Source organism: Clostridium sp. ETTB3, from assembly GCF_053571985.1.
The window spans coordinates 975858-1437230 of the sequence record NZ_CP199832.1 but is presented as its reverse complement, the minus strand read 5'-3'; the positions used below and the strand labels follow the sequence as shown (position 1 = coordinate 1437230).

Genomic DNA, 461373 nt, shown 5'->3' with positions numbered 1-461373 from the left:
ATTTCTGCACAAAGCAAGTTTCGATTAATTGTACTATTATTATGCTCAAATAATGATGAAGCAATTTTTCTTAATTCTTCTGGAAAATCATTTTTAGGTTGTGTAAAATTTAATCCTATACCTAAAATTAAATAATCAATGGTTTTACTTTCAAAATTAGTAGAAGTTTCTGCTAGTATTCCTGCAATTTTTTTACCATTTAAATAAATATCATTAATCCATTTAATTTGGCAGTTAATACCCGTTAATTTTTCAATTGCATCACAAATTGCAACAGCCGATGATGTGGTAATTAACACTGAATCCATTGTTGTTAAGGATAGCTTAAGTATGATACTCATATAAATTCCAGTGTTAGCAGGTGAATAAAATGACCTTCCAAGCCTTCCTTTACCATTAGTTTGTTCTTCTGAAATTACAATAGTGCCATGTTTAGCTCCATTTAATGCTAATTTCTTTGCAATATCATTAGTAGAAGTTACTTTTTTATAGGTGTAAATATCAATATATTTGAACTCATCATTTAAGTATAATGTAATTCCCTCTTTTGAAATAAAATCACTATTTTTACTCAAAAAATATCTAGTGGTTGTAGTTGAAGTAAGGGTATAACTATCATTTCTAGAGGGATTTATAGCTTTACTTATTGAAATTGTTGATAAATTTAAAGGTTTAGTAATTTCAGTAGCTAAAAAAGTTCTTCTTTTGTTTTCTTCAATGGTTTTTACAGCTTTACTTTTTGACATAGTAATTTACCTCCTAAAAGAAATTATATTGATATTAAAATATTTTATCAATCAAAATAATAAAAAACTCTTTTTATTAATACAGTAATAATGCTAAGATATTTTATAAAGAAATTATTAGATTACAATTATAAAAAAAATATATATAATATTAAATGAAGTTTATTTATGAAGAAAGGAATGAGGCAAAATTGGGATTAAGAAAAGAAAAGGCAATTGAATTGCATAAAAATAGATATACTTGTTCTCAAGCTGTTGCATGTGCATTTTGTGACTTAGTAGATGTTGATGAATTAACAATGAAGGATATGGTTAGAAGATATAGTGGAGGTGCATATAAGGTTTGTGGTGCTGTAATGGGTGCTTATGTAATTGTTAATTATTTAAATGGAAATATAAATCCAGATAATCCTGCAGAGCCAATAAAAGAAGACTTGAGTTTATTAAAGGAAATAGAAAAGAAGTTTAAGGAAAAAAATTCATCTGTTATATGTAGAGAATTAAAAGGGTTAGAGGGAGGTAAAGTTTTACGCTCATGTAGGGGTTGTGTAGAAGATGCAGCAGAAATTCTTGAGGAATTAATAAGTAAATAAAATTAGTTTATATAACTGTATTTAAATACACTTTAGTTTAATTTATTTAGGCTAAGGTGTATTTATTTTATATTTAAAATATTAGTATCTTATAAGGAACTTTTTTTAAAATGTTTCATATAATGATGTTGCTTGATAATTACTAGGATATTAAAAAATTTGAAAATAGAGAACTTTTTTTGCAATATATAAGTCTATTTTATATAGAAATAATTTAGCAATATGTAATATAAGGGGTAATAATTTTGTGGAAAAAAATAAGTTTAACAGAAAAGGATTATAAATATTTAACAAAAGGGTTAACTTGTGGTGTAGGCCTTGGAATTATAATAGGTGTTATAGCAAAAGAAACTTTATTATTTTTTGCACTTGGGGGAATTATAGGAATTATAAGTGCATCAATATTTTCAATAATAAAAAAATAGGCTTAATTATCAATAATGGATAAGTGACAAATAGCAAGTTAATGTTGAAATACTTGAAAAACTCCTTAACTTTTTATTTGTCATTTAAAACATAAAATTACTTTAAATATAAACTAAAAATTAATAAATATAATAAAGGTTGTAAATAACTATAAAAAATTGTATAATATTCTAAAGCATTTATAAAATAAAGGCAGGAAATGCAAATGAATAGGGGTAATTTAATTGAAATTTTAGAAAAAAAAATATTAGTTCTTGATGGAGCCATGGGAACAAGTATACAAAAATATAATTTAACTGAAAAAGATTTTAGGGGAGAATTACTTAAAGATTTTCATAAAGATCAAAAGGGGAATAATGATATATTATCATTAACTAAGCCAGAAGTAATTAAAGAAATACATAAAAGCTTTTTAAAAGCAGGTGCAGATATAATTGAAACAAATTCATTTAATTCTACAAGTATTTCACAAGAAGATTATGGCACTGAAAATTTAGTTTATGATTTAAATTATAATGCTGCAAAAATAGCAAGAGAAGTAGCAGATGAATTTACTAAAAATAATCCTAATAGACCAAGGTTTGTTGCTGGTTCTATTGGGCCAACAAATAAAACAGCATCATTATCACCACATGTAGAAAATCCTGGGTATAGAAATGTAACTTTTGATAGCTTAGTAAATGCATATAAAGAACAAATAAGTGCACTTATATATGGTGGAGTAGACTGTTTATTAATAGAAACTGTATTTGATGCATTAAATTGTAGAGCTGCTATAGTTGCTGCAAATAAAGTTTATGAAGAAAAGCAAGTAGTTTTACCAATAATGATTTCAGGAACACTTACAGACAAGTCAGGTAGAACATTATCAGGACAATTATTAGATGCTTTTGCACAATCAGTAAGAAATGAAAATGTTATTTCTATTGGTTTAAATTGTTCTTTTGGTGGAGCTGATATGATTCCTTTTATAAAGCAATTAGCTCATACTGAAGATGTGTATATATCTTGTTATCCTAATGCTGGTTTACCAAATGTTTTAGGAGAATATGATGAACTTCCAAAGATGACAGCAGGATATATACGAGAACTTGCACTTGAAAAGGATGTTAATATTGTAGGTGGATGCTGTGGAACTACTCCAGATCATATAAAAGCAATTGCAGAAGCAGTTGAAGGATTAGAGCCAAGAAAGATTCCTAAAAAAAAAAAGAAAGCATTTATTGTGGACTAGAAATAATAAGAAGTAATAAAGAAAATAATTTTATAAATATAGGAGAAAGAACTAATGTTGCAGGTTCTGCAAAGTTTGCAAGACTTATACGAGAAAAAAACTATGAAGAGGCCTTGTCTATAGCAAAGGAGCAAGTTGAAAATGGTGCTCAGATCATAGATATAAATTTTGATGATGGTTTACTTGATAGTCAAAAGGAAATGGAGTATTTTTTAAGACTTATAGCAGCTGAACCAGATATATCATCAAGACCAATTATGATAGATTCCTCAAGATGGGAAGTAATTGAAACTGGTTTAAAAAGTATTCAAGGAAAACCAATAGTAAATTCTATTTCTTTAAAAAATGGGGAAGAAGAGTTTTTAAGTCATGCAAAAATAGTTAAAGATTTTGGTGCTGCTGTTATTGTAATGGCATTTGATGAAAATGGACAGGCTGATACGTATGAAAGAAAAATATCCATTTGCAAAAGGGCTTATAATTTATTAGTAAATAAATTAAATTTTCCACCAGAAGATATAATTTTTGATCCTAATATCTTAGCTATAGCAACTGGTATTGAGGAACATGATAATTATGCAGTTGATTATATTAATGCAACCAAATGGATTAAAGAAAATTTACCATATGCAAAAGTTTCAGGTGGGGTATCAAATTTATCTTTCTCATTTAGAGGAAATAACACAATAAGAGAAGCTATGCATTCTGTATTTTTATATCATGCAATTGAAGCTGGAATGGATATGGGAATAGTTAATCCTGGAATGATTCAAATTTATGATGATATTCCTAAAGATTTGTTAAAGTTAGTTGAAGATGTAGTTTTAAATAAGCATAAGAATTCAGCGGAAAAATTATTAGAAAAAGCTGATGATTATAAGCAAGGAAATACAAAGGTTCAAACTAATAAAAATTTATGGAGAGAAAAAAGTTTAAATGAAAAGTTAAGCTATGCTTTAGTTAAGGGAATTACGGAATATTTAGAAGAAGATTTAGAAGAAGCAGTAAATGCTTATCCAAAGCCACTTTCTATTATAGAAGGACCATTAATGGATGGTATGACAAAAATTGGAGAATTATTTGGTGATGGAAAGATGTTCTTGCCTCAAGTAGTTAAATCTGCAAGGGTTATGAAAAAAGCTGTGGCTTATTTGCTGCCATATATTGAAAAAGATAAATCTCAAGGACAAGCAGCTAGTGCTGGGAAAATATTGTTAGCAACTGTAAAGGGAGATGTCCATGATATTGGTAAAAATATTGTTGGTGTAGTTTTAGCTTGTAATAATTTTGAAATAATAGATTTAGGTGTAATGGTTCCATGTGAAAAAATTATAGAAACAGCAATAAAAGAAAATGTTGATATAATTGGAGTAAGTGGTCTTATAACACCTTCATTGGATGAAATGTGTCATATTGCAGCTGAAATGGAAAAGAGAAAAATGACTATTCCTTTAATAATAGGTGGAGCTACAACATCAAAAGCACATACAGCACTTAAAATTGAACCTAATTATAGTGGACCAGTTATTTATGGATATGATGCATCTAAAACTGTAGAAATATCTAAAAAATTATTAGGTAAGAATAAAAAAGAATATATAAAGTCTATAAAAAAAGAATATGAGGAAGTAAGAAATACTTATAATAGTTATGAAAGTGAATTAGTTTCTTTAAAAGAGGCAAGAGAAAATAAATTTAATATAAATTGGAATAACAGGGAAATTCCTAAGCCTAATTTTATAGGAATTAAAGAGGTAATGAATTATACAGTATCTGATTTAAGACCATATATAGATTGGACTTTCTTCTTTATAGCATGGGAAATGAAAAAATTATATCCAGATATATTAGAAGATTCTGCTTATGGAAAAGAAGCAAAAAAAATATTTAATGATGCAAATAAGATGTTATATTTTATTGAAGAAAACAATATTGTAGATATTAAAGGGGTTTTTGGAATCTTTAAAGCTAATTCTAATGGAGACAATATAGAACTTTATAATAAGGATAAGTCATTAGCTGCAACATTTAATTTATTTAGAGAACAAAGAAAGAAGAATAAAGGGCCATATTTATGTCTTTCTGATTTTATTGCTCCTAAGGAAATTAATAAAGATGATTATTTAGGTGGGTTTATAGTTACAACAGGATTAAAGACAGATGAATATGTTAAAAAATTAGAATCAGAGGGCGATTCATATAATGCAATTATGTTAAAACTTGTATGTGATAGATTAGCAGAAGCTTTTGCAGAAAAACTTCATGAAGATATTAGAAAAAATTATTGGGGATATGCAAAGGATGAAAATTTATCAATGAAGGAAATATTTAAAGCTAGTTATAGGGGAATAAGACCTGCATTTGGTTATCCATCACTTATTGATCAAAGTCAAATGAAGATATTATTTAACCTTTTAAATGGAGAAAAGGTAACTGGAGTTAAGCTTACAGAAAGTTATATGATGGATCCAGTATCGTCAGTTTGTGGTTTATATTTTGCATCAGAAGATTCAAGATATTTTAATTCTAATTTTATTGATAAGGATCAAGCAGAAGATTATGCTAATAGATGTGGGTTATCATTAGAACAATTAGAAAAAGCATTACCTAATATATTAAGTTATAAATAAATTTTAAAATTGAAATAATTACTTTATTTATAATAATTTCAAATAGGATTATTGTTTTGGTGTAGGATTTATTTATAAAAATTCTATATTAAGTAATAAAATTTAAAATCTGATAGAAAAAAGAATTAGATCCACATATGTGTGGTATAGAGCCATTTATTCCACATAAAGCTTGACTTAATAGATGAATATTATTTTTCACGAATATCTGCTATGATTGTAATAGAAATATTATATTTATTTTTAACAGTAGGAAAACCTGATGTTTACAAAAATTTAAGTAACCATGAGCAATCTATTGCAGAAAGAAAAATTTAATTATAGGAGTGACATTAATGAAGAAAAAATGTGCAAAGGAAGCATTGAGATATATTAAAGACAATACAATTATAGGATTAGGTGGTGGAAGTACTATTTCATACCTTATATCTTTTATAAAAGAAGCAGGTTTAAACATAGAAGTAGTAACACCATCTTTTAACACTGCTAGTCTTTGTATAGAAAATGGATTAAAAGTTATTCCAACCTGGTCAGTTAGTAAAATATCTGTTGCATTTGATGGGTGTGATGAAGTAGATGAAAATCTTACAGCTTTAAAAAGTGGTGGTGGAATACACACAAATGAAAAAATAATTGCAACTATGGCAGATGATTATATTTTACTTGTAGATGAAAGTAAGGTTGTAAAAAAATTAGAATTTAAATATCCAATTGTATTAGAAATTATTCCAGAAAGTAAAGCCTTTGTTGAAAAGGAAGTTAAAAACTTAGGGGGAATACCTAAAATGAGAACAAGTCTTTCAAAAGATGGTATTACTATAAGTGATAATGGTTTATATTTGATGGATGTTGAATTTAATAAATATGATATAAAAGATATTTCATCATTAAATGATAATTTAAAAAATATAGTTGGAGTTTTAGATACATCTTTGTTTTATAATATAGCAACAAAAGCTATTGTTGCAAGTGAAGATAAAATAAGATTAATAGAAGTTAAAAGGTAGGTTATATAAAATTATGGGAAAATTTAAAGTATTAAGTAATGGTATAAAAATACCATCTATAGGTTTTGGAACATATAAATCTGGTGATAATAATGAAACAGCAGAAATAGTAAAATATGCATTAGAATGTGGATATAGACAAATAGATACTGCTTCATTTTATGGAAATGAAGTTGGTATTGGTAATGCTATAAAAGAAAGTAAAGTTAAAAGGGAAGACATATTTTTAGTTACTAAACTTTGGAATGATGATCATGGTTATGATAAGACTATTGAAGCATTTAATAATTCTTTAAAAAGATTACAAGTTGAGTACTTAGATTTATATTTGATACATTGGCCTAATAAATTAAATGCTGAAACTTGGAGAGCTTTTGAAGATCTTTATAAGGCAGGAAAAGTAAAAGCTATTGGAGTTTGTAACTTTAAAATTGGACATTTAGAAGAATTAAAGAAAACAGCTAAAATAATGCCTATGGTCAATCAAGTTGAAGTTCATCCTCAAAGTTCTAAAAATGAAATGTTAAATTATTGTATAGAAAATAATATTCAGCTTATAGCATGGAGCCCAATAATGAGAGGAAAGTTATTTACAAATGAGTTAATGTTAAACTTATCTGAAAAATATCAAAAATCTGTAGCTCAAGTAATATTAAGATGGCATATTCAAAGAGGGGTGATTCCTATACCTAAATCATCAAATAAAACTAGAATAAAAGAAAATTTAAATGTTTTTGATTTTGAAATTTCTAACGAAGATATGAAATCAATATATATGTTAAATGAAGGTAATAATGCTTCTATAACAGGAGTTCCTGAAAATACAACTTACTTAAAATTTGATTAAAATTGTTTTAAATTAATTATTATGAAACACATATAAACTTTTAACTAAGATTATATGTGTTTTTTTGTTTTGTTATTAACATTTTAAAGATATTTATACTATTTTTGGATTTATTTTTAAATTTATTTGGTAATTTTAAGAAAACTATTTACATTTTGCTTTAATTGTATATAATAGTAAATATAAGAAATGATAATCATTATCAATAAAAGAGGTGTTTATATGTCTTTAATTTTATCTAAAGTGGGAGAAGAAGTAACTATAAAAAAAATAACAGGAAATGCAGAAACAAAAAAATTTCTAAACAGCTTAGGGTTTATTATTGGAGAAGGAGTTACAATAGTATCAGATTTAGGTGGAAATTTAATAGTAAATATTAAAGGTGCTAGAATAGCATTAGATAAAAGTATGGCTAGCAGAATACTAGTATAGGGGGATTTAAAATGACTACATTAAAAGATATTAAATGTGGACAAACAGTAAGAGTAAAAAAAATTCAAGGAGAAGGTCCTGTTCGTAGAAGAATTATGGATATGGGAATTACAAAAGGAAGCGAAATTTATGTTCGTAAAGTTGCTCCATTAGGTGATCCTGTTGAAATTAATATAAGAGGTTATGAATTAACTCTTAGAAAGTTTGATGCAGAAATGGTAATAGTTGAGTAATTTAAAATAAGGGGGAATAAATAATGGCAATAAAAATTGGATTAGCCGGTAATCCTAACTGTGGTAAAACTACAATGTTTAATAACCTTACAGGTGCTAAACAATATGTTGGAAACTGGCCTGGAGTAACAGTTGAAAAAAAAGTAGGTAAATTAAAAGGTCATGCTAATGTTGAAATAGTTGATTTACCAGGTATATATTCTTTATCACCATATACATTAGAAGAAGTTGTAACTAGAAATTTTATGTTTGATGAAAAGCCTGATGCAATTATAAATATAATTGATTCATCAAATATTGAAAGAAATCTTTATTTAACTACTCAAGTATTAGAACTTGGTATTCCAACTGTAATTGCATTAAACATGATAGATGTTGTAGAAAAAAGAGGAGACGTTATTAATCTTGAAAAAATATCTCAAATTTTGGGATGCCCAGTAGTTAAAACAAGCGCATTAAAAGGTACTGGTACTAAAGAAGTAGCATTAAAAGCAATAGAAATTTCTAAAAATAAAAATTCTAATAAATTTAATATGAATTTTTCTAATGAAGTAAAATCTGCATTAGATGAAATTAAAAGTTTAATTCATTCTTCAAATTTAAATCAAATAGATGCTAATGAACAATGGTTAGCAGTAAAATTATTTGAAAGAGATAGCAAGTTAATTGAAAAAATTAATATTCCAAGTGAAACAATGAATAGAATTGAAAATATAGTGTCTAAATGTGAAAAAGAATTTGATGATGATGCAGAAGGTATCATAACTGCTGAAAGATATGAATTTATAGGATCAATAGTATCAAAAATTATAAAGAAAAAAGATAATTCAAAACATACCCTTTCAGATAAGATTGATAAGGTAGTTACTAACCGTATACTTGCATTACCTATCTTTGCATTAATAATGTGGGGCGTTTATTATATTGCAGTAAGTTCTTTAGGTGGAATTCTTACAGATTGGACAAATGATACTTTATTTGGAGAAATAATAGGTGAAAATGTAGCGGCTTTTCTTGAAAAAATAGGAACTGCTCCTTGGCTTCAAGGTTTAATAAATGATGGAATAATTGGTGGTGTTGGTGCTGTATTAGGATTTGTTCCTCAAATAATGTTATTATTTTTCTTATTATCATTATTAGAAGACTGTGGATATATGGCAAGAATTGCATTTATAATGGATAGAATTTTCCGTAAATTTGGCCTTTCAGGAAAATCATTTATTCCAGTACTTATTAGTTCAGGATGTGGAGTTCCAGGTATAATGGCTACTCGTACAATGGAAAATGATAAAGATAGAAGAATTACAATAATGCTTACAACTTTCATACCTTGTGGTGCTAAAATTCCTATAATTGCACTATTTACAGGTGCAATTTTTGGTGGAGCATCTTGGGTAGCACCTTGTGTTTATTTTCTAGGAATATTCATGATAATAATATGTGGAATAATTTTAAATAAAACAAAAGTATTTAAAGGTGAACCTGCTCCATTCGTAATGGAACTTCCTCAATATCATATACCAAGTCTTAAGGGTGTATTAATTCATATGTGGGATAGAGCAAAAGCATTTATAATAAAAGCTGGTACAATAATATTTGTTGCTTGTGCAGTAATTTGGTTTACAAGTTCATTTAGCTGGTCATTACAAATGGTAGATGCTCAAGATAGCATACTTGCAAGCATTGGAAAAGTTATTGCTCCATTATTTACTCCACTTGGATTTGGAAATTGGCAATCAGCTGTTGCTACTTTATCTGGTTTAGTTGCAAAAGAAAATGTTGTTGGAACATTTGGTGTTTTATTTGGTATTGCTGAAGCTGCAGAAGACACTCCAGCATTAATGGCTCAAGTTAAAACAATGTTTACAGCAGCTAGTGGATTTGCTTTCATTGCATTTAATATTCTTAATGCTCCTTGTTTTGCTGCAATTGGTGCTATTAAAAGAGAAATGGGATCTTGGAAATGGATGTGGATTACTATAGGTTTCCAAACATTAACTTCATATATAGTTGCATTAATAATTAATCAAGTTGGAAGCTTTATTGCTGGTACTGGAAGTTTATTTGGTGCAATTGGCTCAATCTTAGTAGCAATAATTGCAATTTCACTTGCAGTACTATCAGGAAAAGATGTTAAAAGTGAAAAACAATTAAGTAATGCTCATTAATTAATTTATTTATTAATTATGATTATATAAGGAAGTGATAGTATGGTAAATTATATTATTGGCAGTATTATTTTAATATTATTAGTATTAGCAATTCGTCACATAATAAAAAGGAATAAGACTGGCAACTGTAGTGGTTGTCCAGGATGCTCAGATAAAAAATATTGTTATAATAAATTAGAAATCAAAAAATAACTATTACACTTTCTAACAAAATGGGGCTGTTGCACTAAAACTTTTATACACAATATATTGTTTTAAAAAATAAAAATTAATATAATATATTGTAGGATTTATTCTTAATGCGACATCCCAATTTTGTATATAATTATATAAAAAAAATAACATAGAGGAATTGTAATGGAAATTAGAAAGGCTGTAAAAAGTGATGTAAATAATATAATGAAAATTATTAAGCAAGCCCAAGAATACTTTAAAAATCAAGGTATAGATCAATGGCAAAATAACTATCCAAACATTGATACTATAAATTCTGATATTTTAAATGGAAATAACTATGTAATGATAAAAGATAATGATATTGTTGCAACAGCAGTAATTATATTTGATGGTGAAGAAACTTATAATAATATTTATGAAGGACAATGGCTTACTAATTCTAACTATACAACTATACATAGAATTGCTGTAGATAATACTTATAAGGGATTAGGATTATCTAAAATATTTATGAATAAAATAGAAGAATTTTCATTAAATAAAAATATACATAGTATAAGAGTGGATACACATAAAGATAATATTTCTATGCAAAAATTACTTAATAAATGTGATTTTGAATATTGTGGAATTATTAATTTAAAAGACGGAAGTAAAAGAATAGCTTTTGAAAAAATTATATAAATTAAATTTTAAATATTTAATAAAAAACTTATCATAAATTCAGAAGCCACTGAAAAACTAAAATTATTGAGTAAATATCAAAATTTTAGGAAAATTTCAGAGGTCAAATATGTCTAAAAAGTTAATAGAGAACCCTTAGAATCGCTTCTAAGGGTTCTCATTTTTTACCATGTAATTTAGACAAAAATAAAAGGCACTTTTTCAGTGCCCTCTAAATTCATGGTAAGTTTTTTTATTAAGATAAAGTAGTTTGAGTAAAATTTTACCAGTTATGATATAATAATTATTATTAGTATATTAAACTAGGGGGGTAGAATGAATATTTGGAATATCTTAAAAATAGATAAGACAAAAGATAAATCATTGATTAAATCAGCTTATTACAATATATTAACTTCAGTTAATCCAGAAGATAATCCAGAAGATTTTAAAAATTTGAGAACTGCATATGAAGAAGCTATTAAATACACTGAAACTAATGAAAATAATGATATTAAAAAGAATACTTCGTTAGATTTATGGCTAGAAAAGGTTAAAAATATATATGATAATTTTTCACTGCGAATAGATGTAAAAAAATGGACTGAAATACTAAATGCTGATGTTTGCATTTCCTTAGATACTAATAGTGAAGCTTGTGAAAAGTTACTTTTATTTTTATCAGAAAATATAAATATTCCACATAGTATTTGGAGTTTAATTGAATCTTATTTTAATATTAAAGAAAATAAAAATGAATTATATGAAAAGTTTCAATCAAAGTATATAGACTATATAATATATAAAATTGATCATGAAGATATTTTAAATTATTATTTATTCAAAATAGAATGTAATAAGGATTACGATACCTGGATTTACTTATATTTTGAAACTAGAGAGTATTTGAATAATAATAATATTGAAAAAATAAAAGAAAATTTAATTAAAATTAAAGAATTGAAAATTTATCATCCATATTTAGAATTGCTTGAAGCACGTTGTTTTATAAATTTTGGAGATTTAATTAATAGTAGAAAGATATGTAGTAAGCTAATAAAGGAATACCCTAATGATTTATTAATTGTTTATACTATGGCTGAAATAGAATGGGCTGAAAAAAATTATGAAATTGCAGAAAATTTATATAAAATGTGCCTTAATATTTCACCAGATAACTTAAACTGTAAGCTTGGTCTTGCTGATGTATGGCTTGAAGAAGGTAAACTTGAAAAATCTAAGGAACTGTTTATAGATTTAATTGATGTTGATAAATATGATAATTATATAAGAAATAGGCTTTCTTATATAAATCAAATATTAATAATAAGGCTTGAAAATCTAGTTAAGAAAAATCCCTACGATGATGCTTTAAAAATACAATTAGGGTGGTGCTATTATGAAAGTTCAAAATATAAAGAAGCTATTAAAATAATTATTAATTTGCACTCAAATGATCAGTATACAACAATACAAAAGAATATTCTTTTAGGTAGTTCATATTTTGAAATGAAAGATTATGATATTGCTTTAAGTTACTATTATTTATTAATAGAAAATTTTAGTGAAATTATTGATAAAAGTGAATTAGCCAATATATATAATAAGATTGGAAGAACTTATACAAAAACTAAAAAATATGAAGATGCAATATATTTTTATAATAAAACATTATATATAAATAAAGATAATATATATTATATTAATTGTAAATGTGATGTATTAATTAAATTAGGTAAATATAAAGAATGCTTTGAATTAACAGAAGAAGGATTAAAGATATGTAGTAATGATTATTTAATTTATGATTATAGAGCCGAATCATTATTTAATCTAGGACTTCTTAAAGAAGCTTTTGATTGTGCAAATACATCAATTAAAATTTATCCTTATTATAGCAATCCTTATTTAATAAAAATAAAAGTATTATTAGAATACAATGAAAATGAAAAAGTTATTGAGATTATTGATTATGTTAATAAGTTAGAAATACATGATAATGAAATTATGTTATATAAAGCAAGAGCTCTACGTAATTTAAATAAAAGTGAAGAAGCTGAAAGAACTATAAAGTCTTTATTATTAAATTTACAAGAAAATACTCCTGAATTAGATTTTATTAAAAGTAAGGCGTTTTATGAATTAGCAATAAGTGAATTAAATAAGGAGAATTTTAATAGTGCTTTAGAATTAATAAATGAAGCAATTTGTTTAGATAAAAATGATTTGGATAATTATTATTTACGAGCTTATATTTATAAATGTTGTTACCAATATGAATTATCATTAAATGATTATTTTCACTTATTAAATAATAATGGAAATATTGAATTTATATATTTTAATTGTGCTTGTATTTATAAAGAAATGGGTGAATTTAAAATAGCAAAAATTTATTTAAATAAACTTTTAAAGATAAATCCAAATTATCCAAATGCAAAAGAAGAGTTATTAAAATTAACATGAATTATAATTTGAAAAATATTATTTTCTTATCAAGGGGGAATTTATATGATAATAGGAATTGACCTTGGAACAACAAATAGCTTAGTATCTTTTTTTGGTGAAAATGGACCAATAATAATTCCAAATAAATTTGGTGAAAATCTTACTCCATCAGTTATCAGTATAAATAATGATAAAGAATTATTGGTTGGTAAAGAAGCAAAAGAAAGAATAATTGCTCATCCTGAGTGTACAAAGGCTGCTTTTAAAAGAAGTATGGGTAGTGATAAAGAGTTTATCTTAAATGGGTTAAAATTTACAGCTGAAGACTTATCATCTTTTGTTATAAAATCCTTAAAAGAAGATGCTGAAATTTATTTAGGTAAAAAAGTTGAAGAAGCAATAATAAGTGTTCCAGCTTATTTTAATGATAAACAACGAAAAGCAACAGAAAGAGCTGGAAAACTTGCCGGCTTAAAAGTTGAACGAATTGTAAATGAGCCTACAGCTGCGGCCATTGCTTATGGGTTGCATAATAAAAAAAATAATACTAAATTTTTAGTATTTGATTTAGGTGGAGGAACTCTTGATGTATCAATTTTAGAAATATATAAAAATATAATGGAAGTACGTGCAGTATCAGGCGATAATTATCTTGGTGGCGAGGACTTTACTGATATTTTAGTAAATATGTTTTTAAATCACAATAAATTAGATATTAATGATTTGGACTCTAAAACACTTGCAATAATAAAGAAAAATTGTGAAAAAGCAAAAATAGAATTTTCTACCCAAAAAGTTGTTACTATAAAATGTAATATTAATAATGCTCTATTAAAATATGAAGTTTCTATAAGTGAATATGAAAAATGTTGCCAATTATTATTAACTAAAATTAGAAAACCAATAGAAAGGGCTTTAAAAGATTCAGAAATTAAAACAAAAGAAATTGATGAGATTTTGCTAGTTGGTGGAGCAACAAGGCTACCGATAATTCGTAATTTTGTTAGTAAATTATTTGGCAGATTACCTAATACCTCAATAAACCCTGATGAAACTGTAGTAGTTGGTGCTGCTATTCAAGCAGCAATGAAAGAGCGAAATAAACTAATAAAAGATATTGTCTTAACAGATGTATGTCCTTATACTTTAGGAACAAATATTTCTATTCAAAAAGAAAAAAATTATTATGAAGAAGGACATTTTTGTCCAATTATAGAAAGAAATACAGTTGTTCCTGTTAGCAGAACTGAACGATTATATACTATATATGATAACCAACCTTCAATAAAAATAGAAATTTTACAAGGAGAAAGTAGATTTTCTAAAAATAATCTTTTATTAGGTGAAATTAATATTCCCATTCCTTTAAATAAAGCGGGAAATGAATCAGTAGATGTAACTTACACTTATGATATTAATTCTATTTTAGAAGTTGAAGTAACAGTAGTTTCAACTCAATTAAAGAAAAGGTTAGTTATAAAAAAAGATGATAATTATATGAGTGATGAAGAAATTGAAAAGCGCTTTAAAGAATTATCCTATCTTAAAATACCACCAAGAGAACAAGCAGAAAATAAACTTATTCTTTCAATGGGAGAAAGTTTATATGAAGAAACTGTAGGTAATTTAAGAAAAGAAGTAGAGTTTTATCTTAGGAAGTTTGAATCCTTATTAGATAATCAAGATAAAAATGATATAAGTTTAGCTGCAAAGGAAATAAAAGAAAAGTTTGAAGCTATTTCAAATAGTATAAAATGTTACTGATATTTTATTATATTAATGAAAATAATTGATTTGACTTAGGACCAAGGTGTTATTGACTTAGAGAGCTTGAAATATACATTAAATTATTTTATTCAAAGTAAAAATATTATAGAAATTGATGTTTGTGGAGAAAGTGAAATATTTAAATATGATTAAATAATAAAAAATAATGTATATAATTATACTGTAGAATTTTCATATCACTAGGTACATTATTTTTTATTATAAATATATTAAAGTATATAATATTAATTGGAGGGTATCTTTGAGTGAATACAATAAATTCGAAAATAATTCCAAAGAAAATTCTATAACTCAAGAGGATGAAGAAGAATTGTATTTATTAGGAATTCAAAAAAATGCAGATATCATTTGTATAATCTCTGATATTCTTTCTTATATAGCAACTATAGAAAGTATAGAATTAATATATAGTAGATATAATGATACAAATTATTCTGATAATCCAGATATACCAACATTACAATCAGCTATACTTCTTTTTCTCACTAGATTAATATATACACAAATAGCATTTATAAGATTTAATCATGTATATGAAAAGAAAATGAATGGTGAAATTACTTATTCATTACAACCTAATATGGATATAAATACTTCAAATATTTTAAAAACAATAGGGGCATTTTACTCTGTAATTGCTGCAATAGGAATATATTATAGAGATATTAGTCAGCCTATATTTGGAATATAAATAAAAACTGTATAAATTATTATTTTTAATATTTATGCAGTTTTTATTTACATTTACATAATTATCCCTATAATATAAAATAAAAGTGAATAAAATAGTGGAGAGTTTATTATATGAATAAAGCTATATTTTTTGATATAGATGGAACATTATTAGAATATCTTAATGGAATAACTGATATAACTCCAAAAGTTAAACAAGCTATTCATAAAGCATTTTATACATATCAAATAAATTAATTCCAAAGAATATCTTGTGGCATTGTTTCTAAAATTTCATTTAATATTTGTACTAAAGTATCTTTTTTTACATTTGCAGATGATAAAAGTTGTTTATATTTTCTGCTTCCAGTTTGACCTTGAAGCAAACTATGAAGAGGTGATGCCAACATATGGACATTACTTCCTTTTTCAAGTTCTTCTTGTACATATGGTATATATGATTTAATAATTTCTCCACGTGAAATAACTTTACTATTTTCATCATTTAATTTATTTAAATTAGCTAATAAGTAGCAATCTTCATATGAAGCCCTTCCTATCATAACTCCATCTACATTTTCAAGAGCTTTACTAATTGATTTTAGTGTTTTAAATCCACCGTTAATTTCAATATTTAAATAATTAAAATCTTTTTTTAGTTTATAAACCATTTCATAATCAAGTGGTGGTATTTCTCTATTATCCTTAGGGCTTAATCCCTTTAAAATTGCTGAACGAGCATGTACTGTATACCTATCAGGTTTTGCTTTAGAAATTGTATTTAAAAATTCTAATAAATCATCATATCCATTCATTATAATCTTAGCATTATTATCTTGAATTACATCAGTTCCATCAATCCCAATTCTATGTTTAATAGTAACTGGCTTATTAGTTGCTTCTTTCATTGCCATTAAAATTTCATATACTAAATTTTTATTTGACATTAATGATGCACCCATCAAATTTCCAGAAACTCTATCAGATGGGCATCCACAATTTAAGTTAATTTCTGAGTAATTATAAGAATCTGCTAATTTAACAGCCTTATAAGCATCTTCAGGATTGCTTGCTGCTATTTGCAAAGCAACATTTCCCTCATCTTCTCTAAAGTAAAGAATTTTATCTAAGTCACTATTTATAATTGCTTGTGCAGTTACCATTTCAGTATATAAAAGTATATCTTTGTTCATTAATCTACAAAAATATCTAAAATGTCTATGTGATTTATCTACCATAGGTGCAATGCTTATTTTAGGTGTTATTATATTTGAAGTATATTTTTCCATTTTTTTGTATCCTTTCTAACTTAAGAAATTAATTTAAAAATATCTTTTTTAGGTGTACAATATTTTATGTCAATGTTATTTATTTGTCAATTTTAATTTAAAGGAGAATTTTTATGCAACAAAATCAAACTGAAGAATTAGGAACCCTAAGTGTAGGTAAATTGCTATTTAAATTAGCCATGCCTGCAATTGCTGCACAAATAATTAATTTACTTTATAACTTAGTTGATAGAATGTATATAGGACATATAGCTAAAGTTGGTAAATTAGCACTTACTGGAGTTGGTGTATGTTTACCACTTATTATGCTTATATCTGCATTTGCTGCATTAGTAAGCATGGGATCTGCACCTAGAGCATCTATATTTTTAGGAAAAGGAGAAAAGGATAATGCTGAAAAAACATTAGGAAATTCATTTTCCCTATTAGTAATAATTTCTCTTATACTTACAATTACTTTTTTCTGTTTTTCTAAAGATTTATTATTAGCCTTTGGAGCAAGTGAAAATACTATAGATTATGCAGTTAGCTATATGAAAATTTATAGTATTGGAACAATTTTTGTACAATTAACTCTTGGATTAAATGCATTTATTAGTGCACAGGGATTTGCAAAAGTAAGTATGATGACTGTATTGATTGGAGCAGTTTGTAATATTATATTAGATCCAATTTTAATTTTTGGATTCAATATGGGAGTTTCAGGTGCTGCCTTAGCTACTATATTATCTCAATCACTATCAATGATTTGGATTATAATTTTCTTAACTGGTAAAAAAACAACTTTAAAAATAAAAAGAAAAAATTTAATACTATCAAAAAGTATTGTACTTCCATCAATTGCATTAGGTTTAGCACCATTTATAATGCAATCAACAGAAAGTATAATAGCTGTATGCTTTAATTCATCATTATTAAGATACGGGGGAGATATCGCTGTTGGTGCTATGACAATATTAACAAGTGTAATGCAATTTTCACTTTTACCTCTTACTGGATTAACTCAGGGTGGACAACCTATATTAAGTTATAACTATGGTGCAAGAAAGCCTGAACGTGTAAAAAAAGCATTTAAAATCTTACTTATATCATGTTTAAGTTATTCTATTATTTTATGGTCCTTAGCAATGCTAACACCAAAATCATTTGTTTTAATTTTTAATAATGATCCAGAGCTTTTAGAATTTACAGCTCATGCATTAAGGATTTATATGGCACTTTCAGGCATATTTGGAATACAAATAGCTTGTCAACAATCATTTATAGCTTTAGGAAATGCAAAAACTTCTTTATTTTTAGCACTATTAAGAAAAGTAATATTATTAATTCCTTTAATTTATATAATGCCTTTATTAATGGAAAATAAAACTAAAGCAGTATTTATGGCTGAACCAGTTGCTGATTTCATAGCTGTAACAACAACAGCAATATTATTTTATATACAATTTAGAAAAGCCATGTATGAAATTTCTGATGAAAGCTGTATAGATTTTAATAAATAAAAAATATCCAAATGGGTATTTTTTATTTTTATTTAGTTATTTAAATGATATAATATTTTCATAAAATTTCTTTAATATAGAGGAGAGGATACCAATGGATAAAATATTTTTAAAAGATACTGATGGTACGCCACAATTTGGCTGTACTTCATGTTATAAATGTAGTAGTATTTTTGGAAAAAGCTTATGTAAAATAAAAAATAGAGGATGTTGTTGGTATTTCCCAAAATTTACTTTATATGATATCCAAAAAATGGTGAGAACAACAGAGGGAATAGAAACTTTAAATATGATACTAAAATTGCCTAATGTAAAAATATATAATTATTATATACATGCAGTAGGTTCATTTGATAAGGATAGTTATGATAAATATATCGATGATTCTTGTACAAGTCCTTTAAACTATGCAAGTGCTGAAGATATACAAGAAGTACGAAATGCTATAATTTCAGAACAAGAAGAATATTTACTATATGAAGAATATAATAAATATGATTTAGCAGCAAAGAAAAATTTACATAAACCTCGTGTTATAAATGATGTTTCTATGTTTTTTAGAACATGTCCTTTTGTAATTGAAGGCAAAGGATGTAGCTTAAACGAAAAATTTAGAACTTATGTTTGTAATTTCTTTATATGCGATGAAATTACTGATTCTCTTATAAATAATGATGAATTTAAGAAATATAGGAAAGAAAGAGATAACTACATAAGATGGATAGAATGGGAGAATTCTTCATTAGAATCTATACTAAGTCATAATAGAGTAAATTTAATTGATAATTTTGATGAAGTAATTTCTATTTTTAAAGAAACAGAATTTGATGAATATGAATTTCCTATTTTAAATGAAATAGAGTTAGCTTAATGGGGATGTGGCATTAAGAATAAATACTACAATATATTGTGTTGATTTTTATTTTTTAAAACAATATATTGTGTATAAAAATTTTAGTGCGACAGCCCCATATATCTTTTATAATATTTCGAGTATTTCAACCTTATAGCTTTCCCCTGGAGCCATAACTTCAACAACATCACCAGCTCTTTTTCCTGCTAAAGCTTTTCCTAAATCTGATTCAATACTAATTAACATATCTTCAGGTTTAGCATCTAAGGTAGTTACAATTGTAACTATATCTTCAAAATCATCATCTATAAACTTAATTTTAGCTTTAGTATTAATACCAATAACAGACTTATCCATTCTCTCATCTTCAATTACTGTTGAAGTTGTAATTAGCGTTAATAAATGTTGAATTCTATTATCATTTTCTCTATATTCTTCACAAGCTGCTTTATATTCAGCATTTTCTGATCTATCTCCATGTGCTGCTGCTATTAATTTTTCTTTAGCTATCTCAGCCCTTCTTACAGTCATTCTATACTCTAATTCTTCTTGAAGTTTTTTAATATTTGATTCTGTTAATATCTTTTTCATATAAAAATCTCCCTCCTAAAATAGTATTATTATAAATGTTTATTATATCAAATGAAATATATTATTGGAATAAATTAATGATAATTTGTTTAATAATTCTAATTAAATTAAAAAAACATCATATTTTTGTATAAATAAAAATCTTCTAAACAAATATTTCTATATTTATAATATAATTATATAAAAAAATTAAATATTAAAATAAATTTTATAACGTGTAGTTTATCGATATTCAACGTAAGTCCATCTGTCAGTTTATTAATGTACATCATAGAACTTTTTATATTTTGTTATGAAATCTTTTACAAATACAAGTAATTTTTTATAAAAAAGTTAAAATTTTAAAAAAATATTGACAAATTTTAAAAGTAGAATTATTATAAAGATGTTTGATAGTCAAAATATTTGGGGGAGGAGTGAAAATTTTACTATTTAGAGGAAGTTATATTTCACATAAATATTTATTCGAAATTATTTTTTAGTTATAAAAGATGATATTAACTTATTATTCATTATGAATATAAATTAAAAATTAATATATTTTTTAATATTTTAATTTGATTATCAAATAATTATATTTAAAAACAAAGGTGTTAAGATGGGTTTAGTAAAGTTTTTAGGAATAGGGCATTATTGTCCTGAAAATATCGTAACAAACTATCAGTTATCTTCAATTGTAGATACATCACATGAGTGGATAATAAAAAGAACAGGCATATCTGAAAGAAGAATTTCTACTGGTGAAGGGACTGTTGATTTAGCAGTTAACGCTGCAAAAAATGCATTAAAAATGGCTGGATGTATACCTGAAAGTATAGATATTATTATTGTTGCTACAACATCACCTGATAGAATTATGCCTTCAACAGCATGTAGTGTACAAAGTGTTTTAGGATGCATAAATGCTTCAGCATTTGATATAAGCGCTGCTTGTTCGGGCTTTTTATACTCATCAATTATAGCCAATTCATTATTAAAATGTGGAGAAGGAAAAAAGGCTTTAGTAATTGGTAGTGAAGTTCTTTCAAGAATAATAGATTGGACTGATCGTAACACATGTATATTATTTGGAGATGGAGCTGGTGCTGCAGTATTAGAAATAACAACAAATGATGAATCTGGCATAATAAGTACTTATTTTGGCTCTGATGGAAATAAAGGCTTAAAAGCATTAAATGCAAATCAGTTCTCTATTAGTACACCATTTTCAAATTCAAACTTAGAAAGAAAACAATTTATTGAAATGGATGGTAGAGAAGTATTTAGATTTGCAATTTCTATAATACCTAAGGTTATTAAAGAATTACTAAAGAAGTCTGGCGAAAGTATTGAAAATATAAAATATATTATTCCACATCAAGCAAATTCAAGAATTATAGATGATGCTGCTAAGAAACTAAATTTAAATAGGGACAAGTTTTTAATTAACTTAGAACATTATGGAAATACATCAGCAGCAAGTATTCCAATAGTTTTAAGTGAATCAATAGAAAAAGGGCTTATTAAAAAGGGAGATAAGATAATTTTAGTAGCCTTTGGTGGTGGACTTACTTGGAGTGGATTACTTATTCAATGGTAATCAATATTTTTTTTAATTTATATTGTTAATTTTTTGATAATAATATATTTTAATACATTTTTGAAAGTAAAATTAAGTTATGGAGGAAATATGTATGATATTTGAGAAAATTAAGGAAATAGTAGTGGATCAATTAGGAGTTAATGATGAAGATGTAAAATTAGAAACTAACTTTGTAGAAGATTTAGATGCAGATTCATTAGATTTATTCCAAGTTATTATGGAAATTGAAGATGCTTTTAACGTAAAAGTTGAAGATGTTGAAAATATAAAAACAGTTGCAGATGCTGTCTCATTTATTGAAAGTTCAACAGTTGCTAAGTAGTATTGGAGGTAATAGCTATGAAAAAGGATATATGTAATCTTATAGGTATTAAATATCCTATTTTTCAAGGTGGTATGGCTTGGGTTTCCGAAAGTACATTAGCTGCTGCTGTATCAAATGCAGGTGGCTTAGGAATTATTGCAGGAGCTAATGCTCCTGCTAGCCATATTAGATATGAAATAAAAAAAACAAAAAAGCTTACTAATAAACCATTTGGATTAAATATTATGCTTTTATCAGATAATGCAGATGAACTTGCAGATATAGCTATTGAAGAAGGAGTAAAAGTAATAACTACAGGTGCCGGTAATCCTGGTAAGTATATAAATAAATGGAAGAATGCTGGTATTATTGTAATTCCTGTTGTAGCTTCAGTTGCTTTAGCAAAAAGGATGGAAAGATGTGGAGCTGATGCTGTTATTGCTGAAGGATGTGAATCTGGGGGGCATATTGGTAAATTAACAACTATGGTTTTATTACCGCAAGTTGTTGATGCTGTAAATATTCCTGTTATAGGTGCTGGCGGTATCGCTGATGGAAGGGGAATAGCAGCTGCATTTATTCTTGGAGCAAGTGCAGTACAAGTTGGAACAAGATTTTTAGCTTCAGAAGAATGTCAAATACATGAAAATTATAAAAATGCAGTTATTAAAGCTAAAGATATTGATACTGTAGTTACTGGAAGATGTACTGGACATCCAGTTCAAGTTCTTAAAAATAAACTTGCTAAAGAATATTTAAAGCTTGAAGATAATCATGTAAGTATTAAAGAACTAGATGAACTAGGAAAAGGTGCTTTAAGAAAAGCTGTTATAGAAGGTGATACTGATAATGGTTCACTTATGGCAGGTCAAATTTCTGGAATGGTATCAAAAATACAAAGTGTTAATGAAATAATTAAAGAAATGTTTAATGAATATGAGGACATTAAAGTAAGCTTTAACTCATAGATAAATGGAGGATTTATGAAAATAGCTTTTATTTTTTCAGGTCAAGGAGCCCAATATGTAGGAATGGGAAAAGAGCTGTATGATGCTTATCCTGTTTGTAAAAATGTTTTTGATAGAGCTAATGAAGTATTAGGATTTGATATTAAAAATCTTATTTTTAATGGTGAAAAGGAAGCGTTGAATATTACAGAAAATACTCAACCTGCAATTTTAACTACATCAATTGCAATCTTAAGTATTTTAAAAGAAAGGGGAATTATAGCTGATATAACTGCCGGATTAAGTTTAGGTGAATATTCCGCTTTAGTTGCAAGTGAAGCTATTGATTTTGATACAGCTCTTAAGCTTGTAAAAAAAAGAGGTCACATAATGCAAGAAGCAGTTCCCCTAGGTATTGGAGCAATGGCCGCAGTTATAGGATTAGGTGAAAATAAAATTAAGTTAATACTAAATAGCATATCTGATGCTGGAACAGTTGAAATTGCTAATTATAATACACCTAATCAAATAGTAATTGGTGGCGAAAAAGATGCTGTAAATTTAGCACAAGTTAAATTAACAGAAGCTGGTGCTAGAAAAGTAATACCTTTAAAAGTTTCTGGTCCATTTCACACATCAATGTTAAATAATGCTTCTAAAAAATTAGGTGAGTATTTAAAAGATATAAAATTCAATGAACCAAAGTTAAAGGTTATTACTAATGTTACTGGAGATTTTATTACTGATAAAAATGAAATTAATTCACTTTTAGAAAAACAAGTTAAATCATCAGTTAAATGGAGTAAGACAATTGAAAAAATGCTTGAAGAAGGTATAGATACATTTATTGAAATTGGCCCTTCTAAAACATTAAGTAGTTTTGTAAAAGAAATAAGCAGAAATAAGAAAGCTAACTTAAATATTTTTAATGTTGAAGATTTAAAATCACTTGATAAAACTTTAGAAGGAGTTGAAATTAAATGTTAAAAGGGAAAAATGTTATAGTTACTGGTGCTACAAGGGGCATTGGAAAAGAAATAGCATTAACATTAGCACAAAATGGAGCAAATATAGCTATTAATTATAGAAACTATAATGATGAAATAGTAGAATTAATTAATGCGCTTAAAGAATTTGGTGCAGACGTTTTAGCTATAAAATGTGATGTAAGTAAATCAAACGAAGTTGAAAACTTTGTTTCTGAAATAAAAAACCACTTTAGTTCAATTGATATATTAGTAAATAATGCTGGAATAACTAAAGATGGTTTAATTTTAAGAATGAAAGATCAGGATTTTGATGATGTATTAAATGTAAATTTAAAAGGTACTTTTAATACTACAAAATTTGTATCCCAAGTTATGTTTAAGCAAAAACATGGGAAAATAGTAAATATATCTTCAGTTGTAGGCTTAATTGGAAATGCAGGTCAAAGTAATTATTCTGCATCTAAGGCAGGGGTAATTGGTTTTTCAAAATCAGTAGCTAAAGAATTAGCATCTAGAAATATAAATATTAATGTTGTAGCCCCTGGATATATAGATACAGATATGACTAAATCATTACCTGATAGGGTTAAAGAGGAAATTTTAAAAAGTATACCTATGAAAAAGATAGGTAATCCTAAAGAAGTTGCTAATTTAGTATTATTTTTATCATCAAATTTATCTGATTATATTACTGGTCAAGTTATAAATGTTGATGGTGGGATGGTAATGGCATAAAAGGGGGGCTAACTTTGAAAAGAAGAGTTGTAGTAACAGGGCTTGGTGCTATAACACCAATTGGAAACAATGTAGGAGAGTATTGGAATGGAATTAAAGAATCTAAGAATGGTATTGATGAAATAACATTGTTTAATCATGAAAATTTAAAAGTTAAAATGGCTGGAGAAGTTAAAGACTTTAATCCAACTTTATATATGGATAGAAAAGAATCTAAAAGAATGGATAGATATACTCAATTTGCTATAGTAGCAGCTACAGAAGCTCTAGCTGATAGTAAACTTAATCTTGATAATATAAATAAGCAAAGAGTTGGAGTATTAGTTGGTTCTGGTATAGGAGGATTGTCTACTATTGAAGCTCAAATCAGATCTTTAGTAAATAAAGGCCCTAATAGAGTTGCTCCTTTAACAATACCTATGTCTATATCAAATATTGCATCTGGAGCAATTGCAATTAAATTTGGACTTTTAGGAAGCTCTTTTAGCATTACCTCTGCATGTGCCTCTTCAACACATTGTATAGGGGAAGCTTATAGAAATATTAAGGATGGTTATTCTGATATTATTTTTGCTGGTGGATCTGAAGCATCTATTTGTGAATTTGGAATTTCATCATTTCAATCCCTAACAGCATTAAGTAAAAGTGAAGATAGAAATAGAGCATCTATTCCTTTTGATTTAAATAGAAATGGTTTTGTTATGGGCGAAGGTGCTGGAGTGTTAATTTTAGAGGATTTAGAAAGCGCCTTAAAAAGAGGAGCTAAAATTTACTGTGAAATAGTAGGATATGGTACAACAAGTGATGCCTATCATATAACTTCACCATGTCCAGATGGAAATGGAGCTTATAGATGTATGAGAGATGCAATGGCTGATGCTAGCGTTAATTGTACTGAAATTTCTTATATAAATGCACATGGAACAGCAACTGAAATAAATGACAAAGTCGAAACATTAGCAATAAAAAAGGCTTTTGGTGATGACTTTATGAAACCATATGTTAGTTCTACAAAATCTATGACAGGTCATTTACTAGGTGCAGCAGGAGCTATAGAAGCTATTGCATCAATAAAAGCAATAGAAGATAGCTTTGTTCCACCAACAATAAACTACCTTAACCCAGACCCAGAGTGTAATTTAAATCTTGTTGTTAATACAGGTAAAAATGTTGATATTAAATATTCTATGTCTAATTCATTAGGTTTTGGTGGTCATAATGCAACTCTAATATTTAAAAAATGGAGGTAGCTTAAAGTGCTAGACTATAACCAAATTAAGGATTTAATTAAAGAAATAGATTCTTCATCATTAAGAGTATTTGAATTAGAAGATAGTGATATAAAATTAAAATTAAGTAAAAATGATGAAAATAAACCTACTAATGATTTAATTAATGATGTTTCTTTAAGTGAACCATCATTACAATCATCTAATAAAACAACCTTTGAATTAAATACTACAGAAGTTAATGATGAAGCAACTACTCTTGATGAAAATATTACAATTATAAAATCACCATTAGTAGGTACTTATTATTCCTCTTCAAAACCTGGAGGAGATTCCTATGTAACTGTAGGAAGTAATGTAAAAAAAGGTGATGTTTTATGCATTATTGAAGCAATGAAAATAATGAATGAAATAACTTCAGAAGTAGATGGAAAAATTATAGAAGTTTTAAGGGAAGATGAGGATATTGTGGAATTTGGCATGGAGTTATTTAAGATAATTTAATGATAGTTAATTAAGAGAATAAGGAGATAGTTATATGGATATTAATGAAATTAAGGAAATATTGCCTCATAGATATCCTTTTCTATTAATAGATAAAGTAATTAGTATGGAAGGAAATAAAATAGTTGCAATAAAAAATGTTACAGTTAACGAAAATTATTTTCAGGGTCATTTCCCTGCTGAAGCAGTTATGCCAGGCGTATTAATTATAGAAGCATTAGCTCAAACTGGAGCTGTAGCAATATTAAGTAAAAATGAATTTAAAGGAAAAATTGCATATTTTGCTGGAATAGATAAAGCTAAGTTCAGAAGAAAAGTAATTCCTGGAGATATATTAAGATTAGAAGTTGAGATTACAAAACTACGTGGACGAGCTGGTTTAGGTTATGGAATAGCCTATGTTGATGATAAAAAGGTTTGTGAAGGAGAATTAACCTTCATGGTAGGTTAAATTAAGTGAGGTGCTTTTATGATTAGAAAAGTTTTAATAGCTAATAGAGGAGAAATAGCTGTAAGAATTATTCGTGCTTGTAAAGAGCTTGGAATTAAAACTGTTGCAATTTATTCTGAAGTAGATAAAAATGCTATTCACACTGAACTTGCAGATGAAGCTATTTGTGTTGGAACTTCTAAATCTAAAGATTCTTATCTTAATGAAAGTAATATTTTAAGTGCAGCAGTAATTACTGGCTGCAACGCGATTCATCCAGGTTTCGGATTTTTATCTGAAAATGCAAGTTTTGCAGGAATGTGTGAAGAATGTAATATAAAATTTATAGGTCCTAGTAAAGAAATTATAAATATAATGGGCAATAAATCTATGGCACGAGAAATTATGAAAAATGCAAATATTCCTATAATTCCTGGGAGTGAAGGACTTATTAGAAATTTAGAAGAAGCTAAGTCTGAAGCTAAAAAGATTGGATATCCAGTAATGATTAAAGCTTCCCTTGGTGGTGGGGGAAAAGGAATTAGAGTTGTTCTAAATGAAAATGAATTAGAAAATGCATATTTTACAGCTAAAGCAGAAGCTAAAAATAATTTTAATGATGATTCTGTATACATGGAAAAGTTTATAGAAAACCCTCGCCATATAGAAGTTCAAATATTAGGAGATGCCTTTGGAAATGTAATTCATTTATATGAAAGAGATTGTACAATTCAAAGACGTAATCAAAAGGTTCTTGAAGAGGCACCAGCTATTATTTTAAATGATGAATTAAGAAATAAAATGGGGACTGCAGCCATTAATGCAGCAAAGGCTGTAAATTATGAAAGTGCAGGAACAATAGAATTTTTACTTGATAAGCATGGTGATTTTTATTTTATGGAAATGAATACTAGAATTCAAGTTGAACATCCAGTAACAGAAATGGTAACTTCAGTGGATATAGTTAAAGAACAGTTGAATATTGCAAATGGAATGGAACTTTCTTTAACTCAAGATAATATTAAAATTTATGGTCATTCAATAGAATGTAGAATTAATGCTGAAAATCCTAAATTAGGATTTGCTCCATCTCCTGGTAAAATTAAATTTTTAAATCTACCTGGTGGAAATGGCGTTAGGGTTGATACTGCTGTTTATAACGGATATACAATTCCTCCTAATTATGATTCTATGATTGCTAAATTAATAGTCCATGGTAAATCAAGAGATGAAGCAATAAAAAAGATGCTCCGTGCATTAGATGAATTTGTTATAGAAGGAATAAATACTAATATAGAATTTCAGATAAGTATATTAAAAAATCAAGCATTCCGCTTAGGAACTTATGATACAAGTTTTATAAGCAAGGAATTTAAACTGTAAGTTGGTGATATTATGAAAATTTTTAAAAAGAAAAACTATGGAGTAATTAATATTTCTTCTATTGATAATAAGTATATTCCAATAGTACCTGATGGAGCTTGGGTTAAATGTGATTACTGTGGGAAAATATTGTATAAAAAGTATTTAGAAAATAATTATTTTATTTGTAATAATTGCGGTAGTAATTTTAGATTATCTGCTTATGATAGATTACGATTTACTTGTGATGAAGGATCATTTATAGAGTTTAACAAAAATATGGAAAGTAATAATCCTATGAATTTTCCAGGTTATGAAAAAAAACTAAATAAAAATAAGAATATATCTGCACTTACAGAAGCAGTAGTAACTGGAAAATGCTTAATTAACGGTAATACTGCAATGATTTGTGTAATGGATTCCCATTTTATGATGGGAAGTATGGGAACTGTTGTTGGTGAAAAAATTACATTAGCAATTGAAAAAGCTATTGAAGAAAAATTACCAATAATAATATTTACTGCTTCAGGTGGTGCTAGAATGCAAGAAGGAATTTTATCATTAATGCAAATGGCAAAGGTTAGTTCAGCATTAGCTAAACTCAATGAAGCTGGATTACTTTATATAACAGTACTTACTGATCCTACTACAGGTGGAGTAACAGCAAGCTTTGCAATGCTTGGGGATATAATTTTATCTGAACCTAAATCTTTAGTTGGATTTGCGGGGAGAAGAGTAATAGAAGGTACAATTAAAGAAAAGCTTCCTGATAACTTTCAAAGCGCTGAGTTTTTATTAGAAAAAGGTTTTGTTGATAATATAGTAAAAAGAGAAGAAATGAAAGGAGTACTTTCATTATTATTAGAGCTTCATAAGCCTATAGGAGGTGACTTTATTGACCAAGACAATTAAGGCATGGGATAGACTTTCTATTGCAAGAATGCTTGAACGACCAAATGCAGAAGAATATATAAAGTTAATTTTTGACAATTTTTTTGAATTACATGGAGATAGGAAATATGGAGATGATAAATCTATAATAGGTGGAATAGGCTTTTTAGATAAAATCCCTGTTACTATAATAGGAATTCAAAAAGGCAAAAATTTAAAAGAAAACATGGAACGAAATTTTGGTTCTCCCTATCCAGAGGGATATAGGAAATCTCTTAGATTGATTAAGGAAGCTGAAAAGTTTAATAGACCAGTAATTTGTTTTATTAACACATCAGGAGCTTATTGTGGAGTAGAAGCAGAAGAGCGTGGCCAAGGTGAAGCAATTGCAAGAAATCTATTTGAAATTGCAAGAGTTAAAGTTCCTATAATTTCAATTATAATAGGTGAAGGTGGAAGTGGAGGTGCAATTGCTCTAGCTTGTGGTGATAAAGTATGGGCTTTAGAAAATTCAGTTTATTCTATTTTATCACCTGAAGGTTTTGCATCTATATTATTAAAGGATTCATCTAAAGCAAAGGAAGTTACTGAAATAATGGGAATAACTTCTTACGATTTACTTAATAAGGGTATAATTGAAAAAATAATAACTGAGCCTTCTGGTGGAGCTCAAAATGATATAAAATCAGTTGTTAAAGAATTAAAAAGTTCTTTAATAGTTGAAATTAATAATTTAAAATCACTTGATATAAATGATCTTTTAGAAAAAAGATATAATAGATATAGAAAATTTTTTTAATTAAATATATATTTAAAGAAGCAAGTTAAATTTAATAACTTGCTTCTTTATTTTAAGGTAATTATACAGAGGTATGTGTAGCTCAACATACAAAATGTATCTACATTAATAATTATTACCAGTTTTTTCGTTTTATACACTTTAATTTTAAAAAAATTAATATTACAAAATTTTAACATTATTGTAATATTAATTAATAGCAACTATAGGAGAATATTATGAGTTTTTTTATATTATATATTATATGGTATAAATTAAATTTTATGATTATTGTAATTGATTTTAGGAGGTTATAAAATGACAAATTCAATAAAGGATGCAATATTTTATCATATATATCCTCTAGGGTTTTGTGGAGTAATAAATAACAAAGAAAAATCCACCAAAAATCTTGGATTAAATAAAATTGATAAAAATTGGATAAATCACTTTAACGACTTAGGGATAAACTCAATTTATTTTGGGCCGCTTTTTCAATCAACTTATCATGGTTATGATACAATTGATTACCTAAAAATAGATAATCGCTTGGGTACAAATGATGATTTTAAAAAATTAGTTTTTAAATTACATGAAAATAATATAAGTGTAATTTTAGATGGAGTTTTTAATCATGTAGGACGGGATTTTTGGGCTTTTAAAGATGTTCGAAATAAAAAATCAAATTCTATTTATTCCTCTTGGTTCAATATTAATTTTAATGGCAATAGTCATTATAATGATGGCTTTTATTATGAAGGTTGGGAAGGACATTATGATTTGGTTAAATTAAATTTATATAATCCTGAAGTTAAAAATTATTTATTTACTGTTGTAAAAACATGGATTGATGAATTTGATATAGATGGAATAAGATTAGATGTTGCTTACTTATTAGAAAAAAATTTTATAAGAGAATTACGTAAAAAAACTGATTCTTTTAAGAAAAACTTTTGGTTAATGGGTGAAATGATACATGGAGATTATAATACTATTGTTTCTCCTGAAATGCTTCATTCTGCAACTAATTATGAATTATATAAAGGATTATATTCAGGGCATAATGATAAAAATTACTTTGAAATTGCTTATTCATTGAATAGAGAATTTGGTGATTATGGTATTTATAAGAATATAAATTTATACAACTTCGTAGATAATCATGATGTAAATAGAATTGCTACCATGGTAGCAAATAAAAAATATTTAAATAATATTTATACAATACTATTTACTATTCCTGGAGTTCCATCAATTTATTATGGAAGTGAATGGGGAATTGAAGGAGATAGAAAAATTACAGACTTAAATCTTAGACCAGAGATTTTTCTTGAAAAATATGAAAATAATGAATTTGCAAAAAAAATAGAAAAGGAAATTTCTCAATTAATTTCAATTAGAAAGTCTAATATAGAGTTAACTCACGGAAACTATAAAGAAATTTTAGTTAAAAATAAGCAATTTATATTTGGACGTTGCTATAATGATAAATGGATATTAGTAGTATTAAATCTTGATGATAAAGATGAAATTCTTGAATTCAATGTACCTTTTAGCAACAAATCATTAATTAATTTAAAAAATACAAATGAACATTTTACTACTTTTAATAACAAACTACAACTTAATATACCTGCTTTTAGTAATAAAATATTAAAAGTTGAATAGTATAAAACACCATATTAGATATAAAAATAGAATAAGTTTTATATCTAATATGGCTTTTCTTATTTTAAAAAATTAATTATAATTTTACTTTTTTGTAAATAGTTTATTAATACTATTGACAATATATTTTTAGGTAGTAAAATAATTATTAGAGTGTTAGCACTCGTTAATGCAGAGTGCTAATAATTACTTTTTAGATTAAAAAGGAGAGAATTTTATGGAAACAAAACAATTTAAAGCAGAATCTAAGAGATTATTAGATTTAATGATTAATTCAATTTACACACATAGAGAGATCTTCTTAAGAGAGCTTATATCAAATGCAAGTGATGCAATTGATAAAATATATTATAAAGCTTTAGTAGATGATAGCATAAGCTTTAATAAAGATAATTATTTTATTAAAATATCTCTAGATAAAGCTTCTAGAACAATAAAAATAAGTGATACTGGAATAGGAATGACAAAGGAAGAATTAGATGATAATTTAGGAGTTATTGCTAAAAGTGGTTCATTAAAATTCAAAAAAGAAAATGAAATTAAAGATGGTTATGATATTATAGGACAATTTGGTGTAGGTTTTTATTCTTCATTTTTAATTGCTGATAAAGTTACTGTTATAAGTAAGGCATTTGAAAGTAATGAGGCTTATAAGTGGGAATCATCAGGAGTTGATGGATATGCAATAGAACCATGTTCTAAGGAATCTGTGGGAACAGATATTATTTTACACGTTAAAGAAAATAATGAAGATGAAAACTTTGATGAATATTTAGAAGAATATAAAATTAAAGCATTAATAAAAAAATATTCTGATTTCATACGTTACCCAATCAAAATGGATTTAACTGAGAGAAAACTTAAAGAAGGTTCAGAAAATGAATATGAAGATGTTATTGAAGAAAAAGTAGTAAATAGCATGGTTCCTATTTGGAGAAAAAATAAAAATGAGCTTACTACAGAAGATTATGATAATTTCTATAAAGAAAAACATTATGGATTTGATAAACCATTAAAGCATATTCATTTAAGTGTTGATGGAACAATTAGCTATAATGCAATTTTATATATTCCAGAAAGCATGCCTTATGATTTCTATACAAAGGATTATGAAAAAGGCTTAGAACTTTATTCTAATGGTGTAATGATTATGAATAAGTGTTCTGATTTATTACCTGATTATTTTGGATTTGTTAAAGGTATAGTTGACTCTGAAGACTTATCTTTAAATATTTCAAGAGAAATCTTACAACATGATAGGCAATTAAGATTTATAGCTAAAAATATTAAAAATAAAATTAAAAATGAGCTTGAAAAAATGCTTAAAAATGATAGAGAAAATTATGAAAAATTCTATAATTCATTTGGAAGAACTCTTAAGTTTGGTGTATATGATAATTTTGGGGCTGAAAAAGATGTACTTCAGGATTTATTAATGTTTTATTCATCAAAAGAAAAGAAGATGGTTACTTTAGATGAATATGTAACAAGAATGTCAGAAGATCAAAAATATATTTATTATGCAGTTGGTGAATCTATTGATAGAATAGAAAAACTTCCTCAAACAGAGTTATTATTAGATAAGGGGTACGAAATCTTATACTTTACTGATGATATTGATGAGTTTGCTATTAAGATATTAATGCAGTATAAAGAAAAAGAATTTAAGTCAGTTTCAAGTAGTGATTTAGGTATTGAAAATAATGATGCGGAATTAAAGGAAGAGGAAAATGATGCAGAAAATAAGGTATTATTTGAATCAATGAAAGAAATTTTAAAGGGTAAAATTAGTGCAGTTAAGATTTCTAAAAGATTAAAAAACCATCCTGTATGCTTATCAAATGAAGGTGATTTATCAATTGAAATGGAAAAAGTATTAAATCAAATGCCTAATTCTCAAGGCATAAAAGCTGATAAGGTTCTTGAAGTAAATGCTAATCATGAAGTATTTAAAGTATTAAAAGATGCTTATGAGCATGATAAAGATAAATTAAGTTTATATACTAACCTTTTATATAATCAAGCTTTATTAATTGAAGGATTAAGCATTTCAGATCCAGTAGAATTTACTAATGATATTTGCAAGTTAATGAAGTAATTAAATTTAATAAGAGGGTATATGCTATTTTCTGCATACACCCTCTTATTTTATTATTAATATTTAAATTTAACGCTAATTTCTTTAATTTCACCTTTAGAATTTTTTCTAATTGTTTTTTAGTAATAATTTATATTCATTGAACAAATAAGTTTTACAATCACTATTATTATCTTGTATAATCAAGCTTGTAGAACCATAAAATTATAACTAATGAAAATTTGAATAATGTTGGAGGATGAGTATGAGTATAAATGAAAATTTATTAAATGAAAAGATAAATCAATTAAAAAAAGGGCTTGAAATTATAGGTGCTGATAAAAAATTATATAGTAAATCTAATAGTGATATTATAAATAATATTTTAGAGATGGCTTTTAATGGAGACAGTATAAAGTTTACAATTGAAAATTCAGACTATACTATTGATGAATTAATTAAATGTAAACAAGCTTATGAAAAGCATTTTTTAAAGAATAAATCAACTACTTTAAATTCTATTGTATATAAAATAAAAAAATATGATACTTCTTTAGATTCTTTAATAAGAAAATATAAAAAAACTAGAGGATTAGAAGAATATAATAAGATATATGCAGGAATAAATAGAACTTATAGACTTGATATAAATAAATTACTCTTATCAAGTATAGTTAATATTGAAAATATATCTGATTTAGATGAACAAGAACAATATTATGGAGATTACTTAAATCAAAAGAGAAAACAAATAATTGATGGTGTAGTAAGTAAGGTAGGGATAGTTTAATCTATCCCTTTAAACACCTTTATTATTAAAATCAGGTACAAACTCTTCTGTATCAGTTCCCCCACCTTGAATAAATCCATTTTTTACACCAATAGATAATGCATAATTTATTAAAGAATCATATAATTTAGGATTCACAGATTTGTTGATTTCTGGATAATCTTTTGCGTTATATAATGGAGTGTATTGATTCATTAAAGAAATAAATACATGATCTCCAAAATTATTATAAATTGAATCTATAACCTTTTTAGAATCAAATAATAATCCAGGTAACATTAAATGTCTTACAATTACACCTTTTTTCATTATATTATTTTCATCAAATACAGGCTCACCAACTTGTTTAATCATTTCTGAAATAATTTCAATTACATTTTTTGAATATCCTTTGATTTTAGAATATTTAATAGAATATTTATCATCAAAATATTTGAAATCGGGAAGATAAATATCAATATAACCATTTAAAGCTTTAATTGTTTCTAAAGTATCTGTTGAATTAGTATTATATACTATTGGTAATATTAATCCCTTTGATTTAGCAATTTTTATTGATTCAATTATTAATGGAACATAATGTGTTGGAGTAACTAAATTGATATTGTTTGCTCCTTTATTCTGAAGTTCTATAAAAATTTCAGCAAGTCTTTCTATAGTAACTTGTTTTCCAAAACCATTTTGAGAAATTTTATGATTTTGACAAAAAACACATTTTAAATTACAATTTGAAAAAAAAACCGTACCAGATCCCTTTGCCCCTGAAATACATGGTTCTTCCCAAAAATGTAAATCCGCACGTGCTATTTTTATAATGTTATCAGTTTTACATACCCCAATAATATTTTTATTTCTATTTATATTGCAATTTCTAATGCATAAATTACAGTTATCTAACATATCAATATTGTTCATATTTAATACCTCTTAATTTTAAGTTACTTTTATCAAAAAATAATTAATTAAAAGTATAGCAATTTATACTGAATTTATCAATTTAAAGTAGTATATAGTTATTTAGTATTAATTGTGATATAATTGTTCCATAATCAATATGTGAGAGGTGCAAGATGAATACAGTAACTGTTATAATAAATGATGTGGAATACAATTTAAGAGGAAAAGAAGACGAAAAATATTTGTTAGACGTTGCAGCTTATGTTGATACTAAAATTAAAGAAATTTCAGGAACTAATAAAAAACTTAGTACAAGCTCTGCTGCAGTATTAACTGCTGTAAATATAGCCGATGAACTTTTTAAATGTGATTTAGAAATTGGAGATATAACAAAGAAAAAAAATTCTCTTGAAGAACGTCACTTAACTCTTAAAGAGCGTTTAAGAGAATTAAAAATAGAAATAGATGAAACTACAAAAGCTAGAACTGCAGAAGTAGAATCTTTAAAATCTACAATTAGTCAGTTAGAGGAAACAGTAAAAGAGTTTGAGAAAATAAAATCATTAAATCTTAAATTATCTAAAAAAATTGATGAAATAACAAAATCAAACAATGATTTAAATGCAGAAAATAATTATTTAAATGCAGAAATTGAAAAATTAACTGAATCTAAAAATCAAGAGATTGAAAGATTAACTGAATCAAAAAATGAAGAAATTGAAAAATTAACTAAAGCTAAAAATGAGGAAATTAAAACTTTAACTGAGTCTAAAAATCAAGAAATTGAAAAATTAACTAAAGCTAAAAATGGGGAAATTAAAACTTTAACTGAAGTTAAAAATCAAGAAATTGAAAGATTAACTAAAACTAACAATGAGGAAATTAAAACTTTAACTGAGTCTAAAAATCAAGAGGTTGAAAAGCTAACTGAATCTAAAAACAAATTAGAAACTAAGATTAAAAATCTTACTGAAGAAATAAATAGTAAAATTGAAAAAGAAAAATTCAATGAAGTATTAAATAAACTTCAAAAAACTCAAAAAATAAATATTATGCTTAGTGATGAAAATGATGATTTAAAAGAAAAAGTTGAAAATTATAATATAAAAATTAATGATTATTCTTCTGAAAACTCAAAGCTTAAAGAAAATGTTAATACCTTAAATGAATCTATTAAATGTAAAGAAGCTGAACTTGAAGAATTTAAAGAGTTAAATGCAAAACAAAGCCTAGAAGAAAAAGTTTCTTTAGAAAATAAAATATCATCTTTAGAAAAAGATTTAAAAGATGCCTTAAATAAAAAGGAATTATTTAAATCACGTAACAGAGAAATTAATTTCCAATTACAAAACTTTAAATATAAAGTTTTAGATTTAGAAAAGAAATTAATAGATAGTCAATTTAAATTAGCTGTTGAAAAAAGAGAAAAGAATCCACTATTAAGATAAGTCTGTTCAATATATGAGCAGACTTATCTTAATTAATATGGTAAAACACTTTTAATTATGTTATAACAATAAGTAGTTTATTAATGAAATACAATTAATATTGATTATATTTCATCTAGTTAATTTTTATACAAAAGACAACTTAATTTTTAAAACTTAGGAGAGATTTTTTATGAATAAAATAGAAATTTTAGCGCCAGCTGGAAGTATGGAAAGCATGTATGCAGCTATTAATAAAGGTGCTGATGCTGTTTATTTAGGAGGAAATAAATTTTCAGCAAGAGCATATGCATCAAATTTTGATAATGAAAATATGCAAAAAGCAATAGATTATGCTCATAGTTATGGTGTAAAAGTTTATGTTACAATAAATACTATATTAAAAGAATCTGAAATTGAGGAAGCTGTAAAATATGTAGGCTATCTTTATGAAATAGGTGCTGATGCATTGATAATACAAGATTTAGGATTATTTAAAAGAATAAAAGAAGAATATGAAGATTTTGAAATTCATGCATCTACTCAAATGACAATACATAATGGAGAAGCTGCTATATACTTCAAAGAAAAGGGATTTCATAGATTAGTTTTATCAAGAGAAATGTCATTTGAAGAAATTAAACATATATCTACTGATTTAATGATTGAAACTGAAATGTTTGTTCATGGTGCTATATGTGTAAGTTATTCTGGTCAATGCTTAATGAGCTCTATTATTGGCGGAAGAAGTGGTAATAGAGGAAGATGTGCTCAACCTTGCAGAATGGAATACACATTACAAGGTGAAAAATCTGGTGAGCAAAAGGGATATTTATTAAGTCCAAAAGATATGTGTACAATAGAAGATGTAAAAGATATTATTGATACAGGCACATATTCATTAAAAATTGAAGGAAGAATGAAAAGACCAGAATATGTTGCAGGTGTTGTTGACAATTATAGAAAAGCTGTAGATAAAGTTATTCTAAAAAAGAAATATAATGAGCATGAAGGAAAAGAACAGCTATTACAATTATTTAATAGAAGCGGATTTACTAATGCTTACTTAAAAAGTAATCCAGGTAAAGATATGATGAGTTTTAATTCTCCAAAAAACTCTGGTGTACCATTAGGACAAATTGAAAAAAGTGGTGAAATTAAGCTTAAAACTTCTATAGCTTTAGGAGATGGCGTTCGTAATAACGATAAAGGGTTTTCAATTAGCAAAATTTTATTAAATGGAAAAGAAGAAGCTAAAGCTAATAAAGGTGATATAGTTAAGATATTCCCTATTAATTATAAGCCAGGCGACTTCCTTCATAAGAGTTTAAATAAAGAACTTTTTGATGAATTAGAAGATTACATAAAGCCATATTCAAAAAAAATAATTTTAAATGCCACAGTAAAGTTTGCTGTAAATTCACCAGTAGCATTAAATATAAATTATAAAGGTAAAGAATATACTTATACTGGTGAAATAATTCAAAAAGCTGAAAAGCGACCTTTAGATAAAGAACGTATAAGAGAAGCATTAATGAAATCTGGAGATGTACCATTTAAATTAAATATTGTTGATTTTACAGAATTTGAAGATGGATTTATGAGAATTTCAGATTTAAATAACTTAAGAAGAGATGCAATAGAAAACCTTATTAAGAATATTTGTAAGGAATCTAGAAGAAGACGTCCTGCAAAAAAGAACATCGTAGTAGAAAAGACAAAATCAACAAATGATTGTCCAACTGAATTATATAGTTGTGTAACAAAAGAACAATTAAAAGCATTATTAGAATGTAATGTTAAAAATATAGCTTTTGATATTTTTAGTAGAGAAGCAAATGCATTAAGATTTTCTGATATAATTGATACTTTTGAAAAATATAATGGTAATATTAACTTATATATAAAAACTTCTTCTATTATAAAGGGGGAATTTGATAAGGTATGTACTGTTATAGAAAAAGTAAAATCATATATTAAAGGAATTATTACTTCTAATATAGGAATAATCCATTTATACAGAAATTCACTTCAAATAATAGGTGATTATAAACTTAATATTATGAATACACAAAGTTTAGAATTTTATCAATCTGAAATATCTATTCCAACACTAAGCATGGAGCTTAATAGAACTGAAATCAAAGATATTTTACGTAAAAATAAGGGCAATAATGCTTATGTTATTTATGGAAAACCAGAACTTATGATAAGTGAATATTGCCCAATTGGAAGTACATTTGGAGGAAGAAAAACTAATGTTGATTGTAATGCTATATGTACTAGAGACAAATTTACTTTAATAGATAGAGTAAATGAAAGATTAAGAGTTATGACCGACTTATTCTGTAGAAGTTATATTTTAAATCCAGTACCATTAAATCTTTTTGATGAAAGAACTTACCTTAAAGAAGCTGGAATTAAAACTTTAAGATTTGATTTTAGAGATGAAAGTTATGAAGAAGTTAAAAATGTTTATAATATGTATTTAAGTAAAATGGAATATGATAAATCTAATTATACAAAAGGACAATTTAGAAGGGGTATAGAATAAGTTAGGAGGGTTTTATGAGAACATTAAACATAGTGGTGATAATTCTTGTATTTATTTTTGGTATTTATCAAATGCGTAATGCATCTTCTGTATTAAATACAGATTGGTTTAAAAATTTAAATTATAATGATAAACTAAAAACAACTTCAATAGTTAAGGGGAATTGGAAAATAAGTATAATCTTATTATCAATTGTTGTTTGTGAAATGCTAATTTTAATTTCATCATTTATTGGTAAAACTCACTATTATGAGAACATTATTAATATTTCAGTATTGATTATAAGTATAATAGTTACAATTTCATTAATCATTAATAATCAAAAGCTAAATAAGGATTTAAAAAAATAGCATTTATTAATAGGAGAAATTTATGAAAGAAAGAACTTTAAGAATTTTAGAATTTAATAAAATTAAAAATAAATTGAGAAATTATGCAGTAACTAGCGGAGGAAAGGAACTTATAGATAATCTTACACCATATGGTTCTGTTTTTGAAGTAGAAAAAAAATTAGAAGAAACAAATGAAGCCTTAGATATATTAATTAGAAAAGGAACTCCTCCTTTTGAAGGATTATATGAAACTAAAGAAGAACTTGAAAGAGCAGGAAAAGGTGGAGTATTAAATCCAGGTCAGCTTATTAAAATTGGAAATATGCTTAGATGTTCTAGAAAATTTAAGGATTATGTTGCTAGAAAAGACGATGAAATTGGCTATAAGAACCTTGAAGATTTAGCTTATATCTTAGTACCATTAAAAAATCTTGAAAGTGAAATAGATAATGCTATTATTTCAGAAGAAGAAATTAGTGATAAAGCAAGTGGCACATTATATAACATAAGAAAAAGCTTAAAAGAAAAAAATTCATCTGTAAGAGAAAAAATTAATTCTATTGTAAGAAGTAATTCAAAATATCTTCAGGATTCTTTATATACAATGAGAGGTGACAGATATGTATTACCTGTTAAGGCTGAATATAAAGGTGCTGTTCCCGGATTAGTTCATGATCAAAGTTCAACAGGTGCAACTTTATTTATTGAACCAATAAGCTTAGTAAATTTAAATAATGAAATTAAAGAATTAATGCTTAAGGAAAAAGCTGAAATAGAAAGAATCTTAAGTGAACTTTCTTCTAAGGTTTATGATAATATAGATACTATTAAAAGCAATTCAAATATATTAAGAGAACTTGACTTTATATTTGCAAAAGGGAAATATGCCTCTGCTTTAAATGCTATTAAACCAACTGTAACAATTGATAGAAGTTTTGATATTATAGCTGGAAAACATCCATTAATAGATCCTAAAACTGTAGTTCCTTCTGATATATATTTAGGCAAGGATTTTACAACTTTAATGATAACTGGTCCTAATACTGGTGGTAAAACTGTTACTTTAAAAACAGTTGGATTACTTCATTTAATGGCATTAAGTGGACTTTTAATTCCTGCAAAAGATGGGTCTACAATTGGATTCTTTAAAGATATCTTTGCTGATATTGGAGATGAACAAAGCATTGAACAATCTTTATCAACATTTTCATCTCATATGACTAATATAGTATCAATTTTAGATGAAGCTAACTCAAATTCATTAGTTTTATTTGATGAATTAGGTTCTGGTACTGATCCAGTAGAAGGAGCTGCTTTAGCTGTTGCAATTATTGAAACATTAAATAAAAGGGGTTCTAGAATAATAGCAACAACACACTATAGTGAATTAAAAGGATATGCTCTTAAAACTCCAGGTGTAGAAAATGCTTCAGTTGAATTTGATGTTGAAACATTAAGACCTACTTATAGATTATTAATTGGTATTCCTGGTAAATCAAATGCATTTGAAATTTCTAAAAGATTAGGTTTAAGTACTGATGTAATTTCAAAAGCAAAAGACTTTATGTCTGAAGAAAATTTACAATTCGAAGATTTAATTAGAGATCTTCAAGAAAAGAGTATTGTTGCTAATAGGGATGCTAGAGAAGCTTACCGTATTAAACAAGAAGCTGAAGAATTAAAAGCTAAATATGATGAAAAACTAAAAAAATTAGATACTGTAAGAGATAAAGTATATGATGAAGCAAGACAAGAAGCTAAAAATATAATTTCTAGAGCAAAAGATGAAGCTGATGAAATAGTTAAGGCTATGAGAGAACTTGAGAAAATGGGAATCTCAGGTGGTGGAAGAAATAGATTAGAAGAGGAAAGAAGAAAATTAAAAACAAGTCTTGAAGAAAAAGAAGCTGCAATGATTAAATCAAAGGAAAATACTGGTGAAGTTATTACTAAAGTTAAATTAGGTATGGAAGCTTTCTTACCTTCATTAAATCAAAGAGTAATAATAATATCTAACCCTGACAATAAAGGTGATGTTCAAGTTGAAGCTGGAATAATGAAAATTAATGTTAAATTAAAGGATTTACGTAAAGTTCCAAATGAACCTAAGAAGAAAGAAAAGAAAAAAAGAGAACTTAAATTAAATATGAAAGCTATTGATTCTAGAATTGATTTAAGAGGAATGGATTCTGAAGAAGCTTGCTATAGAACTGATAAATATTTAGATGAGGCTTATTTAGGAAACTTAGGTGAAGTAACTATAGTTCATGGTAAAGGAACTGGTATATTAAGAAAAGCAATTAATGATATGTTAAAAAGACATCCTCATGTTAAATCATATAGATTAGGTGTATATGGTGAAGGTGGAGATGGTGTAACTATCGTTGAATTAAAATAACAAAAATTATTAATTTAAATTCAGTTGAAACCCCTCCTTATTGTGCTATAATTAAAGCAGAATAGGAGGGATTTCATGTATTTAATAAGCGCATGTTTATGTGGAGTTAATTGTAAATATAATGGTAACAATAATTATAATAAAATATGCGATGAATTATTTTCTTCAGGAAAAGCTATTTTAGTATGTCCTGAACAACTTGGGGGATTGCCTACACCAAGAATACCAAGTGAAATTATAAATCATTTTAATAATAACAAATTAGAAGATACTTTTGTTGTTAATAAAAATGGAGATGATGTAAGTAAAGAATTTATTAAAGGTGCACAAGAAACCTTAAATATTGCTAAAAAATTAAATATTAAAAAAGCAATATTAAAAGAAGGAAGCCCTTCTTGTGGCGTTAATTACATATATGACGGTAATTTTAATGGCACTAAAATACCAGGTATGGGTATAACAACAAAAATTTTGAAAGAAGCTTTTATTGAAGTAATAAGTGAAAAGGATTTAGGAGGAAATAAAGATGGGATTATTTGATTTTTTCAAAAAGAAAAAAGAAAATGATGAAGAAATAGCTTTAGATAAAGCTTTAAATATAAAAGAAATTAATGAAAGTGAAGACGAAATTGCAATAACAAATGAATCATCTGAAATAAGTATTCAAAATGAAGATAATAGATTTAATTATAACTTTGTGTTAGATCAAGTAGAAGAATATCATAATCCAAGTAACCTTACTGCTGAAGAATTAAAATCTCTTATAACAGGAGAAATCCTAAAAGTTGTTGATAAATCTCAAAACTTTGATTCTATGGAACTTTATTCAAAAGAAGCAGCTAAAGTAATTGGAATGGAAAATATAGGTGCATTAACTGAATTTCTTTATGGTGGAATTTCAAAACCATCATATTTAAGAAGTAGATATAATGGTTTAGGAGCATGGCCTACAGCTGTTAAAAATGCTGTACTTACTATTTTATATTCCTTTAATGAACATAGTGTTGATGAATTGTTAAAAATAGCTAATGACAAATCAGCAAATAGTATTAAATCTGTAAATTTACTTTGTAAAATGGCTGCAAAGGGAATTGAAGAAGAAAAAATTATAGATTCTATAATTTATATTATGGATACATTTAGTGATGAAAATATAATTGCAACTTTAGGATTTTTATCTCAAGTAAAAAACAATACTAAAGTATTAAAAACATTAGAAGTTTACTTTAAAAAATATATTTATGATAATAATATAGAATCTGCTTATGATATTACTTTAAGTATAATTAATAATGTTGGAAATTATACAACAGAACAATTAATTTTCTTAAAGGCAGTTGCTATAAGTGATGAGGTTTTAGAGTTATCAATGATTTTAAAAGATGAGAAAGGTACCTTTGATTTATCTTCAGTACCTGAAGACTTAAGATTAAAAGCTACATTAAGCTTCTACTCTTTATATAATAAAGACGAAGAAATAAATAGTAAGTTAATGTATTTAAGAGATAATTCATTAGATATTGAACTTAGAAAATATTTAACAGAAATATTGGAATAAGTTAAAAAAATAAGTATTTTAATTTAACTCTATATAGATAAACACTTAAATAGGAGAGTTTATCTATATAGAGTTTTTTTATACAAAATAAAACGAATAAAAAACACTTGATTTTAACACTTTAATATGCTAAAGTATTAAATAAGAAAAGTGTTAGATAAAGATGGGGGAATTTATATGAAGTTAAAAAGATTAATAAGCAATATTATTTTAGGGGCAACTATAGTAACTTTAAGCCTAGGGGTATCTGGTTGTTCTAAAGAAAATACTTCTGAAAGTACTTTAAATAAGGAGACTCTAATAGTTGGAATGGATGATGCCTTTGCTCCTATGGGATTTAAAGATGAAAATGGTGAAATTACAGGATTTGATGTTGAACTTGCAAAAGCTATATGTGAAAAATTAAACAAAAAAGTTGTATTTCAACCTATAGACTGGACTATGAAAGAAACTGAACTTAAATCCGGAAATATAGATTTAATATGGAATGGTTATACAATTAATGAAGAAAGAAAGAAGAAAGTTGATTTTTCAGTTCCATATTTAAAAAATAAACAGGTTATTGTTACTTTAAGTAATAGTGATATAAAAGCAAAGAAAGATTTAGAAGGTAAAAAGGTTGGAGCTCAAAATGAATCATCTGCTATAAGTGCAATGGAAAAAGAAGAAGATTTATATAATAGTTTTAATGGCGGTTCTGCTATTACTTTTGAAGATAATAACCAAGCTTTAATGGATTTAGAAGCAGGAAGAATTGATGCTGTTGTTGCTGATGAAATATTAGTAAGATATTATATACGTTTAAAAGGTGAAGATAAATTTAATATTTTAGATGATAACTTTGGCGAAGAAGAATATGGTGTTGGAATAAGAAAAGGAGATACTGAGATGGTTGATGCTTTTAATAAAGCTTATAAAGAATTACAAGATGATGGAACATTAGCACAAATATCTACTAAATGGTTTGATGCAGATATAACTATAAAGGAATAAAAATAAAATGGGGGAGTAACACAAATGTATACTATAATAACATTTTTAAAAGATATAGTAAATTATACTGGAACATTATTTCCTCAAGTCTTAGAAGGGCTTAAGGTTACAATGGAAATTTTTTTATTGACACTAATTTTATCTATACCTTTAGGTGTTCTTGTAGCACTAGGAAGATTATCAAAAATAAAAATAATTAATAAACTAACAGGATTTTATGTTTTAATAATGCGTGGAACTCCTCTTTTACTTCAAATAGTCTTTATATTTTTTGGACTTCCAAATTTAAATATTGTTATAGATAGATTTCCAGCAGCAATAATTGCATTTACTTTAAATTATGCTGCATACTTTGGAGAAATCTTTAGAGCTGGTATTTCATCTGTTGATATTGGACAAAATGAAGCATCTCAAGTTCTAGGATTATCTAAAAAGGATACCTTTTTTAGAATAATACTACCTCAAGCTTTTAAAACAATATTACCTCCAATTGCAAATGAAATAGTAACATTAGTTAAAGATACTGCATTAGTATATGTAATTGGAATAGATGAATTATTAAGAGTTGGTAAAATAGCTTGTAACAGGGATTCTTCACTTTTACCACTCTTAATTATTGGAATTGTTTATTTAATTTTAATAGGAATATTCACAAAAATATTTGATAAAATTGAAAAAAAATATCAATATTATAATTAAGGGGTGCTCATATGTTAAAAATAAGAGGGTTAAAAAAATTTTTTGGAAATAATTTAGTGCTTAAGGGTGTAAATCTTGAGATTAACAAAGGTGAAATTGTAGTAGTAGTTGGCCCTTCAGGTGGAGGTAAAACAACTTTACTTAGAACTATAACTGGACTTGAAAAATGTGATGATGGAACTATTGAAATAGATGGATATACTTTTTGTAAAGATGGTAGGTATTGTGATAAAAAATCAAGTTCTATAATAAGAAAAAATGTAGGTCTTGTTTTTCAAAATTTTAATTTATTTCCTCATAAATCAGTTTTAGAAAATATAATAGAAGCACCAACTCGTGCCCTAGGTGAAAAAAAGGAAAATGCAATAAATAAAGCAAACGAAATATTAAGCTTTTTAGGTTTAAGTGATAAAGCTAATAATTATCCATGTGAATTATCAGGTGGGCAAAAACAAAGAGTTGCAATTGGACGAGCATTAGCTTTAAACCCTAAATTAATGTGTTTTGATGAACCTACTTCAGCTTTAGATCCATCACTTACTTTAGATGTAGCTAAGCTGATAAAAAGTTTAAGTAAAACCGGTATGTCAATGCTTATAATAACACATGATATGGAGTTTGCTAAACTTGTTTCTGATAAAATTGTATCTATGGATTCTGGAAAAATAATTGAAAAACATATTTATAATAAATGTGAAATAATTTAATGATATTTTTTATAACTAATTAATAATTTTTATTCTTTTATATAATACTAATTTATATGTATTAGAAAAGGAGAAATTAAAAATGAATGAAAAAACAATGAAATTTACAGATGATCAAGGAAATAAAGTAGAATATGCTATTTTAGAACAAAAGTTAATAAACAAAACAGAATATGTAGCAATGGCACCTGTAACCAATAAAAATGATGTTGAAATATTTAAAATTAAATTTGATAAGGATTGGAATGAAACTTTAGTTCAAGTAGAATCAGAAAAGGAACTAAATATGGTTAGACAAGTATCTAGTATTAAATTTTAAACTCTTTATGGGGATATCGCATTAAGAATAAATACTACAATATGTTGTATTAAATTTTATTTTTTAAAACAATATATTGTGTATAAAAGCTTTAGTGCGATAGCCCCATTTTTTTATTTACAATTAGTCCTTTTACTAGTAATTAATATTAATGTAAATTATAATTAAAGTATTATTATCAATTACATTAATTATATGTTTAATAAAATTTAAAGGAGGCGCTATGAAAAATTTATCTTTATCTAATAGAAGCAAAGGTGTTTTATTTATAATAATGTCTGCATTTGGATTTGCAATGATGTCTGCATTTGTAAAGCTATCTGGAGATTTACCATCTTTTCAAAAAACTTTTTTTAGAAATATTACATCTTGTATAATAGCATTTACACTTATTTTAGTTAAAAAAGAAAGCTTTTTTGGTAAATTGGAAAATCAAAAAATACTAATTTTACGTTCGGTTTTTGGAACATTAGGAATTGTTTTTAATTTTTATGCAATTGATAAACTAGTGTTATCTGATGCTAATATGCTTAATAAGCTTAGTCCTTTTTTTGTTATTATATTTAGTGCTTTATTTTTAAAGGAAAAAATAAATATAAAACAGGTACTAGCCATTATAATAGCATTTGTAGGTGCATTGTTTATTATTAAACCACAATTTAATTTTGATATCATTCCATCTTTAATAGGGGTTTGTGGTGCTATTTGTGCAGCAGCTGCTTATACATGCCTTCGTGTTCTTGGAAGCAAAGAAAAATATTATACAATTGTATTTTACTTTTCATTTTTTTCAACTATGGTGATATTACCATTTATGCTAATGGTTTATAAGGAAATGACTTTAGCTCAACTTCTTTATTTGATATTAGCAGGAATATTTGCAAGCGTAGGTCAATTTGGAGTTACAATTGCATATAAGTATGCTAAAGCTAAAGAAATTTCAATTTTTGATTATAGTAACATTGTTTTTTCTGCATTAATAAGTTTTATGTTATTTGGCACATTACCAGATTACTTAAGTGTAGTAGGCTATATTATAATTTTTACAGTATCATTATATATGTTTTTATATAATAAAAAATTAGATAAAATTGATAATAAATAATACTTAAGGGTTATATCAATAGTTTTGATATAATCCTTTTATCTATTACGAATAGTAATGATTTTACTTTTGATATCAATAAAGTATAAATAACTTAAAAACACTAAAAACACTAAAAACACAATTTAATAATATAGATAAATTAACTTATGAAATTACTGATAACTTTATTGGAACACTTAGAAATTATCAATATAAAGGATTTTGTTACTTAAAGACATTAGAAACACTAGGTTTTGGTGGAATACTTGGGGATGAAATGGGTTTTGGAAAGACATTACAAACAATTGCATTTTTATCATCTCTTAAAAATAATACTTTACTTATAGTTGAGCCCTCTTCTTTATTATTTAATTAGAAAAGAGAGTTTGAAAAATTTGCACCATCATTAAAAGTAACTCTTGTTAATGGTACAAAAAAATTTTAGAATTGAAACTATACATAATGCTTTTAATTATGATATATTAATAACTACTTATTCATTATTAAGAAATGACATTAATGATTATGCTAATATAAACTATCAAATGATGAATTCTTATATAAAAAAAATTGAGATACTTTCTTATATAACTAAACTAAGGCAAATAGTTTTAGAAACTAATGTAGTATTGGATAATTATTATGGTACAAGTGGTAAAATTGATGCATTAAAGGAGTATAAATGAACTTAAATAAAGATTTTTTAGAAAAATATAATGATTTAATGAATGAAGATGTTGAAAGTGCTTTAAACTTTTCTCTTAATTGCTTAAATGAAAGCAATAATCCTGATTTTTATGCCTATATTGCTGATTGCTATATGACATTAGAGGATTATGAAAATGCAGTAAAATATTTAAACTTAGGCTTAAATAATAACTGTACAAACGAAAGCTTTACTAAAAGTCTTTTAGGTGAAGCATATTTTTATTTAGGGAACTTTAAAAAAAGTAATGAAGTTTTCTTAAAATTAAAAGTAGAAAATCCTAATAGCTTCTTTGTAGTAGCTTATTTAATGGATATAAATATTTATTTAAAGAACTATGATTATGCAATAGAACTAGGAATTGAATTATTAAATTCAAATACATTAAATGATAATGATACTGCATATATTTTAGTAAATATAGGGTGGATATATTTAAAATATAAAAACCTTGCTGAAAAATCAGTTGAATATTTTAATAAGGCACTTAAAATTGATGAAAATTTAGGTAGAGCTTATATTGGATTAGGTGAATATTATTATAATATAAAGGAATATACTAATGCTTTAATAAATTATGAAAAGGCTATAGATTTACAAGAAGGTACTATTGATGTTTACTTTGGAGTTGCAATGTGTTATAAAGCTTTAAATCAATATGAAGATGCTTTAAGTTATTTACAAATAGTACATCAAGCAGATAATTCTAATGAATTATATATAAAAGAAATTAAAGAAATAGAAAATTTATAAATTTGAATTAAGTTACAAAAAAGTGATTATACTAAGGTTGAGGTGATACTTATGTACCAAAGTATAGGAATAAACTTAAGTAAAAGTTTAGATGCAGCAACTAAAAGAATTAAAATTCCTGCTATTACTCAAAGAAACTATTATAAGTCAAATAATAATTATGAAGAAGAATTTATAAATTTTTATAAATCTGATTCCACTAATAATGATATTGATTATGACGAAAATCTTAACTATTTAGATGATGAAGAAATAAATGATGAAGATAATTGTTATTATGATGAAAAAACTGATTGTTGCAATGATAGTTGTATGATGGAAAAATTAAAAAACTTAGATTGTAAGGTTATTGTAGGTGCAGGTATAGGAGCTTTAATTGGCTGTATTGGATTATGTCTTTTACTTAAGAAAAAATAAAACACTACATATGTTTTTATAAGCGTCGTAAATTTCGACGCTTATGTTTTTATAATATAAATTTTTAGGAGAGTATTAATGAAAGACGAAATAATAATTAATGTAGATGAAAATGATAATGAAATTGGATTTATTGAAAAACTTGATGCACATATTAAAGGAGTTCTCCATAGAGCAATTTCAGTATTTATATTTAATGATAACAAAGAATTATTACTACAAAAAAGATTTAGTGGAAAGTATCATTCACCAGGTCTTTGGACCAATACTTGCTGTACTCATCCTAATAAAAATGAAGATACAAAAGATGCAGCAAATAGACGTTTAAAAGAAGAAATGGGTATTTATTCAAATTTAAGAGAAATATTTTCATTTATTTATTATGTTAAATTTGATAATAATTTAATAGAACATGAATTTGATCATGTTTTCTTTGGAAAATATAATGGATCAATTAAATTTAATCCTATAGAAGTTGAGGATTATAAATGGATTTCTTTAGATAAATTAAAAACAGATTTAAAAGAAAACCCTGAAAAATATACCTTTTGGTTTGCATATATAATGAATAATCATTTTGATGATTTAAAGATAGCTCTTAATTCCTTATAATAACTTACTTTTATTTATTAATATCTATTGTAAGATATAAAATAGTAATATAAAATATTTTTATATTTAATTATATTTTTTATTTTAATAATGAAAGGAATTAAAAAAATGGATAAAAAGAAACCACAAGAATACATAGCTAATATATCTAAGGCTTCTGCATATTTTACACTTAATAATGGACCTATTAAAGATTTAATTAGCCAAGGAAAAATTACTTCAGAAGAAGCAGCAAATCTTCAAAAATATATGCAAAATCATTTATCGTATTTATATACAGTTTTACTTGAAGAAAATAATTTAAAGAAGTTTGACTTAGTTATAAGCACTATGAATAAATTTTATGTTAATGATGAAGAAGAAGTTCTTATTGAAGATGATGGTTTTGATAAATTCTTTAACAATTTATTCCCAACATCATCAAATATAACTATGAAATAGAATTTTAAAAAATTTTTGACATTTTCTAAATATTGGAATATAATAATATTAAATTAAATCTTAAAATTCATTGATAGGTGATAGTAATATATTTTAGCTTCATTAAAGAGAGTTAAGGATGGTGAGATCTTAACAAGAAGGATTTATATGAATGGGCCCTTGAGAAGTAAAGGGAAAACATAGCTTAGTACCAGATACCGTAACCTACACGTTATAGTAGGACAAGTATGATAGTACTTGATTAAGTGATGAGGTTTCTGATATTAAAACTTCATAAATTAGGTGGTACCGCGGATTTTACACTCCGTCCTATTTTTAGGACGGAGTTTTTTATTATTTAAAAGGAGGTGATTAATATGCCATGAAATATTGCTAATTTAAAAGAATTAAAATTTAATAATACTTATTTATATTTAGGGGGATTTAAAAATGAAAAGAAATTTAAATACAAAGAAAATGGTTATAAATGCACTTTTATTAGCAATAGGTGCCATATTACATCAAATAACTCCAGCCTTAGGTTTGCCAATGCAACCTGATTTTGCTTTAGCAATGTTATTTATAATAATGATTATAAATAATAATGATTATAAAATTACTCTTATTTCAGCTATAATAACAGGAATATTCACAGCTTTAACTACAAAGTTTCCTGGTGGACAGTTGCCAAATATAATAGATAAGCTAGTAACTGCAAATATTATGTTCTTAGTTATAACTTTAATAAATAAAATGTGTGACTTCATTAAAATTACAAACAAACTTCAAAGTAATATTTTAGTATTATTAACTTTTCCAATTGGAACATTAGTTAGTGGAGTGACATTCTTAATATCAGCACAATTAATAGTTGGTTTACCTGCAAATTTTTCAATGCTTTTTATTACCATAGTAATTCCTGCAGTATTAATTAATACTATTAGTGGATTTATTCTTTATCATGTAATAAGTTTATCTTTAAAAAGAATTATAACACTTTAAAAAATTCAAGAAATAATTATTTTATTATTTACTCTTGAATTTTTATAATAAGTCTATTTTTATTGAATTTTATCTTTTCTTCTGATACATTATAAATAACATTTTAAATAAATGACATTTTAAAATAATTATAAAACATTATTTGATAACCCAAGGAGGAAAAGTATGTATATTGCATTTGGAAATAGAGTGTTAGATAGCAATGATATAAAAAATATAATTGAAGAAAATACTGAATTTAAAGTTATTAAGGATATGAGCAAGGGTTCTAAAAGGGAAGATATAGTTGCTTTTAATTTAAGTCTTGATATTGATACTTTAAATAAGGAAATAAGCGAAACTATTAATATTAGTGAAGAAGATGAAGACACATTATTTGAAGAATATATGGCAACTACTGAGGAATTAGGGTTTGAATTAGAAGAATATTTACCAGAAGATTCTATCATGGATTTTAAAGCTTATAAATGGGAACCATCTGATAATGATATTAAAGGCGTTCTTGTTATGGCTAATGAAGAGCTTGGAAATAATAAATTAAAAGATGTAATGAAAAGATTATTAACTCAAGTTGAATAATATAAAATTTAAATTTCATAAAAACAAGGCATAATGATTTTCTGCCTTGTTTTTATTATATAGGAAAAAAATATAAAAAATGGTATAATCGATATATAATAAAATAATATAATACAATTATATGGTAGTAATTATTATATTAATCTTTAGTTGAGAATTAATTTGAGAGGTAATATATGAAAAGTACAGATTATATTGAGAAAATTGAAATGAACGCTAAATCTAAAGGCATATATTCAATTGATTTATGTCCTATTTCAAATACTATTCGTTTTACTGCTAAGTATGCTGGTTGCATGTATGCTTATGTAGTTGGTGATTTTAATGGCTGGGAAAAGTCTGATGATTATAAACTTACATGGCAAATTGATACAAATGATAAAGAATTAAAAATGATAAAAGAAGTAAAGTTTCCTAATAAATTACCTCCTGGTAAATATAGATATAAGTATATTTTAATTGATACTGATGGTAATGAAATTTGGGTAGATTCTTATGGAAATGAAAAAAATAGTTTTAGTTTTACTTGGGAAACGGTAAAAGATATTTTAAAAATATATTCTTCTAATAATATAATTGCATATAAACATCCTGTGGAATTATTAGGTGTTTGTACTGGATTATATGGAAGAATTTCACTTACTGAAATGGAATGGGAAATTAAAAATCCTTTACCTGGAATAGAAATAAAAAATGATTATTTAATAATTGATGATACAGTTCCTGATGGCTATGAAATTATAATTAAGGGAAGTTCATGTGAAGAAGAACTTATCACTACAAAAACAATAAAAGTTCAAAATAATAATTTTAATGGAACATTAGTACATTTTTACTTAGAAGATAATAATTATCAAGGAAATGATTATATTTGGAATTGTTGGAGTTTTGGAGAAAACTCTTCTGGTGAAGAAAAAAATTTTGTTTATAATACTGACTTTGGTTTTTCTACATTTATTAATAATGATTTTTTAATAATAAGAAAAAAACAATGGGGAAATAATTGGATAAATTATTGGGCTGAACAAAGTAATACTTATGATTTAAGAGGAAAATATAAAGATATTTATATTATTAAAGGAGATTCTAGAAGCTATAAATCTCTTAAAGATGCCGTGATAGCAAGTCAAACTAATATCCAATTTGCTGTTATGGATACTCATGAAAATATACAAATTTATCTTTCAAGTGAACCATTATTAGGTATAGATTTTGATTTATATTTAAATGAAGAAAAACTAGAAAATGTTTCTTCTATTATAAGAGGAAAAAAAATAATTATAGCAAATCTTCCTCATCATATTCGAGCAAATGATTTACTATTAGTTTCTGCTTCTAGCTCTTATAGACCTTATAAAGTTGTAATGCGTGATTATTTAAATAAATTTTATTATTCAAAAGATGATTTGGGAGTAACTTATTTGAACAATTCTATATCTTTTAAATTATGGGCTCCTACAAGTATTAAAGTAGAGCTATTATTATACAAAGAATGGTATATAAATCATGAGGATGATGTAATAAAATATCCAATGATTTATGATTATAAAACAGGAGTTTATACTACTGTTGTTAATAAAGAAGATGCAGATGGTATGTATTACTTATATAAGCTTTATTTTAGAGATGTGGATATAAATGGTAAAATAATAGAAACTGTAACTTATGCTGTAGATCCATATGCTAATTCTGTAAGTGTAAATGGCGATAAAGGATATGTGTTAGATATTAATGAAAAAGCTACTAAGCCAATAGGTTTTACAAATCACCCTATTCCTATATTATCTGAAAAAGATGATTCTATAATTTATGAAATGCATATTAGAGATTTTACTATTGATGAAAGTTCAGGAGTTATTAATGATCTTAGGGGGACTTATTTAGGTACAGTAGAGGAAAATACCATATATAAAAATCCTTATAATGGTAAATGTGTAAAAACTGGAATTGAACACTTATGTGAATTAGGAATAACTCATGTGCATTTAATGCCTATATTTGACTTTGGTTCTGTAGATGAACGTTTTCCTGGTTCAAATAATAGAAACTGGGGGTATGATCCTAAAAACTTTAATGTACCAGAAGGAAGCTATTGTAGTAATCCATATAATCCTGTTACAAGAATACTTGAATTAAGGCAAATGATTATGAAGTTCCACGAAAGAGGAATTAGAGTAGTTATGGATATGGTTTATAATCATATGATGAGTACTGTTAATATGGATAATATTGTACCTGGATATTATTTTAGAAGTGATTATCTAGGTCGTTATACTAATGGTTCAGGATGTGGTAATGAACTTGCTTCTGAAAGACCAATGGTAAGAAAATTTATTATTGATTCATGTCTTCATTGGATTAAAGATTATAAAATTGATGGAATTAGATTTGACTTAATGGAGTTATTAGATATAGATACTACAAAAGAAATTGTAAAGAAAACAACAAAATTAGATAAGAATTTCTTAATTTATGGTGAACCTTGGAAGGGTGGTAGTTCACCATTAGTTAACGGAACATACAAGGGTTCACAAAAAAATGAAAATTTCTCTATTTTTAATGATACATTTAGAGATGCTATAAGAGGCAATAATAATCCCTCTTCTGGTTTTATAAATGGTAATCAATATAGTTCAATTTGTAATTGGAGCATTATCGAAGGATTAAAAGGTTCAATATATACAATTACTAGTAATCCTAACGAAAGTATAAACTATGTTGATGCACATGATAATTATACCCTTTGGGATCAAGTTGAAAAAAGTCAAAATCAATCTATTAAATTTGGTGAATTTAGATTTAATATTCCTGATTATCCCTTAAATTCAAATTTGGTAAAGCAAGATCTTTTAGGAATGGCCATAATATTTACAGCTCAAGGTATTCCTTTTATTCAATCAGGATCTGAATTTTTAAAAACTAAACAAGGTGATCATAATAGTTATAAAAGTAATGATTATATTAATTCTATTAAATGGAGCGATAAGGAAAGATTTATTGATGTTTTTAAATATAATAAAGGTTTAATAGAAATTAGAAAAAATTTACCTCATTTCAAAATTAAAGATCCTAAAATAATAAAAAGTAATGCAACGTTTATATTTGGTGGAAACAATGAAAGTTGTGGTGTCTTACTTCAACATATAAATTTAAATGATTTTGGTAAAGGTGAAGTTTTAGTAATATATAATGGAACAAATATTGAAAATTATAATGTAACTTCATATGCTCCTCTTGCTCAAAATGGTTACTGGAATATTATTGCTAATGAAAGTACTGCAGGAATGAAGGTATTAAACACAATATATAATAATCAAATTCCAGCATTAAGGGCATTTTCTATAATGATTTTATGTAGCAACTTAAATTTAAATTAATTATTAAATTTATTAATGCCTTTATAAAGGATAAACAAAAAAATTATTAAATGGGGTATGTCGCATTAAGAATAAATCCTACAATATATTGTATTAATTTTTATTTTTTTAAACAATATACTGTGTATAAAAGTTTTAGTGCGGTAGCCCCATTAAATTCATAATATTTTTATAAAGCTATATTTTTGATTTAATTAATATATTAATCAAAAATATAGCTTATTTTTATTTTATAATTTTAGGCTTTAGTATAAATAATACTACTTATACAAAAAATATTTATACAAGTACATGAAAGGATTGTTTTTTTATGTCTGATTATAATAAACCAATTATAGTAATTAGTAAATGCCTAGGTTTCGATAATTGCAAACATGATGGAAGTATTGAAAACAACGAATTCATCGAAAAATTAAAAAAATATGTTAAAGTTATTCCAATTTGTCCTGAAATAGAATGTGGATTACAAATACATCATAGTAAATTAAGAATTGTTGAAAATAATAATAAAGAAGAACTTTTAATACCAAATGAAGATTTAAATTTAACACAAGAAATGCATGATTTTTCAAATAAATTTCTAAATAAATTAACTAATGTTGATGGATTTATTTTAAAATCTAAATCTCCAATCTGTGCTTTAAAGGACGCTAAAGTTTATGATACTTTAGAAAAAGGTTGTGCAATAAAAAGAGAACATGGTTTTTTTACAAAAGAAATCATTAAACAATATCCTTATATACCAATAGAAGATGAACATAGATTAAATAATTTTAAAATTAGGGAGCATTTTTTATCACGAATATTTATATTATCAGATTTTAGACTAATTAAGAAATCTTTTAATTTTGAAAGTTTAAAAAGCTTTCATTTAAAAAATACATTATTATTTTTATCATATAGTCAAAAATACTCTAAGCTTTTAGATAATTTAATTTATTCAGATAAAATTGAAGATATTAATATCTTATTTAAAGAATATGAATTTTATTTAAATAGACTTTTAGAAAAAGCTCCTAGATATACTTCAAATATTAATGTTCTTATGAAATCTTTAGAACAATTTGGCGACAAAATCTCTACAGAAGAACTGCAATTTCTTTGGACTACTATAGACAAGTATAAAAATGGTTATATACCTTTTACTGTTCCATTATATTTAGTTAAAAGCTATGTGGTACGTTTTGAGTTATATAATTTATTAGATCAAAGTTTTTTTATGCCTTATCCAGAAGATTTAATTATTTTAAACGATTAATATAAAAGCATATAAAGTATATTAAATGAATATTTATCTTATATAAAATTAATACTATTATATATAATTAAGGAGGAATTATATGAGTATTACTGAATTTGATAAATGGAAAGAAGCATTAGGAAAAGCTGTTAATATAGGAGAAAACTTAGGAATGTCAGATAATACTATTAATAATATTACAGCAAGTGTTGGTTCATTTCTAGCTAAAAATACAACTCCTTCAAATGACGAAGAAAAGTTGTTACATGAATTATGGAATGTTGCTAATTCTCATGACAAACATGTTTTAGCTAAGTTGGTAGTTAAGATTACTAAAAATGATACTATTTAATAATTTTAAAAAGTAAGATTAAGTTTTTAATTTAATCTTACTTTTTTACTTTATTAATAAAATAATTAATTAAATCATATATTTATTCTGTGAATTAATTATATAAGGAGAAAAAATTTTGAAAGCAAGAAGTGCATTAAAAAACTTTATTTTATGGGTTAGCTTAGCTATTATTGTTAATATAGTTATTTATATTACTTGGGGAAATGAACCAGCATTAGAATTCTTAGGTGGATACATAATAGAATTAAGTTTAAGTGTAGATAATTTATTTCTATTTTTAATTATCTTTACATCTTTTAATATACCAATATCTTATCAAAAGCGAGTACTTACTTATGGTATTATAGGTGCTGTTATTTTAAGATTCATATTTATATTTTTAGGTGTTGCAATAATTAATACTTTTCATTGGATACTTTATATATTTGGTTTTTTCTTATTTTTTAGTGGCTTAAAAATATTATTCAACAAAGATAAATCAAATGATTTTTCAGATAGTAAAATTTTAAAATTTTTAGAGAAGTTTATACCTGTTACTGATAAATTATATGAAGAAAAATTTTTCATACATGAAAATGGAATTTTACATGCTACACCGTTATTTTTAATCTTATTATTAATTGAAAGTTCAGATATAATTTTTGCATTAGATTCAATCCCTGCAATTTTTTCAATTACTACAAATCCATTTATAGTTTATTCTTCTAATATATTTGCTATATTAGGATTAAGAAGTCTTTATTTCTTACTAGCTAAATTAAATACTATGTTTAAATATATAAAATATGGTATAGCCTTTATTTTAATGTTTACAGGAATAAAGTTATTTATAGCATTCTTTGGAATTATTGTATCAACGATAGTTTCATTACTAATAATTGCTATCATACTTCTTGCAAGCATTTTATTTTCATTATTAAGTACTTAATCATCTAATTTTGAATACAATAATGTGAGGTTTGTCAATTAATAAGGAGGTAACTTCCTTGGCTGATGCACTTGATTTACTTATTTATTTAGATGAATCATTAACTAAAAACTTAAATTCATTAGTTATTGATGGATATATAGAAAAAAGAACTTCAAAATTTATTGAAGATAGAACTTTAAGTGCTAAGACAGGTAATGAAGGTTCTAATCAACATTATGGTGAAGATAGATGTGTGCGTGATGAGCGTGATGGATATAAAGGTAAAAATTTTACTGAAGCAGATACTATAACTACTTCAAATAAAGATAATCAATATCTTGAGGGAAAAAGATATGTAAGGCGTGAAGAAGAATTAACACGTATTTATACAACTTTTGAAATTCATCAACAATTATTAAGAGGTTTAAACGATTCTAATTTAATTAAAGAATTTTCTGAATATAATTCAATAAATGATATAAATGTAGGAGATTATATTAAACTAAAAGGTAATATATCTAGTGAATCTATGGTTTCATACATAGATAGTTTATCTAATTTACTTTGTTGTTTGGGAACTGATAGTTTAAATTCTGTTTGCAAAGTTTCAACGAATTCTGAAAATCCATTGTTAAATTATAATACAATGTATAAACAAGTGGAATATTTAAAATCACTTTTAACAGTTAATAATAGTCAAGATATGATTATTAATTGTGGAAATACTGATGTTATTTTAACCGTAAACAATAGTAATTTTGTTAGTACTTATGCTAATATATATGATGAAGAAGATTGTCCCTGTACCGTAATTGGTAAAGTAATAAGAAAGTGCGATAATGAACATTGTATTCATTTATTACGCAAATCAGGACAGGCTAATTTTTATGAAAATTTTTTAAATTGTTGCTCACCATTAATGCAAAAGTTGTCTAGTACTGGAATATACCTTCCAGAACAGCCAAGATTTAGAGTTCCTGGTGAGGCATTATTAGTAGTTCCAATAAGTATGATTACTTAAACTTAAAGATTTATGTTTTTTAATAATATTTAATAAAATATACACCTTTTCTTATAAGGAATGGTGTATATTTTTAATACTTTTAAATTTGATTAATTGTTCTCTGAAATTATAAAATTAACAATTTCCATATATAACTTTAATGCTTCAGTATTTGATAATCCTTCTAAACAATGGTTACAATCTTCTAATGTATAAAACTTAAAGTGATTGTTTAATTTAATACATTTTTTATATAAGCTTATTGATGTATCATAAGGAACAATTTCATCCTTTTTACTATGTATAATTAATGTATCAGGTAAATTTTTTTTAACATAACTAATCGGACTATATAATTTAGAAAAATTTTTTATATCATTTTTAGAAAGATTTTCTACAATTTCCCTTGGTCCATAATTTAAGTTTATTTTACTTAACTCAGCTGGTCCAAATAAATCAACTACATATTTAACTTGTGATGGGTAATCCTTTAATGAAGAATCTCCTATAAACTCATCATTTTCTGAATAAGCTGCCATCATTGCTAAATGTGCTCCAGCAGATGGTCCAATTAATCCTATGTTTTCTATATCAAAATTATATTTATCCTTATTTTTATATACCCACCTTATTGTATCTTTAACATCTGAAATTTGCTTATCAAATATTATTTCTTCTTTCATTAATTCATAAGATGTACTTATAACTGCATATCCCTCTTCCTTTAATAATTCTATTAAAGGAGAAATTGCAGATGGAATTACCTTTTCGCCCTTAATCCATGCATCTCCAAATACATATATAATAACTGGTTTTGGTTTAGTTTCATTATTATTTTCATATAAATCTAATTTTAATGATAGTCCATTTCTTTTTTTGTAAGTTATGTCTTCATATGTAATATCATCAATTGGATCATTATAAAAATCTGTTGATATAGTAGGTAAGGTATTACTTAATTTAATAACTTCTAATAAAAATTTAAATTTAACAGAATTTAAAGTAACAAATACCAAACATATAAAAACACTTAAAATTACTAATAAATTTACTTTCCTTCTTTTTTTCATAAAAATCTCCTTGCATATTATCCTATATATAGAATTATTACCCAAAAGTTTATAAATATAAAAACTTTTAAAAATTATTAGATTTTTTTTACGAATAATGTTACAATATTTAAGAAAAATATACACATCACGGGAGTTGTTTTCTATGGAAAAATACAAACAAGAATTTATAGAATTTATGGTTAAAAGTAATGTTTTGAAATTTGGTAAATTTGTTACAAAGAGTGGACGTCAAACGCCTTTCTTCATTAATACTGGTAATTATACAACAGGAGAGCAACTTGAAAAATTAGGTCAATTTTATGCTCAAACAATTAAGGAACGTATTGGAACAGATATTGATGTATTATTCGGACCTGCTTATAAAGGAATTCCTCTAACTGTTACAACTGCAATAGCAATGAATAATCTATATGGAGTAAATGTTGAATATTGTTCAAATAGAAAAGAAATTAAAGATCATGGTGAAGGTGGAATTTTACTTGGAGCAAAATTAGATAATACTAAAAAAGTAGTTATAGTAGAAGATGTTATGACTGCAGGAACTTCAATTTATGAAACAGCTCCAATATTAAAAGCACAAGGAGATGTTGAAATCTCAGGATTAGTTATTTCTGTTGATAGAATGGAAAAGGGAAGAGGAGAAAAGTCAGCTCAATCTGAAATAAAAGAAGCATTTGGTATAACAACTTATCCAATAGTTACTATGGCAGAAGTTGTTGAATACTTATATAACAAAGAAATAAATGGAACTATATATATTGATGATAATATTAAATTAGCAATAGAAGAATATTATCAAAAATATGGAGTTTAATTAAATAAAGTAAAAAATAGGATAATGCATAAAATCATTATCCTATTTTTTAATACATAACATTTATTTGATAATTATATTCTTTAAATGAATTTAATATTTTTTGAATATTCTCATGCCCATTTGTTTCAACTGTAACTTCTAATAAAACATTATGAATTCTATTAATTGCTTTAAAGTGATTATGTTCAAGCTTTATTACATATGGTGTAGTTTTTGGTATTACAATTGTTGAATTAACATTCGCTAGTGAAGATGCATAAGCAACTCCTTGAGCATGATTACCTGCTGAAAAGCAAACTACTCTTATAGATTTTTCCTCTTCACTTAATGATAATATTTTATTTAATGCCCCTCTTATTTTATAAGCACCTGTTAATTGCAAGTTTTCGCATTTCATATATACATTATTATTACTAAATTTACTAAAAACATTACTATATAATAATGGAGTTTTTATAACAGTATCCTTTATATTTTCTCTTACATTTATTATTTTTTCTAAATACATAATATCTAGCCCATCTTCTTAAATAAATTTATTCCTTGTAAAAAATAATAATTAAATATATAACATTGTAATTTTAACCAATAATATATTATTTTTACATAAAATATATTTAGAGTAAAATAATCCTTTCCTATTCAGTTTATAAATATTTAGTTGTATTAATTTAATATTAAATATATAATTACCTTGAATATTAAAAGACGGAGTGAAATAAATGGAAGAAAGATTACAAAAGTACATGGCTCAATGTGGGGTAGCTTCTAGAAGAAAATGTGAAGAATTAATTTTAGATGGTAAAGTTAAAGTTAATGGAATAATTGTAAACGAACTTGGAACAAAAATAAATCCTGAAATAGATATAGTAGAATTTAATAATCAAATAATAAAAATAGAAGAAAAAAAATTATATATTATGCTCAATAAACCTGAAGGATATATAACATCTGCCAAAGATGAAAAAGGAAGAAAAACAGTTTTAGACATAGTTAATGTTCAAGAAAGAATATATCCAATTGGAAGATTAGATTATGATAGTTCAGGGTTACTTTTATTAACTAATGACGGAAGTATATATAATAATATAATTCATCCTAGAGTTGCCATAAAGAAAAAATACATAGCTGTATGTAAAGGTAAATTTACTCAAAGTGATATAAAAAAATTTAAATCTGGAATTGATATTGGTGGATATGTAACTGCTGAAGCTGATATAGATATAATTTGTGAAGAAAAATCAAAAAATAGTACTGAAATTTTATCAACTGTTGAAATTTCAATACATGAAGGTAAAAATAGACAAATTAGAAAAATGTGTGCTTCTTTAAATCATGAAGTAATTAGCTTAAAAAGAGTTTCTATAGGAAATATAAAATTAGGTTATCTAAAAAAGGGTCAATGGAGAGAGTTAACAGAATCTGAATTAAATTATATTAAAAATTTATAGGAGTTTTTTATGTTTAAATATGTTTCTGATGTGAGTATACTTTCACATAACATCATTAAAGAATATATTCCAGAAAAAGATGTAGCTATAGATGCTACATTAGGAAATGGATATGATTGCGACTTTTTATCTGAAAATTTTAAAAAGGTATATGCTTTTGAGATTCAAAAAGATGCTTGCGATAAATATATCGATAAAAATAATAATGTTATAGTTATTAATGAATCCCATGATAAATTAAGCTACTTTGTAAAGGAACCAGTTAATTGTATTTGTTATAATTTAGGATATCTTCCAGGTGGAGATAAAAATATAACTACACTTGCTAAATCAAGTTTATCAAGTATAAAACAATCCTTAGAATTAATAACCAAAAACGGAATAGTTTCTATTGCAATTTATCGTGGTCATAATGAAGGTAAAGAAGAGGAAAATTGCATTATTAATTTTGCTAAAACCCTTCCTAAAAATAAATATGGTGTTATGCTACACGAATGCATTAATAGATCTATAACTTCACCTTTGTTAATGATAATTGAGAAAAAATAATTATTATTGGAACTTTAATTTAATTTACTTGCATTTTTTCAATTTTAGATTTAATTATTTAATTGATTATATTAATAAATAATGCTAAAATAATTGCAGTTAGTTTAAATAGGAGAGTTAAATAATGGAAATAAATAATACGGATGAATCAAAGGATTTAATGAAATTAATTCAAATGAGATTCCCAAGACTTAGTAAAGGGCAAAAACTCATTGCTGAATATATATTAAAAAATTATGATAAAGCTGCTTTTATGACTGCAGCTAAACTTGGAGTTTCTGTAGGCGTTTCTGAATCAACAGTAGTAAGATTTGCAATTGAATTAGGTTTTTCAGGATATCCTAAACTTCAAAAGTCCCTTCAAGAGTTAATAAAAAATAAATTAACTACAGTCCAAAGATTAGAATTATCAAGTGATTATATTACTGAAGGTCATGCTTTAAAGGGTGTATTAAAAGCTGATATGGAAAATATAAGATCAACTATGGAAAAAATTGATTATAATACGTTTGAGGATGTAGTAAACAATATTTTTGCTGCTAAAAGAATCTATATTATTGGCTTAAGAAGTTCTATGGCATTAGCTGAATTTTTGGGATTTTATTTAAATATTATTCTTCAAAATGTAAAAACAGTTGGATATGGTATTTCTGATATATTTGAGCAAATGATAAATGTTGGTGAAGGTGATTTAGTTATAGGAATTGGTTTTCCACGTTATGCAAGTAGAACAATTGATGCATTAGCATTTGCACAAGATAGGGGTGCAACAGTTGTTGCAGTAACAGATAGCTTTTTATCTCCACTTGCAGCAAGGGCAGATTATTCACTTATTGCTCAAAGTAATATGGCCTCTTTTGTTGACTCATTAGTTGCACCATTATCAGTAATAAATGCATTAATAATTGCTGTTGGTATGAGAGAAAAAGAAAATATTTCTTCAACATTTAACAGTTTAGAAGAAATATGGAGAGAATATAATGTTTACTCATACAACAATCGTAATGTTGGAGACGATTAATTTAAAATAAAAGGGGCTGTCGCACTAAAACTTTTATACACAATATATTGTTTTAAAAAATAAAAATTAATACAATATATTGTAGTATTTATTCTTAATGCGACATCCCCTTTAGTTATAGGAGGACTTTTTATGGCTAAAGTCATTGTTATAGGAGCTGGCCCTGCTGGTATAATGGCAGCAATTCACGCTTCTAAGAAGCATAATGTAACTATTTTAGATGGAAATGATAGAATAGGTAAAAAATTATTTATTACTGGAAAAGGTAGATGTAATGTTACAAATTCAAAGGATATAAGTGAATTTTTCGACTATATACCAGGAAATCCTCATTTTTTATATAGTGCTTTATACTCATATACAAATGAAGATACTATGAATTTTTTTGAAAATGTTGGAATAAAATTAAAAGTTGAACGTGGTGGAAGAGTCTTTCCAATGTCTGATAAATCCTCAGATATAATAAAGGGGCTTTCTATAGGGTTAAAAGAATCTAACGTACAAGTTAAACTTAATTCTAAAGTAACAAATATTATTTATGACGCTAATAAAATAGTTGGAGTTGAAATAAATAATAGCACTAAATTATATGGTGATTATTTTATTATAGCAACTGGAGGTGCTTCTTATCCACTTACAGGATCAAGAGGAGAAGGACAAAAATTTGCTAAAAAACTTGGTCATACAATTATAGAATTGAAACCATCATTAGTACCAATTGAACTTAATGAACCTTGGTTAAAAGATTTAATGGGATTATCTCTTAAAAATATTTCTTTAAGTATTTTAAAAAATAATAAGGTACTTTATAAAAATCAAGGAGAAATGCTATTTACTAACTATGGAATATCTGGTCCTTTAGTTCTAAGTGGATCAAGATATGTTAAAAATGAAGGAAGTTATGAAGCATCTATTGACTTAAAGCCAGCTTTAAATGAAAGCGAACTTGATAAAAGAATTCAAAAAGATTTCTTAAAATATCAAAATAAAGAATTTAAAAATGCTTTAGATGATTTATTACCAAAAAAACTAATTCCTTTAATAATTAATTTATCAAACATTCCATTAGATAAAAAAGTAAATGTAATTACTAAGGAAGAACGAAAAAAATTATTACATATTTTAAAAGATTTAAGAGTAAAAATTAAAGGACTTCGTCCTATTGAAGAAGCAATTGTTACTGCAGGTGGTGTAAATACATTAGAAATAGATCCTTCTACTATGAAGTCAAAAATAATTTCTAATTTATCTTTTGCTGGAGAAGTTATTGATGTTGATGCTTTTACCGGTGGATATAATGTACAAATTGCATTATCAACTGGATATATTGCTGGAAATAGCATTTAATTGCTTTAATAATTGAGAAATTTTATTTTTAATATTATAATAAATTGAATATAAAGATAGATGTTTAATGTTTGAAAGGTGGATTTATTAATATGAGAATAGCTGTAGCAATAGATGGACCAGCAGGTGCTGGTAAAAGCACAATTGCAAAATTAGTAGGTAAAAAGTTTGATTTAATGTACATAAATACAGGAGCAATGTATAGAGCTGTTGCTTTATCAGCCAAAAGAAATAATATTAAAACAACAGAAATTGATTCATTAATGAATATGATTGATAAAATGGAAATGCATTTTGAAAATGATGATTTAATTTTAAATGGAGTTAATATACAAGATGAAATAACACTTCCAGAAATAAGTGAAATAGTATCACAATATGCATCAATTCCAGAAGTAAGAAGCAAGCTTGTTGTCTTACAAAGAAAAATGTCTGAAAAATATAATGTTATTATGGATGGAAGAGATATTGGTACAGTAGTACTTAAAGATTCAAAATTCAAATTTTTCTTAACAGCAACTCCTGAAGAAAGAGCTAGAAGAAGGTTTACTGAATTAGTTAATAGGGGTATTGATGTTAATTATGATAAATTATTAGAAGATATTATAAAAAGAGATTATATTGATAGTCATAGAGAAGTAGATCCATTAAAAAAGGCTGATGATGCAATAGAAATTGATAGTTCAAATTACAATATTAATGAAGTAACTGAAATAATTTGTAATTTTATAGAAAATGCCTTACAATAGATTAAGAGAATATTTTTAAACATAGGAGAAATATTTATGAAAGTATTATTAGCTGAAAACGCTGGTTTTTGTTTTGGAGTTAAGCTTGCTGTAGATAGCGCAATTAAAACTCAAAATGAATATAATAAAAAAATTTATACTTTAGGCCCGTTAATTCACAATAGTGATGTAGTTAATTATTTAGAAGAAAATAATATATATGCTATAGATATTAATAATGTTGATACTTTAAATAAAGATGATGTTATTTTAATCAGATCTCATGGTGTATCTAAAGATGTTTTTGAATACTTAACTAATAAAGGTCTTATTGTTATTAATGCAACTTGTCCTTTTGTAACAAATATACAAAAAAAGGTTAATAAATTTTCAAATGAAGGCTATAAAATTGTTATTTTAGGTGATGAAAATCACCCAGAAGTAATAGGAATTAATGGTTGGTGTGGTAATTCTGCAACAATAACAACGGATGGTAACTTTAAAGAGCCACTTACTGGAAAAGTATGTGTTGTAGCTCAAACTACCGAAAAAGAAGAAAATTGGGATAAAACAATTCAAAATCTATCATTAAACACTTATGAAGATTTAAAATCATTTAATACAATTTGTGCTGCAACAGAAGAAAGACAAAAAAGTGTTTTTGATTTATCAAAAAAAGTTGACTTTATGATTGTAGTAGGTGGAAAACATAGTTCAAATACAACAAAATTATATCAAATAGCTAAAAAGAATTGTAAGAATACAATTCATATTGAAAATGCAAAAGAATTATCAAAGGATATTTTTGCAGGAATAGATATAAAAACTATCGGGATAACAGCTGGAGCATCAACTCCAGATTGGATTATAAATGAAGTAATCAGTATTATGGAGGGATTTTAAAAATGGAAGAACAATTACTTTTAATGAATGAAATGGATAGACAATTTCGTATAGGAGATGAAGTTGAAGGCGAAATACTTTCAATTAAAGATGAACAATTGCAAATATCTTTAGTTGGATATAAGTCAGATGGTGTTATTCCTTTTAAAGAGTTAACATCTGAAGATAGAATAAATTCTACTTTAGAGAATTTAAAAGTTGGAGATAAAATTAAAGCTAAAGTAATAAAGTTAAAAAATGAAGATAATTATGTTGTATTATCAAGATTAGAATATGAAAAAGAAACTACATTAGCAAACTTAGAAGAATTATTTAATACAAAATCTGAATTTGATGTTGTTATAAAGGATGCTAAAGAAAAGGGATTAGTTGCTTACTATAATGGTGTTAGAATATTTATTCCAGCTTCACAAATTGATACAAAATATGTTGAAGATAAACAAAGCCTAGTTGGTAAAACATTAACAGTAAGATTAATAGACTTTTCAAGAGAAAATTTATCAAAAATAGTTGCTTCAAGAAAAGTTATTTTAGAAGAAACTAAAGCTAAAAAAGAAGCTGAAGCTTGGGAAACCCTTCATGAAGGAGATGTTGTTAAAGCTGAAATCAAAAGATTTACTAAGTTTGGGGCTTTTGCTGAAATCAATGGTATAGATGGATTAATCCACTTATCTCAAATTTCTTGGAAACATATAAACTCTTGTGATGAAGTATTAAAAATTGGTGAAATCGTTGATGTTAAAATATTAAGTTTAAACAAAGACGAAAAGAAATTATCATTAAGCATTAAAGCTTTAACTCCTGAACCATGGAGCATAATTGATCAAAAATATGCTGTAAATTCAGCTGTACTAGGTAAAGTTGTTAGAATAAATGATTTTGGTGCATTTGTTGAATTAGAACCTGGAATAGATGGATTAGTTCATATTTCAAAAATAAGTCATGATCATATTAAACACCCATCTGAAGTTTTAAGAATTGGTGAAGAAGTAAAATGTATAATTTTAAGTATCGATAAAGAAAACAAAAGAATTGCTTTAAGTATTAAAGACGCTCAATAATTTTAGCAATAAAAGAAAGATTACACATATATATAAGTGTAATCTTTTTGTATTAAAGGGATTATTAAAAAATAATTTTAGAGGTTAATATGGTATTATTAGAAAGGTTATCAAGCAATAATTTTGAAAATTTTAAAAGTTTAAATATAGAGAGATTTAGTAAAGAAAATTATGATAAGAACTTCTTTGAATATTATCAAAGTGAAAAATTTTTTCTTAAAATTTTTCTTAAAAAATTTGTTAAACTTTTTGTATATGGGAAAAAAGTCATAGGTTATATATGGTATGAGGTACCAGTTGAAATACCTGTACGAATATGGTCTTTATATGTTAAGCCAGAATATATAAACTTATTAACGCCTAATATACTAAATAGTTTTAATAATACTGTTCTCTCTTATGAAACCTGTGAAGATGAAATTAATAATCAAACACTTATAAATCTTGGTTTTAATAAAGTTAAGCCTTCTATACTAATGAATATTAAGTTAAATGATTATAATAAAAATATACAAGTAGATAAAATAAAATATAATTTAGAAAATGATTATAAACTTTTAAAAAAGGTTAATTCTATTTATAATTCAAATATAGATAAAATTAATATTACATGTCAAAAAGTAATATTAAAAAAGGATGAAGAGCTTCGATGTGAAATTCAGAACTCTATATTTTCAGCTACAACAAGAGCCCCCTTAGAAATTCAAGATATTGAAACTGATATAGAGCAAGACTATTATATTGAAAATTTATCTTTGTTTATAAAAATAAATGATATTGCTATTGGGTATGGGCAAATAATATTCAATCGTGATATGTATACTGTAGTCAATTTTGGAATAATCAAAGAATTTAGGAAATATGGTTTTGGAAAAATCCTTTTAAATCAATTAATATTTGAAGCTAAAGAAAATGGCATTTATGAATTGTTTATTAGGGTAGAAGAAAATAACTTTAATGCATTAAAACTATATAATTGGATAGGATTTAGACCTAAGTCTATAATTAATAAATGGGAAAGATAAAAAAATTTAAACAATTTTTAGCTTCCAAAAATTATATATTAAAGAGTATTAGCGAAAAAAGCTTTTACTCTTTATTTTTTACAAAATATTATGTTATAATACATTGAGATTTGATTTTACATAAATGACAATGGAGGAATAATAATGTCTAAAGATTTTGATTATAAATTATTAGATAACATGAAAGAATCTGATACTAACGGTGAAAAATTATATTATATTCATACATATGGATGTCAAATGAATGAAGAGGATTCTGAAAAACTTTCAGGTATGCTTAAAAGAATTGGTTATACTAGAACTGAAGATAAAGAAAAAGCAAGTATAATTTTATTTAATACTTGTTGTGTAAGAGAAAATGCAGAAAATAAAGTATTTGGTAACTTAGGTCAACTAAAAAATTTAAAAGAAAAAAATCCTAATTTAATTATAGGTATTTGTGGATGTATGATGCAACAAGAAGGAATGGCAGATAAGATATTAAGAAAATTCCCTTATGTTAATATAATTTTTGGTACTCATAATGCATATAAATTCCCAGAATACCTAAACAGAGTTAGAACTGAAGGTGTTCAAATTAAAGAAATATTTAATAAAGAAGAAGAAATAGTTGAAGGGTTACCTATAGATAGACAAAGTAGCGTTAAAGCTTTTGTTACTATTATGTATGGATGTAATAACTTCTGTACTTATTGTATAGTTCCATATGTAAGAGGTAGAGAAAGATCAAGAAAACCTGAAGATATAATTAAAGAAATAAAAGATTTAGTTGCTCAAGGATATAAAGAAATTACATTATTAGGTCAAAATGTTAACTCATATGGTAAGGGATTAGAACCAGAAGTTTCTTTTGCTGATCTTTTAAGAATGATTAATGAAATAGAAGGCTTAGAAAGACTTAGATTTATGACATCTCATCCAAAGGATTTAAATGATGATGTAATTAAAGCTGTTAAGGAATGTGGTAAACTTTGTGAGCAAATTCATTTACCAGTTCAAAGTGGATCAGATAGAATATTAAAGAAAATGAACAGACACTATACTAGAGAATACTATATGTCTTTAGTAAATAAAATTAAAAAGGAAATTCCAGATGTTTCTTTAACAACAGATATAATTGTTGGATTTCCTGGAGAAACAGAAGAAGATTTCTTAGATACATTAGAATTAGCAAAAGAAGTTCAATATGATTCTGCATTTACATTTATTTATTCAAGAAGAAATAATACTCCTGCTGATATGATGTTAGATCAAGTATCTGAAGAGGATAAACATAATAGATTTAACAGATTAGTTGAAGTTATCAACTCTAGTGTTATTGCTAAGAATAAAGCATATGATGGTAAAGTTGTTGAAGTATTAGTTGAAGGAACTAGTAAAAATGATGAAAGTAAGCTTTCAGGAAGAACAAGAAACGGAAGATTAGTTAACTTTACAGGTGAGAATATAAAAATTGGTGATTTAGTAAATGTTAAAATCACTAAAGCTCAAAACTTCTCTTTAGTAGGTGAAGCTGTAAAATAAAAAATAAGGATAGCTCTAGAAATTAGAGCTATCCTTATTTTTATAAATTTTCATTACTTTATATTATTTAAAATATGTTGTATAATACATTGATAAATGACTTTAAAATGCGCCTTAAAATTTGAATTTACATGGAGGTAATTACTTATGGCTTTAACACCAATGATGAGGCAATACATGGATATAAAAAATAAATATGAAGATTGTATCCTCTTTTATAGATTAGGTGATTTTTATGAAATGTTCTTTGAAGATGCAAAAACTGCTTCAAGAGAATTAGAATTAGTTTTAACAGGAAGAGAATGTGGCTTAGAAGAAAAAGCACCTATGTGTGGTATTCCATTTCATGCTGCAACAAACTATATTTCTAGATTAGTTAATAAAGGTTTTAAAGTTGCAATATGTGAACAAGTTGAAGATCCATCTCAAGCAAAAGGGATAGTAAAAAGAGATGTAATAAAAGTTATTACTCCTGGAACTTATTCTGAAACTACTGGAGATGAAGAATATAAAAATACATATATAATGGCAATATATAATTCTGATGGTTATTATGGAATTGCTTCATCAGATATTTCAACTGGAGAATTTAAAACTACCTTTTTTAAAGAATTAAAAACTACATTATTAGATGAAGTTTCAAAAATATTACCAAAGGAAGTAATAGTAGATACTAATTTTAATGAAGATATTATTGCAGAAATACATAACATTTCTAATGCATTAATTACTAAAAAAAATATTCAAGAATTTAACTGTACTGATGAAGAATTAATTAATCAATTTACTGAAGCTCAAATAGCTGGATTAGACTCAAGAAGTAAAGCTGCATCTTCAATATTATTAAAATATATATTAGACACTCAAAAAATGAGCCTTTCTAATATAAACCTTTTAGAATCATATGATATTATTAATTATATGACTATAGATAGTAGCTCTAGAAGAAATCTTGAATTAACTGAAAACTTAAAGGAAAAATCAAAAAAGGGTAGCTTAATTTGGGTATTAGATAAAACATCTACTACTATGGGGGGAAGAACTCTTAGAAAATGGATAGAAGAACCTTTAATAAATAAAGAAGAAATAAATCATCGTCTTGATTCTGTAGATGAATTATTTAATAATATTTATTTTACAGAAGAATTAAGAGAAGCATTAAAAAATATTTATGATATTGAAAGAATTGTAGGAAAAATATCTAATAAAAATGTAAATGCTAAAGATTTAGTTTCATTAAATATGTCGTTACTTAAGCTTCCTGAAATTAAGAAAAAGTTATCACAATGTAATTCTAGTCTTTTATCACAATGGCATGATAATTTAGATGTTCTTAGTGATATTAGTGATCTTCTTTCAAATGCATTATTAGATGATCCTTCTACTTCTATTAAAGAAGGTAATATTATAAGAAAAGGATATTCAGAAAAAGTTGATGAATTAAGAGAAGCAAAGCTTCATGGTAAGCAATGGATAGCTTCTTTAGAAAGTAAAGAAAGAGAGTTTACTGGAATTAAATCTTTAAAAATAGGATATAATAAAGTTTTTGGATATTATATAGAAATATCTAAAGCAAATTATAGTTCTATTCCAGAAGGAAGATATATAAGAAAGCAAACCTTAGCTAATGCAGAACGTTATATAACAGAAGATTTAAAAGTAGTAGAAGAAAAAATCCTTGGTGCTGATGAACATCTTATGGCTTTAGAATATCAATTATTTGTAGAGCTTAGAGATAAGGTAGAAGCTCAAATTCCAAGATTAAAAAGAAGTGCAAATATAATTTCTTCATTAGATGCACTTAGTACACTTGCTAAAGTTGCCGTAGATAATGATTATGTACGTCCTGAAATAAATAATGAAGGAATTTTAAATATTACAGATGGAAGACATCCAGTTGTAGAAAAAGTAATAGGTAATGGTGAGTTTGTATCTAATAATACTACTATTAACAATACTGATCATAGATTACTATTAATTACTGGTCCTAATATGGCTGGTAAATCTACTTATATGAGACAGGTTGCATTAATTACACTTATGGCCCAAATTGGATCATTTGTACCTGCAAAAAGCGCTAATATTTCTGTATGTGATAAAATATTTACTAGAATAGGAGCTTCAGATGACTTAGCAGGAGGAAAATCTACATTTATGGTAGAAATGTGGGAAGTATCTAACATATTAAAAAATGCTACTCCTAACAGTTTAGTTTTATTAGATGAAGTTGGAAGAGGTACTTCAACTTATGATGGTTTAAGTATTGCATGGTCAGTAATAGAATATATCTCTAATACTGATAATTTAAAATGTAAAACTTTATTTGCTACTCACTATCATGAATTAACAAAGCTTGAAGGAATAATTGAAGGTGTTAAGAACTATTCAGTTGCTGTTAAGGAAAGTGATGATCAAGTAATTTTTCTAAGAAAAATCATTGAAGGGGGAGCAGATCAATCCTATGGTATTGAAGTTGCAAAACTTGCTGGATTACCTTTTGAAGTTATAGATAGAGCTAAAGATATTTTAACTAAGTTAGAAAATGAAAAATCTATAGAAATTGATAAGTTATTTAATAATTATAGAGAAGATAAAATTAATATTTCTAAAATAAATGAAGAAGCTGCTATAGAAATAGAAGAGGTTCCTTCACAAGAAAAACCTATAACTACAAATAACATTTCTACATCTTTAGATAACAATCTTGAAGAAAAATTATCTAAATCAATTAAAGAAGAAAATTTATTGCCTGATATGATGCAATTAGACTTTAATATGCTAGAAAAAGAATCTTTATTAAAAGATATAGCTAACATAGAAGTAATGACTATGACACCATTAGATGCAATGAATACTTTATTTAAAATCGTTCAAGATGCTAAGAAATTAAAATAGGAGGTGCTCTATGAAAAGAATTAATATATTAGATGAGCATACATCTAATAAAATAGCTGCAGGGGAAGTTGTAGAGCGTCCTTCCTCTGTAGTAAAAGAACTTGTAGAAAATTCAATAGATGCAAATTCTAAAAATATAACAATTGAAATTGAAGAAGGTGGTGTAGCTGCTATTAGAGTAATAGATGATGGTTCTGGTGTTCATAATCTTGACATAGAAAAAGCATTTATGCCTCATGCTACATCTAAAATAAAAAATGTTGATGATATATATTCTATTAATACATTAGGATTTAGAGGAGAAGCATTGCCTTCAATAGCTTCTGTATCTAAACTTACTTTTAGAAGCAAACCAGCTAAATGTGATTTTGGTAAGGAATTAGTTTTAGAAGCTGGAGAAAAAGTGTCTCTAAATGATATAGGTATGAATAATGGTTCATTTATAGAAGTTAAAGATTTATTTTTTAATGTTCCTGCTAGAAGAAAATTTTTAAAGTCTACTTCAAGAGAAGGCAGTTTAATAAATGATATTATATTAAGAATAGCTTTATGTAATCCTAATATTTCTTTTAAATTATTTAATAATGGTAAAAAGGTATTACATACTTATGGAGATGGAAATTTAATTAACTCTATTAGAACTATATATGGGAAAAATATTTCAGAGCATGTACTTCCTTTTAAATATGAAGATGATGATTTGAAAATTCATGGATTTATAGGTAAGGAAATAATAGCAAGAGGTTCTAGAAATAATGAAAGTATATTTGTTAATAATAGATATATAAAAAATAAAACTATTGTTGCTGCAGTAGAAAATGCTTTTAAATCTTTTTCTACAATTAGTAAATTCCCTTTCTTTGTTTTATTTATAGATTTACCACCTGAAGATATAGATGTTAATATTCATCCTACAAAAGCTGAAATCAAATTTAAGGATGAAAGAATTGTTTATAAAAGAGTCTTTGATACAGTACATCACGCATTAAAAGAAGATATTTTTAATTCATTTGCAGAAACTAAGAAATCAGAACCTACAGAAACAATTGAAGAAATAAAATTAGATTTAGATAACAATTATATTAATGATAAAATTGATGAACCATTAATTCAAAATAAAGTTGAACCTTCTATTAATGATATATATAATAATATAACTGTTCATGATGTTGCTAAAGAAGAGGAGTTATATAATAGACTAAAAGAAATAAATAAAAATAAAAGTATTTCTTCAATAAATAACTTTATAAATGATGATAATGAAAAGTATAATTCATCTTTTAATGAAAATAATATTGTAAATCCTGACAATAACAATGGAAATAGCCATATAAGTAATATAAATTCTCAATTTTCTTCTTCAGGTATTACTTATGATAATACGCAAAATCAAGCTATATCAACTGAATCAATTAAAAGTGAATCTAAAGCTAAATTTCCTGATTTAAGGATTATAGGACAATTTAATAAAACTTATATTTTAGCAGAATATGCTGACATATTATATATAATTGATCAACATGCAGCTCATGAAAAAATACTTTATGAAAAGTATTCTAGAGACATTGAAAATGGTGAAATAGTTGTACAACAGCTTCTTCTTCCTTGTTTAATAGATTTATCATTAGATGATTATGAATGCTATAATGAGAATAAAGATATTTTTATTAATTCTGGTTTTGTTATTGAAGAATTTGGTGGAAATACTATTTCATTAAAAGAAGTACCTTATTTTTTAGGCAAATTAGATGCAAAAAACTTTTTATTAAGCATAATTGATAATTTAAAAAATTTAGGTAGTGGTAAAACAGTAGAAGTTAAACTAAATAAAATTGCTACAATGGCTTGTAAAGCTGCAGTTAAAGCTAATGACTATTTAACTCAATTAGAAATGGAAAAGTTAATATCTGATTTAAGATATATAGATAATCCATTTAACTGTCCACATGGAAGACCAATAATAATTAAATTTACTGAATATGAATTAGATAAAAAGTTTAGAAGAATAGTATAGGAAGGTTTAAAAATGAATAATAAAATACTAGTGTTAGCTGGTCCAACTGCAGTAGGTAAAACAGCTCTATCAATTGAATTAGCTAAAAGATTAAATGGAGAAATAGTTTCAACTGATTCAATGCAAATATATAAATATATGGATATTGGTTCAGCTAAAATAACTCCTGAAGAAATGAATGGAGTACATCATCATATGATTGATGTAACAACTCCAGATAAGCCATTTTCAGTAGTAGATTATAAAAATATAGCACAACCTCTAATTGATGATTTACTTTCGCAAAATAAATTACCTATTTTAACTGGAGGAACAGGGCTTTATATAAATGCTTTAACATGCAATATGAGCTTTACAGAAGCAGGCAGTGATGAAACATATAGGCTAGAATTAGAGGATTTAGCTAAAAAGCATGGAGATAACTATATTCATAATATGCTTAAACACATAGACCCTATAAGCTATGAATCAATTCACCCTAATAATAGAAAAAGAGTAATAAGAGCTTTAGAAGTCTATAAGGTTACTAATAAACCTTTTAGTTCATTTAATGCTGGAGAAGACTTTTATAAAAGTAAATATGATGTTTTTTACTATGTTTTAAATATGAATAGAGATAAGCTTTATGTAAGAATTAATCAACGTGTTGACATTATGTTTAAAAACGGACTTTTAAATGAATGTATTAAATTAAAGGAAAATGGGTATAATTCTCTTATGCAATCAATGCAAGGTATAGGATATAAAGAAGTATTAATGTATCTTGAAAATTCTATATCTTTAGAAGAGGCTACAGAAATGATAAAACAAGGTTCAAGAAACTATGCTAAACGTCAATTAACATGGTTTAGAAAAGATCCAAGAGCAATTTTTCTTAATAAAGATGAATTATCTGATGATGATATAATTAATATAATTACTAATGATTTAAAATCGAATTAATTTTAAAAACTTTAGACATGGAGGTGACTATATTGAATAAACAAAGTAATAATATACAAGATATTTTTCTTAATAATGCAAGAAAAACAAAAACAACAGTATCAATTTATTTAGTAAATGGATTTCAATTAAGAGGTATCGTAAAAGGATTTGATAGTTTTACTGTAATTTTAGATAGTGAAGGTAAACAAATGCTTATATATAAACATTCAATTACAACTATTACACCTTCAACTCCATTGCCTTTCTCTGATTCAGAAAATTTATAAGAGCTACATTTTTGTAGCTCTTTTTCAATACTTTCAAAATATTAATTTTAAAACAATAATTTTCATTAGTAGTTTAATAAAAGTGTTATTTTTGCGAGTGATGAACTTATGTTCTTATAGTATGAAATTATAATAAAAATAATTATTTACTTATTTAAAATATAATTTTACTTAAAAACTTTAAATTTAATCAACTATTATATATAATAGTTATGAAATAATATAAGATGGAGGAACTTTAATGTTAAAAGAAACAGAAAAGTTAATGATGGAAGCTTACAACATTAAGCCGCATGTATTTGAATTATATAAACAAGCTTTAAATGATGTAGAAGAGCAATTTAAAATTTATGATGAAATAAGAGAATATAACCAGCTTAAAGTTCTTAATGCATTCCAAGAAGAGAGAATTAGTGATATGCATTTTACCAATTCATCTGGTTATGGATATGATGATATTGGTAGAGATACTTTAGATAAAGTTTATGCAAGAATTTTCAATACTGAAAGTGCTTTAGTAAGACCACATTTTGTAAATGGTACTCATGCAATTGGTTGTGCATTAATGGGGAATTTAAGAACTAATGACACTATGTTATGCATCACTGGTACTCCATATGATACTTTACATAATATAATAGGTATTAGTGGCAAAGATAATATAGGTTCATTAAGGGAATATGGCGTAAATTATAAACAAGTTGATTTAAAAGATGGTACATTCGATAAAGAATCTATAATAAATGTTCTTAAAGAAGATCCATCAATTAAATTAGTACATATTCAAAGAAGCACAGGATATGGATGGAGAAAATCTTTCTTAGTTTCTGAAATAGGAGAAATAATATCTGCAATTAAAGAAATAAGAAGTGATGTTTGTGTATTTGTTGATAACTGTTATGGTGAATTAATAGATACTATAGAACCAACAGATGTTGGAGCTGACCTTATTGCTGGTTCACTTATAAAAAATCTTGGTGGAGGAATAGCACCAACTGGTGGATATATAGCAGGTAAAAAGAAATATGTTGATCAAGCTGCATTTAGATTAACAACTCCTGGAATAGGAGGAGAGTGTGGCTCTACTTTTGGTGTTATGAGACAACTTTATCAAGGCTTATTCTTAGCACCTCATATAGTAATGGAAGCTGTTAAAGGAGCTGTATTCTGTGCTAGAATAATGGAAATCGCAGGCTTTGAAGTTTTACCAAAGTATAATGATAAGAGAAGTGATATTATCCAAGCTATTAAATTTAATGATAGAGAAAAATTAATAGCTTTTTGTAAGGGTATTCAAAATGGATCTCCAATAGATTCTTTTGTTGAATGTGAACCTTGGGCAATGCCAGGATATAATGATGAAGTTATAATGGCAGCAGGTGCCTTTATTCAAGGTTCTTCTATAGAATTATCAGCTGATGCTCCAATAAGGGAGCCTTACATAGCTTATCTTCAAGGTGGATTAACATTTGACCATGCTAAAATTGGTATATTAATATCTTTAAATAGTTTATTTTAATTTTAAAAAGAAGAAGCAATGTAGGCTTCTTCTTTTTATTAATCATCACTAATCATTTTATCAAGTAATTCAATTAATTCACTACTTTTAATAGATGTAAAGTCATCTTTAGTAATTGCCGTTTCATTTTTATTACTAGTAGAATCTTCATTAATTTCATCAATTTCTTTAATTAAATCATCTGACATTTTATTAATAAATTCATTATTAAAATCTTCTAAACTATATATTGATTCGTCTTTATCTTTTAATATAATTTTACATTCTTTTTCTAGCTTATTAGAAGATTGATTTATATTATCTTCAACATCAATATTTTCTCTTATATCACCACTTTCTAAAGCTTCAACTTTAGTTATATCATCATTATTTTTATATTCACTATCTTCAATAGTATTATCTTCAATATTTATATCATTTAATTTATCTTGTAAAATTTGATTAGAAAGTGGGAGAGTAGTAGAGTCTTCTATTATTTCATTATTTACTTTAATATTATTATTTTTCAAATCATCATTATTTAAGTAATTATAATCATTAGGAATAATATATAAGCGCTTTTTTCCATATTGATTTTTTTTTACAAATAATTGCAATATAATATTTAATAAATCATCAGAAGATAAAATTGCATTTGCAAAAGATAAAGTATATAAATATATATTAAACCCTATAAAATAAATTGCTATAAGTGGCAATATAGAAAATAATATAAAAGGAGTAATTAAGCTTAAAACTAATAAAAGTGGTTTTATGAATTCACTAAGTTCTGTTGTAACTATTCTCTTTTTATTAAAAAATATCATCTTATTATTTTTAAATGGATTAGGATAAAAAAGCATATGAATAAATTCATGTGGTATTTGAATTAAGTAAAAATTACATATATAAAATAATATAAAGCTAAATATAATTACTTTTACATCATGAATTGTAACAGAGGCTAAACCTATAATATAACCTAATCCAAATCCATATATTAAAATAAATAAAATTCTAAAAAATATTCGTCTATTTAAATATTTATCTCTATCGTAGCCTTTTATAGGACAGACTATATTTTCACTATCAAATTCATCCTTTTTCTTTATAAACCTACCTAAAACAATTTTCATTCAAATCACACACCTTTAAAATATAATAAAAAAGAACCATACAATAATGTATGATTCCTTAATTATTAATATGTCCTAAATAAGCCAACTAATTTTCCTAAAATTACACAATGATCAACTATAATAGGATTCATTTTATCATTTTCAGGTTGTAATCTTATATAATTATTTTCTTTATAAAATCTTTTTAATGTAGCTTCATTTTCAATTAATGCAACTATAATATCACCATTTGTAGCAGTTTGACATTTTTCAATTATAGCTAAATCACCATCAAAAATACCTAAATTTATCATGCTTTCACCACTTACATTTAACATAAATAATTCTTTATTATGCTTAATGTAATCTAATGGTACTGGGAATATTCCTTCAACATTTTCATTTGCTAATATAGGCATTCCTGCAGTAACTTTTCCTATAATAGGTATATTAACCATTTCTTTTCTTGCTATATGATCTATAATTTCTAATGCTCTTGGTTTTGTAGGATCTCTTTTTATTAATCCTTTAGATTCTAAACGTTTAAGATGACCATGAACAGATGAAGTTGATTTTAACCCAACAGCCTCACATATTTCTCTAACTGAAGGAGGGTATCCTTTATTGTCTGTGTAAGTTTTTAAGAATTCATAAATTTCATTTTGTTTATCGCTTACTTCTCGCATTTTCAACACCTCGCTTATTAATAGTAATTATATCATAATAAAATAATTATATCAAACCTATGTTCTTTTAATCAATAAATATTTTAGTTGAAATATTCTTAATTAATTGATAGAATAATAAGGTTAAAATAACATGGGTGGTGATTTAATGACTAATAAATATACTGAAGATGATTATTGTGATCTTTTTTCAAAAAAAATATGTGATAACTGTGGTAAGTGTTTAGAAGAAGATGGGATTGATATAAGAGCAATCAATATTGATGATATAGCAAAAAATGTTGAAGAAAATGCATTTATAGAAGAAGAGCTTAAAAATGCATTAGAAGCATTAAAAGAAGAGGAAAGTGACCTTAAAGAAGATTTATCTGAAGAACTTACTTTAGATAATTATAATGATGTATTAGATAAACTAGATTCAGATGAAGAGTATGTAGATGCATTTGATAATATAGTATACTTTGATGAGTTAGGTGTAGAAAACGACACTGAATTGGAAGAATTAACAGAGGAAATATATCCTGGAATAAGAAAAATGAAAAAATAGAAAATATTAAAATCGAAAGAAATTTAAAGTTTTATTGAATTTCTTTCGATTTTTTTAGTTTTAATTATTAATTTAATAAAAAAATGCTAATTTTACGACTACCAAACATTTGTTTTTTAATTATTTTTTATATTAGCCAATGGATTAGAATTTGCAGCTTCTCTTAAAATTTCTTCATCTACATGTGTATAAATTTGAGTAGTTGAAATATTTTCATGTCCTAATATACTTTGAAGACTTCTAATATCTACATCACCATGCTTGTACATAAGAGTAGCAGCAGTATGACGTAATTTATGTGGTGTATATTTTTCATTAGTAAGTCCTGCATTTTTTACATGCTTTTTAACTAATAATTCAACAGTTCTCTTATTAATTGGAGTTCCTCTAGAAGATAAAAATAAATATTTTTTATTTTCTTCAGTAGACTTACTATCATTTCTCTTTAATATATAATCATTAATAGAGTTTATACAAGCCTCATTTAAATATACTGTTCGTTCTTTATTACCTTTCCCTATAATAGTTAATGTATCGCCCTTAATTTTATCTATTTTAATAGAGCACAATTCTGATAATCTCATTCCACAATTTAAAAATAATGTTAATATACAATAATCCCTTAAATAATTGTAGTTATTTTTATCTAAAGAGGAGAGTAGTGATACACTTTCTTCTAAAGTTAAATAAATTGGATGTCTCTTGTTTATTTTAGGAGATTCTAATTCTGCAGCCGGATTAGAATTAATTATTTTTGCTTTACCTTGCAAATAATTAAAATATGATTTTATTGTAGCAACCTTTCTAGCTCTAGCATAAGTTCCATTATTTCTTTGTTTTTCAGTAAATGATAAAAATGCATATAAATCACTTAAAGTTATATCTTTTATAAAATTTTCCTGAAGGTCATTAATTGGTATTTCTTCAAATTCTATATCATCTGGTATTGGATAACCTTTATAAACTTTTAGATATTTAAAAAGTAAACTTAAATCTATTTTATAAGCTTCAATTGTATTATAAGATTTACCTTTAATAGTTTCTAAATAACTTAAAAAGTCTATTAAAATTTTAGGTAATTTATTATTATTTTTTACTTCTATACCAAATCTTTCTTTAATAGGCATATTATTTTTATCAATTTCATTTACATTAATAGTATTAATAGTATTTTTTTTGATAACATTTAACTTTTTATCATTTTCAGCCATATAAAATTCCCCCTTAAGGCTAATATAATAATGTTTTCATTATATCATGGTAAAATAATTACAACAACGCTATTTATTTCGCTAAATGTATATTTAGCGAAATAAAATTTCTGGTTATTTTTATGTTTTTATTTAAATTTTTTAAATATATATTTTTATCTCAAAATTTATTGTTTATTTTATAATAAAATTATATTTTTATTATAAATTTTTTTTAATTACTTATAAAAAATAACTCTACTTTTTATTTATATTCTTTATCCTTAAAATTTATTTTTTAATTTTTAAAATAAAAAAATAACGGCTGTCGCACTAAAAATTTTATACACAATATATTGTAGTATTTATCCTTAACGCGACATCCCATTATTTTTCAATTTCAACAACTTTGGTAATTAAATCAGCTTTTAATAACTCTGATTTTGAAAATCCTTTTTTGAAATATCTTATTTGTTTAAATTTTTCACCATTCATTTCAAAATCTAAAATATCAATTCTATCACCAGAATAAATTATTGGATCTTTTTGACCTTTTACTATAACTTTAATTTTCATTATTAACTCCTTTATTTAGGTTAATATATTTTAAGTATACAATATAGATTTAGCTTTATAAAGAAAAAAGGGGCTGTCACACTAAAAATTTTATACACAATATATTGTAGTATTTATTCTTAATGCGACATCCCTTTTACATTTTTATTAAATTATTTTTTAAATATTCCAAAAGGTTTACCAACTGGTAAAAATACCTTTCCAAAGTGCTTATTTAACACAGCTGCTCCACATCCATAGAATGAAACTATAGATATTAATAATTCTGAATAAGCAGCTAATTTATGCGAAAACTCACCCATTATTCCAAATCCATTTAATGATAATCCTAAGAATAAGAAATCAATTAATACAAATATAATAAATAATACTTTATGAGTTTCCATAGCTCCAATTGTCATAAATAGCGTAAAAATTAAGTATCCTAAAAATGCAAATGCTAATTGCTTAGTATCTGCTGCCGCAGCTAACTTTTCTCCAAATACTCCATTTTGAATTAACCAAGTAAATCCCATTGCATACCAAAAGAATGCATATGCTCCAAATGCAGTTGCTCCAAATGTATTGTCATGTTTAAAATCATTTATACATGCAAATAATTGAGCAGTTGCTCCTAAGAATATAGCCCAAGGTAATACTAATGACACTCCTGAAGTTATTCCTAATTTTTGTGATGAAGCTACTAAAGTAATTATAGCTAGTCCAAATAATCCTAACGCTGAAGGATCAGCAGTTACAATTTTTATCTTTTGCGTGTTTTCCATAATTTCCTCCTAAAATAAATAAGATAAATTTTATTACGACCTTATCAAGAGTATCAGAAACTTAAATTATTGTCAACAAATTAAATGACTTATTACTTATTATTATTGTATTCTTCTATTTTTTTCGCTATATCTTCTAAATATTCTTGACGCTCATATTTCTCTAATAACTCCTCTTCAAGTTTAGTTTTTTCTTGATCTAATTCATTTAACAACCCATAACTACTTGAATTCTTTATCATTTCCTCTTCTATTTCAGAAATTTTATTTTCTATCTCTTCAATAATGCTATAAATAGTTTCAAATTCTCTTTGTTCCTTAAATGTAAATTTAGGTCTTTCATCTTTATTTCTTACATATGTTTTTTTCTTACTTGGCTCATCTTTAATTTTTTGCTCTTCCTTTTCTTTTAAAAACTTAATTTCCTTATTAATTAAGTAATCACTATAGTTTCCATTGTATACATTAATTATCCCGTTATCTTCAAAAGAAAAGATCTTATTACAAATTCTATCTAAGAAATACCTATCGTGCGAAACAACAATTACAACCCCTATAAATTCATCAATAAAATCCTCTAAAATTTTTAATGTTTCTATATCTAAATCATTTGTTGGCTCATCTAAAATTAAAACATTTGGAGCTTCCATAAGAACCCTTAATAAGTGCAACCTTCTCCTCTCTCCTCCTGAAAGCTTTTCTATCATTGTATATTGCATTGTTCCATCAAATAAAAAACGTTCAGCAAGCTGAGAAGCACTTATTTTAGTTCCATCTTCTGTTGGAATCCACTCTCCCCCTTCTTTAACATAATCAATTGCTTTCATTGATAAATCCATATGTGAATCATCTTGAGAAAATGTAGCTATCTTTACAGTTTCTCCAATTTCTATATTTCCCATATCTGGTGCAATGGAATTTTTTATTATATTAAGTAAAGTTGTCTTTCCCACTCCATTGTCACCAATAATACCAATTCTATCTTCCTTTAATACTGTATAAGTAAAATTATTTATAAGGTTCTTAGTTCCATAAGATTTATTTATATTTTTTAATTCTATAATTTTTTTACCTAATCTAGTACCTATAAATGACATTTCTAAATTGTCCTTTGGTGCTATATATTCCTGATTAACTAATTCATCAAATCTTTGAAGTCTTGCTTTTTGCTTTGTTGTTCTTGCTTTAGCTCCTCTTCTTACCCACTTTAATTCTTTTAATATTAGCTTTTGTCTTTTTTCTTCACTTGCTGCTTCTAATTCTATTCTTTCAGCTTTCTTTTCAAGAAATGAACTATAATTTCCTGTATAAGTATATATATTCCCTCTATCTAACTCTAATATTTTATTAGATACTCTATCTAAAAAATATCTATCATGAGTAATCATTAATAGTGCACCTTTTCTATTATTTAAATATTCCTCTAGCCATTCTATAGATATTGAATCTAAATGGTTGGTAGGCTCATCTAATACAAGTAATTCACAAGGTTTTATTAATGCAGATGCTAAAAATACTCTCTTTTTTTGTCCTCCAGATAAAGTTCCCATTTTCATAGTATAATCATTTATTCCAAGTTTAGTTAATATAACTTTAACTTCACTTTCTAAATTCCATAAATCTAAAGAATCTATTTTTTCTTGAACCTTTATAAGATTATCATTAGTTTGTTCATCAAATTCTTCATTTTTAATTTTATCTAATAGAGTTTCATATTCCATTAATAATTTCATTTCAGGTGTATCGCTATTAAATACTTGTTCTAAAACTGTTGCATTTGGATCAAAATTTGAATTTTGTGAAAGGTATTCTACTCTTACTCCCTTTCCTTTTGTAATGCTTCCATCAAAAAATTCATCTCTTTCTGTTATTATCTTTAATAATGTAGATTTTCCGCTACCATTTAATCCAATTAGACCAATTTTATCTCCATCATTTATTCCAAATGAAACATTATTTAATAGTACTTTCTCACTATAAGTTTTTTTTATATTTTCAACTGTTATTAAATTCATCTTTTTCTCCTTTGATTAATAATTCATTAACTAATTTTATCATATTTATATAAATTAGTGCAAAATCATTATAAATAAATAAGCAGTATTAACTGCCTATTTATTTAATTGTTTTTGTAAACTATCAATTTCTTCAGCCTTATTTAGCCACCAATTTCTATACCATATATAAATTATTTTCCCATTTTTATCAATTAAATTTAATAATTCAATTAAGTTATTAATACTAAAGCTTTCTCCATTATTTATATATAATGTTTTTATACTTCCTTGGCATTTACATCCTAATACATATAAAACTGAGTTATTATTTTCATTTTCAAATATACGATATCCCAAGTTTGAAAGTAAAGTAGTTATTTTTTTATCTAATCTTTCATTACATAAAACTTCACTCTTATATTGATCAATTCCATTATAAATAAAAAAATCAGAGCTTTTTATAACAATATCGAAATTTTTTTCTATCACTTTTTTGTTATCTTTAAATTCATCTTCATAAATAACTGTTATTGGATACAATTTAGATAAAAATTTATAATTTTCTTTTTTATATTTATTATCAACAATTTCTTTATAATTCAAACTAAAAATATCAATAGAATTTTCTTTTATAAAGTCATTTGTAGTTTTATTACTATACTCTTGTAAAACTTGCAATGCAATATTTTTATAAGAACTTAAAGCTAAATAAATATTGTTTATTTTATTATCTATCGATTCATAATTGTTAATTTCAATTTCATTTTCTATTTCATCAATTTCAATTTCTTTATACAAAAAATAATTAGGTATAAATTGTATTATTTCACCTAAGTCTTTTTTATTATCAATCTTGTCATAACAATAATTTAAAATATCACTTTGTATGTCATTTAACATTTCTATTTTACTAGCTACTACCAAATATTCTTCATAACTACTTAATGTTTCCTTTAAATATGATATATAATTATATAAATCCTCTTCATTTGTTATCCTATTGTTTATTTCATCTAAAACTTCATTTTTAAATACTTTTTTTATAAATCCAAATGAATTTGAAAACAAAGCTAAATTCTCTATGTTTTCTATATATTGCTTGTATATAATCTCTTGTTGCCTTAAATATTCATTATTTATCTCTTTATTCTCATTTAAAATTCTTTTATGATTTAATATGTCATTTAATTTATACCATTTTATATCTGTTATTTTATCTAGCATTTTTTTATTATGTTTGTAATTAATCCTTTTAACAACTTCCAATAGCTGATTTTCATTATAATTTTTGTAGTAAATATTTTCTCTTTCAAAATCACTTGTATATTTGTTATAATAAATAGGTGGAATAAATGCAAAAGTGTTGTTTAATATACCACTCATCTTTAATTTTACTTTAACTATATCCTCATTAGTTAATTCTTTATTTATAATATTAAACTTCTTATTTCCATTAAACTTCTTATATTTAATAAATAAATTTATATATTCACCCTCAAATAACTTTTGAATATTTTCAATAATTGCTTCTTTATTATTATCTGTAAATAATTTAAACTTATTTAATATACAAAAATACTTAAATTCCTTATCTTTAAAATCCAAACTTTTTTTTGTAATTGAATATAAATCATTTAATGATTTTCCTTCATTATCTTTTTTTATAAAGGATAAAAATATTTCCATTATCTTCTTTTTATTGTTTGAAATTTCTCTATTTAAAATATTAAACTTTTTAATTTTAACCATATCAATAGTATGATTTATACTTACAGCATTAACTCTTTTCTTTAATTCTTCTGTTGTAATATTATTTAATATATAATTTTTTAAATAAATTAATACATCTTCAATTTCATTATTGCTTATAATTATAGCAATATTTTTATTTTCTAAACACGCTTCAATTAAATCATTTAAAGTTGAATTTTTTAATATATACTTATAAATATCATCCATACTTCTATATAACCCTCTCAACACATCATTTATTAATAGCATATGTTATTAAAATTAATTAGATTACAATATAAATTAAACATATCTTAAATATAAAAAATCCATTTTAAGCTATAAATTAGCTTAAAATGGATAATTATTATCTAAACATTTATTTCACTTTTAATTTCTAATGCATCCTTATTTTCATCTATAATAGGTGTAACATATTCATCAATAAATTCTACAACTTGACTTGGAGCTCTTCCAATAAATTTTAATGGATCAATTATATCTAAAATTTCTTCCTTTGTTAATTTAAAATAATCATCAGCCATAATTCTCTCAATTAAATCATTGCTTAAACCTTCACCTTTAACTCTTTTTGCTGCAGCCATTGAATGCTCCCTAATTCTTTCATGTAATTCTTGTCTATCGCATCCTCTTTTAGTGCATTCCATCATTATATTTTCAGTAGCCATAAATGGAAGTTCCTCATTAACATGTTTTGCAATCACCTTATCATAAACAACCATACTTTCTGCTATATTAATATATAAATTTAAAACTCCATCTAAAGCTAAAAAAGCTTCTGGAACAGATATCCTTTTATTAGCTGAATCATCTAATGTTCTTTCAAACCATTGTGTAGCTGCTGTAATAGCAGGATTTAATGCATTAACTATAACTGTTCTTGCTAAAGAACTCATTCTTTCACTTCTCATTGGATTTCTCTTGTATGCCATAGCAGAAGATCCTATTTGATGTTTTTCAAACGGTTCTTCAATTTCTTTAATACTTTGTAATAATCTTAAATCATTGCTGAATTTATAAGCACTTTGTGCTACTTCTGATAAAGTATTTAAAATTATAGAATCAATTTTTCTAGGATAAGTTTGACCTGTCACTCCATAACTTTTTTCAAAGCCCATTTTTTCAGCTACATATGTATCTAAAGATTTAATCTTTTCTTCATCACCTTCAAATAAATTCATAAAACTAGCTTGAGTTCCAGTTGTTCCCTTAACTCCCCTTAGTTTTAATTTAGCTAATACAAAATCAATATTTTCAATATCTATTACTAAATCTTGCATCCATAAAGTCGCTCTTTTTCCAACAGTAGTTAATTGAGCAGGTTGAAAATGTGTAAATCCTAAAGTAGGCATATCTTTATATTTCATTGCAAAATTTGATAAGTGATTTAATACTGTTATAAGTTTTTTCTTTATTAATACTAATGCATCTCTCATTATTATTATATCTGTATTATCTCCTACATAACAACTAGTAGCCCCTAAATGTATTATTCCTTTAGCATTAGGACATTGTAATCCATATGCATATACATGACTCATAACATCATGTCTTACTTCTTTTTCTCTTTTTCTTGCTTCATCATAATTTATATTATTTATATTAGCTTTTAATTCATTAATTTGTTCTTCTGTTATATTAATTCCTAATGATCTTTCACCTTCTGCTAATGCAACCCATAATTTTCTCCAAGTTGAAAATTTCATATCATCAGAAAATATAAAGCTCATTTCTTTTGATGCATATCTAGAGTTTAGCGGTGAGTTATATAAGTTTGTCATTTATTTACCTCCGAATATTTATAATTATTAATTTAATATCATTCGTATTATATCATATTTTTATTTATTTTTGCTAGTAATAATAAAAAAATTAATACTTTGTAATATACGTAATAAATAAAAAAAAAGTGCTTACGCACTTTTTTGTTTTAGTCTTCTAAAGTTTCTATTAATTTAGCAATTTCTTCTGCAGCTAAAGCTTCATCATCACCGCTAGCTGTAACTGTAATGTTAGCTCCTTTAGTAACTCCTAAAGATAAAACACCAATTAAGCTCTTAACGTTAGCTTTCTTTCCGTTAAATTCAATGCTTACATCTGATTTGAAAGATGAAGCTTTCTTAACTAATAAAGTCGCTGGTCTTGCATGTAAACCAGTTCCATTGTTTACTACTACTTCTTTAGATACCATTAAAACACACCTCTTTACGTATAATATATTATATATCTAACGATTACATTATATACTTTCCTTAAGATAATTTCAATACTAAAATTACTTTTTTAATATAACTTTTTATCTAGGTTGTACAATTAATTTTATTGCTGTTCTTTCTTCACCATCAATCTCTATATCAGTAAAGGCAGGTACGCATACTATATCTCTTCCACTAGGTGCCACGAATCCTCTTGCTATTGCTATTGCTTTCACAGCTTGGTTTATTGCACCTGCACCTACTGCTTGTATTTCTACAATGTTTTTTTCTTTAATTATTGCAGCAAGAGCACCTGCTACTGAATTTGGGTTAGATTTTGTTGATACTTTTAATACTTCCATTTGTATTACTACCTCCTGTTTTTAAAATCGTTTACATATAATTGCAAATAAATTCTTATATTTACTTATATGATTATATATTCTACAAAAGACTTATATTTCCTTCTAAAAAATAAAAAAAATTAAAATATAAAAAATGCACTTTGTAATAAAACAAAATGCATTTTTTTATTTATTTAGCAAAATCCACTGCTCTTATTTCTCTAATTACATTAATCTTAATTTGCCCTGGATACTCTAATTGTTCTTCAACACTTTTAGCTAAATTACGAGCTAATTCCACTGAACCAGCATCGTCTAATTGTTCTGGTTTAACCATGATTCTAATTTCTCTTCCAGCTTGAATGGCATATGACTTATCTACGCCCTCATAAGAATTTGCAATTTCTTCAAGCTTCTCTAATCTCTTAATATAAGCTTCTAGTGTTTCTCTTCTTGCGCCAGGTCTTGCTGCTGATATTGCATCAGCTGCTTGAACTAATACAGCTTCCATAGACATCATTTCTACATCACCATGATTAGCAGAAATTGCATTCACTACTAAAGCTGACTCATGATACTTTTTAGCAAAATCTCCTCCTATTAAAGCATGAGGACCTTCTTGTTCTTGATCTATTGCCTTACCTATATCATGCAATAAACCAGCTCTCTTAGCTAAATTAACATCAAGACCTAATTCTGAAGCCATTACACTTGCTAAGTATGAAACCTCTATAGAATGCTTTAAAACATTTTGCCCATAGCTAGTTCTATACTTTAATCTTCCTAAAAGTCTTATAATTTCAGGATGTAAACCATGTACCCCTGTTTCTAAAGTTGCTTGTTCGCCTTCTTCTTTAATATCATTTTCAACATCTTTTTTGGCTCTCTCAACCATTTCTTCAATTCTAGCTGGATGTATTCTTCCATCTACAATTAATTTTTCAAGTGCTATTCTAGCTACTTCTCTTCTTATCGGATCAAAGCTAGATAAAATAACTGCTTCAGGAGTATCATCAATAATTAAATCTACTCCTGTTAATGTTTCGAGTGTTCTTATGTTTCTACCTTCTCTTCCAATAATTCTGCCCTTCATTTCATCATTTGGTAAAGCAACTACATGCACTGTTGATTCAGATACATGATCTGCTGCACATCTTTGAATAGCAGTTGTTATAATTTCTCTAGCTTTTTTATCAGCCTCTTCCTTAGCTTTAGATTCAATATCTTTAATCATTAAAGCCGCATCATGAGAAACTTCCTTTCTAACTTCTCCAAGAAGAATTTCTTTAGCTTCTTCTGAAGTTAAAGCAGATATTCTTTCTAACTCTTCTCTTCTTTTAACATATAACTGCTGAACGTTTTCTTCCATTTGATCAATTTCTTGCAATCTTTTATTGATAGTTTCTTCTTTCTTCTCTAAAAGGTCACTCTTTTTGTCTAAAGATTCTTCCCTTTGAAGAATTCTTCTTTCAAGCCTTTGAATCTCACTTCTTCTCTCACGAGAATCCCTGTCTAAATCATTTCTTAGTTTGTGAACTTCTTCTTTAGCCTCTAAAATTGATTCCTTTTTAGTTGCTTCTGCTTCCCTTTTAGCTTTCTCCACTAAATCCTTTGCTTCATTTTCTAAAAACAAAATCTTATTTTTTGTGGCTCTTTGTATAACCTTGTATACGATAAACCCGAATACTACTAATACTAAAATATCAACCATTATAATTGGTAATATCTCCAAACTAACACCTCCTCGTATAAATCTCTATTTATATTTTAATAGAGAACGTCTAGGTGTCATATTATTCTCACTGTTACTATGAATATGATAAACCAGTATTTGTTATTATTTTACCTTATAAACAAAAATATGTCAAGATTAGTTGTCATGCCTATGCATATACAAACCAATACATATGATTACTTTAATAGTATCTCTCATTTTATTTATATCTATTAAAAAGGATATGTATTTTTACTTTTTTACAAATACATATCCTATTAATATATTTATTATTTTTCTTCTTTTTTATTATTTACAGTATTATCAACCATTACTGGTAAATCATATTTAGCTCTAATTTTATTTTCAATTTCTAAAGCAATTTCAGGGTTTTCTTTTAAATAGTTTTTAGCATTTTCTCTTCCTTGTCCTAATCTTATATCTCCATAAGAGAACCATGCACCACTTTTTTGAACAATATTTTCTTTAACTCCAACATCAACTATATTTCCATTTCTTGATATTCCTTCATTATACATTATGTCAAATTCAGCTTGTTTAAATGGAGGTGCAACCTTATTTTTCATTACTTTTACTCTTGTTCTATTTCCAACAATTTCATCACCTTGCTTAATTGAATCTATTCTTCTTACATCTAATCTTATACTAGAATAGAATTTAAGTGCTCTACCACCTGTTGTAGTTTCAGGATTTCCAAACATTACACCAACTTTTTCTCTTAATTGATTAATAAATATAACAACACATTTAGATTTATTAATTGTTCCTGTTAGTTTTCTTAATGCTTGTGACATTAATCTAGCTTGTAAACCTACATGAGAATCTCCCATTTCTCCTTCAATTTCTGCTCTTGGTACTAATGCAGCAACTGAATCAACTACAAGAACATCAATAGCTCCTGATCTAACTAATGCTTCAGCAATTTCTAGACCTTGTTCTCCTGTATCTGGTTGAGAAACTATAAGATTTTCAGTATCAACTCCTAAATTTCTAGCATAACTTGGATCTAATGCATGCTCTGCATCTACAAATGCTACAGCCCCTCCTAATTTTTGTGCTTCTGCCGCAACATGCAATGCAACTGTAGTCTTACCTGAACTTTCTGGTCCATATATTTCAATTATTCTTCCTCTTGGAACTCCACCAATTCCAAGTGCTATATCTAAATCAAGACATCCAGTAGAAATTGAATCAATATTTAAAGTGCTATGTTCACCCAACTTCATTATAGAGCCTTTACCAAATTGCTTTTCAATTTGACTCATTGCATTCTCTATTGCTTTTAATTTATTTTCATCGATATTTACCATTAAATAATCACCCTTTCATGAACATTTGTTCTTATGTATTAATTATAGAATATTATTATTTTCTAGTCAACATATATTTTTTTCAATTTTAAAAGAGTTCTTTCTATATTTCAAAATTATAGAAGGAACTCTTTGAATTATACCCATATTATTTTATTATTAAACCTTATTTCATAGAAATTGCTGCTTTATTTTTTATAAAATAATCTATACCCGAAATAATAGTTGCTATTACTGCTAATATTAATAATATATTAGGAACATAAGTAAAAAATACATTTAAAAAATGATTATTACTTACAAAGTCTATTGAAGCTTGTGATACTCCTATATTAACTTTTAATAATAATGTTATTATAGCAGCCATTTGTGTTACTGTTTTAAGTTTTCCCCACCAGCTTGCAGCTATAATTATTCCATCTGATGCAGCTAATGTTCTTAATCCTGAAACAGCAAATTCTCTTGCAATTATTACTACTACTATCCAACCTGATATTAAGTGCATTTCTGACAAAGAGACTAATGCTGCTGTAACTAATAATTTATCAGCTAATGGATCCATAAACTTCCCAAAATTAGTTATTTGATTTCTGCTTCTAGCTATGTATCCATCAAGTTGGTCAGTTATTGAGGCAACTATAAATACAATAGTTGCAATTATTGATCCATATGGAATTTCTTTTACCGCAATAAAAATCAAAAAAATTGGAACTAGTATTATCCTCATCATTGTCAATTTATTTGCTAAATTCATCAAAAATCTCTCCTATTAAATCGTACTCCATAACATCCGTAATCTTAACTTTTATTATATCACCAATATTTATCCCTTTATGTTTTTTAATATAGATAAGTCCATCAATTTCTGGAGCCATTTCGTAACTTCTTCCAATAAAATATTCACCATTATTACTATCTATAATAGTATCATAAATATTTCCTATTTTCAATTTAATTTGCTCCTTAACAACATCTCTTTGAATTGACATTAATTTGTTCTTACGCTCTATTTTAATTTCCTCTTCTATTTGACCATCCATCTTTGCTGCAGGTGTATCTTCTTCTTGCGAATATGAAAATACTCCTACATTTTCAAGCTTATAGTCGATTAAGAAAGTTGCTAATTCATTAAAATCATGTTCACTTTCATTAGGGAATCCAACTATTAGTGAAGTTCTTAATGCAATATTAGGAACTTTATTTCTTAATGTTTCTATCTTACTAATTATATTTTCTTTATTAGTTCTTCTTCCCATTTGTTTTAAAACGCTACTACTTATATGTTGAATTGGTAAATCTAAATATTTCACTACTTTATCATTATTAGCTATTTCTTCAATTAATTCGTCAGCTATTTCTTCTGGATAGCAATATAATAATCTAATCCATTGAACACCTTCAATTAAAGAAATTTTTCTAACTAAATCATGTAACATTCTTTTTCCATAAATATCAACACCATAATCAGTTAAATCTTGAGCAATTAATATAATTTCCTTTACTCCATTATCAACCAATAACTTAACTTCATTTAGTATATTTTTTTCAAGTCTACTTCTAAATTTACCTCTTATTTTTGGAATTATACAATAAGTACAGAAATTATTACATCCTTCAGCTATTCTTACATATGCAGTATGTTGTTTTGTTGTTAATAATCTAATACCTTCATTAACCCCTTCATCAGTATAACTTGCTGATGATATTCTTTTATGCTCTTTAATAAAATCTAATATCAATCTGTGTAGTTTCATATAATCATTAACGCCCATTAATATGTCTATTTCAGGAATTAACTCTAATAATTCATCACCATATCTTTGTGTTAAACATCCAGTGGCAATTAACATTTTACAATTATATTTATTTTTGTATTCTGCCATTTCTAAAATTGTATCAATAGATTCTTGCTTTGCACTTTCTATAAATCCACATGTATTAACTATAATTATATCTGCTTCCTTAGCATCATTTGTAATTTCATAGTGCTTATTTATAGCTCCTAAAATTAACTCAGAATCTACTCTATTTTTATCGCACCCTAAACTAACCATTCCAACTTTATATTTACTCAACTTTGTTCCTCCTAAGTATAAATAATAATACTTATTTTAATTTAACTATGTTATATTTACAAGTATTTTATATTGTTATTTATTATACCTGTCTTCTTTACTAACTAATACTTTTCTTCTTTACTAACTAATACTTGTCTTGGTTTACTTCCATCTTTTTCTGATATTATGCCATGTTCTTCTAATTCATCCATTATTCTAGAAGCTCTATTAAACCCAACTCTTAATTTTCTTTGAATAAATGAAGTTGATGCTTGTTGATAATCTATAACTAGTTTCATCGCTTCATCAAGTAATTCATCTGTATCATCATTGTTAACATTTGATTCATTATTTGATTCACTATTAATATGATTTATAATATCTTCTGAATAATCAACCTCTTCTTCTGAATCTTTTATAAAATCAACAACATTTTCTACTTCTTCTTCTGATATAAATGCACCTTGAACTCTTATTGGTTTATTTTCACCTATAGGATAATATAACATGTCTCCTCTTCCTAAAAGTTTTTCTGCACCAACTTGATCTAAAATGGTTCTTGAGTCAGTCCCTGAGGAAACTGCAAATGATACTCTTGATGGAATATTTGCTTTAATTACTCCTGTTATTACATCTACCGAAGGCCTTTGAGTTGCAATAATTAAATGCATTCCAGCTGCTCTAGCCATTTGAGCTAATCTACAAATATAATCTTCCACATCATTTGGACATGCCATCATTAAATCAGCAAGTTCATCTACAATAATAACTATATAAGGAAGCTTTTCTTGTATTTCTCCTTTTTCATAAAGCTTATTATATGATTCAATGTTTTTTACCTTCATTTGAGAAAATAAATTATATCTTTTATTCATTTCATTTACAGCCCAATTTAAAGCTCCTGCTGCTTTTTTAGGTTCTGTAACAACCGGTATTAATAAATGTGGTATTCCATTATATACACTTAATTCAACAACTTTTGGATCTACCATAAGAAGTTTAACATCATCTGGTGAGTATTTATATAATAAACTTATTATAAGTGAATTTATACATACAGATTTTCCTGAACCTGTAGCCCCTGCAATTAACATATGTGGCATTTTGCTTAAATCACCTACTATACATTTTCCTGTAATATCTTTCCCTAATGCAAATGCTAATTTTTTAGAAGTATAAGTAAACTCTTGTGAATCTAATACCTCTCTTAAAAATACTGGAGATTGCTTTTTATTTGGAACTTCTATTCCTATTGCAGCTTTTCCTGGAATTGGAGCTTCCATTCTAACACCATTTGCAGCTAAACCTAAAGCAATGTCATCTTGTAAATTAACTATTTTCGAAACTTTAACACCTGGACTTGGCTGTAATTCAAATCTTGTAACCGAAGGACCTTTAGTAACTTGTACAACTTTTGCTTCAACTCCAAAGTTGGAAAGTGTTTCTTCAAGCTTGTTTGCATTATCTATTAAGTCCTTTTTATCTTCATTTTTCAATTTCAACTTAGAATTTATATTTAACAAATCCATTTTTGGGAATGAATATTCCTTTTTTACTACTTCATTTGATTCATTTAAGGAATCTTCAATTTCTTTAGTTACAACTTCTTTATCTTCATATGATAACTTTTTATTTATTTTTTCAGTATTAGGAACTTTAATGTTAAATGATTCTTCTTTTTGATTATCTTCATTAGAAAAATCTCCATCTATTTTAAAATGTTGAAGAGGATTAATATCCTTCAATTCTGAATTTTTCATAAAATCCAATATTTGTATCTTATTATTTATTCCCTTAATAAAATCTTCCTTTTCATTATTATCTTGAACAACAACTTCTATAGTATCATTATTAACTCTTTTTTCAGATTTTTTATTATTTTTTTTATTTTGATTGTTTATTTTTTCATCACCAATAATACCTTTAATTAAAAGCTTTATTTTAATATATACATCATATAACGTAATATCCATAAGTAATATACTTCCTATTGCAAATAACGTAATATACAATATGTAACAACCTATATATCCCATTAATCTAGCTAAGGGATATGATATTAAAAAACCTAAAAATCCACCATGTATATTATAATTTTCTGAAAATTTCATAACTCTAATAGAAGTTATAAAACCTTTATTAATGTTATCTCCTATAGTAAAATTAATTGAAATTGTGCTAAAAAACAACCAAATTAATATTGCTATTAATGTAACACTAAAAAATCTTCTAGAATATTTAATAGTTCCTTTAGATTTTATTGTATCTATCCCAAAATATATTAAATAAATTGGTATAATATAAACTATAATACCTATAAAATGATACATTAGTTTTCTAGTAAATATTGATAAAATTCCAGCTAAATCTGTATACGTAGAAAAACATAACAATACTCCTATTGCTACATAAACTATAGCTTTTATATCCCCCTTTTTTTGATAAGAATTATCCTTTTTCTTTTTGCTAGATCTTTTTTTACTGCCAGTTCCCATCAAATCACCTCTGTAATTAAAACATAAATTTATAAAATTTTATTATATTATAATATATAAATATTTTAAACATATTTCAAAGAAAAAAGAAACTCCTATTAAGGAATTTCTTTTTATTATACTATTTCTCTTTTTCTTTTATTAGTTCATTTAATTTATCTAATGCATCTTTTAATCCGCCGACCTTATCGATTAATCCACATTCAACAGCTTGCTCTCCAATAAGCATAGTTCCCATATCATTTAAAAGTTCATCTGGTTTTAACATCATTTTTTCTAACTCTTCTTTATCAATTTTTGAAGTTCTAACTATAAAATTATTAATTCTTTCTTGCATTTTTTTAAAATAATGAAATGTTTGAGCTACCCCTATAACAAAGCCATTCATCCTAACAGGATGCACTATCATTGTAGCAGATGGTGTAATAAAAGAATAATCTGCAGATGTAGCTAATGGTACTCCTATAGAATGTCCTCCTCCTATTACAATAGACACTGTTGGTTTTGATAATGAATAAATCATTTCTGATATTGCCAATCCAGCTTCAACATCTCCACCTACTGTATTCAAAACAATTAATACACCTTTTACTTTATCATTTTGCTCCATTGAAATTAATTGAGGTATTATATGTTCATATTTTGTTGCTTTTGTTTGAGGTGGTAAAACAACATGACCTTCAATCTGACCTATTATAGGTAAAATTTGAATGCTTTGGTCAACACAATTCATATTCGTATTTCCAAGTTCTTTTATTTCTTCAAGCTTTGCTTGTTCTTTTTTTCCTTTTTCTTCTTCTAAAACTTCATTTTCTTTATTATTTTCTTGCTCTTCTTTACTACATTTTAATTCATCATCTTTTCCAACTTGATATTTAATATTCATAATATTCATCCTCCATTGTTCTTATTTAACCTCTTATATCTAAAACTACTGCATAAAGTATTTTCCCATTTTTATAAGTTCCCTCAATACCAACTACTAACTTTTTATCATAATCAGGAACTTTTATGCTTCCTCTAGTCATATTTAATTCAGTAATTTCATCATTCCATATAAATGCACGAATTTTCTTAGGTGGTTCACTAAATTCAAAATTAATCATTTCTCCAGGTCTAACCTTTAATGATGGTTTCTTTAATAAAACCTTATAATCATCATATTTAACATTAGTAAGTTCACTTGATGTATTTTCATTTACTATAGTAAAATTATAACTACATAAATATTTATTAGAATGTTGTCCTCTTAATCTAACTATAAACTTAGGAATTAATTCATTTTCGGCCTTTTTATTTTTATTATCACTTTCATCCTTTATCTGTTCATTATTTTCTTTATCCTCTTCGCTTTCAAGTGCTTTTTTTTCCTCTTCTTTTTTTCTTATTTCATCTAATCTTTGTTGATCAACATTATGTCTTTCCTCCTTTAATTCTTTTTTTAAATCATCTAATGTTGGATATGGACCTATATTTTCCTTTTTAATATTTTCATCAATATTATCCTCAATTGGTTCTGAATATACTAAATTGCAATTTAAAACTATTATTATAGTTACAATTAAACTAAATAAAACTATATTTTTCTGCATATAACAACACTCCTAGGGTTTCTTTCAAAAATAGTTTTCCCAAATATAAAAAATTAATTTATCTCAAATAAAAAAGTGCACTAAAAAGCAAGTACACTTTTTAGCACACTTAATTATAATTTACCAACATCCTCCAAAGAAGAATAATAGTATAATTATCCACCATGTCCAGCCGCCGCCACAGCCGCCGAAGCCTCCATATCCACCGTAGCCTCCACAGTTTCCAAAGCCTCCGTAACCACCGCATCCATAGCCACAATTATTACAAGAGTTACAGTATCTATTACAACCTTGATTGCAACAACCTTGATTGCAACAAGATTGGCAGCAACAATTATTTCTACCATAACAATTGCTTCCACAACACTTATTTGACATGTTTATCATCTCCTATCATTGGTACTTTAATATATAGTATTCAATTTTACATTTTATTGTTCTGAATTTTGTAATATTCTTTTTATAATTAGACACTACTTATAATATTTGTTATCATAAATATATAAACTTTTAATTATATATCAATATAATTAAGTGAGATGAAATATTTTAAAGGATGTGAATTTATATGAACTCTAATAGAAATAGATTAGTTGCTCCAAGAAATGTGGTAAATACTAAAATGTTATATTCATTTTATATATTAAAAGAACTATCACAAGGGGAAGTTATGTTTGGAAATAAAGTTCTTGAAAAATTTAAAGAAGTTTTTCAAAGTGCAAGTTTACCTTTTCCAGTATCTTCAAGCACTATTTATGAAACATTCTATGATTTAGAAAGTAAAGGCTATGTTATTAGTAAATGGACTGGAGATGAATTTTTAAATAAAAGAAGCAAAAAAATTTATTCAATAACTGACGAAGGAATTTATTATTATAAACATCATATTGCCGATTATATCCATAACTTAGAAAAAACTAAAAACACCTTAGATTTAATGATTAATATGCTAAAGTAATAAATCAAAATACTATTAAGTAAATTACTTTTTGAATTGAACTTATTTACTTAATAGTCTTTTGTTCAAAACATCTAAGACAAATCATATCTAAAGACTTAAATATATTTCTATATCCACTCTTCATATTTTTATCACAATATAATTCTTCAAAAGTTACATAATTTATATCCTTAGATAATAGTTTAATATAATTTTCCCCATAAACCTTGATTAAAATATTTTTAAATGCATTTTGAACTTTCATCTTTTCATTAAAATCATTGTATTTTGTATTTTCTATTATTTTTGAATTAATTTCTAAAACATTATAAAATTGATAAATATAACTTAATTGCTTTAATGAGTATTCATCACCTAAAGATGCAATTATTTTATGATACTCTTTATAAATTGGTATGGAATGTGTAACAAAATTTATATCATCACTTTGAATTGCTCTTATGCTTTGATAAATTGCATTACAAAAATCTAATCTTATTATATTTGCATTAGTATACTTTTCCTTAGCATTACAGCTTTCCTGATACATTAAATTTTCATGTTGAAGTTTCATTTGTTCATGCATCGAAACCTTATTAACAAAAAAACTACATACTGCTCCAATTACTGATCCTAAAACCAATCCTCCTGATGAAATTAATGCTGTAATAAGAGCCATTGACACTAATATATCACTCCCTTCAATTATTTTCAGTAATAGTATTATCCTTATTTTTTAAAATATTATAAGAATATTTTAAAAAATTTATGTCTATTTTTCTCTTTTTGCATAAATTAGTTAATAATAAATTTTTAGGAGAAGGCTTTAATGGAATTAAATACATTATCAAAAATTACATGCTATTCAAGAAAGTTAAGCTTAAAAAATTTTATAAATAAAAATAACAAAGTAACTTTAATTTTTTCTAAAAAGGATTATAACGATTATGATTTCATAGAAGTAATAATTAAAAATACTAAAAATAAAGAAGAGTTTACATGTCCATTTACTATAAATTCATCAAATTCTATTACAATAGACTTAAGTGATATTTATTTATATTTTACAGATTATGAAGGTTCTATTTCTATTGTAGCTAAATGTGATAATACATTTTTTTCTATAACTCCAATATTATCAAAAGAAAACCTTACAATAATTAATGATTTTCAAAAAACTAATTATAAATTGTTTATAAGAACATTAGAAAATGGAGAGTTACGTTTATCAAGTATAATAAAAAAACTATAGGGAATATGCCCTATAGTTAATACTACATATAATTTACTTATTTGCATCAAAATTAATTTTATTTAAATTTAATTTTAACTCAAAAATTTCATCTTTTAAAGAATTGATAATATCGTTAGCATTTTTTAGTTCAATTTCTTTTTTACTTTCAATTTCTCTAATCAACTTATTCTTTTCTTCATTTATTTTAGCAATTTCAATTGATTTATTTAATAACACTTCCTGAATTCTTTCATTTAAGCTATTACTATATTCTTTATATTCTTTCTTTTCTTCAGTTAAATTAATTATTTCATTTTTAAATCTTTCATTTTCACTTTTAAGATAGTTAACTTTTTCATAGTTTATACTTTCATTAGTTAACTTTTCTTTTAATTCTTTTATTTCATCTTTTAATTTATCATTTTCACTATTAATTCTTTTATTATCATGTGATATTTCTGTTAATGAATTTATATGCCTTTGTAAATTTTGAATTATATCTGATTTTTCTTTTAATTCTTTTTCCACTGTTGTAAGTGCTATATTAACACGTGAAAAGCTATCCTTTACATCATTTAACTCCTTATTTTTTTGATTGATCCCTTCATCAGTTTCTTTATTTTTCTTTTTTAATTCTGTATTTTCCTCTTGAAGAATAGAAATAATTTTATCCTTTTTTTTCATTTCATTTTTTAATTTTACAGCATATTTATCTTCTAAATATGTTGCCATTTCTAAGGAGTTAACAAAACATCCTTTTAAAGAATCTATTAAGAAATTAAATCTATCAATTTCCCCTTTTCTATCACTAAATTTTTCGCTGCTTTCTATTTTAAAGTTATCATATTGATTTAATAAAGTAACAATCATACTTTCAGCATCATCGAAGTTACTTTGTAGCATATTTAATCTATCTTTGGTAGACTTTTTTAATTTAAGTCCTTTTGTTTCTATTTTATCTTCTACTACATTTACAGGTTGATTCATTTCAATTTTTTCTTCATTTTCTGTAATCTTTTCTATATTTTCATTGATTTTATCCATTTTTAAACCTCTTTCATTATTAATACTAAGTTAACTAAAGTTAACTTAGTTATATTTAGTTAACTTAGTATTGATATTATATCATATAAAATTTTAATTTTCCACAAAATTTAATGTAAATATTTCCTTATAAAAACTGCGTAGTTTCCCGAAACTACGCAGTTTTTATTAAAACCTTGATTTTAAGCCATTTTAATGATATTATTATTTTAACAAAATATAAAAAACGCAGTTTTTAAAAATAAAATACGCAGTTTTATTTTTAATCAAAATCGATTTGTACGAGAAAGGAAATTTTAAATGGATTTAAATGATGAAATGCTTGATATAATGAAATTCTATGAATTTTATAAAAAAATGAGAGCATATGAAAATAAAAATGAGTTTACCGAAAAAATTCAAGAAATCAACGCAAAAACAGAGGGAGCAAATGAAATTTCTAAAAAAATTCTTCAAAAAACAGATGGAGCAATTTTAAATGATAAAAAAGAACATTCAAAAGATGAAATTATAAAAGAAGAGGGTAAAAAAAAGAATTATAAAGCAACTAGGCCATTAGAAATTGAAGAGTATGAAGAAATTATTAAATTATGTAAGGAAGGATTTACTTATACCGATAAAAAAACAGGAAGAGAAAAAAAGTTTAGATCAAATCAACCTTTAGCTTTTGCATTAGCACTTCAAGCAACCCTTGGTTTCAGAGCATCAGATATAGTTAATTTAAAAGTTTCAGATTTTAACAGAAGTAAGTTTGCTATAAAGGAAATCAAAACAGGCAAATGGCAAAATAGGGATTTAAATGATGCTATGTATAATAAACTTTTAGAATATGCAGTTAATAATAATTTAGATAAAGATGATTTTATTTATCCAAATAAAGTTAGAAATATGCAACAACAATTAAAAATAATAACTGATTACTTAGGATATAAAAATATTGGAACTCACTCATTTAGAAAATTATTTGCACATACCTTGTATGAGGAATCAGGACATGATATAGAATTAGTAAGACATGTTCTAAATCACTCTGATATAAAAACAACTATGAGATATCTTGGAGTAAGTATGAAAAAATTAAAAGAAATGAGTAATAAAATAGATTTTTCTTATGCATTATAAAAATAGCTAGAGCAAATTTTAAAATATTTAATGTTAGGTTTATAAGAGTATATAAATTTATATTTTACACAAATTTATATACTCTTTTTTTATATTCTAAGATTAATATGTTTTTAATATATATTATAAAAATTAAAAATTAAAAGAAAGGTTTTCTTATAAATAATCCTTCTGATTTAAATATATCTATTACAAATCTTAATTCAGTGCACCCAAAATCCATTACTTTAATAGTCCAATTACTTATTTCCATCCCAATTTTTAATTCATCAAAAATTAAATCCATTCTTTTAGATGGTATTGATAGATTATATATACAATCATCAATATATCTATTTATATCATTATGATATTCTTGAAAGGATAAACTTTCTTCATCATCATGAGAAAGCTTAAATATTTTATTATCATATAAATATAGTTTACTTAATGCTAAAATAAATTTATTCAATACATTATAACTATTCTTATTTAATATATTCTTTTCAAAATCACTATATTTTTCTATATTTTTAACAGTCCTTGGTAATATATCAATTGTATATATTTCCCTATACTCTTTTTGTTTATAACTATCATTTAATAATTTTTGAAATAATACTTTTATTGCCTTGGTTTCCTTTATCTCTTTTTCATTCATAAAAAAATCACCTCACTATTATTATTGACCCTTTATATAATATATATTATTCAAAACATGGTTTTATTTATAAAGTAAAAAATTAGGGGATGTCGCACTAAAACTTTTATACACAATATATTATTTTAAAAAATAAAAATCAACACAATACATTGTAGTATTTATTCTTAATGCGATATCCCCTTATTTAACTTACTATTCTATATATTCTTTTCTTAAAATTTCTATTTCGTTCTTATATCCATCAAGTTCATTAGGCGTTTCTAAGAAAAATGGCAAGTGTTTTAATTTTGGATGATTTATAATATTACTTATTGCTTTAAGCCCTAAACTTCCTTCTCCAATTTTTTCATGCCTATCTTTATGACTATTAAATGGATTTTTGCTATCATTTAAATGTATAGCTTTAAGTTTATCAATACCTATTATTTTATCAAATTCTTCTAAGACACCATCTAAATCATTTACTATATCATAACCTGCATCGTAAATATGACATGTATCTAAACAAACTCCTAAATGATCCTTTAATTCAACCTTTTCAATTATTTGAGCTATCTCTTCAAAACTTCTTCCTATTTCAGTTCCCTTTCCAGCCATAGTTTCTAATAAAACAGTTGTAGTTTGTTCTGGTTTAAGAACTGTATTTAACATTTCAGCTATAAAATCTATTCCAATATCTACCCCTTGCTTTACATGACTTCCTGGGTGAAAATTATAAAAGTTATTTGGAAGATATTCCATTCTTACTAAATCATCTGCCATCATTTCAATTGCAAATTTTCTCGTATTTTCATCAGCTGAACACCCATTTAAAGTATATGGTGCATGTGCTAAAATAGTAGCAAAATTATTTTTTTTCATAATTTCTAAAAGTTCATTAACATCTTTTGCGTCTATATCTTTAGCTTTCCCACCTCTAGGATTACGAGTAAAAAATTGAAAAGTATTAGCTCCTATAGATAAAGCCTCTTTTCCCATATTCTTAAATCCTTTTGAAGTAGATAAGTGACATCCTATGTTTAACATTTTAAATCCTCCAATAATTCAATTTCAATACTATAACTATACTATATTATTTTATTAGTATCAACTAATAATAATTATTAAATAATATAGTATTAATTTTCATTACTATAATCCTCTTCTCTATTAATTTCATTATTCAAAATTGAAACTATAAACTCTTCTATACTAGAATACCCATAATCACACGCTAAATTCCTTAACATATATTTTTCTTCTTTATCAACATTTAAAGTAATTTCAGTTTTATATCTCTTATTAATTTTTTCTTTTATATTTCTTTCAATATCACTTTTTTCTTTTAATACTAAATAAAATCCATAAATAATTAAAATACTATATAATATAATAAATAGCTTATGCTCCATATTATTATATAAAAAATCAATCATTTTACTTACCCCTCATATTCTTTTAACCAAGGATCATAAATACATACCTTTTTAATATACTCTTCTATAGTAACATTTTGTTTAATTGCTTTTTCCTTTAATATTTTTTCATTTTCTTTTGAAAGTCTTAATATAATAGTTTCAATTTTATTATTCATACTAAACACCTCTTTATAAAAAATATATTATGTCTCCCAATTGATTATTACAAAAAATTTATTATAAAAAAGAAATATTACTTTTAAATGTTTGTTTAACTTCACTTAAAAATATAATATTTCTTTTTAGCTTAATATAAACTATTCATCTTTATAACATATAATTGGAGTTCCAGGTTCTATATTTTCAAATATATTTTTTGCAAGATATTCTGGAGCATTAACACAACCATGACTCCCTGATGCTTGGTATATATTTCCTCCAAAACTATTTCTCCAACTTGCATCATGTATTCCAATATTCATATTAAATGGCATCCAGTACTTAACATCAGAATTATAATTATCACCCCTTAAAGTTGCATTTTTTTGTTTGTAATTTAAAGTATATGTCCCTTGTGGGGTTGCATTACCTCTGCTAACATTACCAGTAACAACATCTCCTTGAGTTATTATTTTACCACTTTTATAAAACCATAAATATTGATTAGTTAAATTTATTTCAACATAAGTATTTCCAATATCATTTTCATGATTTCCTAATGCAGTTTGCAAATAAATAGGTTCCTTTTTTATTATTTCTCCGCTTTTTATATTTTTAATTAAAGCTTCTTTTTCCTTTGTTCTATCAATTCTCCAACCATAATTTCCACCTATTACATTTATATTTTTTCCAGTGGTTGATTTGAAACTTCTAGTTTTTCCATAAGTATCATATTTAATGCCTAATGTTTTTATATATTCTTTAATCTTTTCTTCATTAATTACTACATTCATTGTTGAATCAACTTCTAGCCACGTATTTATTATACTTGAATCTAAAACTTCTATTTCATTATCAAATATGTAATATATTTCTGAACTTACATATTTATTTAGTTCATTTTGAGCTTTAATAACCTTTTCGCTTTCTGATGTAAATTTAGGATTTTCATAAGCATTAATTTCATCTAAATTAATACACCTTTCCCCTAAAAGTATGGAGTTTAATAAGTATGCATAAAGAAATTCTTCATTGATCTTATTTCCATATACCTCTTTAATTATTTTAAATTCTCCATCTTCATATTTTAAGCAAGCATCTATTGGTTCAACAATATCTTCACTATTAAAGCAATTAAGTTTTTCAAGTTCTTCTTTTAATAAATTTCTATCAAAAGAATAAACTTCATTAATTATATATTTATTATTAGAAAAAATATTTACAATCCAAAGAAATGGATTTTGACTTGTTTTTATTTCTTCTGTTTCTTTACTTCCTTTATATTCAAAATTTATATTACTACCTTTAATATATTCTGTTACATCATTTCTTTCTTCTAATTTGATAGTATAATTGTATGATTCTTTTAATAGCAATTCATTTGCTTCTTTTACAGTTTTACAAGAAACATTAATTTCATTAATATATGTTCCAAAATAAAAATGTTTAATAAAATATATTGAAAATACTCCATAAATACAAATAATAACAAATATAATTACTATAATAAAATAATTTTTATTTTTCTCATTATCAAAACTCATTTATTACTAATTTATCTCCCATACCATTAATTTCTTGTAGTTTATTATTATGTAATTACTTATGAATTTAAAACTAATATTTAAAAATAAAAAATCATGATTAAGTATCATTTACACTAAATTTACTGCTTTTATATACACTTAAATTAAATTATCATTTTTTAACAAATTATATAATGTTGGATTAAAATTAAATGTTCTAATTAAATTATTAACTTCATTTAAGGATTTTTCTTTCTTCTCTTTTGATATGTTATTTTTAGAAGCTCTTATAAGTATATTTTTAGGAGAATGTGCAATATCAATAAATTCTAAAAGTTGTGTTTTATACCCCATACACTCTAATAAATTAGCTCTTACACTATCAGTCATTAATGCAGCAACTCTTTCTTGAACTATTCCATATTTAGTTAAGATTGAAAGTTCATTTGCCTTCATTTGAGAATTAAATTCATGTTGGCAACAAGGAACTGAAAATATCATTTTACTATTCCACTTAATTGCATTATATAAAGCATAATCTGTAGCTGTATCACATGCATGTAAAGTAATAACCATATCTACCTTATTGTTATATTTAAATCCGTTAATATCTCCTAATTCAAAATGTAAGTTTTCATAATTATATCTTTTAGCAATATCATTACATTTCTTTATTACATCTTCTTTTAAATCTAATCCTATCATTTTTACATTTATATTTTTAATTTTTACAAAGTAATAATATAAAACAAATGTTAAATAAGATTTACCACATCCAAAATCTAAAATAGTTAATTCCTTATAATCATTCTTTTTAATTTCATCATCTATTATTTCAATGAATCTATTAATTTGCTTATATTTATCATATTTAGAATTAACTACTTTACCTTCCTTAGTGAATACTCCTAAATCTATAAGAGGTTCTATTATCATACCTTCTTTTAATATATAATTTTTTTCTTTATTATGCCCCTTAGCAACAATCTTAGAATTATCATTTTTCTTTTTACCTAAAAATATCTTTCCTTTTTTAGATATCTTTAAATCAAATATTTCATTATTAGACCAAGCTGTCATTTGTTTATAGTTGCCAAATATTAATTCACTTACTTTGTCACTTATTTCATTTATTTTTATATTTTCATGAAATACTTGCTTATCTGTAAATTTTTCTATTTGATAAAACTTATTTTTATTATTTTCTTTTAAATTTATAGCAATTTTATTGTATTTTTCATCTTTTTTAACTTTGTTGCTTATTACTATCTTTATAATTTCATTTTTAAATACTTCTTCTAACGTTCTTTTTAATTCTTCCATTTATATCTCACCTTATTTATGTATAATATATAGCTATTTTAATTCATATAATCCCATTTTTCCAGTATTATTTATATAATATAATTTTAAAAATAAAAATAGCTAATATATTTAATATACTAGCTATTTTTATTTTTAATAATTTTCCTTTATATTTTGAGCTTTATTATTTTTTCTATGTTTACATTCGCAATTATTTGCTTTCTTTTCTTTTTCTTGTTGACTGCTACAACAACAATCATGTTTTTCACTCATAATTTTATCCTCCAATATATAAAAATATGATTTTGTAGATTATAAACTCTACAATGATTATTTTGTTCACATTTATATATCATGATACTATAAAATTAAAGGAGTAATTTCCATTATAAACTTAATATTTATTTATATATTATAAAATAAAAAATCCTGCTGCAATTATTAAATATACTGCAACTAACTGAGCTCCTTCTAACCAATTAGACTCTCCATCTGCAGCAACCTTATTTGCTATTAATACAGTTACTATTAAAGCTATTAATTCAAATTGATTAAATATAATAGTCATTGGTGTAAATAATAAACTTAAAAATACAAGAATAGGAGCAACAAATAATATTATTTGCAAACTTGATCCTATTGCAATTTCTATTGCAACATCCATTTTATTTTTTAAAGCCATTACAATTGCTGTAGTATGTTCAGCAGCATTACCTATTATTGGAATAACAATAATACCAACAAAAATTTCACTTAACCCAAGCTTTGAAGTAATACCTTCCACACCATCTACTAAAAGTTCACTTTCTATAGCAATAAATATAGTTGCTATAATTAAAATTATGATTGCCTTTTTTAAAGACCATTTTGCTTCTTCTTCCTCTTCTTCATATTTAACTGCATAAAGCTCCTTATGAGTAAAAAATGAAAAAATCAAACTTAAAATATATAATATAAACATTATTATTGATACTGCAAGATTCAAGTTTTCATATTTAGTATTCAATAATTCACTAGGAAAAGTATGTGTAAACACAGCAGGTATACACAATCCTATAACTGCAAATAAAAGCATACTTGAAGTAACTTCAACTACATTTTTATTAAATTTTTGAGTTTTATGCTTTATTCCTCCACATAGCATACTTGCACCTAATACTAATAAAATATTGCCTATAATAGACCCAGCTATTGATGATTTTACAACTTCAAACAACCCTTGTTTTAAAGCAAAAAATGAAATTATTAATTCTGTAGCATTACCAAATGTTGCATTTAAAAAGCCTCCTATTTTAGGTCCAGCATAAAAAGAAATTTCTTCTGTACCTTCTCCCATTAATCCAGCTAATGGTATAATAGAAAGAGCTGCTAATATAAACATAACTGCTGGTGAAAAGTGCATAAATTTTCCTATAATACTAATTGGAATAAATATAAGCATAAATTTTAAAAACTTCATATATATCACATCCACTTCTTATCGATACATATTTTATATTCTCCATTTATCCCAAAAATTATTTATCTTACTAAAAGAAAAAAATGGAATACTTTCTCAAAATATTTCCTAAATAAATATATTATTTATAAGATTTATTATTGTAAACTTTTTATATAATATTTTCTTAATATTTCAAATAAATCAGTTACATGGTAATAATATCATATGAATCTTTAATATTAAAGATATTAGACTTATTCATTATATTTCTTAAAAAAAAGATTATATTTATTATTAAAAAATAATAAAAAATATAATCTTTAATTCATTAATTTTGTACCTTCAAATTATTTAAATTTAATTCTAATAAATTTATTCCAAATTCTAATACTCCATTTTTAGTTGTTAATGTACTAATATCTAATTTTTCAAGTTTTATTCCATAGGTATCTGTACAATATACTTTTACTATCTTTTCTATATCAATAGTAAGTTCCTTATTTTTTAAACTCATTCCTTCAATATCATTAATTGATTTTCTCAAAATTGCTAATGACCCTTTAACTAATGGATTACTTGTTGCTTTATTAGATATCTTAAAATTATTAATAGTTATAAAAATAATATTATTTTTAAAGCTATTAATACTCATTGTTCCATTAAAGTCAATATTCATTCCCATCAATTTATAACTTCCACTTACCTTTATTAAATCTTCTAGTTCAAGAGACTTAATAATAGTTTTATCTTGCATAGATATTAATTTTAATATATCATCTTTTGATAAATCTAAGAGCAAATTTCGTAATTTCATTTTACTTAACCTTTCATAAATTTATTATTCATAAAATTATATTCTTATAGTTAAAATTAATTACAGAATTTCTTTTAATACATTTTATTATACACATCTTTTAATACTAAAAATAAAATATTATATATAGTTTTTCTTTCTTATTAACTAGGAGATGATAAATTGGAGTACTTTAAAAACATTGATTTAAATGATAGGTATTTATTTGAAAAATATTTATGCAAAATTAATAATAAATCCTATGAATATTCTTTTACAACTCTTTATTTATGGAAAGATTTTTGCAAAATTGAATATTCTATTATAAATAATTGCTTAATAATAAAAAAAGAAACTCAGAATGGAGAATTTTTCATGATGCCTTTAGGCTATGAAAAAGATAAATTAAATAATTTAATATTTACTTTAAAAAAATTATCAACTAATAACAACATCTATCTTTTTGGAGATATTGAGGATAATTTTATTAATGATTTGCAAAATTATACTGACTTAAGTTTTAAAATAACTCAAGATAGGGATAATTTTGAATATATTTATTCTACAGATAAATTATTAAATTTATCTGGTGAAAAATACCATAAAAAGAAAAATCATTATAATTCATTTATTAATTCTTACAATTATACTATTAAATCAATAAATGATGAAAAATCTATATTAGATTGTTTAAATTTATTAAAAAAATGGCATAAAAATAAAAATATACTTTGTGAAGAATTACTTTGCGAAACTAAAGAAATAACAAACTTGCTTTATAATTTAGATTTTTTAAATTTAAAAACTATAGCAGTATATGTGAATAATAACCTTGCTGGTTTTTCAATTGGTGAAATTCTTAATGATACTGCAATAATTCATATTGAAAGATGTGATATTAAATATAAGGGAATTTATGCATTTATAAACAGGGAGTTTATAAACAAGGAATTTAGAAGTACAAAATATATTAATAGAGAAGAAGATTGTGGCTATCCTGGATTAAGGAAATCCAAACTTTCATATCATCCAATATATTTATTAAAAAAATCATTAATAATAATTTAAAAGGAAGCCAATACTTGGCTTCCCTTTAAATTAAAATATTATCTTAAAACAGCACCTAATTTATGCTCTAAAGCTTTAAGAATCTTATCATGAACCTTAGCTATATCTTTATCTTCTAAAGTTTTCTTTTCATCTCTATATGCAATTGCATAAGCTATTGACTTTTTACCTTCTGGTATTTGTGCACCTTTGTAGATATCAAATAATTGAACTTTTTCTACTAAGTTTCCACCTGCTTTTCTTATAGTTTCTTCTATTTCAGCAACTAATATAGAATCATCACATAATAAAGCTATATCTCTTGTTACTGCTGGGAATTTTGGAAGAGGCTTATATGTTTTTGTAGTACTTGAAGCTTCAAATAAAGCATCTAAATCAAGTTCTGCAACATAACAATCAACATCTATTCCATAGCTTTCAGTTACATCTGGATGTATTTCACCAAATACACCAACTTTCTTATTTCTTACCATAAGAGAAGCTGTTTTACCTGGATGATAGCTTGGATTTTCACTTTCTCTAACATATTTAGCCTTAGTTATTCCTAATCCATCAATTACATTTTCAACTATTCCCTTAAGGTCTAAATAATCACAATCACCATAAATACCAATAGTTAAAACATTCTTTTCTGTTGGTAATTTAGTTTGATCTTCATTTGGAATATAAGTTCTACCAATTTCAAATAATCTTACATAATCATTATTTCTTGAATAATTTCTTCCTAAAGATTCCATTATTGAAGGTAAAGTCGTTGTTCTCATAACACTATAATCTTCACCTAAAGGATTTTTAATTTTAACTACATTTCTTAATTTACTATCTGCTGGTATATTTACCTTATCAAATACCTTAGGTGATACAAATGAATAGCTTATTGATTGGTTTACACCACTTCCTATCATTGTTTCAATAACTACATCAGTTAATATATCATTCTTATATTTAGGTTCTCTTTCAGTTGCAACCTTAAATATAGTAGTTGGTATTTTATCATATCCATATATTCTAGCAACTTCTTCAGCTATATCTTCTTTTATAGCAATATCAATTCTAAATGTTGGAATAGTTATATTTAAATCATTACCATTTAATTTTGTTTTTAAATCTAATGAATCTAAAGCTTCCTTCATTTCCTCCTTAGATATATCTGTACCTAAGAATTTATTTATCCATTTAGAATCTACAGTTATAGAGCTTTCTTCTTTTACAGAATTATAAACATCTATAGTTCCTTCCATAACTTCACCGCAACCTAATTCACAAATTAATGCACAAGCTCTATCTATTGCAAGTTTAGCTAAGTTTGGATCTATATCTTTATCAAATCTTGAAGAACTTTCTGATCTTAAGTTTAACTTTTTAGAGCTAACTCTTATATTAGTTCCTTCAAAGTTTGCAGATTCAAATATTACTTCTGTAGTATCATCTTGAATTTCTGAATTTAATCCACCCATTATTCCAGCTATAGCAACAGATTTAGAACCATCTTTTATCATTAATATACTTGAATCTAATTCTCTTTCTATTTCATCTAAAGTTGTAAACTTCTCACCATCTAAAGCTCTTTCAACAACTATTGTTTTGCTTTCTATTTGTCTTGCATCAAATGCGTGCATTGGTTGACCAAGTTCTAACATTACAAAGTTAGTTATGTCAACTATATTATTTATAGGTCTAACTCCAGCTTCTAAAAGTCTTTCTTGCATCCATCCTGGTGATGGCTTAACCTTAACATTTTTTACACCCTTAGCCATATATCTTCTACATAATTCATCTTTAACTTCCACTTTTAATTCATCATTAATGTTTGATGAACATTTAGCTTCGTAATTTAAGTTTGGCATTTTATAAGATGTTCTTAATGTTGCAGCAGTTTCTCTAGCCATACCAACAATACTTAAACAATCTGGTCTATTAGATGTTATTTCAAAATCTAATATAGCCTTATTTAATCCTAAATATTCTTTAATATCCATTCCTATAGGAGCATCAGCAGGTAAAATCATTAATCCATGAACAGGCTCATCTCCAGCTATTCCCAATTCCTCTTCAGAACAGAACATTCCATTAGAAACTACCCCTCTCATTTTACCCTTTTTTATTTCAGTTCCATCAGCTAAAATAGACTTATGTAAAGCTACTGGTACTATATCTTGCTCTTTCATGTTAGTTGCTGCTGTAACTATTTGTATCTCTTCTGTACCTATATCAACTTGACAAACACTTAATCTATCAGCATCTGGATGTTTTTCTATCTTCTTAATCTTGCAAGTAACAACATTTTTTATGTTATCTCCTTGTATTATAACCTCTTCTAAAGCTGAACCCGAAAGAGTTAATTTATCTCCTAATGTATGTGGATCTACGTTAACTTCAGCGTAGTCCTTTAACCAACTATATGGTATTTTCATTTTATTTACCTCCTAATTAAAACTGATTTAAAAATCTCATATCACTTTCGTATAATGCTCTTATATCATCAATACCATACTTAAGCATAACCATTCTATCTACACCAAATCCAAAAGCAAATCCGCTGTAAACTTCAGGGTCTATTCCACAATTTCTTAAAACGTTAGGATGTACCATTCCACAACCTAAAATTTCAATCCAACCGCTTCCCTTACAAACTCTGCATCCTTTTCCTTCACAAACAAAACAAGTTGCATCCATTTCAGCTGATGGTTCAGTAAATGGAAAATGGTGTGGTCTAAATTTAGTTACAACCGTATCTCCAAACATCTTTTTAGCAAACAACTCTAAAGTCCCTTTTAAATCTGCAAAAGTAACCCCTTTATCAATTACTAATCCTTCCATTTGATAAAATATTGGTGAATGTGTAGCATCTACAGCATCTGATCTATAAACCTTACCAGGAGATATCATCTTTATTGGTGGTTCCTGATTTTCCATTGTTCTAATTTGTATTGGTGAAGTTTGAGTTCTTAAAACTATATTATCATTAATATAGAATGTATCTTGCTCACTTCTAGCTGGATGATCCTTTGGTATATTTAAAGCTTCAAAATTATAATGATCAAGCTCAACTTCTGGTCCATCTTCTATGCTAAATCCCATTGAGATAAATATTTCCTTCATTCTTTCTAATGTTAAATCTAAAGGATGTCTTTTTCCTATAACTTGCTTTTTCCCTGGAAGAGATATATCAATTACTTCACTTGCAAGCTTAGCATTTTTTTCTTTAGTTTTAATTGCAGTTCCAACCTCTTCTAACTTTGCTTCAACTTCACCTTTTGCTTCATTAACTAATTTACCTACTACTGGTCTTTCTTCTGGTGATAATGAACCCATTCCTCTTAATATAGTAGTAAGTTCACCTTTTTTACCAAGATATTTAACTCTTATTTCTTCTAAAGCTCCACTATTTTCAGCAGTAGCTATTTCATTAAAAGCAGCTTCTTTAATTGCTAATAATTTTTCTTGCATTTTTATTCTCCCTTCTTATTTTTAATAAAATTTTAATGGGTTTATTTATTTTAATACTTTTTTAAAATTTCCCATAAAAAAAAGGATACTCAGTCCACAAAGGGACGGAATATCCGCGTTACCACCCTAATTGATATGAAAATTTATTCATATCCAGCTTTATTAAATAACGGTTTTACCGCTAACTACTACTACAACTTCATAGCTAGAACTCCTGAGTGAACTTCAATAAGACTTCATGTAAAAAGGCTTACAGTCTATGGCCTTTTTTCCCTGGACATTTTATCAAATTTACTTTCTCATTCACAGTTTTTAAATATTTATTTACAACTTATTATACAAATAACTAAGTTGTTTTTCAATACCTAGTTTTAAATTAATTTTTACAAAGTCTTTGTCTTACTTTTTCAAACAATATAATTGATGTAGCAACACCAACATTTAAAGACTCTGCTCCCCCAGGCATTGGAATTTTAACCTTTTTATCAGCTAAATCAAATATTTCATTACTTATTCCATTACCTTCATTTCCTACCGATAAGATTACTTTTCCACTTAAATCTTCATCAAAAAAGTTTTTTGATTCTTCTAAAGAAGTTGCTACTAAACTAAATCCTTCACTTTTAAGATTCATTAAAAAGCTTAAGTCATTATCATAAATTATAGGAACATAAAAAATTGATCCCATTGTAGATCTTATTGTTTTGTCATTGTATATATCTACAGTACCTTTTGTTAATATTATTCCATTTACCCCAGCTGCATGAGCTGTTCTAATAATTGTTCCTAAATTTCCTGGATCTTGAACCTTATCACATAATAAATAAAAATCACCATCTATATTATTTGCTGAATTATTTATATTTACCACAGCAATAATGCCTTGAGGATTTTCTGTAGAAACTACTTGTGAAAATAATTCATCTTTTAATTGATATATTTTAATGTTATCCAAATACTCTTCTAAATAATCATTAATTTTATCTTTTCCATGTTCATTTACAATTAAATATTCTATATTACACTGTGCCTTAAATGCTTCTTGAACTAACCTAAATCCCTCAATTATATATTTATTTTCCTTAGTTCTATATCGTCTTTCTTTTAATTTTTTTGTATTTTTAAATAATGTGTTGTCTTTACTTTCAATGATTATCAACGTTATACCTCTTATTTTTTCTTTACTAACATATCTTCTAAATTACTTAAATCATCTGCTGAGCCAATTGCCACAATTATATCATCGGCTGATAATATATCTTCTGCTTTTGGTGATATATCTATACTCTCACCTTTTTTAATAGCCATAATATTAATTCCATATCTACTTCTAAGCTTTAGTTCTTTTAAGCTCTTTCCATCCCATTCATTAAGTACTCTTAATTCCATAATGCTATAATCTGGAGATAATTCTATAAAGTCTAAAATACTTGCTGATACCAAGTTATGAGCAACTCTAACACCCATATCTTTTTCAGGTAATACTACTCTATCTGCCCCAATTTTATATAATACTTTTGCATGTAAATCACTTTGCCCCTTTGCAATTATATACTTTACACCTAGTTCTTTAACTAAAAGAGTAATCATTACACTAGCTTGTATATTAGAACCAATAGTTACAACCGCAACATCAAAATTTCTTAAACCTAAAGTCTTTAATGCACTTTCATCTGTTGCATCCATTTGAACTGCATGTGTTACATTATCTGCTATTTCTTGAACAGAATCCTCATCCATATCTATTGCTAAAACCTCATGTCCTAATGAATACAAAGTCTTTGCAACAGATTCTCCAAATCTCCCTAATCCAATAACTACAAATTGTTTAGTATTTGCCATATTTCTTCCCCTAACCTATTAAAATTTTTCCTTCTGGATATTTCACACCAGATTTTTCCTTTTTTCTTGTGAGTGATAACACAACTGTTAAAGGGCCAACTCTTCCTAAATACATCATAATTATAATTAAGATTCGTCCTATATTACTTAAATCAGGTGTTAATCCTAATGTTAATCCTGCAGTTCCAAAAGCTGAAATTGTTTCATAAAATATAGACATAAATGTTGTACCCTTTTCTGTATAAGATAATAACATTGTTACTATGACTACTAATGTAAATCCTATAAATAATAATGTAAATGCTTTATATACTAAATCTTTACTAAATCTTCTTTTAAATACTTCAGAATCTTCTCTACCTCTTATAACAGAAACTACAGTTACAATTAAAACTCCTATTGTAGTTGTTTTAATTCCTCCAGCTGTAGAGCCTGGAGAACCACCTATAAACATTAAAATAATAGTTAAAAACTGACCTGCTGTAGTCATACCACTTGTTGAAATACTATTAAATCCTGCGGTACGTGGTGTTACAGATGCAAAAAATGAATTTGTCAGTTTATTTATAAATGACATTTTTGATATAGTTTGTGGATTATTATGTTCAAATAAAAACATTAAAAGTGTTCCACCAACTACCAATCCTGTTGTTATTAATAAAACCATTTTAGAATGAATAGAAACTCTTCTTATGCTTTTGCATGTGTATAGTTCACTCCAAACAGTAAATCCTAATCCTCCAATTATTATTAAAATAGAAAGTACCATAATAACTACTACATTTGTATTAAAAGATATTAAACTATTTCCTTTTCCTAATACGTCAAATCCAGCATTACAAAAAGCTGAAATAGAATGAAACAAGCTATAAAAAGCCCCTTTCCCAAAACCAAACTCTGGAATAAATTGAGTTGATAATAATAATGCCCCAAAAAATTGAACTGATACCGTAAATACCAAAACATACTTAACCATTTTTACTAACCCTTGAATGTTAAAAGTATTCATTGCATCTTGTAAAATTAATCTTTCTCTTAATGTAATCTTTTTCCCTAAAATAATTGCTATTAATGTAGTAAAAGACATAAATCCTAAACCACCAATTTCTATTAATATCATTATAATTGTTTGCCCAAACATATTCCAATAACTCCCAGTATCAACTACTATTAATCCTGTTACACATACTGCAGAAGTTGCTGTAAAAAGTGCATCTAAAAAACTAGTACTTTCCCCACTTGCTGTAGATATTGGTAAAGTCAATAATATTGTTCCTATTAAAATTATCACTACAAACCCTAAAGCTAATATTTGAACTCCCCTTAACTTTATATATTTTTTAAGATTCCAGTTCATTGTCTCACCTCCTAATTTAATAAAATATTATGTTACTATTTTGGACTTTTTTATTTTGTTTTATGTTTAAAAGTTCACCATGTATTTTACCACCTTTAAATGCTTTTTCATAGTTATTCCATCTTAAATTTTATCTTTATTAAAGTATAATTATATCAATATTCCTATAATTTTTTATTATTTTAATATAAATTAAATTTACATGATAAAAGGGTTGATTATTAAATAATACAACCCTAAATTTTCAAATTAATTATTTAACTTTATATTTTTTAATTTTGTACTTTCACAATTTGCACATCCAGCGCAATAAAACACTCTATCCCCAAATACATTTACTATAGTATCTATAAACTCTGTATTTAAGCAATTTTCTTTATGATGAATTATAACTTGTTTTGGTGCATTAGTTATTAATCCACTAATTATAATATCTTCCATTTTAGCTTCAGTATCAACTTTACATTCAGCTAATTCTTTCATAAATTCATTAAAAATATCATTTCCATATCCATCTTTTAATTCATATCCACCACCCTTATGGATATAAATATTAATTTTTTCAATTTTACTTTCCTGTATATCTACAAAATATTTTAGTAACTTTACAAACTCCCTGTATTCCTTTTCAACCATGTATTCTTCTACAACTTTATCTATTATTTCTTCTATATCTTCTCTTAATTCTTTCATTCTAAAAGTAATAAATCCTTGTATGTTTATTTCTTCATTTTCTTCTAAACAAGTCTTTATTTTTTCAATAATAGAATTTATTTTACTTATACAAAAAATCATTTTTTCATCTTTTAAATTTTCTTCACTTCTTAAAACTTTCATAATCATTTCTTCAACTTCTAATATTTCTTCTTGCTTTAGAAAAAAATATGTTTCAGTTAAAAAATTAAAAAGTTCCTTTTTTCTATATTTTTCAATTACTATATTATATAAAATATTACTTATATATAAATATATCATTCTTTTTACTTTCTCACTATAACCTTCTTCATCGCACATAATCTTTACTAAGTGAGAACTGCCTTCTTTGCTCTCCACAAGACCTATAGTTATATTTTTCTTTTTTAATAATTCTCTTAGTTCTTGCAACTCACGCACTAATTCTATCTCATTATTATGCACTACTTTCATTATAAACATGGATTTCACTCCTTTCTTAATATTAGTATGTATTAATTTTTTTTCTATATACTAAGTTACATGTACACTTATTATAAAATATTGATTTTTTTATAAATATTTTATATCTTATAATAAATACACTTGTATAAGGAGAAAAATTATGATTGCTTTTATAGATTATAGAACTTCAAATGAAGAAATAAATTCCTTAAAAAATTTAAATATTGATGTAATAAAAGTTCCTTGTAATAATAACCTTTATCCTGCAATTAATGGTCATGTTGATATTCAATTAAATATTTTAAATTCAGATACTAAAACAATAATTTTAAATAAAGATATTGATAATAATTTTAAAAAAATACTTCAAGAAAAAGAAATTAATTTTATAAATAGTTTCAATTCATTAAATAAAAATTATCCAGAAAATATCTCTTTAAATGCTTATATTACCCCAAATTATTTAATACATAATTTAAATTTTACTGATAAAGAAATCATAAACTATTGCAAAACTAAAAAACAAATTCATATAAAACAAGGATATTCAAAATGTTCTATTTTACCACTTAGAGAAAAGGTTGTTATTACTAGCGATATGGGAATTTATAAAACATTAATAAAAGAAAATTTTGATGTATTATTAATTCCATTTGGAGATATTGAACTTCCAGGATTAAATTATGGGTTTATCGGAGGTGTAGGAGGAATGATTTCTTCTAATTCCATGGCGTTTTTTGGTTCATTAGAAAAATACGCCTTTTGTGATGAAGTAAAAAAATTTTTATACAAATATGATATTAAGCCTATTTATTTACGTGATAGTAAACTTTTTGATAGAGGTAGTTTATTACTTTTATAACCTCCTATATATTACGTTTATAATATAGATTTGTTGAATATTATTTATATTTTATTCTTTTAATAAATTAAATTTTTTATGAATATTTTTTCTAAATTCACATATATATAAATATAAACAAATTTGGCGCTATAGCCAAGTGGTAAGGCAGAGGTCTGCAAAACCTTTATTCCCCAGTTCAAATCTGGGTGGCGCCTTTCTAACATTTAAAATCATATACCAAAAATATTTAATAAATTAATAAGGGGCTGTCGAACTAAATAATTAGTGCACAGCTCATTTTTGTTAATCATGACCACCCTTGCTCTGCGCCTGAAAGGTTTTGTTGCTGGCTGTGCTAATCGTACGTTGAAAAGTTTGTCAACTGCATATTGCCACTAACTACCCCTGAATGGGTTTTATTTTTTGCTTTTTTCTACCGGCTAACCCGTAAACGGGTCAATGTATTCTTTCAAGCTTATTTGCTCATATGCAATATCTTCTTGAATTTGATTTTTTATATACTCTTCTATAACTTTTTTATTACGCCCAACAGTATCTACATAATATCCTGTACACCAGAACTTCCTGTTTCCATATTTATACTTCATATTTGCATGTCTATCAAAAATCATAAGTGAACTCTTTACTTTAAGATATCCCATAAATTGAGCTACGCTCAATTTAGGTGGAATACTAACCAACATATGAATATGATCTTTACAAGCATTTGCCTCTATTATTTCAACACCTTTTTGTTCACATAACTTTCTTAATATTATTCCAATATCAGATTTTATCTTTACATATATTATTTGTCTTCTATACTTCGGTGCAAATACTATGTGATATTTACAATTTCATTTACTATTTGCTAAACTACTTATGTCGTTGTTCATTAACGACTCCTCCTTTGAAAAATATTTTAGTTGGCAAACCTAAAATATTTTTCTAAAGGAGGCATTTTTTTATTCACTCATAGCTATAAGCTTTTAGAACCACAGGTTAAATCTGTGGTATTCTCAATACAAAAAGAATAGCTTAATTCACAGTTAACCTATTCACTCTAATTATTGTGTTAGATTTTCCAAAGTGCCAAAGTACACTTTATTTTTTGATTATATCAAAAAAGTTTTTAAAAACAATTTTCTTCTTAGCTCTTTGGCTCTCCATTTTCAATTTAATATCTTTTACTTTCTTTTGCTCCTTGCTCACTCTATCTTCACACTTTAACATTTATTTGTATAATTTTAAATAATATTGATTTATTATAATATTATAAAAATAATTTACCTTTTTGTATTTTTGTTATATTATGTAAATTATAAAAAATATATATTTTATGGGGGTATTATTATGAATTTTAGTAAAAATCTAAAAATATTATTGGCTATACCTGTAATTACATCTTTATCAAGTGCTATGACATTTGCATCATCAATATCTACAAATAATCCAAATACAATTACTCAAGAAATCCAAAGTGAAGCAGAACTTTTGGCAAGTACATCTACTAGTAGTTGGACTTCTGGAAGTATTACCGATGTAAGTATTACCAAAAATGATACTAAATACAAAGATAGCTATTTAGTAAGCAAGATTAAACAAGATTCTTTTTCTGCTAAATTTACAATATATTCTGATACAGGAAAACTTGTTTCATCTTGTCCTAAAAATATAAGAACTTTATACGGTTCAGCGTCTCCTACTTATGCAAGTACAAGTGGAACTAAAACATCTGTTACATATAAATATGTATCATCAGCAGGAGATTATGAAGCTAACGTAACTGTAAGTTATAATATTAACTAGAAATAAAAAACTGCGTAGAATTATTCTTCTACGTAGTTTTTTCATTGTTATATTTTTATTTTATATATCGTATAAAATTTATTGGCTATCTAAATTAATTTGTTGAATAAATTTTGCTAAAGTATCACCTAAAATATCGATTTTGTTGAAATCTAAGTTTTCAGGGTTATCATTATCATTTAAAATTAAATCTGATATTCCTTGTTGAGCTATATGAATATTAGGAATACCGTTCTTTTCAAATGAAAAATAATCACTTACACCAGAATTGTTATTATAGAAATACTCAACTTTATCAGTGGAAAATGTATCAGAGTACTCAATATTATTTTCTTTTAAAGTTTCTTTTAAAGAATCATATAAGATAGATGAATCTTCGATTCTACTTATATTTTTGAGGGCAAGTGGGCCTGCACTTTTTGCACCAACACAATCTATGTTAATATTGTATATATCATCATAAATAGGAATAATATCTTCAACAAAATTTTGACTTCCAATAAATTGAGCCATTTCAGCATTAGTCATAACAAAAATAACGTCATATTTTAATGGAATAGTATCAATATCCTTTTTTAGTTTATTAATTATTCTAAAAGTAGTTGCTACTCCTGATGCATTATCTAAAGCACCATTACACCAAGCATCAAAATGAGAAGTGATTATAATGGCCTTCTTATTATTTGTACCATTAAGTTTACCAACTACATTAGAAAGGTTAAGATTTTCAGATTCATAATAAAAATTATTTAAAAAGGAATCTGAAAAAACTGGATTTAATTCAAGATCTTTAAATAAATTCTCAATATATTTTGTGACAAGTTTATTACCTTCAGTTCCAATAGCTCTATCGTTAATAGTTTCAGAACATAAATAATTAATAATTTCCTCTGTATTTGGAATATTATTAACTTTTGATGCAGGAGTTGATACTTTAGAAGTATTTCTAATTACAATATAAGATAATACTATTAATAGTATTAAAATTATAAATAATTTAAAAGACTTTTTCATTAATTAGCATATCCAGTAGTTGCTGAGATCCAACCAGTATAGGTATTATCAATTGTTTTTACTTTATACCATTTATGTCCAGTAGAATCTGTTGTAGGTCCATAATTAACTCTCCAAAGAACTGTTCCCTTAGGAAATGCAGTTATAATTTTGTATGATAAACCAGGCCCGGTTCTCAAATTAGCACCGCTATTAGCAGTAACTGTAAATGCACCAGCTTCTTTTGGAGCTATTTCAGTAAGCTGAGTATTATTTTCTAATGTTTCTGCATTAGTATTTATAGTAGGAATAATTGTACTGGAACCAATAATACTTAATGATAGTAATAATGTTAATATTTTTTTCTTCATTTTAAAACCTCCCAATATTTGTTTTCAAATAAATGGTAACATAAATTTAAATAAAAATATGTAAAATTAGAGTATATAAATGGATTTTTTATTTATCATTTTTTTACAATGAAATATAAGATTTAAAGTTGAAAAAGATTAATAAAGATTGAAAAAGATAACTATTTTAATTCTTAAATAATTAAGTTTATTTAACATATAAGTAATTTATATATATAATTACATTAAGTTAATTTAAATAAAGAAATTACAAGGGATTAAATGAATTTATAGAGTTGGGAACAATGGCTATAAAGAATGACTATATCAAGATTCTGGTAAATACGGGGCAGAAAGAATTATTTAAAGATATAGCAAAAAAGAAAAAGGTTAGTATGAGTGAGTTTATAATTGTAGCAACAGAGGAAAAAGCTTTGAGAGAGAAAGAAAAATTTGAGGGAACAAAGAGCTTGGAGTTTAGGATTAGTGAGCTTGATAAGAAATTACAAGAGATTAATAGGTATTAGTGTAAGCACATTAAAGAGAGAAAATAATAAACGTAAGTTAGATAAAATAAATAATTAGTATAAATAAGAAAGCGTTCCTCGAGAACACTTTCTTATTATTATTTTAGAATAATAATTAAATTAAAATAAAAAGGTGTTCCCCGGAATTTTAGTGTTGTATTAAAGAAATAGATTACTATTGCTTTTAAAGTAAAAGTGAGTATTAACGAAATTTTTTCGATAATACTCACTTTTTATTCATATGGAAAAATAATGAATTGAAAAAACATGCACTTGTGCAATTTTTGAATAGAATTTTTTTAATTTTTTATATTATTTTATCCACTTAAAGTAATTAATCCTCTATAATAAATCTCAAGGAGATTTGATCGAATTATTATTGTTAGAATAAGAATATTATATTTAACTTCTAAATTTTGCTTTTTACAAAATAAATAAATTAACATATATGTTGTTAATGCTGAAAAAATCTGAATTCTAACAGAATTTTCATTATAACCTAAAATTTTTTAATTCTAAGATTTTGTTTATTCCATTTAAAGAACAGCTCAATTTCCCAACGTTTCTTATATATATTTATAATGTCTTCTTTTGATAAATCAAAAATATTAGTTACAAAAGTAATTGCTTCATCATTCTCATCAAAACACATAATTTCTCTATATTTATTAAAGGTTAAATTTCCGCCAGGCGTTGAGCCCATTATTACCTCAGTATCATAAATATCTTCATTTATATTTGAGCCTAAAAATTTTTCCTCCATTATTATTGAGTTTTTGACTCCACGAGTAACAAATTTAAATCCATTTTCAGTAAGTTTATCATACCATCTATAATCGTAATATCCTCTATCAAACACATATATACAATCTTTGTCTCTAAACATATTATCAACACATTTTCTATCATTAATATTACCCTTAACTATATTTATGTATTCAGGATATTCACCATTAAACATTGTACTAATTTTCATTACTGATTTTTCATCATCAAATTTAAGTGATGGAGCTAACTTTAATGCTGTCACGATTACGCTTGAATCTATGATTTTAAGCGGAAGAAAATCTTTAATTAGTTTATATTCTCCAAAACGTTTTTTAGCTTTAGATATAAGATAATAAAATATATCTTCAAAAATCCGACTATCTCTAGATGCATTCTTTCTACTAAATTGAGAAACACTTGGTATAATAATAAATTTTTTCAATTTATTATTATGAGATATTTGAGTTTGTAACTCTCTTAAACTTTTACAATTCATAAAATTAGAATAAAGTAATGCATATAAATGTGGTTTGGTATCAAAATGCTGACTTCTAAAATTTCCATCATATTTTGAAATAACTCTTTCTAGAAAAGTTCCTTGAATTTCCGCTATTAATTTATTAAAAACTAATCTTTACTTCCAAAAGCGGATTAATTTATGAGATTTATTTTATTATCATTATTGCTTATCCCTACAATTATTGGAGTAATTTATTGCATTTATGAATTCTCCAATACACCACAATATTTTATATCTTATGATAACTTTTGATATATATCTAAAAAATAATAATAAGAAAGTGTTCCCGAGGAACACTTTCTTATTTATACTAATTATTTATTTTATCTAACTTACGTTTATTATTTTCTCTCTTTAATGTGCTTACACTAATACCCATTAATCTCTCAACCTCGTTATAACTTTTATCTCCACAATTTACAGATAACATAGATAAAGCTAAGTCTATTTGCTCCTTAGTAAACTTTTTAGGTCTACCCTCCTTATACCCATCTTTTGTCCTTGCTATTTCCTTCCCTTCCCTTGTTCTTTCTAAAATCATATCTCTTTCGAATTCAGCAAAAGATAAAAATATATTTCTTATTAATTTACTAGCTGGGGTATTATCCATTACCCCTATATTTAATATATTTATCTTTATTCCCCTATCAAGTAATTCTTGTACTAGTTTAGCTCCATCTATTAAGCTCCTAGCAAATCTGTCGAGCTTAGTAACTGTGAAGGTATCTCCTTCTTTCAACTTATCCAATAATAATTTTAATTGTGGTCGATCGTTAGTTTTTCCTGAAAACTTTTCTTCTATGACTTCATCACAACCTGAAGAAAATAATGTAGATAATTGTTCTTCTAAAGAATTTCCACTACCTTGCTTTATTGTACTAACTCTTGCATATCCATAATTCATATTTTCCCTCCATCAAGGTCAAAACTTGTCCCCAAATACAAAAATTTATACCATTACTTTTGACCATAATTTTTGACCCCTTATTAAGTATTATTTTATCGTTGATTAAAAATATATGTCAAGCCAAAAACACCCTTAGTCCAAAAGTGTTAGATTATGATACTTGTGGAATCTATTCAATATGTTAGATTGAGGCATCTTTAATAATTCAAAAATAGACTCTTTTATAATATAAATCATGCAGTAGCAAAGAGCTTAAAGGAAATAGAAATATTCCTAAAAACAAAATATACAATTAAATATTATATGAATAGTAAACTTAGAAAATAAATTGAGATAATGCTGAAAAAAGGTGAATCAATTACCACCTTAACGCTTCTTAAAATATTAATTTTTCTATTTTTGTCATTTTTTTGAATAATTGTATTTACTTTTACTTTTATAGTGGTTATAATTAAATAAACAAGTACTTGTACTAAAAACAAATATATTGTAAATTGAAGGAGAAATTTATGAGTAAAAAAGTTTTATCACTTATTGTTGCTGTAGGGATTATAGGAACATCATTATTAACACCGTTAACAGCTTATGCGGATACACCTGAGGAAAATTGGGGCAATGAAAAATATGGTACCTTAGAAGAACAAATGGAGATGCCAGGAGTAACTGTATATAAAGACGGAACTTCTGTTGAATATAATTTAGTTAATCCTAAATATGTTGTTGCATCATTTAAATGTATCAATGGTACTGTAAAGATAGATTCATCTGTATATATTGGCTATAATTATGTAACATCGGGATTAGCTACTAAGGTTCTTCAAGAGGCTCTTAAAGCATTAGGTTATGATGCAGGAACGTCAGATGGAATTTTTGGACCTAAGACTCATCAAGCTTTAATTAATTTTCAAAGAGATAATGGACTTTCTGTTGATGCAACTGCTGGACCTCAAACTTGGACAATATTAGGTTCTAAATGCTCTGGAAAAACTCTTTCCATAGTTTTATAATACTTATTTTTATCATACAACATAATTTAAAATTGTAAAATTGAGCTGTTTCATTAATATAGTGAACAGCCTTTTCTATTTCAATAAATAAAGAAATTTAAATACTATATTTTAATATTAAAAAAATATCATTAAAAGATATCTGATTAATAAAAAATAAACATTTATTCAAGTATATAAAGATATTAGTTTTATAATAATAAAAGAAACTACTAAGAAAAATATATAACTTAATCACTCTTTTTATAGTGGATTTAAATATTTCAAAATAGTTTAAATATATAAAAAGAGGAATCGATCACAGACTTTTATCTGTTAATTCGATAACCTCATTTTAAGTAATAATATTATTCTAATACTGTTGCATTAATCTTATATTCATTATTATCAAATTCCTTAATTTGACCATCATTATATTCAACTATTGTAGAATCAGCTTTTATTGTTACTGCTGAAATCCCTGTTTCTCTTGGTATTTCTTGAGCAGTTGTTGGTGTTTCTACAAATGTATAATTTTTTACTCCATTATCTTCAGGAGTATCTGCAAATACATTGTTTGAATTAAATGAAAATATTGTTCCTCCAACTACAAAAAATATAAATGCACCAAATAATAGTCCATTTTTCTTTGATTTTAAATTTAACATACTCTCAATTCTCCTTTTTATTATATTTATTTTTTTATTACTAAATTTTGATGACATTAATGATATTTTAAGTTCATTTTTATATTTTATTGAATTTATTAATATTAATGAATACTCTTTAATTTCTTTAATTTCAGCATCTTTTATCACTTGCTCATCACAAGATAATTCACATTGTTCAAAAAAAAGCCTTCTTAAAATATAGATTAAAGGGTTAAACCAGTGAAGTGCTAAAGCTAATATCATTAATAGCTTTAAGATGTTGTCTTTCCTTTTAAAATGAATAAGTTCGTGATTAAATATCCACTTTAAATCTTCTTCTGTATAATTATTTTCTGGAATTATTATTGCATTTTTTATTATTCCGATAAGAAATGGTGTTGGAACACCTTTCACAACATATACATTAATATTTGAATTTATTTTATTAATTATAATTTGTTCATTTAATATTTTTTGAAATTTGCTATTTTGACTCCAATTTATATTTCTTTTTATTCTAAAATAAAACATAAATTGAAAATAAACATGATATAAAATTATTATACAAACTCCTATAATCCAAAGTATAGAAAAAATATTAATAAAATCAAAGGAACTTAAATTACTTATTGATGGTTCAATATAATAAATTTTACTATTAAAGTTATTCTCTTTTAATATTGAAAAATAATTTATTGGAAGATTAATATTTATTTTAATAATAAATATTAATCTTAATATTATAATGATTAAAATAGAATAATTAAATTTATGACTATATTTAGTTAAAAATTTATTATTAAATAATATAATCAAAATAAGGAATATACTTGTATAAATACTTGTATTTATAACCTGAAAAAATAACTCTTTCATATCATTACCTATTTTTTACCCATTCTTCAAGTTCAGCTAAATCTTTATTAGTAATTTCATTACTGTCTTCAAGTGTAGATATAATACTTTTTAACGACTTCCCATGTAAAAATTTAAAAAAATCTTTTGTTTCAAATTTAACATAATCATATTCTTTAATGATTGCTGTATAAAAAACCTGTTTTCCTATACGTTCAGTTGTTAAAAATCCCTTGTCAACAAGTCTTGATAGTGTTTTTGATGTAGTACTTAATTTCCAACCTAATAATAATTCCATATAAGCACCAATCTCTTTAGTTGGTAATTTTTCATTTTTACCCCAAATAAACTTCATTATTTCAAATTCTGTTTTAGGTAACTTTTTCATAAAAAAATCCTTTCATAAACTGATAATTATCATACTTTAATGATATACGACAATTGTAATAGTGTCAAGTGGAGTTTTAATTTTATAGTTTGTTTACTAATTGGGGTAGCGTCCAGAAAATGCAGATTTCACACGTTAAGAGCATTTTTTCCTGCTGATACCAAGGGTTTTCAGACTTTTTTATATGTTTAATGGTCTATGTAATTCTTTAGTTTCCAACTCATTTAAATTAAAAGTATATTCCCCTAATATATTTATGTGTTCCCATCCTAAAGGTGAGATATGAATAATTAAATTATAATAAATATATTCACCAATAGATTCTTTATAATTTATAGCTCTTTCTAAATTTAATGAGCGTATATACTCTAGTTTTTCAATAACTTTTAAAAAGTTATCAGGAGAATGGGAACCTATAGGTTCTTTCAACCACCTTAAAATAGTTTTTCCTTTTAATTTCTCTGATTGTAAAAATACTATATCATCTAACTTCTTTTTTTGAATTTAATGAGCTTACTATAGTATTTATAATCAACATTTCAGACCCATTTTTTGCTTCCCATACAAGATTTTTAAATGTAGTTATTGCAGGTAATATAATTTTCTTTTCTCTCAAATACTCTATAGAGTTTTTCATTAAAAATAAAGAATCACTATTTTCAAATGCTAAATTAACAATGTATTTTAATAAAAATTTATAGTTAGTATTTGAAAATTATCTATAGCCATACTCCTTTTTCAACTCTCTATATGATCTCTTGAAGTATTACTCCTCAATGCATATAGTTTAAGAGCCTTAGGAACTGTACCAACTTGTTTAGCTATATATCGAATTATCTCAAGTGATATTTCTTTATTTAAACTGTAAGACCATCCTTGATATCTTAAAGCAGCTAATTGAAATGCAAATTCAAGTTTATTTTCTTCTTTTCTATGTTTTATAATTATTTCTAAATCATATTTTGAAGATGTATAGTAAGACCCTATACTCCATTCTCCTTCAGGATATTGAATAAAAAGTTTTCTTTGTTCTTTTGTAAATAATTCCCTTCTGTGTTGCATGCTCATAATATTTTCTCCCCATATTTCAAATCAAATATTTTAAAACAAATTTTTAGTTTATATTTGTACACAAAAATGAACTAAAAATTAATATATATAAAAGTAAGTAAAATTCTCAAAATTTCTTTTAAAAAATTTTATTTTTTAGTTCGTTAATATTTCTATAGTTATATGAACTATTGTAGTGTATTATATTTATGAATATCAAATTGAAAGGAATGAAAATATGTTAATAGGATACTGTAGAGTTTCAACTACTGAACAAAATTTAGATAGGCAAATAGAAAGTCTTAAAAATTATGGATGTGAAAGAATTTATTGTGATAAATCAACCGGAAAAAATTTTAATAGACCTGAATACATTAAGTTAAAAGATGCACTTAGAGCTGGTGATACATTAGTAGTACATGAATTTGATAGATTAGGGCGTAATAAAAGATTAACTCTCAAGGAAATTCAATATTTTAAAGAAAATAATGTTAGATTAGTAGCTTTAAATCTCCCAACCACACAATTAAATACAAATGATAATTTGATGTTAGAAACCATTAATAATATAATAATTGAGCTTTATACTATGATGGCCCAAGATGAAGTTGAAAAAAGAGAGAAAAGACAAAAAGAAGGAATTAAACTAGCATTAGAAAAAGGGGTTAAATTTGGACGTAAGAAAACAGAATATCCTAAAGAGTGGACTAGTGTTATTAAATTAGTTGAAAATAGAACTATAAATAATATAAAAGCAATGGAAATTTTAGGGTTAAAGAAAACAACTTATTATAAATTATTGAAAGAGCATAAGAATAGTTTGTAAAAAGTCTGAAAACCCTTGGTATCAGCAGGAAAAAATGCTCTTAACGTGTGAAATCCGCATTTTCAGATTATACAAATAAATAATTATAATAAAACATATTTCTATAAATTTATAAATATTGGATACCTCCATGTATTATAGTTATGGTCGGCAAACCCAGTATAATTTTACAACGAAGCCTTTTTTATTTCTACTTACCGATAGAAGCTTTTCGAAAACATAGATCGAATCTGTAGTATTCTAAATATAAATAAAGAACTCGATTTGTATTTTATCGAGTTCTTTATTTATATAAAATCCTTTTACTTCATTTATAATTTAGATAATATAATTACCTAAATTATAAATTTTAATACTTTTTAATTCTTCATTCCATTGATATGAACATATTGTATTATTGCTAATATCCCAACGTCTTATATCAATATAGTTATTAATAAATTCAGTAATCAAAACTGAATCTTGAAAAGCTCCTATATGCACTTTAAAGGGAATTTATTTAATTTCCCTTTTATCTGTCATAAAAAATGATTTTTTTTAAACTATACCAATAATCTCTGTATATAATTCATTTGGTTTTAAAATCCCACGAACATATTTTTTCTTATCCTTATACAATTTTTTAAAAATATCAAAGTACTCTTTAGAAATATTAAGCAAATTAAACATATACTCTATACCATTAATAAGCTTTATATTGATATCCTCAAACTTTGCGATATAATTACTACCTGAATGAGTTGTAAAATTTAATGTTATTAATAACTTTTCCAGTTAGAATTTCACCAATTCCTAGAATATATTTTAAGCTCCAATTTAATAATATATATATAATTTTTAGCTCACCTTATAATTTCACATAACGACTACGAAAACGTGGTTTTAAAATCTATTCTCTTAAAAGAATATCTTTATTTAGAAGTTAATATTCACATGTATCAATATCTAGATACTTAAAGTTTTTAACCATTATCAAGTTCTTTTTCTTCACTTTCCCACTTTGGTACTGTAAATGTCAATATATTTTTGTATAAAAAGTGGAAAATAATTATGTACAATAATTAGAATTTACATCTTAGTCAAAGGGCTTTCTAAATGTTCTAATTTTGATTTAGTTCTATAAGAAGGTCCTTTTACAGATATAATATGAGAGTGATGTAAAAGTCTATCTAATATCGCATTTGCGATAACGGAATTTCCAAAAATATCAGACCATTTAGAAAAATTAGTATTAGTAGTTATTATTGTACAATGTTTTTCATATCTTTTAGATATTAATTGAAAGAAAAGATTTGCTGCATCAATATCTATAGGTAAATATCCTATTTCATCTATTATTAAAATCTTATATTTACAAAAATGACGAAGTCTTATATCTAATCTATTTTCAGATAAAGCTTTCTTTAATTGAGAAATTAAATCCTGAAAAGATATAAAATATGTTGAATATCGATGCTTAGCACATTCTATTCCAATAGAGGTCGCCAGGTGGGTTTTACCCACGCCGGATGATCCTACAAATAATATATTTTCTTTATTTTCTATAAATCTTAAAGTCATTAAATCAAGTATCTGCTGCTTATTTATTGCAGGTTGAAAATCAAAATCAAAATCTGTAACTTCCTTTAAAAATGGAAAGTTAGCAACTTTTACACATGCCTGCATAGCTCTATCAGATTTTGCATTAATTTCTAAATTACTTAACTCATAAAGAGCATCAACAATACTTTTATTTCCAGAGTTAATTAGATCTATATATTTATCAATACTAGCTTTGATATTAAGCAATCCTAACTCCTCAAGATTATTTAGTAATTTAACATAGTTATTCATATTATCCTCCTATTTAATTATAAAAAAGCATCAAACTGTTTTAAATTAGCTTCCGCTAGCGATTCTATATCATCCGTACTCTTATTTTTTAACACTGATCCTAAAATTTCTTTATAATCACACTCATTATAATTAATCTTATTATCACTTAATTGATGTGTTGAAATTAAATCTGTGTTAAAATATATTTGTAATTCTTTATCTATTCTTCTAAGAGTTACAGATTTACCTATATATTTAGGTGGTACAGAGTATTTACTTCCTTTATAAGTTATTAGTGAATCCTTATGAACTTTGGTTTGACGGTCGTAGTTCATATAGGATTCTATGATATGATTACTTGGTAAGGGAAGTAGATACTCCTTTTCTTTTTGAAATAATAATATAGGTGGAATGTTAGTTGCTTGGTTTGGTGCTTGATTAACCTTAGAATTTATTCTTTGAAGCAGTTCAATGATGTCTGATTCATTTTCAAATTCTCCATCATAAGGTAATATCCATTCTACAAATTTATTTGCAGATTCTACTTTTCCTTTGGTATAAGAATGCCTTGGTTTACACAATGTAATTTTAAATCCAAAGTCATCCGCAAAAGCTTTTAGCTTGCTATTTATTTTTCTTCCATCTTTAGTTATATCAACAACTGTTTTCATATTGTCAAATAAAATTTCCTTAGGAACACCTCCTGTCATTTTAAAAGATTCTATTAGGCTTTCAAATACATCTTGTTGTGTTTTATTTTTTTTATAAGTAAAACAACAGAATCTTGAATTTCCTAACTTATAAGAAAATACATTGAAAATAAAAACTTCACCATATTTTGAAGTTAACTTAATATCTTCCTTCCAATCAACTTGGGCTTGCTTGCCAGGCGGTGTTTCGAATCTAGCATGTCCTCTTATGGCTTTCTTTGGTTTCAGGTTTTTAAGTTTTACATATTTATTAAAATTTGAATAAGTTCCTATATCACCATATTTATCTTTAAAATATTGATATACTCCATTTATCGTAACGCCATTTATGGCAAGCTTTTCCTTTATTTCAATATAATATTGATCCAATCTACTACTTTTATTTCTAGTTTTTGATTTACCTTCATATCCCTCATAATATTTCTTCACAGTTCTTCGATCTAAATCATATTCTCTAGCTAACTCTGAAAAGTTAGGTTTAATATTCATAGATTTTAATATAGTTAATTGACCTTGTAAATTCATAATCATTAGTATCCCTCCCATAAATAGGATATAACTAATGATCATTTTTGTACATTTTTATTTTCCATTTTCTGTTCATTGTTATATTATCATTTACAAAAGATACTGACGATAGTTTACAACCCTTGTAGCACTCTCTATTATGTGTCCTCTTAGTGGTTCATTAAAGTTATTATTAAACTTCAACATTTCCTCTTTGGCTAACTCATAATCTTCCGATTTAAGCTCTCCATTTTGATATTTATTTTTTATTAAAATATAATTTCTATACAAGAAACATAACCTTGACCTAAGCTCTGTTACTCCAATACTGTTTAAATGGCTCTGTATCTTCTCAAAATCCATTAACCTATTACAGTTTAAAGAATAAACATTATGTAGCTTCACAACCTTTTTAGGAGCTTTTACACGCCCTTTACGTTTCTTATACCACTTAGGTAATTCATCAAGCCATAGCTCTTGTAATTCGTTTAGAGTATATCTTACTGAATCATCATAAGAAAATACTTTAATCTCTGCTCCATTCTTAGTGTTAATACTTCCTGGTATTCTAAAATAACTTTCTAGGTTCTGCTTTTCTGCTCCATACTCTTTTAACTCTTGTGAGAACACCTCTGAAATTCTTCTAGCTAGTGTTACCACATTATCCCTAAACTTAGGTATATAGCAAGTTTCAACGCTATATATAAGTCTTATTTGATTTCCATACTCTACAAAGTTAGGGGTAGGTATCTTCCTCTCAAAGAAGTCCATTTCTAATAATTTAATTACTTGATGTGGCTCTAAATCTTTAAGCTCCTTAATATTTTTATAATCAACATCAACTGGAATTGCATTGATACAAAATAGATTGCTCCTTGTAGCTCTATCCATAGTTCTAAATGGATTTAAGCTAAATAATATATCTTCTCTACCAAATGAGTTAATTACTTGTCTTAACTTCATTGGGTCTTTTAATGAGCTTGTTGGATATACTTTATTTTTTCCTGTAGTCTTATTCAAAACCCTTACAAAACATTCATCATTATTCACATAAATATATTTCAATAGCTCTGAACATTCTTCAATTTCTGATTTACTATATCTATCTAATTCTCTTACTGCTTGTACCATTACTTCACCTCCTTTGTTGGACTATTTTATTTTATTTTACTTTATATTTACCTGTTAGACAATGAATTTTATTCCATCTATTGACAACAAGGTATAATATAATTTACCTACAGTGTAAGCTCCTCCATATAGCTCTTAAAATTTGGTACCTTTTTTATTTTTAGAAAAAGGGCCAAATGCCCCTTATAGTAAAATTGAAAAGTAAATATCATATTAGATATATATCGAATATTACACTATTTATTGCATTTCTTAGCAATCTTTATAACACTCCTTAATGCTCCATCATTATTCTCTAATACATCTACCACTAAAACTCTAGCTTTAATATCTTATTGTCTTTTTTAGCGTGAACCCAAACAATATCACCTTTCTCTATTTGACCTTCCAGTCTTTCTGGTATCTTCCACACATACCTCTTGTTATGGTTTATATAGTCTTGTCCCTTTTTAGTTCCTCTTTGAATTTTTTTAATATGAAATCCCTCTATAACTTTCATAAATTTCCCTCCTATTATCTTAGCTATATAACAAATATAGTATTATCTTTCCATATCCCAATCTCTTACTTTATTAGGTTTATTAACTGGTATGCTCCTAGAATTATCAATATTGCTCCTAGCGTTATTCCCATTTGAATTGCATATTGTTTTACTCTGTCCTTCCAATTCAGTTTGTCTATTCTCTCTACTTGAGCTACTGTTTGACTTAATACTCTCATCATTTCCATGTGATATTTCTTGATATTTTCTACTTCCTTCAAAGCCTTTTCTAACTTCTCTTGATGAAGCTCTTTCAATTCCTCTGATTTCTTTGTCATCATCTTGAAGGCTTCTTGTGTTTTCTCGCTTAGTTCCTTGTTCTTCTCTTCTCTTATTTTCTCGTTGCTCTTGTATAGCTCTCTCTCTTTCTCGATTAAGTCTATGGTCTTTATTAATCTGTTGTTCAAGACTGTCTGCTCTGCGTTCAAATTCTTTATCAAGGTCTGAAATTCCTTCATATCCGAAGGCTGAATTTCCTTTGGCTCTACCTCGTTCATTTGCTCCATTTCTAAAAATTGATTTTTCTTGTCCATTAAACTCATTCTCTAATTCCTCCTTATTGTACTTATCTCCTAAGCTCCTGCCCCTAATTGCTTTACCATGGTCGGGGTGCTTATAACTTATACTGTTTTTTGTTACTCTAGTTTCTATCTCAAAGTTTTTCTCTAAAAACTCCCTAAAGCTTTGTAAATCCTTTGTTCTCTCCCTTGCTATATCTATTATCTGTCTTAACTCATCTTTCCAAGGGATTTGACCTCTATCCATTATCCTCTTTTCGGCACTACTAATCCTTTTCTCTGCCTTATGATCTAGGTCTAAAGTCTTTAAATTTTCTCTCTCGCATAGCCTATTACTTTCTCTTTTTATATCCCATAGGCTCTTATTACTAGCATTGTATTTTAGTCCATTTTCAAAACTAACGCTATTAACCACTAAATGGTTATGTATATGTTCTTTATCTTTATGTGTTACCACAAACTTTACACTTATTAACCACTCTAACTTCCCAATGCTACTTAAACTCCATTATATGTATCTCTACATCTCCGTATGGATTTTGATTATATTCAAAATTTAATCCATCTAGTTTAATTCTTTCCATAGTTTTTTTGAGTTCTAATATTTGATTTTTAATCTCTTCTGGAATTAAATAATTCATTTTAACCTCTCCTTATAATAAATTCTTTTTTATTTGTATTACTGTATTATTACCAATTAATACTAATCATAAATACCTTTTAAAGCTCTTTGGATTGTACAAGTGCTTAATCCAATTTCTTTTACTATTGCTCTGTAACTTAATCCAGAAGCTCTAAGCTCTTTAATTTTTTTAACTTGTTCATCTGTTACTTTTCTTGGATTAATTAAAGCTCTTGATTCTAACTCTTCTATTTTTTTCTTTAACTCTTTATTTTCTTTAATCAAAGCTTTATTTTCTTTAATCAACTCTTCATTAGCTGATTTTAAAAAATCAACTGATAATTCTTTATTATTTTTTTCAGATATTGTATTTCTATCTAATTTAAATCTAGCCACAAAATCACCTCTATGTATTATCGTAATATTACGATAATACATTTTTGTTGTGTTTGCAATGGTTTATCTAATTATTTTTTATTGTAATATTACAATATTATTGTTAAAAATTAAAAAGGCTATAACCCATCGACCAGATGAAGCCATAACCTTAGATTAAATTCCTCTTTTATTCAACAGATATTCTTCCTAATGTATTATTTAATTCCATTGCTATTAGTTTTTTGTAATGTATTTTTAGTTCCTATATCAGAACCAACAAATCTTCTTGCTTCTCCATTTTTTACAGCTTTTAAAACAGCCTGACGAATTGCATAACTAACTTGAGATGAATTTCCTGAATAAGATCTACTTCCAATAGTTCTACCTAAAGCATTATTAAACAAATCCATTTGATTCTCAAGAGCATCATTAGGATTATCTTTTTCATGTGCATCTGCAAATTGTTTTGCGTAAGATACTCCACAATCATGTGCATTATATGCATTCCAAAGAGTATGTCTAAATGCATCTGCATTATCATTATGATATTCATGAGTATTTTTCCAGTGTTGAGATGTCATTGTAATCGCAGCTTGAGCATTGGATAAAACTAAAACACCCTTTGCAGGATTAGAATTAAATACCTTTTTTTCATTAGTACCTAATCTAGATGAAACTATTGGTAACGCATTCGCATAATCATATGCATACATTGATATATTATCTAAAGCTACTAAACTTTCATCATAATTTTGAATTATTAAATTTTTAAAATAATTATTAATTTCTTCATCAGTTAAATTTGGATTTTCCTCCATATAAGTTTTCAAATTCTCAACTAAAACAGGTAATTGAATAGAGCTTATCATAGATGCATAATCTATTTCCTCTATATTAGTTTCAACACTACTATTCAAATTTATTAAAATATTATCTTCAGTAACACTGGCATTAGCCACTGTTGCTATCATTGTAGATATTAATGCAGTTGCCAAAATTGTAGATATCAATGTTTTTTTCATAAATAATCCCCCTTATTAAATACGTAATAAATTTGATATTTTTACAAAAATATTGTATCATATATTTGTAAAAACTTAAATAAAAATGTTAAATTTATGTATAAAAGGAGTAATATTGTGAAATTGAATAAAAAAACTATTTGTCTTATAATTACCTTATTATCTATAACCTTAATAGCCTCTATTGTTTTTACAAATAAAAACAATTCAAACAAAAATCTAGATATACCTAACTTACAAATTAAAAGTAATTCTGAAATGATAAATAGTTGTATTTCTAGTTATAATTACAACGGAAAAACAAAATATTTAACAAAATACAAGACTAGAAATTATTCATTGACAGTAACACCGTCAAGTGAAATAAATTTAGAATTTAGTGAAATTCCCCATGAATATTCAATTCAACAAATTAATAATAATAATTCTATAGATATTAATAACTATTCTTTCAAATCACCAGAAATAAAAGGATCATATACATATAGTGTTTCTGCCAGATGGTATGATACTGGAGATATAGTATATAAATTTACAATTAACGTTGAATAATAAACTTTTCTTAAACTTTATAAACAAGCTATTTAAACGAAAAAACTGCGCAGAATTATTCTTCTACGCAGTTTTTTCATTTTTATATTTTAAATTTTACGGTTTTAAGCCATTTGTAAGGGGTAAAAACACCACTATAAGTTTAGTTCCAGTAAACTTTCATGTAAAATCACATTTTCACCACATTAAATTTTCCTATACTTTCTTTAGTTGAAATAATTGTAGTCATATAAGTTTCTTCAATCTCTGTAAGAAAAGAAACGGTTGAGCGAAGCTTCGCAGATTCAAAAAATCTGCATGGGCTTCGCTATGCTCGCTTCCGTGGACACGAAAAAGTGTCCGAACAATGTCTGCTAACTGCAGCAGTACAGAATATGAAAAAGATAGCAACAAGACTATCTTTGTTATTTTCATATTATATTAGTAATTTTAATTATATTATGTATTTCAAACTTTATCCACAACTAGTAAACAAAACCCCTCTGTTTTTTTAACAGGAGGTTTTTCAACAAACTGAAATTATTTAGATATTTTTGATAATAAATCACCTATATCTTCTGGTGTAAATACATATGTCTTATTGCAGAAATGACATTTTAATTCTTCGTTTTTACCATCTTCATATATTTCTCTTAAGTCTTTTTCACCTATTGAAATTAATGCTTTTTCTACCTTTTCTCTGCTACAATCACAAGTAAATTCTGGAGTCATTTCTTCTAATACCTTTAAGTCCATATCTCCAAAGATATAATCTAAAATATCATCCATAGTTTTTCCTTCATTTAGCATAGTAGTTAATGACGGTATTTCCTCTAATCTATAAGTGATTATATCAGCTAAGAATTCATCTGCACCTGGTAACATTTGAATTATAAATCCACCTGCTACCTTTATAGAATAATCCTTATCAACTAATACTCCTAATGAAACAGCTGATGGTGTTTGTTCTGATACAGTAAAATAATATGCTAAATCTTCAGCAATTTCACCTGAATGTATTGGAACTTGACCAACATAAGGATCTTTCATTCCTAAATCCTTAATAACTAATAATTGACCATTTTTCCCTACATATCCACCAACATCAAGTTTGCCATTTGTGTTTAATGGTAAATCTCCATATGGATTACCTATATATCCCTTAACTTTACCACCTTCATATGCAGTAACAACTACTCCATTAGCATCTCCGCTTCCATCAATTTTTAAAGTCATTACTTCATCCTTTGATTTTAATGTGGAACCTAATAATGCTCCTGCTGTTAGTAATCTTCCAAGTGCAGCTGAAGCTACTGGTGTACACTCATGTATTTCTCTTGCATATTCAACTAAATTAGTTGTAGTACCTGCAATTATTCTTATCATTCCATCTTTTGCAACTGCTCTAATTATTTTATCACTCATATTTAACCTCCAACTGTTATTTCTTTTTTACTATATAAACTATTCTTTCACTATTTGCTTGTACATTATTATTCAAATATCCATCGAATTTATTAATTATATTTAAATTTAATTCTTGTAATATTTCTTCTATTTCAGACTCTTTATATGCTCTTTCAATATGTTCTTCTTCAATTTTTTCATATAAATCACCTTTTTTAACAAAAAACGTTAAAAACATAGACAATAAATCTTCTTCAAATACATTTTCCCATGTATAAAAAACTTCTTCTTCACTATATGTGTAAATATTATTTCCTAATATTTCAGATAATTTATAATAAGAATTAATATCAAATATAAATATTCCATCATCCTTTAAATGATCATAGACACCTTTAAAATATTTTTTTAACCCTTCAATATCTGTAATATAATTAGTAGAGTCTAATACAGAGGTTATTAAATCAAATTTTCTATTTAAAGAAAGTTCCGTCATATCCTGACATATTATTTTCCCTTTAATACGCTCACTCTTAAGTTTATCAAAAGCTTCTCTTAACATATCTTCTGATAAATCAACTCCATAAATATCCTTAAAATGTTTAGCTAATCTCACTGTTATATTACCAGTTCCACAAGCTATATCAAGGTAATCATTAAATTTTATATTATTTTCATTACAAACCTTTAATATAAAATCAACCATTTCATTATAATTTATATCTTCATTAATTAACTCATCATATATCTTTGCAAATTCGCCATAAGCCATAATATCCCCCCCTCACTTATTTAATATTGTGAGAAAAATTCTTATTTTTAGAATTTTAATTTCTATGTTTTATATTACTATGATAACAAATACTAAGTCAATCCATTATTTTCTTCCTAATATTTGATCATTAGTTGGAAGCTTTAATTCTTTTTTTCTCTTTGTCATGATTCCTCCAATTCTACCAGTTTCTTCAGATGTAAGTCCTCCCCATCCACATTCATCAACTTTTTGACTTAACCCCAATTCTTCTGCTATTTCATATTTTATTTTTTCTCTCATTTTTTCTTGTGGTGTTAACTCCTTATTAGTTCTAATTTTTGACTTAATAATCTTCTTTAGTGGTGTTTTACTCATAAAAATTCCCCCTATATAAATTTCTAAAAATATTTTCTCCCATATCTTTTATATTTATACAAGATACTTAGTTGCAATTTTCTTGTTCTATTCATAAAATAAAATTAAGCATAAAAATCAAGCATATCATTAATTAGTAAATATTCCTTGAAACTTTCCTATATAAAAGGTATAATCTATGTAATATAAGTTTATAAATAGATAGAGGTGCGGTACTTAAAAGTATTATTATGGATTTAAGCATGTTAAAATAATAAGAAAGGATTTATCGCCGAAGTATATAGCCTAAGCTTTACAGCTATATAACTGGGGGTATGTATAATATGCATATTTCTGTCACATTTTTATGTGGTGAGCTATCATTTAAGGATTTTATGTATTAATATATACAATATACCTTGAGTGATACTCAAGGTTTTTTTAATAAAAGTTTATTGAATAAATTTACACATATTAAAACTTAAATTTGGACAGAAAATTTTCTATTATTGAATTTATATATACTTTATAAGAAATTAAGAATAAAAAAGGGGGAACCAAAATGTACAATGTTGCAATAGTTGGTAGTACTGGTAATGTAGGTAGAAAATTTCTAGAAATATTAGAAGAAAGAAATTTTCCAATTAAAAACTTATATCTTTTTGCTTCTCAAAGATCTGCTGGATCATATTTAGAATTTAAAGGTCAAAAATATCTAGTTGAAAATACTTGTGAAGAAAATATTAAAAATAAAAAAATAGATATTGCTTTATTTTCAGCAGGTGGAGATATAAGCTTAAAGTTTGCTCCTATTTTTTCAGCTTATGGATCAGTTGTTATAGATAATTCAAGTGCTTGGAGAATGGATAAAACTGTTCCTTTAGTGGTTCCTGAAGTAAATCCTGAGGATTTAAAAAATCATAATGGAATTATTGCTAATCCAAATTGTTCTACTATTCAAGCAATGGTGCCATTAAAAGCTTTAGCAGATAAGTATGGAATAAAAAGAATTATTTATTCAACTTACCAAGCTGTTTCAGGTGCTGGAATGCAAGGTATTGCAGATTTAGAAGATGGCCTAAAAGGAATTGCTCCAAAAAAATTTCCTTATCCAATAGCAGGTAACTGTCTTCCTCACATAGACGTATTTTTAGATAATGGATATACTAAGGAAGAAGAAAAAATGATTAATGAAACAAGAAAAATTTTACATGATGAAAATTTAAGAATAACTGCTACAACTGTAAGAGTACCTGTTTTAAATAGTCATAGTGAAAGTATAAATGTTGAATTAAACAATCCATTTGAATTAAAAGATATATTTACACTTTTTGAAAATACACCTGGCTTAACATTATATGATAATGTTAATGAATTAAAATATCCAACCCCATTAGAAATTTCTGGTAAAGATGATGTTTATATTGGAAGAATAAGACGTGATTTTAGTGTAGAAAATGGTCTAAATTTATGGGTTGTTGCTGATAACATAAGAAAAGGAGCAGCATTAAACGCTGTACAAATTGCCGAAGTATTAATTAATAATAACTGGCTTTAGGAGGAATATAATGTCAATTTTTAAAGGCTCTGGTGTAGCTATAATTACACCATTTAATGAAAATGGTATAGATTTTGAAAAGTTCAAATATTTGATTGAATGGCATATAAAGGAATCTACTGATGCTATCATCGTTTGTGGTACAACTGGTGAAGCTACTACAATGACAGAACAAGAAAAAAAGGAAGCTATTAAATTTACAGTTGATACTGTAAATAAAAGAATTCCTGTTATTGCTGGTACTGGTGGGAATAATACCAAAACTTCTATAGAAATGAGTCTTTATGCAGAAAGTGTTGGTGTTGATGGTTTACTAGTTATTACACCTTACTATAATAAAACAAATTCTGAAGGGTTATTTATGCATTTTAAAGCAATTAATGATGCTGTAAAAACACCAATAATATTATATAATGTACCAAGTAGAACAAATATGAATATAACTCCGACTACATTATTAAGATTAACACAACTTAATAATGTAGTAGCTATTAAAGAAGCAAGTGGTGATTTAAGTCAAGTTGCTAAGATGAAAGCTTTATGTGGAGATAAAATAGATATTTATTCTGGAAATGATGATCAAATAGTTCCAATAATGTCTCTGGGGGGGATTGGAGTAATATCTGTTGCTGCAAATATCATTCCAAAAACTATGCATGAGATGTGTCAATTTTATTTAGATGGTAATTGTTCCGATGCAACTACTTTACAATTAAAGTATTTAAATTTAATAAATGATTTATTCATTGAAACAAATCCTATTCCAGTAAAAACAGCAATGAATATAATGGGAATGAATGTTGGAAAACTAAGATTACCACTTTATAAAATGGATACTAAAAATGAAGAAACTTTAGTTAATACACTAAAAAAATATAATTTAGTATAAAGGGAGTTTATTTTATGGTTAAAATACTATTAAGCGGTTGTTGTGGAAAAATGGGTACTGTTATATCTAATTTGGTAAATGAATTTCCAAATTTAGAAATAATTGGAGGTATAGATAAATTTCCACAAGAATTAAGTTATCCTATATTTAAAACACCTGAAGAGGTTAATATAAAATATGATGTACTTTTAGATTTTTCTAATGTAAGTACATTACATGGTTTATTAAAATTAACAGAAAAAACAAAAAAACCTTTAGTAATTTGTTCAACTGGATATAATCAAGCAGATTTAGATTTAATAAATGAAAAAAGTAAAACTTTACCTTTATTTAAATCTGCTAATATGTCTTTAGGAATTAATTTAATTAATTCTTTATTAAGAAAAGTAACTCCTTTATTATATGGAAATTACGATATTGAAATTATAGAAAAACATCATAACCAAAAATTAGATTCACCTAGTGGTACAGCTTTACTTTTAGCTGATACAATCAAGGATTCAATAAGTGAAGAAACTCATTATGTTCATGGTAGAGATGGTCATAAAAAAAGAGAAAAAAATGAAATTGGAATTCACGCTGTAAGAGGTGGTTCTATTGTTGGAGATCATGATGTAATATTTGCTGGTACAGGTGAAGTTATTGAATTATCTCATAAAGCTATTTCAAGAGATGTTTTTGCAATAGGTGCATTAAAAGCATGTGAATATATGGGGACTATAAATAAACCTGGATTATACAATATGGATGATGTTTTAGGTCTATAGAAAATTATATTAAGATAAATTTGTAAAATGAGGATTCTGATTTGAATCCTCATTTTATTATTAATGATTTTTATACTGCTAAAATTTAGATATATAATATATCTTTATTATGCACATACTATGTTTGTAAATTATTTATTAAAATATAGGAGGAATATTTTATTATGCCAAAGGATAGCCAACCTGATAATAAAACTTCACGAATGGAAAAATGTAATTATCAAACACCTTTAACTGAAGAAGGTCATAATCATAACCCTAACTTAAAACATAAATCGGTTAAAAGAGAAGGAGTATCTAGTCAGCATTATAATCCTGATGGAAACTAAAAAAGAGAGCCAAATTGACTCTCTTTAATATTATTCCTTATAGGCATATTTAAATGATATTTTACCTAATGTAGAAATATTAACTCCCTTTACATTATCATTCCAAGCCATTACTGTAGTATAATAGTAAATTGGTAATACTGGCATTTCATCCATTAAAATATCTTCTGCTTGTCTTAACATTTCAAGTCTCTTAGCAGAATCTGTTTCAATTTTAGCAGCAGCAATTAATTCATCATATTTAGCATTACTAAATCCACAGTCATTATTTCCACCATTAGTTACCCATAAATCTAAAAATGTCATTGGATCTACATAATCTCCAATCCAACCATGTCTAGCAATTTGATAATCACCTTGTTGTCTGCTATTTAAGAATACAGCCCATTCTTGGTTAGTTAATTCAACATTAATACCAATTTTTTCCCAATTTTGTTGGATAATTTGACAAATATCTTTATGGGGACCTTCAGAGTTATACATTAACTCAATTGTTGGAATCCCTTGTCCATTTTCGTATCCAGCTTCTTTTAATAATTCTTTAGCTTTTTCTTTATTACCTTCCATATCTGATGGATCATAATATTCTTTTGAAGCAAATTCATTGCCATTTTCATCAATAATACCTTTTGGAACAAAACTGTATGCAGGAACTTGTTCTGCCTTACCAACATTATCAATTATTTCTTGTCTGTCAATAGCAAGATTTAATGCTTGTCTAACTAACTTATTACTTAATGCTTTCTTAACATCTTCATTTAATGTATCTTGTTTTCCAACATTGATTGCAAAGTAATATGTTCCTAATTTAGGATTAACATGAACTAATCCTTCTTCTATACCTGGCTCAATTTCATTTGTTGGTACAGAATTAACTATATCAAAGTTTCCTGCTTTTAATTCTGAATATGCAGTAGTCTCATCTGAAACTAATTTAAAAGTTAAAGTATCTAATTTAACGCTATCCTTATCCCAGTAGTTTTCATTTTTTTCGAAAACTAATTGATCTTTCATATCCCATTTAACTAATTTGAATGCACCATTAGAAATATAAGTTTCTGGCTTAGTAGCCCATCCTTCTGGATTAGCAGATACTATATCTTCTCTTAAAGGAACATAAGTTGTAAATGCACATAATTGTAAGAAATATGATGTTGGAGTTTCTAAAGTTACTTCTAATGTATAATCATCAAGTACTTTAATTCCAACTTCTTCAGCTGAAGCTTCACCATTATAGAACTTTTCTGCATTTTTAATGTAAAATAACTGATAAGCATATTCAGCTGCAGTTTCTTTATTTAATGCTCTTAACCAAGAATACTTAAAGTTATCAGCTACTACAGATTCTCCATCAGACCATTTACCATCTTGTCTTAATTTGAAAGTATAAACTAATCCATCTTCTGAAACTTCATAGCTTTCAGCCGCACCTTCTACTGGCTGGTCATTTTCATTAAGTACCATTAAACCTTCAAAGGCATTTAAAATCATTGTTCCTGCGCCTGAAGAATTGTTTAATGTTGGATCCATAGTTTCTGGATCCTCCCCTAAATTAAATACTAGTTGTTGATTAGAAGAACTACTTCCACCCTTAGCAGAGCTATCACCACAGCCAATAAATAGAGAAGTAGATAATGTTGCAGCTAAAACAACTGCACATAACTTCTTTAACTTTGAACTTTTCATTTCAATTTTCCCCCTTGTTTTTTTATTTATATAAATTGCTTAATGCAATTGATAACTTAACTTCTAAATCTTAATTAAAATAACAAATTTTTAAAGATTTATGTTTTTATATTTTTTTAAAATAAGTAACTAAAACATATTACTTAACCTGACTATTATTAGTCAGATTAAGTTAACTATTTATATAAGTGACATGCAACAAAATGTCCTGTCTCTACTTCCTTAAGCTCTGGATTTACTTCTGAACATATTTTCATTGCCTCTTTACATCTACCTTTAAATCTACATCCTGGTGGAGGGTCTATTGGTGATGGTATATCTCCTTCAAGAACTATTCTCTTATTAGCTTTAGCAACCTTTGGATCTGGTATAGGAACTGCTGATAAAAGTGCCTTAGTATATGGATGTTTTGGTTTCATATACACATCATCTGCTGGTCCCTTTTCTACCATTTGTCCTAAATACATAACCCCTATATGAGTTGATATATGTTTAACCATTGAAAGGTCATGTGCAATAAATAAATATGTTAATCCAAATTCTTCTTGTAATTCTTCAAGCATATTTATTACTTGTGCTTGAATAGAAACATCTAGTGCAGAAATTGGTTCATCACATACTATAAAATCTGGTTGAACAGCTAATGCTCTTGCTATACCTATTCTTTGTCTTTGTCCACCTGAAAATTCATGTGCATATCTATTAATATGGCTTCCATTTAATCCAACTTTATTTAATAAATATCTAATTCTTTCTTCTCTTTCCTTACCTTTAAAAAGTCCATGAATATCTATTGCTTCTCCAATGATGTCCCCCACTGTCATTCTAGGATTTAATGATGCATATGGATCTTGGAAAATCATTTGCATATTTTTTCTTAAAGATACCATCTGCTTTTCACTTAATTTTGTTATATCTTGTCCATTAAAAATTATTTGACCTGAAGTTGGTTCATATAATTTTAATATAGTTCTTCCTGTAGTAGTTTTACCACATCCTGATTCTCCTACTAATCCTAAAGTTTCCCCTTTTTTTATTGAAAAAGAAACATTATCTACTGCTTTAACAAAGCTCTTTTTTGAAAATAATCCTTTGTTTGCAGGGAAGTATTTACAAAGGTTTTTAACCTCTAAAATAACGTCATTTTTATTTTCCATTACTCTTCCCTCCCTATTGGTGATTCAACCTTTGGTGCATTTTTATGACATAGCCAACAAGCTGCTCTATGCCCATTACTTATTTCAAATAAAGGTGGTTGTTTTTCCTTACAAATTTTCATAGCATAATCACATCTTGCTGTAAATGGACATCCAATAGGTGGTTTTAATAAATCTGGTGGTTGTCCTTCAATTGGAACTAATTTTTCTTTTAATTCACTCTTTGGATTAGGAACACTTCTTAAAAGTCCCCATGTATAAGGATGCCTTCCTCTATAAAATATATCTTCTGTAGTTCCTTCTTCAACAATTAACCCACCATACATAACATTAATTCTTGAACAAAGGTCAGCAACTACCCCTAAATCATGAGTTATTAATATTATTGACGTATCTAATTTACTTTTTAAGTCCTTCATCAAATCTAATATTTGTGCTTGAATAGTTACATCAAGTGCTGTTGTTGGTTCATCTGCAATTATAAGCTTAGGTTCACATATTAAGCTCATTGCAATCATAACTCTTTGTCTCATACCTCCTGAAAATTCATGAGGATATTGTTTTAATCTCTTTTCCGGGCTAGGTATTCCAACCATATCAAGCATTTTAATTGCTTTTTCATTTGCTTCCTTTTTAGATATCTTTTTATGTTTTATTAAATGCTCTGTTAATTGATCTCCTACAGTAAATAATGGATTTAATGATGTCATTGGATCTTGGAAAATCATTGACATATCATTTCCTCTTATAGTTTGCATTAATTTTTCTGTAGGTTTAGTTATATCCTTATCATCAAATATAATTTTTTCAACATTAATTTTTGCATTTTCACCTAAAAGTCTCATTATAGTCATCATTGTTACAGATTTACCGCATCCTGATTCACCAACAACCCCAAGAGCTTCTCCTTTTTCTAAATGAAAAGATACTCCTCTTACAGATTGTACATCTCCAATATGAGTCTTAAATGATGTTTTTAAATCTTTAACTTCTAATAATTTACTCATATATTTCTCCTCCTATTTTTGATGCTTTGGATCTAAAGCTTCAGTTAATCCATCACCAAATAAGTTAAATGCTAAAATGATTAAACAAATCATTGCAGCTGGGAATAATAATTGGTAAGGCTGTGTCGGTAATAAACCTTTAGCATCATTTGCTAATGTTCCTAACGATGCTAATGGTGCATTTAAGCCTAAACCAATATAACTTAAGAATGCTTCAGTAAATATAGCAGAAGGAACAAATAAAGTCATCGTTACTATAATTGAGCCTAAGCAGTTAGGAATTAAATGCCTTAATAAAATCCTTGTTTTTGATGCACCTAATGTTTTAGCAGCTAAAACGAATTCTTGTTGTTTTAATTGAAGTATATCCCCTCTAACTATTCTAGCCATACCAACCCAAGAAGAAATTGCCATTGCAACTATAATAGCAAACATTCCACTTGAACCTTCCTTTTTTAATACACTCATTAATAAAACTACATATATTAATGTAGGAATTGAATATAAAATATCTACAATTCTCATCATTATATTATCAACTTTCCCACCTAAAAAACCTGCAATACCACCATATAAAACTCCAATTACAAGATTTAAAACTGATGCTGCAAAAGCAATTATTAATGAATATCTTGCACCATACATAACTCTTACAAATAAATCTCTACCTAAGTTATCAGTACCAAACCAATGTTGAGCATTTGGCCATAAATTAGAAGCTGTTTTATCTGTTGACTTGTAAGTAAATCCATATAACTTTTCTATAAGGATTGGTCCAAATATTGCAAATAAAATAATTATAACAATCATAACTAATGAAAATAATGCTACTTTATTTTCATTTAATCTTCTCCACGCATTAGCCCAATAACCAACACTTGGTCTTATTACATCTTCAGATTTTTTTTCTTCCATACTTAAAGGAGAAAATAAACTGCTATTAATGTTTATATCTAGATTTTCTTCAATTAAGTTCTCCATTATTTCTCCTCCTTTTATGCTTCAAGTTTAATTCTTGGATCTACTAAAACGTATAGTAAATCAACAACTAAATTACAAATTACTATAAATGTACAATAAAAAGCTAAAACACCTAATAAAGCTGTATAGTCTCTATTTGTTATTGTTAATGTAAATTCATTACCTAATCCTGGAATAGCAAATATTTTTTCAACTACAAACGAACCAGTAAGTACACCTGCTGTTAATGGTCCTAAATATGTTACTACTGGAATTAATGAATTTCTTAATGCATGTTTAAATATTACTTTTCTACCACTTAGCCCTTTAGCTTTTGCAGTTCTAATATAATCTGATTTTAATACATCAATTAACTTATTTCTTGTTAATCTAGTTATAAAAGCCATAGAACTTCCTGATAATGCAATTACTGGCATTATGTAATTTTCTGGCTTGTTAATACCTGTAGCCCCTAATAATTTTAATTTTACTGTAAATATAAATATCAATAATGATCCAATAACAAAACTTGGTATTGTAATTCCTAAAGTAGCTATTATCATACATATTCTATCTGGCCATTTATTTGCATTTAATGCCGCAATAACACCAAGTAATATACCAACAACTACAGATGCTACTATTGCAATTGCCCCTATTTTAGCTGATTTTGGAAAACCATTTTCTATAGTATCAATAACTTCTCTACCTTTATATTTCATTGATTGTCCAAAATCACCTTTTAATAAACCTTTCATATAGATAATATATTGTTCACCTATAGGTTTATCTAATCCATATTTTTCATTTAATACCTGTTTCATTTCTGCAGTAATTTTTTCACCTTCAAAAGGTCCTCCTGGCATAATTCTTACAAGAAAGAACACAATTGTTATTACTGCCCAAATTGTAACTATACTAGTTAAAATTCTTTTTCCAATATACTTTAGCATTTGTGTACAACCCCCCATCCATTTTAAAAAAAGCTAAATATTAACAATTTATATTAATTATAGTATATTTATTCTTTTTGTCAAAATATATTGTTAATTTTTTTCTTTATAAATTACTATATTATTAAATATATATTCAATTTATTTGTAATATGGTAATATTCTCTTTATACTATAGTAAACGTTTTTATTTACTGTTTTAGACATTTTACACAATTTAATTTATAATTATAAGTTTTTTCTTTGGAAATTTATTTAATAAATTATTTTTTATTTAAATTCATATTTTTTAAAATTTAAACAGACATTTTTTAAATTTTATACTGTCTAGAGCGAACATATTTTGATTTATTTTTTTATTTCACTTGCTATATCTAATTTTCTTAAATTTTCTCAGCTTATTTCTTAATAATAAATATAGGATATTATATTTATTTTTTACTTATAAACATAATATCCTATATCTTTATTATTTATTTAAAGTTTTTATAAATCTTTCTATTCTTTTTAAACCTTCTTCTAATTCTTCATCAGAATAACAATAAGATAATCTTAAATATCCTTCTCCACCTTTACCAAATGCCGAACCTGGTACACATGCTACTTTTTCTTCCTTAAGAAGCCTTAATGCAAACTCTTCTGATTTCATATTAAATTGCTTTATTGATGGAAAAACATAAAATGCTCCCTTTGGTATAACAACTTCTAATCCTATTTCCTTTAGTCTATTAACTACAAACTCTTTTCTTTTACTAAAAACATTTTTCATGTATTCAACATCGTTTAATCCATTTTTCAATCCATTGTATACAGCCCATTGACAAATTGATGGTGCACATGAAACATTATACTGATGAACTTTTATTATTTCATTCATTAAGTCACTACAACATGCATAATAACCTATTCTTAATCCTGTCATAGAAAACATCTTTGAAAATCCACCAACATATATTATCTTTTGTTTTATATCATCACATTGTGCTACACTATAATATTTTTCATAGCATAATGCTTCATATATTTCATCTGTAATAACAATAATATCATTAGCTCTTATTATATTAATAAATTTTTCTTTTTCTTCTTTAGATAATATTGCACCTGTTGGATTACTTGGTAATGATAAAACTAAATATTTTATATTCATAGTTTTAATTTTATCTTCTATATCACTAACACTTATTTTAAATTCATCATCTAATGAATAATTAACAACTTTACCACCTAACATAGTAACAATACTTTCATATGCTGGATAGGCAGGTGTTGGAATTAAAACTTTATCATCTTTATTTATTAATGCAGTAAATATGTTGAATAATGCTTCACTTCCACCAACTGTTATACAAATTTCATTACTCTCATATGAAATATCCTTAGTTCTTAAATATTTGCTTATTTCATCTCTTAATTCAATTATCCCTGCATTACTTGTATATGTTGTTTTATTTTCATCAATTGCTTTAATTAAGCCCTCTTTAATAGCTTTTGGTAATTCAAAATCTGGTTGACCTAAAGTTAATGAAATAGCATTTTCAACTTTTTGTACTTCATTATAAAATTTTCTAATACCTGATATTTGAACATTTTTAATATTATCATTCATTAAGTATACCCCCTTAGCTCTAAAAACTCATTATTCTTTAAGTAATTTTATAGTAAATACTCTATTGAGTAAAGTTTTTTCTACTATTTTACTAATGTCTCTTTAAAATCCTCTGTGATTCTATTATAATTATATATGCTTAGGTAAAATTTTGGGGCATAATGCAGAAAGGATGATTTTATGAATTATAATTTAACTGATCCATATGAAATCGCAAGATTCATTAAAGATTCAAAAAAGACAACGCCTGTAAAAGTTTATGTTAATGGAGATTTAAGTGAAGCTTCACTTGAAAATATCGAATATTATGGAAGTGGTAATTTTTATATATTATTTGGTGAAACAGATGCAATTACTGAAATAATATTAGCAAATAAACACAAAATAAAAACTTTCAGAGTTGAAAATGATAGAAGAAATTCAGCTATTCCAATGTTAGATCTTTTATCAATTGATGCTAGAATTGAACCAGGTGCTATAATTAGAGATAGAGTTTCAATTGGTAAAAATGCAGTTATCATGATGGGTGCTGTAATTAATATAGGTGCTGAAATTGGTGAAGGAACAATGGTTGATATGAATGCAGTTATTGGAGCTAGAGGTCAACTTGGTAAGAGAGTTCATTTAGGTGCTGGTGCTGTTGTTGCTGGTGTTTTAGAACCACCAAGTAAAGAACCTTGTCAAATAGGTGATGATGCTTTAATAGGTGCTAATGCTGTTATTCTTGAAGGTGTTAAAATAGGTGCTGGTGCTGTTGTTGCTGCTGGCTCTGTTGTTACAGAAGATGTACCTGCTGGAGTTGTTGTTGCTGGTTCTCCTGCAAGAATTATTAAAAATGTAGATGATAAAACTAAAGATAAAACTCAAATCCTAGATGATTTAAGAAAGTAAAAAACTCCCTTTTGGGAGTTTTTTATTATACAGCACCTTCAGTATGATTTGTATTATCCTTATTTTTAGCTTCTTCATCAGAAACCTTTTCCATTTTAGAAATTGAAACTTCATAAGCCACTTTTTTAACAACTTCATTTTCACTTATCTTCTTTTGATATTCACGACTTTGAAGTCTTCCCCATACTCTTATATTATCTCCAACTTCTAAAGTCTGACAGAATCTTGAGTTTCTTCCCCATGCAATAGTTGGAATATAATCAGATTTATTATATGCTCTATTTACAGCTAATAACACATCTGCAATTTCTCTTCCAAATGGAGTTTTTCTATAAACTGGCTCCTTGCATATATATCCATCTAAGAATATTTCATTTGGATTTTTACTTTTTTCTATGCATGGTTCTATATTTCTAGCAAAAACTGTTAATATTAACTTGTTTGCGCCATCTACAAATTTATTATAAGATCTTAATTGACCTAAAACTACTATTTCTTTACCTATAGATAAATCCATGTTACTTATAAGTCTTTCAGATACTGTAATATTTAATAAATCTACAGAATCACTTAATCTTGTTACCTCCAATAGGAAAGTATAAAAACCTTCCCCATACATCTCATGACTAAATTCCATACCGCTTACAACTTTTCCTTCAAGATAAATCTTGTTATTTAACATCAAATTGTCCATCTTTACCCCTCTCTCCCTTAGTAATTAAATAAAATTCTTATTGCTGCACAATCATATCAAGGATTTATTTCCATTATAATACAAATCCATTATAACTTTCAATATTTTTATAATAAATATTTTAAATTTTGTTTATCTTTTTCATTTATAAAATATTTTTACTTATAATACTTTTCTAATAAATAATAAATTTACCAAATCCAAATCTTTTGTATTTTAAAATTAATATATTTTTAAATTTATAAACATAATATATATATCTTATTTATTACTATAAGGAGTGTTTTTTATGAATTATTATAAAAAAATGTTTATTTCTTTTATAAGTATTTTTTTAGTAACAGTCATTTTTTATTTACATAATTTTAGCTTAATTTCTAAGCCAGTCACATATTTATTTAATAAAAAGCTTCCCATATATAGTGTTGATACAACAGAAAAAGAAATAGCACTTACATTTGATATTAATTGGGCTGAAAATGATTATTTAGAAGATATATTAAAAATATTAGATAAATATGATGTTAAAGCAACATTTTTCATAATTGGAAAATGGATAACTTATAATGAAAACAACACCAAAAATTTTATTGCTATAAAAAATGCTGGTCATGAAATAGGAAATCATAGCTATGTTCATCCAATGTTTAGTAAAATTTCTAATGAACAAATAGAAGAAGAGTTAAATAAAACAGAAAAAATATTTAATAATATTGCAGGAATTAATAGTAAAATATTTAGATTTCCTAGTGGTGATTTTAATGAATCATCATTAACTAAGGTAGAATCAATGGGCTATAATTGCATCCAATGGAACTTGGATTCTATAGACTACAAAGAAGCCGGAGCAGATATAGAATATAATAGAATTATAAAAAAAGTTAAACCCGGTGATATAATATTATTTCATAACAATGCTAAATACACACCAGGTAATCTTGATAAAATAATATTAAAATTATCTAATGATGGGTATAAATTTAAAACTATAAGTGAAATTATATATAAAAATGGTTCTATTGATGATAATGGTATTCAACATAAAAGTAATTAAAATAACAAAATTAAGCTGATTTTTCAAATTAACTACTTTAATATTTAAATATTTTTTATTAATATATATTTTCAAATTTAAATTTAAAAATATATTATTATAACTACAATATTCCATATCCTTAAATTTATGATATAATAATATAGACACTTTCATAATGGAGGTTAATTATGTACGAAAATTCAGCAGAATTAGCAGAGAATAAATTATTAGTATTATATGTTATACAGTCATTAAAACAACCTATTTCAAAAACTCAACTTACCGAAATTATATTAGAAAATAATTTTATTAACTATTTCACTTTACAACAGTATATTAGTGAATTAGAATCATCTGAATTTGTAGGATATGTTGAAAAAAATAATAAAAAATTAATTACAATCACAAAAAAAGGAGAAAATGTTTTATCTTTCTTTAATGAAAGAATTTCTCCAATAAAAAGAGATATAATAGATAATTATATCTCAAAAACAATTGATAACATAAAAAAAGAATTAACTATTCATAGTGATTACACAATTGAAAAAAATAATTCTTTTATTGTTGATTTAAAAGCCCTTGAAGATGAAATTTTACTTATAGATTTAAAAATTTCTGTTCCAACAAAAAAGCAAGCTTCAAATCTTTGTGCAAGATGGAAGGAAAATCCTTCAGATATTTATACTAAGATTGTTCAAGTGCTTTTTAATGAAGAAAATTAAAATAAGATCATAGCATTTGGTTCCGAATCAACTGCTATGATTTTTTCTATTTTATTTTTTTCTAATATAATTAATCGCCCTTTTAAATAATCTCCAATATATAGTTTGTTATCCTTTTTTAAAATACCTTTAGGCATTCCACCAATATATAGTGTTTTTTCTACACAATATTTTTCTTTATTAATTATGCTAATACTTCCTTCTGTAAAATTTGTAACATAAATATGATTTATATCTTCATATAAATCTATTGGTGATGTTCCAACTTCAATTCTTGCTACTCTTTTAAATGTATCTATTGAAAAAACATCTAAATATCCATTTTCATCACTTCCTAAATAACTTTCACATATATAAATAAACTTTTTATTATTAGATATCTTTACTTTGATTGGATATTCTGGAGTTGAGAGGGTCTTAACTATATGATAATCTTTTACACGTATTATATTAGTACAATTTTCTTCTAAATTTGATACAAATATTAAATTATTTTCATTGCAATAATCAATGCTATGAGGCCAACTTCCAGTTTTAATTTCCCACAATACTCTATTCTGTAATAAATCATACACAACTATAGAATTAGATTCTCCACAAATTGTATATATTTTATTATTAATTTGTACTAAATCATTAGGTTTAGGTCCTACACTAATATTTTTAATTTCCTGCATTGAACTTTTTAAAAAAATTGATATTGAATCATTATAATTATTAGCACTAATAATTTTATCTTCATAAACTCTTATACTATGAGGTCCAACTGGTGTTTCTGATAAGCTGAATAGTATTTTTTTTATTTCCAAAGACTTTAAATTTATTATTGAAAGTAAATCAGCACCTGTATTGCATAAAATTATAGAATTCAACAATACACCCCCTCTAAAACTTCTATGTATTTTAATATATGCAAATTTTATTTACTTGGCTACTACAGGAATTTTCATTGTTTTACTTTATTTTTATCAATTATCAATATATAATAAAACAGTAATTAATTTATACATTGGAGGGATTATTATGTTTACTTATAAGACATCTGGAGTATGTGCTACAGAAATAAATGTAGAAGTTAAAAATAATATTATTGAAAGTGTTGAATTCGTTAGAGGTTGTCCTGGAAACTTATTTGGAATTTCTCAATTAGTTAAAGGAATGAATATTGATGAAGCTATAGAAAAACTTAAAGGAATAGATTGTAGAGGAAAAGGAACTTCTTGTCCAGATCAATTATCTAAAGCTTTAATAGAATATAAAAATTCTAATCAATAATAAAAATGCGCCAAGTTTTTTTCTTGTCGCATTTTTATTATTGATTTATTTTATTAATTGAAGAGCAATTTCCATCATTTCTGTAAATGTAGTTTGTCTTTCTTCTGGAGAAGTTTCCTCTCCCTTAAAAATATGATCTGATATTGTTAATATTGATAATGCTTCAACATTATTTTTAGCTGCTAATGTATAAAGTTCTGCTGTTTCCATTTCTACAGCTAATACTCCATAGTCAGCCCATGTCTTTAATGAAAAATGATTTGTATCATCATAAAATAAATCACTTGATAATACATTTCCTACCTTTACATTAGCTCCCTTAGTTTTTGCCACATTATAAGCATTATATAGTAAATCAAAATTAGCAGTTGGTGCATAATCAAGACCATTAAATCTTCTTTTATTAATTCCAGAATTTGTAGATGCACTTTGAGCAAGAACTATATCTCTTACATTTACCTCTTCATTACAAGAACCTGCTGATCCTATTCTTATAAGCCTTTTAGCTCCATAAAACTTAATTAATTCATTAACATAAATTGAATGAGATGGTAATCCCATTCCTGTACCTTGTATAGATACTTTCTTTCCTTTATAAGTACCTGTATAACCATACATTCCTCTAACTTCATTATAACAAACAGCATCTTCTAAGAAATTTTCTGCTATAAATTTTGCTCTTAATGGATCTCCTGGTAATAATACTGTTTCTGCAATTGCACCTTCTGGCGCCATAATATGTAAATGTTTTGACATAAAATCTCCTCCTCTTTATTTGCTTTATTATTCATAATTATATTATATTTTATTCTAATAGTAAATGTTTATGTTTTTTACTTTATTTTTTGTTTTTATTTTATACTTATTTACGAGTATTTTATTTAAGTGTATAAATTGAAAATAAATCTTCTAAAAAGATATGTCCTTATGAATTTTCTATAAAAAAAAGCTACAAATCAATACTGTAGCTTTTTTTAAAATCACTTTATTGGGATATTTTTCTTATTATTTTTCTCATATCTCCTATCATATAAAGTGAACCACTTGCTAATATAAGATCTTTTTCAGAAGCATCATTTAATGCTTCTAAATATGCTTCCTCATATTTATCAAATGCCTTACAATTTTTATTAAATTTACTTACTTCATCTTTTAAACTCTCTGCTAATTCACCTCTTATTGAATTTGGCGTAACCGCATATACTTTTTTAGCCATAGGTGTTATTATCTTTATCATTTCTTCAACATCTTTATCTGCTAATATTCCTAAAATTAAATATAAATTTTCATATTTAAAATATTTTTTTATATTTCTACTTAATGTTTTTATTCCTTGTATATTATGTGCACCATCTATAACTACATATGGATTATTTGATAAGACTTCTAAACGCCCTTTCCAGCTAACATTTTTTATACTTTTTACTATATTAGCAATTGATATATCTATTATATTTTTATTATTTAAAACTTCAATAGCTTGCATTGCAACACTTAAATTAATTATTTGATGTTCTCCAAGTAAAGGTAATAATATATCAATTTCATTGTTATATTTTAATAATTGATACGGCTTATCTAAATTTACTATATTTTCAAACTTTAAATTTTCATTATTAGCAATATAAAGTTCTGAATCCATCTCAAAACACTTATTTTTAATAACCTTTAAAACCTCTTCTTGTTGAGGATATATTACTGTAGGAATTCCCTTTTTAATAATTCCAGCCTTTTCCCTAGCTATTTTCTCCAAGGTATTTCCTAAAAGATTAGTATGATCAAAACTTATAGAAGTTATTACTTGAATTATTGGTTTAATAACATTAGTAGAATCTAACGTTCCTCCTAAACCTACTTCTATAACTCCAAAATCTATATTTTCTTTCTTAAAGTATAAAAGCATTAAAACAGTAATTATTTCAAATTCTGTAGGGTGGTTATATCCGGCTTCTATTACTTTATCTACTGCTACTTTAATCTCATCCATTAAAATAGCTAAGCTCTCTTTTGGAATATTATTTCTATTAATTTGAATTCTTTCTTCAAACTCTTCTATAAATGGTGAAGTATACATTCCAACCTTGTATCCTTCCCCCATTAATATTTCTGTTATCATTGAAGTTGTAGAACCTTTTCCATTTGTTCCTGCAATATGTATAAGCTTTAAATCTCTTTCAGGATTGCCTAAGTGCTCTAGTAATTTATACGTTCTTTCTAATCCATAATTTGACCCAAAGTTACCAACTTCAGTTATATATTTCATTGCTTCTTCGTATTTCATAACTTACCTCATATTATTTTTTTAATTTATATTATTAAATATAAATTATATTTAATTAAAATGCAAAATTATCTAATACTTTAGCTAGTTTAATATTATATACACATATAGTTTTTTAAATTTATATAAAAATACCATCTAACAAAGCTTAAATTAGTTTTATTAGATGGTATTTTAACCTATTAATTTTTTATTGTATTAATATATATTTACTCTTCTTTAGACATAGATGATAAATTATTTCCTTGTGTTCCATCAGGCTTAGTTCTTAAATATTCTTCGCCTTTTTTAGAATGAGCAATGATTACTCCATCAATTTGCCCTTTTTTAGCCATTTCAACTCCTTGTGCTTTATCTATTGTTGTGCCATTTTCTAATACATATTGTTTTATTTCACCGCTACTATCTTTAATTGTTTCAACTATTTTATTACTCATATTATTCACCTCTTAATTTTATTTTCTGCAAAGTAAATATTTTTATTCATTGTAAGTTATTTTCTTAATACTAAAATTATAATAAATAAAAATTATTACATTAAATTAAAATATAAATTAAGAATTTAGCTTAACAATTTAAAAATTAAAAGCAAGAAATAAAGTATAAAAATTTATTTCTTGCTTTTTTATTAATTATTTATTATTTTAAAGTATCTATTCTAACTAATACTGCATCAAGCATTTCTTTATATTTAACTAACTTTTCTTTTTCACCATTTATTACTGCTTCTGGAGCTTTAGATACGAATCCTTCATTAGAAAGTTTCTTTTCTATTCTTGTTACTTCACCTTCTAATTTTTTCTTTTCTTTATTTAATCTTTCTAATTCTTTTTCCTTATCAACTAAGTCTAAAAGTGGCATAAATAACTCTCCACCCTTAACTACTAATGATACTGCATTTTCAGGAACTAATGATTTATCAGTTATAAATTCAACTTCTGAAGCTGAACCTAACTTTTCCATATAAGGAATTCCAGCAGTAAATGCTTCTTTTGCTTCATCAGAAATATAGCAAATTACTTTTGCTTTTCTTGATGGTGGAACGTTCATTTCAGCTCTTACATTTCTTAATCCCTTAATAGCTTCTATAACAAATTCCATATCTTTTTCTGCTTTGCTATCTGCTAAATTTTCAAAATATTCTGGCCATGAAGAAATTGTTATAGATTCTCCATCTGTTAAAGTAGTGTATATTTCTTCTGTAATGAATGGCATTACTGGGTGTAATAATTTTAATCCTGTAGTTAATACAGTATATAATACATTATATACTACGCCTTTAGCTTTTTCATCATCACTAAAGAATACTGGCTTAACAAGTTCTATATACCAGTCACAGAATTCAGTCCACATAAAGTCATAAACTTTTTGAAGAGCAATTCCTAATTCATATTTTTCCATATTTTCAGTTACTTCTTTAACTAAAGTATTCATTTGAGATAATATCCATCTGTCAGCTAAGCTATATTCCTTACAATAAGCATACTTGTTCATTAATTCTGCATCTAAGTTCATCATAACGAATCTTGATGCATTCCACATCTTATTAGCAAAGTTTCTTGCTGCTTCAACTCTTTCTGGTATATATCTTATATCATTACCTGGAGAGTTACCAGTAACAAGCATGAATCTTAATGCATCTGCACCATATTCATCAATAACTTCTAGTGGATCAACACCATTTCCTAAAGATTTACTCATCTTTCTTCCTTGAGCATCTCTTATTATACCGTGAATTAATACTGTATCAAATGGAGTTTCTTCCATGTTGTGTATTCCTGAGAATATCATTCTAGCAACCCAGAAGAATATAATATCATATCCAGTAACTAAAACATTAGTTGGATAGAAGAAATCTAAATCTTCTGTTTTTTCAGGCCATCCTAAAGTTGAGAAAGGCCATAATGCAGATGAGAACCAAGTATCAAGTACATCTTCATCTTGTCTTAAGTTTTCAGAACCACACTTTGAACACTTACATGGTGCATCAACTTCAACCATCATATTATTACAATCATTACAATAGAATACAGGTATTCTATGCCCCCACCATAATTGTCTTGAAATACACCAATCTTGAATGTTTTCCATCCAATTGAAGTATATTTTATCAAATCTTTCTGGAACAAACTTAGTTTTTCCATTTCTAACTACATCTATTGCTGGTTTTGCTAAATCAGCCATTTTAACATACCATTGTCTTGAAACTATAGGTTCAACAACAGTTCCACATCTATCATGTGTTCCAACATTATGAGTATGTGGTTTAACTTTAACAAGTAATCCTTGCTCTTCTAATTCCTTAACCATTTGCTCTCTAGCTTCATATCTATCTAATCCTTGATATTTTCCACCTAATTCATTAATTACACCGTGGTCATCCATTACTCTTATTATTGGAAGATCATGTCTCTTACCAACTTCAAAGTCATTAGGGTCATGAGCTGGTGTTATTTTAACTGCTCCTGTACCAAATTCCATATCAACATAATCATCACCAACAACTGGTATTTCTCTATCAGTTAAAGGTAATTTTAATGTTTTACCAATAATGTGCTTAAACCTTTCATCATTTGGGTTAACTGCAACTGCAGTATCTCCTAATAATGTTTCTGGTCTTGTAGTAGCTATTTCTAAATACCCTGAACCATCAGCTAAAGGATAGTTTATGTGCCAGAAGCTACCTTCTTTTTCTTCATATTCAATTTCTGCATCTGATAATGCTGTAGTACACTTTGGACACCAGTTAGTTATTCTATTTCCTTGATATATAAGACCTTCATTATATAACTTAACAAATACAGTTCTTACTGCTTTATTTAAATTTTCATCCATTGTAAATGCTTCTCTTGAGAAATCAGCAGAAACACCCATCTTTTTAAGTTGTTCTCTTATGTGACCTCTATATTCATCAGACCATTCCCAAACCTTTTCTAGGAATGCTTCTCTTCCCATTTCCTTTTTAACTAAACCTTGTTTCAATAATTCATTTTCAACTTTAACTTCAGTTGCGATTGAAGCATGGTCTTGTCCTGGTAACCATAAAGTACAGTAACCTTGCATTCTTTTAAATCTTATTAACATATCTTGAAGTGTATTATCAAGTGCATGCCCTAAGTGAAGTCTACCAGTTATATTCGGTGGCGGCATCACTATTGAAAATGGCTTTTTAGTTTTATCAACAACAGGAGTGAAATATTTTTTTTCTTCCCATGTTTTATAAATTCTTTCTTCAAATTCTTTTGGATTATATGTTGTGGCTAAATTCTTCTTTTCTTCCATCACTAAAACCTCCTGAATAGTTTTTTATATATTTAAAGTTCTTATATAAAGACCACTTTACAAATTTAAATTTTTATAACAAATACTTTAAGACATTTATTTAAATATTAAAATTACATTTTATTTCATAAAAAATTATTACCTTAATTATAATATCCATAATTTTATTTTTAACTCTATTCCATTACTTTATATACTTATGAAATAGTATAAGCTAAAAAAAAAGAGCCTTAATCCTAAAAAAGGACGAAGACTCGTGGTACCACCTTTATTTCTAAATGATTTTTTACAATATATATATAATATTATTTAATCACTTAGATCTCAATTAAATAACGACTAGAATGCCGTCTTTGATTACTACTATTTCACCAAAGAAACTCAAAAGCTACCTTCAGGATATTCTATATAGAAGGCTTACAGCCTAGACCTTCCTCTCTTAATACGTCCTATTCCTTACTCCTCTTTATCACTGCTTTTAAATATTTATTTGTATTTATATTATGATATTTTTTTACTATTGTCAACAAATCTATAATATTTTTATTAACCATTATTATATTAAAAATATAATATACATATGAAGAAATTTTACTATACTTCCTAGTTAGCTATAAATAAATTTATCATTATTAACAGTAACAGCAACTTCCCCACCATCACTTAATTTTCCAAACAATATTTCATCTACAAACATAGGCTTAATTTCTTGATTTATAACTCTAATAATTTCCCTAGCTCCATATTCTTGTGATATTCCCTTTTTGGCAACAAAGTCAATACACTTATCATCAAAATTAACCTTAACATTTTTCTTTGATAAAATCTCATTAAATTTATCTAATTCTCTTTTTGCAATATTTAATGCCATTTCCTCATTTAAATTATTAAACACTACTATTTTATCAAGTCTATTCCTAAATTCAGGCGTAAAAAATTTTTTAATTTCTTCCTTAATAGCTTCACCCTTAATAATTCTATCTCCAAATCCAATAACTGATTTACCAATATCCTTAGCTCCTGCATTAGAAGTCATAATTAAAAGAACATTTCTAAAATCAGCCTTTCTTCCTTGATTATCACTCAATGTTGCATAATCCATTACTTGAAGCAACACATTTAATATATCTGGATGAGCTTTTTCTACTTCATCTAATAATAAAACACAATATGGATTTTTTCTTATTGTATCAGTTAATAATCCACCTTCTTCATATCCTACATAACCTGGAGGAGCCCCTATAAGCTTTGCTGCAGCATGTTTTTCTGCATATTCACTCATATCAAATCTAATAAGTTTAACCACTAAACTATCTGCTAATGTTTTTGCTACTTCTGTTTTTCCTACACCTGTTGGTCCAACAAAAAGAAGTGAACTTATAGGTTTATTTTCATTATTAAGACCAGCCCTTGAAGTTTTTATACATCTTACTATTTCATGAATAGCCATATCTTGTCCAAATATATTTTTTTCTAGATTTTCTTCTAATTCTTTTAATGAAGAAATTTCATCTTTTTCAACAGTATTTTTCGGTATATGACATATTTTTGATATAACTTCCTCTATAATTTTTTCATCAACAATTACTTCATTTGAATCTCTTCTATTCATAGAAATATATGAACCTGCTTCATCTATAATATCTATAGCTTTATCAGGTAAAAACCTATCATTTATATACTTATTACTTAGTTCTACAGCAAGCTTAATAGCATTATCACTATATTTTACATTATGATAATTTTCATAATTACTCTTTAATCCATTTAATATTTTAATAGTTTCTTCTACCGTTGTTTCTTTAACTTCAATAGTTTGAAATCTTCTAGTTAATGCTTTATCTTTTTCAAAATATTTTTTATATTCATCAAAAGTTGTTGCACCAATAAACTTAACTTTCCCACTTACTAAATAAGGCTTTAATAAATTAGATGTATCTAAAGAACCACCATCTATAGACCCAGCTCCAACAATATTATGAATTTCATCAATATAAACAATTGGATTTTCATGAGTTTGAATTTCATTTAATACCTTCTTTATTCTTTCTTCAAAGTCTCCTCTATATTTAGTGCCTGCTAATGCTGCTCCTATATCTAAAGAAAATATCTCAGCATTTTTTAATTTTTCTGGAACTTCTCCTTTATTTATAAGCCTTGCTAATCCTAACGTTATTGCAGTTTTTCCTACACCAGGTTCTCCTACATGTATAGGGTTATTTTTATTTCTTCTACATAATATTTGTATAGTTCTCTCTAAAATATCCTTTCTGCCTATTAAAGGATCACTATTATCATTTTTCACAATTTCATTTAAGTTAATAGTTAATGTCTTTAATAAAGTTCCTTTATTTTTTGTATTTTCTTCATCCATATTAATTTCTTCATCCCCTTCAGAAATTAACCCTTCTTCCATATACTCATCATCTTCATTCTCTTCATGACAAAGCTTATATAGCAAATCTCTTTTTTCTATTCCTTCTTCTTGAAGATAATATGAAGCATAACTATTTTCCAAATCATAAATGGCAGAAATTAAATGTTCCATAGTAATACTCTTTTGACTTGAAAATACGGCATGCTCACTTGCTTTTATAATAGCTTGTTGAAAACTATAACTTTCAATTGGCCCTTCTACATCTCCTTCCTCAATGTACTCACTAATATATTCATCTAACTTTTTTCTTAAATTTACAGCACTACCATTTAATTTTGATAATGCATTTATAAATCTTTCTACAAATGTAATTCCATATAATAAATGTTCAGCTGTTACAAATTCATCCTTATTACCTTTTGCTAGCTCATAACCTTTTAAAATTATATCATTAACCTCTCCTGAAATCTGCATATATTACTCCTCCTCAATTGTTATATTAAAAGGAAACCCTTCTTCTTTAGCCATACCTAAGGCAATTGCAACTTTTGTTGCAGCTATATCATATGGATATACTCCAACTATTCCTATTCCTCTTTTATGAACATCCATCATTATTTTATTTGATGTATTTAAATCTTTATTAAATACCTTTCTTAAAACTTCAACTACAAATTCCATTGTAGTAAAATCATCATTATGCATAATAACTTTATAAAGACTTGGTTTTTTCACTTTTATCTTTTCTTTGTTTATTGTTGCAATACCATTCTCCATTACTTGTTTCTCCTAATAAATTATTATTTTAATTCCTTTATAATAATTATATAAATGTTATTAATCAATATCAATATTATATAATATTACTTTAAAATTATATATTCTTTAATAAAAATAAAGATCAGAAATTAATATTCCAATCTTTATTTTTAAATATTAATAAATAATACTTACCTTTAACTTTAAATAAATTTAAAATTTTCTTAATAAACTCTAATAAAAATGCACAAATGTTAATTTTATTTAATTATATTTTATATATTTGAACGTTTTTTATATAACTTCATATTATGTATTATAACCTAATAAAACAAAAGATTATGCGGAGATGATATAATGTTAAATTCTTTTATAAATTCATTTGATTACTCTAACGAAAACTTAAGTTCCTGTCCAAATGATTTTTCATGTAATGATATTCATATTGAAGAAAGAATTCAAATTTCAATTATAACTGATTCAGATACTATTTGTGATTTATTATCCACACTAGAATGTGAAAAAATTTCATTAAACGGATATTCTTATTTAAACCTTCATGATAATTGTAACTTATTTAATTTTGTTGTAGGTAATAATGAAAAACAAACATCTAATGATGTAAGAACTGTTGAATGCTTATTAAATAAATGGTGTATTGATTATGTTTCAAGTAAAATATTAAAAATATATTTACCTTCTTATTCAAAAAATATTTTTGCTAAAATATACTGTAAATTATCTGAAAATCTAGATATATATTCTTCATACCTTGGTGAAGATAATTCTATATATATAGAAACTTCAAATAATAAAAGAGCTATTAATTGCATTAAGTCAATTTTACGTTAATAAATTAATTGTAATTTAAATAAAAAAAATGACAAATGGTAATTCATTTTACTATTTGTCATTTTAATTTAATTAGCATATCCTTACTAATAATTCTCCATCAGGCATACTTATAATTCTTTTACCTCCAAGTTCAGTTTTTAAATATAATTTATTTTTCCCATCTTGAATAGCTTGTCCTAATATAACTGAATCCTTACCGACTTTATTTTTTTTCATAATATTAAGTACTGCTTCAGCATCTTCCTTATCAACAATTACTAATAATTTGCCTTCATTTGCTACATAAAGAGGATCAAAACCTAAAATATCACACATAGCTGCTACTTCTTTCTTTACAGGAATACAGTTTTCCCTTATTTCCATACTAATATTACTATGCTCTATTATTTCATTTAATGTTGTTGCAACCCCACCTCTTGTTGGATCTCGTAAAACTTTAACTTTATCACTTACAGATAAAATATCTTTAATAAGTTTATTTAAAAGACAGCAATCACTTTTTATTTTTACATCAAACCCAAAATCATATCGCTGATTAATTATGCACATTCCATGTTCTCCAATTGTTCCACTAAGCAATATTATGTCTCCATCCTTAACCATATTTCCAGAATAATAGTGTTTTTCATCACTTATAATTCCTATTCCAGTTGTATTTATATAAATCTTATCGCAACTTCCCCTTTCTACAACTTTAGTATCTCCTGTTACTATTTTCACCCCTGCTTCCTTAGCTGTATCAGCCATTGACTTTACTATTTTTTCTAATTCACTTATTTCAAATCCCTCTTCTATTATAAATCCAACTGAAATATATATTGGTGTAGCTCCACTCATTGAAATATCATTTACTGTACCACAAATTGAAAGTTTTCCTATATCTCCTCCATTAAAAAATATTGGCTTTATAACAAACGAATCTGTAGATATAGCAATTTTATTATTTATAGCTGGTAATACAGCTGAATCATTTTTTTGATTTAATATATCATTGTCAAAATATTTATAAAATAAATTATTTATTAATTTATTAGTTGCTTTTCCCCCACTACCATGACTTAAACCTATAACTTCACTGCTCATATAATTTCCCTTCCCTTACTTATCAACAATATTTATAGTAAGCTGAACATGCTCCCTCTTCTGATACCATACATGCTCCTATTGGTGTTAGTGGGGTACATACAGTTCCAAACAATTTACATTCCCTTGGTTCCTTCAACCCAATTAATACTTCTCCACAAGAACACCCTTTATTATCATTTTCTTTTAAAAAACTAATATTAAATTTACTTAAACTATCAAATTCCTTATATTTTTCTTTTATTTCTAATCCTGCATTATTTACTTTTCCAAGTCCTCTCCAATAACTTTCACATTCATTAAAAACCTCATATATTATATTAATTGCATTTATATTTCCTTCTTTTTTTACAAACCTACTATATAAATTAACTAATTCATTTTCACATTTATTTTTCATTTCAACAATTTTACATATGGATGCTAAAATATCATTTATTTCAAATCCTGTTATAACCATTGGAATCTTATATTTTAAAGCTAAGTTTTTAAATTGCTCCTCTCCAATTATAGTAGCTACATGACCTGGACATAAAAATGCATCTACTTTTAAATTTGGATTTAAAACTAAACTTTCCATTGCTTGTGGCATAGTTTTTAAACTATTTAAAATAGAAAAATTTCTTATCTTTTTACTTTGTGCTATCTCTATACTTAATGCAATAATTGGTGCTGTTGTTTCAAATCCAATTGCTAAAAAAACAACCTCTTTATTAGGATTATCTTCTGCTATTTTTATACTATCTAAAGGTGAATAAACAACTCTTATATCTTTTCCCAAAGCTTTTTCCTTATTTAAAGTACTATCCTTACCTGGAACTTTCATTAAATCTCCAAAGGTTGTAATAATTATATTTTTTCTGTTAGTTAATTCAATAGCAGTGTCAATATACCCTTGTGATGTAACACATACAGGACATCCTGGCCCATTTATTAATTTTATATTATTAGGAAGCAAGCTTTTTATTCCACTTTTCAATATAACATTAGTATGTGTTCCACAAACCTCCATAATAGAAATTTTTTCACTTTTTTCATTTTTTATTTTATTTATTAAATTCATTGAAAGCTTACTATCTTTAAAACCATTAAGCATTTCCATTGTTTTTACACTCCTTAATTGCTTCACTAAGTTCTTTAAATATTTTTAAGGTTTCAATTGCATAATCTTCATCTATTTTTTGAATTGCACATCCTGCATGAACTAATACATAATCTCCTATTTTAGGTTCATTAATAAATGTAATATTAACATTCATTTTTACCCCACCATAATTTACAATTGCTTCATCATCATTTATAAAATCTATTTTTGCTGGTACTGCTATGCACATACAATTTCTCCTTTCAAATAAACATTTCATTAGCAATTACTAATTGCCCTAAACTAATTCCACTATCATTACAGGGAATAATTTTATTAGTATATACATTAAATCCGCTCTCTTCTAATTTTTTAACTGTTTTTTCTAATAATATTTTATTTTGAAATACTCCACCACTTAATGCTACAACATTTATATTACTTATTTTTCTTATTTTTTTTGCCATATCATTAGTTATTTCAACTATAGTATTATGAAACTTTGCACTTATGATATCATTACTAATCTTTAATCTTATATCATCAATAATTTCTCTTATAAAATCATTTAATTTTATAATTAATATATTTTCTTCATTGCTTATATTATATTTATAAAAATCATTTATTTTTTCATTGCTTATATTTTCTAAATTAATAGCAGCTTCACCCTCAAATGAAACTTCTTGTATTAATCCTAATAAAGCAGAAACTCCATCAAATAATCTTCCTATGCTTGATGTTTCTGGTGAATTAATATTTTTATCTATCATTTTTTTTATTATATTAATTTTATTACTATTAATATGTTTAGGAACATATTCAATATATTTATCTTTATATACTTTATATAGTAATGAAATTGCTATTTTCCATGGATTTTTAATAGCACTTTCCCCTCCTGGCAACTTAAAATATTCTAAATGTCCAATTCTTTTATATATTTTTTTATTGCATACAAAAAATTCTCCACCCCATATTTTTTTATCATCTCCATACCCAGTTCCATCATAAGCAATTCCAATAACCTTTTCATCAATTTTATTTTCAACCATACAACTTACAATATGACTATGATGATGTTGTGTTTCTATATATTTAATACAATAATGTAAGTTAAGATCTTCTTCAAGGTTTAATTGTTTATAAACAAATCCAGGATGTTTGTCATAAACTATAACTTTTGGTTTAACTTTATATATTTCTAAATAATGTTTAATTACCTTTTGAAAATTATTTATAGTTTCCTTATTTTCTATATCTCCTATATATTCACTTATAAAAATATCAGTACCATTACTAATACTTATTGTATTTTTTAATTGAGATCCTAATGCTAAAATTTCAATTTCACTTTTCATTAAAATACTATTAGGTGCATAACCTCTCCCTGGCCTTATCAATCTTTCATTTTTTAAAATATATCTAGTTACTGAATCATCTATATTAATATAAATTTCTCTATTATGTAAAAGAAAATATTCTGCAATATTCCTTAATTTTCTTAAAGCTTCATCATTTTTATAAATTATAGGTTCTCCACTCATATTAGCACTAGTCATTACTAAAACATCTAAATCATTATTAAAAATTAAATAATGCAATGGAGTATATGGAAGCATAACACCTATCATCTTATTATTAGGTGCTAAATTTTCTGGTAAACTGTAATTTTTTTTCTTTCTTAAAAGAATAATAGGTCTTTTATTACTTAATAGTATCTTCTCTTCTTCTTCACTTAAATCACAATATTTTCTTACAGTTTCTATATCCTTCATCATTACAGCTAATGGTTTACTAGGCCTCTGCTTTCTCTCCCTTAATAATCTTATACTTTTTTCATTTTTAGCATCACAAGATAAATTAAATCCTCCTAATCCTTTAATTGCTATTATTTCACCTTTCTTAAGAAATTTGGCTGTTTCTTTCAAACAATCACTATAATTTAATAATTCTCCATTTTTATTTTTCAAAAATACCTTAGGACCACAATTTGGGCATGCATTAGGTTGAGCATGAAACCTTCTATTACTTGGATTATCATATTCAGCTTTACAAGCTTCACACATTTCAAACTCATTCATTGTTGTTGAAACTCTATCATAAGGTAATTTTTTTATTATTGTAAATCTTGGTCCACAACATGTACAATTAGTGAATGGATACCTGTATCTCTTACTTTTTTCATCAAAAATCTCCTCTTTACACTTATCACAAATAGAATAATCTGGTGAAATATATGTTGTTGGATTTAAATTATTTTCAGTAAACTTTATATCAAATTTTACATATTTTTTATTCACATTTTTATTCCTTATTCGTATTTCATTTATTCTTGCTAATTCCGGAGGATTTTCTCTTAATTCTATAATAAATTCATTAATATTATCCTTTTCTCCTTGAATATCTATAAAAACTCCATTGCTATTATTATTAACATGTCCCGTTAAATTATTTTTTGATGCTAAATTATAAACAAAAGGCCTAAATCCAACCCCTTGCACAATTCCATAAATCTCAATAATTTTTCTTATCTTGCCCATGTTTATACTCCTAGCTTTTATAATTCTCAATTAAATTATATCACTGTTTTTTCTATTTTTTCAATTTTAATACAGTTATAATTCAAAAAAAAATGGAGCTGTCGCACTAAAACTTTTATACACAATATATTGTTTTAAAAAATAAAAATTAATACAATATATTGTAGGATTTATTCTTAATGCGACATCTCCATTTAAAATTAATTTTTTTCAACCCATTTATTATTTTTAACAAAATTTTCAACTGAGTTATGACACATATCTGGATTAATAGTTTCCTCATGAGTTATTGTTATTATAGACATAGCCATTGCATACTTTAATGTATCTTTAATACTTAAATTATTCATGTATCCATATCCAATTCCTGCAACAAATGAATCACCAGCTCCAGTAACATTTTTTACATCAATTTTATCGCAACATGCAAGAGTGCCTTCTTCTCCATCTTTTGTAATATAATATATTCCATCTGCATCTAAGCTTATAAATACATTTTCTACTCCTTGCTCAATAAAAAATCTTCCCGCTCTTCTTAAATCCTCATTACCTTTAATTTTAAAACCACATAATGCTTCTGTTTCAAATCTATTAGGTTTTATTGTATGGAAATACTTTATTAAATGACGTATTTTCTTCGCCTTCTTAGCTGATACTGGATCTAATATAAAATTACTTTTACATTCATATTTCTTTAAAATATACTCTAATAATTCTGGATTATCTGAATCTACAATTGTATATTTTGCATTTTCAAATATATTGTCTTTTTCATCTATAAAGTTTTTATCCATTTTATTTAAACTTTCCATATCAACTACAGCTGATTCCATTTCACCTTGATGATTTAAAATTGCCATATATGTAGGTGTGCTTTCATTTTTTAGGAATAATGAATTTTCCATATTATATCCTAATCTCTTAGAATGTTCAAAAATGCTCTTTCCATTTTCATCATCACCTAAAATTGAAATAAATTCTGTTTTTACTCCTACCCTAGCAAGGTTTTCTGAAATATTTCTACAAACCCCACCAAAAGATATTTTTATATGACCTGGTATAGAGTCCCTTTGTGCATAACTTCTCCCACAAAAACCAAAAATGTCTACAATCGAGGCCCCTAAAACTAATACATAAGGATTATTATCATTCATATTATCTCTCCTGCCATTAAATTTACGTTAAAATATAAATACATTATAGTAAAGAGATTAAAAAAAATAAAGAGAAAATAAAAAAAATGTCGTTTTTTTTATTTTCCCCATCTTTTTTTAGTTAAATATTGTTTGTTCTTAATGTATTTATATCTATTTTTACTTCTTTTCTATAGTTGTAATCTTGTTGTGGAACTTTTAAATTTTTAAATGCAACTGACATCATAAGCTTTATTCTATTTAACTGATTAACTTCTGAAGCACCTGGATCATAATCTACTGCAACTATATTTGCAAGTGGATATTTAGACTTTAATGCTTTAATCATTCCTTTTCCAGTAATATGGTTAGGTAAACAAGCAAATGGTTGTATACAAACAATATTATTTACATCACTTTCTATTAATTCTACCATTTCTCCTGTTAATAACCATCCTTCTCCTGTTTGGTTGCCTAATGATACAACATTAGCAGCTTTTTTTGCTAAATTATTTATAGAGCTTGGATATCCAAATCTTTCACTATTTTGCAACTCTTTTATTACTACTTTTCTATATGATTCTATATAAGATATTGCAATATCACATCCTGTTTTAACTATACTACTTCCTGATAAATATCTATTTTTAAATTTTGAATTATAACAGCAATATAAAAAGAAATCTAATAATTCTGGTACAACAACCTCAGCACCTTCTTTTTCTAAAACATCTACAATATTATTATTTGCTGTTGGATGATATTTAACTAATATTTCTCCAACAATTCCAACCTTAGGTTTAACTTCATCATTTATTTCTAAAGTATCAAATACTTTAACTATTTCTTTAACTAATTTATTCATTTCATTCTTATTGCCGTTTTCTACATTTTTAAATGCCTTTTCCCTATAATATTCATATAATTTATTTGCAGATCCTTTTACAGTTTCATAAGGTCTTACTCTATAAAGAACTCTAATGAATAAATCACCATAAATTACTCCCATCATAAGTTTCTTTATAAGTCTATAGGAAATTTTAAATCCAGGTTGCCTTTCCATACCTAATACATTTAAAGAAATTATAGGCACATTAGGAAATCCAGCTTCTCTTAATCCCTTCTTTAAAAATCCTACATAATTTGTAGCCCTACAACCTCCACCTGTTTGACTTATTATTAATGCTGTTTTATTTGGGTCATATTTACCACTTTTCAATGCATTAATCATTTGCCCAATAACCAATATAGATGGATAACATGCGTCATTATTTACATATTTAATCCCTTCTTCTATTGCTTCTTTATCATTTGCAGGTAATACATCAATATTATATCCACTTGCTCTTGCTGCCTTTTCTATAAATTGAAAATGTATAGGTGACATTTGTGGTGCAAGAATAGTCCAATCCTTTTTCATTTCCTTAGTAAATAAATTTTTATTATAGCTATTATCTATATTTTTTAATTTTACATTATTTTTTTCTCTTTCTTCCATTGCAGACTTAAGAGATCTTATTCTTATTTTTACAGCCCCTAAATTGCTACCTTCATCTATTTTTATTAGGGTATACATTTTGCCGCGACTTGCCAATATTTCTGCTACTTGATCACTTGTAACTGCATCTAATCCACATCCAAAGGAAGTTAATTGTATTAATTCTAAGTCAGTTCTCTCTTTTACAAATGCTGCTGCTCTATATAACCTTGTATGATACATCCATTGATCAACAACCCTTATTGGTCTTTCTAAATTTCCTAAATGAGCAACACTATCTTCAGTAAGAACAGCCATATTAAATGAAGTTATAATATCTGTTAACCCATGATTGATTTCTGGATCAATATGATAAGGCCTACCACTTAAAACAATTCCTTTCATTTTATGCTCTTCTATATATTTTAATGTTTCTTCCCCTTTTTTTCTTATATCACTTACTACATTTTCTCTTTCATTAAAAGCTGCATCTAAAGCTTCTATTATTTCTTTTTTGGTTACATTAAATTCTTCAAATATTTCATAAAGTCTCTTATATAATTTCTCCTTATTGTGTAATGATAAAAAAGGTGAAAGGTATTTAATATTTTTTTCTTTTAAATCATCTATATTATTTTTTATAACATCAGGATAAGAAGTTACCATTGGACAATTATAATGATTGTTAGCACCTGAATCTTCTTTATATTCATATGGTACACATGGATAAAAAATAATTTTTAATCCCTTATTAATTAAATACATTATATGACCATGACTTATTTTTGCTGGATAACATGCAGATTCAGAAGGTATAGTTTCTATTCCTAGTTTAAATATTCCTTTATTAGATATTGGAGATAATACAACTTTAAACTTCAATTTTGTTAAAAATGTAAACCAAAATGGATAATTTTCATACATATTTAAAACTCTAGGAATACCAATTTCACCTCTTATAGCTTCTTCTTTACTTAGAGGTTTATAAGAAAAAATCCTTTTTAACTTATATTTATATAAGTTAGGCACATTTTTCTTTTTTGCAATTTCCCCCAACGGCCTTTCACATCTATTACCTGTAATATACTTTTCAGTTTCACTAAACTTATTAATTGTCAATAAGCAATTATTACCACATATTCCACATCTCTCACAGCTTGTTTCTATCGTAAAGTCATTAATCTTATCCCTTGTAATTATAGTTGAAATTTCATTTTCCTTATGATTTTCTTTACTTATAAGAGCTGCTCCATAAGCTCCCATAAGCCCAGCTATTTCTGGTCTAACTACATTTATTCCAGTTATCTTTTCAAAACTTCTTAATATACCATCATTATAAAAAGTACCACCTTGTACAATTATGTTTTTACCTAATTCATCAAAATTTCTTATTTTTATTACCTTATATAAGGCATTTTTAATTACTGAATACGAAAGTCCTGCTGATATATCAGAAACACTAACTCCTTCTTTTTGTACTTGTTTAACTTTTGAATTCATAAATACTGTACATCTTGAACCTAAATCAACTGGCCTTTTTGAACTAATAGCTAATTTAGCAAATTCATCTATAGAAATTCCAAGTGATTTACTAAATCCTTCAATAAATGAACCACATCCTGATGAACAAGCTTCATTTAATAAAATGTTATTGATAACTCCATCTTTAATCATTAAGGCTTTCATATCTTGTCCACCTATATCCAAAATAAACTCTACATTAGGCATAAACTCCTTTGCCCCCCTAAAGTGGCAAATAGTTTCTATTTCTCCAATATCTATACCTAATGCAGCCTTAATTAATCCTTCTCCATAACCAGTAACTGCTGCTTTTGCTATTCTTGTATCTTTATTTATTAATATATATAATTCTTTTAATATTTCTAAAGTTTTATTTAGTGGACTTCCTTCATTATTATTATAACTAGAATATAAAAGTTCACCATTTTGCCCTAAAACTACAGCTTTCGTTGTAGTTGAACCTACATCTATACCTAAAAATATATTCCCCTTATATGTTTTTAAATCGCTCTTAGGCACAACACTTGAATCATGCCTCTTTTTAAAATCAAAATACTCCTTATCATTTTTAAATAATGGTTCTAAAAAATTATCTTCTATTTCTTTTTCACTAATTGAATTTAATTTTTTAATAAGTTCCTTAGAACTAATTATTTCATTATTTTCAGATAAAATTGCAGCTCCTAATGCAACATAAATTTCTGAATTTTCCGGAACAAAATACTCCCCTTCCTTTAAATTTAGTGTTTTAATAAATCTTTCTCTTAAGCTATCAAGAAAATGAAGCGGTCCACCTAAAAATGTAACCTTTCCTCTAATTGGCTTACCACAAGCTAATCCACTAATTGTTTGATCTACTACTGCTTGAAATATTGATACTGCAATGTCACTTTTCTTTGCCCCTTCATTAATTAATGGTTGAATATCAGTTTTTGCAAAAACACCACATCGTGAAGCTATTGGATAAATATTTTCAGCATCTCTTGCTAATATATTTAATCCTTGTGCATCAGTATTTAATAAGATAGCCATTTGATCAATAAAAGCACCTGTTCCACCAGCACATGTTCCATTCATTCTTTGATCTATTCCACCTTTTAAATATGTTATCTTAGCATCTTCTCCACCTAATTCAATAACAACATCAGTTTTATTTATAAATTCCTCTACTGCCCTAGTACAAGCTATAACCTCTTGTTGAAAATCACATTGTAACCATTGTGCAACCCCTATTCCACCTGAACCAGTAACAGTAATCTTCAAATCAAAATTTCCAATTTTCTTAAAACACTCTTCTAATGAATCTATCAAAGTATTTTTTATATTAGAAAAATGTCTTCTATAGTCATTATAAATTACTTTATTATAACTATCTAATGCTACAACTTTAATTGTAGTTGATCCTACATCTATTCCTAATTTATAATACCCCATTTTATACCACTCTTTCCAAAATATAATCACTTAAATTATATCACACTTGGATATTTTTTCCACATGCCTTTTTTACATTTTTATCAATTATATAGTTATTAATTTTTTTGATAAGTAATAAATTGTATTATATTAAATCATTCTAAATTTAATACTTTTTGAATAATATTACTTCGTAAAGACAATAATTAAAATATATTAATAAGTACTTAGGAGGTTGCTATGAGTTACTTTAATGATGGAAATAAATATTACAATAATAAAGATTATTCTAAAGCACTAGAAAATTATATAGAGTCCATTGATATAGGTGAAAATGAAAGTTGTGCTTATTATAATGCAGGTGTTTGCTACATTAAACTTAAAGATTTTAACAGTGCAATAGATATGTTAAAAAAAGCTTTAGATATTCAAAAAGAAAGTAAATATTATTTTAATTTAGCATACTGTTATGCAATGCTTGAAAATATAAATAAAGCTTTAATTTATTTCAATAGAGCATGGGCATTAGATGCTTCCGATAAAGATTGTGAAAAAGCAATTAATCTATTAATTTCAAAAAATAAAAAAGCGCTTTAAAAAGCGCTTTTACCATTCTCCTGCAATACTATCAGTTATGTGGTCTTCATAAAAATTTTTACTATTGAAATAATCTCCAGATAAATAAAAAGTTGTATCTACTGGAATCCAATTATCAATTTCACTTATATAAACTTCATTCCATGCATGTGGTCCATATTTTTCACCATCATAAGCCGTACCTGTTAATAATCTTACCTTTAAATTTACAGCCCTAGCCATAGCAACATAAAGACAAGAATAATCAAAACAAATACCACTTCTTTTTTTAAATGCTGAAATAGCTCCACTATCTTCAACTTTTTCATTATTTAATGCTTTTTCTGCTCTATCATAATCATATTCTATATTGCTTCCAATCCATGAATATAATATTCTCGACTTATCCATGTCATTACTTACATTTTTAGTTAATTCTTTTGCATATTCATCGATTTCATCTGTAGATTTTATACCTTCTTCTAACGTAACACCATTATAATAAATAATTATTTTATTAGCTGGTAAAAAGTTTTCAACAACTTCATCTGTTAAAGTATTATTACCTTTTTCTACTATTGAAGATACTTGGTTATATATTTTATTTTCTTTAAAAAACTCAAATGAATTATAAGCGCCTAGAATATTATTATACATACTAATTATAAAAAAAAGTATTAATACTACTGAAAATCCTTTTATTGTTCCCAAAATCAAAGATAATAATGTCATTAATATAGTATTTTCTTTATTAATATTTTTAAAAATTGATACTATAATTTTCTTTAATATCTTATATACACATATCTGAATTACAAAAAAAAGTACCACAAATAAAGCTATTTTACTTATATCATTATAAATTCCTGTTAAATTTAAATAATTTGTTGATATATTAGTAATTTTTTTTAGTATTATATTAATTCTTAAATTCATTATTACTATAGTAATAAGTATAGATATATAATAAAGTGTCTTTTTTAAATAATAAGAGATATTTCTATTACTTAATGTTCCCTTAACATTAAATAAAGCTATTAATAAAATTATTAAAAAACATATAGCATAAGAGAGTATTTCATTCATTAAGACTACCCCTTTTAATTAGAAATCTTCTGATTTAACTATAGATTTTACAACATCTTTAATTAAATCATAATCATACCCCTTCCCCATTAAAAATCTATATAACTTTTGCATTAGTTTATATTCATCAGCTTCTCTTTTGCTAATAACTTTATATTTTTTTAATGCCATTTCATATGCTGCATTTTTTAATTCATTATTATCAAGTTTTTCTAATTCATTTTCAATTATATTTTCATCAATACCTTTTTGAAGTAATGTATATTTTATTTTTCTTTTTCCAGCTATTTTTGACTTATCCTTTACGTACATTGTTGCATAACTATTATCATTTAATAAATTATATTCCTTCATAAAATTTATAGTACGTTTTATTATATGGCTATCATATCCCTTTAATTCTAATCTTTCTGCTAATTCCTTTTCACTTTTATAAGTTCTTTCAATTATTTTAAGTGCAGTATTTTTACATTTAATATAATTATCTTCATCTGATAACTTTCTTAATAGTTGCACATCAACTTTATCCTTAACCTTTAAATTTTCCTTATACACAAGCTCAGCACTAATTGAAAATGCATATTCTTCATCAATATAAATATTTATACGTTCTTTATTTCTTTTGCTAATTTCCATTTTAGTTATTATATTCATAATTATTACCAATCTATGATGATTTTAGTATATGAATTGTAGGATTATTTAAAACTTTATTTGCCACCTCATAAATTTCATCGGCAGTAATATTATTTAAGTTTTCCATATCCTTTAAAAATTCAAATATATCTTCCCCTTCTAAACTTTGACTTAAAATATAACTACATAACTCTGTTGAATCTTCTAACGTAGAAATTACAGCTGTCTTATGAACTTTTTTCATTATATTTAAATCATTATCTCCAATTAAAATCTTTTTAGTCTTTATATCTCTAAATATTTCTTCTATTGCATTAGAAGCAGCTTCTATATCTTCTTCATCAACTGCTGTGTAAATATATAAAGTTTTCACATTTTTAGTTATATCTAAATGAGAATATATATCATAAGCTAATCCTCTATTTTCCCTAACTTCTCTAAATAATAATGAATTTGCACTTTCTCCTAAACGATGATTTAAAATTCTAAGTGCTAATTCATCTTCCTTATTTAAATCATAAAATGTAAATAAATAAACTATAGTGCTTAATTCAATATTTTCCTTTGTTGTTATTTTCTTTACACATTTATTTTTTTCATCTTTAATATTTAAATTTATTAATTTCTTTGCCTCCCAGTTATCAAAATGCTTTTCTATTTCTTTAATAGCCTCATCATGACTTAATGATGATACCATTGTTATTAAGGAATTATTAGGAACATAATATTTTTTATAGTATTGATAAAGTTCATTTCTATTAAATCCTTTAACATTTTTATCTAACCCTGCAACATCAAATCTTAATGCACTTTTTTCAAATGCAGCTTCATTAACTCTCTTAAAGCTAATATCTTCAATATTATCTTTACTTGATCTTATTTCAGCTAAAATTACTCCTCTTTCCTTATCTATTTCTTCCTCAGGAAATTCAGAATTAATAAGCATATCACTTAATAATTCTATTGCATTTTTTAATTCTTCCTCTAAACAACTTATAGAATAAACTGTTTGAGAATAATCTGTGAATGCATTATATTCTCCTCCTAAAGCTTCTAATTCATCATTTAACTTTTGAAATGTTCTATTTTTAGTCCCCTTAAAAATCATATGTTCTATATAATGTGAAATTCCTTTTTCTTCAAGACTTTCATTTAAGGCTCCTACTTTTATTCCTATGTTAATTGATGAGATTTGGGTATTTTTCTTTATAGTAATAACTTCTAATCCATTTTTTAGAATATGTGTTTTTACATCAAAATTTAACTTAACCATTTGTTACCTTTCCCCACCTAAATTTCTTTTTTCCTAGAATTATAATATAATATGTTTATTGCTTAATTACAACAATTTAATAATTTTGATCTCACTTTTCCCCTTTTACTTTTAAAATTACTTTAAATTCTTAGTTTATATTTATGCAATAATACTATATAATCTATTTAATAGCTGTTTTTAAAGGAGGATTTATGAATAAAACAATACTAATAATTGAAGATGAGTTAAAAATAAGATTTTTGCTAAGAGACTATTTAAAATCAGAAGGTTTCAATGTTTTAGAAGCTTCTGATGGTGATGAAGGAATATTTGTATTTAAAAATAATAAAATTGATTTAATACTTTTAGATATTATGATGCCTAAAATTGATGGTATTACGGTTTTAGAAACAATTAGAACTGTTTCAGATCTTCCTATAATTTTACTAACTGCCAAAGGCCAAGAAGAAGATAAGTTATTTGGATATGAAATGGGTGCTGATGATTATGTAACTAAACCATTTTCTCCTAAAATTTTAATAGCTAAAATTAAAGCTCTATTAAAAAGGACAACTAATAATGATTTGGACTTTAGTCCAAATCAAAACTTTAATGGATTAACTATTAACAAATTAGCTCATGAAGTAAAAATAAATGATGAACCTCTTATGCTTTCTCCAAAGGAATTTGAACTTTTAGTATATTTATCTGATAATATAGGTATTGCATTAAGTAGAGATATTATATTAGACAATGTTTGGGGTATTGATTACTATGGTGATTTAAGAACTGTTGATACCAATATAAAAAGATTACGTGAAAAATTAGCTTCTAAATCTAATTATATTATTACAGTGAGAGGAAGTGGCTATAAATTTGAAATTCCAAATGAACAATAGTATTTCAAAAAGAATTACAATAATAACCTTTGGATTAATTTCTGTTGTATTTTGTTTTACATTTTTACTTCAAACTATATTTTTTGAAGACTTTTATCTTTCAAAAAAAACAGAATCATTAATCCTAGATGTTAAAAGAATAAAAGCTTTATATTCTTATCAAGACTTTGATACCAAGACACTAACATCTGCATTAAAGAATTTTGAAGAAAAAAATAACTCAAGGGTTGCCATTTTTTCTGTTGATACCGGCTCCATAAAATATTTATCTTATTTTGATAATAATAACTTAGATGATATGAAATCTTTAACTAATTTTTGTTCTGATTTATTGTATAATACTGATTTAATTGAAGATGTATTATATAATAATAAAGTTCAAAGTACAATATTTAAAAATAAAAGTAGCAATTATAAACAAATAGGAATAATTTCACCAATTTCAATACAAAATGAAAATGATTCTATCCTTATTTCAGTTTCATCAATCCAACCAATAAAAGAAGCTTCTAGTGTAATCCGTAGTTTTTACTTTTATTTATTAATTGGATTTTTAATATTAGCTATATTTTTATCAAGAATTTATTCTAAATTAATTAGTAATCCTCTTATTAATTTAAATAATGTAGCAAAAAAAATGTCTAATTTTGATTTTGATGTGAAATGTGAAATAAATTCTGATGATGAAATTGGCAATCTTGCAAATACATTAAATTTTTTATCTTCAAACTTAGAAAATGCACTTCAAACTCTTCAAGAAAAAAATGATCAACTAGAAAGAGATATTGAAAAAGAACGTAATCTTGAAAATATGAGAAAAGATTTCGTTTCAAGCGTTAGTCATGATTTAAGAACTCCACTTGGAATTATAAGTGGTTACGCTGAAGGATTACGTGATGGAATAGTTTCTGGTAAAGATTCCTTTGTATATTTAGATACAATAATAGATGAAGCAAATAAAATGAATTTACTTATAACAAATATGCTAGATTTATCTAAACTTGAATCAGAAACAATTGGTTTGCACTTAGAATCCTTTAATATTGTAAGGTTACTTCGTGGAATGGTAAAAAAATTGTCCTTAGAGTTTAAAAATAAAGATTTACATGTTAAATTTGACTTACCTTCATATGCTTATGTTGAAGGAGATGTTATAACATTAGAACGTGTTGTTCAAAATCTTTTATCTAATACTATTAAATATACTCCTGCAGGAAATGATATTATTATTTCAGTAAAAGAAGAAGAAATCAATTATTTAATTTCAATTGAAAATAAAGGAATTAAAATTCCAGAAAAAGAATTAGAGAATGTTTTTGCCAAATTTTATAGATTAGATAAATCAGGAGATAGAACAAAAAATAGTTATGGCCTTGGTTTAGCAACTGTTCAAAGAATTTTATCACTTCATAAAAGTGAATTTTCACTTAGTAATACACAAGATGGTGTTTTATTTAAGTTTACATTAAGAAAACAAGATATATTATTTGATGAATTTGAATAATGTTTTCATATATAACAAAAGAGATGATAGTACAATTTTTAAAATCAACTATTATCTCTTTTATTATTTCATAATTTTATTCAAAAATTATGAATTACTACTTTACATTTATAAAATTTAATACTTAATTTTCTTAAACATATACAGGATCTATTTTCTTAAATATTACTTCTTTTTTTATTTCTAATGTTTCCTTGTCAATTTCTATTTTAAATATATTAGGACATCTTTCTTCACGCCACTTCTTCATATATCTTGCATTTACTTGGAAAATATAAAAATATTTCTCATCAAAATCATCTGAAAACTCTAAAAATGATAATTTACTATGTCTATCAATTTTAATATTTTCTTTTCCTATGTTATTTATTATTGGTAGCAAAAATTTTATTGGTATTTCATATTTATATGACCCTTGTATTTCCTTGCTTTCAATTAATGCTCTTTTTAAAAAACGCTCTTCTTTTTCATTTAATTCTTTAAACCATAATTTAAAAACTGGCTCATTTAATTTATTTTTATCTATTTTTATTTTTATCATTTATATCATCAACGTCACTTTCATTTGTCTATTATAAAAATCCACCATCAATTTTTATTATTTGACCTGTTAAATATGAGATATGATTTTGGCATAAAAATACTACAGTATTTGCAACTTCATCTCCATTTCCAAATCTCCCCATTGGAATTTCTTCTATTAATTTCATTTTTTCATCTTCACTTAAAAAACTATTCATTTCTGTATTAATAACTCCAGGTGCTATTGCATTTACTCTAATTCCAAAAGGTGCAACTTCCTTTGCTAATGATTTAGTAAATAAATTTAATCCTCCCTTAGTAGTTGAATAAACAACTTCACAAGATGCTCCTGTTTCTCCCCAAATAGATGAAATATTAATTATATTACCACTCCCCTTTGATATCATTGATGGTAATACTGCTTGTGATAAATACATTGGTGCTAATAAATTAATATTCATTAAATTATTTATATTTTCCCTTTTAAAGTCCATAAACAATCCAATTTCAGATTTAGCTGCATTATTTACTAATATATCTATTTTCCCAAAAGTAGTTATAACTTCATTTATTAATTCAATACAATTGCTGTAATAAGATATATCTTTTTTTATAGTTTTTGCATAGCCACCACTTTTTGTTATTTCCTTTAATGTATTATTAGCCCCAATATCATCTTTTGAATAATTTATAATAACACTTGCACCATTTAAAGCTAATTTTTTTGCAATAGCACTTCCTATTCCTCTAGATGCACCTGTTACTAATGCTACCTTTCCTGTTAAACTGTCCATTACAATCTCCTCTCTAGTTCTAACTTTATTATAATTTAAATTTTTTATCATATCAAAATAATTATAAAACTTATTTATTTTTTTCTCCTAAGTCTTTCTTCTTGTGCATACTTTAAATACTCAGCAACTTTAACAGGCCCTGCAATATCCTTTTTTGTTACCCAAAGTGAACCAGTTTCTTGTGCATCTATTATCCATTTAACAAGTTTTATTTCTCCCTTTTCTATTTCAATTGCTGTCATTGCATATGGATAAACACAACATCCATCATTAAAATATGGTGGTTCATACAAATCTGGAAATCTACTATTATGAGTATGCCCACACAATAGCATTGTACAATTATCTCTTGCCCATGATTGAAGTCTTATGTCTATTCTACTTCTTTTAGTTTTACTTTTAGCTGACCTTGTTGGATCTTTAAATCCTGCAATTCCATTTAAAAATCTCCATATATATCTTACTAAAAATCTATTTATTTTCCAAACTTCGTTATTCCAAAAGTCAACTTGATGACCATGAACAACTAAAATTTTCTCCCCTAATGGTTTATATAATAAGTTAATTCCTGTATAAAAAGTATTATTTTCAATGAATTTAATAAATTCCTTTCCATAATTAGCCCCAACTTTTCTCAATGATTTTTCTTCCTTTTTTTTATAATTAGAATATTGTTTAATAATATCATGATTTCCAGTTATACAATAAATATTACCTTTTTTATTAAACTTATTAAATAACTTAAATACATCATCATAAAAAAAAGAAATTTCATTACAGTTCTTATTTTTCCATAACTCATCTCCATCTCCAACTTCTATATAAATATAATTTTTCTCTAAATAATATTTAAGTGCAGTTATATAAATATTTCTATTTGGTAAGAGTGAGTCTGAATATGTTCCATCGCCTCTATGAACATCTGAAATAAATACTATTTTATCATTATCATCAAACTCTAATATAAATCCATTTTCATATATCTCTTTTAATTCTTTTACTGACATAATTACCTCAATTTAATTATTTATATATATTATGAATTCGAAATAACATTTGATAATTTATTGCCATTTAATTTATATATAAAAATTATCTTTATTACACAAACTATATATATATTAATATTTATAATTTCTAAATAACAAAGGGAGCAATGATTATGAAAAAATTATATTTTAAAAATAAAAGCTGCTTTTATAAAATATTTTTATTTATATTAATTATATTTAATTTTAATTCTTTAATTTCATATGCTTTTATAACATCAAATAATAATTTATATACCCAAAATAATAATTTGACAAATGATAAAAATAATGAATTAATAGAAGAATTTCAACCACTTATTGAAAATATATTTTTAAATAGAAATTCAGCTATTTTAACTGGTGATAGTGAAGGCTTAAAATTATTTTATGATTTAAATAAAAAGGTAGGTAAATGGGCTTATGAAAAAGAAGTAACTAAAACTAAATATTTTACAAATTGGTGTGAAAAACAATGTGTTTCATTTACAAAAATAAATTCAATTATAAAAGTTTGTAATGTAAAAAAAATAGAAAAGGATGTTTATAACGTAGTTTGTTATGCTAGTACTACATTTGGTTATAGTTATCAAGATCAACCTACTATAGAAAATTTATTTAAATTAGGCACATGTCATTATATTAATCTAAAAAATAATGGCGATAGCTATCTTATAATTAAAGAATGGTATACTGATCCTTTAGCAGATTCTCTTGATTTAGAAAATCTTAATTGTAATGATATTAAAACAACCATTTTAAATCATATAAAACCTGATTATACACCAGATGAGAGAACACAAAAGGCAATAAATTACGCTCATGAATATTGTGGCATTAGTGATGATATAGAACATTTATTTAAATATAATAAAAACTATAAAAATTTCAACCCTGATGGTGGTGACTGTGCAAATTTTGCTTCACAAATTATGTACGAAGGTGGAGGTTTTAAAAAAAATAATACTTGGAACTACTGTAATAAAAATGCTACAAAAGCATGGGTAAATGCTCAAAGTTTTAAAAATTATTTAATAAGTAGTGGTCGTGGCTCTTATATTGATAAGGGACCATATTATGAAACTTATAAATCTGCTTTTAATTTACGTCCAGGTGATATCGTTGCTTATGAAAAAAGAGGTAGAATAACTCATGTTTCTACAGTAACAGGATTAGATTCTAAAGGTTATCCTTTAGTTACTTGCCACAATACTGATAGAATGCTTGTTCCATATGATTTAGGTTGGAGTAATAGCAATATTAAATTTCATTTTATAGATGTACACTATTAATAATTATAAGTTAGGAGTTGTAGTTAATAAAACTTAGCTACAACTAATTTTTTATAAAACTACTAACTCCTAATTATTAACTGCTAACTAATTAAAATATGTGAAATGTCAATATTACCATACCAAATACTATAGATATAATTGACATTAATTTAATCAAAATATTTAATGCAGGTCCTGATGTATCCTTAAATGGATCTCCTACTGTATCACCAACAACAGCCTCCTTATGACAATTTGAACCCTTACCACCTAAATTTCCAGCTTCTATATACTTCTTAGCATTATCCCATGCTCCACCTGAATTTGACATCATTACAGCTAAAACAAATCCACATATAGTTGATCCTGCCAATAATCCAGTAACTCCATTAGGCCCTAAAATAATTCCAACTAATAAAGGAGATACTATTGTAATCAATGCAATTACTATAAGTTCTTTTTGAGATGATTTTGTACAAATATCAACACACGCTTCATAATCTGGCTCAGCTTTCTTCTCCATCAAACCTTTAATTTCTTTAAATTGCCTCCTAACTTCTATAACTATTTTACTTGCTGCTCTTCCCACAGCACTCATAGTACATGAAGAAAATGCAAAAGTAACCATTGCACCTATAAATGCCCCAATTAAAACTTGTGGATTTAATATTGATAAATCAAATTTAAATGCTATATTATTTGTTATAGCTAATTGCTCTATTGAATTTTTATATGATGCTATAAATGCTAAAGCCGTTAATGCTGCTGATCCAATTGCAAATCCTTTTCCTGTTGCTGCTGTAGTATTTCCTAAAGAATCTAATGCATCAGTTCTATTTCTTACTTCTGCTGGTAATTCTGCCATTTCTGCAATACCTCCAGCATTATCTGCTACTGGTCCATATGCATCTGTTGCTAATGTAATTCCTAATGTAGATAACATACCAACTGATGATAAAGCTATTCCAAATAACCCCATATTAAAATTATTAAATCCGCCTGAAGATACAAAACTAATTAAAATTGAACATCCAATTATTATCACTGGTGCTGCTGTAGATTTCATACCTACTGATAATCCAGTAATAATTACTGTTGCTGCACCTGTTTCTGATGACTTAGCAATACTTTTTGTAGGATTATAATTATCACTTGTATAATATTCTGTAAAAAATCCTATTAACAATCCAGCAAGTAATCCACATAATATTGATATATATATACCTATATTACCTTTTCCTAATACACCATTTACTATAAAAAAGGAAACAACAGCTATTACAATAGCCGAAAAATATGTTCCTTTTCTTAATGCCTTTAATAAGGACTTTTGTGAAACATCTTCCTTTGATTTTACAAGAAAGCTTCCAATTATAGATGCTATTACTCCTATAGATGCTATTATTACTGGAATAGCAACTCCTTTTACAGAAAGCCCTGCTACAACTGCTAATGCACAAGAAGATAAAATAGAGCCAGCATAAGATTCATAAAGATCAGCACCCATACCAGCTACATCTCCTACATTATCTCCTACATTATCAGCTATAACTGCTGGATTTCTAGGATCGTCTTCTGGAATACCAACCTCTACTTTACCAACTAAATCTGCACCTACATCAGCTGCCTTAGTGAATATACCTCCACCCACTCTTGCAAATAAAGCCATAGAAGATGCCCCCATACTAAATGTAAGCATCGTAGTTGTAATTATTGTAATTCTATCATTTATAGGCATTGAACCATAATACCAATTTAATATACCGAACCAAATACTAAAATCTGTTAATGCTAAACCTACAACTACTAATCCCATTACTGAACCACTTGAAAAGGCAACCCTTAATCCACTATTTAAACTTTTCATACAAGCATTAGCAGTTCTACTATTTGAATTAGTAGCAATTTTCATTCCTAAATATCCACTCAATCCTGAGAAAATTCCACCAGTCAAAAATGCAAATGGCATAAATATACTAACAAAATTAAATCTTGATAAAATAAATAAAATGACAAACATAACTACAAAAAATATAGAAACCCCTTTATATTGGCGCTTTAAAAAAGCATTAGCTCCCTTTCTTATACTATTTGCAATATATTTCATCTTATCTGTACCTTCATCAATTTTAAATACTGTATAAGTATAATATGCTGCAAATAGTAATGCTAATGTCGCTCCTACAGGTGCAAAAACTATTAATTTCATAATTATTTCCCCCTCTTATATTTTAATTTTTCTACACTTTAATTATAGTCCTTTTAATTTGTTAGTAGAATTTATTTTTTAAATTATTTTCCATTATTTTTTTGACAGTCTTTTTATTATCAAACCTTTATTTGATACTTTATAATATAAATATAAAAAGACAATACAAATTATTATTTTATTTTTATAAATTAATAACAAATTTGTATTGTCTTATATATTATGTATTTTATTAAAATCCTTTTTTCTTTGCTTCTACTCCACTTTCATTAAGTGCAGGCTCTTCTAAAGTTGTTATGTATTTATTTTTTGGATTATTATTTTGAATTTTTGTTCCATTTTTTAAATAATTTTCTTTAGTATATTTTCTTTTATTTTTCATAGTATCTCCTTACTTTTTAATATTTAATTTTAAAATTTAGGATTTATCTCATTTCTTTGAATATCTTTTAAATCTTTTAATCTTAAATGAGTAACTTCTATTATCTCACTCCAGCTCTTCCCATCATTTATCATTTTTTTTGCAACATCTCTACTTAATAGGGCATCTAGCTTTTTCATATTAAAACCTCCTTATCTTCTAATAATATTATTTTGTGATTTTTTATAAAACTTATTCCAGTTATAAAATTCATAAAATTAAAATTTTAATCTATTTTAGTACAATTATGTGATATTAAATTTTAAATGTTAATATAATTTATAATTAGAAAGGAGTCGTTATATATGAGTAAGCAAAGACGTGGAAAATACATTAAAACAATTCCAAATTGGAGAGGCACATGTCCAATTTGTAGTAGAAAAAGAGTTAAATTAGTATGGATAAAAAAAGATGAAAAAGGAAATATCCTAAACATCTGTAAACGTTGTACATCTAATTAAATTTCATTTTTACAAAAAAAGGTTGTATTGCACTTAAATACAATACAACCCCTTTTTAATTTATTTACCTCTTCTTTTCTTATTACCATTTTTAGAGGTTCTAGAAGATTTAAAATTACGATTATCATTATCTCTTCTATTATTGCTTTTATCTTTACTTCTAGCACTATTATTTTTGCCCTTATGTCTTACTAAACCATGAACTTCCTTATATCTTTGTTCTTTAGATTTAATTAAACATTTCGGTCCATTGCCAATTAAATCTTCTCTTCCAGCTTTAACTAAAGCATCATATACTATATTGTAATTCTTTGGATTACTAAATTGTAGTAAAGCTCTTTGCATTGCCTTTTCTTCCTTAGTTTTAGGAACATAAACTTTCTTCATTGTTATTGGATCTAATCCAGTATAGAAAATTGTAGTTGATAATGTACCTGGTGTTGGATAAAAATCTTGTACTTGTTCTGGTTGATATTTAATATCTCTTAAATATTCAGCTAGCTCTATAGCTTCCTTTAAAGAACTTCCTGGGTGACTAGACATTAAATATGGAATTATATATTGTTTTTTTCCAGCCTTTTCTGTTAACTTAAAGAACTTTTGTCTAAATTGTTCATATGTTTTTCCTGCTGGTTTTCCCATATACTTTAACGTTTGTTCTGATACATGTTCAGGCGCAACCTTTAATTGACCACTTACATGATGCTCAACTAATTCTTTAAAGAATGTATCATCCTTATCAGCCATTACATAATCATATCTAATTCCTGATCGTACAAATACCTTTTTTACTTTTGGCAAACTTCTTACACTTCTAAGAACATCTACGAATTCCTTATGATCAACTTCCATATTTTTGCAAACTCCAGGGCTTAAACACTGCTTTGTTTTACATGCACCTATTGTTAATTGATGCTTACATGCTGGTTTTCTAAAATTTGCAGTAGGCCCTCCAACATCATGAATATATCCCTTAAAATCTTTCATTTCAGTCATTTCTTTTGCTTCTTTAACAATAGATTCCTTACTTCTACTTTGAACTGCTCTTCCTTGATGGAATGTAATTGCACAAAATGAACAATTACCAAAACATCCTCTCGAACCAACTATGCTAAATTTAACTTCTTCTAATGCTGGAATTCCCCCCATTGGTTCATATATTGGATGATATTCTTTTGTAAATGGTAAATCATATACCTCATCTAATTCTTCCCTGTTTAAAATAACTTCTGGTTTATTTACAACTAAAAATTTATCGCCCTGATCTTGTACTATAGTTTTTCCTCTAATAGGGTCTTGTTCTTGATATGTAATCTTAAATGCTTCACAGTACTTAATTTTATCACTTGATACTTCCTTATATGATGGTATTACTATATGTTCTTCATAAACTTCATCAAGACTATCAACTAAATAACATGTACCTGGAATATGTCTAATATATTTTGCTTCAAACCCTTCATTTAAATAATGAGCTACTTCTACAATTTGCTTTTCACTCATTCCATAAATTAAAAGATCTGCTCCACTGTCAGTTAAAATTGATTTTCTAACTTTATCAGACCAATAATCATAATGAGCAAATCTTCTAAGACTTGCTTCCACTCCGCCAATACAAATATTAACGTGTTTGTAAGCTTCTCTTATCTTATTACAATATACTATTGTAGCTCTATCTGGTCTACGACCCATTTCTCCACCTGGTGAATATAAATCTTTTTCTCTTATTCTTTTACTAACAGTATAATGATTTACCATTGAATCCATATTTCCTGCATTAACTAAAAATGCTAACCTTGGTCTTCCTAATTTCATAAAATCATCTGTACTATGCCAATCTGGTTGAGCTATTATACCAACTTTATATCCTGCATTTTCTAAAACTCTTGAAATTACAGCTGTACCAAAGCTATGATGATCTACATAAGCATCTCCAGTTACAATAATAAAATCACATTGCTCCCAGCCTCTTTCATTCATGTCCTCCCTACTTATTGGTAAAAATTTATTATTCATTTAATCACATCTTTCATTTTAATTCAACTATCTATTAATATACCACCCTTTTGACTTCTTGTTAATACTTCATTATGAATTACCATAATATTTATAAAAGAAAAAGAGTGTTTTTTTATCAAACACTCTAAAAAAGTTTATATATTAATCTTAAAAAGCTAAAGTATTACTTAAATATGTTCCTATTCTTTTAAGCATAAATGGATTTTTCTCAATTCCATCAAATAAATCTATAATTTGATTTTTATTTAAATCCATTTGTTTTTCTAATTCATCAAGCATATCATCAGATTCAAACTCTTTCACTAAATCTCTTCCAATTTCTTTTACATCTTCAAAAAATTCCATTCTTGTAAATATACTATTTTTTTCAATGTCCCTTTCATTAATCTTATTTATAAATCCCTTAAACTTTTTTATGCAAAAATTTTCTTTAAGATTATCTAATATTTTATAAACTTCCTTAATTTCTTGTAAAATTTCATTTTTATCATCATTTTCTGACTCTTCTATAATATCTATAGTTTCATAATATCCTAATGCATCTAAAAATATTGTATTTTCAGATTTTCCAAAAACTTTTGTTATATATATTGATGGTATTAAAATATATTTAAAAAAACCAATCAATTCATTTGAATCCTTAAAAGAATACCAATTACAAAAATAATCTCTACTATAAGAATTAATTAATGAAAATTTTAAAACATATGAATTAGCCTTAAACTCTACATTTTCTTGATTTATTAAATAGTTTTGCCAATAATAAATTAGATCATACTTACTCAAAGTTGCACCCCCAGCTATTACATTTATTATTTTAGCTTGTATATCAATATTTATATTATAAAACTTTGATATATTTATCTTTATGATTTATTAAGATATTTTATCCATATTTTATATTTTTATAATTTTGTTCTAAACTTTTGTATTACTTTTAATAAAAATAAAAAAGAAACACCTCAATAATACTTGCATGAGGTGTAAATAATTATATAAAAATATTAATAACTTATATTTTTATATTCATCTATTGAATTAGAAACACATTCCATTAATTTCATTTGATATGTTTTATCACTTAACATCTTATCTTCATTATAATTACTCATAAATCCCATTTCAAATATGATAACAGGTACTGTAGACCAATTAAACCCTGTAATATCCTTTCTTTCAAAAATACCATTAACCTTTACATTATTTTCTTCTAATTTCTTTTTTAAAATTTCAGCATATTTATTACTATTTTTATAAATTTGTTTTGTAAATTCTCCCGTTTTATCTGGTACTAAAATTACTGCTCCAGTTTTTCCACTATCATTTATACTATCACAATGTATTCTTATAGTAAGATCTGCATTTGCATTATTTGCTATCTGCGCTCTTTCAATATTGCTAATATTAACATCTGCACTTTCTCTAGTCATTATAACTGTATATCCATTTTTAATTAATAAGTCTTTTAAAATTAATGCTGCTTCTAAATTTATAACATGCTCTGGATTTTTAGTTGCAACTCCTGCTGTTCCTGAAGAAACCCTAGGTTTCATATTATTAGAATTAGGTGAAACTGCTTCACATCTTGGATCCCCTTTTCCTTGATGTCCTGGATCTATACAAATTATAAAATTATTTTTTAAATGGTCTTCCCTTTTCTTTTCTTTACAATATGCACTTATATTAAATGTAAAAGTTAAATTAAATATAAAAAATGCTCCTATAAATATACTTAATATTTTTTTAAACATAGTTTCTCCCTTATTTTATACATAAATTAAGGGGCTATTTTTAAATTAAGCCTCTATAATAATTATTTTTATTTTGGATACATATTGATTAATAGTAAAAATCCTGGAATCCAAGCTGTAAAAATACCATCAAATACTGATAAATATCCTGTAAACTTTCCTAAATCTTTATTCATAACTAATTCTATAAAACCTGTAAGCCATAATAATCCCCATAATAGCCATATAAAAATCCAATAAATATTTCCAATAGTAAATTCTATAAACCTTAATGTATTAGCATCTATAAATGCTAGTGGTATAGTATTAATTGCAACAAATAAACAATACCAACCATATAATCTTCCATCTAAATTAAATATACTTCTTGCTGCTATATATAAATATGTAAATCCAAACAATAATCCTGTTCCAGCTGCAAAATAATTTCCTTGTATAACAGCTACAATATTTAAAATAAATGATAACATACCCGTAAACACATTAAATACAGCACTTGATTTAGCATCTACGTTATAAAGTCTTCCAATTCCATTTAAAATAAGAACAACTCCTACATAAATTAAAACTATACCTAACATTTTACTCCTCCTTGTTATTTGGTTAAATTAATTATTTTATTCATGTTTAGTTTCATATTTTTCATTAAAAAACTCTTCATCTAATCCACGTGCTTGAATTTCTTCGCTTACTTTTATTGATTTAACCATATCTATAATTTTAAATATTAAAAACGTCATTAATATAGAATAAATACCTATAATAACACAGCCTAATAATTGAATAAAAAATTGCTTAACTCCTGCATTTATTCCATTTATTCTAGGATCTGCAAATACACCTATTAATAAAGTTCCTATTAAGCCACCCATTCCATGAACTCCCCATACATCTAGCGCATCATCCCACATTTTTCTTTCAAATTCCACGCAAAAAAAACATATAAAAGCACCTATTGCACCTATAATTACTGCGCTTATAGGAGTTACATATCCTGAAGCTGGTGTTATTGTTGCAAGTCCTGCCACTGCTCCTACTATAGCTTCTAAAAAAGAAGCCTTTTTAGCATGAAGTGAATATACAATAATCCATACAATCATTCCAACAGCTGCTGCAACTCCTGTGTTTGTAAATACAATTGCTGCAATATCTGCAGCAGCAATTGTTCCTCCTGAATTAAATCCATACCAACCAAATAACAACAATGCTGCACCTATTGCTACTAATCCTATATTAAAAGGCCCATGTTCATTTTTAAATTTTCTTTCACCTAATACATATATTCCACCTAAACATCCAAATCCTGATGTAATATGTATAACAGCTCCTCCTGCAAAATCTACAAATCCTAACTTACTTAAAAATCCTCCACCCCATACCCAATGCGCAACTGGAAAATAAATCAATATCATCCAAAGCATTAAAATTTTAATCCATCCACTAACTGTTAATCTATTTGCAAATGCACCAGTCATTAAAGGTGCTGTAATAATTGCAAACATCATTTGATACATAAAGAAAAGTATAAATGGTATTGTTTCGCTATATCTTAAATCTATTTTAAATGTTACATCATTAAAAGCAAAAAATTGTAGCGGGTTACCAATTATACCTGCAATATCATCACCAAATACTAAACTAAAGCCTCCAAATATCCATAATAAAGCTACTACACCAATTGCAATAAATACTTGAAACATAATTGTTAATGCATTTTTTCTTTCAACTAATCCGCCATAAAAAAACGCCAATCCTGGTGTCATAATTAAAACAAGCACTGTTGATAATATCATAAATGCAACATCACCATGAATAATCATAGAATCACTTCCTTAATTTTTCTTATGTTTAAATTTATAGTAAATTATCTTTAATATTTTCTTATTATTAAATCCTTAGATCCTAAAAATCTCCTTCTAATATAATTATGACAAGCTAATATTGCTTTTTCTATATGTTGACTTAAATTTCCTAGTACTCTAAGAACAAATCCATTAACTTCTAGTTTTGATACTCCAAAATCTATAGGTAAATTTAATTCTCCAATAATTTTTCTTAAATCATTAATAACTAAATCATCAATTTCCTTATTAATAACAAGTAATGTTCCAAAATTCGAATATTCCTCAAAAAAGCCTAATTTAGTAACATCATTTTCACTTGGATTTATAATTAAATTATCTAATAATACAAGTTTATTATTTATATAAACATTACTTTTTAATTGAACACTTTTATATTTAAAATTTTCTCCCTCTGGAGACCATCCTGCTGTAATTCCATCACTATAAATTAAAGTAGAACTCTCATCTAAATAAATATTATTAACTTGTTTATATATAGCATCTTTATATAAAATAACGCTATCTGTTATATATTCTAAAATACTATTTTCTCCTAAATATATTTCTGTATCTTGTTCTATTTTAATTCCATTTAAACATTTATAAACTTTTGCTGAAGCTTGTGTTGTTATTATTGCTCTTGCTTCATTTTCAAGCTTAAAAATACTCTTATATTTTTCTCCTTCAATATACCCTCCTCCAAGTTGTAAAAGATAATATGTTGGTATATTCTCTATATCCATTTTTATTGTTGGTGATATTTTTACTAATCCTTCATAATATTTCTTAACTGCAATTGTTTTATTATCTTTCTTTTCTAATACTAAATTTATAAATCCAGAATATTCACTTTTATTTCTTGCCTCTTTAAACATATTATGAAATTCCTTCTAACAAACAATTCTTTTTTATCCAGTTAATAACTTCATTTATACCTTCATCAGTTTTTAAATTAGTAAAAATAAAACTATTTTCATTTCTAAATGCAAGTGTATCCTTTCTCATTACCTCTAAATCTGCACCAACATATGGTGCTAAATCAATTTTATTTATAATAAATAAATCACTCTTTATCATTCCTTGCCCTGCTTTTCTTGGAATTTTTTCTCCTTGTGCCACATCTATTATATAAATTGAAAAATCAACTAAATCAGGGCTAAATGTAGCTGCTAAATTATCTCCACCACTTTCTAAAAAAATTATATCTAAATCATCAAATCTATTTTTCAATTCATCTAATGCTTCAAAATTCATAGATGCATCTTCTCTTATAGCAGTATGTGGACATCCCCCTGTTTCTACTCCTATTACTCTATCTTCACTTAATACAGAATTTTTAACCATAAATTTAGCATCTTCTTTTGTGTAAATGTCATTAGTTATAACTGCGCAACTATATTTATCATTCATTGCCCTCGTTACTCTTTCTATTAGTAATGTTTTTCCACTTCCTACTGGTCCTCCTACCCCTATAACTACAGGTTTCATTTTCAACACCCTTCCTTTATTAAATTTTTGAATTTTTATAATTTATACTTAAGACATAAATAATCTAAATTCCATTATTTCATGCTTAATTTGTGATAATTCTAGTCCAGGACTATTTGCTCCAAAATACTCATAATCTAAATTTATTACAACATCATATAATTTTTCAAATTCACCACTAAATTCCTTTAGTAATAATTGACCATCTTTTTGTCCTAATGGTATAGTTCTAACAGCATTACTGACTAATGTAGATACAGTACTATACATATGATAAATTATAGCTTCCTTCATACTAAATTTAAGAGAATACATTAACATTCCAAAAACTATTGCAGGATGACCAAAGGCTTCTTTTTTTCGTAATTTTTCATAATATTTATTTAATAATTTAAAATCATATAAATCCATGAAAAGCTTAAGCATTCTGCTTGCAACCAATTTCCCTCCATTTCTACTTTCAATAGCAACACTTTGAACAGTAATACGATTATCTAAATCCCAAATGCTTTCTAAATCATTATCATTTAAATATTCATATAACATCTTTATTGCTAAAGCATCAGAATATATAAATTGTTCATTTAAAAATACATTAAGCCATTCCTTAAAGGTTTCAGTATTATAAACTTTTTTTAGCCTTAAATATGTTTCCATTCCATAAGAATGATTAAATGACCCAATTGGAAAATTCGAATCACATATTTGAATAACCTTTAATACATCCGAAATATCTTTATTAGTTAGCATGGGTATGAGTATGCCCAAATTCTACATGCCTAAAAGCTTTTTTTAGCTTTAAACTTTCTCTGGAATAATCAATTTTTTCTCTTTTTAATTCACTTTCTACTAAAGCATCATATTGAATTATCATTTTCCCCTCTTCAAATTGTGCTTGTAAATGTCTATTTCCTAAAGAATGTGCTATGCCTCCCATTTCTGTCATACATTTAGGCTTTATTACTAAAACATCATCACCTTTTATTTTTATAACTACAATATTTTTATCATCTTTATAAAGTATATCACCATCTTTTAACTCTACATTTTCATCTAAAGCAATACCATATTCATGATTATGATCTGAATTAACCCTTAAAATTCTTTTTAAAGCATCATCACTATTTATATAAATTTTTTCTATATGAAAATTGTCTAAGTTTTTATACTTATCAATGTTTCCTAATACCTTGTTAAAAATCATATAAGCCTCTCCTTTTTATTAGAATAAGAAATATCTTTGTGCTAAAGGTAATTCACTTGCTGGTTCACAAGTTACTAATTCACCATCAACAGTAACATCATAAGTTTGAGGATCTACCCTAATTTCTGGAGTAGCATCATTAAGCTTCATGTCTTTTTTAGTTAAATTTCTTATTCCACCTACTGGTAATACCATTTTTTCTAAACCTAATTCTTCTTTAATTCCATGTTCATAAGCATATTTAGATACAAAAGTAATACAAGTTGTTGATTTTGCTTTTCCAAATGCTCCATAACAATCTCTATATACAACTGGTTGACATGTTGGAATTGATGCATTAGCATCACCTATTATTCCTCTAATAACCATACCACCTTTAAGAACCATATGTGGTTTAACACCAAAATAAGGTGGTTCCCAAAGTACTAAGTCAGCTATCTTTCCAACTTCTACTGAACCTATATATTTAGACATTCCTTGTGCAATAGCTGGATTAATAGTATATTTAGCTACATATCTTCTAACTCTATTATTGTCGTTATATTCACTATCATTTGGGAAAGTTCCTCTTTGTTTCTTCATTTTTGAAGCTGTTTGCCATGTTCTAGTTACAACTTCTCCAATTCTTCCCATTGCTAATGTATCTGAACTCATAATACTAAATATACCCATATCTTGGAATATATCTTCTGCTGCTATTGTTTGATGTCTTATTCTTGAATCAGCAAAAGCAATATCTTCAGGTACTTTTGCATCTAAGTGGTGACAAACCATAAGCATATCTAAATGTTCTGCAATTGTATTAACAGTATATGGTTTTGTTGGGTTTGTTGATGCTGGTAATACATTTATTTGAGATGCAACTTTCATTAAGTCTGGTGCGTGACCACCACCAGCACCTTCTGTATGATATGTATGAATTACTCTTCCTGAAATTGCTTGAATTGTATGTTCTACAAATCCACCTTCATTTAAGGTATCACTATGTAATGCAACTTGTATATCATACTTTTCTGCTGTTTCTAAAGAATAATTAATTGCAGATCTTGTAGATCCCCAGTCTTCATGAACCTTTAATCCAATTGCTCCAGCTTCAATTTGTTGAGCATTTACATCTATATTAGCTCCACTACCTTTTCCTAATAAACCAACATTTACTGGCCATTCTTCTGCTGATTGTAACATTTTTTTAATATTCCATGGTCCTGGAGTTGATGTTACAGCATTTGTACCATCAACTGGTCCTGTTCCTCCACCAACTAATGTAGTGATACCGTTTTCTAATGCAACTTCTGCACATTCTGGATGAATGTAATGAACGTGAGTATCAATACCTCCAGCTGTTACTATTCTTCCTTCACCTGCTAATGCTTCTGTGCCAACTCCTATAACAAAGTCAACATTATCCATTGTATCTGGATTTCCGCCTTTACCTATTGCAAGTATTTTACCATCTTTAATACCTATATCAGCTTTATATATACCTGTATAGTCAACAACAGTTGCTCCTGTAATTACTAAATCTACAACTTCTGGATTTGCATTTGTTTGTGTAGCATTTTGTCCCATGCCATCTCTAAGAGTTTTACCTCCACCAAATTTACACTCATTGCCATATCCTGTATAATCCTTTTCAATCTTTATAAAAAGATCTGTATCACCAAGTCTTATACTATCTCCTTCTGTTGGCCCAAACAATTCTGCATATCTATGTCTATCTATTTCAAAACTCATTATTTTTCACCGCTCCCTTTTGACATTCCATCTAAGAATCCATCACACATATTCCTAATTCCGTAAACTCTTCTATATCCACCAATATCAATTAAATTTACTTCCTTTTTATCTCCAGGTTCAAATCTTACAGCTGTTCCTGATGGAATATCTAATCTCTTTCCCCAAGCAGCCTTTCTATCAAAATCTAAAGCATCATTTACTTCATAAAAATGATAATGTGAACCTATTTGTACTGGTCTATCTCCAGTATTTACAACTTGTAATTTAATAGCGTCTTTACCTGCATTATATTCAATATTTCCTTCTTGTACTTTTATTTCACCTGGTACCATACCACAGTCCTCCTTATTTAATCGGTTCATGTACTGTTACTAATTTTGTTCCATCAGGGAAAGTACATTCAACTTGAACAGTATGAATCATTTCTGGAACACCTTCCATAACATCATTTCTATTTAATATTGTTGTTCCATAATCCATTAAATGTTCAACTGTTTTTCCCTCCCTAGCACCTTCTAACATTTCATCTGTTATAATTGCCATAGCTTCAGGATAGTTTAATTTTAATCCTTTGCTTTTTCTTTTACGTGCAATTTCTGCAGCAACAGCAACCATTAGTTTCTCTTGTTCCCTAATTGTTAAATGCAAAATAAATCCCTCCTAACATTTTTTTACAATAGACTTATCAATAAATTTATTATATAAATTATATTCTCAATAAATCCATTTTTTATACTTTGTTTTTTATTTTTTACGACATTATTCTTTAAATGTTACATTTCCATTTAAATCGTAATAAGCACCTACTACTTTAACTTTTCCTTGATCAATAAGTGTTTTTATTCCTTTATCTTCGGAAATTTCTTTTACTACCATATCAATATTAGTATGTATTGCATCATCTATAGTTCCATTTTTATTTACACTAGGAGTAATTTTTTTCACAAATGATTCCATATTTCCTGAAACTTTTTCTCCTTTAACTACTTCATTATAAGTAGCTGTTACAGCTCCACAACTTTGATGTCCCATAACAACAATTAATGGTGTATTCAAATGTTCAACTGCATATTCAATAGAACCAAGTGCATCATCATCTACCACATTTCCTGCTAATCTTATGTCAAATAATTCTCCTAATCCAGCATTAAAAACAGTTGTTGGTGTAACTCTTGAATCAGAGCATGATACAATTACAGCATAAGGATTTTGACCATTTTTCAATGACTCTCTTCTTTCTGCATTAATATTTCTTAGTACTGATTTATCTGTTGCAAATCTAGCATTTCCTTCTTTTAATATTTGTAATGCTTCATCAGAACTTGAAACATCTGTATCTACAATAATAAATTCAGATACACTATTTTCAACATTTTTAGTATTAGTAGAATTATTGTTTTCATTACAACCAATTAACATCATACTAGTAATAATAAGTACTGTTATTAATTTACTTTTCATATAATTTCCTCCCTTAAAATATATTTCTATTAACTATATCAAATATAATATGAGCAAAATTCAAATATCATATTCATATATTTTTATTTTAATAAATTAAAGATTCATATCTTACAATATAAAAACTGCATTAAAACTACTTATTAAATAATTTTAATGCAGCTAGTATAGATTAATTAAATTTAATTTTTTTATCCAAGAATAAAGGTGATCATAATTTTCAAATTAAATATTTTGTTTATTAATTTATATCTAATATTAATAAATGGTTATAAGTTAAATTATATAGTAATTTAACTTATAACCATTTATTCTATAATTAATTCTACAGGACAATGATCAGAACCTAAAACCTCTGTATGTATATTAGCACTTACTAATCTATCCTTTAATAATTCTGAAACTATAAAGTAATCTATTCTCCATCCTGCATTATTTTTTCTTGCATTAAATCTATAAGACCACCATGAATAAATTCCTGTTGTATCTGGATAAAAATATCTAAAAGTATCTATAAAACCTGAATTTAGTAATTCTGTGAACTTTTCTCTTTCATCATCTGTAAAACCAGCATTTTTTCTATTAGTTTTTGGATTTTTTAAATCTATTTCCTTATGTGCTACATTTAAATCACCACAAACTATTACAGGTTTATTTTTTTCGATTTTTTTTAAATAGTCTTTAAAATCCTCTTCCCATTTCATTCTATAATCTAATCTTGCTAGTTCATTTTGAGAATTTGGAGTATACACTGTTATAACATAAAAGTCCTCAAACTCCAATGTTATAACTCTTCCCTCTTTATCATGTTCTTCTATTCCAATTCCATATGAAACTGTAATAGGTTCTTTTTTAGAAAATATAGCTGTTCCACTATACCCCTTTTTCTCAGCATAATTCCAATATTGATAATACCCATCAAGTTCTAAATTAATTTGACCTTCTTGAAGTTTACTTTCTTGTATGCAAAATATATCAGCATTTACTTTATTAAAAAACTCTAAAAATCCCTTTTGTACACATGCCCTAATTCCATTTACATTCCATGATACTAATTTCATATATTTCTCCTTTATTAAGTGATAAGTTAAGGTTAAAACTAATTGAAAAGTTCTTAAAATTAATTTTTTAATTACTCTTAAACTAGTTTTTCCTTAAGTTGAATCTTATCACTAATTATTTGCTAATTAAATATATAAAGGATACTTAGCACAAAGTGCTTTAACCCTTTCATTTAAATAACTCAAATCTTTATCTTTATTTTCTATTGCTTCATTTATTATATTTGCAATTTCTTTCATAGCTTCTACATCAAAGCCCCTAGTTGTAACAGCTGCTGTACCTATTCTTATTCCTGATGTTACAAATGGACTTCTCTTTTCATTTGGAACTGTGTTTTTATTAACTGTAATTCCAATTGAATCTAAAAGATTTTCAGCTTCCTTGCCAGTAATATTTTTATTACTTAAATTTACTAATATTAAATGATTATCAGTTCCATTAGAAACTAACTTAAATCCATATTTAACTAATTCTTCTCCTAGAACATTACAATTTAAAACCACATTATCAATATACGTTTTAAAACTTGAATCTAAAGCTTCTTTAAAACATACTGCTTTAGCTGCAATAATATGCATCAAAGGTCCCCCTTGCATTCCTGGGAAAATATTTTTATCTAAATCTTTAGCGTACTTTTCTTTACAAAGAATTAATCCACCTCTAGGTCCTCTTAATGTTTTATGAGTTGTTGAAGTTACAAAATCTGCATATGGTACTGGTGATGGATGAGCCCCTGTAGCAACTAAACCAGCTATATGAGCCATATCAACCATAAAATAGGCATTAACTTCATCACATATTTCTTTAAATTTTTTAAAATCAATTATTCTTGAATATGCACTAGCTCCTGCTACAATAAGCTTAGGTTTATGCTTCAAAGCAAGTTCTCTTACATTGTTATAATCAATAGTTTCAGTGTTTTCATCAACACCATAAGAAACAAAGTTAAATAACTTTCCTGAAAAATTTACTGGTGAACCATGAGTTAAATGTCCTCCATTGCTTAAATCCATTCCAAGAACAGTATCTCCTGGCTTTAATATTGTAAAATATACAGCCATATTAGCTTGTGAACCTGAATGTGGTTGAACATTTACATGTTCTGCTCCAAATAATTCTTTTGCTCTTTGTCTTGCAATTTCTTCTACCTTATCAACTATTCCGCATCCTCCATAATAACGCTTTCCAGGATATCCTTCTGCATACTTATTTGTTAAATGTGATCCCATCGCCTCCATAACAGCCCTTGATACAAAATTTTCTGAAGCAATAAGTTCTATACCTTTTTCTTGTCTTTTTAATTCCTTTTTCATTAAATCATAAATTTCTTTATCTTCTTTTTTTAAATTAACAAAATCCATTTAATCACCCCAATTATCTTTTTATAAAATTATAAATATAAATTGTAATTTATTCAACTACTTTTTCATAATATTCTACATTTATGATTTTTATTGTGGTATAATACAAAAAATATTATAAAAAAATAGAGGTTTTACGTTATGAATGAAATACTTCAAGTTGCAATGTTTGCAGGTCAAATGATATTAGAAAATGGAGGAGAAACTTACAGAGTAGAAGAAACTATTTGGAGAATTTGTAAAATATACGGTGCAGATGAAGCTGAAAGTTTTGCAACTCCAACTGGAATTATGGCTTCTATTTGCCATCAAGGGAAAACTTATTCTTTAACTAGACGTGTGTCAAATAGAACAGTAAATTTAGATAAAATCGATAAAGTTAATGATTTATCTAGAAGTATACAATCAAAAAAATTATCTGTTTCTGATTTTAAAAGGGAATTAGATAAAATAAATAATCTTAATACATATTCATTTCTTATAGTTATACTTTTTTCTGGATTAGCTGCAGGATCATTTTCTATTTTGTTTGGCGGTAATTTTAAAGATGCATTTTCAGCATTTTTAATTGGCTTGCTAATCAAAGGCTTAGCATTAAAATGGAGTGATGTTGGAATTAATACTTTTTTCATAAATAGCATTTGTGGTGGAATCACTGCTTTACTAGCTATAATTTTCTTTAAATTAGGAATATCAAGCCAGATAAATCAAACTATAATAGGTTCTATAATGCTTTTAGTCCCTGGGTTAGCTATTACTAATGCAATTAGAGATACAATGTCAGGAGATTTACTTTCTGGAATTATAAGGGCTTCTGAAGCATTTTTAGTTGCCATTTCTATTGCTGTTGGCACTGGTGCTGTATTAAGCTTTTGGATATCTAACTTAGGAGGAGTTTAAAATGATTTTATTTGTTACTTTTATTTCTTTTTTTGCAACACTTGGATTTGCTGTTGGATTTAATATACGCGGTAAAAAAATATTTTTTGCTGCGTTAGGTGGTGCAATAAGCTGGTTCTTTTATTCCTTACCACTTGAATTAGGATTTTCAGAAATTAACTGCCTATTTATTTCTTCAGTAATATTTAGTACTTATAGTGAAATATTAGCTAGAATATTTAAAACACCCGTAACTACTTTTATAGTTTGTGCTTTAATTCCACTTGTTCCTGGTAGTGGAATGTATTATACAATGCGTGAAGCCATTTCAGGAAATGTTTCTAAATCTTTAGAACTAGGTTTAAATACTTTGGCAAGTGCAGGTGTATTAACATTAGGTGTATTATTTGTTTCTACAATTACCCGCTTAATACTTAGCAATAAACGAAAAAAAGAACAAAAGGTATTTGCTCAAAAATAAAAATAATCTCAACAGATGCTTGTTGAGATTATTTTTATTTTCTTATTACTTTTTATGTTTTAATTGTTTATATATTTTAGCATTTGTAATCAAATCCTTTAAATCTTCTGCCATCTCCATAAGTACATTACTTTTCATTTTAGCCTTACGTAACCTTTTGTTTACTTTTTTCATCATTTTATTTTTCATAAATGATTCCTCCTTCAGTAAATATGGACATATTATTTACATCTATTATTTTAATCAAAAAACATTTTTTTATCCTAAGAATCTACTCATAACTTTTTAATAGAAATTAGAAAATTAATTTTGTTTTATCATAAAATATATTCTTAAAGTTAATTATCTTATTTATCAATAAAATAAATTTTAAAGGCTCTATTTATAATACTAAGTTATAAAACATAACTAAAAGGGGCTGTCGCACTAAAACTTTTATACACAATATATTGTTTTAAAAAATAAAAATTAATACAATATATTGTAGTATTTATTCTTAATGCGACATCCCCTTTTAAAATTACTCTTTATCTGTTGATTTTATAATTAAACCTAATTCATCAATTTGCTTTTGATCAACAACATTTGGTGCTTCACTTAAATAACAGTAAGCATTTTGATTTTTAGGGAATGCAATAACATCTTTAATGTTTTCAGTTCCTGCTAAGAACATTATCATTCTATCTAATCCAAATGCTAATCCTCCATGTGGTGGTGGACCAAATTTAAATGCATCTATTAAGAATCCAAATCTTTCATAAGCAGATTCTTCAGTAAATCCTAAAGCTTTAAACATTCTTGTTTGAAGTTCAGAATCATGAATTCTTATAGAACCTCCACCTAATTCTTCACCATTTAATACTAAGTCATATGCCTTAGATCTAACAGCTCCAGGATTTGTTTCAATCATATCTAAATCTTCATCCATTGGTGCTGTAAACGGATGGTGCGCTGCATGATATCTATTTTCTTCTTCGTTATATTCAAATAATGGGAATTCAGTAATCCATGTAAAGTTAAATTCTTCTTTATCTTTAATTAAATCAAATTGCTTAGCAAGTTCTAATCTTAATGCTCCTAAACTTTGGAATACTACTGAATTTTTATCTGCAACAATAAGTATTGCATCCCCTATTTCAGCTCCCATAGTCTTAATTATATTTTCTGTAACATCATCAGCTAAGAATTTAGCTATTGAAGATTTAATTCCATCTTCCTTAAGTTGAATCCAAGCAAGCCCCTTTGCTTTATAGCCTTTAACAAAGTCAACTAATTTATCAAGAGGTTTTCTTCCTAAATCGGCTCCACCTTTTAAGCATAAAGCTCTAACACTTCCTCCCATTTCTAAAGCAGATTTAAATACTACAAAGTCCATCCCTTTAACACAATCAGTAATATCAGTAATTTCCATACCAAATCTTAAATCTGGCTTATCTGAACCATACTTTTCCATTGCCTCTTTAAATGGCATTCTCTTAATTGGAAGTTTAACTTCATGACCTAAAACTTCTTTAAATACATGAGCAATTAATCCTTCATTTAATGCCATAACATCATCTTGCTCAACAAAACTCATTTCTAAGTCAATTTGAGTAAACTCTGGTTGTCTGTTAGCTCTTAAATCTTCATCTCTAAAACATTTAGCAACTTGATAATATTTATCAAATCCTGATACCATTAATAATTGCTTAAATATTTGAGGTGATTGTGGAAGTGCATAAAACATTCCTGGATAATTTCTTGATGGCACTAAGTAATCTCTAGCACCTTCTGGAGTACTCTTGTTTAATATTGGAGTTTCTACTTCTAAAAATCCATTATTATCAAGGTAATCCCTAACAGCCTTTGTAGCTCTATTTCTTATCATAAAGATTTTTTGCATATCTGGTCTTCTAAGATCTAAATATCTATATTTTAATCTTATATTTTCAGCAGCATCTAATCCCTCTTTAATATATATTGGTGGAGTTTCTGATTCTGATAAAACCTTTATGCTTTCACATTTTAATTCTACCATTCCAGTTTCCATAGCAGTATTTGGAGCTTCTCTTAAAACAACTTCTCCAGTTACAGCTATACAATATTCTGGTCTTACTGCTTTAGCTTTTTCAAAGCTTTCTGCATTAATTTCTTCACCAAAAACTATTTGCATAATCCCAGTTCTATCTCTAAGGTCTATAAATTGAAGCCCTCCTAATTTTCTATTTCTTTGAACCCAACCCATAAGAGTTATTTTTTCTCCTACGTTTATTTCTCTTGGTTCACCACACATCATGGTTCTTTTTAATCCATTTAATGCCTCACCCATAGTGCTATTATTTCCTCCTAACTATTTAATAGCCTTAGCTATTTCTTGTATATTATCTAAACTTACCTCAAATTGTTCTCCATCGCTCATTCTCTTAAGCTTTATTAATTTATTTTGAAGTTCGTCATCACCTAAAATTGTTGTAAATGCAGCACCAATTTTATTGGCATATTTCATTTCAGCCTTCACACTTCTACCCATATGATTTACTTCTGTTTTTACACCAGCTTCTCTTAATTTATTAGCTAAAGTAAATGCTTCAAATTTTGCATTATCCCCTCTAGCACCTATATATAAATCAAATAGTTTCTCATTTGGAATTTCTATTCCTTCTTTTTCTAGTATCATTATAAGTCTTTCAATTCCCATACCAAAACCAACTGCTGGCATCTCTGGTCCACCTAATTGTTCTATAAGCTTATCATATCTTCCGCCACCACAAACAGTAAATTCATCATTTAAAATTTCAAATATTGTTTTAGTATAATAATCTAAACCTCTTACTATTCCTGGATCAACTGTAAATGGTATATTTAATGCTGTTAAATACTTTTTAACTGAATCAAAATGAGTATCACATTCTTCACACATGTAATCAAGTATTATTGGCGCATTTTTAGTTATTTCCTTACACTTTCTTTCCTTACAATCTAAGATTCTCATTGGATTTTTTTCAAATCTTGATTGACATAATGGACATAAATTATCAAAGTTTTCTTTTAAATAATTTTTTAATGCTTCATTATAATTTGGTCTACATTTAGAACATCCTAAATTATTTATATTTAGGCTTAAACTTTGTAATCCTAAAGTTTTTAAAACTTGTATTGCTAATGTAATTACCTCTGCATCCATAGATGGTTCTTTTGAACCATATACTTCTGTTCCAAATTGATGGAATTGTCTAAATCTACCCTTTTGAACATTTTCATATCTAAAACATGGAGTTATATAATAAAGTTTTGTTGGTTGTGCTTCATTAAATAATCTGCTTTCTATAAAAGCTCTTCCGGCTCCCGCTGTTCCTTCTGGCTTTAAGGTAATACTTCTATTACCTTTATCATTAAAAGTATACATTTCTTTTTGAACTATATCAGTTGTGTCTCCAACACCTCTTGCAAATAGTTCAGTATGTTCAAACATAGGAGTTCTAATTTCTCTCATCCCATAATATTTTGACACATCCCTAAATGTTTTTTCAACAAAATGCCACTTATATGCATCTTGTGGCAACATATCTTTCGTTCCTTTTGGAGCTTGCATTTCCATTTAATTATTCCTCCCCTTTTAGATAAAGACTATCTAATAAATTAATTTTACCTTGAATCATTTCATCTATTCTATTGCAGTATTCCTTAATATCTTTGATATTAGCAAATCTTTCTATTCTATTTTCATCTAAAAAAACAACTTTTGAAACCGCATCTGCACCTAAAGCAATTATTGTTTGCTTATCTTCTATCATTTCAATATTATAAATACATTCTGCCCCTTTTCTAGAATAACCTAAGTTCTCCATATTTCCAACCATATTTTTTTGTCTATACATATAATATGGATGTAAGCCTAATTCTTGAGCTAATATTCTACTTTCTTCATACATTTGTGCCAATTCTTCTTGCTTTTTTACTTGAATTCCCTTTTTAAGAATAAAATTTTCATAAAGAATAGATGCTCTTTTTAAAGAAAGTCCATGAACTGTTAAACTATCCGGTTTAAGCTTTAATATTTCATTTTTTGTATGAAGAACTTCTTTAATTCCTTCACCTGGAAGTCCTATTATCATATCCATATTGATATCATTAAATCCCATGCTTCTTGCTAAATTAAATTTTTCTATAACTTGTGCTGAAGTATGACCTCTTCCTATCATTTTTAAAGTATCATCATTCATAGTTTGAGGATTTATACTAATTCTTGTAACATCATAAGTTTTCATTGTTTGTAATTTTTCACTTGTAATACTGTCAGGTCTTCCACATTCAACAGTAAATTCTTTTAAATTTTTATCTTTAACGAAAGCTTCATATACTTCTTTCATAACATCCTCAAATTCTTCATTATTTACTGCTGTTGGAGTTCCTCCACCAAAATATACAGACTCTATATTAAGCTTTCTATCATTAACATACTTTTTCATTGCACTAATTTCTTTAATTAATGCTTGTAAATATGGATTAACAAGCTTTTTATTACCTACTATAGGATTTGCTGCAAATGAACAGTAAAAACATCTTGTAGGACAAAATGCCATACCTATATAAATTGCAATGCTGTTGCTTTCTTTATTCACAAATTTTTCTTCTGTTTTTGCAATTTCAATACATAATTTTGCCTTTTTTTTACTAGCTAAATGTTTTATTTCAAAAATTTTAATAATTTCTTCTTCTGTTTTTCCTTCTTCTAAATATTTAAGTGCAATTTTAGAAGGTCTTATTCCAACTAAAATCCCCCATGGATATTCTTCCTTTGTAAGCTCTTTTAATGAAGAAAATACTAACTTTTTTATATCTTCCTTAATATTTTCAAGAATTTTTGATTCATTATAGTATTCACCATACTTAAATTCTATTTTTCCATCTAAAATATTAACAATATAATCTCCATCATCTAAAAATTTAATTTCATCTAATGGAAAATAAATATTAAACATTTGATATACATCATATCTGTATTTCATGTTATTTAATTTAATTTTTATTTCCATAATATCTCCTTTTATTTAGAAAATATCAAATTCATCTTTTAGGAATGGATTATTTAATCTTTCAAAACCAATACTTGAAGATTCCATATGCCCAGGATAAACTTTTATATTATCATCTAAAATCATTAACTTTGTTTTTATTGAAGTTATAAGTTCATTAAAATTTCCACCTATAAAATCACTTCTTCCTACAGAACCCTTAAATAAAGTATCTCCTGTAAACAACGCATCCTTATATAAGTAACACATTCCTCCCTTAGTATGTCCTGGAGTATGAATACATTTTATTACACCATCCCCAAATGGTAAAGTATCACCATCTTCAACCAAATTATATTTTTTAGGAAGTGCTCCAAATACAGTTTTATCATTTTTCATAAAGTCAATTTCATTTTTATTCATATAAATAGGTGCATTATATTTTTCTGCTACTTCCTTTAATGCTTCTACATGATCAAAATGTCCATGAGTTAATACTATATATTTTACATTACAATTTAATAAATCAATATTTTTAATTAAAATATCTCCATTTCCACCTGGATCTACTATACATGCATCTCTACTTTTTTCATCTACTAAAACATAAATATTTTCTTCATAAATTCCTAAAGGATATGTTTTAATTACCATATTTTCACCTCATCATCAAAAATTTTTACTGCTATCTAATAATATAGTTACAGGTCCATCATTTTTAATATCTACTTTCATATCAGCACCAAATATTCCTGTTTCTATCTTTAACCCTGTTTCTTTCATGCTTTCTATAAACTTATCATAAAAAACTTTTGCTTCATTTCCCCCTAAAGCATTCATGAAGTTTGGTCTTCTTCCTTTTCTAACATCTCCATATAAAGTAAATTGAGATATAATAAGAAGTTCACCTTGTATATCTGATAATGACAAATTCATTTTATTATTTTCATCTTCAAATACTCTAAGATTTATCAATTTATCTTTAATATATTTCATGTCTTCTTCTGTATCTTCTTTAGAAATACCAATAAGAACATTAAAGCCCCTATTTATTTCTCCTACTATATTCCCATCAACCTTTACATTAGAATATGTTACCCTCTGTACTACAGCTCTCATTTTTAACCTCTAATTATTCATTCTATATACATCTAAAACACCTGGAACTCTTTTAATTTTTTTCATTAATTCCTTTAATTGTTCTACAGTATCAATTTTTATCTTTATATTAATATAAGCTAAATTTCCTTTTGCACTTTTAGCATTTAATGCATTAAGTGGTAATTTACTATCCATAAGAATGTTCATTACATCTGAAAGTATGCCTGACTTATCTTCAGTTTTAACTTGAATTTCTGCCATATATGCAACGCCATTAGAAGTTCCCCACGATACATCTACAACTTTTTGAGGATCCTCTTTAATTAAGTTATTAAGATTTCCACAGTCTTTTCTATGAATTGAAACACCACGACCTTTAGTTATATACCCTAAAATATCATCTCCAGGAACTGGATTGCAGCATTTTGCAAATCTAACCATTAAATTATTTTCACCTTTAACTGTAACTCCATAACTAGTATATTTTTTCTTTTTCTCATTTTTTGAAATGTTTTCTTCAATAGCTTTATTTAAATTTTTATCTTTTTCATCTTTAGATAAATTTTCTTCTTTTAATTTTGCTATAAATGATGACGCAACAATAGCTCCAAGGCCAACTAAAGCATATAAATCATCCATGCAATTTATGTTATATCTCTTTATAAACTTATCATAGCTTTCACCTTTTGCAATATCTACATAATGAACTGATTGTTTTTTAAGTTCTTTTTCAAATACTTCTTTCCCTTTATTTATATTTTCTTCCTTTTTAGCCTTTTTAAACCAAGCTTTTATTTTACTTTTTGCCTGATTACTTTTAGCTATACTAAGCCAATCCATATTTGGCCCCTTAGAACTATTTGAAGTTAATATTTCTACTATTTGACCAGTTTTTAATTTATAATCAAGAGGAACTATTTTTCCATTTACTTTAGCTCCAATACATTTATTACCTATATCAGTATGTATTCTATATGCAAAGTCTATTGGTGTTGCACCATTTGGTAAATCAATTACAACTCCTTTAGGTGTAAATAAGAAAATTTCATCAGTAAAAAGATTTATTTTAAATCCTTCCATAAACTCTTCTGCATCCGATGTTTCCTTTTGCCATTCAAGCATATCTCTAAGCCATACAAGCTTGTTTTCAAATGATTTTCCTTTAGTATCAGAAGTATCTCCTTCTTTATATTTCCAATGTGCAGCAATACCATATTCAGCTGTTTTATGCATTTCAAAAGTTCTTATTTGAATTTCAAATGTCTTTCCTTGAGGCCCAATTACAGTAGTATGTAATGATTGATACATATTAGGTTTTGGCATTGCAATATAATCTTTAAATCTACCTGGAATCGGCTTATAAATTGTATGCACTATACCAAGAACTTCATAACAATCCTTTACTGAATTTACAAGTATTCTTATAGCAGTTAAGTCAAATATTTGTTCTATACTTTTATTTTTTGTAACCATTTTTCTATAAATGCTATAAAAATGCTTTGGACGACCATCTATATCAGAATCAATTTCAGCTTCTTCAAGCTTACTATATAAATCTTTAATTATTTGAGCTATATATGTTTCACGCTCCACTCTCTTTTCAGAAATTTGATGAACTAAATCATAATACTCTTCTTCATGAAGATATCTAAAACATAAATCTTCAAGTTCCCATTTAACCTTAGAAATCCCTAATCTATGTGCAAGTGGAGCATAAATATCTAATGTTTCTTTAGATATCCTTTTTTGCTTTTCTTTAGGCATATATTTTAATGTTCTCATATTATGTAATCTATCAGCTAACTTAATTATAATTACTCTAATATCACTTGCCATAGCTAAAAGCATTTTCCTAAAATTATCAGCTTGTTGTTCTTCCTTAGATTTATACTCCATTTTAGTAATTTTAGTAACACCACTAACTAAATTTGCAACTTCTTCACTAAATATATTTTTTATATCATCATAAGTATAATCTGTATCTTCTATAACATCATGAAGTAATCCAGCAACTATAGTGCTAGTATCCATACCAAGCTCCGCTAAAATAACTGCTACATCTATTGGATGAATTATATATGGCTCTCCTGATTCTCTCTTTTGTTCTTTATGCGCTTCATAAGCTAAATTAAATGCCTTATTAACAATATCTAAGTCTACATTTGTACAGTTTTCTTTTATTTTTTGTAGCAATATATCAACCATTAGGCTCCTCCCTCTTACATATTATAAGAATTTTACTTAAAATTTATGGCTGGTTAAATAAACCAGCCACCTTTACATTATTATATATTAAAATTTAAGGTATTTCAACAAATTAAATATCATATTGAACAAGTGACATTACTTCATATCCTTTTAATTTATCTCTTCCTTTTAAATCTGTTAATTCAATTGCAAAATCTAATGCAACAACCTCTCCACCAGCTTTTTCAACTAATTTTGTTACAGCTTTTATAGTTCCACCAGTAGCAAGTAAATCATCTACTATTGCAACCCTTTGACCTTTTTTAATTGCATCTTTGTGAATTTCTAAAACATCACTTCCATATTCTAAGTCATATTCCATTGAAATTGTTTCAAAAGGTAATTTCCCTTTTTTTCTTACAGGAACAAATCCAATACCTAATGCATATGCAACTGGCACCCCAAAAATAAACCCTCTAGCTTCTGGTCCTAATATTACATCTATATTTTTATCTTTTAAATGTTTTGCCATAGCATCTATCGAATATTTAAATGCTTCTCCATCTGCAATTAAAGTTGTAATATCCTTAAAACTGATACCTGGCTTAGGAAAATCTTCCACTATTCTAATGCTTTTTTTAAGATCCATAAAAAATCCTCCATATTTGCTTATTATTGTACTTATAATTCTATTTATTATATCCATTTATTATTGTAATTATATTATACATTTTCTTTAGACTTATTCAAATACTTAGTTATTTGTTCCGCTCTTTCTTTTCTATTAGTAATTAATAATTCTATTATAATTCTAGCATTATCTGTCATTGTAACAACATTAATTGTTGGCGTAATAACATCTATAATTTTATCTATACTTTCATCATTTATAACAATCATATTATAAAAATCCATTATAGACCTTAATCCATAATTATTTGTATTAATTAAAAATTTCATTCCCTCTTTTATAAAAATAAAATTCTCACCCTTTTTAGGTGTACTTTCCCACTTTTCACCTATTAAAATTAAATCCAAATACTTATTAATACTTTTAATATTATAATAAGTTGCAATTGCTTGCATTAATTTAAAAGTTAATCCACTAATTGATAAATTTTTATACCTATATTGACACCCCTTTTGATTAGGATTTACATATAGGTAATTACTATTATGATTTACATCTTTATTTTCTATAACTATCAAATCTATACCAAGATTTTTACAAAGCTCTTCTTCTTCTTTTGATTTTAAATCTATTCCTAAGGCTATAAGTAATTCCCCACCCAAAAAGTGTACATTATTAATTATATCCTCACTCATAATTTTCGATTTATCTGAAGCCTCATCATGGACTACGTATTCAATATCTGCATTTAAATATTTCAAAACCAGTATAAGGGATGAAATAGCACATAATCCATCTACATTCGGTATCCCATAAACAACAATTTTTTTCCTATTATTAATTGCTGATACCATATGCTCTATTGCTTTATTCATATCTTTAAGTATAAAGGGATTATATCCACTTATGTAATTTGGACTATATATACTTTCCCAAAACTTACGCATGACAAACTCCTCCACATTAATAAGAAAACAACTATATTATAATGTAATTTGTTCTATATTACAAATGTTTTCTTAAAAATAATGGCATAATATAAGATTTTTCTTATGTTTTTTTATTCTTTTCCTTATTTTCTATTTTAAATTCAAATATTTTAACTTTATAAAATCCATATTAAACCTAATTTTTAAATTATTTCTTATGTAAGATTAAATTTTAATTCAAATATATTATATTTATAATAATACCTTACTAATATAATTAAAAAGAGAACCACTTATTTAAGTAGTTCTCTTTTTAATTATGCTGTTTTAACAGTTTTATTTTTATTCATTTTACCTTTTATAATAACCCATACAGGTGATGCTATAAATATTGATGAATATGCTCCAGCAGTTATTCCTACTAATAATGGGAATGAAAATTCTCTTACTGTTGGTACAAATACATTTACTGCTCCTATAACTATTAATGTAGTTAATGAAGTATTAATAGATCTTGCTAAAGTTTTATTAATACTTATGTTTGCAATTTCAGTTGGAGTACTTCTTCTCATACTATGACTATTTTCTCTTATTCTATCAAATACAACTATAGTATCATTTATAGAATATCCTACAATTGTTAACATTGCTGCAATAAATGAACTATTAACTGGTATATCAAATATTGCATAAACTGATAAAGTTATTAATACATCATGTACTAATGCTATAATAGCCGCAACACCAAAAGCAAATTCAAATCTAATTGCTATATAAGCAAGCATAGCTATACAAGCCACTAATACAGCTATTAAAGCATTTTTAGTTAACTCTCTACCAATTGATGGTCCTATTTGAGTTTGTGAAATTAATGCTGTATCTTCTAAAGAGTATTTTTCTTTTAAAGCCTTAAATAATTCTGATGTTTTTGTTTCATCTAATTCTGTTGATTTAATTTCATATTGAGTTCCTTCAACAGTTTTTGTTACTGCATCTGTAGCATATTCTTTAACTATACTATCAGCCTCTACTTTATCAAAATTTTCACCAAACTCAACAACAAGCTTAGTACCACCCTTAAAATCTATACCAAAGTTTAATCCTCTAGTAAACATTAAAACTACACCTATTAATATAATTGCAAGGGATATTGAAAACCAAATCTTTGACTTTTCTATAATCTTAAACATATGTCATTACCCCCTCTTTACTCTAAACTGCCAATTAGACTTTAATAGTCCCATATTAACGGCTAATTTCATTAATGACTTTGTTACTATAATAGCAGTAAACATACTTACTACAATACCTATCATTAAAGTAACAGCAAAGCCTTTTACACTACCTGTTCCCATAAAATAAAGAACAAGTGCTGCTATAATAGTTGTTACATTAGAGTCAATTATTGATGATAATGCATTGTCAAACCCTTTATCTACAGAAGTTTTAACAGACATACCATTTCTAAGTTCTTCTCTAACTCTTTCAAATATAAGTACATTAGCATCTACAGCCATACCTACTGTTAATAAAAATGCTGCTATTCCCGGAAGTGTTAATGCAACATCAGCTTCAACAAATACTAATAATGTTAAACAAACATATAGTGTTAATGCTATGCAAGCAATAAATCCTGGAACCCTATAATAAAGAATCATAAATATAAATATAATTCCTATTCCTATAAATCCAGCTTTAATAGCATTTGGAAGTGCTTCTGCACCTAATTGAGCGCCAACATTCTCAATTTGTATAGCCTTAACAGTTACAGGTAGTGCCCCTGCATTAATTAATCCAGCTAAATTTTTAGCTTCATCAATAGTTTTACTTCCTGTTATTATTGCTTCTCCACCAGAAATTACAGAATCAACTGTTGGTTCTGAAATTTTCTCATTATCCATATAGATATAAATTTTCTTTTTAAGATTATTTTTTGTTGCTTCTGCAAACTTTTCTTTACCTTCATCTGTTAACTTTAAAGTTACAACTGGTGTATTTGTTGTTGAATTAAGCATAGTTCCTGCTTCTGCAACATCTGAACCATTTAATAATTCATTACCACCTTCATCTTTAAAAGTTAAATTACCAGTTTTAGATAAACTATCAACTAAATCCTTTGAATCATATTTACCTGGAATTTCAACTCTTATTCTTCTATCTCCTTCTACTGTTACTGATGTTTCAGCAACCCCAAGCTTATTAACTCTTAAATCAATAAGCTGTCTTGTCTTTTGTACATCTTCATTTGATATATCTTCATCTTGAATTTCCATTAAAACTGAAACTCCACCTTGTAAATCAAGACCTTTAGTAATAGCCTTATTGAATGATTTAAATTCCCATCCTGCTATTTCAATACCTTTACTACCTATATAAGCAAATACAACAATAAAAATTAATATAAGACTAAATAGTATAGTACTTCTACCTTTTATATGTCTTTTTTTCATGGTTTTCCCCTTTCTTTTCTTTTTTGTTTCAATATCAATTATATTATGTATACTTTTCAATATCAAGTAACTTCAATTTTTTCTCTATTATATATATATATTTCAACTTTATTTCACTAAAAATTACTTTAATGTTTATTATTTTTTCTATTATATATGAAACTCAAATATCACTTTACATAAAAATAATATTACTACTTATAACAAACTATTAGTAAATAATACATTTATTTATCATCAAATTTAATATTTCCTAATAATGCTGCAAATGGATTGTCATTTACCTCCTCTGCTTCCCTTTGCATTTGTTTCATTATTCTTTGAGTTTCTTTCTTGTTTAATTTTTCTTTTTTATCAAATCTCTTTTCAAAAGAAGATGCCTTTTCTCTGAAATTACAATTTAATCCAGTACAAATATAAATTTTACCTTCTCCCTGACCTCTTATTTCAAGTTTCTTTTTACATTCAGGACATCGTGCATTAGTTTTTCTTGATACATTTTCTCTATATCCACATTCCCTATCTTGGCAAACATTCATAGTTCCATTCTTGCCCTTTACCTCTAAAAGATACTTTCCACAATTAGGACACTTCTTTCCTGTTTTATTATCATGAACAAATTTACTATTTGCTTCTTTAACATCTATAACCAATGAAGTTGAATATTTTTTCATTTCTCTTATAAAATTATCCCAATTCCTTTTTCCTTTTGCAATTTCATCTAATTGTCTTTCCCACTTTGCTGTAAGTAATGGTGATTTCAATTCAGTTGGAACTAACTCTATTAATTGTTTACCTTTAGATGTTGGCACTATATCTTTTCCTCTTTTTTCAATAACAAACGAACTAAATAATTTTTCAATAATATCAGCTCTAGTTGCAACTGTTCCAAGTCCTCCAGTTTCACCTAAAGTCTTTGCAGCTTCTTTTCCTACATTAATATATTTATGTGGATTTTCCATAGCAGATAAAAGAGTTCCTTCATTAAATCTTGCTGGTGGCTTAGTTTCTCCCTTATTTAATGAAACTTTTTCAATAACAAACTTATCACCTTTATTTAATTGCGGTAATACTTGTTCTTTTATATCTTCTTCATTTACCTCTTCTTCAACCTTATCATAAAGTTTCTTCCATCCCTTAAATATTATAACTTTGCCCTTTGCTATAAATTTCTCATTTTCAGCTTTAGCTATTATTGTTGTTTGTACATATTCAAATGGAGGTAATAAAACACTTAAAAACCTCTTAACAACCAAATCATATATTTTTCTTTCTTCTGATGATAAATTTGAAAGAATTGGCTTTTCCTCAGTTGGAATAATTGCATGATGATCACTTACCTTTGAATTATCTACAAAACTCTTATTTCCTTGTATCTTTTTTCTTAAAACTTCCTCTGCACTAATTTTATATTCTCCTATAGAAATTGCCTTAAGTCTATCTGGTAAAGTTGCTACAATATCTGTAGTAATATATCTTGAATCAGTTCTTGGATAAGTTAAAATTTTATGATTTTCATATAATCTTTGCATTATATTTAATGTTTGTTTTGCTGAATATCCAAAAATCTTATTAGCATCTCTTTGAAGTTCTGTTAAATCATAAAGTGCTGGAGAATATTTTTTCTTCTTAACACTATTAATATCTATTATTTCACCACTTGCACCATTTACCTTTTTAGATATTTTATCTGCAAATTCTTCATCAAATATTTTATTATTATTATCCTTGTTTATCCATGACAAAGTGTATCCCTTAGTTTTTGCATTAATTGTATAATAAACTTTTGGCTTAAAGTTTTTTATATCCTCTTCCCTTTGTACAATCATTGCTAACGTTGGTGATTGAACTCTTCCTGCTGATAATTGAGCATTATACTTACAAGTTAAAGCTCTTGTAACATTAAGTCCAACAAGCCAATCTGCTTCTGCTCTACATACAGCTGCTCTATATAAATTTTCATATTCCTTACCATCTCTTAAATTTTTAAATCCATCTAAAATAGCCTTATCTGTTTGAGAAGAAATCCACAATCTTTTAATAGGTTTCTTAATACCAACCTTTTCAATTATCCATCTTGCAACAAGTTCTCCTTCTCTTCCTGCGTCAGTTGCAATTACTATTTCGCTTACATCTCCTCTATTCATTTGCTTTTTTACTTCATTAAATTGTTTTGATGTTTTCTTTAATATCACTAATTTCATGTGCTTAGGCAACATAGGAAGTGTTTCCATCTTCCATTCCTTGTACTTATTATCATATCCTTCTGGATCCATTAAACCAACTAAATGTCCCATTGCCCAAGTTATAATATATTTATTTCCCTCTATATATGAACCTTTATTATTATTACACTTTAAAACCTTCGCTAAATCTCTTCCTACAGATGGCTTTTCTGCCAATACTAATATTTTACTCATTTTTAATCCTTCTTCCTATTAAAACTCTAACTAATTATATCATAATTCTTTAAAATCACATACTTTCTAAAGATTCCTTTTAATTTTAACTTCATAAATTAAGTAAGAACTTATTCCCTTTAAAATACTAGATACACAAATACTAATCCAAATTCCACTTATTCCAAAAGGCTTAATTAATAATATTGCTAATGGAATTCTAAAACTTGTGAATATAATACTAATTGTTGCAGGAATTTTAGGCTTACCTATACCAGTAAACATACCATTTGATATCATTTCAATAGCACTAAATATTTGTGAAAATGCTACTGCGCTTAAATAACTTGCTGCAATCACAGTTGTAGCTTCATCATTTATAAATATCCTAATTAATTGTTTATTAAATAAAAAAAATATTATAGCCATCAATATTGCATAGCTTATCCCAACTATCAATGCGCTTTTATATCCCTCTTTTATTCTTTTTAATTTTCCAGCACCAAAATTTTGGCCTGTAAAACTTGCTACTGCTCCATTTAAGCCTCCAATTATCATATATGCAATTGACTCTATTTGAACTCCTATTTTTTGAGCTGCAATTGCTTCTGCTCCAAATATAGCTATTATCTTAGCTAAAATAATATTTATAACAGTAAACAATACTCTTTGAAATGCCATAGGTGACCCAAGTTTTATTATTTCTTTTATTTTTTCAAAATTAATTTTTAAATTATATTTATAAGTAAGTATTTCATTTGCATTCATTCTAAATAAAATGAACATTATAATATTTGCTATTAAAGTACTTACTCCAGCTCCAACAACTCCAAGTTTAAATATATATATACATATAGGATCAAGAACTATATTTAAAGCAACACCAACCCCATTTATTTTAAATGCCAATTTGTTATTTCCAAAACTGCCCAATATCCTTGTATACATCATATTAAAAAATGCAAAAAATAAAATTGGTGCATTTAAAGCTAAATAATAATAAGCATTCTTTTCTACTTCACTATTATTTAAATTTAAAAATCCTATAAATTTTTCTCCTAACAAAATTAAAATCAATCCAAAAACAATACCTATTATTATATTTATCACTATTCCTGAATTAATATATTCTTTTATTTCCTTTTCATTCTTTTTGCCAACTGCATGTGCAACTTTTATTCCTGTTCCAATAACAACTAATGAGTTTAATGCATTTCCAATGTTAACATATAAACTTGATGAACCAATACTTGCAACAGCATGACTTCCAAGTTTTCCAACCCATATCATGTCAATTAAATTATATGTAAACTGCAAAAGCGAACTTCCCATTATAGGTAATGCTAATGCAGCTATAACAGCTATTACTTTTCCTTTAGTTAAATCTATTTTCTTCATACTATCTCCATTCTAAATTTGATATGTTGATTATATATATTTATCCTTAACTTATCAATATATTTTATAATGTATAAATTATTTTATTATATTAATTTATAATTTGGTATTTATTCTATTAAATGGTATAATAACCTATATTCATATTCTAAGGAGGATAATTATGAAAAAACTAAACAAATTACTTATATTATTATTTTTGATTTCAACATTGATATTTCAAATTAGTTGCTCAAACATAAACAAATATAATGAAGTATTTAATTCCTATATTGAAAAATGGATTTTAGGTGATTATGCTGGAATGTATTCACTTTTAACATCAGATTCTAAAAATTATATTGATGAAGATACCTTTATCAATAGATATAACACAGTTTATTCTGCACTTAAATTTAATAATTTAGAAATTTCTCTTAATAATGATCTTATTAAAAATGATGGTTATTATACTGCATCATTTACTTTAAGTGGAAACTGTATTGCTGGAGATTTCAGTTTTAATAATTTTAACTTAGATATTTACAAGGAAAATGATAAATACCTTATAAAATGGAATGAAAGTTTAATACTTCCTGAAATGATTAAAGGTGATAAAGTTTATGTAAAAACTTCAAATCATATAAGAGGTAAAATATTAGATAGAAATGGAAAAATATTAGCAGAAGATGGACAACTTTCAGTAGTTGGAATTCATCCCTCAAAATTTAATACAGAAAATCGTAATGAAAAAATTACTGAGTTAGCAAATATATTAGATATAAGTGAAGAAACTATCACTTCTAAATTGGCTGCAAATACCAATCCTGAATTTTTTGTACCCATAGTTAATATGACTTCAACAGATGAAAAATTGCAACTTCTTAGCAATAAAAGTGAAGATGGCATAATTATAAATAATAAAACATCACGAGTTTATTATGGTGGTGAAGCTTTTGGAAGATTAATTGGTTATGTAGGAAATATTACTGCTGAAGAACTTGAAAATAAAAGTAATGATGGATATACTTCAACAAGCTTAATTGGTAAAGCTGGAATAGAACAAGTTTTTGAAGATACTTTACGCGGTGAAGATGGAGCTGAAATTTATTTAAAAAGAAATTCTGAAGAAATAAGTATATTAAAAAAAGAAACCATTAACGGAACTGATGTTGAACTTACAATTGATTCAGCTTTACAAAATAATTCTTATGCTCAATTAAATAATGAAAAAGGTGCTGTTACTGCTGTTAATCCTATTACTGGAGAAGTTTTAGCATTGGTTAGTTCACCTTCTTATGATTCTAATATGTTTACTACTTATGTAACTAAAACTAAAGCTGCTGAAAGAGAATCTAATAATTATTCTGATACAATAAATAGATTTAATAAAACTTATGCTCCTGGTTCTACAATGAAACTTATAACTGCTGCTATTGGATTAAATACTACTTCTTTAAATCCTAATGAAAAAGTTGAAATAAACGGATTAAAATGGCAAAAAGATAGTAGTTGGGGGAATTATTTTATAACTAGGGTTGAGAATATAAGTCCTGTATCATTAAGAGAAGCAGCAAAATATTCTGATAATATTTATTTTGCTCAAACTGCTTTAAAAATAGGAAGTGAAGATTTAATTAATGGTATTAAAAGCTTTGGTATTGGTGAAAAAATGAATCTTGAATATCCTATGACAAATTCTAGTATTTCAAATACAGGAATTTTAAATAATGAAATTTTATTAGCTGATACTGGATATGGACAAGGTGAATTAATGGTTACACCTTTAAATATGGCACTAGCTTATAGCGCACTCGCAAATAACGGTAATATTATGACTCCACGATTAACTTTATCAAATAATAATACAAATGTTATTTGGAAAGAAAACGCTATAAAACCTGAACATTTACAAACATTAATAGATGACTTTTCTGCTATGGTAAATGATGAAGATGGACATGCTCATATAGCTAAAATTGAAGGATATAATATAGCTGCTAAAACTGGTACTGCTGAAATAAAGTCATCTCAAGATGATAATAACGGAACTGAAAATGGATGGTTTGTTGCTGTAGATACTACTTCTTCTAAATTGTCTATTGCTGTTATTATTGAAGATGTTAAAAATAGAGGTGGTAGTAGCATTCCAATTCCTATGGTTAAAAATATCATGGAAGAATATTTAACTAGATAGTTATATATTAAATAATATTAGAGGTAATGAAAAAATCATTTTAAGTTTCTTCATTATCTCTTTGTTTATAAATTTTACTACTCTTAATATAACAATAATTGAAATTTAATGGGCTGTCGCATTAAGAATAAATACTACAATATATTTTATTAATTTTTATTTTTAAAACAATATATTGTGTATAAAAATTTTAGTGCGACAGCCCCTTATATTCCTCTAATCTAATTCATTAATTTGAACAGTTTTTTCTTTAGCCTTTTTCTTTTGCTTAGGCTTTTTTTCATTTCTATTCTTAGCCAAATTAAAATTCACCTCCATAAAATTAATTAATTTAAAACTTCATAACAAAGAAGTCTAATAAAATTACATTAATTAGGTTACTCATTTTTATATAAAACAATACCAGTAATTAAATCCATAAAATGCATTGCCTAGAATTTATAATTCAAACTTTCAACATTTTTTACTATAATTATTTATATTTACTTATTTCTTATCTATAATAATCATATAAAAATTCATTAAAAGACTTAAATATTATCTATTGTTTTATATATTTAATTTTTAAAACAATTTAATAAACAAAATCACTAAAATATTCATTTATTAAAAGTATTTTCATAATAAATTAATTATTAATAAATTTGTTTATAGCTTGTAATTACACCCTTTATATTATTTTCATATAAATATTTGCATATTTCTTTTGCATAAATTAAAAGTTCATCATTATCAACTTTATTTATAATTGCCCTATATTCAGCATTAAAACAATCTTTAACATTTTTTCTTTGACCTTCTTCACTACCTAAAATATTAGCTATATCCTTAGTATTAATTTTATGATTATAATTTTTGCTTAAAACTTTGCATACTTGCTCTGGTCTATGACAAATTTTATTTATTGATTTAAATAAAGAATCTATCCCTGCAACACCAACAACCATTGTAGTCTTCTTTAAAATAACCGGCTCATAATTTGCAGGTGCCTTAAGTGGATGCATCCTTGCTCCATCAGCTTCAATAAGTAAAAAATCACATAAATTTATTAATTTTTCTGCCATTTTTTCTCCACCCCCTACAAATTTTCCATCTCTATCCTTAATTCCAACTGTAATTAAATTTTCACTTTTAAATCTTTCTATTATTTCATTTACATTACCTTTAAAATCTATAAAATCCTCTGGCATATGCATATGAGTAGTTGTTGTTACTACAACCTTTTTTCCTAATTTACTTAATTCTTTTGCTAAAGTATAAATTGATGTTGTCTTTCCTCCTCCTCCAACAAAAGAAATTATATTTTTTTCTTCAATATTTATTTCTAGAGCTTCATATAAGAAATTTTTTTGCTCTACTTCATAATTTAAATAATTAAAAATTTTCATATTACTTCCTTATATTTAAATATTATCTATATTAATTGTATAAACTTTTCCCATATTTATAAATATATTTTTTAATTAATTAAAGGATGTAAAAGATTTATTATAAAACAATCATTCTACATCCTTTAATTAAAATACTATTTATACAAAAATAATTATATAAAAGATAAATTATTCTTTATATAAATTATCTTCTAATATTTTATTTGCTAAAATTCCTATATTTACTTCTCTTGTATCCATATAAACATCGATTATTCTATCTACTAAAGTTACTTCAACATATTCAATATCTTTTCCATCATCATCTTTATATGTAATTATATCATAAGTAATTATCTCTTCTTTAAGCTTTTTTTTAGTTATCATTTCTTTCTCCTTAATTATATTAATTTCAATAATTCATTAAAAGATTTTATTGATTCATTATATTGCTCAACTTCTCCAAATCCATATTCTGCAAATATAAATGGTACCCCTGCAAATTTAGCTGCATTTGCATCACCTTGTGTATCACCTACATATATAGGATTCTTTAAATTATTTCTTTTAATGACTAATTTTATATTTTCTCCTTTTGTTAATCCTGTTCTTCCTGGACATTCATAATCACTAAAATACTTGTCTAACTTATGTGATTCAAAAAAGCTCTCAATATATCCATTACCACAATTACTAACAATAAATAACTTATGATTTTTATATAATTCCCTTAAAGTTTCCTCTAATTTATCATATAGTGTTGCACCATGCTTACTTAAATATTCATTTTCATATTCACAGCATTCATTTATTATTTTCATTTGCACTTTTGATTCTATTCCTGGAAATAATATTTCAGCTATTTCATCTAATAGTTTCCCCATACAAGGCTTTAAATCTTCTATGCTTACTTCTTTTCTTTTTAAATTATATTTAGATACTATGCTAGTCCATGTTTTAGATACTTCTTTTGTTGAGTCCCATAATGTTCCATCTAAATCAAATATTATACCATCAACCTTCATTTTTCTTCTCCTTAACCTTAGTTTCTTAATTATTATATCATTTTTTTATATTGTTATCATCATAACTTTACATTTATTACACTTAATAATATTTTAAATTAATTGTAACACATATAAAAAATATTAATAAACTATATTAATAAACTATATTGATAAACTATATTTTCACAACTATGGTGATATTATGAAAATTTTCAAAAACACAATATTTTATGCTCTTATTAAATGTTGGAAAGAAATAGCCATTAGTGACAAGGCTTTAATTATAATAATTTCTATTCTTTTAGTTCAATGTGTTTATAATTTATTTACACCTGAACCAGTGAGCAGCAATGAAATTACAATTTGTGTAATAGTTCGTACTACTGTAGCTTCTATTTTTGGATATTTTTTAAGTGAAAACTTTTTAAATCATAATAGAAGTCAACAAAAAAACTCTAAAACTGAAATTACTGTTACTTCAGATGATAATATTAATATAAATGATTATTTAAAAACTTCTAATAATAATAATAATAATAATAATGTTACTTCTAAATTTAAAACAAAAAACAAATCGGCTACTGTTCAAACAGAATCTAAATATTATATATGTAATAGAACTTTACAAGTGATTATTGCTTTAAGTGTCTGTATAATTACCTTAGGTTCATTGCTTATAGCACATGATTTTCATTTAATTTCTGAAGATACAAATCCAACAATAATTCAATTTAGGGATTTAATTGCTAGCTGCATTGGATTTTTATTAGGAAGTTCTAAAAATACAAATAAAATTTGATTCAAAAAAACATGGGGTTGTCTTACTAAAAATTTTATACACAATATATTATTTTAAAAAATAAAAATCAACACAATATATTGTAGTGTTTATTCTTAATGAGACATCCCCATGTTTTTACCATTCACCCATTAATCTTCTATAAAGCTTTGAATACTCTTGTGCTGAATTTCTCCAAGAATAATCCTTTTCCATTGCCCTAAAAGCTATTCCATTCCATTTATCTCTATGATCAAAATATATTTGCTTAGCATAATTTATTGTATTAAGCATTTCATGTGCATTATAATTTGCAAATGAAAATCCTGTACCTGAATCAGAATAAATATTGAAAGGTTCAACAGTATCTCTTAATCCACCTGTTTCTCTTACAATAGGAACGGTTCCATATCTTAATGCTATTAATTGAGTTAATCCACAAGGTTCAAATCTTGATGGAACAAGCATTGCATCAGCTGCTGCATATATTTTATGTGCCCTATTATTAGAGAAATAAATATTTCCTGAAACCTTACCTTTTAATTTCCATTCAAAATATCTAAACATATCTTCATATCCTTTATCACCAGTACCAAGCACTACTAATTGAGTATAATCATCTACTATTTGCTCTAATACATGTGCAATTAAATCTACACCTTTTTGATCTGTTAATCTTGATATTATACCAATCATAAACTTGTTATCATCTTGTTCTAATCCTAATTCTTGTTGTAATGCTCTTTTATTTATTTTTTTATTTTCTATGAAGCTATATTTATTATATTTACTAAATATTTCATTATCAGTTTCTGGATTATATTCATTATAATCAATTCCATTTAAAATTCCATATAATCCTCCACTTTTTTCTCTAACAACACCATCAAGTCCTTCACCATAATATTCACTTTGAATTTCATTTTTATAAGTATTACTAACTGTAGTTATATAATTAGCATAAATCATTCCGCCTTTTAACATATTAGCATCTTTCTTATACTCCATATCTGTTGGTCTAAATACATAATCAGGGAAATTAGTTATACTTTTCAATGTCTTTATATCCCAAATTCCTTGGAATCTTAAATTATGAATTGTCATAATAGTTTTTATATTATCATAAAAATGATTATCTCTAAATATACTGTGAAGATAAACCGGTAAAACTCCAGTTTGCCAATCATGACAATGTATTATATCAGGTCTAAAATTAATACTTGGTAACATGGATAAAACTGCTTTACTAAAAAAACAGAACTTTTCTATATCAAATCTAGTATCTCCATACGGAGTACTTCCATTAAAATAATGTTGATTATCAATAAAATAAAAAGTTATTCCATCATATTGAGTTGTTAAAACTCCAACATATTCACTTCCATTAACATCACCTAAATTCATATAAAAATGTGTAATATATTTAAAATCACTTCTATAATGCCATGGTATGCACATGTAATTTGGTATCACGACTCTTACATCAAATTCTTCTTTTGGAAATGATTTAGGAAGTGATCCTACAACATCTGCTAGTCCTCCCGTTTTAATAAAAGGCACACTTTCTGAAGCGACAAAAAGTACTTTTTTCATTTTTAAAAATCCCTCCATTTTTAATCTTTCATATCATGTACTTTACTTATCTATAATATTATTAACATAAATATCACTAATATTTTACCATAATTCCATTTATTTGAAATAATATTTTTTCATTTTTTTAATATTTATTAACATTCTTTCTGTAAACCTTTTTAAATGATATTTCACTTTATTTTTTCCATTATTTTTACCATTTTGTTAATAAATATATTATTTGGTAAAATATTTGTCTATATTTTTATAATATGCTATAATAACATTAATAAAAATATTTCTATATTATAATTAAAAAGGGATGAGATTTTTATGAAACATAATGCTTATGAAATTATGAAAGAAATGTGGTCAATTGATGAAGAAATTCAAAAACTTACAAGTGATTTAAAAAAAACAGAGCAAATAACACAAAGAGAATTGCTTGAACGTCGTATCGATTCTCTATATGCAGAATTTTTAAAATATAAACACTTATTAGAAGATATAGAAGTAAATGAGTTATAAAAATAAATTAAAGTACTAAGCTAAATTTAACTTAGTACTTTAATTTATTTTATTATGCAATTTTATCTATTGAATCATCTTTACTGCCATATTTTTTTTCATATCTTGTAATTAAGAAAAATGCAATTAATCCAAATACTATTGGACCTATTAATTGAAATCCTGTAGAAACATAATCCTTACTTTCAATTGCTGGTTGTAATATTGTAAATATATTAGCAAAACCAACTGTAATAGTTACTATAATAGCCCATATTGTTGCAACTGTTTTATTTTTAAAGAAAATAAATGTTTTCTTTATATTATCACTTTTTTTAAAATAAATAAATGCAACTGCTAAAAACATAGTAGGTATTGTCATTGCAACATTCCCCATAAGTATTAAATAATCTAAAAAGCTTGAAGACTTCCCTCCAGTTATTACAACTATTGCAATAATAGCTACAACAGTTATACATTGAATCCACATAGCATTTACTGGCATTCCATTTTCTTCATTAATTTTAGTCCAACTTTCTGGCCATATTTCTTTTGGTGTACCTTCTATTAATTGTTTTAATGGTGAATAAATTAATGTAAAAAATGCCCCTAATAATGCTAAAAATATTGCTAAACCAATATATCTAGCAAACCACATTCCCATTAATTCAATTCCATGAGATGATAATCCAAATACCTTTCCAAGTTCTACTCCCAAATTTTTAATTACTATATATGCAACATTAGCCATTTTTACATTAGATGCTGAAAGTACTTCTTGCCAATTAGTAAATAATCCAACCATTAATATTGCTAAAGAATATCCTACACCTATTACTATTGCTGATATTTTTATTCCCTTTGGGAAATTCTTGTTAGCATCTTCTGTTTGGTCTACAAGGCCTCCAACTGCTTCTAATCCCCCATAAGCAAATATTGCAAAAACTAAAAATCCTAATACTGCTAAAACAGTTCCATATGCTGGATTAGGAGAATTAACAAATTCAGAAATATTTAATGGTTGTGCAGCCTTAAATCCATTAGCAAAAAATATTATTAATGATCCAATAATTAATAATAAGTTTGCACTTGTTACAAATATTCCTCCTATTGATGCTACCTTTGCAATACTCTTAATTCCTCTTGATGATAAAAATGTAATTAATATTACAAAAACAGCGCCTAATATTCCTAATGTTTGAGATGAAGTTAATCCAAATAATGACCAAGTTGAAGTTCTATCCTCTCCAAATATTAAATTTGAAAGTGGTATCCAAATTGATGATGAAACACTTACCATCCAAACTATATATGATGCAAACCACATAAATGTACCTATAAATGCAAATTTTCTTCCTACCGATCTTTGCATCCAAACATAAATACTACCTTTTTCATCTTTAAATGCAGCTCCAAATTCAGCCATCATAAATGCATATGGTATAAAAAAGCATATTGCTCCAAAAATATACCAAGGAATAGCTGAATATCCCATAAGAAAATATGCTCTTGGAATATTGGCAAATCCAAATACTGACGTAAAAATCATAAGTATTAATGCCATCAAACTTAATTTGCCTTTATTATTCTTTCCCATAAAAATTCCTCCTTAGTTTAATTCAACATAAAAAAACTTGTTAATTTTTTATAAAAGATATATTACCAAATTAAATTTACTATTTCCACATTATTATTTTTATAAAGTATTATTTAATGTATAATTAAATTAAATTTTTATTATTATTTCATTAATTAAATTGAATATATATTAATATAAATTAAATTAATTTATTATATTCTAATTTTACTTTATCATAGTAAATTATTAAATTTATATTTTTTAAAATTATCTTACTCATACATTATGATTTGATTTTTTTATATAATTTAAACATATAATTTTAATTTTACATAATTTAATTATCAACTTATTGCAGTTTAAGTTAAAAATAAATATACTTTAATATATACTTATTTTAATAACATAATAAAAGGAGAATTTTATGAATTACTTATCTGATTTGCATACTCATACTATAGTTAGTGGACATGCATATACCACACTTATGGAAAATATTGATTTTTGTTCCAAAAAAGGAATTAAAATTTTAGGTACTTCTGATCACGGACCTGCTATGCCTGGCTCTCCACATTATTGGTACTTTGGAAATTTAAAGGTTGTTCCAAGAATAATAAATGATGTAATAATTTTAAAAGGATGTGAAGCTAATATATTAGATGTTGATGGCAACATAGATATTCCTAACAATGCTATGAAAAATTTAGATTATATGATTGCTTCTTTTCACGAACCTGTATTTGAACCAAAATCCTTAGAAGAAAATACTAACGCTATTTTAAATGCAATATATAAATATGATAAGCTAGAAATATTAGGTCATCTTGGAAATCCTAATTATGAACTTGATTATGATATTATTGTTAAAAAAGCTAAAGAAAATAATATTATGATTGAAATTAATAACAGTTCTTTATCTGGAGGTTCAAGAATTGGTAGCAATGTTAATTGTGAAAAGGTGGCTCTTCTTTGTAAAAAGCATGGTACAAAAGTTATTTTAACTTCTGATGCTCACATTAATTTAAAAATTTGTGATTTTTCTAAATCAATTGAATTATTAAATAAAATAGAAATGCCTAAAGAACTTATAATGAATGAACCTGATAAATTAATTGCTCATTTAAAAAGTAAGGGCAGATTGCAAGATTTGTAATTTTAAGAACCTATAAATAATTTTGTGCTTTGAAATATAGCTACTATTTCTACTTAAAATAAAAAATGTATTAGCTTACTAAGAATAAAACTTTTCTTAAGCTAATACATTTTTTTAATTTATTTAAATAAATCTAAAATTTCTTCATTAGTTAATTTTGAAATATTATTTATATTTAAACTTTCATCACTAATAACACTATTTACTATCTCCCTCTTATCTTCTTGAAGTTTTATAATATTTTCTTCTATTGTGTCTTTGGCAATTAGCTTAATTACTTCTACTATATCTTTTTGTCCTATTCTATGTGCTCTATCTGTTGCTTGATCTTCAATTGCAGGATTCCACCACGGATCCATATGCATAACAAATTTTGCAGATGTTAAGTTTAATCCCGTTCCCCCGGCCTTTAATGAGATTAAAAACACCTGTGGTTCTATACTTTCATTAAATTCTTCTACAATCTTTAATCTTTCTTTAGCTGTTATTGAACCATCTAAATATTTGCTTTTAATTTTTTTAGATATTAATTCTTCATTAAGCTTTTTCAATACAGATGTAAATTGTGAAAATACTAATATTTTATATCCATTAGTAATTACATCATTTATTACATCAGTTGCAACCATAAATTTTCCACTTTTCCCCTTATATTCTTTGTTTACTAATGATGGATCTAAACATATTTGTCTTAATCTCGTTAAATATGAAAAAATAGCAATCTTACCTTCTTCTCCTTGTTTTAACTTAAGCTTTACATCTTTCATACAATTTTTATAAGCAAGCTTTTGTTCTGGAGTCATTTGAACATAATATTTCCTTTCTATTTTTTCTGGCAACTCCAAAATAACATCTTTCTTTAATCTTCTTAAAATAAATGGATTAATTAATAATTTTAATTCTTCTATTTTCTCTTTAGTTGAATTAACAAACTTTTCTTTAAAAACAAGTTCATCAAATAAATATCCCGGCATAATAAAATCAAAAATAGACCATAATTCAATAAGTGAATTTTCAATTGGTGTTCCTGTTAAAGCAAATTTTATTTTTGTATTTATTTTTTTGATTACTTTGGTATTTTGTGATTTTGGATTTTTAATATTTTGTGCTTCATCAATTATACAATAATCAAAAATTTTATTTTCATAAAAATCTATATCATTTTTAATAGTTCCATAAGTTGTAAGTAAAACATCATATTCATTTATATTATTTATTACCTTAAATCTGTTGCTTTTACTTCCATGTATAATACCAATATTTATTTGTGGTGCAAATTTTTCAAATTCAGCTTTCCAATTATATAAAAGTGAGGTTGGTGCAACAATAAGACTTTGTTTTTTTTCTTCCAATTCTTTTTGGGATAAAAGAAATGAAATAATTTGTATTGTTTTTCCTAATCCCATTTCATCTGCTAATATCCCTCCAAATCCCAAATCACTTAATGATTTTAAATAATTTACTCCAATTAATTGATAACTTCTAAGTTTTCCCTTAAGCCCCTTAATATCATCAATTTCATAATCTTTGCGATTTGAAAGCTTATCACTTATAGATTTTATTATTTCATTTCCCCTAATAAATGATAATCCATTTTCTTGTATAGCATTTTCTAAAAATAATGTTTTGTTTTTATCTATTTCTAATATTCCTTCATTTAATTCCTTATTATATACTAAATTATCAAGCATATTTAAGAAGTTTCTCATTCCAATTCCTTTTAAATCAATAAGTTTATTTTTTTTGCTTTTATAATAACTTTTACCTTCATTTAATGCTTGAAGTATATCTTTATATTCACTAAAATCTATGTTCTCAATATTAAATTTAAAATATAAGTTCTCCTCTTTTTCTTCAATTGTTGCCTCAATATCTTCAAAGCTTATTAAATCACCATTTTTGAAATTTTTACTAAAACTTATTTTAGAAATTAAACCAAGTTCCTTTATTCCTTCTGTTATAAAATGATAATATTCATCATCAGTTCCAATAAACACATATTCCTTATTTTTCTTTATAAACCTTGTCCTCTCAAGACTTCTATCTATTTTATCCTCTAAATATTGTTCTCTAAAAAATTCTTTATTTTCATTATCTAGAATATTAATATCCCTATTAAAATAAGATACTACAGCTTTACATTTAATAGTATTATCTGATTTTGAAAATATCATCTTAGGAACCCAAAACTTCCTTAAACCTCTTCTTATTCCTTCTGTAATTGATACATCTTTACTTATTTCACTTAAAGTTTTCACTTTCTTAATAAATTCAATATCTTTTGAGTTATATTCTATTTTACCTTCTTTTCTTAATTCCTTCCAAAACTCAAAATATTTATTTGATTGATTAATATTAGGAATATATACTTTTCTATCATAAAGAAAAACATCAAACTTATTACTTAATGGTATAGGAAGTTTCTTTTTAGTTGTAAGATTTATAGTTTCATTTTCTAATTTTAATGTAAAAGAAAGTGGAATGTTTTCATTATAAATATTACTTTCATAATTAATATAATCATAATTAAGCTTTATTTTTTTATCTTTATTTATTAAACTTAAAAATACTCTTATATTATTACTTCCTAATCTAAGATATTTATTTTCAATTATTCTAACTTCATTATCAGTTTTTAATTTATTAAATACAAAATTTAAAATTTCCTCATCATCTTTTGAAAACTTCATATTATTAGGATTAAATAAAAATTCTGCATTAATTCTAAGTGGATTTTTACTTTCTCTTGCATTAAAAAATTCATTTAATCTTGGTATTAAATAGGTTTTTCCTTCCCCAATTCTAAATTGGATATCAAGTATAAACTTATTTTTTTCATTGAAACTTTTTATTTCTAAATCTAGCCTTATTTCTTTATTAAAATATGTAGCTGTTTCTTTTATCTTCTTAACACCTTTAATTTCATTACTATGCTTTTTAATTTTATTTTTTGCAATTATATAAAACGAAAATATTGTTGCTATTATATGCTTACAAACATAATTTTTTTTATATCTTGAAAACTCCTCATATGTATTACAAGTACAAGTTGTTCCTATAACTTTTTCATTCATTAAATCATACTTAATATGACAACTATAAACTCTTGATTCATCTTCTTCACTTACCTTAGAATATATATGATAAACATTATTTATTTTCTTACTATTTAAGTTAGAAACTAATTTAGATTTATGAATTTCTTTACCTTCTTTAATACTAATATTTGATCCTAATGACAATAATGTATCTAATAGTGTTTTTAAATTCACATCTTCACCTCATTTTCTTAATGGTAATAAATTATTATAGCATACCTTATTATTTCAATTAATACTACCTATAATAATTTAAATAATAAAAAAATACGAGTCTTATTTATTGCCTCGTATTTTTTTAAGGTGGTCATTTATAAAATTACATACTTATTATAAAGCATTGTAAAATTAACTTTTTTATAAATTTACTTTAAACTTATTATTATTTAACTTTACTTCATTTTCATTAAATAATACTTTTTTATTATTTTTAAAATTATGCAATGTAAATTCTATTGATTTATATTTATTTTCATATCCAATATTTTTATTCATTTTTATATTTAAATTATCATTTAAATCAAATATAAATTCATATTCATTAAATCTTCCATTCTTATAATCAAAACTTTCACCATCATCATTATAAGCAATATATTTTCCTTCACCTTTTTTATCACATAAATATATACTTAAATTTAAACACTCAGTATCTTTTTCTCCAATATAATTGACATCTTCACCATTTGATATAATTGACATTGTCTTAATGTATATAGGACAAATATCTAAAGGGGCATCTTTGATAATATATTGTCCTCCTTCAAATTCCTCTCCTGTCCAATAATCAATCCAGCTATTACCCTTTGGTAAATAAACAAGCTTTTGTCTTGCACCCTGTTCCACAACCGGAGAAACTAATACATTATCACCAAACATAAATTCATCATTAATTTCATATGTTTTTTTATCATTTTGATAATTATATAATAAAGGCCTTATAATTGGCGCCCCACTTTTTTCACATTTATGCATCATATCGTATAAGTAAGGAATAAATTTATATCTTAGTTTAATATATTTTTTATTGATTTCTTCTGTAATCTCATCAAAAGCCCAAGGCTCTTGCTCTCTACTTCCTATTGTAGAATGATTTCTAAATAATGGAGTAAATGTTCCAACTTGCACCCATCTACTTAAAAGTTCTCCAGTACAATCAAATCCAAACCCTCCCACATCAGTTCCACAAAAGGCCATTCCACTAAGCCCAATATTCATTAACATTGGTAACGACATTCTTAAATGTTCCCATGTACTTTGATTATCTCCAGTCCAAACAGTTGAATATTTTTGAGTTCCTGCATAACATGCTCTTGTTACTACAAAAGGTCTCTTATTAGTAGCTTCCTTAATTCCTTCATAAGTTGCCTTATCCATCATATGTCCATAAACATTATGAATTTCTTTATGAGTAACTAAAGTTCCATCGTTATTAAATACTATATCCTCAGGTAATGGTCCATTAAAACTTGCTGGCTCATTCATATCATTCCATATTCCTGCAATCCCTAAATTAAACATTATTTTTTGATTGTTTCCCCACCATTTTCTAACTTGTGAATTCATGAAATCAGGAAAAACAGAATCCCCAGGCCAAACAGTATTCTTATATACCATTCCATCCTTATCTGTTGCAAAATATCCATTTTTAAGTCCTTCATCATAAATTTTATAACCTTTATCAACTTTAACTCCTGGATCTATTATTGTAACAACTTTAAATCCCATACTTTTTAATTCATCAGTAAATGCTTTTGGATTTTTAAATTTCTTATTATCCCAAGTAAATACTCTAAAATCATCCATATAATCAATATCTAAATAAATAGTATCACATGGTATATTTTTTTCTCTAAAAGTTTTTGCAATTTCTAAAGCTCTTTGTTCTGGAGCATATGACCATCTGCATTGCTGATATCCTAATGTCCAAAGCTGTGGCAATGGTGTTTTTCCTGTTAAATTAGTATATTCATTTACAACTTCACTTGCTTCTGGTCCATAAATAAAATAATAATCTAAATTGCCATCCTTTGCTCCAAAATAATAATAATTTGAATTTTCTTTTCCCATATCAAAGTGACTTTCAAAATGATTATCAAAAAAAATACCACTTGCTTCATTATTTTTAATAGCAATTAAAAATGGAATTGATTTATATAATTGAGCATATGTTTCTCCATGTGGCGTTGGATCATCAGTATTCCAATTTCTATAATGATATCCCTTTTTATTTAAAGAACCTGTTCTTTCTCCTAACCCATAAAAATACATATCATTTTCCATTACTTTTGATACATATACCTTAAAATCTTCATGTCCTTCCAATTTATGACCTTCTTCTGCTGCTAAAGAAAAATCAGCTCCTAATCTTCTAAATGGATTTCTTTCTCCTCTAAAATCTCTACATAATGGCTCACCATTTAACTTAAAGATATCAACTTTAAAGTCATCATAAATTTTTACATCTAATTTAGCTGTTTTTATATTTAAATAATCATCTTTTTTTTCTATATTAAAATTAATTTTTTTACACTTTAAATTTTCTACTGCCTTAGAATTTTTTTCTTTTCTAAATATAGGAGCAAAAAAATTAATTACTGAATCATTAATTATTGTAACAATACATTGAATATTTTTATAATTTACTAATACTATATTTTCATTAACTTCATAATTTAAAATTTTACCCATCATTATACATTTCCCCCTTTTATACTCAATTAAATCATTTAAATAATTTAATTATAATGTTATTATAATTATAAGAAATAGAAAATACTTGTAATATACTAACACTTATTAAAATAATAATGCTATATTGGAGATTTTATGGATAAATTAAAATTTACAAAACTAAAAGAAAACACATGCCATGGAGATTTTATATTGCCATTTTCAATATATAAGGGTACTATAAGCACTAGTTTTCCTTCTATTGCTGTTCATTGGCATGAGGAAGTTGAAGTTATAATAGTTATTGATGGAAGTTGCGATTATAGAATTGATTTAGATAAATTTACAATTAACAAAGGGGATATACTAATAGTTTCCCCTCAAGCACTTCATTCATTTAATTTAATACCTGAAAATACAATGACTTGGGTTTCTTTTGTATTTAATATGAATATGCTTAAAAGTTCAGATACTGATGGTACCTTACTTAAATACATAGCACCTATTTTAAACCATGAACATGAGCTTCCTTATTTAATTAATAAAAATAATTCATGCTATAATAAAATTTTGTCTTTAATAGAATATATACTTTTTTGCTACTATGAAAAAGAAATTGCATACGAACTTGAACTAAAATCACTTTTATTTAACTTATTTTCAATTCTTTATAAAAATAACTTAATAAATAAACAATCAACTAAAAGTTCACTAACATTTAATACTACAGATAAAATTAAAATAATTTTAAACTATATTAATGAGCATTTTACTGAAGATATTTCAATAAATACATTAGCTACTCTTTGTGATTATAGTGAATATCACTTTATGCGATTTTTTAAAAAACATATAGGATTAACTTGTATACAATATATAAATAATCTTAGATTAGAAAAGGCATCTATTTTACTTACTTCAAGTAATATGCCTATTACTGACATTTCCTTAGATGTAGGATTTGATAATTTATCTTATTTTAATAAGCTTTTTAAAAGAAAATACAAATTAACTCCAAAGGAATTTAGGTTATTAAATAGTTCTCTTTTAAAATAAAAATGAAATGTTATATTTTGAAAAAGTTTTTTAACTTTCTTTTTAATATAACATTTCATTTATTTAACTAATCTACTGATTTTAAAGATTCAACCATTTTAATGTTTTTTAATTTATAATACATTGCTAAATTAACAAGTAATGAAAAAGCTAATGTTAAAATTCCAGCAATTACAAAACTAAATAATGCTATTTTTCTTCCAAACATAATATAGTCCATTTCAACTGTAACCATAATAAACTTATGGAATAGCTTCCCTAATCCTAATCCTGTAATTAATCCAATTATAGTTAGCAAAATATTTTCTCTATAAATATACGCAGACACTTCATTATCATAAAACCCTAAAACTTTAATAGTTGCTATTTCCCTTACACGTTCTGAAATATTAACATTTGTTAAATTATATAATACTATGAAAGATAATGCTCCTGCACATAATATCATTACAACAACTACTAAATCTAATGACTTTATTGTATCATCAAAATTTTCTTTAATACTTGTATTATTTACAGCTCCAGTTACTCCATCCATATTTATAAACTTATTTGAAATTTCATTAACTGATTTTTCATCATTTAATTTTAATAACACATTATTTACTTGAGGTATTTTTCCAAAAATATCCTCATAATACTTATCACTTATATAAATATAGTTATTTATATACCTTTCAGTTATATATCCAATAGTAGCTTTAGCTTTATTATTAGCATTATTTGTAATTTCTATTTTATCTCCAATTTTAACATTTAATAAAGTAGCAATTTTTTCAGATATTACTATACTATTTTTAGGCAATGTAATAATTTCTTCTGTCTTTCTATTTCTTAATAACTCAAATTCATTAAAATTCTCACTATCATTTGATATAACCAATGAAACATCTTTACTTATTTCATTAATAGTAGCTTTACCACTTTCAGTTGTAATAAATAAGTAATCAGCTACATTATTATCATTACTTAATTCATTTTTAATATATTCAATTTTTTCTTCACTAACATCTTTTGCTAAACTTAATGACATTTGATATTTTGTAAGTTCTCCATATTGTTTCGATACAACAGCTTTAATAGAATCCTTAATTCCAAATCCAGCAACTAATAATGCTGTACTTCCTGCTATTCCTATTACAGTCATTAAAAATCTCTTTTTATATCTAAAAATATTTCTTATTGTAACTTTACCAATAAAGTTAAGTTTATTCCATATAAATGGTATTTTTTCTAATAAAATTCTCTTACCTTCTTTTGGAGCCTTTGGTCTCATTAAAATTGATGGAGTTTCTCTTAATTCCATTCTACATGCAGCATATGTTACAAATGTTGTAACTCCAATAGCAACAGTAAATACTGTTAATATAAGTGGAATATTAATTGTATAATTTATTTCAGGTAAAATATACATCATTTTATATGCATTTATTATAATAAGAGGAAATACCGTAAGTCCTAAAGCAATACCTATAACACTTCCTATTAAACTTGCAAATAATGCATAAATTATAAACTTTTTAGCTATACTTCCATTGCCATATCCTAAAGCCTTTAATGTTCCAATATTAATTCTTTGTTCATCTACCATTCTTGTCATTGTAGTTAAGCATACTAATCCTGCAACAATAAAGAAGAATACTGGAAAAACATTTGATAATTTATTTATGCTTTTAGCATTATTTTCAAAATCAACATATGAATAATGAGATTTTCTATCTAAAACATATAATTCAGGTTTTTCAATTTTAGAAATTTCATCTTCAGCTTTAATAATTTCATCTTTTGCCTTATCTAATTCCTCATTTGCAGTTTTTTCTTTTTCTAAAAGCTCTTTTTCTCCTTCTTCTAATTGTAATTTCCCTTCATTTACCTTATCTTTTGCTTCTTTGATTTTAGCTTCCCCAACTTCTTTTAATTCTTTCAATGAATTTTTAGATGAATTTATAGCTTTTTTCCCAGCTGCTAATTGTATATTAGCTGCATTAAGATTTTCCTCTTGCTTCGCTAATTCATTTTTACCTTGTTCAAGCTGCTTTTTAGCTTCATTTAATTTAACACTGCCTTGCTCAAATAAATTATTTAACGAATTAATTTGTTCCTGTATATTTAATTTTATCTCTTCTGTTAAGCTTTCATCATTTAAGGATAATTTTAAATTATTTATTTGATCTTTTAATTGTTGTAATCCATCTTCTGATTTTCTAATACTTTCTTCTGCTTTTGCAAAATTTTCCTCAGCACTCTTTTTTGCTTCATTAAATGCACTTAATCCTAAATTGTATTCCTCTTCTTTTTCTTTTAGTTCACTTTCTGCAACACTAATTTTGTATTTTCCATCTTCTATTGAATCATATAATTGCTGTTCTCTTGATGATATTTCATCTTGTGATTCCATTAGCTTACTTTTCGAATCTTCAATTTCTTTTTTTGCATCTTCTATTTGCCTTAAGACAGTTGACTTTTTATCTTCATATTCTTTTTTACCATTTTCCAACTCTTCTTTAGCAAGATTTACTATTTCTAAATATCTTCTATTATTTATATCTGAAGATATATTTTCTATTGATAAAATAGATTCATTAATAACTTCAAAGTATTCATCATTATACGAATTTAAATTTTTAACACCATCAATTGTCACATATACTTCACTATAAATATCATTTTTAAAGTTGTCTTCATTTATAAACATATATGTTTTAACATTCCCATTACCTATAGTACTACTTCCAATTTGATTACTTAAATAATATGGTGTTTCCACAACTCCTACAATTTCATATTCAATATTTTTTAACGATTCAGAAATATCACTATCATCTCCAGATGTTAAAAGAAGTTTATCACCAATTTTTAAATTTAAACTACTAAACTTTTCATTTCCTATTACGCATTCATTTTCTTTAGAAGGCATTTTCCCTTTTACTAAATTTACTCTATTAATATAATTTTCATTATTATTATTTAAATTTTCACTTGGAAGACTATGAATCCTTATTACAAACTCTTCAGAATTTTGCTTTGATAATGCATCCATTGTTTTGCTTGGATATACACCTAATATACTATTTATATCTTTTATATCCTTAACATCTTTATCTGTTAATCCTAATGTTGATATTATTTTTAAATCCATTAAATTATAATCATCATAATATTTATCCGCTGTTGCTTTCATGTCAATTGGTGCAATTTTAACACCAGTAAAAAGCATTACTCCTAATGTAATTATAGCTGCAATAGAAATAAACCTTCCTTTTGATTTATTAATATCCCTTAATATATCTTTCCATAAAGCATTTTTCATAATTACCATTCAATCCTTTCAACTGGAACTGGATTTTTATTAATAGTTATATTTTTTATCCTTCCATTTTTAACTTCAATTACCTTATCCCCCATAGGTGTTAATGCTAAATTATGAGTAATTATTACAACAGTAACTCCATTTTTCCTGCATGTTTCTTGTAGTAATTTTAAAATAGCCTTTCCTGTATTATAATCTAATGCTCCAGTAGGCTCATCACATAATAGTAATTTAGGATTTTTAGCTATTGCTCTTGCTATTGCAACCCTTTGTTGTTCCCCACCTGATAATTGAGCTGGAAAATTATTTTTTCTATGTGATAATCCTACAGCATCTAATACTTCATCTATATTTAATGGATTTTTAGATATTTGTATTGCTAATTCCACATTTTCTCTTGCGGTTAAATTTTGAACTAAATTATAAAATTGAAATACAAATCCAATATCATACCTTCTATATGTAATTAAATCCTTTTGTGAAAATTGACTTATATCCTTATTATCAACAATAACTTGTCCTTCTGATGCAGTATCCATTCCCCCTAAAATATTTAATATTGTAGATTTTCCTGCACCACTAGCACCAGCAACAACTACAAATTCTCCCTTGTTAATTGAAAAATCAACTCCGCTTAATGCTTCAATTTCTACTTCCCCCATTTTATACTTCTTTTTTACATTTTTAAAATCTATGTATCCAGACATTACTTATTTATCCTCTCTATTTGATAATATTTTCATACTTTAAGTATACAATAGTTAAATTTTCCTCACAACAATTTAAAAACTCTTTAACTATTTATTAATAATATTATTATCATTTTCTTATTTTTTAGCATAAATTATAGTAATTTGCGTCTATTCTTAGGTTTATATAATAATTATTGTCTAAGTAACTAAGTATTTACCTTTGAATATACTGATTAATATAAAAATATACAAGGAGCAACATATGTGTCTTATTTCTTCTATTTTATTAGCATTTTCAGCAAGTTTGGACAGTTTGATAATTGGAATAGCTTATGGAATTAAAAAAATTAGAATTAAACTTAGTATTAATATAATAATTGCTTTAATAGTAACATTAGGTACATTTTTATCAATGCTTTTAGGTACTATTTTAGGAAAGTTCATACCTAGATATATATGCAATTATATAGGGGCAATACTTTTAATTTTTGTAGGCCTTTGGATGACATTAAATTATTTCAAAGAGCAAAAAATATCAAAGAATTATTATTGTGATAATGATGATATTATCACTAATGATTTAATAGATTCCTTAAATTATGATGAAATATTAACTAAAAATAAAACTGCTGATATAGATGGATCTGGTAATATAGAACTTAAAGAAGCAATTTCCTTAGCATTAGCCTTAAGTATAAATAATTTTGCACTTGGAATTGGTGCAAGCATGTCTGGAATTAGTATTTCACTTACTACAGTTTTCACATTTATTTTTAGTGTCTTAATTTTAATTTTAGGTTTAAAAATAGGTAATAGCTTTCTTTCAGAGATATTTGGAAAATATTCAGGTTTATTATCAGCCATAATAATAATTTTAATGGGTGTTTTTCAATTATTTTTTTAAGCATTATTAAAAACTTTTTAATATTTATATATATTAAAAGGTATTATTTATAAAATTTTATAAATAATACCTAATTTTTTATCTTATTTCTTTTTGTATCATTTTAATTATATAGCTTATAGTATAAAAATCTCTTTCTATTTTTGACTTTATTTTAGAAAATCCTTCTATTAACTCATTTTCTGAAAAGTTTTCTAAAAGAATCATTACTGTTAATGTATTGATACCTCCATCTTTAGTATCAAATATTCTTGAACTTTTAACATATTTATTTTCCATAAAATTTTCTAATGAACTTTTTAACTCATTGCTTAAATTAATTTCTGGCATTTCATCTAAAATTCTTACTTCTTTTAATTCTCTATTTAAATTTTTTGTTTTTTCTAATTTGCACCCTAAAAAAATAGTATTTTCAAATATTGCATCTTTAAAATCTGCTCCATCTAAATTTGCCCCTTCAAAAATAGCATTTTTAAATTTAGCATTTTTAAATTTACTATTTTTTAAGTTAGTTCCAATAAACTCTGTTCCTTCAAAGCTTCCATTAATAAAACTACACGTTTTAAAATGTGCTCCTCTAAAAGTTGCAAAATTAAAATTAGAATTTGCAAAATTACAATTATAACAATTACTTCTTTTAAAATTCTTATACATAAAATTTTTATCTTTTTTTTCTATATTATTGTAATGAAAATTTTCGCTTCCGTTAATATCTTTTGCCATTTCTTTCTCCTCTTATTTTTTTATCATTCTACAATCTTATAATACTTTTCTTTTAAAAGTCAATAAATAATCTTATTTTTTATGTATATTAAATTTTAAATGAGTAATAATAATACAGATGTTTTTAAGGAAAATAATATAAGGAGGGTTTTAAGTGAAAAAATTTATTTGTACTGTATGTGGTTATGTTCACGAAGGTGATGCACCACCTGAATTTTGTCCTGTATGTAAAGCTTCTTCTAGCAAATTTGAAGAAATGAAAGGGGAAATGACTTGGGCTGATGAACATAGAGTTGGAATTTGTGAAAATATTGATCCTGAAATCATTGAAGGTTTAAGAGCTAATTTTACTGGAGAATGTACTGAAGTTGGAATGTACATTGCAATGTCTCGTGTAGCTGATCGTGAAGGCTTTCCTGAAGTTGCTGAAGCCTATAAAAGAATTGCCTATGAAGAAGCTGATCATGCAAGTAGATTTGCAGAAATGTTAGGTGAAGTTGTTTCTACAAGTACTAAAGCAAATTTAGAAGCTAGAGTTGAAGCTGAGTTTGGTGCTTGTGATGGCAAAAAGAAACTTGCTAATTTAGCAAAACAAAACAACTTAGATGCTATTCATGATTCTGTTCATGAAATGTGCAAAGATGAAGCTAGACATGGAAAAGCATTTAAAGGCTTATTAGATAGATATTTTAATTAATTTGCTTATAAAGGAGATACTTATATGACAAAAATTAATTGTGATGTAACAAATTGTTCTTATAATTGTTCAGGAAATTGTTTTTCAAACCGTATTGATATTGGTGGAATGGCTTCATGTAGTGAAAACGACACATGTTGTGGTTCATTTTTAGATAAAAAACATTATAGTGATTTAACTAACTGTGCAGAAAATTGTACTCCTTGTGATTGTTTAGTATGTAAGGTAAGTAGTTGTGCTCATAATGAAAATTGCCTTTGCAATCTTTCATCTATTCAAGTACATGGAGGCAATGCAAACCTTTATACAGAAACTAATTGTGCAAGCTTTGATAAAAAATAACACCATAAATTAAAGACAAATGATATTTAATTATTATCATTTGCCTTTTGTTTTTATTATTCCTTGTACTGTTCTAATTCCCAAACTAAACTTTTAATTTCTTCTTTATTTTTGCTATAATCAGCAATTTCCTTAAGATACTCTATTGCTTCATCATTTCTACCTTGTCTTAATAATTCATATGCATATTCTTCAATTATTCTATTATCTTCGGGTTCAATAGCATTAGCCTTAACTAAATATTCCTCAACTAATTCAAATTTATTAAGTTCCTTATAGCAAATTGCTAATGCAAAATAATTTTCTCCATCATTTTCATCTATTTCTATAGCTTTATTAAAGTAATAAATAGCTTCTTCATAATTTTTATTATTTGCTTCATATATTCCAAGTCCAGTATATGCTCTTCCGCACTTTTCATCTGACTCAATAGCTTCTATAAATGCCTCTTTAGCTAAATGACTATTATTTAAATCAATTAAATACGTCCATCCAATTATACATTTTAAATTAGCAATTTGTTCACTACTACCTCCATAGTTTTCAATATAATCTATACATTTATTAATTGCATCTTCATAAAAACCTTCTCTTATATCAAGTTCTATTAAATATGTATTTGCTAAATATTGCTCAGCTTCTTCCCTTATTACTCTTTCAAAGCATCTTCTACTTTCTACATAAAGGCCTAAATCCAATAGTGCTTCTCCTTTAACATTATATCCATATACAATATAATCACATCCAAGCTCAAATGCTAAATCTACAGCTGCAATTGCTTCTTCATAAAGTCCCTGAGCTAAATAACATTGACCTGTATAAATTAAATATTCAGGATTGCCATACTTTTTGAACCCATCACTACTATACTTTAATGCTTCTTGAACATCACAAGCTAGTATTTCATTAAATACTTCTTCTATATTTTCCATATTTCTTCTTCCTTATCTAAATATTTGTATTAATTATTTTTAACATATTTATCATTTATTATAATCTTACTTACCACTTTTTTAACTTATAAAGTAAAATAATAATAAGCTATCTCTCTTATTTTAGTAGATAGCTTATTATTAAAGTTTATTTAAATTTTAAACTTTGTATTTTTATCATAAGTATCAGCTTTCAATAAATATCTCTTCAAAATTTTTGAAGAAAATATTTTAAAGTTTAATGAAGAATTAACTTTAATACTATAATCATCATTTCTTATACATTCTTTAAGTTCTTTTATAGTTTTACATTCCTTATTTAAATTTGTATATATTCCTCCAAGTTGAATTGGTGTATGGCTATCACTTCCAGTAACAATATTAAGACCTAATTCTTGTGATAAATTAATTACTTCATCTCTAGCAATTGCCTCACCTTTTTTAAATATGTCTTTCCCATTTAAATCCAATGCATCTAATCTTTTCAGTAATTCATGGGGATGCTTACATAACTTATGTCCTCTTCTGCAAGGATGCGCACCTATCTTTAATAAATCAAATACCTCTGCTAAATCTAATAACTCTTCTAATTCAATAAAATTTTCTTTTTCTCTAAAATCACTAAGAGATTTATATATATTAATTATATTTTCTCTATCTCCACAAAGTATTACATGACCTTTATTTTTAATACTTACTTCCATTGCTGGAAATACAGAAATACCATCTACTATATATCTATCCCCATCGTAGGAATATTTTTTTTCTAGAAATTCATAAATCACTAAAAAATCTTTTGCATTAAAATGTTCACAAAGAACTATTGCATTTAATCCATTTACTTTTGAAAAATATATTTCATTCATAAAAAATTCTTCATTAAAATCTTTTCTTTTACTCAGTAAACCATGAACATGAAAGTCCATATTCATCTAATTTCACACCCTTAATCCATAATAATTAATTAGGTATTATTTAAATATCCTACTTTATTAATTAGTATATTATTAGAGCTTCCTTTATGTTAATTACTACAATAAAATTTTTAATAATTTACTTCCTTCATACAAAGTCCCTTTGCAGGTGCCTTTACAGCATCTTCACTTCTTTTTTTAGATTTCAGCATCTCTTTAATGTCTTTTGGCTCTAGCTCACCTTTTGCAACCTTTATTAAAGTTCCAGTTAAAATTCTAACCATATTTAATAAAAATCCATTTCCATTATACTCAATTTTTATAATGTTATTTTTATTTGTAATATTTATGTAATTAATAGTTCTTATTGTTGATTTTTTAGCTTTATCTTTTACACCACTAAATCCTTTAAAATCATGAGTTCCTATTAAATATTGGCTTGCTTCTTTCATTTTTTCTATATTTAACTGCCCTTCAACATGATAAGCATATTTTTTTAAAAATACATTTGCAAATTTATTATTATCAATTGTATATACATAAGTCTTTGATATTACATTTAATCTTGAATGAAATCTATCACTAGCTTCACTTAATGATGTTACTGATATATCTTCTGGTAAAAATTCATGTAGATATTTAGATATATCAGATAATTTTTTTTCGCTATTAGTCTTAAAATTTGCTATATATTTATCTGCATGAACTCCAGTATCAGTTCTACCACAACCAATTACTTGTATTTCTTCTCCTGTCATTTTAGATAATACCTTTTCAATTTTATCTTGTATAGTTGATACATTAGTTCCTTTTATATTTTGCTTTTGCCACCCTTTATATCTTGACCCATCGTATTGAATAGTCATTTTTATATTTCTCATACTTAACCTCTCTTTTCTTTATATAATTTTTCTATTTGTTATTATTTTCATATTTATAATTTTATTTATTCTTTAATTTAAATCCATCTTTATAATTAACAACTTTTACATTAAGAACATTTAATAACTTTTCTAAACTTTTAACTTGATTTATATATTCTATTTTCCCACTACTTAATAATTTATTTATATTTTTTATTATATCTTCTATTTCATCTTCACCTAATTTTCTTTTAGTTTTAATTACTATTCTATTTACGTAAGTTAACGTTTCCCAAATTTGTTCATTTGTTATTTTATTAAAATCATTTATTACTCTTGTATATCCAATTCGTCTATTATTAGTAGGATAAGCTTCCTTAAAGAATTCTAAAAAGCAATTCATTTCTTTAGGATCTTTATTTTCAACATATTTTCCTAATGCTGATTTTAATTGATTTTTTAAATACATAATAGTATTTGCCTTTACAATAGTATTCATATCTTCAATACTATTATAAATTATATTATAAATTTCCTGTAATTTTTCACCCTTTAACTCCTCTTTAGCCAATGGTCTTATTATTTCTATAGCTTCTAATATATTTTTTTTAGAGTTTAACTCTTTATTAAATAATTTATTTAAAATTTCTTTTCCTTCAATCTCATTGAAATTATTTTTTTCTATCATTTGTACACATCCTTATTGATATATATTTTATCTTATATTATTATAATACATTTTGTCTAATATTTATTTTTTATAATAATTCTTTATATAAATTCATTAAATTTTTATAAAATATTTTTTCTACCTCATCATAACTAAAACCATTTTTTAACAATCCATCTGCTAAAATTTGAATTTGTGAAGCATCCTTAATTTCTAATGTGCTAGGAATACCATCAAAATCTGTTCCTAATGCAATTACATCTAATCCACCAACATTTCTTATATATTTTATATGTTTTACTATATCATCAACATAAGTAAATGTATTTCCTGTATGTGAAGTTGTTTTTATAAAGTCTGAACAAAAATTTATTCCAGTTAGCCCACCCTTATCTGCTAATTTCCTTATCATATCATCAGTTAAATTTCTAACAACATTAGTAATTTTTCTTGAATTGCTATGACTTGCTACAAATGGTTTCTTACTATATTTTAAAACATCATAAAAACCAGCATCAGATAAATGCGAAACATCTACTATAATTCCTAATCTCTCCATTTCCCTTATTAATTCAACGCCAAAATCAGTAAGTCCAAATTCAGTATTAGGAATTTTAAAATTTGGTTTTTCTTTTATATCACCATAAGTATCAACTTCTATTTTAAAATTTGGAAATCCAACTTCGTTTATATGATTCCATGTTAATGTTATAAGTCTAACCCCTTGCTCATAAACTGTTTTTAAATTCATTAATGATCCTTCAAGAGCCCCAGCATCTTCTATAGTTAATAATGCAGCTATTTTATTTTCCTTTTCACATGCATATATATCTTTATATGAATATACTGGCCTAATAATATCTTTATTATCTTCTAATTCTTCATAATAAACTGCTATCATCTCTTGTAATGTTTTATAAGGTTTCTTATGCTTTTTAATATCTATGAACATTGCAAAATTTTGCAATAAATAATTACCTTTTTTTAATTTATTTATATCTACATGAAAATTATTTTTTTTTAATTTATAGTTATTCCCTAAAAGTCTATTTTCGTAAATTTCTCCAATTGTATCACAATGCATATCAGCAACTTTCATTTTCTTTTCCCTCCAAAATTATATATATATAATTTAATATGAAAAAAGTAGTAATCTTATACTAATAACATTACTACTTATTCTATTAAATAATAATATATCTAATCTATAAAATAACATTTAATATTATTATAAATAAAAAAACGATAAAACTGCGCAGAATTAAATTTCTGCACAGTTTTTTCATTTTTATATTTTTAATTTTACGGTTTTAAGCCATTTATAGAGAATAAAAATCCCTCTTTAAGTTTAAATATAGTAAACCTTCCTGTAAATAAGTATTATAATAGCTTTTCTACTTCTTCACTTGATGCTGAAATTGTAAAAATTAAATCATCATCTACCTTAAGCTTACACTCTTCTTTACTTTCTTTAATTTTATCCATTGATAATCCTCCAATGCTAATTTCTTTAAACTTTGTTGGAGCAATTTCAACTTTAAATAAACTTCCCTTAATTCCTGTAATTTTTAAGTCCATTTGACCATTATCATTTTTAACTTTTAGTCCTATAATATTATTTCCTTTTAAAGTTTCTTTATCTTCTGGGATATAATTTACATCAACTTCTCCTACAATTGTAATAAATCCACCACTTAATTTTCTTTTTAATAATAAGTTCATATTATATTTTAATTTAAGTTCATTTAATAACTTACCTAATTTATATATTGTTAATTCATGTATCATAATACTTATTCCTTTTCTAAAATTTTATATTTTTATTATACTACACAATTACTATAATAGTAAAAATTAATTTAAATCACCTACTATTTTACTTCCATGTACCTCTTTACATCCTATAAACTCTGAAAGTGTTTTATAATTTTTATAAGTAACTTTTCCACCAACTAAAATAATTACTTTTCCCTTACTTTTTTCAACAAGCTCTTTTAATACAACCTTTCCCTCTTCAGCACAATCCTTACCTCCTTTAGTTAATACTCTATCAACTCCAATTGAAATAAGCTGTTCTAACGCTTTAAATTTATCATATATTTCATCAAAAGCCATATGAAAGGTAACCTTTAATCCTTGTGCTAAATCAACTAATTCTCTTGTTCTATCAATATCAATAGTATTGTTCTTATTTAAGATACCAAATACTACAGTTTCAACACCTAATTCTTTACAAATAATTATATCTTTTTTCATTATTTCAAATTCATCATTTGAATAAACAAAATTTCCACCTCTTGGTCTTATTATTACTGATATTGGTATATTAATATTTTTCTTTGCTAAGTATATAGTTCCATAAGAAGGGGTTGTTCCTCCTTCCTCTAAATTATCACATAATTCAATTCTATCTGCACCTAGCATTTCAGCTCTTTTAGCTTCTTCATAACATCCAACACAAGCCTCTAGTAAAATACTCATAATATTCCTCCTTTTATTGTTTTATATTTATTTATATTTTCAATTATAAATATAATATACTTTAATTTACTTTATAATTTTTACAAAGATGGACTGCATAATTTTGATACAGTACATCTTATTAATTTATTCAAATGTAAATAAATAATTTTCTTCAAATTTTACTTTTATTACATCATTAACATTAAATTTCATTTCTTCTTTTGAAATTGTAAAATTAATTGCACTATTGCTATTATTACAATTAACTTCTTTAATGTATAATGTATAATCAAAAGGATTTTCAACTATATTTTCAATAATCATATTAAATACATTATCATTATTATGTTTCTTATTATTAAATAACTTAATATTATGAGATCTTATTGCAATATAATTAATTGAATTACTGCTATATTGATACTTTAATTTTAAATTCCACTCTTTAGCAAAAATAAAATCTTTATTTATTATTTTAGCCTTTGATATATTCTTACAACCAGTAATTTTAGCTTCTGCTAAACTTAAGGGATTTTTAAATAAAAGATCCTTTTCTCTAATTTCACTAGCCTTTCCACCATCAAAAACTATAATTTTATCACAAACTCTATATGCTTCTGCTATATCATGAGTAACAAAAACTACTGTTCCATCATAGTCCTTTAAAATTTCTATAAGCTCTCTTTCCATATTAGCCCTTAAATGATTATCTAAAGCTGAAAATGGCTCATCTAGAAGCAATATATCTGGTGATGTAATAAGCGCTCTTGCAAGTGCAACTCTTTGCTGTTGTCCACCTGATAATTGCCATGGATATCTATTTTCAAGACCATTTAAACCAAACTTTTCAATATAAGTAGATGATAATTTGTTTTTTTCAATCTTCCTTAATTTATCTAATCCAATTTCAATATTATCTCTTATAGTCATATGGGAAAATAATGCATAATTTTGAAATAAAAATCCAACTTTTCTATCTTTAGTTTTAATATTTATTTTATTTTCTGAATCAAAAAGTACTTTTTCATTAATTATAATTTTTCCTGAATCAGCTTTCTCAAGTCCTGCAATACATTTTAATGTCATACTTTTTCCTGAACCTGAAGCTCCTAAAAATCCAATTATGCCACCCTTACTCTCCATTGCAACTTCTAAATTAAAGGAAGATAAATCTTTATTAATATCTATATATAAACTCATTTTTATCTCCCCCTATTTCCTATTAGCTTTTGTTGAGTATCACACCAATAATTTAATAAAAATATCATTATAAATGAAATTGCTACTATTATTAAAACCCAAAGCATAGCTTTATTCATATCTCCACCTTCAACTGCAAAAAATATTGCAACTGGCATAGTTTGAGTTTTACCTGGTATATTTCCAGCAATCATTAAAGTTGCTCCAAATTCTCCCAAAGCTCTTGCAAAACTTAAAACTAATCCACCAATTATACCTGGCCATGCAAGTGGTATTGCAATTTTAAAAAATATCTTAGTTTCACTTAGCCCTAATGTTCTTGCAGCTGAAATCATATTTTTATCTATTTGTTCAAATGCAGAACGGCATGTTCTATACATCATTGGAAAAGCAACTACTGTAGCTGCAATAACTGTTGCACTCCAACTAAAAATAATATTTTTATTAAAACTCATAAAAATCTTTCCTACAAATCCATTTTTTCCACAAATAAGCAATAAGAAAAATCCTATAACAGTTGGCGGTAATATTAGGGGAAGAGTGAAGACTCCATCTATTAGTCCTCTACCTCTTCCCTTATAATTAGCCATTTTATAAGATATAAATATTCCTATTATTGAAGTTATAATAGTTGCAAGAAACGCTGTTTTAAGCGATATCCATAACGGTGAAAAATCCATAACTTATAACCTTGCCTTCTTTATATTATTTTACTGATTTATATCCATACTTTTCAAATATCTTTTGTACTTCATCTGTGAATAAGAAATCTTCAAATTCTTTTGCATCATCAGCCTTAGTAGATGCTTTTATAACTGATACTGGATAAGTAATTGGTGAATGTTCATTTACTTCATTAATATTTTCAACAATAGTAACACTATCACTACTTAATGCATCACTTAAGTATACAAAACCAACATCTGCATTTCCTGATGCAACCCATGTTAAAACTTCCTTAACGTCTTTTGCAAAAACTAATTTATTAGAAATACTATCTTTTATATCTGTATTAGTTAAAACTTCATCTGCATATTTTCCTGCTGGAACACTTTCTGGTTCTCCAATAGCTATATGAGTTATCTTATCACTCTTTAAATCATCAAAGCTAGTTATCTCTACTCCCTTAGCTGCCACTAGCACTAAAGAATTTTCTACTAAATCTTTAGTAGTACCATCTAATAACAATCCTTTATCTTTTAAAGCATTCATTTGCTTTTGCCCTGCTGAAATGAATAAATCACAAGGAGCACCTTGCTCTATTTGTTGTTGAAGGGAACCTGATGAACCATAATTTACAACTAAAGTAACATTTTCCTTATGCTTTTTATATTCTGTTTCTAAATCAGCCATTACTTCTTTTAAACTTGCTGCTGCTGATATATTTAATTCTACAGGAGCCTTTTCCTTTGAATCATTTTTAACTGAGTTATTTCCATTACTTCCTTTACCACAACCAACTAATAATAAACTACAACATAATAATGCTGAAATAACCTTTAATTTTTTCATTATTTAATCCTCCAATTTTATATCTTAAATATGTTTCATCATGTTTTGTTTTGTTTTATCACGTTTTATACAATCAAATATTATCACATAACGTTAATTCTTGCAATTCATTTATTAATAATGCTAAAATTATTATTATATTAGGAGGGATATTTATGGACTTACAAGCTTCTTTAACCCCACAAGAAGTATCGGAATTACTTAAAATCACCAAAAATACAGTTTATGAACTTATTAAACGCGGTGAATTGCCAAGTTATAAAATAGGAAAAAAAATAAGAATTGATATGCATGATGTTGAAGCATATATAAATAATCAAAAAAACAGCTTAAAAATTACTGATTCTAAAAATATTTCATCAACTTCTAGAAGAAATGCGCAAATAACAAATAATTCTAACTCAAGAAATAACCAATCTTCTAATGAGATTATAATTGCTGGTCAAGATATATTATTAGATATTTTAGCAAGATATATATCAGAACTTTATCCTGATTTTAATGTTTTACGTTCTTATAAAGGTAGCTATAATGGATTATATGATTTATATAATAATAAAGTTTCAATAGCTTCATCTCATCTTTGGGATGGTGATACTGATACATATAACTTTGATTATGTTAAAAGACTTCTTCCTGGAACACCTTGTATTCTTATAAATTTAGCTTATAGATTACAAGGATTTTATGTACAAAAGGGAAATCCTTTAAACTTAAAAGCATTTGAAGATTTAACTAATGAAAATGTAAAATTTGTTAACAGAGAAAAAGGAAGTGGTGTTAGAGTTTTATTAGACGAAAAATTGAAATTACTTAATATAAATCCATATTCTATAAATGGTTATTTTAATGAAGAAACATCACATCTAGGTGTTGCAAGTTCTGTAGGACGTGGTGATGCCAATGTGGGAATAGGAAATAAAAAAGCCGCTATGCAAGTAGAAACAATTGATTTTGTTCCTCTTCAAACAGAAAGATACGACTTAATAATTAAAAAGAGCGATTTAAACAATCCACCTTATCAAAGTATACTTTCTATTTTATCTTCTCAAAAATTTAAAAATGAATTAGAAGGTATTGGTGGCTATGATCTTAAGGATCTTGGAAAAATAATTGCTATAACTTAAACCAGAAAAGAAATATTATGTTAAAATTTATTTTTTAATCTAATATTTCTTTTTATTTAATTATTCTCCCAAATACGCTGCCCTAATACTTTCATTATTTAGCATTTCATTTGCATTTCCCTTAATTACAATTTTACCTGTTTCTAAAACATAACCTCTATTTGCTATTGAAAGGGCCATATTGGCATTTTGTTCAACTAATAAAATAGTAGTTCCACTTTTATTTATTTCAACAATAGTATCAAAAATTTGTTTAACAACCATAGGTGCTAATCCCATAGATGGTTCATCTAAAAGTAAAACCTTTGGCCTACTCATAAGTGCTCTTCCAATTGCAAGCATTTGTTGTTCTCCACCTGATAATGTACCTGCATTTTGCTTTAATCTTTCCTTTAATCTTGGAAACTTTTTAAAGACATCTTGATAATCTTTTTTAATTTCATCTTTATCTTTTCTTAAATAGGCACCCAACTCTAAATTTTCCATAACAGTTAGATTTCCAAATATTTTTCTTCCTTCTGGGACATGACTTATTCCCATTGCTACAAGCTTATTAGCTGGAACCCCAACAATATCTTTACCATTATAATTTATACTTCCACTTTTAATTTTTTCAAGAGATGAAATTGCTCTTAATGTTGATGTTTTCCCTGCTCCATTTGCACCTATTAAAGTTATAATTTCACCTTTCCTTACAGTTAAATTTATATCTTTTAATGCATGTATTCCTCCATAAAAAAGATTTAAATCCTTTATTTCAAGTATTAATTCAGATTTATCTTTAGATTCTTCTATTTGTTTTTTTAATATTTTACTATTCATGATAATCTACCTCTTTTTTCCTATTTAAAAATTTATATTTAAGCTCCTAAATACGCTTCAATTACTTTTGGATTTTTTTTAATATCATTTGGCTTTCCTTCAGCAATAATCCTTCCGTAATCTAAAACTGTAAGTCTATCACAAATATTCATTACAAGTTTCATATCATGCTCTATTAATAAAATTGATATATTATATTTATCTCTTATACTCTTAATCAACTTTGATAAATCTCTTGTTTCCTGTGGATTCATTCCTGCTGCAGGTTCATCTAATAATAAAAGTTTAGGTTTTGTAGCTAGTGCTCTTGCTATTTCAAGCCTTCTTTGTTCTCCATAAGATAAATTAGTTGCATTTTCATTAGCTTTATCATACAAATCAAATGTTTTTAATAATTCATTAACTTCATTATCTATTTTAGCTTCTTCTCTTCTATATTTTGGAGTTTTAAATATTGCATCAAAATACCCATATTTTATTCTATAATCACAAGATATTTTTAAATTATCTTTAACTGACATTGATGAAAATAATCTTATATTTTGAAAAGTTCTAGCTATTCTTTTGGAAGTAATAACATAAGGTTTTAATCCCTTAATATCTTCTCCAAAATAATTTATTGTTCCCTCATCAGGTTTATAAACTCCTGTTAACATATTAAATAAAGTTGTTTTTCCTGCTCCATTAGGGCCAATAAGTCCCACAACTTCTTTTTCCCCAATTTTCAATGAAAAATTTGATACTGCAGTTAATCCTCCAAAACTTATTGTTAGATTATCAACTAAAAGCATGTTTATCCCTCCTTTGCTATATTTTCATCATTAGAATTTAATTTTTTTCTCATAATTTTATTTTTTATTATTCTATATATATCTGTAATTTCTAATGTTCCAAGTAATCCTTGTGGCCTAAATATCATAAGTATTACTAAAGATAAAGAGTAAATAACCATTCTATAATCTGATAAGGTTCTTAAACTTTCAGGTAATATTGTTAAAAATATGGCTGCAATTACTGATCCTGTTATAGATCCCATACCACCTAATACAACAAATGTTACTATTTCAATAGACTTCATAAAATTAAAATTTGTTGGTTGTATAAAACCTGTATAATGTGCAAAAAGTCCACCTGCAAATCCTGTTAATAATGCTGCAATAAAGAATGCTGTAACTTTATATTTTATTATATTTACCCCCATTGCTTCTGCTGCAATTTCATTTTCTCTTATTGCAATTAATGCTCTTCCCTTACTTGATTTAGCAATATTAACTACAACTATCAAAATTAAAATCATTGCAAAATAAGCAACATTTAATGTTGTCTTTGTTGGAATTCCAGTAAATCCCCTTGCTCCTCCTACAATATCCATGTTAGTTATCAACACTCTTGTAATTTCTCCAACTCCTAATGTGGTAATTGCAAAGTAATCACCTTTAAGTTTTAATGTTGGTATACCTATAATAATTGAAATTACACCTGCTAAAATTGCTCCTAATAATATTGATATTATAAACGTTGTTCCTACCTTAACTGAAAAATAAACTGATGTATAAGCTCCAATAGCCATAAATCCTGCATTTCCTAAGCTTAATTGACCTGTAATTCCAGTAATTAAATTTAAAGCAATTGCCATAATTATATTTATACAGCTTAATGTTAATAACCCCTTTATATATCTATTAATAATTCCTTCATCAATAAGAAAGTTTAATCCAAAAAATATTACTAAAATTACTATAATTACAATTATTGAATTTTTATATTTTTTCATTTTATGCACCTACACTTTCTCATTGATTTTTATGCCTAGTAATCCAGATGGTTTAACTAATAAAATAATAATTAATATAGCAAATACTATTGCATCACTTAATATTGTTGATATATATGCCTTAGTTAAAGTTTCAGTAAGTCCTATTAGTAGCCCCCCAATTAAGGCACCTGGAATACTACCTATACCACCTAACACAGCTGCAATAAATCCTTTAAGTCCTGGTATCATCCCCATATAAGGTTCAACTACCTTAAAAGCTAACGATACTAAAACACCAGCTGCCCCTGCTAATGCTGATCCAATTGCAAAAGTTATAGAAATAATATTATTTACATTAATCCCCATAAGTGATGCAGCTTCAATATCATAAGATGCAGCTCTCATTGCTTTACCTATCTTAGTTTTAAAAACAATAAATTGAAGAAATACTACAAGCATAATGGAAACAACAAGCATTAATATTTTAGATGTTTCAAGTGATAACCTTCCTAATTTAATTACTTCAGTACTTAATAATTTAGGAAATGCCTTTGGTGATGATCCTACAGCTAATTTCATTCCATTTTCTAACAATAAAGAAATGCCAATTGCTGTTATTAATAATGTAATCCTTTGGGAATTTCTTAAAGGTTTATATGCTACTTTTTCAATTATTACTCCACATAATGCAGCTCCTATCATTGATATTATTAATGTTGGAAGTAAAGATAACCCCAAATTTTTTCCACAATATAATCCTATGAATGCTCCTATCATATAAATATCGCCATGAGCAAAATTAATTAACTTTATTATTCCATAAACCATTGTATATCCCAAAGCAATAAGTGCATAAATAGACCCTAATGATAAACCATTTATAATTTGTTGTAATAATGCCATTTTAACGCCCCCTTTTTATGTAAAATAAATTTTTATTTTCTGTATGGCATTTATTATTTAAAAAAACTCAGGGGTATTATAGTAAAAATATAATTTAATAAATGCCATACATACTATATAAAAATTTTAAGGATTTATCTTTTCTTGTAATTTTGGTGAACCATTTTCAATTTTTATAACTGATAATGATTTAATAGGATTTCTTGATTTATCAAATTTTACAGAACCAGTAACTGTTACAGTATCAATATTAACAAGCGCATCTTTAATTGTATCTCCATTAGTACTTCCTGCCTTTTCTATAGCAGCTTGATAAAGTTGTATTGTACTATAAGTTAATGCTGCAAATGCATCTGGATTTGAACCATATTTATCTTTATATTTATTAACAAAATTTTGAACTAATTCATCTGTATCATCAGGTGAATAATGATTAACAAATATTGAACCTTCTAATGAGTCTCCTCCTATATTAATAAGTTCTGGAGAATCCCATCCATCACCACCAATAAAAGGTACCTCTATTCCAGCTTTTCTAGCTTGATCAGCAATTAAAGAAACTACATTATAATAATCAGGCAATGCAATAATATCTGGATTTGATTTTTTAACGTTAGTTAATTGTGCTGAAAAATCTTTGTCTCCATCATTATAAGAAGCATATTCAACTATTTTGCCTCCAGATTTTTCAAACTCTGATTTTATTGTTTCAGCTATTCCTTTTGAATAATCTGAGCCAACATTATATAAAATAGCCATTTTTTTAGCTTTTAGATCTTCTGTTGCATATTTAGCAATCGCTTGTCCTTGAACAGCATCTATATAACAAGTTCTAAATACATATTCCCCTCCTGTAGTAGTTAAATTTGTTTCTGTTCCTGTAGGTGTAATTAATGGAATTTTATCTGCAGTTGCTTTTGGTCCTACTGCATTAGCACAACCTGAAGTTAATGGGCCTACAATTACAGATGCATTTTCTTGATTTACTAATTTATCATAGGCATTTATAGATTTTGTAGAATCCCCTTCATCATCTTCATATTTAATTACAACCTTCTTACCGTTTATTCCACCATTTTCATTTATTTCATCTATGCAAAGTTGTGCTCCATTTTTAGCTGACTCTCCATAAGTAGATACACTTCCAGTCAAAGGAAGTATTGCTCCAATAACTATTTGATTATCACTTTTTTCATCTTTTGATTTTGAAGTTCCATCTCCTGAATTACTACCACAGCCCATAAAGCTTAAAGCCATAACACTTGTAGCAACTACTGCTGATATTATTTTTTTATTCATTCTTCTTCCCTCCATATATTTTAATTTAAAAAGACAATGATGCCTTAAGTTAAACTTAAGGCCCCATTGCCTTTTTTACTAAACAAGATTTATTTATCTAAATAATATCATATTTGGTAAATTTTATCAACGACTCTTATTTATTTTTTTCATATAAGCTTTTTAATTTATCTGTAAATCCTAATCTATTTTCCTCTAAACTTGCCAATCTAAAAAAACAATTTCCTTTAACATTTTTATCATTTTTTGAATATATTATTTGATTAATAACTTCATCATCTTTTAACCACTCTTGACCATAAGTTGAATCATTTATCTTATAAACTGCTATTCCAATATATAATTGAATATTCGTTCCTTCTACTTGATTTGACCACCAATCTACAAGAGTTGTATATGGTGCATTGCTATTATTAAATTGCCAATATATTTGTGGTACAATATAATCAAGATATCCTTCTTTTATCCACTTTCTTGAATTTACATAAATATCTTCATAACTGCTTAGTCCCCTTGTATTGCTTCCCCCAATAGATTCTCCATTTCTCCAAATTCCAAATGGACTTACACCAAATTTTAAATTAGAATTTTTTTCTTTTATCTTTTTATTTAGTTCATAAATAAAATTATCCACATTGTTTCTTCTCCAATCTTCTTTAGAATTAAATTCTTGTCCATATTTTTCATAAGTAGATTTATCTGAAAATTCAACTCCCTCTACTGGATATGGATAAAAATAATCATCTAATATAATTCCATCTATATTATATTTATCTATAACTTCTATAATTAAATTTATTACATATTCCCTTACTTCAGGAATTCCAATATCCAAATAAGTATATTTATCATATTTAACAATCCAATTTAAATTTTTCTTCAAAGGACTTTCTTCTGGCAATTTACTAATATAATCAGTTAAATCAAAATTTTGTGAATTACTATCAATTCTAAAAGGATTAAACCAAGCTTGAAGTTCAATTCCTCTTTTATGAGCCTCTTCAATTGCAAATTCTAATGGGTCATAACCTGGATCTTTTCCTAATTCACCAGTTAAATATCTTGACCATGGTGAATAATTAGATTTATATAATGCATCTCCCATGGGTCTTACTTGAAAAAATACAGTATTCATATTATTTTTTTCAACAAAATCAAGTTTTTCTTTTAATAATTCTTTTTGTATTTTTTTATTATTATAACTACCAACATTAGGCCAGTCTAAATTATTTACTGTTGAAATCCATACTCCTCTCATTTCTCCTTGACTTAAAAACTTACTATTAAAATCCTTTTCTTTTTGTGTATTTTCTGAAACTTCATTATTATTTATATTATTATTTGTAACACTGTTAGAAGCATTAAGCTTATTCAATATCATATTTAACATAGCTGCAATAATCACCCATATAGCAATAAAAATTATAAAACCTTTATACCCATTTTTCATCCTTATTCTCCCATAAACTCAAAGTTAACTTATAATTAATTTCTTTTACATAATTTATTTTATACTTGAAATATACTCTTTTTATAATTAAATTATTACCCTTAATCTTTATTTATACTTATTTAGCATATTTATTAACTTAAATTAATGCTTAAAATAAAAAACAGCTTGCATTTAAACTATTAATAATATTAGTTTAAATTTCAAGCTGTTTTTAACTATATTTTTATAATGCTTTTAATGCAACTGCATTTAATAAGCTCCATGGTTTATTAAAATGAGGTTGGAAGAAGAAATCTGTCATTGCTAATTCTTCTATTGTCATTTCATTTTGAATAACAACTGATAAAGTATTCATAAATTGAGTTAAATCTATATCAGAAATTATTTGACCTCCAATTACTCTTCTTGTATCTTTATCAAATACTAATTTAATAGTTGCTGGTAAATATGTTGGCATAAATTCTGGTCTATAATTATCTGTTAATTCAACTGAAGCAACATTCATTTTAGTAGTAGCTTTAGCAACTTCTTCTGTTAATCCTGTTGAAGCTATACATTTTTCATAAATTTTAATTCCTGAAGTACCTTGTGTTCCCATATACTTTAAAGTAGGTTCAACTATATTTCTAGCTACTAGTGTTCCCATTCTAACTGCATTTGTTGCTAATGGAATATATCTAGTATCATGAGCTGGATTATACTTAACTACACAACAATCTCCAGCTGCAAATACATCTTCTTTACTAGTTCTCATATATTCATCAATTATAATTGCACCATTTGGTAATGTATCTAACTTTCCTTGTACTAATTTAGTGTTAGGTGCAAATCCAATACATAATACTACTAAATCACCTTCATAACTTCCATTATTAGTCACAACTTTGGTTACTTTTCCATTTTCTCCTTCAAATTTAGATACTTTTTCGCCTAATACTAAATTTACTCCTCTATCAACAAATTCTTTTTCTGCAATATCAGTAAATTCTTTATCTAAGTATTTAGCCATTATTCTTTCTTCAGCATCAATTAAAGTTACATTTTTACCTTGCATTTCAAAAGCTTCTACTAATTCTACTCCAATATATCCAGCACCAATAATTACTACATTTTTAGCATTTTTTGATTTTTCTATAATTTCTATTGCATGATCATGGTTTTTACATAATAAAATGTTATCTAGATCTCCACCTTCAAATTTTGGTACTATTGGCCATGACCCTAAAGTTAAAACTAATTTATCATAATTATCTTCAAATTCTTCATTATTTAAAAGATTTTTAACTTTTAAAGTTTTATTTTCAAAATCAATATTTAAAACTTCATGTTTCATATTTGTTACTACACCCATTTTAGCAAGGTTTTCTGGTGAATTATAGAAAAGATTCTTAGTTTCTTTAATTACTCCTCCAACATTTAATGCTATTCCACAAGATAAGAATGATAAGTTATCATTTTTTTCATATATTGTAATTTCACTTTCTGGGTGAAGTTCCTTTAAATTAACTACTGCAGCTGTTCCTGCATGTGTACATCCTACAATTACTATTTTCATAATAAACTCCTTCTAAAATAATATAAACTTTTATTTATTAATATTATTTTTTAACTAATAATTATTTTCTTAATTAAATCATACTACTTTACTAAGAAATAGTAAAGTATTTTTTGTATATTTTTTAACAAATTTTTCGGCAACTTTTCATATAAATATTGTTTAATTTATTTTTTGTCTTTTTTTTAATTATATTCTTAAAATATTTTCTTGCTATTTATATCAACTTTACTTTAATAATAAGTTAAATATATACAAAACTAAGTAATCATAATTTTATGTATAAATCTATAAAATAAAAAATACCAATAAGAAATTAATCTTATTGATATTTTTGTCGAATACAAACTAATAAATTAGCTTATATTTTTCTTTTTGAATGTAAAATACATTCCTCCAGCAATTAATATTAATGCAATACCTATATAATAAATTACATTAGTTCCTCCTGTCTTAGGTATAGCTCCTGGTTTATTATTATCTTCTTCATGTTTTATATCAATTCCAGGCTTTTTACCTTCTTCATTCTTTGTTACAGTTACTTTTATTTCTCTTGTTGCTTCTTTTCCATTATCATCAGCAACTTTATATACTACCTTGTATTCTCCTTCTTTAGAAGTATCTACAGTATTTTCTAAAACTTCTATCTTTTCAGTAATATCATTACCTAAAGCATCAATTGCTGTTACACCATCTAATGGATTAAATTCATCACCTAAATTAACAATCTTATCTTCTGCATTAATTACTGGACCTGGAATTTCCTCTCCTTCTTCTAATCTAGTAATTTCTAAATTTAAATCTTTAGTTGCAAATCCAATAGCTTCTTCATTATTATTAAATATATCAGGATTATTTTTATTTTCTTCTGTTGGTTCAATATGAATTGCTATATCATTTTTACCAACATTTAATTTTACTGCATATGCAAAATTACCATTTTCATCAACAACAACAGATTCACCATTTATTGTTAAGTTAGGATCTAACATCGAATTACCTCTAACAGTAATTGTTTCATTTTTTGTATAACTTCCTGTTGAAGGATCTAAAACTACTACAGGCATGTCCTTCCATCTTACAACTTCATTTTCAACTAACATTTTTCCGTCGCCTTGATTTACAACAATAACTTTTTCATTTCCACCTTCACCAGTTGTACATCCATACTTACTTTGATTTGCAGCTTTAGGATTTGAATAGTTCATTAAAGCTTCTTGAGCCCAACTACCACCCTTAACATATTTATACTCAATAGTTTCTCCTTCTAAAACTGATATAGTATAAGTCCAGTCAGTAGTTACTGCTCCATTTCTACTCATTTCCCAAGATCCTACATCCCATCCATTCATTGCTCCTGGCATAGTTATAGTTGCATCTAATGGAGTATATGAAGGTGCCTTAAGCTTGAATGTTACTTCAACCATTACCAAATCTGGAGTTACTGAAACACTATTTGATTTAATAGCGTTTCCTCCATTTGTATAAGCAATTATCTCATAGTTATATTTTGTTTTATTTTTTACATCTGTATCTTTATAAGAAACAATAGAACCATCTTGAATTCTTTCAATTACAACTCCATCTCTTACAATTTCATATAAAGCAATATTATTTTCTCCCACAACATTCCAATTTAAATTTACTTCTCCTGATTGTTCTTCTGGAGTTTCAAGTTCAATTGCTTCTGCTGGTACTCCATCATCAACTGCTGATAACTCAAAAGTCTTTACTTCTGTAGATTTTATTGAATCTTTATCATTAAATCCATAAGTTCCTTTTGTAGTAAACTCAAATTTATATTCATATTGTCCTGCTTTGTTTGCCATAAATGAAGCTGTAAATAAGTCATTATCTCCAACTTCTCCAGCATAACTTCCCTTTACTAAAGTAAAGTCCTTATCTCCTGGATATTTAACTAATAACCTTCCAACTAGTCCAGTTGAAACTCCCTCTACATTTGATATATTTTCAATATATACTTCTGCACTAACATTTATAGCTGTTGATATATCAACTTTTTTTACCTCTACATCACTAAGATTTCCAATCCATGTAATTTCTGAATGGGGAGTTAATTCTTCACTCCAAGTTAAAGGTGATTCATTTCCATCTTTATCTATTACACTTACTGCAAAGTATAATCTATTACCATTTGTTAATCCCTCAACTGTAAGTTCAGTATTTTCAACTGTCTTAATTTCAGTTTGTAAGCTTCCTTTGAAACTTGAAGAATAAACTTTATATTCTTTTGCTTCCTTTACAGAATCCCACTTTAAAGTTACTTGACCATTACCTTCTGTCCCTATAACATTTTTAATTGCTTCTGGTACCTTTATAACATTAGTGCTTGTCATCATTCTTCCAGTCATTGCAGGAATAGTAATTTCTACTTTTCCATCTTTAACTGTCACATTATAAGAAGAATCTAATCCATCAGTAAAGTTTGTACCATTTCCAGTAAACTCTTTTAAATCAACAGTTACTTTTGCATCAGTATTTGTAGGATTAATTGCTACTACTGCATGATTATCTTTATAGCTTCTTCCATAAACATATACACCTTCGTCACCAGTATATAAAGTTGTTAAATCTCCATGTGAAAATAAATCCTTATTTTCTTTTCTAATTGTTCCAATAGATTCATAAAAACTAATTAATGAAGTATCTTCATTACCCCATGGATAGCTTCTTCTACAATCCGGGTCTTTAGAGCCTGTAACCCCAGCTTCATCACCATAATAAATAGTAGGAGCTCCAGCGTATCCAAACTCAAATAAAGCAGCAAGTTTTAATCTTTGTTTTCCTAAATTTTCATCATAACTTCCTAATTCAGCTCTTTCAGAAGAATCGCTTCCTCCACCTAATATATATATAGCTCTAGCAACATCATGTGAACCCATTAAGTTCATTAATGCATAAAAAGCTTCTTCAGGATAATCTTCATAAACAGCCATTAAAGTATCATTTAATCTTGTTGCATTACCATTCTTTAGATAATCAATTAGTGCAGCTCTTATTCTATAATTCATTACTGAATCATATTGATCTCCAATAAAATATTTTGAAGCATCATCCCAGATTTCTCCTAAAATAAGTGTATTTTCATTATGTGCTTTCATTTCTACTCTAAAATCATTCCAAAATATAGTATCAACTTCATTAGCAACATCTAGTCTCCAACCATCTGCTCCCCAATTAATCCATTGTTTAGCTACTGAATCTTCATCCTTATATATATAATTAACTAGCTCTTTATTATTCCATTCACTAGCTTTATTAACAAATTCATCATCTTCTTTTGCTAATCCTAATTCAATAGCTTCATCTTTAGTTAATGATTTAAATTCTGGCAATGAATCATATCCCCACCACCCTTGATAATCATATCTTTCATTAGTTGTTCCAACATCAACCTTACTATTCTTAATATTGAACCATAAATGCCATTTTTCTTCACTAAATGTTTGTCCTGATTCAACAAAGTACTCCTCTGCTTTAGTCATAGCAACTTCTTGATCAATTCCTTCATTATTCATTAAATCATATACATATGACCAATATTCATAAGCACCAACAGTATTATATTTTCCATATCTATCAAAATAAATTGAATCATCACCTACATGATTGAAAACTCCATCTACTATTAAATGCATACCTCTACTTTTTAATTCTGAAGTAAATTCTTTAAAATCTTTTTCTGTTCCAAACATTGGATCTAAAGTTTTATAATCTGTAGCATCATATTTATGATTTGATGCAGCCATTGCAATAGGATTTAAATATAAGGTATTTACTCCTAGACTTTGTAGATAATCTAACTTTTCTTGAATACCTTTTATATCTCCTCCAAAAAAATCATTTGACCATATTCCATCTCCAGAATATGCACCATCAATATCATCAATATTATTTTCACCTAATCTAGGATTATCAGGAAGTGAGTTCCATGACTTTTTAACCTCAATTGGTTCTTCACCTCTTGCATTTGTTTTTGCACTATCATTAGAAGTATCTCCATTGTTAAATCTATCTGGGAATATTTGATATACAACAGCTTCCTTCATCCAATCAGGAGTTTTATAGCCCTTATCATAAACCGTTAATTGGAAGAACAATCCATTCTTATCTCCTACTGTTCCTGTTTTTCCTTCATTACCATCTTCACAATAATATTTTACTACATCTCCATCACCAGCAATAAATTTATATCCATAAACCCCAATTTCATCTGGAGTAAATTTTCCTTCCCATATATCAACTTCTTCTTCATGTAAAGTTATAGTTGACACTTTTTCCATATTGTAAAGATCTGACCTATTAGTATTTGTATTTCTAACTAATACTCTAGCATATTGTAAATCACCTTTTTGTGCATGCATTCTAACTGTTACATCAGTACCTTTTGCAACTGCACCAAATGGATATTTATAAAGACTATCCCAAGTATTATGATAAAGCATATCACCATTTACTTGTCCATCTAAATCTGTTATTTCTTTTGATACTAAAGCTGAATGATAGCTAAATGCTTCTTTACCTTGTGATAAATATATATCTAACGTTCCATCACTAGATACATGTCTTAAATCAATAAATCTATTATTTTCTACATCTTTTTCAGCCCATTCATTATCTCCTTCAGTTCTTTTAACGATAAATCCTAATTTAGTATCATTAACTAAATTTTTATAAACTTTAGTTGCTACTTTACCATAGCTATCTTCTGAAGTAAATTCTACTTTTTCTCCATCTGCTCCATCCAACCATGTCCATAAATTCCAATTATCATAGTCTTTTTGACTTCTTTTATAATGAATATTTAAATTTATATTTTCATATTCTTTTATAAAAGCTCTTTGTTCAACACTCTTTGGATTTTCCTTATCACCATAAGTTACAACAATTTCATTATTATCATTATTTAATTCAGAAATTTCATATTCTAAATTGCCAGTAGCTTTATTATCCCAACCATGGCCTTCCTTAACTATAATACCTAATTGTCCTTCTGTTACATTAGCTGGTAATTCTAATAAAGTATAAGCACCTTCTTTATCTACATAATCAAATTCAATAAATTTTCCATTTTGACCAGGATACCATGTCCAAAATCCCCAATTATCATATTTAGTTTCGCCTTCTTTTATAAATCTTACTTTTACTACCTTTTTATCTTGTTGATTAGGTAAGTCAGTATCTGAACCTTCTCCTACTGTAAGTAATGCATTTGAAGTAAAATTACCTTCCTCTGAATGTTTAGGATTTAAAGGATCACCTTGCCAATCCCCCCATTCTTGATCCGCAGTTTCTGGTGACCATGTTACTATTCCATATTCATAATTACCTTTTTCCACATCAATAGTTACAGACCAAATATTAGAGCTACTTTCATTAGTCATTTCATGTAAAACTCCCCAGTCTTCATCAAAAGAACCCTTAACTGCTACTCTAGTTTCTGTTCCATTACCTAAATAATATAATGTAACACTTCCATTGCTAACCTGTGGATTAACCACTACAGCTGGATTGTCATCTTTTTTATATGAGTTTAACGGATCACCTTGCCAATCTCCTAATTCTTGATCTACTGTATCTGATGACCATGTTACTATTCCATATTGATTTATTCCTGATATTCCTTCAACATTAATTGTCCAAATATCATTTTCACCTTTTTCCATATCAATTGTATTCCAATTGCTAAATTCTCCTTTTACTTTTACAGCACTTTCTGTACCATTACCTTGATAATTAAATGTAACTGTTCCATCACTATTAATTATAGGGCTTTTTAATATAGTTTCTGCCAAAACATCAACAAAACCATTAGGAAACGGTACCAAGCTTAAACAAAAGAATACTAATGTCATAAGCGCTATTTGCCATTTGTACTTTATTACTCCTTTTTTTCTCATAAAATTCTCCTTCCCATTTTTTTCTTAAAAAGTAACTATTAAAATCACAGCATTAGAAATCGTTATCATTTATTAGTTATAAACTCTCTTTAACTTCTTACTGTTTAATTAACATTACAATAATATTGTAATCTATTTTTATATTTTTTTCTATATTTTTTATATTTTTGTAATTTATTACAAAAATATAGCTATATACTTTTTTTTATTTATTTTTATGATATAATTTATGGTTTATTTATATTATATAAGGGGCTATCGAGCTAAAAATTTTATACACAATATATTGTAGTATTTATTCTTAATGCGACATCCCCCTTTTATCAATTATTCTTCCTTTCCTAAGTTAATTCCTAACATTCCAGAAAGAATTCCTACAATTACACAAAGTAAAAATTTAACTAAATCATATAATCCTAAAGTAGCTTCAGCCCCAAATAAAATTCCAATAGCATATAAGGATATGTAAAATAAAGTTCCTACAGAAAGTCCTATTAGCCACCCTTTACGTCTATACAACTTTACTGCAAATATTGTTCCAAATATTAAAGAAACACTTGTTATAATAACAGTAATAATACTTAACACGCTTGAATTAATATCTACAAAAGACATAACTAAAGATAATATTGATGTTAATATTATAACTACAGCTATTGCACCTACTATCCCCTTAAGAACTGTCTTAAAGTAATCCTCTAAGTTCATAAAAAACACCTCCTTTTAGTTCATTCTATGACCTAAAAGGAGGCATTATTCTTTAATTATACATCTTCTTTATTTAATTTTTGTGCTATAGCATTTTTAGTTATTCTAAATCTTACTCTATCTGGACCTGATTGAATAACCATTTGTTCATCTTCAATTGTGATTATTTTACCAACAATCCCGCCTCTTGTTAAAACTTGATCATTTACTTTTAATTCTGATAACATAGTATTATACTTCTTTGTTCTTTTCTTTTCTGGTAATATTAATAAGAAGTACATAATTGCAAACATTGCTACTAAAGGTAATATTGTCGCTAATAATTGTGCCATTAAAAATCCCTTCCCTTCACATTTATCTTTAAGGATACATAGTAATATTTACTATGTAATAAATACTATACTTTATTTAAAATTATATGTCAATTCTATGAATAAACCCAATATAATTCTTAATAATTTATTAATAAAACTAATTTATTTTTTACAATTCCATTCTCTTAATTTTTGTTCCTTAAATTCGCTATAAGTTCCATTATCTATTGCTGTTCTTATATCAGCCATAAGTTTATTATAGAAATATAAATTATGTAATACACATAATCTTAAGGCTAACATTTCCTTTGCCTTAAATAAATGTCTTATATAACTTCTTGTATAATTTTTACATGCAGGACATTCACATCCTTCATCTATTGGTCTTTCATCTAATTCAAACTTAGCATTCATTAAGTTTATTTTACCTTCTGATGTAAATACATGACCATGTCTTCCATTTCTAGCTGGAAGCACACAATCAAAAAAATCTACACCTCTATCAACTGCTTCTAATATATTTTCTGGCGTTCCAACACCCATTAAATATATTGGCTTATCTTCTGGTAAATACGGCACTACTGCATCAATGATTCTATACATTTCTTCATGAGTTTCTCCAACAGCTAAACCACCAATTGCATATCCATCCATATCTAGTTTTGCTAAATGTTTAGCATGCTCTATTCTTATGTCTTCATAACATCCACCTTGGTTAATACCAAAAAGCATTTGTTCTTTATTTATTGTATCAGGTAATGAATTTAATCTATTCATTTCAGCTATACATCTATCTAACCATCTGTTCGTTCTTGCAACTGAATTTATTACATATTCTCTAGTTGATGGATTTGGTATACATTCATCAAAAGCCATAGCTATTGTTGATGCTAAATTGCTTTGAATTTGCATAGATTCTTCTGGTCCCATGAATATTTTTTTACCATCTATGTGAGAATTAAAATAAACTCCTTCTTCCTTAATTTTTCTCATTGAAGATAATGAAAATACTTGGAATCCACCTGAATCTGTTAATATTGGTCTATCCCAATTCATAAACTTATGTAATCCACCCATTTTAGCAACAACCTTATCTCCAGGTCTTAAATGTAAGTGATATGTATTTGAAAGTTCAACTTGACATCCAATTTCCTTTAAATCCATTGATGAAACTCCACCTTTAATTGCAGCTAACGTTCCAACATTCATAAATACTGGTGTTTCTATTGTTCCATGAGGTGTTTCAAATCTTCCTCTTCTTGCTTTGCCATCTTTTTTTAATAGAGTATATCTTTTACTCAAAACTTCACGTCCTTTTTTACTTATGTATTTATTTTATTATCATTGAATCTCCAAAAGAGAAGAATCTATATCTTTCTTTTACAGCTTCATTATAAGCATTCATTACTTTTTCTTTTCCTGATAATGCAGAAACTAACATTATTAATGTTGATTCTGGTAAATGGAAATTAGTTATAAGTTTATCCACAACCTTAAACTCATATCCTGGATAAATGAAAATATTAGTCCAACCACTTTGTGCCTTAACAAAACCATTTTCATCTCCAATTGTTTCTAATGTTCTTGTAGATGTTGTACCAACTGAAATAATCTTATTACCACGCTTTTTAGTATCGTTTATTATTTTAGCATCTTCTTCTTCTAAATTATAAAATTCAGAATGCATAACATGTTCATTTACATCATCAACTTTAACTGGTCTAAATGTTCCAAGTCCTACATGAAGTGTAACATATGCTATATTAACTCCTTTTTTCTTTACTTCTTCTAAAAGTTCTTTAGTAAAATGTAATCCTGCTGTTGGTGCTGCTGCTGAACCTTGTTCCTTAGAATAAACTGTTTGATATCTTTCTTTATCATCAAGTCTTTCAGTTATATATGGTGGTAATGGCATTTCTCCTAATTCATCTAATACTTGTTCAAATATTCCATCATAAGAAAATTCAATAATTCTATTTCCTTCTTCTACAATATCAACAACTTTACATTTTAATTTACCTTTTCCAAATAAAAATTCAGTTCCAATCTTTGCTCTCTTACCAGGCTTAGCTAAGCATTCCCATTTGTCTCCTTCAATTCTTTTAAGAAGTAAAAATTCAATTTTACCACCACTTTCAGCCTTCTCTCCTATAAGTCTAGCTGGCATTACTCTAGTATTATTTAAAACTAAAGTATCTCCTGGATTTAAATATTCAATAACATTATAAAAATGTTTATGTTCTATTTTTCCAGTTTCCTTATCTAAAACCATTAATTTAGAATAATCTCTCTTTTCTAAAGGATGTTGAGCTATTAGCTCTTCTGGTAAGTAAAAATCAAAATCACTTGTTTTCATTATATATTCTCCTAACTTTCAAAAAAACTAGTTTGTCTTTTTGTATCTTTTTTAACTCTTGTTCGTCCTAAATGACTATATGCTTTATCTGTAGCCGTTCTTCCTCTTGCAGTTCTTACAATAAAGCCCTTTTGCAATAAGTAAGGTTCATAAACATCTTCAATTGTTCCAAGTTCTTCACCAATAAAATAAGATAATGTTTCTATACCAACAGGTCCCCCATTAAAGTTATCTATTATTGCTTCTAAAATCTTATTATCAACTCTATCAAACCCTTGGGCATCTACTTCTAATAATTCTAAAGCAGCTTTTGCTTCTTTAAAGCTTATTAATGAATCAGAATATACCTCAGCATAATCCCTAACCCTTTTTAATAATCTATTTGCTATTCTTGGAGTTCCTCTTGACCTTCTTGCAATTTCATAAGCTCCTTCTTCTGTTATATTACAATTTAAAACTAAAGCAGAACGAACAATAATTTCTTTTAATTGCTCTTCTGTATAATATACCATATCACATAAAACCCCAAATCTATCTCTTAATGGAGATGTAAGCATTCCTACCCTAGTAGTTGCTCCTATTAAAGTAAAATGAGGTAAATCTAATCTAATTGATTTTGCTGCTGCTCCTTTACCTATAACTATATCTAATGCATAATCCTCCATAGCAGGATATAAAATTTCTTCAACACTTCTATTTAATCTATGTATTTCATCTATAAATAAAACATCATTATCTTTTAGTGTTGTTAATATAGCCGCCAAATCTCCTGCTCTTTCAATTGCTGGTCCAGAAGTAATTTTTAAATCTCCACCCATTTCTTTTGCTATTATATTAGCTAAAGTTGTTTTACCTAATCCTGGTGGGCCATATAACAATACATGATCTAAAGCTTCATTTCTCTTTTTTGCAGCAGTAATAAATATATTTAATCGTTCTTTTACTTTATCTTGCCCTATATATTCATTAATTCTTTGAGGCCTTAGGCTTAATTCACTATTTCCATCTTCCAAAATCTCATTTGGAGTGATGATTCTTTCCAAAATATATCACCTCTATCCCATTAATACTCTTAAACATTCCTTAATTATATTTTCAACTGATTCATGTTTATTTACTTTCTTTAATGTGTTTTCAGCTTCTTTTTCTGAATATCCTAATGCTAATAATGCCCCTAATGCTTCTTCAACTGAATTTGCATTATTTGGAATAATATCTTCAAATCCTTCTTGAATATCAACGCCTTGTGTCACTTCTTCTGTTTTGATTTTATCTTTTAATTCTAAAATTATTCTTCCTGCAGTTTTCTTTCCAATTCCAGGTGCTCTACATAAATGTTTATCATCTTCCATAATAATAGCATATTTTAAATTGTTTATTCTGCTTATAGAAAGTAAAGATAATGCTGCTTTTGCTCCAACCCCACTAATTGAAATTAATAATTTAAACATTTCTAGTTCTTCTCTATCTTTAAATCCATATAATCCTATAAAATCTTCTCTAACTATTTGCTCTAAATACAACATAATTTCTTCATTAACCTTTGGCATTTCTGCCATTGTTGCTCCTGAAGTAAAAATCTTATATCCTATCCCATTATTCTCCACTATTATATAATCTTTATTTATCCCAATATATCTTCCTTTAATATATTCGTACATTTTTATCCCCCTACATTTAATCCAATAGATTAAAAACTATCTTCTTCATTAACCTAACTTATACTTTAACATTTTGAAAGAGTTTTTTCAATAATAAAGAGTTATGCTAAAAACCTTATTTTTAGCATAACTCTTTAACTTTTAACCTTTAGTATATTCTCCATAAGGCTCCATTATATCTATTGAATCACTATTGGTAAATATATTATCTATACCATAATCATAAATGTTAATATCTATTTTATTTGAAAGTAATTTAGAAATTAACTCTTCTTTTTCTTCTTGAAAAATTCCTTCATTTTGAATTTTCTCAATTATATTATATGTATTATATAATCTACATTCTCCCTCTTCTACTCCACTTTTATAACTTAAAACATCTGAAATATCATCAAAATCTTCTATCAAATCTTTATATGCTCCAATTACATCTGTACTTATTGTTTTTTTATAATAATAATTATTTACATATCCCTTAGCACTTTTAATATCTTCAAATCCTCTTACATTACCACTAGGCATTACTAATAAATAATCGAAGTTTGGTATATTACTCATCTTCTTCGCCTCCTTATTTAGTTGCATTAATATTTTTCCCTATGTCCACATTGTTATACGAGTTTGTATTTTCCTATAATGAAAGAGATTATAAACAGAAACCAAATTCTATTTATAATCTCTTTCAATGTAAAATATATTAAACAAACAATTCTTGTTATTAAAAATATAATTTATCAGTGTTAATATTAAGATATAAATGCTGTTAATTTTTCTATAGCTTCATCCTTAGTATCATAACAATATTTAAAATTTTTAATTGCTTCTAAATCTTCACCTTTTAAAAAACTAATTGATCTACTATTAGAATATACATCATCTTCACTTTCTATTTTAGGTACACCAGAATTATCTGTTTTGTATATTGCAAAATATCCATCCTTTTCTCCTAGATAATATTTATTAGGTAATAAAACACTTGTTGTTCCATCTTTAACAAATACTAACTTACTATCTTCTAGTGATTCTAAATTATATCCATTAGCTTCATAAAAATTAACTAAAAATTGTTCATTAATGTCATTTACAATTGAATTTTCCTTTTTAAAATCAGAAATACTTTGCTCCTTTTCAACTACACCTTGGTTCATTAAAACAACTATAATCCCATCATCTAATACATTTGAATTATTATAAACTGTTTTATCATCATTTTGATTATTTAAATTATCTTTATTTAGCAATTTTCCTGTAAAAAAATAAGTGCAAAAAAAACATATTACTACTGCTAAAACAATAATTCCAGATAATATAGAAATTTTTTTATTTAAGTGCTTTTTTTGTTTACCTATTAATTCATTTTCTTTATCTTTATCAAATATTTCATTACTCATAAATATCACTCCCTTTTCTGTAATTATTGACAGCTTTCATAATGATATTCATGAATATTTTACTTTTTTACTATTTTATTACCACTCTATTGTTAATATTGTACAATCCTCTTTTTTTAAAGAAATTCTATATCCATCAATTAATAACCACTTTATGAGTTCTGTTTGAATTTCTTCTGATTCGTCCTGTATTGCTAAAATTGCGCTTATTTTGTTTATCCCCATATTTTTTCCCATATCTATATTTTCTTGAATCTTACTTTTATGTCTTTCAAATTCACTTTTGTCTTGATTATTTGAATATTCCATATAAATTCCCTCCTTATATTCAAAATATAATTAATAAATTATAATACTTATTTTTCTAAAATATTAATTTTATATATATTAATATTTAAATTTACTACTTTTAAAATATACTTTTTCTTGATTCTTCATATAATATAAAGTATAATTTATTTTTGAAATATGGACAGTTCGGGAACCTCCTGTCATTAAACAAAACTAGGTAAATTTTTGATAAATAATTTAATATTTATTAAAACCTTAGGTTCCTAATAATTTTTATTAGGAGGTTTTTCAAAATGAAAAACAATTTAACAAAAAGATTAACTAGAACTGCAATAATTGCAGCAATCTACGCAGTAGTAACTATTGCAATATCACCATTTTCCTATGGAAGTATCCAATTTAGGATTTCAGAAATTTTAGTTTTATTAGCTATTTTTGATCCACTATACATAGGAGGACTTACACTTGGCTGTTTAATAGCTAATTTATTAGGCCCAAATGGACCAATGGATGTTATATTTGGAACATTAGCAACTTTTTTAAGTGTATATGCCATTTATATTACTGGTAAACTTATTAGCAATTATAAACTTAAATTGTTTATTGCTTCCCTATGGCCAACAATTTTTAATGGTATTATTATAGGCTGGATGTTAAATAAATTATATGGACTTCCACTATTTTTATCTATGGGTGAAGTTGCTTTAGGTGAATTTATGGTTGTAACTGTGATAGGTATTCCTTTGTTTATTGCAGCTGGAGCTAAATTCAAAAATGTAATGATGTTAAAATAATTTTAGGACAACCTATTTGTAATGGTTGTCCTTTTATGTATAAATAATATATTTTATTAACAAATTTACTTTTATCTTTTAAATTATATTTTTTTATCAATATTTAGAAAATATAATTTTTCCAACTCCAATCCCCATTGATATTGTAAGCATTATTGGTATGAACTCTTTTATTCCTTCACTTTCTACTTCTTCATCCTCACTTTCCCCTTCATCATTATTGTTCTTATTGCTATTTAAATATTCAAAGTATTCATCCTCATTTTCTATATTATTTTCATCATCATCATCTGAAATAATATCTGGGTTAATTTCTACACTAATTTCTTTATCATCTTCTTTTAAATCAATAATAAGATTATAATTTATAAGCTTTATACCATAATTTTTCCATCTTTCTTTTATCAATTCTCTCATTTCACCAATTACTTCAAAATCTATATCTTCTCCAAAATCATATTCATTTCCACCATTTATCAAAAAATCTATAGTGGTTAATGTATAATATTCCTCATCCTTTACCTCCGAGCCATCATTTAATTGTATTGAAGTAATTTTATCCCTTGAAGAATCATAATAAACCGTTAATCCAGAAAATTGTCCCCATCCAAATTCATATGTATTTATTCCGTGTTTTATTAACTCTTTTAACTTTGCACCTGTAACCTTAACAGTAATAATCTTATCATCAAAAGGTAATATTTTATATATATCCTCTACTGTTACATCACCTTTGTAAAGAGAATCTTTTATTCTATCTCCATTAATTATAGAAACCTGAGTATTTCCAATTTCCCTTAAAGTTTCAGCAATAGTTACTCCTAATTTTGAAAGACTATTTTCTCCATCATGAATTAAATCAAAATTTAATTCTGTGACTTTTTCATATAACATTGAATTTAATTTTTCTTTATACTCTTCAACAATCTTCTTTATTGCTATATCTTCTTCAAATTCATTTTCTGGACTTTCATTATAAAAAACTCTTGTATTTGCTTTTACATTTATAACATTGTTATCTTCATCCACAGTAAAATTCAAAACTGATAATCCTCTTCCATTATATCCAGCTTGAACTATAGGAATATTTTTACCTGAAATTTCATTTTCTATAAATCCATCAATAAACTTATGACTATTAGATGATATAACTGCATCAATATCATTTGCCTTTTTTGCAATTTCCGCTGCTTCTCCTATTATAATATTATCTTCATCTTTTTCTGAAGGTAAATTTGTTAATGCAATTATTATATCTGCCCCTTTACCTCTAACTTCCTCAGAGTATTTATTTAATGAATCTAAAGCATCTAAAACCTTTAACCCTTTAATATTTCCTAATTTTTCATTTTTTAAAATCCCTTCTGTTACAATTCCAATAAATGCAACATTTATGTTCTCAACTTCTTCTATAACATATGGAACTGCATATTCAGGAACACTACCTGTTTCTTCATCAATTAAATTTGAAGCAACAAACTTAAAGTTTACTTGATTTGATAAACTTCTAAGATTATTTCTACCTAAATCATATTCATGATTTCCAATTACTGATGCTACTACACCTATTTCCTCCATCATTTTATTTACAACTTCTTCATTTAATTTCTTTGATATTCCTGTACCTTCATATAAATTTCCACCAGCTACAGTTATAACACCATATTTACCATTTTCTTTCTCTTTAATTTTATATTCTTTTATTATACTTGTTAATTTAGATGCACCTATATTTTTTTCCGATTCTAAAACCTTTCCATGAAAATCATTAAAAGTTAATATATCAATAACTTTATTGTTTTCTTCTACTAAATTAAACTCATCTCTTATTATTTTACTATTCTTATTTTCTATTTCATATGCATTTATAGTTTTATATTGAATGCCAATTACAACACTGAAAATAATTATACTAATTATTATTATTAACTTATTGCACCTTTGCATATTATCCTCCATAAACATTATTAAAAAATTATATTTTTACAAAATATTTTACATTATTGTATATATAGTTTCAATATTTTTAAATATTATAATATCAGTTTATTTTTATGCATTATTTTAATGTTAACTTTATAGTAAGCACTAAATATACATAATTTAAAATATAATTAACCTATTTTTAATCATAATAACTTTTAAATATAGTATTTTTTCATAATAATTTAGAAATGTTAACATTTACTTAAACAAAGTCTATATTTTTTATAAACATTTCATTACTAAATAAAAATCATTTCTACTTGTAATTATTATATATATATATGATAAAATATATTTATAAAAGTAAATATTTTCCTTAAACATTTCCTAAAATTATAAATTAAAGGTAGGCGATAATAATGACTTTAGATCAATTAATTGTTGGAAAAAGTGCTACCATAGTATCGGTTGGTGGTGCAGGAGCATTAAGAAATCACTTATTAGATATGGGACTTACCCCAGGAACTGAAGTTTCATTAATAAAAACTGCACCAATGAATGACCCAATAGAGTTACGATTAAGAGGATATGAATTAACATTAAGACTTCAAGATGCAGCTAAAATAGAAATTAAAGATATTCATCCTACAGAAGACTCTAAAAAGCATAAAGAAAGAATCAAAGATATTCCACACCCTCAAGTTGGAGAAATGGATATTTATCATGTCCGTAAAAAAGGTAATGAGTTATCAGCTGGAGCTCCTTTAAGCTTTGGGTTAATAGGAAACCAAAATTCCGGAAAAACAACTTTATTTAACCAATTAACTGGTTGTAATCAACATGTAGGAAATTTCCCTGGTGTAACAGTCGATAGAAAGGATGGAGTAATTAAAAATCATCCTGAAGCTACTGTTACAGACCTTCCTGGAATATACTCACTTTCTCCTTATACAGATGAAGAAATTGTAACTAGAGATTTCTTAATTAATAACAAACCAAAAGGAATAATAAACATTGTAGATGCAACTAATATTGAACGTAATCTTTATTTAACTATGCAGTTAATTGAAATGGATATTCCAATAGTACTTGCACTTAATATGATGGATGAAGTTCAAGAAAATGGTGGAACTATTAAAGTAAATTTATTAGAACAAACCCTTGGGATTCCCGTAATTCCAATTTCAGCATCAAAAAATATGGGTATTGATGAACTTATTGAACATGCTATTCATGTTGCAAGATTTAATGAATGTCCTGGAAGATTAGATTTTTGTGATGAAAGTATTTCACCTGAACAAGCTGCAATACACAGATGTATTCATGCCATAATGCATTTAACTGATGACCATGCTAGAAATGCTCATATTCCCGAAAGATTTGCTGCTACTAAATTAGTTGAAGGTGATCATCTTATTTTAAATGCATTAAAATTAAATACTAATGAAAAGCAAATGTTAGAACATATAATAATTGAAATGGAAAATGAAGTTGGTAAGGATAGACAATCAGCCCTTGCGGATATGAGATTTAGCTTCATAAATAAGGTATGTGATAATACAGTAATAAAGCCACTTGAAAGTAAGTCACATAAGCGAAGTGTAAAAATGGATAATATACTTACAGGTAAATATACTGCCCTTCCTTCTTTTGTTGCAATCATGGCACTAATATTTTGGCTTACCTTTAATATAATAGGTTCATCTTTATCAGATTTATTAACATTAGCTATTGAATGGTTTACTAAACTTTGTGATAAAGGTTTAACTGCTTATGGTTTAAATCCAACAGTTAAGTCATTAATTATTGATGGTATATTTGGAGGTGTTGGAAGTGTACTTAGCTTTTTACCTATTATAGTAGTTCTATTTTTCTTTTTATCAATATTAGAAGATAGTGGTTATATGGCAAGAATAGCATTTATAATGGACAAACTATTAAGAAAACTAGGACTTTCAGGAAGAAGTTTTGTTCCATTACTTATTGGATTTGGATGTTCTGTTCCTGCAATTATGGCAACAAGAACATTATCATCTGAGCGTGATAGAAAAATGACTATATTGTTAATTCCTTTTATGAGCTGTTCTGCAAAATTACCAATTTACGCATTATTTACTTATGCATTTTTCCCTAAATATCGTGCATTAGTTATGGTACTTTTATATTTTATAGGAATTATTATAGGAATACTATTTTCTCTATTACTAAAAAATAGTACTTTTAAAGGTGAACCTATTCCATTTGTAATGGAACTTCCAAACTATAGATTCCCTAGTCCTAAAAGTGTTTGGCAATTAATTTGGAATAAAGCAAAAGATTTTATTACAAGAGCATTTACTATAATATTTGTGGCAACTATTATTATATGGTTCTTACAAACATTTGATTTAAGACTTAATGTAGTATCTGATTCTAGTAAAAGCTTGCTTGCCGGAATAGGTGGATTAATTTCTCCAATATTTGCTCCTCTTGGATTTGGCGATTGGAGAATATCAACAGCTTTAATTACTGGATTTACAGCAAAAGAAAGTGTAGTAAGTACTTTAACAGTTTTATTAGGTGGAAAAACTTCTGCACTATCAACATTATTTACTCCTTTTACTGCATTTGTATTTTTAATTTTCACACTATTATATACGCCTTGTGTTGCTGCAATAGCTTGTGTAAAAAGAGAATTAGGCTCTAGAAAAGCTGCTCTTGAAATTGTTTTATTACAATGTGGTATAGCTTGGATTGTAGCTTTTATAATTCATACTATTGGAATTTTATTAGGTATTGCTTAAAAAGCAAAAAAATTCAGCTTAAGCTGAATTTTTTAATGTAATTTAGATAGAAATTTTCTAAGCAATTTCAATCTAAATTACAAACTAATTAAATTTTAATAGATGGGGATGTCGCATTAAGAATAAATACTACAATATATTGTATTAATTTTTATTTTTTAAAACAATATATTGTGTATAAAAGTTTTAATGCGCCAGCCCCATCACCTTATTTTTTATTTAATTATTCTGCAGAATCTGCAAATTGACTATTATATAATTCTTCATAGAAACCACCCTTAGCCATTAATTCTTCATGATTTCCTTGTTCTATTATATTTCCATCTTTAATAACTAATATTAAATCTGCACTTTTTATAGTAGATAATCTATGTGCTATAACAAAGCTTGTTCTTCCTTTCATTACATTTTGCATTGCTTGTTGAAGCATTAACTCTACCCTAGTATCAACAGAACTTGTAGCTTCATCTAATATAAGAATCTTTGGATCAGAAATTATTGCTCTTGCTATAGTAAGTAATTGCTTTTCTCCTTGTGATATATTAGATGCTTCTTCATTTAAAAACATATTATATCCATCAGGTAATGTTTTTATAAAATGGTGCACATTAGCTATTTTAGCGGCTAAAATAACATCATCTTTTGTAGCATTAAATCTACCATATTTTATATTATCCTCTATAGTTCCATTAAATAACCATGTATCTTGGAGTACCATACCAAACATACTACGTAAGTCCTCACGCTTCATATCTCTTGTATCTACTCCATCTATTTTAATTGAACCACCTTTTAATTCATAAAACCTCATAAGTAAATTAATTAATGTAGTTTTACCAGCTCCAGTAGGACCAACTATAGCTACCATTTGTCCTGCCTTAATTTCTGCATTTAAATCATGTATTAAAATTTTATCATCACTATATCCAAATTTAACATGTTCAAAAGAAACATTACCTCTTGGTCTCTCTAATTTAACTGAAGTTTTCTTATCTTCTAACTGCTCTTCTTCATTTAAAAATTCAAATACTCTATCAACAGCTGCAAATGCTGATTGAATTGCTGATGATAATTGAGTCACTTGTGATAATGGTTGATTTATTTGCCATATATATCTTATAAATGCTTGAAGATTACCAACTGTAATTCCACCTGCAATTGATATAATAGCTCCCAAAATCCCCATTGCTGCTATACCTAAATAACAAACTAATGAAACTAAAGGTCCCATAGTACTTGATATAAATTGAGCTTTAAATCCAGCTGCTTGAAGTTTTCCATTTATAGCAATAAATTCATCTATTGCATCCTCTTCCTTACCATAAAGCTTTATTTCATTAAAACCAGTATACATTTCTTGCACTGTACCATTTAATTTTCCTAAAGCATATTGTTGAGTTTTAAAATATCCTTGGGACTTACTTACTACTACTTTTGAAACCATATAACTAAGTGGAATTATAAGCGTTGCTATCAATGCCATTTTAACATTTATAGAAAACATCATAATAAGTGCTAAAGTAACTGCTAATATTGAATTTACAACTTGGCTTAAACTTTGTTGAAGTGCATTTGAAATAGTATCTATATCATTAGTAATTCTGCTTAATACATCTCCATAACTATTTTTATCAAAATAACTTACTGGTAACCTTTTTATTTTATCTTGAACTGCACTTCTTAAATCTCTCATACTATTTTGAATAGCATTTGTTAATAAAAAACTTGCTCCATATGTTGCTAATACATTTCCAAGATAAACTCCTAATAATACAATTAATATTTTAGTGATATATTTAAAATTTACACTTGCCCCATTTACTCCTTTAATTAAATCAAAAGAATCATTTGTAAGCTGAGTAATAACTAATCCTTCAGTTCTAGGAGCAATTGCTGAAAATACAGCTGCTATTACTATAAGTAAAATAGCAGTTAAAAATCCAAATTTATATGGTTTAACAAAAGGAGTAATTTTTTTCACCGAATCTTTTATCTTTGACATTATGCTAATTCCTCCTCTGTAAGTTGTGATAAAGCTATTTCTTTATATACTGAACAAGTTTTTAATAGTTCTTTATGTTTTCCTATTCCAACTACATTTCCTTCATCTAAAACTATAATTTTATCTGCATCCATAATTGAACCTATTCTTTGAGCTACAATTAAAACTATTGCATGAGTTGTTTCTTTTTTTAATTCAGCTCTTAAAATAGCATCTGTTTTAAAATCTAATGCAGAAAAACTATCATCAAATATATAAATTTCTGGTTTTCTAACTAATGCTCTTGCTATAGATAATCTTTGTTTTTGTCCACCAGATACATTTGATCCACCTTCACCAATAGGTTCATCAAACTTCTTTTCCTTTTTATTTATAAAATCATATGCTTGTGCTACCTTTGCACTATGCACCATTTCTTCATGACTAGCTTTACGTTTACCAAATTTAATATTACTTTTTATGCTTCCTGTAAATAGTAATGTTTTTTGTCTTATAAACCCTATCTTACTTCTTAATGTTTTAATATTAAAATCTCTAACATCTATTCCATCTATCTTTATGGAACCTGAAGTAACATCATAAAATCTTGGTATAAGATTTATTAATGTAGATTTTCCACTTCCTGTACTTCCTATAAATGCTATAGTTTCACCTTTTTTAGCTTTAAATGAAACATTTTTTATTACAGCTTCTTCTCCATCTGGATAAATAAAAGTAACATCATTAAACTCTAGTGTACCTTCATTATTTGTTTTTGTAACTCCATTTTTAGGATTTTTAATTAATGGCTCTGTAGTTAATATTTCTTCAATTCTTTCTGCAGAAACCTGTGCTTTTGGATACATTACAAATACATTAGAAAATAGCATTAATGAAAACATTGCATGGAATAAGTATTCTATAAAAGCTACTAATTGTCCAACTTGTAAACTTCCTACATTAATCATTTTACTTGCTATCCAAAACAATACTATTATTGCTAAATTAAGTAATAAGAAAAATGTTGGTTGAGCAACTGACATTAATTTAAATAATTTCTTTGAAATACCTGCATATTGATTATTTATTTTATTAAATCTTTTATTTTCATAATCATCATTTCCAAAAGCTCTTATAACTCTTATTCCAGTTAAGTTTTCTCTTGATATTCTATTTAATGTATCTAGATTTTTTTGTTGAGTTTGAGACCATGGATGAGATGTCTTAGCAATTAAAAATACACCTAAAACTATAAGTGGCAATGTAACTACCAATATTAAAGATAGTTTTGCATTTGTCTTTAGTATCATAAATAAACTTAATACAAACATTACAGGGCATATCATTGCCATTCTTAATATTGTATTAGTAAATTGCATAACTTGAAATGCATCATTAGTAGTTCTTGTTATCATTGATGAAATTCCAAACTTGTCATATTCACTATGAGAAAATTCTTGTGATTTTTTAAATATATCATTTCTTATATCTCTAACAACTTTTGTTGAAATACTAGCTGAAGTATATGCTAAAAGTACACTTCCCATAGCCCCTAATATAGAAATTCCTACAATCACTATCCCCATTTGCTTTATATAACTTATATCATTATAAGCTATACCTGTATCTATTACCTTTGCCATTATTGTAGGTATACCTAGTTCAACTAAAGCAAATCCTAGTACACCAACTAAATTTAATAAAACAAGCGCCTTATATTTTTTTAAATATCTTAATATTAATTTCATTTATATACCTCCTCTTTATCCTTCCTTAGTTTCCTTATTTTAGTGCACCAAGAATTTTAATTTTATATATAATATTATTTTATGTCAATATTATTTTTTTACTCCATTTTAATTGTTCCTAAAACAAATGGATGTGCATAATCTTACACATCCATTTATTTAAAATTTATTTTAATTTACTTTTTTTCATTATAAATTCTTTTATTATATCTTTGTTAGTATCATCTATTTTAATTGAAAGTCCTGAACAATTAATTACTGCTCCTTCTAAATTTTCTGACAATAATAATATATCTTGAAAATTACAAATACTACTTTTCCAATTTTTCTTATCAAATGCTTTATCAAATTCATACCAATCAGTAAATGCCGGAATCCAACTTATACCATTTTTATCCTTAATTATAGAAAACCTAACTTCATTTCCTTTATTAACAACATTCATCCCATTACTATCAATTTTTAAATCATTATTTTCTAATTTTATAGGAACTAAATATTTTGCATTAATTACTTCTTCTAGCATTTTTTCTTCTAAATTGCGCATAACCTCAGCTTTATTAGCATAATTTTTTCTTGAATACGCATTTTGAAAAAATTTAATCATAGCAAACTGCATTTTAGGATTTATAACTGGAATATTTTTTGCTGGTACATTACTATAATCACACGAAGGTAATATTTCATTTCTTTTCATTTCAATTGTGTATTCTCCATTATCAATTAAAAATTTTTCTATTCCAATATAATGCATTTTTCCAAATTCATTTATTACATCTTTATCTACTAATTTCTTCATTTCTAAAAAAGTTTCTTGCTTATTAAAATGCTCTACTGCATTATCAGCAAATTCCTTTTGTGAAAAAATCCAAGCTCTTTCTTCAAAATCAATATAAGGATATTTAGTATTTTTATCATATGCAATATATAATTCTTTAGATGTTCTAAGTTTTATTATTAAAACTCTTGTAAATGCAATAATTTTACCATCATAATCATGATTATTTAATGCATTTTTCTCTTTTAAAACTCTCATTGTAAAAATTAAAAATACAAGTTCCTGTATGTTAACCTTTTCAAATTCTTCAGCACTAATTTTATTACTAAAAATAAATATTCTTCCTAATTCATTTTTTCTTTTATTGTCCATTACTTCCCCTCATTTCTTAAACTTAAAACATATTTTTAAAATCTTAATTTTACCTAATTTTTATAAATATTGAAATTTATTAATTACATGTATTATAATTTTACATTTAAAACCATTTATAGTCAAATAATTCTCAATTTTATTCATTTTTAATTATTTAATATTTTATAAATTTAAACTTTTAATTAACTTTTATATATTGTACCCATACATTAGATTATTGTTATTTTTTGATTTATCTTATTAATAAAGAAATCTTTTATGGAGGTGTTATTTTGTCAACTCATCATGCCACTACTAAAGATATAACAAAAATAGCTATAATGTCTGCTTTAGTGTTTATTGCAACTTATTTAATTAAAATTCCTTCTTTAAATGGATATACTCATATTGGCGATTCAATGATAATTATATCCGCTTTAATTTTAGGAAAGAAAAAAGGTGCATTAGCAGCTGGATTAGGAGCTTCATTATGTGATTTATTAAGTGGATATATGCAATATATAATTGCTACATTTTTTATAAAAGCTATTATGGTTATTATTATTTGTACAATAGTAGAAAAACTAATTAATAAAACTAAACTTGCTTGGATTATAGGTTCTATTGTAGGATGTACTTTTCAACTGTTAGGTTATGCTTTATTTGAAAGCCTATTATATGGATTTGCCGGAGCAATTGCTTCTATTCCAAGTAATATTATTCAATCTATTACCGGAATTGTCATTGCTATGGTATTAGCTAATATACTTGAAAAATCTAATGTCTTTGAAAAATTAAAAAATGCCTAACTTTCATAATAAGCAATAAAAAGGGGATATCGCATTAAGAATAAATACTACAATATATTTTGTTGATTTTTATTTTTTAAAACAATATATTGTGTATAAAATTTTTAGTGCGACAGCCCCTTTATCTTTTATATTATTAATACTAGAATCCAAATGGAATTCCAAATGCAAAGAATCCTAGTAAAAGTATTGTCCATCCAATTAAGAAGCTTATTGAATAAGGCATCATTAATCTTATCATATCACCAACTGTATATTCTGGCTTATACTTTCTCATATACACTAATATGATTCCTGCATATGACATTAATGGAGTTATTATATTAGTTGATGAATCAGCAACTCTATAAGCAGCTGCAACAACTTCTGGTGTCATATTTGAATTTACTTGATATAACATTGGTACAAATATTGGACCAAGTAACATCCACTTTGAAGTTAATCCACCTACAAAAAGATTTATTATAGCAGTTATAATTATAAAACCTATTATTAAAAGAATTGGGAATTCTGATAAGTTCATAGCTTTTAATAAATTACCACCTAAATATGTTATATAAGTTCCAAGTCCACTTTTAGTTAATAATGCTAAGAAGTTGTATGAGAAAAATGTAAGTACAAGTACTGATCCCATAGATCCCATTTGCTTAGACATACCTTTAACTACATCATTAGCTGATTTAAACTTTCCAACCTTAAAACCATAAAATACACCTGGTAAAAAGAATATGAATGTTATTATTAATATAATATTATCCATAAATGGAGTTACTTTTGCACCTGTTTCTGCATTTACAAATGTTTTTAATGGTCCAAAATATAATCCTATTACGCAAGCAGCTGCAATTATAAATCCTAATCCAGAAAACTTAAGTGCCTTATTTTCAATAGGCTTAACTGTAAAATCATTTAAGTTCATATCTTCTGTAATTGTATAGCTTTCTTTTTCAAGTCTTGGCTTAATTACTTTAATAGTTACAAAAGCACCTATAGTAGCTAACATAAAAGTAGAAGCAACTACAAAATAATAATGCATAGTGGCTGGGTTTAATGTCTTTCCTGCTGCACTAACAAAAGGAATACCTTGTCCCTCTGCAAATATCTTAGCATTATTACCAATTATTATATCTATCGGTGTTGCTGGAATTAAATTAGCACTAAATCCAGCAGATACTCCAGCAAAAGCTGCAGCCATACCTATAATTGGATTTTTCTTTAATCCTGCATATAAAAGCCCTGCTAAAGGTATTAAAATTACATAACCTGCATCTGTAGCAATACTACTCATTATACCTAAAAACACTAATACTATTGGAAGCATCTTATCTGAAACTTTTAATCCAACCTTTTTTATTAATGTAGATAAAAGCCCTGATTCTTCTGCTAATCCAACCCCAAGCATAACAACAAGAATTGTCCCTAATACTCCTCCACCATATGCTAACCAGTTATTAAGTAATGCATTTGAAAATATCCATTGAATATTTTCTGCTTTAAACATATTTTCAATAGTATGAGTTGTATAGCTTCCATCACCACTCATAACTTCAAAAGTTTTTCCACCTAAAAAAAGTGTTGAAAATAATACTACTACATAAAATATAGCAAATATTATAACTGGATCAGGTATTTTTTTACCTATCTTTTCAATTATAGATACTTTTTTCTTATCTTGTAACTTAATATTTTTTTCTTCTACTCTCTGTTCCATTTTATCCCCCCATATTTCATTTAACTATTTTAATTAGTTAATTTATTGTCATTCTACTATAAAATTGTTAATTCATCAACCTTTTTCCATAAAATATTACATTTTTTTCATAAACATCTTATATTTTTTAATTTTTAATAATATTTATTTTTATAGATTTTATTGTATTATTATTAATATCTTGTCACTTTACTTCTACTTATTTCTATATCGAGTAGGAGCTAAATAATTATTTTATTTAGCGTCCTCTCACACCACCGTACGTACCGTTCGGTATACGGCGGTTCATTAGAATTTAATGCATCATTTGATATGTTTGTGTTAGACTAACAAATCCTAGTGATTCTAGATATTTGTTATTTAGAGATTTGCTTAAGATTGGGCTCTTGGATATTCTCCAGTAGCCTTTTCTTGTATTTGCATATTCCCATGCTTTGTATTTATTAATTCCTAGTTTTACTAGATTTCTATGTCTGGTGCTAATCTTCTTCCATTGTTTCCATATGCAAGCTCTTAGTCTTCTTCTAATCCATTTATCTAGTTCTTTTAGCTTCGCCACCGCGTTAGCTATTCCATAATAATTAATCCAACCCATCATTATTTGATTTAATTTCTTTAGTCTAGATTCCATACTAATCCCTATATTTCTATTAGTGTAGAACTTAATTTTATCTTTAAATCTCTTGATTGATTTTTCATGAATTCTTATTTCTGCTCCGCCCTTCGCAAAGTAGAAAGAAAACCCTAAGAATTTTCTTTTAGATACAAAGTCTACTGCACTTTTATCCTTGTTTACCTTAAGTTTTAACTTATTTTCTATAAGTTTTATCATAGATTCCATTACTCTTATGCCTGCTCTTTTACTTTTAACATATACATTATTATCATCTGCATACCTACAAAATTTGTGTCCTCTCTTTTCAAGTTCCTTGTCTAATTCATCAAGCATTATGTTTGCTAGTAATGGACTTAACGGACCGCCTTGCGGAGTTCCTTCTGCACTTGTTACAGAAACGCCGTTAATTAGAATTCCACTTTTTAAGTATTTTCTTATTAATGATAATAGTCGTTTGTCTTTTATCTTCTTTTCAAGTTTCCCCATAAGAATATCATGGTTAACTTTATCAAAGAATTTCTCTAAATCCATATCTATAACCCATCTATTTCCCTCGTTTATGTATTGCTTCGATTTTGTTACTGCATCCTTTGCTCCTCTACGAGGTCGGAAGCCAAAGCTATTGTTTGAAAATAGTGGTTCATAAATTCTAGATAAAACTTGAGCTATTGCTTGTTGTATTAATCTATCTTGCACAGTTGGTATCCCTAATAGTCTAACTCCTCCATCAACTTTAGGTATCTCTACTCTTCTTACTGGTGATGGATTATATTTACTTTCTAGTATTTTAGCTTTAATTGTATCCCAATGTTTTTTGATATGCTCTCGAAGTTCATCGATTTTCATTCCATCAACTCCATGGCTACCTTTATTACTAATTACTCTCTTAAGTGCTAAAAGCATATTATTTCTTTCAAGAACTTCTTCAAGTAACATACTAGTATCAAATGTTTCATCGTTTACGCTTTCCCTATTTGGTAAAACCATAAAATTACTCTGCACCTTTGATTTACCTTGAAGTTCCACTTCTACTTCCACCACTTGGTCTCTATATTGAGTTTTCTGTTTTCTTTGTAATTTCTTTGATTTATCCAAAGTTGTAAACCTCCTAACGTTCAGTCCTTCGTCCGCTATCGCGATTAGCGGAGTTACTATGACATCTGCTGACTTCTGATAGTTCAGCTATATATCACTATATAGGTTATCTATTAGAAATTAATCTATTTTAGATGTATCTATCAGACCTCCCCAGGTAAGAACACGTACTTTCACCTCATATATCTGCCACATATACTTTCTCTATTTCGGATAGTTTAGGGCTTTACTTTGATATGCAAGTTCACCCATAGAGATAAGCCTCAAATGTGATTCGTATACCTCAGACCAAGGTTTTGCCTCCGACTTCCTTCAGATTCCACCTCACGATGGACACCCTTGTCCTTGGCTAATGGTTGGCACTATCAACCCCCATATCGGACTTTCACCGACGAGTACGTGCCCATGCTGGGCACACATAATAAAAAAATCTGAATATTTTTATTCAGATTTTTTTATGCTTAAAGACTATTTTATAAATGTAACCACTTCTTTTAAGTCTTTACGTGGTGGTGAATTAGGAACATCATCTTCTGATACTCCAAGTGCTATCATAGCCATTAAATTATATTCTTCTTTTTCAAAATTAATAAGATTTTCAATTTCCTTTTTTGAATGAGTAGGTCCAGTCATATAACATGTTCCATATCCAAGTTCTGTTGCAGCTAACAAGAAATTTTCTATTGCAGCTCCTATTCCTTGTGCTGCTGAATTAGGAAATCTTAATTCATTAATAACTTCCTCACTTGCATTATTATCGCTAAGTATTTTTTCTTCTATCATATAATATTCCTTTGAATATACAATAATTAATACTGGAGCATTTTTAAAACATGTATAATAAGAAAGTAAACTCATCATAATTTTTCTTTGCTTTTCTTCTTTTGCCATTTCAGCTAAGTTTATATGATTTTTAGTTACTATATCAGCTATTTTATTAATTAATTCATTATTTTGAATCACAGTAAAATGCCAAGTTTGCTGATTTTTTGGTGATGGGGCATGTATAGCTGCATCTAACATTTTAATAATATCTTCTTCTTTTACTTCTATATTTTTAAATTTTCTAATACTTTTTCTATTATAAATAAAACTTAAATTTTCCATATATTATCTTCCCTTACATAGTTATTTTATGTTTAATTAATTAATACATTTATTATTTCTTCAACTTTAAAAACATCATTTATTTCAAATATTTCTGCTAATTTTTCGATATTTTCTTCTAAATGTTCAATATCCTTTGAATACATATGACTTATATCTACTATATCACTATCTGTTAATCTACCTTCTTCAGTAAACTTTACAACACACAATTCCTTAATCATTAAATAACTTACTATTGTTGTTTTTATCTTTGCTAATACATCATAATCAAATACAGCTTTCATAAAGTATCTAAATATAAAATAAACTAATATATTCTCAAATTTATATATACATTCTTCATAATAATTGTTAAAAGATTCATGCTTTGATAAATATATTTCTTTATCTTCTTCACTTTGCCAAAAATATCTTATTGCATCATTTAATCCTAATGGATCATTTGGTGTTATATGCTTTAAATTTTTAAATACTTCAAAAAACTCTTTGATATTAATATATTTCTTATTTTTATTATTTTTATATTTATCTAATTCTTTAATAAATTCATTTATTAAATCTTCATTTGAAAATTTTTCTCTAACATCTTTTATTGCTGTTATTTCATTTTCATCAATTTTCTCTTGAACTTCATCAATAAATTTAAGTGTAATTGCAGCCCTAACATTTAAATCTATATTTCTGTCTTGGATAATATCTAATACAATCTTTCTACTTTGTAATAACTGTAAATATAAATTAGCATTAATATCATTATAATTGCTTATTTCTTCATTATTTTCACTTAATTCAAAAGTTGTTTTTTTTGAATTTCCTAAAATTATTCTTGCAGCTTCTGGACATGATAAAGAAATTCCAACTTCTCTTACTCCACCAAATTCTTCTATATACCTTGGATATTGCTTGCAAGTATAACAAAGAGCATCTTCTCCAACTTCTTTATATATATCACATAATTTATTTTCATTCAAAAATGGACAATTATTATCTTTTAATATAAATATATTTTCTCCACCTTCATGTATTATTTCCCTTCTTAATCTATCACCAAAATCCCCTTGAACTTTTTGATATTTTTCAAGTGCTTCATCATCAATTACTATTCCCCATCCAGCACAACATGTATCTTCACACTTTGAAGCTATGCATTTAAAATCCTTAAAATAATTTGGTACTCGTATTTTCATTTTTACCTCACATCTGATGTTTATTGCTTTTTAAATCTTTCATAAAATTCATTTTAATATTTATTAATTATAGTATCAAGTATTCTATGAAATTGATTTATCTATATTGATTAAATTCAAAATAAATATTAGCAAGCGTTCTATTTATGAAATCATTAGTTACATATGAATTATCAGAAAATAATAATCCATAGTCACTATAAAATCTACTTAACATAAGCATAATATAAAAATTAGTCATACTTATATTAATAACTCCTGTATAAAATGCAAGTATTGCATTAGAATTTGAAATTGTATATGTTAATGCAGGAACAAATGATTCGTTTAAATTATAATTACTTTCCATAACTTCCTTTATAAATTTATCAGCATTTTTGTCATCATGTATACTTACTTTTGAATCATATTTTATATTTCCTTTTTCAATTTCATTAATATATAATCCAATTAAAAAACAATATAATTCTATTTGAAGATTACCATTTGTTATAAAATTAAAAGTGCTTGGATTTAATGTATCATAGTCTACATTGTTAAGCATTGAATAATTAAATGTTAAAAAGAAATATACCCTATTCAAATTCTTATAAATAAATTTTCCATCTTTAACAAATGGATTATTACTTCCTAAAAATTCTGCACATGGAGGAATAGTAAAATTGCTAAATTTATTAAAATTACAACTTTTATATCTTTTCTTTTTACCCACAAACTCTCCTCCAAATTATATAACTTTATACTATTTTATGATTATCTAAATTAAAAGACACTTATATATTTTTTATATTTATTGCAAGTAAAAAATTTATTTATATCATATAATTTTTATAATATTAATTTTAAATATTTTAATTAAATTATAAATTTTTCCAAATAAAGTTACACAACTTTAAATTTAATAAAATTCCTTTAAATTTAATTATTACATATTTAGGATTTTTATTTTCTCACTACCACTATCTTATTATCACTAATACGTTTTTGAATTTTACTGATTTTAGGCTTATAATGTACTTGTACAAAGAGATAAGATATGTACAAAGAAATCATGATTATCAAATATTTTAAATAAGTCTTATTTAATATTGTCAATGTTAAAAATTAAAAGAAATGAAAGAGAGTGATTTTATGGTAATTTATAATTATGACAAATATCAAGACTACAAATTTGAATATAAGAAAGATCATATTTTAGTAAAAAAATTCTACACTAAGACAAGTAAATATGCACCATTTACTTCTATGATGTCTAAACCTGATTTAACAGAAAAGAAATTTGATGATATTTGTGAAGAATGGTATGCTAGAAGACACAGAGAAGAAGCTGCAAGAGCTGCCCATAAAAAAGCAAGCTAAAGATATGCAATTTGTAAATATAATTTCAAAAAAGAAACTGTCGCAAAATTTTTATTTTGCGACAGTTTCTTTTTTATCTTTCTTTTATCTTATTTATTATTTGATAATGGCATGTATGGCATTATTCTTTCTGCAAAACTTGGCATTGTCATTGTTTGAAGGTAAACTTTTCCTGGCCCTGTTAATGTTGTTAAAAATAGTCCTTCTCCACCAAATAGCATATTTTTAAATCCCTTTACCATTTTTGCATCATATTTTACACTTCTCTCATAAGCAGCTATATGTCCCGTATCAACTATTAGCTTTTCTCCATGATTTAACTCCTTTACAACTACACTTCCATCAATTTCAAGAAATACTTTACCTCTTCCTTTTACTTCTTGCATTATAAAGCCTTCTCCACCAAAGAACCCACCCTTTATACTCTTATTAGTTGTAACTGAAAGATTTACACTTGGTTCTGCACATAAAAATGCACTTTTTTGACATACATATTCTCTTCCATCAGATAAATCTAAAACTATTATCTCACCTGGAAATGTTGCTGATATTGTTATTTCACCTGGATATTTTTTTGCTGTATATGTTGCCATAAATATAGAATCACCTGATAACATACGCCCTATCCCCTTAAATAATCCCCCTTTCATATTTGTGCTCATCTCCATATTTTCACTCATCCAAGTCATTCCACCTGATTGTGTATAAATACTTTCTCCTTGGTTAAGCTTTATTGTTACCGCTGGTAAATTTCCTCCAAAAATATTATATTCCATTTATATCCTCCAATATATTGTTCCAAATCCTATTAAGCATTTTAATTAATTATATTATATAGTATCAATTACTCTTTATCAAGTTTGATTTTCTTTATTTTTAATTATATATTTCTTAATTTCCTCATTTACTCTCTTTAGAAGAATATATCCTCTATTTTTCTTCTATTTTCTAAATATATTTTTTATTATGTTATAATTCCTATTTAAAAAGAGAGCTAACCTATTAGTGAATAAAAATCCACTATCATCAACTCTCTTTCTACATTTTAATTTAATATATTTTTTATCACCATAAATAAACCTTCTAAAACTAATATCTTACTTAAATTTAAATAAAAAACTATTTAACTTTAATACTCTTATTCATTTTAATTTTATTAAATTCATAATTTATTATTTATTTTAGGTAATTCTATAATTCTATTGCATACTTTCCTAGCTAAATCCATATTATGAGTAACTACTAACATTCCTATATTATTTTTATGAGATATTTTCAATAATAAGTTCCAAATTTGTGCTTGAGTAATAACATCAAGCATGGTACTTATTTCATCACAAACTAAAAACTTAGTTTCTGGACCTAATACCCTTGCTATACAGAACCTTTGTAATTCTCCCCCAGATAGTTCATTAGGCCATCTATTTAACCATGATTTTTCTATTCCCATCTGCTCTAATAAATTATCATCTACATTCCAACCTTCATTTAGTATCTTATCCATCTTCCATCTTGGATTAATAGATTGTTCTGGATGCTGATAAATCATTTGAATTGGACAATAACATTTTTCAGGAGTTGGCTTTCCATCCCATAAAACTTCTCCCTTATCAGGCTTTATGTATCCTGATATTATTTTTGATAATGTACTTTTTCCATAACCTGATGGTCCAACTAATGCTACTCTTTCTTTAGAATCAACTGTGAAACTAACATCTTTAAGTATCCATTTAGAGCTTTTACTATACCTATAGCTTATATTTTTAACCTCAAGTAGCATTAATACACCTCACCTCACCATCTCTTACTTTTCTCATTTTAATCTCCATACAACATTCATCTGTTTTTAATGAACATCTATCTCTAAACAAACATCCCTTTGGAAGATTGCCTGCATAAGGTTGATACCCTGGCAACTCCTTAAATTTATTTTGTGGCAAAGCATCTATAAAAGCTTTACTATAAGGATGTCTTAATGCATCTTTTCCTTTTATAAAATCCTCAACTTGTGCAATTTCAACTATAGTACCAGAATAAAAAACTGCAATTCTATCAGCAACATTTAAAGCTAAATCTACATCATGAGTAATTAATAATACTCCACATCCACTATCTGCAATTTCTCTAAAATTATTTAAAGTTTCCATTGCAAGCTCTAAATTTAATCCTGGTGTAGGCTCATCAGCTATAATTAATTTTGCTTCATTCATTACAGCTGTTGCTATTAAAACTCGTCTTGCCATTCCACCAGATAATTGAAAAGGATACATTTCTGCAACTTTATCATCTAAATTATATTTTTTAAAAACTTCTTTTTGTCTTTCCTTATTACCATTAATTCCAACAACTTGCTTTCCTACCTTCATTAATGGATCTAAAAAATCTACTGATTGTGGTATAAATGCTATATCTTTTCCTCTTACTTTTCTTAAATACTTCTCATTTAATTCATCATTATAATATTTTATACTACCTTTTGTTTTTGAATTTTCAGGTAATATTCCCATAATTGCATGAGCTAAAAGACTCTTACCTGATCCACTTGATCCAACTACAGCTACAATTTCACCTTTCTTTACATCAATACTAAGTTCATGTATAACTTCTAAATCTCTTTTACTTAATCCCTTATTATACATACTAAAAGATACTGATAAATTATCTACTTGTAATACTGATACTTTTTCATTCATAGACATTCTCCTCATTTATTGATTTCCGCTATTGGGATTAATTAAAATCTTAAGATTCTCTCCAATTACATCAAATAAGATTACAACACTTAAAAGCATTAATCCTGGGAAAACTGCAAGCCACCATTTTCCTGTTGTAATGTGATTCATTGCTTCTGATAAGATAACTCCAATTGCAGGAACTTCTGCTGGAATTCCAAATCCTAAAAATGTTATTGATGCTTCATGCATAATAGCATGTGGAAATAACAGTACAACTCCAATTAAATATACTGGTAATACATGTGGAATAATGTGATTAACTGCAACTTCAAATTTATTTTTCCCCATTTTATAGGCTGCTTGGACATATTGAGATGATCGAACCTGAAGTACTTCTGCACGAACAAGCCTTGTAAGTGCAGGCCAGTGGGTAACTGCTACTGCTACTGTAACTCCCACTGTCCCTCTTCCAAGCATAAATGATATTAAAATTAGTAAAATCAAATGTGGAATCCCCATACAAAGATCAACACACCAATTAATTAATTTATCGTATTTTCCACCAATAATAGCGCAAGAAACTCCAAATACAAGAGCAATAAAAGAACTTACTATAGATGCAAGTATTCCTATTAAAATACTATTAGATAATCCCTTTATACATCTCCAAAACATATCTCTTCCCATAAAATCTGTTCCAAACAAATGCTGTAAACACGGACTTATAAATTTTGCTGAATAATCCACTGCATATTTATTTGAATTCATTGTAATTCCTAAAATAAATACTACTAATAAATATACAGTAGAAATTGCTACATAAAATATTATCTTAGCCCTTGTATTAGGAAAAATATTAAACCTACCTTTTCTTGACACTCTTAAGTGGCTATTAACCATTGTATTTTCCCTCCTTTAATCTTGGATCCAATACTCCATATAATATGTTTGCAATAAAATTACCTACAAATACAAATATAGCACTAAATATTGCAATCCCTAGTAATAAAGGAACATCACCATTTAATCCTGCTGCTGTTGTTGCTGTACCTAATCCTGGATAAGAAAAAACTGTTTCAGCTAATGCTATCCCTCCAAAAAGTTCACTAAATGAAGCAAATTGTTCTGTTATAGCTGGTAATGCTATATTTCTTAACCCATGTCTAATTACTAGTTGTCTCGTATTTTCCCCTCTCGCTTTTGCAAAAAGTATAAAGTCACTATTTAATATTTCTATTAACTTTTGTCTTGTAAATAATGTTACTCTACTAATACCTAATATGCTAAGTGTTAATGCTGGTAATATAAGATGATATATTCTATCCCAAATTGTAATTTTCAAAGATAACTTACCCATGGGTACTGCAAATCCTATAGGAAACCACCCTAAATATACTGAAAATAAGCTTAAAATTAATAAACCTATCCAAAATGTTGGTGCTGATTGCAATGCAAGACAAAATATTTTTATAATTTTATCAAATAAACTTCCTTTATATATACCTGCTAAAACGCCAATTAAAAATCCAACTATTCCTGAAAAACACCAAGCTACTAACATTAATACTATTGAATATTTAAATCTCTCTAATATAACTGTACTAACTTGCTGCTTATATGTTATTGATGTTCCAAAATCACCTTTTAAAACATTTTTACCCCAAGATGCAAACCTTTCTAATGGTGGATCATTTAACCCCCAATGATCTGCAATTTCCTCCTTTGCCTCTACTGAAAGTGTAGATTCTGCTCCAATATATGATGTTAATGGATCTATAGGCGAATTTGTAACTAAAATAAAAGAAATAATACTAACTCCTATTAATAATGATAACATTCTTAAAAATACTGAACTTATATATTTTACTCTATTCATTAATCTTCCAATCCTTCATATTACAAATAATTGGTGCACCATGTCCGTGTGGATGTGGTATTTGTGTGTTTATAGAAATATCAAGATAGTCATTTACAAAGTAGCTATGCTCAATATTTACAATATATAAATATGGATAATCTTCACTTGAAACTGTTTGTACTTCTTTCCACTTTTCTACTGCATCTTCTTGATTATTAGAATCTATAGCTTCATCTATTAATTTATCTACCTCTTTATTTGAATATCCAATTGTATTATCGTAATCACCACTTAAAAATAAATCAGAATAAAATAATGACTTTAATACTGTAGGATTATATTGTCCCCAACCCCATATAATACCACATGTTTTAGCTTTAACTGTAAGTTCATCCCATGTTCCTTGTTTAACATTTATTTTTATTCCCAACTCTTTTGCATCTTCTGCAACAGCACTTCCTAATAAATATCGTTGCTCATCATTAGATGGTGCATAAACATCAAATTCACAAACTATCCCATCTTTTTCACAAATTCCATCACCATTACTATCTATCCATCCAGATTTTTCAAGTATTTTTTTTGCTTCCTCTTTTTGATTATCATCATAAACTAAAGGATTTCCCCAAACTAAATTAGTTGTAAAACCAGTAGCTTTTTTACCTACACCATTTAATGCATTTTCAATTATTTGTTCACGATTTATTCCTATACTTAAAGCTTTACGTACAGCTATATCAGATGTAACATTATTACCTACTAATATTTCATTATCATCTTTATCTGTCATTGTTTGCTCTTTTAAGTATGGTAAACTAATATTACGTACATCCATAGTCTCAAGATTTTCTAAATGCATTCCATTTATTATTTCTTTAGAATAGTTTGGATCTACCATAACTATATCTAATTGGCCAGACTTAGCATTAGAAAAAGCTGATTTACTATCCATTTTTACAAATGTTACTTGTTTAATTTCTGGAGTTCCCTCGTAATAATCTTCATAAGCTTGTACTATAATTTGTTGATCTGTATTATATTGAATTACTTTCCATGGTCCTGTTCCTATTGGTGATTTATCAAAAACTTTACTATCATATGAATCACTTGGAACAATTCCTAACAATGCAATGGAATCAAAAAATGGTGAATATGGCTCTGATAATGTAAATTTAACTGTATAATCATCTACAGCCTCTACACTTTTTAATCTTGTAAGATCAACACTTTCATTATCTGCTTGATTATTTTTTACTGTCTCATAAGTGAACACTACATCCTCAGCAGTAAAATCTGATCCATCTTGAAACTTAATACCTTTTTTTAAATTAAAAGTATAAATTAATGAATCTTCGCTTATACTCCAACTTTCTGCTAAATCACCTTCATATTCTGAATTTGGATTTACTCGTGTTAACGCATTATTTGTAAACGAATATCCATAACTCATTGCTCCTTTAATTGGATCTAAGCTACTTTCAAAAATATTATTTCCAACATATGCTGTAATGCTGTCCTTACTATCATTATTCTCATTATTAGCATATGTTGAAATACTATTATCATCCTTAGAGTTATTTTTCACACTTGTACTTTTTCCATTATTACATCCTACAATGAGTAATGACATACTTACTATTAGAGATACTATCAACGATTTTTTTTTCATAAACTCCCCCGCCCCCTTACCATTTTATACCATAATTTTATCATTTTTACCAACTATCAACAACCTGGGTAGGGGGATTAATTTTATATTTTTTTATAATAAATAAATTTTAGTTTTCATAAAAAATATTATATAAAAAAAGAGAATTCCAATACGAATTCTCTTTTTTAACGTGGTATCATTAACTATTTATTTAATGAACTTAGCTATTGCTTTATTTAAATCTTCTATAGGCCTTTTATCGCCACATTCTATAGCTTCTACTATGCACCCTTCTATATGTTCCTGCAATATTATTTTACTTACTCCATTTAATGCTGATATAACTGCAGCTAACTGAATTAATACTTCACTACAATCCCTCTCATCTTCAACCATACGTTTTACAGCTTCTAAATGTCCAGCTGCACGAGATAAACGATTCAATATAGCTTTTGTACTTTCGTGAGAATGTGTATGTGTGTGCCCCTCTGCATTTTTATGAGTATGAGTAAATATCTTACCATTATCACTTTTATGAACATGTTCCATTGCTTTTGTACTATCCATGTTATACCCCCAGCTTATACTCCTATATAATTTATATTAAATTTTATATCAAGTTATTCTTTTATAAAAATAATCTCTATATTTAACTTATAACCCTTTTATTGTTAAATACTAAAACAAAAAAGATATGAGAGTTTTTCTCATACCGTACATCATTTTAATATTTAGTCTTTTTCTTAAATTTTATACTCTTTCTTTACATATTACTGGTAAATTTATGGTCTTATAATAACTTATCATTCTAATAAGTACTATAATTATCAAAGTTATAAATTGTGCTGATTCCATCCCAATTATAGGATATATAAACCAAAGTATAGTTACACCTATAACTCCTGCAATACAATAAATATCATTTTTAAAAATTTGCGGTTTTCTATTAGTTATTATATCCCTTAGAACTCCTCCACCAACTCCAGTTATACTAGCTGCAAATATAAATAACATAAAATTATAATTACTATTGATTGCTTTAACAGCTGCTGATACAAAAAAGGCAGCTAATCCAATTGCATCTATAAATACAAATAAATTCTTATATTTTAAATTTCCTTTTAAAAATATAGCTAATAAAGTTCCTGCAATAATAAATGGAATTGTCATATAACTTGTAAAAAATACTGGAATTCCTACATCTGAAACTATATCTCTAAGTACTCCTCCACCCATTGCAGTAATTATTGCAATTATATAAACTCCAAAAACATCAAATTCCTCTTCAATAGCTACTATTGCTCCTGATACGGCAAAAGCAAAAACACCGATATACTCTAAAATTGTAATATAATCCAAAAAAATCCCCCTTCTTTACTTCTAACTAGACTAATTATTAAAACAATTGCGTCTCTGTCTTTTTACCTGAAAGATTCTCCTACTATACTTAAGATTGCTTCGTCGGTGCTTTTAATAGTCTTTCCAGAGTTTTCTCAAAATTTGGTCCTTTTGCCTGAGAGTTTGCCGCACTTTCCCCTTCGGCTCTATATTTAAACAGTATCTCCCAAATTTATCAACGAAATACCTATAAATTATAATATATCCATAACTGCACTTCAATATATAAATTAGAAAATGATCTTATTTTATCTTTTCTTTAATATTTTATCTTTTAATCATTTTCAATATTATATAAATCACTTAATGATATTACTCTTTCTTTTTTAGCAATACATCCTCCAATTTCCAATAATGCTTTATCTTCTGTTACTAAAATTAAATTTTCATTAATATAACATGCAAATAGTTGCAAAAAATCATTTTCTGATAAATTATTATTTTTAAATTTTTCTTTTATTGTGTAATCTAAAATAAAGTAAAATCCACTTATATCTTGTTTATTAATTTTAAGAGCAAAAGGTAATAATTCACAAAACCTTTCACTTAAAACTTCTCTACTCCTATATATCTTAGCTTCTTTTACTGATAATTCCTTTAGTACTTCTTCTAATATTAAAAGTTTATTTTGCTTAATTAATTTATTTAATGTTTTTTCATCTTTTTCCCAAAGATTAATTATTATATTACTATCTAACAGATATTTTTTCATACTATATCAAACCTTTCTTATCAAAATAATATTTAGATATTATAAATTTTATTTTTTACAATATGGTCATTTATTAACTAAATATTATTTTACTTAGTTCGTTTTAATGTATCCACTACTTTATACTAACACCATAGATTAAAATAAGATTGTTCGCAAATTATTTATTTTCTAATTCACTTAATCTTTTATTTAATAAGTCTATATCTGATTTCATTTTCTTTTGATTCTTGACTATATTTATTATAAATATAACTATAGCAATTGGAATTGCAATAAAAATAACCAAATTTATCAAAGCAATAATTACTGTTAAGTTATTAACATCCATTTTTAATTCCCCCTCTTTTATAAATCGTATCTTAATACGATTGTTCATAAATCATTATATTTATTATACATTATAAATAGTAAATTAAAAGCATTTTTTACTTTTTATGCATATTAATCTTATAGTCTTAAAATATCTTATTAAATATAATGCTATAATAGTAAATATTAGAATATAGATCTTTTGAGATAAAAAAGCAACTGCAAACTTAAAAATAGGTTTTGCAGTTGCTTTATTGCTATCCCAGTTGGTTAGTTAGGAGTTAGAAGTTCATAGTGACAAGTGGCAAGTTACAAGTTAAGGAAAAAATTTAGCTTATGCTTAATTTTTGAAAATATAACTTTAAGAAATTCCTTATGTAATTTCAACCATAACTAAAAACTAAAAACTAAAAACTACTTACAGTTTATTCTATTAAAATCTTATTACTATTATTTTGTGTTAATTCTTTCTTAGGTAATTCAATATTTAAAACACCATTATCAAATTTTGCTTTAATGCCTTCTTTATTAACATTATTGATGTAAAACCCTCTAGAAACTGAACCATAGATTCTTTCAGGCCTAATATAATTATCATTTTTTTCTTCATTTTCATTATTTCTTGTGGCAGAAATAGTTAAATAATTATTGTTGTAATCAATATTTATATCTTCTTTTTTAACTCCTGGTAATTCAGCATGAATAATATATTCTTTAAGAGCTTCTTTTATATCAGTTTTGAAGTTTCCACCTGAATTGAATTCTGCTAACATATCACCATTAAAGAAATCATTAAACATGTCATTAATAGTTAATCCTTTGTTATTTCTTTCATTATTAAATTTAAAAGGTACTAAACAGAACATACAAAGACCTCCTTTATAAGTGAAATTCTAAATTTTAATTTAGTTAATTGAACTTACTCCTACAAACGAATGTGAGTAGTGAGTTTCATTTAACTAGTTTTTTGAAAGTTCAAAAGTAGATTTGTTAGCTTAATTGAGCCTTCTTATTGGGAAGCCTTTAATTACTTCTCTTATCTCTTTGTACAAGTATATTATAAAACAAAGGTCAAATAAGATCAAATTAATATTAATGAGAATATTAGAGTATAAGTGAGAAAACGAAAGGAATTAGTAATTGAAAATTAATTTCAAATAATTTTAATTAGTTTTGGAAAGAAAAAATATTATTTGAGGATTGAAGAAAAAATATAAAAAAGTTATATACTATATTTTACTCTTATAACCATAACTATTCCCCAAAATATAAAATTTGATATAAGTTTAATATCAGTTACATATCCTTTACTCCAACCATATAAAAACACTATCATAAATGAAACTAATAAATAAATCAAAAAATATTTTCTTTTTTCTAATACATTCAATCTTTTACTTAATTGAAATGTCAAAATTCATAATAATCATTATATTCATTTTTATATTTTAATATCATATCCTTATTACCTCCTATACTTGTACACCTAATAATAATAAATTGTTCTTTTATGCTTATAAACATTTTACCACAGATTACAAATTGCAATTTATCAAGTAGCTTTTAATACATAAAGCATAATTATTTACCTAATACCTTATAATGTTACATTTTGTATATAAAGAGATAGTATATTAGCAAGTTTCTCTATTTTTTCATAGTCTATCAATTCTGGAGTATCCTTTTCATTTAAAATAAATTCTGAAACACCCTGTTGACATATATGAATATTGGCATGATTATTTTCCTCAAATGCAAAATAATCACTTACCCCCATATTTTGCTCAAAAGCAAATTTAGCTTTTTCAGTAGGATAATCATCAACAAAATCTATATTATTATTATTAAAAATCTCTTTAATACCAGAATATAATATTTCTGAATCTCTAATTTTACTTAATTTTTTCAAACCTAAAGGATTAGAATTATATGAATCTTTCATTCCAACACAGTCAATATTTATATTAAAAACTCTTTGATATTGTAGTTTCTCAAGTTTTGTAACAAAATCTCTACTACCTGAAAAAAGAGCCATTTCCCCATTACTCATTAGAAAAATAACATCATAATTAAGTGATTGTTTTTTTGATGTATCTTCTAATAATTTAGCTATTTTAAGAACTGTAGCAACACCTGATGCATTGTCAACAGCTCCATTAAACCAAGCATCAAAGTGGGCTGTCAAAATAATAGCAGTACTATTATCTTTTCCACTAATCTTACCAACAACATTGCTAATATTTATATCATTACAAAAAAAATTATCTAAATATGATTTACCAAAAACAAATTCTAAATTTAATTGTTTATATAACTCATTAATATATTCAGTTGTTTTTCGATTTCCTTCTTTATTGTATTCTCTATCTTTAACTTCTTTTGAACATAGGTATTCAACCACTTCACTAACTGTAAATTTTTCCTCTATACTTTCTTCTTGAACAATATTATCACTTACAACTTTACTTTCATCTTGCTCTAAATTAGTATCATTGCAACTACATAATAAAAACATACTTATCACTATTAACACAAAATTTATTTTTTTTATTTTTATCATCTCCTCTAGCTATTAAATATTACAAATAAATATATATTAAAATTGTTCCTATAAATCTAATCGGCATATTGAAATTTATATATTTAATAGATTATTACTACCATTAGTACCTTTAATCAATACAACCTTATTGTTATATTTTTGCAATACACTCTTTATTTCTTCAATCTCTACAGTTTGAAATTTATCTGTCCATTTTAGCAAAGCTTTCAAAGAATTTAAACTTTCCTTTTTGCCTTCTTCAATTCCAAGCTTTCTTTTTATAAATCGTTTTATTATACGAAATTTATATATCATTCTAGGTACTTCTAAAATATAAATTATATCAGCATCTTCAAAACATTGCAGACACCATTTATAATATACACCTTCAATAATCCAACTATCTTTCTCAAGAATTTCTTTTAATAATTTATTCCTTCTATCTACGGGCATTTTTACTCCATATGTATTAGTTGTATTATCCCATTGTAAATTGTCCAGATCAAAATGAGGAATATTATATTTTTCAGATAAAACATTTGCTAAATACGATTTTCCTGTTCCACTTCCCCCAATAATATGTATCTTCATTTCAACCTCCATAAACTCCCATTTATTAATTAAAAAATAAAACTAACTCGTCTTATAATACAATTGTTCATCACTCATTATATTTATTATATATTAAAAACAATAAAACTAAAACAAATTTTACCTTATATACATATATTAGTCTTATACTCTTAAAATTCTTTATTAAATATATTTAATTTCTGATAAAAAAATATCTTCCAACTACTTGACTTAAAGTATACTTTATGATGTAAGATGATTAATATGAAATAAACTATTTTAGAACAAATAATTACAGGAGGATAAAAATGAAATATATTAAATTAGGTAATTCAGATTTAAAAGTATCCCGTATCTGTTTAGGCTGTATGGGATTTGGAGATTCTACTTCTGGTCAACATTCTTGGACATTGGATGAAGATCACTCTAGAGAAATCATAAAAAGAGCACTTGATTTATGAATTAATTTTTTTGATACTGCAATTGGATATCAAAGTGGTACTAGTGAGCAATATTTAGGTAGAGCACTAAGAGATTTTGCTAAAAGAGATGAAGTTGTTGTTGCAACAAAATTCCTCCCTAGAACACAAGAAAAAATCGATAACGGTATATCTGGTCAAGAACATGTTCAAATGATGTTAAACAAAAGTTTAGAAAACTTAGGAATGGAGTATGTTGACTTATATATTTATCATATGTGGGATTACAATACTTCTATTTATGAAATTATGGAAGGCTTAAATAGTTTAGTTAAATCAAGAAAAGTAAAATATATTGGAATCTCTAACTGTTATGCATGGCAATTAGCCAAAGCAAATGCCTTAGCTGAAAAAGAGGGATTTGCTAAATTTGTTTCAGTTCAAGGACATTATAATTTAATTTTTAGAGAAGAAGAAAGAGAAATGCTTCAACTATGTCATGAAGATAATATTGCTATTACTCCATATAGTTCACTTTCCTCAGGTCGTCTAGCAAGAATCAAAAATGACTCTTCGAAACGAGCTATTGAAGACAGTTATTCCAAAGGAAAATATGATACAACACAAGAGCAAGATTCACTTATTATTGAACGAGTTAATGAACTTGCAATTCAAAAAGGAGTTTCAATGTTAGAAATATCATTAGCTTAGTTACTTACAAAAGTTACTTCACCAGTTGTTGGAGCTACTAAATTAGCACAAATTGAAAATGCTGCAAATTCAGTTAATATAACATTATCTGATGAAGAAATTGCTTATTTAGAAGAGCTATATATTCCTCATAGGTTAGTTGGTGTAATGACCCAAAATACTATTGAAACTAAAAATAAGCCACATGTTTGGTCAATAGGCAATCAAAAACTTTAATATATCTTCTATAACCAAAAATTCTAATACTATAAATAGTGTTTTGGAGCTTATTCCTAAGTTCTAAAACACTATTTTATATATCAACTAAAAGAAAATATATACCAAAATATCTAATCATTTTAAAGTTTTTCTCTGGAATATATAATCAACTTCTTAATAAATTCATAAGCTTAAAAGTGTCTTTAAACAAATTTATATACCATTATCAAATGATTTTTAAAGTTCAGAATACATCTAAGCACTCTATTCATCCCATCCTTCTGGGAATTCAGCATTGTGGTAAACTTCTTGAACGTCATCATCATCTTCAAGTAAGTCTAACATCTTTTGGAACTTCTTAGCTGCTTCTTCATCAATTTCAGTATATGTATCTGGAATCATTTTAACGCCTGCTTCTAAGAATTCTAATCCTTCAGCTTCTAAAGCTTCTCTAACTGTTCCAAAATCTTCTGGTGAAGTTGTAATTATAAATACTTCTTCTTCATCACTATTGAAATCTTCTGCACCAGCATCTAATGCCATCATCATTAATTCTTCTTCATCAAGCTCTCCCTTTTCTATAACAATTTCACCTTTTTCTTGGAACATGAATCCTACACAACCTGTAGTTCCCATATTTCCGCCACCTTTAGTGAAAGCACTTCTTACATTCCCTGCTGATCTATTCTTATTATCAGTTAAAGTGTCAACAATAACAGCTACTCCTGATGGCCCATATCCTTCATATACTATTCTTTCATAGTTAACTGAATCTATTTCCCCTGAAGCCTTCTTTATTGATCTTTGAACTGTATCATTTGGCATATTAGCTGCTTTTGCTTTTGCTATTGCATCTCTTAATTTAGGGTTGTTATCAGGATCTGGCCCTCCATTTTTAACAGCTATCATTAGCTCTCTACCTATTTTAGTAAAGATTTTCCCTCTTTTAGCATCTGCTTTTCCTTTTTTATTTTGTATATTATGCCATTTTGAATGTCCTGACATTATTTCATCCTCCTAAATTCAAAAATATTATAAAAATCCTTTTTATTATATCATAAGGTACTTTATTTAACAATTTTTGTACCAGTTTAGAAACTATAAAATTTTATATAATCTATTATCTTCTTTAAAATAAATACCTTCTTCACTTTTTTCAACAGTTATTTTTCCATTACTTGCTTCAATTGCTTCTTTTTCAATTTCATCTGCAACTGTAACTTCTGCTAGTATATGAACTATAACTTTATCTGTATATTCAGTATCTTCAATATGCCAATTATTTTGACCACAAAAATACTGAACTTTTCCTATCATATCATAATCTAAATGTAATGATATATTAACCCCCTCAACTTTTTCAACTACGCCTCCTGCCTTTAAAGCTATAGAAGCACCTTTTGTATATGCTCTTGTAAGACCTCCTGTGCCAAGTAAAATCCCGCCAAAATATCTTGTTACAACTACTGCACAATCTGTTATATCTGCCTTTTTCATAACTTCTAATATAGGAATACCTGCTGTTCCTTGTGGTTCACCATCATCACTATATCTTTGAATCCCCATATTTTCACCTATGATATATGCCCAACAATTATGTCTTGCTTGTTTATGTTTAGATTTTATTTCTGCTACAAAAGCCTTTGCTTCTTCTTCATTTTCAACTCTTTTAGCATATCCTATAAATTCAGATTTTTTTTCAATAAAACTATCTTCACCATATTCTCTAATTGTTATATATGCCACTGCTTAAATCCCTCCCTTATAATGTTAATCCCCCTTGATATTTCATCTTCAGTAACTTGTGAAAATCCTATTTTAAAGTAACTTTCTCCTAAGTTCAACTCTCTATAAAATATCGCTCCTGGAGTAATATAAACACCTTTTACTTTTAATTTATAAAATAATTTTTTTGATTTTATTTCTTTATCTTTTATATTTAAATAAAAACTTAATCCACCTTTTGGATCCATAAAGGTTACATATTCACTTAAATTTTCTTTAATTAGCTTTTTCATAAGCTCATATCTTTTTATATATCCACTTTTTAAATTATCTATGTATTTAATCCAATATCCTTCCTTAATATACATTTCTAATGCTCTTTGCATCAATGTAGAAGTTGCAATATCTGTGTTTACCTTTGAATTTTGAATACTTTCTCTAAATTTTTTAGGGCATATAATATAACCAAGCCTTATTCCTGGTAAAAATATTTTTGAAAAACTTTTTATATAGATAACTCTATCATTATTATCCAATACTCTAAATGGCTCATGTTTTATATTTTCATCAAATATTAACTCTGATAAATAATCATCTTCTATTATGTAAAAGTCATATTTATTAGCTAATTCTAATATTTTAATCTTTTTTTCTCTACTATAGCTAATTCCAGTTGGATTTTGAAAATAACTCATAGTATAAAAGCACTTAATTTTATTTTTCTTAAGAATTTCTTCAAATTTTTTAATGTTAATTCCATCTTCATCAATTGGAATTTCAAAAACATTAGCTCTTCTAAACTTAAATACTGATAATGCCCCAGCATAAGTTGGCTTTTCAACAATAACATTATCATTAATGTTTAATATAGCCTTAGATGCAATATCAATTCCTTGTTGTGCCCCAGACACTATTAATAAGTCTTCAATATTTAATGAATTTTCCCAAAATACTTTATTTATAGTACTTCTTAAATTATAATATCCAAAGGCTTCCTGCTTAATTAAAGCTTCTGCTCCATCCCTATCTAAAACCTCATTAATTACTTTTTTAAATTCATCTATTGGAAAATCAACTATTTTGGAACTTTCTCCTGTAAAATCTATTATGTTACTCTCACAATTATTTTTTATAAGCTTTATTTCTTTTGAATATTCTTTTTTAAAATAATCAACTATTTCCCTTTTCTTTGCAAAGGTTCCTGCCCCCATCTTTTGATATGCATATCCTTCTGCTACAAGCTTATTATAACAACTTACAATAGTAACATTATTAACTTTTAATGATTTTGAAAGCTCTCTAATTGGAGGTAATTTATCTCCATCTTTAATAACCCTTGAATTAATTAGCTTTTTTATATTTTCTGCTATTTGAACATATTTAGGTTCATACTCATTAAATTTTATATTATATTTTTCCATATCATTCTCCCCAATTATCATACATTAATCGTACTCATACAATTATTATAAAAAATTTAATAATTTTGGTCAAATAAGTACTTTATAGTACATAATAATTTTAATGTCTTTATACTAAAATTTTTTAATATAAAAGAAAAAGAAGTACCTTGAATAGATACATCTTCTTCTTATTTTTAAATTTACCCTTAAATCATTTTATCAAATATATTTTGTATAAATATGCCTAATGATAATAAAATACAAGCAAATATTATAACTCCTCCAATATATGGTATAAACAATAATATCTTAACAATTAAAGTAAATATAATTGCAGAAAGGTAAGGGTTCATATTTTTAAGTACAACTTTTCCAAGTATTACACTTGTAAATATCGGTGCTAAATAAATTAATAATCCATAAATAATAAAACTTATTATTGAAATTGGAATTCCTACTATAGTTATACATAATAATATTGCTGCCATAGGTAAAATCACTAATGTTGCAAATCCTATTATAAAAGGCATCCAAGGTCTATATTCAAATCTTTCAACTGCTTTATTATTATATTTATTGCAAAGTAAAGTTATTAAAACTGCTAAGATTATTGCAGTTATAATACGTGCAAATTTCCCTAAAATATTAATTTTTCCTAACAATCTTGTTTCATTTTTATCATAACTTATTTTTTCAAAAGTAATATTATTAGTATTAAAATCTCCTAATACTTCCATATCTTCTTCTGATTTAACCTTAAAATTCCCAATAACTTTAGCTTTTTCTCCTATTATAAGCTTAGTACAATTTACTTTAACATTGTTTGTAACTATACCATTAATAGTAACTACATTTCCATTAATCATTAAATCTTCTGCTTCACCTTCAAAATTTACATCTCCACTTGATATATATATTCCCTTTGCTTTAGTTCCACTTTTTATATCAACACTTGCTCCTGCTACAGTTATATTTCTTTCAACATTTGAATCAATTGTTATTGTAGCTCCTGCTGCTCTAATACTTCCTCCTATAGATTCAGTTTGAATATCAATATTATTTCCTGCAACAAGTAAATCAGCCTTAACAATTCCATTAAACCTCAAATTATTCCCAACTGCATATACATCTGATTGAGCATCTAATGTTTCATTAATATTATTGCTACTAAAAAATTTATTTGATGCACTATCTAATATATCTGCAAATGCATTAAAAGAATAATTTATCATAAATAAAAATCCAATAGCAAAAAGAATTACCTTTTTAAAACTTATTCTCATTAGCCTTTCCTCCAAATTTATTATTTTTACAATATATATTATTACAAAATATCACCTTTTATTATTTATTCATTTTTTAATACTTAATACCCTTATTTATATTTTACCATATTTAGTATTTTTTATTAATATAAAAATAATCCTAATATTGTTAAATATAAACCTTTTAAATAAACACTTATGTAAATATTTGCAAAAATTAGTGTTTTAAAATAATTTATATCTTTTAATAAACAATATTAGGATCTATGTTAAAAAGAGATTACTTAAAATTTAATTATTTTTAATCTTAAGTAACCTCTTATTAACTTATTACATTATTATATTTATGATATAATCTTTTGATTTATTATAACTTTCTTCATCAACTTCAACAAACATAAAAGTACCATTTTCTCTATAATCTTCTTCTAATACTCTTCCATTTCTATGTAGGAATGAACTCATATCACTTCTATCATAAGGTATTAAATATTCACATTTTTTCATTTTATATGGAAGATTTTCTTCTATAATACCTAATAGCTCTTCTAAATTAATACCTTCTCTTGCTGAAATTTCTATAGTTTCATATTCAGAAGTTGCTTTCTTTACATTTTCAAGTTGTTCTCCAGTTGCCTTATCAATTTTATTTAAAACAAGAATAGTTTTTTTATCACTAGCACCTAATTCACCTAAAACTTCTTCAACAGCTTTAATTTGTTCTATTGCTGTATCACTTGATGTATCAACAACATGACATAAAAGATCAGAATAAATAACTTCTTCTAAAGTTGATTTAAATGCTTCAACTAAATCATGAGGAAGTTTTCTAACAAATCCAACTGTATCTGTTAATGTTATTACTCCTTTATTTTTAAGAACTATTGCTCTTGTTGTTATATCTAATGTTGCAAATAGCATATCTGCTTCAAATACCTTTTCTTTTCCAACAACTTCTTTTTGAGCTGCCACATCACAAAGAGCATTTCTTAAAGTAGATTTTCCTGCATTAGTATACCCAACTAATGATACCTTAGGAATACTTTCCTTATTTCTCTTTTCTCTTTGAGTTTCTCTTATCTTTTTAATTTTCTTTAATTCATCATTTAAATCATAAATTTGTTCTTTTATATGTCTTCTATCAGTTTCTAGCTTCTTTTCCCCTGGCCCTTTAGTACCAATACCTCCACCAGTTCTTGACATTATAGTACCTAAACCTTGAAGTCTGCTCATTCTATATTTTAATTGAGCAAGTTCAACTTGTATTTTAGCTTCTCTACTTTTAGCTCTTCTTGCAAATATCTCAAGAATAAGTGTTGTTCTATCAATTACTTTTGCTCCAATTGCAGCTTCTAAATTTCTAACTTGTGAACCTGACAATTCATCATCAAATATAACTACATTAGCTCTTAACTTTTGTCTTAATTGAGCAATTTCTAATACTTTACCTCTACCTATATAAAAAGCTGCATCTATTTTATTTCTACTTTGATAAACACTTTCAAGCACTGGAATATCACAAGCTTTTGTTAATTCCTTAAGTTCTTCTAAACTTTCCCTTGTATCAGAACCAACTAATATTGCCTTTTCTTCATCATCTTCAATAATATCTTTTTCCTTTACTAAAGAATCAATATAATTTATTTTATTTAAAATATGAATCTTGGTAATTTCTTTAAGTGGAATATTTCCTTTTTCCTCATAATCAAGTTTATCATCATTAACTGTAAGCATTCCTAAAGAGCAATCTAATATCTTTCCTTCATAAATTCCAATTGCTACTATAGCATCAAGCTTTAACTTTATTAATGCACTAATATCTAAGGCAGATAAGTTGCTCATTCCATTTGGATGAGTATGAATAATCCTTACCCCAGCTAATTTTTTTTCACGAATATCTAATGTTTCTATTTCAACAGATGTTGAATCACCAATAGCAATTGATTTTATATTTCCTCTTCTGTCAATTGCAACACTTACTTCTCTTTCAATAAATGATGATACTCTAGAAATAACTTCTATTATTTCTATTGAGCACACTTCATCTTTAGGACATTTTACCTTATATAATCTATCTAATTCTTCTATAGCAGATTTTTTAACACCATCTATATTTCCATATATCATATTTTCACCTCAAATTAATCATTCTTTAAATTATATTCTATTAGGTTCTTTTTTATATTTCCCTATAATTATAAACATATAATTATAGGGAAATTTTATACAATTCAATATTTCACTATATTTTATCTTATTATAAATTAAATGTAAACCTAGATATCATGTATTAATTATCAATTTTTTAGTTGCAAAAAAAATAAAAACTTGTTAATATTTAAACATTAGTTAAAAGATTTTTTATTTTCTTTTTTCTAAATGATTAATAGATTATTTTTTTCATATAATAATATACATAACTTATAATTTTAATGGAGGGTTTTAACATGGAAGATAAAAAGCGTAATATTCTTTTCTCTCAAGAACAAATTCAAACTAGAGTTAAAGAACTTGGTCAACAAATTACTAAAGATTATGAAGGTAAGGAGGTTTATGTACTACCTTTATTAAGAGGAAGCTTTGTTTTTGGAGCAGATATTTTTAAAGCATTAGATTTAAAGGCTAAAGTTGGATTTATGACAACTTCAAGCTATGGCCATAGTGAAGTAAGTTCTGGGACTGTAACAGTTGTTAATGATATCCCTGATAACATAGAAGGACTTGATGTTATAATTGTTGATGATATTATCGATACTGGTTATACAATGCAATTTGTTATAGATCACGTTAAGAAATTAGGTGCTAAATCTGTTAAAACTTGCGTTTTACTTGATAAACCATCTAGAAGAAAAGTTGATTTAAAACCTGATTATTATTGTTTTGAAATAGATGATTTATTTGTGGTTGGTTACGGATTAGATTATGAAGGTTTTTATAGAAATGTACCTTATGTATTCAACTGGGAAAATAAATAATATATAAACGTAATAAAAACTAGTGTTTGCAAAAAATATCCTTGATTAGGCCATATTTTATTATGCAATTTATTCACTAGTTTTTTTGTTTTAATATGAAAATACAATGTTAAAACCTTAAATTCTAAAGTTTTAACATTGTATTTATTTTTTAATAACTTTATACCATTCAATAAATTATCGTGTTAAATACTTTGTATATTCACTTGTATTAAGAATATCTTTAGCATTTTCTACTCTCTCCTTAGTAGGTGGTAAAATATCTTTTAAAGGATATTCAATACCAAGTTCTTCCCATTTAAAAGTTCCAAGAGTATGATATGGTAGCACTTCAACACGATCTACATTATTTAAAGTTTTTATAAAATCATTTAATTTCTTTAACTGTTCATCATTGTCACTTCCACCTGGCACAAGCACATGACGAATCCATACTGGCTTATTAATTTCTGATAAATATCTTGCCATATCAAGAATATTTGAATTGCTCCATCCTGTAAGTATTTTATGCTTATTATCATCCATTTGTTTAATATCTAAGATTACAAGATCTGTTACTTTCATAAGCTCATTAAACTTACTAAAAAAAGGTTCTTCTCTTGTAAAAGGATTTCCTGATGTATCAAGGGTTACATGAACACCTTTTGCTTTAGCCTTTTTAAAGAATTCAATTAAAAAATCTATTTGAAGAAGTGGCTCACCACCACTTACAGTGATGCCACCTTTCTTCTTCCAATAGGTCTTATATTTAATAGCTTGAGATAAAAGCTCATCTGCAGTTTTTATCTCTCCGTCTTTCATATCCCAGGTATCTGGATTATGACAGAACTGACATCTCATACGGCAGCCCTTTAAAAAAATAACAAATCTGATTCCTGGTCCATCGACAGATCCAAAGCTCTCTATTGAATGAACTCTTGCTGTGTTTTTATCTAAATTATATTCTTTCATGGCATGTTCTAGATATAACATCAAGTTGTTGTTCTCTTGTTAAATCTATAAACTTAACTGCATAACCTGATACACGGATAGTAAAGTTAGCATATTCTTCTTTTTCAGGATGTTCCATAGCATCTTTTAATTTTTCGATACCAAATATATTAACATTTAAGTGATGTGGACCTTGATCAAAGTAACCATCTAACACTTGTACAAGTTTATCAACTTGTTCTGTTTCATCATGACCTAATGCTGTTGGGTTTATTGTTTGTGTATTTGAAATTCCATCTAAAGCCCATTCATAAGGAAGCTTAGCTACAGAATTTAATGAAGCAAGTAATCCATTCTTTTCTGATCCATAAGATGGGCTAGCTCCTGGTGAAAGTGGAGTCCAAGCTCTACGTCCATCTGGCATATTACCTGTATATTTACCATATACTACATTTGATGTAATGGTAAGAAGTGATGTAGTAGGTTCAGAATTTCTATAAGTTTGTCTCTTCTTAATCTTGTCAAGGAATGACTTAAGAACATACATACCAATTTCATCAGCTCTATCATCATCATTACCGTATCTTGGGAAGTCTCCTTCAATTTCATAATCTGTAACTATTCCAGCTTCATTACGAACTGTTCTAACCTTTGCATATTTAATTGCAGAAAGTGAGTCTATTACATGTGAAAAACCAGCAATTCCTGTTGCAAATGTACGTCTTACATCTGTATCAATAAGAGCCATTTCTGCTGCTTCATAATAATATTTATCGTGCATGTATTGAATAAGATTTAATACATTTACATAAAGTCCAGCTAACCAGTCACTCATTTTTTCATATTTTTCAATTACTTCATCATAATCAAGATATTCTGATGAAATTCCTCTATATTCAGGTCCTACTTGCTTTCCTGACTTTTCATCAATACCACCATTAATTGCATAAAGTAAACATTTAGCAAGATTAGCTCTAGCTCCAAAGAATTGCATTTCCTTACCAGTTTGAGTTGCAGATACACAACAACAAATTGAATAATCATCTCCCCATTCTGGTTTCATAGCATCATCATTTTCATATTGTATAGAACTTGTATTTACTGAAATCTTTGCTGCATACTTCTTAAAGTTTTCAGGAAGTGCAGAAGAATAAAGTACAGTAAGGTTTGGTTCTGGTGAAGGTCCCATATTTTCTAATGTATGAAGGAAACGATAGTCATTCTTAGTTACCATATGACGACCATCCATACCTATACCACCTAATGCTATAGTAACCCATGATGGATCTCCTGAGAATAATTCATTATAAGAAGTTATTCTTGCAAACTTAACCATTCTGCATTTCATTGTTAAATGGTCAATTAATTCTTGAGCTTCTTCTTCAGTAAGAACTCCATTATCAATATCTCTTTGAATATAGATGTCAAGGAAAGTAGATACACGTCCAATTGACATAGCTGCCCCATTTTGAGTTTTTATTGCTGCAAGATATCCAAAATATAACCATTGAACTGCTTCTCTAGCATCCTTTGCTGGTTTTGAAATATCATATCCGTAGCTTTCAGCCATTTTTTTCATAGCTTCAAGCGCTTTACGTTGTTCTGTGATTTCTTCTCTTAGACGGATAACATCATCAGTCATAGTTCCATCACCACAGTTAGCTAAATCTTTTAATTTTTCTTCAATAAGGAAATCTATACCATAAAGAGCAACTCTTCTATAGTCACCTACGATACGTCCACGTCCATAAGTATCAGGAAGTCCTGTTATAATATGGCTGCTACGAGCTTTTCTCATTTCTGGTGTGTAAGCATCAAATACACCTTGGTTATGTGTCTTATGATATTCTGTAAATATTTTGTGTAATTCTGGATTTGGTGTATATCCATAGTTTTCACAAGCTTGTTCAGCCATTTTAATTCCACCATATGGCATAAAAGCTCTTTTAAGAGGCTTGTCTGTTTGTAAACCAACTACTTTTTCAAGTCCCTTTAAAGATTCATCAATATATCCAGGACCATAAGCTGTAAGTCCAGAAACAACTTCTGTTTCCATATCAAGAACTCCACCTTTAGCTCTTTCTATCTTTTGTAATTCTTGTAACTTACCCCATAATTTTTCTGTAGCAGCTGTTGGACCTGCTAAGAAACTTTCATCACCATCATATGGTTTATAATTTTTTTGAATGAAATCTCTAACATTTATTTCTTCTTTCCATATTCTGCCCTCAAAGCCAGCCCATTGTTCATTTTCTAACATGTTCATTCCTCCTTTATATGCCCTATACACATATTTCTGCAATTTATATTACTAAATTTGTATAAGCTAATTTTAAATTTTATTATTCCAATAAGAATGCACCCTGTTTTATGAAATACTTTAATATTTTTACACAAAATTGTAAATTAAGCCCTATATGAATATCTTCACACCTTTTACATAAAATAAATTTCATTTTAATTACTATAAAAATATAGATAATTATAATTTAAAAGAGTCGCTATGGGTAGTTTCAAATTATTCTTCAGCACTTCATAAAACTTGTACACTTTATTGTTTTAAAACTGATTTCAATATTATGTTATATCATTTTGTAATTATTGTCAATATTTTCACAAAAAAAGTTATTTTTATATTTATTGTAAAACTTTACTTAATTAATTAATATTTTATTAAATTTTTTCCCGAAACTTTTTCTTTTTTATTTATTATTAATCATTTTAAAACTTACTAAATAATAAAAAGAGTAAATAAATTTATATTTAATTAAATTTATTTACTCTTTTCACCAAATGTTATATTAAATTTTATCTATTTTTCACTATCCACTAATTTTTAAATATAATATAATATATTACTTTTACTTTCATTATATTGATTTACTAAATCCTCTAAAGTAATACTATCAAAAAAATTATTAATTTTCTTATTTAATACATTCCATAAATTTTCATTTATAAATGTATCTAACTCATCAATTTCATCTTTATTTTTAGAATTATCAACAACTTCTAATTCACCTTCAAGAACTCTTAATATTTCTCCAACTGTAAGTGTAGTTATATCTTTTGAAATATAATAACCACCTTGTGAACCCTTTCTTCCAACAACAATCCCAGACTTCCTTAAAGATGAAAATATTTGCTCTAAATATCTTTCTGAAATGTTCAAATTTTCACATAAAGTTTTAATCGTAATATTTTCTTGCTTATCATTCATTGCTAAATTTATAAGTGCCTTTAATCCATATCTTCCCTTAGTTGAAATTTTCACAAAATCACCTTTCCTACTGACTTTATAATTTTACAATAATTATACTTTTAATGAAATTAATTTTCAACCTAGTATACAAAATATAGTTTAAATAGTAAGTAAACTGTTATATCCCCAATAAATAATCTATTAATTACTGCTATTCATATTAATTGCTGTATCAGGAATTTTTCCTACAATAACAGTATCAGAAATTGGTATTTGACATGTTACTTCAATTTCATCACTATGAAATGGTACAATAACTCTCATTTTAGATTTTACATTTAAATAAATTTTATGTCTTGTTTGATTAATTCCAGCACTTTCAAATATAGATTCATAAGAAGTTTCAATATTTCCTACTTGTTGCATTTTAACTGTAATTTTAGGTCCTAAAGTATAAAACATAACATTATTAGTTAAATATCCAATAGGAATCTTTACCCCTAACTCCCCAAGTTCTTTTAACTTATCATTACAATTTAATACTACTTGTGATGCTAAATAATTTTGCCTTACAGTATCTGCTCTTAACATTACAATATTTCCTTCACTATCTTTTTCTATATTAATAATGTCTTCATAATTAAAATCATCTGAAAAAACCTTAACACTTTCTTCATTTATAATTTTTACTGCTTCTGATTTCATCTTTACTTCTCCTATGCTAAGTACAGATGGTAAAATTCTTTTATTAAATAAATAAAGAATTATATTAAACAGTAAAATTATCATAACTATTATTAGAAACCAATATTGAAACCTATTATATTTTAAATTAGGCCTTTTATAATACTTAGGCTTTTTTGTATAATACTTCATACACTCACCTTTATAGTTATTATTTTACTATTATAATTAATATGCTATAATTAAATGGAATAGAATATTATATTATATATAAATAAAAGGAGGAACAAATGGCTAAAGATTCTAATAAATCAAAAGTTCCAAAGGAAAAAGCTGTTAAGTCAAAAAAGAAAATTAAAGCCTCAAAAAAGAAGCCATCTAAATTAAAACGATTTTTCAAATATTTTTTTCTTACAATATTAATTTTAGGATTATTAATTAGTGTTGTATGTATTGGATATGTAGTTGCTGTAATTAAAACAACACCGTCATTAGATGTAAATGCTATTTATAACTTAAATCAACCATCAATGTTATATGATGATCAAGGTAATTTTATTGATGATTTACCTTCAACGGAAATTAGATATATTATTTCTTATGATGAAATGCCTCAAAATTTAATAAATGCCTATATTTCAATAGAAGACGAACGCTTTATGACACATGGTGGCATAGATGTAAAAAGAATATTAGGTGCTGCAGCTAGAGATGTAATGGTAATACTAGGAAAGCAAAATGGTATCCATGGTGCTTCAACAATTACTCAACAATTAATAAAAAATACTATATTATCCTCTGAAGCTGCTTCAGAGTCAAATCCACTTGATAGAATTAACAGAAAAATAAAAGAAATAGTATTAGCTGTTAAATTAGATAAACAAGTAAGCAAAGAAGAAATAATCAGAACTTATTTAAATACTATACCTTTAAGTGGTCATATTTATGGTGTTGAAGCTGCATCAAGATATTTCTTTGCTAAAAATGCTAAGGATCTTACATTACTTGAGTGTGCTTATATAGCTGGTATTACACAAGCTCCTACAACTTATAGTGCTTATAATACTAGTTCTTCAAATTATCCTAATGGATATATTAACAGAACTAAAACTGTGTTATCTAAAATGCTTGAATTAGGTTATATTTCTCAAGAAGACTATAATTCTGCAATCAATGATGCAAATGCTAATAATTTCAATTTCAAGAAGATGGATACATCTTCTACCGTTAATAATGAATGGTTTGTATATCCTGCATTAAATCAAGTAAAAAAAGATCTAATTGACAAATATAAATATACCGAAGAAGAAGTAGAAAAATTATTAGTTAATGGTGGATTAAAAATTTATACAACTTTAAATGTTCAAATGCAAAATACTGTTCAAGATATATTAAATGATAGATCAAATTTGCAAGTAGATGTTAACAATGGTGACCCTACAGATAGTGATGGTGTTCCATTACTTCAAGCATCTGCTACAATAATAGATTATAAAACTGGGCAAGTTAAAGTTCTTATTGGAGGACGTGGAAATCAACCTTCTGCTTCATTAAATAGAGCTTATTTTGACTTAAAATCAATAGGATCAACAACTAAGCCCTTAACAGTTTATGGTCCAGCTATTGATACTAAATTAATTACAGCTGGAACCCCACTTGATGATACTTCAGTTTCTGAAGAAATATTGGAAAAATATAATTTTGGTTCTGTTGTTCCTAAAAATGCTGATGGTTCAATGTTTGGTTATATCACTGTAAGAGAAGCTTTAACATACTCTAAAAATTTAACTTCTATAAAAACAGTAGATATGCTAGGTTTAGATACAGCCCTTAATTATGGTAAAAAGGCAGGACTTAAATATGCTCCTCAATCTCATACAATGTCTGCGTTAGCATTAGGACAGTTTGACCAACCTATTGGTAATAGAGATGGTGGTAATACTACAATTTTAGCATCTGCTTATGGAGCCTTTGGAAATAATGGTGTAATTTATGAACCAGCACTTTATACTAAAGTCGAAGATGCAAGTGGTAATTTATTACTAGAAAAAGAGCCTATATCAACAAAGTTATTTTCACCACAAACATCATATATAATTTATGATATTTTAAAGGGATCATCTACTAGCGCACAATTTAATGATATACCTGTAGCTGGAAAAACAGGAACAACAAATTCATCAGATAACTTCTGGTTTGCTGGATTAACTCCTTATTATTCTGGTTCTGTATGGATTGGATACGATAATCCTCAAAGAATGAATGGTAAAAGTTCTAGTGCTGCATCACTTTTTAGTAAAATAATGGCTGTTGCTCATGAAGGCTTAGAGTATAAGGATATTGAAAAGCCATCTGGTTTAGTTGAAGCAAAAGTATGTAAAGATTCAGGAAAATCTCCTACAGATTTATGTTATGAAGATCAAAGAGGAAATCGAGTAAAAACTGAATACTTTATTGATGGAACTCAACCAAAATCTGTTTGTGATATTCATGTTAGTGTTAGTGTTAATAGTTCTAATAATAAATTAGCAAATAAAAATACTCCTTCTCGTCTTATTGAAGATAAAGTATTTATTAATAAACCTAATGCAAATCCAAATGCAGATGATTATCCTTTTGTAGTACCTACTAGAGAGGATGATACTAAAGCTGAAGAATATATTAAATTATCTGAAATTGGCTTAAGAGCTGATATGGATTTATATGATGCTATTGTTATATTAAATAATAGAGGAATTAAATATAAAATACATGGTGCATCAGTTGCAAGTAATATCTCATCTGGCCAATATACTTTAGTTTCATTTACTGAAAAAATTAAAAATTCAGAAACAGTAAAACTTAATGTTAAAGTTACTACTAATACTCCTGATGAAAACATCGGTAATAATGGTAATAACCACAATAGAGATACATCTGCCCCTGATACAGATACAAACGCAGAGGCCCATAGAACTTCAATTTCAGATATAATAAATGGATTATTTAATCATTAAAAAAAGCAGTCAAAATTGGCTGCTTTTTTTTATTTTTAATAATGATTTATCTATTGCATTTTCATTCATTTTCATTAATTTTAATGTCATTTTTATATCAAAAACCTCTTTTTTTGAATTTATTTTTATTACTTCTTGCATATTTCTTTTTATTATTGTATACTACCAATAAGAATATCAAATTATATTGGAAAGGGGAAATTATATGAAACTTTTAAACGACTTTATTTTATCAATTAATGACTTTATTTGGACTTATATTCTTATTGCTATGCTTATAACAATTGGATTATATTTCACTTTTAAAACAAAGTTTGTTCAATTTACTAACTTTAAAGAAATGTTTAAATTGCTTGGTGAAGGAACTGGAAGTGAAAATAAAGATAAGTCTAAGAATGAAATTTCATCATTTCAAGCATTTTGTATAGGTACTGCTTCAAGAGTTGGAACTGGTAACTTAGCTGGCGTTGCTTCTGCTATTGCTATAGGCGGACCTGGTGCTGTTTTTTGGATGTGGCTTATTGCTTTAATAGGTTCTGCTTCTGCTCTTATAGAATCTACTTTAGCTCAAATCTATAAAGTTAAAGATGGTGATAACTATAGAGGTGGACCTGCATACTATATGGAAAAAGGTCTTAAGAAAAAATGGATGGGTGTTACTTTTTCAGTTCTTATAATTCTTTGTTTCGGATTTGCATTTAATTCTGTTCAATCAAATACAATTACTGCAGCATTTGCTTCTAGTTTTAATACAAATAAATTATTAATTGGAATAATCTTAACTATATTAACATTAATAATTATTTTTGGTGGAGTAAATAGAATTGCTAAAATTTCTGGAATTTTAGTTCCTATAATGGCTTCTGCTTACATAATAATTGCCTTATTTATAATAGTTATTAACTATAAGTCAATTCCTGGATTATTTAAAACTATATTTGAACATGCATTTGGAATTAAACAATTTGTTGGTGGTGGTATTGGCGCTGCTTTATTACAAGGTATAAAAAGAGGTTTATTTTCAAATGAAGCTGGTATGGGTTCTGCACCAAATGCAGCTGCAACTGCAACTGTATCACATCCTGCAAAACAAGGATTAATTCAAACATTAGGTGTATTTACTGATACATTAATAATTTGTACTTCTACTGCATTTATAATCCTTTTATCCGGTTCTAATATTCCATTAGATGGTAGTGTTAAAGGTATAGAGCTTACTCAAATGGCATTAATTTCTCAAGTTGGATCTTGGGGTGGTACATTTATAACTATATGTATATTATTGTTTGCCTTTACTTCAATTATAGGAAATTATTATTATGGAGAAACTAATATACAATTTATATCTGATAAAAAGATTTATTTATATTTATATAGAATTTTAGTAGCAGCTATGGTTTTATTTGGATCAATTGCTTCAATGGATTTAGTTTGGAACTTAGCTGACGTATTTATGGGATTAATGGCTATATTAAATTTAATTGCAATAGTAATGTTAAGTAAGATTGCTATCTCTGCATTAAATGATTATATAACTCAAAAGAAAGCTGGAAAAAATCCTGTATTTTATGCGTCTTCTATAAAAGAACTTGGTGATGAAGTTGAAGAATGGCAAGAAGATGCCGAAGAATATATAGCATAAAAAGAAAGCTTTATCAAAATATCGGTTTTGATAAAGCTTTTTAATTAACAATCAATAAAAAAGCTCTAAATATATTTATAAATACATTTAGAACCTTTTATTAATATTATTATATTATTCCTATTATTTCATTAATATCTTTAATTCCTTGTTCTTTGCAAAACAATTCCATTTCCTCAATAATTTCTTTTCCTGCCATTGGATTAAAGAAATTTACTGTTCCTATTTGAATTGCTGAAGCTCCTGCCATCATAAATTCTATGGCATCTAACCCTGTGGTTATTCCCCCCAAACCTATTACTGGTATTTCTACTACCTTTGCAACTTCATGAACCATTCTTAAAGCTACTGGCTTAACTGCAGGTCCTGACAGTCCTGCATATACATTATTAAACACTGCCTTTCTTTTGTATGGATTTATTGCTAATCCCTTTAATGTATTAATTAATGATAACGAATCTGCTCCTGCTTCTTGACATTTAATAGCCATATCTACAATATCTTCTGCATTAGGTGATAATTTAACCATTAAAGTCTTATCAGTTATTGATTTAGCTTTTTTAACAACTTCATAAGCAACTTCTGATTTAATTCCAAAAGCCATACCTCCACTTTTTACATTTGGGCATGATATATTAAGTTCTATCATATCAACATCTGTTCCATTAAGTTTATCTAAAGCAATTTCATAATCTTCCATACATCCACCACCAACATTTGCAATGATATTAGTTCCTAATTTCTTCATCTTTGGAAGTTCTTCTGCTATAAATTTATCTATTCCTGGATTTTGAAGTCCAACTGAATTCATCATTCCTGATGGAGTTTCAAATACCCTTATTCCATAATTCCCTGCCTTTTCATTTAAAGTTAATCCCTTTGATGAAATACCACCTAAAATTCCTACATCATAAAAATTGTTATATTCTGCTCCAAAACCAAAAGTTCCTGATGCTGCTATTACTGGGTTTTTAAAATCTAATCCATTTATATTAACTTTTAACATTTTATCTTCTCCTTTGGTCTTTTATAATTCTACATAATATCCATCAAATACTGGGCCATCTTTACAAGTTCTCTTATTTCCATCTTTAGTTTTACAAGTACACACTAGACATGCTCCTACTCCACAAGCCATATGCTTTTCCATTGAAACATATACTTTTACTTGTTTTTCTTTACACATTTCAATAACCTTTTTCATCATAACTTCAGGTCCACAACATAATACCGTATCATATTTATCTACATCCAATATTTCTGTTACAAAACCCTTATGACCATATTTTCCTGTATTAGTAGAAACAAAGCTTTTATCAACAAATTCATTTATTTCATCTATTAAATATATATCATCTCTAAATCCTGCATAAAGATCCATTTTTATATCTTTTTTCTTTTCTCTAAGCTTTTTAGAAAGCTCTAACATTGGAGCTGTACCAATTCCACCACTTACTAAAGCAACTTTACCATAATCCTCTTCCAAATTAAATCCATTCCCTAATGGACCATTTAAACTTATTGTATCTCCTACTTTTAATTCTGCATATTCTTTAGTTCCATTACCTACAACGGCATAAACAAAAGTAAGTGTTTCTCCATTAGTTTCACATACACTTATTGGTCTTGGAAGAAGGGTTGTTCCATTATGCTTAAGCATGTAAAACTGACCTGCCTTTGCTTTATTTTTATCTTTTACAACCATTTTATATATTCCGGTTTGAATTTCATCATTTAACAAAATCTCGCCTTTTGTGTACTTCATAAATTCTCTCCTCCTAAAGATTATTAACAGCTTTTCTTATTTCATCTCTCATTCTTATAGCTTCTTTTCTTGCACAAAGTGCAAATTCTTCTGGTTTATTTTCCTTTTTATATGCTAAAAGAATAGCTCTTGATGAATTTACAACTCCACCATTTCCATTTCTTAAATATAAAGCTACATCTTCTGCTTTTCCTCCTTGTGCTCCATAACCAGGTATTAAGAAAAACATATTTTTATATCTTTCTCTAATTTCCTTACCCTCTTCAACATGAGTACATCCAATAACTCCACCAATAGCTGAATATCCACATTCACCTTTTATAGATTCACCCATCTTAGTAAGTTTATCACCTACAACCTTATAAACTTTGCTATTATCTTTTGTATCAATATTTTCTATATCTTCAGCTCCTGGATTTGAAGTTCTAACTAATACAAAAACACCCTTATTCCCATTTTCCATATATGGCATATATGGTTCTATACTATCCATCCCCATATATGGACTTAAAGTAATAAAGTCTGCTTCAAAATCTCCACTAAAATGACCTTTAGCATATTGAGTTGCAGTTGCCATTATATCGCCTCTTTTTATATCTGCAATTATAATTGCATCCTTTATTCTTAAATATTCTAATGTTTTCTTATATGCCATAAGCCCAGCTAATCCTAAAGCTTCATAATATGCTATTTGAACCTTAAAGCAAGCTACAACATCTAAAGTTTCATCTATAATTGATTTATTATATTCAAATATTGCTTCTTCTATTGATTTTCCATCTAAAATATGTGAAGGTATATATTCAACAGCTGTATCTAACCCTAAGCACACAACACCTCTTTCCTCAACTCTTTTATATAACTTATCCATTATAAAACTTTTCATATTAACTTCACCCTTCTTCTCTTATGATAATACTAAACTTATTTACTATATATTACTTTACCGCCCTTTATAGTCTTTACAATTTCTCCAAAGTATTTTCTTCCTTGGAAAGGAGTATTCTTACCTTTAGATGCAAATGCTTCTTTATCAATTGTTATTTCTTTATTTAAATCAACTAATACTAAGTCTCCATCTTTTCCAACTGAAATTATTCCTTTATTCATTTTAAGAATATTTGCTGGATTTTTAGACATTAACTCACTTAATTTATTTATAGAAATACCATTATTTTTTACTAATTCTGTATAACAAATACTAAATGCAGTTTCTAATCCTACCATGCCTGGAGCACCATTTTTTTTATCTTCTTCAGTATGTGGTGCATGATCTGTACCTATACAATCAACAGTTCCATCTTTAATTCCTTTTATTATTGCATTAACATCTTCTTTTTCTCTTATTGGAGGATTTACTCTATAATTACTTATATCTGATGTTAATCCTATATGATGTGGTGTAACTTCACAAGTTACATTACTTCCTGTCTTTTTACTTTCTCTTATTGCATTAATTGATTCAACTGTACTTACATGAGCCATGTGTAATCTTGCACCAGTTACTTTAGCTAAGTATAAATCTCTTATAGTCATTAAATCCTCTGCTATTCTCATATCTATTTTAGAAAATGTTCTATCTTCTGCATGTGACATTATAATCCACTTATTTTCCTTTGCCTTTTCCATTGCCTTCATCATAATACTAGAATCCATAACTCCAACACCATCATCAGTTATTGCTATAAGTTCATTATCATCATTAAAAGCCCCTAAGTGTTCTATAGATTTACCATTAAAATTTTCTGTAATTGATACACATTGATGAACATCAATTAATCCTACTTCCCTTACTTTATTTCTAACGTATTCTACTACTTCCTTTGTTGAACAAATTGGATTAGTATTTCCCATTAAACATACTCCAGTATAGCCTCCTTTTGCAGCTGCCTTAGATCCACTTTCTATATCTTCCTTATAAGTTAATCCTGGCTCTCTAAAATGAGCATGTGTATCTATAAAAGAAGGCATTACTGTATATCCCTTTGCATCAAGAATTTCCACTCCATTTTTATCTATATTTTTACCAATTTGATTTATTATTCCATCTATTATTAATATATCACCTTGAAATTTTCCATTAGCATCTATTACATTAGCATTTTTTATTAATAAATTCATATTTTTATACCTCACTTGGATTTATAATTTGTTCACAATATTCACATTTATAACTTCCCTTTTCTTTATCAAATAATTTAAAGCTATGGGGTATGTATTTTTCCACTGAAGTAATACAATTAGGATTTTGGCATATTAATATATTTTTTATTTCTTCTGGTAATTCCGGCTTTATTTTACTTGCAATTATTTCATTTCTTACTTCATTTATAGTTATTCCTGGTGAAAGTAACCCAAGAACTGTATAATTTATTGTTTCTAAATTTTCAATTTTTATAATATCTTTTTTTCCAATCTTTTTGCTATCTGCATTTATAATTAAAGCAACTTGATGTCCTAACTCATCTAAATGTAAATATCTAAATATCTTTACACCCATTCCAGCTTTTATATGATCTAACATAAATCCATTTTTTATACTAGTTATTTGTAACATTACAATCCTCCAATAACTTAACTATTAATGCCATTCTTACATACATTCCATATTCAGCTTGTTTAAAATATACAGCTCTACAATCATTATCTACTTCTGTTGCAATTTCATTTATTCTTGGAAGTGGATGCATTACTATCATATTTGATTTTGCCCTTTTCATTTTTTCATTATCTAATACATAACAATCCCTTAATCTTAAATATTCTTCTTCATTAAAAAATCTTTCTTTTTGAATTCTTGTCATATATAGTATATCTAATTCTTCAATTACTTCTTCTATATTTTCTACTTCTTTAAAATATATATTATTTCTTTTTAATACCTCTTCTTTTATATATTCTGGAATTACCAATTCCTTTGGAGATATAAGTATAAATTTAACATCTTTATATCTAGACATAGCCATTATTAACGATTGTACTGTACGCCCATTTTTTAGGTCACCACAAATCCCTATTGTATGCCCTTCTAATTTTCCTTTTTGTGATTTAATAGTTAAAAGATCTGTTAGTGTTTGAGTTGGATGTTGATGTCCACCATCCCCTGCATTAATAACTGGAACTGATGAATACATGCTTGCAACTTTTGCTGCTCCTTCTTTAGGATGTCTCATTGCAATTATATCTGAATAAATAGAAACCATTCTTATTGTATCTGCTAATGTTTCTCCCTTTGCACTGGAGGTTGAATTTGGTTCTGAAAAACCTAGTATTTTCCCTCCTAATCTCATCATAGCTGCTTCAAAGCTAAAACGTGTTCTAGTGCTAGGTTCATAAAAAAGTGTAGCTAAAATTTTGCCGTCACAGATGTGTGAAAATTCTTTTGGATTTGAAATAAATTTTTCTGCTAATTCAAAAATTTCATTAAGTTCTTCTTTTGAAAAATCCATTGGACTTATTAAATGTTTATTTTTCATTTTTTATAATCACTCCTTTTTAACATCACAGTGTTAAATTTAAAGAATACAAAAAAAACCTCCCTTAGACATAAGGAAGGTATAGTAATCTTATACAATATGGGTATTATTACAGCTTCCTTATGAATCTCTCGGATTCTCTTAAAGGTTCTTTTTTGTTAGAATATCACTACATTCAAATTTTGTCAATGTAATTTAATTCCAATTATTCATTACTTCATCCCACATCATTTTTCCACACTTTGCTAAAGAAACAGTTCCATAAACACTATTAGGAATTCCTTCTGATAATACAGTAAAAGTAAATTTACCTTTTGGAAGTTCTAAGTATTCTGTATCATTTTCAACACCTTTTTTATCACCAGTTTTACTTGATATTTCAATTTTTAAATCATCTGGAATATATAAAGCTAATTTATTTTTAATTTGTTGTCTTCTTAATATATCAATAAGCATTTGCCCATTATCTTTTGATAAAAAGGTTCCATTTGATAAATGTTTCCATATTCTTGCTAAATCATATGCTGTTGTTATATTTTCAATATTTGAAACTACAGTTCTCTCATCATTTGTCTTTCTATTTAACTTTGTATTCTTTAATCCCATAGCTACTATATCTTCATTTATTTGTTCCATTCCTACTAAATCAATTATTTTATTTGCAGCAGTATTATCACTTTGTATTAGCATTATAACCATAAGTTCAAATACTGTATATTCCCTTTCATTAAATTCATGAATAATTCCTGTTCCATAAACCTTATCTTTACTTTGAATTTTAATCTTATCCATAAAATCAAGTTTCTTTTCTTCTACTGCTTTTATTAACGAAACAGCTATTGGAAGCTTCATACATCCAGCAGCTGTCATAGAAACGTTTTCATTGTATCCATACACATAACCACTTTTCAAATCTTCAAAAAAGAAACTATATTTTCCAATCCTTGATTCTAAATATTTCTTTATTTCTTTCATAATACCCTCCTAAATTTACTGATTCAATAAATTTCCTTTACTTTAATATAAGTATATCATATTGTCAGAATATTTTGAAGTATTTACTGTAAATTTTTTGATATCTTCTAAATTTGCATTTACTACTTTATAGTTTATTCACCAAATTTATATAATATAAAATAGTGACAGCTCAAAAGATTATCTTATTAATAAAATTACCCTTTGTATCTGTCACTATTTATATGCTTTATATCCAATTATTATTCTGCAAAAGTAATTCCTATCTTTTTAGCAACTTGTACTAATTCACCTTCTGGATTTACTTTCTTAGTATTTTGTCCTATTACATTTTCTAAAGTATCATTAGTTATAGTATCACCTTTTAAACAAACCATTTGTCCAAATTTTCCTTCAATAATCAATTCCATTGCTGCAACTCCATATCTTGTTGAAAGAATTCTATCATAAGTACAAGTATTTCCCCCTCTTTGTACATGTCCTAAAACAGTACATCTAACTTCATGATCTTTAATTAACTTTTCTAAATCATCAGCTAGTTTATTTCCAATTCCACCAAGTCTTATTGGATCTGGACTATCTGAAACTATTTTAGATACTACCACATCTCCATCTTTAGGTTTTGCTCCTTCTGCAACTACAATTATAGTAAAGTTTCTTCCTTCTGCTTCTCTTTGCCTTACTTTTTCTTCAATTTTTTTAATATCATAAGGTATTTCTGGTAAAAGAATTACATCTGCAGAACCTGCTATACCTGATTCTAATGCTATCCATCCAGCATTTCTTCCCATAACTTCACAAATCATAATTCTATGATGTGACTCTGCTGTTGTATGAAGTCTATCTAATGCCTCTGTTGCTACATCAATTGCTGTATTAAATCCAAATGTAACATCTGTTGATGATAAATCGTTATCAATAGTTTTAGGAACTCCAATTACATTAACTCCCTTTCTAGCAAAATCTCTAGCTGAAGTTAATGTTCCATCTCCACCAATTACTACTAAAACATCAACACCTTCTCTTTTTAAATTTTCATTTGCAACATCAGATACATCTTTCTTTACCATCACACCATTTTCTTCTACAAGGTAATCAAATAAATTATCTTTGTTAGAGCTATAAAGAATTGTACCTCCTCTATGCAATATTCCTGCTACTGAATCTAAATTTAAAGAAACAAAATCATTATTATATAATCCTCTATATCCAAACTTATAACCAATTACTTCAATACCATAATTTAATATTGCAGTCTTTGTTACGGCTCTTATTACAGCATTTAGGCCTGGACAATCTCCACCACCTGTTAATAAAGCTATCTTTTTAATTTTTTGTCCCATTTTTAATTCCTCCCACTCAAATTACTCAAACTATTACCTTCTAAGTACTATTTTCTTAAATTCAATTTTATTATATTTTTTCATAAAATTCAGAACACTTCTTTATAGAATATATTACCATATTTTATAAAAATTAGAAATGATTTTTGAGTATTTATTAAAAAAAATGAGAGATAAATTTTATTATCTCTCATTTGTATTAAAATGCTAATTCTAATCCATTAACATCAATAGTTATATTTTCATTATTAATATATTTATTATATATTTCTTTTATGATGTTATAATTTTTTGTAATTAATTCTTTTGATTCATTATCTAATAAATTACTCATTTCATTATATGCTGATTCAATGTTTGAATATGCTCTCCATATATCTTTATCTACCATAGCATAATAACATGCAGCATTATTTAAAGCTAAAACATCATTTGCATTAATATTATAAGCTTCTTTTATATTTTCAATTGCATTACCATATTTTCCTTCATTATAGTAAATTGTTCCTAATGCCCTATAATATTTACTATTCTTACTTATAGATAAAGCTTTTTTTAAATCTAAAATTGCTTCTTTGCTATTTCCTTGTTCAAATTTTAATAATGCTAAGTCATAATATATTTCTGGATTATCATTGCTTAAATTTAGTGCAAGTTCATAATATCTCTTAGCTAATTCTAAATTATTATTTAAATTTTCTTGTAATTTTGCTACATTCATAATTAAATTGTAATTATATGGCTCATTATATATAGCTGTTCTTATATAACCTTCACCCTTATCACTACTTTTTGTTTTATATAATATATTAGCCATTAAAATATATGAATTTTCATATTTACTATTTCTCAGTATTGCTTCAGTACATAATTCTTTTGCTTTATCATATTGTTCATTATTAAAGTTTTTCCAAGCTTCAACATATGATTCTACATATGAATCCTTATTTAGCTCACTAGTGTTAATGCAAGTATTTATTTCATTTATTACCTTACTATTAAAATCATTAATATTTTTATCAAAAGATTTAATTTCCTCAAGCCAAGCCTTATATGCCTCAACTTTTGGATTTTCTCCTGATAATTCAGTTACTTTTTTTAATAATGAATTTTTATCAAATTCACATACTTCCATTATTACATCATATATCTTTATTTCATTTTTATTTAATTCATATGATAATCTTAAATTATGTAATCCACCTTCATAATCCTTTAACATAAGTTGCATTTTACCTAAAACAGCTAAGTCATATGCATCTTCTAAATCAATTGGATATGTTTTAACTATTTCTTTAGCTAAATCTTTTTTGTCAGTTGCTAAATATACTGCAAACATTGTTTTTAATAACGGTTTATATGTATTATATGTATTTAAATAATATTCTCCTAGCCTTTCAGCTTGTTCAAGATCATTATTCATATAAAAAGTAAATATAACTTTATTAATTAACTCTTTATCTTGCTCTAAGTATTTTTTTCCATCTTCAAGCATTATCTTATCTCTTTTTATTATAGCTTCTTTTAATAAATTATTTGACTTTGTTAAGTTACCTTGAATAGAGTAAATTTCTGCTGTTTTAACAGTCCAAATAGGCCAAGCTTCCTTCTTTTGCATTTCCATATATTCATTTATAGCTTCATCATATTTACCATCATAGTAATATTTCTCTGCTTTATTTTCTGTTATTGTAGTTGTCTTTGCTCCCATTATACTTTGAGTACCAACTAAGACCACGAAAGCAAATAATATAGAAAGACTTAATGTAGTTATTGTTTCAAAATATTTGCCTTTTTTTATTTTTTTATTTTTGCCTAAGGAGTCATTTGTATTCTTTTTCATAATCCCTCCATTTGTTTACTCTTTATTTATAATATATAATTTTAACAAAAAAAGTACTCTTTTTCAAATAATAATTTATTTTTCTACATTATATTCAAATTTATGTAATTAAAAATGGCAAACTTTGATTTATTTTTATTATTTTACTAAAAAAACTTAATTTGCCATTATTGTAAATCTCACTTTTTTTTATTTACAAGCTTATTTTCTAAAATTGCAACTACTTCATACATTATAAATGCAATTACTGATAAAATAACAATACTCATCATAACCATATCTAATTGAGCAATTTGACCTCCATATATTATTAAAAAGCCTAATCCTTCTCTTGCCACCAAGAATTCACCCATTATTACTCCTACCCATGAAAGTCCTACATTTATTTTCAAAGCAGATATAATTACTGGTATTGATGCTGGAAAAACTAAATATCTTAACTTTTGCCATTTATTTGCTTGAAATGTTGTCATCAATAGCATTTTACCTTCATCAACTTCATTAAAACCAGTTAAAACACTTATTATAGTTGTAACAATCGATATTAATAATGCAATTGTAATAATTGCTGGAGTTCCATTCCCAACCCAAAATATAATAATTGGAGCAAGTGCAACCTTTGGCAAAGCATTTAACACTACTAAATAAGGATCTAATACTTTAGATGCTGTCTTAGATGCCCATAATATTATTGCAATAATTACCCCTAAAATAGTTCCTAACATAAATCCAATTATAGTTTCATAACAAGTTACCCATATATGCCTAAATAATGTACCTCCATTAACAAAACTAATTAATGATTTTACTATTCTGCTTGGACTTGATGTTAAAAATGGGTCAATCAATTTTAATTTAGCTGCAACTTCCCAAAGTGCAATAAATATAACCAATATTGCAATTCTTATTATTCCTATTTTCCACTTATTTCTTTTTACCTTTTTTAAATATACTTCATGTTCTTTTTCCATATTAATTATCCAACTCCCCCCATAGTTTTCTAAAATACTCATTATATTCTGATTCTTTTCTTTTATCGAAAGGAGTTTCATCTTTATTTTCAAATTTTATATTTACATCTTCTTTAATTGTTGCTGGTCTATTACTTAAAATTATAACTCTATTAGACATTACTATTGCTTCACCTAAATCATGAGTTACCATTATTGCTGTTTTCTTTTCTCTTTTAATTATTTCATACACATCATCTGTCATCTTTAATCTGCTTTGATAATCTAAAGCAGAAAATGGTTCATCAAGCAATAATATTTCTGGTCTTAATACCAATGTTCTTATTAAAGCTACCCTTTGCCTCATTCCTCCTGACAACTGCTCAGGTTTATGCTCTTCAAATTTATTTAACCCATAACACTTTAATAAGCTTTCTGCATATTTTATGTTTTCTTTTGTATATATCTTTTTAATCTTAAGTCCTAACAATACATTTTCTCTAACTGATAACCAAGGAAATAAATAATCCTTTTGAAACATATATCCCATTTTATCTAAATTATTTTTTATTGATGAATCTGAAAATTTCACTTCTCCACTAGATGGAATTAGTATTCCACTTATTATATTAAGCAAGGTTGACTTTCCACATCCTGAAGGACCTATAATACTTATAAAATCTTCCTTTTCAACCTTAAAACTTATATTTTTTATGGCTTCTGTAGTACCATCTATAGTATGATAGTTCATATTTACATCTTTTACTTCTAAGAGACTCACTTTACCACCACCAATCATTTTATATCTATTTAGTTACTTATTTTTAAAATTTTTATTATTTTCTATTTTATTGCTTGTTTTGCAAATGAATTGTTAACAATAATATTAAAATCAGGTCTTTCAGTAATTAAACTTTCATCATATCCTTGTATAATATCCATTAATTTATTTAATCCATCTTCACTTACTTCAGGTGTTTCTGAATATGCTTCTATATTTTTGTAATTATCAATTACTTTAACTATTACTTCTTTATCTGTTCCTGGAAAAAACGAAATAATTGAATCTGCTACTTCTTCACTTGTATGTTGTTGAACCCATTGTTGTCCCTTATAAATTGCATTAGTAAATTTTTGAATTATATCTGGATTTTCATCCATATAGGATTTAGTTGTATAAAAACAGGTATATGAAATATTTCCTGCTTCATTACCTATTGATGAAACTATATTTCCTGCACCATCTTTTTCAAGCATAGTTGCTGTTGGCTCAAATAATGCAACATAATCTCCAATTCCTGATTTAAAGGCACCTGCTGTAGCTGTAAAATCTACATTAGTAACCATTTTCACATCATTTTCTGGATTTAACCCATTTTGTTTTAATACATATTCTAGAGCCATTTCTGGAATTCCACCTGGTCTTCCACCAATTATTTCTTTACCCTTTAATGATGACCAGTCAAAATTTTCCTCTTCTTCTCTTCCAACTAAAAATGAACCATCCCTTTGTGTAAGTTGTCCAAATACTACTGGATAATCCTCTCTCCCTTGATTGTAAATATAAACAACTTGCTCTGGTCCTGAAAAGCCAATATCCACATTACCGCTTAACAATTGTTGCATAGTTTTATCTGCACCTTGTCCAGTTGATAAGTCTATTGAAAGTCCTTCCTCTTCGAAGAAACCTTCATTTATTGCAACATACATTGGTGCATAAAATACAGATCTTACAACTTCATTTAATCTTATGGTTTTTAAATTTGTACTTTCAGTTCTTTTATCATTTACCTTACTACATCCCATAAAAGTAGAACCTATTATTGCTATTACACTAAATATAGCTGCAATACGCTTAAAGCATTTATTCATATATACTCCTTTTAGATATTTTTTATATTGTTATGATTTATATTATGATTTATAATTATTTTTTGTTAACTAACAGTAATCGTTTTACGCCTTTATTTTTCACATTTCTATTTAATTTTCTAACATAAAATATACTTTTCACCTTCTAGACACAATATTTTTTTGTATTATACTATAAATAGTAGATTTTAAAATTACATAATAATTTAAGGAGGCTTATCTATGAAATTTTTTAGAGAATCTATTTTGATTCTTTCAATTTATTTTGCAGGAGAATTAGTTTCTAAACTACTTCATCTTCCTATCCCTGGAAATATTATAGGAATGATATTACTATTTTTATTATTAACCTCTAACATAGTAAAAGTTGAAAAAGTTGAACCATTAGCTAACTTTTTTTTAGATCATTTAGCCTTTTTCTTTATTCCAGCATCTGTAGGACTAATGACTTCATTTGCTGATTTAAAAAGTAGTTTATTTAAAATCATACTATTATGTATTATAACTACAATAATAGTATTATCAGCTACAGCTTTAACAGTAGAATTTATTTGTAAAAAGAAATCAAAACATGATAATGATGATAATAATGATTTTCTTAATAAAAAGGAGGCTTAATTAAATGGATATAATTTCAAATAATATGTTTTTTGGAATATTTATATCTTTAATTTCATTTGAAATAGGATTATTTATTTATAAAAAAACAAAATTACCCATCTTTAATCCACTTTTAACTGCAACTATATTAATAATTTGCTTTTTAAAAATATTTAATATAGATTTTGATACTTATAATAATGGTGGACAATTTATAAATATTTTTCTTGGACCTGCAACTATAGTTTTAGCTGTGCCACTATATAAAAAACTTAATTTACTTAAAGAAAACTTTTTACCTATATTTTCTGGAATATTAGTTGGAAGCTTAGTTAGTGTATTATCTGTAATTTCTATTGCAACATTTTTGGGATTAGACAATAGTTTAACTGTTTCTCTATTATCTAAAAGTGTAACTACTCCTATTGGTATTGAAATAACTAATTCTCTTGGTGGAAGTTCTTCAATTACTGTTCTTGCTATAGTTTTATCTGGAATAATTGGTGCAATAGTTGGACCTACTGTATTTAAAGTTTTAAAAATTAATAATCCAATTTCAAGGGGTGTATCATTAGGAACTGCTTCTCATGCTGTTGGAACATCAAAAGCATTAGAAATAGGTGAACAAGAAGGTGCTATGAGTTCATTGTCAATAGGTGTAGCCGGAATAGTTACAGTATTTTTAGCACCATTATGTTATTCCTTATTATCAATATTTATAAAATAATAATTTATTTTTCTTAAAAGGGCTATGCACTAAAAGTTAGTACACAGCCCTTTTGCTCAATTAATCTATTCTCTTTTCAAAACAAAATAGCCAGCAACTATATAATTGCTGACTATTATTCTCTAATTTATAAATTCAAATTTCCAACTATAATATCCTGTCTTTTCATCTTTTTCATATCTTAAATATGCAGAAAATAAAGTTCCCTTTTTACTTCTTAAATTTCTAAATCCAACCTTTCCATTTTTAAGAAGCAATTCAACCATTTCCTTAGTTACCATTTTACCTAATGACTCAATGAACTTATCATTTTTCCAAATAGTATATGTGCATCCATTTTTCCAATTAATGCACCCAAATCCCTTTTCACCTTCAATTATTGAATTGCCACATACAGGACATTTTCCTATTTCTTCTACCCCTTCTGGTTTTTCAATCTTAAACTTATGAAGCATAGAATTGTCATTTTTAATTTTTTCTACAGATTGTCTTGTAAAATCATAAATTAAATTTAAAAAATCTTCTTTTTTAAACTTTCCCTTTTCAATATCAGCTAATGTTTTTTCTAACCTTCCTGTATATTCTAAATCCAATAATTCCCTGGCCGGAAATATCTCCACAATAGTTCTACCTAATTCTGTTGTTGTTAAACTTTTTCCCTTTGTTTTAATATATCCTATATCTTTAAGCTTCTTTATTGTTTCTGCTCTAGTTGCTGGTGTGCCTATACTAAACCCGCTTAAAATTACTTGCATCATTTCTTCAGTATTTTTTTCATCATTTTCTTCTTCATCTTTATCATTTTTAAATGATTTTCCGCAAGTCTCCATGACTCTTAAAAGAGTTTTTTCAGTATGATATTTAGGTGGTTTTTTAGTTACCTTATTGACTTTACTATCTACTATATCTAAATTTTCTCCTTTTTCAATCAAAGGTAATATAGTATCTTTAGTTTCTATTTTTTCAACAACTCTCCATCCCTTAATAATCTCTACCTTTCCCTTAGAAATAAATTCACCTTTTAAATGTTCATCATTAACCTTTAATGTAATTTTAGTTTCTTCAAATTCAGCAACTGGCATAAATTGCATTATAAATCTATTTTTTATAGCATTATAAACATATTGTTCTTCTGCACTTAATCCTTTTGGTATTACATATGTAGGAGTAATTGCACTGTGACTTTCAACCTTTGAATTATCAAATACTCTTTTAGATTTAATAAATTTTATTTCTTCTTCATAAGGTAACCCCTTTTTATGAGTTTCTAAAACTTTTTGGGCCTTATCTACTAAACTTTCTTCTAAAACACTACTTGCAGTTCTAGGATATGTTATAAGCTTCTTTTCATATAGTCCTTGAGCAACCTTTAATACCTTATCAGAAGTCCACCCTTTATATTTACTCGTTATATATCCTTGTAAATTAGAAAGATTAAATAGACTTTGTGGATATTCCCTCTTCTTTTCAATTTCTTTATCTATTACTACAGCTTGTTTTTCTTTTAATATTTTAGTTAAATTATCTAAATAATCTTTTTTCTCAAACTTTTCAGATCCATTTTCATAATAAAGGCTTTCAAATTCTATATTATCTTTAGACTTTAAATTAATTAATAATTTAAAATATGATGTTTCCTTAAAGTTTTCAATTTCTTTATCTCTATCATAAATTATCTTTAAAGTTGGCAATAAAACCCGTCCTATGTTAATAGTCTTTTTTTCACTTGCTCCATACCTTAAAGTTGCAACTGATGTTAAATTAATACCTATAGTCCAATCTGCCAATTGTCTTCCTATTCCTGCATCTTGAAGTGGCTTCATATCACTATTTGGTTTTAAATTAGCCATTCCCTTTTTTACTTCATCCTCAGTCCATTCATTAAGAAGAAGCCTGTAAATAGGCTTCTTTATATCATAATGAATAAATAACTCATCTGAAATAACTTGACCTTCCCTGTCAAAGTCAGTTGCAGAAATAACCCCATCAACATCATCTCTATCAATTAAGCTCTTAATAATATTTATTTGCTTTTCTGCACCCTTATCAACAACTTCTCTATTGCTACTATCACATTTTATTTTGTACTTAAAATCTTCTGGAATAAATGGAAACTTTTCCATTCTCCATCCCTTCATATTTTCATCATAATCCTTTGCATCATATAATTGAAGCAAATGACCAAATGCCCAAGTTACTAAATAATCGTCGCCTTCATAAAATCCATCTCTTCTAGTTTTTATTTTATATGCATCTGCTATATTTTTAGCAACTGATGGTTTTTCTGCTATTATTACTTTTTTCAAAATACTCTTCTGCTACTCAAAATATACCAATATCAAGATTTTTCCTTAAAGATACGTGTATTACATAGTTTATTTTATAGATAAAATCTATTTACAATTCTTAACTCATAAAACATTGTATTTATTAAGATATTTTGTCTAGTAGCTTCCCCTTTCTTTTTTTATTTCTTAATTTTAAACTTTCATACTTTATATTAAATATATAATTTATACTCTTATATAAGTTACTATATTTTTATTACTAGTTGTAAATATTTAAATACATATAATAAATAAATCTAAGCTCCAAACAAAGTCAAAACTCTACTTGAAGCTTAATAATTCTTTTTATATTTTATCTTATTTAATTTTATAATTCAAATTTAATTAATTACATTTCATTAAACATCCAAATATAAAATGTTAAGTATGTTGCAAATACTGTCCATAAAATATAAGGAATCATTAATATTCCTGCTATTTTATCAGTCTTAAAAAATTTAATAACAGTTATAATTATAAAAATTAGCAAAATAATAATTAATATAAATGAAATTCCATATAATCTAAAATTAAAAAATATAATTGACCATAAAAAATTTATAAGTAATTGTACTAAGTAATTAAAATAACTATTATAGTCATTTTTTCCTTGCTTATTATTCATATATATTCTATAAGCTGCAAGGCCCATCATTATATACAAAATAGTCCATACTATAGAAAATACAAAAGCAGGAGGTGTTATTATACTTTTTTTTAACGAACCATATGTACTCATTGAATCTTTAGTTATTAAGGAAATTATTATTCCCCCTACTAAAGGTATTGCAAGATTTTTTAATAATCCTATTAACTCAAATCTTCCATTAACACAAAATATTTTTTTAAATATATTATTTCTTTTATTAACTTTCTTTTTCCCATCATTAACTTTATTTTTCTTACTCATAATCATCACCTCTTTAATTTACTATTAAAATATATGTTACTTAAAGGTAAATAATGTTTATGAGTGTTTAAATTCTATACCATTACTTTGCTTTCTTTTTTAAGAATTTCATTACACCATTTTAATATATCTTCAATTACCTCATCCTTATTGCTTTCATTTAACATTTCATGTCTTCCATCTTTATATAATTTATATCTTAAGTTTTCTATACCTAAATCTTTATAACATTCATATAATCTTATTATACCTTTACCAAAATCTCCTACTGGATCCTTATCGCCAGCAAAAATTAATACTGGTAAATCCTTAGGTATTAATTTTAAATTTTCCTTTTCATTAATTTTCCATAATCCTCTTATTAAATCATAGTAATATGATGTTGTACATACAAATCCACATTGAGGATCTGCTATATATTTATCAACTTCTTCATCTACTGAACATAACCAATCATAATCAGTTCTATTTGGCTTAAAATTAGAATTAAAATCACCAAATGATAACTTATCCATAACCTTACTTTTAGCTTTTCTTCCTCTTAAAATCATTTCATCTCTTGAAATTATTATTCCAAGTTTTGTTATAGGATCAGGTCTTCCATTTGTTCCTGATAAAATTACTCCATCAATTTTATCACCATATAATTCAATATATCTTTGACTTACAAATGACCCCATACTATGCCCAAATAATATTAATGGTAATTCTTCATTTTCTTTTTTTATTATATCACTTAATTCTTTAACATCTTCTACAAGTAAATCAAAGCCTTCTTTGTCAGCTATATACCCCCTCTCTTCCTCACTCTTTGATGTTTCTCCATGTCCTCTATGATCATGAGCATATACAATAAATCCATTTTCAGAAAACTTCTTAGCAACGTAATCATATCTACATGCATATTCAGTCATTCCATGAGATATTTGAATTACTCCCTTTGCTTCTCCTTCTGATTCCCATTTGTAACATTTTATTTCTTTCCCTTCTTTATCTATAAATGAAAATTTTTTCAAGTCGCCCATCTCCTCTTTAGTTTTTAATTTAAGATTTTACTTTAATTATGTTACTCACCTTATCTACTGTCAATATAATATAAATCATATTAAATATTTATTCATATTTGTAGCATATTTTTATTTATATATTTTTTTAATTAAATTTAATTTTACTAACAACTTTCATTTGTTAAAATGCAAGTTTATGTTATACTATTTTTAGTATTGATGTAATATTAAAAATAATATTATATAATTTAAGCTATAAGTCTATTTTTATGTTATTATAGTTTAATATTTTACTAATAATGAAATAAATTGTTTTTAGGTGGTGAAAAAAAATTAATATTAAGTCAATTCTCAGTATATTAGCAACAAAATTTACATTATTTCTTACTAAAACCATTTTAAAAGGGGGTACTACTTTCCCTGGAAGAGTTGCATTAAAATTAGATAAAAATATTTTATCTACTGTTTCTAAGGGATATAAAGTAATACTTGTCACAGGAACTAATGGTAAGACTACTACTACAAGCATGATTTATAATATCATTAAAGAAAAAGGCTATTCAGTAATAACTAATAATACTGGTGCAAATCTTTTTCCAGGAATAGTTACTACCTTTGTAGAAAACTATAAGTTTTTTAACAAAGCTAAAGATAAATATGCTGTTATTGAAGTAGATGAAGCAAATTTAAAATTTATAACAAAATACCTTACTCCTGAAATAATTACTGTAACAAACTTATTTAGAGATCAATTAGATAGATATGGTGAAGTTTATACTACATTATCTAAAATTTTAGAAGGTATAACTCTTGTTCCAACAAGTAAGTTAATTTTAAATGGTGATGAATCATTACTTGGTAAGCTTGATGTAAAAAATCCATTAGTTTTTTATGGTTTTAAAACACCAATAAATGAAAATAAAACTATTGATGTTAATGCAGATTCGAAGTTCTGTAAATTCTGTAAGACACCTTACAGCTATAACTTTGTTACATATAATCATTTAGGAGATTATTACTGTACAGGCTGTGGATATAAACGTCCTACTCTAAAATATGGTGTAGATGAAATAGTAGAATTAACAGCAGAAAGCTCTACTGTTAAATTTGGAGATACTAAAATATTTTTAGGTCAATCTGGTGTATATAATATTTATAATGCTCTTTGTGCTTATTCAATAACTAAAGAACTTAATATTGATGACTCTTGTATAAAAAAATCTTTAGAAAGTCAAAGTTCTAGCTTTGGAAGACAAGAAATAATAAATATCGATGATAAAGAAGCAAAAATAATATTAGTTAAAAATCCAGCAGGCTATAATCAAGCTTTAGATACACTTTGCTTAAATAAAGAACCATTTTCTTGTGCATTCTTATTAAATGACAATTATGCAGATGGAAGAGATGTTTCTTGGATTTGGGATGTTAATTTTGAAAATTTAAATAATGTAAAATTAGATGAAGTATATGTATCTGGTCTTAGAACTTTTGATATGGCTGTAAGATTAAAAACTGCAGGTATTTCACCTTCTAAATTTGTTATTGAAGAAGAATATGAAAATTTAACTAATCAAATTAAAAATGGTAAAAACAAAAAGATATATATCCTTGCAACTTATACAGCAATGATAAATTATAGAAAATACTTACATTCTAAAGGATATATTAAAAATCTTTGGTAGTATAAGGAGGCTATTATGGAATTAAATATTTGTCACCTTTATCCCGATTTATTAAATGTATATGGTGATGTTGGAAATATATTAATTTTAAAGCACAGAGCTGAAAATCGTGGGATTAAAGTTAATGTAATTAACGTTTCAATTAATGATGAATTTAATGCAGATGACTATGATATAGTGTTTTTTGGTGGTGGCCAAGATTATGAACAATCAATAGTTTCTAATGATTTAATGACTAATAAAAAAGATGAATTATCACGTTATATTAATAATGGTAAAGTTTTAATTGCAATTTGTGGTGGTTATCAATTATTAGGTAAATATTACACTGCTCCTAATGGAGAAAAAATTCAAGGATTAGGAATATTAGATATTTATACTGAAGCTGGTAATACTAGATTTATAGGTGATACTATAATTTACAATGAAGATTTTAATGAAACCTATGTTGGATTTGAAAATCACTCAGGAAGAACTTATTTAAATGGATTAAAACCACTTGGTAAATGCATACATGGATATGGAAATAATGGCTCTGATGGTTATGAAGGATGTATTTATAAAAATACTTACTGCACATACTTCCATGGATCTTTACTTGCTAAAAATCCTGAACTTGCTGATAGATTTATTAAAACTGCTTTAGAAATTAAATATTCTGAAGTAGCTTTAGAAAAGCTTGATGATTCATTAGAATTAAAAGCAAAAGAAGTAATGATTAACAGATTAAATAATAATCAAAAATAATATTAACTTAGAAAGAGGATGGGGAGATTTATGTCAAGAAAATTTTTAAAATCAGTTGCCTTAACGCTGTGTTTATCCGTAGCAGTACCTTTATTTAATACTATTAATGCTTTTGCAGCAACTCAACCAAGTATAATGGGTGAATCTGCTATAACTATGGATTTAGATACTGGTGAAATTATTTACTCAAAAAATGCTGATGAAAAACGTTCACCAGCTAGTACAACTAAACTTTTAACATCATTATTATTTGCAGAAAATAAAAGTAAATCTGATTCAATTCCTTATAGTGCTAACTCAGCTGCTTTAAAAGAAACAACTTTAAATAATTTTATTGGTAATACTGCAAAACCTGGTGATACTTTAACTGCTAATGAAGTTATGGATGCAGTTATGGTTTATTCAGCAAATGATGCTGCTATTATGATGGCTGAATCTGTTTCTGGATCTGTTGATTCATTTGTTAAATTAATGAATCAAAGAGCTAAAGATCTTGGTGCAGAAAATACAAACTTTGTTAATCCAAATGGATTAGAAACTGATCCTAATAATCATAATGTTACTACTGCTTATGATTTAGCTCTTATTGCTAAAGCAGCTTATGCTAATGATTGGGTAAGAGAATCTATGGGTCTTGCAAAAACTTCTGTTACTTTAGATGGTAAAATAATTTATATAGAAACTAGGGATAAATTATTAGGTATTGATGGTAATGTTGGTGGAAAAACTGGTAATGAAACTAAAGCTGGTCATTGCTTTGTTGGTTATTACAATAGAAATGGAAGAAATTTAATTACTGTTGTTTTAGGTTCTTTATACGGTGCAGATGGAATGAATGTATTTAATGATACTCAATCAATAGCTGATTATAGCTATTCTGCTGAAAAAACACAATATAAAGCTGCTGGTACTGAAGTTTCAAGTGTTGAATTAAATTATAAATTATTTAGGTTTTTTGGTCCAACAAAAACTATAACAGCACCTGTTGTTTTAGACCAAGATATAAATTATTATAAAAATGATTATAATGATACTCATTCAACTTTAAAAGTTCCTTCTAATGAACTAAATGCATGGAAAGTTGCTTCTAACAATACTGTTAATTTAGTTTATACTTCTGGTTCTTATAGCGAAACTTTAAAAGGTTCTATTACATTAAGTACAGGGCAATTACTAAAAGCTAATATTGGTATTTATGTTCTTAGTCTATTAATAATAGTTTTAATTGTGGTTTTAATTATTGTTATAATTAAATTAATGATGAATTCTAAGAGACGTAAAAAAAACAGAAGAAGATATTCAAGATATTAATTAAATTTGGCAACAAGTACTTAACTCAACAAGAGTTATAATTTTCTAAACTTAAGGCTACATTATATTGAATTTGTAAATTCAAATATAATGTAGCCTATTTATATTTTTATTTAATTAATTTTTAAATAGAAAAATTATTTCTTAGGTAATTACTAACTAAATACCGCTGTTACCCATTCATTAGTTTGATGTTTACTTTGAAGTTTAAATCCATAACTTTCTACATTTTCTTTAACTTCATCAAAACTCCATTCAACAAGTCCTGAAACTAATAAATCTCCATTCTCATTTAAATGATTCTTTATGTACTCCATAAACATTTTAGTTTCTTCCCCACCAATATTTATGAATATCCAATCAAAATTTTCTTTAATTAAAGTTTTATCTTCTAATATATTACCTACTACAGCTTCTATATTGGTTAAATTATTTAATGATGCATTTAACATCACTTCGTCTTCGACATCTCTTATATCAACAGCTACAACACTTTTTGCACCTGAAATAGATGCAGCAATTGAAAGAATTCCTGATCCTGTTCCAATATCTAAAACAGTTTTATTTTTTAAATTTAAATCATTTAAAATTAATTTTAATATATCTTGAGTTGTTTCATGAAGTCCTGTTCCAAAAGCTCCTTGAGAAATAAAATTAATTTTTGTTTTTCCTTCAAACTCTGCATCTGGACTAGCTATAACATACTTATCATCTAAATTAATTGCTGGAAAATCATATATAGTGTAATCATAATTATTTTCTTCTACACTTATATAATCCATTTCTAATATATTTTTTAATTTTTCTTTAAATTCTTCTAATCCCTCCTCTTCTTCAAAGGCAACCTTTAAGACTATTTCTTCATCTTCTCTTTCTATATATCCATATCCATAATCATCCGTTGTTATTTCCAATGGATTTTCATAAAAAACATTATAAACATCGTTTATTGCAAGTTTTTCTATAGTTGAATCTAACTTCTCATAAGGAAGCTTATATGATATAATGAACATTTTTATCCCTCTTTTCTATAATATATTTTTTAATTTGCATAAATATGGTAAAATTATAACTATAATTTAAAAAATATTTTCTTCTTTACATTTTATTTTAACTATTTAAAGTTTTCAATAAAAAACTATATATATCTAATTAACTTTATATATTATTTAATATTAAATTAAATATATTTAATATTCATCAATCAGCTATATTTCGAAAATAAAGTTTTAAATAAAAAACTTATCCATTCTTATACATACAAAAAAAGAGTCTAAAGACTCTTTTATTTAATGAAAACTGATTTTATTATTTTAAATATTTCTTTTACCATATCATAATTGTTAATAATATTTTCTTTAGTTACAATTGCATCTGCAGTAAAATCTGTAGCAACTTCACTTATATCTTTAATATTATCAGTTATTTCAACCATATTCTTACTTACAACAGGTAATTTATCACATGTATATTCAATATTTTTCTTATTATTTTCTAATATTTCTAAAACATTACTTATTGTTTTATTTAATTTAAGTAAAAATATAATACCTAATACTAGTATACATATTAATAATACAAATATTATTCCCATAAAAAGATTATTTAGGCTAATATACATTTCTTCACCTTATATATTACTTTCAACAGTTTCTTCAGTTGAAACTTCTTCTGTTAAAGCTTGTTCATTTTCTACTTCTTCTGAAGTAACAGCTTCTTTATCTTTTCTATCCTTTAAATAATTCTTTATTTTGCTTTTAGCTTCTTTTACATTATTTTTTAAATTTTCTGATTGCTCTATAGTTTTTGCTTTTGCATTATTTACTTTTTCTTTTATATCATCTCTAGTATCTTTTCCAGATTTAGGTGCTAATAATATTCCAGATAAAGCACCAATACCACCACCAACTACTGTTGATAGCACTGCAGCTTTAACTATTTTTTTTCTTTTTTCTTTTCTTTTCTTTTCAATTAAATTATATAAAGCCATTAATAACTCCTCCATTTTTTTAGTTTTTTACTATCTTTCGACTAATTATACCATATTTTTATCTAAACTTCTATTTTTTTTGTAGTTTTTTTAATTGTCTTTTATTTTTTGCATTTTTTCCTTTTCTACTTTCTGTTTTTTACGTATAGAATATCCAAATGATCCAAGTGGTTTTGAATCTAAACCAAAATACTCTCCATGTGAATATGCAATTAAATTGGCTTTTTCAAAATGTATTTTACCCTTTTCGTCCAATAAATTTTCATTAACCTTAACATTTATTACATCTAATAAAAACATATCATGAGTACCTAATGGAGTTATTGATTTTAATTTACACTCTAACGCAACTGGCGAAACTTCTAAAGATGGTGTATCTATAGCAACACCAGAATTTAACTTTAATCCTAATTTAGATATTTTATCTTCTCTTTTACCACTTACAACTCCACAATAATCTGTTATCTTAACCATATCCCTAGTTGTAAGATTAATTACACATTCTTCACTTTCTTTTATGTATTCATATGATAATCTTTCTGGTCTTATTCCTACCGCTATCACAGGAGGTTTTGTGCAAACAGTACTTACCCATCCTATAGTAAATACATTTGTTTTTCCTTCTTTATTAATGCTTGTCACTAATACTACAGGTGTAGGATTTAACATAACACTACCCTTAAAATTAATCTTATTCATATTTAAAATTCTCCTAAAAAAATACTATATTTAATTTAAACTTTAATATTATTATCTACTTTATTATAAAAATTTTTACACTTTAAATTTTATTAAAATAAACTATTACTAATTTAAATAATATCTAAATTTCAACTTTTACTTACATAAAATTCACACCTTTTGAAATTTTTCTAAACGATTATAACATAGTTTTCTATAAATTGCGAAATAAATTAGCTTTAGTTAGTATTTTTTAGTTAGTAATTTTGGATGGGGCTGTCACACTAAAACTTTTATACACAATATATTGTTTTAAAAAATAAAAATTAATACGATATATTATAGTATTTATTCTTAATTCGACATCCCCTTTAAATATATTTTTCTAAAATTCAGCCTAAGCTGAATTTTCACCTCAACTCTTAACTCCTAACTAAAAAAAGAAGCCTTTGGCTTCTTTTTACTCATAAAGAAATTTATAAATATTATATCTAGTATTAACTTTATCAACATACTTTTTGGTTTCCTTGAAAGGAATATATGTTAAGTTTTCTCCATCACTAGAATATTCTGGATTGTTAAGCCACTTAGTTACATTTCCACTACCACCATTATATGCCGCTAATGCTAAACTTAAATCATTAAATTCAATCAATAAATTATTTATATACCAACATCCAAATTTAATATTTATTTCTGGATCAAATAACATTTCAACTTTAAAATTATCAACCTCTAATTTACTTGCAATCCATTCTCCTGTAGAATCCATTATTTGCATTAATCCTTTTGCACCTTTATTTGATTCAACATTCTCATTAAAGTTACTTTCTGTTTTAATAACTGCTAAAACTAAATATGGATCCAAATCATATTGGGCGCTATATTGTTTTACTAAGCTATGATACTTTTGTGGATAAATATATTTTTTTATCACACTTTTTCCTTCAGCTAAAAGTAAAATTAAAACAATTAACCAAATAATAATTTTTTTAAACTTCATTCCCTCTCCCTACTTTGAAATAGATTAAATAGACTTTATAAATTCAATTAATAAATCAACTTGTTCTTTAGTTTTTGCTAGTGTATCATTATTTTCAATAACTATATTTGCAAAATCCTTTTTTCTATCTAAAGGCATTTGTGAATTAATTCTGTTAATTGCATCTTCCCTCATTAAAGAATCTCTTGATCTTACCCTTTGAATTTGTGTATTATTATCTACCCAAACTAAGATAACATAATCCATATCTTTATGCAAATCATTCTCTATTAATGTAGGTGCATCTAAAATAACAATTTTTGTTTTATTTTCTTCTAGTTTATTTAAGGTATCCTTTATTTCATTTTTTATATATGGAAGTATAATTTCCTCATACTTTTTTCTTTGCTTTGGAAATCTAAAAATATGATTACCAAATTCCTTTCTACGGAATTCTCCTCTCCAATCAAAAAAACCTGAACCAAACTCAATTTTTACTTTTTCTAAAATCTCTGGATATTTTACAAGTACTTCCTTAGCTATTACATCTGCATCAACAACTTCAAATCCAGCTTCTTTCAGCATAAATGATACTGTACTTTTTCCTGACCCTATTCCTCCAGTTAATCCTATTTTTATCATTTTTACCCCCTATTTTACATCATACCATGTATTTCCTATATTTGTATCTACCTCTAATGCTACTGACATATTTAATACATTTTCCATTTCTTCTTTTACAAGTGATTTAACAATTTCAAGTTCATCATGCTTAACATTTAAAATAAGTTCATCGTGTACTTGAAGAATCATTTCACTTTGTAAATTTTCTCTTTTTATTCTATTATACACCTTAACCATTGCAAGCTTTATAATATCTGCAGCACTTCCTTGAATTGGAGCATTCATTGCTAATCTTTCTCCAAGGGCTTTTACAATTTTATTTGATGATTTTATTTCTGGAATAAATCTTCTTCTATTTAATACTGTTAAAACGTATCCCTTTTCTTTTGCTTCTTCCTTAACACTTTCTAAATATCCTTTAATTTTAGGATATCTATCAAAGTAAATCTCCATATATTCAGAAGCTTCCTTTTTAGTTATCTTTAAATCCTGTGAAAGACTAAAATCACTAATTCCATAAACTATTCCAAAGTTAACTGCCTTTGCCCTACTTCTCATAAGAGGCGTAACTTCATCTATAGGCACCTTAAACACTTCTGATGCAGTTTTAGTATGAATATCACTATGATTATTAAAAGCATCTATCATATTTTTATCATCTGACATATGTGCAAGAACTCTAAGCTCTATTTGAGAATAGTCACAAGATAATAATACATCAGTAGATTCCTTTGGTATAAATACCTTTCTTATTTCTCTACCCATTTCATACTTTACAGGTATATTTTGAAGATTTGGTTCTGTACTTGATAACCTTCCTGTTGTTGTAACAGTTTGATTAAAACTTGAATGAATAGCTCCATCTTCATCTATAACATTTTTTAATCCTTCAACATATGTTGAATTTAACTTAGTTATTTGTCTATAATAAATAATTTTTCCTATTACAGGATGCTTATCATTAAGTTTTTCTAAAACTTCTACATTAGTTGAATATCCTGTCTTAGTCTTTTTTACTACTGGTAAATCTAACTTTTCAAAAAGAATTTTTCCTAATTGTTTTGGTGAACTTATATTAAATTCTTCTTCGCAAAGTTCATAAATTTCTTTTTCCGTTTTGGAAATTTCCTCCTTAAACTTTGTTTCAAGTTCATCTAATTTAGCTCTATTTACCTTAAATCCTATAGCTTCCATATTTGATAAAATAGCTATTAATGGATGTTCAACTTCATAATAAAGCTCATTCATACCTTCTTTATCAATTCTAGCCTTTAAATATTTATAAAGTTCCTTCATGCTTGACACGGCATTACAAATTAATTCATCACCTTCGCCCTTTACTTCCTTCATTAAATATTCGTTAATTAATGATTCTAATGGATAGTTTGATTTAGAAGAATCTATTAAATAAGCTGCTACTACTGTATCAAATATAAATCCACTTATTTCTATATTATACTTAGTTAATATAGTTATTAAATTTTTTCCATCTTGAATAACTTTAGCTATTTTATCATTTTCCATAAACTCTTTAAGTGTATTAATTGCTTCATTTGTATTTTCCATACTTATTAATTTAAAGTCTACTAAACTTACCTTTTCACCATAAGTTATATATAATTTATCTAATTCAATTTTAGAATATAAATTTGAATTTGAAGTACTATATGAGATAAAAGCTATATCTTCTTTTTTAGTTAATACCTCTTTAAAAACTTCAATTGTATTTACTTCATTTATTTCTAATTTTACAATATCATCTTCCTCTAAATCTTCTCCTGGAAGCTTTGCTAATAATGATTTCATTCCTAGTTTTAAAAATAACTTTTTAAGTTCATCTCTATTATAATTTTCTTGACTTTTTATATCTTCTAAATCAAAATCTATTGGAACTTCTGTCATAATAGTAGCTAACTTTTTACTAAAAATCGCTTGTTCACTATAAGTTTCTAAGTTTTCCTTAAGTTTTTTACCACTAATTTCATTTATATTTGAAAGAACACCTTCCATTGATCCATAAGTAGCTATTAACTTAAATGCAGTTTTTTCTCCTACCCCTGGTACTCCTGGAATATTATCTGATTTATCACCCATAAGACCTTTAACATCTATATATTGAGTTGGTGTAATTCCAAATTCCTCAATAAATGATTCTTTATTATAAATAGCAGTTTCACTTACTCCTTTTTTAGTAATAACAACTTTAATATTATCACTTGCAAGTTGTAGAGCATCTCTATCTCCTGTAACTATAAACACTTCAATCCCATTTTTTTCTGCAAATTGAGCTAAAGTACCAATTATATCATCTGCTTCAAATCCATCTATTTCATATATATTAACTGATAATAAATTAAGTACTTCTTTTATAATAGGAAATTGCTCTCCCAATTCTGGAGGCATTTTTTTTCTACCAGCTTTATAATCTTCATATTCTTTGTGTCTAAAAGTAGGTGCTTTTCTATCAAATGCTGCTACTATGTAATCTGGTTTTATTTCTTCTTTCATTTTAAATAGCATATTGGTAAAACCATAAACTGCATTTGTATGTATTCCTTCATTATTTGTTAATGGTGGTATTGCATAAAATGCTCTATTTAATAAACTATTTGAATCTAAAATCAGTAATCTTTCCATTTTTCCCTCCAGTAATTTTTTTAAAATTTTAACTATTATTTAGTAATTATATCATATTTATATTAAAATATACTAAGTTCTAATTCTTCTGATAAGTCTTTTAATATATGTACTCCACCACTACTATTTCCTTTAGAATCTAATGCTGGTCCATATATTCCTATTCCAAATCTTCTAGGTACAGTTGCAATTATTCCTCCACCTACTCCTGACTTTGCTGGAACTCCAACATGTACTGCAAATTCTCCTGATGCATCATACATTCCACAAGTAACCATTATAGTTTTTACTATTCTACAAACTTCTCTTGAAATTAAAACTTCATCATTCCACGGTGCAATACCATCATTAGCTATTACTGCTGAAAATCTTGCTAAATCTTTTGCAGTTGCTTCTATAGAACATTGTTTAAAATAAATATCTAATACTTCTTCAACATCTCCTTCTAATATATTAGAACTTTTCATAAAATAAGCTAATGATCTATTTCTATCTCCAGTTGCTTTTTCACTTATATATATTTCTTCATTTATTCCTATATTAGGATTATTTGTTGCTCTTCTTAAGAAATTTAATATTCTTTGAATCTTATGTTCTTGATTTTCTCCAAATATAAGTGAAGTTGTTACTATTGCTCCTGCATTTATCATAGGATTATATGGTCTATCTTGATTTCTAACTTCTAAATTTACTATACTATTAAATCCCATCCCTGTAGGTTCAACATTTACCTTTTTAAATACATTTTCTCTTCCATTGTCATTAAGAGCTATTATTAAACTAACAACCTTTGAAATACTTTGTATTGTAAATTTAACATCACTTTCTCCAGCCCAATACTCTTCATTATTTTTTATATCATATACACAAAGTCCTAAATCATCTTTATTGGCCTTTAATAATGCTGGTATATATGATGCAACCTTTCCTTCATCTGTATATTTTTTATTTTTTTCTACTAAATTAACTAATAAGTTCTTCATTTGCTATATCCTCTACTTTTGCTTTTTTCTTAATAATTATAGTTATATTTTTTAACTCTTACAAGTCATTACAAAATTTTAATTTTCCAATAATATTATATTATAAAATATTATTTTATTACTTTTTTATATAAAAATTATATAGTTTACCTTATAATGTTATAATATAATTATAATTTATACTTTTTATTTTTAGGAGGGCTATATATGAATAAAAGTTTTTTAATAAAATATGCTTCGTTGGCAGTAAATATTGGGGTTAATATTCAAAAGGATAATATACTTGTTATTTCTTCACCAATTGAAACTGCTGAATTTGCAAGATTAATAACAGAAGAAGCTTATAAATCTGGTGCAAAAGATGTTATTGTACATTATGGAGACCAAAAATTAACTAAAATAAAATTAGAAAACAGCTCCTTAGAAACTATATCTAACATTCCAGAATGGCAAGCTGAAAGTTATAATTATTATGCTAGACAAGAAGCTTGCTTCATTTCAATTTCTGCAAGTGATCCTGATGGTTTAAAAGGTGTTCCTGTTGAAAAAATAGGTGCATCACAAAAAGCTAGAACTTCAGCTTTAAAAGAATATTTTGATAATTCAATGTCTAATAAATGTCGTTGGTGTGTATTATCTGTACCAACTTTATCTTGGGCTAAAAAGGTCTTTCCTAAGGTAAGTGATGATGAAGCAATGGAATCTTTATGGGATGTTATATTTAAAACAGTAAGAGTTGATACTGAAAATCCAGTAAATGCTTGGGAGAAACATAATGCTTATTTAGAAGAAAAAATTAAATTTATGAATAACAATAACTTTAAAAGCGTTCATTTAAAATCTGCTAATGGAACTGATTTAAATATTGAACTTCCAGAAGGTCATATTTGGGCTGGAGGTTCTGAAAGAGATGTTAATGGAATACCATTTAATGCAAATATGCCTACTGAAGAAGTATTTACTCTTCCAAAAAAAACAGGTGTTAATGGTATAGTTTATTCTTCTAAACCTTTAAGCTATGGTGGAAATTTAATAGATAACTTCTCAATTACTTTTAAGGATGGTAAGGCTATAGACTTTACAGCTGAAACTGGATATGATGTACTAAAGCAAATGCTTGAAAGTGATGAAGGTGCTAAATATCTAGGAGAAGTAGCTTTTGTTCCATATAACTCACCTATTTCTAATTCAAAATTAATATTCTTTAATACATTATTTGATGAAAATGCTGCGTGTCACTTAGCATTTGGTAGAGCTTATGAATCATGTGTAAAAGATGCTGATAAATATTCTGAAGAAGAATTAGAAAAAATAGGTGTTAATAATTCAATTATTCATGTTGACTTTATGATTGGAACTAGTGATCTTGAAGTAACTGGAATTAATGAAAATGGTGAAACTATTCAAATATTCTCTAATGGGAATTGGGCATTTTAAAAATAACTTAATATATATATTTTTATAGTAAGTCTATAATTTTCATTTAATTCATAATTTTTATTAAGTTTATAATTTAATATATTAACAAAGGGAGTGCTTATTGCTAAACACTCCCTTTTACTATTCATTATGTATTTTAAATTATGGTTACTAAAATGTAATTTATATTTCATTGTCCTATTTTTTGAGCACTATTGGATCTTGGTTGATCTTTACCTAATTTTCTTGATTCATTAGAATATCCAACCTCATTAGCCGTCTCTATTTTCATTTTATACAATTCTGACTTTGTCTTTTCTCCAGCTTTTTTATTATCTTTAGAGTTTTTATTATTTTTATGAGACATTTTTCAAACCTCCCTTTCACTTTTACACTTATTTTATGCTTTACATAATAAATTATGCCTTTGAATACCATCCAATATATAGGTGCATATCTAATATTAACAAAATATCGAAATTACTTCTAGATATGCACCTATTTTTTGTAATTTATTGTAACCTATTTCGTATTTCTTTAATAAATTCAAGTGTATTAACAGTTTTAACTTCTTTTAAATTAGTAAGCATTGCTAAATCTTTAGTCATTACTCCATCTTCAATTGTTTGTAGTGAAGCCTTCTCTAACTTATCTGCAAAAGTAACTAATTCACTGTTTCCATCTAATTCTCCTCTTTTTCTTAATGCACCTGTCCATGCAAAAATAGTTGCCATAGAATTAGTTGAAGTTTCCTCACCTTTTAAGTATTTATAATAATGTCTTTGAACAGTTCCATGAGCAGCTTCATATTCATAATATCCCTCTGGAGAAACTAAAACTGATGTCATCATTGCAAGTGATCCAAAAGCAGTTGCTACCATATCACTCATAACATCTCCATCATAATTTTTACAAGCCCAAATAAATCCGCCACTAGATTTTATAACTCTTGCAACAGCATCATCTATTAATGTATAAAAATATTCTATATTTTCTTTTTCAAATTTATTTTTATATTCTTTTTCAAAAATTTCATTAAAAATATCCTTAAATGTATGATCATATTTTTTTGAAATAGTATCCTTTGCAGAAAACCATAAATCTTGTTTTGTATCTAATGCAAAATTAAAGCAACTTCTAGCAAAACTTGAAATAGACTTATTAGTATTATACATTCCCATTATTACTCCATGCCCTTCAAAATTATGAATTGTTTCTCTAATTTCTTTACCATCTTGTCCAGTAAAAACTAATTCAGCTTTTCCCTTGCCCTCAATTTTCATTTCAACATTTTTATAAATATCTCCATAAGCATGTCTAGCTATTGTTATTGGTTTTTCCCAATTATTCACACCTCTTTTAATTGAATTTACTATAATAGGTGCTCTAAATACTGTTCCATCTAAAATAGATCTAATTGTTCCATTAGGACTTTTCCACATTTCCTTTAAATTGTATTCTTTTATTCTTGCTGCATTTGGAGTTATTGTTGCACATTTAACCCCTACCCCATATTTTTTTATTGCTTTAGCAGCTTCAATAGTTACTTTATCATTAGTTTTATCTCTATTTTCTATCCCTAAATCATAATACTTTGTTTTTAAATCAATAAATGGATTTAATAATTCCTCCTTAATCATATTCCAAATAATTCTTGTCATTTCATCTCCATCCATTTCAACTAATGGATTTATCATCTTTATTTTCTCCATACTTTAGCCCCCATCTTATTCAAACTTTATATTTAACACTAATATTATACCATATTTTACTATTTTTACAACTAAGAAATGATATCTTCATTTATAATTCCTGCACTTTTAATTGCTTTATTACTATTTAATTAAAATTTTCTATTTTTTTTGAATTTTAAATATTTATTCTTGCATTTTTAAAATTTTAATATAAATTTTAGGTTTTAATATATATTTAATGCTAAGTAAAGTTTATTATAAAAACCACTTTATAAAATAAAATGCACCCTATAAGATATAAACTATAAAAGCTTATCCTATAGGGTACCTTTATTAAATAAAGTGGCTTATTTATCTACTTCTTTATAATCAACATCAATTACTTGACCATTAGTACTATCATCTATATTACCTTCTTCAAAACCATTTGAATTTTTATCATAATAATTATAAGATTCTCCATGATTTTTTCTACGATTAACAGAAATTTTCCACTTAAATACTATGTATGATAATATTCCAATTGCAATTACAAAAGGTAACATAAATATAAAAAATTTTATTATAGCTATGAATATAACTATACCTAATATTGTCCATAATATTGACTTAAAATTATTCATCTAACTCAGCCTCATTTACACACTAATTTATAATCTCTTTTTTCATTATACTATTAAAATTAAAATTTTGCAATATAAGTTATTAAATATTTTCTTAAAAGGTTATTAATACTTTATATATCATTTTAAAATATGTTTTAATAATAGTTAGAAGATGAAATTAATATTTTTATAAACTATTTTAAATTAAGCTGCTTTCTTTTTATTTGTTCTGTTAATATTATTAGTTTTCTTTGCTATAATTGGTAATATAAATCCTAATCCTATTAATATAAATGGTGTTACTACATTTAAGCTTACTTGGAACCACCATTGTCCACTAAATGCTTCTATATTATTTGGGAACATACCCATTATACATGCAAATGCAGTAAATACAAAACACCATATACCAATTATCATAGCAAATTTATCATTTTTAACAAACTTATATTCTGATTTATATTTATCAGCAGCTTTCTTAAGTCCTATAAATGCTAAGAATACCCAAAGATATCTCATTGGCATAACTACAGAATTTAATTGAAGAAGCCAATCAAATAATGAATTCATATCTCCAATACCTAATGCTGGTACTATTATTAATATTCCAACTAAAACAGCCGTCATAATATATCCATTTATAGGTGCACCATATTTATTTGTTTTTGTTAATGCTTTTGGAATAAAGTTTTTATCTCCATCAGCTAATAAAACTTTTAATGGGGCATCTATAGAAAATACTAATGCTGAAATTTGAGCTAATAAATTAGCTAATGCATATATAACAATAAATAATTTGCCTACTCCATAATATTCACCTAGTATTTGAAACGCATAATATTGACCATTCATTTTTAAATCTGATGGAATATTATTTGCATCAAACATCATAGACATTGCTATTGAGCCAAGTAATGCTGAAATAGCTACCATAGTAGCTAAAGCTATCATCCCTTTTGGAAAATCTTTGCTTGGTTTTTTCATATTATTAACATACGGAGAAATTTTTTCTGATCCTCCAACTGCAAATATTAACATTGATAATGTTGTAAAATATGAAAAATTAAAATTAGGAACTAATTTTTTAATACTAAAGTCAACTGTAGCAGGTTGTATACCTCTTATAGCAGGTGCTGCAAGCATTAATACAACATATAATAATGACATAACAAATACAGATGTTCCTGCAATGGTTCCTATTACTTTTAAAGAAGTAATACCCCTTGATGCTATCCATAAAAATAATAAAAATACAGCTAAAGTTAATAACTGAGCTGTCATTGGATTCATATCTTTTATAAAGTTACCATCTTGCTTTACTGTCCATCCTAATGCTATTAAAGCTGCTTGTGGCTTTTGAGCTAAATATGGTATATGAACGACCCAATAAGTCCATCCAGCAAAATAAGCTAATGTTGTTCCAAATGTTCCTCTTATCCAAGAACTTACTCCACCTTTACTCTCTTTAAAAACTGATCCTAATTCTCCAACCATTAATGCATAAGGTACAAAATATAATCCTATTATTAGTATCCATGAAACAATAACAGTCAATCCTTGATTTGCAAAGTTATTTACAATATTTCCAAATCCCCATACCGATACAAATGCCATCATAGCTAAATTGTACCAAAGTAAATTTTTCTTTTGATTCTCCATTTCCTTTCCTCCTTAATATGTTCATTACGTTTACTATAATACCTACTAATAAAAAATTTGTCTATTACTTATATGGTATTATTTCTTGTATAAATTAATTAATATTTTTAACATTTCTACACTTTTAACAGGATAGTTACCTATTGATGTTTCACTTGCTAGTAAAAACCCTGTAACACCTAAATTAACAAATGTATAAATACTTTCTAATTCATTTATATTAGGAATAATTCCTTTCCTCATGTTGTCTAAAATATGAGTTGCAATAATAACCTCCTTTTCTTTTTCATATTTTTTTACTTTTAATAATAAATCAAATTCTTTATCTACAGAATTTATTAAGCCACATTCAGGTATTAAATCTCCTCTTGCAATTATTATTCCATCACTATACCTTATTATTTCTTTAAAATTATCTACTCCTAAATTAGTTTCTATTTTTGATAATAATTTTATACTTTTTAAATCTCCGTTAATTTCACATATATATTTTCTTATATGATCAATATCTCTTTTATTTTCTACAAATGATTGACTTATAATTTTTATATTATTTTCTATAGCCCACTTTAAACTTTTTTTATCTTTTTTAGTAAGTTCTTTATTTTCAAAATATATTCCTGGTATATTACATCCCTTACCACCTCTTATAATACCATCATTTATAACCCTAACCTTCAAAAACCCATTATTTTGATCAATAACTTTAAAATTCATTGTTCCATCTTTCATTGATATTTTTTCAATATTATTGTTTGATATAATTTCAGAACTTATATTTAATGGTATTAATTTCGTCTTTTTATTATTTTCATCAAAAATAAAATAACCATCATATCCGCAAAAATATACTATTTCATTTTCATATATTTTAAATACATTTTTCAAACTTTCATCTACTCTTACTTTCTTTCCTTGCAAATCTGCCATTATATCCATATCTTTATCTATACTTCTAATTATAGATATCATATTATTAAATTGATTTTCATAAAAATGTGAAAAATTTAATCTAAAAATATCAACTCCTACATCAATTAATTGTTTTATAACTTCTTTATTAGTTGTCTTTGGCCCTAATGTTGCAATTATCTTCATAAATTATCATACCTAAATTATTGCTTATAAATTATATTATTACTAAAACTTATACATTATTCCCTTTTTAGTTACCCCTCATAAACTTTAATTATCTATTTCAATCCTATCATTTCATATTTTCAATTTACATATACTGTTCTAAAAATATTGTTTTTAGAATAATTATTTATATAGTTATTTTTAGGAGGATAAAATGAAAAACATTAAATTTCTAATTGTATTATTTTTTGTAACATTATTATCTGGTTGTGTTTTTAATGAACCTAAGTACATAAATTTAAAAAGTAAACCCAACCTATATTATTATTCAAATGAAGTTTATGAAAAACTAAAATCAAATCAAGATTATTCACTTAAGGTTTTTGATGTAAACTATTATGAATATCATGATGTTTCTAAAGAAGACTTAGATATTTTGCCTTCATTTTTAAAATCTTTAAATTCTAATAACTATGTAATTTCTTTAAATTTAGATGATTTAAAAGTAAAATATAAATTAATAATTGAATTTAGTGATAAAAGTAATGATAAATATGTAATAAATATTTTTGATAAAAATACTGTTACATTGTTTCCTTGGGATGGTAACCTTCAAGAAGATATGATTAATATGGATAACATCCCTGCTCGTGATAACTTATATTCTTTTTGTATATATATAATTAATAAAGATAATTCTTCTAATTAAACATAAAAAACTGCTGAAAACACATTTTTAAATGTATTTCCAACAGTTTTCTTTTTTAACAATCAACAAGTTCAAATATTCTTTTATTTTTTAAAGGATGCAATGCATATTGTGCAATTTCATTTAGTGGTTTTAATACAAAATCTCTTAAATGCATTAATGGATGTGGAATAATAACAAATTCATCATTACTTATGATATCATCAAATAATATTATATCCAAATCAATCACTCTTGGTCCCCACTTAATTTCTCTAACCCTTCCAAGTTCGCTTTCTATTCTTAATAACTCACTCATAAGTTCTTTTGGAGTTAAATAAGTTTCAAGTTTTAATGCTCCATTTAAAAACTCATCTTGATTTTCATTTCCCCAAGGTTCAGTTTTTATAAAAGAAGAAATTTTAGAAACTTTAATTCCTTCAGTTTCATTAATTTTTTTAATTGCATTATTTAAGTTTTCTTCCTTATTTCCAATATTACTTCCTATTGCTATATATGCAACATGCCTTTTCTTATTAATTTCAACTGCAGCATAATCTAAATGTCTTCCTATAGGTGCCCATGGTTTCTTTAATAAAACCTTAACTCCATTAACCATTGAATAATTATCTAAAATAAAGTTAGCTACCTTATTTACAACACTTTCAATTAAATCTAAACTTTCTTCTTGGAAAACTTCAATTACCTTATGGCATAACTCGCCATAATGAACTGATTTAGTTAAATCACAAGTTTTTGCTGTTTCCTTTATATCTAAAGATAATTCTAAAGATAAAATAAATTTTTGTCCTAGATTTTTTTCTTCTTTGAAAACTCCATGATTTGCAAAAATTTCAATATCCTTTAAATATATTTTATCCATATTACTCCCTACTTTGCTTTAATTATTGTATCTGTCATTACAGCTGCTCTTTTATTTTCTAATACATCATGAACTCTTATAAAATTCATACCTTTCATTATACCAATAACTGTAGTAGCTACAGTTCCTTCAACTCTTTCGTTTACTGGTAAATTTAAAGTTAGTCCTATCATAGATTTTCTAGATGTTCCTAATAATACTGGATATCCCATATCCTTTATTTCATTACAGTTATTCATAACAATTAAGTTTTCTTCATAAGTTTTAGCAAAACCTATTCCTGGATCTAATATTATATTTTCTTTTTTTACTCCAGCACTTAATGCAATATCAATACTTTCTTGTAAATCTGCTTTTACATCTTGCATTAAATTTTCATATGGTTTATTTTCCCTATTATGCATTAATATTATAGGCACTTTATATTTGGCTGCAACATCTGCAATTTTTTTATCATATTTTGCACCCCAAACATCATTTATTATATCTGCCCCAGCTTTAACTGCTGCTTCTGCTGTCTTGCTTTTATAAGTATCAATTGAAATAATAACATCTAATTCACTTTTTATTGCTTCAATTATAGTAACTACTCTTTTTATCTCCTCTTCTTCTGGAACATATTCTGCACCTAGCCTTGTGGATTCTCCACCAATATCAATTATATCAGCTCCATCCTCTATTAATTTCCTTGCTTGTACTAACGCTGCTTCAAATTCATTAAATTTTCCACCATCAGAAAATGAATCTGGCGTTACATTAAGTATTCCCATAATATATGTTCTATGCCTTAAATTAAACTCTTTATCTCCGATTCTCAATTCCCTATCCTCCTTAATATTTTATCGTAAAGTTTTTCTTTTCTTTACTCCAATAACATTCCTTTTCCGCTTCACAATTAAAACATTGTCTTGACAATTTATCTGCTTTATAAATAATTTCTTCTATCTTATTATCACTTTCACTTCTATGATTTTCTATACCATTAAGTATAATTTCAATTTCTTCTTCATTAAAAGTTGTTTCTTTTAATATTTCCTTACTCATTTCTACACTTGCTAAATCATGATTTATACCCTCTTCATATTGTTTTACTCTTCCTATATCATGCAGTAATCCAATTGCATAAATTACTTCTTTAGAAACATTTATATTTTCCTCTAAAACCAATATGTATGCTATTCTAGCAACATCTATAAAGTGTTCTATTGTATGATTACAAAATTTTCTGTCCTCTTCATATTTTTTTAAATTTTCTAAGGATTCCTTATATAAATTATTATTAATTATCTTATTTATATTTTCCATAATAATATTCCTTAAAATTCTTTATTTAATAAAATGCCTTACTTCTTTTCTAAGCTCTATATTTTCTCTAAATACACCTCTATATGTAGTTGTTACAGTCTTAGTTCCAGGCTTTTTAATACCTCTCATAGTCATACAAGTATGTTCTGCTTCAATTACAACCATAGCACCTTCTGCATCTAAATATTCCATTATTGCATCTGCTATTTCTGTAGTAAGTTTTTCTTGTAATTGTGGTTTTTTTGCATAAACTTCAACAGTTCTTGCTAATTTAGATAATCCTGCAACTTTTCCTTTTGGTATATATGCAATATGTGCCTTACCAAAGAAAGGTACTAAGTGATGTTCACACATAGAAAAGAAAGTTATATCCTTTTCTAAAACTAAATCATTATTTTCTACAGTAAATGTCTTAGATAATACATCTTTAGCATCTTTCCCAATTCCTTCGAATATTTCCATATACATACGTGCTATTCTATCTGGTGTTTCAATTAAGCCTTCTCTGTTAACATCTTCTCCAATACCTTGTAGTATTAGCTTTACACCTTCCATTATCATTTCTTTATTCATAATTTACTTCCCTCCATTTATTGCTTCATCATATTGCTTTTTAATTTCTTCAATTATTTTACTCTTAAAAATCTTATTTTCAATTTCAGTACACTTTATAACCCCAACTAATGAATTAGTAAAAAATACTTCATCACTATTTAATATGTCATCTTTTGTTAAGTTTTTTTCAATAACATTGAAATTTTCTATTATCCAGTCTCTTATTATGCCAGGTAATAGTCCACATTCAATTTTAGGTGTATATATTTGTTTATCTTTAATCATAAAAATATTAGTAGTACACCCTTCACAGACAAAACCTTTTTCATTTACAAAAATAGCTTCATTAAATCCATTTCTTTGACATAATTCATATTCTATAATATTTTCTAAATAATTTAAAGTTTTAAAATTTACTATTCTTGAAGTAGAATTTCTTAAAACCTTTGAAAAATATGCTTTAAATCCATTTTCATAATGATCTTTAGTATATTTTAAATTTCTTATATTAAATATTAAGTTCTCCTCTGTTACTGCTATTTTAAAAGATTTATTTACTATTTTATTTTTAATTATAAAACTACGTACTTCTTCAATTTCAATTTTTTCTCCAATATTTAGAGCTTCAATTGCATTATTTAACCTTTTAACATGTTCCTCTAAAAAAACTGGCTTTTTATTAACTAATATTGTTTCAAATACACCTTTTCCAAAAAATAATCCATTATCAATTTTAATTTCATCATTTTCATACATTACTTTTCTCATATAAAAATTCCCTTATAATACTCTCATTAATGCTTTTGCTTTATCTAAAGTTTCATTATATTCATCTTCTTCTATAGAATCATATGTTATTCCACCACCAACACCAAAATAAGCCTTATTATCCTTTTTGATTATAGTTCTTATAACTATATTAAAATCGCAATTACCATTAAAATCAAAGTAACCAATTGAACCTGTATAAAGGTTTCTCTTTAACCCTTCAAGTTCTTCTATTACTTCCATTGCTCTTATTTTAGGTGTTCCTGTAATTGATCCCCCTGGAAAACATTCCTTTATACACTTTACAGAAGAAGATTCATTTTTCAATTCTCCTTCTACTGTTGACACAAGATGAAACACAGTTGCATACTCTTCAAGCTTAAAGTTTTCTGTTACCTTAACTGTATGTGGTTTACAAACCTTACTAAAATCATTTCTTTCTAAATCAACTACCATAAGAAGTTCAGCCTTATCTTTTTCACTATTAATAAGCTCTAATTTATTTTTTTCATCTTCTTCTAAAGATGCCCCCCTAGGTCTTGTCCCCTTGATTGGTCTTGTATGAGCCTTATTATCTTTTACTTGAATAAATCTTTCAGGAGATGAACTTATTATTTGAAAATCTTCAAAGTTTAAAAATGCAGAAAATGGTGCTTTATTTATACTCCTAAGTTTTTCATATATAGAAAATGACTCTTTATTATTTTCACACCAAAATCTTTGTGTCATGTTAGCAATATATACATCACCTGTTTCTATATAATTTTTTAATTTAGATACAGCTTTTTTATATTCTTCTTTTTTAAAATTAGAATAAAACTTATTAGTACTTTTTTCTGCTACTTCCCTATCATTTAACTTATTTCCATTATGTATTATGTTTAAAAGTTCTTTAACTCTTTCATCATCACCATCAATGTCAGTTATATATTTTTTATTATTTTCTAAATCAAATATAATTATATTTTTATAAAAAATAAATCTTATATCTGGAATACTAAAATCTTCTTTTGATGTATCCGGTAATTCTTCAAGCATTCTTCCTGCATCATATGAAATATATCCAATTGCCCCTGATAAAAATGGAATATCACTATTTAAATTATATTTATATTTATTTATTAAATCTTCTAAGCTGTTAAATGGGTCGCCTTTAACTTCTCTTCCATCAATATATGATTTTGATTGCATAGTTTCAAAAATCATAAATTCATTTATCCCAATAAATGAATATTTAGATAAGTTCTTATCTTCTTTTGAACTATCAAGTAATATGGAATTTTTTTGATTTTTAAATAAATTATAAACTTCAAATGCATTTAATTCACTATGAAATTCTTTTATTTTTAACATATTTACCCTCCACATCTTTCATTAATTTAAAATTATTTGTTTCTCTTTTTCTTTGTTATATTTATGAAGTTTTTTAATATTGAATGTCCCGCTTCTGTCATTTCTGCTTCTGGATGAAATTGTACACCATGAATTTCATATTCCTTATGCTTTATCCCCATTATTACCTCATCTTGTGTTTCACTTGTAATTTCTAAACAACTTGGCAAATTATCTTTATCTACTATTAAAGAATGATATCTAGTAACACGTATTGGATTTTTTACATTTTCAAATAACCCTTCTTCATTATGATTTATATAAAACATCTTTCCATGAACAGGCTCTTTTCCTTTTCTTACATTTGCATTAAAATATTGTCCTATACATTGATGCCCTAAGCATATCCCTAATATAGGTAATTCACCTTTGAAATTATCTATTATTTCCATGCTTATTCCAGCTTCTTTTGGCGACTTAGGGCCTGGTGAAATAACTATTCCATCAATATTCATTTCTTTTATTTCTTTAATTGTAATTTTATCATTTCTAACAACTTTAATTTCTTCACCTAATTCCTCAAAATACCTAACTAGGTTATATACAAATGAATCATAATTATCAATCATTAATAACATAACTTTCTCCTATTGTTTTAATTTAACTTGGTTGTTAATAATTCTTACTTTTATAAAAATTAATAATAGTAATAATTACTATTTCTCAATTCTTTCTTTACTTAATTATTGCATTATTAATGAATAAATTATATCATAGCTTTATATACTAAAAAAACATTTATTTGAAAGGAGTATTAAAATATTATGATTATATGCGATTTACATACACATTCTACTGCATCTGATGGAAAATATAGTCCCAGTGAAGTTGTAAGAAAAGCTTATGAAAGAGGAGTAAAATACTTAGCCTTAACTGACCATGATACTTTATCAGGAATTGAGGAAGCTAAAACTGAAGCCAAAAAATTAGATATAAATTTTATTCCTGGTATTGAATTATCTACTACATATAAAGGTGAAACAGTTCATATATTAGGTTATTTCAAGAGTGATTATTATAAAAATCCAAAACTTAATGATTTCTTAGAAGACTTAAAAACCAAAAGAATTGAACGTGCTCATGAAATTGTTAGAAGATTAAAAGAATTTAATAATATTGAAATAAATGTTAATGACGTTTTAAAAAATGGAAAAGATACAATTGCTAGACCTCATATAGCTAAAGCAATAATAGATGCTGGGTATTCTTATACAAAAGAATACATATTTGATAACTTTATTGGTGATAACTGCCCTGCTTATGTACCAGCAAATAAATTATCTTCTGAAGAAGGAATTGAATTATTAAGACAATATAATGCTATGGTTGTATTAGCTCATCCTGTATTATTAAAAAAGCTTAATGTTTTAGATGTACTTCATTTAGATTTTGATGGAATTGAAGGTATTTATGGTCTTAATACTCCTGAAGATACTGAAAAATTCTTAAGAATAGTTGATAATAAAAATATTATTACATCTTGTGGTTCTGATTCTCATGGATATGAATGTGATGATACTAAACATGGAATTTTAGGTTCTCAATCTATGTCAGAAGAAAGACTAAATAAATTTTTAAATAAACTTAATGAAATTTAAACAAAAGGGGATGTCGCATTAAGAATAAATACTACAATATATTGTGTATAAAAGTTTTAGTGCGACAGCCCCTTTATTATTCTTCTATTAAGAAAGCCTTATATCCATTTTTTGTTTCGAAAATATCAACTTTACTTGATACTTCCCATGGTGCATGCATATTTTGTAATGCAACACCACAATCTATAACTTCCATGTTGTATTGTGCTAAAATATAAGCGATAGTGCCACCGCCTCCTTGATCTACTTTACCAAGTTCTGCAGTTTGATATGATACATTATTTTTTTCCATGATTTTTCTTAGCCATGCTATAAATTCCGGATTTGCATCATTGCATCCACTTTTACCTCTTGCTCCAGTATATTTACTAAATACTAACCCTTTAGCAAAATAAGCTGTATTCTTCTTTTCACAAGCTGATGGATAATTTGGATCATATGCAGCTGTAACATCCGCTGATAACATTAATGAGTTTTGTAAAGCTCTCTTAAGCTTTAATTCACTATATTGCCCCATTCTATCCATTACTTCAGCTAAAGAATTTTCAAAAAATCTTGAATGCATTCCTGTAGCCCCAATGCTACCTACCTCTTCTTTATCTACTAATAAGATTACAGAAGTTTTTTCTACATTTTCAACTTCTAATAAAGCCATTAATGATGTATAAGCGCAAATTCTATCATCTTGCCCATATCCCATTACCATACTCTTATCTAAGCCTAAATCTCTAGCTTTTCCTGCTGGTACAATTTCAAATTCAGCTGAAATAAAATCATCTTCTTCAAAATCATATTTTTCTTTTAAAAGTGCTAAAATATTTTCTTTAACAGCATCCTTTTCTTTTCCCTCTAATGGAATATTTCCAACTAAAACATTTAAATCTTCACCTGCTATTACTTCATTTGCTTTTTTTTGAAGTTGTTCTCCTGATAAATGAATTAAAAGATCTGAAATTCCTAATACAGGATCATTATCATCTTCTCCAATAACAATATTTATCTTTGTACCATCCTTTTTTACTACTATTCCATGTAATGCTAAAGGCAGTGTAACCCATTGATATTTTTTTACTCCACCATAATAGTGTGTATCCATTAAAGCTAAATTTCCATCTTCATATAATGGATTTTGCTTTAAATCTATTCTTGGAGAATCTACATGTGAACCTATAATTCTCATTCCATTTTCTATATTATCATTTCCAATTAGGTATAAAACTAAAGCTTTATCTTTATTATTAAGATATACTTTATCTCCAGCTTTTAATACCTCATTATTTTTTATAACATCATTTAAATTTTTATATCCCTTTTGTTCAGCAAGTCTAATTGCTTCATGTATACATTCTCTTTCAGTCTTTCCTACTGATAAATAATTTTTGTAACCCTCACAAAAATCAAATATTTGTTTTTTCTCTAATTGATTATACTTTAACCATGCATTATTTTTTTCTTCCCTACTCATTTATAATAGCCCTCCTTATTCTTCATCATTAATTTCACACATTCTTTGTTCTATAATATCAACTGGAGTAACATCAGACATTAATGAGTGCCTATAATTACCTGCTGCTGCTTCAATTATAACTGCAATATTTCTTCCTGGTCTTACTGGTACCCTTAACCTTCTAACCTTTACTCCTAGTATATCTTGTGTTTCTTTATCTATTCCTAATCTATCATAATCACCATCATCTTTCCAATGCTCAAAATGCATTAAAAGATTTATATCTTTTGATGGTAAAATAGAGCTTAACCCATATAATGAAGAAATGTCAATTATTCCAATTCCTCTTACTTCTAGCATTCCTATTGTGATTTTAGGTGATGTTCCTATTAAGCTACCATCTATTTCTTTTATATCAACAGCATCATCCGAAACAAGCCTATGCCCTCTTTTAATAAGTTCAAGTGCAGTTTCACTTTTTCCTATTCCACTTTCACCAGTAATTAATATACCTATACCATATACATCTACTAAAACTCCATGTAATCTAGTTTCTGGAGCTAATTTACCTGCTAAATACATTGTTAACTTGCTAATAAACTTTGTCGTAACAACATTAGTTCTTAAAAGCCAAGTTTTTGTTTTTTTAGCTGCTTTTAAAAATTCACTATGAGGCTCTAAACCTCTAGTCATAATTACACATTTTGAATTAAAACTAAAGTATTTATTAATTCTTTTTCTCATTAATTCAATTCCCATATCATCTAAAAAGCTCCATTCAGCTTTTCCAATGACTTGTATTCTTTCAGGAGCAAAATAATTATAAAAACCAGCTAACTGTAAACCAGGTCTATTTATATCGTTAACAGATATTTTTACATCCTTTTCACCCTCAACTAAAACTTCTAAATTAAAATCTGAAATTAACTTTTCTACAGTAACTGACAATATTAATCACCCTCTATTTTTTCTTGTTTTTAGGTTCAATTGTTTCTAAATGAGCTCTAAGACTTGCCTTATACCCATCAATGTATCTTCTTCTTAAAACTTTTTGTTCTTCTTTTTCAGATTCTGTTAAACCTTCTTCTTTACTTTTCTTATATAGTTCATTTATTCTTTTTATTACATCATCCATCTTTGCTTTTGTATAATCCATTTTTATCTTCCTTTCTTTTATTGTAGATATTTTATCATATTACTAATATTTATTTTACATTTATTTCTTTTTAATATCAACTCAAAGATTTAATATTTAAAATTTTATAAAATTTCGTCAAATTAAATATTTTTAACACATTTTAGTATTAACTTTTTTACACTTAATACTTTCTCTTATTTTTAAAAACCTTTTATATATTTTTATAATTATAAAACAATTTACCATTTTACTATTTATAATATAATAACCCATATAACGTTAATTGGCTATAGAGATGTGTTTCTTATAAATAGAAAAAGTCTAAAAAAGAAAATTTTACTGCAGAAAATCATGTTAAACTTCCTTTTAAAATTTTTATATCTAACTAATTTTTTTATTGTGTACATATATCAAAATTTAGATAAGCATGTTTGGAGATATCAACATCTTATTTATAAAAGTTATAATAAAAAAGCTAAAAGAAAATATACTATTGAGAAATCAACAGCTGCATAACATAAAAAAACACCTCATTATACAATGAGGTGTTTATTTTAAAACTATCTCCCAACATGCCGGTGGCTTAAATATTCACACCTGCAGCTCGCAGGTGGGTTCTGCTCAACTTGCTTCAGCCATCTTCTGATACAAAATGAAGCTCGACATCCACAAATGTGTTGCAAATCCCGTAAATATAATGTAGGTTGAACATCATAAGCTAAACGTACATCTCAGGATTCCATAATTTAATTATATCAAACTTTACTTAAATTGCAACGTTAATATTTGCTAATTTATTTTACTATTTAGCTATATATTCTCTTACAACATCTTCTATTACAACATTGCTATCTTCTTCTGTAAATAACGCCATAACTTGAACATAATCACTTGTTTTTTCTGTCATTTGGAATGCCATCATTTCGCCTTCTACATCAAGTGTTTCTATAACTTGTTCTATTACCTCTAAAACCTCATCATTTGCAAAATCATAAAGATAAGGGAAATAGTATTCGTTGTACCACGCATTACTAAATTCTTCTTCATTACTTTCACTATTTGCATATGCTTTTGCTGCATCTTGTAAATCTTTATCAAAGTCAAAATAAAAGTTTACTAAAACATATTTTTCTTCATTTTTTAATACTTCAACATCTGATAAATCATTTTCCTTTAAGATATTAATAATTTCTAATTCTTGCATGGCTTTTCTCCTCATTATAATTAGTATAATAATTTGCTATACTCTTTCTTTACAGCTATGAACTCTTTATCATCTTCAACTAAATTTAATTCTTGTTTACCATCTACTTCATCAATTCTAAATACATAAACATTTTCACTATCTTTATCTTCAACTGGTGCTAAAAGTAAATATTCCTTTTCCTTTAAAAATATTCTTGCAACAGCTTCAAATTGAACTTTATTTCCTTCTTCATCTAAAAATGTCATTATTTGAACTTCTTCATTTTCATTGTTTTTTATATCTTCACTCATTGCTTTTTCTCCTTTAACATACACTATGTTTTTAACTCTTCTAATATACTACATAAGATTATCACAGTAAAGTCTTACCTTACAACACTTAGATACATAATTATTAACCTTTCTTATTGCTGCATCTTTCCGTGCATGCATACACACAATTTTCTTACATTTACTGCAATAAATTTTATACTTATATTTTTCCACTTTATTATTTTCACTATTATATTTAAATGTAGCATTAGGTGATATTCCACTTTTTAAACAACATTCTTTAAAAAATTTATTGTGTCCATTATTTCTTTTTGTAATAGAATTACAATAATAATGTAAGTATTCATGAATTATTACTTCTTTAACAACTTCTTCTGGATAACTCCCATTAATTAATGTGTATGAAAAAACAAATTTTATTGGTATTATATTGTTTTCAGTATTTTTATAAAAAAATGCTCCCATTCTCTTAGTTACTCTTTTTGATATTTCTATATTTATTCCACATGGATAATTCCATATTTTTGATATTTCATTTATTATAAATCTTATATCATTTATTTCCCAAACCTTATACATTTTTCCCCCTAAACAAATCTATAAATTTTAGTTTTCACTATATATACTTCATTATTTAATTTTACCCCTAATGATTTCATAATTACATTTTAAATGTTATAATTTTATCACTTTTGTATTAATTACTCTACATAAAAGAGATTATTACTAATTATATACAAAGTAATTGGATAACCCTTTAGATTATCCAATTATTTTTCATATAAAGATTATTTGCTATATTTTTTACTTCCTCATAAGTTATTGAATCTCCATTAAAATTACTAATAAACAATTCAATATCCCTCTTATCTAAAATTTCTTGTTCAATCTTTGAATTTTTCATATTAGTTTTTTCAGTATACGATTTTCTCCCCATTAAGTTACTACAATAATTATTTTTAGTAAATGCTAACTTATAATAAAACCTTACAAAACTTTCTACATCTTCTATTTGATACTCATTATAAAATATTAAATGTATTAATCTCTTTCGTTGTTCTATATTTTGAGCACATAATATTAGTTGATTTATAACTTTATCTACTTTTTTATAAATATCATTATATAATTTTATTTCTTCCTTTGTAGCTTTTTCTTCATTATTTAAAAGCCAGTAATAAGCAAGTTTATTGCTTAATTCTTTTATTTTTTCTAATTTACCATGCTTTACTTCTATAGCAACTAAATTTTGCTTTGATTTATTTACTATATTCTTAAGAATCAAATTTGTAGGCTCATCATCTATTTTTTGAATAATATAGTTATAATCCATTCCCTCTAATGGTCCATTATTTATATATGTCATAATATACTTTACTACATTAACTTTTTCTTTTCCTAACTCATATATAAGTTCTATTGTATTCATATTACATATATCTAATATTAATATATCAATATCAATTATATTTTTTAAATTATTTATAGCTGTGCACATTTCATACATTCCCATTATATATGGCTCTTTACCACATAAATCAGATAAACTTGCAACTATAAATCCGTGTCCTGAAATTGAAACCATATATCTTTTTGCCGGAAACTTATTTGCTGCCCACTTTATAAAATCATATAAATTTCTATAATCAGCCATATTGATATATTCATTTGATTGTACAATTTCTAAATTTCCATTTATTATTGAATATCTTCTAGTTCCTGTCCAATCTTCTGCATATGATGAATCATCTTGCCTTATAGTTCTTACTAAATCAATTGGTGCCTTGCTTAATTGAATTACTATATTTACATTGCTTTTATTTATTTTACATAATTGTTTAAACGTGTTTTCCATTTCTATTGCCAGTTCATTACTTCCATTAAGATACATTATCACCGTCCATTCCTTTTTAGACATAACACTCTCCTATATGAAATATAAATATCTATAATTAATTTATGATTTTTTATCAATGATAATTACATTATTTTTTAATAATTTTCCTTATTATCACATTCTTATGCTTTTTAACACTTATTATTATTTACATGAATATAATATATAAGCAAACAAACTAGGGGGGCGATAAAATGAGTGAAAAACCAGTATATATAATAACCTTTAATTCTGCAAACTATAGTATGTATGTATATAAACTATTAAAAGACAAAAAACTTTCAGTTTATATGATTCAAACTCCTTGTCTACTTTCATCAGGATGTGCACGTTCCATTGAAGTACCTGAAAATCAATTAGATAAGGTTATAGATATATTAAAAGATAAAAAAACACTAATTCGTGAAATTCATAAAAAATACGTCAATCCAGAAATACGACGCTATGTTTATGAAAAACTTGAATTTTAATCAATAATAATTTTACTAGGAGGATTTATGATATATTTAGACAATGCTGCAACAACCTTTCCAAAACCCAATGAAGTTTATAATTCTGTAGATGATTGTATAAGAAATTATTGTGCTAATCCAGGAAGAGGTGCCCATAATTTATCTATTAAATGTGAAAGTAAAATATTTGATTGTAGAGAAAGGCTTTCAATGTTATTAAATATAGAAAATCCTCTGAACATAATATTTACATTAAATGCTACAGATTCGTTAAATATTGCTATAAAAGGAGTCTTAAAACCTGGGGATCATGCTATAACAACTATGATTGAGCATAATTCTGTTTTACGGCCATTATATTCATTGAAAAAATTTAATATTGAAACAACTATTATTCCTGTTAACTCTTTAGGATATTTAAATATAAACGATATAAAAAAATCTATTAAAAAAAATACAAAAGCAATTATTATAAATCATGGTTCAAATGTTATTGGAACCATTCAAAACCTTGAGCCTATTGGATTACTTGCTAAATCACTTGGAATACTATTTATAGTTGATGCTTCTCAAACAATAGGTTATTCACAAATAAATGTAAAAAAAATGAATATAAACTTATTAGCTTTTCCTGGTCATAAATCACTTTTTGGATTACAAGGTACCGGAGGATTATATATTTCTGATAACATTGAAATATCCTCTTTAAAAGAAGGAGGAACTGGCAGTAATTCAGAATCAATAATTCAACCTGACTTTCTTCCTGATAAAATGGAAAGTGGCACTTTAAACACCCCAGGAATAATAAGCTTAAATGAAGGCATTAAATTTATTTTTTCTAAAAGAATTGATAATATTAGAAATCATGAAATATCCCTTATGGAATATTTAACTTCAGAACTACAAAAATTACCCTTTGTAAAACTCTATGGTGAAACTAATCCTCAATTAAAAACTCCAGTATTATCATTTAACATTGATAACCATGATAGTTCAGAAGTTGGACGTTATTTAAATTCATTAAATATTTACTTGCGTACAAGCTATCATTGTGCTCCTCTTATTCATAAGATAATTGGCACTGAAAGAATTGGTACTGTAAGAGTTAGTCCAGGTTATTTTAATACCTTTAATGATATAGAAACTTTTATTCTTGCCATAAAAAATTTTTATACTCACATATAAAAAATAGCTGTATCAAATTTTGATACAGCTCAATTTAAATATTATAATTTACATAAACCCATTTCTTCTAATTCTGCTTAATTCCCTTATTTTTATATTTAATATTTTTATTTCATTTACATATTTTAATTTTTCTTGTTTTTCAACTGTAAAGGCATCATTTAATTCATTTAATTGTAAATTTAGTTCTTCAATTTCATTAACATACTTCATATTTTCTATTTTTATTTTATTAAGAAGCTTTTTCAAATTAGTAATTTCATTATTACTTTTTTCTTTTATTTCATTGTTTATGCTGCTTAATTCATTGTTTGAATTACTTAGCTCATTGTTTGAATTACTTAACTCCTTGTTTATTTTATTTAAATTATTAATTTTCTCTTCATTTTTATTTAATTGCATGTTTAATTCTGTTATCTTGCTAATATAAGCTTCAATTTCATTTTTATATTTTTCTATTCTTTCATTTAATGATGATATTTCTATTAAATTTCCCTTAACTATTTTTTCACTTTTATTTTTACTTTCTTTCATATCTTGTACATTTTCATTACAAGTTTTAATTTCATCTTCTTTTTGTTTTATAATTTGCTTTAAGTTTACTATTTCATCTGAGTGATCTTGTAACAAACTTTTATTTAACCCTTCAATATCATTTATCTTTGCTTTATATTCTTCTATTGAATCTTGACTTTCACTTAATTTTATTTCAATTTCATTTATTTGAATATTTTTTTGTTTAATCTTATCATTTAATAAATCTATATTTTCAAGAAGTTTTTCTCTATCACCTTCAATTTCCGTAAATTTATCCATAAATTTATTAATTATTTCTTCATAACTTTCTATTTTCACTATAAGTTTATTGACATATTCTTTATCTATTGTTTTTTCTTTAATTTCATTTTCAAGCTCTTGCTCTGTAATTATTATATTATTCTTTTCTAAAGATTCATTTTCTTCAATATTATCTTCTTTATCTTGCTCAATTAATTTATCTGCCTTATTTTGTATAAAGTCTTCATCAGTAAATATTTCACCATCTTTTGTCTTAAAAATAATTATCCTATTTTTTAACAATTCATTATTAAATTCAAAATAGCATTTTTCTATTTTATCTATATTTTTTAAGTTTGATTCTAAAAGCAATTCTGCTGAATTAAAGCAATCCTCTTTTATTATTTTAATTTTATTTTCAGATATAGTAATTACATTTAATTTTCCATTATTTGAAATTTGAATATTAGCAAACCTAATATCTTTATTTCTCCTATCTATAGTTCTCTTCCTTATTTCAGAATCACCAACTCCAAATACTAAATTAAAATTATCACTTTCTCTAAAAATATAAGTATATGCTATATAATTATTATCTTTTATAAAATTAATATCTTCTATCTCATTTGAGTTTGCATCCAATATTATAAATTCTGACCATTTATCTTCTGCATTAATAAATAGTCTATATCCAACATAATTAAGTTTTGCTGCTTTTACATATGCAATTGATAAAATTCCATCCTTAATATTTACAATATAAGGAACATATAAATTCTCCTCTAAAATATCCATGGTGATTTCTGTAGACATAATAAGATTGTTATTTAGCCTTCTAAAGCATAATACATTTCTTTTATTAAACTTTTTAATATAAAAAATATTTAACATATTATTTAATGAAACTATTTGTATTTTGTTATATTCTAATAATCCTTTTGTTAGTATCATAGAATTTTGAATTTTATTATCCTTAAATACAGTTAAAATTAATTGTTCTTTTAAATTTATATAAATAATATATAAACCTTTATCTAAGTTTAAAATTACATTCTTTAATAACTTACAATCATTTAAAATTGTTTGCTCAAAAGTTAATTCATGATTTATATATTCATTTATAATCACTTCATCATTTACTTTATGTATATAGTTTATTTTCTCCTCTTGCTTTATACAAAACCCATCTAGATCATACATTTTCATTTTACTCCCCAATAATATTACTATTATAAGTTATGCATTTCTTTTCATACTTGATACTTATCTCTTTTTACTTAAAAGCTTAACTATTAATTTATCTTTCTCATCTATAATTTTATTTAATTCATTAATTTTTCTTAAATATTCATTATATTTCTTATTATACTTTCTTGTTAAGTTACTTATTTTATTTATATAACTTATTTTATTTTCTACAATATCATCTCCTAGCAAACTTATAAGTTCATTATTTTTTTATTTTTATTATAAATATAATTTTCTATAACCTTTAAAAAGAAAGGTTTTCTCTTTATCCCCTCCCCTAAAAATTAAGTTTATTTTATCTTCATTTGTAATTATCATATCTAATGAATCAATATACAGTGAATATCTTTTACTATTCATATGTAAATGCTTCTTTATTTTCTTATTATATTTTAATGAAATCTCAACTAAATAAATTTTATATTTTTCATAATAAAAAGCTATCCATATTGATTAATTAAAATACTTAACACAATAATCTTTAACATATTCTCCAAGCATTATTATTTCATCTTTTACTGAATAATATAAATTATCTTGCTCAATAAAAATTTTATAAACCTCTTTTTTATAATCAATAAAAGTTATTTTTTTCAACATAAAATCACCTTAAATTACTATATAGTAGACTATGTTTTTATCTTTATAAATATGTATGTATTTTTTCATTGAAATTATAATATAAAACTATTTTCTCACAATTTATTTATCACCTCATATTATAGTATTAGGTTAATCTTAATCTAGAATTTAAGGAGGATATAATATATGTCACAAGACACTTTTAATGTTGTTCAATCTGATACATTCGCTAATGAATGTATCATTGCCAAAAAAATATATGGTAGATGTAAACAACAAGATTGCTTAAAACCACTTTGTGGACCAATGATTCCAGCACCTCCAATTTCATGTCCTGATATTTGTGATGGCCCTGGACCAGAAATACCAAACCCTTATAGCTCTATTCCAATTTCAGCTAGTAAATTAGCTGCTACAAACCTTACTAATGCTACCGGACAAAGTTCTCCATTTGTAGCTACTATTAACAAAGATGATATAATTAATTTTACTGATTCAGTTAGTAGTCTTTGTGTAGATAATTTTGATACAGAAATTACTGCAAATGTATGTCCTCAAAGTTTTAATTCCAATGGTTTTTATAATGTTAAAGTAACTTATACTTTCACTTATGATTTAACATTAATTGATGCTTCTGGAAATCCTATAACTGTAACAGTTGATAATAATGAAACAACAGATATTCCAGCTTATACAACTTACACTAAAAATATTTCATTACAAGGTGGAATTGTGGAAGAAAATACACCTATTAAAGTTTTTGATTCATTAAACTCTAATATATCTAGCTCAAATAATGGTAACCTTTGTAATGCAGCTTGCAATGGTTCATTACCACTAAATAATAATCTTCCTGAAGTATTTGTAAAATCAATAGCAAATTCATTAACAGCTAATATCTCTAGATATTTTGTACCTTCACCTACTCCTGGTGTTATTCCAACAACACAATTATATCGTGCAGATGTTATAATTGGATTATTCACAATTATTGAATTATATAGGTTAACAACTATAACAGTTATTACTACTGAACCTGGTGAACCACCTCAATGTCCACCTTCATATAGTAACAACGATCCTTGCCAAGAATTTAATACACTTCCATTCCCATATGATGATTTTAATCCACCATATAGTGGTTGCTAATATATTTTATCAACTTATAACTTATATAAGGCAGGATAAAAAAATCTCTACATGAAAGGAATTATTTTAATTCCTTCATGTAGGATTTTTTTTATTATATGTTATTTAAAAGTTTTTAAAAGCTTATAAAAAATCCATAAAAAATAAAACTATAAGATAGTTAATTGTAATTTAACATGCTTATAGTTTTATTCTTTATTTAACTTCTAACTATATTTTTTGATAACTCTTCCTCTGTTATTATATATTCATTATGAAGTGCTCTTGTTAAAGCTACATATAATAATCTTTGATTTAATATATTATCAGGATAGTTTTTTTCTGTTGGATTATATATAATTGTACCATCAAATTCCAAGCCCTTTGTTAAATAAGTAGGTATAAGAACTATATCTGTATTAGGACTATCCTTTTCATTACCTTTTATTAAAGTATATTCTAAATTAGTATATTTTTTTAACTCCTTATCTAAAATCTTTGCTTCATTAAAAGTTTTAGTTATAATAGCAATACTATGTTTCCCTTTAGAATTTAACCTCTTAACTATTTCATCAATTAATTCAACAGATTCTCTTCTAGATACAGATTTAATTATTTGTGGTTTATCTCCATGTCTTAATACAGGTTTTGCACTTTTTATATTTAACCCTTGTGCTTTTAATGCAGAATTAGCAAATTCTATTATTTCAACTGTTGATCTATAACTTTGGCTTAAGGAAATAAAAGTTGCCTTTCCATCAAAAACACCTTCAGTAATATCTTCCCATTTTCTTATTCCCTTATAATGATATATACCTTGTGCTAAATCACCAACAAGAGTTAATGAATTTCCCTTAGACATATTATTAATTAAATATATTTGAAATGGACTATAATCTTGAGCTTCATCTACAACTATATGTTTAAATTTATTTTTTTCATCTATTCCTTCTAATATCATATGAATATAAAATAATATTGGTAAATCATCTTCATCAATTATTCCATTTTCTTTGTTTCTTAACACATCATTTTTAATATATTCAGCTAAACCTTTAGGAATTCTATTTGCCGTAACAATTTCAAATATTTGATCATCTTCAAATAATCTATAATAAATATCACTACATGTAATTCCTCTCCAATGCTTAAAATAATCATTCATAGTCTTTTTAGCATCATGTTTAATATGTTCCTTTAAACTATCTCTTTCATTATATATTTCTATTAACTTATGTCTTCTTTCTTCACTATCATCTAACTTTCTTTTTATTTCTTTAATTTTTAAGTCCCATTCTCTATCAATTTGAACAAGAAGCATTGCAATCTTTTCTTTTAATTTTAATGTTAAGTATCTCTTTATTTCATCTTTTCTCTTATTTATAGGATAATTAGAAAGATCTTTAAGGTATAATCTCATTATTTCTCTTTTTGAAAATAAAACATAATTAGAAATTAATATATCATCAATTTCTAATGAACTACCTTCTAATAATGTTATATATCTATCTATTATAGTTTTAAATATTAAATTTCCCTTTACTCTAGATGAATTAATTATAAATTGTTTTTCTTTACTGTCCTCTGCTTCTATAAGTTCTTTTAACTTATCATCTTTAGTTTTAATTTTTCCCTTTATTTTTAATTGCTTCATAACTAACTCTTGAAAAGTTGTTTGCTTGACATCATTTGAACCTAACGTTGGAAGAATATCAGATATATAATCTAAAAATAGCTTATTTGGTGCTAAAACTAAAATATCTTTTCCATCCATCGATTCTCTATATCTATATAACAAATAAGCTAATCTATGTAATGCAATTGTAGTTTTTCCTGAACCAGCTGATCCTTGAACTATTATAGGAAGATTTTTAGGCCACCTTATAATATCATTTTGTTCTTTTTGTATTGTTGCAACTACTTCCTTTAACTTTTTTCCTCTACTTTCTTCTAAGTTTATTTTTAAGAACTCATCAACAAGCCCTTCTCCCTCTTCTCCATTAATTATTATTTCATTTGTTCCTTCATCAAAAATTTTAGATAGATTTTCTTCATTATATAAAAATTTTCTCTTTAAATTTAAGTCTCCTTCAACTACTCCCATAGGTGCTTTATAGTATGCTTCTCCCCCTGTCCCACTATAATATAAATCTGCAACTGGTGCTCTCCAATCCACAACTATTTCTTCACCATCATATGTTGATGTTATTCCCTTTTTTCCTATATAAATCTTTTCTTGACTTCCAAATTTCTCATCAAAATCAACTCTACCAAAATAAGGATTTTTTAATGCTTCTTCATAATTTTCTATTTCTTTCTTTAAAAGCATATATATTTTTTCTGTATTTTCTTTTTCTTGGCTATAGCTTCCTTTTGCTTCTTTAGTAACAGATATTAATTTTTTTTGTATTTCTTCTTGGTATCTTTTTTTTTGTTCAACTTCATTTAATATATCTTTACGCTTTTGCTCAAGAATTTTCTTTTCTAAAGCTAAATTATCATTCATTTGTTTTCACGACCATTCTATTTTTTATAAATTTTATGCCATACCTAATAATAATCTATACTTATTAATTTGTATAGTAATACTTATTTATAGTCTTTCCACTTTTACAACTTTTATTTTAATTTTATCAATTTTATTATATATAATTTATTAAACACTGTCTAAATTTATAGTGTAAAATAAATATATTCCCTAATAAATAATTAATTAATATTTTCAATTAATTATTTATTATAAAATATCCTTATATATTAATTAATTTTTAAATGAATGTATTGGAGCTGGTATTCTACCACCTCGTTGTATAAACTCAAATGAAGAATATTTATTTACTTTCATTACAGGAGCACTTCCTAATAATCCCCCAAATTCAACCATATCTCCAACCTTACATCCTGGTGCTGGTATTATCCTTACAGCTGTAGTTTTATTATTTATAACACCAATTGCACTTTCATCTGCAATTATTGCTGATATTGTTTCTGCTGATGTATCTCCAGGTACTGCAATCATATCTAATCCTACTGAGCATATTGCTGTCATAGCTTCAAGCTTTTCTAAATTTAATGAACCATTTAAAACTGCATCTATCATTCCTGCATCTTCTGAAACTGGAATAAACGCTCCACTTAATCCTCCAACATGACTACATGCCATTACTCCACCTTTTTTAACTTGATCATTTAATAATGCAAGTGCTGCTGTTGTTCCATGTGTTCCTACTACTTCTAACCCCATTGCTTGTAATATATGTGCTACAGAATCTCCAATTGCAGGTGTAGGTGCTAATGATAAATCTACTATTCCAAAAGGAGTATTTAATCTTTTAGATGCTTCATGTGCTACTAATTGCCCAATTCTTGTTATTTTAAATGCTGTCTTTTTTATTGTTTCTGCTAATACATCAAAACTTTCTCCCTTTACCTTTTCAATTGCTCTTTGAACTACCCCTGGACCACTTACACCTACATTAATAATCTTATCCGCTTCTCCTACCCCATGAAATGCTCCTGCCATAAATGGATTATCTTCAACTGCATTTGCAAATACAACAAGCTTTGCACACCCAAATCCCTTTTTATCAGATGTTAAATTTGCTGTTTTTTTAATTACTTCACCCATTTCTTTCACAGCATCCATATTAATTCCACATCTTGTTGATCCTACATTTACAGATGAACATACCTTACTAGTTTTAGCTAATGCTTCTGGAATTGAATTAATTAAAATGCTATCGCCTTTAGTATATCCCTTATGTACTAATGCTGAAAATCCCCCTATAAAGTCAATGCCTAATTCATATGCAGCCCTATCTAATGTTTCGGCAAATTTTATATAATTTTTTTCATCTGTAGTACCTGCTACTATAGATATTGGTGTAACCGAAACTCTTTTATTCACTATTGGCACTCCAAATTCATTTTCTATTTCATTGCCTACTTTAACTAAATCTTTAGCAACTGTAATAATCTTATTATATATTTTTTCCCTAGCTTTATCTCCATTGCTATCTATACAATCTAAAAGAGAAATTCCCATAGTTATAGTTCTAATATCTAACTTTTCTTCTTCAATCATTTTAATTGTTTCTAATATATTATTTGCATTCATAACTTTCCCCCATTAAAAGCTTTATTTTATACACTATAAATTGAGTTAAATATTTCTTCCCTTTGTATTTTCACATCCACTCCAAGTTCCTTGCCTTTTAATTCTAAAGATTTTTTAATTTCCTCAAAATTACTATTGCTTAACTTTAAATCAAGCATCATTATCATAGTAAAAAATTCATCTATAATTGTTTGATTAACATCTAAAATATTAATATTTAACCTTTGTAATTCATTACTTACTCCAGCTATAATCCCTACTTTATCTTTTCCTATCACTGTTAATATTGCTTTCATCTCACCCTCCATCTATTTCCAAATTAAGTAATTTTTACAATTTATTATATTAATTCTACTATTCCAATAATTAATTGTCAATTTATCCCATCTTCTATTTATACTTCTTATAAAACTATTAAACTTCTGCTGCCTTATTACTTATATTACTTAATAATAAAATCATAATATTTTTATAAATTTACCACCTCCTTAGCATAATTCATAAAATATTGTTAACCTTATAACTTTTAATACAAAAAAATAATGACACTTACTTATAAGCATCATTATTTATACATACTTTATATATTATTTTTATTCTTCTCCATAAATATTAAGAGAAAATCCTTTCTTTAATACCTCTCTTGCATATTCCTTTGCTCCAAATAAAGATAAATCTCTATAATTACCACATTGGATATCATTTGCAGCAGGAATTTCTGTTGCATTTAATACAACATTTAATGATTTTTCAACAGCTTCCTTAATTTCACTAACTTCTCTATTTCCAAATATACTTAAATAAAATCCTGTTCTACATCCCATTGGAGAAAAATCAATTATTCCATCTAAATTTTTTCTTAATTCATATGCTAATAAATGTTCTAATCCATGCATAGCTGCTGTTCCAAAGGCTTCTTTATTTGGCTGTAAAAATCTAATATCAAATTTTGTTACATAATCTCCTTGAGGTCCATTTAAAGTACAGCACTTTCTTATATATGGTGCTTTAACCTTTCTATGATCTAATTCAAAACTTTCTACTTTATCCATTTTATTACCTCCTAAACTACTCTTTTTTTATTAATGGAATTTCTTATAGAATCTATGCTTTCAGTTATTTTTCTTGCAACATATGGATTATTCATTGTGTATAAATGAATTCCTTGAACTCCACTTGAAACTAAATCAACTATTTGTTCAACTGCATATGCAATTCCAGCATCTCTTAATGCTTCTTTATCATGTTCATACTTATTTACGATTTTAACAAACTTTTCTGGTAATGTAGCACCACATAATGAAGTAATTCTTTCAATTTGAGCCTTATTAGTTACTGGCATAATTCCAGCTTCAATAGAAGATTTTATATTTAATTTATCCTTTTCTTCTAAAAAGTTATAAAAATAATTATTATCAAAGAATAATTGAGATATAAAATGAGAAGCGCCACTTTTTTCTTTTAACTTTAAGTGCATTAAATCTTCCTTTAAATCTCTTCCTCTAACATAACCTTCTGGATAGCATGCTGCTGCTATGTTAAAATCTCCTCTTTCCTTTATATGTGATATAAGTTCATAAGCATATTTAAAATCACCTCTTAAAGTTTGACCTTCTGGAATATCCCCTCTTAATGCTAAAACATTTTCAATTCCTTTTGATTTTAAATTATCTAAGATATAATCAATTTCTTTTTTTGTTGAATTAATGCAAGTTAAATGAGCTACTGCTTCAACTCCATATTTTTCTTTAACCAGTGAAGATAATTCTATTGTTCTATTATTTACTAAGCTTCCTCCTGCCCCATAAGTAACACTTATAAAATCTGGTTTTAAATCCTTTAATTCTTCTAAAGTATTATAAATAGTTTTTACTGAAGAAGTTGTTTTTGGTGGAAAAATTTCAAAGGAAAATACTAAATCCTTATTTTCAAATATTTCATTAATTTTCATATAAATACCCCCTTGTTTTTTGTCTAAAGTTATTGCTTCAAATTAAATAATTATAATAAACTCACTATCATTATATTATTTAAAATAAATAAAAAAACCTAAAGGATATTTCCTTTAGGTAATTATAAAGTCTTGACCATTAAAATATCCTTATCTTTCAGCAATAGCTGTTGGATTTAGCACCACATTCAAGTAGCGACAAGTTATAAGTGATAAGTGACAAGTTACTACTAATAACTTTGTCACTTATCACTTGGCACTTGTCACTGTCGACAGGTTGCTGGGTTTCAATGGGCCAGTCCCTCCACCACTCTTGATAAGTTCCATCAAATTATACATTCTTTTTTCAAATTTGTAAATACTTAACTTTTGTATATAATTTCACTAAATTAATAACATTACTATAGAAATAATACTAAATGTTAAACTTATTATACTTATAAAAGCTACAACTTGTTTAGTATTCATTCCCTTTGCTTCTAGCCTATAATGTAGCTGACTTCTATCTGCTTGATACACAGGTTTCCCTTCTGAAAATCTTTTAAAAATTACAAATATATTATCAAAAATAGGTACTGCTAGTGCTAAAATTGGAATTAGTAAACTTAATATAGTTGCTGCTTTAAAAGCTCCATCTAAAGCTATTATACTTAAAATAAAGCCTAAAAAATTAGCGCCTGAATCTCCCATAAATATTTTTGCAGGATATCTATTATAAAATAAAAATGCTAATACACTTCCTGCTGTCATTAAAGAAAATAATAATGATGGAGGTTGTGATAATATTATTGCAGATGCTGCAAATGTCATTGCAGATATAAATGTTAATCCCCCTGCTAATCCATCCATTCCATCTGACCAATTAATAACAGTGGTAACACCAAAAATCCAAGTTACAGTTAATAAAAATTGAATTATAGGTGATAAAACAATATATGTATTTGTAAATGGATTTGTAAATCCATGAAAAGCCACTCCAGATTTATATACAATAATTGCTGCTAACAATTGTACTATTAATCTTGGTATAATAGCAAACTCCTTGCCAATACTCTTATGATAGTCATCTACTATTCCTATTATTAATATTAATAATGCTCCTATAAAAATACCGTACTTTTCTTTAAATGGATGATCCGAAAAAATTATAAAATAAGGTATAAAAAAACCAATAAACATGGATATTCCTCCACAAAGTGGTATATTACCTCTATGTTTTTTTCTTTTGGTTGGTTTATCAGTAAAATTATATTTAAATGCTAATTTCATTAGTATTGGTGTCAAAATAAATACTATTGAAAAAGACAAAATTGTCGCTAGTAAATACTTCATTAATTTTCTCCTTAAAATTTAGTACAATATGTACAATTGTGTATTCTATTAGCATTATACTATTATTTTTATTTATTATCAAATTATAAATATATATGCAATATACTAAAAATTTAAATTTCTTCTTATTAAATAATTAATTATAAAATTAAGGAGCTGTTAATTTAAAACAGCTCCCATTGTGATAATGTTAAATAATTATGCTCTTGAGTTAATCATATCTTTAACTTTCATTAATCTAGTTAAAGCTCCTCTTTCATTTTCATCAAGCTTCATTCTTATAAACTTGATAGTTTCTTGTAATTGAGGAATAGTCATATATTCAAGTGCATTAACTCTTCTTCTTGTCTTTTCAATTTCATCAGCCATTAACTGAGTTGATTTTTCAACTTCAGCTAATTCAAGAAGCTTAGGAAGTATAGATTCAAGCTTTCCTATAGCATCGTCTAATTCAGAAGATGTATTTGCAAAACCATATGGATAAATGCTTCCTTCACTATCTTGTAATTGTCTGTGGAATTTCATTTCTGGAACATTAACACTCATTATGTTTTTTGTTCCTACTTCAACAGATACACTATCTTTTGGATAAGCAACTGCTTCTTCTAAAAATTCCGAACTCATTACAGCACTTGCCATAACGAAATCTTTAAATGAACCTTCTAGTTCAGCTTCAACTGACTTTCTTAATTCATTATTATATTTAACAAGGTTAATGAATTGTCTCATTAATTCATCTTGCTTATCTTTAAGAAGCTTATGCCCTCTTGTTGCTGTAGTTAACCTTTTTTTCAGCTTAGATAGCTCCATTCTAGTAGGATTGACATTTAATTTTGCCATATTCTACTCTTCATCTCCCTTTGGCATATACTTTTCAAGATATTCATCTCTGATTCTCTTAAGTTCAGTCTTAGGAAGAATCTTAAGTAATTTCCAACCTAAATTTAAAGTTTCTTCTATTGATCTATTTGTTTCAAATCCTTGAGAAACATATTGTTCTTCAAATGCTTCAGCAAATTTAGCAAATTTCTTATCTGTTTCTGATAATGCAGATTCACCTAAGATTGCTGATAATTCTTTAGCTTGCTTACCTTGTGCATAAGCTGAGAATAGTTGGTTCATTGTATCTGCATGGTCTTCTCTAGTTTTGCCTTTACCAATCCCCTTATCTTTAAGTCTTGAAAGTGATGGTAAAACATCTATTGGAGGTACAATTCCCTTTTTGTATAATTCTCTTGAAAGAATTATTTGTCCCTCTGTAATATATCCAGTTAAGTCTGGAATTGGATGTGTCTTATCTTCTTCAGGCATTGTTAATATTGGAATTTGAGTGATTGAACCACCTCTACCATTAATTCTACCTGCTCTTTCATATAATGTAGAAAGGTCAGTATATAAGTATCCTGGGTAACCTCTTCTACCTGGAACTTCCTTTCTAGCAGCTGATACTTCTCTTAATGCTTCTGCATAGTTAGTAATATCAGTCATAATAACAAGAACGTGCATATCCTTTTCGTATGCTAAGAATTCTGCAGCAGTTAATGCCATTCTTGGTGTAGCTATTCTTTCGATAGCTGGGTCAGAAGCAAGGTTCATAAATAATACAGCATTATCTATAGCTCCAGTCTTCTTAAATTCATCAACGAAGAATTGAGATTCTTCGAAAGTAATACCTATAGCAGCAAATACAACCGCAAAGTTAGCATCTGAATTTAAAACAGTTGCTTGTCTTGCTATTTGTGCAGCTAATTGTGCATGAGGAAGACCTGATGCAGAGAAAACAGGTAATTTTTGTCCTCTTACTAGTGTATTTAATCCATCAATAGCTGATATTCCTGTTTGAATGAACTCTGATGGGAAATTTCTTGATACTGGGTTAATTGCTTCCCCATTAATATCTAATTGCTTTTCTGGTATTATCTTTGGTCCATTGTCAATTGGATGACCCATTCCATCAAATACTCTTCCTAGCATATCTTCTGATACACCTAATTGAAGTGGCTTTCCTAAGAATCTAGCCTTAGTTCCTTTTAAGTTAATTCCTGAAGAACCTTCAAATAATTGAACCATTGCTTTAGATCCATTAACTTCAAGAACCTTACCTCTTCTTAATTCACCAGTTTGTATTTCAACTTCAACTAGTTCATCATACTTAACTCCGCTAACTCCTTCAACAACCATTAAAGGACCAACAACTTCTGTAACTGTTCTGTATTCCTTAAGCATTAAGAACGCCTCCTTCGTTGATTAAAGTATCAATGTCAGCTCTTAATTCAGCAGCTATATCATCCATCTTAGCTATATCATCTTCATGGATATATTTACTTCTTGCAATCTTATCTCTTACTTCTAAAGCTAAAACTTTATCTAAGTAAACTCCTGCATCTAAAGCTCTTTCTGCTTCATGTCTGAATAATAATACAAGCTTTAACATTTTATATTGTTTATCTAATGAAGTATAAGTATCTATTTCATGGAAACCATTTTGTTGTAAATAGTCTTCTCTTATAGACTTAGCAACTTCTAATTTTAATCTATCTTTTTCTGATAATGCATCTATACCAACTAAGCTTACGATTTCTTGTAAACCTGATTCTTCTTGAAGTAAAGCCATTGCTTCTTGTCTTAATGCAGACCAATCTTCAGCAACTGTTTTATTTAAGTATCCATCTACAGTATCAGCATATAATGAATATGAATTAATCCAGTTTATAGCTGGGAAGTGTCTCTTATATGCAAGTTGTGCATCTAATCCCCAGAAAACTTTAACTATTCTTAAAGTTGATTGTGTAACTGGTTCTGAAAGGTCTCCTCCTGGAGGTGATACCGCACCAATTGCAGTAACTGCTCCTTGTCTTCCTTCTTTACCTAAACAAACAACTTTACCAGCTCTTTCATAATAATCAGAAAGTCTTGAACCTAAGTATGCTGGATAACCTTCATCCCCAGGCATTTCTTCAAGTCTACCAGACATTTCTCTTAATGCCTCAGCCCATCTTGAAGTAGAGTCAGCCATAATTGATACTGAGTATCCCATATCTCTGAAGTATTCAGCTATTGTAATACCTGTATATATACAAGCTTCTCTAGCAGCAACTGGCATATTTGAAGTATTAGCTATAAGTACTGTTCTCTTCATTAATGATTCACCAGTTTTAGGGTCTTTAAGTTCTGGGAATTCATTAAGAACGTCTGTCATTTCGTTACCACGTTCACCACATCCAACGTAAACAACTATTTCAGCATCTCCCCATTTTGCAATTTGATGTTGAACAACGGTTTTACCTGCTCCGAAAGGACCTGGTACAGCAGCTGCTCCACCCTTAGCTACTGGGAAGAATGTATCTATAACTCTTTGACCTGTTGTCATAGGCGCTTCTGGTTTTAATTTTTGAGCAAATGGTCTACCTTTTCTTGCAGGCCATTTTTGCATAAGTTGAACTTCTCTATCACCTTTAGCAGTTTCTATAATACAAACTGTATCTACAACTGTAAAGTCTCCTGATTTAATTTCTTTAACAGTCCCTTCTACTCCATATGGAACCATTATTTTGTGTAATACAACAGCAGTTTCTTGAACTGTTCCTATTACATCACCAGCTTCAACCTTATCACCTACCTTAACTGTAGGATTAAAAGCCCAAACTCTTTCTCTATTTAATGAAGTAACAGATACACCCTTAGTTAAAAATGGTGATTGAGCTACTTTTTCAAATGCATCTAGTGGTCTTTGTATTCCATCGAACATTGACTCTATAAGTCCTGGTCCAAGTTCAATACTTAAAGGTTCTCCAGTTGTAACAACTGGGTCCCCTGGCCCTATTCCTGTAGTTTCTTCGTAAACTTGGATAGATGCCTTATCGCCTCTCATTTCAATGATTTCTCCGATAAGACCCTTTTCTCCAACCTTAACCATATCATAAATATTTGCTTCGTCCATTCCTTCAGCAACAACTAAAGGACCTGCAACCTTGATTATTTTTCCGGTCTTCAAATTTCTAACCTGCCTTCCTATAAAATATTCACACCAACAGCTTTTTCTACGCTATCGCTGATTCTCTTTGAACCTATATTTAAAGTTCCTTGATTACTTGGAATTAATATTACAGCAGGAAGCATTTGCTTATTGTAACGTTCAATTGTTTCTTCAATTGTTACTGCAACTTGCTCTGTTATAAAAATAACTGCGTATCCATTCATAGCCATTTTATCAACAGCAATTCTAGCTTCATCCGCTTCTACAACTGGAAATACATCTATTCCAATGGCTTTAAATGCTAAAACCGAGTCTTTATCTCCAACTACACCGATTTTCTTATACATAAATATCACGCAGCCTTTCTCTTATTACTTCCTCAGTAATATTATTAAGCTTACCAACCATTATAATTCTAATGATTTTAATTTCTGTTTCCTTAGCATAAATATATGATAAAATTCTTTCTGGTCCAAATGTTACAAGCTTTCCACTCTTCATAAGATCCATAATATAATTATCACTTAATTTTTCTAAAAGATTTGCTGAATTTGTTGCTATGTAGCTTTCAACACCTTCTTTTATTAAATCAGAATATATACTAGTACTTAATTTTGAAATAATATTTTCTGGTGTTTCATTAATTATAGCTACTAAAGTATCCTTACTTATAGCTCCTCCAGTAACTAAAACCTCTGAAGCAAATTCTCTTCCTTTACCTTGCTTTTTAACTCTTAGTAAAGTTCTAACATTTGTAGAATCAATCATTGCATTTACAAGTTTATCAGTAAATTTATAGTTTAAAGATTTTTTAATTTCATCTAACTCCTTAAACATATATCTATCTACAATAATGTCAATTTTTTGAGGATCTTTATTTGCTTCAAAATCAGAAATTACTTCTAAAACTGCCTTTTCAACATTTCCTTTTAAATCTCTAAAATTATCTGTATCTATTTTTCTCTTTAATTCATTTAAATCTTCTCTACCTAAATCAATTAACATATTTGATAAATCTTTTTCTAAGAACTTTCCTTTTAATAACACTTTAATGTTGTGATATTTATATTTAGTGCTCATTAGATCTACGATTTCTTTTACTGGGCAAAGTTCATATACTAATTTATAAACTCTTTTAAGTTCTGTACTTAAAATTTCTTCATAATCAGTTGCTCTTTTTATATTTCCCATTATATTAGCGTACTCAGTTTCACCAAGTATTTTTAAAACTTCATCAGCAGAATTAGCTTCTAGCATTCTTTCTACTTTAGTTTTATCAAGGAGTCTTGTTTCCAATACCCAAATTCTTGAAAGAGCTTGAGTAAATTGCATTACATCCATACTACCCCTCCTTAATTAAATAACACCTTTGCTACTTCAAACTCTAACTCATCTCTTAATGAGCTTACTAAAGCTTCATAAGTGCTATTTATTTCTATGCCGTTATTTTCTAAGATAAATCCACCTTTGAAATTTCCAGCTGTTTTACTTAAAGCAATTGTTGCTTTTGCTTCTTTATTTAATTCATCAATAAAACTATCATCAACAAATTTTAATCCTGTTTCATTTAATATTAATGTTTGCTTTCCAGTTAAATTCATTGATAAAATTGAATTTTTTACAAAGTTTAAGAATTGTTCTTTAGATAATTCTGTAAGCTTATTTATGCTCTTTTCAAAAACTTCATCTATGATTTCTTGCTTTGCAGCCAATTTATTATTTCTAACTTTTAATTTAGCACTAGAAATTACTCTTTCTTTCTTAGATTTTGCATCAGCTTCTGCCTTTTGTAAAATTTCTTGTGCAATTTCATTTGCAGAGCTTGCTTTCTTTGAAAGAATTTTATTTTTTTCTTCTTCAGCTGCAGCTAATATATTTTCCTTTCCAGCTTCTGCATCCTTAAGGATTTTAGAAGTTATATTCTTTACATTTGACATAATTTATATCTCCAATCTTTATGATGCTAATAATTATTGCAAGTAAAAATTACATTGCCATGCTTACTAACATGAATGATATAACGAATCCTAATAATGCATAAGTTTCAACCATTGCTGCTAAGATGATACCTTTTGTGTTGTGTTCTGGTCTCTTAGCTAATATTTGAATACCTGAAGCAGCAACTCTACCTTGAGCGATACCTGAGAATAAACCTGCTATAGCGATTGGTAAACAAGCACCTATTAAGTATAAACCTTGTTCTAAAGACATTCCTGATGACATCTTAGTGTAAGCAACGAAACCAACAACGAAACCATATAAACCTTGAGTACCTGGTAATAATTCTAATACTAATGCTTTACCGAACTTTTCTGGTTCTTCTGTAACTAATCCTGAAGCTGCTTCCCCAACTAATCCAACACCTTTAGCTGAACCTATACCTGATAAACCAACTGCTAATGCAACACCTAGAGCTGCAAATATTAACCCACCGTTATTTTCCATAAAAAATTGTATCCATGACATTTCCATTTTTAAATTCCTCCTAATTTTCCTTTAAATTCATATATTTTTCTGATGCTTTAAATGGAGTAAATGCTTTTCCTCCACCTTCGTAGAATTTTGAGAAATATTCTACATATTGTAATCTTGCTGTATGAACATAAGCTCCTAATAAACCTAATAATAAGTTAAATACATGAGCTGCTACAAACAACACTGGTAATAATATTATTGCTGGACCAGTTAATGATTTCATTAATAAGTTTAATGCTCCTGCAATACATCCACCTGATAAACCTAATGCCATAAGCCTTGTATATGAAACTAAGTCACCAATATAACTTGTAATTCCATATAACGAATATAAACCTTGACCTATTTGGGCACCTTTTGTTTTTTCTGCTCTACCACCAGTTAATACTATTACAATCATACCAAATATCATTGCTGCAATTGCAATATACTTAACTATTGATGGCCAATCTAGCATTATACACCCAGATAGTACACCAATTGATGTTAATGTTATTAACCATGAACCAACATCATAAAATGCATCTTTTGGTTTTCCTGCTTTAATAAGTGAATATGCTTTAATGCATAATCCAAAGAATATTTGTATAACACCAAATACTATTGAAGCAACTAAAAGTGTATTAACATCTTCTGTAGGATTTATTAATCCTGGTATTTTTACCGCATCACCAAAGAATGATCCGTAAATTAAACCAATAATGGTTGTTGGTATACTTAAGAATAAGAAGAATCTAGCGAAATCTTCATTTTTCTTATTTAACTTTAAGAATTTCATTGCACAAAAAGCAGCTATAAACATTACTAGTCCATATCCTACATCTGCAACCATCATACCAAAGAATATTAAATAAAATGGTACTAATAATGGAGTTGGATCAACTTCATTATATTTTGGTAAACTATACATTTCTGTAACAGATTCAAAAGTTCTATTAAGTAATCCATTTTTTAACTTAACAGGAACTTCTTCAATTTCATCCTCTTTTACTTCTTCAAATGATAAATAATAATCATCTGCTAGGACACTTTTACAAATTTTTTCTAACTCTTCATCTTTTTCTACTTCACACCATCCTTGAATAGTAACAGTGTTTGTAGTTCTTAAAAAGTTATTTGAAGCCTTATATCTTAAAACTATGTTTGTAAGATAATCATAAACTAGCTTCATTTTCTTATAATCTTCCTCAAAAGAAGCTACTTCTTCTTTTATAAAGAATATCTTTGATTTTAATTCTTCTATTTCATGTGCATGATTTGTTATAACAGTTTGTGGTATTTCATCAAACTCTGATTTAAAAGAACTAAATCCAAATCCTCTTAAAATGCTTAATACTTCCTCATGTCTTTCATTTAAAGACACAACTAATATATTTATGTCGTTATTACCTCTTGAGATAATTTCAACATATTCAGAATCTAAACTTTCATTAAGTTGTTCTTCATATTGTTTTGAAATACTTCCAATAAAAGTTGATACTGTTTTTAGCTCATTTAGAGCTTCAAAAGAAATATCTAAGGCTTGCCATGGAGTTAAAACTTCAATTTCACCTTCTAGCTTAGTAATTTGGCTTTCTATGTTGTGAAGCTCATCTTCCTTTAACTTAACTTTTTCATAAATTTCATTCCAGTTAATATTTTTAACTGCACTGTCTAATTCATCAATAGTTAAATCTTCCTTGTCATCCTCTAATGCTTTTAATCCTGACTTTTTAGGCATATAGTTAGTTAAAAAGTCTAGAGTAGTTTTAGCCTTTGATAAATCTTCTTCATACTTTGCAATGTTTGAATCTATTTCATCTTTACTAAGAGATTTTAACTCTTCATTAGCTTCTAACAAATTTTCATCTTGTAAATTTATAAATTCTACATTAGAAAAACCTTGAAGTTTACGAAGAAGCTCTTCTTTTTTAGATTCAAAAGTAAGCAAAGTGAATTTGTTCATCTTAACTATTGCCATGAATCTTCACTATCCTCTCAACAACTATATTAATAGCATTATCTTTTAAATCTTGAGACATATTATGTATAGCCTCGATTTCTTTTGCCCCACTCTTTAATAGTGGTTCTGCATTGCTGTTTCCTTCTTCTAAAGCTGCACTTAATAAGTCATTAGCTTTTGTTTTTGCTTCACTTATTATATCATTATATTTAATTTCTGCTTCTTTAGTAGCATTGCTAATAATTTCTTTTGCATCTTGATTTGCTTCTGAAATTATTTTTTCCGCTTTTTTCTCTGCTTCTTTTATCTCATTAATTGCTTCTAATGCCAAAGTCTCACCACCTTTACTATATACAAGTTGGATAATATAAATATTAATACTTTATATAGTATTAATTACTTTTTATCTCTTTTTTAATTATACACTGTTTTTATAAATTTTCAATGTTTTTTTATTAACATTTCCTAAACAACATTTTATCTTTGTAAAAACAATGAATTTATTTCCCTTATTACTACACTCTTCCTTAATTTAAGTTACTTATTTCCACTTATGTTAATTAAATCTTCAATTTCTACAACACCAGTATCATATCCAAACAAGAAATAAGTTTTATTTTCACTTATTTCACCTTCATTAATAAACTTATTAATATCAAATTTAAAGCTTTCAATGTAATAATCTTTAAATGAATATTTTTCTCTTAATGCTTCCTTAAATATATTTTCTTCTTCTTTAGTAACTCCCTTTCCTAAAAACTCTGGCATACCTCTTCTTTTATTAAACATTAAGTAATCATATTTTATAATATCTCTTAATATTTCATTATCAAGCTTTGTTACTTCATTATTAAAATCTAAAAACACCTTGTAATATTCACTATTTCCTATATTTCTATCAAAATATCCTCTACTATCAAAATAATTTCCTAATGCTAAATAAAAATCATATGGAGTATCAAAACACTTAACTAGCATTTTTATTATATTTTTAAATTTTTGTGAATTATAATATTTATCTACCATAGATTCAACTTTTTTTAATGTTAAAAGCTCATCATATGAAATATCATTTGTTGCAATTATTTCATATGGAGGATAAGGTGAATATCTCATTCCATATTCTTCTGCTTCTTCTCTCATTGAAGAGCCTCTAAGAAGCTTTAAGAATCCTAATTGAATTTCTTCTGGTTCTATACTATATACATCATTAAAAGACTTTTTAAAAGAAACTATATCTTCACCTGGTAACCCTGCTATTAAATCTAAATGTTGTTTTATATTTTTTATTTCTAATAGTTCTACTACCTTTTCTTTAATATCACTAAAATTAACAAATCTATTAATTCTATTTAATACTTCATCATTAGTTGTTTGTACCCCAACTTCAAATTGGAATCTATCTTTTGGTGCTCTTCTAAGAAGCTCTAACTCTTGTGGTTTTAAAATATCTGCTGATATTTCAAAATGGAATTGTGTGTTTGTTTCAGCATTAATTAAAAATTCCCAAATTGCAGTTGAAAATTTAAAATTACAATTAAAAGTTCTATCTACAAATTTAACAAGTTTTACTTTCTTATCTATAAAAAACTGTAATTCCTTTTTAACTCTTTCAATATCTAAAAACCTTACTCCATGTATAGTTGATGAAAGACAATACTTACAGTTAAAAGGACATCCTCTTGAAGCCTCATAATACACTATTTTATTATCTAAGTTTTCATCCATCTTATATGGAAAAACTATTTCATTCATATTCATTAATGGTCTATTTCCATTTCCTATTACTTTATTTCCTTCCTTGTAATATAAACCTCTTATACTTTTAATATCTCTTTCTCCAAGAGTATATTCTACAAATTCCCTGTAAGTTTTTTCACCTTCACCTTCAATTAAATAATCACCATTTAATTCATTTAAAATATTTGAACTATCATAAGATACTTCTGGACCACCATATAATATCTTTATATCACTATTTACTATTTTAATAAGATTTGATAATCTTTTTACCATTTCTATATTCCAAATATAAGTTGAAAAAGCAACTATGTCTGGTTTCTCCTTTATTATTTCTTCTAATACTTTCTCATCCCTATCATTGATGGAAAATTCTCTTATTTTACTTATATAATCCATATCCTCCGTAAAGGCTTTTAAATACCTTACTGCCAAATTACTATGGATAAATTTTGAATTGATAGCTGTTAATAAAATTTTCACTTTCTTCTTCCTTTCGTTACTTTATTTTTTCTCCTTTTATAAAAAATATATCCTCCCAAAGCTTTTCTTCCTTAATACTATACGTATCACTTAATAATTTTTTTGTATCATCTATATTGGATTTTGAAATAGGATTTAAGTTTTTAAATTCAAACTCTTTTATTTTTCCTGATGGTAATACTGTCATAACTTTATTATTTGATATTTCTCCCATTTCCTTATTAATATCCCATATATATATTTCTCCACCAACTTTAATCAATTTATTTACTTCTTTTATTAAATCAGCACGAGATGATTCCATCCATAAATTACTTAAATAGAAAAATATAGTACATGTATCATACTTTTGAGTAACCTTTTTTTCATCTATATCACCTTCTAACAAATCAATTGAAACTTCATCAATAGCATCCTTAGAAATATTATAAATTACTCCATAACTTTCTCCAACATCTAATACATCTCCCGATAGCTTAACACCACTTAAATTTAATATAATTGTTTTACCCATTATACCTTCTCCTTTTTATAAATTTTCTTTCTTTTTATAAATTTTACTATTTATTTTTTCTAATTATGTAAATTATTTAAACAATTATTTTTTCTTTTGGCATTTAAGCCTTTATCTTATAAATGTATATTACCTTATTTATATATAATAATGCAAAAAATATCTTACGAAATATTCATAAGATATTTTTATGTTTTATTTCTTATTATAAATTTTATATATTATTATCATTATTATTGTCATAATAAAAATAACTATAAAAATCCAAATTACATTAGGCAAATTAAATCTTCCATCTTTTATTTGTCCTTGTATCTTATAAATACATCCATCCTTATTATCTAAAAAATATATACTAGAATCATTATATCTTATTTTTTCTATAAAGCTATTTTCATTTAAACTTACTATTTGTTTGGAAGTTCCAATTTCAGTTAAAACATAAATGTAATGATCCTTATTATCCGCAAATATTACAGTATCTTTAGGAAAACATTTTCCTTCACTATCAATTGCTAATCCATTTAATGCCTTTAATTTATCATGTTGGTATCTTGGTGGAAGTGGTACTTCTGTTGGATGATTTTCTATAATATATGATAATTTATTAGTTCCATCTGAAAATCTAGGTGATGTTATTTGATCACCACCACTAAAATCTGGCCATCCATACCATGCTTTCTCTTTTATATCATATATATAATCAACATCATCCTTTACGCTTCTTAATCCTTCCTCTTCCATGCCACCTACAATAGCTGTTATTTCCCCTCTACTATTCGTGTCTAATCCTTCTACATTTCTTATTCCAGTTGCATAAGTTATACATTTCCCTGTATTTAAATTATATTTTAGTATAGATGCATTACTAAAATCACTTTCTTTTATCTTTTCACCCTTCCTTATTTCTTGTCCAAACTTAGCAAATCCGTAAATTCCTTTATATCCTATTCCCGTTGATATCCATTCAAAAGATGGTATATCTTCATTCTTATTTCCCTCATTTACAATACCTGCATTAGTATTAGAACCAATTGTTATATATAAATTTTCACCATTTAAAAGAATTTTAGTTTTATTATTTAATCCTTTATTAGGTAAAGAAGTTACTATTTCACTATATTTTTTACTTGCTAAATCATATGATACTACTTTATTTTCTGTAGCTATTATTAAAGAATTACTATTACATACTATGTCATATATATTTAGTGATTTATCACTAATTACTATTTCTTCATTATTATCCTTTGTTATAACTTTTATTGCATCTTTAAAAGCTATGTATAAGTTATCTTCTCTATCAAAATCAAATGATACTGCTCCATTTACTGATTTATTAACAATTGACCAATCAATATTTTCATAAATTAAATCTAAGTCATATCCTTTGCTAAATTTATAAATTCCAAAAGATATACTTACAATTACCATTGATAATATTATACATTGCAAAAATCTCTTCATCTTTCCGTCCCCCCTTTATAATAACTTTATTTTTTTACATAACAAAATATTACTTATTACCTAAATAATAACTTATAATATCATATTGTTTTATTTAACTGAATAAGTATTAATGTAATTTAAAGTTTCAAAAATAAAGCTAATTTTACTAAGTATACTTCACAACTAATTTTTTATATTAATCTTAAATAAGGAGGCCAAATCTATTGAGAAAAGATACTTTTTTTAAAAACTCATTTTTTTTAACAGCATCTAATATTACAACTGGAATACTTGGGTTTATTTTTTCAATGTACCTTGGAAATATAGCTGGTCCAGAAGGACTTGCCGTTTATGGTTTAGTAATGCCCGTATATAATTTATTTATTTGTTTAATGACTGCTGGAATAATAGCAGCTATTTCTCAACGTTCTGCAATTTATGAATCAACCGGAGAATATAATAACTTATTTAAAACTATAAACACTGTTGCTTTTTTTAACATAATATGGTCAATAATAATAGGAATTTTAGTATTTTTCCTTGCACCTTACATAAGTAAATATGGTATAAAAGACCCTAGAACATTAAATGCTATAAGAGTAACATGTCCTGCTATGGTTTTTATTGCATTATCAAATATATTAAAGGGATTTTTTTATGGTACTTCTAGAATTACTGTTCCTGCAATAATTGATATATCTGAAAAAGCAATGAGAATTATAACTATAACACTACTAATATTTATTTTTAAAGCACAAACTTTATCTTCAATTGTTACTTTAGCCTTTGTTTCATTAGCAATTGGTGAGCTACAAAGCTTATTGCTTCTCTATGCTTATTTTAAATATACTAAAAGGCACATGCCTCTTGGTCATGATATTCCTGAAAGAAAAGCTCAATTATTATTTAATGTACTTATAGTTTCATTACCTTTATGTATAAATGGATTTTTAGGAAATGCCTTTTCTACTATTTCTACACTAGTTGTTCCACGTCAACTTGTAGCTTCTGGATTAAATTATAATTCTGCACTAAATTTAATAGGTAGATTTAATGGAATGGCTTTAACAATAGTCACTTTTCCTTTAATTGTTATAAACTCAATAAATATGCTTCTTGTTCCTGATTTATCTCAAACAATAAATAAAGGAGACTATTACAATGCTTCTGTTAGAATAAGAACTGTATTAAAAATTGCTTTTCTTCTTGGAATGGCAACTACAATTATATGTCAGCTTATTCCTAGTTCACTTGGAGAAATGTTTTATCATAGAGATGATTTAGGTTTATATATAAGACTTTCATCAATTTCTGCTCCTATATTTTTTGTTTCAAACACTATGGTAGGTATATTAAATGGATTAAATAGGCAAAGTATTATTCTCAGAAACTCTATAATTGTATCCGTTACTGAAATATTAAGTTTATATTTCTTTACAGCAATACCTAGTATAAATATTTTTTCTTACGTAATTACAATTTTTATTACTTCTACATTAGGCTTACTAATTAATTTATATGAAATAAAGAAACATATTGAGCTAAATTTATCAATATTTAATATAATAATTTTTACATTAATGGGTATTTTAATATTTTTACTTTTAAATTTAATGAACAAGTATTTATTTAATAACCTTTATTTTAGTAAAAATATAATAATATTATTATTAACCTTTGGAATATTTGCTTATTTAAGTAAATTTGGAATAGATGAATATTAAAAAACAAGATGTTACAAAATTATTATTTAATAAATTTGTAACATCTTGTTTTAAATTATATTATAAGTTTTTTCTTAAAAACCTTGGTAATAAAGTAAACAACTTAGGTGAAATCATATCTAAATCTCTTTTCTTTATGCCACCAAGTAAAATTAAAGCAATTAAATATATTAATCCTCCAATAGCTACAAGAATTAATACAATAAAGCAAGTTATAAGTCTTCCTCCTCCAATTATATTTACAATTCTATCAATTGGAATTCTAAAAATAAAAATACCTAAAGCCATAAATGCAGCTGAAAGTGAAGGTATAACTGCTAATTTAAATATGCGAATTTTCATTTTAAAAATTCTTTTTAATCTTTTATGATTTATAATTACAGGAACTAAAAATGCAAAGAAGCTTGCAAAAATTGCTCCTAATATATTTATATCCTTAATAGCTACTAAAAAATAATTAATGATAAATTTAAGCATTATACTTAAAAAAGCTGTACTTAATACTAAATATACTTTATTAATACCTTGTAATATAATATTTTGAATAGCAGATATAGACATAAATACTAGTACTACAGATCCATACTTTAATAATTCATAACCAGATGTAGTATTAAACAACATTAAATATACATCTTTACTTAACATAGATAAGCCTACAGCTGCTGGTATAGTTATTAAATAAGTTATTTTAAAGCTATATGACATTTGGGCCTTTAATTCTTTTCTATTTTTTTGTGTATATGCTTGTATTATCTTAGGAAATATGGCAGCACTTAAAGCTGTAACTAAAGCAAAAGGAACATTTAACAATGTATTATAAAATCCTAACACTCCAAATAACCTTGTAGATTCTTCTTTGGAAAATCCAGCTGCTAATAATCTTGATTTAACATTTATAGTATCAACAAGTCCGCCAGCATTTTGTAAACCTGCTACCATTATTATCGGTACCCCGTAAAAAAGAAGCTTTCTTAATATCTTTTTCTTACTTATATTTTTTTCAAATTCATTCTCTATTTCAGCTTTTCCTTCATAATCAAGCTTATCATACATTATTAATATAAATATTAGTGCTGCAATTGCGCCTATTGTAGTGCCTACAGTTCCTCCAGCACTTCCCCATTCAACACTAATTTGCATAAATACATATGCAAATATTAAACTTAATACTATATTAACAACTTGCTCAAGAACTTGAGATATAGCCAATGTTTTCATATCTTCTGTTCCTTGCATATATCCTCTATATGTTGCTAAAATACAACTAAAAAATACTGTTGGTGCTAAAAATCTTAATGATAAAGCAGCCTCTGACCATTTTGTTCCTGAAGCAATAACTTCTGCTAGAGATATAAATATAATTGTAATAATAGCTCCTATAATTGCTAAATAATTTCTCGCAATTTTCATTGCTCTTAGAGCATCTTCATGATGCCCTTGAGCTCGTAATTCTGATACAACCTTTGCAACTGCTGGTTGTGCTCCTAAACTTGTTATGGCTAATATAAAAACAAAATATGAATAACTAGCATTATATATTCCTATTCCATCTTGACCTATAATTGCATTTAATAATGGTACATATGCTGCAGATAATATTTTAACAAGTATTCCTGCTAAAGATAAGATAAGAAAACTACGCCCCACTGACTTCTCTTCCATAACTATCCCCTTTTATAATTTTATATATTAAATTTAAATACATCCCTTTTTATTTTCTTAAACATTGGTGGAAGAGCTTCAGCTACTGTTTTATTATTTAAATACTCAAGCTTTCCATTAGCCTTCTTAAATATAAGTTTATATGCATAAAGGAATTGATAATTTAATCCAAATTTATTATCAAAAAATGAATTTAACTTTTTATCTCCATATTTAAAATCACCTATAATTGGATTTCCTAAATGACTTAAATGTGCTCTTATTTGATGACTTCTACCTGTAATAAGATCAATTTCAAGTAAAGAATATGCTCCATTAGTTTGAACGGTTTTAACTTCCATTGAAATTTCCTTAGTGTTTGGTCTTTTTTCATCAAATACCTTTGATATGTTTTCATTTTCATCTTTTGAAATATACCCTTTATATATTCCATCTTTTATTTTACCTTTTACTAATGCATTATAATATTTCTTAACATAACCTTCTCTAATCATTTCATTCATAGTTCTTAAGGATTCAAAATTCTTACCAAAAATCACAACACCAGAAGTATTTCTATCTAATCTATTACATGGTGCTGGTGTAAATGTCTTTTCTTTTTCTGGTAAATAATCACCTTTTCCATTTAAATATGATAATACATAATCTGTAAGTGATGGCTCTACTCCTCTTTGATCTGGATGAACTAATACACCCGGCCACTTTTCAACAACTAAAATATTTTCATCTTCATATGTAATCATAAGTCCACTTGAATTTACTTTCATAAATGTATCAGCTTTTTTCTCTTGCTTACTTTGTAAATATCTTATTTCAATTATGTCTCCTAATTCTAATGGGTAATTTTCTTTCTTCTTTGCTCCATTAACTCTAATATCCCCTTTTCTTAAAGCTTTAAAAATTGCACTTAAAGGAACATCCTTTAAATACTTTCTCAAAAACTTATCTAATCTTTGCCCCGCTTCATTTGTTCCTATTTCAATTTTCAAAAAATCAACTCCTATATTACACTGCAGTTTATAAATATTTAATAACATTTATAAACTGCTAGTTTTTTGTAATCTTACCCATTTTAATAGATTAATATTATTTTCTTATCTTGTCAAATAATTTAATGCAATTTCACATTGAATTGCAACTCCTATTGGCAATGCATCTTCATCTATATCAAATAAATTATTATGTGCTGAATGAATTATGCCCTTTTTCTCATTTCTTATACCTAAGAAATAAAATACAGATGGAACTTCATTTGCAAAATATGCAAAACTTTCAACACCTAACTTAGGATTTTTTTGTAATTTAACATTTTCTGCTCCTAATATTTCTATTGCACTTTTTTCTAAAAGATCAACCATATCATCATCATTATATAAGCAAGGATATGATTCTTCAATTTCAATTTCTGCACTTCCTCTAAAGGTAGTACAAATTCCATTTACTATCTCCTTTAATCTTTGCTTTGCAAATTCTCTATCTTCATTTGTCATTGTTCTAATTATTCCAGACATTTTAACTTCACTTGGAATAATATTTTGAGCTGTTCCTCCATGAATACTTCCAATTGTAACTACAGAAGGATTAACTGGCTTTATTTCTCTACTAACAATACTTTGAAGTGAAGTTATTACATGCCCAGCAATTACTATAGGGTCAATTGCCGTATCAGGATATGCCCCATGACCACCAGCTCCTTTAATTGTAATATTAAAAGGATTGGAAGCTGCATTTACTGTTCCTTTTCTTACCATGATACTTCCACAGTCTATAGTTTCTTCAACATGTAAACCACACATTACATCTACTTTAGGATTTTCAAGTACACCTTCTTTAATCATTACTTTTGCTCCACCAGTAGTTTCTTCTGCTGGTTCAAAAATAAGTTTTACAGTTCCACTAAATTCATCTTTATGCTTATTTAAAATTTTAGCAGTACCAAGTAAAATTGTTGTATGTCCATCATGACCACATGCATGCATCTTTCCCTTTACTTTAGATGAATATTCACATGTTTTTTTATCTTGTATTGGAAGACCATCAATATCAGCTCTTAATGCTATAACCTTATTATTACCCTCCTTTGTTCCATTGATAATTCCACATACTCCAGTTTTGGCAAACTCTGTATATTCAATTCCTTCTTTAGTTAAAAATTCTTTTATATATTTTGAAGTATTAGTTTCTTCAAATCCAAGTTCAGGATATTGATGAAGAGTTCTTCTTATTTGTTTTAATTCGTCTTTAATATTATCTGCTTCTAATTTAAAATTTTTCATTAATAAATTTTCTCCCCCAAAATTTTATAGGCTTACATTTTAATATAGGCCTATAAAATTAATTATATATTATGTATTTTCTTTATTCAATCCGTTTAAAAATTTAACACTTTATTAAAATACCTACCTTAATAACTTTTCTAATTCATATAATCTAAATCTTTCTTCTTGTTGAAATTCTGAACCTGATGACCTTTTTTCAATTAATTTTTTATATTCCTCAAATTGTGCATCACCTAATTTTTTTCTTATTATACTTAATTGACATTCTCTAATATATTCTCTTTCCTCTTGAGATAATGTATTATATTTATTTAATTTAATTACTATATCATTTAAATTAGACTTTTCTTCGCTACTTAATAAATCATTATTTTTTTCTATAAATCTTTCTATTTTACTACCTTCTTCTGGTGAATAAGCTAATGATGCATATACCTCAAAATTAATCTTAAAAACTATTATACTAACCAAAACAATAATTTTAATAATATCTTTACTTTTTTTCATATTTAATCCTGCCTTTCAATAAAAGCTTTTTATTTCATTTAATATTATTTCCAGAAAAATATTAATTAAGTAACTTTATTTTATTAAAATTATCAAATTATTTTCCATTAAAACTCTTAAAGAAAAACTTCTTGAAATTCCATCTTTAAAATCTAATGTTATTTTATCTGCCTTTATGTTTTTAACCTTAGCATCACCATATTGTCTATGATAAACAATTTCGCCTTTTTTAATTCCATAATCTACGTTATTACTTTCTTCTTCTAAACCACTTTCTAATATAAATCTAGATACATCACTAAACTTACCTCTAATAGTCTTAGGTGAAAAAACATATAAATTTTTAATAGCTCTAGTAATTGCAAATAGTGATAGGTAATCCTTTGATTTTATCTCCGAATTTTCCCCCACTCCACACCGTGCGTGCGACTTTCATCGCACACGGCGCTCCATCTATTTTATTAATTATATAATTATCAAATTGATTGTTTATTTATCACACTTTATTCAACCCACACATAACGCTATATTTGTTTAGGACTTTGATTTTCATATAGTTAGGAACTTCTTCTCTTGTTAGATTTACTTTATGCACCAATTTGTGACAATCCTCTCTTAATAAAATTAAGTTTGAATTCTCATCTGTCCCTCCCATGCTCAATGGGATTTTATGATAGCTAATATTATTAAGTAAATATAAACACTACTAATCAACCATGTCATATTAGTACAAATATCATAATACTGAAAAATATCCCTAAGATAAACTAATACATAATCATAATTTTTATTATACATACTCCATTTTAGCCTTTTCTTAGTTTCACTCCAAATCTTCTTTTGGTTTTTGGGAGCTATAACGAATGTATGCCTTTTCTTGCTACTTTTATAAAATTTATATCCGACAAAATTTAATCTAACATCTTGTGTCAGCCTTATTAATTTTGTTTTATCATTATTAATTTCAAGTTTATTTTCTTTACACCAATCTTCAAATAGCATTATTGCATCATATATATCATATTTACCTTTACTGATTAATATTATGTCTTTTATTTTCTAATAATTTATTAAACAATCTTTCTTCTAATTAATTTAAGCAATATCTACTTAAATCTTTTTCTTTTACATTCAATCTATCGCCTTATTTCCTTATAGGATAGCGATAATTTATAATTAATAAATTAGACTTAGGGCCTTCCCTCCACTGTTTATTATCACAGTTTCCTAGGTACTATGCCCCTACTGACATCCCTATTCATAACTCTTTCGCTTAGCTTCCCCAAGTTATTACTAAATCGTTAGGGACTTCAAACGTTCCGAAATCACTAGGTATATAATTATACTTAGGCCCTACCTTTATCCCGACAACCCAAATTAATTAGAACAACCCATTAGTTCTATCCATCTAAGTCCGTACGAAAACTTATTTGGAGAGTTGATAATTACCTAACATTTCTACTAGGCGCTCTACGAGATGTACATTCAGTAGTTCGTCATTACTTTAGTAAATACTAGCCATATACAATTCCCTATCCGCATTACTTTCGCAGTATGTTTAACCTTTCCTCAGCTTAACCTGTTAGGGCTACTCAATGCGACTTCACCCAGCTTCACACAATTCAATTACTCAAATTGCATGTGGGAGTATTAATAGCCATCTAGTCACGGATTTTATAGGGTAATCCGCCGTGGTCTCGTGATTTCAGTTGTCATTACAACTTAGTTGTAACGCGGTTAATCCTTCGCTTATGCGATTTCTAACCAACGTTTCGCACCATAGAAAAGTCTTCTTTCCTCTTCTAAATTATCTTCTATTGATGATTTATGTGGAATTGTTTCTTCTACACAATTAATAATAAATACATTTTTAAATTCCATACCTTTTACACCATGAATAGTACTTAAAATAACACCATCTTTAATAATTTTATTCTTTTCAATTTCCTCTTTAACATTTTCAACATGAGTTAAAAATTCAATAATAGTTTTAAACCCCTCTGCAGCACCTTTTAATTCTTCTAAGACCTCTTCTAAGTCACTAAAATTTTGATTAAACTTATTTGCATATTCTCTTAAATAATCTATATACCCCAGCGAAGATATTATATATTGAATTGCACTTCCTAATGAAATTTTATTAAGATAACTAATATCATTTTTTAATTCATTTAACTTTTTTGCTTGAAATGGAGCTGTATCATTTTTATCTATTAAAATATCAAATACATTTTTATGCTCTTCATATTTAGACACATAACTTAAATTACTTTTACTTATATATCTAAAAGGTTTATTTATAATTGAATTAAAAGCTACTTTATTAAATGGGTCTATAGATAAAGTTAAGTAATTAATTATATCTTTACATATAAAATGCTCAAAAAAATTATATCCTTTATCTAATAAAATAAATGGAATTTTTCTTCTTGTAAAACTATCAATTAAACTTCTTGCTTCTATATTTGTTCTATAAAGAATTGCATTGTTACTATAAGATTCCCCAACAATTTTTTTAATAATATTTGCTATTTCCTCACCTTGAACATATTCGTTATATGGCTTTAAAAATTTTATAATTCCTTTTTCATTTTCATAGGATATTATTTCTTTTTTATTTCTTCCTATATTATTGCAAATTAATTTTTTAGATATATCAACTATATTTTTCTTACTTCTATAATTAGTTGTTAAGTATACCTTTTTACCATTTTTAAATGAACTATGAAAATCAACCATATACTTTGGTTTAGAACCTCTAAAAGAATAGATACATTGATCTTCATCTCCAACTGCAAATAATTCATTTCCTTGATTTATAAGCTTAATAAACTCAATTTGTAATTCATCACAATCTTGAAATTCATCTACTAGCACATATTTAAATAATCCTCTATAACCATTTAAAATTCTTTCATTATTTTTTAATAAATATAAAACTCTTATTGATAATAGCAATAGGTAAGCTTTTGAGGTTATCTCCATTTAATGTCTTCGACCACTTTTCCCCTGCTTCACACCGTACGTGAGACTTTCACCTCATACGGCGTTCCATCATTCTTATTTAGCGATAATCACTTTACTATTTCCGATTTTGTTACGCAATTTATTTAGTTTCTTTAAACCTTTGTCGTCTAAATTTAACTCATTTAAATATTTTGCAATCACATCTTCTCTTACAACATGGACTAATTTGTGTACACTTTTTTGAATTATTACCAAGTTTTTATACTCATTATTCTTTCTATTCATATCAATATGGTGCACCTCCATGTTAAGAGGATTAATATTTAGTCCTGACACAGCACATTTTCCGCTTTGAGCCACGAACAATGATATTCTGTTGTCATTAAATTCAGTAGGGTTATTTTTATTTGTGCTTTCCATAACCCACTTAATCGTATTACTACTTATTTTTCCTACCTTTTTATGTATCAAATTCCTACCCTTTTCTGTGTAATCACATATTTCTTGACTAAAGCACATAGGATTTCTCATCTTCACACCTGTTATAGGAAATATTTTTACATTTGCCACATTAACTACGCCATTTTTGTAGTTAGAGTAGTATTTATCAAATGCTTTACTAGTAACACCCTTTTTACTAAAAACTTTCTTTAACCGGTTGTATAAGGTTCGATTTATGGAATATCCAATCTCTCTAAAATCATAACTAACATTGTTGGCTACACTATAATAATTGTGTATACCTAAAACCGCTGCGTTGTATTTTACCACAGTCTCGCTCTTAGTATTCTCTGCTATATCTTTTATTTTTGATTTTAAAGTTTTTCTTATCTTCTTTTTAGCTTTTTAGCTAACATTTGACTTAATTACGAGTCTACCGTTTTTCTTCTTTAACTTGAATTTAAACCCCAAAAATTCACTATTATTCTTTCGCAAGTTTGTAATTTTACTCTTCTCTTCACTTACTTCTAGACCCAATCTTTCATTTAACCAACTTTTGGTTGCTATGAACACTCTCCTTGCATCATCATAGTTACTACACATTATTTTAAAGTCGTCAGCATATCTCACTATAAACATTTTTTTCAGATTACTTTTTACTTTTATAGCATTAGCAGTCCTTTGTCCATACGGTTTGTTTACGTCTGCTGACTTATATCTCACCGTATCCCTTTTGAAGTTTATAGTCTCCCATTGATTACTAATCCACCAATCTAATTCGTTTAAAACTATATTCGCTAGTAAAGGGCTTAATATACCCCCTTGTGGTGTTCCTTTCGTCGGAACCCCAATTCCTTCTATCTCTGCTTTTAATATCTTTTTAATTACACATAATAAGTTCTTATCTCTTATGCCCAAAGACCAAATTTGCTTCAATAGTTTGCTATGATTAACATTATCAAAGAACCCTTTAATGTCTATATCCACACAGTAGTGTAAGTTAAACATGTTAGCTAACGCTAAAAATCTTCCTACCGCATGCTCTGTTCTCCTATTTGGTCTAAATCCATAGCTATGCTTATGAAATTTAGCTTCGCATATAGGCTCCATGATTTGCTTAATGCATTGTTGAATTAGTCTATCTTCTATCGAGGGTATACCTAATGGTCTAGTTTTCCCATTTTCTTTTGGTATCTCAACCCTGCGAACTTTATGTGGTTTATATCTTGTTAACCTATTTCTAACATATCTAATTACTTCTTCTGAACTCATATTTTGAATATGTCTAATCGTATGACCGTTAACTCCCTTAGTGTTTCCACCATTATTATTCTTGATACTTCTATATGCTAACATTATATTGCTCTCTGAAGTTATCAAACTCATTAAGTCTTTAAACACTTCCCCTTTTTGACTTCTTTCATATAGTTCGTCAAATAAGTCTTGTGTATCATAATATTCATTAAATCGTAAACTATTTCTCTTTTGCGTTTTAAAACTCGTTATAAGTCAATCTTCCTCTCTTTTATTATTTATACATAATCTTTGAGATTGGATTTCTTTTAGTCATATTAGAACCTTATAATATAGTAAATAATATATTCTAAATAAGAATTGACTAAAGGCTATCGCTCCGTAGTTTATTATCCCTACCTCATTGCTACTATGCCTTCACTCTCACTAGCATAAAACTTAGTTATGTCTTCCTAAGTAACGTATCATAGACGGTAATTTTCTCCTCGTTGCTAGCTTTCCACGTTCCTGTAATTTTATCTGTACATATACCCTTAGGTTTCCACTTTAGACCTACTTGCTTGATAGTGCCTATAACACTATAAGGAATTTCATAACGACCAATTTTACTTTACCTCACAAGTTGCACTCATGTGCCATTCACATTTCTATGAATTCTTCGTATAGACCCGTACATTCGCAGATTCGTCAGTCCCTACTTAGGACATTCTAACCATAGGTATTTTATAGACCTCAGACCTATCAGCACTCGACCACCTCTGGTTCGCATTTCGTGTAATCTTACTCTCCAATACTACTCATATTAAATTTCTTATTACTTACGGTGTTTCTCAGCCATCTTCACCGAGCTTACCACCCCTTGTAAATTACCTTACAAGACGCAGTTCGGAGTATTAAGGAGTCGTTTCAAGGCGTTACCCTATCATTCCGACTATCAAATTACAAGTTCTATTGTAAATTTACTTCTACAACGCTTAACCTTTTCAGTTAAGAACGTGTCGCACAATCGTCAAAATCCCATAATTGTTCCTTTGCTTTATACTCTTCATACTGTTCATAACACTCCTTAAATATCTCATTAGAAATTGTAGGTTTAAAATTTTCTATATTTCCTAATGAAGTTTTGAAAAGAGAAATATTATTTAAAACTTCACGTATCTTATCATCATTAACATCATCAAAGTATTTACTTAATATTACTCTTATGATACTATGACATTTCCCACTTTCTATAATATTTATTTTGTATCCTTCTCTTAATAAAATCTTATAAAATAACCCATGAAAAGTCCCAAAAAAAGGTGAAACAGTTTTATTAAAAGTATTTTTATATCTATTTTTCATATTTTCTGCTGCTGCCTTAGTAAATGTTATAACTATTATATCTCTTGTCCTTGCTTTTCTTTCTTCTATTAAATAATTAACCCTATTTATTATAACTGTAGTTTTTCCTGAACCAGGCGCTGCTACTACTAAAACATTTTTTTCTTTTATTTTAATAGCATTAACCTGATAATTATCTAATAATACTTTCATATATTCTGCTACTCGAAATATGGACAAACGTATCAATATTGAGATTTTTCCTTTTTCAACGTGACCTATTTTGTCTTGATAAACATAGACTACTTTAGTTTGATATGTCACTCCAAAGGCGTAAATTCCCGACTTAGCCATCGGTACATATCTATAAAATTTGTTTAAGCTATTTTATAGATTTTTGCATCTCTTAAATTAAGACTCGCATTATAATCTCTATCTTCAACATACCCACAATCACAATTGAAAATTCTATCTTTAAGCTTTAAATCTTTTTTTATAGAACCACATTTATGACATAGTTTACTTGAAGGATAAAATCTATCAACAATTCTTAATTCTATACCCAAAGCATTGCATTTAGTTGCTAATTTATTTCTAAATTCATTAAATTTCTGTTGTGCTACTGCTTTAGATAAATGCTTATTCCTCATCATTCCTTTAACATTTAAATCTTCTATCGTAATATAAGATGGTTTGTTTCTCACCACATTACTTACAACTTTATTTATATAATCAGTTCTTATATTGTTAAGTCTTTGATAAAGTATTTGTACTTTAGCTATTTGTTTTTGGATATTTTGTCTAGTAGCTTCTCCCTTCTCTTTTTTATTTCTTAATTTTAAACTTTCATATTTCCTTGATAAATATTCATTATATAGCCATCTACAAACTCCAATACTTTGATTGATTTTCTGTATTTGTTTTGTTGTTGGTTTTATCTCTACTTTGTAGGCTTTTAGCAATTTCTTCATCCTTTTCTATCTTTATTTTATATTTTCTTAATCCGTATATTCTACAACTAAAAACATGTAATATTGAAATTATATCTTGAACTAATTCTTCTTTCGGTGAAAGCAATTCGTTATTTACAACTATTATTTTCACATTATATTTACTCAAAAATCGTTCAAACCAATCATATCCAAAGCGAATAAACCTATCTTTATGAGTTACTATAATAGAATCAACTTTATTTTCCATGCATTCTTCAATAAGTTTATTCCATTTTCTACGATTGTAATTCAATCCACTACCTATATCTTCAATTATTTCATCTACTATTATTCCTTTGGAAGATGTAAAGTTTAAAAGAAATTCTATCTGATTTTTTAAATCATCTTTTTGCCCATTAGTAGAAACTCTACTATAAATAATCGTCTTTCTATTATTGTTAGCACTATTGATACCTTTAAACTCTAAATACTGTTCGTAAGTATAATATCTTCTATCTGTTGGTGTTCTTTTTGCCTTTAATATGTTTTCTCTATCCCAACGTTGCAAGGTTTTTACACTCACTCCAAGTAATTCAGCAAAATCTTTTGGTTTGTAATTTGTTATGTGTTTACTGTTCATTAATATCACTTCTTGAGCACACATTAATACTTTTAAACACATTCGTCAATATTTTAATTGACTATATATTCTCCTTTAAACTATTTATTTTAATTATTGACAATATGTTTATATAAATAACCATATTGTAATAATTTATATATAGTTGTACAATATCTTTAGGTATTTTTCAATAAAGGAGATAAATATGGAAAATTTAATGAGATTTGACGTTACTAATGAAAGAAATCTTACAATGTTAGTTGATTTTTACGAATTAACAATGGCTAACGGTTATTTTAATAAAGGTGTTGAAGATAGAATAGCTTATTTTGACATGTACTTTAGAAGAGTGCCTGATGGTGGAGGATATTGTATTATGGCTGGTGTAGACCAATTAATTCAATATTTAAATAGCCTTAAATTTACTGAAAGCGATATAAAATATTTAGAAAGTAAAAATATTTTTTCAGAAGAATTTTTAAATTACTTAAGAAACTTTAAGTTTACTTGCGATGTATGGGCTGTCCCTGAAGGTAATCCTGTATTTCCAAATCAGCCTTTAGTAACAGTTAGAGGCCCTGTTGTCCAAGCGCAATTTATTGAAACTATGATTCTTTTAACGATTAATCATCAAACCTTAATTGCAACTAAAGCTAATAGAATATGTAGAGCTGCTGAAGAAAGAACTGTAATGGAATTTGGTTCTAGACGTGCACAAGGATATGATGGTGCTATTTACGGTGCAAGAGCTTCTATTATAGGTGGTTGTGATTCTACCGCTTGTACAATTGCTGATAAATATTTTGATATTCCTGCTGTTGGAACAATGGCACATAGTTGGGTTCAATTATTTGATACTGAATATGAAGCATTTAAGTCTTGGGCTGAGACATATCCTGATAACTGCTCTCTATTAATCGATACTTATAATGTTTTAAAGTCTGGATTACCAAACGCTATAAAAGTATTTGATAAAATATTATCTCCTCTTGGTAAAAGACCAACAGGAATAAGAATAGATTCTGGCGATATAACTTATTTAACAAAAAAATGCAGAAAAGCTCTTGATGCTGCTGGTTATTCTGATTGTAAAATAATAGTTTCTAATTCACTTGATGAACATATTATAAGAGATGTTTTAGCTCAAGGGGCATGTATAGATGCTTTTGGTGTTGGTGAAAGATTAATTACAGCTAAGTCTGAACCTGTATTTGGTGGTGTTTACAAACTTGTTGCTGTAGAAAAAGATTCTAAAATAATTCCCAAAATTAAAATTAGTGAAAATAGCGAAAAAATTACTAATCCTGGTTTTAAGAAAATATACAGATTATTTGATAAAACAACAGATGTAGCTATAGCTGATATTATTTCACTAAATGATGAATCAATAGATGAAAATTCTGAATTAGAAATTTTTGATCCAGTTCATACTTGGAAAAGAAAAAAAGTAACTAACTTCTACGCTAAAGATTTGCTTGTTAAGATATTTGATAAAGGTAATCAAGTATACTCTTCACCTTCAGTTTTAGAAATTAAAGATTTTTCTAAACAAGAAGTATCAAAATTATGGCCTGAAATATTAAGATTTGAAAATCCTCATACTTATTATGTAGATCTTTCTTCTAAGTTATGGAACTTAAAACAAGAATTATTATTAGAAAAATCAAATTAATAAAGAAATCGCTGAATTAAAACTCAGCGATTTCTTTATTGATCTTTATATTCAATATATGATGGTATAATATATTCTAAATTAGATTCTTCTTGAGAATATACAAAATTCTCATCAACTATTCCCTTAAAAGTAACTCTTTCGCCTGTTAAGTGCTCAACAAAAGGACAAGTTTCATTATTATTGTTTGTTGGACTCATTGGACATTCATCATTGCAACTAACTCTTTTCCTTTTATTTGACCAAAATGGACACTTACTCATAACCCATACCCCCATTGTTTATAAACAAAACTATAACTTTACATTTCAAATTTTATTGAAATAATCACTTATGTAACATCTTTGCGCATCCATAAATTTTAACTTATTATAAATACTACCATTTTTACTATTTATATATAATATAACATATTTTATCAGCAAATCAACACTTTAATATTATTTAAAATAAAAAAGCACTAATTTCAATAAACTATCCACTTTGTCAAGGACAGTTTAAAAAAGAGTAGACTAATTTAAGAGATGATTTCTGTATTGAACAGGAGTCATCTTTTTTAAATTCCATTGATCTCTAAAATTATTATAATAATCTATATATTCAGTTATTTATTTAACTAATTCTTCAAACGTTTCACATTCTTTAATAGAGGTTTCATCTTTTAAATGTCCAAAGAAAGATTCCTGCGAGGCGTTATCCCAATAGTTACCACACCTAGACATAGATTGCCCTAAATTATAAGTTTTAACTTTCTTTTGAAATATCGGACTTGTATAATGAGCTCCTTGGTCTGAATGTATAAATGAGTCATTTCTAAGAAGACTACTATTATTTTTAATTAATTTATCAATTGTATCCGTTACTATATCAATTTTAAGACTTTTTGAAATATTATAATCTAAAATCTCATTAGTAGACGCATCTAAAATAGTTGACAAATACGCCTTCTGTTCATGTTTGAAAAATAGATAAGATTTACCTTTTTCATTCTCGGCAATAAATAATCTTTTAAATTCATCAGTATATGTAATTCCTTTTCACTAACCTTTTTAACATATTTATTTTTATATAGTATTTCTATATCTTTACTTGAAAATAACTTTTTACTCATTTATACTCACTCCTAATCTTATAACTCTATTATAAATAGAAAAACCCTATAGGGTAGACTTTTTTTTATCGTGTCTACTCTATAGGGTACATTTTATAATAAAAAATTAGTGCTTTAAATCATATTTTATTTAATACCTGAATTCTTAACTACAGAAATTTTTATTATTTCATTTTGGAATGCTTTTAATAATGCTTTTTCTAATACCTTTTGCTGATTAAAATTTTCAATATCTCTACATTCTGCAAATACTTTATTTAATTCACCTTCAACGTTTGTATAAGTTAATGTTACATATGGTTTTTCATATTCTACATCTACTATTTTTAAACCCCAAGATATTTGGGCATAATCTCCATCAAGAGTTAATTTAGTTAAAGATTTTAATTTTTCATTTTCTTCAGTTGGATCATTAATTATTAATAATTCATCGCCTACTTTATATTTTGCCATAAAAATTCTCCTCCTTTATTTTAAATATAATAACAAATTATATGTTATGCAGTTTCTAACTTTAATATACACAACTAAAGCTTAAATATCGCACACAATACATCAACTATTATATTCACAATATCATATAATGAATATTTTTACAATGCAATTTTTTACATTTATATTTATTAATTAATAAATATTATTGACAAATAATTATATTTTCTAATATAATTATAATAACTAAATATAGGAAGGTGTCATTAATGGAAGATATAATTTTAACTTTTAAAGAAAAAAAATTAAAATTAACTCCTCAAAGATTAGCTGTTTATCAATACTTAAAAAGCACAACTGAACATCCTTCAGCCGAAACAATTTATAAAGCACTACAACCTAATTACCCAACTATGAGTCTTGCTACAGTTTATAAAACTCTTAAGACTTTAGTTGAAATTGGATTAGTTCAAGAATTAAATGTCGGTGAAGGAAACTTTAGATACGATGGTAACTGTAAAGAACACGGACATATACAATGTATTAAATGTGGTAAAGTTAATGACTTATGCAATGTAGATTTTTCTCCATTAAATAAAATGGTTGAAGAAAATAGTAATTATAAGGTAAAATGGAATAAGCTTTTCTTTTATGGATTTTGCAAAGATTGTCAGTAGAAGTTCTACTGACTTTTTTATTTTCTTAAAGTTATTAATAATCATATCTTTACATATAATTTACTGAGGTGATATGATGTATATTATTAATAAAGTAAAAAAAAATATTTTAAAATTATCTCTATTAATTTCTTTAATTATCATTTTAAGTTTTTACCATAATACATATAAAAAAAATGTAAAGACTATTCCTTCTTTTGGTTATAACATTCAAAATAATCATGAATATGACTTCGATGGAGATGGAGAAAATGATGAACTTTCTATAATTTCAACAAATTCAATCTATTCAATAAAAATAAAAAATTCTTTTGGAGATACCTTATTAAAAAGCAATGAATTTGACTACTCATTACTTGATATTTCCCCCTATTGTGCCATAAATATTTCTTACATAGATTTAAACAGAAATAAGATACCAGAAATAATAATAAGTGGATTAAAAAATAATCAATCTACATTTTATATTTTTCAATGGAAAAATAATAGTTTCCAAGAAGTATTTTTTACACAAAATAATATTCTTGCTATTATTGACTATAATAATTCAAGAACTCCAAAAATTTATACAACTTCTTCCTTTAAAGCTGATGAAGCTACTACTGGTTATATTTTAAATTCTTCAACATTAAAAGATATAACATTTAGTGCCCCTAAAATACCTTCTTTAGCTACTATGCAATTATTTATTGACTGCATTGAAGCTGATTATGAGTTAGATGATGTTCCTGATATCTTCACTGATAATATAAAAAGTGAAGAATTAGGACTATTATGGAACTTAAATAAAAATAACTATAACTATAGCTTTCAAAAAGCTTATTGCTATGATAGCACTTGGGATGAATTTGGGAATCCTACAACCCTTTATTGGACACTTTCATTTCAAAAAAATAATTTTACAAATGATAATTCTAACCCTAAAGAACTTATATTATATATAACTGTAGAATATACAGATTCTAATCAATTCAAAATTTCATCAATTTTAAAAAAATAATTTAAAAGGCCGCTATAAAAGCGGCCCAAAAGGGGGATGGGGGGTTTAGCTTTAATGAAGATTTCTCTTCATTTGCTATAGGAGAATACTCTCCGGTACAGTTATAGTATTAACTGATACTTAAATTTTATACATTTTTAAATATTTTAATCATCAAATATACCATCATTATACATAGTAATTATCTTATCTATGAATTTTCCTCTTTCACCGTTAACTATTGTTCTAATTGCCCTTAACATCTGTATGTTTTCATCATTTCTTTCACCATTTATATCTAAATTCATGTTCTTATTTAAATTTTCATCATTACTATTAATCTTACCTTTTTCTTTTGAACGTTGATTGGTTTGATTATTTGAATTATTATTGATATTTCCATCTGAACTCATTGGATTGCCCATATTGCCCATTAAATTTCCTAAATTTAAATTATTAAAATCAAATCCTTGTGTACTCATTGATTGCAGTAAACTATTTATCTGATTCATATCAATATTTCCAAACATACTACTCAATAATTGATTAGGATTTATACCAAATGGTCCATTATTATATGTTGCTCTATTATTATTCATATTATTTACGTTAGCATTATTTCTATTATTTGTTGTATTCATACAATTAGTATCTCTTCCATCCTTATGCTTACGCTTGGACATATAAGTACCTCCATTTTATTTCTTTACTCTATTATATGTAATTAACTAATATATGTTTATAAAAAAGACATTTTTTTGGAGGGTCTTTTAGAACCCTCCATCCTCTTAACTAGCAGCAGCAGTTACTTTCACAGCAGCAATTGCTTCCTACGGTATTTCCTCCAAATAGATTTCCATAAGATCCACCACATAGTAAGAATAATAAAATTATTAGATATGAGCAATTATTATTAAGAAGTCCTGAACCACAAGCTATTAATAAAAATATTATTGGTGCTACACAATTATTTAATCCACCAAAAACATTTCCACAACATCCTGTATTATTCATGTTGCTTACAGCATTATTACAGCAACAAGGCTCACAACAACATTCTTGACAACAATTTTTATTTCTCTTCTTTGACATAACTCTTCCTCCTTCCTACTAAATTATAGTAGAGCTCCATTGTAGTTTGCATTACATCCATTATTACCACAACCAAAAGTACCATTACATAAGAATAGTATTACTAGTAAGAATAAATATCCTCCACCGTAAAATGATCCATTATTTGAATTGTTATTATATCCACAGCAACAATTATTTGATCCTTTATTTCCATAACAACATCCTGTATTAGCACTTCCACCTTGACCTGCATAGAATAAAATTAATAATATCCAAATCCAACTACCAAATCCACAACCGAAACCATAATTATTAGTTCCATAATTATTAGATCCATAATTGCAATTGCTTATACTTTCTGACCCTGAATAGCTAGGACAATCCATGTCATTTAATTCGTCAATCATATCATGCATACTAGGCATCTTCACATTCCTCCTAAGGATTTATTTTTTATTTTTATACTATATACTATTCCCTTTATTTTCATTTGACACTATTTTCATTTTAAGGCTAAAAAATTTTTTATTATTTTATGATAAAAAAATGGGGATGTCGCATTAAGAATAAATACTACAATATATTATGTTGATTTTTATTTTTTAAAACAATATATTGTGTATAAAATTTTTAGTGCGACAGCCCCATTTTTTTAATTCTACTTAGCTTCTTCTGATAAATCTTCAAATATATTATCTATTAACTCATCTTTTCCTTTTTTATTTAAAGATGAAAAGAAATAAAACTTATCTGTACTTCCAAGACCAAGTGTTTCTTTAATTAATTTTCTGCTTTTTCCTAATTCATTATTAGATAATTTATCACTTTTTGTTGCTATAACTATACAATCATAATCAAAGTGTTTTATCCATTCATACATCATAATGTCATCTGCTGTAGGCTTATGTCTTGAATCAACAAGTAAAATTACTCTTTTCAATTCATCCCTATCTGTTAAATAAGTTTCAATTGTTTTTCCCCAGCTTTCTTTTTCCTTCTTAGATACCTTTGCATATCCATATCCAGGTAAATCAACTAAGTAAAAATCATTATTTATTAAGAAAAAGTTAATTAATCTAGTCTTACCAGGTGTTTGAGAAACCTTAGCAAGCTTTCTTCTGTTTGTTAAAGCATTTATTATAGAACTTTTACCTACATTAGATCTTCCAACAAAGGCAATTTCATTTCTACCATCTATAGGATATTGATGTCTTTTGACAGCAGATATAATAAACTCTGAATTTTTAATTATCACTAATATCAACTCCGATTAATGCATTTTGTAATACCTCTTCTACTTTATCTGCAAATATTAAATTTAATTTGCTCTTAATTGAAGTTGGTATTTCATTTACATTTTTTTTATTTTCTTTTGGTAAAATTATTGTATCTATTCCTATTCTATGTGCTGCCAAACATTTTTCTTTAACACCACCTATAGGTAATACTCTTCCTGTTAATGTTACCTCACCAGTCATTGCAACATTACCCTTTACCTTTTTATTAGATAATGCAGATACTAATGCTGTAACCATAGTAACTCCAGCAGATGGACCATCTTTAGGAACAGCACCTTCTGGAACATGAATATGAATATCATATTTCTTATAAAACTCTTCTGATATATTATATTTATCACTATTTGCTCTTACATAGCTATAAGCTGTTTTAGCGGATTCTTGCATAACATCTCCTAATTGACCTGTTAATTCAAGTTTCCCATTTCCCTTCATAACTGCAACTTCTACTGGTAAAGTATCTCCACCATATGCTGTCCATGCTAATCCTGTAACAACTCCAACTTTATCTTCTTTTTCTTTATTTTCAAATTCATAAATTATAGGTCCTAGATATTTTTCTAAATTATTTGAAGAAATTTTAATACTTTCCTTTTTAGACTTAATTAACTCAATTATACTTTTTCTAATAACTTTGTTAATTTCTCTTTCTAATGATCTTACTCCAGATTCTCTAGTATAACCATTAATAATTTCTTTAATTGCATTATCAGATATTTTAATCTTACTTTCATCAACATTGCATTCTTTCATTACTCTTTTTAATAAATGCTTCTTTGCAATATTAAACTTTTCTTCATAAGTATATCCTGAAACCTCTATTATTTCCATTCTGTCTAAAAGTGCTCTTGGAATAGTTTCTAGAGAATTTGCTGTAGTAACAAATAAAATATTTGATAAATCAATATCAACTTCCATAAAGCTATCCCTAAATGTTTTATTTTGATTTGGATCTAAAACTTCTAGTAACGCATCTGCTGGATTTCCTTTATAATCATTGCTTAATTTATCAATTTCATCTAATAAGATTAATGGATTATTTACTTTAGCTTCCTTTAATGCATAAATTATTCTTCCTGGCATAGCACCAATATAAGTTCTTCTATGACCTCTTATTTCAGCTTCATCCTTAATTCCACCTAATGAAATTCTAACAAACTTTCTATTTAATGAATCTGCAATTGATTCAGCTATAGAACTCTTACCTACACCTGGAGGCCCTACTAAACAAAGGATTGGTCCCTTTAGTGATTTTGTATATTGCTTAACAGCTAAATACTCTAAAATTCTTTCCTTTACTTCTTGTAATCCATAATGTTCATCATCTAATACCTTTGAAACCTTATCTATATCAAAAGAATCTTTTGTAGCTTTTCCCCATGGTAAAGCTATTAACCAATCAAGGTAATTTCTAATATAATTAGCATCTCCAGAATTAGCCTTTAATAATCTATCTATTTCATACTGTGCTTTTTCTTTTACTTGTTTAGATAATTTAGATTTTCTAAGATAACTTACATATTTACTGACTTCTCTAGCTTGTTCATCTTCGCCAAGTTCTTGTTGAATAGCTTTAATTTGTTCTCTTAAAAAATACTCTTTATTACTTTTATCTATTTTTGTTTTAACCTTATTACTTATTTCTTTTTCTATTTGAACTATTTGAATTTCTTCTTCTATAAATATTAATAATTTTTCTATTCTTTCATGAACATCTATAGTTTCTAATATAATTTGCTTTTTTTCATCACTTAATTGCATGTAAGCAGCTACTAAATCTGATATCTTACTTAAATTATTTTCTTGATCAATTAAGCTTGATACTTTACTTTCATCACATTCTGTAGCATATATATATTCATCAAATGCCTTTATTAATTGATTTTTAAAAGCTGTATCTTCCTTATCTTCAACATCAGATTCCTTATCTAATATCTTTTTAACATTACATTCAAGAAAAGTTTCATTAACTATAAAGTCTATAACTTCAGCTCTTTCTATTCCTTCTACTAATACTCTTGTAGCTCCTCCTTTTGGAAGCTTAAGTATTTGTTTTATTTTACATATAGTACCTATACTATATATATCATTTTTATCTTCAGGAAGTTCAAGATTTGGATCTTTTTGAGTTACTAAAAATATATTTCCATCTTTCAACATAGCTTGTTCAAGAGATGCAACTGATTTTTCTCTTCCAATATCAAAATGTATAATCATATTGGGAAAAATAGTAATCCCTCTTAACGGTATTACTGGTAATAAAATTGATTCACTATTCATTTTCCCCCTCCATTCTAATCACCTTAAATTATTCTAACTAACTTTTTAGATTATACACATAAAATCGATTTATTTCAACTTTATGATGTATATAATATAAGCTTATCACTTTCCAGCAAAATTTTCTACATATAATAAACGACAAATACTTACTAAAAAGTATTTGTCGCTTTAATTTATTTTTTATTAGTTTTAGCTGAAAGTATATTTATGTCACTTTTTTCTATATTTAAAATACTTAAATTGAATACTTCTTTAATATTACTTACAGGAATCACTTTTATCCCCTTATAATTTAAAAAATTTTCATTCCAATTTCCACTTGGAATTATTACCTTATTTGCTCCAGCACTTTTAGCTGCTAATATTTTTGCATTGACTCCTCCAATAACTCCAACCATACCTAAAAGACTAATTTCACCTGTCATTGCAATTTTATTATTTACTGGTTTATTCAATATAGCACTATATATTGCAGTTGCAATTGCAATACCAGCTGATGGACCATCTACTGGTATTCCACCAGGTATATTTATATGTATATCATATTCATCACATTTTAAATTATATATATTATTTAATGCTGTTAATACATTTTGTATTGATGAAAAAGCTGTACTTTTTCTTTTTATTTTTTTATTATTCATTGAAAATTCTTCTTCTTCTACTATTCCAGAAACCTTAAGTTCACCTTTTCTTCCTTTTATTTTTCTTGCAGTTACTTCAATTTCCATAAGAATGCCTAAATTGGCACCATACACAGCTAACCCATTTACAACTCCTACCATAGGTTTTTTTGATACTTTCTTTTCTTCTACTTCTGTATATTGCCCATTTTCTATTACCCATTTAATATCTTCTTCTGTAATGTAGTTCCTTTCTTCATTAATTGCTATTCCAGAACATAATTGAATTAAATTAACTACCTCTCTTCCATTACTGCAAAACCTACTTATAATATTTAATCCATTATCACTTACTTTTAGTCCAACCTTGTTAATAGCCTCCTTAGCAATTTCCTTTATTTCATTTGGTTTTAACCCTCTAAAAAATACTTCTACACATCGTGATCTAATTGCTGGAATTATTTCATCTGGATTTCTAGTTGTTGCTCCAATAAGTCTAAAATCAGCAGGTAATCCGTTATCAAATATTTCTTTAATATAAGTAGGCATATTAGGATCTTCAGAACTATAATATGAACTATCTAAAAAAACCTTTCTATCCTCTAGCACTTTAAGTAATTTATTCATTTCTATTGGTTGTAATTCTCCTATTTCATCAATAAATAAAATACCTCCATGAGCTTTTGTAACTGCTCCAGCCTTAGGTTGTGGTATTCCAGCTATACCTAAAGAACCTGCCCCCTGATAAATTGGATCATGAACTGAACCAATTAATGGATCTGCAATACCTCTTTCATCAAACCTAATCGTTGTTGCATCTATTTCTACAAATTTAGCATCTTTTCCAAAAGGTGACCTTTCCCTTTTTTTAGCCTCTTCTAATACTAATCTTGCTGCTGCAGTTTTTCCAATCCCCGGCGGCCCATAAATTATAACATGTTGTGGATTTGGTCCACAAATAGCCGCTTTTAATGCTTTAATTCCATCTTCTTGACCTATTATTTCCTCAAAGCAAGTAGGTCTACTTTTTTCTGTTAATGGCTCTGTAAGCTTTATTCTTTTCATTTTTAAGAGTTTTTCCATTTCCTTTTTATTTTCTTTATCAATAACCACACTCTTAGAATTCATTGCTCTATTATTATTAAACAAATAGATAATAAATAAAATTAACATTATCATTTGCAAAATAATCATTACTTCACTCATAAATATTTACCCTACCTTTTTATAAGTTTTATTTTTATTATTAACTTTTAGCAAATCTATTATTCCAATTATTGTGATATCAAATAATATTTTCTATTTTATTAATAAAAAAATACCCCTAGATAACTAGAGGTATTCATTTAGGCAGTTTCCATGCCCTTTCTTTTTTTAGTTTTTTTTGATTTTAAAACAGGTCTAACTTCATTTTCACCTAATCTTACTAATTCAGGTAATTTTTTAAACTTAATTGACTCTTCTGTTATAATAACTTTACTTATATTTTCATCAGAAGGTACATCAAACATAACATCTATCATTAAATCTTCTACAATTGCTCTTAAACCTCTAGCTCCTGTTTTTCTTGCTATAGCTTCATCAGCAATTGCTTTAAGTGCATCATCAGTAAACTCTAATTCAACATTGTCAATTTCAAATAATTTACTATATTGTTTTACTAATGCATTTTTAGGTTGACTTAAAATATTAATTAATGCTTTTTGATCTAATGATTCTAAAGAAACTACCATTGGCAATCTTCCAACAAACTCTGGAATTAATCCAAACTTTAATAAATCTTCTGGAAGAACATTTTTTAATAATTCTCCTACATCTTTTGTTTCTTTAGATTGAATTTCTGCACCAAATCCCATTGTGCTAACTCTTGTTCTCTTTTGAATAATTTTATCAATTCCATCAAAAGCTCCACCACAAATAAATAAAATATTTGAAGTATTAATTTGAATAAACTCTTGATGTGGATGTTTTCTTCCACCTTGTGGTGGAACAGAAGCTGTTGTACCTTCTAATATTTTTAATAAAGCTTGTTGAACACCTTCACCAGATACATCTCTTGTTATTGATGGATTTTCAGATTTTCTAGCAATCTTATCGATTTCATCAATATATACTATACCTTTTTCAGCTTTTTCTACATCATAGTCAGCATTTTGTATTAATTTTAATAATATATTTTCTACATCTTCCCCTACATATCCCGCTTCAGTCAATGTAGTTGCATCTGCTATAGCAAATGGAACATTTAAGAATTTAGCTAATGTTTGTGCTAAAAGTGTCTTACCAGAACCTGTAGGACCTAATAATAATATATTACTCTTTTGAAGTTCTATATCATCATCTACCATATTTGCTTTTACTCTTTTATAGTGATTATACACAGCAACAGATAATGCTCTCTTAGCTCTTTCTTGACCAATTACATATTGATCTAAGTACTCTTTAATTTCATTAGGTTTTGGAAGAACCGTAGTGTCTAATTCTACATTATCTTCAAATTCATCTTGAATTATATCTGAACATAAATCTATACATTCATCACAAATATATACACCTGGACCAGCAATTAATCTTTTAACTTGATCTTGATTTTTGCCACAAAATGAACATTTTAACTGCTTCTTATCTTCGTATTTAGCCATAACCTCACCTCACTTTGGCATAAACATTGCCAAAATTATTTTTTATTCTTTACTATAACTTCATCAATTAATCCAATATTTAATGCTTCATCAGCGCTCATGAAATTATCTCTTTCGCACATTTGAACCATAGTTTCATAATCCACTTTACCATTAGTAGATTCGGCCATTGTTCTTGTTAAAGTTTCCTTTATTTTTAATATTCTTTTTGCATGAATATCTATATCAGTTGCTTGACCTTGGAATCCACCTAAAGGTTGATGTATCATGATTTCACTATTTGGAAGAGCAAATCTCTTACCTTTTGCTCCACTACTTAATAAAAATGCTCCCATTGAAGCTGCCATTCCTATACAAATTGTACTTACATCACAATTTATATATTGCATAGTATCATAAATAGCCATTCCTGAAGTAATTGATCCTCCTGGACTATTTATGTAAAGATATATATCTTTATCCGGATCCTCACTTTCTAAGAATAATAACTGAGCCACCACAAGATTAGCAGTTACATCATTTACTTCACCACTAAGCATTATTATTCTGTCCTTTAAAAGTCTTGAGAATATATCGTAAGACCTTTCTCCTCTGCCTGTTTGTTCTACAACGTATGGAATATAATTGCTCATACTTAATTACCTCCTTTTCTCTTTAAACCCTTTCTTATTTAATAATATATCCAACTATTCAAAAGTAATTATATTAAAATTATATAAAATTTACTTTATTTTGTTAAAGAAATATTTGAATAATTGCCAGAATTTCTTCTGGCAATTAAATTAGGTCTATTTATTATTTTCCTAGTATTAAGTTTAATGTTTTATTTCTCATTACATCAGCTCTTAATGCAGCTTGTTGACTTTGCATTAATAAGTCTACCATTTTATCATTTTCAGTTGCAGAATACATTTTAGCAACTTCTATAGCTTTTTCTTTTATTTCTTCTTCAGTTGCATCTATGTTTTCAGCTTTTTCTATTGCTTCTAAAACTAAATCAACTTTAACCTTAGTTCCTGCATTTTCTCTCATATATTCTCTCATTTTTGCTTCATCAGTTCCAGTGAATTGGAAGTATTGGTCTAAAGTTAAACCTTGATATTGTAATCTTTGTTCTAAATTTTGAACCATTTTATCTACTTCTTTTTCCACCATAACAGCTGGAATTTCAACTTTTGCATTTTCTGCAACAGCATTTATTACAGCTTCTTCATATTCTCTTTCTGCTCTTTCAGTGTTAGCTTTTTCTAACTTTTTAGTAACATCAGCTTTTAAATCTGCTATTGTTTCAAATTCTGAAGCTTCTTTAGCAAATTCATCATCTAATTCTGGTAATTCCTTTACCTTTATTTCTTTAATAGTAACTTCGAATTTAGCTGGCTTACCATTTAATTCTTCTTTACCATAATTTTCCGGGAAAGTAACATTTACTTCTACTGTATCATTAACCTTTGCTCCAACTAATTGCTCTTCAAAATTATCAATGAAAGTCTTTGAACCAATTTCTAGAGAATAATCGTGACCTTCTCCACCTTGGAATGCTTCTCCATCAACGAATCCTTTAAAGTCGATAACTGCTATGTTTCCATTTTCAACAGTTCCTTCTTCTTTAGTTTCAACTCTAGCATTCTTTTCTTGCATTTCTTTAAGCTTCTTAGAAACTTCTTCTTCAGTTACTTCATAAGTTTTCTTTTCTACTGATAATCCTTTATATTCTCCTAATTCAACTTCTGGATAAACAGTTACTTCAGCTGTATAGATAAAGTCTTTTCCTTCTTCAACTTGAACAACATCAACTTTTGGATAGTCAACTGGGATTATGTTATTTTCTTTTAATACTTCGCTATAAGATTCTTCTATTGCAAAGTTAACAGCATCTTCTAAAAGAACTCCTAATCCATAATATTGTTTAACAACGTTCATAGGAACTTTACCTTTTCTAAATCCTGGTACGTTGAATTTTTTAACATTTTTCTTATAAGCTTTTGTTAAAGCTTCGCTAAACTTAGCTGCTTCAACCTTTACTTCAAATTTAACGACATTTACATCGATTTTTTCCATTTTAGCTTCCATTGTATATTCCTCCTAAAAAAGTATCTCTTGTTTGATTAATACAACTAGCTTATTATAACATATTAAAGCTAATTTTTTCAAATGTTTGTTCATAAAAATTAAAAATCAATATATAGTTAACTCATATATTACACTATATATAATATAGTAATCTTCATCAACATTTAATAGTTTATACTTTAGATTATTTCTATAATTTGGTATAACAATTTTTTAATCATTCTAAAAATACATTTTCCCAAACTCTTCTACGCCATAATTCGACATTTTATTTTTTTAATTTTATCTTATTAACTTTTTATACAACATCCAGTATTACATCCTTTCTTCTTGCTACAACCTCCTTTATTTTTGCTACAGCATCCACCACAAGAAACAAGCCCTAACCCCCTCATTTCCTCAATTGTCAATTTAACTTCATTTTCTGAATACGCTTCATATTCAGGAGTATCTTTTAAAACATTTTCTCTTTTTTTTGTTTTCATTTCCTTATAAAAGTCACTTTTCATCTTTAACTCTTCCTTCATTTTTTCTATTTTTATACATAAAAAAATTTTTTTCATCTTTTTTTGTAAATATTATTTGATTTTATTAAATTATATTGTATAATAAAGTTATAGTATTTATAAGATACTATAATTAATAGCCCATACCACTCTATAATTTTACAAGATTATAGAGTTTTAATAAAACCCCACACAATCGCTTATTCCCTTTCTTAAGCGATTGTAATCCCTTAACCTGTGCAAGTTTTGCACAGGTGTTTTTTTTATTTTTTACTACCATAAACTTTAATAATATTAACATATTTAAATAGTATTTTCATTATATGTATTGCTTATTCAAAAGGGGATGTCGCCCTAAAACTTTTATACACAATATATTGTAGTATTTATTCTTAATGCGACATCCCCTCTTTTGTTAATAAGGTATATATTGTAAAGGATCTACAGGTTGTCCATTTATTCTTATCTCAAAGTGTAAATGAGGACCTGTACTATTTCCAGTTGAACCTACAGTTGCAATAACATCACCTTGTGATACCTTTTCTCCAACACTAACATTTAGTGTTTGAGCATGAGGATATAATGTTTGAACTCCATTTCCATGACCTAAAATAATTGTATTTCCATATCCACTAATCCATCCTGAATACTCAACAACACCACTTTTAGACGCTTTAATAGGGTCACCATAATTACCTGCATAGTCTATTCCTTTATGCAACTTGTACTCTCCAGTAACAGGATTTACTCTATAACCATAATTGCTTGTAATCCTTCCTGAAATAGGCCTCAAAAATCCACTTTCCGTTACTAAATTTCCTCCACTTCCGTTGCTTCCACTAACATTGTTAATTATTCTATCAAGTTCAGCTTCTAACTCCTTATTATGTTCTTCTATTTCAGCAATTTTTCCATTTATTTTTTCACTATTTTCTTCTAATGCTATAACCGTATTTTTCTTTTCTCTTTGTAATGCTAAAAGTTCATTTCTTTTATTTTCCTCTTCCTTTTGAATAGCAACTACTTCATTTTTAGCATTAATAATTTCACTTTGTTTTTCCTCTATAACAAGTTGATCTTCTTCTTGTTCTTTTATTTTTATTTTTATTTCTGCAACTTCATTTGAAATTATTTGTTGATTTTCTTTATAAGTTTTTATTATTTCTTTATCAAAACTTACTATTTTATTTATATTAGTTAAATTTTGAAATACCTCAAATATATTTTGACTCTTTAATATCATATAAACACATTGCCTTGATAAATCAACCTTATAAACACTTCTTATTCTAGAATCTAATAATTCTTTAAGTCGTTTTTCTTCTTTTTTCAATTCTAAAATATAATTTTCTTTATTTTCTACTTCTAATTTACTTTCTTTTATAGATAAATTTAATTTTGTTATTTCTACTTGAATATTATCTATTTCTTTTTGATAACTACTTATTTTTTTTTGAATATTATATAACTCATTTTCCTTTTCAGTAATACTACTTTGTAAATTATCAATTTCATTTTGATTTTTCTCAATTTGATTATTTATATTCGACTTTTCTTCCTCTAAACTTTGAATTTTATCTTTATTTTCATTTATCTCATTTTTTATAGAATTACTTTTTTCTGCAAAAACATAGCTTGTATTAATTGTTAATGCAATTATAACAGAATAAATAATTTTATCTTTAAAATTCATATTTTCCCCCATTATCTGTTGTTATATCTACTAATCTATATTTATCTTTTGTATTCTTATTACTTTAAATCCATTTTCTACATATTCCAAATTTAATAAAAAATAATTTTCATATTTTGTTTCTAAAAACGGAAGTAGATTTTTAGAAATGTTATAACTTGCTTTAGTTAATATACTTGCTTTATATATGTAATCCTCATATCTAAAATCACTTTTTTCAATTTCAACATTTATATTATTAATTTCATAATTATTAGAAAACAAAATACTCTTTTCATTTATGTAACTATAAATTGTATCTTTTACTTCTTCAGTACAGTTTAGTATTTCATCTTTATTTTTTTTATTTAATGCTTCAAATACTGAATTATAAAATTTACTTATATCTTGATTTATCATATTAATTAAATTATCATTTGCCATATTAATATCAAGCTTTAAATATTCTTTATTACTTATATCAACTTCTTCACTTTCTATTTTGCCCCAAGGAAACTCTTTTTTTAATTTAATTAAAATTTCTTTATCCCTTGGTATAGGCCCAAAATTAACAATATCTTTTGCTGATAATCCAGTATATTTATCATTTATAAAAACTTCAGCATCATTAAAATTAGAATATAAAGTAATATAGTTTCCATTGACATCAAGATTTATTTTTTTATTTTCAACTATACTTAAATTAACTTTTTCAGTAATATCACCGTATTCCGTTTTATAAGTATATTTTAATTCATAAATTCCTGGTATAACATCAAATTTTGCTTCATTCATTAACTTAAATTTTTTATTTCCAAATTCAACTTCAATATTATTTAAATTTGATGTAAATTCAATTTCTACAGTATTTATATTTATATAGTATCTTTTATAAAAAATATTTTTCTTAACTATAACTTTAAAAGCACCATATCTTCCCTCTGTTCTTAATCCATTTATTAAATTTGTTATTTTTTCTTGATTTTCATTATAATAGTTAATTAATGGTTCTAATTCCTGCTCAGAAACTTTTTTTTCATTAACCATTACAAATTTAGAAATTCTTACTTTATTTTCATTTAATAGCGCTTCATTTAATTTATCTATAATCTTATCTTGATTTAAATTAATTAAAAAAAACATACTAACCAACATAAATATAATAAATGAAAATAAAGAAACAACTATAAGCTTATTTTTTTTAATTATTTTCTTTATATTTACTGTAAAATTACTTATATAAAACTTTATTTTTTCTGTTATATCTTTAAAGCTATTATTTTTTGATATCATTAATAATTACTCCAATATATCTATTATCCATTTCCCACAATCTACACATTTATATAACCTAATTACAAATAAGTCCATAACTCCACTATTTAATTGATTATTTTCTTTTGCCTCTTCCATAGTTATAAATTCATCATTTTGATTTATAAATCCTTGAATTTCAACTATGTAATTTTTTTTAGTTTTATTACAACATTCGTTTTCCCCAACGCACTCAATTTCATCATATTTTAAATTTTCTTGTAATTCCTCAATTATTGCAATTATATCCTCATATTCATTTATATTGTCTAGAAAATCCTCTTTATTAAAACTTAATCCATCGATAGTAAATAAATTCATTTTATCCTCTCCTTATATAATTAATTTACACTTTCATAATATAATATTAATATCATCATATTCAATATTTTCTTTTATGATTTTTAATATTATTTCTTCATCATTTTAATAATACTTGAATATTTTCCATATTTATATTAAATTTAAAATTGAACATTATTTTTATGAGGAGAGAAACAAATGAAAAGAAATACTAATTCTAGTAATAAAACTAGAAGGCTTGTTCTTATTGGTGCATTAGGTGGAATTTCTATTTTCCTTGGTATAAGTGGCTTAGGATTAATTCGCTTACCAATTTTTAGTCTTACAATAATGCATATTCCTGTTATTATAGGTGCATTATTAGAGGGTCCTATTGTTGGTATTGCTGTTGGATTAATTTTTGGTTTATTTTCAATGTATCAAAATATCACAGCACCTGGTTTAACTTCATTTATCTTTTGGAATCCTATAATTGCATTAATTCCTCGAATATTAATTGGAGTTATCAGTTATTATTCATTTAAATTATTAAAACATAAAATCAAAAATACTGGAATATGCGTTGGAATTTCAGCAATTTTAGGTACTTTAACTAATACAGTTGGAGTTTTAGGTTTAACTTATATTCTTTATCTTGATAGATATGCACAAGCAAGAGAAATTTCAAGAGAAGCTGTTGCAGGAACATTACTTACTGTTGGATTAACAAATGGAGTTCCTGAAGCTATAGTATCAGCTCTTATAACAGTTCCAATAGTTGTTACTATGTTAAAATTTAAAAGAAAATAAACAATCTTATTTAATACACACTAATTAGAGGTGTGTATTTTTTATTTTAAACATATTTAATTATTTTTATAAAAACTTTCTTCCACATCTTACTTAATATATTCCTTTTTTCCTTTATTTCCTTTACTTTAATAGATTATATAAATTCATATTACACATAATACTAGTGTAAGTAAAAATTAATTACTTACAAATAAAAATAAATATTAATTTATTTAAAGGAGGGTCTTTTATGGCTCAAAAGTTAGTACCAGAAGCAAAAAACGGATTATCAAAATTTAAAAATGAAGTAGCAAGCGAAATGGGTGTTCCTTTCACAGACTACAACGGTAACTTAACTTCAAAACAATGCGGAAGCGTTGGTGGAGAAATGGTTAAAAGAATGGTTGAACAATACGAACAAGGAATGAAATAACTAACTAAAAAACCAAATAAGTTAATAAAAAATAGAGAGTGAAGCTCTTGTTTCACTCTCTGCCCATTTTTATTTTTTTAATTATATTATAACTTCTACTCCATAATGCTCTGAAATAACCTCTTCATTTTCCCCATTTAAAATAACATTCGACTTTAAAACATCTATTTTCTTATTTACAAGAATTAAATCTAATCTTTTATCTTCACTTTGTGATTCCAAGCTTGCAATTTAACCTTTAACAGTAACCCCGTTATCTTTGACCTGAACTAAAGTATAAGTATCTATTAACCCATTTTTTATTAAATAATCATATCCTTCATCTTTTGCATATGCATTATTATTAAAATCACCCATTATAAAAGAAAGTCTTTGATTATTTAATAGCTTATCTGCTTGATATTTAAAAGGTTCTATTTCATCATTCCACCATCCTGTATGACAGCTATAAAAATTTATATTTTCATTATTAACATTAATTGTAATACTTATATATTAATCCATTTGAAATATAAAAAAGCAACTAAGAATTTTCTTAGTTGCTTTTGGTTGCTTACCCAGGAATTTAATCCCGGGCACCTTGATTAAAATTCAAGTGATCTACCGACTGAGCTAGTAAACTAAAAATGGCAGGGATAGCAGGATTCGAACCTACGAATACCACAGTCAAAGTGTGGTGCCTTACCGCTTGGCGATATCCCTATATGGGGTGAACGATGGGACTCGAACCCACGACAACCAGTGCCACAAACTGGCGCTCTACCAACTGAACTACGTTCACCATATGGAGCGGGTAGTGGGAATCGAACCCACCTTTCCAGCTTGGAAGGCTGGAGTATTACCGATATACGATACCCGCACATCTACTACGTTGTTTAGTATATTATGCTTGTCGATATTTGTCAACACTATTTTTTTCATTTTTTTATTTATTTTTTTTAGCAGTTTATTAACATAGACTTATAATATCCCTGAATGATATAATATAAATGATTAATTAACAATTCATATCATGGAGAGGATTATATTTATGAAAGAAATAATAATGTCGAATGGTAATATTAAAGCATCCGAAATAGGTCTTGGCTGCATGAGACTTTCAACTATGAATAAAACTTCAGTTAACAAACTAATTAATACAGCTTTAAAATGTGGTATTAATTTTTTTGATCATGCTGATATTTATGGAAAATGAAAATCAGAATAAATTTTTAGTGAAGCACTTACCATGTCTTCATCCTTAAGGGAAAATATAATATTAAACAATTAAATATGGAGGAATAATGAAAACTAAAAATAAATCATTAATATTTATTATACTTTTAACTATATTTAGCTCACTTACATTTAATATGGCTCATCCTGTCACACCAATGTTTATAACTAATCTTAAGTTACCTACATTTATGTTTGGATTGTTCTTTGCAGCTATGTCAATAGGAAATTTTATTGGTTCACCATTTTGGGGATCTTTATCTGATAAAAAAGGAAGAATTAAATTTTTAATTTATGGTGCTTTAGGATATGGAATTAGCCAACTTGGATTTGGTTTTAATACAAACCCAATTATAATATTAATTTTTAGATTTACAGGTGGATTTTTTGTAGTTAGTTATCTTACTGTATCAATGGCATACTTAACTGACATTACAAATAAAGAAAACAGAGTTAAGTTTATCACTTATTATTCTGCTGCAAATACTATTGGTTGTGCATTTGGCTCTTTACTTGGTGGAATAATAGGAAATAATAATTTTAAATATACATTTTTATCACAATTTATATTTTGCATTATATTAGCTACATTAGTTTACTTTTTATTAGAAGAACCAGTTAACGAAAATAATTTAAATAAAACTACTAATTATAATAATAAAAAAATAAATTTTTCTACAATTTTAACAAAAAACCTTATAATTATGCTTTTATTAGTTACTGCTTTTTATTTTGCTTCAACAAGTTACAATTCAAGTATAAATTACTATATTGAAGATGTACTTAACCTTCCTCCAACATTTATAGGTGGGTTTTTAGCAGTTGTAGGAATATTAGGATTCATAGCAAATTTAACTTTTACCCCTTTACTTGCTAAACACTTTAAAGAAGTTAATGTTTGTAAGGTTATTACTCTTTGTCTTAGTATATCCTTAAGTTTAATGGTACTCTTTAAAAATACTACTTTATTTTTAACTTTTGCTATAATATTCACTACTTTTGCTAGTATACATATACCTTTACAACAAAGTATAATTACTAAATTATCAAAAGGAAATTATGGTTCCTTAATGGGAGTACTTAATTCATCTAAAGCAATAGGACAAGTTACTGGTTCACTATTAGCAGGATTCATATTTGATTTAGGAAATAAACTTCCATTCCTTATTTCCGCTTTAATAATATTAATTGCATTTATTATAATGCTACCTATGAACTCAAATGTAACTGAAAGTAATATTGTTTAAAATATAATTTGAAAAGGGTAAAACTTACATATTTAAGTTTTACCCTTTAACTTTATTATTCAGATTTAATGATTATTTCATTATCTTTGCCATCAATTACAACATGAGAGCCATAATTAACATCTCCAGTAATTATCATTCTTGCTAATTTATTTTCTAAAGTATTTTGAATATATCTCTTAAGTGGTCTTGCACCATAAACTGGATCATATCCCTCAACAGCTAAAATATGCTTAGCTTCTGGAGTAATATCAAGTGTAATATTTCTATCCTTTAATCTATTAGCTACTTCACCTACAAATATATCAATAATCTTAGTTATTCCTGTTTCAGATAATGGCTTAAACATTATAATATCATCAACTCTGTTTAAGAACTCTGGTTTAAATCTCATTTTCATTTCATTCATTACTTCTTCTCTTATTTGTGGATCTATACCATCTTCACACTTATTTTCTAAAAGATAGCTACTTCCTATATTAGAAGTCATAATAATAATTGTATTTTTGAAATCAACTGTTTTACCTTTATTATCTGTAAGTCTACCATCATCTAGTATTTGTAAGAACATGTTAAATACATCTTCATGTGCCTTTTCAATTTCATCAAATAATATTACACTATAAGGCTTTCTTCTAACAGCTTCTGTTAGTTGCCCACCTTCTTCATATCCTACATATCCTGGAGGCGCTCCAACTAATCTTGATACAGCATGCTTTTCCATATATTCAGACATATCAATTCTTATAATATTTTCCTCTGAGTCAAAAAGATTTCTTGCTAAAGTTTTCGCAAGTTCTGTCTTACCAACCCCTGTAGGACCTAAGAAAATAAATGAACCAATTGGTCTATTTATATCTTTAAGACCTGCCCTTGCTCTTAAAATTGATGAAGTAACTGATTTAATAGCTTCTTCTTGACCAATTACTCTCTTTTCCATTTCAGATTCAAGTCTTAATAATTTTTCTCTTTCTCCTTCAAGCAAGTTATATACTGGAATTCCAGTCCATTTAGATAAAACTTGTGAAACTTCTTCTTCAGTAACTTCTTCTTTTAATAAAGCGCCTTCATAATTCTCTTTAACTTCAACTTCCATTTGTTCAATAGCTGATTCTAAACTAGGAATTTCACCATATTGAATTTCAGCTGCTTTATTATAGTCATATTGTCTTTGAGCTACTTCAAGATTTCCTCTAGCTTCATCAAGCTTCTCCTTTAATTCTTTTAATTTTAAAATAGCTCCCTTTTCTCTATCAAATTTAGCTGTCATTTCATCATTTTTAGCTTTTAATTCTGAATATTCCTTTTCCAAAGCTTCTAATTTCTTCTTAGAACCTTCATCTTTTTCTCTTGTTAAAGCTTCTTTCTCTATTTCAAGCTGTACAATTCTTCTTCTAATTGCATCTAATTCTGCTGGTAATGAATCTATTTCTGTTCTTATCATAGCTCCAGCTTCATCAATAAGGTCAATAGCTTTATCTGGTAAATATCTATCTTGAATATATCTATCAGAAAGTTTTACTGCTGCAACTATAGCAGAATCATGAATTCTAACTCCATGATGAATTTCAAACCTTTCTTTTAACCCTCTTAATATTGAAATTGCATCTTCTACTGATGGTTCATCAACAATAACAGGTTGAAATCTTCTTTCAAGTGCTTTATCCTTTTCAATATATTGTCTATATTCATCAAAAGTTGTTGCACCTATACAATGCAACTCACCTCTTGCAAGTAATGGCTTAATTAAATTACCTGCATCCATAGCACCATCAGTTTTACCAGCTCCAACTATAGTATGAATTTCATCTATAAATAATATAATTTTACCTTCACTGTTTTGAACTTCCTTTAAAACAGCTTTTAATCTTTCTTCAAATTCACCTCTATATTTAGCACCAGCTATCAATGAACCCATATCTAAAGAAAATATAATCTTATCTTTTAACCCTTCAGGAACATCTCCTCTTACTATTCTTTCTGCTAAACCTTCAACAATAGCTGTTTTACCAACACCAGGTTCACCAATTAATACGGGATTATTCTTAGTTCTTCTTGAAAGTATTCTAATAGTTCTTCTAATTTCCTCCTCTCTTCCTATTACTGGATCTAATTTATGCTTTTTAGCAAGTTCAACTAAATTAGTACCATATTTAGCAAGAGCATCATAAGTTCCTTCTGGGTCTTGTGTATCCACTCTTTGATTTCCTCTTACTTCTGATAATACCTTCATAAAACTATCTTTTGTTATGTTGTATTTGTTTAAGATTTGTTTAGAAGGTCCATTTTTATCAACATCAATTATTGCTAATAGCAAATGCTCTACACTAATATAAGAATCTCCAAACTTTTTAGCTAAATCATCAGCTTTTATAAGAACTTCATCAACTTGTCTTGTAATATATACACCTGAACTATTTGCACCTTCACCCATAACCTTTGGCATTTTATCTAATGCATTTTTTATATCTACTTTTAGCAACTTAACATTTATGCCCATTTTAGTGAATATATTTGGTATTAACCCATCATCAGCTTCTACTAATGCAGCAAATAAATGAATCACATCAATTTGTTGGTGATTATATTTTACTGCAATTAAATTTGCATCATTTAATGCTTGTTGCACTCTTAATGTCATTCTCTCAACATTCATTCATTCTCACCTCTTATTAGTATTTTTAACTTTAATTTGATTTTAATACAAAAGTCAAAGAAAGTCAAAGTAAATTTTATTAAAAATTTTACATTTTTATTATACGCTATTTTTCCCATATTTTTCTATTAATTATAATAATTTTTTCTATATTTTATTATAACAAATTTAAAATTTATTTTTTGTTTTTATTTGGATTTATTGTTATAATATTTACAAAATAATTTAATATAGAATTGAGGTGAAATTTTGAGAAAAGAATATATAAAATACCCCTTTGATTTACCAATAAAAATTTCGTATTTAAATATAAAAAATTATCCTATTCATTGGCATAATTCAATGGAAATTATATATATATTAAAAGGTTCATTGCATATAAAAATTGATACTGATTCCTTTATGTTAAATGAAAAAGAAGTTGAAATAATAAATTCAGACGAAGCTCATGAAATTCAAGGAAATGGTGATAATAAAGTTTTAATTTTCAATATAGACCCTTATTTCTTCAGCAAATATTATAAGGATATAAATAATGTATTTTTTTATACTAATTCTAGTAATATTGAAAATCAAAATGGTATTGAATATGATGAATTAAAAATATTACTTTCAGAAATACTTTGTGAATATGTTCAAAAACTTGAAGATTATGATGAGGAAATTGAAGAATTATTAAGAACCTTACTTTACCACCTTATTAATAACTTTCATTATCTAACTCATGAAAAAGAGGAATTAAAAGAAAAAACTGAACAACTAGATAGGTATCATAGAATTGCAAAATATATATTTAATAATTATAACAACAATATAACTTTACAAGAAATTGCTAAAAAAGAGTTTTTAAGTCCACACTATCTATCTCATGAAATAAAATATGCTACTGGATATAGCTTCACAGATTTAATTAATTTAACAAGAGTAGAGGAATCAATAAAATTACTTTTAGATAGCGATATGAGTATTTCTGAAATCTCAGAAGAAATAGGCTTTTCTCATGTTAGATATTATAATAAAAACTTTAAAGTCTATTATGGTTGTACCCCTCTTCAATATAGAAAGAAAAATGTAACTACAGAAAAATTATATGAAAACTCTAAACAACTTACTGAACTTTCATTAAAAGATGCCTTAGATTCATTATCATATAGTTTAGATAATTACAGTAGATTTAATTTTGAAAATAAACTTTGGAATGTTCATGTTGATATGGATAAAATAATTAAACCTTTTGAAAAAATTTTTAAAGAATGTATTAACTTAGGAGAATCTTTTGACCTTTTAATTGAAGATAATAAAGATATATTGGAAGAAATACAAGAAGAAATACACTTTGAGTATGGTAGACTTGAAAAAATGTTTCATAGTGATATGGGTATATTTTTAGATTCTGATTTTTATAATTGGAATAAAGCTAAAGGAGTTTTAGAATTTTTATCTACTATTTACATTAAACCTTTAATTTTATTAGATAATCTAGATTATTCCTTAGAAAAATATATAAATATATTAACTAGTTTTATTGATTATTTTGAAGAATTAGATATAGTTGATATAACTGAATTTAAATTTCAATTTGATTCTAGATTATCATTGCCAATAAAAAATAAGTTACGTGAATTTATAACAACTAACTATAACTTAACTGTATCAAATGACGATTTTTTAGTTACTTCTCATTTAAACTCTATTTATGATACAGCTTATATGTTGCCATATATAATTCATAACACTATTTTTAAGAAAAATTCATTAACTTTTTTAAAAGCATTTGACGTTTTAGAAAAAGAAATTAATATAACTAATGAAGTATTTATCGGTGCTCCAGGAATAGTAAATGATATGGGAATTAGAAAACCTTCTTATTATGCCTATTATCTTTTAAATAAACTTGGAAACAATATAGTTTCTTTAGATGATGGTTACATAGTTACTAAGGCTGAAGATTATTATGCAATACTTTTATATTCTCATAATGATAATGTATCTTCTTTAGCCTGTTATGAAGATGTTTATCAAAAAGGTGGCGTAAAAAAATCCTTTGAAAGAAAATATTCTCTTAATATAGTAAATATAAAAAACTCATCGAGAATAATCACTTATGAAGTAAATGAAATAATTGGTTCTTCATTTAACTACTGGCTTTCCATGGGGTCTCCAGATAGATTAAGCAAAGAAGAAAAAGAAATACTTCATAAGGCATCTTATCCAAAAATAGAATTTAAATATGCTAAAAAAAGTTCTGTTTTAAATATAATAACAGAGCTAAAAGGATATGGTGCCAAGTTAATTGTACTTAAAAATATTAAATAATGTACTGAAAACACCTTTTTTAGGTGTTTTTATGTTTTCTTTTCTAATTTATATATATTTTTTTTATACTTATTGTACAAAATCTTAAGCATTTACGTGAATATAATATTTTTCTTCTTATTATATACTAAAAATATAAATATAAATTATAAGAAAAGAGGTATTTTCATGAGAGGACTATTTTTTAATCCATCCTTATTAAATCACACTAAATCAAAGTGGGCATTTTGGATTTGGATGTCTAATTTATTACATCACACAAACTAAATAATTATTATGAAGCAATTTAAAATATTATATAATAAAATGGATAGAGATTTTTATTTACTCTCTATCCATTTTATTATAGCTTCTTTTCTATTTGTATTGCTAATGTAAAATACTTTATTGATTCTTTTAATTCATTTAAATTATAATATAACTCTGCCATTTCATTATATCTCTTATACTTTTCTTCGTTGTTAGCAAATCTTAATAAAAAATCTGTTGCTAAATTCATATACATTTCTGCTTGAATGTAATCATTAAGCTTTTGATGTATCATTCCTTTAAAATAATATGCTTTTTCTATTAATCTTTCATCATCAATATCAATAGCTAAATTTAATGCTTCGCTTATATAACTAAATGCTTCATCATATTTATTATTTTTATATAAAATATCTATACACTTAATTAAAAACTCTCCACATCCTCTTACATCTTCTCTAGGATATATTTTAGCAGCATCTTCTAATTCTATTAAAGCTTTATCATCTTTATGAACCTTAAAGTATATATCTCCATTTTCTGCTTTAAATTTTGCTAATACCTTCATATCATCCTTTTTATAATTTAATGCAATATTTAAATATTTATCTGCTTCTCCTATATATAATAAAATATTAACTATTGCAAATTCATGATAATAATCACCTTTGTCATTATCATTTTTAAATAAAGCTTCTTTATCTATTATCTTTTTTAAACATTTATATGATTCTTCTATTAAATTTATATTTTTATAACAAATACCTTCATAAAAACATGCATATATATATTTATCATCAAATTTAATTTGATCTTTTTCATAAATTTGTATTATTCTTGAATAATAGCTAATAGCCTCATGATATTCCTTGGTCTTAACAAAAAACTCTGCCATATCACTATAATAAATAATAATTTGCTCATTATTAGTAGCATGTTGATACAAATCAAAATATTTTGATATTAGCAATTGTAATTTTTCAATTTTGTTATCTTTAATATATAATTTAAATAAAATATGTATTAATTCTAAAGCTAAATCATTAAAGTTATATCTAAAAGAATAATCTAAATTATATTTAATAATACTTTCTATTTTTTCTAAGGAATGTTTAGATTTTTTTACACTTTTTATATTATCTTTTATTTGCTCATAAACATCTTGAACTAAATAACTATAATCAATTTGTAATTTATCAGAAATATATTTTAAACATTCATCATCAGCTTTTATCTTTCCATTTTCAATACAACTCATCTTAGAAATCGAAATTTCTTCACCACATAATTCTTTTAATGTAATTCTCTTATAGATTCTTGCTCTTTTTATTTTTTCTCCTGTTGATAATATTTCCATAGCTCCCCCTAATTTAGTTATTTAGTATACCTAAATTTCTAAATATCTTAATACCTTCATTTAGATATTTAGCTGCTTCATAATCTTTTTTAATCCCTATGTAATATCTACCTAAAAGTATTGATAATTCCGCCATTTTCTTATAAAGACCATTTGCTTTAGCTAAATTAAATGTTTCTAACAATATATTTTCTGCTTCATCTTGCATTTCTTTAATAATATATGCTCTATACCAAAATAAATTTTGTTCTATTACCTGTTCAATATTTGTTTCATCAATTAAACTTCTTATTTCTTCTAATACTTTTTCACACTTTTCTATTTCCTTAATTTTAATATATCCTTCACAAATATTAAGCATTGTTTCTACTACATCTTTATCGTTACTTCTCATCCTTATTTGCTTTGCAGTATTATAATGCTTAAATGCTTCCTCTATATTATCAAACTCAAAAAATAATTTACCTAAATTATTTTCAATACTTGAAACATTCTTTTCTGTTTCTAATTCCTTATATACCTCTAATGACTTTTTAGAATATTTTATTGCATTTGCAATGTCTCCCTTTTTGTTATATTCCTTAGATAATGATATTAATGACTTACCATATTCTCTTCTATCTTGAACTTGTTCAAACTTTTGCTTTGCTAAAAAAGTATACTCTAAGGACTTATTTGTATCATCTATTTTAAAATAACTTTCAGCCATTTCATAATATATTTCTCCTAATAAAGAATCATTTCCAATATCATTATATAAATATACCTTTTCTGCTTGTTTTAAATAACTTATTGCAGAATGATATGCTTTTAAGCTTAATGCTATTTTTCCTAAGTTAAGAAACGTCTTTATAATTTGTTCAAAATTATTTCTTTTTATAAATATAACATTTGCAGATAAATATAATTGTTGAGCTAATACTAATTCATTTTTTGCATTGCATATATTTGCTCTTAAAAATAAATTTTTTGCTTTTCTATATTCTAACTTATATTTTTCTGCATAAAATAATGCATTTTCTATATGTTCCTCAGCACTAATATAATCTTCATTTAAAATATATGTTTCTGCACTTTGTTCATAATATATGCATATTTTTTCAGCCTGAGTTTCTTCTGATTCCATTAAATATTCTACTGATGTCTGTAGAGCATTTGCCAAATACTCTAATAAATCCATAGATGGATTTGATCTCCCTGACTCAACTAAACTAATTTGTCCTGGTGTAATTCTATCCCCTGCTAAGTCCTTTAGTGTCATTTTCTGTTCTTTTCTTCTTCTTTTTATCTTTTCACCTAAAGTAAGTATCTCCATGGCATAATCTTCCTTTACCAACATTTATATTAATTGCAAATTTTATTTATATTACTTATTATACCATAAAAAAAACAAAAAAATATTTTTTTTGACTTTTATATTCAATTATATTTAAAACAATTAAAAAAACTGTTATAGAATACCATAACAGTTTTAATTATTTTAATTAATATAATCTAAAATATTATCATATGCGTCCTCAGCTACTCCTTTAATTTTCCTCCTTGTTTTTCTTATATTTCTTTGAGTCTTTCTATCTAACTCTGGTAAAACCATTATTCCTATTGCAACACCAAAAATAGTTCCTATTGCTAAACTTTTAATTACTTTTCCCAAAAATAACACCTCTTTTTTATTTTTCTAAAAATAGTATGTGTATTTTTTTTCAAAATAATCATCATTTTATCCCTAATGCCTCTTTAGCAAGTTTATCTGCTAAATCATTATATTTATGTCCTGAGTGACCTTTTATTTTTTTAAATCTTATATTTATTTCCTTCATTTTATTTTGCATATATTCATTATATTCAGAAGTTATTTTATTATTTCTTTTCCAAGTTCCTAATGCCCATGATTCAATCCCTTGATAATCATATGCTATTGTAACCTCTTTATAATTATTATTAATAGCAAATTCCACAGCCATTTTTGCTCCTAATACCTCACCAGATACATTTCTTAAAGCAATTGCTTCTTTATCAAATCCAATTCCTTTATCTTCATAAATTATCTTTCCATCATTAACAGCAACTAATCCATAAGAAAAATTCCCTTTATCAACAGTAAAACTTCCATCTACATATATAAACAATCCACTTTCACTTTCTTCATCTTGAATATTTTCTAGTTTCTTTCCTTGTGAATTTAGTGAAATAAACTCTTTAGCTTCTTTTTCAGTAGTAAAGCTTTTATATATAGCCCCCTTAAATCCTATTACATCCTTTTTACATTCATCCCATGAAGTATAAATTTTAGGTATTACTGATTTCCCCTTATAAACAGCATAATATTTCAAAATATATTTTCTCCTTTTTCATAATTATTTACTACTAAATTACACAGATAATAATTCTTCTAAAACCTTGCAAATACTATTAATATTCTTTGCCCCAGTAAAGTTAGTAGCATATTCAACAACATTTTTTAAAACTATTAAAATATCATTTTTTCCTTGCCAATTTTCTAAAATAACATTTAATGGAACTTCTGTCATTATAATATTTAATGCAAAAATTCCTATTGCAATATCATCTACTTTTCCTATAAAAGGTATCTTATCCGGTATAATATCACAAGGTACTGTAATATAAGCAACTGCACCTGATATTATAATCTTGGTTTTCATACTTACTCTCTTATCTTTAAGAAGTCTATATATTAATGTTGCTATATCAGGTAATACAAATATGTAATCACTATATTTTTTAACTCCTATTGGCATTTTACCCTTAATTTTTTCTCTTCCTTTAGCATAAAAATCATTTATTTTTATTAATTCTTCTTCATTATATTCTTGCTCTTGTTCATTTTCAAAACTTAATAACTCTACTTCTTTTTTTAATTCTCCACTTAATGAAATTTTAGCATTTCTTAACTCTAAATTAAGTACTCCATAAGTACAATAAATACTATATATATCAAAATCTACATAAGGTATGTCTTTTAATAAATATTTATACTGTATAATTACCTTTCCCTTTTCATAATATATTCCTTTATCTTTTAATGACTTTAATATAAATTTCAATGCCACTTTCCTTACAAATGAAGGTATTCCAACATTTAAAATCTTAACCCCCGTTACTTCCCCTTTAGTTAATCCATTTTCCATGGAATTAAATTTAACTTTAACTTCAAATTTAATAATAACTCCTTTTGAAAATGAACCTATTATTTTAATATCATCATTAATTTCAACTTTTTTAATATCTATCTCTTTAATTGATACAAAGTCATTATATATACTTAATAAATTTTCTCCTGTTAATCCTACATTTATACTATTTATATTCATAACTTGTCCCCTTTCTTTCAAAAAAGTTTAAATTTATCTTGCTTGCTCATTAATACATCTATATTTATACATAATATACAGTATACTTTATTTATATTAAATTTAAAAGCTTGTATTTACATACTTTAATTTTAAAATACTAAAAGGGATTTACAAACTTCAATGTAAATCCCTTACCTATCTTAAGCCCCTTTGTAATAATTAACTCCCCTATTAATTATTATAATATTTATTGCTTTTAAATTAAAATACTGGTACAACTGCGCCTTTATATTTTTCATTTATAAAATCTCTAACTTCTTTTGAAGTAAGAGCTTCTGTTAAATCTTTAATTTTTTGAGTATTTTCATTTCCCTCTTTAACAGCTAAAATATTTCTTCTTTCTTTTAAGCTTTCTATATTTTTATCTTCTGCATAAAATGCATTTTTATTAACATCAAGACCAGCTTCTAAAGCATAATTACCATTAATAACTGCTATATCAACATCTTCTAAAACTCTTGGTAAAGTAGCTGCTTCTAATTCCTTAAATTCTAAGTTTTTAGGATTTGAAGTAATATCAGCTATAGTTATTAATTCTCCATCCTTAACTTCAATTAATCCAGCTGCTGCTAATACTCTTAAAGCTCTTGCTTCATTCGATGGATCATCTGGTACTGCTACTACTGCTCCCTCTTCAACCTCATCTACACTTTTATATTTTTTTGAAAAAGCTCCCATTGGCTCTAAGTGAATTTCTGCTGTATATGTTAAATGTGTTCCATTATCTGCATTAAATGAATTCAAGTATGCAATATGTTGAAAGTAATTTGCATCTAATTCCCCATTTTCTAATGATGTATTTGGTAATACATAATCAGTAAATTCAACTATTTCTACTTTATATCCTTTTGCTTCTAAAAGTGGCTTTGCAACTTCCATTATTTCTTCATGAGGAACTGGTGATACCCCAACTTTTATTACTTTATCATCCCCATTTGAAGAATTACTACCTCCACATCCAATTAATCCAATTGATAATATTCCTGCTACTATAGCAGTTAAAATACTTCTCTTTTTCATTTTTAAATTCCCCCTAAATTTATCATAAATATTTTAATTAACTTAATTTTTTATATAAATAATTACCTAAGCTTTGAAGCCCTTGAACCATTATTATTAAAATAATTACTGTAACTATCATTACATCCGTTTGATATCTTTGATACCCATAACTTATTGCTACTTTTCCTAATCCTCCAGCTCCAACACTTCCTGCCATTGCTGAATATCCTATTATATTTATAATAGTTAAAGTTAATCCTGATATAATTGATGGTACTGCTTCTTTTAACATTACTTTAAATATTATTTGAGTATTTGATGCACCAAATGATTTTGCAGCTTCTATTACGCCTGAATCAACTTCCTTTAGAGATGATTCAATTATTCTTGCAACAAACGGAGCTGCTGCTATTGTTAATGGCACTATTGCTGCTGCTTCACCTATTGGTGTACCTACAATAGCTCTAGTTAATGGAATAATAAATACTATTAAAATTATAAATGGAAAACTTCTTAATACATTTATTATTAAATCTAATGCATTATATATTATCTTATTTGGCTTTAATCCTTTTGGAGATGTAACAGTTACAACTATCCCTAGTATAAACCCTAATATACTTGCAAATAATGTTGAGAAAAACACCATATAAACTGTTTGTCCAACAGCTTGAATCATAACATCAATAATTTTACTATCCATCTTATAACACCTCCAATATAATATCTTTTGATGATAAATATTTCATTACTTCTTCTCTATCTTTTTCATTTATATTTATAGTTAATGTTCCTAAAACATTATTTCTAAACTTCTCTAACTTTCCTCCAACTATTGAAAAATCAATATTAAGTTCTCTTGCCATCTTTGTTATAAGAGCATTTTCTGAAGAATCACTAGGGAAGAATAACTTAATATTTACCCCATTTTTAGGTAATGCATCACCATCATCTTCTTCTCCCAAGAATTTCTTTAATGACACTTCTGGTTTAAGGAATACTTCTTCTGCTTTCCCTTCTGCTACAAGTACTCCCCCTTGAAGCAAAGCAACCTTTTGGCATATTTGTTTTACAACCTCCATTTGATGTGTAACAATAACTATAGTAATTCCTAATTTTTTATTAATATCTTCTAATAATGCAAGAATATCCTTAGTTGTTTTAGGATCTAATGCTGATGTTGCTTCATCACATAAAAGTATTTTAGGCTCTAATGCTAATGCTCTTGCAATTGCTACTCTTTGCTTTTGACCACCGCTTAATTCTGATGGCTTACTCTTTGCCTTTTCTGAAAGACCTACAACTTCAAGTAACTCATTAACCCTTTTATTTATAAATGATTTATCATATCCCCATACCTCTAATGGTAAAGCTACATTTTGAAATACATTTTTTCTAGTTAGAAGATTAAATCCTTGAAATATCATACCTAATTCTTTTCTTAATTCTCTTTTACCCTTTTCACTTAAAAGCCTTACTTCTTTGTCCATAACTTTAACTGAACCTTCATTATAATCTTCTAATGCATTTATACATCTTAAAAGAGTAGATTTTCCAGCTCCACTATGACCTATAAGTCCATAAATTTCACCTTCGCTTATATTTAAGGAAATATCTTTTAACACTTCTGTATTTTCAAAACTTTTCTTTACATTTTGCATTTTAATCATAGATGTCCACCTCCATATTTTACTAAGTAGTCAATTTAAATAAACAAAAAAACACGCTAGAGAATAAACTCAAGCGCGCTATAAAATTCACTACTAATTTACTCTCTCATCATTCAGTTATAAAACTGCAGGAATTAGCACCACGTCTACCAGTTGCAAGTGACAAGTGACAAGTGGCAAATCATTAATTTAAATTTGTCACTTGTCACTTATCACTTGTCACTATTGACAGGTTGCCGGGTTTCATAGGGCCAGTCCCTCCACCACTCTGGATAAGATTCAAATATTAACTTGTTTTGTTAATAATAATATATAATAGTTCTTCTTTTTTGTCAATAAATTATTTATAAAATTTTTCACCTTATTCAAAGATTTAAAATTCAGTTACTTCCTCTTCTATTTTTATAACTTCTGCATCAGTATTGTCTTCCACAAAATCTAAAATAAAATTTATATAAGAGATGTTTACTATCTTATTCTTTTTAATTATTTTAAGTTAATACACTTTTTATTTTATTATTTTCTATAACAATCCAAGCATGAGAGCTTCTATCTTATGCTTTCAATTAATTTTATAAAATCTACCTCATTACTTTTATCAAGATATATATCTATTAAAGCTTTGGTAGGCATATTTATATATCCCTTTTTCCCATTTATTAAGATATCTTCTAATTTAGCTTTAAAATTTTCTTCATCTGATTTTAATTCATTTATAATTTCATTAATTTCACATTTTGCTAAATCATCTATTATTTTTTTCCTTAAACTTTCATTAAACTTTTCAGCAATTCTTCTTTCTTCTTCAGTTAATCCTGATATATCATTATTTAATAAACTAAAAATATCCATAATCCCTTTACTCCATTATTTCATTTAATTATTAAATATTCATTTTGCTTTTTATTCTCTTTCTTTCTATTTTCTCTTGAATTTCATCCTTATGTGTTTTTGTTTGACTTGATATATTAAGCAATACTCCAATTGCAGCTAAATTAAACACAAGTGATGTTCCACCATAGCTTATAAATGGTAAAGGTACTCCTGTAACTGGCATACTTCCAGTAACAACAGCTATATTAATTACAACTTGCACAGCTATTACAGAAATAATACCAGTAGCTAAAAGTCTACCATATTTATCTTTAGCCCTCATTGCAACATTAATTCCTGCTATTATTAATACTAAAAATACAGAAATTATTATTATAGCTCCAATAAGCCCTAATTCTTCACATATAATTGCAAAAATAAAATCATTATGTGGTTCAGGCATATATAATGCCTTTTGCTTAGAATTTCCTAATCCAACACCAAATAAGCCACCTGTCCCTATTGCATAAAGTGAATGAACTAATTGATACCCCTCATCAGTTGCATATTTCCAAGGATTTATAAAGCTTATAAATCTCTTCATTCTATAACCAGAAGTAAAAATAGCTATTAAAACTCCTATTCCACCTAAACCCATTAATATACCAGTGATTTTTCCACTCATTCCTTCTGAAAAAACTATAATAAATGCTACAAACATTATAATAGCTGAAATACTTAAGTTATTTTCCGCCAAAACCAATCCTGAAAATACTAATGCAAATAATAAGTATATTATTGAAGCAAACCACTTTTCTTTAATTTGTCCATATTGTTCAATAACCATTGCTAGAAAGAATACAATCATATATTTCGCAAGTTCTGATGGTTGAAATGACACTCCCATAATTTTAATCCAACGAGTTGCCCCATTAATATTACTACCTATAAATAAAACTGCAATTAAAGTTATAAGCGTTATTACATACCCTGGAAGTGTTACCTTTTTCCAAAAATGATAATCAACAAATGTAAATATAAGCATAGCTATTAATCCCACTGGAGCCCATGTTAACTCTTTACTTAAAAAATAAAAAACATTTTTATGCTTATATAATGCATCATAATAACTTGCTGAAAAAACCATTATTATTCCAATAGCAACTAATACTAAGACAGAACAAAATATATATAAGTCTATCCCTTTATATTTATTTTTCTTTCTAATTTTTTTCTTTTTCCTTACATTTCCCTTTTTTATATTTTTCCCATTATTTTTCATATTACCTTCCTCAGAATATAATTAATACTCAAATTCTTTATTTAGTGTTATAGTAACTTTAGTTCCTTTAACCACCTTATTCCCACTTGCTATACTTTGAGAATGAACATTTCCTTCTCCTTCAAATTCACATATAATCCCTAAATTATTTAAAATTTCACTAGCAAATTCCTTTGTGCTTCCTTTTAAGTCTGGCATTATGACTTCTTTATTAATTTGATTACTATCTTTTGCTGTTATAGTAATAGTTGTGCCTTCTTTAACAGTTGATCCTGGATAAGTTTCCATTGAAACTATAGTTTTACCATTTCCTTTAATTTCTGCTTCAAGATTATTGGCTTTTAATATTTGTTTTGCTTCATCAATAGATTTTCCTCTTACATCTGGAATTATTACATTTTTATAAATTGAAAATCTTTCTTTTGCCAAAGGAGAATCCATATATTTAAACACTTCCTCAAATAACTCTTTCATTAATGGTGCTGCAACTTCCCCTCCATAATAAGCTCCATTACTTGGTTCATCTACAGCTATAAATACTGTTATTTGTGGATTTTCTATTGGTGCAAGCGCTATCATAGATGAAATATATTTATCCTTTGAATAAGTTCCTGTATTAGGATCAACTTTTTGTGCTGTACCAGTTTTTCCTCCAACATTATATCCTTGTACAAATGCACCATATGGCCCATCTTTAGTTACAGTTCTTTCTAAATAACTTCTAAGTAATGCAGTACTTGAATCTGTTAATAAATCTTTTTTTACACTAACCTTTACTTCTTCATCTATTACTCTATTTCCACTTTCATCTTCATGAGAAATTTCCTTTACTATATGTGGTTGTATTAAATCTCCACCATTTGCAATTGCATTAAAAGCCGCCATAAGTTGTAATGATGTTACTGTGTTAGTTTGTCCAAATGATATTGTTGCTAAATCTATAGCAGAAACTGTATCACTTGATTTAACTATACCTGATGCTTCTCCAGGTAAATCAATTCCCGTTGTTTTACCAAAACCTAATTTATAAATATATTCATTTAGCTTTTCAATTCCAAGTCTTTCTCCAATTTCCATCATTCCAACATTACAAGAATTTTTTAATACTTCAGCTAAAGTTTGAGTTCCATGGCCTTCACGTTTCCAGCATTTAACTGTTGTATTTCCAAATTTAACTCCACCATTACATACAAATGTATCACTATCACTAACTACCCCTTCTTGAAGTGCTGCTACCATAGTAACTGTTTTAAATGTAGACCCTGGCTCAAACGTATCACTTACAAGCCAATTTCTCCACATATTTTGTATTTGATCATTTTCAGTTTCTCCATCAAAGGACTCATATCCAGTGTATGGAGTGTTTGGATCATAATCTGGCTTATTTACCATTGCAAGAATTTCTCCATTATTAGGATCCATTATAAGAACATGAACACCTTTTGCATTATGTTCTTCTAATCCCTTTTGTGCTATCTTTTCAGCTACATATTGTAAATTTTCATCTACCGTTAATACTATATCATTACCATCTATAGGTGGTGTAAATTTATATGTTTCAAAAGGAAGTCTATTTCCCCAACTATCATAACCACCAATTTTCATTCCTGATATACCAGCCAAATATTCATCATATTGTAATTCTATACCTGTTAAGCCTACTCCTTCTGAATTAATTCCCCCTAATGCACTTGCTAAAAAATTTCCATTAGGATAATATCTCTTAACATCCCTAGATACTATTAAACCATATATATCTAAATCATCTGCACTATCTGCAATATCCTTAGTAATTCCTCTTACTAATGGTGCATATGTTGCATCACTTCCATCACTATTTTTTCTATTTAATGCCTTTAAAATATCATCATAACTTACTTCTGAAACAACACCAGCAATTTGCTTTGCTATTTCTTCTTTAGTTACTTCATTCTTTTTCATATGAGTTTTAATGGCATCTAAATCAAAATCTAATCGATAAACATTTGCTGAAGATACTAATATAGATTCATTTCTATCTAAGATATCACCCCTAGTTGCAGTTACACTTATTTCCTTCTGCCACTCTGTATTTGCCTTAGCTTCTAAATATCTTCCCTTTACTAAAGTTAGCCATCCCAATCTGGCAACTAATAAACCTACTAAGCAAAACACTATAAGGTAAACTAAACTTACTCTTTGCTTATAGTTTAATGTTTTTTTATTATTATTTTTGATTTTCTTTTTGCTTACCATCCATTTATCTCCCATCATAGATTAAACATATATAATACATAATTATTATTCTACTACATTTTCCTATATATCAAAAGATACTAACATTAATATTCTCTATTTTTAGAGTAAATTTTATATAAATTTTACTCTAAAAATACAAAAAGCCCATAACCAAAAGTTATAGTGCTTTTTCTATAAAATTATATTTATTTGTCTTTATTATATATTTCTTTGTCTACTTTATTGAAACTTTTACCTACAGCAACTGCAGTAACCATTGTTCCATTTACGTTTAACATAGTACGACCCATATCTAATATTGGATCAATTGCAATTATTCCTCCAGCTAATGGGAAATATGCACCCATTCCCATACCTGATATTGCAACAGAAACAGCCATTGTTGCACTTCCTGGCAGTCCAGCAATACCTAATGATCCAATTACAATTATTACAATAAGCATTCCATAGAAGCTAACATCCATTTCAGTTCCTGACATATTAGCTAATGTAACTGCCATTAATGCTGGATAAATTGCAGCACATCCATTCATCCCCATATTAGACCCTAAACTTCCAACAAATGAAGCTATTCCATTATCAACACCCATTTTATCAGTTAATGCTTCTATAGTAACTGGTAAAGTACCAAGGCTAGAACGAGAAGTAAATGCTAATATTAATGGTTCCATCGCATTTTTTATATAAATAATAGGATTTAATCCTAATATAGCTATTATTATTAAATGAATTATAAATACTATAATAATACTTACATAAAGTGCAAGTATAAATCCAACAACTTCTTTTATTGCTGATATTCCTCTTCCTGCAATTGTATTTGCAAGTAAAGCAACTACAGCATAAGGCATAAATTTAATTACAGTCATAGCAAGACTAGTGATAATCTTATATGATGCATTAACTAAATCAGTTACTGGTTGAATTACATCACTATATTTTTTATTTAATATTTTCATTGAGTTACCAATAAAAGCTGCAAATATTACAACAGCAACTACATTACCTTCTGCCATTGCTGCAACTGGATTAGATGGAAGTAATCCTCTTAATGTATCTACAACTGGAGTTATTTCTCTAATTTCATTTGTACCTTCAATTATAGTTGAAGAAACTCCAAGTTTAAACAGGTTACCTACCACAATTCCTACTATTGCTGCTATAGTAGTAGTTCCTAATAATGTTAAAATTGATCTTGTTGTTAACTTTCCTAGATTTTCCTCAGCCTTCATATTTATAATAACTCTAATAATAGATACAAATATTAAAGGAACTACAAGCATCTTTAATAAATCCATAAACCCATAACCAACAAGTCCATACCACTTGTTTACTTCAGTAATCCATTGAACTTCTCCTGGATTATTTGGAAATCCTGCAACTACCTGAATTATTACTCCTAATATTAACCCAACAATAGTTGAAACTATCATTCTTGTTGAAAATTTAACTTTTTTCTTAGCCATAACATTTACACCAAATAATACAGCTAAAAGAACAATAATAAACGCTACTGTTTTAAAACTTGTAATCATTATAAAATCTGATAAAAAAGTACTATTCATTTTTTCCTCCTATATATTTAATATTTAAATTTTAAAATTTAGTAACTATATATTACATTAAAAATTTATATTATTCTAGTAAAAATTTCTACATTTTTTTCTTTTTTTCTCATGTATATTTAGGAACTTTAATAAATTTATTTTCTAAAATTTATTTATATAATTTATATCTCTTTTCCTACTTATCCTATCGGTAATATATTAATAATATATCATCTTCAATTTTTTGTCAATATGTTCACCTTATCAAAAATAAAGACAGGTAACTACTTGTTATCTACCTGTCTTTAAATTATTATAATAAATTTACTAATTCTTGTGGAGTTCTAATTATATAATCTGCTCCTGCACTTTTCAACTCCTCTTCTCCTCTAAATCCCCATGCTACTCCTATAGACTTTACCCCTGCATTTTGTGCGGTTTTCATATCAACATCTGAATCTCCAACATATATACATTCTTCTTTAGTCACATTTAAATATTCCATAACTTCATATACTGTTTTTGGATCTGGTTTAACAGCATGATTAGGTCTTTGTCCATATGTAATTTCAAAATCATTTCCAAAATATCTATTTACAGTTTCTCCTGCAAATTCATCTGGCTTATTTGATACAACTGCTAATTTAATATTCTTAAATTTTAACTCCTTAATTAGTTCATATATACCATCATATGGCTTTGTTGTATCATGCATATGCTCACCATAATATTCATCAAATAATTTTAAAACTTTTTCTATAGCTTCTTCATTATTTTTATCTTCTTCTGGTAATATACGCTTCATTAAAATATATCTTCCACTTCCAACAAATCTTATATAATCTTTAATTGGATGCTCATTATATCCACAGCTTCTTAATGCAAAATTACTTGCATTTGCTAAATCTTCTAATGTATTTAGTAACGTTCCATCTAAATCAAAAATTACTGCCTTAATCATCTTTTCTCCTCTTTACAAATAATTAAAATAAAAATCAAAATACAATACATTTATTATATCATAATTAAATATTATGTTTTTGCATTTAAAGATAAAAGCCTAATACTCTTATACAATTTTTGTATAAAAATATTAAGCCTATTATCATTTCTTATTATACTTTTCATTAAAATTCTTCAATACTTTTTCTTTCACCTTTAAAATTATTTATTTTATTTCTTCTTTTTGATAATTCATTATTTAATTCTCCTAAATTAATTTCCTTTTCTGCCATGAGTACAAGAATATGATAAGTTAAATCACAAATTTCACTTATAATTTCATCTTTATCATTTCCCTTAGCAGCAATTATAAGTTCAGTACACTCTTCTCCAACTTTTTTTAATATTTTATCAATACCTTTATTAAATAAGTATTTAGTATACGAACCCTCTTCAGCATTTACTTTTCTTTCTTTAATAATCTCATATAAATCATCTAATACCAATTTTATTTTATCCTCCTAAAAAAACAGCTTTTATTTCCAGTATGACAAGCTCCTCTCCTTTGAATAACTTTAATTAATAATGTATCATTATCACAATCTGCCCATATTTCCTTTACTTCTTGAAAATTACCTGAGGTAGCACCTTTATTCCACAATTCATTTCTACTTCTACTATAAAACCATGTTTTATTATTTTTTAAAGTAAGATTAAAACTCTCTTGTGACATATATGCAAGCATTAACACTTCATTACTTTCATAATCTTGGATAACTACAGGTATTAGACCATTACCTTTTTCAAAGTCTAAACTTATTTTTTCCATATAATATCTCCTATAATCATATTTTGTTAAGACTTTAAATTCTTACTGCTATTCCCATTTCCCTTAAATAAAGTTTTACTTCTTTAATACTTAACTCTCCATAATGAAACAATGAAGCTGCCAATGCAGCATGAGCTTTTCCTTCTATAAATACATTTTCGAAATCTTTTAAAGAGCCTCCTCCACCAGATGCAATTACTGGTACGTTAGTTACCTCACTAACTTTTCTTGTAAGTTCTAAATCAAACCCATTTTTAGTTCCATCACTATCCATTGAAGTTAATAATATTTCTCCAGCACCTAATTTAGTTGCTTCCTCTATCCACTTAATAACATCTATTCCTGTATCAATTCTTCCTCCATTAATAAATACATTCCACCCACTATTATCAAATTTCTTTTTTGCATCTACAGCTAATACTATGCATTGTTTTCCAAAGTAATAAGCCCCTTCTTTTATTAATTTCTTATTTTTTACTGCTGAAGAATTTAAACTTACCTTATCAGCTCCAGCTCTTAATATTCTTTTTATATCATCTATATCTTTTAATCCTCCACCTACAGTAAAAGGTATAAAAATTCTTTCAGCAACTTGTTGAACAACGCTTTCCATTATTCCTCTTCCTTCATGAGTAGCCGTAATATCTAAAAAAACAATCTCATCTGCACCTTGCTTATAATAATATTCTCCAAGTTCTACTGGATTTCCAACTTCTTTTATTCCTACAAAATTTATTCCTTTAACAACCTTACCGTTTCTTACATCTAAACAAGGGATTATTCTCTTTGTATGCATTAATCTCCCCCCAAATTTAATTATGAATTTTCCTTACATAAATCAATTGCTTCTTTTAAATTTATATGTTTTGAATACAATGCTTTTCCAATAATTACTCCATATATATTCAAATTTTTCAATTCTCTAATATCATCAATTTTAGATATTCCTCCAGATGAAGTTATATTCATACATATATTTTCATTTAATTTCTTTAGCATACCTATATTTACACCTTGTAATGTTCCATCCCTACTAATATCAGTTAATATAATATTATCTACACCCATTTTTTCCATTTCTTTAGAAAAATCAATATAATTAAATTTACTTTCCTTTAGCCATCCTCTTCCACATAAATAGCCATTTTTACAATCAACTCCAATTGAAATTTTATCACCAAATTTATCTAAAGCCCTCTTAACAAAATCTAAGTTTTCAATTGCTACAGTACCTAATATTACTCTACTTATTCCATTGTCTATTAAATATTTAATATTTTCATATGTTCTTATTCCACCACCAACTTCAATTGGTAAATTAACAGATTTAGCAACTTCAATAATTATTTTATTATTTATTAGCTCCCCCTTTTTAGCACCCTCTAAATCTACTAAATGAATATATTCAGCTCCTGCTATTTCAAAATTTTTAGCTATTTTTAAAACATCTTGCCCAACTACTTCCTTCTTATTATAATCACCTTGATAAAGTCGAACTGGTTTTCCATCTATAATATCTATTGCTGGAATTATAATCATTTACTCAACACCCCAAAATTTTTAAGTATTTTTAATCCAACCTCACCACTTTTTTCAGGATGAAATTGCATACCATATACATTTCCTTTATTAACTATTCCAGGTATATTAATATCTCCATATTTTGAATATGCAATTAAATTTTCATCTATCATTTCTGTTGCCATAAAACTATGAACATAATAAACAAAACTTTCTTTATTAATATTATTAAGTATTTTATTTTCTCTATTAAACTCTAGTCTATTCCATCCTATATGAGGAATTTTAAGATTTTCTTTAGAATTCATAAGTTTAATCTTTCCTTCTATAAATCCAAGTCCTTTTCTTAGTTCACATTCATATCCTTCATCAAAAAGCATTTGCATACCTAAACAAATTCCAAGCAACGGGCATCCATCATTAACTTTTTTTCTTATTGGTAAAATTAAATCAAGATTTTGCAAATTATCCATTGCATCCTTAAAGGCACCCACCCCTGGCAAAATCAATTTATCTGCCATTTCTATATCTGTTACTTCACTAGAAATTTGACAATCAAAATTAACTTTTTTCAATGCATTATACACACTTTTTAAATTTCCCATACCATAATCAATAATTGTAATCATATTTCCTCCAAATTTTTATTACAATTTAAATAATTCCTTTTGAAGAAGGAATTATATTTCCTTCAATATTAATAGCTTCTTTTAATGCTCGTCCAACACACTTGAAAATTCCCTCTATTTTGTGATGGTCATTTTCACCATATAAAACTTTTATGTGTAATGTAATACCAGCATTAAATGCAACAGCTCTAAAAAATTCTTTAACCATTTCTGTGGAAAAGTTTCCTATACTTTCCCTATTAAACCCTGCCTCAAAATGTAAATAACTTCGTCCACTAATATCTAAAGATACCATAACTAAAGATTCATCCATGGGCAAAAAAAACGTTCCATATCTTTTTATTCCCTTCTTATCACCTAATGCTTCATTTATACTTCTTCCTAAAGCAATACCTATATCTTCAATTAAATGATGATCACAAACCTCAATATCTCCTTTTGAATCTAATTCAATATCTATATTGCTATGAAATGCTAATAAACTTATCATATGATTTAAAAAACCTACCTCAGTTTTTACAACACTTGTACCATTTCCATCTAAATTTATTTTTAAGTTAATATTTGTTTCATTAGTTTTTCTACTAATCTGTGACAATCTCTTCATAACTCTCCCCCAAACTGTAAATTATATTTTCTATAATATTTACTATTAAATCATTTTCCATTGGTGATCCTACAGTCAATCTGAAACTATCATCATTAAAATATCTTGCTAATACTCCCTTTTGCTCAAAAACCTCTTTTAATATATCCTTAATTCTTGATCTACCAAATATAAAGTTAGCTTTTGACTTATAAAATTCAATTTTTTTATTGCTTTTCATTTCTATTTCTTTTAAATTCTTATATAACCGTTCTCTTTCATATACAATTTCTTCAACATTTTTTAATATTCTTTCTGGATGCTTTAAAGCTACACATCCTACCATTTGAGAAAAAGTATTTAAATTATAAGGAGTCTTATTAATTCTTAATTTATTTATCAAATGTTTATTTGCAATTAAAAATCCAATTCTTAATGCTGCTAATCCCCATGCTTTAGATAATGTTCTAGTAACAATTAAATTTTTGTATTTTTCTATATATCCAATCATACCTTGTCCATAAAATTCATAATAAGCCTCATCAACAACTATTAAAATATCCTTAAATGCTTCTAAAATAAATATAATTTCATCATTACTAATTACATGTCCTGTTGGATTATTAGGATTAGAAAAAATTATAAGATTTGGATTTACCCGTCTACCATATTCAATAAACCTATCAACCGAAAAACTTCCATCATTTTCTGTATTATATTTTTTTACAACTCCCTCATTTAAAGATGTATAAAAATCATACATTGAAAAATCTGGATTAATAGTTAAAACTACTTTTTTCTTAGTAATTTGATAATTTATTATTAATGAAATCATTTCATCTGAACCATTTCCTGCAATAACATTTTCTTCACCTATACCAACTACCTCTGCATAAGCCTTCCTTAAATTCAAACTTTCATCATCTGGATATCTATTAAAATTTATTTTTTTTATTTCTTTGATAATTTCATCCAATTCATTTTTTTCAATATTTTTATAACTTTCATTTCCATTTATTCTTATACCTACTTTATCATTCATTACACTTTTATACTCTTTAATTTTTTTCATTTTCTAACCTCACTCTTATAGAATTTGCATGAGCTGTTAGACCTTCCTCATTTGCAAACCTAATTACTTTTTTCCCATCTTCATATAAAGCTTTTTTAGAATAAAATAAAAATGATGACTTCTTTAAAAAGGTATCAACAGATAATGATGATGAAAATTTTGCTGTTCCTCCAGTTGGCAATACATGATTTGTTCCTCCAAAATAATCTCCAATTGGCTCTGGAGTATATTCTCCTAAAAAAACAGAACCAGCATTTTTTATCTCCCCTAGATATTCCATTGGATTTTCTATTAAAAGTTCTAAATGCTCAGGTGATATTAAATTAGATAGTTTTATACATTCATCGAGATTATTACATATTATTATTTTTCCATAATCATTTAACGATTTTTCAATTATTTCTTTTCTTGAAAGGGATTTTAATTGAATATTAATTTCTTTTTCAACTTCTAATGCTAACCTTTTAGATGTTGTTAATAACATTGATGAAGCAGCTTCATCATGTTCAGCTTGTGACATCATATCTGCTGCAATATATCTTGGATTTGCACCTTCTTTAGCTATTATTAAAATCTCACTAGGACCCGCAACCATATCTATCCCAACAACTCCATAAACTTGTCTCTTTGCTTCTGCAACATAGGAGTTTCCTGGTCCTACAATCATTGAAACTGGATCAATACTTTCAGTTCCATAAGCTAAAGCAGCAATCGCTTGTGCTCCTCCAATTTTATAAATTTTATTTATCCCACAAACCCTTGCTGCCACTAATATATTACTATTTACTTTATTATTATAATTAGGAGGAGTTGATATTATAATATCTTGTACCCCTGCCACCTGCGCTGGAATAATATTCATTAATACTGAAGAGGGATAAGCTGCCTTTCCACCAGGAACATATACTCCTACACTATCAACTGGAATTATTCTTTGCCCCATATAAATTCCTAATTCCTTTTGATAAATATATCCCGTCTCTTTTTGTTTTTCATGATATTTAGTAATATTATTTTTACATTCTTCTAATATCCTTATCATTGTTTTATCACATTGCTTGTAAGCTTCTTCAATTTCTTCATTTGAAATTAAAAAATCTTTTAATTCTACATTATCAAATTTTAATGTATATTCTCTTAGTGCTTTATTTCCATGTAATTTAATATTTTCTATAATTTCTTCAACACTTTTTCTTATATTTATTGTATTACTTCTTTTCTTTAAATTTTTTATAATTTCATTTATATTATTATTGTTTACATTTATTATGCTTATCATATTAACTTGCCCCCTTTAATGTTATATAATAAACACTATTTACTACTTACACTCCTTATTTTATCTATAAAATTATTTATTTCTTTTTTTTTCAATTTAAAACTAGATTTATTTACTATAACTCTAGTGCTAATATCACAAATTTCATCTACAACAATTAATCCATTTTCTTTTAATGTTATACCTGTTTCCATTATATCTACTATACCTTCTGATATTCCTAATATAGGTGAAAGTTCTACTGACCCCTCAATTTTTATAATTTCAACATCCATTCCCTTTCTTTCAAAATATCTTTTTGCAACCTTTGGATATTTTGTACCTATTTTTATATGTCCTATTTTCTTAAAAATATCAATATTAGGAAGTGTTGCTACTATGAATTTGCATTTACCAATTTTCAAATCTAATAATTCATAATAATCTCCTTCTCTTTCTAATAAAGTATCTTTTCCAACTACTGCAATATCAGCTACTCCATGTTCTACATAAGTAACCGTATCATTTGCTTTTACTAAAAAATATCTTATATCATTTAAATTATCATTAAAAACTAATTTTCTTCCCTTATCTTTTAATTCATCAACAGAAAAATTTGATTTTTCTAATACTTTTACTAATTCCTTTTCTATTCTACCTTTTGTTAAAGCTATACTAATCAATCCCCAACCCCCTTATTTATAAATTATTTCTATTTTTTGCCCATTTCTAGTTTTATCTATAGCTTCTTTTAATACATTTAAGTAATCCTCCTTATTTAAATGTATTTTTTCAACATTACTTTTTTCCTTATAATCACAAGAATCTAAAAGTAAATTCGTATCTACTGAAAATCCTATAGCTGGCATACTTTTACTAAATTCATCCAATAAATTGTCATATCTTCCACCTCTAAGAACAGTAGAGCCTATTTCATTAACATAGCCCTTAAATATAATTCCTGAATAATAATTAACTCTTGGAACCATGCTCATATCAACAGAAATATATTTTTCATATCCTAATTTACTTAAATCTAAATATAACTGTTCTAAACATTTTATGTTTTCTTTCATTTCCTTATTAAATGCTATTTTCTTAGCTTTATTAATCATTTCATATCCACCAAATAACCATGGAAAGTCATTCAAAAAATATTTATATTCATTTTTTATATCTAAACAATTTAAATAATTTTTCAAACTTGTTAAACTCTTTTTATTAATAAGCTCAATTAGTTTATCCTTTTGATAATTGTATAAATTCATATTATTTAATGCAGATTTAAGTATATTCACATTTCCTATTTCTAATTTAAACTCTTTTTTTGTATCTAATGCTTTTAATACTTCTAAAGCAGTTACTAACACCTCTAAGTCTATTTCTCTACCATATGCTCCAATTAACTCTATTCCACAATCTAAGTATTCATTTCTCTTGCCTTCAAAACTATCATGAACTCTAAATACATTTGCACTATAAAATAACTTCAATGGTAATTCCATCTCTTTTAACTTACTATTAACTAATCTTGCTACAGGAACTGTCATATCTGGTCTTAAAGTTAATATTCTTCCTCTATTATCAAAGAATTTATACATTTCTTCCTCTTTAAGGCTTTGAGTTTTATGATTAAATGTTTCATAATATTCAACTGTTGGAGTAGAAATTTCATTATATCCCCAATTTTCAAAACAATTTTTTATAGTACTTATAATATTATTTCTTCTTTTACATTCATCTATAGTAAAGTCTCTCATTCCTTCTGGTATTATATTTTTTATACCAATCACCCCTTTACTGTATTAAAGTGCTAAAGTTATTATTGATAATACTACTTTTGGATTTATTTGTCAATTATTTTTCACTATATTTCTCTTTTACTTTTTAGTAGAATTTCATTTTTATTAATAATTTTCTAACACTTTTATTTATTTTATAAATATTTGAATAAAAATAAGCTAGTTACAATTAAGTAACTAGCTTTATAAATTTATTTTATAGCACTATCAATTTCTTCAACCATTTTCATTGTAGATGTAAATCCACCAGTAGCTGTATACCAAATGCTTGGATTTAAATATATAATATTTCCATTTTTATAAGCATCAGTTTTTTTCATTAATTCATTATCAAATAATTCTTTTGCTGATATTGTTCCACCTGCTATAGCAGCTCTATCAACAACAAATAAATAATCTGGATTTTTTTCTAATACATATTCAAATGAAGCCTTTTGCCCATGAGTAGAAGCTTCTATATTTTTATCAACAGGAATAATACCAAAGTTATTGTGAATAATTCCAAATCTTGATTCTGCTCCATATACACTAAATGAACCATCATTTGCTAATGCAATAAGCCCTGTAATATTCTTTTCTGTTGCTTTTGAATTTAATTTTGAAATAGCGTCCTTAATTGTAGTAAGCTCTTCTTTTACTTCATTTTCTTTATCAAATATTTTTCCTAAAACATTCATATTTTTTTCAAATGATTCTAAATAATTTTTATTATCTATGCTTAAATTAATAGTTGGAGCAATCTTACTTAACTCTTCATAATAATCAGCTTGTCTACCTGATATTATTATTAAATCTGGATTTAATTCAAATATTTTTTCCATATTTGGTTCTTTTAATGAACCAATACTTGAATATTCTTCTCCAGCAAATTTACTTAAGTGTTCAGGTAATCCATTTTGTACTACCCCAACTATACCTTGAACATTTAACTTATCTAGTGAATCTAAAATACCAAAATCAAATACTACAATTCTTTTAGAATTTTTATTTACTGTTGTTTCTCCTGAATCATGAGTAACAACAACTGTTTCTCCTCCACCTTTTCCTTCTGCACCTACAAATTTAGTTATACCAAATATAGCCAAAACTACTATTAATAAAGCTACTATTGATAAAATAGTCTTTTTTTTCATTTAAATACACTCCTATCTTATTTTATTTATATTGATATTCATTATCACTATTTTGTTATTTAAAATCTTTCTTTAAAAATATACACAAATATTTCTATTATTTATATTTTCTATATGGAAATCTATTTCATATATACTTTCTAATTCTTCCTTTTGTATAGTTTCTTCAGTTACACCATTTTTCACAAGTTTACCATCTTTTAAAGCAACTATATAATCCGAATAACAAGAAGCAAAGTTAATATCATGTATTACTATTACAACTGTTTTATTTAATTCATCACAAAGTTTTCTTAAAGTCTTCATAATTTCTACTGAATGTTTCATATCTAAATTATTTAAGGGTTCATCTAAAAATATATAATCACTATTTTGAGCTATTACCATTGCAATATATGCTCTTTGTCTTTGCCCTCCACTTAATTCATCTAAATATCTATCTTCAAATTCCTTAAGCTGCATATAATCAATAGCTTCATCTATATACTTATAATCTTCTTCTTTTAAATTTCCTTGTGAATGTGGAAATCTACCAAAGCTAACAAGCTCTCTAATCGTTAGCCTTATATTAATATTATTTGATTGCCTTAATATTGCTATCTTTTTTGCTAACTCTTTATTATCCCAATCTAATATATCTTTTCCATCTAGTAAGACTTCTCCAGAATCTCTTTTTAAAAGTCTACTCATTATAGAAAGAAGAGTACTTTTACCAGCTCCATTTGGTCCAATGAAAGAAGTTATTTTACCTTCTTGAATATTTAAAGATACATTATCTACT

At 26.4% G+C, this 461373-nt stretch carries 429 protein-coding genes, 5 tRNA genes, 1 other RNA gene, 12 pseudogenes, 5 riboswitches and 3 other annotated features (2 of these 455 running past the window's edge); of the genes and pseudogenes, 136 read left to right on the top strand and 311 right to left on the bottom strand.

The features are described from left to right. Window positions 1-746: the 5' portion of a biotin--[acetyl-CoA-carboxylase] ligase gene (locus ACUN06_RS07015; RefSeq protein ID WP_294162697.1), read on the bottom strand. It extends 235 nt beyond the left edge of the window; only the first 746 of its 981 coding nucleotides appear in the window; it begins with the start codon at window positions 744-746; its stop codon lies beyond the left edge, outside the window. A gap of 191 nt (window positions 747-937) precedes the next feature. Here ACUN06_RS07015 and ACUN06_RS07010 point away from each other — a divergent pair, with 191 nt between their 5' ends. From ACUN06_RS07010 to ACUN06_RS06940, 15 genes and pseudogenes are all read left to right on the top strand, one after another. Further along, window positions 938-1339 carry a C-GCAxxG-C-C family protein gene (locus tag ACUN06_RS07010; RefSeq protein WP_331891719.1) on the top strand — a complete coding sequence of 134 codons (402 nt, stop codon included), beginning with the start codon at window positions 938-940 and terminating at the stop codon, window positions 1337-1339. A 245-nt stretch (window positions 1340-1584) separates the two neighbouring features. Next, the gene (locus ACUN06_RS07005; RefSeq protein WP_291734026.1) at window positions 1585-1764 is read left to right on the top strand and encodes a hypothetical protein; all 180 of its coding nucleotides are present in this window, start codon (window positions 1585-1587) and stop codon (window positions 1762-1764) included. 206 nt (window positions 1765-1970) lie between these two features. Further along, window positions 1971-5629: pseudogene (metH, locus tag ACUN06_RS07000) on the top strand (methionine synthase). Window positions 5630-5812: 183 nt separating this feature from the next. After that, window positions 5813-5947, top strand: a pseudogene (locus ACUN06_RS06995) (MurR/RpiR family transcriptional regulator); the annotation flags it as partial. 17 nt (window positions 5948-5964) lie between these two features. Beyond that, window positions 5965-6636 carry a ribose 5-phosphate isomerase A gene (gene rpiA, locus ACUN06_RS06990; RefSeq protein WP_449389530.1) on the top strand — a complete coding sequence of 224 codons (672 nt, stop codon included), beginning with the start codon at window positions 5965-5967 and terminating at the stop codon, window positions 6634-6636. Window positions 6637-6649: 13 nt separating this feature from the next. Next, window positions 6650-7483 (top strand): aldo/keto reductase, encoded by an 834-nt coding sequence (locus ACUN06_RS06985; protein ID WP_449389529.1) that lies wholly within the window; start codon window positions 6650-6652, stop codon window positions 7481-7483. A 222-nt stretch (window positions 7484-7705) separates the two neighbouring features. Beyond that, window positions 7706-7915, top strand: coding sequence for a FeoA family protein (locus ACUN06_RS06980; RefSeq protein ID WP_294367913.1), 210 nt, complete (start codon window positions 7706-7708; stop codon window positions 7913-7915). Between the two features lie 11 nt (window positions 7916-7926). Beyond that, window positions 7927-8148: a FeoA family protein gene (locus ACUN06_RS06975; RefSeq protein WP_294367918.1), complete on the top strand. Its 222-nt coding sequence runs from the start codon at window positions 7927-7929 to the stop codon at window positions 8146-8148. 23 nt (window positions 8149-8171) lie between these two features. After that, window positions 8172-10316 carry a ferrous iron transport protein B gene (feoB, locus tag ACUN06_RS06970; protein ID WP_449389528.1) on the top strand — a complete coding sequence of 715 codons (2145 nt, stop codon included), beginning with the start codon at window positions 8172-8174 and terminating at the stop codon, window positions 10314-10316. A 42-nt stretch (window positions 10317-10358) separates the two neighbouring features. Next, complete coding sequence (locus tag ACUN06_RS06965; RefSeq protein ID WP_294127888.1) at window positions 10359-10511, top strand: FeoB-associated Cys-rich membrane protein; 153 nt, start codon at window positions 10359-10361, stop codon at window positions 10509-10511. A gap of 165 nt (window positions 10512-10676) precedes the next feature. Then, window positions 10677-11180, top strand: a complete 504-nt coding sequence (locus ACUN06_RS06960) for a GNAT family N-acetyltransferase (protein WP_294128079.1) — start codon at window positions 10677-10679, stop codon at window positions 11178-11180. Between the two features lie 315 nt (window positions 11181-11495). Further along, complete coding sequence (locus ACUN06_RS06955) at window positions 11496-13625, top strand: tetratricopeptide repeat protein (protein WP_449389527.1); 2130 nt, start codon at window positions 11496-11498, stop codon at window positions 13623-13625. A 45-nt stretch (window positions 13626-13670) separates the two neighbouring features. Next, the gene (locus tag ACUN06_RS06950; RefSeq protein ID WP_294367927.1) at window positions 13671-15371 is read left to right on the top strand and encodes a molecular chaperone HscC; all 1701 of its coding nucleotides are present in this window, start codon (window positions 13671-13673) and stop codon (window positions 15369-15371) included. 265 nt (window positions 15372-15636) lie between these two features. Then, window positions 15637-16086, top strand: coding sequence for a hypothetical protein (locus tag ACUN06_RS06945; protein WP_294160948.1), 450 nt, complete (start codon window positions 15637-15639; stop codon window positions 16084-16086). Between the two features lie 113 nt (window positions 16087-16199). Further along, window positions 16200-16325: a hypothetical protein gene (locus tag ACUN06_RS06940; protein WP_412334773.1), complete on the top strand. Its 126-nt coding sequence runs from the start codon at window positions 16200-16202 to the stop codon at window positions 16323-16325. Here ACUN06_RS06940 and dusA read toward each other — a convergent pair. After that, window positions 16322-17356: a tRNA dihydrouridine(20/20a) synthase DusA gene (gene dusA, locus ACUN06_RS06935; RefSeq protein WP_449389526.1), complete on the bottom strand. Its 1035-nt coding sequence runs from the start codon at window positions 17354-17356 to the stop codon at window positions 16322-16324. The genes ACUN06_RS06940 and dusA overlap by 4 nt on opposite strands. Window positions 17357-17469: 113 nt before the next feature. On the opposite strand from dusA, the gene ACUN06_RS06930 reads away from it, so the two are divergent. Together ACUN06_RS06930 and ACUN06_RS06925 are read left to right on the top strand one after the other, a co-directional pair. Further along, window positions 17470-18858: an MATE family efflux transporter gene (locus ACUN06_RS06930; protein WP_291735984.1), complete on the top strand. Its 1389-nt coding sequence runs from the start codon at window positions 17470-17472 to the stop codon at window positions 18856-18858. A gap of 94 nt (window positions 18859-18952) precedes the next feature. Then, window positions 18953-19729: a hypothetical protein gene (locus tag ACUN06_RS06925; RefSeq protein ID WP_449389525.1), complete on the top strand. Its 777-nt coding sequence runs from the start codon at window positions 18953-18955 to the stop codon at window positions 19727-19729. Between the two features lie 108 nt (window positions 19730-19837). Here the strand turns inward: ACUN06_RS06925 and greA are convergent, their stop codons facing one another. After that, complete coding sequence (gene greA / locus ACUN06_RS06920; protein WP_294127122.1) at window positions 19838-20302, bottom strand: transcription elongation factor GreA; 465 nt, start codon at window positions 20300-20302, stop codon at window positions 19838-19840. 598 nt (window positions 20303-20900) lie between these two features. On the opposite strand from greA, the gene ACUN06_RS06915 reads away from it, so the two are divergent. The 14 genes from ACUN06_RS06915 (at window position 20901) to ACUN06_RS06850 (ending at window position 34588) form a co-directional block, all read left to right on the top strand. Further along, on the top strand, window positions 20901-21881 hold the full coding sequence (locus ACUN06_RS06915) for a beta-ketoacyl-ACP synthase III (protein ID WP_291733616.1): 981 nt from the start codon (window positions 20901-20903) through the stop codon (window positions 21879-21881). Window positions 21882-21975: 94 nt separating this feature from the next. Continuing rightward, window positions 21976-22206 carry an acyl carrier protein gene (gene acpP / locus ACUN06_RS06910; RefSeq protein ID WP_291733610.1) on the top strand — a complete coding sequence of 77 codons (231 nt, stop codon included), beginning with the start codon at window positions 21976-21978 and terminating at the stop codon, window positions 22204-22206. Between the two features lie 17 nt (window positions 22207-22223). Next, on the top strand, window positions 22224-23156 hold the full coding sequence (gene fabK, locus ACUN06_RS06905; protein ID WP_449389524.1) for an enoyl-[acyl-carrier-protein] reductase FabK: 933 nt from the start codon (window positions 22224-22226) through the stop codon (window positions 23154-23156). A gap of 15 nt (window positions 23157-23171) precedes the next feature. Beyond that, window positions 23172-24122: an ACP S-malonyltransferase gene (gene fabD, locus ACUN06_RS06900; protein ID WP_294160953.1), complete on the top strand. Its 951-nt coding sequence runs from the start codon at window positions 23172-23174 to the stop codon at window positions 24120-24122. After that, window positions 24116-24859 (top strand): 3-oxoacyl-[acyl-carrier-protein] reductase, encoded by a 744-nt coding sequence (gene fabG / locus ACUN06_RS06895; protein WP_291733605.1) that lies wholly within the window; start codon window positions 24116-24118, stop codon window positions 24857-24859. Before fabD ends, fabG begins: the two co-directional genes overlap by 7 nt. Before the next feature lie 14 nt (window positions 24860-24873). Further along, window positions 24874-26109, top strand: a complete 1236-nt coding sequence (gene fabF / locus ACUN06_RS06890) for a beta-ketoacyl-ACP synthase II (protein WP_294160955.1) — start codon at window positions 24874-24876, stop codon at window positions 26107-26109. A 6-nt stretch (window positions 26110-26115) separates the two neighbouring features. Next, the gene (accB, locus tag ACUN06_RS06885; protein WP_291733598.1) at window positions 26116-26592 is read left to right on the top strand and encodes an acetyl-CoA carboxylase biotin carboxyl carrier protein; all 477 of its coding nucleotides are present in this window, start codon (window positions 26116-26118) and stop codon (window positions 26590-26592) included. Window positions 26593-26626: 34 nt separating this feature from the next. Then, complete coding sequence (gene fabZ / locus ACUN06_RS06880) at window positions 26627-27043, top strand: 3-hydroxyacyl-ACP dehydratase FabZ (protein WP_291733595.1); 417 nt, start codon at window positions 26627-26629, stop codon at window positions 27041-27043. 18 nt (window positions 27044-27061) lie between these two features. After that, window positions 27062-28405: an acetyl-CoA carboxylase biotin carboxylase subunit gene (locus ACUN06_RS06875; protein ID WP_449390249.1), complete on the top strand. Its 1344-nt coding sequence runs from the start codon at window positions 27062-27064 to the stop codon at window positions 28403-28405. 12 nt (window positions 28406-28417) lie between these two features. Further along, window positions 28418-29296, top strand: coding sequence for an acetyl-CoA carboxylase, carboxyltransferase subunit beta (gene accD, locus ACUN06_RS06870; RefSeq protein ID WP_291733591.1), 879 nt, complete (start codon window positions 28418-28420; stop codon window positions 29294-29296). 28 nt (window positions 29297-29324) lie between these two features. Beyond that, on the top strand, window positions 29325-30074 hold the full coding sequence (locus tag ACUN06_RS06865) for an acetyl-CoA carboxylase carboxyltransferase subunit alpha (RefSeq protein WP_449390259.1): 750 nt from the start codon (window positions 29325-29327) through the stop codon (window positions 30072-30074). A 297-nt stretch (window positions 30075-30371) separates the two neighbouring features. Continuing rightward, a complete protein-coding gene (locus ACUN06_RS06860) occupies window positions 30372-31721 on the top strand; it encodes an alpha-amylase family glycosyl hydrolase (RefSeq protein ID WP_302537833.1) in 1350 nt (449 codons plus the stop codon). A 217-nt stretch (window positions 31722-31938) separates the two neighbouring features. Then, window positions 31939-33819, top strand: a complete 1881-nt coding sequence (gene htpG, locus ACUN06_RS06855; protein WP_294127101.1) for a molecular chaperone HtpG — start codon at window positions 31939-31941, stop codon at window positions 33817-33819. A gap of 244 nt (window positions 33820-34063) precedes the next feature. Continuing rightward, the gene (locus ACUN06_RS06850) at window positions 34064-34588 is read left to right on the top strand and encodes a hypothetical protein (protein ID WP_291733585.1); all 525 of its coding nucleotides are present in this window, start codon (window positions 34064-34066) and stop codon (window positions 34586-34588) included. Between the two features lie 9 nt (window positions 34589-34597). Here the strand turns inward: ACUN06_RS06850 and ACUN06_RS06845 are convergent, their stop codons facing one another. Beyond that, window positions 34598-35503: a radical SAM protein gene (locus ACUN06_RS06845; RefSeq protein WP_291733583.1), complete on the bottom strand. Its 906-nt coding sequence runs from the start codon at window positions 35501-35503 to the stop codon at window positions 34598-34600. A 155-nt stretch (window positions 35504-35658) separates the two neighbouring features. Here ACUN06_RS06845 and zapA point away from each other — a divergent pair, with 155 nt between their 5' ends. From zapA to ACUN06_RS06725, 24 genes are all read left to right on the top strand, one after another. Beyond that, window positions 35659-36933 carry a cell division protein ZapA gene (gene zapA / locus ACUN06_RS06840; RefSeq protein WP_294160958.1) on the top strand — a complete coding sequence of 425 codons (1275 nt, stop codon included), beginning with the start codon at window positions 35659-35661 and terminating at the stop codon, window positions 36931-36933. A 172-nt stretch (window positions 36934-37105) separates the two neighbouring features. Continuing rightward, window positions 37106-39466, top strand: a complete 2361-nt coding sequence (locus ACUN06_RS06835) for a U32 family peptidase (RefSeq protein ID WP_291734371.1) — start codon at window positions 37106-37108, stop codon at window positions 39464-39466. A 14-nt stretch (window positions 39467-39480) separates the two neighbouring features. Next, window positions 39481-39816, top strand: a complete 336-nt coding sequence (locus ACUN06_RS06830; RefSeq protein WP_294127094.1) for a hypothetical protein — start codon at window positions 39481-39483, stop codon at window positions 39814-39816. 22 nt (window positions 39817-39838) lie between these two features. After that, on the top strand, window positions 39839-42196 hold the full coding sequence (locus ACUN06_RS06825) for an endonuclease MutS2 (protein ID WP_449390248.1): 2358 nt from the start codon (window positions 39839-39841) through the stop codon (window positions 42194-42196). Window positions 42197-42271: 75 nt separating this feature from the next. Continuing rightward, the gene (locus ACUN06_RS06820) at window positions 42272-42736 is read left to right on the top strand and encodes a DUF523 domain-containing protein (RefSeq protein ID WP_291734364.1); all 465 of its coding nucleotides are present in this window, start codon (window positions 42272-42274) and stop codon (window positions 42734-42736) included. Continuing rightward, a complete protein-coding gene (locus ACUN06_RS06815; protein ID WP_291734362.1) occupies window positions 42723-43754 on the top strand; it encodes a hypothetical protein in 1032 nt (343 codons plus the stop codon). The genes ACUN06_RS06820 and ACUN06_RS06815 overlap by 14 nt, the downstream gene beginning before the upstream one ends. Before the next feature lie 177 nt (window positions 43755-43931). Next, window positions 43932-44747 (top strand): amino acid ABC transporter substrate-binding protein, encoded by an 816-nt coding sequence (locus tag ACUN06_RS06810; RefSeq protein ID WP_291734360.1) that lies wholly within the window; start codon window positions 43932-43934, stop codon window positions 44745-44747. Window positions 44748-44771: 24 nt separating this feature from the next. After that, window positions 44772-45446: an amino acid ABC transporter permease gene (locus ACUN06_RS06805; protein ID WP_294127085.1), complete on the top strand. Its 675-nt coding sequence runs from the start codon at window positions 44772-44774 to the stop codon at window positions 45444-45446. A gap of 11 nt (window positions 45447-45457) precedes the next feature. Next, the gene (locus ACUN06_RS06800; protein ID WP_291734357.1) at window positions 45458-46153 is read left to right on the top strand and encodes an amino acid ABC transporter ATP-binding protein; all 696 of its coding nucleotides are present in this window, start codon (window positions 45458-45460) and stop codon (window positions 46151-46153) included. 82 nt (window positions 46154-46235) lie between these two features. After that, window positions 46236-46472 carry a DUF1292 domain-containing protein gene (locus ACUN06_RS06795; protein WP_291734355.1) on the top strand — a complete coding sequence of 79 codons (237 nt, stop codon included), beginning with the start codon at window positions 46236-46238 and terminating at the stop codon, window positions 46470-46472. Between the two features lie 223 nt (window positions 46473-46695). After that, window positions 46696-47577, top strand: a complete 882-nt coding sequence (locus ACUN06_RS06790; RefSeq protein WP_294160962.1) for a DMT family transporter — start codon at window positions 46696-46698, stop codon at window positions 47575-47577. An 85-nt stretch (window positions 47578-47662) separates the two neighbouring features. After that, complete coding sequence (locus ACUN06_RS06785; protein ID WP_449390258.1) at window positions 47663-47935, top strand: SNF2-related protein; 273 nt, start codon at window positions 47663-47665, stop codon at window positions 47933-47935. A gap of 49 nt (window positions 47936-47984) precedes the next feature. Continuing rightward, the gene (locus ACUN06_RS06780; RefSeq protein WP_294160964.1) at window positions 47985-48245 is read left to right on the top strand and encodes a hypothetical protein; all 261 of its coding nucleotides are present in this window, start codon (window positions 47985-47987) and stop codon (window positions 48243-48245) included. Then, window positions 48242-49018, top strand: coding sequence for a tetratricopeptide repeat protein (locus ACUN06_RS06775; RefSeq protein ID WP_294367965.1), 777 nt, complete (start codon window positions 48242-48244; stop codon window positions 49016-49018). The genes ACUN06_RS06780 and ACUN06_RS06775 overlap by 4 nt, the downstream gene beginning before the upstream one ends. Window positions 49019-49069: 51 nt before the next feature. After that, window positions 49070-49435, top strand: coding sequence for a hypothetical protein (locus ACUN06_RS06770; protein WP_291731499.1), 366 nt, complete (start codon window positions 49070-49072; stop codon window positions 49433-49435). Window positions 49436-49513: 78 nt separating this feature from the next. Continuing rightward, window positions 49514-50047 carry an isopentenyl-diphosphate Delta-isomerase gene (gene idi, locus ACUN06_RS06765; RefSeq protein WP_294124343.1) on the top strand — a complete coding sequence of 178 codons (534 nt, stop codon included), beginning with the start codon at window positions 49514-49516 and terminating at the stop codon, window positions 50045-50047. A 108-nt stretch (window positions 50048-50155) separates the two neighbouring features. After that, the gene (locus ACUN06_RS06760; RefSeq protein ID WP_291731497.1) at window positions 50156-50488 is read left to right on the top strand and encodes a hypothetical protein; all 333 of its coding nucleotides are present in this window, start codon (window positions 50156-50158) and stop codon (window positions 50486-50488) included. 61 nt (window positions 50489-50549) lie between these two features. Next, window positions 50550-50803, top strand: a binding site (T-box leader). Window positions 50804-50917: 114 nt separating this feature from the next. Beyond that, window positions 50918-51469 (top strand): tryptophan transporter, encoded by a 552-nt coding sequence (locus tag ACUN06_RS06755; protein WP_449390247.1) that lies wholly within the window; start codon window positions 50918-50920, stop codon window positions 51467-51469. Between the two features lie 165 nt (window positions 51470-51634). Beyond that, the gene (locus tag ACUN06_RS06750) at window positions 51635-52048 is read left to right on the top strand and encodes a hypothetical protein (RefSeq protein ID WP_294124344.1); all 414 of its coding nucleotides are present in this window, start codon (window positions 51635-51637) and stop codon (window positions 52046-52048) included. A gap of 176 nt (window positions 52049-52224) precedes the next feature. Then, window positions 52225-55425, top strand: a complete 3201-nt coding sequence (gene pulA, locus ACUN06_RS06745) for a type I pullulanase (protein WP_449390246.1) — start codon at window positions 52225-52227, stop codon at window positions 55423-55425. Between the two features lie 310 nt (window positions 55426-55735). Then, the gene (locus ACUN06_RS06740) at window positions 55736-56683 is read left to right on the top strand and encodes a YbgA family protein (protein ID WP_294160967.1); all 948 of its coding nucleotides are present in this window, start codon (window positions 55736-55738) and stop codon (window positions 56681-56683) included. 82 nt (window positions 56684-56765) lie between these two features. After that, window positions 56766-57017: a DUF3243 family protein gene (locus ACUN06_RS06735; RefSeq protein ID WP_449390245.1), complete on the top strand. Its 252-nt coding sequence runs from the start codon at window positions 56766-56768 to the stop codon at window positions 57015-57017. Window positions 57018-57135: 118 nt separating this feature from the next. After that, entirely contained in the window at window positions 57136-57948 is an 813-nt protein-coding gene (locus ACUN06_RS06730; protein ID WP_291731488.1) for a TerC/Alx family metal homeostasis membrane protein, read from the top strand. 58 nt (window positions 57949-58006) lie between these two features. Further along, entirely contained in the window at window positions 58007-58951 is a 945-nt protein-coding gene (locus tag ACUN06_RS06725; protein ID WP_291731486.1) for a hypothetical protein, read from the top strand. Window positions 58952-59043: 92 nt separating this feature from the next. On the opposite strand, the gene ACUN06_RS06720 is transcribed toward ACUN06_RS06725, so the two are convergent. After that, a complete protein-coding gene (locus ACUN06_RS06720) occupies window positions 59044-60003 on the bottom strand; it encodes an alpha/beta hydrolase (protein ID WP_331891651.1) in 960 nt (319 codons plus the stop codon). A 145-nt stretch (window positions 60004-60148) separates the two neighbouring features. Here ACUN06_RS06720 and pyrE point away from each other — a divergent pair, with 145 nt between their 5' ends. Next, window positions 60149-60820, top strand: coding sequence for an orotate phosphoribosyltransferase (gene pyrE, locus ACUN06_RS06715; protein ID WP_449390244.1), 672 nt, complete (start codon window positions 60149-60151; stop codon window positions 60818-60820). A 205-nt stretch (window positions 60821-61025) separates the two neighbouring features. Here pyrE and ACUN06_RS06710 read toward each other — a convergent pair. After that, window positions 61026-61331, bottom strand: a pseudogene (locus tag ACUN06_RS06710) (pyridoxal-phosphate dependent enzyme); the annotation flags it as partial. A gap of 214 nt (window positions 61332-61545) precedes the next feature. Here ACUN06_RS06710 and ACUN06_RS06705 point away from each other — a divergent pair. The 13 genes and pseudogenes from ACUN06_RS06705 (at window position 61546) to ACUN06_RS06645 (ending at window position 78071) form a co-directional block, all read left to right on the top strand. Then, complete coding sequence (locus ACUN06_RS06705) at window positions 61546-62274, top strand: pseudouridine synthase (RefSeq protein ID WP_291731478.1); 729 nt, start codon at window positions 61546-61548, stop codon at window positions 62272-62274. A gap of 9 nt (window positions 62275-62283) precedes the next feature. Then, window positions 62284-62823 carry a tRNA (mnm(5)s(2)U34)-methyltransferase gene (locus ACUN06_RS06700; protein WP_294124351.1) on the top strand — a complete coding sequence of 180 codons (540 nt, stop codon included), beginning with the start codon at window positions 62284-62286 and terminating at the stop codon, window positions 62821-62823. Window positions 62824-62947: 124 nt separating this feature from the next. Continuing rightward, the gene (locus ACUN06_RS06695; protein WP_291731475.1) at window positions 62948-63844 is read left to right on the top strand and encodes a MurR/RpiR family transcriptional regulator; all 897 of its coding nucleotides are present in this window, start codon (window positions 62948-62950) and stop codon (window positions 63842-63844) included. Window positions 63845-63976: 132 nt separating this feature from the next. After that, window positions 63977-65191 carry a BaiN/RdsA family NAD(P)/FAD-dependent oxidoreductase gene (locus tag ACUN06_RS06690; protein ID WP_291731472.1) on the top strand — a complete coding sequence of 405 codons (1215 nt, stop codon included), beginning with the start codon at window positions 63977-63979 and terminating at the stop codon, window positions 65189-65191. Between the two features lie 92 nt (window positions 65192-65283). Next, window positions 65284-65940 (top strand): (d)CMP kinase, encoded by a 657-nt coding sequence (gene cmk / locus ACUN06_RS06685; protein WP_291731470.1) that lies wholly within the window; start codon window positions 65284-65286, stop codon window positions 65938-65940. A gap of 36 nt (window positions 65941-65976) precedes the next feature. Then, window positions 65977-67883: pseudogene (locus ACUN06_RS06680) on the top strand (bifunctional 4-hydroxy-3-methylbut-2-enyl diphosphate reductase/30S ribosomal protein S1). A gap of 89 nt (window positions 67884-67972) precedes the next feature. Continuing rightward, window positions 67973-68908: a GNAT family N-acetyltransferase gene (locus tag ACUN06_RS06675; protein ID WP_412229236.1), complete on the top strand. Its 936-nt coding sequence runs from the start codon at window positions 67973-67975 to the stop codon at window positions 68906-68908. Window positions 68909-69088: 180 nt separating this feature from the next. Beyond that, window positions 69089-70432 carry a tRNA (N6-isopentenyl adenosine(37)-C2)-methylthiotransferase MiaB gene (gene miaB / locus ACUN06_RS06670; RefSeq protein ID WP_294368032.1) on the top strand — a complete coding sequence of 448 codons (1344 nt, stop codon included), beginning with the start codon at window positions 69089-69091 and terminating at the stop codon, window positions 70430-70432. 147 nt (window positions 70433-70579) lie between these two features. Beyond that, window positions 70580-73327, top strand: a complete 2748-nt coding sequence (mutS, locus tag ACUN06_RS06665) for a DNA mismatch repair protein MutS (protein ID WP_449390243.1) — start codon at window positions 70580-70582, stop codon at window positions 73325-73327. Window positions 73328-73337: 10 nt separating this feature from the next. Continuing rightward, window positions 73338-75341 carry a DNA mismatch repair endonuclease MutL gene (gene mutL, locus ACUN06_RS06660; protein WP_449390242.1) on the top strand — a complete coding sequence of 668 codons (2004 nt, stop codon included), beginning with the start codon at window positions 73338-73340 and terminating at the stop codon, window positions 75339-75341. A 12-nt stretch (window positions 75342-75353) separates the two neighbouring features. Further along, window positions 75354-76283, top strand: coding sequence for a tRNA (adenosine(37)-N6)-dimethylallyltransferase MiaA (gene miaA / locus ACUN06_RS06655; RefSeq protein ID WP_291731462.1), 930 nt, complete (start codon window positions 75354-75356; stop codon window positions 76281-76283). Between the two features lie 32 nt (window positions 76284-76315). Beyond that, window positions 76316-76552 (top strand): RNA chaperone Hfq, encoded by a 237-nt coding sequence (hfq, locus tag ACUN06_RS06650; protein WP_291731459.1) that lies wholly within the window; start codon window positions 76316-76318, stop codon window positions 76550-76552. Window positions 76553-76793: 241 nt separating this feature from the next. After that, window positions 76794-78071, top strand: a complete 1278-nt coding sequence (locus tag ACUN06_RS06645) for a methionine gamma-lyase family protein (RefSeq protein ID WP_449390241.1) — start codon at window positions 76794-76796, stop codon at window positions 78069-78071. Window positions 78072-78109: 38 nt separating this feature from the next. Here the strand turns inward: ACUN06_RS06645 and ACUN06_RS06640 are convergent, their stop codons facing one another. Both ACUN06_RS06640 and lexA read right to left on the bottom strand, forming a co-directional pair. Further along, a complete protein-coding gene (locus ACUN06_RS06640) occupies window positions 78110-79186 on the bottom strand; it encodes a DUF3267 domain-containing protein (protein WP_449390240.1) in 1077 nt (358 codons plus the stop codon). A 65-nt stretch (window positions 79187-79251) separates the two neighbouring features. Continuing rightward, window positions 79252-79860, bottom strand: a complete 609-nt coding sequence (gene lexA, locus ACUN06_RS06635; RefSeq protein WP_291731453.1) for a transcriptional repressor LexA — start codon at window positions 79858-79860, stop codon at window positions 79252-79254. A gap of 142 nt (window positions 79861-80002) precedes the next feature. Here lexA and ACUN06_RS06630 point away from each other — a divergent pair, with 142 nt between their 5' ends. Then, window positions 80003-80401, top strand: coding sequence for a hypothetical protein (locus ACUN06_RS06630; protein WP_294397205.1), 399 nt, complete (start codon window positions 80003-80005; stop codon window positions 80399-80401). A gap of 116 nt (window positions 80402-80517) precedes the next feature. On the opposite strand, the gene ACUN06_RS06625 is transcribed toward ACUN06_RS06630, so the two are convergent. From ACUN06_RS06625 to ACUN06_RS06550, 16 genes are all read right to left on the bottom strand, one after another. Further along, complete coding sequence (locus ACUN06_RS06625; protein WP_291731502.1) at window positions 80518-81528, bottom strand: tyrosine recombinase XerC; 1011 nt, start codon at window positions 81526-81528, stop codon at window positions 80518-80520. Window positions 81529-81978: 450 nt separating this feature from the next. Continuing rightward, window positions 81979-82167: a hypothetical protein gene (locus ACUN06_RS06620; RefSeq protein WP_291735895.1), complete on the bottom strand. Its 189-nt coding sequence runs from the start codon at window positions 82165-82167 to the stop codon at window positions 81979-81981. 152 nt (window positions 82168-82319) lie between these two features. Then, window positions 82320-82931: an acetate uptake transporter gene (locus tag ACUN06_RS06615; protein ID WP_449390239.1), complete on the bottom strand. Its 612-nt coding sequence runs from the start codon at window positions 82929-82931 to the stop codon at window positions 82320-82322. A 92-nt stretch (window positions 82932-83023) separates the two neighbouring features. Next, window positions 83024-84946, bottom strand: a complete 1923-nt coding sequence (locus tag ACUN06_RS06610; protein WP_412345434.1) for an ABC-F family ATP-binding cassette domain-containing protein — start codon at window positions 84944-84946, stop codon at window positions 83024-83026. Between the two features lie 96 nt (window positions 84947-85042). Continuing rightward, window positions 85043-86887: a hypothetical protein gene (locus ACUN06_RS06605; RefSeq protein ID WP_449390238.1), complete on the bottom strand. Its 1845-nt coding sequence runs from the start codon at window positions 86885-86887 to the stop codon at window positions 85043-85045. Window positions 86888-87030: 143 nt separating this feature from the next. Further along, window positions 87031-88461: an adenylosuccinate lyase gene (gene purB, locus ACUN06_RS06600; protein WP_449390237.1), complete on the bottom strand. Its 1431-nt coding sequence runs from the start codon at window positions 88459-88461 to the stop codon at window positions 87031-87033. A 149-nt stretch (window positions 88462-88610) separates the two neighbouring features. Then, on the bottom strand, window positions 88611-88871 hold the full coding sequence (locus tag ACUN06_RS06595; RefSeq protein ID WP_291732712.1) for an HPr family phosphocarrier protein: 261 nt from the start codon (window positions 88869-88871) through the stop codon (window positions 88611-88613). A 105-nt stretch (window positions 88872-88976) separates the two neighbouring features. Further along, complete coding sequence (locus tag ACUN06_RS06590) at window positions 88977-89237, bottom strand: stage V sporulation protein S (RefSeq protein WP_005212907.1); 261 nt, start codon at window positions 89235-89237, stop codon at window positions 88977-88979. A 172-nt stretch (window positions 89238-89409) separates the two neighbouring features. Further along, window positions 89410-90930 carry a ribonuclease Y gene (rny, locus tag ACUN06_RS06585; RefSeq protein ID WP_449390257.1) on the bottom strand — a complete coding sequence of 507 codons (1521 nt, stop codon included), beginning with the start codon at window positions 90928-90930 and terminating at the stop codon, window positions 89410-89412. A gap of 293 nt (window positions 90931-91223) precedes the next feature. Next, on the bottom strand, window positions 91224-92264 hold the full coding sequence (gene recA, locus ACUN06_RS06580) for a recombinase RecA (protein WP_291732714.1): 1041 nt from the start codon (window positions 92262-92264) through the stop codon (window positions 91224-91226). 166 nt (window positions 92265-92430) lie between these two features. Next, window positions 92431-93018: a CDP-diacylglycerol--glycerol-3-phosphate 3-phosphatidyltransferase gene (gene pgsA / locus ACUN06_RS06575; protein ID WP_291732715.1), complete on the bottom strand. Its 588-nt coding sequence runs from the start codon at window positions 93016-93018 to the stop codon at window positions 92431-92433. Continuing rightward, window positions 93002-94339: a 30S ribosomal protein S12 methylthiotransferase RimO gene (gene rimO, locus ACUN06_RS06570; protein WP_449390236.1), complete on the bottom strand. Its 1338-nt coding sequence runs from the start codon at window positions 94337-94339 to the stop codon at window positions 93002-93004. Before rimO ends, pgsA begins: the two co-directional genes overlap by 17 nt. Before the next feature lie 104 nt (window positions 94340-94443). Further along, window positions 94444-96816: a DNA translocase FtsK gene (locus tag ACUN06_RS06565; RefSeq protein ID WP_291732717.1), complete on the bottom strand. Its 2373-nt coding sequence runs from the start codon at window positions 96814-96816 to the stop codon at window positions 94444-94446. Between the two features lie 121 nt (window positions 96817-96937). After that, on the bottom strand, window positions 96938-97702 hold the full coding sequence (locus ACUN06_RS06560) for a ClpP family protease (RefSeq protein WP_449390235.1): 765 nt from the start codon (window positions 97700-97702) through the stop codon (window positions 96938-96940). A 25-nt stretch (window positions 97703-97727) separates the two neighbouring features. Next, window positions 97728-98408 (bottom strand): hypothetical protein, encoded by a 681-nt coding sequence (locus ACUN06_RS06555; protein WP_449390234.1) that lies wholly within the window; start codon window positions 98406-98408, stop codon window positions 97728-97730. A 120-nt stretch (window positions 98409-98528) separates the two neighbouring features. Then, window positions 98529-98786, bottom strand: a complete 258-nt coding sequence (locus tag ACUN06_RS06550) for a ground-like protein (RefSeq protein WP_291732720.1) — start codon at window positions 98784-98786, stop codon at window positions 98529-98531. 190 nt (window positions 98787-98976) lie between these two features. On the opposite strand from ACUN06_RS06550, the gene ACUN06_RS06545 reads away from it, so the two are divergent. Further along, window positions 98977-99366 (top strand): PadR family transcriptional regulator, encoded by a 390-nt coding sequence (locus ACUN06_RS06545; protein ID WP_449390233.1) that lies wholly within the window; start codon window positions 98977-98979, stop codon window positions 99364-99366. Window positions 99367-99412: 46 nt separating this feature from the next. Here the strand turns inward: ACUN06_RS06545 and ACUN06_RS06540 are convergent, their stop codons facing one another. After that, a complete protein-coding gene (locus ACUN06_RS06540; protein WP_291732722.1) occupies window positions 99413-100033 on the bottom strand; it encodes a hypothetical protein in 621 nt (206 codons plus the stop codon). 144 nt (window positions 100034-100177) lie between these two features. Here ACUN06_RS06540 and ACUN06_RS06535 point away from each other — a divergent pair, with 144 nt between their 5' ends. Then, entirely contained in the window at window positions 100178-100600 is a 423-nt protein-coding gene (locus ACUN06_RS06535; RefSeq protein WP_291732723.1) for a hypothetical protein, read from the top strand. Window positions 100601-100633: 33 nt separating this feature from the next. On the opposite strand, the gene ACUN06_RS06530 is transcribed toward ACUN06_RS06535, so the two are convergent. Then, complete coding sequence (locus ACUN06_RS06530) at window positions 100634-101626, bottom strand: hypothetical protein (RefSeq protein ID WP_331892754.1); 993 nt, start codon at window positions 101624-101626, stop codon at window positions 100634-100636. Window positions 101627-101926: 300 nt separating this feature from the next. Here ACUN06_RS06530 and ACUN06_RS06525 point away from each other — a divergent pair, with 300 nt between their 5' ends. Further along, complete coding sequence (locus tag ACUN06_RS06525; RefSeq protein WP_449390232.1) at window positions 101927-102748, top strand: tyrosine-type recombinase/integrase; 822 nt, start codon at window positions 101927-101929, stop codon at window positions 102746-102748. A 139-nt stretch (window positions 102749-102887) separates the two neighbouring features. Here ACUN06_RS06525 and ACUN06_RS06520 read toward each other — a convergent pair whose 3' ends face one another. The 8 genes from ACUN06_RS06520 to ACUN06_RS06485 form a co-directional block, all read right to left on the bottom strand. After that, window positions 102888-103388: a hypothetical protein gene (locus ACUN06_RS06520; RefSeq protein ID WP_449390231.1), complete on the bottom strand. Its 501-nt coding sequence runs from the start codon at window positions 103386-103388 to the stop codon at window positions 102888-102890. A gap of 195 nt (window positions 103389-103583) precedes the next feature. Then, window positions 103584-104417, bottom strand: a complete 834-nt coding sequence (locus ACUN06_RS06515) for a deoxyribonuclease IV (RefSeq protein ID WP_294368014.1) — start codon at window positions 104415-104417, stop codon at window positions 103584-103586. 92 nt (window positions 104418-104509) lie between these two features. Beyond that, entirely contained in the window at window positions 104510-104806 is a 297-nt protein-coding gene (locus tag ACUN06_RS06510) for a hypothetical protein (protein ID WP_291732728.1), read from the bottom strand. 5 nt (window positions 104807-104811) lie between these two features. Next, a complete protein-coding gene (locus ACUN06_RS06505) occupies window positions 104812-104964 on the bottom strand; it encodes a hypothetical protein (RefSeq protein ID WP_291732729.1) in 153 nt (50 codons plus the stop codon). A 141-nt stretch (window positions 104965-105105) separates the two neighbouring features. Then, window positions 105106-106491: a L,D-transpeptidase family protein gene (locus tag ACUN06_RS06500; protein ID WP_294397178.1), complete on the bottom strand. Its 1386-nt coding sequence runs from the start codon at window positions 106489-106491 to the stop codon at window positions 105106-105108. A 141-nt stretch (window positions 106492-106632) separates the two neighbouring features. Then, window positions 106633-107796 (bottom strand): class I SAM-dependent methyltransferase, encoded by a 1164-nt coding sequence (locus tag ACUN06_RS06495; protein WP_291732731.1) that lies wholly within the window; start codon window positions 107794-107796, stop codon window positions 106633-106635. Between the two features lie 394 nt (window positions 107797-108190). Then, the gene (gene cax / locus ACUN06_RS06490) at window positions 108191-109237 is read right to left on the bottom strand and encodes a calcium/proton exchanger (RefSeq protein WP_294368017.1); all 1047 of its coding nucleotides are present in this window, start codon (window positions 109235-109237) and stop codon (window positions 108191-108193) included. Between the two features lie 310 nt (window positions 109238-109547). After that, window positions 109548-110033, bottom strand: a complete 486-nt coding sequence (locus ACUN06_RS06485; protein ID WP_294368018.1) for a hypothetical protein — start codon at window positions 110031-110033, stop codon at window positions 109548-109550. 162 nt (window positions 110034-110195) lie between these two features. On the opposite strand from ACUN06_RS06485, the gene ACUN06_RS06480 reads away from it, so the two are divergent. Then, window positions 110196-111080: a DUF2156 domain-containing protein gene (locus ACUN06_RS06480; protein ID WP_291734714.1), complete on the top strand. Its 885-nt coding sequence runs from the start codon at window positions 110196-110198 to the stop codon at window positions 111078-111080. A gap of 38 nt (window positions 111081-111118) precedes the next feature. On the opposite strand, the gene pheT is transcribed toward ACUN06_RS06480, so the two are convergent. The 6 genes from pheT to ytxC all read right to left on the bottom strand — a co-directional run bounded on the left by pheT (window position 111119) and on the right by ytxC (window position 118884). Beyond that, window positions 111119-113494 (bottom strand): phenylalanine--tRNA ligase subunit beta, encoded by a 2376-nt coding sequence (gene pheT / locus ACUN06_RS06475; RefSeq protein WP_449390230.1) that lies wholly within the window; start codon window positions 113492-113494, stop codon window positions 111119-111121. A 16-nt stretch (window positions 113495-113510) separates the two neighbouring features. After that, window positions 113511-114530 carry a phenylalanine--tRNA ligase subunit alpha gene (pheS, locus tag ACUN06_RS06470; protein ID WP_294124380.1) on the bottom strand — a complete coding sequence of 340 codons (1020 nt, stop codon included), beginning with the start codon at window positions 114528-114530 and terminating at the stop codon, window positions 113511-113513. A gap of 97 nt (window positions 114531-114627) precedes the next feature. After that, window positions 114628-114846, bottom strand: a binding site (T-box leader). A 60-nt stretch (window positions 114847-114906) separates the two neighbouring features. Further along, on the bottom strand, window positions 114907-115689 hold the full coding sequence (locus tag ACUN06_RS06465) for a TrmH family RNA methyltransferase (RefSeq protein ID WP_291734706.1): 783 nt from the start codon (window positions 115687-115689) through the stop codon (window positions 114907-114909). Window positions 115690-115700: 11 nt separating this feature from the next. Further along, on the bottom strand, window positions 115701-116372 hold the full coding sequence (locus ACUN06_RS06460) for a potassium channel family protein (protein WP_294124381.1): 672 nt from the start codon (window positions 116370-116372) through the stop codon (window positions 115701-115703). Window positions 116373-116382: 10 nt separating this feature from the next. Further along, a complete protein-coding gene (locus tag ACUN06_RS06455; RefSeq protein WP_294368022.1) occupies window positions 116383-117729 on the bottom strand; it encodes a TrkH family potassium uptake protein in 1347 nt (448 codons plus the stop codon). A 249-nt stretch (window positions 117730-117978) separates the two neighbouring features. After that, the gene (gene ytxC, locus ACUN06_RS06450) at window positions 117979-118884 is read right to left on the bottom strand and encodes a putative sporulation protein YtxC (protein ID WP_291734699.1); all 906 of its coding nucleotides are present in this window, start codon (window positions 118882-118884) and stop codon (window positions 117979-117981) included. Window positions 118885-119026: 142 nt separating this feature from the next. Between ytxC and ACUN06_RS06445 the strand changes: the two genes are divergently transcribed. Beyond that, window positions 119027-119728 carry a DUF6873 family GME fold protein gene (locus ACUN06_RS06445; protein WP_291734695.1) on the top strand — a complete coding sequence of 234 codons (702 nt, stop codon included), beginning with the start codon at window positions 119027-119029 and terminating at the stop codon, window positions 119726-119728. A 125-nt stretch (window positions 119729-119853) separates the two neighbouring features. Continuing rightward, window positions 119854-119925 (top strand) — tRNA-Cys (locus ACUN06_RS06440). Window positions 119926-120150: 225 nt separating this feature from the next. Here ACUN06_RS06440 and tnpA read toward each other — a convergent pair. Then, a pseudogene (gene tnpA, locus ACUN06_RS06435) lies at window positions 120151-120606 on the bottom strand (IS200/IS605 family transposase). Between the two features lie 457 nt (window positions 120607-121063). On the opposite strand from tnpA, the gene ACUN06_RS06430 reads away from it, so the two are divergent. Continuing rightward, the gene (locus ACUN06_RS06430) at window positions 121064-121519 is read left to right on the top strand and encodes a hypothetical protein (protein WP_449390229.1); all 456 of its coding nucleotides are present in this window, start codon (window positions 121064-121066) and stop codon (window positions 121517-121519) included. Between the two features lie 78 nt (window positions 121520-121597). Here ACUN06_RS06430 and ACUN06_RS06425 read toward each other — a convergent pair whose 3' ends face one another. After that, the gene (locus ACUN06_RS06425) at window positions 121598-122533 is read right to left on the bottom strand and encodes a M28 family peptidase (protein WP_291735992.1); all 936 of its coding nucleotides are present in this window, start codon (window positions 122531-122533) and stop codon (window positions 121598-121600) included. Then, a complete protein-coding gene (locus ACUN06_RS06420; protein WP_277004246.1) occupies window positions 122533-122883 on the bottom strand; it encodes an SH3 domain-containing protein in 351 nt (116 codons plus the stop codon). Before ACUN06_RS06420 ends, ACUN06_RS06425 begins: the two co-directional genes overlap by 1 nt. 284 nt (window positions 122884-123167) lie before the next feature. Here ACUN06_RS06420 and ACUN06_RS06415 point away from each other — a divergent pair, with 284 nt between their 5' ends. Next, on the top strand, window positions 123168-123389 hold the full coding sequence (locus ACUN06_RS06415; RefSeq protein ID WP_277004249.1) for a hypothetical protein: 222 nt from the start codon (window positions 123168-123170) through the stop codon (window positions 123387-123389). Between the two features lie 499 nt (window positions 123390-123888). Here ACUN06_RS06415 and ACUN06_RS06410 read toward each other — a convergent pair. Together ACUN06_RS06410 and ACUN06_RS06405 are read right to left on the bottom strand one after the other, a co-directional pair. Next, a pseudogene (locus ACUN06_RS06410) lies at window positions 123889-124776 on the bottom strand (IS4 family transposase); the annotation flags it as partial. Window positions 124777-124987: 211 nt separating this feature from the next. After that, the gene (locus ACUN06_RS06405; protein ID WP_277004250.1) at window positions 124988-125581 is read right to left on the bottom strand and encodes a recombinase family protein; all 594 of its coding nucleotides are present in this window, start codon (window positions 125579-125581) and stop codon (window positions 124988-124990) included. A gap of 512 nt (window positions 125582-126093) precedes the next feature. Between ACUN06_RS06405 and ACUN06_RS06400 the strand changes: the two genes are divergently transcribed. Continuing rightward, window positions 126094-126591 carry a peptidoglycan-binding domain-containing protein gene (locus ACUN06_RS06400; RefSeq protein WP_277004254.1) on the top strand — a complete coding sequence of 166 codons (498 nt, stop codon included), beginning with the start codon at window positions 126094-126096 and terminating at the stop codon, window positions 126589-126591. A gap of 347 nt (window positions 126592-126938) precedes the next feature. On the opposite strand, the gene ACUN06_RS06395 is transcribed toward ACUN06_RS06400, so the two are convergent. From ACUN06_RS06395 to ACUN06_RS06375, 5 genes and pseudogenes are all read right to left on the bottom strand, one after another. Continuing rightward, entirely contained in the window at window positions 126939-128096 is a 1158-nt protein-coding gene (locus tag ACUN06_RS06395) for a M56 family metallopeptidase (protein WP_277004257.1), read from the bottom strand. Window positions 128097-128100: 4 nt separating this feature from the next. After that, complete coding sequence (locus ACUN06_RS06390) at window positions 128101-128463, bottom strand: BlaI/MecI/CopY family transcriptional regulator (RefSeq protein ID WP_277004260.1); 363 nt, start codon at window positions 128461-128463, stop codon at window positions 128101-128103. A 180-nt stretch (window positions 128464-128643) separates the two neighbouring features. Further along, a complete protein-coding gene (locus ACUN06_RS06385) occupies window positions 128644-128892 on the bottom strand; it encodes a Tn3 family transposase (protein WP_277004262.1) in 249 nt (82 codons plus the stop codon). A gap of 52 nt (window positions 128893-128944) precedes the next feature. Then, window positions 128945-129166 (bottom strand): annotated as a pseudogene (locus ACUN06_RS06380) (DUF4158 domain-containing protein); the annotation flags it as partial. A gap of 35 nt (window positions 129167-129201) precedes the next feature. Next, window positions 129202-129531 (bottom strand): DUF4158 domain-containing protein, encoded by a 330-nt coding sequence (locus ACUN06_RS06375; RefSeq protein ID WP_291656889.1) that lies wholly within the window; start codon window positions 129529-129531, stop codon window positions 129202-129204. A gap of 220 nt (window positions 129532-129751) precedes the next feature. Between ACUN06_RS06375 and ACUN06_RS06370 the strand changes: the two genes are divergently transcribed. After that, entirely contained in the window at window positions 129752-130339 is a 588-nt protein-coding gene (locus ACUN06_RS06370; protein ID WP_291735737.1) for a recombinase family protein, read from the top strand. A gap of 1068 nt (window positions 130340-131407) precedes the next feature. Here ACUN06_RS06370 and istB read toward each other — a convergent pair. From istB to ACUN06_RS06330, 8 genes are all read right to left on the bottom strand, one after another. Then, window positions 131408-132172 (bottom strand): IS21-like element helper ATPase IstB, encoded by a 765-nt coding sequence (istB, locus tag ACUN06_RS06365; protein ID WP_449389569.1) that lies wholly within the window; start codon window positions 132170-132172, stop codon window positions 131408-131410. A 17-nt stretch (window positions 132173-132189) separates the two neighbouring features. Further along, a complete protein-coding gene (istA, locus tag ACUN06_RS06360; protein WP_370778846.1) occupies window positions 132190-133392 on the bottom strand; it encodes an IS21 family transposase in 1203 nt (400 codons plus the stop codon). A gap of 90 nt (window positions 133393-133482) precedes the next feature. Next, window positions 133483-134502: a DNA-binding response regulator gene (locus tag ACUN06_RS06355; protein ID WP_291736380.1), complete on the bottom strand. Its 1020-nt coding sequence runs from the start codon at window positions 134500-134502 to the stop codon at window positions 133483-133485. A gap of 310 nt (window positions 134503-134812) precedes the next feature. Beyond that, window positions 134813-135001: a DUF5839 family protein gene (locus tag ACUN06_RS06350; protein WP_291736383.1), complete on the bottom strand. Its 189-nt coding sequence runs from the start codon at window positions 134999-135001 to the stop codon at window positions 134813-134815. A gap of 42 nt (window positions 135002-135043) precedes the next feature. Beyond that, on the bottom strand, window positions 135044-136018 hold the full coding sequence (locus ACUN06_RS06345) for a relaxase/mobilization nuclease domain-containing protein (RefSeq protein WP_177161353.1): 975 nt from the start codon (window positions 136016-136018) through the stop codon (window positions 135044-135046). Window positions 136019-136055: 37 nt separating this feature from the next. Next, window positions 136056-136202 carry a hypothetical protein gene (locus ACUN06_RS06340; protein WP_177161352.1) on the bottom strand — a complete coding sequence of 49 codons (147 nt, stop codon included), beginning with the start codon at window positions 136200-136202 and terminating at the stop codon, window positions 136056-136058. 62 nt (window positions 136203-136264) lie between these two features. Next, entirely contained in the window at window positions 136265-136579 is a 315-nt protein-coding gene (locus ACUN06_RS06335; RefSeq protein ID WP_154821400.1) for a helix-turn-helix domain-containing protein, read from the bottom strand. A 197-nt stretch (window positions 136580-136776) separates the two neighbouring features. Beyond that, window positions 136777-137583 (bottom strand): DUF6973 domain-containing protein, encoded by an 807-nt coding sequence (locus ACUN06_RS06330; protein ID WP_177161351.1) that lies wholly within the window; start codon window positions 137581-137583, stop codon window positions 136777-136779. Between the two features lie 117 nt (window positions 137584-137700). On the opposite strand from ACUN06_RS06330, the gene ACUN06_RS06325 reads away from it, so the two are divergent. Together ACUN06_RS06325 and ACUN06_RS06320 are read left to right on the top strand one after the other, a co-directional pair. Further along, complete coding sequence (locus tag ACUN06_RS06325) at window positions 137701-138135, top strand: hypothetical protein (RefSeq protein WP_154821402.1); 435 nt, start codon at window positions 137701-137703, stop codon at window positions 138133-138135. Window positions 138136-138386: 251 nt separating this feature from the next. After that, window positions 138387-138629: pseudogene (locus ACUN06_RS06320) on the top strand (transposase); the annotation flags it as partial. Window positions 138630-138654: 25 nt separating this feature from the next. Here ACUN06_RS06320 and hslO read toward each other — a convergent pair. The 3 genes from hslO to ACUN06_RS06305 form a co-directional block, all read right to left on the bottom strand. Beyond that, a complete protein-coding gene (gene hslO, locus ACUN06_RS06315; protein WP_449390228.1) occupies window positions 138655-139539 on the bottom strand; it encodes an Hsp33 family molecular chaperone HslO in 885 nt (294 codons plus the stop codon). A gap of 16 nt (window positions 139540-139555) precedes the next feature. After that, window positions 139556-140293: a class I SAM-dependent DNA methyltransferase gene (locus tag ACUN06_RS06310; RefSeq protein WP_291732827.1), complete on the bottom strand. Its 738-nt coding sequence runs from the start codon at window positions 140291-140293 to the stop codon at window positions 139556-139558. Window positions 140294-140398: 105 nt separating this feature from the next. Next, the gene (locus ACUN06_RS06305) at window positions 140399-140650 is read right to left on the bottom strand and encodes a small, acid-soluble spore protein, alpha/beta type (protein WP_291732829.1); all 252 of its coding nucleotides are present in this window, start codon (window positions 140648-140650) and stop codon (window positions 140399-140401) included. Window positions 140651-140844: 194 nt separating this feature from the next. Then, window positions 140845-141017: riboswitch (Lysine riboswitch) on the top strand. A gap of 174 nt (window positions 141018-141191) precedes the next feature. Between ACUN06_RS06305 and ACUN06_RS06300 the strand changes: the two genes are divergently transcribed. From ACUN06_RS06300 to ACUN06_RS06285, 4 genes are all read left to right on the top strand, one after another. Beyond that, window positions 141192-142187, top strand: coding sequence for an aspartate-semialdehyde dehydrogenase (locus ACUN06_RS06300; RefSeq protein WP_291732831.1), 996 nt, complete (start codon window positions 141192-141194; stop codon window positions 142185-142187). Between the two features lie 10 nt (window positions 142188-142197). Beyond that, the gene (dapA, locus tag ACUN06_RS06295) at window positions 142198-143076 is read left to right on the top strand and encodes a 4-hydroxy-tetrahydrodipicolinate synthase (RefSeq protein ID WP_294367204.1); all 879 of its coding nucleotides are present in this window, start codon (window positions 142198-142200) and stop codon (window positions 143074-143076) included. Window positions 143077-143090: 14 nt separating this feature from the next. After that, window positions 143091-143843, top strand: a complete 753-nt coding sequence (dapB, locus tag ACUN06_RS06290) for a 4-hydroxy-tetrahydrodipicolinate reductase (RefSeq protein ID WP_294367202.1) — start codon at window positions 143091-143093, stop codon at window positions 143841-143843. Window positions 143844-144007: 164 nt separating this feature from the next. After that, the gene (locus tag ACUN06_RS06285) at window positions 144008-144172 is read left to right on the top strand and encodes a hypothetical protein (protein ID WP_449390227.1); all 165 of its coding nucleotides are present in this window, start codon (window positions 144008-144010) and stop codon (window positions 144170-144172) included. Between the two features lie 30 nt (window positions 144173-144202). On the opposite strand, the gene ACUN06_RS06280 is transcribed toward ACUN06_RS06285, so the two are convergent. The 6 genes from ACUN06_RS06280 to ACUN06_RS06255 form a co-directional block, all read right to left on the bottom strand. Further along, window positions 144203-145858 (bottom strand): peptide ABC transporter substrate-binding protein, encoded by a 1656-nt coding sequence (locus ACUN06_RS06280; RefSeq protein WP_449390226.1) that lies wholly within the window; start codon window positions 145856-145858, stop codon window positions 144203-144205. Between the two features lie 176 nt (window positions 145859-146034). After that, window positions 146035-147015: an ABC transporter ATP-binding protein gene (locus ACUN06_RS06275; protein ID WP_294397137.1), complete on the bottom strand. Its 981-nt coding sequence runs from the start codon at window positions 147013-147015 to the stop codon at window positions 146035-146037. After that, on the bottom strand, window positions 147015-148022 hold the full coding sequence (locus ACUN06_RS06270; protein ID WP_291732841.1) for an ABC transporter ATP-binding protein: 1008 nt from the start codon (window positions 148020-148022) through the stop codon (window positions 147015-147017). The genes ACUN06_RS06275 and ACUN06_RS06270 overlap by 1 nt, the downstream gene beginning before the upstream one ends. Window positions 148023-148034: 12 nt before the next feature. After that, window positions 148035-149003, bottom strand: coding sequence for an ABC transporter permease (locus ACUN06_RS06265; protein ID WP_291732843.1), 969 nt, complete (start codon window positions 149001-149003; stop codon window positions 148035-148037). Window positions 149004-149017: 14 nt separating this feature from the next. Continuing rightward, window positions 149018-149935 carry an ABC transporter permease gene (locus ACUN06_RS06260; RefSeq protein ID WP_291732845.1) on the bottom strand — a complete coding sequence of 306 codons (918 nt, stop codon included), beginning with the start codon at window positions 149933-149935 and terminating at the stop codon, window positions 149018-149020. A gap of 469 nt (window positions 149936-150404) precedes the next feature. Continuing rightward, entirely contained in the window at window positions 150405-151544 is a 1140-nt protein-coding gene (locus tag ACUN06_RS06255) for a pyridoxal phosphate-dependent aminotransferase (protein WP_291732846.1), read from the bottom strand. Window positions 151545-151724: 180 nt separating this feature from the next. Here ACUN06_RS06255 and dapD point away from each other — a divergent pair, with 180 nt between their 5' ends. Continuing rightward, window positions 151725-152435: a 2,3,4,5-tetrahydropyridine-2,6-dicarboxylate N-acetyltransferase gene (gene dapD / locus ACUN06_RS06250; RefSeq protein ID WP_291732847.1), complete on the top strand. Its 711-nt coding sequence runs from the start codon at window positions 151725-151727 to the stop codon at window positions 152433-152435. 25 nt (window positions 152436-152460) lie between these two features. Here the strand turns inward: dapD and ACUN06_RS06245 are convergent, their stop codons facing one another. Further along, window positions 152461-153129 (bottom strand): single-stranded DNA-binding protein, encoded by a 669-nt coding sequence (locus ACUN06_RS06245; RefSeq protein WP_291732848.1) that lies wholly within the window; start codon window positions 153127-153129, stop codon window positions 152461-152463. A 289-nt stretch (window positions 153130-153418) separates the two neighbouring features. Here ACUN06_RS06245 and ACUN06_RS06240 point away from each other — a divergent pair, with 289 nt between their 5' ends. Then, a complete protein-coding gene (locus ACUN06_RS06240) occupies window positions 153419-154183 on the top strand; it encodes a polysaccharide deacetylase family protein (protein ID WP_449390225.1) in 765 nt (254 codons plus the stop codon). 170 nt (window positions 154184-154353) lie between these two features. After that, window positions 154354-154887, top strand: coding sequence for a DUF4364 family protein (locus tag ACUN06_RS06235; RefSeq protein ID WP_291732852.1), 534 nt, complete (start codon window positions 154354-154356; stop codon window positions 154885-154887). Here the strand turns inward: ACUN06_RS06235 and ACUN06_RS06230 are convergent. Then, window positions 154884-155759 carry a YncE family protein gene (locus tag ACUN06_RS06230; RefSeq protein WP_291732854.1) on the bottom strand — a complete coding sequence of 292 codons (876 nt, stop codon included), beginning with the start codon at window positions 155757-155759 and terminating at the stop codon, window positions 154884-154886. The two genes, ACUN06_RS06235 and ACUN06_RS06230, sit on opposite strands and share 4 nt — an antisense overlap. Window positions 155760-155910: 151 nt before the next feature. On the opposite strand from ACUN06_RS06230, the gene ACUN06_RS06225 reads away from it, so the two are divergent. Next, the gene (locus ACUN06_RS06225) at window positions 155911-156162 is read left to right on the top strand and encodes a TIGR03905 family TSCPD domain-containing protein (RefSeq protein ID WP_291732855.1); all 252 of its coding nucleotides are present in this window, start codon (window positions 155911-155913) and stop codon (window positions 156160-156162) included. A 45-nt stretch (window positions 156163-156207) separates the two neighbouring features. On the opposite strand, the gene deoD is transcribed toward ACUN06_RS06225, so the two are convergent. The 6 genes from deoD to ACUN06_RS06195 all read right to left on the bottom strand — a co-directional run bounded on the left by deoD (window position 156208) and on the right by ACUN06_RS06195 (window position 164879). Beyond that, on the bottom strand, window positions 156208-156918 hold the full coding sequence (gene deoD / locus ACUN06_RS06220) for a purine-nucleoside phosphorylase (protein WP_291732857.1): 711 nt from the start codon (window positions 156916-156918) through the stop codon (window positions 156208-156210). 229 nt (window positions 156919-157147) lie between these two features. Further along, on the bottom strand, window positions 157148-158443 hold the full coding sequence (locus ACUN06_RS06215; RefSeq protein WP_449390224.1) for a bifunctional folylpolyglutamate synthase/dihydrofolate synthase: 1296 nt from the start codon (window positions 158441-158443) through the stop codon (window positions 157148-157150). Between the two features lie 209 nt (window positions 158444-158652). Beyond that, complete coding sequence (locus ACUN06_RS06210; protein WP_291732860.1) at window positions 158653-158880, bottom strand: DUF3892 domain-containing protein; 228 nt, start codon at window positions 158878-158880, stop codon at window positions 158653-158655. Window positions 158881-159082: 202 nt separating this feature from the next. Further along, entirely contained in the window at window positions 159083-161725 is a 2643-nt protein-coding gene (locus ACUN06_RS06205) for a valine--tRNA ligase (RefSeq protein WP_449390223.1), read from the bottom strand. 239 nt (window positions 161726-161964) lie between these two features. Beyond that, window positions 161965-162207, bottom strand: a binding site (T-box leader). A gap of 125 nt (window positions 162208-162332) precedes the next feature. After that, window positions 162333-164576 (bottom strand): ATP-dependent Clp protease ATP-binding subunit ClpA, encoded by a 2244-nt coding sequence (gene clpA, locus ACUN06_RS06200; protein ID WP_294367175.1) that lies wholly within the window; start codon window positions 164574-164576, stop codon window positions 162333-162335. 3 nt (window positions 164577-164579) lie between these two features. Next, window positions 164580-164879, bottom strand: coding sequence for an ATP-dependent Clp protease adaptor ClpS (locus ACUN06_RS06195; protein WP_291735680.1), 300 nt, complete (start codon window positions 164877-164879; stop codon window positions 164580-164582). A gap of 339 nt (window positions 164880-165218) precedes the next feature. On the opposite strand from ACUN06_RS06195, the gene ACUN06_RS06190 reads away from it, so the two are divergent. Continuing rightward, the gene (locus ACUN06_RS06190) at window positions 165219-165713 is read left to right on the top strand and encodes a hypothetical protein (protein ID WP_294161016.1); all 495 of its coding nucleotides are present in this window, start codon (window positions 165219-165221) and stop codon (window positions 165711-165713) included. A 72-nt stretch (window positions 165714-165785) separates the two neighbouring features. On the opposite strand, the gene hypE is transcribed toward ACUN06_RS06190, so the two are convergent. The 6 genes from hypE to ACUN06_RS06160 all read right to left on the bottom strand — a co-directional run bounded on the left by hypE (window position 165786) and on the right by ACUN06_RS06160 (window position 175991). Continuing rightward, window positions 165786-166799, bottom strand: coding sequence for a hydrogenase expression/formation protein HypE (hypE, locus tag ACUN06_RS06185; protein WP_449390222.1), 1014 nt, complete (start codon window positions 166797-166799; stop codon window positions 165786-165788). A 22-nt stretch (window positions 166800-166821) separates the two neighbouring features. Then, window positions 166822-167901, bottom strand: coding sequence for a hydrogenase formation protein HypD (gene hypD / locus ACUN06_RS06180; RefSeq protein WP_291735752.1), 1080 nt, complete (start codon window positions 167899-167901; stop codon window positions 166822-166824). Beyond that, window positions 167888-168133 (bottom strand): HypC/HybG/HupF family hydrogenase formation chaperone, encoded by a 246-nt coding sequence (locus ACUN06_RS06175; RefSeq protein ID WP_291735756.1) that lies wholly within the window; start codon window positions 168131-168133, stop codon window positions 167888-167890. Before ACUN06_RS06175 ends, hypD begins: the two co-directional genes overlap by 14 nt. Window positions 168134-168146: 13 nt before the next feature. Continuing rightward, window positions 168147-170426: a carbamoyltransferase HypF gene (gene hypF, locus ACUN06_RS06170; RefSeq protein ID WP_331891582.1), complete on the bottom strand. Its 2280-nt coding sequence runs from the start codon at window positions 170424-170426 to the stop codon at window positions 168147-168149. A gap of 200 nt (window positions 170427-170626) precedes the next feature. Further along, window positions 170627-171580 (bottom strand): carbohydrate kinase family protein, encoded by a 954-nt coding sequence (locus ACUN06_RS06165; protein WP_294367165.1) that lies wholly within the window; start codon window positions 171578-171580, stop codon window positions 170627-170629. A gap of 121 nt (window positions 171581-171701) precedes the next feature. Then, window positions 171702-175991 carry an acyl-CoA dehydratase activase-related protein gene (locus ACUN06_RS06160; RefSeq protein ID WP_449390221.1) on the bottom strand — a complete coding sequence of 1430 codons (4290 nt, stop codon included), beginning with the start codon at window positions 175989-175991 and terminating at the stop codon, window positions 171702-171704. 222 nt (window positions 175992-176213) lie between these two features. Between ACUN06_RS06160 and ACUN06_RS06155 the strand changes: the two genes are divergently transcribed. Next, the gene (locus ACUN06_RS06155) at window positions 176214-176570 is read left to right on the top strand and encodes a tetratricopeptide repeat protein (RefSeq protein ID WP_291733142.1); all 357 of its coding nucleotides are present in this window, start codon (window positions 176214-176216) and stop codon (window positions 176568-176570) included. A 9-nt stretch (window positions 176571-176579) separates the two neighbouring features. Here ACUN06_RS06155 and ACUN06_RS06150 read toward each other — a convergent pair whose 3' ends face one another. From ACUN06_RS06150 to ACUN06_RS06140, 3 genes are read right to left on the bottom strand one after another with little or no spacing between them, the layout of a single operon-like run. Then, window positions 176580-177635, bottom strand: a complete 1056-nt coding sequence (locus ACUN06_RS06150; protein WP_449390220.1) for a transglutaminase-like domain-containing protein — start codon at window positions 177633-177635, stop codon at window positions 176580-176582. A gap of 18 nt (window positions 177636-177653) precedes the next feature. Continuing rightward, complete coding sequence (gene recX / locus ACUN06_RS06145; RefSeq protein WP_302542644.1) at window positions 177654-178289, bottom strand: recombination regulator RecX; 636 nt, start codon at window positions 178287-178289, stop codon at window positions 177654-177656. Between the two features lie 13 nt (window positions 178290-178302). Further along, window positions 178303-179544, bottom strand: coding sequence for a M16 family metallopeptidase (locus ACUN06_RS06140; protein WP_291733135.1), 1242 nt, complete (start codon window positions 179542-179544; stop codon window positions 178303-178305). Between the two features lie 194 nt (window positions 179545-179738). Here ACUN06_RS06140 and ACUN06_RS06135 point away from each other — a divergent pair, with 194 nt between their 5' ends. Together ACUN06_RS06135 and ACUN06_RS06130 are read left to right on the top strand one after the other, a co-directional pair. Beyond that, window positions 179739-180425, top strand: coding sequence for a response regulator transcription factor (locus ACUN06_RS06135; protein ID WP_291733133.1), 687 nt, complete (start codon window positions 179739-179741; stop codon window positions 180423-180425). Beyond that, the gene (locus tag ACUN06_RS06130; protein ID WP_449390219.1) at window positions 180391-181929 is read left to right on the top strand and encodes a sensor histidine kinase; all 1539 of its coding nucleotides are present in this window, start codon (window positions 180391-180393) and stop codon (window positions 181927-181929) included. Before ACUN06_RS06135 ends, ACUN06_RS06130 begins: the two co-directional genes overlap by 35 nt. Window positions 181930-182062: 133 nt before the next feature. On the opposite strand, the gene ACUN06_RS06125 is transcribed toward ACUN06_RS06130, so the two are convergent. The 3 genes from ACUN06_RS06125 to ACUN06_RS06115 all read right to left on the bottom strand — a co-directional run bounded on the left by ACUN06_RS06125 (window position 182063) and on the right by ACUN06_RS06115 (window position 184252). Beyond that, complete coding sequence (locus ACUN06_RS06125; protein WP_291733132.1) at window positions 182063-182470, bottom strand: hypothetical protein; 408 nt, start codon at window positions 182468-182470, stop codon at window positions 182063-182065. A 31-nt stretch (window positions 182471-182501) separates the two neighbouring features. Further along, entirely contained in the window at window positions 182502-183245 is a 744-nt protein-coding gene (gene ymfI, locus ACUN06_RS06120) for an elongation factor P 5-aminopentanone reductase (RefSeq protein ID WP_291733151.1), read from the bottom strand. A 74-nt stretch (window positions 183246-183319) separates the two neighbouring features. Continuing rightward, complete coding sequence (locus ACUN06_RS06115) at window positions 183320-184252, bottom strand: metallophosphoesterase (protein ID WP_294367154.1); 933 nt, start codon at window positions 184250-184252, stop codon at window positions 183320-183322. Between the two features lie 155 nt (window positions 184253-184407). On the opposite strand from ACUN06_RS06115, the gene ACUN06_RS06110 reads away from it, so the two are divergent. Further along, window positions 184408-185565 (top strand): amidase domain-containing protein, encoded by a 1158-nt coding sequence (locus ACUN06_RS06110; RefSeq protein WP_412345480.1) that lies wholly within the window; start codon window positions 184408-184410, stop codon window positions 185563-185565. Window positions 185566-185656: 91 nt separating this feature from the next. On the opposite strand, the gene ACUN06_RS06105 is transcribed toward ACUN06_RS06110, so the two are convergent. From ACUN06_RS06105 to ACUN06_RS06095, 3 genes are all read right to left on the bottom strand, one after another. Further along, a complete protein-coding gene (locus ACUN06_RS06105; protein WP_449390218.1) occupies window positions 185657-187756 on the bottom strand; it encodes a sodium-translocating pyrophosphatase in 2100 nt (699 codons plus the stop codon). A gap of 232 nt (window positions 187757-187988) precedes the next feature. Beyond that, a complete protein-coding gene (locus ACUN06_RS06100) occupies window positions 187989-188138 on the bottom strand; it encodes a hypothetical protein (protein WP_294124412.1) in 150 nt (49 codons plus the stop codon). Window positions 188139-188167: 29 nt separating this feature from the next. Beyond that, the gene (locus ACUN06_RS06095; RefSeq protein WP_291733122.1) at window positions 188168-188317 is read right to left on the bottom strand and encodes a hypothetical protein; all 150 of its coding nucleotides are present in this window, start codon (window positions 188315-188317) and stop codon (window positions 188168-188170) included. 165 nt (window positions 188318-188482) lie between these two features. Between ACUN06_RS06095 and ACUN06_RS06090 the strand changes: the two genes are divergently transcribed. Further along, window positions 188483-188638: a hypothetical protein gene (locus tag ACUN06_RS06090; RefSeq protein WP_449390217.1), complete on the top strand. Its 156-nt coding sequence runs from the start codon at window positions 188483-188485 to the stop codon at window positions 188636-188638. Window positions 188639-188698: 60 nt separating this feature from the next. Here ACUN06_RS06090 and ACUN06_RS06085 read toward each other — a convergent pair whose 3' ends face one another. From ACUN06_RS06085 to ACUN06_RS06015, 15 genes are all read right to left on the bottom strand, one after another. After that, window positions 188699-190654 (bottom strand): YgiQ family radical SAM protein, encoded by a 1956-nt coding sequence (locus ACUN06_RS06085; RefSeq protein WP_301953446.1) that lies wholly within the window; start codon window positions 190652-190654, stop codon window positions 188699-188701. 150 nt (window positions 190655-190804) lie between these two features. Continuing rightward, a complete protein-coding gene (locus ACUN06_RS06080) occupies window positions 190805-191443 on the bottom strand; it encodes a hypothetical protein (RefSeq protein ID WP_294124415.1) in 639 nt (212 codons plus the stop codon). Window positions 191444-191661: 218 nt separating this feature from the next. Further along, window positions 191662-192408, bottom strand: coding sequence for an N-acetylmuramoyl-L-alanine amidase family protein (locus tag ACUN06_RS06075; protein ID WP_294367149.1), 747 nt, complete (start codon window positions 192406-192408; stop codon window positions 191662-191664). Between the two features lie 68 nt (window positions 192409-192476). Then, window positions 192477-192989 carry an AmiS/UreI family transporter gene (locus ACUN06_RS06070; RefSeq protein WP_291735670.1) on the bottom strand — a complete coding sequence of 171 codons (513 nt, stop codon included), beginning with the start codon at window positions 192987-192989 and terminating at the stop codon, window positions 192477-192479. Window positions 192990-193025: 36 nt separating this feature from the next. Further along, on the bottom strand, window positions 193026-194228 hold the full coding sequence (locus tag ACUN06_RS06065; protein WP_294161007.1) for an ammonium transporter: 1203 nt from the start codon (window positions 194226-194228) through the stop codon (window positions 193026-193028). A 50-nt stretch (window positions 194229-194278) separates the two neighbouring features. Next, window positions 194279-195127 (bottom strand): urease accessory protein UreD, encoded by an 849-nt coding sequence (locus ACUN06_RS06060; RefSeq protein WP_294124417.1) that lies wholly within the window; start codon window positions 195125-195127, stop codon window positions 194279-194281. Window position 195128: 1 nt separating this feature from the next. After that, complete coding sequence (ureG, locus tag ACUN06_RS06055; RefSeq protein WP_291734844.1) at window positions 195129-195740, bottom strand: urease accessory protein UreG; 612 nt, start codon at window positions 195738-195740, stop codon at window positions 195129-195131. Window positions 195741-195788: 48 nt separating this feature from the next. Further along, the gene (locus ACUN06_RS06050; protein WP_294161005.1) at window positions 195789-196490 is read right to left on the bottom strand and encodes an urease accessory protein UreF; all 702 of its coding nucleotides are present in this window, start codon (window positions 196488-196490) and stop codon (window positions 195789-195791) included. Next, window positions 196480-196944 carry an urease accessory protein UreE gene (gene ureE / locus ACUN06_RS06045; protein WP_449390216.1) on the bottom strand — a complete coding sequence of 155 codons (465 nt, stop codon included), beginning with the start codon at window positions 196942-196944 and terminating at the stop codon, window positions 196480-196482. Before ureE ends, ACUN06_RS06050 begins: the two co-directional genes overlap by 11 nt. An 18-nt stretch (window positions 196945-196962) precedes the next feature. Then, window positions 196963-198678 carry an urease subunit alpha gene (ureC, locus tag ACUN06_RS06040; RefSeq protein ID WP_449390215.1) on the bottom strand — a complete coding sequence of 572 codons (1716 nt, stop codon included), beginning with the start codon at window positions 198676-198678 and terminating at the stop codon, window positions 196963-196965. Further along, a complete protein-coding gene (locus tag ACUN06_RS06035; protein ID WP_291734835.1) occupies window positions 198678-199013 on the bottom strand; it encodes an urease subunit beta in 336 nt (111 codons plus the stop codon). The genes ureC and ACUN06_RS06035 overlap by 1 nt, the downstream gene beginning before the upstream one ends. 13 nt (window positions 199014-199026) lie before the next feature. Then, entirely contained in the window at window positions 199027-199329 is a 303-nt protein-coding gene (locus ACUN06_RS06030) for an urease subunit gamma (protein ID WP_291734833.1), read from the bottom strand. 111 nt (window positions 199330-199440) lie between these two features. Continuing rightward, on the bottom strand, window positions 199441-200142 hold the full coding sequence (locus ACUN06_RS06025; RefSeq protein ID WP_294367141.1) for a carbonic anhydrase: 702 nt from the start codon (window positions 200140-200142) through the stop codon (window positions 199441-199443). A 308-nt stretch (window positions 200143-200450) separates the two neighbouring features. After that, window positions 200451-201203, bottom strand: coding sequence for an exodeoxyribonuclease III (locus ACUN06_RS06020; RefSeq protein WP_294367140.1), 753 nt, complete (start codon window positions 201201-201203; stop codon window positions 200451-200453). A gap of 126 nt (window positions 201204-201329) precedes the next feature. After that, the gene (locus tag ACUN06_RS06015) at window positions 201330-202565 is read right to left on the bottom strand and encodes a serine hydroxymethyltransferase (protein ID WP_291734827.1); all 1236 of its coding nucleotides are present in this window, start codon (window positions 202563-202565) and stop codon (window positions 201330-201332) included. A 141-nt stretch (window positions 202566-202706) separates the two neighbouring features. On the opposite strand from ACUN06_RS06015, the gene ACUN06_RS06010 reads away from it, so the two are divergent. Beyond that, on the top strand, window positions 202707-203465 hold the full coding sequence (locus ACUN06_RS06010; protein ID WP_294161001.1) for a threonine/serine exporter family protein: 759 nt from the start codon (window positions 202707-202709) through the stop codon (window positions 203463-203465). Between the two features lie 4 nt (window positions 203466-203469). Continuing rightward, window positions 203470-203925, top strand: coding sequence for a threonine/serine exporter family protein (locus ACUN06_RS06005; protein WP_412345929.1), 456 nt, complete (start codon window positions 203470-203472; stop codon window positions 203923-203925). 45 nt (window positions 203926-203970) lie between these two features. Here ACUN06_RS06005 and ACUN06_RS06000 read toward each other — a convergent pair whose 3' ends face one another. The 13 genes from ACUN06_RS06000 to ACUN06_RS05940 all read right to left on the bottom strand — a co-directional run bounded on the left by ACUN06_RS06000 (window position 203971) and on the right by ACUN06_RS05940 (window position 220014). Beyond that, a complete protein-coding gene (locus ACUN06_RS06000) occupies window positions 203971-204114 on the bottom strand; it encodes a hypothetical protein (RefSeq protein ID WP_291734821.1) in 144 nt (47 codons plus the stop codon). Between the two features lie 331 nt (window positions 204115-204445). Beyond that, window positions 204446-206233, bottom strand: a complete 1788-nt coding sequence (gene aspS, locus ACUN06_RS05995; protein WP_294397087.1) for an aspartate--tRNA ligase — start codon at window positions 206231-206233, stop codon at window positions 204446-204448. A 21-nt stretch (window positions 206234-206254) separates the two neighbouring features. Continuing rightward, window positions 206255-207502 carry a histidine--tRNA ligase gene (hisS, locus tag ACUN06_RS05990; protein ID WP_294160999.1) on the bottom strand — a complete coding sequence of 416 codons (1248 nt, stop codon included), beginning with the start codon at window positions 207500-207502 and terminating at the stop codon, window positions 206255-206257. 4 nt (window positions 207503-207506) lie between these two features. Beyond that, the gene (locus ACUN06_RS05985) at window positions 207507-208940 is read right to left on the bottom strand and encodes a coproporphyrinogen III oxidase (RefSeq protein ID WP_294124424.1); all 1434 of its coding nucleotides are present in this window, start codon (window positions 208938-208940) and stop codon (window positions 207507-207509) included. Between the two features lie 15 nt (window positions 208941-208955). Then, complete coding sequence (locus ACUN06_RS05980; protein ID WP_294367134.1) at window positions 208956-209573, bottom strand: MBL fold metallo-hydrolase; 618 nt, start codon at window positions 209571-209573, stop codon at window positions 208956-208958. Between the two features lie 15 nt (window positions 209574-209588). Further along, complete coding sequence (gene dtd / locus ACUN06_RS05975; RefSeq protein ID WP_294160997.1) at window positions 209589-210038, bottom strand: D-aminoacyl-tRNA deacylase; 450 nt, start codon at window positions 210036-210038, stop codon at window positions 209589-209591. A 9-nt stretch (window positions 210039-210047) separates the two neighbouring features. Then, complete coding sequence (locus tag ACUN06_RS05970; RefSeq protein ID WP_294160996.1) at window positions 210048-212225, bottom strand: RelA/SpoT family protein; 2178 nt, start codon at window positions 212223-212225, stop codon at window positions 210048-210050. A gap of 112 nt (window positions 212226-212337) precedes the next feature. After that, window positions 212338-212856 carry an adenine phosphoribosyltransferase gene (locus ACUN06_RS05965; protein WP_291732172.1) on the bottom strand — a complete coding sequence of 173 codons (519 nt, stop codon included), beginning with the start codon at window positions 212854-212856 and terminating at the stop codon, window positions 212338-212340. 74 nt (window positions 212857-212930) lie between these two features. Beyond that, on the bottom strand, window positions 212931-213785 hold the full coding sequence (locus ACUN06_RS05960; protein ID WP_294367131.1) for a DHH family phosphoesterase: 855 nt from the start codon (window positions 213783-213785) through the stop codon (window positions 212931-212933). A 299-nt stretch (window positions 213786-214084) separates the two neighbouring features. After that, window positions 214085-214957: a protein translocase subunit SecF gene (secF, locus tag ACUN06_RS05955; protein WP_294367129.1), complete on the bottom strand. Its 873-nt coding sequence runs from the start codon at window positions 214955-214957 to the stop codon at window positions 214085-214087. Window positions 214958-214963: 6 nt separating this feature from the next. After that, window positions 214964-216217 carry a protein translocase subunit SecD gene (gene secD, locus ACUN06_RS05950; RefSeq protein WP_294397075.1) on the bottom strand — a complete coding sequence of 418 codons (1254 nt, stop codon included), beginning with the start codon at window positions 216215-216217 and terminating at the stop codon, window positions 214964-214966. 227 nt (window positions 216218-216444) lie between these two features. Continuing rightward, entirely contained in the window at window positions 216445-218637 is a 2193-nt protein-coding gene (locus ACUN06_RS05945; RefSeq protein ID WP_294397072.1) for a DNA topoisomerase III, read from the bottom strand. A 66-nt stretch (window positions 218638-218703) separates the two neighbouring features. Continuing rightward, window positions 218704-220014, bottom strand: coding sequence for an MATE family efflux transporter (locus tag ACUN06_RS05940; protein ID WP_294397069.1), 1311 nt, complete (start codon window positions 220012-220014; stop codon window positions 218704-218706). Window positions 220015-220177: 163 nt separating this feature from the next. On the opposite strand from ACUN06_RS05940, the gene ACUN06_RS05935 reads away from it, so the two are divergent. Further along, window positions 220178-222190: a penicillin-binding transpeptidase domain-containing protein gene (locus tag ACUN06_RS05935; protein ID WP_449390214.1), complete on the top strand. Its 2013-nt coding sequence runs from the start codon at window positions 220178-220180 to the stop codon at window positions 222188-222190. Between the two features lie 635 nt (window positions 222191-222825). Here ACUN06_RS05935 and yqeC read toward each other — a convergent pair. The 3 genes from yqeC to ACUN06_RS05920 form a co-directional block, all read right to left on the bottom strand. Then, on the bottom strand, window positions 222826-223578 hold the full coding sequence (yqeC, locus tag ACUN06_RS05930) for a selenium cofactor biosynthesis protein YqeC (protein ID WP_449390213.1): 753 nt from the start codon (window positions 223576-223578) through the stop codon (window positions 222826-222828). Window positions 223579-223749: 171 nt separating this feature from the next. After that, window positions 223750-223947 (bottom strand): hypothetical protein, encoded by a 198-nt coding sequence (locus ACUN06_RS05925; RefSeq protein WP_294162249.1) that lies wholly within the window; start codon window positions 223945-223947, stop codon window positions 223750-223752. A 14-nt stretch (window positions 223948-223961) separates the two neighbouring features. Then, the gene (locus ACUN06_RS05920) at window positions 223962-224585 is read right to left on the bottom strand and encodes an HAD family hydrolase (protein WP_294124431.1); all 624 of its coding nucleotides are present in this window, start codon (window positions 224583-224585) and stop codon (window positions 223962-223964) included. Window positions 224586-224769: 184 nt separating this feature from the next. Between ACUN06_RS05920 and ACUN06_RS05915 the strand changes: the two genes are divergently transcribed. Further along, on the top strand, window positions 224770-225366 hold the full coding sequence (locus ACUN06_RS05915) for a hypothetical protein (protein WP_449390212.1): 597 nt from the start codon (window positions 224770-224772) through the stop codon (window positions 225364-225366). Window positions 225367-225483: 117 nt separating this feature from the next. Here the strand turns inward: ACUN06_RS05915 and glgA are convergent, their stop codons facing one another. Further along, on the bottom strand, window positions 225484-226938 hold the full coding sequence (gene glgA / locus ACUN06_RS05910; RefSeq protein WP_449390211.1) for a glycogen synthase GlgA: 1455 nt from the start codon (window positions 226936-226938) through the stop codon (window positions 225484-225486). 315 nt (window positions 226939-227253) lie between these two features. Here glgA and ACUN06_RS05905 point away from each other — a divergent pair, with 315 nt between their 5' ends. Then, window positions 227254-227448, top strand: a complete 195-nt coding sequence (locus tag ACUN06_RS05905; RefSeq protein WP_291736220.1) for a hypothetical protein — start codon at window positions 227254-227256, stop codon at window positions 227446-227448. 52 nt (window positions 227449-227500) lie between these two features. On the opposite strand, the gene yjeM is transcribed toward ACUN06_RS05905, so the two are convergent. Continuing rightward, window positions 227501-229024, bottom strand: coding sequence for a glutamate/gamma-aminobutyrate family transporter YjeM (gene yjeM, locus ACUN06_RS05900; protein WP_449390210.1), 1524 nt, complete (start codon window positions 229022-229024; stop codon window positions 227501-227503). 406 nt (window positions 229025-229430) lie between these two features. Here yjeM and ACUN06_RS05895 point away from each other — a divergent pair, with 406 nt between their 5' ends. Further along, complete coding sequence (locus tag ACUN06_RS05895; RefSeq protein WP_291734216.1) at window positions 229431-230159, top strand: phosphatase; 729 nt, start codon at window positions 229431-229433, stop codon at window positions 230157-230159. A 119-nt stretch (window positions 230160-230278) separates the two neighbouring features. Here ACUN06_RS05895 and ACUN06_RS05890 read toward each other — a convergent pair whose 3' ends face one another. Together ACUN06_RS05890 and ACUN06_RS05885 are read right to left on the bottom strand one after the other, a co-directional pair. Beyond that, window positions 230279-233431: an SNF2-related protein gene (locus ACUN06_RS05890; protein WP_449390209.1), complete on the bottom strand. Its 3153-nt coding sequence runs from the start codon at window positions 233429-233431 to the stop codon at window positions 230279-230281. Between the two features lie 183 nt (window positions 233432-233614). Further along, the gene (locus tag ACUN06_RS05885; protein ID WP_449390208.1) at window positions 233615-235951 is read right to left on the bottom strand and encodes a glycoside hydrolase family 31 protein; all 2337 of its coding nucleotides are present in this window, start codon (window positions 235949-235951) and stop codon (window positions 233615-233617) included. A 135-nt stretch (window positions 235952-236086) separates the two neighbouring features. Here ACUN06_RS05885 and ACUN06_RS05880 point away from each other — a divergent pair, with 135 nt between their 5' ends. Then, window positions 236087-236986 carry an AraC family transcriptional regulator gene (locus tag ACUN06_RS05880; protein ID WP_331893284.1) on the top strand — a complete coding sequence of 300 codons (900 nt, stop codon included), beginning with the start codon at window positions 236087-236089 and terminating at the stop codon, window positions 236984-236986. Between the two features lie 67 nt (window positions 236987-237053). Here ACUN06_RS05880 and ACUN06_RS05875 read toward each other — a convergent pair whose 3' ends face one another. Then, entirely contained in the window at window positions 237054-240296 is a 3243-nt protein-coding gene (locus ACUN06_RS05875) for an FtsX-like permease family protein (RefSeq protein ID WP_449390207.1), read from the bottom strand. Window positions 240297-240298: 2 nt separating this feature from the next. Next, the gene (locus tag ACUN06_RS05870; protein WP_294367096.1) at window positions 240299-241003 is read right to left on the bottom strand and encodes an ABC transporter ATP-binding protein; all 705 of its coding nucleotides are present in this window, start codon (window positions 241001-241003) and stop codon (window positions 240299-240301) included. A gap of 247 nt (window positions 241004-241250) precedes the next feature. Between ACUN06_RS05870 and ytaF the strand changes: the two genes are divergently transcribed. Continuing rightward, complete coding sequence (gene ytaF / locus ACUN06_RS05865) at window positions 241251-241892, top strand: sporulation membrane protein YtaF (RefSeq protein ID WP_449390206.1); 642 nt, start codon at window positions 241251-241253, stop codon at window positions 241890-241892. A 78-nt stretch (window positions 241893-241970) separates the two neighbouring features. Here ytaF and ACUN06_RS05860 read toward each other — a convergent pair whose 3' ends face one another. Beyond that, on the bottom strand, window positions 241971-242615 hold the full coding sequence (locus tag ACUN06_RS05860) for a pentapeptide repeat-containing protein (protein ID WP_294367090.1): 645 nt from the start codon (window positions 242613-242615) through the stop codon (window positions 241971-241973). A gap of 154 nt (window positions 242616-242769) precedes the next feature. On the opposite strand from ACUN06_RS05860, the gene ACUN06_RS05855 reads away from it, so the two are divergent. Next, window positions 242770-243312 carry an NADH peroxidase gene (locus tag ACUN06_RS05855; RefSeq protein WP_291731381.1) on the top strand — a complete coding sequence of 181 codons (543 nt, stop codon included), beginning with the start codon at window positions 242770-242772 and terminating at the stop codon, window positions 243310-243312. 24 nt (window positions 243313-243336) lie between these two features. Next, entirely contained in the window at window positions 243337-243654 is a 318-nt protein-coding gene (locus ACUN06_RS05850) for a DUF1540 domain-containing protein (RefSeq protein ID WP_291731383.1), read from the top strand. Window positions 243655-243710: 56 nt separating this feature from the next. Here ACUN06_RS05850 and ACUN06_RS05845 read toward each other — a convergent pair whose 3' ends face one another. The 10 genes from ACUN06_RS05845 to modA all read right to left on the bottom strand — a co-directional run bounded on the left by ACUN06_RS05845 (window position 243711) and on the right by modA (window position 252208). Next, a complete protein-coding gene (locus ACUN06_RS05845; RefSeq protein WP_291731385.1) occupies window positions 243711-244586 on the bottom strand; it encodes a tetratricopeptide repeat protein in 876 nt (291 codons plus the stop codon). A 152-nt stretch (window positions 244587-244738) separates the two neighbouring features. Then, entirely contained in the window at window positions 244739-245518 is a 780-nt protein-coding gene (locus ACUN06_RS05840) for a PHP domain-containing protein (RefSeq protein WP_294397044.1), read from the bottom strand. Window positions 245519-245631: 113 nt separating this feature from the next. After that, a complete protein-coding gene (gene truA, locus ACUN06_RS05835; protein ID WP_291731389.1) occupies window positions 245632-246381 on the bottom strand; it encodes a tRNA pseudouridine(38-40) synthase TruA in 750 nt (249 codons plus the stop codon). A gap of 61 nt (window positions 246382-246442) precedes the next feature. Then, window positions 246443-247051: a hypothetical protein gene (locus tag ACUN06_RS05830; RefSeq protein WP_291731392.1), complete on the bottom strand. Its 609-nt coding sequence runs from the start codon at window positions 247049-247051 to the stop codon at window positions 246443-246445. 70 nt (window positions 247052-247121) lie between these two features. Beyond that, the gene (locus tag ACUN06_RS05825) at window positions 247122-248132 is read right to left on the bottom strand and encodes a dipeptidase (RefSeq protein WP_294367082.1); all 1011 of its coding nucleotides are present in this window, start codon (window positions 248130-248132) and stop codon (window positions 247122-247124) included. Between the two features lie 281 nt (window positions 248133-248413). Continuing rightward, window positions 248414-248821: a UDP-N-acetylglucosamine pyrophosphorylase gene (locus tag ACUN06_RS05820; RefSeq protein WP_449390205.1), complete on the bottom strand. Its 408-nt coding sequence runs from the start codon at window positions 248819-248821 to the stop codon at window positions 248414-248416. 66 nt (window positions 248822-248887) lie between these two features. Further along, entirely contained in the window at window positions 248888-249514 is a 627-nt protein-coding gene (locus ACUN06_RS05815) for a copper homeostasis protein CutC (protein WP_294367077.1), read from the bottom strand. Window positions 249515-249640: 126 nt separating this feature from the next. Next, entirely contained in the window at window positions 249641-250696 is a 1056-nt protein-coding gene (locus ACUN06_RS05810; RefSeq protein WP_294367075.1) for a sulfate/molybdate ABC transporter ATP-binding protein, read from the bottom strand. Window positions 250697-250698: 2 nt separating this feature from the next. After that, entirely contained in the window at window positions 250699-251376 is a 678-nt protein-coding gene (gene modB / locus ACUN06_RS05805; protein ID WP_291731404.1) for a molybdate ABC transporter permease subunit, read from the bottom strand. A gap of 25 nt (window positions 251377-251401) precedes the next feature. Then, window positions 251402-252208, bottom strand: coding sequence for a molybdate ABC transporter substrate-binding protein (gene modA, locus ACUN06_RS05800; protein ID WP_291731406.1), 807 nt, complete (start codon window positions 252206-252208; stop codon window positions 251402-251404). A gap of 155 nt (window positions 252209-252363) precedes the next feature. Between modA and ACUN06_RS05795 the strand changes: the two genes are divergently transcribed. Beyond that, complete coding sequence (locus ACUN06_RS05795; protein ID WP_331893279.1) at window positions 252364-253335, top strand: helix-turn-helix transcriptional regulator; 972 nt, start codon at window positions 252364-252366, stop codon at window positions 253333-253335. A 60-nt stretch (window positions 253336-253395) separates the two neighbouring features. Here the strand turns inward: ACUN06_RS05795 and ACUN06_RS05790 are convergent, their stop codons facing one another. From ACUN06_RS05790 to ACUN06_RS05710, 17 genes are all read right to left on the bottom strand, one after another. Continuing rightward, window positions 253396-254100 carry an ABC transporter ATP-binding protein gene (locus ACUN06_RS05790; protein ID WP_449390256.1) on the bottom strand — a complete coding sequence of 235 codons (705 nt, stop codon included), beginning with the start codon at window positions 254098-254100 and terminating at the stop codon, window positions 253396-253398. Between the two features lie 95 nt (window positions 254101-254195). Continuing rightward, window positions 254196-254948, bottom strand: coding sequence for an ABC transporter ATP-binding protein (locus ACUN06_RS05785; protein ID WP_291731410.1), 753 nt, complete (start codon window positions 254946-254948; stop codon window positions 254196-254198). Between the two features lie 2 nt (window positions 254949-254950). Then, window positions 254951-255931 carry a branched-chain amino acid ABC transporter permease gene (locus tag ACUN06_RS05780; protein ID WP_449390204.1) on the bottom strand — a complete coding sequence of 327 codons (981 nt, stop codon included), beginning with the start codon at window positions 255929-255931 and terminating at the stop codon, window positions 254951-254953. 9 nt (window positions 255932-255940) lie between these two features. Then, complete coding sequence (locus ACUN06_RS05775; protein WP_449390203.1) at window positions 255941-256816, bottom strand: branched-chain amino acid ABC transporter permease; 876 nt, start codon at window positions 256814-256816, stop codon at window positions 255941-255943. Between the two features lie 126 nt (window positions 256817-256942). Then, on the bottom strand, window positions 256943-258115 hold the full coding sequence (locus ACUN06_RS05770; protein ID WP_291731417.1) for an ABC transporter substrate-binding protein: 1173 nt from the start codon (window positions 258113-258115) through the stop codon (window positions 256943-256945). A 136-nt stretch (window positions 258116-258251) separates the two neighbouring features. Continuing rightward, entirely contained in the window at window positions 258252-259565 is a 1314-nt protein-coding gene (locus ACUN06_RS05765) for a glycoside hydrolase family 10 protein (RefSeq protein ID WP_449390202.1), read from the bottom strand. A gap of 226 nt (window positions 259566-259791) precedes the next feature. Beyond that, window positions 259792-261123, bottom strand: coding sequence for an FAD-dependent oxidoreductase (locus ACUN06_RS05760; protein WP_291731422.1), 1332 nt, complete (start codon window positions 261121-261123; stop codon window positions 259792-259794). Window positions 261124-261479: 356 nt separating this feature from the next. Further along, window positions 261480-267044: an alpha-amylase family glycosyl hydrolase gene (locus tag ACUN06_RS05755; RefSeq protein WP_449390201.1), complete on the bottom strand. Its 5565-nt coding sequence runs from the start codon at window positions 267042-267044 to the stop codon at window positions 261480-261482. A gap of 327 nt (window positions 267045-267371) precedes the next feature. Beyond that, on the bottom strand, window positions 267372-267752 hold the full coding sequence (locus ACUN06_RS05750) for a TIGR04086 family membrane protein (protein WP_449390200.1): 381 nt from the start codon (window positions 267750-267752) through the stop codon (window positions 267372-267374). Between the two features lie 56 nt (window positions 267753-267808). Then, window positions 267809-268084 carry a preprotein translocase subunit YajC gene (yajC, locus tag ACUN06_RS05745; RefSeq protein WP_449390199.1) on the bottom strand — a complete coding sequence of 92 codons (276 nt, stop codon included), beginning with the start codon at window positions 268082-268084 and terminating at the stop codon, window positions 267809-267811. A gap of 144 nt (window positions 268085-268228) precedes the next feature. Then, complete coding sequence (gene tgt, locus ACUN06_RS05740) at window positions 268229-269368, bottom strand: tRNA guanosine(34) transglycosylase Tgt (protein WP_291731430.1); 1140 nt, start codon at window positions 269366-269368, stop codon at window positions 268229-268231. A gap of 28 nt (window positions 269369-269396) precedes the next feature. Further along, window positions 269397-270422 carry a tRNA preQ1(34) S-adenosylmethionine ribosyltransferase-isomerase QueA gene (queA, locus tag ACUN06_RS05735; RefSeq protein WP_449390198.1) on the bottom strand — a complete coding sequence of 342 codons (1026 nt, stop codon included), beginning with the start codon at window positions 270420-270422 and terminating at the stop codon, window positions 269397-269399. An 11-nt stretch (window positions 270423-270433) separates the two neighbouring features. Further along, window positions 270434-271465, bottom strand: coding sequence for a Holliday junction branch migration DNA helicase RuvB (ruvB, locus tag ACUN06_RS05730; RefSeq protein WP_294124460.1), 1032 nt, complete (start codon window positions 271463-271465; stop codon window positions 270434-270436). A gap of 12 nt (window positions 271466-271477) precedes the next feature. Next, window positions 271478-272083 (bottom strand): Holliday junction branch migration protein RuvA, encoded by a 606-nt coding sequence (ruvA, locus tag ACUN06_RS05725; RefSeq protein ID WP_294124461.1) that lies wholly within the window; start codon window positions 272081-272083, stop codon window positions 271478-271480. Between the two features lie 141 nt (window positions 272084-272224). Then, window positions 272225-272641 (bottom strand): hypothetical protein, encoded by a 417-nt coding sequence (locus tag ACUN06_RS05720; protein WP_294367052.1) that lies wholly within the window; start codon window positions 272639-272641, stop codon window positions 272225-272227. Between the two features lie 188 nt (window positions 272642-272829). After that, window positions 272830-273474 carry a hypothetical protein gene (locus ACUN06_RS05715; protein WP_291731439.1) on the bottom strand — a complete coding sequence of 215 codons (645 nt, stop codon included), beginning with the start codon at window positions 273472-273474 and terminating at the stop codon, window positions 272830-272832. Between the two features lie 78 nt (window positions 273475-273552). Then, window positions 273553-273783, bottom strand: coding sequence for a hypothetical protein (locus ACUN06_RS05710; protein WP_294367050.1), 231 nt, complete (start codon window positions 273781-273783; stop codon window positions 273553-273555). A gap of 275 nt (window positions 273784-274058) precedes the next feature. Between ACUN06_RS05710 and ACUN06_RS05705 the strand changes: the two genes are divergently transcribed. Beyond that, the gene (locus ACUN06_RS05705) at window positions 274059-274559 is read left to right on the top strand and encodes a QueT transporter family protein (RefSeq protein WP_449390197.1); all 501 of its coding nucleotides are present in this window, start codon (window positions 274059-274061) and stop codon (window positions 274557-274559) included. A gap of 96 nt (window positions 274560-274655) precedes the next feature. Here ACUN06_RS05705 and ACUN06_RS05700 read toward each other — a convergent pair whose 3' ends face one another. Further along, window positions 274656-276506: a bifunctional metallophosphatase/5'-nucleotidase gene (locus ACUN06_RS05700; RefSeq protein ID WP_449390196.1), complete on the bottom strand. Its 1851-nt coding sequence runs from the start codon at window positions 276504-276506 to the stop codon at window positions 274656-274658. Window positions 276507-276904: 398 nt separating this feature from the next. On the opposite strand from ACUN06_RS05700, the gene feoB (ACUN06_RS05695) reads away from it, so the two are divergent. Then, the gene (gene feoB, locus ACUN06_RS05695; protein ID WP_449390195.1) at window positions 276905-279268 is read left to right on the top strand and encodes a ferrous iron transport protein B; all 2364 of its coding nucleotides are present in this window, start codon (window positions 276905-276907) and stop codon (window positions 279266-279268) included. A 223-nt stretch (window positions 279269-279491) separates the two neighbouring features. Here the strand turns inward: feoB (ACUN06_RS05695) and ACUN06_RS05690 are convergent, their stop codons facing one another. The 3 genes from ACUN06_RS05690 to ACUN06_RS05680 all read right to left on the bottom strand — a co-directional run bounded on the left by ACUN06_RS05690 (window position 279492) and on the right by ACUN06_RS05680 (window position 284147). Continuing rightward, window positions 279492-281270 carry an ABC transporter ATP-binding protein gene (locus tag ACUN06_RS05690; protein ID WP_291734275.1) on the bottom strand — a complete coding sequence of 593 codons (1779 nt, stop codon included), beginning with the start codon at window positions 281268-281270 and terminating at the stop codon, window positions 279492-279494. Further along, entirely contained in the window at window positions 281270-282997 is a 1728-nt protein-coding gene (locus ACUN06_RS05685) for an ABC transporter ATP-binding protein (protein ID WP_449390194.1), read from the bottom strand. Before ACUN06_RS05685 ends, ACUN06_RS05690 begins: the two co-directional genes overlap by 1 nt. A 166-nt stretch (window positions 282998-283163) precedes the next feature. Continuing rightward, on the bottom strand, window positions 283164-284147 hold the full coding sequence (locus ACUN06_RS05680) for an SseB family protein (protein ID WP_449390193.1): 984 nt from the start codon (window positions 284145-284147) through the stop codon (window positions 283164-283166). A gap of 275 nt (window positions 284148-284422) precedes the next feature. On the opposite strand from ACUN06_RS05680, the gene ACUN06_RS05675 reads away from it, so the two are divergent. Continuing rightward, on the top strand, window positions 284423-284938 hold the full coding sequence (locus tag ACUN06_RS05675; RefSeq protein ID WP_291734283.1) for an ECF transporter S component: 516 nt from the start codon (window positions 284423-284425) through the stop codon (window positions 284936-284938). A gap of 142 nt (window positions 284939-285080) precedes the next feature. On the opposite strand, the gene ACUN06_RS05670 is transcribed toward ACUN06_RS05675, so the two are convergent. The 5 genes from ACUN06_RS05670 to ACUN06_RS05650 all read right to left on the bottom strand — a co-directional run bounded on the left by ACUN06_RS05670 (window position 285081) and on the right by ACUN06_RS05650 (window position 291369). Further along, window positions 285081-286649, bottom strand: a complete 1569-nt coding sequence (locus ACUN06_RS05670) for an AbgT family transporter (protein WP_291734286.1) — start codon at window positions 286647-286649, stop codon at window positions 285081-285083. A 295-nt stretch (window positions 286650-286944) separates the two neighbouring features. Continuing rightward, complete coding sequence (ltrA, locus tag ACUN06_RS05665) at window positions 286945-288360, bottom strand: group II intron reverse transcriptase/maturase (protein ID WP_291734288.1); 1416 nt, start codon at window positions 288358-288360, stop codon at window positions 286945-286947. 468 nt (window positions 288361-288828) lie between these two features. Next, window positions 288829-289467, bottom strand: a complete 639-nt coding sequence (locus ACUN06_RS05660; protein WP_291734290.1) for a nitroreductase family protein — start codon at window positions 289465-289467, stop codon at window positions 288829-288831. A gap of 32 nt (window positions 289468-289499) precedes the next feature. Then, a complete protein-coding gene (gene fliB, locus ACUN06_RS05655) occupies window positions 289500-290657 on the bottom strand; it encodes a flagellin lysine-N-methylase (protein ID WP_331893265.1) in 1158 nt (385 codons plus the stop codon). 97 nt (window positions 290658-290754) lie between these two features. After that, window positions 290755-291369: a hypothetical protein gene (locus ACUN06_RS05650; protein WP_291734293.1), complete on the bottom strand. Its 615-nt coding sequence runs from the start codon at window positions 291367-291369 to the stop codon at window positions 290755-290757. A gap of 419 nt (window positions 291370-291788) precedes the next feature. On the opposite strand from ACUN06_RS05650, the gene ACUN06_RS05645 reads away from it, so the two are divergent. After that, complete coding sequence (locus ACUN06_RS05645) at window positions 291789-292016, top strand: hypothetical protein (protein ID WP_294162825.1); 228 nt, start codon at window positions 291789-291791, stop codon at window positions 292014-292016. A gap of 89 nt (window positions 292017-292105) precedes the next feature. Here ACUN06_RS05645 and ACUN06_RS05640 read toward each other — a convergent pair whose 3' ends face one another. From ACUN06_RS05640 to ACUN06_RS05580, 13 genes are all read right to left on the bottom strand, one after another. After that, window positions 292106-292792 (bottom strand): TIGR00266 family protein, encoded by a 687-nt coding sequence (locus tag ACUN06_RS05640; RefSeq protein ID WP_294367028.1) that lies wholly within the window; start codon window positions 292790-292792, stop codon window positions 292106-292108. 386 nt (window positions 292793-293178) lie between these two features. Further along, on the bottom strand, window positions 293179-293796 hold the full coding sequence (locus ACUN06_RS05635) for an ABC transporter ATP-binding protein (RefSeq protein ID WP_412345502.1): 618 nt from the start codon (window positions 293794-293796) through the stop codon (window positions 293179-293181). Beyond that, on the bottom strand, window positions 293786-294715 hold the full coding sequence (locus ACUN06_RS05630; RefSeq protein WP_294127682.1) for an ABC transporter ATP-binding protein: 930 nt from the start codon (window positions 294713-294715) through the stop codon (window positions 293786-293788). The genes ACUN06_RS05635 and ACUN06_RS05630 overlap by 11 nt, the downstream gene beginning before the upstream one ends. 9 nt (window positions 294716-294724) lie before the next feature. Next, complete coding sequence (locus ACUN06_RS05625; protein ID WP_294127665.1) at window positions 294725-295591, bottom strand: ABC transporter permease; 867 nt, start codon at window positions 295589-295591, stop codon at window positions 294725-294727. Continuing rightward, window positions 295584-296567: an ABC transporter permease gene (locus ACUN06_RS05620; protein WP_449390192.1), complete on the bottom strand. Its 984-nt coding sequence runs from the start codon at window positions 296565-296567 to the stop codon at window positions 295584-295586. The genes ACUN06_RS05625 and ACUN06_RS05620 overlap by 8 nt, the downstream gene beginning before the upstream one ends. Further along, window positions 296560-298218, bottom strand: coding sequence for an ABC transporter substrate-binding protein (locus ACUN06_RS05615; protein WP_449390191.1), 1659 nt, complete (start codon window positions 298216-298218; stop codon window positions 296560-296562). The genes ACUN06_RS05620 and ACUN06_RS05615 overlap by 8 nt, the downstream gene beginning before the upstream one ends. A gap of 189 nt (window positions 298219-298407) precedes the next feature. Continuing rightward, a complete protein-coding gene (locus tag ACUN06_RS05610; protein WP_430392985.1) occupies window positions 298408-298749 on the bottom strand; it encodes a metal-sensing transcriptional repressor in 342 nt (113 codons plus the stop codon). A gap of 201 nt (window positions 298750-298950) precedes the next feature. Then, window positions 298951-299559 carry a trimeric intracellular cation channel family protein gene (locus ACUN06_RS05605; RefSeq protein WP_294127654.1) on the bottom strand — a complete coding sequence of 203 codons (609 nt, stop codon included), beginning with the start codon at window positions 299557-299559 and terminating at the stop codon, window positions 298951-298953. Between the two features lie 52 nt (window positions 299560-299611). Beyond that, window positions 299612-299688, bottom strand: a riboswitch (glycine riboswitch). Between the two features lie 3 nt (window positions 299689-299691). Further along, window positions 299692-299777: riboswitch (glycine riboswitch) on the bottom strand. Between the two features lie 95 nt (window positions 299778-299872). Further along, window positions 299873-300310 carry a PIN domain-containing protein gene (locus tag ACUN06_RS05600; RefSeq protein ID WP_449390190.1) on the bottom strand — a complete coding sequence of 146 codons (438 nt, stop codon included), beginning with the start codon at window positions 300308-300310 and terminating at the stop codon, window positions 299873-299875. 160 nt (window positions 300311-300470) lie between these two features. Then, window positions 300471-300641 carry a hypothetical protein gene (locus ACUN06_RS05595; protein WP_449390189.1) on the bottom strand — a complete coding sequence of 57 codons (171 nt, stop codon included), beginning with the start codon at window positions 300639-300641 and terminating at the stop codon, window positions 300471-300473. A 406-nt stretch (window positions 300642-301047) separates the two neighbouring features. After that, entirely contained in the window at window positions 301048-301488 is a 441-nt protein-coding gene (locus tag ACUN06_RS05590) for an Hsp20/alpha crystallin family protein (protein ID WP_449390188.1), read from the bottom strand. 731 nt (window positions 301489-302219) lie between these two features. Then, the gene (locus tag ACUN06_RS05585) at window positions 302220-303182 is read right to left on the bottom strand and encodes a M28 family metallopeptidase (RefSeq protein ID WP_291736117.1); all 963 of its coding nucleotides are present in this window, start codon (window positions 303180-303182) and stop codon (window positions 302220-302222) included. 75 nt (window positions 303183-303257) lie between these two features. After that, window positions 303258-303755: a P-loop NTPase family protein gene (locus tag ACUN06_RS05580; RefSeq protein ID WP_291736119.1), complete on the bottom strand. Its 498-nt coding sequence runs from the start codon at window positions 303753-303755 to the stop codon at window positions 303258-303260. A 290-nt stretch (window positions 303756-304045) separates the two neighbouring features. Between ACUN06_RS05580 and ACUN06_RS05575 the strand changes: the two genes are divergently transcribed. Continuing rightward, window positions 304046-304198, top strand: a complete 153-nt coding sequence (locus ACUN06_RS05575) for an aldo/keto reductase (protein WP_366770625.1) — start codon at window positions 304046-304048, stop codon at window positions 304196-304198. After that, a pseudogene (locus ACUN06_RS05570) lies at window positions 304199-305083 on the top strand (aldo/keto reductase). It abuts the gene before it with no gap. Window positions 305084-305329: 246 nt separating this feature from the next. On the opposite strand, the gene ACUN06_RS05565 reads toward ACUN06_RS05570, so the two are convergent. The 5 genes from ACUN06_RS05565 to hflX form a co-directional block, all read right to left on the bottom strand. Next, window positions 305330-306070, bottom strand: coding sequence for a YebC/PmpR family DNA-binding transcriptional regulator (locus ACUN06_RS05565; RefSeq protein ID WP_291736905.1), 741 nt, complete (start codon window positions 306068-306070; stop codon window positions 305330-305332). Between the two features lie 93 nt (window positions 306071-306163). Then, window positions 306164-306811, bottom strand: coding sequence for a YigZ family protein (locus tag ACUN06_RS05560; RefSeq protein WP_294124805.1), 648 nt, complete (start codon window positions 306809-306811; stop codon window positions 306164-306166). Beyond that, on the bottom strand, window positions 306799-308211 hold the full coding sequence (pdxR, locus tag ACUN06_RS05555; protein ID WP_449390187.1) for a MocR-like pyridoxine biosynthesis transcription factor PdxR: 1413 nt from the start codon (window positions 308209-308211) through the stop codon (window positions 306799-306801). Before pdxR ends, ACUN06_RS05560 begins: the two co-directional genes overlap by 13 nt. 188 nt (window positions 308212-308399) lie before the next feature. Beyond that, on the bottom strand, window positions 308400-309476 hold the full coding sequence (locus ACUN06_RS05550; protein WP_449390186.1) for a hypothetical protein: 1077 nt from the start codon (window positions 309474-309476) through the stop codon (window positions 308400-308402). Window positions 309477-309788: 312 nt separating this feature from the next. Beyond that, on the bottom strand, window positions 309789-311585 hold the full coding sequence (gene hflX, locus ACUN06_RS05545) for a GTPase HflX (RefSeq protein ID WP_449390185.1): 1797 nt from the start codon (window positions 311583-311585) through the stop codon (window positions 309789-309791). Between the two features lie 320 nt (window positions 311586-311905). On the opposite strand from hflX, the gene hpt reads away from it, so the two are divergent. After that, window positions 311906-312433, top strand: a complete 528-nt coding sequence (gene hpt, locus ACUN06_RS05540) for a hypoxanthine phosphoribosyltransferase (protein WP_449390184.1) — start codon at window positions 311906-311908, stop codon at window positions 312431-312433. A gap of 177 nt (window positions 312434-312610) precedes the next feature. On the opposite strand, the gene pflA is transcribed toward hpt, so the two are convergent. The 4 genes from pflA to yunB all read right to left on the bottom strand — a co-directional run bounded on the left by pflA (window position 312611) and on the right by yunB (window position 317441). After that, a complete protein-coding gene (gene pflA, locus ACUN06_RS05535) occupies window positions 312611-313405 on the bottom strand; it encodes a pyruvate formate-lyase-activating protein (RefSeq protein ID WP_449390255.1) in 795 nt (264 codons plus the stop codon). Beyond that, window positions 313371-315623: a formate C-acetyltransferase gene (gene pflB / locus ACUN06_RS05530; protein WP_449390183.1), complete on the bottom strand. Its 2253-nt coding sequence runs from the start codon at window positions 315621-315623 to the stop codon at window positions 313371-313373. Before pflB ends, pflA begins: the two co-directional genes overlap by 35 nt. Before the next feature lie 576 nt (window positions 315624-316199). Continuing rightward, window positions 316200-316637, bottom strand: a complete 438-nt coding sequence (locus ACUN06_RS05525; RefSeq protein ID WP_294162482.1) for an RrF2 family transcriptional regulator — start codon at window positions 316635-316637, stop codon at window positions 316200-316202. 129 nt (window positions 316638-316766) lie between these two features. Beyond that, window positions 316767-317441 (bottom strand): sporulation protein YunB, encoded by a 675-nt coding sequence (gene yunB / locus ACUN06_RS05520; protein ID WP_291733255.1) that lies wholly within the window; start codon window positions 317439-317441, stop codon window positions 316767-316769. A gap of 98 nt (window positions 317442-317539) precedes the next feature. On the opposite strand from yunB, the gene ACUN06_RS05515 reads away from it, so the two are divergent. Beyond that, window positions 317540-320245: a transglycosylase domain-containing protein gene (locus tag ACUN06_RS05515; protein ID WP_449390182.1), complete on the top strand. Its 2706-nt coding sequence runs from the start codon at window positions 317540-317542 to the stop codon at window positions 320243-320245. A gap of 205 nt (window positions 320246-320450) precedes the next feature. Continuing rightward, window positions 320451-321887, top strand: coding sequence for an alanine/glycine:cation symporter family protein (locus ACUN06_RS05510; RefSeq protein ID WP_294396943.1), 1437 nt, complete (start codon window positions 320451-320453; stop codon window positions 321885-321887). Between the two features lie 109 nt (window positions 321888-321996). On the opposite strand, the gene ACUN06_RS05505 is transcribed toward ACUN06_RS05510, so the two are convergent. The 12 genes from ACUN06_RS05505 to ACUN06_RS05450 form a co-directional block, all read right to left on the bottom strand. After that, window positions 321997-322893, bottom strand: a complete 897-nt coding sequence (locus tag ACUN06_RS05505) for a dihydroorotate dehydrogenase (RefSeq protein ID WP_294366994.1) — start codon at window positions 322891-322893, stop codon at window positions 321997-321999. A gap of 21 nt (window positions 322894-322914) precedes the next feature. Beyond that, on the bottom strand, window positions 322915-323652 hold the full coding sequence (locus tag ACUN06_RS05500) for a dihydroorotate dehydrogenase electron transfer subunit (RefSeq protein ID WP_294124824.1): 738 nt from the start codon (window positions 323650-323652) through the stop codon (window positions 322915-322917). 13 nt (window positions 323653-323665) lie between these two features. Then, window positions 323666-324538 carry an orotidine-5'-phosphate decarboxylase gene (pyrF, locus tag ACUN06_RS05495; protein WP_291733244.1) on the bottom strand — a complete coding sequence of 291 codons (873 nt, stop codon included), beginning with the start codon at window positions 324536-324538 and terminating at the stop codon, window positions 323666-323668. Between the two features lie 38 nt (window positions 324539-324576). Further along, window positions 324577-325773, bottom strand: coding sequence for a dihydroorotase (locus ACUN06_RS05490; RefSeq protein WP_291733242.1), 1197 nt, complete (start codon window positions 325771-325773; stop codon window positions 324577-324579). A 4-nt stretch (window positions 325774-325777) separates the two neighbouring features. Then, complete coding sequence (locus ACUN06_RS05485; RefSeq protein ID WP_291733240.1) at window positions 325778-326209, bottom strand: aspartate carbamoyltransferase regulatory subunit; 432 nt, start codon at window positions 326207-326209, stop codon at window positions 325778-325780. Next, window positions 326193-327128, bottom strand: coding sequence for an aspartate carbamoyltransferase (gene pyrB / locus ACUN06_RS05480; protein ID WP_291733238.1), 936 nt, complete (start codon window positions 327126-327128; stop codon window positions 326193-326195). Before pyrB ends, ACUN06_RS05485 begins: the two co-directional genes overlap by 17 nt. A 195-nt stretch (window positions 327129-327323) precedes the next feature. After that, window positions 327324-328103, bottom strand: a complete 780-nt coding sequence (locus tag ACUN06_RS05475; protein ID WP_291733235.1) for a serine hydrolase — start codon at window positions 328101-328103, stop codon at window positions 327324-327326. Between the two features lie 242 nt (window positions 328104-328345). Continuing rightward, window positions 328346-329446 (bottom strand): 6-phosphofructokinase, encoded by a 1101-nt coding sequence (locus tag ACUN06_RS05470; RefSeq protein ID WP_291733234.1) that lies wholly within the window; start codon window positions 329444-329446, stop codon window positions 328346-328348. 199 nt (window positions 329447-329645) lie between these two features. After that, window positions 329646-331289 (bottom strand): tetratricopeptide repeat protein, encoded by a 1644-nt coding sequence (locus tag ACUN06_RS05465; RefSeq protein WP_449390181.1) that lies wholly within the window; start codon window positions 331287-331289, stop codon window positions 329646-329648. A 179-nt stretch (window positions 331290-331468) separates the two neighbouring features. Beyond that, the gene (locus ACUN06_RS05460) at window positions 331469-332260 is read right to left on the bottom strand and encodes an ABC transporter permease (RefSeq protein WP_291733228.1); all 792 of its coding nucleotides are present in this window, start codon (window positions 332258-332260) and stop codon (window positions 331469-331471) included. 1 nt (window position 332261) lies between these two features. Further along, entirely contained in the window at window positions 332262-333020 is a 759-nt protein-coding gene (locus ACUN06_RS05455) for an ABC transporter ATP-binding protein (protein ID WP_449390180.1), read from the bottom strand. A gap of 62 nt (window positions 333021-333082) precedes the next feature. After that, window positions 333083-334111: an ABC transporter substrate-binding protein gene (locus ACUN06_RS05450; protein WP_449390179.1), complete on the bottom strand. Its 1029-nt coding sequence runs from the start codon at window positions 334109-334111 to the stop codon at window positions 333083-333085. Between the two features lie 222 nt (window positions 334112-334333). On the opposite strand from ACUN06_RS05450, the gene ACUN06_RS05445 reads away from it, so the two are divergent. Together ACUN06_RS05445 and ACUN06_RS05440 are read left to right on the top strand one after the other, a co-directional pair. Further along, window positions 334334-334729 (top strand): CidA/LrgA family protein, encoded by a 396-nt coding sequence (locus ACUN06_RS05445; protein WP_291735637.1) that lies wholly within the window; start codon window positions 334334-334336, stop codon window positions 334727-334729. Between the two features lie 4 nt (window positions 334730-334733). Further along, window positions 334734-335438 carry an LrgB family protein gene (locus tag ACUN06_RS05440; RefSeq protein WP_291735635.1) on the top strand — a complete coding sequence of 235 codons (705 nt, stop codon included), beginning with the start codon at window positions 334734-334736 and terminating at the stop codon, window positions 335436-335438. 122 nt (window positions 335439-335560) lie between these two features. Here ACUN06_RS05440 and ACUN06_RS05435 read toward each other — a convergent pair whose 3' ends face one another. The 3 genes from ACUN06_RS05435 to ACUN06_RS05425 all read right to left on the bottom strand — a co-directional run bounded on the left by ACUN06_RS05435 (window position 335561) and on the right by ACUN06_RS05425 (window position 339700). Continuing rightward, entirely contained in the window at window positions 335561-337744 is a 2184-nt protein-coding gene (locus ACUN06_RS05435; RefSeq protein ID WP_449390178.1) for a DNA topoisomerase, read from the bottom strand. 370 nt (window positions 337745-338114) lie between these two features. After that, the gene (locus ACUN06_RS05430) at window positions 338115-338675 is read right to left on the bottom strand and encodes a TspO/MBR family protein (RefSeq protein ID WP_449390177.1); all 561 of its coding nucleotides are present in this window, start codon (window positions 338673-338675) and stop codon (window positions 338115-338117) included. A 74-nt stretch (window positions 338676-338749) separates the two neighbouring features. Further along, on the bottom strand, window positions 338750-339700 hold the full coding sequence (locus tag ACUN06_RS05425; RefSeq protein ID WP_294366981.1) for an alpha/beta hydrolase: 951 nt from the start codon (window positions 339698-339700) through the stop codon (window positions 338750-338752). Between the two features lie 314 nt (window positions 339701-340014). Here ACUN06_RS05425 and ACUN06_RS05420 point away from each other — a divergent pair, with 314 nt between their 5' ends. Genes ACUN06_RS05420 through ACUN06_RS05410 form a run of 3 tightly spaced genes read left to right on the top strand, consistent with a single transcriptional unit; the run spans window position 340015 to window position 343422 of the window. Beyond that, window positions 340015-341364 carry a Mur ligase family protein gene (locus ACUN06_RS05420; RefSeq protein WP_291731259.1) on the top strand — a complete coding sequence of 450 codons (1350 nt, stop codon included), beginning with the start codon at window positions 340015-340017 and terminating at the stop codon, window positions 341362-341364. A 15-nt stretch (window positions 341365-341379) separates the two neighbouring features. Further along, entirely contained in the window at window positions 341380-342111 is a 732-nt protein-coding gene (locus ACUN06_RS05415; RefSeq protein WP_291731181.1) for a type 1 glutamine amidotransferase, read from the top strand. Window positions 342112-342141: 30 nt separating this feature from the next. After that, entirely contained in the window at window positions 342142-343422 is a 1281-nt protein-coding gene (locus ACUN06_RS05410; protein WP_291731182.1) for a D-alanyl-D-alanine carboxypeptidase family protein, read from the top strand. A gap of 155 nt (window positions 343423-343577) precedes the next feature. Here the strand turns inward: ACUN06_RS05410 and ACUN06_RS05405 are convergent, their stop codons facing one another. From ACUN06_RS05405 to glsA, 8 genes are all read right to left on the bottom strand, one after another. Beyond that, window positions 343578-344435 (bottom strand): 50S ribosomal protein L11 methyltransferase, encoded by an 858-nt coding sequence (locus ACUN06_RS05405; RefSeq protein ID WP_294366973.1) that lies wholly within the window; start codon window positions 344433-344435, stop codon window positions 343578-343580. Window positions 344436-344707: 272 nt separating this feature from the next. Next, a complete protein-coding gene (locus tag ACUN06_RS05400; protein WP_291731186.1) occupies window positions 344708-345043 on the bottom strand; it encodes a hypothetical protein in 336 nt (111 codons plus the stop codon). A 9-nt stretch (window positions 345044-345052) separates the two neighbouring features. Beyond that, complete coding sequence (locus ACUN06_RS05395; RefSeq protein ID WP_291731188.1) at window positions 345053-345412, bottom strand: YtxH domain-containing protein; 360 nt, start codon at window positions 345410-345412, stop codon at window positions 345053-345055. A 90-nt stretch (window positions 345413-345502) separates the two neighbouring features. Next, a complete protein-coding gene (locus ACUN06_RS05390) occupies window positions 345503-346111 on the bottom strand; it encodes a flavin reductase family protein (RefSeq protein ID WP_449390176.1) in 609 nt (202 codons plus the stop codon). A 442-nt stretch (window positions 346112-346553) separates the two neighbouring features. Further along, window positions 346554-347096 carry a lytic transglycosylase domain-containing protein gene (locus tag ACUN06_RS05385; protein WP_291731192.1) on the bottom strand — a complete coding sequence of 181 codons (543 nt, stop codon included), beginning with the start codon at window positions 347094-347096 and terminating at the stop codon, window positions 346554-346556. Window positions 347097-347120: 24 nt separating this feature from the next. Next, window positions 347121-347717: a dephospho-CoA kinase gene (gene coaE / locus ACUN06_RS05380; protein ID WP_294161076.1), complete on the bottom strand. Its 597-nt coding sequence runs from the start codon at window positions 347715-347717 to the stop codon at window positions 347121-347123. A 9-nt stretch (window positions 347718-347726) separates the two neighbouring features. Further along, complete coding sequence (gene polA / locus ACUN06_RS05375) at window positions 347727-350336, bottom strand: DNA polymerase I (RefSeq protein ID WP_449390175.1); 2610 nt, start codon at window positions 350334-350336, stop codon at window positions 347727-347729. A gap of 62 nt (window positions 350337-350398) precedes the next feature. Further along, on the bottom strand, window positions 350399-351319 hold the full coding sequence (glsA, locus tag ACUN06_RS05370; RefSeq protein WP_291731198.1) for a glutaminase A: 921 nt from the start codon (window positions 351317-351319) through the stop codon (window positions 350399-350401). A gap of 207 nt (window positions 351320-351526) precedes the next feature. Here glsA and ACUN06_RS05365 point away from each other — a divergent pair, with 207 nt between their 5' ends. After that, a complete protein-coding gene (locus tag ACUN06_RS05365; protein ID WP_291731200.1) occupies window positions 351527-352756 on the top strand; it encodes an aminopeptidase in 1230 nt (409 codons plus the stop codon). 172 nt (window positions 352757-352928) lie between these two features. Here the strand turns inward: ACUN06_RS05365 and ACUN06_RS05360 are convergent, their stop codons facing one another. The 5 genes from ACUN06_RS05360 to ACUN06_RS05340 all read right to left on the bottom strand — a co-directional run bounded on the left by ACUN06_RS05360 (window position 352929) and on the right by ACUN06_RS05340 (window position 357794). Continuing rightward, window positions 352929-353105 carry a small, acid-soluble spore protein, alpha/beta type gene (locus tag ACUN06_RS05360; RefSeq protein ID WP_449390174.1) on the bottom strand — a complete coding sequence of 59 codons (177 nt, stop codon included), beginning with the start codon at window positions 353103-353105 and terminating at the stop codon, window positions 352929-352931. Between the two features lie 145 nt (window positions 353106-353250). Then, the gene (locus ACUN06_RS05355) at window positions 353251-354450 is read right to left on the bottom strand and encodes an NADP-dependent isocitrate dehydrogenase (RefSeq protein ID WP_449390173.1); all 1200 of its coding nucleotides are present in this window, start codon (window positions 354448-354450) and stop codon (window positions 353251-353253) included. A gap of 329 nt (window positions 354451-354779) precedes the next feature. Continuing rightward, a complete protein-coding gene (locus ACUN06_RS05350; RefSeq protein WP_291731210.1) occupies window positions 354780-355055 on the bottom strand; it encodes a hypothetical protein in 276 nt (91 codons plus the stop codon). 186 nt (window positions 355056-355241) lie between these two features. Next, window positions 355242-356696 carry an amino acid permease gene (locus tag ACUN06_RS05345; protein WP_294396910.1) on the bottom strand — a complete coding sequence of 485 codons (1455 nt, stop codon included), beginning with the start codon at window positions 356694-356696 and terminating at the stop codon, window positions 355242-355244. Window positions 356697-356774: 78 nt separating this feature from the next. Beyond that, window positions 356775-357794, bottom strand: a complete 1020-nt coding sequence (locus tag ACUN06_RS05340) for a pyruvate kinase (RefSeq protein ID WP_294396907.1) — start codon at window positions 357792-357794, stop codon at window positions 356775-356777. A gap of 196 nt (window positions 357795-357990) precedes the next feature. On the opposite strand from ACUN06_RS05340, the gene ACUN06_RS05335 reads away from it, so the two are divergent. Beyond that, on the top strand, window positions 357991-358485 hold the full coding sequence (locus ACUN06_RS05335) for a DUF4883 family protein (protein ID WP_291731217.1): 495 nt from the start codon (window positions 357991-357993) through the stop codon (window positions 358483-358485). Between the two features lie 55 nt (window positions 358486-358540). On the opposite strand, the gene folK is transcribed toward ACUN06_RS05335, so the two are convergent. From folK to ACUN06_RS05300, 7 genes are read right to left on the bottom strand one after another with little or no spacing between them, the layout of a single operon-like run. Then, on the bottom strand, window positions 358541-359347 hold the full coding sequence (gene folK / locus ACUN06_RS05330) for a 2-amino-4-hydroxy-6-hydroxymethyldihydropteridine diphosphokinase (protein WP_291731219.1): 807 nt from the start codon (window positions 359345-359347) through the stop codon (window positions 358541-358543). Window positions 359348-359355: 8 nt separating this feature from the next. Further along, window positions 359356-360165, bottom strand: coding sequence for a dihydropteroate synthase (gene folP, locus ACUN06_RS05325; RefSeq protein WP_449390172.1), 810 nt, complete (start codon window positions 360163-360165; stop codon window positions 359356-359358). A gap of 13 nt (window positions 360166-360178) precedes the next feature. Beyond that, on the bottom strand, window positions 360179-360652 hold the full coding sequence (locus tag ACUN06_RS05320; RefSeq protein ID WP_331891121.1) for an HD domain-containing protein: 474 nt from the start codon (window positions 360650-360652) through the stop codon (window positions 360179-360181). A gap of 21 nt (window positions 360653-360673) precedes the next feature. Then, on the bottom strand, window positions 360674-361225 hold the full coding sequence (gene folE / locus ACUN06_RS05315; protein WP_374111353.1) for a GTP cyclohydrolase I FolE: 552 nt from the start codon (window positions 361223-361225) through the stop codon (window positions 360674-360676). 3 nt (window positions 361226-361228) lie between these two features. Beyond that, window positions 361229-361975 carry an aminotransferase class IV gene (locus ACUN06_RS05310; RefSeq protein ID WP_291731226.1) on the bottom strand — a complete coding sequence of 249 codons (747 nt, stop codon included), beginning with the start codon at window positions 361973-361975 and terminating at the stop codon, window positions 361229-361231. Between the two features lie 12 nt (window positions 361976-361987). Next, window positions 361988-363328 carry an aminodeoxychorismate synthase component I gene (gene pabB / locus ACUN06_RS05305; protein ID WP_294366945.1) on the bottom strand — a complete coding sequence of 447 codons (1341 nt, stop codon included), beginning with the start codon at window positions 363326-363328 and terminating at the stop codon, window positions 361988-361990. A 32-nt stretch (window positions 363329-363360) separates the two neighbouring features. Then, window positions 363361-363945 (bottom strand): anthranilate synthase component II, encoded by a 585-nt coding sequence (locus ACUN06_RS05300; RefSeq protein ID WP_291731230.1) that lies wholly within the window; start codon window positions 363943-363945, stop codon window positions 363361-363363. Between the two features lie 186 nt (window positions 363946-364131). On the opposite strand from ACUN06_RS05300, the gene ACUN06_RS05295 reads away from it, so the two are divergent. Continuing rightward, window positions 364132-364965, top strand: coding sequence for a PHP domain-containing protein (locus ACUN06_RS05295; protein ID WP_449390171.1), 834 nt, complete (start codon window positions 364132-364134; stop codon window positions 364963-364965). A 76-nt stretch (window positions 364966-365041) separates the two neighbouring features. On the opposite strand, the gene ACUN06_RS05290 is transcribed toward ACUN06_RS05295, so the two are convergent. The 8 genes from ACUN06_RS05290 to ACUN06_RS05255 form a co-directional block, all read right to left on the bottom strand. Next, window positions 365042-366430, bottom strand: coding sequence for an aminopeptidase (locus tag ACUN06_RS05290; protein ID WP_294366938.1), 1389 nt, complete (start codon window positions 366428-366430; stop codon window positions 365042-365044). 15 nt (window positions 366431-366445) lie between these two features. Next, a complete protein-coding gene (gene hprK, locus ACUN06_RS05285; protein WP_291731236.1) occupies window positions 366446-367360 on the bottom strand; it encodes an HPr(Ser) kinase/phosphatase in 915 nt (304 codons plus the stop codon). 13 nt (window positions 367361-367373) lie between these two features. After that, window positions 367374-367568, bottom strand: coding sequence for a DUF896 domain-containing protein (locus tag ACUN06_RS05280; RefSeq protein WP_291731238.1), 195 nt, complete (start codon window positions 367566-367568; stop codon window positions 367374-367376). Between the two features lie 542 nt (window positions 367569-368110). Beyond that, a non-coding RNA gene (ssrS, locus tag ACUN06_RS05275) (6S RNA) lies at window positions 368111-368291 on the bottom strand. Between the two features lie 61 nt (window positions 368292-368352). Continuing rightward, the gene (locus ACUN06_RS05270) at window positions 368353-368754 is read right to left on the bottom strand and encodes a hypothetical protein (RefSeq protein ID WP_291731240.1); all 402 of its coding nucleotides are present in this window, start codon (window positions 368752-368754) and stop codon (window positions 368353-368355) included. Between the two features lie 20 nt (window positions 368755-368774). Continuing rightward, window positions 368775-369047: a DUF1292 domain-containing protein gene (locus ACUN06_RS05265; protein ID WP_291731242.1), complete on the bottom strand. Its 273-nt coding sequence runs from the start codon at window positions 369045-369047 to the stop codon at window positions 368775-368777. Between the two features lie 48 nt (window positions 369048-369095). After that, on the bottom strand, window positions 369096-369608 hold the full coding sequence (locus ACUN06_RS05260; protein ID WP_291731244.1) for a SprT-like domain-containing protein: 513 nt from the start codon (window positions 369606-369608) through the stop codon (window positions 369096-369098). Between the two features lie 178 nt (window positions 369609-369786). Continuing rightward, complete coding sequence (locus ACUN06_RS05255) at window positions 369787-370947, bottom strand: clostripain-related cysteine peptidase (RefSeq protein WP_291731246.1); 1161 nt, start codon at window positions 370945-370947, stop codon at window positions 369787-369789. A 173-nt stretch (window positions 370948-371120) separates the two neighbouring features. Here ACUN06_RS05255 and ACUN06_RS05250 point away from each other — a divergent pair, with 173 nt between their 5' ends. Both ACUN06_RS05250 and ACUN06_RS05245 read left to right on the top strand, forming a co-directional pair. Then, window positions 371121-371396, top strand: coding sequence for a DUF3343 domain-containing protein (locus tag ACUN06_RS05250; RefSeq protein ID WP_291731248.1), 276 nt, complete (start codon window positions 371121-371123; stop codon window positions 371394-371396). 27 nt (window positions 371397-371423) lie between these two features. Continuing rightward, on the top strand, window positions 371424-372563 hold the full coding sequence (locus ACUN06_RS05245) for an aminotransferase class V-fold PLP-dependent enzyme (protein WP_291731250.1): 1140 nt from the start codon (window positions 371424-371426) through the stop codon (window positions 372561-372563). A 48-nt stretch (window positions 372564-372611) separates the two neighbouring features. Here ACUN06_RS05245 and ACUN06_RS05240 read toward each other — a convergent pair whose 3' ends face one another. The 3 genes from ACUN06_RS05240 to ACUN06_RS05230 all read right to left on the bottom strand — a co-directional run bounded on the left by ACUN06_RS05240 (window position 372612) and on the right by ACUN06_RS05230 (window position 375188). Then, entirely contained in the window at window positions 372612-374546 is a 1935-nt protein-coding gene (locus ACUN06_RS05240) for a hypothetical protein (RefSeq protein ID WP_449390170.1), read from the bottom strand. A 57-nt stretch (window positions 374547-374603) separates the two neighbouring features. Further along, window positions 374604-374777 carry a hypothetical protein gene (locus tag ACUN06_RS05235; protein WP_294124904.1) on the bottom strand — a complete coding sequence of 58 codons (174 nt, stop codon included), beginning with the start codon at window positions 374775-374777 and terminating at the stop codon, window positions 374604-374606. 264 nt (window positions 374778-375041) lie between these two features. Beyond that, entirely contained in the window at window positions 375042-375188 is a 147-nt protein-coding gene (locus ACUN06_RS05230; RefSeq protein WP_291731507.1) for a hypothetical protein, read from the bottom strand. Between the two features lie 168 nt (window positions 375189-375356). On the opposite strand from ACUN06_RS05230, the gene ACUN06_RS05225 reads away from it, so the two are divergent. Next, on the top strand, window positions 375357-376319 hold the full coding sequence (locus ACUN06_RS05225) for a hypothetical protein (RefSeq protein WP_291731508.1): 963 nt from the start codon (window positions 375357-375359) through the stop codon (window positions 376317-376319). Between the two features lie 199 nt (window positions 376320-376518). Here the strand turns inward: ACUN06_RS05225 and helD are convergent, their stop codons facing one another. The 18 genes from helD to ACUN06_RS05135 form a co-directional block, all read right to left on the bottom strand. Further along, window positions 376519-378804, bottom strand: a complete 2286-nt coding sequence (helD, locus tag ACUN06_RS05220) for an RNA polymerase recycling motor HelD (protein WP_294124906.1) — start codon at window positions 378802-378804, stop codon at window positions 376519-376521. Window positions 378805-379059: 255 nt separating this feature from the next. After that, window positions 379060-380415: a PFL family protein gene (locus ACUN06_RS05215; RefSeq protein ID WP_440250050.1), complete on the bottom strand. Its 1356-nt coding sequence runs from the start codon at window positions 380413-380415 to the stop codon at window positions 379060-379062. Window positions 380416-380441: 26 nt separating this feature from the next. Next, window positions 380442-380711 (bottom strand): ACT domain-containing protein, encoded by a 270-nt coding sequence (locus tag ACUN06_RS05210; RefSeq protein WP_294124910.1) that lies wholly within the window; start codon window positions 380709-380711, stop codon window positions 380442-380444. Window positions 380712-381008: 297 nt separating this feature from the next. Then, window positions 381009-381467 (bottom strand): S-ribosylhomocysteine lyase, encoded by a 459-nt coding sequence (locus ACUN06_RS05205; protein ID WP_294366924.1) that lies wholly within the window; start codon window positions 381465-381467, stop codon window positions 381009-381011. 11 nt (window positions 381468-381478) lie between these two features. Continuing rightward, window positions 381479-382366, bottom strand: a complete 888-nt coding sequence (gene metF / locus ACUN06_RS05200) for a methylenetetrahydrofolate reductase [NAD(P)H] (RefSeq protein ID WP_449390169.1) — start codon at window positions 382364-382366, stop codon at window positions 381479-381481. 147 nt (window positions 382367-382513) lie between these two features. Then, window positions 382514-382689: riboswitch (SAM riboswitch) on the bottom strand. A gap of 61 nt (window positions 382690-382750) precedes the next feature. Continuing rightward, window positions 382751-383698 (bottom strand): MraY family glycosyltransferase, encoded by a 948-nt coding sequence (locus ACUN06_RS05195; RefSeq protein ID WP_291731515.1) that lies wholly within the window; start codon window positions 383696-383698, stop codon window positions 382751-382753. Window positions 383699-383896: 198 nt separating this feature from the next. Next, window positions 383897-384538 carry a V-type ATP synthase subunit D gene (locus tag ACUN06_RS05190; protein ID WP_291731516.1) on the bottom strand — a complete coding sequence of 214 codons (642 nt, stop codon included), beginning with the start codon at window positions 384536-384538 and terminating at the stop codon, window positions 383897-383899. A gap of 3 nt (window positions 384539-384541) precedes the next feature. After that, the gene (locus ACUN06_RS05185) at window positions 384542-385924 is read right to left on the bottom strand and encodes a V-type ATP synthase subunit B (protein WP_291731518.1); all 1383 of its coding nucleotides are present in this window, start codon (window positions 385922-385924) and stop codon (window positions 384542-384544) included. Next, a complete protein-coding gene (locus tag ACUN06_RS05180) occupies window positions 385917-387692 on the bottom strand; it encodes a V-type ATP synthase subunit A (RefSeq protein ID WP_291731520.1) in 1776 nt (591 codons plus the stop codon). Before ACUN06_RS05180 ends, ACUN06_RS05185 begins: the two co-directional genes overlap by 8 nt. 17 nt (window positions 387693-387709) lie before the next feature. Next, a complete protein-coding gene (locus ACUN06_RS05175; RefSeq protein ID WP_291731522.1) occupies window positions 387710-388021 on the bottom strand; it encodes a V-type ATP synthase subunit F in 312 nt (103 codons plus the stop codon). Then, a complete protein-coding gene (locus tag ACUN06_RS05170; protein WP_449390168.1) occupies window positions 388014-389015 on the bottom strand; it encodes a V-type ATP synthase subunit C in 1002 nt (333 codons plus the stop codon). The genes ACUN06_RS05175 and ACUN06_RS05170 overlap by 8 nt, the downstream gene beginning before the upstream one ends. 11 nt (window positions 389016-389026) lie before the next feature. Next, window positions 389027-389611 carry a V-type ATP synthase subunit E gene (locus tag ACUN06_RS05165; protein ID WP_291731525.1) on the bottom strand — a complete coding sequence of 195 codons (585 nt, stop codon included), beginning with the start codon at window positions 389609-389611 and terminating at the stop codon, window positions 389027-389029. A gap of 49 nt (window positions 389612-389660) precedes the next feature. Then, window positions 389661-390146, bottom strand: coding sequence for a V-type ATP synthase subunit K (locus ACUN06_RS05160; protein ID WP_291731526.1), 486 nt, complete (start codon window positions 390144-390146; stop codon window positions 389661-389663). Window positions 390147-390159: 13 nt separating this feature from the next. Next, window positions 390160-392109, bottom strand: coding sequence for a V-type ATP synthase subunit I (locus ACUN06_RS05155; protein ID WP_291731527.1), 1950 nt, complete (start codon window positions 392107-392109; stop codon window positions 390160-390162). Continuing rightward, the gene (locus tag ACUN06_RS05150) at window positions 392096-392422 is read right to left on the bottom strand and encodes an ATPase (RefSeq protein WP_291731529.1); all 327 of its coding nucleotides are present in this window, start codon (window positions 392420-392422) and stop codon (window positions 392096-392098) included. The genes ACUN06_RS05155 and ACUN06_RS05150 overlap by 14 nt, the downstream gene beginning before the upstream one ends. A gap of 206 nt (window positions 392423-392628) precedes the next feature. Continuing rightward, the gene (locus tag ACUN06_RS05145; RefSeq protein ID WP_301953330.1) at window positions 392629-394314 is read right to left on the bottom strand and encodes a B12-binding domain-containing radical SAM protein; all 1686 of its coding nucleotides are present in this window, start codon (window positions 394312-394314) and stop codon (window positions 392629-392631) included. 16 nt (window positions 394315-394330) lie between these two features. Then, window positions 394331-394828 carry a hypothetical protein gene (locus ACUN06_RS05140; protein ID WP_291731531.1) on the bottom strand — a complete coding sequence of 166 codons (498 nt, stop codon included), beginning with the start codon at window positions 394826-394828 and terminating at the stop codon, window positions 394331-394333. A gap of 195 nt (window positions 394829-395023) precedes the next feature. Continuing rightward, window positions 395024-396295 carry a hypothetical protein gene (locus ACUN06_RS05135; RefSeq protein WP_294396871.1) on the bottom strand — a complete coding sequence of 424 codons (1272 nt, stop codon included), beginning with the start codon at window positions 396293-396295 and terminating at the stop codon, window positions 395024-395026. Between the two features lie 206 nt (window positions 396296-396501). Between ACUN06_RS05135 and spoVB the strand changes: the two genes are divergently transcribed. Then, complete coding sequence (gene spoVB, locus ACUN06_RS05130; protein WP_291731533.1) at window positions 396502-398001, top strand: stage V sporulation protein B; 1500 nt, start codon at window positions 396502-396504, stop codon at window positions 397999-398001. Between the two features lie 60 nt (window positions 398002-398061). Here spoVB and ACUN06_RS05125 read toward each other — a convergent pair whose 3' ends face one another. The 12 genes and pseudogenes from ACUN06_RS05125 to ACUN06_RS05070 all read right to left on the bottom strand — a co-directional run bounded on the left by ACUN06_RS05125 (window position 398062) and on the right by ACUN06_RS05070 (window position 409994). Beyond that, complete coding sequence (locus tag ACUN06_RS05125) at window positions 398062-399666, bottom strand: putative polysaccharide biosynthesis protein (protein ID WP_291731534.1); 1605 nt, start codon at window positions 399664-399666, stop codon at window positions 398062-398064. A 20-nt stretch (window positions 399667-399686) separates the two neighbouring features. Beyond that, window positions 399687-400655, bottom strand: a complete 969-nt coding sequence (locus ACUN06_RS05120; protein ID WP_331891079.1) for an RluA family pseudouridine synthase — start codon at window positions 400653-400655, stop codon at window positions 399687-399689. A gap of 105 nt (window positions 400656-400760) precedes the next feature. After that, the gene (locus tag ACUN06_RS05115; RefSeq protein ID WP_294162964.1) at window positions 400761-401942 is read right to left on the bottom strand and encodes a M20 metallopeptidase family protein; all 1182 of its coding nucleotides are present in this window, start codon (window positions 401940-401942) and stop codon (window positions 400761-400763) included. Between the two features lie 123 nt (window positions 401943-402065). After that, window positions 402066-402452, bottom strand: a complete 387-nt coding sequence (locus ACUN06_RS05110) for a hypothetical protein (protein WP_291731540.1) — start codon at window positions 402450-402452, stop codon at window positions 402066-402068. A 75-nt stretch (window positions 402453-402527) separates the two neighbouring features. Continuing rightward, the gene (locus ACUN06_RS05105) at window positions 402528-402863 is read right to left on the bottom strand and encodes a hypothetical protein (RefSeq protein WP_294396867.1); all 336 of its coding nucleotides are present in this window, start codon (window positions 402861-402863) and stop codon (window positions 402528-402530) included. A gap of 85 nt (window positions 402864-402948) precedes the next feature. Continuing rightward, window positions 402949-403113 carry a hypothetical protein gene (locus ACUN06_RS05100; protein WP_368044117.1) on the bottom strand — a complete coding sequence of 55 codons (165 nt, stop codon included), beginning with the start codon at window positions 403111-403113 and terminating at the stop codon, window positions 402949-402951. Between the two features lie 1118 nt (window positions 403114-404231). Continuing rightward, window positions 404232-405404: pseudogene (locus ACUN06_RS05095) on the bottom strand (ATP-dependent helicase); the annotation flags it as partial. 108 nt (window positions 405405-405512) lie between these two features. Further along, window positions 405513-406190 carry an HNH endonuclease signature motif containing protein gene (locus ACUN06_RS05090; protein ID WP_449390025.1) on the bottom strand — a complete coding sequence of 226 codons (678 nt, stop codon included), beginning with the start codon at window positions 406188-406190 and terminating at the stop codon, window positions 405513-405515. A 75-nt stretch (window positions 406191-406265) separates the two neighbouring features. Further along, entirely contained in the window at window positions 406266-407216 is a 951-nt protein-coding gene (gene ltrA / locus ACUN06_RS05085; RefSeq protein WP_449390024.1) for a group II intron reverse transcriptase/maturase, read from the bottom strand. An 885-nt stretch (window positions 407217-408101) separates the two neighbouring features. Further along, entirely contained in the window at window positions 408102-408791 is a 690-nt protein-coding gene (locus ACUN06_RS05080) for a UvrD-helicase domain-containing protein (RefSeq protein ID WP_449390167.1), read from the bottom strand. Between the two features lie 23 nt (window positions 408792-408814). Next, window positions 408815-409360, bottom strand: a pseudogene (locus ACUN06_RS05075) (RNA-guided endonuclease TnpB family protein); the annotation flags it as partial. Beyond that, window positions 409320-409994: an IS607 family transposase gene (locus tag ACUN06_RS05070; protein WP_449390254.1), complete on the bottom strand. Its 675-nt coding sequence runs from the start codon at window positions 409992-409994 to the stop codon at window positions 409320-409322. The pseudogene ACUN06_RS05075 and the gene ACUN06_RS05070, both read right to left, overlap by 41 nt. A 202-nt stretch (window positions 409995-410196) precedes the next feature. Between ACUN06_RS05070 and ACUN06_RS05065 the strand changes: the two genes are divergently transcribed. After that, complete coding sequence (locus ACUN06_RS05065; protein WP_291731546.1) at window positions 410197-411663, top strand: nicotinate phosphoribosyltransferase; 1467 nt, start codon at window positions 410197-410199, stop codon at window positions 411661-411663. Window positions 411664-411698: 35 nt separating this feature from the next. Here ACUN06_RS05065 and ACUN06_RS05060 read toward each other — a convergent pair whose 3' ends face one another. The 4 genes and pseudogenes from ACUN06_RS05060 to ACUN06_RS05045 all read right to left on the bottom strand — a co-directional run bounded on the left by ACUN06_RS05060 (window position 411699) and on the right by ACUN06_RS05045 (window position 413227). Beyond that, window positions 411699-411926, bottom strand: coding sequence for a hypothetical protein (locus ACUN06_RS05060; RefSeq protein WP_291731547.1), 228 nt, complete (start codon window positions 411924-411926; stop codon window positions 411699-411701). A 249-nt stretch (window positions 411927-412175) separates the two neighbouring features. Beyond that, window positions 412176-412637, bottom strand: a pseudogene (locus ACUN06_RS05055) (IS3 family transposase); the annotation flags it as partial. Beyond that, window positions 412586-412774 (bottom strand): hypothetical protein, encoded by a 189-nt coding sequence (locus ACUN06_RS05050; RefSeq protein WP_294366901.1) that lies wholly within the window; start codon window positions 412772-412774, stop codon window positions 412586-412588. The gene ACUN06_RS05050 and the pseudogene ACUN06_RS05055, both read right to left, overlap by 52 nt. A gap of 126 nt (window positions 412775-412900) precedes the next feature. Beyond that, complete coding sequence (locus tag ACUN06_RS05045; protein ID WP_291737165.1) at window positions 412901-413227, bottom strand: hypothetical protein; 327 nt, start codon at window positions 413225-413227, stop codon at window positions 412901-412903. 248 nt (window positions 413228-413475) lie between these two features. Between ACUN06_RS05045 and ACUN06_RS05040 the strand changes: the two genes are divergently transcribed. Both ACUN06_RS05040 and ACUN06_RS05035 read left to right on the top strand, forming a co-directional pair. Continuing rightward, complete coding sequence (locus tag ACUN06_RS05040; protein ID WP_291732710.1) at window positions 413476-413883, top strand: Fur family transcriptional regulator; 408 nt, start codon at window positions 413476-413478, stop codon at window positions 413881-413883. A 73-nt stretch (window positions 413884-413956) separates the two neighbouring features. Continuing rightward, a complete protein-coding gene (locus ACUN06_RS05035) occupies window positions 413957-414883 on the top strand; it encodes a hypothetical protein (RefSeq protein WP_294368545.1) in 927 nt (308 codons plus the stop codon). Between the two features lie 146 nt (window positions 414884-415029). Here ACUN06_RS05035 and ACUN06_RS05030 read toward each other — a convergent pair whose 3' ends face one another. The 13 genes from ACUN06_RS05030 to ACUN06_RS04970 all read right to left on the bottom strand — a co-directional run bounded on the left by ACUN06_RS05030 (window position 415030) and on the right by ACUN06_RS04970 (window position 428668). Then, window positions 415030-415545, bottom strand: coding sequence for a hypothetical protein (locus ACUN06_RS05030; RefSeq protein ID WP_291732707.1), 516 nt, complete (start codon window positions 415543-415545; stop codon window positions 415030-415032). Window positions 415546-415654: 109 nt separating this feature from the next. Next, window positions 415655-415954 carry a hypothetical protein gene (locus ACUN06_RS05025; RefSeq protein WP_291732706.1) on the bottom strand — a complete coding sequence of 100 codons (300 nt, stop codon included), beginning with the start codon at window positions 415952-415954 and terminating at the stop codon, window positions 415655-415657. 23 nt (window positions 415955-415977) lie between these two features. Then, window positions 415978-416361: a hypothetical protein gene (locus ACUN06_RS05020; RefSeq protein ID WP_294368547.1), complete on the bottom strand. Its 384-nt coding sequence runs from the start codon at window positions 416359-416361 to the stop codon at window positions 415978-415980. Between the two features lie 233 nt (window positions 416362-416594). After that, window positions 416595-417191 (bottom strand): ribosome biogenesis GTP-binding protein YihA/YsxC, encoded by a 597-nt coding sequence (gene yihA / locus ACUN06_RS05015; protein WP_291732703.1) that lies wholly within the window; start codon window positions 417189-417191, stop codon window positions 416595-416597. Further along, window positions 417181-419514: an endopeptidase La gene (lon, locus tag ACUN06_RS05010; RefSeq protein ID WP_449390166.1), complete on the bottom strand. Its 2334-nt coding sequence runs from the start codon at window positions 419512-419514 to the stop codon at window positions 417181-417183. The genes yihA and lon overlap by 11 nt, the downstream gene beginning before the upstream one ends. Before the next feature lie 176 nt (window positions 419515-419690). Then, window positions 419691-421346 (bottom strand): ATP-dependent protease LonB, encoded by a 1656-nt coding sequence (gene lonB / locus ACUN06_RS05005; protein WP_294368552.1) that lies wholly within the window; start codon window positions 421344-421346, stop codon window positions 419691-419693. 140 nt (window positions 421347-421486) lie between these two features. Beyond that, window positions 421487-422782: an ATP-dependent Clp protease ATP-binding subunit ClpX gene (clpX, locus tag ACUN06_RS05000; protein ID WP_449390165.1), complete on the bottom strand. Its 1296-nt coding sequence runs from the start codon at window positions 422780-422782 to the stop codon at window positions 421487-421489. A 35-nt stretch (window positions 422783-422817) separates the two neighbouring features. Beyond that, the gene (gene clpP, locus ACUN06_RS04995) at window positions 422818-423414 is read right to left on the bottom strand and encodes an ATP-dependent Clp endopeptidase proteolytic subunit ClpP (RefSeq protein WP_294124961.1); all 597 of its coding nucleotides are present in this window, start codon (window positions 423412-423414) and stop codon (window positions 422818-422820) included. A gap of 163 nt (window positions 423415-423577) precedes the next feature. Continuing rightward, window positions 423578-424855: a trigger factor gene (tig, locus tag ACUN06_RS04990; protein ID WP_449390164.1), complete on the bottom strand. Its 1278-nt coding sequence runs from the start codon at window positions 424853-424855 to the stop codon at window positions 423578-423580. 290 nt (window positions 424856-425145) lie between these two features. Then, on the bottom strand, window positions 425146-425364 hold the full coding sequence (locus ACUN06_RS04985) for a hypothetical protein (RefSeq protein WP_291732689.1): 219 nt from the start codon (window positions 425362-425364) through the stop codon (window positions 425146-425148). Between the two features lie 412 nt (window positions 425365-425776). After that, window positions 425777-427054: a murein hydrolase activator EnvC family protein gene (locus ACUN06_RS04980; protein WP_294368560.1), complete on the bottom strand. Its 1278-nt coding sequence runs from the start codon at window positions 427052-427054 to the stop codon at window positions 425777-425779. A gap of 30 nt (window positions 427055-427084) precedes the next feature. Then, window positions 427085-428326 (bottom strand): TcaA 3rd/4th domain-containing protein, encoded by a 1242-nt coding sequence (locus ACUN06_RS04975; protein ID WP_291732685.1) that lies wholly within the window; start codon window positions 428324-428326, stop codon window positions 427085-427087. A gap of 6 nt (window positions 428327-428332) precedes the next feature. Continuing rightward, on the bottom strand, window positions 428333-428668 hold the full coding sequence (locus ACUN06_RS04970; RefSeq protein ID WP_291732682.1) for a hypothetical protein: 336 nt from the start codon (window positions 428666-428668) through the stop codon (window positions 428333-428335). A 180-nt stretch (window positions 428669-428848) separates the two neighbouring features. Between ACUN06_RS04970 and ACUN06_RS04965 the strand changes: the two genes are divergently transcribed. Next, a complete protein-coding gene (locus ACUN06_RS04965) occupies window positions 428849-429439 on the top strand; it encodes an ECF transporter S component (protein WP_291732679.1) in 591 nt (196 codons plus the stop codon). A gap of 232 nt (window positions 429440-429671) precedes the next feature. Beyond that, window positions 429672-429854, top strand: a complete 183-nt coding sequence (locus ACUN06_RS04960; protein ID WP_042396270.1) for an alpha/beta-type small acid-soluble spore protein — start codon at window positions 429672-429674, stop codon at window positions 429852-429854. Between the two features lie 81 nt (window positions 429855-429935). Here the strand turns inward: ACUN06_RS04960 and ACUN06_RS04955 are convergent, their stop codons facing one another. The 6 genes from ACUN06_RS04955 to ACUN06_RS04930 form a co-directional block, all read right to left on the bottom strand. Further along, the gene (locus tag ACUN06_RS04955; protein WP_294396844.1) at window positions 429936-430076 is read right to left on the bottom strand and encodes a hypothetical protein; all 141 of its coding nucleotides are present in this window, start codon (window positions 430074-430076) and stop codon (window positions 429936-429938) included. 9 nt (window positions 430077-430085) lie between these two features. Further along, entirely contained in the window at window positions 430086-430211 is a 126-nt protein-coding gene (locus ACUN06_RS04950; RefSeq protein ID WP_294368567.1) for a hypothetical protein, read from the bottom strand. Between the two features lie 189 nt (window positions 430212-430400). Further along, a tRNA-Lys gene (locus ACUN06_RS04945) sits at window positions 430401-430476 on the bottom strand. Between the two features lie 5 nt (window positions 430477-430481). Continuing rightward, a tRNA-Gln gene (locus ACUN06_RS04940) sits at window positions 430482-430556 on the bottom strand. Between the two features lie 3 nt (window positions 430557-430559). Further along, a tRNA-His gene (locus ACUN06_RS04935) sits at window positions 430560-430635 on the bottom strand. Between the two features lie 4 nt (window positions 430636-430639). Continuing rightward, window positions 430640-430713 (bottom strand) — tRNA-Gly (locus ACUN06_RS04930). Between the two features lie 186 nt (window positions 430714-430899). Here ACUN06_RS04930 and ACUN06_RS04925 point away from each other — a divergent pair. Continuing rightward, window positions 430900-431049, top strand: a complete 150-nt coding sequence (locus tag ACUN06_RS04925; protein ID WP_449390163.1) for an aldo/keto reductase — start codon at window positions 430900-430902, stop codon at window positions 431047-431049. Between the two features lie 88 nt (window positions 431050-431137). Further along, complete coding sequence (locus ACUN06_RS04920) at window positions 431138-432316, top strand: MFS transporter (protein WP_291732669.1); 1179 nt, start codon at window positions 431138-431140, stop codon at window positions 432314-432316. A gap of 55 nt (window positions 432317-432371) precedes the next feature. On the opposite strand, the gene clpB is transcribed toward ACUN06_RS04920, so the two are convergent. Then, window positions 432372-434972 (bottom strand): ATP-dependent chaperone ClpB, encoded by a 2601-nt coding sequence (gene clpB, locus ACUN06_RS04915; RefSeq protein ID WP_449390162.1) that lies wholly within the window; start codon window positions 434970-434972, stop codon window positions 432372-432374. A gap of 249 nt (window positions 434973-435221) precedes the next feature. Between clpB and ACUN06_RS04910 the strand changes: the two genes are divergently transcribed. Further along, a complete protein-coding gene (locus ACUN06_RS04910) occupies window positions 435222-437288 on the top strand; it encodes an AraC family transcriptional regulator (RefSeq protein WP_331891044.1) in 2067 nt (688 codons plus the stop codon). Between the two features lie 343 nt (window positions 437289-437631). Here ACUN06_RS04910 and ACUN06_RS04905 read toward each other — a convergent pair whose 3' ends face one another. The 25 genes from ACUN06_RS04905 to ACUN06_RS04785 form a co-directional block, all read right to left on the bottom strand. After that, a complete protein-coding gene (locus ACUN06_RS04905) occupies window positions 437632-438894 on the bottom strand; it encodes a helix-turn-helix domain-containing protein (RefSeq protein WP_449390161.1) in 1263 nt (420 codons plus the stop codon). Between the two features lie 13 nt (window positions 438895-438907). After that, on the bottom strand, window positions 438908-440209 hold the full coding sequence (locus ACUN06_RS04900; protein ID WP_291731266.1) for a helix-turn-helix domain-containing protein: 1302 nt from the start codon (window positions 440207-440209) through the stop codon (window positions 438908-438910). 165 nt (window positions 440210-440374) lie between these two features. Next, complete coding sequence (locus tag ACUN06_RS04895; protein WP_291731267.1) at window positions 440375-440557, bottom strand: YtxH domain-containing protein; 183 nt, start codon at window positions 440555-440557, stop codon at window positions 440375-440377. A 52-nt stretch (window positions 440558-440609) separates the two neighbouring features. Beyond that, window positions 440610-441227, bottom strand: coding sequence for a ribonuclease H family protein (locus ACUN06_RS04890; RefSeq protein WP_291731268.1), 618 nt, complete (start codon window positions 441225-441227; stop codon window positions 440610-440612). A 39-nt stretch (window positions 441228-441266) separates the two neighbouring features. After that, window positions 441267-442226 carry a YkvA family protein gene (locus ACUN06_RS04885; protein ID WP_291731269.1) on the bottom strand — a complete coding sequence of 320 codons (960 nt, stop codon included), beginning with the start codon at window positions 442224-442226 and terminating at the stop codon, window positions 441267-441269. A 243-nt stretch (window positions 442227-442469) separates the two neighbouring features. Further along, window positions 442470-443288 carry a MetQ/NlpA family ABC transporter substrate-binding protein gene (locus ACUN06_RS04880; protein ID WP_291731270.1) on the bottom strand — a complete coding sequence of 273 codons (819 nt, stop codon included), beginning with the start codon at window positions 443286-443288 and terminating at the stop codon, window positions 442470-442472. A gap of 37 nt (window positions 443289-443325) precedes the next feature. Next, on the bottom strand, window positions 443326-443973 hold the full coding sequence (locus tag ACUN06_RS04875; RefSeq protein ID WP_412655779.1) for a methionine ABC transporter permease: 648 nt from the start codon (window positions 443971-443973) through the stop codon (window positions 443326-443328). A gap of 1 nt (window position 443974) precedes the next feature. Then, entirely contained in the window at window positions 443975-444940 is a 966-nt protein-coding gene (locus ACUN06_RS04870; protein ID WP_291731271.1) for a methionine ABC transporter ATP-binding protein, read from the bottom strand. 103 nt (window positions 444941-445043) lie between these two features. Then, a riboswitch (SAM riboswitch) is annotated at window positions 445044-445219 on the bottom strand. A gap of 270 nt (window positions 445220-445489) precedes the next feature. Next, window positions 445490-445792, bottom strand: coding sequence for a hypothetical protein (locus ACUN06_RS04865; protein ID WP_294396828.1), 303 nt, complete (start codon window positions 445790-445792; stop codon window positions 445490-445492). A gap of 31 nt (window positions 445793-445823) precedes the next feature. Further along, complete coding sequence (gene ftsW, locus ACUN06_RS04860) at window positions 445824-447035, bottom strand: putative lipid II flippase FtsW (RefSeq protein WP_291731273.1); 1212 nt, start codon at window positions 447033-447035, stop codon at window positions 445824-445826. A gap of 21 nt (window positions 447036-447056) precedes the next feature. Next, window positions 447057-449270 (bottom strand): stage V sporulation protein D, encoded by a 2214-nt coding sequence (locus ACUN06_RS04855; RefSeq protein ID WP_331891026.1) that lies wholly within the window; start codon window positions 449268-449270, stop codon window positions 447057-447059. Between the two features lie 188 nt (window positions 449271-449458). Next, window positions 449459-450838 (bottom strand): cation:dicarboxylate symporter family transporter, encoded by a 1380-nt coding sequence (locus tag ACUN06_RS04850; RefSeq protein WP_449390160.1) that lies wholly within the window; start codon window positions 450836-450838, stop codon window positions 449459-449461. 295 nt (window positions 450839-451133) lie between these two features. Then, complete coding sequence (locus ACUN06_RS04845; RefSeq protein ID WP_449390159.1) at window positions 451134-451781, bottom strand: HAD family hydrolase; 648 nt, start codon at window positions 451779-451781, stop codon at window positions 451134-451136. A 166-nt stretch (window positions 451782-451947) separates the two neighbouring features. After that, window positions 451948-452274, bottom strand: coding sequence for a phosphoribosyl-ATP diphosphatase (gene hisE, locus ACUN06_RS04840; RefSeq protein WP_294161184.1), 327 nt, complete (start codon window positions 452272-452274; stop codon window positions 451948-451950). Then, window positions 452271-452591, bottom strand: coding sequence for a phosphoribosyl-AMP cyclohydrolase (hisI, locus tag ACUN06_RS04835; RefSeq protein WP_291731277.1), 321 nt, complete (start codon window positions 452589-452591; stop codon window positions 452271-452273). Before hisI ends, hisE begins: the two co-directional genes overlap by 4 nt. A gap of 34 nt (window positions 452592-452625) precedes the next feature. Continuing rightward, window positions 452626-453387, bottom strand: coding sequence for an imidazole glycerol phosphate synthase subunit HisF (gene hisF / locus ACUN06_RS04830; protein ID WP_294161168.1), 762 nt, complete (start codon window positions 453385-453387; stop codon window positions 452626-452628). 20 nt (window positions 453388-453407) lie between these two features. After that, entirely contained in the window at window positions 453408-454130 is a 723-nt protein-coding gene (gene hisA / locus ACUN06_RS04825) for a 1-(5-phosphoribosyl)-5-[(5-phosphoribosylamino)methylideneamino]imidazole-4-carboxamide isomerase (protein ID WP_294368602.1), read from the bottom strand. After that, window positions 454127-454741: an imidazole glycerol phosphate synthase subunit HisH gene (gene hisH / locus ACUN06_RS04820; RefSeq protein ID WP_294161166.1), complete on the bottom strand. Its 615-nt coding sequence runs from the start codon at window positions 454739-454741 to the stop codon at window positions 454127-454129. Before hisH ends, hisA begins: the two co-directional genes overlap by 4 nt. 25 nt (window positions 454742-454766) lie before the next feature. After that, a complete protein-coding gene (gene hisB / locus ACUN06_RS04815; RefSeq protein ID WP_291731282.1) occupies window positions 454767-455348 on the bottom strand; it encodes an imidazoleglycerol-phosphate dehydratase HisB in 582 nt (193 codons plus the stop codon). After that, the gene (hisC, locus tag ACUN06_RS04810) at window positions 455326-456399 is read right to left on the bottom strand and encodes a histidinol-phosphate transaminase (RefSeq protein ID WP_294368604.1); all 1074 of its coding nucleotides are present in this window, start codon (window positions 456397-456399) and stop codon (window positions 455326-455328) included. Before hisC ends, hisB begins: the two co-directional genes overlap by 23 nt. Continuing rightward, window positions 456386-457678, bottom strand: a complete 1293-nt coding sequence (hisD, locus tag ACUN06_RS04805) for a histidinol dehydrogenase (RefSeq protein ID WP_449390158.1) — start codon at window positions 457676-457678, stop codon at window positions 456386-456388. Before hisD ends, hisC begins: the two co-directional genes overlap by 14 nt. Window positions 457679-457713: 35 nt before the next feature. Further along, window positions 457714-458340, bottom strand: a complete 627-nt coding sequence (gene hisG / locus ACUN06_RS04800; RefSeq protein ID WP_294368608.1) for an ATP phosphoribosyltransferase — start codon at window positions 458338-458340, stop codon at window positions 457714-457716. Between the two features lie 12 nt (window positions 458341-458352). Further along, complete coding sequence (gene hisZ, locus ACUN06_RS04795) at window positions 458353-459450, bottom strand: ATP phosphoribosyltransferase regulatory subunit (protein ID WP_294368610.1); 1098 nt, start codon at window positions 459448-459450, stop codon at window positions 458353-458355. 200 nt (window positions 459451-459650) lie between these two features. After that, the gene (locus ACUN06_RS04790; protein WP_291731288.1) at window positions 459651-460592 is read right to left on the bottom strand and encodes a siderophore ABC transporter substrate-binding protein; all 942 of its coding nucleotides are present in this window, start codon (window positions 460590-460592) and stop codon (window positions 459651-459653) included. Between the two features lie 72 nt (window positions 460593-460664). Next, on the bottom strand, window positions 460665-461373 hold the 3' portion of the coding sequence (locus tag ACUN06_RS04785; RefSeq protein ID WP_291731289.1) for an iron ABC transporter ATP-binding protein. The gene runs 47 nt beyond the window's last position; only the last 709 of its 756 coding nucleotides appear in the window; its start codon lies off the right edge, out of view; it ends in the stop codon at window positions 460665-460667.

What these genes read in the sequence shown, in the direction of transcription:
- ACUN06_RS06160 (WP_449390221.1), bottom strand. Translation starts at nt 175,991, where the DNA reads ATGGGGTATTATAAATTAGGAATAGATGTAGGATCAACTACAATTAAA.
- ACUN06_RS06590 (WP_005212907.1), bottom strand. Translation starts at nt 89,237, where the DNA reads ATGGAAGTATTAAAAGTATCAACAAAATCTAACCCAAATTCAGTAGCA.
- ymfI (WP_291733151.1), bottom strand. Translation starts at nt 183,245, where the DNA reads ATGGACAGTTTAACAGGAAAGGTAGCATTAGTAACAGGTGCATCTAGA.
- ACUN06_RS05785 (WP_291731410.1), bottom strand. Translation starts at nt 254,948, where the DNA reads ATGCTTTTAGTTGATAATCTAACAATAAGTTTTGGAGGATTAACTGCA.
- pflA (WP_449390255.1), bottom strand. Translation starts at nt 313,405, where the DNA reads ATGTTATATCTAGAACATGCCATGAAAGAATATAATTTAGATAAAAAC.
- ACUN06_RS05465 (WP_449390181.1), bottom strand. Translation starts at nt 331,289, where the DNA reads ATGAAAAAGAATACAAATGACTCCTTAGGCAAAAATAAAAAAATAAAA.
- ACUN06_RS05595 (WP_449390189.1), bottom strand. Translation starts at nt 300,641, where the DNA reads ATGGATGTTAATAACTTAACAGTAATTATTGCTTTGATAAATTTGGTT.
- ACUN06_RS05505 (WP_294366994.1), bottom strand. Translation starts at nt 322,893, where the DNA reads ATGTTAAAAGTTAATATAAATGGATTAGATTTTAAAAACCCAGTAATA.
- ACUN06_RS05175 (WP_291731522.1), bottom strand. Translation starts at nt 388,021, where the DNA reads ATGTATAAGAAAATCGGTGTAGTTGGAGATAAAGACTCGGTTTTAGCA.
- ACUN06_RS05700 (WP_449390196.1), bottom strand. Translation starts at nt 276,506, where the DNA reads ATGCAAAGGTGCAATAAGTTAATAATAATAATTAGTATAATTATTTTC.
- ACUN06_RS05040 (WP_291732710.1), top strand. Translation starts at nt 413,476, where the DNA reads ATGGAAGATATAATTTTAACTTTTAAAGAAAAAAAATTAAAATTAACT.
- ACUN06_RS05630 (WP_294127682.1), bottom strand. Translation starts at nt 294,715, where the DNA reads ATGTCTATGAATGAAAAAGTATCAGTATTACAAGTAGATAATTTATCA.
- fliB (WP_331893265.1), bottom strand. Translation starts at nt 290,657, where the DNA reads ATGAAAATACGAGTACCAAATTATTTTAAGGATTTTAAATGCATAGCT.
- ACUN06_RS05775 (WP_449390203.1), bottom strand. Translation starts at nt 256,816, where the DNA reads ATGGCATTATTACAACAAATTATAAATGGTTTATCATTAGGGTCTATT.
- ACUN06_RS06375 (WP_291656889.1), bottom strand. Translation starts at nt 129,531, where the DNA reads ATGAGCATGCAACACAGAAGGGAATTATTTACAAAAGAACAAAGAAAA.
- ACUN06_RS06455 (WP_294368022.1), bottom strand. Translation starts at nt 117,729, where the DNA reads ATGAACTGGAATCTTAAAAAATATATAAAGTTAAGGGGAGTTCAAATA.
- ACUN06_RS06790 (WP_294160962.1), top strand. Translation starts at nt 46,696, where the DNA reads ATGAAAAATTTATCTTTATCTAATAGAAGCAAAGGTGTTTTATTTATA.
- ACUN06_RS05475 (WP_291733235.1), bottom strand. Translation starts at nt 328,103, where the DNA reads ATGAAAGAAATAAAGAAATATTTAGAATCAAGGATTGGAAAATATAGT.
- yqeC (WP_449390213.1), bottom strand. Translation starts at nt 223,578, where the DNA reads ATGAAAATTTTTAATTATTTAAATTATGAAGTAGAGCAAAAAAATTTC.
- ACUN06_RS06255 (WP_291732846.1), bottom strand. Translation starts at nt 151,544, where the DNA reads ATGAATGATAATATTAAAAATGTTCAAATATCAGGTATTAGAAAATTT.
- ACUN06_RS06640 (WP_449390240.1), bottom strand. Translation starts at nt 79,186, where the DNA reads ATGAAAATTGTTTTAGGTAGGTTTATAAAGAAAAAGGATGAATTTGAT.
- ACUN06_RS05680 (WP_449390193.1), bottom strand. Translation starts at nt 284,147, where the DNA reads ATGGACAATAAAAGAAAAAATGAATTAGGAAGAATATTTATTTTTAGT.
- ACUN06_RS06500 (WP_294397178.1), bottom strand. Translation starts at nt 106,491, where the DNA reads ATGAGTTTTGATAATGAGAAAAATAAAAATTATTTTATTATAGTAATT.
- ACUN06_RS06330 (WP_177161351.1), bottom strand. Translation starts at nt 137,583, where the DNA reads ATGAAAAAAACATTGATATCTACAATTTTGGCAACTGCATTAATATCT.
- ACUN06_RS05850 (WP_291731383.1), top strand. Translation starts at nt 243,337, where the DNA reads ATGACAAAAATTAATTGTGATGTAACAAATTGTTCTTATAATTGTTCA.
- hslO (WP_449390228.1), bottom strand. Translation starts at nt 139,539, where the DNA reads ATGAGTGATAAAATAATTAGAGCAGTTGCAAAAGATGGAATGATAAGA.
- purB (WP_449390237.1), bottom strand. Translation starts at nt 88,461, where the DNA reads ATGACAAACTTATATAACTCACCGCTAAACTCTAGATATGCATCAAAA.
- ACUN06_RS06750 (WP_294124344.1), top strand. Translation starts at nt 51,635, where the DNA reads ATGTATATTGCATTTGGAAATAGAGTGTTAGATAGCAATGATATAAAA.
- polA (WP_449390175.1), bottom strand. Translation starts at nt 350,336, where the DNA reads ATGGAAAGATTACTGATTTTAGATTCAAATAGTTTATTAAATAGAGCA.
- hisS (WP_294160999.1), bottom strand. Translation starts at nt 207,502, where the DNA reads ATGGAAATGCAAGCTCCAAAAGGAACGAAAGATATGTTGCCACAAGAT.
- ACUN06_RS06155 (WP_291733142.1), top strand. Translation starts at nt 176,214, where the DNA reads ATGAGTTACTTTAATGATGGAAATAAATATTACAATAATAAAGATTAT.
- ACUN06_RS04870 (WP_291731271.1), bottom strand. Translation starts at nt 444,940, where the DNA reads ATGATTAAAATGCAAAATGTAAAGAAAAGTTTTGAAAATACAGAAGTG.
- ACUN06_RS06460 (WP_294124381.1), bottom strand. Translation starts at nt 116,372, where the DNA reads ATGGCAAATACTAAACAATTTGTAGTTATTGGATTAGGGAGATTTGGA.
- ACUN06_RS05870 (WP_294367096.1), bottom strand. Translation starts at nt 241,003, where the DNA reads ATGTCTGGATACATAGATTTTAAAAATGTAAAAAAGAAGTATAAAATG.
- cax (WP_294368017.1), bottom strand. Translation starts at nt 109,237, where the DNA reads ATGAAGTTTTTAAAATTTATGCTTATATTTATTCCAATTAGTATTATA.
- ACUN06_RS05660 (WP_291734290.1), bottom strand. Translation starts at nt 289,467, where the DNA reads ATGGAAAATTTAAGTTTTATTTATAATAGAAAAAGTATTAGAAAATTT.
- recA (WP_291732714.1), bottom strand. Translation starts at nt 92,264, where the DNA reads ATGGTAAATATCGATGAAAATAAATTAAAAGCAATAGAGAATGCAATG.
- ACUN06_RS05830 (WP_291731392.1), bottom strand. Translation starts at nt 247,051, where the DNA reads ATGATAGAAAAAAATAATTTCAATGAGATTGAAGGAAAAGAAATTTTA.
- ACUN06_RS05425 (WP_294366981.1), bottom strand. Translation starts at nt 339,700, where the DNA reads ATGGGCGACTTGAAAAAATTTTCATTTATAGATAAAGAAGGGAAAGAA.
- ACUN06_RS06605 (WP_449390238.1), bottom strand. Translation starts at nt 86,887, where the DNA reads ATGGATGATATTTATAAGTATATATTAAAAAATTCAACTTTAAATGAT.
- ACUN06_RS05280 (WP_291731238.1), bottom strand. Translation starts at nt 367,568, where the DNA reads ATGGATTATACAAAAGCAAAGATGGATGATGTAATAAAAAGAATAAAT.
- ACUN06_RS05920 (WP_294124431.1), bottom strand. Translation starts at nt 224,585, where the DNA reads ATGAAGGTTGATGGTATAATATTTGATTTAGATGGAACATTATGGGAC.
- ACUN06_RS05310 (WP_291731226.1), bottom strand. Translation starts at nt 361,975, where the DNA reads ATGAGAAAAGTAATGTATGAAAATGATGAAATTAAAATTGATAATGGA.
- ACUN06_RS05620 (WP_449390192.1), bottom strand. Translation starts at nt 296,567, where the DNA reads ATGAATAGAGTAAAATATATAAGTTCAGTATTTTTAAGAATGTTATCA.
- ACUN06_RS06760 (WP_291731497.1), top strand. Translation starts at nt 50,156, where the DNA reads ATGGATAAAAAGAAACCACAAGAATACATAGCTAATATATCTAAGGCT.
- ACUN06_RS05270 (WP_291731240.1), bottom strand. Translation starts at nt 368,754, where the DNA reads ATGCAAGAATTAGAAATTATTAATATCTTAAAGGAAAATGATTTATCA.
- ACUN06_RS04960 (WP_042396270.1), top strand. Translation starts at nt 429,672, where the DNA reads ATGGCTCAAAAGTTAGTACCAGAAGCAAAAAACGGATTATCAAAATTT.
- ACUN06_RS06875 (WP_449390249.1), top strand. Translation starts at nt 27,062, where the DNA reads ATGATTAGAAAAGTTTTAATAGCTAATAGAGGAGAAATAGCTGTAAGA.
- ACUN06_RS05255 (WP_291731246.1), bottom strand. Translation starts at nt 370,947, where the DNA reads ATGTCTAAAAAGGAATGGACGGTGATAATGTATCTTAATGGAAGTAAT.
- ACUN06_RS06000 (WP_291734821.1), bottom strand. Translation starts at nt 204,114, where the DNA reads ATGAAAAATAAAATGATGAAAAAAGTAAACAAAAGGTTACGTAAGGCT.
- ACUN06_RS05510 (WP_294396943.1), top strand. Translation starts at nt 320,451, where the DNA reads ATGAAACTTTTAAACGACTTTATTTTATCAATTAATGACTTTATTTGG.
- ACUN06_RS04965 (WP_291732679.1), top strand. Translation starts at nt 428,849, where the DNA reads ATGAAAAGAAATACTAATTCTAGTAATAAAACTAGAAGGCTTGTTCTT.
- folK (WP_291731219.1), bottom strand. Translation starts at nt 359,347, where the DNA reads ATGGATAAAATATATTTAAAGGATATTGAAATTTTTGCAAATCATGGA.
- ACUN06_RS05970 (WP_294160996.1), bottom strand. Translation starts at nt 212,225, where the DNA reads ATGGTTGATATATTGCTACAAAAAATAAAAGAAAACTGTACAAATGTA.
- ACUN06_RS05295 (WP_449390171.1), top strand. Translation starts at nt 364,132, where the DNA reads ATGATTATATGCGATTTACATACACATTCTACTGCATCTGATGGAAAA.
- ACUN06_RS04790 (WP_291731288.1), bottom strand. Translation starts at nt 460,592, where the DNA reads ATGAAAAAAAAGACTATTTTATCAATAGTAGCTTTATTAATAGTAGTT.
- ACUN06_RS06530 (WP_331892754.1), bottom strand. Translation starts at nt 101,626, where the DNA reads ATGGATAAAATCAATGAAAATATAGAAAAGATTACAGAAAATGAAGAA.
- ACUN06_RS06495 (WP_291732731.1), bottom strand. Translation starts at nt 107,796, where the DNA reads ATGGAAGAATTAAAAAGAACGTTAGAAGAAGTATTTAAAAATGAAATT.
- ACUN06_RS06940 (WP_412334773.1), top strand. Translation starts at nt 16,200, where the DNA reads ATGAATAAAGCTATATTTTTTGATATAGATGGAACATTATTAGAATAT.
- ACUN06_RS05985 (WP_294124424.1), bottom strand. Translation starts at nt 208,940, where the DNA reads ATGGAAATAAAAATTAAATTAAATAACATGAAATACAGATATGATGTA.
- ACUN06_RS05925 (WP_294162249.1), bottom strand. Translation starts at nt 223,947, where the DNA reads ATGATAACTAAAAAAAAGCTTAAAGAAGAGATAATTACTTATGATATA.
- ACUN06_RS05395 (WP_291731188.1), bottom strand. Translation starts at nt 345,412, where the DNA reads ATGGCTTTATATAATTTAATTGAAAAGAAAAGAAAAGAAAAAAGAAAA.
- ACUN06_RS04925 (WP_449390163.1), top strand. Translation starts at nt 430,900, where the DNA reads ATGTCGAATGGTAATATTAAAGCATCCGAAATAGGTCTTGGCTGCATG.
- ACUN06_RS05135 (WP_294396871.1), bottom strand. Translation starts at nt 396,295, where the DNA reads ATGAAGAGATTTTTGCAATGTATAATATTATCAATGGTAATTGTAAGT.
- ACUN06_RS04970 (WP_291732682.1), bottom strand. Translation starts at nt 428,668, where the DNA reads ATGAATTTATTTACTATCGATGGATTAAGTTTTAATAAAGAGGATTTT.
- glsA (WP_291731198.1), bottom strand. Translation starts at nt 351,319, where the DNA reads ATGAAGAACTTATTAGTTAATTTAGTAGAAAAAAATAAAAAATATACA.
- ACUN06_RS06050 (WP_294161005.1), bottom strand. Translation starts at nt 196,490, where the DNA reads ATGCTAACTAATAAAGATATTTCGGATGTATTAAAGGTTATTCAAATA.
- acpP (WP_291733610.1), top strand. Translation starts at nt 21,976, where the DNA reads ATGATATTTGAGAAAATTAAGGAAATAGTAGTGGATCAATTAGGAGTT.
- ACUN06_RS06245 (WP_291732848.1), bottom strand. Translation starts at nt 153,129, where the DNA reads ATGGACAATTTGATGTTAAATAACAAGATTTATCTTGAAGGAAAAGTT.
- ACUN06_RS04985 (WP_291732689.1), bottom strand. Translation starts at nt 425,364, where the DNA reads ATGAAAAGTGACTTTTATAAGGAAATGAAAACAAAAAAAAGAGAAAAT.
- ACUN06_RS05590 (WP_449390188.1), bottom strand. Translation starts at nt 301,488, where the DNA reads ATGTTCTGTTTAGTACCTTTTAAATTTAATAATGAAAGAAATAACAAA.
- ACUN06_RS05645 (WP_294162825.1), top strand. Translation starts at nt 291,789, where the DNA reads ATGGTAATTTATAATTATGACAAATATCAAGACTACAAATTTGAATAT.
- idi (WP_294124343.1), top strand. Translation starts at nt 49,514, where the DNA reads ATGAAAGACGAAATAATAATTAATGTAGATGAAAATGATAATGAAATT.
- ACUN06_RS05755 (WP_449390201.1), bottom strand. Translation starts at nt 267,044, where the DNA reads ATGAGAAAAAAAGGAGTAATAAAGTACAAATGGCAAATAGCGCTTATG.
- ACUN06_RS06830 (WP_294127094.1), top strand. Translation starts at nt 39,481, where the DNA reads ATGAGAACATTAAACATAGTGGTGATAATTCTTGTATTTATTTTTGGT.
- ACUN06_RS04865 (WP_294396828.1), bottom strand. Translation starts at nt 445,792, where the DNA reads ATGGATATTTTTAGTTTATTAAATAATGATATATCAGGATTAACTGAA.
- ruvA (WP_294124461.1), bottom strand. Translation starts at nt 272,083, where the DNA reads ATGTACGAATATATTAAAGGAAGATATATTGGGATAAATAAAGATTAT.
- ACUN06_RS05575 (WP_366770625.1), top strand. Translation starts at nt 304,046, where the DNA reads ATGAAATATATTAAATTAGGTAATTCAGATTTAAAAGTATCCCGTATC.
- ACUN06_RS06980 (WP_294367913.1), top strand. Translation starts at nt 7,706, where the DNA reads ATGTCTTTAATTTTATCTAAAGTGGGAGAAGAAGTAACTATAAAAAAA.
- ACUN06_RS05205 (WP_294366924.1), bottom strand. Translation starts at nt 381,467, where the DNA reads ATGGATAAAGTAGAAAGTTTTGAATTAGATCATAGAAAGGTTAAAGCA.
- hisH (WP_294161166.1), bottom strand. Translation starts at nt 454,741, where the DNA reads ATGATTACAATTATTGATTATGGTATGGGAAATTTAAAAAGTGTGTAT.
- ACUN06_RS06755 (WP_449390247.1), top strand. Translation starts at nt 50,918, where the DNA reads ATGAAAAGAAATTTAAATACAAAGAAAATGGTTATAAATGCACTTTTA.
- ACUN06_RS06400 (WP_277004254.1), top strand. Translation starts at nt 126,094, where the DNA reads ATGAGTAAAAAAGTTTTATCACTTATTGTTGCTGTAGGGATTATAGGA.
- clpA (WP_294367175.1), bottom strand. Translation starts at nt 164,576, where the DNA reads ATGCAGATTTCAGGAGAGGTTAATGATATAATTTTAAAAGGTTATGAG.
- ACUN06_RS06805 (WP_294127085.1), top strand. Translation starts at nt 44,772, where the DNA reads ATGTATACTATAATAACATTTTTAAAAGATATAGTAAATTATACTGGA.
- ACUN06_RS05165 (WP_291731525.1), bottom strand. Translation starts at nt 389,611, where the DNA reads ATGTCAAATGTAAAGAATATAACTTCTAAAATCCTTAAGGATGCAGAA.
- ACUN06_RS06595 (WP_291732712.1), bottom strand. Translation starts at nt 88,871, where the DNA reads ATGGTATCTAAAGAAGTAGTAGTAAACAATGGAACTGGTTTACATGCA.
- ACUN06_RS05400 (WP_291731186.1), bottom strand. Translation starts at nt 345,043, where the DNA reads ATGTATATTAGCCTAAATAATCTTTTTATGGGAATAATATTTGTATTA.
- clpB (WP_449390162.1), bottom strand. Translation starts at nt 434,972, where the DNA reads ATGAATGTTGAGAGAATGACATTAAGAGTGCAACAAGCATTAAATGAT.
- ACUN06_RS06975 (WP_294367918.1), top strand. Translation starts at nt 7,927, where the DNA reads ATGACTACATTAAAAGATATTAAATGTGGACAAACAGTAAGAGTAAAA.
- ACUN06_RS06505 (WP_291732729.1), bottom strand. Translation starts at nt 104,964, where the DNA reads ATGAATAATAAAATTGAAACTATTATATTAAGACTTTCAAAAGAAAAT.
- ACUN06_RS06205 (WP_449390223.1), bottom strand. Translation starts at nt 161,725, where the DNA reads ATGGAAGAAAAGAAGAATTTAGCCACAACATATAATCCAAAAGAATTT.
- ACUN06_RS06700 (WP_294124351.1), top strand. Translation starts at nt 62,284, where the DNA reads ATGTTTAAATATGTTTCTGATGTGAGTATACTTTCACATAACATCATT.
- ACUN06_RS04855 (WP_331891026.1), bottom strand. Translation starts at nt 449,270, where the DNA reads ATGGTAAGCAAAAAGAAAATCAAAAATAATAATAAAAAAACATTAAAC.
- modA (WP_291731406.1), bottom strand. Translation starts at nt 252,208, where the DNA reads ATGAAAAAATTAAAGGTTATTTCAGCATTATTATGTTGTAGTTTATTA.
- yunB (WP_291733255.1), bottom strand. Translation starts at nt 317,441, where the DNA reads ATGAAGTATTATACAAAAAAGCCTAAGTATTATAAAAGGCCTAATTTA.
- folE (WP_374111353.1), bottom strand. Translation starts at nt 361,225, where the DNA reads ATGAATAAAGAAATGATAATGGAAGGTGTAAAGCTAATACTACAAGGT.
- ACUN06_RS05915 (WP_449390212.1), top strand. Translation starts at nt 224,770, where the DNA reads ATGAAAATTTTCAAAAACACAATATTTTATGCTCTTATTAAATGTTGG.
- ACUN06_RS06225 (WP_291732855.1), top strand. Translation starts at nt 155,911, where the DNA reads ATGTTTACTTATAAGACATCTGGAGTATGTGCTACAGAAATAAATGTA.
- ACUN06_RS06690 (WP_291731472.1), top strand. Translation starts at nt 63,977, where the DNA reads ATGGCTAAAGTCATTGTTATAGGAGCTGGCCCTGCTGGTATAATGGCA.
- ACUN06_RS06625 (WP_291731502.1), bottom strand. Translation starts at nt 81,528, where the DNA reads ATGCCTATTAAAGAAAGATTTGGTATAGAAGTAAAAAATAATAATAAA.
- ACUN06_RS06235 (WP_291732852.1), top strand. Translation starts at nt 154,354, where the DNA reads ATGTACGAAAATTCAGCAGAATTAGCAGAGAATAAATTATTAGTATTA.
- ACUN06_RS05880 (WP_331893284.1), top strand. Translation starts at nt 236,087, where the DNA reads ATGGATAAATTAAAATTTACAAAACTAAAAGAAAACACATGCCATGGA.
- ytxC (WP_291734699.1), bottom strand. Translation starts at nt 118,884, where the DNA reads ATGTTTATAATGAAAGTAGTGCATAATAATGAGATAGAATTAGTGCGT.
- ACUN06_RS05265 (WP_291731242.1), bottom strand. Translation starts at nt 369,047, where the DNA reads ATGAGTGAAGATATAAAAAACAATGAAAATGAAGAAGTTCAAATAATG.
- ACUN06_RS06620 (WP_291735895.1), bottom strand. Translation starts at nt 82,167, where the DNA reads ATGAAAATTAAAGTTATAGTAAAAGGTCAAAAAGATCCAATAATTTAT.
- greA (WP_294127122.1), bottom strand. Translation starts at nt 20,302, where the DNA reads ATGAAAAAGATATTAACAGAATCAAATATTAAAAAACTTCAAGAAGAA.
- htpG (WP_294127101.1), top strand. Translation starts at nt 31,939, where the DNA reads ATGGAAACAAAACAATTTAAAGCAGAATCTAAGAGATTATTAGATTTA.
- ACUN06_RS05385 (WP_291731192.1), bottom strand. Translation starts at nt 347,096, where the DNA reads ATGAAGTTTAAAAAAATTATTATTTGGTTAATTGTTTTAATTTTACTT.
- ACUN06_RS06705 (WP_291731478.1), top strand. Translation starts at nt 61,546, where the DNA reads ATGGAAGAAAGATTACAAAAGTACATGGCTCAATGTGGGGTAGCTTCT.
- ACUN06_RS06035 (WP_291734835.1), bottom strand. Translation starts at nt 199,013, where the DNA reads ATGGTACCAGGTGAAATAAAAGTACAAGAAGGAAATATTGAATATAAT.
- dusA (WP_449389526.1), bottom strand. Translation starts at nt 17,356, where the DNA reads ATGGAAAAATATACTTCAAATATAATAACACCTAAAATAAGCATTGCA.
- ACUN06_RS05080 (WP_449390167.1), bottom strand. Translation starts at nt 408,791, where the DNA reads ATGGCTAAGTCGGGAATTTACGCCTTTGGAGTGACATATCAAACTAAA.
- ACUN06_RS05170 (WP_449390168.1), bottom strand. Translation starts at nt 389,015, where the DNA reads ATGGATGTAATGCAATTTACTCAAGCTCTTTCAAGAATTTGGGTATTG.
- ACUN06_RS06215 (WP_449390224.1), bottom strand. Translation starts at nt 158,443, where the DNA reads ATGAAATACGAAGAAGCAATGAAATATATAACTGAAGTTGGTAACTTT.
- ACUN06_RS05045 (WP_291737165.1), bottom strand. Translation starts at nt 413,227, where the DNA reads ATGGCAAAATATAAAGTAGGCGATGAATTATTAATAATTAATGATCCA.
- ACUN06_RS06300 (WP_291732831.1), top strand. Translation starts at nt 141,192, where the DNA reads ATGTACAATGTTGCAATAGTTGGTAGTACTGGTAATGTAGGTAGAAAA.
- pheS (WP_294124380.1), bottom strand. Translation starts at nt 114,530, where the DNA reads ATGCAAGAAAAATTATTAGCAATTAAAGAAGCTGCTTTTAATGAAATA.
- clpP (WP_294124961.1), bottom strand. Translation starts at nt 423,414, where the DNA reads ATGAGCAATTATATTCCATACGTTGTAGAACAAACAGGCAGAGGAGAA.
- dapB (WP_294367202.1), top strand. Translation starts at nt 143,091, where the DNA reads ATGGTTAAAATACTATTAAGCGGTTGTTGTGGAAAAATGGGTACTGTT.
- pflB (WP_449390183.1), bottom strand. Translation starts at nt 315,623, where the DNA reads ATGTTAGAAAATGAACAATGGGCTGGCTTTGAGGGCAGAATATGGAAA.
- deoD (WP_291732857.1), bottom strand. Translation starts at nt 156,918, where the DNA reads ATGTCAAAACATTTACATATTATGGCGCCAGAAGGTGCAATTGCAGAA.
- ACUN06_RS05845 (WP_291731385.1), bottom strand. Translation starts at nt 244,586, where the DNA reads ATGGAAAATATAGAAGAAGTATTTAATGAAATACTAGCTTGTGATGTT.
- ACUN06_RS06445 (WP_291734695.1), top strand. Translation starts at nt 119,027, where the DNA reads ATGATTGCTTTTATAGATTATAGAACTTCAAATGAAGAAATAAATTCC.
- ACUN06_RS06265 (WP_291732843.1), bottom strand. Translation starts at nt 149,003, where the DNA reads ATGGAGAACTTAATTGAAGAAAATCTAGATATAAACATTAATAGCAGT.
- ACUN06_RS06930 (WP_291735984.1), top strand. Translation starts at nt 17,470, where the DNA reads ATGCAACAAAATCAAACTGAAGAATTAGGAACCCTAAGTGTAGGTAAA.
- ACUN06_RS05565 (WP_291736905.1), bottom strand. Translation starts at nt 306,070, where the DNA reads ATGTCAGGACATTCAAAATGGCATAATATACAAAATAAAAAAGGAAAA.
- ACUN06_RS05160 (WP_291731526.1), bottom strand. Translation starts at nt 390,146, where the DNA reads ATGGAAATGTCATGGATACAATTTTTTATGGAAAATAACGGTGGGTTA.
- fabZ (WP_291733595.1), top strand. Translation starts at nt 26,627, where the DNA reads ATGGATATTAATGAAATTAAGGAAATATTGCCTCATAGATATCCTTTT.
- ACUN06_RS05440 (WP_291735635.1), top strand. Translation starts at nt 334,734, where the DNA reads ATGGATATAATTTCAAATAATATGTTTTTTGGAATATTTATATCTTTA.
- ACUN06_RS05140 (WP_291731531.1), bottom strand. Translation starts at nt 394,828, where the DNA reads ATGGGTAAAACAATTATATTAAATTTAAGTGGTGTTAAGCTATCGGGA.
- ACUN06_RS05810 (WP_294367075.1), bottom strand. Translation starts at nt 250,696, where the DNA reads ATGAGTTTATATATAGATATTAATAAAGATTTATCTTCCTTTAATTTA.
- ACUN06_RS05550 (WP_449390186.1), bottom strand. Translation starts at nt 309,476, where the DNA reads ATGAGAATAAGTTTTAAAAAGGTAATTCTTTTTGCTATTGGATTTTTA.
- ACUN06_RS06060 (WP_294124417.1), bottom strand. Translation starts at nt 195,127, where the DNA reads ATGTTTAAAGAGGCAAGAAATAAAAGTGAATATTCTGGATTTATAAAT.
- ACUN06_RS06545 (WP_449390233.1), top strand. Translation starts at nt 98,977, where the DNA reads ATGAACTCTAATAGAAATAGATTAGTTGCTCCAAGAAATGTGGTAAAT.
- aspS (WP_294397087.1), bottom strand. Translation starts at nt 206,233, where the DNA reads ATGGGTGAGGCATTAAATGGATTAAAAAGAACCATGATGTGTGGTGAA.
- ACUN06_RS06775 (WP_294367965.1), top strand. Translation starts at nt 48,242, where the DNA reads ATGAACTTAAATAAAGATTTTTTAGAAAAATATAATGATTTAATGAAT.
- ACUN06_RS05065 (WP_291731546.1), top strand. Translation starts at nt 410,197, where the DNA reads ATGGAAAATTTAATGAGATTTGACGTTACTAATGAAAGAAATCTTACA.
- ACUN06_RS06260 (WP_291732845.1), bottom strand. Translation starts at nt 149,935, where the DNA reads ATGCTAAAGTATATTGGAAAAAGAATTTTAACTAGTATAGTTACAATT.
- accD (WP_291733591.1), top strand. Translation starts at nt 28,418, where the DNA reads ATGAAAATTTTTAAAAAGAAAAACTATGGAGTAATTAATATTTCTTCT.
- hisD (WP_449390158.1), bottom strand. Translation starts at nt 457,678, where the DNA reads ATGATAAGCATAATAAATGTAAACAATAATAATATAAATGAAATTATA.
- ACUN06_RS05625 (WP_294127665.1), bottom strand. Translation starts at nt 295,591, where the DNA reads ATGGTTAATAGCCACTTAAGAGTGTCAAGAAAAGGTAGGTTTAATATT.
- hisC (WP_294368604.1), bottom strand. Translation starts at nt 456,399, where the DNA reads ATGAAAAAAATTAAAGAGTATAAAAGTGTAATGAATGATAAAGTAGGT.
- ACUN06_RS05460 (WP_291733228.1), bottom strand. Translation starts at nt 332,260, where the DNA reads ATGGAAAAAGAACATGAAGTATATTTAAAAAAGGTAAAAAGAAATAAG.
- ACUN06_RS06390 (WP_277004260.1), bottom strand. Translation starts at nt 128,463, where the DNA reads ATGAAAAAGTTACCTAAAACAGAATTTGAAATAATGAAGTTTATTTGG.
- ACUN06_RS05030 (WP_291732707.1), bottom strand. Translation starts at nt 415,545, where the DNA reads ATGTCCAAGCGTAAGCATAAGGATGGAAGAGATACTAATTGTATGAAT.
- ACUN06_RS04845 (WP_449390159.1), bottom strand. Translation starts at nt 451,781, where the DNA reads ATGATTAAGGCAGTAATTTTTGATTTAGATGGAACGTTACTAAATACA.
- hisF (WP_294161168.1), bottom strand. Translation starts at nt 453,387, where the DNA reads ATGCATACAAAGAGAATAATCCCTTGTTTAGATGTAAGAAACGGTAAG.
- ACUN06_RS05470 (WP_291733234.1), bottom strand. Translation starts at nt 329,446, where the DNA reads ATGGGACAAAAAATTAAAAAGATAGCTTTATTAACAGGTGGTGGAGAT.
- ACUN06_RS05905 (WP_291736220.1), top strand. Translation starts at nt 227,254, where the DNA reads ATGAAACATAATGCTTATGAAATTATGAAAGAAATGTGGTCAATTGAT.
- ACUN06_RS05365 (WP_291731200.1), top strand. Translation starts at nt 351,527, where the DNA reads ATGAATAAAAGTTTTTTAATAAAATATGCTTCGTTGGCAGTAAATATT.
- ACUN06_RS05945 (WP_294397072.1), bottom strand. Translation starts at nt 218,637, where the DNA reads ATGAGTAAAATATTAGTATTGGCAGAAAAGCCATCTGTAGGAAGAGAT.
- ACUN06_RS06950 (WP_294367927.1), top strand. Translation starts at nt 13,671, where the DNA reads ATGATAATAGGAATTGACCTTGGAACAACAAATAGCTTAGTATCTTTT.
- ACUN06_RS06405 (WP_277004250.1), bottom strand. Translation starts at nt 125,581, where the DNA reads ATGAATTATGGATATGCAAGAGTTAGTACAATAAAGCAAGGTAGTGGA.
- ACUN06_RS06735 (WP_449390245.1), top strand. Translation starts at nt 56,766, where the DNA reads ATGAGTATTACTGAATTTGATAAATGGAAAGAAGCATTAGGAAAAGCT.
- modB (WP_291731404.1), bottom strand. Translation starts at nt 251,376, where the DNA reads ATGGATTTTTCACCGTTATGGATATCGCTTAAAACAGCGTTTCTTGCA.
- ACUN06_RS06135 (WP_291733133.1), top strand. Translation starts at nt 179,739, where the DNA reads ATGAATAAAACAATACTAATAATTGAAGATGAGTTAAAAATAAGATTT.
- ACUN06_RS05445 (WP_291735637.1), top strand. Translation starts at nt 334,334, where the DNA reads ATGAAATTTTTTAGAGAATCTATTTTGATTCTTTCAATTTATTTTGCA.
- ACUN06_RS06835 (WP_291734371.1), top strand. Translation starts at nt 37,106, where the DNA reads ATGAATAAAATAGAAATTTTAGCGCCAGCTGGAAGTATGGAAAGCATG.
- ACUN06_RS06165 (WP_294367165.1), bottom strand. Translation starts at nt 171,580, where the DNA reads ATGAATGATAATAATCCTTATGTATTAGTTTTAGGGGCCTCGATTGTA.
- ACUN06_RS05585 (WP_291736117.1), bottom strand. Translation starts at nt 303,182, where the DNA reads ATGATAAAAATAAAAAAAATAAATTTTGTGTTAATAGTGATAAGTATG.
- ACUN06_RS04900 (WP_291731266.1), bottom strand. Translation starts at nt 440,209, where the DNA reads ATGGAGATACTTACTTTAGGTGAAAAGATAAAAAGAAGAAGAAAAGAA.
- ACUN06_RS05640 (WP_294367028.1), bottom strand. Translation starts at nt 292,792, where the DNA reads ATGGAATATAATATTTTTGGAGGAAATTTACCAGCGGTAACAATAAAG.
- hypD (WP_291735752.1), bottom strand. Translation starts at nt 167,901, where the DNA reads ATGGAAATGCTTAATGGTTTTAAAGATAGTAAGCTTTCAATGAATTTA.
- ACUN06_RS06720 (WP_331891651.1), bottom strand. Translation starts at nt 60,003, where the DNA reads ATGAAAAAAAGAAGGAAAGTAAATTTATTAGTAATTTTAAGTGTTTTT.
- ACUN06_RS05940 (WP_294397069.1), bottom strand. Translation starts at nt 220,014, where the DNA reads ATGAAGAAAATAGATTTAACTAAAGGAAAAGTAATAGCTGTTATAGCT.
- ACUN06_RS06425 (WP_291735992.1), bottom strand. Translation starts at nt 122,533, where the DNA reads ATGAAAAAGTCTTTTAAATTATTTATAATTTTAATACTATTAATAGTA.
- ACUN06_RS06615 (WP_449390239.1), bottom strand. Translation starts at nt 82,931, where the DNA reads ATGGAAAACACGCAAAAGATAAAAATTGTAACTGCTGATCCTTCAGCG.
- ACUN06_RS06310 (WP_291732827.1), bottom strand. Translation starts at nt 140,293, where the DNA reads ATGGCTTATGGCGAATTTGCAAAGATATATGATGAGTTAATTAATGAA.
- fabG (WP_291733605.1), top strand. Translation starts at nt 24,116, where the DNA reads ATGTTAAAAGGGAAAAATGTTATAGTTACTGGTGCTACAAGGGGCATT.
- ACUN06_RS05710 (WP_294367050.1), bottom strand. Translation starts at nt 273,783, where the DNA reads ATGGAATATTCAAATAATCAAGACAAAAGTGAATTTGAAAGACATAAA.
- ACUN06_RS05355 (WP_449390173.1), bottom strand. Translation starts at nt 354,450, where the DNA reads ATGGAGAAAATAAAGATGATAAATCCATTAGTTGAAATGGATGGAGAT.
- ACUN06_RS06810 (WP_291734360.1), top strand. Translation starts at nt 43,932, where the DNA reads ATGAAGTTAAAAAGATTAATAAGCAATATTATTTTAGGGGCAACTATA.
- ACUN06_RS06100 (WP_294124412.1), bottom strand. Translation starts at nt 188,138, where the DNA reads ATGAAAAATAAAAGAAAATATACTAAAGAAAATTATTTAAAAAATGGA.
- ACUN06_RS06110 (WP_412345480.1), top strand. Translation starts at nt 184,408, where the DNA reads ATGAAAAAATTATATTTTAAAAATAAAAGCTGCTTTTATAAAATATTT.
- ACUN06_RS05875 (WP_449390207.1), bottom strand. Translation starts at nt 240,296, where the DNA reads ATGAAAAATGCTTTATGGAAAGATATATTAAGGGATATTAATAAATCA.
- ACUN06_RS06350 (WP_291736383.1), bottom strand. Translation starts at nt 135,001, where the DNA reads ATGAAAGTTATAGAGGGATTTCATATTAAAAAAATTCAAAGAGGAACT.
- ACUN06_RS06770 (WP_291731499.1), top strand. Translation starts at nt 49,070, where the DNA reads ATGTACCAAAGTATAGGAATAAACTTAAGTAAAAGTTTAGATGCAGCA.
- ACUN06_RS04850 (WP_449390160.1), bottom strand. Translation starts at nt 450,838, where the DNA reads ATGAATAGTACTTTTTTATCAGATTTTATAATGATTACAAGTTTTAAA.
- yjeM (WP_449390210.1), bottom strand. Translation starts at nt 229,024, where the DNA reads ATGGGAAAGAATAATAAAGGCAAATTAAGTTTGATGGCATTAATACTT.
- ACUN06_RS05115 (WP_294162964.1), bottom strand. Translation starts at nt 401,942, where the DNA reads ATGAAAAATTTTAAATTAGAAGCAGATAATATTAAAGACGAATTAAAA.
- ACUN06_RS05430 (WP_449390177.1), bottom strand. Translation starts at nt 338,675, where the DNA reads ATGAGTAAGAAAAATAAAGTTAATGATGGGAAAAAGAAAGTTAATAAA.
- ACUN06_RS06860 (WP_302537833.1), top strand. Translation starts at nt 30,372, where the DNA reads ATGACAAATTCAATAAAGGATGCAATATTTTATCATATATATCCTCTA.
- ACUN06_RS05350 (WP_291731210.1), bottom strand. Translation starts at nt 355,055, where the DNA reads ATGAATAATTTTAAGTCAATATTATGGACAATATTAGGTATAGTTATA.
- ACUN06_RS06270 (WP_291732841.1), bottom strand. Translation starts at nt 148,022, where the DNA reads ATGAGTAAATTATTAGAAGTTAAAGATTTAAAAACATCATTTAAGACT.
- ACUN06_RS05335 (WP_291731217.1), top strand. Translation starts at nt 357,991, where the DNA reads ATGAAAAACATTAAATTTCTAATTGTATTATTTTTTGTAACATTATTA.
- ACUN06_RS06965 (WP_294127888.1), top strand. Translation starts at nt 10,359, where the DNA reads ATGGTAAATTATATTATTGGCAGTATTATTTTAATATTATTAGTATTA.
- pheT (WP_449390230.1), bottom strand. Translation starts at nt 113,494, where the DNA reads ATGAAAATACCATATAGTTGGTTAAAGGACTACGCTGAAGTTAACGTA.
- rpiA (WP_449389530.1), top strand. Translation starts at nt 5,965, where the DNA reads ATGAAGAAAAAATGTGCAAAGGAAGCATTGAGATATATTAAAGACAAT.
- ACUN06_RS05685 (WP_449390194.1), bottom strand. Translation starts at nt 282,997, where the DNA reads ATGAAATTAATATTAAGATATTTAAAAAAATATAAGGCGCTTGTTTTA.
- metF (WP_449390169.1), bottom strand. Translation starts at nt 382,366, where the DNA reads ATGAAAATTAATGAAATATTTGAAAATAAGGATTTAGTATTTTCCTTT.
- ACUN06_RS06795 (WP_291734355.1), top strand. Translation starts at nt 46,236, where the DNA reads ATGAATGAAAAAACAATGAAATTTACAGATGATCAAGGAAATAAAGTA.
- ACUN06_RS05490 (WP_291733242.1), bottom strand. Translation starts at nt 325,773, where the DNA reads ATGAATTTATTAATAAAAAATGCTAATGTAATAGATGCTAATGGAAAA.
- ACUN06_RS06915 (WP_291733616.1), top strand. Translation starts at nt 20,901, where the DNA reads ATGGGTTTAGTAAAGTTTTTAGGAATAGGGCATTATTGTCCTGAAAAT.
- ACUN06_RS05750 (WP_449390200.1), bottom strand. Translation starts at nt 267,752, where the DNA reads ATGAACTTAGAGGATTACTTTAAGACAGTTCTTAAGGGGATAGTAGGT.
- ACUN06_RS05965 (WP_291732172.1), bottom strand. Translation starts at nt 212,856, where the DNA reads ATGGATCTTAAAAAAAGCATTAGAATAGTGGAAGATTTTCCTAAGCCA.
- ACUN06_RS05125 (WP_291731534.1), bottom strand. Translation starts at nt 399,666, where the DNA reads ATGGAAGAGAAGTCAGTGGGGCGTAGTTTTCTTATCTTATCTTTAGCA.
- hpt (WP_449390184.1), top strand. Translation starts at nt 311,906, where the DNA reads ATGGAAGATAAAAAGCGTAATATTCTTTTCTCTCAAGAACAAATTCAA.
- ACUN06_RS04880 (WP_291731270.1), bottom strand. Translation starts at nt 443,288, where the DNA reads ATGAAAAAGAGAAGTATTTTAACTGCTATAGTAGCAGGAATATTATCA.
- ACUN06_RS06195 (WP_291735680.1), bottom strand. Translation starts at nt 164,879, where the DNA reads ATGGAGAATGGTATTGCAACAATAAACAAAGAAAAGATAAAAGTGAAA.
- ACUN06_RS06010 (WP_294161001.1), top strand. Translation starts at nt 202,707, where the DNA reads ATGAATGAAATACTTCAAGTTGCAATGTTTGCAGGTCAAATGATATTA.
- ACUN06_RS06740 (WP_294160967.1), top strand. Translation starts at nt 55,736, where the DNA reads ATGTCTGATTATAATAAACCAATTATAGTAATTAGTAAATGCCTAGGT.
- ACUN06_RS05780 (WP_449390204.1), bottom strand. Translation starts at nt 255,931, where the DNA reads ATGAAAAAATATAAAAATTCAATAATTGTAATTATAGTAATTTTAGTA.
- ACUN06_RS05635 (WP_412345502.1), bottom strand. Translation starts at nt 293,796, where the DNA reads ATGCTACTTGAGGTTAAAAATATAAGCTATAGGTATAGTAAAAGCTCT.
- ACUN06_RS05415 (WP_291731181.1), top strand. Translation starts at nt 341,380, where the DNA reads ATGGAATTAAATATTTGTCACCTTTATCCCGATTTATTAAATGTATAT.
- ACUN06_RS05155 (WP_291731527.1), bottom strand. Translation starts at nt 392,109, where the DNA reads ATGGCAATAGTTAAGATGAACAAATTCACTTTGCTTACTTTTGAATCT.
- pulA (WP_449390246.1), top strand. Translation starts at nt 52,225, where the DNA reads ATGAAAAGTACAGATTATATTGAGAAAATTGAAATGAACGCTAAATCT.
- pdxR (WP_449390187.1), bottom strand. Translation starts at nt 308,211, where the DNA reads ATGGAAAAATATAATATAAAATTTAATGAGTATGAACCTAAATATGTT.
- ACUN06_RS06070 (WP_291735670.1), bottom strand. Translation starts at nt 192,989, where the DNA reads ATGTTAGGTATAGTTTTAATTTATGTAGGAGTTGTTCTTATTTTAAAT.
- ACUN06_RS04975 (WP_291732685.1), bottom strand. Translation starts at nt 428,326, where the DNA reads ATGATATCAAAAAATAATAGCTTTAAAGATATAACAGAAAAAATAAAG.
- ACUN06_RS05300 (WP_291731230.1), bottom strand. Translation starts at nt 363,945, where the DNA reads ATGTTATTAATGATTGATAATTATGATTCATTTGTATATAACCTAGTT.
- ACUN06_RS06610 (WP_412345434.1), bottom strand. Translation starts at nt 84,946, where the DNA reads ATGAATTTAATAACAGTTGAAAATATAAAAAAAACTTATAGTGAGAAA.
- ACUN06_RS05215 (WP_440250050.1), bottom strand. Translation starts at nt 380,415, where the DNA reads ATGAATGCAAATAATATATTAGAAACAATTAAAATGATTGAAGAAGAA.
- glgA (WP_449390211.1), bottom strand. Translation starts at nt 226,938, where the DNA reads ATGAAAAAAGTACTTTTTGTCGCTTCAGAAAGTGTGCCTTTTATTAAA.
- ACUN06_RS05260 (WP_291731244.1), bottom strand. Translation starts at nt 369,608, where the DNA reads ATGTATAAGGTTTGGGAAATAAATGATATAAGATTTATAATAAATGAA.
- secF (WP_294367129.1), bottom strand. Translation starts at nt 214,957, where the DNA reads ATGTTTAAGATTATAGAAAAGTCAAAGATTTGGTTTTCAATATCCCTT.
- pgsA (WP_291732715.1), bottom strand. Translation starts at nt 93,018, where the DNA reads ATGAATTTAGCAAATAAATTGACAATGATGAGGATAATACTAGTTCCA.
- fabK (WP_449389524.1), top strand. Translation starts at nt 22,224, where the DNA reads ATGAAAAAGGATATATGTAATCTTATAGGTATTAAATATCCTATTTTT.
- ACUN06_RS06420 (WP_277004246.1), bottom strand. Translation starts at nt 122,883, where the DNA reads ATGAAGAAAAAAATATTAACATTATTACTATCATTAAGTATTATTGGT.
- ACUN06_RS06085 (WP_301953446.1), bottom strand. Translation starts at nt 190,654, where the DNA reads ATGAATAATAAATTTTTACCAATAAGTAGGGAGGACATGAATGAAAGA.
- ACUN06_RS05795 (WP_331893279.1), top strand. Translation starts at nt 252,364, where the DNA reads ATGGACTTACAAGCTTCTTTAACCCCACAAGAAGTATCGGAATTACTT.
- pyrE (WP_449390244.1), top strand. Translation starts at nt 60,149, where the DNA reads ATGGAAAAATACAAACAAGAATTTATAGAATTTATGGTTAAAAGTAAT.
- ACUN06_RS06150 (WP_449390220.1), bottom strand. Translation starts at nt 177,635, where the DNA reads ATGAATGAAATACTCTCTTATGCTATATGTTTTTTAATAATTTTATTA.
- ACUN06_RS06850 (WP_291733585.1), top strand. Translation starts at nt 34,064, where the DNA reads ATGAGTATAAATGAAAATTTATTAAATGAAAAGATAAATCAATTAAAA.
- pyrB (WP_291733238.1), bottom strand. Translation starts at nt 327,128, where the DNA reads ATGAAAAATAAACATTTAATAAGTCCAATGGATTTTTCAAAAGAAGAA.
- ACUN06_RS06095 (WP_291733122.1), bottom strand. Translation starts at nt 188,317, where the DNA reads ATGAAAAAGCTAGATGCCCTATTAAGTAGAGATGTTGCAAAAAAAATG.
- ACUN06_RS06065 (WP_294161007.1), bottom strand. Translation starts at nt 194,228, where the DNA reads ATGATTATTCATGGTGATGTTGCATTTATGATATTATCAACAGTGCTT.
- coaE (WP_294161076.1), bottom strand. Translation starts at nt 347,717, where the DNA reads ATGATAAAAATAGGATTAACTGGAGGAATAGGGTCAGGAAAAAGTACA.
- ACUN06_RS06515 (WP_294368014.1), bottom strand. Translation starts at nt 104,417, where the DNA reads ATGTTAAACATAGGATGTCACTTATCTACTTCAAAAGGATTTAAGAAT.
- ACUN06_RS05250 (WP_291731248.1), top strand. Translation starts at nt 371,121, where the DNA reads ATGAGTGAAAAACCAGTATATATAATAACCTTTAATTCTGCAAACTAT.
- ACUN06_RS06535 (WP_291732723.1), top strand. Translation starts at nt 100,178, where the DNA reads ATGGAATTAAATACATTATCAAAAATTACATGCTATTCAAGAAAGTTA.
- ACUN06_RS06555 (WP_449390234.1), bottom strand. Translation starts at nt 98,408, where the DNA reads ATGCAGAAAAATATAGTTTTATTTAGTTTAATTGTAACTATAATAATA.
- ACUN06_RS05240 (WP_449390170.1), bottom strand. Translation starts at nt 374,546, where the DNA reads ATGAAAATGTATGATCTAGATGGGTTTTGTATAAAGCAAGAGGAGAAA.
- ACUN06_RS05320 (WP_331891121.1), bottom strand. Translation starts at nt 360,652, where the DNA reads ATGGAAAATATAAATAAGATAATTAATAATAATTTATATAAGGAATCC.
- ACUN06_RS05615 (WP_449390191.1), bottom strand. Translation starts at nt 298,218, where the DNA reads ATGAAAAAAAAATCGTTGATAGTATCTCTAATAGTAAGTATGTCATTA.
- ACUN06_RS06240 (WP_449390225.1), top strand. Translation starts at nt 153,419, where the DNA reads ATGAATTATTATAAAAAAATGTTTATTTCTTTTATAAGTATTTTTTTA.
- ACUN06_RS06825 (WP_449390248.1), top strand. Translation starts at nt 39,839, where the DNA reads ATGAAAGAAAGAACTTTAAGAATTTTAGAATTTAATAAAATTAAAAAT.
- dapD (WP_291732847.1), top strand. Translation starts at nt 151,725, where the DNA reads ATGAATTATAATTTAACTGATCCATATGAAATCGCAAGATTCATTAAA.
- hypE (WP_449390222.1), bottom strand. Translation starts at nt 166,799, where the DNA reads ATGAGCAGTGAAGTTATAGGTTTAAGTCATGGTAGTGGGGGAAAAGCA.
- hflX (WP_449390185.1), bottom strand. Translation starts at nt 311,585, where the DNA reads ATGATATATGGAAATATAGATGGTGTTAAAAAATCTGCTATAGAAGAA.
- ACUN06_RS05840 (WP_294397044.1), bottom strand. Translation starts at nt 245,518, where the DNA reads ATGAATATGGACTTTCATGTTCATGGTTTACTGAGTAAAAGAAAAGAT.
- ACUN06_RS06020 (WP_294367140.1), bottom strand. Translation starts at nt 201,203, where the DNA reads ATGAAATTAGTATCATGGAATGTAAATGGAATTAGGGCATGTGTACAA.
- ACUN06_RS06675 (WP_412229236.1), top strand. Translation starts at nt 67,973, where the DNA reads ATGGTATTATTAGAAAGGTTATCAAGCAATAATTTTGAAAATTTTAAA.
- feoB (WP_449389528.1), top strand. Translation starts at nt 8,172, where the DNA reads ATGGCAATAAAAATTGGATTAGCCGGTAATCCTAACTGTGGTAAAACT.
- ACUN06_RS05860 (WP_294367090.1), bottom strand. Translation starts at nt 242,615, where the DNA reads ATGGCAAAAGATATTAACGGAAGCGAAAATTTTCATTACAATAATATA.
- ytaF (WP_449390206.1), top strand. Translation starts at nt 241,251, where the DNA reads ATGTGTCTTATTTCTTCTATTTTATTAGCATTTTCAGCAAGTTTGGAC.
- ACUN06_RS05820 (WP_449390205.1), bottom strand. Translation starts at nt 248,821, where the DNA reads ATGATACATGAATTAACAATATATAAATTAGGTAAGTTATTAAATGAA.
- ACUN06_RS06845 (WP_291733583.1), bottom strand. Translation starts at nt 35,503, where the DNA reads ATGAACAATATTGATATGTTAGATAACTGTAATTTATGCATTAGAAAT.
- queA (WP_449390198.1), bottom strand. Translation starts at nt 270,422, where the DNA reads ATGAAAACAAGTGATTTTGATTTTTACTTACCAGAAGAGCTAATAGCT.
- ACUN06_RS05610 (WP_430392985.1), bottom strand. Translation starts at nt 298,749, where the DNA reads ATGGAACATGTTCATAAAAGTGATAATGGTAAGATATTTACTCATACT.
- hisA (WP_294368602.1), bottom strand. Translation starts at nt 454,130, where the DNA reads ATGATTATAATTCCAGCAATAGATATTATAGATGGAAAACCAGTTCGA.
- ACUN06_RS06925 (WP_449389525.1), top strand. Translation starts at nt 18,953, where the DNA reads ATGGATAAAATATTTTTAAAAGATACTGATGGTACGCCACAATTTGGC.
- ACUN06_RS05720 (WP_294367052.1), bottom strand. Translation starts at nt 272,641, where the DNA reads ATGAGTAATATACCAAACTTCGATTATTTATTAGTAATGCCTAGTGGT.
- ACUN06_RS05050 (WP_294366901.1), bottom strand. Translation starts at nt 412,774, where the DNA reads ATGAGTAAAAAGTTATTTTCAAGTAAAGATATAGAAATACTATATAAA.
- recX (WP_302542644.1), bottom strand. Translation starts at nt 178,289, where the DNA reads ATGAATATAATAACTAAAATGGAAATTAGCAAAAGAAATAAAGAACGT.
- pabB (WP_294366945.1), bottom strand. Translation starts at nt 363,328, where the DNA reads ATGTTAAAAATAAAAGAATTTCATAGTGAATTAAATGCATTTGAAGTT.
- ACUN06_RS06280 (WP_449390226.1), bottom strand. Translation starts at nt 145,858, where the DNA reads ATGAAAAGTTCAAAGTTAAAGAAGTTATGTGCAGTTGTTTTAGCTGCA.
- ACUN06_RS06485 (WP_294368018.1), bottom strand. Translation starts at nt 110,033, where the DNA reads ATGAAATTACGAAATTTGCTCTTAGATTTATCAAAAGATGATATATTA.
- ACUN06_RS05035 (WP_294368545.1), top strand. Translation starts at nt 413,957, where the DNA reads ATGATGTATATTATTAATAAAGTAAAAAAAAATATTTTAAAATTATCT.
- ACUN06_RS06415 (WP_277004249.1), top strand. Translation starts at nt 123,168, where the DNA reads ATGGCTATAAAGAATGACTATATCAAGATTCTGGTAAATACGGGGCAG.
- ACUN06_RS06960 (WP_294128079.1), top strand. Translation starts at nt 10,677, where the DNA reads ATGGAAATTAGAAAGGCTGTAAAAAGTGATGTAAATAATATAATGAAA.
- ACUN06_RS05760 (WP_291731422.1), bottom strand. Translation starts at nt 261,123, where the DNA reads ATGAAAATAGTAATTGTAGGATGTACACATGCAGGAACAGCTGCAGTA.
- ACUN06_RS05185 (WP_291731518.1), bottom strand. Translation starts at nt 385,924, where the DNA reads ATGCTTAAGGAATACAGAACAGTTACAGAAGTTGTTGGTCCTTTAATG.
- ACUN06_RS06520 (WP_449390231.1), bottom strand. Translation starts at nt 103,388, where the DNA reads ATGAATGAAAAAGAGATAAAGGAAACCAAGGCAATAAAAGTATTATTT.
- ftsW (WP_291731273.1), bottom strand. Translation starts at nt 447,035, where the DNA reads ATGAAAAATAATGGGAAAAATATAAAAAAGGGAAATGTAAGGAAAAAG.
- ACUN06_RS06510 (WP_291732728.1), bottom strand. Translation starts at nt 104,806, where the DNA reads ATGATTGATTTTTTATATAATAATATGGAGCATAAGCTATTTATTATA.
- ACUN06_RS06025 (WP_294367141.1), bottom strand. Translation starts at nt 200,142, where the DNA reads ATGAAAAGTAAATTAATAACAGTACTTATTATTACTAGTATGATGTTA.
- ACUN06_RS04980 (WP_294368560.1), bottom strand. Translation starts at nt 427,054, where the DNA reads ATGAATTTTAAAGATAAAATTATTTATTCTGTTATAATTGCATTAACA.
- ACUN06_RS05025 (WP_291732706.1), bottom strand. Translation starts at nt 415,954, where the DNA reads ATGTCAAAGAAGAGAAATAAAAATTGTTGTCAAGAATGTTGTTGTGAG.
- ACUN06_RS06210 (WP_291732860.1), bottom strand. Translation starts at nt 158,880, where the DNA reads ATGAGTAATAAAATAGTTGAAACAATTAAAGATAGTAGCGGTGAAATA.
- ACUN06_RS05770 (WP_291731417.1), bottom strand. Translation starts at nt 258,115, where the DNA reads ATGAATAAAAAAATAATATCAGCAGTAGTTGCTACAAGTGTTATGGCT.
- ACUN06_RS06340 (WP_177161352.1), bottom strand. Translation starts at nt 136,202, where the DNA reads ATGAATTATTTAATTCCAGAAGAGATTAAAAATCAAATATTAGAACTC.
- ACUN06_RS05110 (WP_291731540.1), bottom strand. Translation starts at nt 402,452, where the DNA reads ATGAAAAAAAGTAAAGATATTATTAAAATTATTGTTTTGGTTAGTATA.
- ACUN06_RS04875 (WP_412655779.1), bottom strand. Translation starts at nt 443,973, where the DNA reads ATGGATAGTAAAATTATTGATGTTATGATTCAAGCTGTTGGACAAACA.
- ACUN06_RS05360 (WP_449390174.1), bottom strand. Translation starts at nt 353,105, where the DNA reads ATGTCTCATAAAAATAATAAAAACTCTAAAGATAATAAAAAAGCTGGA.
- ACUN06_RS06355 (WP_291736380.1), bottom strand. Translation starts at nt 134,502, where the DNA reads ATGGTACAAGCAGTAAGAGAATTAGATAGATATAGTAAATCAGAAATT.
- ACUN06_RS06075 (WP_294367149.1), bottom strand. Translation starts at nt 192,408, where the DNA reads ATGTTTAAAAAAATATTAAGTATATTTATAGGAGCATTTTTTATATTT.
- ureG (WP_291734844.1), bottom strand. Translation starts at nt 195,740, where the DNA reads ATGAAACCTGTAGTTATAGGGGTAGGAGGACCAGTAGGAAGTGGAAAA.
- ACUN06_RS06565 (WP_291732717.1), bottom strand. Translation starts at nt 96,816, where the DNA reads ATGGGAACTGGCAGTAAAAAAAGATCTAGCAAAAAGAAAAAGGATAAT.
- ACUN06_RS05815 (WP_294367077.1), bottom strand. Translation starts at nt 249,514, where the DNA reads ATGAGTATTTTACTAGAGGCTTGTGTTGGATGTTATGAAGAAGCTAAA.
- ACUN06_RS06865 (WP_449390259.1), top strand. Translation starts at nt 29,325, where the DNA reads ATGCTTGAACGACCAAATGCAGAAGAATATATAAAGTTAATTTTTGAC.
- dapA (WP_294367204.1), top strand. Translation starts at nt 142,198, where the DNA reads ATGTCAATTTTTAAAGGCTCTGGTGTAGCTATAATTACACCATTTAAT.
- ACUN06_RS06645 (WP_449390241.1), top strand. Translation starts at nt 76,794, where the DNA reads ATGTTAAAAGAAACAGAAAAGTTAATGATGGAAGCTTACAACATTAAG.
- ACUN06_RS05980 (WP_294367134.1), bottom strand. Translation starts at nt 209,573, where the DNA reads ATGGTAATTAAAACATATCCTTTAGGAATTTATGAAGAAAATATTTAT.
- clpX (WP_449390165.1), bottom strand. Translation starts at nt 422,782, where the DNA reads ATGGCTAAATACGAAGATAAGAAGCAGTTAAAATGTTCATTTTGTGGC.
- ACUN06_RS06275 (WP_294397137.1), bottom strand. Translation starts at nt 147,015, where the DNA reads ATGGAAAATAAAAATGACGTTATTTTAGAGGTTAAAAACCTTTGTAAA.
- ACUN06_RS04885 (WP_291731269.1), bottom strand. Translation starts at nt 442,226, where the DNA reads ATGAATATAAATAGTATAAATGTAGGATTAACAGGAGAAAATTTATTA.
- dtd (WP_294160997.1), bottom strand. Translation starts at nt 210,038, where the DNA reads ATGAGAGCTGTAGTACAGAGGGTAACATATTCTAATGTAAAGGTTGAT.
- ACUN06_RS05885 (WP_449390208.1), bottom strand. Translation starts at nt 235,951, where the DNA reads ATGATGGGTAAAATTTTAAATTATGAAGTTAATGAAAATATAGTATTA.
- ACUN06_RS05765 (WP_449390202.1), bottom strand. Translation starts at nt 259,565, where the DNA reads ATGAAAAATGGGTATAAAGGTTTTATAATTTTTATTGCTATATGGGTG.
- pyrF (WP_291733244.1), bottom strand. Translation starts at nt 324,538, where the DNA reads ATGAAAAGTTTTATAATGGATAAGTTATATAAAAGAGTTGAGGAAAGA.
- mutS (WP_449390243.1), top strand. Translation starts at nt 70,580, where the DNA reads ATGGCTTTAACACCAATGATGAGGCAATACATGGATATAAAAAATAAA.
- ACUN06_RS05580 (WP_291736119.1), bottom strand. Translation starts at nt 303,755, where the DNA reads ATGAAGATACATATTATTGGGGGAAGTGGAACAGGAAAATCGTATTTA.
- ACUN06_RS06285 (WP_449390227.1), top strand. Translation starts at nt 144,008, where the DNA reads ATGCCAAAGGATAGCCAACCTGATAATAAAACTTCACGAATGGAAAAA.
- ACUN06_RS05600 (WP_449390190.1), bottom strand. Translation starts at nt 300,310, where the DNA reads ATGAAAAAATATCTGTTAGATAGTAATATAATAATTAATCTTTGGGAA.
- ACUN06_RS05390 (WP_449390176.1), bottom strand. Translation starts at nt 346,111, where the DNA reads ATGAATAAGATTAATTTTAAGGGTAGTGTTATGTTAAATCCTACACCT.
- ACUN06_RS06015 (WP_291734827.1), bottom strand. Translation starts at nt 202,565, where the DNA reads ATGGATTTTGTTAATTTAAAAAAAGAAGATAAAGAAATTTATGATTTA.
- ACUN06_RS06985 (WP_449389529.1), top strand. Translation starts at nt 6,650, where the DNA reads ATGGGAAAATTTAAAGTATTAAGTAATGGTATAAAAATACCATCTATA.
- hisB (WP_291731282.1), bottom strand. Translation starts at nt 455,348, where the DNA reads ATGAAGAGATTGTCACAGATTAGTAGAAAAACTAATGAAACAAATATT.
- ureE (WP_449390216.1), bottom strand. Translation starts at nt 196,944, where the DNA reads ATGATTTTTAACAAGGTATTAGGAAACATTGATAAGTATAAAAACTTA.
- ACUN06_RS05210 (WP_294124910.1), bottom strand. Translation starts at nt 380,711, where the DNA reads ATGAAAGCAATATTAACAGTGATAGGAAAAGATAAAGTAGGGATTATA.
- miaB (WP_294368032.1), top strand. Translation starts at nt 69,089, where the DNA reads ATGAAAGAATCTGATACTAACGGTGAAAAATTATATTATATTCATACA.
- ACUN06_RS06525 (WP_449390232.1), top strand. Translation starts at nt 101,927, where the DNA reads ATGGATTTAAATGATGAAATGCTTGATATAATGAAATTCTATGAATTT.
- feoB (WP_449390195.1), top strand. Translation starts at nt 276,905, where the DNA reads ATGACTTTAGATCAATTAATTGTTGGAAAAAGTGCTACCATAGTATCG.
- ACUN06_RS05895 (WP_291734216.1), top strand. Translation starts at nt 229,431, where the DNA reads ATGAATTACTTATCTGATTTGCATACTCATACTATAGTTAGTGGACAT.
- ACUN06_RS05340 (WP_294396907.1), bottom strand. Translation starts at nt 357,794, where the DNA reads ATGAAGATAATTGCAACATTAGGGCCAAAGACAACTAATAAAGAAGTT.
- ACUN06_RS05245 (WP_291731250.1), top strand. Translation starts at nt 371,424, where the DNA reads ATGATATATTTAGACAATGCTGCAACAACCTTTCCAAAACCCAATGAA.
- ACUN06_RS06305 (WP_291732829.1), bottom strand. Translation starts at nt 140,650, where the DNA reads ATGAGTAAAACACCACTAAAGAAGATTATTAAGTCAAAAATTAGAACT.
- ACUN06_RS05690 (WP_291734275.1), bottom strand. Translation starts at nt 281,270, where the DNA reads ATGTCAAAGATAAAAGATTCGGTGAAAAAAATTACTCCTTTTGTTAAA.
- ACUN06_RS05960 (WP_294367131.1), bottom strand. Translation starts at nt 213,785, where the DNA reads ATGCGTAAGTTTTGGGAAAGTATATATAGTCCAAATTACATAAGTGGA.
- ACUN06_RS06800 (WP_291734357.1), top strand. Translation starts at nt 45,458, where the DNA reads ATGTTAAAAATAAGAGGGTTAAAAAAATTTTTTGGAAATAATTTAGTG.
- ACUN06_RS06780 (WP_294160964.1), top strand. Translation starts at nt 47,985, where the DNA reads ATGGTACAAAAAAATTTTAGAATTGAAACTATACATAATGCTTTTAAT.
- ACUN06_RS06560 (WP_449390235.1), bottom strand. Translation starts at nt 97,702, where the DNA reads ATGAATATTAAATATCAAGTTGGAAAAGATGATGAATTAAAATGTAGT.
- ltrA (WP_449390024.1), bottom strand. Translation starts at nt 407,216, where the DNA reads ATGTTAGCATATAGAAGTATCAAGAATAATAATGGTGGAAACACTAAG.
- ACUN06_RS04950 (WP_294368567.1), bottom strand. Translation starts at nt 430,211, where the DNA reads ATGGGTGATTTTAATAATAATGCATATGCAAAAGATGAAGGATATGAT.
- ACUN06_RS05485 (WP_291733240.1), bottom strand. Translation starts at nt 326,209, where the DNA reads ATGTTACAAATAACTAGTATAAAAAATGGATTTATGTTAGATCATATA.
- ACUN06_RS05935 (WP_449390214.1), top strand. Translation starts at nt 220,178, where the DNA reads ATGAAAAAACTAAACAAATTACTTATATTATTATTTTTGATTTCAACA.
- ACUN06_RS05705 (WP_449390197.1), top strand. Translation starts at nt 274,059, where the DNA reads ATGAAAAACAATTTAACAAAAAGATTAACTAGAACTGCAATAATTGCA.
- fabD (WP_294160953.1), top strand. Translation starts at nt 23,172, where the DNA reads ATGAAAATAGCTTTTATTTTTTCAGGTCAAGGAGCCCAATATGTAGGA.
- ACUN06_RS05405 (WP_294366973.1), bottom strand. Translation starts at nt 344,435, where the DNA reads ATGTTCATTATATCATATAAGCTTCCTTATGAGAAGTTAGATTCAACT.
- ACUN06_RS06125 (WP_291733132.1), bottom strand. Translation starts at nt 182,470, where the DNA reads ATGATAAAAATAAAAATAGATAAAAATAAATTAAATGAGCCAGTTTTT.
- ureC (WP_449390215.1), bottom strand. Translation starts at nt 198,678, where the DNA reads ATGAGTTTTGAAATAGATAGACATAGATATGCAGAATTGTTTGGGCCA.
- hypF (WP_331891582.1), bottom strand. Translation starts at nt 170,426, where the DNA reads ATGGGCAAGATAAGAAAAATTATTGAGATTTATGGAATTGTGCAAGGG.
- ACUN06_RS04920 (WP_291732669.1), top strand. Translation starts at nt 431,138, where the DNA reads ATGAAAACTAAAAATAAATCATTAATATTTATTATACTTTTAACTATA.
- ACUN06_RS05020 (WP_294368547.1), bottom strand. Translation starts at nt 416,361, where the DNA reads ATGCCTAGTATGCATGATATGATTGACGAATTAAATGACATGGATTGT.
- ACUN06_RS06395 (WP_277004257.1), bottom strand. Translation starts at nt 128,096, where the DNA reads ATGAAAGAGTTATTTTTTCAGGTTATAAATACAAGTATTTATACAAGT.
- ACUN06_RS05230 (WP_291731507.1), bottom strand. Translation starts at nt 375,188, where the DNA reads ATGTTGAAAAAAATAACTTTTATTGATTATAAAAAAGAGGTTTATAAA.
- ACUN06_RS06820 (WP_291734364.1), top strand. Translation starts at nt 42,272, where the DNA reads ATGTATTTAATAAGCGCATGTTTATGTGGAGTTAATTGTAAATATAAT.
- helD (WP_294124906.1), bottom strand. Translation starts at nt 378,804, where the DNA reads ATGAATGATAATTTAGCTTTAGAAAAGAAAATTCTTGAGCAAAAGCGT.
- ACUN06_RS05450 (WP_449390179.1), bottom strand. Translation starts at nt 334,111, where the DNA reads ATGAATAAATGCTTTAAGCGTATTGCAGCTATATTTAGTGTAATAGCA.
- rny (WP_449390257.1), bottom strand. Translation starts at nt 90,930, where the DNA reads ATGGTTGATATTTTAGTATTAGTAGTATTCGGGTTTATCGTATACAAG.
- ACUN06_RS04905 (WP_449390161.1), bottom strand. Translation starts at nt 438,894, where the DNA reads ATGGAAATATTATCAACAGGAGAAAAAATAAAAAGAGCAAGAATCTAT.
- hisI (WP_291731277.1), bottom strand. Translation starts at nt 452,591, where the DNA reads ATGGAAAAAATAAGTTTAGACTTTGAAAAAGGTAATGGTCTAATACCT.
- ACUN06_RS05290 (WP_294366938.1), bottom strand. Translation starts at nt 366,430, where the DNA reads ATGAGTAGGGAAGAAAAAAATAATGCATGGTTAAAGTATAATCAATTA.
- ACUN06_RS06105 (WP_449390218.1), bottom strand. Translation starts at nt 187,756, where the DNA reads ATGAAATTAATAGTTTTTGCACCTGTAGGAGCGACATTAGCATTACTA.
- zapA (WP_294160958.1), top strand. Translation starts at nt 35,659, where the DNA reads ATGAATACAGTAACTGTTATAATAAATGATGTGGAATACAATTTAAGA.
- ACUN06_RS06430 (WP_449390229.1), top strand. Translation starts at nt 121,064, where the DNA reads ATGAATTTTAGTAAAAATCTAAAAATATTATTGGCTATACCTGTAATT.
- ACUN06_RS06815 (WP_291734362.1), top strand. Translation starts at nt 42,723, where the DNA reads ATGGGATTATTTGATTTTTTCAAAAAGAAAAAAGAAAATGATGAAGAA.
- ACUN06_RS05345 (WP_294396910.1), bottom strand. Translation starts at nt 356,696, where the DNA reads ATGGAGAATCAAAAGAAAAATTTACTTTGGTACAATTTAGCTATGATG.
- miaA (WP_291731462.1), top strand. Translation starts at nt 75,354, where the DNA reads ATGAATAATAAAATACTAGTGTTAGCTGGTCCAACTGCAGTAGGTAAA.
- ACUN06_RS06955 (WP_449389527.1), top strand. Translation starts at nt 11,496, where the DNA reads ATGAATATTTGGAATATCTTAAAAATAGATAAGACAAAAGATAAATCA.
- ACUN06_RS05060 (WP_291731547.1), bottom strand. Translation starts at nt 411,926, where the DNA reads ATGAGTAAGTGTCCATTTTGGTCAAATAAAAGGAAAAGAGTTAGTTGC.
- ACUN06_RS06190 (WP_294161016.1), top strand. Translation starts at nt 165,219, where the DNA reads ATGTTAAATTCTTTTATAAATTCATTTGATTACTCTAACGAAAACTTA.
- ACUN06_RS06140 (WP_291733135.1), bottom strand. Translation starts at nt 179,544, where the DNA reads ATGGTTAAGTTAAATTTTGATGTAAAAACACATATTCTAAAAAATGGA.
- lon (WP_449390166.1), bottom strand. Translation starts at nt 419,514, where the DNA reads ATGAATAGTGAATCAATTTTATTACCAGTAATACCGTTAAGAGGGATT.
- ACUN06_RS05190 (WP_291731516.1), bottom strand. Translation starts at nt 384,538, where the DNA reads ATGGCAAAATTAAATGTCAATCCTACTAGAATGGAGCTATCTAAGCTG.
- ACUN06_RS06370 (WP_291735737.1), top strand. Translation starts at nt 129,752, where the DNA reads ATGTTAATAGGATACTGTAGAGTTTCAACTACTGAACAAAATTTAGAT.
- ACUN06_RS05715 (WP_291731439.1), bottom strand. Translation starts at nt 273,474, where the DNA reads ATGAGTAATGAAATATTTGATAAAGATAAAGAAAATGAATTAATAGGT.
- ACUN06_RS06695 (WP_291731475.1), top strand. Translation starts at nt 62,948, where the DNA reads ATGGAAATAAATAATACGGATGAATCAAAGGATTTAATGAAATTAATT.
- ACUN06_RS06175 (WP_291735756.1), bottom strand. Translation starts at nt 168,133, where the DNA reads ATGTGCATAGCAGTACCAGCAAAAATAGATTTTATAAATGATGATGAA.
- lonB (WP_294368552.1), bottom strand. Translation starts at nt 421,346, where the DNA reads ATGAGTGAAGTAATGATTATTTTGCAAATGATAATGTTAATTTTATTT.
- istB (WP_449389569.1), bottom strand. Translation starts at nt 132,172, where the DNA reads ATGAATAACTATGTTAAATTACTAAATAATCTTGAGGAGTTAGGATTG.
- ACUN06_RS06115 (WP_294367154.1), bottom strand. Translation starts at nt 184,252, where the DNA reads ATGTCAGTAAAAGAATTAAAAGAGATATATGAAAATGGATTTATATTA.
- ACUN06_RS06090 (WP_449390217.1), top strand. Translation starts at nt 188,483, where the DNA reads ATGAGTAAGCAAAGACGTGGAAAATACATTAAAACAATTCCAAATTGG.
- truA (WP_291731389.1), bottom strand. Translation starts at nt 246,381, where the DNA reads ATGAGAAATATAAAAATGACTATTCAATACGATGGGTCAAGATATAAA.
- tig (WP_449390164.1), bottom strand. Translation starts at nt 424,855, where the DNA reads ATGGAAGCTAAAATGGAAAAAATCGATGTAAATGTCGTTAAATTTGAA.
- ACUN06_RS05670 (WP_291734286.1), bottom strand. Translation starts at nt 286,649, where the DNA reads ATGGAACAGAGAGTAGAAGAAAAAAATATTAAGTTACAAGATAAGAAA.
- ACUN06_RS05500 (WP_294124824.1), bottom strand. Translation starts at nt 323,652, where the DNA reads ATGAAGTACACAAAAGGCGAGATTTTGTTAAATGATGAAATTCAAACC.
- ACUN06_RS05410 (WP_291731182.1), top strand. Translation starts at nt 342,142, where the DNA reads ATGTCAAGAAAATTTTTAAAATCAGTTGCCTTAACGCTGTGTTTATCC.
- ACUN06_RS05825 (WP_294367082.1), bottom strand. Translation starts at nt 248,132, where the DNA reads ATGAAAGTTGCTGATATGCATTGTGATACAATTGGAGAAATTTACGAA.
- ACUN06_RS05195 (WP_291731515.1), bottom strand. Translation starts at nt 383,698, where the DNA reads ATGAAGTATTTACTAGCGACAATTTTGTCTTTTTCAATAGTATTTATT.
- cmk (WP_291731470.1), top strand. Translation starts at nt 65,284, where the DNA reads ATGAGAATAGCTGTAGCAATAGATGGACCAGCAGGTGCTGGTAAAAGC.
- secD (WP_294397075.1), bottom strand. Translation starts at nt 216,217, where the DNA reads ATGAAAAAAAGACATATAAAAGGTAGAAGTACTATACTATTTAGTCTT.
- yajC (WP_449390199.1), bottom strand. Translation starts at nt 268,084, where the DNA reads ATGGCACAATTATTAGCGACAATATTACCTTTAGTAGCAATGTTTGCA.
- ACUN06_RS06630 (WP_294397205.1), top strand. Translation starts at nt 80,003, where the DNA reads ATGACTAATAAATATACTGAAGATGATTATTGTGATCTTTTTTCAAAA.
- ACUN06_RS06550 (WP_291732720.1), bottom strand. Translation starts at nt 98,786, where the DNA reads ATGTCAAATAAGTGTTGTGGAAGCAATTGTTATGGTAGAAATAATTGT.
- mutL (WP_449390242.1), top strand. Translation starts at nt 73,338, where the DNA reads ATGAAAAGAATTAATATATTAGATGAGCATACATCTAATAAAATAGCT.
- ACUN06_RS05225 (WP_291731508.1), top strand. Translation starts at nt 375,357, where the DNA reads ATGTCACAAGACACTTTTAATGTTGTTCAATCTGATACATTCGCTAAT.
- ACUN06_RS05515 (WP_449390182.1), top strand. Translation starts at nt 317,540, where the DNA reads ATGGCTAAAGATTCTAATAAATCAAAAGTTCCAAAGGAAAAAGCTGTT.